Origin of the sequence: Nocardia inohanensis NBRC 100128 (assembly GCF_001612945.1) — a bacterium.
Classification (GTDB): Bacteria; Actinomycetota; Actinomycetes; order Mycobacteriales; family Mycobacteriaceae; genus Nocardia; species Nocardia inohanensis.
In genome coordinates, this window is the sequence record NZ_BDBK01000017.1 from 56,742 (window position 1) to 512,700 (window position 455,959).

A 455,959-nucleotide genomic window follows, 5' to 3' on the forward strand; every position below is an offset into this window, starting at 1 on the left:
TGATCACGATGATGTGCTTCCAGCCGTTGAGTTCCGCGCGCCGCCGGATCTCGCGCGCCTCGCCCTGGGTGGTCCACGGATCGGGCACGAAGCAGTGCACCGTGAAATCGAAATCGCCTGCGCAGTAACGGTTCATGGCCGGATCGTCGGCGCCGGTGGAGCGGGAGATGAGCAGTTCGGGGGCGAGTCCGCGGCGCGCCAGGTCCAGGCCCAGGTCGAAGCGTTCGTAGGCGGTGCCGCCCAGCACCACGATGGCGTCGGCCGGGCGCAGCGGGTCCAGTTGCGGGTGCACGTAGACCGGTATCCCGGCATAGACGATCCCGGTGAGGAGAGCGACCAGGGTGACGATGGTGGCCGCGACGCGTCGGTACCCAGGCACAGGATCGACGATACGGCCGGTCGCGCGGGTAACTGTGACCGGTCGTTGCGATCCAGGTCACGTTCGTGGCATAGTCCTCACATTATGTGAGACGAAGTGGTCTCACATACCGCGTGGAGGGCAATACGTTGTTGATCGAGACGAGGATGGCGCGCCGCAATGGCATGTCGCGGGTGCTGATCGCCGCAGCGGCGCTGGCGCTGACCGCGACGGGGACCGCGAACGCCGAACCGGCCGACCAGGTTCCGGTGGCGCCGGCCGTGACCGTTCCCGCACCGCCGGAACTGGATCCGGGCTTCTACCGCCCGGCCGCGGCGCTCTACGCGGACAAGGCCCCGGGCGAGATCATCGCCGCCAAGCAGATCAATGCCGCGAATCTCGGCCTGATCCCGCTCAATGTGGATGCCTGGCAGGTCTCCTACCGCTCCACCAATACCCGCGACGAGCCGATCGCCGCGGTCGCCACCGTGCTGAAGCCGCGTGGATCCGCACCCGACAAGCTGGTGTCGATGCAGATCGCGCAGGACTCGCTGGGCGGATACTGCGCCCCGTCCTACGCGGTGCAGCAGTGGTCGGCCAGCGCCCTCGTCGGGCAGATCGTCGCGCCCGCCGAATTCGCCATCTCGCAGGGCGCGTTGCAGCAGGGCTGGGCGGTGGTGATCCCGGACCATCAGGGACCCGACAATGCCTATGCCGCCGGACCTTTGGCCGGGCGCATCACCCTGGACGGCATTCGCGCCACCCGCGACTTCGCGCCCATGCGGCTCACCGAGAATGCCCGCATCGGCATGTACGGCTACTCCGGCGGGGCCATCGCCACCGGGCACGCCGCCGAGCTGAAGCAGTCCTACGCGCCGGAGTTGAATATCGTCGGCGCGGCCGAGGGCGGCGTGCCGTCCGATCTCGGGGTAACGCTGGACGTGGCCCACGGCCAGGCGACCTCGGGTCTGGTGTTCCACGCGGTGCTGGGCCTGAGCCGCGAATACCCGGATTTCAAGCGGTTCCTGGACGACAATCTGGATCTGCTCGGCAAGGGTCTGGCCTTCGTGCACCAGGGGCTGTGCGTGCAGTACGCCTCCGAACTGCTGCCGTTCCTGAACCTGAAGGGGATGATGCGCACTGCGGGCGACCCGATGCAGGACCCGGCGGTGATCGACGTGGTGAACAAGACCCGCATGGGCAAGGCGGTGCCGGATATGCCGATGTACATGTGGCAGGCCAACCCGGACGAGGTGATCCCGGTCGGTCAGGTCAACACCCTGGTGGACAGCTACTGCCGAAACCCTTCCGCCGATGTGAAATACACGCGCGAGCACTTCGGTGAGCACGTGGCCACCGAGATCTCCGGCGTCGGGCCCGCGCTGCTGTGGATGAAGGACCGTCTCGATGGCATTCCGGCGCAATCGGGTTGCTCCACCACCGATGTCGGCTGGCTGGCGCTCGATCCGGCCGGCACCCAGCTGCTGGCCTCGGCCTTCGGCGAGGTCTTCGCCTCGTTCTTCGGGAAGCCGATCGGCGTCAAGTAGGTGCGGTCGGCGGGCGCCGGCCGGTATCATCGCGCGCGCTTGCTCACCACCTGGAGGACCCGTGCCCGCGAAACCCACTGCCGCCGAACTGCTGGCGACCGTCGAAGCCTCGCCGAAGGCCGTCGGCGCCCACGACAAGGCCGCCTGGGTGGGCTTGTTCGCCGGCGACGGCAGAGTGGAGGATCCGGTCGGTTCGCGGCCGCACGTCGGCCGCGCGGCCATCGACCGGTTCTACGAAACCTTCATCGCGCCCAACGGCATCGCCTTCGACGTGACCAATGACGTGGTGTGCGGGATGACGGTCTTCCGTGACCTGACCATCGCCACCACCATGTCCACCGGCGTCACCCTGCACGTGCCCATGCACCTGCGCTACGACCTCGCCGAGGTGGACGGCGCGCTGAGAATCGCTGTGCTGCGGGCGCATTGGGAGCTGCCCGGCATGATCGGGCAACTCATGGGCTCGGGCACGCAGGGGCTGCTGGCCGGAGCCAAGCTGGGGCCGCAGCTGCTCGGCAACCAAGGCATCGGCGGCGCACTGGGTTTCATGCGCGGTATGCGGAGCGTGGGCGCGAACGGCAAACGGGCCGCCGGACAGCTCCTCGACGCGTTCGCGCGCGGTGAGGTCCCGGCCGCGCGCCCGGTGCTGGCCCCGGTGCCGAAACTGGTCTGGTCCGATGGCGACGCGATGTCCCTGGAGGACTTCACCACTCGCGCCAAGGGGCTGCGCTGGAGCAAGCCGATCGCCGCCGGCCGCCACGTCACCACCACGGTGGAGACCCGCGCCGGCCGCGGCATCGCCCAGCTGGACTTCACCGATCGCGGCAATCGCGTCGAGGCCGTCCGAATCTTCGTGTAGCGCTGCTCAGTCCCGGGTTCCGACGATCGCGGTCAGCGGATCGGTTTTGCTGAAGGTGGTGCCGCCGGCCGCGCCGACCACCTTCCCGTGCACGCTGATCAGCCACTGGCCGCACACGCACCGCAGGTATTGCACCGAGCGGTGGGAGGACACAGCCGTGGGGGAGGGCCAAGCGCAGGAAGGGCATTCGGCTATCACCTCTCCCATCCTGCGCGGCCGAGCGCTCGCTGAGCATGATCGACACGCGGCGCGCCGCAAACTCGTTGCGAATAGCTCAGTTCGGAGCCGGTCCGCCGCGCCGGACCGCGGTCGGCGTTGCGCCCCACCAGCGTTGGCAGCAGCGAGTGAAAGTCGATTGTTCCGAAAGTCCCAGCAGCGAGGCGATCTGGCTCATCGGGATATCGGTGGTGGTCAGGTACCGGCGAGCCTCGCTGCGCCGCACCTCGTCGAGCAGCGCGGCGAACGATGTCCCCTCGGCGGTCAGGCGGCGTTGCAGCGTGCGCGGATGCACGGTCAGAAGCCGTGCCACAGCGCCGATTTCGGGTGCGGCGGTGCCCAGCAACTTCTGTAGCGCGATGCGAACCTTCGGCGCGAGCGCGGTCGCCGCGCCTCCGGCCTGCTGCGCCAGGAAGGCCATCGCCAGTCGATGCAGGTTCTCGTCCCCGCCGGAGAGCGGACGATTGGCCAGGGCGCTGGGCACCCGCAGCAGCGCCGCCGGACGTTCGGTTCGCACTGGCGCACCGAAGAATTCCTCGTACACCCGCACCGGCGCGATCGGACGATAGGGCAGCTCCACCGACCGGAGCCCGTACCGTTCCCCGGTGAGGCGCGCGATCGCGTGGTGTACGAAGGCCAGTCCCACATCGGTGCCCTGCACCGGGGTCGGCGCACCGGGTGTGGTCACGCCGTAGCGCAGCGCGATGACTCCGCGATCACCGTACGGATCGGGCTCCATGGTCAAGCTCAGCGAGCGCGCGTGCACGAACAGATACCGCGAGGTGCATTCGAGCACATCGGCGAGGGTGGGCGAATTGCGGATGGCGAGCGCCAGCGGCCCGAGCATCTCCAGGTCCTGCCGCCGCGACATGCGCAGCCCCAGATCCGGGCAATCCAGGCGATGTGCCGCCAGCTCCATGGCCGCCGCCACCGCCTGATCCGGCACCAGCAGCTCGTCGGTATCGAGGGCCTCCAGGGGCAGTCCGCACAGCGTCGCGAACTCCTCGGCATCCCCGCCCAGCTCGGCCACGGTGGCGCGGAAGCCGCGCAGCCCCGCGGACCTGATCACCGACATGTCGTCCAGGATCAAATACTTGTCGCGCAGAGTCAAGAAAGTGGGTGCGGCCGCCAACACACTGGTAGGCATGAGCGCTGTGGACACCCTCGCCGAACACCTCGATGTCGTGATCGTCGGAGCCGGCCTGTCCGGTATCGGCGCGGCCTACCGCCTGCAATCGGAGCATCCGGGCCGCAGCTATGCCGTGCTGGAGGCGCGCGACAGCCTCGGCGGGACCTGGGACCTGTTCCGCTACCCCGGCATCCGCTCGGACTCGGATATGTTCACCCTCGGCTATCCGTTCAAGCCGTGGCGCGATGCCAAGTCGATCGCCGACGGGCCGTCCATCCTGCGCTACATCACCGAGACCGCCACCGAGAACGGTATCGACAAGCACATTCGCTTCGGCGCGAAAGTCGTTGCCGCGGAATGGGACAGCGCCACCTCCCGCTGGACGCTGACCATCGCGCAGCGCACCGCCGCCGGTACCGAGAACCGCACGCTCACCTGTAACTTCCTGTACTCCTGCGCGGGTTACTACGACTACGACCGCGGTCACGAACCGGTGTTCCCGGGCATCGAGGAGTTCGCCGGGACCGTCGTGCATCCCCAATTCTGGCCGGAGGACCTGGATTACGCGGACAAGAAGGTGGTGGTCATCGGCAGCGGCGCGACCGCCGTCACCCTCGTTCCGGCCATGGCCGAGCAGGCCGAACTGGTCACCATGTTGCAGCGCAGCCCCACGTGGATCTCCGCGGTGCCCGGCCGGGACAAGCAGGCCGACAAGATTCGTGAACTGCTGCCGCCGGAGCTGGCGCACCGGGTCATCCGCACCAAGAACATCCTGTTCAATATCGGCTTCTACCAGTACTGCCGCCGGCGGCCGGAAGCGGCGCGCAAGCTGCTCACCGGGCTCACCACCCGCATCCTGAAGGACCGGGATCTGGTGGCCGAGCATTTCACCCCCGAGTACAACCCGTGGGATCAGCGCCTGTGCGCGGTGCCGGACGCGGACTTCTTCAAGGCCATGCGCAAGGGTAAGGCCGAGGTGATCACCGATCACATCGAAACCTTTGTGCCCGAAGGCATCCGGTTGCAGTCGGGGCGCGTGGTCGAAGCCGATGTGGTGGTCACCGCGACCGGCCTGCAACTGCTCGCCTTCGGCGGGGTGCAGCTACGCGTGGACGGTGCGCCGGTGCAGCTCTCCGACGAATTCGTCTGGCAGGGCACCATGATCAGCGGCGTGCCGAATTTCGCGGTCTGCATCGGCTACACCAATGCCTCGTGGACCCTGCGCGCCGACATCACCTCGCGGTTGGTCTGCAAGATCCTGGGCTACATGGACCGCAACGGCTATCCGGCCGTCGCTCCGCAGCCGCAGGGCACGCTGAACCAGCGCCCGCTGCTGGACTTGGCCTCCGGTTACATCCAGCGCTCGATCGGTGCGTTCCCGCGTCAGGGCGACAAGCATCCGTGGACGGTGCGCCAGAACTACCTGCTCGATTCGGTGACCACCTTCCGCACCGATCTGCGCAAGACCCTGAAACCGGTCTCGATGGACAAGACCCTGCAACGCGCGTGAAGCGGCGGTGGGCGAGAATCCGCGTATGAGGCTTACCCGCAAGGTGTTCGTGGCGGCCGCGGCCGTCGCCGTCCTCGCCCCGCTGCCGGTCGCCGTCGCCGCGCCCGGCTCGGGCGGCGGACAGGCCGGAAGTGGTTCCGGCGCATCGGTTTCCGCCGCCACCGGCTCCGGCGAGGTGCCCACCGCCGCCGCGAGCAGCGCGACGCTGATCCTGGCCTACTCCTTCGGGAACCGCATGCCCGCCGGCGCGGATCCGGATCGCACCATCGGCGAACCGGGTCCGGTGAACGAGGAATTGGCGGCGGCCGTCATGGCCACGCGCGGGGACCGCGGCACCCCGGTCTACGCGCAGACCGAGATCGCCCAGGTGCTGCGCACCCGCTACGGGCTGACCGATGTGGTCGCCATCGACCCGAGCCGCGACGCCGACGGCAAGCTGATCTATCTCTCCACCGACGGGGTCGCCGCCGCGGTCGCCGGATTGCGCGGCGGCGCGGTCGCCACCGACCGGGTCGCCGTGGTGGCTTTCCAGGATCACCTGTGGCGCGCCACCGCCACCACCGCCCAGCGCGGCTTCACCGCTTTCGCCCCCGCAGGCGTGACCATGCCGAGCACCTACGACCCGCAGTCCGGTCAGCTCTGGACCACCAGCCCGCTGCTCTACATCCCGACGGACCTGCTGGGCCGCCTGGCTCTGCTGAAGTAGCCATCCGCCCGGGAAATCCGTTGCCGCCGCGACTCGCCCGTCGCGGGTCGCGCGAGACCGGGCGATGCGTGCGCGCGAATATTCCCGCCTGCCATGCTGGCGCGGTGACCATCGAGGATCGCCCGTTGTACGTCGCTCCGGTATCGGAATCGCGGCCGGGACTGTGCGAGGCGCTGCCCTCCCGAGCCCGGCGGCGCACGCAATCGTCGTGCCGGAATCCGGTGCTGCGAAAGGGTTTCTCGCAGCGCTCTCCGAGTGCGCTGGGGCGGCGGCATTTACGGCCTTCGCAGGGTGGCGAAAGTCCGTCGGCCGGTGAAGAGGTTTCGGGGGCAAGACAATTCGCGGTGGCGGTGCTACGGGTGGCTTTGGAGGTACTCGACGGGCGGCGTCCGGTGCCGCAGTTGACCGTGCTTGCCGACCGCACGGTCTTGGCGGCGATTCACACCCTGCACACGGCCGCCGAGGTGCCCGGCCGGGAGCTCGGGTCCGCCTGCCTCAGCAGCGTGAATGTGATCATGTCGGACCCCCGGGCGGCGGAAGTTTTCGCCGGATACGATCGCGGAACTCGGCATTTCGCACTGGCCGCCCGCATTGTCCGCGGTCGTTCCGGGTGGCGGTTGACCGCATTCCGAGTGTGCTGAAGACCGTGCGGTCTCTCCGGTAATAGCAGAATTGCCTGATCTCGGGGAATTCCAATCGCGCCTGGTTTGAAACCTCACTCCCGCGGCATTAGCATTTCGGCGAATAGCGGCACCTCTACGTGGAAGGGCAGTCCATGGCGAAGAAAGTCACCGTAACTCTGGTTGACGACTACGACGGCGAATCGAAGGCCGACGAAACCGTCTTTTTCTCGATCGACGGGAACGAGTACGAGATCGATCTGTCGATCAAGAACGCCGGCAAGCTGCGGGAGTCTCTCGAACCCTGGACCGAGAAGGCCCGCAAGGTAGGCCGTTCCACCAAGCGCAAGGCGGGGCTGGCCGCCGGCCGCACCCGTCCCGCCGTGGACCGCGAGGAGAGCACCGCGATCCGCGAATGGGCGCGCGCCCAGGGCCACCAGGTTTCCTCGCGCGGCCGTATCCCGGCCGAGATCGTCGACGCCTACCAGCGCACCAAGAAATAACCCGCCGCATTCCCCGGAGGGGCAGCGGAAATTTCGGGCGTGGGCGACCATCGGTCGCCCGCGCCCGGTTTTTTCGCCCGAAATTGTCCGGTCGCACCCCATCGGACCAGCACATTCACATCGAGCGACGGTAGCCTCGGCCGGCCGATTTGTACGGATCGGGCCTGAACTATTCGCGAATACCGCGGCACGGCTTTCCCGGCGGCGGGTCAGGCCACCCTGGGCAGCGGCGCGCCCCGCGGCGGCAGTTCGGCCCGGATGTGCTCGAGCAACCGGCGCGCCCGGGTGCGGTGCGTATCGGCGGCTGTGCCGTCGCCCAACGCGTCGGCGAGTTCGGCGAGCACGGCGTCCATGGGACCGAAGACCGCCATCCCGGTCTCGATGCCGACGATGGTGCCGGTATGCGGTGAAAGGTAGTGGTACAGCTCGCGGATCGTGGCGGCGTCACCGAGGGTCAGCGCCGCTCGCGCCCGCAGCGCCGAGGCCAGTATCGGATAGAGCCCCGTCCCGATCGGATCGGAGGCGTCGAACACCGCGCGTGCCCGCTCCGGTTCACCCGCGTGCAACAGCGCCAGCGCGTACGCCTGGGTCACCGCATTGGGCAGCACCGGATAGGTCTCCGCGATGGCTCCCGCCAGCCCTGCCAGATCGCCGCGCGCCCATCCGACCGCGATGGCGCAGAACAGCTGGGACTCCCGATCGTTCATGGTCTGCGCCTTGCTGATCCGCTCCCCGTACTGCGCGTACAGCCGCTCGGCCGCATCGATATCCCCGCGCAGCAGCTCGGTGGTGGCCGCGAAGCAGCTCACCCGATCCAGCAACGGCTGCAACTGTCCTTCGTCGGCGAACTCCACCGCCAGCGCCGCCTGCCGCCCCGCCGCCCGCAGATCGGCCCGGGCCGCCGCGGCCCGATACCCCAGATCGTGTGCCACCGCCCGGTACTCGGCCAGCCCCGCCGCGGTGGCCAATCGCTCCAGTTCGTCCGCCAGCGCCGAAAACTCCGGCCCGCAATCGAATTCCAGATAGGTCACCGCATTGATGGCCGCGCAGATCTGTTCCGCTTCGCCCAGCTTCCGCGCCACCGCCAAGGCCGCGCGCGCCAGCCGCTGCCGTAATTCGTACTCGTAGACCCCCGTCTCGAAGGTCGCCGCGATCAACAGCCGGATCAAGGTCCGGGTGGACCCCGGCGTCGCATCCCGCGCGATGATCGCCTCGAGCGTGTCGCCCGCTCGCCGCTCGGCCCGTCCGGGCGGCGCAACCGGCGGTGGTTCGGGCAGGCGGTCGACCGGGTCGGGGCCGGTGGGCAGGGCGCTGCGGGGCAGGCCGTAGCGGGCGAGGGCGCTGGAGAGGGCGCGGCGAATGCGGTTGTCGGGGCGCTTCCATTCTCGGATCGGCCAGATCACCGGGGCTCGCCAGCTGGTGAGGGCCTGGGCGGACAGGCTCGGGTCGCCCAGGCGTTCGGCGAGGTCGAGGGCGCGACCGCGTTCGGCGCGGGCCTCGCGGTGACGATTGTCGTAGGCCAGGGCGGAGACCAGGGTGCAACGCGCGTCGAGCAGGGCGTGCCGGTCGGCGCGGTCGGCGTGCTCGCTATCGTGACCGGCGAGCTGATGGAGTTCGACGGCCGCCCGGGCCAGGGGCACCGTCTCGTGCCGCATCCGGCGGCGCATCCGGCGCCGGGCGGCGGCGGTGACGTATTCGATTGCGTGCCTCGCGGTTTCGGAGCTGGCCCCGAGCATCGCATGGCGGGCCAGGACGTCGGGATCGCGGGCCAGGGCGGGGTAGGCGTGGGCATTGGCCTCGAGCAGTTCCAGTGCGGCCCAATGCATCCGGCCGCGACGCAGGGCGGGAATGCCGAGGTAAACGGTATCGCGCAGCAGGCTGTGTTCGAAGGTGATGCTGCCGTTGCGGCGGGTTCCGACCAACCCCGCATCCTCGGCGGCCGCGACCAGGTCGATCAACTCCGCTTCGCGCAGCCCCGTGTCCAGGCTCAGTATCCCGAGCTCGACGCCCGGCCCCCAGATCGAAATATGTTGCAGCACCTCGGCCACCCCGGCGGGCAGCCGCGCGATCCGGGTATTCACGATCTCCCGGATGGAATCCGGAACTTGATCCATATTCCCCTGCGCCGCAACGAGTTTGGCCAGCTCACGGACAAACAGCGGATTCCCGCCCGCCCGGTGATGCAATTGCGCCAGCAACTCCTCGCCGACCGGCCCCAGCCCGGCCGCCGCCACCGCGCTCCGGGTCGCCGCCAGATCCAGCCCGCTCAGCTCCGCCCAGGTGGCGGTATGCGGCGCGAGCGCCGCCGCCGTGGTGTGTACCCCCGGACCGGCCTCCGACCGCCGCAGCGTCAGCAGCACGAAGACCGGTTCGTCCCGCAGCCAGCTCACCACCTGCCGCAGTACCTGCAAGGTCGCGGTATCGGCGCGCTGCACATCCTCCAGCAGCAGGGTCACCGGCCCGGAAGCCGCAGCGCGCCTGCATCGTTCGGCGATGGTGCGGGAAAGGGTGAACGGGTCATCGGTACCGATCGCCTCGGCCTCGGCGGTCCAGGCGTCCAGGCCGGCCAGGATCTCCGACCAGGCCCAGGCCGGGGGCGCGCCCTCTATCTCCGGGCAACCGCCGGCCGCCACCGTCCATCCCGCGCCGGTGAGCCCGCCGGCCACGTTCTCGGCCAGCGTCGTCTTCCCGATCCCGGTCTCGCCGGTGATCCACGCCAGCCGCAAGCGCCCGCCGCCCGCGGGCCGGACCCCGCCGCCCACCCCCTCGGCGATCCCGAGGATCTCGGCGAGTTCGGCCGCGTAACCGGGCACTGCGCCGGGCTCGGCCATCGCATTCGGAACGCCGCCGTTCGAAGACGCATCCGGCGGCGGTCCGGGGGTGGTGATAGTCGCGCCCGAATGCCCCTGCGCCACTGCGATTCCGGCGCCGCGCATCCACGGCTCCGGATCCACGGCCTGATTGAGTATCGCGATCTCCAACTGCCGCAACGCGATTCCGGGATCGATTCCGTACTCCTCGTTGAGGAATTCGCGCGCCCGGCGAATCGTGGTGAGCGCCTCCAGCTGCTGCCCGAGCCGATACTGCGCCGCCGCCAGCAGCCGGGTGACCTCCTCCCGCCCCGGATGCGCCTCGAACAGCGGTCGCAGCGTCAGCGCCACCTCCCCGGCGCGGCCCAGTTCGAGTTTCGCCTGTGCTTCGAGTTCGACGGCGGTGAGATGCAGTTCGGTGAGCCGATCGGCCTCGGGCGCAGCCCATTCCGAATCGGCGAAGGCTTCCAACGCGGGCCCGTGCCATTGGGCGAGCACGTTCTCCAGCAGCCCGCTGCGCACCGCCGGATCCGGAATTCCCCGATGATTGCCGATGATTTCCTGATAGTTGCGCAGCTGTTCTTCGAAAGCCCAGGCATCGACGGCCCGTTCGGCCATTTTCAAGGCGTACCCGGATGATTCGGACACGATGTAGCGGGCGGGCGCCCGCCGCGGGCGATCCGGTTCGAAGAGTCGCCGCAGATTGTGAATATGCACCTGGAGCACCGACGCGGCCTTGGCCGGCGGCTGTCCGTCCCAGAGATCGTCGATCAGGCGCTCGGTCGATACGACCTGACCTCGGGCGACGATGAGCCGTCCGAGCACGGCGCGCTGCATGGGCGTACCGAGGGGAACGGCCCGCCCGCCGACCGACAGCAGCAGGGGCCCGAGTACCCGCAGTTCCGCTCCGGTCATTCGCGCCCTCCTACGCCCCGAAAGCAAACTGGACGTTCGCCGCAAGAAGAGCACTATCCCGCAAAAACCTGAAGATGCCAAAAGGTTGCTAAACAGTTGTCGAATAGTTACTGGAGGGCCTGTCGACCTGCGTAAACCCGTGCTAAGAAATCCATTCGCGTTGCTAAGTAATGGAGATGGTTTCACAACTCGGCTGGAAGTCAACCGGAAGAGCCGTGCCCGATACTTCCGGGTGGAAGCAAGCAGAGCGAAGGGCGGTTGGCATGTCCCAGCAATCGGATTTCCCCCGCGGATTCGGTGAAACCGGAATCGAGCCGGATCACGTCGGCTTCTATGTGGACCGCGACGGCGACATCTGGGAAAAACAGCCGCACGGCTGGCGCTTGGTGCTGCAACGCGGCGTCGCCGTCGATCCGCTGTCGCTGTGGGATTGGACCGACGGCCACGTCCGCGATTACGCGCCCTTCGCCCCGGTGGGGGCGGGCATCTGACCTTCCTTGCCGCGCAGCCTATTTCGGGCTGAGTGCACCGTCGAGGTGGTCGAACGCCACCTGGCTGTGCAGCCGCACCCCGGTGATCAGGGTGTCGTCATCGGCGTAGAAGTGCGGATTGTGGTTCATGAACAACCCGCGCCCGCCCGGAATCGGCACCGGCAGGCCGTCGTCGTTCAACTCCGCGTCCTGCACCCCGAGCGTCACGTACAACCCGCCGTACTTGTTCACGAACTCGGACACGTCGTCGTAGCCGAGCGTCGCTCCCGTCCGGACCACCCGGTCCTCGCCCGCCACCCGCCGGAACGTGGGCAGTCCGGCCTCCACCCACGCCGCCTCGTTGTGCACCGCGGGCACATCCTGGAGGAACTCCACGGTGGCCGAGGAGTTGTATGCCTGCGCGGAGTTGGCGGCGAGGGTTCGCACCCGCCGCTGCACCTCGCCCATATCGGCCTCCACCGAGCATCGAACGGTGCCCCACAGCGTGACCGTTTGCCCGATGATGTTGAACCGCCCCACATCCTCGACGTGCCCGATGCTGACGGTGACCGGGTCGAAAGCGCTGACCTGCCGGTAGATCTGCCCGATGCCGGTGAGGATCGCGCCCGCCGCGGGCATCGGATCGATGCCCATCCACGGGGTGGAGCCGTGCACCTGCTGCCCGGTGATGACGATCTTGATCAGGCAGGACGCGCCGAACTGATTGCCGACCCGATAACCGATGTACCCCTTGGGATACGGCGTCACATGGAACCCGAACGCCATCGTCGGCGCCGGATGATCCAGCGCCCCTTCCGCGAGCATCTCACGCGCCCCGCCCTTTTCGCCGACCGGCGGCCCCTCCTCGGCCGGCTGGAACACGAAAAGCACTGTGCCCGGCAGCTTCTCGCGCACCCCGGCGAGCACCGTGGCCGCGCCCATCAGCATGGCGGTATGGCAGTCGTGCCCGCAGGCGTGCGAAACCGGGAACGGCCCGCCCGGATAGTTCTCGTCCACCACGTGCGAGGCGAACGGCACGCCGCACAGGTCGGGCACCGGCAGCGCGTCGATATCGCCGCGCAGGGCGATGACCCGATCCCCGGGCAGCCCGCCCTTCAGTACGCCCACCACTCCGTGCCCGGCGATGCCGGTGCGCACTTCGTCCAGCGAGAGCGAGTTCAGATGGTCGGCGATCAACGCGGCGGTATCGACTTCCCGATTGGACAGCTCCGGATGCTGGTGCAGGTGACGCCGCCACCGGACGACCTGATCGGCCACCGCTTTCGCCCCGGAATCCAACTCGTCGTGGATGGCGCTCATCTGGCTCCGATCGGTCGGTCCGGTATCCGAACACAAACTCGTCACAGCGTCTTGCCGTCACCGGCGAGGCTACTACTGTGGGAGCCGAGTTCGCCATCCGTTAGCTGACGCGTCGGCACGCTCCGGCTGGATCCGAGTGCGCCACCGCGCCACCCGATGCCACGAGGTGATCATGACTCAGGGTTGGCCAGGTTCGATGGGATCGTTCGACTCGTTCGACTCGTTCGACGACATCTTCAACCGCTTCTTCAGCTCCGGGATGTCCCGGCAGCCGCCGGTGCAGCGAATCGACCTGAGTCGTTTGCTGAGCGAAAGCTCTAAGCAGGTGGTGGCGGGTGCGCGGCAGGCCGCACACGATTGGGGGAGCGCCGAGATCACCCCCGAGCACCTGCTCTACGCGGCCGCCGAGATCGAACCGGCAGCGAGCATCATCGCCGAGATCGGCCGGGACCCGAAGCAGTTGCGCGCCACCATGCGGGAGGCCGCGGGCAGCGGTGTCGGCGCGCACGGCGGCGATCACGCCCTGGCCCTGAGCCCCGCCGCCAAACTGGCCCTGCGCAATTCACAGCGCAGCGCGGCCGAGGCGGGCAGCAGCTACATCGGTCCCGAGCACATTCTGCTGGGTATCGCCGCCACCGACAGCCCCGCCGCACAGGCGCTCGCCGGGGCCAAGATGCCCGCGAGCACCGCGCCGAACGCACCGAAACCGCCGAGCGAGACCCCGACCCTGGACGAATACGGCCGCGATCTGACCGCCGAGGCGCGCGCGGGCCGGGTGGATCCGGTGGTGGGCCGGGCCGAGGAGATCGAGCAGACCATCGAGATCCTGTCGCGGCGGCGCAAGAACAATCCGGTGCTGATCGGCGACCCGGGCGTGGGCAAGACCGCGATCGTGGAGGGGCTGGCGCAGCGCATCGTGAACGGCGATGTCCCCGCCACCCTCACCGATCGCCGGGTGATAGCCCTGGATGTCAGCTCGATGGTCGCGGGCAGCAAGTATCGCGGTGAGTTCGAGGAGCGACTCACCAAGGTGCTCGACGAAGTGCGCGCGCACTCCGACGAATTGGTGGTCTTCATCGACGAACTGCACACCATCGTCGGCGCGGGCGGCGGCGGTGAGGGCTCGATGGATGCCGGAAATATGCTCAAGCCCGCTCTGGCTCGCGGCGAACTGCATGCCATCGGCGCCACCACCATCGACGAGTACCGCAAGTACATCGAGAAGGACGCCGCGCTGGAGCGCCGCTTCCAGCCGGTCATGGTGAGCGAGCCGTCGGTGGCCGACACCATCGAGATCCTGCGCGGGCTGGTGGATGTGTACGAGGAACACCATCAGGTGCGCTACCTCGACGAGGCGCTGATCGCCGCGGCCGAACTCTCCGACCGCTACCTCACCGACCGGTTCATGCCGGACAAGGCCATCGACCTGGTGGATCAGGCGGGTGCGCGGGTCCGATTGCGCACGCGCACACCGGATCCCAAGGTGCGCGAGCTGGACGAGGAGCTGCGCCGGCTCAATCGCGAGAAGGACGCCGCGGTCGCGGGCGAGGACTACGGGAAGGCCAACAAGCTCAAAACGCAGATCGCCGAACTCGAGCAGCAGACCGAAGACGAAGTCGATCGCACCTCCATTCCGACCGTGGAGATCACCGATATCGCCGAGGTGGTGTCGCGGCAGACCGGCATCCCGGTCGCCGACCTCACCACCGAGGAACGCCAGAAGTTACTGAAACTCGAAGAGGCGCTGCACAAACGGGTGATCGGCCAGGACGAGGCGATCGTCGCGGTCTCCGAAGCGGTGCGCCGGGCCCGCGCCGGCATGAAGGATCCGAACCGTCCCATCGGCTCGTTCCTGTTCCTCGGTCCCACCGGCGTCGGCAAAACCGAACTCGCGAAAGCCTTGGCGGAGCAGGTATTCGGTGACGAAGACCGGTTGATCCGCTTCGACATGAGCGAATTCCAGGAGAAGCACACGGTGTCCCGCCTGGTCGGCGCGCCACCCGGATACGTCGGCTACGACGATGCCGCCCAGCTCACCGACAAGGTGCGCCGCCAGCCCTACTCGGTGATCCTCTTCGACGAGGTCGAGAAGGCCCACCCCGACGTCTTCAACGTCCTGCTGCAACTCCTGGACGACGGCCGCGTCACCGACTCCAAAGGCCGCACAGTCGATTTCAAGAACACCATCGTGATCCTGACCAGCAATATCGGTTCGGACCTCATTCTGTCCGCCAAGGACGGCGACCTGGATTCCATCACCCCGCAACTGGAAGAGCGCCTGCGCCGGCACTTCCGCCCGGAATTCCTGAACCGCCTCGACGAACAGATCATCTTCCACCGCCTGGATCAGGCGCAGCTGCGCAATATCGTCGGCCTGGTGCTGGACGGCACCCGGCGTCGGCTGCACGCCCAGGATATCGACCTGGACGTCTCCGACAAGGCGATGGACTGGCTCGCAGAGAACGGCTACCAGCCGGAATTCGGCGCCCGCCCCCTGAAGCGCACGGTACAGAAGCAACTGGACAACGCCCTGTCCAAGCAGCTGCTGGACGGCGCCCTCGCCCCCGGTGACACGGTCCGCATCGACGCCGACGACAACGGCCTCGAGATCGAGGCGATCCACCACACCGGCGGCAAGAAGGCCGACGCCAAGCTCGAAGAAGAGTCGATCCTGAGCGTCGGGAAGTCCGGAAAAGGCTCTAAGTCCGAGCACGCCAACGGAAATGGCAAAAGCGCCTCGAAGAACCCCAGCAAGGGCAAGGCGGCCTCTAGTAAGAACTGACCCGAAACCCCCGCGAGCGCCGCATCGGAGCAATCCGATGCGGCGCTCGCCATTCCTCACGACCGCTGCGCCGTCGCGATCAACTGCCCGTACCCGATGATGTGACTGTTCATGGTGAAGGTGGCCACGGCGGGCGGCGTATTCGCAGGCAGTCCCAAGCTCGGCGTATCCAGCGCGACCACGGTGATCACGTAATCGTGCGCCTTGTCCCCGGCCGGCGGGCACGGCCCCAGATAGCCGGTGCCCCCGGCATCGTTGGTGCCCGCGACTCCTGCTGCGCCAGTGCCGAATTCGCTCGCCTGCGCCGGAATATCCCAGTTCAGCCAATGCCAGAAGCCGCTGCCGGTAGGGGCATCCGGATCGAACATGGTGATCGCGAAGCTCCGCGCGCCGGCAGGCGCTCCCGACCACGTCACCTGCGGCGCCTTACCGGCCTCCGTGCAACCGAAAGAATTCGCCCACTGCGGACGCGGAATCGACTGCCCGGCAGCGATATCCGGACTGGTGACATCGAAACGAGCGGCACTGGACGGTATTGCGGACCGAACGCTGACGCCGGGCTTCATGGATTCGGTACCGCTGTCGTCGGTGCCACACGCACTGGCTCCGGCGGCAGCGGCCGCGGCGATAGTGACGGCGGCGATGGTGCCCAAGGTGCGCTTCATGACGACCTCCAGATGATCTCGTGCGTACTGCGTTGCGCTCATTGAAGCAGTCAGGTTCCAAACTATGAAACTCAATTCCCAATATTTGAGATAGCGCCCAGATGTGCCTGCTCCTACGACCTCTTGTCGTCAGAACTGAATCTGGGTTAACTTTCTCGTATGGAACAAGAACGCGCCCCCAAGCCGCTCCCCCTGGGTGACCGCCTCGCCGAGGGCCCGTTCCCACCCCATCACTCCGGCTGCTTCGGTTGCGGCCCCGCCAACCCCGCCTCTCCCCGCATCACCTTCGAACGCCGAGGCGACCTGGTAGTAGGCACCTTCACCATGGACGACCGCCACCAGGGCGCCCCCGGCGTAGCCCACGGCGGCATAGTCGCAGCCGCCCTCGACGAAGCCTCCGGCTCCCTCCTGATGCCCCTCCAAATCCCCGCCGTAACCGTCAAACTAGACGTAACCTTCACCGCCCCCGCCCGCCTCCACCGAGAACTGACCCTCACTTCCCGCCTAACCGCCCGAGAAGGCCGCAAGCTCTACATAGACACCGCCCTAACCGACGCCGACACCCCGATAGCCACCTCCCGGGCCATCTTCGTAGAGGTGGGCCCCGAACACTTCCACCAGTTCGGCGCCACCCCCGGCGAACTATCCAGCGTCGGCGCCTAACCCCGCCCAAGGTTGCGTGGGCGGTTGAGTGGCACACCAGTGTGGGTGAATCGGGCAAATCCCCGCACTGGTGTGCCACTCGATCGGTTAGAGGAAGAGTTGGGCGGCTAGGCCGGCTAGGGCGCCGCCCAGGAGGGGGCCCAGGACTGGGACCCAGGCATAGCCCCAGTCGGCGGTTTTGCGCGCCGGAGTCGCGTGCGCGGGGAGTTGTTCGGGGATGCGCTGGGCGGAGCCGCCGGCGCTGATGTCGGCGGGGACGCGGTCGGGGAGGACGTTCGCGGCGCGGCCGGTCGGGAGGAGGGCGTAGGCGATGCGGGGGGCCAGGTCTCGGGCCGGGTTGATGGCGTAGCCGGTGGGGCCGCCCAGGGAGGCGCCGATGCCTACGACCAGGAGGGCGGCGGCCAGGGGGCCGAGGCCGCTGGGGGTGTGACCGAAGGCGAGGATTACGTAGACGAGGGCGAAGGTGGCGATTACTTCGGTGAGGAAGTTCCAGCGGTAGGAGCGGATGGCGGGCCCGGTGGAGAAGACGGCCAGCTTCTTGGATTCGTCGGGTTCGGCGTCGAAGTGCTGCTTGTAGGCGAGGAAGGCCAGGCAGGCGCCGATGAAGGCGCCGGCCAGCTGGCCCGAGATGTAGGCGACCGTATTGGTGAAGTTGACGGCGACGCCGGGCGCGTATTCGTCGGCGCCGGCGAAGAGGTTGCCGATCGTCACGGCGGGGTTCAGGTGGCCGCCGGTTTTGTAGGCGACATAGACGCCGCCGAAGACGCCCAGGCCCCAACCGAAGGTGATCAGCAGCCAGCCGCCGTCCAGCCCTTTGGATTTGGTGAGCAATGCATTGGCTACCACGCCTGCGCCGAGCAGGATGAGCACTCCCGTGCCCAGTGCCTCGCTGAGGAAAATCGAGCTGAAGTCCATAATTGCGCCTCCCGATCGGCGGTCGCTGCGATGCCGAATCAGACTCTACGGTCTTTCGTCTGGCAAATCTCTAGGAACACGCTAGGGCCTCGGGGGCCTGGAGACAAACTCCGATATAGCGCCGGAAAGCGCCGCAACGACCACTAGCGCTGTGCCGGAAATCCTTCCGGCACAGCGCTTTCGGTCTATCCGTGGAGAGGTGCTGAGATCAGCTCACCGCGACCAGGCGTGCCGCGTTGGCCGCCTCGTCGTCGTTCGCCTCGTTGGCCGCGAGCTCGGCGTGCACACGGTCGTAGTAGCGGTTGATCTCGGCATTCGTGCGGTCGTCGTCCCAGCCCAGATGGGGCGCGATCAGGCGGGCGATCTCGGGGGCCGCCTTCAGGCCGCGGTCCGGAACCTCGATGGAGATGCGGGTGCGGCGGGTCAGCAGGTCGTCCAGGTGCAGCGCGCCCTCATGGGTGACGGCGTAGACGGCCTCGGCGGCGATGTACTCCTCGGCGCCCGGAATCGGCTGTGCCAGTTCGGGAACCGCGGCGATGAGATCGAAGATCTCGTTGGCCAGCGAACCGTAACGACCCAGCAGGTGCTCGACCACCGCGACCGGAACCTCGGCCCGCTCGGCGACACCGGCGATATCGTCCAGCATGTCCTGGTAGCCGACCGCGCCCAGGATCGGCAGGTTCGCGGTGACCGACGGGGCGACATCGCTGCCGAGACGTTCGGCGGCGGCATCGATCACGTCCGAGGCCATCACCCGGTAGGTGGTGTACTTGCCGCCCGCGATGACGAACAGCCCGGGAGCCGGTTCGGCGACCGCGTGCTCACGCGACAGCTTCGAGGTCTCCTTGGACGCGCCGGTCATCAGCGGACGCAGACCCGCGTAGGTGCCGACGATATCGGCGCGCGTAAGCGGTTCGCGCAGTAGCGAATTGACGTGATCGAGGATGTACTGCACATCGGCCGCGCTGGCGGTCGGGTGGTTCTTGTCCAGCGTCCAGTCGGTGTCGGTGGTGCCGATGATCCAGTGCTCGGCCCACGGGATCACGAACAGCACCGACTTCTCGGTCTTCATGGCCAGGCCGGTGTCCATGTTCAGCCGATCGCGCGGCACCATGATGTGCACGCCCTTGGACATGCGCACGTGGAACGGGAAGTCCACGCCGGTCATCCGGATCATGTCGTCGGTCCAGACGCCGGTCGCCGAGATCACGGTCTTGGCCCGGATGCTGTGCTCCAGACCGGTTTCCAGATCCTTCACCTTCGCGCCGACGACCCGCTCACCCTCGCGCAGCAGGCCGGTGACCTTGGTGCGGGTCAGCACGGTCGCGCCGTGCTGGGCGGCGGTGCGGGCGACCATCATGGTGTGGCGGGCGTCGTCGACCTGCGCGTCGTAGTAGCGGATCGCGCCGGTCATGGCGTCTTCCTTCAGCGCGGGCGCCAAATCCAGTGCGCTGGAACGGCTCAGGTGCCGGTGCATCGGCACCGAACGCGCGCCGCCCATGGTGTCGTAGAGGGCGATGCCCGCGCCGATGTAGAAGCGCTCGTAATGCTTTTGCAGCGGGAACAGGAACGACACCGGGTGCACCAGGTGCGGGGCCAGCTTGTTGAGCAGCAGGCCGCGTTCCTTCAAAGCCTCACGCACCAGCGCGAAGTCGTACTGCTCCAGGTAGCGCAGGCCACCGTGAATCAGCTTCGAGGACCGGCTCGAGGTGCCGGCGGCGAAGTCGCGGGCCTCGACGAGGGTGACGGACAGGCCACGCGAGGCGGCGTCCAGCGCGGCGCCGGCGCCCGTCACACCTCCGCCGATGACGAGGACGTCGATCTCGGTGTCACCCAGCGAATCGATCGCGCGGGCGCGGTAGGCGGGATCCAGATGTGCGGACACGACATGCTCCTTAGTTGTCGTCGGTGCGGTAAGTCATTGCGGGTCAGTCCATCTCGTCGTCGTCGAGATCGACCCAGTCGAGCGTGCGCGACACGGCCTTGAGCCAGCGCGCGTAACCGCGCTGCCGCTGCTCCTCGCTCCAGGTGGGCTGCCAGTTCTTGTCCTCGTGCCAGTTGGCGACGAGTTCGTCGGTGTTCTTCCAGAACCCGACCGCCAGCCCGGCCGCGTAGGCCGCGCCGAGGGCGGTGGTCTCGGAGACGACCGGCCGCGAGACCGGGACACCGAGGAAGTCGGCCTGGATCTGCATGGCCAGTTCGTTGGTGGTGACGCCGCCGTCCACCCGCAGGGTATCGAGCTTCACCCCGGAATCCTGCTGCATGGCCTCGACCACGTCGCGAGTCTGGTAGCAGATGGATTCCAATGTGGCCCGGGCCAGATGGGCATTGTTCGAGAAGCGCGACAGGCCGACGATCACGCCGCGCGCGTCCGCCCGCCAGTACGGGGCGAACAGGCCGGAGAAGGCGGGTACGAAGTACACGCCGCCGGTGTTCGGCACCTGGCGCGCCAGGTTCTCGATATACGCTGCGCCGGAGATGATTCCGAGCTGATCACGCAGCCACTGCACGGCCGAACCGGTGACGGCGATGGACCCTTCCAGTGCGTAAACCGGCTTCTCGTCGCCGAATTGGTAGGCGACGGTGGTGAGCAAGCCGTGCTTGGAGTGCACAATCTCTGTACCGGTATTGAGCATCAGGAAATTCCCTGTGCCGTAAGTGTTCTTGGCCTCACCGGGGCGGAAGCACACCTGCCCGACCGTCGCGGCCTGCTGATCGCCCAGTACACCGGCGATTTTCACCGCACCCTTGAACGGGCCGTCCGGATTGGTGGTGCCGAAGGTCTCGGGGTTCGCGGACGGCGCGATCCGCGGCAGCATCGCTCGCGGCACCCCGAACACGGCGAGCAATTCGTCGTCCCAGTCCAGGGTTTCGAGATCCATCAGCATGGTGCGCGAGGCATTGGTGGGATCGGTGACGTGCACGCCGCCGTGCATGCCGCCGGTGAGATTCCAGATGATCCAGGTATCGGGGGTGCCGAAGAGGGCATCACCCTGTTCGGCGGCTTCCCGCACGCCCGGGACATTGTCGAGGATCCACTTGAGCTTGCCGCCGGAGAAGTACGGGGCGGGCGGCAGACCGGCGCGCTCGCGGATCAGCTCGGTGTGCCCGGCCTTGTCGATCTCGGAGATGATGCGATCGGTCCGGGTGTCCTGCCAGACGATGGCGTTGTAAAAGGGTCGGCCGGTCTTGCGGTTCCACACGATGGTGGTCTCCCGCTGATTGGTGACGCCGACCGCGGCCAGGTCCCGGTAGGTGAGGTTCGCCCCCGCGAGCGCGCTCTTGATGACGGTGCGGGTGCGCTCCCAGATCTCGTCGGGATTGTGCTCCACCCAGCCGGCCTGCGGCAGGATCTGCTCATGCTCGAGCTGGTGGCGGGCAACCACATTGCCACCGTGATCGAAAACCATGAAACGGGTGCTGGTGGTGCCCTGATCAATGGCTCCGACGTACTGCGTCATCGTGGTCCTTCCCGGAAACTCGTCATTGAGTCACTACGCCCGACGTCCACGTTAGGAAGTGATCGTGATGTCGCACAGGGTTGCCGTTCGACAATGCCGAACGGTTTGCTGATAGGTTTCCGATATGCCCGGACCGATCCAATCGATCGAACGCGCGGCCGCCGTCCTGCGGCTGCTCGCGCGCGGATCCGGGCGCATGCCGGTGGGTGAGATCGCGGCGGCGCTCGGCCTGGCGAAACCGACCGCGCACGGGATCTTGCGGACACTGCAAGGCGTCGGGTTCGTGGATCAGGATCCGATCAGCGGCAAGTATCAGCTGGGGGCGGCGCTTCAGGAATTGGGTGCGGGCGTACTGGATGCCAATGAGTTGCGGTCGCGTGCCATCAACCGGGCGGACGCGCTCGCGGCGCGCAGCGGGGAGTCGGTTCGGATCGCCGCGCTGATGAACGGCTCGGTCTCGGTCGTGCACCACGTGTTCCGGCCGGACAACAGCGAGCAGGCCCTGGAAGTCGGTGAGGTACTGCCGCCGCACGCCACCGCGCTCGGGAAAGTGCTGCTGGCCTACGACTCTCAGCTGGCCGCCGCGGTACGGGAAGCCGAGCTGCCCGCGCTCACCCATCGGACGATTACCGATCGGGCCGTGCTCGGGCGGGCGCTGACCGAGGTCCGGCGCACCGGGTGGGCCGGGGAGATCGGTGAGTACCGGTCCCGGGAAGCGGGTATCGCCGCGCCGATTCGCGGACGGGGCGGGCTGGTGGTGGGGGCCATCGGTATCACCGGGCCGATCGATCATCTCTGTGACGGGCAATTGCGCTTCCGGTCGCCACTGGTTGTTCAGGTACGCGATGCCGCATCGGCCGTCTCCCGTGATCTCGGTGGCGCACAATGACTTTCGCCGAAGACAGGAGTGCGCGCCGATGACGCAACGGTATGTGCTGGCCATCGACCAGGGCACCACCTCCACCCGGTGCATCCTGTTCGATCAGCGCGCGCGGCTGGCCGGGGTGGCGCAGCGCGAACAGCGGCAGTACTACCCGCGCCCCGGGTGGGTGGAGCAGGACGCGCTGGAGATCTGGCGGAACGTGGAGCGCATCGTGCCTGCGGCGCTGCGGGATTCGGGGATCACGGTCGATCAGGTGGCGGCGGTGGGGATCGCCAATCAGCGCGAGACGACCGTGGTGTGGGATCGCAATACCGGGACGCCGATCGGGCGGGCCATCATCTGGCAGGACGTGCGCACCGAGGAGCTGGTCAACGAATTCCGGGAAAGGCCGGGGGCGGAACGGATTCGGGAACTGTGCGGGTTGCCGTTGGCGACCTACTTCGCCGCGCCCCGGCTGCGCTGGCTGCTGGATTCCGTGCCCGGGCTGAGCGGGCGGGCCGAACGGGGCGAAGTGCTGTTCGGGACCATGGAGACCTGGCTGATCTGGAACCTCACCGGCGGGGCCGACCACGGGGTGCACGTCACCGATGTCACCAATGCCGGGCGCACGCTGCTGATGAATCTCGAAACCCTGGACTGGGACGATGAATTGCTGCGGTTCTTCGATATTCCGAAGGCGATGCTGCCGCGTATCGAACCCTCCACCGGTGATTTCGGGATCGCGCGCAAGGTGGTGCCCGGGGTGCGGATCGCGGCGGCGCTCGGCGATCAGCACGCGGCGCTGTTCGGGCAGACCTGTTTCGCGCCCGGCGAGACCGAATGCACCTACGGCACAGGCGGATTCCTGCTCATGAATACCGGGCGGGAGCTGGTGCGGTCCAAACACGGGCTGCTCACCACCATCGGATATCAGGTGGGGTCGGAGCCGGTGTACGCGCTGGAGGGGCCGATCGCGGTCACCGGGTCGCTGGTGCAGTGGCTGCGGGACAACATCGGGCTGATCGCGAGCGCCCCCGAGATCGAAACCCTTGCGGGCACAGTCGAAGACAACGGCGGCTGCTATCTGGTGCCCGCCTTCTCCGGTCTCTACGCCCCGCATTGGCGCAGTGACGCACGCGGCCTGCTGATCGGGCTCACCTCGTATATCACCAAGGGGCACATCGCCCGAGCGGTATTGGAGGCCACCGCCTGGCAGACCCGCGACGTGGTCGAGGCCATGAACGCCGACTCCGGACTGCACGCCGCGGCCCTGCGGGTAGCGGGCGGCATGACCTCCGACAACCTGCTCATGCAGATCGTCGCCGACGTTCTCGACATCCCGGTCATGCGGCCGATCGTCGCCGAAACCGTTTCCCTCGGTGCGGCTTACGCGGCCGGGCTGGCCGTCGGGTACTGGCCGGATCTGGAAGGGCTGCGCCATAACTGGCGCGTCGCCGCGCAATGGACCCCGCGCATGGATCCGACGCTGCGTGCCGAGGAGTACGACAATTGGCGCCGAGCCGTGGAGCTTACCTTCGGTTGGCTGCGGCCCAAGAAGCCCTTGACCTAACGTGGCAGGTATGCGGTTGCACGTGGGATGCGCGATGTGGACACACCCGGCATGGCAGCAGCAGCCGCTTCCCCCGGCCGAACGGCTCCGCACCTACTCCTCCTGGTGCAATGCCGTCGAGGGCAACACCACCTTCTACGCCATCCCGCAGCGCCGCACCGTCGAATCCTGGTCCCGCCAAACCGATCCCGACTTCCGCTTCGTGATGAAGCTGCCGCGCACCGTCACCCACGACCGCCGCCTCACCGGCATCGACAACGACATGAACAGCTTTCTCGATGCGATAGCCCCGCTCGGCCGCCGCCTGCACGCGCTCTGGATCCAGCTCCCCGCCTCCTTCACCGACCTGCGCGCCCTGTCGAACCTGCTGGAGGGTTTGCCCTCCCACTACCGCGCCGCCGTGGAAGTCCGCCACCCCGCCTTCTTCGAAAACCCTCGCGCCATAACCCAACTGGAATCCCTCCTGGAACGCACCGGCGCCGAATGGATCCCCTTCGACACCACCACCCTCTTCGCCACCCCACCGGTCAGCCCCGCCGAACAAGAAGCATGCGCGAAGAAACCCCGAGTGCCCCGCCGCATGAAAGCCCTCACCGAATACCCGATAGTCCGCTACCACGGCCGGGACGACCCCGCCGTCACCATCGCCGGCTGGCAGCCCTGGGTCCACACCGTCGCCGCCTGGCTACACGAGGGCCGCTCTCCCACGGTCTTCATCCACACCCCCGACAACGCCCGCTCCCGCGCCCTCTCCCGCCGCTTCCACGACGAAGTCCGGGCACTGGTCCCCGCCCTGGACCCCCTCCCCACCCCCATCCCCACCGACCCCATGACGCTGTTCTGACCAGCGGCGACGGGTATTCGCCGCAGCCGCCATATCAAACATATTTGTGACGCATTTCACATAACTATTTGGAAACACCGGCGAACGGGTAACCCGTCATGGTCCGAGTTCATTCGAATAGAGGAAATCGGAGATGAGCACTGATATGGCCACTGTTTCCGAAGTACCCGAAAATGCCCGTGCGGGACGTGATCCCTACGACGACATCGAGCCCGCGCTCGCCGAGCTGGCCGCGCTGGACGCGGACGATCCCGAACGGCACGTGATGCGGGAGGAGATCATCCAGCGGTGCCTGCCGCTGGCCGAGCACATCGCGCGGCGGTTCTCGGGGCGGGGCGAGGCGTTCGAGGATCTGTTGCAGATCGCCCGGGTGGGCCTGGTGCTCGCCGTGGACCGGTTCGACGTCGGCCGTGGCACCACGTTCCTGTCCTATGCCGTGCCCACCATCATGGGTGAGGTGCGCCGCCACTTCCGCGACACCAGTTGGTCGGTGCGGGTCCCGCGCCGGCTCAAGGAGCTGCACCTGCGGATCACCGCGGTCACCCCGGCGCTCGCGCAACGGCTGAACCGCATGCCGAACGCGGGCGATCTGGCCGCCGAACTGGATACCGATCGCGAGGAGATCGCGCAGGCCATGGTCGCCGCCAACGGCTACAGTCATGATTCCCTGGATGCGGAGCTCGAAACCGACAGCACCGCAAAGGTTTCCCGCCTGCACTCGCTGGGCGTCGAGGAACCGGCCTATGAACTGGTCGAGGAGACCCTCACCGTCGAGCCGCTGCTGAACACCCTCTCCGACCGGGAGCGGACGGTGCTGGAACTCAGCTTCTTCCAGTCGCGCACCCAGTCTCAGATCGGCGCCGAGCTGGGCGTTTCGCAGATGCAGGTCTCCCGAATCCTGTCCCGCACCCTGCGTACCCTGCGTGAACGCGCACTCGCCGCGTAAGGGCCGGGCGCGCTGCCGCCCTCCCGTCTCCGATCTTCCCGGTGCCGCCACCATCGGGGACCGCCCGGTGAGCCGATCGCTCGGCTCGTTCCGTAGTCGGTCCCCGGTGGCGGCGGTGTGCGGGTCAGCTGATGAGCATTGATTCCTTTTCTCCGCGTTGGGCTTCGCGGGCCAGGGCGCGGTCGCGTTGTTCCTCGAAGCGGATCACGTCGCGGCCGAGCTTTTCGAGGTAGTCGCCCAGGTTGTTGCGGATTTCGTCGCCGCGCGGGCCGAAGTCGCTGCGCTCGAAGACATTCCACTTCTTCAGGACCGGCGTGATGACCTCTTCGAGGTGCTGGCGCAGATCGTAGATGCCGTGTTTGGCCATGAGGACGCCGTTGCGGCGGAAATTGGGCATGCCGGCGCCGGGCATCTGGAAAGTCATGATGATGTTGGAGATGGCTTCGATGGCCTGGTCGGGGGACAGGTCCAGGGCCGCGCCGCAGAGATTGCGGTAGAAGATCATGTGCAGGTTTTCGTCGGCGGCGATGCGCTGCAACATTTTGTCCGCTAGGGGGTCATTGCACACTTTGCCGGTATTGCGATGGGAAACGCGAGTGGCCAATTCCTGGAAAGTGACATAAGCGACGGAATACATGAATCCGGTAGCGTTTTGGGCCGCCGCGGTGCCGGCGTAGTTCTTGATCAGGCTGGCCGAGTGGTAGCCATTGGTCATATGGATCATGCGCGCGTTCTCCAGCGCCACCGGATCCACGCCGCGCGTCACCACCAGATAGTCGCGAATGACGATGCCGTGCCGGTTCTCCTCGGCGGTCCAACGCCCCACCCAGGTGCCCCACGCGCCGTCCTGGGAGAAGTTCTCGGCGATCTCCCGGTGGTAGCTGGGCAGGTTGTCCTCGGTCAGCAGGTTGGTGATCATCGCGGCCTTGGCGACCTCGCTGAGGTGGGATTGCTCGGGGTCCCAATCGATCCCGCCCATTGCTGCGAAGTTGCGACCCTCCGCCCACGGCACATAGTCGTGCGGATGCCAATCCTTGGCCATGGCTAGATGCCTGTTCACATTCTGCTCCGCGATCGGCTCCAGCTCGATGAGCAACTCGAGCTGCGTGAGATTCCTGGCCACGGTCGTGCGCCTCCCTTGAAATGGCTCGTCGCTGCGGAATGATGGTGTAGATCAACGCCTGCCGATCCGGAACGGACGGCAGTGGAACGCGAGGATTTCAGGCGATCGCCGCGTCGGTCGCGGGGGAGTATCCGAGGGAATCCGGGATGCCCGCGTGTCCATGAGGAGACTGGTCGGCTTCGCCTCGGATAATCTAGCCCAGTTCGCCGGAGATTGGCTTCATCCCCCGCCGAAGTTGCCCGTGGCGGGTTCGTTCGCTAGTTGCAAAACAGTCCTTGACAGCCCACGCGGATCGAGTCCTGGTTCGCCGGAGCATTGCTACGGAGAGTGAACAATGCAGACGCCCAACCGAAGGAAATTCCCCGATGTCGTGGTGACCTCGCTCGCGGCGACCACCTCGATCGCTGGTGACGTCGACTCGACCTGGAAGGGACTACTCAACGGCGAGAGCGGAATCGACGTTCTGGAGGACACCTTCCTCGACGATTTCGATCTGCCGGTCCGCATCGGTGGCCACCTCAAAGTCGAACCGGGAACGGCGCTCACCCGCGCGGAGACCCGGCGCTGGTCCTACGTGGAGCAGATGGCCGCGGTGCTGGGCCGCGAGGTCTGGCGCAATGCCGGCAGCCCGGAGGTGGACGGCGACCGGCTGGGCGTGGCGATCGGCACCGGACTGGGCGGCGCGGAAGTGCTCATGTCGGCGCGCGACAAGTTGCAGGCCGGCGGCTATCGCAAGGTGTCGCCGATGACCGTGCAGGCCATCATGCCCAATGGCCCGGCGGCGGTGGTGAGTTGCGAGCTGGGCGCGAGAGCCGGTGTGACAACGCCGGTTTCGGCCTGTTCGTCCGGTTCGGAGGCGATCGCGAATGCCTGGCGGATGATCGTCATGGGCGATGCCGACATGGTGGTCACCGGCGGCGTCGAGGGCTCCATCCAGGCCCTGCCGATCGCCGGCTTCTCCATGATGCGGGCGATGAGCACGCGCAATCACGATCCCAAGGGCGCCAGCCGGCCCTTCGACGCCGACCGCGACGGCTTCGTCTTCGGTGAGGCGGGCGCGCTCATGATCATCGAGACCGAGGCGCACGCCAAGGCGCGCGGCGCGAAGATCCACGCCCGCATCATGGGCGCGGGGATCACTTCCGACGGTTTCCATCTCGTCGCCCCCGACCCGGACGGCAGCGGCGCCGCCCGCGCCATGTCCCGCGCCATGGAACACGCCGGGATCACCAAAGCCGATGTGTCCCATATCAATGCGCACGCCACCGCCACCCCGATCGGTGATTACGCGGAGGCCAACGCGATCAAGCAAGCGGTCGGCAATCACGCCGCGGTGTACGCGCCGAAGTCCGCGCTGGGGCACTCCATCGGCGCTGTCGGAGCCCTCGAATCGGTGATCACGGTGCTCAGCGTGCGGGACGGAATCGTCCCGGCCACGCTGAATTTGGAGAATCAGGACCCGCAGATCGACCTCGACGTGGTCAAGGGCACTGCGCGTACCGGTCAGTACGACTACGCGCTCAACAACTCCTTCGGTTTCGGCGGCCACAATGTCGCCATCGCCTTCGGCCGGTACTGAGTGACGGCGGAATCGACACCCTGTTAGAGTTCTCCAGCCCCAGCTACTTCCGGGCCTTCGTGTCGATCTTTGTTCGGTGTCACTGCACAGCCTCTCGGCTGTGAGTTGAAAAAGGATAGGGAATGATCGGCGAGACTTTCGATGACTATCTGGACGAGCACGGCAATATCCGGATCCCGGCCAACCAGACCATGATCGAATTGGTCGACAAGCACACGGTGGCCGCCGGGGACGAGCTCGCCTACCGCTTCGTTGACTATTCGCGCGAACGGGACGGCGAGCGTTCCGAACTCACCTGGAACCAGTTCGGCGTCCGGCTGCGGGCGGTGGCCGCGCGATTACAGCAGGTCACCCAGCCCGGGGATCGAGTGGCCATTCTGGCCCCGCAGGGCCTGGAGTACGTCGTGGCCATGTATGCCGCGGTGTACGCGGGCAATATCGCGGTGCCACTCTTCGATCCGGACGAACAGGGCCATTCCGACCGGTTGCACGCGGTGCTCGCGGACTGCACGCCGGCGGCCATCCTGACCGTCGGCTCCGCGGCGGCCGGGGTGCGCGAACTGTTCAAGAACCTGCCCGCGCCCCGGCGCCCGCGAATCATTGCGGTGGAGGCGATTCCGGACAGCGTCGGCGTGGCCTGGGTGCGGCCGGACATCAATGTGGACTCGGTGGCCTACTTGCAGTACACCTCCGGGTCCACCCGCACGCCCGCCGGCGTGGAGATCACGCACCGCGCGGTCGGCACCAACCTGCTGCAAATGGTGAACGCCATCGGTATCACCGAGAAGGCGCGAGGCGTCACCTGGCTGCCGCTCTTCCACGACATGGGGCTGCTCACGGTGATCCTGCCGACCATCGGCGGCAAGTTCATCACCATCATGTCGCCGAGCGCCTTCGTGCGCCGGCCCTACCGCTGGATCAAGGAGCTCGCGGCGCAGGAGGACGGGGCCGAGATCTTCGCGGCCGCACCGAATTTCGCCTTCGAGCACGCGGCGGCGCGCGGTAAGCCCAAACCGGGCGAGGAGCTCGACCTGTCCCGGGTGATCGGCCTGATCAACGGCAGCGAGCCGGTCTCGGTGAGCTCCATGCAGAAGTTCAACGATGCCTTCGCGCCGTACGGCCTGCCCAAGACCGCCATCAAGCCCTGCTACGGCATGGCCGAGGCGACGCTGTTCGTCTCGGCGACCCGGCGCGAGGACGCGGCGCGGGTGGTCTACGTCGACCGCGCCGAGCTCAATGCCGGGCGCATGACCGAGGTGACCCCGGATGCGCCGAACGCGGTGTCCCAGGTCTCCTGCGGCTATGTGGCGCTGTCGCAGTGGGCGGTGATCGTGGATCCCGAGACCGGCGCGGAGAAGCCGGACGGCGAGGTCGGCGAGATCTGGTTGCACGGCAAGAATATGGGCATCGGCTACTGGGGCAGGCCCGAGGAGACCCAGGCCACCTTCAAGAACCGTCTCGTCACCCGGCAGCCGACGGGCTCACACGCCGAAGGCGCCGAGCCGGACGCCATCTGGATGCGCACCGGCGATTTCGGTTCGTATCTCGACGGCGAGCTCTACATCACCGGCCGGGTCAAGGATCTGGTGATCGTGGACGGGCGCAATCACTATCCGCAGGATCTGGAGTACTCCGCGCAGGAGTCCAGCACCGCGCTGCGGCCGGGATTCGTTGCGGCCTTCTCGGTTTCGGCGAACGAGCTACCCGTCGAGGTGATCACCACCAAGGGCGCGGCGGCACAGCCGGATCCGGGCAATGCCGCCGAGGCGCTGGTGATCGTGGCCGAACGCGGTACGGGCGCAGCCAAATTGGATCCCGAGCCGATCCAGGAGACGGTGCGGGCGGCCATCGCCAAGCGGCACGGCGTGACGGTGCGTGACCTGCTGCTGGTGCCCGCGGGCTCGATTCCGCGCACCTCCAGCGGCAAGATCGCCCGGCGGGCCTGCCGGACGGCGTATCTGGAGGGCACGCTGCGCGGCGGCTATCAGCAGCGGGACTTCCCGGACGCGGCCGACTGAAACAGGCGGGGCAGTGTTCAGGGTGCGGGTTGATCAACGAGATCAGCCCGCACCCGTTCGATATCTCCCATCGGATCCGGCTCGCCTGGCCGCGGTTGGCGAGACCGGTCGGTACACTTCACGCCCGTGTGGAAATCCGCCCGCATCGGGCTCCTCGTCGCGCTGACCGCCGCTGCGGCCCTGGTCTCGGTTCCGGCGGCCGGGGCGCAGCCGGTCGCCGCCACCGTTCCCGACACCTTCTGTGGCACCCCGCTCGCGACCGGCGAGCTGGAGACCATTGCGCGACTGTCGGATACCACCGATCTGTCCGGAGATGCGCTGGCGCGGTTGGAGACCGCGGTGGCCCGCAATCACGAGATCACCGAAATCCTGATCGCGCACCGGGATCGGCGCGGATTGTTCGGCATCGGCCTGGACGGCGTCGAGCAGGCCGCGGTGATGCCTTTGCAGCGCGACCCGGCGGCCTTCCAGGATCGCGAGTACGCGCATGCCATCAGCCTGGAACTGCTGAGCCGCTACCTGGACAATGTGCACGCCGCCTTCACCGGCGGCGCGGTGCAGCCGCACTGGGCGCGCTATCTCGAATTGGCCGGGGACTGCACGGTTTCCGGGGCGCAGGCGGCGATGGCGGGGTACAACGCCCACCTCGTCGTCGATCTCGCCTACTCGGTCGCCGCGGTGCACACCAAGCCGGAGAACGCGCCCGACTACTTCAAGATCGTGGCGGCCATCGCGGGCGCGGGCGATGTGATCGTGGACCGCACCAACCTCGTCTATCAGGCCGATCTCGGCCCGCTCTGGCGCTTCTACTTCCTCGGCGAGGGCTTGGACCTGCTGGTCGGCCGCGGTGTCGCCACCAAGCCGCTATTGGTCGCGGCCGATCTCGGCGCGAACGTGGTGATCTTCGGAAACGGTCTGGCCCTTCAGGATCCGGCGCTGCACGATGTCACCGCCGGTGAAATCCAGGCCCTGTACGGCGCGCTCGACGTGGCCTTCCAGGTGCTCGCTGCGGTGCACGCGCTCTGAGTCAGGGCGCGGCCCGCGACGGCCCGCGCCCGATCGCCTTGGCCAGATACATCTCGTAGTCGGCGGCTTGCAGCAGATCGTCGGCGGTGGTGTCGCCTGCCCGATCCGCCGCGATGCCCACGCTCGCGGTCACCGTCAGCCGCCGCCGCGTCACCTCGAACGGCCGGGCGAACTCCCGCCGCACCGCGCGCGCGATATCCTCCACCGCCCCAGCGGATTCCGGCTCGGTCACCCCGGATTCCGGTATCAGAATCACGAATTCGTCGCCGCCCATGCGCGCCACCAGCTGGCCGGGCCCGGTGGCGCAGGCGGTGAGCCGCTGCGCGGCCTGCGCCAGCACCTCGTCGCCGGCCGCGTGCCCGAAGGTGTCGTTGATCGCCTTGAAGCGGTCGAGATCCACGTAGCAGAGCCCGATCCGGGCCTCCGGATCGGTGAAGGCGGCATTGAGCGCGTCGAAGAAGCGTGAGCGATTGGCCAGCCCGGTGAGCTGGTCGTGGTGGGCGCGATAGCGCAGTCGTTCGGCCAGCACCCGCTGTTCGGAGATGTCCTCCACCAGGATCAGCGTGTACTGCGGCAGCCCCTGATCATCCCGGATCAGCGAGACATTGATCTTCGTCCAGACCGTGTGCCCGTCCTTGTGCGGGTACGCCTTCTCCATGTGCACGTTGTCCACGTCGCCGCGCAGCACCGAGGCGTACAGCCCCCACATGCCGGGATCGTCCTCGGGGTGGCCGAGATCGGTCACCGACAGCGCGCACATCTCGGCCGAGGTGTAGCCGAGCATGTCCCCGAACGCGGTATTGACCTCGATGATGCGCCCGGTCATATCCGAGAGCCCGGTGCCGATCCCGGCCTGTGCGAACACCGCCCGGAACCGAGCTTCGCTGGCGCGCAACTGTTCCTGCACCCGCTGCCGGGCCGCGAGTTCGGCCATCCGGACGCTCTCCTGTTCGGCCAGCAGCCATTCCCGGAAGGCCCGCAGGTAGCCGGTGGTGAACGCGCCGATCAGCTCCGCGGCTCGCGCGGCCGGAATCGCCTGCTGCCCAGCCAGATACGAGGTCAATACGCGAATGCTGCGGCCCAGCACCTCATCCCCGACGAAGTGCGCCCGCGCCAGTTCCGCGCCGAGTTCGCCGACCTTGGCCGCGGATTCGGCGCTGCGTGCCAGGGTGTCGAAATCGCGGGCGATGCGGCGCAGCAACGCGCGGGCTTCGGAACGGCTCATGGGCACCACGTGATCGCGGGCTCCGCGTTCCAACGCGGCTACCCACTCCTCGACCACTGCGGCGTGCGGGCCACCCTGCTCCGGCCCCACCCCGGGATCCGACGCCATGGGGATCGATGGTAGCCCGACCGGTCGGTGCCCGCTGCTCCTGCCCTCCCGGCGAATATTGGGATACCATTGCGGCGCTTCAGAATTGGCAGAGACCACTTGCTGTTCCAGCGGGAAGACGGGGAACCGATGACCAGACCGAGTTGGGCGCCCGAAGGCATCGATCTGGACCGCCCCAGCGCGTCACGGGTCTACGACTACTTCGTGGGCGGCATGCACAATTTCGAGATCGATCGCCAGCTGGCGCGCATGATCGAGCAGTTCACCCCGAACGTCGCCGAGACCATGCGCGCCAATCGGGACCTGCTGCGCCGCTGCGTCCGGTTCCTCACCGACGCCGGAATCGATCAGTTCCTGGATCTGGGGTCCGGCATCCCGACCGTCGGCAATGTGCACGAGGTCGCCCAGGCCCGCAATCCCGAGGCCAAGGTCGTGTACGTGGATATCGACCCGGTCGCGGTGGCGCACAGCCAGGCCATCCTGGCCGACAATCCGCTGGCCGAGGTGGTGCACGCCGACGTGGCCGATCCGGCGGCCATTCTCGCCGATCCCGCCGTCGCGAAGCTCATCGACTTCGATCGCCCGGTGGCGGTGCTGCTGCTCGGCGTCCTGCACTTCGTGCCCGACGAGGCCGATCCGGTCGCCGCGGTGGCCCGCCTGCTCGAGGTCTGCGCCCCCGGCAGCTACGTGGCCATCACCCATGCCACCGCCGACGGCCAGCCGCAGGAGGTCCTGGACGCCCAGAAGCTGTCCGGGCGCACCTCCACCGAGATCGTGCTGCGCAGCCGTGCGGAGATCGCCGCGTACTTCCTGGACTGGAAGCTGGTCGAGCCCGGCCTGGTGCACCTGCCGCTGTGGCGTCCGGACAATGCCGCCGATGTGGGCGAGACCCCCGAGCGCTCGGGCGCTTACGGGGGTCTGGCCTACAAGGGCTGAGACAACTCATCGGGTGCGGCGGCGGAAGGTCACCGTCGCCAGCACCGCGGCCACCGCGGCGATGATCGCGGCCGTGCGGAAGGCGGCGGCGAAACCACCGGTCAGTTCGCTGACATCACCGAGGTGCTGGGCGCCGGCCGCCGCGGCGATGGCGGTGACGACGGCCAGGCCCAGCGCCGAGCCGATCTGGTAGCCGGTATTGACGATGCCCGAGGCCAGGCCGCCCTCTTCCGGCGGCGCGGCCGAGATGGCCGTTTGCAGCGAGGGCACGAAGGCCAGGGACATGCCCAGCGCGGCGACCAGCGAACCGGGCAGCACGTCGATCCAGAAATTGCCGTCGGCGCGAATGAACGACAGCCAGACCAGACCGGCGGCCAGGATCAGCAGTCCGGCGATGACCATGGTGCGAGCGCCGAAGCGGGCGAACAGTTTCGGGGACAGTGCGATCATTCCGGCCATGATGAGCGCCGTCATGGGCAGCAGCGCCGCGCCCGACGGGAAGGCCGAGTAGCCGAGCACCTGCTGTAGGTAGAGGTTCAGGAAGAACCACATCGGCACCCACGCCGCACCCAGCAGCACCTGCGCGAGATTCGCCGCGCCGAGATCGGGAGCGCGGAAGATGGCCAATGGCATCAACGGTTCCCGCCGGCGCTGCTGAATGATCACGAAGGCGGCCAGCAGTACGACCGCGAGTGCGAACACGCTCAGGGTGGAGACCGACAGCCAGCCACTCTCGGGTGCCCGGACCACCGCGAACACGGTCGCGCCGAGACCCAGCGTGGCGGTCAGGCCGCCGAGGATGTCCACCGAACCGTGCGGTGCGAGCGCGCCGTCCGGCAGCAGCGCGGGCGCGGCCAGCAGGGCGAGCAGCGCGATCGGGATATTGATATAGAAAACCCAAGGCCACGAGGCGTATTCGGTGATCAGCCCGCCCAGGAAGACGCCCGCGGTACCACCGGCGGGAGCGGCCGCGCCGTAGACGGCGAAGGCTTTGGTCAACTCACCCGGGTTGGACCCGAACAACATCATGAGCAGGGTCAGCGCGGAGGGTGCGATGAGCGCCGCGCCCGCACCCTGGACGCCGCGCCCGGCGAGTTCCAGGGCGGCGGAACCGGCGAGACCGGCGACCAGGGACCCGGCTCCGAGGACGGCCCAGCCGAGCTGGAACACCTTGCGTGCGCCCAGGATGTCGGAGAGCTTGCCGCCGAGCAGCAGCAGGCCGCCGAAGACCACCACGTAGGCATTGAAGACCCAGGACAGGTTCTCCTGCGAAAAGCCCAGGGACGACTGCATTTCCGGCAGGGCCACGCCGATGATCGAGGTGTCCATGATGACCATGAACTGGGCCAGGGCGATGAGGGACAGGGCGATCCACCGTCGGGTTGACGGTGGCGCCGAAGTGCTGGTGGACATGGGATCACTCCTCGGAGGCGGCGGCACAGGCGCTGTGCCGCTGGGCAACTCGGACCCCCCATGTATACCCATGGGGGGTACCAGAGCTGAAGACCTCCGGTACGTGATTGATTTCATACCCCTAGGGGGTATCTAAACCGCCCGGAGATGTGCGATGAGTGCGTCCAGGGCGGCCGAAAGCCGTTCGCGAGCAGCGGGATCGGCGACCGATCCGTCCGCGTCGAGGATGTCGCTCAATACCGTGATGCGACCGCTGGCGGCTTCGACCAGCTCCGCACCGACGTAGCCGAGCACCGTGCGCAGCGTCGTCACCGCCTCGTTGCCCCGGCCCTCGAACGCGACATTCACATAGGCGACCGGCTTTTCGTGCAGATCGGCTGCGCCGACCGTCCATTCCAGGAGGTTCTTGAGGCTGCCGGGGATCATGCCCGCGTACTCGGGGCTGCAAATAAGCACCGCGTCGGCCGCGGCCAGCTCCTTGTGCAATGCCTCGACGACGGGCGGTTCCGGCTCCGCGCCCGGCACGAACTGCGGCAGGTCGCGCAGTCCCGCGTACAGCGGGGCTTCGACCCCCTCCGGGGCCAGCTGCGAGATGGTCCGCAGCGCGGCCGTATTGGTGGATCGATCGCGGGTGCTGCCGGAGATCAGCAGAATACGCAGGGGAGTGGTCACCATCCGCGCAACGTATGCACCTCACCCGCTATTTCGGCGCCCCGGTCCCAATGTGTGGGAGTGGCTGCGGCATAACCTGTCACACTCTCTCATTTTCGGTATCGTGGCTACATGTCCCGCTGTCCGAGACAGTGATTACGTCTCGGATTCGATTGCGCGACAAGTACATAGCGAATGTTTGTGCTGGAAGGGCAGGCAACGATGACTGCGACCAACGATCCGGGCCGACTGCTGTCGGCGAAGCCGATGTCGGCGAAACTGCTCCCCGGATTGCGCCTTCCGGCCCGCGCCTGGCGCATCGAGTACAACTCCACCGACGCGCACGGCGAACCGAACCGGGTGACCGGGACCGTGCTGGTGCCGCGCGATCCGTGGCGGGGTGAGGGCCCGCGGCCGCTGATCGGCTATGCCGTCGGCACCCAGGGCATCGCGCACAAGTTCGCCGCCGCGTCCTGGCAGTTCCGCTGGGGTGTGGAGTACGAGTCGTTGTTCATTCGCGCCGCACTGCGCCGGGGGTGGGCGCTGGTCGTCACCGACTATCCGGGACTCGGGAACCCGGGGACCCATCCGTACGCCATGGGCCGGGCGCTCGGACCGGCCGTGCTGGACAGCATTCGCGCGGCGCGGCAGCTGAACGCGGCCCGGCTGGACCCGAACGGCCCGCTCGGCATCTACGGCTACTCCGAGGGCGGTTGCGCCGCCGGGTGGGCGCTACAGCTCCAGCCCGGCTACGCGCCCGAACTCTCCATCGCCGGTGGCGCGGTCGGCTCCGCCCCGGCGGATATGGCGGACATGATCGCGTTCCTCGACGACAGCCCGTATGCCTTCCTGCTCTTCTACGGCGTGCTCGGACTCGACGCCGCCTACCCGGAACTCGATGTCCTGCAATACCTCAAGCCGTCCGGCCGGGCCCTGGCCGCGCTCTTCCGCCGCACCCATATCGCTCCCGCCGCACTCCTGGGCGTGGGCGTCGGCGCGGTGCTGCCCAAGAAGGTCGCCACCTACTGCCATCGCCTGCCGTTCGAGGTGCCCGCGGTGAAACGCAAGCTGCGCGAGAACACCCTGGGTGCGATGGCCCCCGCCGCGCCGGTCCTGGTCGCGGGCGGCACCGCCGAGCAGGTCATTCCCTATCCGCAGGCGGTCAAGCTCGCCGAGGACTGGAAGGCGCTCGGCGTGGATGTCACCATGCTGACCATGAAGGGCCGCGAACACATCACGGGCGCACTGTCTTTCGCCGGTCCCGCCATGCGCTTCCTGGCCGAGTCCTTCGAGCAGTCGAAGGCGGTCGCGCTGCCCAGGGGCGCGTAGGCGATCAGCTCCGGCGGTGTGCGCGACGGTATGCCGCCGGGGTCGTCGCCGTCCAGCGCTTGAAGGCGTGGATGAACGGGGTGGCTTCGGCGTAGCCGAGGCGAATCGCGATGTCGTCCACCGAGAGCGGGGTGGCGGTGAGCATCTCCTCGGCCAGGGCTTGGCGGACTTCGTCGAGCAGGGCGCGATAGGAGGTGCCCGCCGCTTCCAGATGCCGGCGCAGCGTGCGCTGGCTGAGGTTGAGTTCGCGCGCCACCGCCTCGAAGGTCGGCGGTGCGACGAAACCCGTTGCGCCGGAACCGGGTAGCAGCCGGTCGCGGACCTCTGCGGCGATGCCGGTGCGGGCGCTGCGCCGGTGCAGCAGATCCCGGCACTGCGCCACGCACACCGCCCAGGTGGGCTGATTGGCCTGGGGGAGCGGCTGGGTGAGCAGATCCGGATCGATGCCGAACATGGTGTGGGCGCGCTCGAAGCGCGGGCGCACCCCGAACAGTGATTCCAGCCGCTCGGCCTGATCTGTTGCCGCGTAACCGAATTCGGCGCGGGTGAGATCGACGCGCGCGCCCAGCAGATCGCTCATCACCCGGTGCATGGCCACGATGTCGCGCTCCACCAGGAACTGCTGCACGTCGGCGGGCACGGTGTCGTGGTGGATCCAGGTCACCACCTCGCGCGGCCGGGACTCCACTATCGGTGTGCAGAAGGCGAAGCCGAGCCGGTAGTAGCGCAGTGCCAGCGAAATCGCCTCTCGCAGCGTCGGACTGGTGACGCAGGCGTAACCGAAAATGCCGAAGGTGCTGATCCGGTAGCGCCGCCCCACCTCCACCCCCAGTGCGGGCACCCCGGCCAGCTCGCGCACCAGATTGCGCACCACCGTCAATTCGGTCTCGGCCGCGATCTGGGCGTCGGGATCCGCGAGTATCGCCGCGTTCAACCCGGTCCCCGCGAGCACCCGCTCGGCGGCCACCCCGTGCTCGGCCGCGAACTCGGCCATCACCGCCGCGCTGGCGGTGCCGCGCGGGAAATGCCAGGTCCGGACATCCGGTTCCTCGACCGTGCTCATGGGTCGATTATGGCCGAAACTGTGGATTTAATGGCCGTCTCGCTTTCACGGCCGGGTTCGCGCAGGTCGTAGCGTCGTTCGCAACCACAGCGCAGTGAGGAGACGACCATGAGCGGCACCGGTTCCGGCCCGTCGATCATCATCATCGGCACCGGGTTCGGCGGCATCGGCATGGCCATGGAGCTGACCCGGGCCGGCTTCCACGACTTCGTGCTGCTCGAACGCGGGGACGATGTCGGCGGGGTGTGGCGGGAGAACACCTATCCGGGCGCGGAGTGCGATGTGCCGTCGCCGCTGTACTCGTTCTCCTACGAGCCGAATCCGGACTGGTCCAAGCGCTGTGCGCCGCAGGCCGAGATCCAGCGCTATCTGCGCGGGCTCACCGAGAAGTACGGGCTGCTGGACCGGATCCGGTTCGGGGCCGAGGTCACCGCTGCCGAATACGACGACGCCGCGGGCACGTGGACGGTACGTCTCGCCGGGGGAGACGTACTGACCGCGGCGGTGCTGGTGTCGGCGGTGGGACAGCTGTCGCGCCCGGCGGTGCCGAGTATCCCGGGCAGCGAGAGCTTCACCGGCACGGCCTTCCACTCCGCCGCATGGGATCACTCGGTGGAGCTGACCGGTAAGCGCGTGGCCGTCATCGGAACCGGCGCCAGCGCAATCCAATTCGTCCCCGCGATCCAGCCCCGGGTGGCGAGCCTGACCCTGTTCCAGCGCTCGGCGACCTGGATCCTGCCCAAGCCCGACACCGACTACGACGCCACCCGCCGGGCGCTGTTCCGCCGCGTCCCGCCGGTGCTGCTCGCCGAACGCCTGGCCTGGTGGGCGCTGTGCGAGACCGTGTCGTTGAGCATCGTCGATATTCCGGCGATCCGCCCGCTGGTGAGCGGCATCAGCGCCCGGCACTTGAAGCGGCAGGTGGCCGATCCGGCTCTGCGCGCCAAGCTGACTCCGGACGCGCCGCCCGGATGCAAGCGCGGGCTCTTCTCCAACGACTACTTCCCGGCCCTGACCCAGCCCAACGCGCAGGTGGTGACCGGCGGGATCGGCGAGATCACGCCGACCGGCATCCGCACCGACGACGGGACGCTGCACGAGGTGGACGTGATCATCTACGGCACCGGGTTCAAGGGCACCGAATTCCTCTGGCCGATGGCGGTCACCGGCGCGCAGGGGCGCAAGCTGCACGACGAATGGTCGGGCGGCGCAAAGGCTTTCAAGGGCATCACGGTCTCCGGGTTCCCCAACATGTTCCTGCTCTACGGCCCGAACACCAATCTGGGCGCGGGCTCGATCGTGCACATCATCGAATCCCAGACCCGCTACATCCGCCAGGCCGTCGAACTGCTGGCCCGGCGGCCCGGCCATGTGCTCGAGGTGCGCCCCGAAGCGGAAGCGGCCTACGACAGCAGGATTCAGGAACGCCTGGGCCGCTCGGTGTGGAACTTCTGCACCAGCTGGTATCGCAATGCGGCCGGGCGCATCACCAACAACTGGCCGGGCACCGTCACCGGCTACCGGCTTCAGACGCGGCGGCTGGATCCGGCCGACTATCGCGTGGCGCGGGTCGGCTGAGCGGCAACGGGTTTCGAGGAGAGCACATGCGTTTCGATTACGACGTCATCGTCATCGGGTCCGGGTTCGGCGGCAGCGTGAGCGCGCTGCGGCTGACCGAAAAAGGTTACCGGGTGGGCGTATTGGAGGCCGGACGCCGATTCGCCGACCACGAATTCGCCCGGACCTCGTGGCGCGCCCGGCAGTTCCTGTGGGCGCCGGCCCTGGGCTGCTTCGGCATTCAGCGGCTGACGCTGTTGAAGGACACCTTCGTCATGAGCGGCGCGGGCGTGGGCGGCGGTTCGCTGGTGTACGCCAACACCCTTTACGAGCCGCCGGAGAAGTTCTACGCCGACAAACAGTGGGGGCACATCACCGACTGGCGGGACGAGCTGGCCCCGCACTACGACCAGGCCAAGCGCATGCTGGGCGTGACCGTGAATCCGGCGACCACGCCGTCGGATCGGGTGCTGCGCGAGGTCGCCGAGGAGCTGGGCGTGGGCGACACCTATCGGCGCACCCCGGTCGGAGTGTTCTTCGGCGGGCCCGGCCGGCGGCCCGGCGAGGATGTGCCCGATCCGTACTTCGGTGGCGTCGGCCCGGATCGGCGCGCTTGCACGCACTGCGGTGAGTGCATGACCGGATGCCGGCACAATGCCAAGAACACCTTGGCCAAGAACTATCTCTACCTGGCCGAGAAAGCCGGGGCCACAGTGCATCCGCTCACCACCGTGGTGAATGTGCGGCCGCTGAACGGCGGCGGCTACGCGGTCGAGACGGTCCGCACCGGGCGCTGGATTCGTAAGCAGCGCAGGGAATTCACGGCGCAGCAGGTGGTCTTCGCGGCCGCTTCGCTGGGCACCCAGCGACTTCTGCACAGCCTGCGCGATCGGGGGTCGTTGCCGCACATCTCCGACCGCCTCGGCTACCTCTCTCGCACCAATAGCGAAGAGCTGCTGGCGGTGCGCAGCCGCGCCGGCGGGCACGACTTCACCAAGGGCGTGGCCATCACCTCCTCGATCCACCCGGATCCGGACACCCATATCGAACCGGTGCGCTACGGCAAGGGCAGCAACGCGCTCGCCGCCATGACCACGGTGATGGTCGGCGGTGCGCCGCCGCGCGGCCGCCGCTGGCTGCGGGAACTGGTGCGCAACCGGCGGGATGTGGTGCGCATGCACAATCCGCGGCACTGGTCGGAGCAGATGATCGGGCTGCTGGTCATGCAGTCGGTGGACAACTCCATCACCACCTACACCAAGCGTGGCGTGTTCGGCCGCAAGCTGACCACCCGGCAGGGCGAGGGCGAGCCGAACCCGACCTGGATTCCCGCCGGGCACGAGGTGGCGCGCAAGGTCGCCGACAAGATCGACGGGATGCCCACCGGGAGCGCCACCAGCAGCATCTTCGACATTCCCATGACCGGTCACTTCCTGGGCGGCTGCGCCATCGGCGATTCACCCGAGACCGGTGTGGTCGATCCGTACCACCGGCTCTACGGCTATCCCGGCCTGCACGTGATCGACGGCTCGACCATCTCCGCCAATCTCGGGGTGAACCCGTCGCTGACCATTACCGCCCAGGCCGAACGGGCGATCTCGCTGTGGCCCAACCGGGGTGAGGTCGATGCCCGGCCCGCCCCGGGCCTCGCCTACCGCCGGATCGCCCCGATCGCGCCGCGGCATCCCGTGGTGCCGCCGACCGCTCCGGCGGCGCTGCGCCTGCCGATCGTGGATATCACCTGACGGCTCACTCCGTTTCGGGCGCGCGATGCCGCCCCCGGTTCGGCAACTCCGCCGGACCGGGGAGCTCCAGGGTGGGCGGGTCGGCGGGGTCGGCACGGAGCCGGGCACAGAACGCCTCGAGGCTGCCGTACCGATGCAGTATCTCGGCGAGCAGACGCTGAGTGGTCGTCACCATCGTCGGTTCGTCGCGGGCGGATGCACGGATGTGACCGGGAGTGCACGGATTGCGACCGGGCGTGCCAAATGCCAAGGCGGGCAGTTGGTTTGCTGGATCGACTCTACTGATCGAAGACAATATGGACATCCTCGGATTCGGGCAAAGTCTGACAGGCCAGGGTGAGCCCCATGGCGATCTCCTCGTCGATCAGCGCTTCGTTCAGGAGCATGCGTGTCCGCCCCTGCCGCACGCTGCACACGCAGGTCCCGCAGGCGGATTCCCGGCACACGTACGGTGCGTCGATACCGTTGTCCAGCAACACATCCAGCAGTTTCCGGGTGCGCGGCCAGGGCAGGGTGTGGGTCGCGCCGTCGATCTCCACGCGCACGGTCGCCGTCCCATTCGGCATCCCGGCACGCTCGGCCCCCGTCATCCCGGCATGTTCCAGGCCGGGATCTCCCTGTGGTGGTGAGATTCCGGCCGAAAGCATGCCGGAATGACCGGGAGGAGGCTCGAACGGATTGTCGGCCAGTGACCGGTACTCCTCGCGATGGATCGTGCGTGCGGACACCCGCAGTTGAGCCAGCGCCCGCGTCGTCACCGCCGCGAATCCCTCGGGCCCACACAGGAATATCTCGAACCGACGATACGGCCGCAGCAGACCCGCCAAGGCTTGCGTACCGGGCAATCCACGCTCGGATTCCAGCCAGTGCAGCACCACCAGCCGCCGTGGATAGCGCCGGTTCAGCTCGCGCAGCTGCCGCTCGAAGATGATCGAGGCCCGATCCCGGTTCGCGTACAGCACGACCACCTGCCCGCGCCCGGCGGCCAAGGCCGATTTGGCGATCGACATGATCGGCGTGATGCCGCTGCCCGCCGCGCACAGCAGGAAATCACGATCCAGTGAGCGCGGGGAGAAGTTCCCCGCCGGTTCCAGCACGGTGAGAACGGACCCGGCGGAAACGTTGTCGCAGAGCCAGTTCGAGGCATATCCGCCCGCCGTGCGCTTCACCGTGACCGCCGGCCGGTCTTCGCAGTGCGGGCTGCTGGAGAGCGAATAGCAGCGCGCCACCGATCCGGTGCGCTCACTGGGCACCCGCACGGTCAGGAATTGCCCTGGCGCGTAGGCGAATCTGCCGGCCGAGTCGGCGGGCACATCGAAGATCAGCGAGACCGCGTCGGCGGTCTCGCTGACTACTTCGCGCACCTTGATCCGGTGGGCGCGTGCGCTCATCCGGCCCCTCCCCGGCCGAGCAGCAGTTCACCCACGGCCTGGAGGCGATCCATCGAAAGCGGTTGTGTCATCCGGCGATTGATCCCCGGCGCGAGGCGCAGCATGAAGTACCCCAGCCAGGCCTCGGTGCGCACCGGCACCACCGCGAGATCGAAGCGGATGGCCCGCTCCACCGCCCGCGCCACCAGGTCGGGGCTCATGGGTGCGAAGGGCAGCCGGTCGGCCAGCTCCTGTACCTGGGCGGCGATCCACTTGCCGCGTTCGAGCAGCGCCGGATCCACGCCCACCGCGATCGCGTGCTGGGCGATATCGGTGTTGATCACGCCTGGGCAGATCGCGCTCACCCCAACGCCTTTCGGCGCGAGCTCCAGCCGCAGGCATTCGGTGAGCATCTTCACCCCCGCCTTGGACACCGAGTACGCCGACATCACCGGGGTGGGCGTGAAAGCCGCCGCCGAGGCGATATTCACGATGTGCCCGCGCTGGTTCGCCTCGATCATCTGCCGCCCGAAGGTCCGGCAGCCGTAGACCACGCCGAGCAGGTTGACGCTCAGCTGCCGGTCCCAATCCTCCGGTTCCAGATCGAGAAAGGCTCCGCTGACCAGCATTCCGGCATTGTTGACCAGCACATCGGCCACCCCGTAGTCGGCGCAGACGTCCCGGGCGAAGATCTCCCAGGCCGCCGGATCGGTGACATCGAGCTGCATGGCCACCGCCCGCTGCCCGGCGCCGGTGATCCGGGCGGCGGTGGCCACGGCCGCCGCCTTGTCGATATCGGAGACGATGACCTGCGCGCCGCCCCGGGCGAACCGCTCGGCCACGGCCCGCCCGATGCCGCTGCCGGCGCCGGTGACCACGACCAGTTCCGGGTCGATATTGTTGAGCTTCAACGGATTCCCTCTCAGCCGATCCGGTCCAGCAGTTCGCCGTCCGCGCCGAACAGCTCCTGCCGCCACTGCTCGAGCAGCTCGTCGGTGTCGATGTCGTCGGGGTGGAAGCCGGGCCGCATATACGGCCGCATCTCCTTCAACAGCCCCCGCACGATCGGGCCGCGCACCAGCGCGACGGACTGCCGCGCCACCTTGAAGGGGCGCCAGCTGCGTGGATCGCTCAGAATGGAGGCGACAATTCCCAGGGAGACAGCGGGAATGGTGAGGTAGTACATGCCCGCCATCACGCCGATCCGGACGGCCTCCGGCCCGCCGCGGTCCCGGAACACGTCGAAGGCCACCGACTTGTGCTCGAGCTCCTCGAAAGCGTGCCAGTTCAACAGATTCCACACTTCGGGATCACCGGGGATGTCCTGGATCTCCTGGGTCCCCAGTACCCGCTTGGCCAGCGTCGCGGTGTAGTGCTCGGCGGCGGCGGTGAAGGCCAGGTGCACCTGGCGTGGCACCAGGTTCTCCACCATGATCACGCCCTTCTCCCGCAGCGCGCCCGGCCCGAAGGTGAACAGCCGGACAATGGGAAAACCGTTGTGGATCAACTGATCGTTGAGCGCCCGGTGCTGCTGTCCGTGCACGGCTTCCTGTCCGATGAACCCGGCCACCCGCTTCTTGAGCACCGGGTCGGTGATCTCGCCGGAGAACTTGCGCACCGAGCGGATGAACGATTCCTCGCCCGGCGGGAAAACGCCCGAGAGCACTGCGATCAGGTGGGTGAGCGGAATATCGTCCTGGACGAAATGGTGCGCCATCGGTTCGGGCTGCCCGAACCGGAATCGCATGCGCCGCACCTTCGGATACGGGTCCAGGGTGGTGCCGGCATTGTTGCGACCGATCGCCATTGGCCGGTCCTTTCTCTTTGGAGTTGTAGCTATTTCAGGTGATCGTTGAGGACGCCGTCCGCGCCGAAAAGCTCACGCTGCCAATGGGAGAGCAGCGCGGAGGTGTCGATATCGTCGGGGTGGAAACCGGGCCGCAGATACTTGGCCAGCTCCGGCATGAGCCCCCGGAACAGCGGGCCGGTGAAGAGCCGGTACCCCTCGCGCGCCACCCGCACCGGCTGCCGCCGGGCATTCGGATCGCGGGCCAGCGCCACCGCCAGGCTCACATAGGTCAGCGGCAGGGTGAGCGCGTACATGGCGGCCATGACGCCGATCCGGGTGCGTTCGTCGCCGCCCGCCGCGCGGAAGACGTCGAAGGCCACCGATTTGTGCTCGAGTTCCTCCAGCGCATGCCAATTCAGCAGATTCCAGACCTCCGGATCGCCCGGAATGGACTGGAGTTCGTCGCTGGCGAGCACCCGCTGCGCCAGCACCGCGGTGTAGTGCTCGGCGGCGGCCGTCATGGCCAGGTGCACGTGCGCGGGCAGCCGGTCCTCGAGCCGCGCCGCGCGCTCTTTGGCGCGCTCGGAATCCAGCCATGCGATGGGATAACCCAATTCGACGAGTTTGTCGTTGAGCCGCCGGTGTTCCTGGCCGTGCATGGCTTCCTGGCCGACGAAGCCGGTGACGCGTTTCTTCAGCACCGGATCGGTGATCAGCGCGGCGACCCGGCGGACCGAGCGGATGAAGGATTCCTCGCCGGCCGGGAAAGCGCCGGACATGCCGGCGACGAAGTGACTGAACACCATGTCGCCGTCGACGAAGTACTTGTCGTGTGAATGCTGTTCGCCGAAGCGGAAAGTGATGCGCCGGGCCTTGGGATATCCGGTCGCGGGCAGAGTATTGACCATCTGGACCATCCTTGGTGCAACACCGAGTACCTAGTACTGGGTGTTCGATGTGAGCCCAGTGTAGGATTGTCCCAGACAGTTCACAAGGGGGTTGGCCATAACGGATCGAATTACAATCTGGCGCATGGCCTCTCATTCACCCGACGGGCGTCCGGGCGAGCTCAAAGGTGATGCCAGGCATGACCGCTGGCACTCGCACCGGGCCACGGTGCGAGCCGAACTCATCGAGGCCACCATTCGCGCCATCGACGCGCACGGGCCCGAGCTCTCCATCGACGATGTGGTGAAAACCGCTGGTATACCGCGTCCCAAGCTGTATCGGTTCTTCGGTGACAAGGTGGAATTGCTGGCCGCGGTGAGCGGCCGGGTGCAGCAGCTGATCGTCGAACGCGTCACTCCGCACCTGGATCCGGCCGGTCCGGTGCGCGAAGGCATCCGGACCGCGCTCGTCGCCTATATCGAACTTGTCGCCGAGCGCCCCAACCTGTTTCGGTTCATCGTCAGCTCACAGGTGGTCACCGCGTTCGGCGCGACGCGCCTGATCGAGGAGGGCCGTCCACTTTCCGATACCGTCGCGGCGTTCTTCTCCGGGCTGCTCCGGCTCCGGGGCGCGAACGGCGATCACACCCAATACGCCGTCGATGCCATGCTCGGCGCGGTCGGGCTGGGCGTACTGCGCTGGCTCGAGGAACCCGTCATCACGGCCAAGGAACTCGCCGAGGAGCTGACCGCCTTCGCCTGGGGCGCGCTCAGCGCCACCGCCGAATCCCGCGGTCTCACCCTGCATCCCGACGAACCGCTGACCGGACGGCCCGCGCTCAGCGAATCGACCGATCGCTAGCCGATCATCTCGCGCTGCACGGTGCCGGTGATCTCGCCGGCGGTCAGGATCATGGCGCACATGAAATCGATCAGCTGGGCGCGTTCGATCTCGAGATCGCCGCGCAGCCACTCGGTCAGTATCTCCAGCCCGCCGAAAGACACTGTGCGCGCGGCGAGTTCGGCGTACAGGCCGGAAGCCGCCGTCTCGCCCAGCAGTTCCCGGCCCTGATCCAGCATGACCGCGGCGGCGGTGTTCACCAGTTCGCTGCGGCGGCAACGCAATTCGGCGGTGGTCTGCAATTCGAGGAACAGTCGCCGGCGCAGCGGATTGTCGGCGACGATGGCGACCACGGTCTCCATCACCGCGCGCACGCGCAGGCGGGTGTCGGACGGGGTGGCGGCCAGCGGTTCGAGCATCTCGGCGGTGATGGCGGCCAGCTGCTCGTCGAGCAGTTCGCGCAGCAATTGATCGGTATCGCCGAAGCTCTCGTAGAAGTAGCGGTCGTTCAAGCCTGCCCGGGCGCACAGAACCCGCACCTTGAGCCCGGCCGGCCCCTGCTCGGCGATGAGTTCCCCGGCGGCCTCCAGGAGTCTGCGCCGGCGTTCCCGTCGCCGCTCGTCGGCGCTGAGCCCGGCGTATCGACCAGTGGCTGCCGTCACATCTCCGCCTCGTCCGTTGCCCGCCCCGACACTCTGGTGAAGACTATCACCAAATTTTCGTTCACCACCGCAGCAAGGACCGATCCATGACACTGCCGTCCATCCTGTCCGAGCGCCTGCGGCTGCCCGCCGTCGCCTCGCCCATGTTCATCGTCTCCGGGCCGGAACTGGTGATCGCGCAATGTCAGGCGGGGATCGTCGGATCCTTCCCGTCGCTGAACGCGCGGCCGCAGTCGCAGTTCCGGGAGTGGCTGCTGCGGATCAACGAGGAGCTGGCCAAATGGGATGCCGACAACCCGGATCGGCCCTCGGCCCCGTACGCGGTGAACCTCATCGTGCACAAGAGCAACGACCGGCTCGAGGAAGACCTCGCCACCGTCGTCGAATTCCAGGTGCCGATCGTCATCACCTCGCTGGGCGCGCGGCCCGATGTGAACGAGGCGGTGCACTCCTACGGCGGCATCGTGCTGCACGACGTGATCAACGACTTCTTCGCGCGCAAGGCCGTCGAGCGCGGGGCCGACGGGCTCATCGCGGTGGCGGCGGGCGCGGGCGGGCATGCCGGAGCGCAGTCGCCCTTCGCGCTCGTGCAGGAGATCCGGGCCTGGTTCGACGGGCCGCTGCTGCTGTCGGGATCCATCGCGCACGGCCGGTCGATTCTGGCCGCGCAGGCCGCCGGGGCCGACTTGGCTTACATCGGTTCGGCTTTCATCGCCACCGACGAGGCCAATGCGGTGCCGGGCTACAAGCAGATGATCGTGGACTCGGCGGCGGGGGACATCGTGTACTCCAACCTGTTCACCGGGGTGCACGGGAACTATCTGCGCGGCAGCATCACCGCCGCCGGTATGGATCCGGACAACCTCGGCGAGTCCGACCCTTCCGCAATGGATTTCGGAACCGGCGAATCCACCACGCCGGGCGCCAAGCCCTGGAAAGATATCTGGGGTTCGGGTCAGGGCATCGGCGCGGTGGACGCGGTCGTGCCCACCGCCGAGATCGTCGCCCGCTTGAGCCGCGAATACGCCGCGGCCAAGCAGCGGCTGGCGAACCTGTAGCCATAGCGCGGCGGGAAGATTCGTTTCGGACCCCCGTTCCGGCAAGATCGGTGTAATACTATCGGTCGGCATCGAAAGCGATTGCACGGCAATTCTTTCCGATGCCGACCGTTTGTGTACGCCGGTAGGGGGTGTGCGAGAACAGAAGATAAGCACTTCATCGAAGACGTCGTAGCGCAGGGGCAATTCGTCGATACGGTGTGGGTGTTTGCGGCCCGGATGCGCTGCGGGTCATTCACGCGCGGATGACGCCGCCGGAGTCGTCGTGCGCGATGTGGTGGCCACTGTTGATTCCGCAGATTTGAATGCTGCTCGCACATAAGGAATCTCGCGTGTACGACCCGTTTCCCGATCACCCCGCCGAGCTTTCCGCCACCCCGACCGACCTCTCGCTGCTGCTCCGCCCGGCCCCGCCCGGCACGCCCACCGACCGGATCCGGCTACACGGCGGCAAGGGCTACATGCTCTGGGCCGATGTCCCCCCGGCCCTGGTGCTGGGCTCCTCCGGCGGCTCCGGAGCAACCACCACCGCACTCGGAATCGCCGCCGCCGCATACGAATCCGGCGGCCATTCGCCGATCGTGGTGGACGCCACCGCCACCGGCGGCGACCTGGCCCGCCGCGGCTGCGACACCGTCGATCCGGCCGGCACCGTCCAATCCTGGCTCAATATGTCCCACCGCAACCTGGTCTCCACCGTCCTGGACAGCTGCGGCGAGAACACCGCCAACGTCGGCGTCCTCCCCCGCGGACCCGAAGCCCTCCCGCGCCGCGAAAGCTACGCCTCCGTGCACCGCGACCTCAGCGGCGCCGGCTGCCTCCCCGTATACGACGGCGGCGCCCCCATCACCAACCGCGCCGTAGCCCCCCTGCTCTGCGACCCCCGCATCGCCCTGGTGATCACCATCGCCGCCCGCCCCGACGCGGTGAACCGCCTCAAACCGGCCCTCATCTGGCTCGACGACAACTACAGCCAATACCACCTGGCCGACGCGGTGATCGTCGTAACCAGACAACACCCCAAAGACGGCCCCCTCATCGCCGAACACACCCGCACCTACCTGGGCGAAGTGGTCCGCGGCGTAACCGAAATCCCCTACGACCCCCACCTCGCCTCCGGCGGCCCGATCAGCTGGAAAAAACTCGCACCCCCCACCCGAGCCGCCTACCGCCAGGTGGTGAGCCTGCTGAGATAGTCCGCGCGACGCGCCCCCACGTGCCATGCGCAGGTGTAGATCGCGAGAGCGACCGCACCCCAGCGAATCGCACCCACGAGCGCGGCGCGCACGAGATCGTAGCCACTGGGCTGGACGTACGCGGTGAGGGCATGCGTCACCCCGAAGGCCACGAAAACCGTTGTCCCGGTGAGCACCCACGCGCGCGGCGTCCGCGCGAGCCCGGGTCGCGCCGCACCCGGCGGCGTCCGGCGGTACCAGCCCGCCGTGGCGAGCGCGAGCGCCAGCATGCCGCCGACCGAGGACACATACCCGAGCACGTTGTACACCCGGTGCGGTTCGATCACGGTCCCGCGCAGCCACGCCCAATGCGTGACCATCGCGCCATCGCGTTGAACGAAGCTGTCCCACAGCACATGTGTGCCCGCACCGGCGACCACGGAGAGCACCGCTCGCGGCAACTGCCGGAACCGCCACTCGAGTTCTCCGGTTCTCCGCCGCCAGCCCTCGGGAGCCAGGGCCGTCAACGGCTCCGCGACGAACCGCAGCAGCGCCAGCAGCAGCAAGCCGATCACCGGATCGGAGGTCATCGTGCCCGCGAGCGAATGTGTCGGCACCGGTATCGAAACCGGCACATAGTAGAGGACGTCGGGGGCCAGGGCTCCCGCGACCAGTGCCGGCAGCCACAGGTATCGGCGCAGGGGCAGTACAGCTGCGGGGTGGGCGAGGGTGAACGGCACCGTGCGATTCTCGCGGTGTTCCAGCCGAATTCACACCGGGAAATTTCGGACCGTTCGAAAAGGCTCTGACATGGGATGATTCGCGGGAGAGGGGGGATTGCGGGCCGGGTTCGGGGGTTGCGGATCGTTCGCATGAGTAACGCCGCGGGGGTGAGTTGCGACGTGCTCCGTGACAAACGACAGGCGTCGGGGCCCTGTCCGTCCACTTCCGGTTTCTTTTTCGAATGGGGTTCTGGGCATGGCTTTCGGCGAGTTCGTAGCTAGACAACGCGCCTTGCTGGCAAAAAACAAGAAGATCACCGCGTCGGCTTCGGCGTTGGGGGTGCTGGGTATCGCTACCGTGGTGGCGGCTTCGTGGTCGCTGACCGCTTCGCATACCGAGACCGCGTCCCCGCAATTGCGTGCCTCGGTGACGGAATGCCATGACATGGTGACCATTTCGGTCGCCGGTCGTGGTGACACTCCGGTCGCGGGCACTACGAAACTGCTGGTCGACGCGAACGGGAACGAGTTGCCCGCCGCGGTTTCGGGTGATCACAACAGCCAGTGGCTCGATCCGGTGGTGAACGCTCCGAAGGATGGGACCGACGGGGATTCCTACCAGGCCGTTTATATCGCGTACCCGGCGAACATGGCCTCCTACGAGGACGCGGTCAACACCGGTGTCGCCAATACCCAGCAGGTCATGCGGGATATCGCGGTGGCCTGCCCGGACACCAAGTTCTCCATCGTGGGCTACTCCGAGGGCGCGGACGTGGTGCGCCGGGTGGCCATGAAGATCGGCAACGGCGAGCCGGACGCGAACGGGCGCTACGAGACGGTCAATCCCGACGACGTGGTGGGTGTGGTCATCCTCGCCGACTCGGGCCGTACGGCGGGGGAGGGCACCTTCATCGGCGCCAAGGACCCGAACGGCAGCCCGGACAACTTCGATCAGAAGTACGGCGGCGGGTCGGCCGGTGGCGAAGGCGCGCTGAAGGGCAATCAGGGCGGCTTCGGCAAACTGGGCGGCAAGATCGCGTCCTTCTGCTCCGACGGCGACCTCACCTGCGCCGCGCCCAAGAACATCTCGCTGCTGAACCTGGTGGTCAATGTGGGCCGCCAGATCAACGCCGACCAGCTGGAGCGGGAAGGGCTGAACGCCACCACCGGTCAGGACGTGGCCGTCACCCTCGCCAATATCGCCATGAAGGCGTTCGCCGACATCCAGTCCCAGAAGAACTGGATGGCCTCCGACGAGACCTTCCTCTCGGTGCTGCTGCGCGTCTCGGACCCGAACTACAAGCCGGGCGAGTCCAAGCCGGCCACCACGCAGGCGGATTCCATTGCGGCCGAGAACATGTCGCCGCTGGCCTACCTGCCGCAGAAGGTCTTCAACGAGATCATCGGGCTGATCACCACCAACCAGAACACCATCCCGGTCATCCTGAGCGATCCCTACAACCTCACCCTGGGCCCCAACGGCACCGGCCACCACTTCGACTACTGGCGCGATGCGAAGCCCGAGGAAGGCAAGCAGCTGACCTCCGCCGAATACGCCGCCGCCTGGCTGACCGAACTGGCCAAGAAGGCGCAGGCCGGTGAATTGAAGACCACCACCACGACCAAGCCGGCCGAGAAGGCCGCACTGGCCGCCGCGCCCACCTCGTCGGGCCAGCCGGGCACCACCACCCCGAAGCCGAGCACGACCACCACGACGCCGGGCAGCACGACCTCGGGCACCACCCCGGGCACCACGACCACGGCGCCGACCACCACCACGGCCCCGACCACCACGGCCCCGGCCATCGCGCCGACGACCACGGTCGAAGCCGCGGCCCCGGCCACCACCTCGCCGGAGGCGGCCAAGCCGACCACCACCGCACCGACGACCACGGTGCCGGCGACCACCACGCCCGCCACCACGACGGCCGCGAAGTAGTAACCGCCACAACGGCCTTCCGTCCCCCGCACCGGGGTGACGGAAGGCCGTTTCGCGTGCTCAGGCCAGCATCTGCTTGGGCCGCCGATCGGTGGGTTTGCGCGGTTTGCGCCCGGCGGTCGCGGCCCGGAACGCCTCGGCGGTCTGCGGCACCAGCAGCGCCGCGACAATGCTCAGCACCGGGCCGACCGTCATGCTCTCGAAAGCGGCCGTATAGGAAGCATGATCGGTGACCACACCGAACAGCAGCGGGCTCAGCACCCCCGCGAGCTGACCGCCGAAAATGATCACCCCGGTCGCCGCGCCGATATAACTGCTGGGCAGGGCGCGCAGCGGCACCGCGAACGCGGGCATGAACGCCAGCCCCGCCAGGAACGTCATCACCGATCCGGTCAGCACGAACAGCGGGAAGAACTCGATGCGCGGCAACACGAACAGCAGCACCGAGGTCGCGACCATGGCCGGCACCACCAGCATTCGCGGCTGCCCGCCCAGCCGATCCGACAGCCGCGCGCCCAGCACCACCCCGACCGCCGCCGCCAAGGTGGAGGGCACCGCGGCGATCGCGACGACCGTGATGGACAGGCCGCGATCCTCGTGCAGGAAGGTCGGCAGCCACGCGGTCACCCCCCACACCAGCACGTCGTAGCCGAAGAAGATAACCGCGAACCCCAGCAGCGCCGGCGACAGCAGCACCCGGCGCGGCGCGGTCGAGCCCGCCGGCTGCTGAATCCCGTCCTGCGCCAAGGGCTCCGGCATCCAGCGCCGCCAGGCCAGGATCACCGCCACCCCCAGCACCGAGATGATCGCGAACATCGCCCGCCACCCGACGGTCGGCAGCAGGATGCTCGCCACGACCGCCGCCAGCAGAATCCCCACCGCGTTCGAGGCATTGGTCCAGCCGGTGGCGGTGGTGCGCTGTTCGGGGGTGCTGCGCTCGGCCAGCGCCTTGATGGCCGCCGCCGGGAACACGCCCTGCACCAGCCCGAACAGGAATCGCATGACCAGCAGCGCCAGGAACGACCAGGCCACCGCGGTCAATCCGGTGAAGACCGACCACGCCACCAGCCCCACCACCCCGATCCGCAGCGCGCCGTAGCGATCGGCGAGCAAGCCGCCGGGCACCTGCGCGGCGGCGTAGGCGATGAAGAACACCGAGACCAGCAGCCCCTGCTGGGTGTGATCGAGGTGCAGGTCCTGGCCGATGTAGGGCAGCGCGAAGTTGATGACCGTCCGGTCGATGTAGTCGACGACCCAGGCCGCGAACAGCAGCACGATGGTCACCCGGGTGGTGCGTGGCATCGGAGCCCCTTCATCGAACGCGAGGCAACGTGTCCTCTGTGCGGCCCCGCCGTGCGGGTCCTTCAGAATCCGCAGATTACCTACCGGCGGATCACGAAGCCTGCCCTCAAACGTATGGGCCGGAGATCACCGGCGCACCGATCGCACCGCTCAGGCGGGCGGCACCTGTTCGCCGCCGTGGGCCGCCAGCGCCTGCGCCACGATCTCGTCGAGCCGCGCGTGATGGGCTCCCTTCCAATAGGTTTGGCCGCAATCGGCACAGCGGGCGAAGCTGTCGTAGGTGCGGCCGGTGCTGTCGGGCAGCAGTGCGCGCACCGACTCCTTGTCCGCCGGGCGCAGCACGCCGTTGCAGGAGGTGCAGCGGGTCCACGGCAGCAGCGGCGGGGCGAAACGCGACAGCACATCCTCCAGCTGTTCGGCCGGGCGGTGACTGTAAACGTATGCGCCGCAGAAGATTTCGCGGCGACGCAGCAGACCCCGGTCGCGGGAGAGCAGTACCCGCTGCTCGGCGGCCGAGCGTGCGGCCAGGGCGGCGTCGCCGATATCCGGATTCTCGTAGGCGGCGTCGACCCCGAGCAGGCGCAGCCGCCGGGCCAGCGTGCCCAGGTGGATGTCCAGCAGGAAACGCGGCGGCTGCGGCAATTCCTGCGGCCGCGCCACCGCGAGCACCCCGGCCGACTCCCCGTCACCGGGCACGTGGGCCGGTCCGACGGTGCGGCCGTCGATGCGCAGCTCACCCACCTCGGTGAGCGGCACCCCCAAGGATTCGACCACGTGCCCCAGGGTGGAGACGCCGTCCACGCGCACCGCTCCGGCCGCGCGCTGACCGACGAAGACTTGCAACTCCGGCGCGACGGTAACTCGGATCTCCCCTGCGTTCACCCCGTCAGCATGCCAAAAGTCCAGGCCCGGCGGGCAACTCGTTTTCCCGGCGATTAGTCCGCGCCGGTCCGGGTAGAGCCAGGAAAGGGTCGACTTCGCGGCCCACGGCAACAATCAGCTACTGCGAAAGGATTGACGGCTATGCCCAATCCCAAGAACCCCGGACAGTTCGGCAACCGTTCCGACACCGCGGAGCAGGCCAGCAAGGGCGGCAAGGCCAGCAGCGGAAGTTTCGGCAGCGCGCGCGGCGCCGATCCGCGTGAGGCGGGCAGGAAGGGCGCCGCCGCCCAGCCGACCGCGGCCAAGCAGAAGGGCGGGCAGCACAGCCACTCTCGCTCGGACTCGTAATCCGCGCCCGGACGTGGGAGGGATCGCCGCTCGGCGATCCCTCCCACGGGCATTTTCCGGACATTTGTGAATTACCGTCAAATTTCATGTGTGCAGTGGCGTGGCGCACATTGAAGACGCGCCGAACATTTCGTTAACCATTTGTTTGCGAGCCTGTGAGTTGCGGGGATCTGACTTTGGTGTTTTTCTAGTTGCGCAGGTCGAATCGACCCACCGACGGAGTTGGAGTTGCAAAACCCGTCGAGTGCCTTTTTCCGGCAGCGTCGCCAGCCGCACTCTTCCTCGGCCTGCCCGCCAGAACAGCAAGTCGCCGTCCTCCGGCGCACTTCCCTGATGCAGGTTCGAAAGGACTCAGGTCGTGAACGCACCCTTCTTCACCCGTGCCGCAACGGTTCTCACCGGAATCGCGATCGGTCTCGCGGCCCCCGGCCTGGCTACCGCCGCACCGGTGGGCGACGCCGCCGCGTCGCCCGCCGATGCGGGTGGTTCGCAGCTGTTGCCGCAGCTCGGCAGCGGTAGCGCCGCACTCGGCACCGGCAGCTCCACCGCGGGCGGCGTCGCCGGGGCGCTGGGTACCGGCAGTGCCGCCGCCGGATCGGTGGGCTCGCTGATTCCCGGGCCGGGCTCGGTGCTGGGCCTGCTCGGCACCGGCAGCGGCGCGGCCAGCGGATCCGCGCAGGCCGGCGGCACCCTCGCCGCGGCCCTCGGAACCGGCAGTGCCGCCGCGGGATCGGGCTCCGCGGGCGCGAAGTAACGCCCGAAAGCCGGATGGGTTTCCGGCGCGTCATGCGTCGATCGGCAATTAACTTCCAATTCGCCAGAACGGTTTCCGGGCGCTAGCGCCAGTCTTTTGCGCACGCTGATTTCTTTACGAAATTCTAACGCCCACCCGTAGGCATGAAATTCGATGAGGACCGTCGAGATGGAATACACCCACCTGTCCGAATTCGCCGTCCGCCCGGGAGTATTGACCCTGTGGCGCCCGGAACTCGTCCCCGGCCACGATTGGACCCCGGACGATCGCCCGCTCACCAGCGTCCACGTGCGGCATTGCCAGGCCGTCGACGCCGCCGATCCGCGACCCGGGCGCGGGCGCTGGATCGGCACCATCTTCGAAATGGACGCGCCCTTCCATCCCGAACAGTGGCGAGAGACCGTGCGGCTGTGGCACGTTCGCCACGAAGGGCTGCGCACCACCCTCGCGCACCGGATCGACGGGGAACCCGGACGCCTGGTATGCGACGGGGCCGCCGTGACCGTCGGCGACGAGCCGGTGCCCGGCGTCACCGCGCCGGAGGCCATCACCGAATACCTCACCGACGCACTGGAACTGCGCCTGTCCGCCCTGCGCTGGCCGCACTGCCTGCTCGCCACCGTCGAGCACCCCGGCACCGCCGATTTCACCGTGCTGGTCGCCGCCGACCACTCGGTCATGGACGCGTACTCGCAGGCCATCGTGATTCTGGAACTGCGCTCGCTCTACCGGTCGGTGGCCGCCGGCGAACCGGCGCGGGAGTCCGTGACTTTCGGCAGCGCCGCGGATTTCGCCGCCTACGAGCGGGCGGCCGCGGCCGCGCTCACCCCGTCCTGCGCGGGCGTGCAGGTGTGGCGCCGCTTCCTCGACGGTTCGGGCGGCATGCTGCCCCGCTTCGAACCCGCCATCACCCGCGGCAGTGACGCACTGTCGGCGGCCCCGCAGACCAGCACCTCCCGGCGACTGCTGTCGCTCGCCGAACTCGAGCGGGTCGAGGACGCGGTCACGGCGCGCGGGCATCGGCTCTCCGTGGCGGTCTTCACCGCCCTGGCGATCGCCTACCGGCGCAGCTTCGGCTATCTGTCCATGCGCGCCATCATGCCGATCGCCACCCGCCCGGACCTGAAATGGCTGGAATCCATGGGCTGGTTCGTCAATGTGGTGCCGTTGGACATCACCCTGGCCCCCGACCTGGATCCGGACGCCTCCCTCGAAACCACCCGTACCGCGCTGCGTCGCTCCCGCGCCGCCAACGACACCACCTGGACCCGCGCCCTGGAACTGCTGGGCTGCACCGACAGCCCCCGGTTCGGCATCTCCTTCCTGGACATCCGCGTGCTGCCCGACTACGAGCTGGTGGAATCCCTGCGCGGCCACACCCTGCGCGCCGAGTGCTACTCCGGCGACGAGGTCTTCCTCTGGATAGTCCGCGCCGCCGACGGCCTGCGCCTGTCCACCCGGTTCCCGGCCGCTTTCCCGGCCCCGGAAATGGATCGCTTCCTCGCCGAATTCGCCCGCGCCATGCGGGAATTCACCCACGACCTGGCGCCGGCCGAAACCGCCGCGCAGACGGCGGACCCAACCCCCGCATCCCCGGTGGATACCCCCGCCGGCCAGATTCCGGCCGCGCTGTGCCCGCCCGCCGCGACCCTGCTCGGTCTCGAGGAGGCGCCGCCGGCCGAGACGAATCCCCCGGTGCCACCGCCGGTATCGAACGGCGCTCCGGTCTTCGCCGGTGACCCGCGACCCGCCGTGCCCCCTGCCGCGGCGCGGCTGGTCCCGTCGCCGAGCCGAGGCTGAGCCATGCGGGTCCTGCTGGCTTTCGCGGGCAGCCGCGGCGACGCCCAACCGGGAATCCTGCTGGCGCAGGAGCTGACCCGCCGCGGCCACCGGGTAACCCTCGCGGTCTCCCCGAACCTGGTCGCGCTGGCGACCAGCCACGGCGTCCAGGCCGAACCCTTCGGCCTGGACAGCGCCGAACTGCTCCGGGCGCAACGCGATGACGCGCGCTTCACCGCCCGCAACCCGCTCCAGCGCCTCCGGGCGATCCTGGATCTGCAACGACGCGGATTCGCCGAGGCGGCCCTGGATCTGCTCGGCATCGCCGGCCCCGCCGATGTGCTCGTCACCGGCATGGCCTGCGAGGAAGCCGCTGCCGAGGTCGCACGACATCGCGGCATACCGTTGGCGGCCTTGCACTTCTTCCCGATCCGCCCCAATGGCGTCGTGCCGGTGGTACCCGCGGGGTGGGGAGCGCGGCTTCCCAAGACGGCCAACCGGCTCGGCTGGCACCTGCTCACCAAGGCGCGAGCCGCCGCCCTCGCGCCCGAGATCGCCGCGCTGCGTGCAGCGATCACTCCGGGCTTTTCCGGCGGGTGGCAGTTGGGGCGTACTCCGGGCGCGGGATCGAATGCGGCCTATCCGCGTACGGTGCTGCACGGGTATGACGTCGAGTTGTTTCCGGGACTGATCGATGAGATCGGCGACGGAAGGGTAACCGGGTTTCCGGTTCCCGTGCCGAGCGCCGACGGCATCGATCCGGCGTTGACGGAGTGGTTGGCGGCGGGGAGTGCGCCGGTGTACGCCGGGTTCGGGTCCATGCCGGTCGCGGATCCGGCGGCTACCGCGCGGATGGTGCGGGAGGTCTGTGCGCGGCGCGGAATGCGATTGCTGTTGGCGGGCGGGGTGTTTCGCGGCGGGATCGACGGCGATGTCGCGGTGGTGGAGCAGGTCGATCATCGGGCGGTGTTGCCGAGGTGCGCGGTCGCGGTCCATCACGGCGGGGCGGGAACCACGGCGGCGGCTCTGCGGGCCGGGGTGCCTTCGGTGATCTGCGCGGTGCAGGCCGATCAGCCGTATTGGGGGCGGCAGGTCGAAAAGCTCGGGCTCGGTGTGGCTTTGCCGTTCGCTCGATTGACCGGGCCGCGGCTGGAAGCGGCTTTGCGGCGGGCGAGCGAGCCGGAGACGGTGCTGCGGGCCGCGGCTTACGGAATGCGGTTCCGGGACGACGGGGTGGCCCGGGCCGCCGATGTCGTCGAATCGCTGGTATCGGCGGGTAATTCGCCACGACTGATGGAGGTTCGTGATGACGGGTGAGATCGCCATCGAAACGTGGGGGATCGGAAAGACCTACGGGAGCACCACCGCGGTGGACGGGGTCGATCTGAAGATCGAGGCCGGGACCGTGTTCGGGCTCTTGGGGCCGAACGGAGCGGGGAAGACGACGACCGTGCGCATGCTGGCCACGCTGGTGCGGCCGGATACGGGGCGGGCCGGTGTGTTCGGGTACGACGTGGTGCGTGACGCCACCGCGGTGCGGTCGATGATCGGGCTGACGGGGCAGTACGCCGCGGTGGACGAGAACCTCACCGCGGTGGAGAACCTGCGGCTGTTCGGGCAGCTGCTGGGGCTCACCCGGCGGGCCGCGAATCGGCGGGCGGGGGAGCTGCTGGAGGAGTTCGAGCTCACCGGGGCGGCGCGGCGGCGGGTGGCCACCTTCTCCGGTGGGATGCGACGGCGGCTGGATCTGGCGGCGACGCTGATCACCCTGCCGCCGTTGATCTTCCTGGACGAGCCGACCACGGGACTGGATCCGCATACCCGCGAGCGCATGTGGTCGGTGATCCGCCGGCTGGTGGATCGCGGGGCGACGATCCTGCTGACGACGCAGTACCTGGAGGAGGCCGACGCGCTGGCCGACCGGATCGCCGTCATCGATCACGGGCGGGTGGTGGCCGAGGGTACGGCGAGCGAGCTGAAATCCTCGGTGGGGGAGGAGATGCTGCGCATCGACCTCGCCGATCCGGGACAGCGAGCGCTCGCCGATGCCGCCGTGGAGCGGATCACCGGAACCACGCCACTGCACGGGGATACCCCGGCGACCCTCGCGGTTCCCTTGCGCGACACCGATATCGCCGCCGAAGTGGTGGCTGCCTGCCGCACCAGCGGGATCCGGCTGCGCGGCTTCGCCGTCGACCGGCCGGACCTCAACTCGGTATTCCTCACCCTCACCCAGCACGCCGGCCGGAGGCTGTCATGACCACGCTCGTCGAGGGGCCCGCGACGGTCCCTCCGGAACCGCGAATCGAGCGCCGCCCCACCGTGATTCACGTGGGCCCGCGCGCCGCCCTGCGCCAATCGCTGATCATGGCCAAGCGCGGCATGCTCACCTTCCGGCACAGCCCGCAATTGCTCTACGACGCCGTGCTGCTGCCCGTTATCGGCCCGCTGCTGTTCGGCAATGTCTTCGGCACCGCCATCGCCGGCAGCCTGCACGCCTACCTGCCGACCCTGGTCCCCGGCGTCCTGGTGCAGATCGTGCTCACCTCCTCGGTCGCCACCGGCGTGCAGCTCTCCGAGGACATCCGCTCGGGCGTCTTCGACCGTTTCACCTCCATGCCGATCGCCCGATCCGCCTCGGTGACAGGCGCTTTGGCGGCCGGCGCGACCAGATACGTGATAGCCGCCGTCATGGTCCTACTGGTCGGCTTCGGCATGGGTTACCGCCCCGACCATCCCTTCGGCCTGTTCGCCGGCGCCCTGCTGGTGGTGCTCGCCACCACCGCCATGAGCTGGATCTTCGCCTTCATCGGCGTCACGATCGCGAAACCCGCCGCCGTACAGGGCATGTCGATGCTGGTCCTGACCTTCCTGTCCTTCGCCTCCAATGCCCTGGTCCCGGTCGCGGCGATGCCCACCTGGCTGCGCCACGTCTCCGACTACAACCCGGTATCCCACCTGGTGGCGGCCGTGCGCACGCTGGCCGACCACGGCACCCTCGGCTCCGACTTCGGCTGGTCGGTGCTGGCGGCGCTGCTCATCGCGATCGTCTTCGCCCCCTTGACCGTCCGCACCCTGCGCGCCCGCTGATCGGAGCACCCGCATGGCCATCAATCGCCTCACCGCCGACGACGACCTGTTCCTCAAACTGCACGCGCTCTACGGCAATGCCGTGGTCAACCAGCTCGCCTGGCGCTTCGCCGAACCCGTGGACGAGGAGACCCTGCAACGCTTCCACGCCCACCTGGCGCACGGCTTCCTGTCCCGTCGCGTCGAACACACCGCGATCCCGATCGCGCGCCCCTGGTGGGTCTGGTCGGAGAAGTCGAATCCACTGTTCTACCAAGACATTCCGGTAGCGGAGGACGGTGTGCTGGACTGGTTCCTGACCCAGACCGAGGGCGACTTCGACCCCGCCACCGGCCGGGTCTGGCGACTCGCCGCCGCCCCGACCACCACCGGCGGCACCCTGCTGTCCCTGGTCACCTCGCATGTCGGCGCGGACGGCGGCGCGGTCCTGTTCGCGGTGGGAGACGCACTGCGCCAACTGGATTCCGGCGCGGAGCCCAGCGTGGCGGGCAGCTCGGGCAGCCTGATCGGGACGGGTCCGCTGGGCCGTTATCGTGAACACCTGCGGGACGCGTACGGCCAACTGCTGGCCGCCGGCAAGGGCATTCGCGCCGCCGTCGCCGCCCGCGATGTCGCGGAACCCGCCCGCAACCCGCGCCCCGCCGACCCGGTCCTGCCCTTGGGCCCCGAACACACCCCCGCCGATCTGGTGGTGGAAGTTCCCTTGTCCGAATGGAATTCGGTGGCCGCAGCCCACGACGGCACCGCCAACGGCCTCATGGTCGGCGTCGCGGTCGGCTTGCTCGGCCGCAGCGAACGCGTCCCCGACGGCGCGCACGTGCGCGTCGACATCCCGCACTCGATGCGTGTCGAGCACGATCCGCGCGGCAATGCCACCACCGGCCTGCCCATCGCCGTCGAGTACCGCAAGGGCGACCGCACCGACCTGCGCCAGGTCCGCGCTGCCGTCAAAGCCGCCGCCACCGCCTACCGCGACCCGGCCACCACCCCGGCCCTGCAACACCTCCAGCCGGTGCAGATGATGCTGCCCCGCCCGGTGCTGGCCTGGTTCTCCCGTACTGCCAAGGCCCCTGAATGCCTGTGCACCAATCTCGGCGAGACCGGTCAGGGCGTGGCCACCATCGGCGGGGTGAAGGCGAGCTCGGTCCTGATGCGCCCGGTCGTGCGGACCGGCCCTACCGAGACCTTCCGCCGGGTCGAGATCGGCCTGAACCTCTCCTGGTCCAGCGATGGCGAGACCGTCACCCTGGCCGTCACCGCCGCCGACCCGGACCGCTTCCCGACCCGGAAGGCGCTGCGCGAGTTGGTCACCGCCGAATTCGATGCCTGGGGTTTGCGCCCGGCCTTCTGGACCTAGGGCTGTTGACGCCGCGCCAATTTAGGTGTAACCATGAGGTACAGTAACCTTCGCCACACCTGAGGAGGGTCTGACAATGGTGTCAGCATCCGTGACAACAGATCCCGTGGTCGCGCTCGCGCGGCAGTATGCCGACAAGCTCATGCTGCTGTCCCAGGGCTCGGTCGACAAGCACTTCGACCCGTTCACCGATATCGATTGGGATCACCCCGATTTCGCGGTGCGCGCCGACGACCCGCGCTGGATTCTCCCCGAATCCGGCGATATGTTCGCCCGTCATCCCTGGTATCAGGCGCAGTCGCAGGCCCGCAAGATCGCCATCGGGCTCTGGCGGCAGGCCAATATCGCCAAGGTGGGGCTGCAATTCGAGACCCTGCTGATCGGCGGCATGGTGCAGCACACCTTCAAGCTGCCCAATGGCGACGCCGAATTCCGGTACTGCACCCACGAGGTCATCGAGGAGTGCAATCACACCCTGATGTTCCAGGAGATGGTGAACCGCATCGGCATCGACGTGCCGGGCATGGGGCCGATCCTCAAGCAGCTCACCTATATCGTGCCGCCGCTGGCCGCGCTGTTCCCGAATCTGTTCTTCACCGCCGTGCTCTCCGGCGAGGAGCCGATCGATCACGTGCAGAAGGCGATTCTGCGGGCGCAGGAGGATATTCACCCGATCATGCGCGGCGTCATGGCGATTCATATCGCCGAGGAGGCGCGGCACATCTCGTTCGCCCACGAATTCCTGGAACACCATGTGCCGCAGTCGGATCCGCTGAGCAAGTTCGTGCTGTCGCTGGCCTTCCCGATCGTCATGTGGATCGGCGGCCGGGCCATCGTGATTCCGCCGCGCTCCTTCTTCCGGGAGTTCGGCATCCCGCGCGAGGTGCGCAAGGAGGTCTTCTTCGGGGCTCCCGAGTCCAAGGAGGCGTTCGCGGGCTTCTACGGCGATGTGCGCGCGCTGGCCAAGCGGATCGGCCTGATGAACCCGGTCTCCAAGCGGGTGTGGAAGGTGCTCGGCATCGACGGCCCGACCACTCGTTACCGCTCGGAACCGGACCGTCCGGGCCAGGTGCGTGCCGCCTGACCTGGCCATCGGCCGGGTGATGTAGACGTAACTGCAAATCACATGTAATCTTGGCGCGTCCGGACGCCGGTGTCCGGGCGCGCGACCAGTGAAGCGAGTAACCCCAATGACGCGGCATGTCGACGTACTGATCATCGGCGCGGGCCTGTCCGGAATCGGCATGGCCTGCCATCTGACCCGGGAACAGACCGGACGCAGCTACCTCATCCTGGAGCGTCGCACCGCCATCGGCGGGACCTGGGATCTCTTCAAATACCCCGGCATTCGCTCCGACTCCGACATGTACACCTTCGGCTACGGCTTCCGGCCGTGGATCGGCACCAAGGTGCTCGCCGACGGGCCGCACATCCGGCAGTACATCGAGGACACCGCCGCGGAGTACGGCGTCACCGACCACATTCGCTTCGGCCGCAAGGTCGTGAAGGCCGCCTGGTCCAGTGAACAGAACCTGTGGACGGTCGAGGCGTTCGACGAGCGCACCGGCAAGGCCGAGACCTACACCGCGAACTTCCTGGTCGGCTGCACCGGCTACTACGACTACGACAAGGGCTACCGGCCGCAATTCCCCGGCGAGGAGCGGTTCCAGGGCCGGATCGTGCATCCGCAGCACTGGCCCGAGGATCTCGACTACACCGGTAAGCGGGTGGTGGTCATCGGCTCCGGCGCCACCGCCATCACGCTGATTCCGTCCATGAGCAAGGACGCCGCGCATGTGACCATGTTGCAGCGCTCGCCCACCTACATCGCCGCGCTGCCCGCCGACGATCCGGTCGCGGTCGGCTTCAAGTTCGCCAAGGTGCCGGCCTCCATCGCCTACAAGGCCGGGCGGGCGCGCAATATCGCCCTCCAGCGCGCGAGTTACCAACTCTCGCGGACCAATCCGAAGCTCTCGGCCAAGCTGATGCTGGCGGCGGTGCGGGCGCAGGTCGGCCCCAAGATCGATATGCGGCACTTCACGCCCAAGTACAACCCGTGGGATCAGCGACTGTGCGTGGTGCCCAACGGTGACCTGTTCAAGGTGCTGCGCAGCGGTAAGGCGTCCATCGCCACCGACACCATCGAGACCTTCACCGAGCACGGGATCCGGCTCTCCTCGGGCGAGGAGTTGCAGGCCGATATCGTGATCAGCGCGACCGGTCTCACCGTGCAGATGCTCGGCGGGGCCGAGCTCGAGGTGGACGGCGAAACCGTCGCCACCCGGGATCTGGTGGCGTACAAGGGTTCACTGCTCGGCAACGTCCCCAATGCGATGATCATCCTCGGCTACACCAACGCCTCCTGGACGTTGAAGGCCGACCTGTCCGCCGAGTACTTCTGCCGCATCCTCAATCTCATGCGGGACAAGGGATACACGAAGGTGGTCGCGGTGCCCGAAGAGGGTGACCGGTCCGAAGCCTCGCTGATGGGCGGCGCGCTGACCTCGGGTTACATCCAGCGCGGTGACAGCGTGATGCCGCGCCAGGGCACCCGCGGGCCGTGGCTCGTGATCAACAACTACTTCCGCGATCGCGCCATGCTCCGCAAGGAAGCGATCGAGGACGGCATCCTCCGGTTCGGCCGCGTCGCGCGGAGCGCGGCCCCGGTGGAAGCCGAATCACGCTCCGCCTGAGCGGCTTTCGGCACCCCTCAGCCCCCGGCGACTCCGGTCGCCGGGGGCTGAGCGGTAAACAGGCCACCGGTCCCGCCGCTGGCTCTTTCCCGGGCGCGGTGCGGCGCGCAGCATGGGGTGATGACTGTCGAATCGCTACCGACTCCGCTCCCGGCTCATGTGCGCGCGGCGTTCGGCCCCACGGTGACGTATCTGAATGCCGCGAGCTGTGGATTGCTGCCCATCGAGGCGGCGCAGGTATTGGAGCGGGCCGACCGGCAGCGCGTGACCGGTGAATTCGTGATCCCCGACGTCGATCCGATCATCGCGGATTGCCGGGCCGCGATCGGCCGGTTGACCGGGTTCGAGGCGCGGCAGATCGCCATCGGATCGCAGGTGTCGCAGCTGGTCGGGGTGGTGGCGGACAGCCTGCCGCCCGGTGCGAGAGTGCTGCTGCCCGAAGGGGAATTCGCCTCCGTGGTCTGGCCTTTCCTGGCGCGCCCGGACCTGGAGGTGCGGACCGTGCCACTGGCCGGACTGGCCGCCGCGGTCCGATCCGATGATGCCCTGGTGGCCGCCGCCGTGGTGCAATCCGCCGACGGTGCGATCGTCGATATGCCCGCCGTGGTCGCGGCCGCCCGCGCCGCCGGTGCGCGGGTGCTGTTCGATCTCAGCCAGGCGACCGGCTGGTACCCGGTGCACGCGACGGGGGCCGACTGGGTGGTCGGCGTCGGCTACAAATGGCTGCTCGCGCCGAAAGGCAGTGCGTTCCTGGCCGGTACCGATGCCGCGCTCGATACGCTGCGTCCGGTCGCGGCGGGCTGGTACGCCGGTTACAACCCGTGGGAGACCTGCTACGACGCGCCGCTGCGGCTGGCCGCGGATGCCCGGCGCTTCGATGTGTCACCGGCCTGGTCGGCGTGGATCGGTTTGCGGGTCGGACTGCGCACCATCGAATCGGTCGGCATCGGCAATATCCAGCGTCACGATGTGGCCTTGGCGAACCGCCTGCGCGAGGGACTCGGCCTGCCCGAAGGGAATTCGGCGATCGTGTCCGTCGAAGTCGCGCCCGAAACACTCGAGCGGCTGCGGACCGCACGGGTGATCGGCTCCATGCGGGCGGGCCGGTTGCGGCTGGCCTGCCACCTCTACAACACCGAGGACGAGATCGACCACGTCTTGGATGTGCTCGCCGGATAAGGCTTTCCGGTTCAGATCGGCTGGAACCCCGACCCGATGCCCTGGCTCGCGTCGACGGCCCCGCGCACCGCGTCGAAGGCGATGCCGATGACGGGGGAGTGGAACGGGTTGTACGGATCGGTGCAGCTGAAGCGGAAAGCCCTGGTGTCGTTGATGAGTGGCGCGGAGACCATCCCGATCAGGCGATCGCCGACGGTCAGCGGACCACCGGAATCGCCGTAGCTGGAGCACGCCTGCTCGATGACGCCGACCGGGCTGGAACCCAATACGGTGCCGCAGGCGTGCCCGCTGGTGCGACCGTTCTGGCACACCACATCCCAGGTATCGGGGGTCGGAGCGGTGCCGGCGATGGTGGTGCCGCCCACCGTGCGGAGCGGGTCGACCCGGTTCGGATCGAATTCGATGACGGCGTAGTCGAGTTGCTCGTCGGCGGTGCGGACGACGCCGACCACCCCGGCGTCCCGGAACTGCTCACCCGCGACCGGCGTACCGGCCTCGGCGCAGTGCCCGGCGGTGAAGCCGACCAGTCGCCCCGCGCCGTCGTGGCCGATGGTGGTCAGGCTGCACTTGGTGTTGCCGCCGAGCACGATGCCCGAGCCGCCGCCGAGCGGGACCTTCGCAGCCGGGTCGGCCTGCGCCGACGGTGCGGAGAACCCCAGTGCGGCGACCACCGCCGCCGGCACGATCCAGCGGTGCGATTCGAGCATGCCCAACCACCCATCCGTCTAGACAACGTTTAACTACACGGTAGCTTTCCGGCTCAGCGCAGCCAGATCGGCCGCTGCGCGGCAAACGGATCGGACTGGACGCTCGGTACCTCGGCCCAGATCATGGCCTCGCGCCGGTCGAGAGTGTAGCGAGGCCAGGCGGCTCCCGGGTCCCCGTCGGCGATGAACGACACCCAGGATTTGTGGATGGCGTCGGCCAGCGACTGCGGTGGATGGTCGCCGGCCACCGCGGTCACGCCCTTTGCCTTCAGCAGATCGAAGGCGAACGGGACATCGAGGCAGTGGAAGGACATGCCGCGATACTCCGGGGCCTGCGACCGCCAGGCGAATTCGTAGAGCCAGGTCGGTTGATTGTGCGCGGCGCGGGCCTCGGCGACCCGATACGCCGGTGCGCGCAGCACGGCATCGCTCTGCGCCTGGCCGGACAGCTGCTCCGCGCTCTGGCCCGGATAGGCGGTTTTGAAGCCGTCGGTGGTGGCGGGGTCGAAGCCGAGCGCGGCCAGGGCCGTCGGCAGGGTGGCGTCGGTGACCGGCGGGGTATCCCCGCCGAACTTGGCTCCGTTGAACTCCTGCGTGGTGAAGCCGAGCAGCAGCGGAATATCCATGGCCGCACCGTTTTTCGTCATATCGGCGCTGGTTCGCGATCAGCGTGCCGTCCGCCCACGGTGCGAGCCCGAGCAGCAGGGCCGGTAAACTGTCCGGGCCCGTCGCGCGCAGCTTGTCCTCCAGGGCTTGAATCTGGTCTCGCCCCAGGTCTTTCATGGCGGCGGCGGTGGCCGGGAGCCCGGTGCGCTTGGTGGACAGCGCCGACATGGCCAGGGCCGTGGTGCGGTCGTTGGGCTGCGTCAGCGCGCCCGACTCCGAAATGCCCGCGCGGAACAAACCTTTCGCGGCGGGCGCCCCCATCAGCGCCCATACCGCGCCGCCGCCCGCGGACTGCTCGGCCACGGTGACCCGCTCCGGATCCCCGCCGAACGAGGAGATATTGTCCCGCACCCACTTCAGCGCGGCGATCCAGTCCAGGACGCCACGATTGTCCGGCGCGTCCTCCAGGTGCAGGAACCCTTCGATCCCCAGCCGGTACCCGATGGACACCACGACCACGCCGTCCCGATTGAACGCGGCCCCGTCGTACCAGGGGCTGGCCGAGCAGCCCGCCACGAACCCGCCGCCGTGAATCCACACCAGCACGGGCAGTTTCGAGTCCCGTCCGGTCTCGGGCGTGAACACATTGAGATTCAGGATCCCGTCGCCCTGAATCGTCGGCTCGGGAATGGCGGTCACCTCCGCCATCTGCTTCCGCTGCGCCGTTGGTCCGTATTGCAGACAATCCAGGGTTTCCCGCCACGGAGTCGGCGGAACCGGAGCCGCGAACCGCAACTCGCCGATCGGCGGCGCGGCATACGGAATCCCGAGGAAGGCGAACCCGCTCTCCCGCCGCTCGCCTCGAACCGGCCCATAGGTGGTGGGGACCACATCCGCCGCCGTCTTGGCTTCCGATCGATTGGAGCAGGCCGAGGCGGCCAAGACCAGGGCCCCCGCTCCAAGCAGCAACGAACGACGTCCGAACTTGTCAGCAGGCATCTCGACCTCGGTGTCCATATATGTCAACAGTTGAAAAAATTCTTCGCCAGCCTAATGTCTACCCCGTGCCCCAACAACCCGCCGTCCCACCCGGCGATCCCGCCGCGTCCGGCCCGGCCGTGCCTGCCGGGCCGGCCGCGGCCGCTGGCCCGGTCGTACCCGCTGGCCCGGTCGTACCCGCTGGCCCGGTCGTACCCGCTGGCTCGGCCGTACCCGCTGGCTCGGCCGTACCCGCCGAGCCGGTCATACCTGCCGAGCTGGCCTCGCCTGCCGAGCTGGCCTCGCCTGCCGAGCTGGCCTCGCCCGCCGCGCCGGTCTCGCCTGCCGAGCCGGGCGTGGCGTCGATCCCGGCCGATACCGGCACCTCGCACCGTGCGTCCGCTAGTTCCGGCGTCGCCGCGTTCGGCGTCGCCGCGTTCGGCGTCGCCGCGTTCGGCGGCGCGGCGTTCGACGGTGCCGCGCCCGCCGTGACCGCGCCCAGCGATGCCGCCGCTGTCCGCCGTCGCAATCTCGGCCTGGTCCTGCGTCACATCGCCGATCACGGTCCGTGTGCCCGCACCGAAATAGCCGCCGCCACCGGCCTCGCCCACGGCTCCGTCACCGCCCTGGTCTCGGATCTCCTCGAACGCGGCCTGATCACCGAGGACGCCGTCCAGCGCAGTGGCACCCGTGGCCGTCCTGGCCGCCCGGTTCGGCTGGCCCCCACCCGAGCGCTCATCCTCACCGTCCAGATCGGCGCCGACCGGATCCGGGTCCGTACCGCGGACTTGTCCGGTGCGACGGTCCGGGAGACCACCGCACCCGTCCGCACACCGATCGCGCCCGATCGGATGGCCGACACGGTTGCCGCCCTGCTTCAGCGAGCGGTGGCCGCCACCGTCGGAGCGTCGGAGTGGCCGCGCTCGGCATCCGGTGCTCCTTCGACCGGATTGCCTTTCCCGGCCGCCGTGGATGAGCCTTCGCCGCCGCACCCGGTGGTTGCCGGGGCCGGCGAGTTCGGCGGTGCCGCAACGGGTGTCACGGCGATGCCGGGGCGGGCTCGGTCGGACTCGGACGGCGCCGGCGCGGCGCACCCGGGATCGGTCGCACCAGCCGGCGATCGGTGGGATGCCGCGGTGGTACGGGTCGTAGTGGCCATGGCGGGGCCGGTGCGGGATGACGCGGCGCGGACCGTGGTGGTGGCGCCGGATTTCGGGTGGCTGGGCCCGGTTCGGCTGGGAGAGTTGATCGCAGCGCGAATGCCGGGGCTGGGGTGTGCGGTGGAGGTGGTCAACGACGGGAACGCGGCGGCGTTGGCGGAGTTTCATGCGCGGGGGCGGCGGGATCGGGTGGTGCTGATCGAGGCCGGGACAGGGATCGGCGGTGGCGTCGTCGTCGATGGGCGCATCGAGACCGGTAGTCACGGTGTCGCGGGGGAGCCGGGACATATGCCGGTCGGCTGGGACGGGCCCGAATGTGCTTGCGGGGCACGGGGTTGTCTCGTTGTATACGCCGGGCCGGAGGCGGTGCTGGGTGCGGCCGGATTGCGGGACATGTTGCGGGACCAGGGGGTGTGCGCCGCCTCCGCCGAATTGGTGACCCGCCTCCGGGCGGGCGACGGCCCGGCGCTCACGGCGGTCGAGGTGGCCGGGCGGGCCATCGGGGCGGCGGTGCAATCGATCACGGCCTTGCTGGATGTGGATGCGGTGGTGCTGGGCGGGACGCTGGCGCAATGGTTTCCGTGGCTCGCGCCCGGCGTGGAGTCCGCTCTGGCGGGACGGCGCGCGTTGCTGCCGGGGCTGGCCCTCGAAGTGGTTCCGGCGGTGCTCGGGCAGGACGCCATCCTGCTGGGCGCCGTCGAATTCGCGCGGCGCGCAGTGCTTTCCGATCCGGCGGTGGTGCCGCCGCTGCGGGCCGGATGAGCGGTCCGCGGGCGGCGTGGATCAGTTCATCGGGGTGGCGAGCAGGAGGGCGACCAGCACCAGGCAGGTGGCGGCGGTCAGCCAGGCCATGGCCCAGCGGCTGATGTGGCGGTTGCCGGTGCGGATATTGGTGAGGGTGAGGGCGCGGAATTCCCGGTCGGCGGTCTGCCGCCCCTCGGCGAAGGCCGGGTCGCCGGGGTGCAGATCCTCGGTGAGCCAGGGCAGGAAGTGCAGGGTCCAGAGCGTTCCGGCGTCATCGGTGATATGCAGGCGCAGACCGGTTCTGGAGCGGATGGGGGCCAAGCGTATGGCGAGCGCGGTGAGCGGATGTGGTCCCAGGCGGGCGGCGAGATGGACGAGCATGGCGGTGACGGCCACCCCTCCCGCCGTCACCGCCATAATCGCCCGCGACAGCGGCGGGATGCCCTCGAGCACCAGTGCCGCCGCCGCGAAGAGGAACCAGAAGGGTTGCAGGACAGGCATTTCCAGCTGCGCCCGGGCGTCGGTTACGGTGCCGGTGAGACTGGAACGGCGCGGGTCCATGAGATCGACCTCCCGGATCTCGGAACATGCTGCCGGGTAACGGAGCACCGGGCTTCAGGAGCAGGGCACCGTCACGGTGCAGCGTTCGCAGTGCTGGGTGCGGCGACGCGACCGCCGCCGGGCCGCTCCCGCCCGCCGCCGGTCGCGCTGCTCGACCCGGACAGCCAGGCGCACAACGACTTCCCGCAGCTCCATGCCGAGCTCGGCGGCACGGATCTCGGCCAGTTCCAGGGCGGGCCCGGGGTCGGTGAGGGTTGGGTCGCTGAGGATTTCGTCCAGGACCATGCCGCTGACGGCCTGCTCGTAGCTGAGCACCCGTGCGGGTAGCCAGCTCAGGATCCACCCGTCGCCGGAAGTGGGTGTGCAGACGGCGAATTCGGGTGAGACGTCGCTCGTGATGGACCAGGGAGTGGTGTGCAGGGCCATTGGGCGTACACCTCCTCGAGGGAAGCCAGGGACCACGCGACGGTGGTCTGTGACATCAATGCTAGGTCATGGCTCACATGTAGAGAAGCGATAGTTTGTGTCCTGTAAGGCATTTGAATAATCGAGAAATGCCACAAATATGTCAGTAAGCACATCATGTGTCGAAGAAGTGCCCGGATTGAGGCGAGATTGCTTGGAGTGCAGGCTGAAACCACTCTGGAAGTGGCAGCAATGCTCGCCTCGAGGTATCAAGATTTTCGCTGGTAGGTTCGCGAAACCCGCCCCGGCCCAGCGCAAAACTGAAAATCAGAAAACCCACTCCAGGTGCCTGGCATACATGACACATCGTGCTTAGGATGGGGCACGCACGACACGTTCTGGGCGCAGCAATGCAGAACATGATGGGAGACACGGCATGTCTCGCTCGACCTCGGAGGGCGAGCCGGTCGGCACACTGGTGCGCCGACTCCGCAAGGAACGCGACCTCACACAGGCGCAATTGGCCACGCGGGTCGGCTGCTCACGCAGCCTGGTCCAGCAGATCGAAAACAACACGCGCATACCGCCTCTCGCGCTGCGCGAACGGTTGAGCTCGGTGCTGGGCGAACGCCTGCCCACCGGCGTCGAGGAATCCGACGGCGACATCGCCACCAGCGAACTCCGCATGCGCTTCAATATCCTGCTCGGCAAGGACCCCGACGTGGTGTCCCGGGTGCTGGCGGTGGCGCAGAGCCTGGTGGACGCGGCCGGCGCGCGCGGCGAGGTGGAGCCGCTGCGCTCGATCGCCGAACGGCAGCTGGAGCGCGCGGAAGAGGTCTTGACGCAAATCCCTTCCGGCAGCGCCACGGTCTGGGAATGGAACACCATCAACGACTGGCTTACCGTGCTGGGCCGCGCCGAGACCGCCATCTGCGCCATTCACACCGCCGACCTGGGCACCATCGGCGGCGACGTGGGCGATGAATACCACCAGGAGATCCTGCGCCTGGCCGGCGCCGGCGTCTCGGTGCGCCGGCTGTACGTGGTGGACGCCATCGATGACGTGGTCCCGTACGAGGACAAACTCTGGCAGCAGGTCCGGGCCGGGGTGGAGACGGTGCTGATCAATCGCGCTTTCGCCAGCAACGCGCAGAGCATGCTGATCGTCGACGAGAGTTATGTGGCGACCGGGGAATACGATATGGGCCGCCGGGAACGGGTGGCCACCCGCTTCTCGGCGCTGAAGCACGACGTGCAATTCTCCCAGCGCAGATTCAACAAACTCTACGAACTCAGGAGTGCCGGAATGGCTCTCGTGGTCAACGATGTCGCGGCGCGACCGGAACTGGCCCGTTATCAGCGTCTCGCGCAGGACGACTGCCGCGCCCTGTTCCGTGCCGGGTTGCGGCGCGCCTGGGGCGAGACCAATGGGGAGTCGCCGGTCGAAGGCCCCGCCCGGTGAGCGAACCGACCGCACTGTGGTCCCGCGCCAAGCGGGTCAGCCTGGCGAATCGTTCCGACGAGCGCAAGAAGACCGCACGCGCCTTCCTGGGCGAGCATCCGGTCTTTCGCGGGACGCACGGCCGGGTGTACCAGGGCGTCATCGACGCCTATCACGGGGAGACCGAGCTGCCGATGGATCCGGCCGCCGCGGCCGCCCTGGACGTGGCTTGGCGCGAGCTGATGACGGGCGCGCAGCCGGCGGAGTATTGGAACGGCTGGCTGTACGACAAGCGCCAGCCCTCGATGCTCCGGAAGCTGGCCGCCGAGCGGCTGTTTCAGCGCCTGCACCGGCCGGTCGCGACGGTGCCGGGCGTCCGGGTCGCGCCGGAGGAGGTCCTGGTCTGCCCCTACTCGAGCACCATCCTGCTGGAGGAGGCGGTGGCCACCATCGCCCGTCCGGGCGGCGTGCTGGTCAGCCCGGAGGGCTACTACAAGAGCGCCGAGGAGCACATCGTCAAGTTCGGGCTGACGCTGGTCACCAGTCCCGCCACCCCCGACCGCTCCTTCAAGATCGACCCCCGCGCCCTGGCCCGCACTCTGGAACAGCATGCGCGCCAAGGTGATCTGTGCGGCGTCATGCTCACCCTGCCCGGCAATCCGGTGGTCGGCGACTACACCGTCGCCGAACTCACCGAGATCGCCCGCGTCCTGATCGCCGCCGACACCCCGATCATCTGCGATATGTCCTTCGACCTCCTGGTCGACGACCACCTGCCCCTGGCCGCCCTGACCGTCGACACTCCCGCGGGCCCGGTCCGCCTCTACGACCGCATGGTCAGCATCACCGGAAACTCGAAGGCGTTCAACGCTTTCGGCCCCTGCAAGGTGGGCGCGGTCTGCTCCGGCGACCCGAATTGGCTCGCCGCCATCCGCGAACGCCTGCGCGTCTCGTTCCAACGCGAGACCACCCACCTGGTCCGCGCCACCATCGAGCACACCACCGAGCCCTACCTGGCCGCCAACCGCCGCTACCTACGCGACCAGGTCGAGACCGCCTACCGCCTGCTGGAGGACATCAACACCCGTTGCGGCGCAGTGCTACTCCGCCCCCTCGGCAGCCGCCAGGGCATGTTCATGACCGTCGAATTCGACGCCGACCTCATGGCGAGCGCGGGAGTCCGCGAGCCCTACGAACTCGAAGACCTTCTGCTCACCGTCGCCGGCATCGATTCGGTCGCCCTGGACCGCACCGGTTCCCGCCGCCTCGGCGTCCGCCTCAACGTCGCCGCCCCCCGCCGCCACCAGGACGCCGAACCGGGTGACCTGCTCGGCGAGCTCTTCGACCGTCTGGAGCTCCTGCTGCAACGCCTGCGTTCGGGCGTGTCCTACCCGGATGCGTTGGGCGAGTTGCGAATTCCCGCCATCGCGGTCGCCTCGTGATCGTCGGCGTGCCGCGCGAGACCGCCGACGGTGAGCGGCGGGTGGCCCTGACCCCCGCCGATGTGAGACAGCTCGCGGAGCGGGGCATCCAGGTGCTCGTCGAGCAGGGTGCAGGCTGGCGAGCCGACTTCACCGATGCCGGGTACCGCATGGCCGGAGCGGTGCTGATGTCGGACCCGGAGTCGGTATTCGTGGCGGCGGACGTGGTCGCCTGGGTGAAACCGCCTGCCCGCGGACTGGATTCGCTACCGCTGCGGCCGGGGCAGGTGCTGATGGGGTTCCAGGATCCGATCCACCGGCGCGCCCGCCTCGCCGAGCTGACCGCGCGCGGGGTGAAATCGATTGCCTTCGAGCTACTTTCACACCGCAGCACCGACGGCCCCCCGGATCCGCTTTCGGCCATGAGCCGCATCGCCGGCGCCGTGGCCTATCGGGAAGCCCGCGCCCTGCTCTCCGGCGAACCGGGGCCGCACCCGGTATCGGCGTCGCCTGTCGCAGTCGGGCAAGTCGTTCCGGCCGGTCGCGTCCCCGCTCCCGGAGTGCCCGCGCTGCCGCCTGCGCCGACCCGGCAGCGTGGGGTGCGCGCCTTGGTCATAGGCGCGGGCCAGGCGGGGCTCGCGGCCGTCGCGGCGGCCGTGGCGGCGGGTGATGAGCCGCCCACCGTGGTCGGCAACCGCCCGGCGCAGCGCACCGCCGCCCTCGAGGCCGGTGCCGGCGACTTCCGCGTCGCGGGGACCGCCGACGCGGTGGCGGATGTAGTCCGGAGATGTACCCCCGATCTGGTCCTGTGCGCCGCTGGGCAGCGTGGAAACGTCGCCCCGGTTCTGCTGGATCACGCCGGGCTGGAGGCACTTCCGGCCGGCGCGATAGTCGTCGACCTGACCGCCAAAGCCGGCGGCAACTGCATCGCGACCGTCGCCAATACGACCGTTCGCCTCCCCTCCGGCGTCCTCGTCATGCACCGCTCCAACTACCCCGCCGCCCGCCCGAACCTGGCCAGCCGGGCCTACGGCGCTGCCACCGCCACCGAGATCCTCGGTCTCGCCGCCGCCCGCAAAGCCGTTCCGTAGACATGGCCGGAGATTCGCTGAATCCGGGCTATCGGGTGGTTCGATGTGGCAATGGATCTGCGGACGGACCTTCCCGGCACCATTGATGCGCTGCTGCCCGACCTGACGGGCCTGCTCGAGCAGCTGGTTTCGATACCATCCATCGCGTTTCCGGATTATCCCAAGGAGGATGTCCAGCGCGCGCACGACTTGGTTGCCGATGAATTGCGCAAGTCGGGGGTCGACGACATTCGGGTGCTGAACCTGCCCGACACCTCACCGGTGATCTACGGGCGGATTCCCGCGCCGGAGGGCGCGCCGACCGTGTTGCTCTACGGCCACTACGACGTCCAGCCATCCGGCGACGAATCACGATGGAACACACCGCCGTTCCAGGCCGTCGAGAAGGACGGTGCGATCTATGGGCGGGGGTCGGCCGATTGCAAGGCGAATGTGGTGGCGCATATCGGTGCGCTGCGGGCCTGGGGTGGTAAGCCGCCGGTGGGCGTCACCATTGTGATCGAGGGGCAGGAGGAGTACGGGTCGGGGTTCGACGACTATCCGGCCGAGCATCCGGAGTTGTTCCAGGCCGACGCATTGCTCATCTGCGATGCGGGCAATATTCGCGCCGGGACGCCGACGCTGGTCACCGCCTTGCGCGGGGTCGCGGATGTGTTCGTGGAGGTCCGCACCTTGGCCGCGCCCGTGCACTCGGGGCAGTTCGGTGGCGCGGCGCCGGACGCGTTGCTGGCGCTCATGGCGGGGCTGGCCACCCTGCACGATGCCGACGGGAATGTGGCGGTCGAGGGGCTGCGCCGGGACGAGTGGACCGGAATGAATTACACCGACCGGGAATTCGCGGAAGTCACCGGCATGGAGCCGGGGATGCCGTTGCTCGGAACAGGTCCGATCGGTGAGCGGATCTGGTACGGCCCGGCCATCACGGTGATCGGCCTGGACGCCCCGCCGACGAAAACCGCTGCCTCGGCGGTGGTTCCGTACGCCAAGGCGTATTTGAACGTGCGCGTGCACCCGGAGCAGGATCCGGCCGAGGGGCAGCGCGCGGTGATCGAGCACCTGAAGAAGGTCAAGCCGTTCGGCATCGAACTCCAGGTCACCGCCGGGGATGTCGGGGCCGGATTCGCCGCCGGCACAAGCGGTCCCGCCTATCAGGCCATGAGCCGGGCCATGAAGCAGGCGTGGGGTACCGACGCGGTCGACTCCGCCATGGGCGGCTCCATTCCGCTCACCAATTCGATGGCCGCCGCCAATCCCGGCTCCGAGGTGCTCATGCTCGGCGTCGAGGATTCCAAATGCAATATGCACGGCTTCAACGAGCGAGTCCTGTTGAGCGAGTTCAGGAATACCGCGCTCGCCGAGGCCGAATTCTTCCAACTCTTCGCGGACAGGATGCGCAAGTGACCGAAGCGGCGGTAGACACCGCTCCACAGCCCGGGCAACACCGCAAGAAGCGCGGATTCCCCTCCACCTACACGATTCTGGCGGGCGTCACGGTCGCGGTGTGGCTGCTGGCCTTCGTGATCCCGCCCGGCGTCTACGAGATGGACGACAAGGGCCATCCGATCGCCGGCTCCTATCACCGCATCGACTCGGCCAAGAGTTTCGTGGAACGGCTGCGGGACCTGTTCCTGGCTCCGATCAACGGGCTCTACGGCATTCAGGACAAGACCGGGCAGGTCGGCCCGGATCTCTCCGGTGACCTCTACGGCGCGGCCGCGGTCTTCATGTTCGTGCTGGCGGTGGGCGCGTTCATCACCGTCGCCTTCGCCACCGGTGCGCTGGACAGCGGTATCGGCCGCCTCGCCTACAAACTGCGCGACCGTTCCTTCCTGCTGATCGTCGGCATCATGGTGGTGTTCGCGGTGGCGGGCACGGTCGAAGGCTTCGCGGAGGAGACGCTGGGCTTCTACGCGCTGCTGGTGCCTTTGATGCTGGCGCTGGGCTACGACCGCATGACGGCGGTCGGCGCGATCATCTCCGGCGCGGGCATCGGCGTGTTGTGCTCCACCGTCAACCCTTTCGCCACCGGCACCGCCTCCTCGGCGGCGGGCATCGCCATCGGTGACGGCATCGTGCTGCGCGTGGCCATGCTCGTCGTGCTCACCGCGGTGACCGTCGCCTACGTGCTCTGGTACGCCCGCCGGGTGAAATCCGATCCGGACAAGTCGTGGTCGGGCTGGCTGCCCGGCGACCGCGATGTGAAAGCCGAGGAGCACGAACCGGATCCGATGACCAAGCGCCAGGTCGCGGTGGTGTGGCTGGTCGGCCTGACCTTCGCCTTCATGATCTTCTCGATCATCCCGTGGGGCACCGTCGTCAAAGGCCCGGACGCCCAGAAGTATCCGTGGGAGCTGGACTGGTTCTTCCCGGAGCTGACCGCCCTGTTCCTGGTCGGCGCGGTGGTGGTGGGCCTGGTCGGCGGGCTCGGCGAGGCCAGGATGTCCGAGCAGATCGGTAAGGGCTTCGGCGATTTCGTGGGTGCGGGCATCGTGATCGTGCTGGCCCGCGGCGTCACCGTGATCATGAACAACACCCAGATCACCTCGACGGTGCTGCACGCCCTCGAAGGCGTGGTGACCGGCACTTCCTCGGCGGTCTTCGCGGTGGCGGTCTTCCTGGTGAACGTGCCCCTGGCGTTCCTCATCCCCTCCACCTCCGGCCACGCCACCCTGGCCATGCCGATCATGGCCCCGCTCGCCGATTTCGCGAATGTGCCGCGCTCCCTGGTGGTTACGGCCTGGCAGTCCGCCTCGGGCTGGGCGAATCTGGTCACCCCGACCACGGCCGTGGTGACCGGTGGCATCGCTCTGGCCAAGGTGCGCTACGACCGCTACGTCAAGTTCATCGCCCCGCTGATGGGCATCCTGTTCGTGCTGATCTGCGCGTTCCTGGCGGTCGCGGCTCTGATCGGCTAACTCTCGGTGAAACGCTCCCAGGCCAGGCGCAGATGCGCGGTCATATCGATGCTCTCGTCGATCAGCCAGCGCGACTGCAAACCGTCGGTGAGCGCCAGGAAAACCGTTGCCATGGCCTCGATATCGACGTGCTCGGGTAGCCGGCCGGACTCCCGCATACCGCGCAGCACCGCGATCATCCCCGCGGTGCTGCGCCGGTAGTGCTCGCGCATGTACTCGTGCGCGGGATGACGCGGGTCGGCCGCGGCCGCCTGCATATGGGTGAAAAGCTCGACCAGGCCCGGCACCTCGATATTGCGTCGGATGATCTTTATGAGGTCTTCGGGATTCTCGTAGTGGGCGGCCATGGCGGCCCCGTCGATCTCGTCGCGCTTGCGCAGCACCGCGACGAACAGCTCCTCCTTGGACCCGAAGTAGTGCAGCAATCCGCTCTGGCTCAGCCCGACCGCCTCGGCCAGCTCCGCCACCGAGGTCGCGAGGAACCCGCGCTCGGCGATGGTCGCCAGCGCGGCCTCGAGAATCTGCTCTCGTCGTTCGATGCCCTTGCCGTAGGGCCCGCGTTTCGCCACCGCCCGAGTGTATGCGCTGCTGGTGGGCTGCCTTGCGAGCCAAAACCGAGCACTGTACGGTTTTCGATATGCGATTCCGCCGCCGCAATCTCGCCCTCGTCGTCCTCGCCGCCTCGGCCGCGCTCACCCAGACCGCGGCCCCGGCCTTCGCGCGCCCCGAACCGCCCGCGCGGGTCGAGCCGTTGGGCGCGGACTTCATGTGGGGCGTGGCGGCCTCCGGCTTTCAGTCGGAAGGGCATGCGCCGGACAGCAATTGGTCGCGCTATGTGGCCGGCGGCAAGGTCTCCGATCGGTACCGCGATTCGATCGACTTCTTCACCCGCTACAAGTCCGACATCCAGCTGGCGAAGGACTTGGGTGTGAAGGTCTATCGCATCGGCATCGAATGGGCGCGCGTGCAGCCGCAGCCCGGGGTGTGGGACGAGAACGCCCTGCGCTTCTACGACGATGTCATCGCCACCATCCGCGCCGCCGGGATGCGCCCGATGCTCACCATCGACCACTGGGTGTACCCGGGCTGGGAGGTGGATCGCGGCGGCTGGAGCAATCCCGGCATCGTCGAGGACTGGCTGGCCAATGCCCGCGTGGTGGTCGATCGGTTCGCGAGCGCCGACCCGCTGTGGGTGACGTTCAACGAACCCATCGCCAATGTGGCGCTGGAGATCGGCTACGGCGGCATGCCCGCGACCTCGTTCACCGCCATGCAGGACAAGCTGGCCCGGGCGCACAACGGCATCTACGACTACATCCACGCCGAGCAGCCCGGGGCGCTGGTCACCAGCAACGTCGCCTATATGCCGGGTTTCGAGGAGGGGGCCAACGGCCGTTTCGTCGACAGTATCGCCGCCAAGCTCGATTACGTGGGCATCGACTACTACTACGGCCTCTCGCCGGACACTATCGCCTCGCAGGCGGCGGTCAAGGACATGTGGACCAAGCCGCTCCAGCCGGAGGGCATCTACTATGCGCTGCAACACTATTCGCGCAAGTTCCCCGGCAAGCCGCTCTACATCGTGGAGAACGGCATGCCCACCGAGGACGGCAAGCCGCGCGCCGACGGTTACACCCGCGCCGACAACCTCCGCGACAATATCTACTGGATCCAGCGCGCCAAGGCCGACGGCATGAACGTGATCGGCTACAACTACTGGAGCCTCACCGACAACTACGAATGGGGCTCCTACACACCGCGTTTCGGTCTGTACACGGTCGACGTGCTGACCGACCCGAGCCTCACCCGCAAGCCCACCGACGCGGTCCCGGCCTACACCGAGATCACCCGCGCCGGCGGCGTTCCCGCGGACTACCGGCCCACCCGGAACCCGCAGCCGTGCTCGCTGGTCGATCCGCTGGACAGCTGCACCGATCCGGTGACCGTCCCGCGCTAGCCGGTGGCGGCAGCGCGCACCAGCGCGGTGGAGCGGGCCGGCGCCTCGGCGGCCGGGGAGTCGTCTATCGCGTTCAGCCCCATGTCATTTCACCCTTCGCGACCTTGGTGCCGAGGTTCGCGGCGATCTTCAGCCCCGCATCGGGGTATGCCTCGAGCAGTGTGGATTCGGCGGTGGCGGCATCGGGGGAGTCGGCGATGACCTTCTCGAAGAACCACAGGTAGTCGCCGGTCTGGCGGATGGCGGTCTGATCGGTGGGCGTGCCCGCCGCACGGTGGCCGGCGACCACGAAGGTGGGGTCCAGGGCGAGTAGATCGTCCAGAGCGCCGCGCCAGGCGGCCCGCTGCTCCGGCGTGGCGGTGTCGGCGGTCCAGACGTGCAGGCCCTCGAACAGCAGCACGCCGCCGAGCAGGGCCCGGGCCACGGGCTCGTAGACATACCAGGCGCGATCGCCCAGGGCGTCGGTGGCGCGGCGGATCTCCAGCGCGGTGCCGTCCACGGTGACGGTGTCCGTGGTGAGCGGGTCGATATTCACCAGGCGGGTGGGCAGATTCGCGCCCAGGTGCGCCCACGCCTGGAGTTTGCCCGCGTAGCTCTCCCGAATGTGCTCGATGACGTCGGCGGGAGCGAGGAACTTCGCCTCGGGGAAGGCGTCGGCGATCACCTCCGCGCCGAAGTAGAAGTCGGGATCACCGGCGGTGATCAGCACCGTGCCGAGCCGCTTGCCCGAGTCCAGCACCTCGGCCACGATGCGGTGGCCGTCGGCGCGGGTGAACCCGGCATCCACCACGAGGGCCTCGGTCGCACCCGTCACCAGCACGCTGGTCTTGTTCAACGAGGCGTCCGCGGAGTCGAAGATCCGGTATTCGAGGCTGGTCATAGCTGCTTGCCTTCCTGGTCATCTCGATTGGCTATGACCGGAAGCCTATGGGGATGAACTGGCCTTCCACGGGATTCGAGCGGGCCAGGTGCACCAGTGGGGCGCGATCGCCGCGATCGACGGCCCGGTCGCCCTGTTCACGCCCGCGGTGATCGACGCCGATACGCGCGAGCGGATCCGCGCCGCCCTCTGCGCCACCGCTCCCGCGCAGCCGCGGATCGACGCGCCGGACCTCCCGGCGGGCAACGGTATTCGGGATGCCGCGCGGGTGCGGCTGCTGGCGGGGGCGCTGCTGCTGCTCGCGCTGGCCGCGGCCACGGGCGCGAATCGAGATCCGCTCAGCGCAATGCCGGAATGACCTCGCTTTCGAACAGCTCCACGCCGGAGCGGTCGTAGGCGGTCTCCGGGAAGTAGTGGATGGCGTAGGCGAGGCCGAGATCGCGCACCTGCGCGAGCTTTTCGATGATCTGCTCCGGCGTGCCGACGGCGGGGGAGGTGCGGAACAGGTCCTTGACGTGCTGCTGCGCCCCTTCCGCACCGGTGTACGGGGTCAGCCGCGCCACCAGCGCCGCCAGACGCTCCTCCACCTCGGCCTCGGTCGCGCCGACCAGGGTGTTGAAATTGGAGCTGCGGGTGATGGCGTCGAAATCGGTTCCGACATCGGCGCAGTGGGCGCGCAGCAGTTCGGACTTCTGGGTGAAGGTCTCCGGATCGCCCGCGAAGTTGGTGTAGGAGGCGTACTTCGCGGCGATGCGCAGCGTCTTCTTCTCCCCGCCGCCCGCGACCCAGATCGGAATCCCGCCTTCCTGCAAAGGAAGCGGCCGCACGATGGCCTCGTTCACCTGGTAGTGCTTGCCGTCCAGGGTGGCCTTGCCGGTGGTCCAGGCCTGCTTGAAGATCTGCACGCCTTCGTCCAGGCGCGCCAGTCGCTCACCGGCGGACGGGAATCCGTAACCGTAGGCCCGCCATTCGTGCTCGTACCAGCCCGCGCCGATACCCATCTCCAGCCGCCCGCCCGAGATCAGATCCACGGTGGCCGCGACCTTGGCCAGGTAGGCCGGATTGCGGTAGCTGATGGCGGTACACATCTGCCCCAGCCGCACCCGCGAGGTGCTCGCCGCGAAGGCGGACATCAGCGTCCACGCCTCGTGGGTGGCCTCTTCGGTCGGGACCGGGACGGTGTGGAAGTGGTCGTAGACCCAGATGGATTCCCAGGCGTCGGTGGCATCGGCGCGTTGCGCCAGGTCTCGCATCACCCCCCACTGTGCCGCCGGGTCGATACCGACCAGGTCGAGTCGCCAGCCCTGTGGGACGAAGAGGCCGAAGCGCACGTGAATCTCCCTTCGAGTGTTCCGAGCAACCACTGTCTCGGCTGAGCCGGGACATCCGCAATGATTCCGCGCCCCGTGCGCCGAAAAGCAAATTGTCCCAGACGGGTTAGCATGGAGCGGCAGCGGCCACTGGGGGACCGCCACACAGGGAAGGCGCTCGACGATGAGCACTATCGAACTGACCACACCCGACGGCACCATCGATGCCCTGCTGGAGCGGCCCGCGGGCCCCGGCCCCCGGCCCGGCGTGGTGGTCCTGCACGACGGGCTCGGCATGACCGTCGACACCCAGCGTACGGTGCGCCGGCTCAGCAACAACGGCTATCTCACCATCGCGCCGAACCTGTTCGCGCGCGGTCGCGTTCGCTGCGTGCCCACCCTGCTGCGTGAGGTCATGACCGGCGTGGCCGGCGTCGGCACCCGCGACATCCTCGCCGCCCGCGCACTCCTGGCCGCCGACCCGGACTGCACCGGCAAGATCGCCGTAGTCGGCTTCTGTCTCGGCGGCGGCTTCGCACTCCTGGTGTCCCCCAAAGGTTTCGACGCCGCCGCGCCGTTCTACCCCTCCGGCAGCGGCAAATACGCCGACTTCCTGCGCGGCGCGTGCCCGGTGGTGGCCAGCTACGCCCGCAACGACCCGATGAACCCCGGCCGCGGTCCCAAGCTCGAGAAGGTGCTGACCGATTACGGCGTCGAGCACGACGTCAAAACCTATCCGGGCGTAACCCACTCCTTCGCCAACGAGACCCCGGCCGAACCACTGTTGAAGGTCACCGGACTCGGCTACAACCACGAGGCCACCGAGGACGCGTGGCGCCGCATCTTCGCCTTCTTCGACAAGCACCTGGCCTGAGTCAGTCCCGCCCGCGGGTGAGCAGCGTCAGCGCCCCCGCGGCGAGTACGGCCAACGCGCCCAGCATGATCGGGTAACCGAGACCGAAGCTGTCGTGCAGCAGCGCCATCACCACGGGAACGCCGAAACCGAGGTAACTGACCGCGTAGAACACCGCGGTCAGTCCGGCCAGATCGTCGGGCCGGGCAATGCGTTCGATCTCCAGCAAGCCGGCGACCAGCCCGATGCCGAAGCCCATGCCGAGCAGGATCGCGGTCAGCACCGCCAGCCACAGTTGCATCAGGCCGGAACCGACTGCGGCCGCGACCATTCCGCCGATGATCAGCGTCAGCGCCAGCGCGGGCAGCCGCAGCGTGCCGGGCTGGTCGATCCGGCGCGCCACCGATTGAATGCCGAATCCGCAGCCCAGGGTGATGACAGTGATGAGCGCGGAGAACGCGATCGGCGCACCGTGCACCTCGGGCATCATGAGCGTCGGCATGATGGCGTAAGCCGTTGCCGACGAAGTGAACAGGAACAGCGAGACCGGCAGCGCGATCCACACGAATCGGCGATGACCGGCGGCGGGCACCTTCAGATCGTCGATCAAACGGGCCTTGTCCGGCTGCGGCACAGCGGTTTCCGGCGTTCGCCAGATCAGTGCGGCGGCGCACACGCACAGCAGCACGTTGATCAGATACGCGAGGGTGTCCGGCCAGGGGGCCCACTGCGCGAGCACACCGGCCACGCCCGCACCGACACCGAATCCGCCGGTGAGGCTCATGGCCGAACGTCGTGCCCCGGTGCCCGGTGCGGTCTGCGGCGCGTACGGCGGCTGCGAGAGTTCCTTGAGCCAGCTGCTGCCGACGGCCATGGCCAGGCCCAATGCCACCCCGCACAGCACCCGCCCGGCGGAGAGCATCGGCACCGCATCGGCGCCGAACGCCAGCAGCAGCGATCCGGTGGCGGCGATCAGCGGCGCGGGGCGCATGAGCGGGCGCCGCCCGTAGCGATCCGAGAGCGGTCCGCCGATGAGCAGCGCCGGCACGATTCCCAGTACGTATTCGAACAGCAGCAGATCCACCGTGGTGACCGGCAGCCCGTCACGCTTGTACATGACCAGCAGCGGCGTGAATTCGTTTCCGCCCCAGGCGATCGCGAAGATGGCGAGGGCCACGCCCAGCCAAGCCTTGGTCGAGACGCGGGTTGGCGGGGCGCCGACGGGGGTCAGCGTGGCCATTACTGTCCTCTCAATTCCACTCGATGCACATCCGTCAGGTGCTTCGCCAGCGCCGCGGCGAATCCCGTCGGGTCCCCGGCTTCGATGAGATCGGCCAGGCGAGTGTGTTGTTCGATGATCAGGTCGGTGTCGGTCTCGCCGTGTCGCAGCGCGACGCTGTTCATGCGGCGCTGGCGTTCGCGCAGCGAGTCGTAGAAGGCGGTCAGCAGCGGGTTGTCCGCGGCGACCACGTATTCGCGATGGAAATCGGCGTCCACGACGGCGAATTCGTCGAGATCGCCCGCGGCGGCGAGCGCGCGCTGGTGTTCGAGCGAGGCGCGCAGACGGGGCATGAGGGTGGTGCGGCCGGTGGCCGTGAGCGCGCGTACCGCGCCGGTTTCGACCACGTAGCGAGCGTGGATCACATGCTCGGCTTCGTGGGAGGGAACGGGTACGACCAGGGCGCCGCGTTTGGGGTAGAGCCGCATCCAGCCCTCGGTCTCGAGGCGCAGGAAGGCTTCGCGTACGGGTGTCCGCGAGGTGCCGAGCAGGGTGGCGATCTCGCCTTCGCTGATCAGCTCGCCGCCGGGCAGTTCACCGGTGAGGATGCGTTCCTTGACCTCACGGTAGGCGCGCTCGGCGGATGAATACGTCTTAGACACAAGTCGCAGCCTAGGCGACCAACCGGTTGGATTTGCTGGCCTGTGGCTGGCATCACCCGGGCGACCTGCCCCGGTTGAAGAGCATGCGGGTGCCCTCACTTGCGCGGGAGGCATCCGGGCGGGGATGATTCGCGTGTTGGCATGTTGCCAGTAGGAGACAGGGAGGTCTGCAATGGCGAACGACGCCACCACGCCGCTGAAGGACGTCGTCAACGGCGCACTGGAATTCACCATTCCGATCGCGCACAAGATGGGCGTCGAGGCACTCGAGGTGCGGCCCGGATACGCGGCCAACCGGGTGCCGATCGAAGGCAACGGCAATCACTTCGGCGTCATGTACGCGGGCGTGCTGTTCACCGTGGCGGAGATCCTCGGCGGCGGCATCGCCATCGCCACCTTCGACACCGCCAAGTACTTCCCGCTGGTGAAGGACCTCCAGATCTTCTTCCGCAAGCCCGCCAAGACCGATGTGACCGCGGTGGCCGAACTGTCGGACGAGGAGATCGCGCGCATCGCCGCCGAGGCCGACGAGAAGGGCAAGGCCGACTTCGAGCTGAAGGCCACCGTCACCGACGCCGACGGCGTGGTCGTCGCCGAGACCGTGGGCCTGTACCAGCTGCGCACGCACGGCAAGTAGCACAGCCGAAAAGGCGGGCGGCCCGGAAACTTTCGGGCCGCCCGCCTTTCGGGTGCATCAGGCGATGATGATGTAGCCCTCACAGCCGGTGCCCGCGCTGCCCGGCCACTCCGAACCGCTCACCTTGAACGGAATCGCACCCGGTCCCGGCGTGCCCAGATCGACCTGGGTGGTGACCGGCTTGTAGGTGTCGGGCAGGTTGACGCGATTGCCCTGCATCTCGATGCGCGCGTCATCGGTGAAATTGTCGGAGGTGTTGATCTCCAGCGTGGTCGGCACCCCCGGCCGCGCCATGATGGTGGTCTGCCCGCACTTGCCCTTCGAATAGTCGAGGGTGATCTTCTGCGGCTGCGGTGCGTCGGCGAACGACGACACCGGTGCGAGGAACAGACCCGCGGCGCCGAGCACGGCGAGCAGGGTGACGCGGCGGAGGTAACGCTGGGACACGGTATTCACGAGCAAACCTCTCTCCAGTAGTCACGAACGATGGGTCCCCCGGAACGAACGCCGCAGATCATGCCAGATCAGCGCGCGTGCGGCGGTGAGATTCGCGCAGGCGGCCCAGGTTCGCTCAGGAGCAGGCGTTGTCCCGCAGGCAGGCGAGCAGCAACAGCGTCACATCCGCCTTGGGCGGAGCGGTCGAGCGCGGTTGCGCCGCCAGCGGAATGCGCTCGAAATCGGCCGCGTTGGTCGCCCCGAGCTGGGTGGCGGACCGGAAACCATACTTCTTCCAGGCGATTTGCTGGATCTTCGAATCCTGGAGCGCGGTAATGAGTTTGCGCGCGTCGGCGGTGAGTGTGAGCACCGGGTTGCTGTTGAAGATGGTCGGATCCGGGTACAGCATGCGGGTGCCCGCCAGCAGCGCGTCGGCGGCCGCGGCATTGTCGCGATAGGCGACCAGCTGTTGCAGCACCTGGTTCTCGTAGCCGGCGTACAGCGAGGCCGCGCCCTGGATCAGCCATTCCCGGAAGCCGCCGTCCGAACTGTCGGATTGCAGGCCCTGCGCGTCGTAGAGTCCCCGCACGGTGGGCAGTCCGGCCTTGGCCTCGGTGAGTGTCGGTGGCTGGTACACCTCACCGGAGGCGACCACGGTGAGTTCCAGTTGCATGAGCGTGAATCCGGAGTTTGAGGTCTTCGGGTCGGTGCTGGTGATACGGATCGGACCGGCCAGGTTCCGGGCGCCGATGCTCTCCCATTTCTGTTTGGGCAGCACATATTCCAGCAGTAGCCGTTTGAGATCCATGATGTAGTAGGAGTTCTCGCGCACGGCCACGATGCCCGCACGCACCAGCGCGTCGGTGGCGGCCGGTCCGGCGTAGATCACCTCGGGCGATTCCAGCACCGATTCCGCTCGATACTCCGGGAAGTCGCTCATGGTGTGCTTCTGCTCGAAGACGCTGCGCGCGCTCGCCGAGGACGGCCACAGGCAGCCGATGCCCTGCGCACGCAGCTGATCGGTGGGCACCTGGGCCAGCTCGTAGGAGCCGCGCTTGTCGAAGCGCACCTCGAGGCCGTAGTCGTCGCGCAGGATGCGCACCACCTCCGGGTCGGCCATGAGCGCCGACTTCTCGGACCCGCCGAGACAATTCAGCTTGGTGACCGCGGCCGGGGTCTGCTGGGAGCCGCGGATCAGCACGACGCCGGCCACGATCACCACCACGGCGAACACGACGGCGATCAGCACCGGTAGACGAGACTTGTTCATCGCTCCTCGCTCGGGGGCAACTGGGTGGGGAAGATCAGTTCGAGGTGCGCGAGATCGGTGAAGAAGCCGGTCAGATCCGCCGCGCCGACCTGTTCGGCGGCGTGCGTGGTGAAGCCCTCGAAGCCGCGCAGCGCCTCGCGGCCGCGCCGTAGCAGGGTCGCGGCATCGGGGTAGGTGTCCGGATGCGCCTGGATCTCGAGATAGCGTTCCAGCGCCGATTCCACCCCGGTGAGCCCGCCCAGCAGCTGCTCGGAGATGGTGGAAAGGCTGTCGGGGTCCAGCTTTTCGGTGCGCTCCAGGACCCGTGGCACGGCGTCGCAACCGCGCAGCACAGCACCCCGCGTATCGGTGTCGGTGACCCGCCCGGCCAGCGCCGCCACCCGCACGGTGGCGCGCCGTACCCGCTGTGCCAGCTGTTTCCGCTCGCGCGCGGCCGCGATCTGTTGTCCCGCGAGCACTGTCAGCACCGCGATCCCGACCGCGACCAGCGCGGCCCCGCCGACCGAACCCAGCATCGCGTAGATCCCGAGGAAAGCCGCGACCAGCACCGCCAGTGCCGTGATCAGAACCGTATTGCCCGGCAATCGAACTCCTTACCGGTAGCCGGTGGCCTGGCGCAGCGCCGCCACCATATCGTCGGAGGCCAGGAAGGATCCGCCGGTGCGCTGCGCGATTTCCCGGAGCGCCTTGGTATTGGTGCCCGTGCCGAATCCGATGGCCACCACCGGGATTCCGGCCTTGGCGATCTCGGCCAGGCCGTTGCCGCCCTGGGTGTCGTCACCGTCGGTCATCAGGATGACCAGCCGCTTGCGCTTCGGATCGGCGGCGGCGTCGAACTGCCGGGCGGCGCTGGACAGGCAGCCGTAGATGCCGGTGCCGCCATCGGGTTTACGCTTGCGCACGGCGTCGTGCAGCGCGTTCAGGCCCGGAAGACCGTTGCCGTCAACCCATTTCATGCCGTCGGTCGCGGAGCTGAAGACCAGCACCGCGGTGCGATCCTTGGGCCCGGTCTGCAACAGATACTTCTTGGATTCGACCGGGTCGAACAGCAGGTTCGCGGCCTGCTGCACGCCGTCCCAGCCGCCGTTGTCGGCCATACTGCCGGAGGCGTCGATGCAGTACACCAGGTCGGTGGGGGTGCGGTACACGGTCTGGTAGTTCTCCAGCGCCGCTTCGATGACCGCGCTCGCCGGATAGGTGATGGGCTGCTGCGTCAGCGTCGCCTGGATGCCCCAGGCGGGGTCGAAGACGTCCTTCGGCGCGTCCGGCAGGGAGAGCCCGATACTGGTGATCGGCCGCCGGCCGAGGCTTGTCAGGCGTTTCTGCGTAGCCGCCGTCAGCAGGAAGTCCTGTAGGCGGTGGAAGTTCTGCTGCTTCGCGGTATTGCCCCCGTGCGGCAGGAAGCCCAGCGGCGCGTCCGAAATCGCCAGCACGCCTTTGGGATACACCACATGCAGCGGTTCCTGTCCCTGCTTCACCAGCTCCCTGTTGCGCTCGATCACCAGGTCCTCGTAGGTGAACAGCGTCTTGCACTGCTGCGGGGCGGCCAGGCATTCGTCCATGAGCAGTCCGGTCGAGGGCGGCGTCTTGGCGAAAGCCCTTGCGAAGCGCGTGATTCCGGTGCGCACCGGTTCGGAGTCGAGCTGCTCCTTGGTGAGCGCCACCCCGGGTCCGTTGCCCGCGAAGTAGTTCAAAAAGCCCAGCAGCACCGTCGCACCCGAATTCGATTGCGTCGGATTGGTCATCCACGCGGTCGTCTTCTCGGCCTCGACCGCCGACAGGATCTCCTCGATCCCCACCTCGCGATCGGTGAATCCGAGCGCGTCCAGTTCGGCCTTGCGTCCCGCGTACACCAGCGGTGTGCTGAACATCGGCTGCACCTGCGTCAGCCGATGGGTCGCGTCGCCCAGCTGCTGAAACACGCTGGAGGCGAACCAGAACGCGTCATAGGGCGGGGTGTCCCCGGATTGCAGCAGCCGCGCCTGATCCACCGAACCCAGCTTGGTCATGGTGCAGGTGAGCTGCTGATCGCGGCACCACGGCTGCACGATCTGCTGGAACACCGCCTCGTGCTCGGAGCCGGCGACGATATTGAGCACCTCGGCATCGTCGTCATAGGTGGTGACGGAACCGTTCCCCGGCTTGTCGGCTCCGCATCCGGCCAGCAGCCCACACACGGTGAGCAGCGCCGTGACAAGCACTTTCGTGCGCCGGTCTCGCAATTGGCGCATCCTTCCCCTCGGTTACGAGAGCTTAAGCAGCCGCTACCGAGGGGAAGGTGAACTGCCGATGTCGCGTCAGCGAAACCCTGGGGCGAAATGCGCCAGGGGGCAAGAGCTCTCGGGTGCCGGCTCAGACGGGGAGGCCGTCGACCGGCAACGGGAACGGGCGCTTGGCGACCCGATGGTCTCCGGAGGAGCGGCCCTGCACCCGGTTCATCGCCCACGGCACGAGTGCGACGCCCGCCCATTGGACCTCGGCGGCGATGGCCTGCAAGACGTTCCGCTCCGGCAGCGCGGGCATGATCGGCCGGGTCCAGGTGTCATCGCTGCCGGGCAGCCCGAGCGCCTCGGCGAGTGCGTCCGCGATGCGCTGATGCCCGAGCGGGCTGGCGTGCAGCCGATCGGGACTCCACAGCCGGGGATCGGCGACCACCGCGTGCTGCGCCGCCTCGGCCACGATCACGCCGTACCGCGCGGCCGCAGCCCGCACTCGTTCGTTCACGGCGGCGACTCGCCCGCGCACCGCCCGGGCCATCGGAATCAGCCGTCCCACATCGGGAAACGTCAACGTGGCCACCACGGCCCCGGTCCCTGCGAAGGCGGCGAACATGGCCTCCACATGCCCGACCACCTCGTCGGGATCGAACCGAGGACGCAGCAGATCGTTCATGCCCGCGAGCACGGTCACCAGGTCCGGTTCCAGCGCCAGCGCAGCGTCCAACTGCTGCGCCCGGATCTGCCACGCCAGCTTGCCGCGCACCGCGAGATTCGCATACTGCAATCCGGGATTCACCAGCGCGATCTGCGCGGCCAGCCGATCGGCCCAGCCGCGCAGCCCGGTTACATCATCGCCGTCTCCGACGCCCTCGGTCTGACTGTCGCCCAAGGCTACGTATCGCGTGAAGCTGCCAACAGTCATGACGGACTGTTCCGCCTCTCCGAGTATTCAGCGGCGGCTGAGCGCCGTGCGGAGTTATCGACCCGAGCCTACTTCGAGCGCCCATCCGATTTTGGGCGTCCCCCAGGAGTTATCCCGAATTTCACGAAATCAGTTATCACCTTTACCTAAGCGAGGAGTTCCGCGGCGATTGGTGAGCCACGGTGCGCGCCGGGCGGGATGGCGAAGAACGCGCTACCGGTGTGCTGGATGACGGCATCGAGGCGATCGGTGGCGGCCAGAGCCGTCTGCGCCTTGATGAACTGCTCGGGGGGATTGTTCATGTAGGCGCTGAACAACAGTCCGGCGTCGAGCTTGTCGTGACCGCTGTGCGTGTGCTCGGGGGTGCCCGGCGCGTGCGTGTGCTCGGCTTCGCCGGTGGCGGCCCCGGGCGCGGTGGAGAGCAGGGTGCCGTAGTCGTAGCTGTATCCGCGCCGCAGCATGGTGATGCCGTTGACGAGGCGGATGTGGGCGTCGGCCGGGATGGCGAGTTCGCCGTTGGCCAGGCGCTTGGTGAGATCCACCGGATCTGCTTCCCGCTCACCGCTCAATGGCGCGCCGTCACTGCGGCGGCGGCCGATGATGTTGTTCTGCTCGGCGAGCGCGAGCATGTCCCAGTCCGCGGTCTTCATCCGGATCTTGCGGAAGACCAGGTAGCTGCCCCGGTGGAACCACTCCGGTTCATCGGCGGCCTCGACCCAGACGGCCTGGTCGAACTCGGCGGTGCCGCGCTTAGGATTGGCGGTGCCGTCCTTGTGCCCGAACATGTTTCGCGAAGTGCCGCCGTCGGCGGGCCGGCTCAGGAAGCCGTGCTGGGTCCAGCGGATGTTCCCGAGCCCGGGCATTCTGGCGCGCAGGGCGCGGAAGGCATGGCTGACGACCTGGTTGTCGTCGGCGCAGATCTGCACCAGCACATCACCGCCGGACCAGGCGGATTGCAAAGCGTCCCCGGCGAATTCGGGCAGCGCCTTCAGATGCTTGGGCCGCCGCGCGGCGAGCCCGAAGCGTTCGTCGAACACCGCCGGACCCAGCCCGAAGGTGAGAGTCAGCCGCGCCGGATCCAGTCCGGTGGCGAAGTCGGTGCGCACACTGAACCCCGGTGCGTCGGCGGGATTCTCGGGCGCCTCCACGCCGGCGGTGAGGGCCGCGGCGGTTTCGGTCCAGACGGTGAGCAGTTCACGCAGCACCCCGCGGTCGGCCTTGGCGATATCCACGGACAGGAACATGGCGTGGGCCTGCTGCGGGGTGGCGATGCCCGCCTGGTGATCGCCGTAGAAGTCCTCGGCCCGTGCTGCTTTCGCGGTCTCGGACGCGGTGCCGCGCCCGATCGCCACACCCGCCGCCGCGACTCCGGCGGCGGCCAGGCCCGACCCGAACAGGGCGCGCCGCGATACCCGCCCGCCTGTACTACCCGTTGTAGTATTTTCGCTCACTCGCGCCAGGGTAGCCACGTTCCGGCTACCCCGGTGAGTGCTCTACGTCACGTAATCAGCTGTGCGACAGCCGAACCAGCATCTTGCCGGTGTTCGCACCGTTCATCATGGCGGTGAAGGCGTCGAACGCGGAGTCGATGCCGTCGTACACGGTCTCCTCGGCGCGCAGCGTGCCGTCGGCCAGCCAGCCCGCGGCCTTGCCGATCCACTCCGGAAGCTGGTGGTAGTGGTCGCTGACGTTCATCCCGCGCAGGTTGATGCGCTTGCCGATGGCCAGCGGCAGATGCGCGGGACCGGCCGGCAATTCCACGTCGTTGTACATGGAAATGGCGCCGCACAGCGCGATCCGGCCGCGCAGGTTCATATTCATGATGGCCGCGTCGAGATGATCCCCGCCGACATTGTCGAAGTACACGTCGATACCGTCCGGCGCGGCCTCGGCCAGCTGGATCGGCAGATTGCCCTCGCGATAATCGATGGCGGCGTCGAAACCGAAGTCGGACAACAGCCGCGCGGCCTTCTCCGGCCCGCCGGCCGAACCGATGACCTTGCTCGCGCCCAGTTGCTTGGCGATCTGCCCCGCGATCGAACCGACCGCGCCCGCCGCACCGGAGATGAACACGACATCGCCCGGCTGGATCGGCGCGACCTCGGTCAGCCCGGCGTAGGCGGTCAGCCCGGTGGTGCCGAGCACGCCCAGATACGCCTGCGGGGGAGCGAGTTTCGGATCCACGACCTGCACGGCGGCGGCGTCGACCAGCGCGTACTCGCGCCAGCCGGCGAAGTGGCTGACGGTCGCCCCGACCGGAACCGCGTCGGCGCCGGAAGCCACCACGGTGCCGACCGCGCTGCCGGTCATGGCCGCACCGAGCACGAAGGGCGGAATATAGGACTCGACATCGTTCATCCGCCCGCGCATGTACGGGTCCACCGACAGCCAGTCGTTGCGGACCAGCACCTGGCCCGGACCGGGATCGGCGAGGGTGGTGGTGGCGAATTCGAAGTCGCTGAACTTCGGTTCGCCGACGGGGCGGGCGCTCAAACGCCATTCACGGCTGGTCACGGTCATCGGATTGTCTCCTGGGGGTTGAGGTTTCGTTGGGGGAGCGTGCCGTCGAAGACGGCGTCCACCGCACGGCGCAAGAGCTCCGGGCGGCCGGTGGCGATCAGGCCGACGGTCAGCGCGAGGAAGATGTGCGCGGCATCGGCGGGATCGGGGGTGTCCGCGCCGGCGAGCACGCGGGTGAGCAGGGTGTGCAGTTCGGCGGTGAAGCCGCGGCAGATATCGCCGCTGAGCCGGGCTTGCTCATCGAAAATCTCGGTGGCATGCGGTGATTCGGCGAACGGCCCGGCCGCCAGTTCGATCTTCGCGGCCAGGATGCCGTACACCCGGTCGGTGAGCGCGGCCTCCGATTCGGCGGCCGCGCGCGCGTGACGCAGGGCTTCGTCGTGCAGCCGTTCGGCCACGCGCCGCACGGCATCGTCCTTGTTGCGCACGTATTGATAGACGGCCGACCGGGAAACGCCGGTCTCCGCGGCGATATCGTCCATGGTGGTGCGCCGCGCCCCGTAGCGCAGCAGGCAGCGCAGGGTGGCGTCGAGCACGTCCGCGGTCCGGTCGGCCATCGGAATCAGAGCGCCTTCAACAGCTCCGCGGCCAGCGGGGCGGAGGAGGCGGGATTCTGTCCGGTGTAGAGATTGCGATCCACCTCGACGTGCGGGGCCCACGGCTCGCCCTCGCGGTAGTCGACGCCCAGTGCGACCAGGCGATCCTGTAGCAGCCACTCCGCCTTGTCCGCCAGCCCGGCCTGGGTCTCCTCGGCATTGCTGAAGCCCGTGAGCCGGTATCCGGCGAACGGCGACTTGCCCTGCGCGTCGGCGGTGGCCAGCAGTGCGGCGGGCGCGTGGCACACCACACCCAGCGGCTTGCCCGATGCCAGCGCGGCCGTGAGCAGCTTGCCGGAATCGGCATCGACCGCGAGGTCTTCCATCGGCCCGTGCCCGCCGGGGTAGTACACCGCGTCGAAATCGGCGAGGTCTACCTCCTCCAGCTTGACCGGCGCGTTCAATTCCTTTGCCCCGGCGAGGATTTCGGCGACCTTGTCCGCGCCCTCCGCTCCGCCGTTGACCTCGGCCACGAGGCTGCCGCGATCGACGGCCGGAATCACCCCGCCCGGCGTGGCCACCACGATCTCGTGCCCGGCGGCGATGAACGCCTCGTACGGCGCGGCGAACTCCTCGGCCCAGTACCCGGTCGGGTGCCGGGTGCCGTCGGCGAGCGTCCAGTAATCGACCCCGGTCATGACGAACAGGATTTTCGCCATTGCGTGCTCCTTTGTGTGGAACGGTCTGTTTACCGACGATCTGACACTCTGTACTCGATCTGTCAGCTCGTCACTGTCCTCAAGGTAGGCGCGCAAATATCATCTGACCAATAGACTCGCCAATATGAGGCATAGACAGACCGATGGTTCCCTGGACCTCACCCAGCTGCGCACCTTCCTGGCCGTCTACCGGGCCGGATCCATCACCGCAGGTGCCGGTCGCGTCGGCCTGTCCCAGCCCACCGTCACCACCCAACTCCAAGCCCTGGAGCGTCAGCTCGGCGGGCCGTTGTTCGAACGCCTCCCGCGCGGTGTGACGCCCACCCCGGCCGCCCACGACCTGGCCGCCCGGGTGGCCGCCCCACTCGACTCCCTGGAGTCGGTCACCGGCGGCGCCGCGGCCGACGTCCCCACTCCCGAACCCCCTGTCCTGCTCGGCGGCCCGGCCGAACTCCTGGCCACCCTGGTCCTGCCCCGAGTGGCCCCGCTCATCCAGGACGGCGTCCGCTTGATCGTCTCCACCGGCCTGGCCGACGACCTGCTCGCCGACCTCCGCGTCGGCAAACTGGACATCGTCCTCTCCACCATCCGCCCCCGCGGCCGCACCGTCCTCTCCGAGCCCCTCGCCGACGAGGAATTCGTCCTGGTGGCCGCCCCCGGCCTGGCCGCCCGCATCGACCCGGACCGCCTGCGCGCCAACGACCTGACCGGCGCCCCCTTGATCAGCTACGCCCCGGATCTCCCCATCCTGCGCCGCTACTGGCGCCACGTCTTCGAGACCCGCCTGGAAGCCGAACCCGCCCCGCCGATTCCCCGATCAACACCGTCTACCTCGCCCGCCGCGTCGGCGGCCCGGCCCGCCCCCACGCCGACCTCGTCCACACCCGCCTGCTGGAAGCGGCCGAGGTCTGGCGGGACTGCGTCGATTAATTGCCTTGTAGGGCAGGGTATTCGCCGCTCAGTATGCCGCCCGCTTTACGACAACTGAAACTTGTTCTAATTTTGTGCGATGAAGGGGATTTCGGGCGACAAGTTCGTACTGCGGGATGTTCGGGTTTTCGACGGGGACGGGATCGGAGAGCCGGCGTCGATCGTGATCGATGGCGGGGTGATCAGCGAAGATCCCGTGGGCGCGGAGGTCATCGACGGCGACGGCGCGGTGCTGATGCCGGGGTTCATCGACGCGCATGTGCATCTCGAGCGGGTGGAAATGCTGGATCTCTATGCGGCGCACGGCGTTACGACCGTACTTGATATGGGCATAATGCAGGCAGGGGTGTTGGCGGAGCTGCGAGCGTCGGGCCGCTCGGCCGATCTGCGCAGTGCCGGGTGGCCGATCATGGCCTCGCACGGTGTGCATGCACCGATCGCAGGTATCACCGATATCGAGATCATCAGCGGCCCGGAGGATGCCGAGGCGATGGTGGCCGAGCGGATCGCCGGAGGATCGGACTACATCAAAGTCATCATGGAAGCCCCGGGGCAGGGCGGGCTCGACGCGGCGACCGCGAAAGCTGTTGTCGCGGCCGCGCATGCGCGCCAAGTGAAGGTTGTCGCACACGCCACTTCGCAGGGTGCGTACGCGATGTCGGCAGCGGCGGGTGTCGACTTCCTCACGCATGTTCCATTGCCCGACCGCTTCAGTGCCGTCGAGGTGGAGCGGATCGCAGCTGCGGGATGCGCGGTCGTGCCGACGCTGACCGCTATGGAGGAGGCATCCGAGAAGTTCGATGTCACAGCGCTGTTCGAGAATTCCCTGGCGAATGTGCTGGCCATGCACGAGGCGGGCGTCCTGGTGCTGGCCGGCACCGATGCCAACGAGATACCCGGTGTACCGGTGCATCCACGACACGGTGCCGGCCTGCACCGGGAACTCGAACTACTGGTCCGGGCCGGGCTTTCGACGCTGGAAGCATTGAACGCTGCCACGATTCACCCGGCGCGGGCCTTCGGTCTTTCGGATCGTGGCACCATCGCACCCGGTATGCGTGCCGACCTCGTCCTGATAGACGGCGATCCGCTCGCCGACATCAGCGCGACCCGAAGAATCCGCCGCGTCTGGTGTGGCGGAGTCGAACACACGCCTGCTGGAAGCAGCCGGAGCCTGGGGGCCGAGTAGGCTAATTGCCTTGCCGGGCACGGAATTCGGTGACCGGTAGACCACCGACGCCCCAATCCTCGAGCTCGACTTCGTCGATGACCACGAAGGTGGTGCGCGGGTCTTTGTGCAGGACGTCGACGAGTACGTCGGTCATGCGAGCGATGATCTCGGCCTTCTGGCCGGGGGTGACGCCCTCGCGGGTGACTTTTACGTTCACGTAAGGCATTTCGAGGGTCCTTCGGGTCAGGCGCGGGCGGTGACGAAGCCGCCGTCGGCCTCGATGACGGCGCCGGTGACGAAGCCGGCGTCGGCGAGATACAGGACGGCGTCCGCGATTTCGGCCGGTTCGGCCACCCGGTTCAGGACGGCGAGCGGGCCGAGCGCATCGACGTCGCCGGCCGCATGCAGGGGCGTGCGCACGATGCCGGGCGCCACCTCGTTCACGCGGATGCCGTGCGCGGCGAGTTCGGCGGAGAGGGAGACGGTGAGCGCGTGCACGCCGCCCTTGGAGACGATCGGCGCACTGCACGGGAATCCGCCGATGGCGTGCGAGATCAGCACCGTGGTGATGTTCACGATCGAGCCGCCATCGCCCTGCTCGATCATGCGCCGCACCACCGCCTGCGTGATCAGGTACGTGCCTCGGAGATTGCCGTTCAGGAAGTGATCGAGCTCGGCGGCTTCGACGTCGACGAACGGGACCGCGGAGAAGGTTCCGGCATTGTTGACGAGAATGTCCACCCCGCCGAAGGATTCGACGGCCGTGCGGACCAGGGTGGGTCCGGCGGCCGGGTCGGTGAGGTCGGCGACGTTGTAGCGCAGGCGATCTCCCGCGTCGAGGGTCTTGGCGGCGGCGGCCAGCTTGGCTTCGTCCCGCCCGCTGATCACCACATTGTCCCCGCGCTCGAGCAGTGCGGCCGCCACGGCGAAGCCGATGCCGCTGGATCCGCCGGTGACGATCGCGGTACGTGAGTTCTTTGTCATGCATCGAGCTTCGATCGTCCAGCTATATAAGTCCACGACACATTCGTATGGGTATTACTAGACTCAGCTTATGGATCTGGATGTGCGCGATCTCGAACTGCTGGACGCACTGGCCACCGGTGGCACCCTGCAACAGGCCGCCGATCGGCTGTTCGTGAGCCAACCGGCACTGAGTCAGCGTTTGCTGCGGATGGAGGAGCGGCTCGGGACGCCCATTTTCGATCGAGTCGGGCGGCGGCTCGTGCCGAATCCGGCGGGCGCACGTCTGCTGCCCCGCGCCTCACGCATTCTGGCCGACCTGGCGGCGGCCGAACGCGAGGTGCGGGAGGTGGCGCGCAGCGGCGACCGCCAGGTCCGGCTCTCCACCCAGTGCTCCACCACCGTCTCCTGGTTGACACCGGTCATGCGCGAGATGCGAAAAGCCAGTCCGGACACCGCGATCCAAGTGGTCGGCGCCGTGGACGACGATCTGGCCGATGCGCTGCTGGCCCAGCGCATCGACGTCGCCATCCTGACCAAACTGACCCCGGCCGCCGAACAGGTCCGGCTCACCCACCTCATGGACGACGAGATGTTCGCGGTCGTCGCCACCGAACACCCTTGGGCGACGCGAAAACACGTGACCGCCCGCGATTTCGGCACCGAGAACCTGATCTTGTACGAAGGCTACGACCAGAGTCGCCCCAACGCCCTACCGCTGCCGATCCCGCCCGGTGCGCGCCCCGACCGCGTCACCATCGTCCCGATGCTCACCGAACTCGTGGTCGAACTGGTCGCGGCGGGCGAGGGCGTCGGCGTCCTGCCCTCCTGGGTGATCGCCCCGTACCTGTCCCGCGGCGAGGTCGCCACCGTGCGGATCGGCCAGCGCGGCGAAACCCGAGCCTGGTACGCGGCAACGAGAACCGACGACGAGCGGCTCCAGGTCCGTGACTTCGTCACCCGGCTCACGGCACACTTCACGGCCCAGCCGGTGGGTTAGAACCCGTACGAGGTGCAGACGGCTACGGATCAGCGCGGAAGGCCGGTCGGGCGCGCGCTGCGCGAACCGACCGGCCTGGCCGAACGTTTGGTGGAAGCCCTTATGGATGAGCGTTTTTCGTGCTCCGGGCGGCCCTAGTTCGGTCTGGTGGCGACCCCGAGTTGCGTGGCGAGCGCGACGGCGGTCGCCGGGAACCTGCCGAGCAACTCGGCGACCGTGGTGTCTGCGGCCGGGGCCGCCGCTTGCCAACTGCCCTCGATGCCGAGCAGTCCGGCGAGCGCGTCGCAGGTGGCCGGGTGCGCCGCCAGCAATTCGGCGACCGGTCCGCTCGCCGCCGCTGCGACGGCTGTTGTGGCCGTGACTGTTTCGGCCGACCACGGCGGGACGAACGCGTCCACGGCGGGGAGTGCGCCGGGGAAGGTGCGGCCCGCTTCGCGAACGAGGGCTGGGATCAGATCGCCCGCCTGGTCCTTCAGCGTGGTGATGAGCTTCGGGAGCCACGGCAGCAGGACGGTGTCGGGCAGCCTGCCGAACGCCTTCGACAACAGCTCCACGACAAAGGGTTTCAAGCCGGGAGCCGGATCGATGGCCTGCACGAAACCGCTGACGTACTGCGGAACCGTCGGCAGCACCAGGGGATTGGCCAGCATCCCGTCACACCGCTCGCGCAGTTCGGCCATGGTGAGCAGGCCGAGCTGGAAGCGGGCCGCCCAGAGCAGCGCCACCTTCGACGGCGCTTCCGGATGTGATTGCAGCACCGCCAGTTCCAGCTGGGTGTGGTCGCAGCCCAGGGACAGCGCCAGGTTCTCCATGCCGAACAGGAAGCCGAGCATGGCCGCTACCTGTGCGGAACCGGTTTCGTCGTCGGCGAAGGCGGTCGGGAGCAGGGTGCAGTAGTGCGCGTACCCGGCTGTCACGAACCTGCCGCACCAGGACGGCAGGCCGCCTTCGGTGGAGCGGTAGTAGTTGAGCAGCACGCGGATTCGGCGCAGCACGGCGGGCGCGCCGTCCACGGTGCGCTCGGCGGCGAGGAGTTCGATCGCGCGATTGCCGAGTTCGTCGGCGAGCCGTGCCGAACCCAGATACACGAGCGCGTCCTCGACGGCTTCCAGGGCGATGGCGGCCGTCGCGGTCGGTGCGGCTACCGAGCGGCGCAGACGCTGCTCGAGCACCTGTTCCACCGATACGCCCTCATAGCCCAACTCGACCAGCGAGCGCTGATACTTGCCGAGACCGATGTCCCAGCTCTCCTGGATCGAACTCTCACCCAGGCCCCGCGAACCCATGATCGGGCGAAGGGCGTCCTGCGGCAGCAGCTTTCGCAGCAGCCACAGCAGATCCGAACAGGGTCGCAGGTCCGGATTCGATTTCAGGTCCAGCAGGGCGCGTTGCAGGTTTCGCTTGGACAGGTCCAGGCCGAGCGGCTGCAATCGGTCGAGTACATCGCGGGCCAGGGGCGGAAGCGCCTCGTAACCGACCTGGCCGATGCGGTCGCCGCCGAGCAGGATTTCGCAGAGTCGCCGCACGTCGCGGCGGCCGGGTACCTTGTCCTTCTCGATGCAGGTGACCGCGGCGTCCTGGAAGTCGTACGGGGTGGGCCGGGCGCGATTGCGCATACCCGCCAGCAGGATCGAGGTCTCGAAGACGGAGATGGCGTCGGCGGTGCTGGCCAGGTAGCCGTTGCGCCGGGCCAGCCGGACGATATCGACCGACCATTCCAGGAGTTCGGCCTCGTCCAGGGCGTCGAGAGCCGGTGGACGGGAGAGAAATCCCGAGAGCTGGTCCGTGACAACCGATTCCGGCTTGGCAGTGCCCAGCGTCTGCTTGGCCCGCGTCTTGCCGCCCTGCTGCCCGGCCAGCCGGAACGGCTGCAACTTGCCGCGCCGCACGCCTTTCGACCAGGTGGCGGCCGCGATCGAGACCGCACCGCCGGCCAGCCCGAACTGCGCTTCGATGGCCGAATGGCTGGATGGGATGAGCCCGTAATGCCATTTGGTCGCCGACCGCGGGGTGATCTCGAACGGCACATCGTTGGCCAGGCCGAACTGTTCGACCCGGCTGGCGGCGTGCGCGGCGCCGCAGATGTACAGCGCCCGTTCGGGATCGGTGCCGGTGGCGGCCAGGTGTTCGCGCATGCGCGTCCACATGTACCGCTCGCGGTCCTCGTCCTCGGTGGTGCTGCCGCGCCGCAAGCGCCGGAACAGGCTGCCGATCATCACCATGACCTGGCGGTAGGTGTCGTAGTCGGCATCCGCGAGGGGCTGTTCGACGTACTGATCCCACCATTCCGACCAGTGCCGGACCTTGCCGTGGTGCAGCAGGTACTCTTCGAGCTCGGCGAAACGCGGTCGCAGATCGCCGATTTCGATGCCGACCGCCTCACCGTGCAGCCCGTCGCCGGGCTCGGTCTCGCTCTCGGTCTTGTCTTCCCGCGGCGCCCACTGGAATACGTGATCCGTGGAGCGATCCACCAGCACCAGCTCCACACCCGGCGTATCGAGCGCGTAGGCGATGGCCTGGTATTCGGCCGAGGATTCGGTGATCGGCGCGACGATGGACAGCGGAGCCCATTCGATCGGGAAATCCGCGGTCTCGGTCGCGAACGCCTGCAACGCCACCGGCAACCGGCAGTTGCGCAGTTCGTCCAGCAGCGGTCGCAGATCCTCGCAGAGCTCCAAATAGATGACGCTGGGCTGTTTTTCACGCAATCGGCGCACCATCGCCAGCCCGGAGGCGGGCGAATGATGGCAGACCGGAAAGATCTCCAGCTGTTCGGAGAGCGCGCGATCGACATCGTCGACGATGCCCGCCAGGATGTCGCCGGCCGCGCCGGGCGCGCCCGCGAAGGTCGCGGCCGCATCCACCAGCTGATCCCGCAGCGCCGCGAAGGTATCGGGCGCGGATCGAATATCGGAGACGGTCACGCCAGTCTCGCGATCGCCGCCCGGCCACCCTCGAGGAACTCGGCCCATTCGCCGCCCTTGTTGTCCTTGGTGCGCGGCTCCACCACACCGTGCAGGTACTTGTTCAGAATGGCGAGGTCTTCGGGCTGCCGCCGCACCAGCGAACCGACCAGCGACCCGGCCAGGGTTTCGGCCTTCAACGCGCGTTCGCCGAAGAACTGGCTGTGCAGGATGGCATCCTCGAGCACGCCGATCTGCTCGGCCGTGGACAGTGCCGACTCCAGCTTGTCGTCGTCATTGGTGGAGGCCGCCGCGGCGGCCCGCAGATCGGCGAAGGAATCGAGCAGGATGTCGAGCAGCGTCGGCGGCAGCTCCAGTTCGATCTGATGGCGGCGCAACAGTTCCGCGGTCCGGAAGCGCACGATCTCGGCTTCGCTCTTCTTGTTGGACACCACCGGAATCCGCACGAAGTTGAAGCGCCGTTTGAGCGCGGAGGACAGATCGTTCACGCCACGGTCGCGGCTGTTCGCGGTCGCGATGATCGAGAATCCCGGCTGCGCGAACACCACATTGTCATCGTCGAGTTCGGGAATCGACACGTACTTCTCGGACAGGATGGAGATCAGCGCATCCTGCACATCGCTGGTCGAACGGGTCAGTTCCTCGAACCGCCCGATCACGCCCTGCTCCATGGCGGTCATGATGGGGGAGGGGATCATCGATTCCCGCGACTGCCCCTTGGCGATCACCATCGAGATATTCCACGAGTACTTGATGTGATCCTCGGTGGTGCCGGCCGTACCCTGCACCACCAGCGTCGAATTGCGGCTGATGGCCGCCGACAGCAGCTCGGCCAGCCAGCTCTTACCGGTGCCCGGATCGCCGATCAGCAGCAGCCCGCGATCCGATGCGAGGGTCACGATGCTGCGCTCGACGAAACTGCGGTCACCGAACCACTTCTGCTCGACCACCCGGTCCAGCCCGTCGGCGCGTTCGGAGCCGAGAATGAACAGCCGCACCATCTTCGGGCTCAACCGCCACGCGAAGGGCTTCACCCCGTCGTCGATGGACTCCAGCCAGTCGAGCTCCTCGGCGTACTTGGTCTCGGCGGGTGCGCGCAATACGTCGTTCATGGTGTTCTCCTAGTCGATGAAGTTCTTGAGCTCGTGCACGAGCTTCTGGATGCGGCCCGAAAGGACCGGGGTGCCGAGCTGTTTGAAGCGCTCGCGGAACCACGGGTTCACGCTCTGATGGCCGGAGCTGTTGACCGAGCCGACCGGGATGAACTTCACCCCGGAGCGATGGACGGCCTCCATCGACTCGTACAGCTCCTGGCACTCCCATTCGTAGAAGTCGGAGATCCACACCATGACGGTGTTGGCCGGGTCTTCGATCTTGGGCTGGGCCAGGGTCATGGCGACGCGGCCGTCGGTGCCGCCGCCGAGCTGGGTGCGCAGCAGCACCTCGAACGGATCGTGCACCCAGGGACTGAGATCCAGGGCGTTGGTGTCGTAGGCGACCAGGTGCACATCCACCTTGGGCAGGCCCGCGAAGATCGAGGCCAGGATGGTGCAGTTCACCATGGCATCCACCATCGACCCGGACTGATCGACGACCACGATCATCTTGGCCGGGATGGTGCGTTTGGCGGTGTGCTTGTAGAACAGGCGATCGACGTAGAGGCGCTCGTCGTTCGGGTTCCAGTTGGGCAGGTTCTTCCAGATGGTCTTGTCGATATCCAGATTCCGCAGGATGCGCTTGGGCGGCACCGAGCGGTCGACGGTGCCGACAGTGGTCTGCGCGACCTGGGTGCGCAGCACCTCGGCGACCTCGTCGACGAAGCGTTTGATGAGGGCTTTGGCATTGGCCAGGGCGACGCCGGACAGATTGTGCTTGTCGCGCAACAGTTGTTCGACCAGGGACATGCTCGGGGTGAGCTGACTGGCCAACTGCGGGTCGGCCAGCACCTCGCGCAGGCGCATGCGGTTGACCAGGTCGGCTTCCAGGTCGGCCAGCACCCCGCGCACGGATCCGGCCTGTTCGTCGCCGAGGCAGTGCTTCAACCATTTGGCATCGGATTGCCAGCCGGCCAGCTGGCCCGCGCTGACCGCGCCCGCGCCGGTGGCGAAGACGTTCAGCAGCAGCTTGGAAACCAGTGCGGCGGTGCGCACATCGTTCGCGCCGATGCTCGTCTCGTCTTCGGTCGCTTCGGTTTCCGGCTTGTCCTCGGTGAAGTCGAGCTTTTCGAACTCGCCTCGCATCTCCGGGAAACGCTGCACCACGGTGTCGATGGACACGCCGGGATCGAGCACTGCCAGCGGCAGTCCCAGATCTTCGACGATGCCCGCGCTCGCGGACTCCAGGTTGGGCTGTTGATCGCCGCTGAAGACACCGGCCAGTAGCCGCCAGTACAGGATCTGGCGGCGCGTTTCATGATTCGTCATTTGCGCAGCAACCGTCCCGCGCGCTCGCGCAGCACCGCCACGGCATCGCCCGACTTGGCCTGTGCCTTGGCTATTTTCGGATCGGTGGGTCCGAGCGCCCAGTCGCCACCGTGGATACCGGTGATCGCGCCCTTGACCTTGCGCTGCACGGCGAGCGGCCGCACCGACCAGCCGGCGGCGTCCCAGCGCAGCAGGGCGATCATGGCGCTGGAGTTGGTGACGGCGACCCGGGTGAGCGGGCCGCTGGACGGCAGTGCGTCGAGTTCGACGGGCAGCAGGTGACCGTCCAATTCCATTGCGCCGTCACGGAACCGGTACCCCTCGAGCAGAACCGGTTCGGCGATGTGCACGGGATCACGGTCCAGCGGCGCGGTCGCCGGGGCCTGCGCCTGGTGCAACAGCACGGTCGCGGTGACGAACGGGTCGGCGGCCTCCCCGGCCTTCGCCCGTGCGTCGTGCCAGACCAGATCGCCGGTCGCGGCGAGCGGCATATCGGTGAGCTCCAGGGCCCGGTGCTCCGCCAGTGCGGAGAGCAACTGCGGATGGGCGCTCAGCAGCTGCCAGATCGCCGGTCCGACAATGGTGTCCACCTTGGCGGCGCTCACCGATGCCCGTACCCGGCGCGCGGGTGCGTTCGCGCTCTCAAGCACGCCGTACACCTGTGCCTGTACGGCGGTGCCGTGCTCGTGCACGTCCACGCCGAGCGGCAGCAGTCGGCCGGAAACGGTCTCTGGCGCAGTGGATTCCGGGCCCCGCCAGGACAGCAGCAGGGCACGGGTCCACAGGTCCGCCCAGCGGCGGGCCGGAATCCGGTCCATGGTGGCGATGGGCGAGGAAGCGCCGAGCTCGGCGGTGAAACCGTCCATCAGGACCGCGAGGCGGCGCAGCGCGGGTTCGTTGAGCAGGGCCTCCACGGTTTGATCCGCGGCGGCCACCAGGTCGTGGTCCACGCCGCGCCAGCCGGCGATGGCGAGCTCGCCCAGCCAGGCGCGGGAGCCTACGGCGAGCGGGCTCGGTGCGAGGTCGGCCGAACTGCTCGCCCACTCGGATCGATTGCGGCCCAACGCCGTATCCACCTGGGCTACCAGAGCGTCGTGCACCGCGCCGAGCAGGGCGGCGCGGGCGGCAGCCAGCGCGGAGAGCTGGTCCGCACCGATCGCACCGGTACCCAGCTTCGCCGCCGCTTCGGCGACGGGCGCCGCCAGCGGCGAACCCGCCACGGATCCCGCCAGCGCGGTCAGCGCCGCGGTCTGCCGTTCGGAGACCCGGGCGAAACCGTCCACCAGCGCATTGTCGAAGCCGTTCACCACATCGAGCGTCTCCGTGACGCCCTCCGGTGAATTATCAAGCAGCGCGGTCAATTGCACGCCTCGCATCAGCGTCCCACCCCCGCCGGAAACCATTGCAATTCCGGAATCGCGGTCTCGCTGCCCGGCAGCTCCAAATACGCCAGATGCCGCAGGAACCGGCTGAACACAGCCGCGGCCGGAGCCGGATCGCGAGATCCCTTCAGGCACTGCGCAAGCCGCGCGCCCTCGGGCACTTCGACGCGCAGGAAACGCGCCACCCGATCCTGGCCGTACTGCAACACCGCTTCTTCGATCAGCGAATCCAGATGCTTGCAGGCCCAGCCCTGGTTCAACCCGCCGCACGGCCGATTGTTGTTGGTGCTGCAACTGAGCCCGTGCGTCCCCGCCGTCACCGACGCCACGTAGACCCGTGAGATATCGGAACCGCTCGACACCACGCCCTGGAGCCGTCCGTCGGCCAATTCGACGAAGGGCACCTTGTTCAGCTTACGCGGGGCTACCGTCGGCGATACCCGCACTACAGAAGTACTTTCCCACTCCGGTGCATCCGGTGTGGCGCTCGGATTCGAGACCATCGTTCTCCCTCCCGGTCGATCACGATGGCCATAAGGTATGCGACGGCACCGACAAGTGCCGCCGCGACCCCGAATCCGCTGGTAGTAGCCTTGGAATCCGCTGTGGCGGAAGGCTATTGCAGCGCCTTGTCCGCCCCGCGATGCAGCTCCACGGGCGCGGTATTGCGCGCGCCGGCCCGGTCGATCCCCTTGGCCGCCGGGTTGGCCAGCTCCAGCTGCGCCTTGCGATCGAAGAGCACCTTCGTCAGCACGCAGGCCAGGTTCGCGTCCAGGTTTTCGTGCACCAGCAACAGATTGGGCACCACTATGGTTCGCACGTCGGCGGCGAGCCCGTAGGTGGCCGCCGGGATGATGCCCTGCTCGTACACCGGGTTCACGGTGCGCATCTTGTCCAGCACATCCACGATATCCAGGAACTTCACCTTGTCCTTGGCGGTGGTGAACAGGTCGGTGATGCCCGGCGTGGGCAGGCCGCCCGACCAGAACAGGGCATCGATGGAGCCGTCCTTGATGCCGTCCACCGTCTTGGCCAGGTCCAGGCGCTGGGCCGAGATATCGGTCTCCGGGTCCAGACCGGCGGCCTTCAGCAATCGCTGTGCGATCACCTCGGTGCCGGATTTGGGTGAACCGGTGGAGACGCGTTTGCCGCGCAGATCGGCCAGGGAATTGATACCCGCGCCGTCGCGGACCACCACCTGCGTGTAATTGGTGTAGATCCGCGAAATCGCTCGTACCGGTTGCTTTTCGGTGAAGCTGCCGGTGCCCATGGCCGCGTCGGCGGCGGAATCGGCGAGCGAGAACGCGAGTTGATAGGTGCCGGAGACGAGTTGCTGAATGTTCTGTACCGATGCGCCCGTTTCGGAGGCGGTGGCCTTCACCTTCCCGCCGGTGGCATCGGAAATCTGTTCGGCATAGGCGTTTCCGAGCGCGAAGTACACGCCGGTCGCATTGCCGGTGGCGATGCCGATCCGCGTCTCCTGACTCACTTCGCAGGTGACCGCGCCGCCTTTGTCGGCCGCCGGCGCGTCCCGCCGGCCGCCGCAGCCCGTGAGCAAACCGGCTGAAACCAGCACGGCCACACCGATAGTCGCGTACTTCCGCATATCATTTCTCCTGTTCCACCGGCACCCCCGCCGGACGAGTTTCCGGTCGCTCCGCCGCTGCGTCCGGACCCGGTCGGCCGAACCGGGTGAGCGCGGCCGCGCCGGCGAGCAATGCGATGCCGATGCCGAGTGTGATCGGTGAGGGGTACAGCAGTGCGATACCCGCCGCGCCGGCCAATACCCGCGCCGTCGTATGCGCTTGCCCCACACCGAGAATCCAGCCGCCGGTGGCCATGGCGAGGGCGGCGACGCCGAGTGAGACCAGCGCGGTGACGGCCACGATGTCGAATGCCGATCCGCGTCCCAGCAATCGGTCGCCGGATTCGGTGAGGACGAATACCAGCGGTACGAGGAATGCGGGCAGGGCATAGCGCAGCGTCTGCCACATGGTGGCCATCGGTCGGGCTCCGGTCACCGCCGCCGCACCCACCGCCGCGAGCGCTGTCGGCGGGGTGACTTCGGAGAGCACCGAGAAGTAGAAGACGAACATCGCCGTGGCAGGGGCGGATACGCCGAGGGTGAGCAGTGCGGGACCGATGATCGCCCACCCGATCACGAACGACGCGGTCACCGGAATGGCCAGCCCCAGCAAAGCCAACGCGACAGCGGCGAATACGACCGTGAACGCCAGCACCACGGTGGCATTGTCGGAAATCGCCGACGCGGCGCGCACCAGCAATGCGGCCAGCTGTGCGCCCAGCCCCGTCTTGGTGGTCATCGCCGTGATGATCCCGGCGGCCGCGCACACCGCCACCACGGGCAGTGCCGCGCGAATACCCATCGACAGCGCCGTGAACGTACCCGTCGCGAACTCCCGAAGGGTTCCGCGCTCCGGCGAATTACGCTGCCTCGCAAGTCGATCGACAATAGCGAGCAGGAACGTGAGCACGGTCGCGTACACCACCGCCCGAGTGGCGCTGACCCCCATGACCAACAGCACCACGATGGCGATCAGTGACAGGAAGTGATATCCGAACCGTCCCAGCAATTTCCAGGCGGAGACTCGCTGGCCGATCTCGTCCCCGGGTTCGACCGCACGATGCGGGAACCGCCGCGCGTCGATCTCCACCGCCAGCAGAATCCCGAGGTAATACAGCAGCGTCGGAATGGTCGCCCACACCAGCACGCGCAGATACGAAACATCAAGGTACTCGGCAACAATGAACGCCGCCGCACCCAAAGTGGGCGGCGACAGAATCGCACCCACCCCGGCTGCGGCGAGCATCCCGCCGGCCTGCTCCGGCCGATATCCCGCCCGTCGCAGAATCGGCCAGGTCACCACCCCCGTACTCACCGCCGTAGCGGTCCCCGACCCCGAAACCGTCCCCAGCAGAAACCCGGACGTGACCGCGGTCCGCCCCGCCGCACTCCGGGACTTCCGGAACAAAGCCACCGACAGGTCTACGAAAAACTTTGCCGCACCCGAGAAGTCGAGCACCGCCCCATAAATAGTGAACAGCACGATATAGCTGGCAGCAACATCCAGTGGGGTTCCATAAAAGCCGCTACCCGAGTTGTACAACGCATCCACGATCTGATCGAAATCAAGCCCCGCATGCGCGATAGACCAATGCTGCGGCAACAACCCGCCGTAATACCCATAAGCCAAGAAAGCCAAGCACACCACCGGCAACACCCACCCGGTGGTTCTGCGACACGCTTCCAGGACAAGCAGCAACATGACCGCACCCATCGCCACGTCAACCGGATCGAGCAACCCCTGCCGATCCAGGAACGCGTTGTACCCACCCCCACCGGTGCCGATCGTGAAGGGCCACACCGGATATAGACACACCCCCACCGCCACAACGGCCAACACCCAATCGATGGCAGCCGGACCATCCATCCGATCCAGCCACCGCACCCCCACCCCCGAGCTGTAACTCAAGAACACCAGCGGCAGCGCACACCCCAGAAAGATGACCAGAAAGTACTGGCTCCCCTGTGCCAACGGCCGAAACACCTGCCACAGCACCAGCACCGCGACAGCGAACGCGCAAACCGCTATCAGCCGCCCGGCCCACCCGGCCAACTGCCTGGCAGGCCGTTCCTCATCGTCGACCACCAGCTCGGCGGGCACCGCCGAATCCGGTCTCTCACCCTGCATCCCGGACATGCGCGAAACATACCGCCGTCCCGGATTCCACACTCCGGTATTCGATCAACGCCGAATAAACGCCTACCCCCGCGCCCCGGTCTCGGGCACCTCATCAACCCAACCCCACCCCGCCGCCACCGCGATCCCCATCAACTGCGCCCGCGCCCCACAAGCCGAGCTCGTAGTCCCTTGCCCCGCAATACAGTTACGATGCGGGAACATCAACGCCTGCACAGACCGCGAGAACGCCAGCGCCTGCGAATCCTCCGGCAATCGCTCGTGCCGAACCCGAGAAACCGTATAGGTCATCGTGATTCACCCGGCTCGATGCTGGGCATGATGCCGTCGTCCGGATCCGCTGCCGTCTGCCCGGATATAGATATATCCGCCTCCAGTGAGGGCGAGTCGGAGAAATCGGGCATCACCGTCCGACCGGTTGTTTAAATAGTCCCCGGCAAATCCCCAAATTGCAATGATGGCGCAAGCTGCCGCCAGTGCAACGAGTGTGATTGTCTCCCAAGACATTACAGCCTCCTGTCGATGTCGATTCGAGCGCTCGTCAGCTCAGTAGACACCTGCGGCAGCAGTTTTGGGACTTTCAGCTGGCAATTGATGTGGAATATCATGGACTTCCAGCCTGGACTACTCCAGATAGGCGATTCCCAGATAGTGAGGCTAATGAAATGCCTGCTACATCGCTTCCCAGAAGAACGCTCGGACCGCTGCTTCGTGAATATCGAATACGGGCAAAGAAGGGTCAGTTATCGGCGAGTCTGCACATCGAGATCTCGCCCCAGGGGATCAGCCGTCTGGAGGACGGCCACAAGATCAAGATCGCGACCTCCCAACTGAAGGACCTTCTGGACCTCTACCAGGTGACGGAGGGAGAGCGTGAGCTGGTTCTCGGTTTGTGGGATGAAATCAAGCGTCAGGAGCAGATCGCGAAACGGTCTGGCACCGCGAAGGGTTGGTGGCGCGCTTACGAAGACCAGTTGTTGCCCAACTTCGACTACTACCTCTCCTTGGAGTCGGCGACAGACCACATGACGACGCATCAGCTCGTGCTTGTGCCCGGATTGCTCCAAACTCCCGACTATCGTCGTGCTCTCATCAAGGGCTACGAGCCCGACCTGTCAGCGGTCGATGTGGAGCGCCGACTTGAACTCGCGACCCGCCGCCAGGCGAAACTCCAGGACGAATCGTTCCGGCTGGATGTCCTGATTTCCGAAGCGGTACTTCGTCACGAAGCAGGTGGGCCCGCGGTGATGGCCGCGCAACTCCGTCGCCTCGTCGAGCCTGCCGATCGCGCGACCGTCTCTGTGCGCGTGGTGCCCTTCCAGACCGGCGCGCACCCCGGTCTCGTTGTCCTCTCCTTCAGCCTGCTCGAATTCCCGCCGCTCACAAGCCGATTGGTGCAACCACCGGTCATCTACACCGAGGGCGCAGAAGGCGGTCTCTATTTGGAGCGGGAGGATGTGATCGGGCGATATCGCCGGGCGATCGGTGGGATCGAAGCGGTAGCGTTGAACGAGGAAGACACCAGAGACCTGGTGCTGGCCATCGCAAAGGAGTATGCGGCGTGACCGTGAATCCGCCCACCGCAGAGTGGTTCAAGTCCAGCAAGTCACCCCAGGGCAGCGAGTGCTTCGAAGCCCGCTTCGATGCCGACCGAGTCGGCATCCGCGACTCGAAGGACCACGGCCGAGGCCCCGAACTGTGGTTCACGCCCGCCCAGTGGGACACCTTCCTGCGCAGCAATATCTGGAATCGCTGACCGGCCGGTCAGCAGGTAGCCTTTTGCTCCACTATCCGGTCCTGATGTGCGTTTTCTGCCGAAATCGCGTGAAAGTGGAGCAAGAGACTACCGATGGCAGACTTCTATCCACCTGCCTCGCAGCGTATTCGGCCCTCACTATGGTGGATCGGGCTCGGGGTGCTGGCGATACTGGCGGGCGTTATCGGGGCGATCGTGGTGGGGGCCGGCGAGATCACCGGCTGGCGGGACCAGGTGCAGGGCTTCGAGCGGGTTGCGGTGCCCGGGTCGGGGGAGCTGCATTTGGCGGCGGATCACGATTACACGGGGTATTTCGAGTTCGGTGGGGCGAGTGAGTTCGAATTGTCGGACGAGGTTTCGGTGACCATCACCGATCCGGGCGGGCGGCAGGTCGCGTTGCGCGATTACGGGACGAGCGAGTCCTATCAGATCAATGAGCTGGAAGGGCGGGCCGAGTTCACCTTTCACGCGGAGCAGGCCGGAAGCTACCGGCTCACAGCGACCGGGAGCCGTGGCGTGACCGTGGCAGTCGGATCGAAGATGGCGACTTCGCTCGGGTGGAGCATTCTGCTGCCGTTCCTGATCGGCGGCGGTGGGTTAGTTGTCGGCGCGGCGGTTGTGGTGGGCGTGATCGTGCTTCGCGAACGGTCGCGGCGGCGGAGCGGGCACGGTGGCGGACCGTTCTTTCCGCCCGGTCACTGGATGTGACGGGCACGGTACGGTCGGGGGACGGAGCTTGCACGGACGGGAGCCGCCGGGTGCCCGCCCCCGGGCGAAACCGCTTCGGCTACCACGCAACCGGACCCAGGCGGTCGATGAAGATCCCGCTCGGGCCGTCGGCGTCGAGGGTGGCGAGGCGGAGGATCGAGTCGGTGCCCTCGGTGACGGTCAGTGTGCCGGTGTTGTTGTTCATGTCGGTGGCGGCGAACTTCTTGTTCACGATCTCGCCGGGGGTGGCCACGTTGAACTTGATGTTCGGCAGGGCCTGGGCGTAGCGGACGGTCACCATGTTCAGGGCCGCCTTGGACGAGCTGTAGCCCAGCTCGTGCATTTTCGAGACCGCCTGCCCGGGGTCGGTGACGACGCTGAAGGCGCCGCCCCCGCTGGAGACCATCACCACGCGCGGGTTCTGCGCGGCCTGGAGGAGCGGCAGGAAGGCGTTGGTGACGCGGATCGGGCCGTACACATTGGTGTTGAAGACGGAGTGGATTTCGTCGATCGTCACCAGGGCCGGGTTGGTGCCTTTGCCGGGCGCGCCGGCATTGTTGATCAGGACGTCCAGGCGGTCGGTGTGGGTGCGGACCAGTTCCGCTGCCGCCGTGACGGATTCGTCGGAGGCGACATCCAGGGGCACCAGCACCACGTCCATGCCCGCGGCGGTCAGTTCGTCGACGGCGGCCCGGCCGCGCTGCTCGTCCCGCGAGCCGAGGAAGATCGTCCAGCCCATGGCTCCGAGCCGCCGCGCGGCTTCCAGGCCGAGGCCCTTGTTGGCGCCGGTGACGAGTGCGTAGGTCTTGTTCGTGTTAGTCATGCCCACAAGACGTACGACCCCGGCCACGCGTGACAACCTGTGACCGGCGTCACTATCGGGGTCAGTGCACCGTCAGCGCAACCTCGGATTCGAGGCGGGTGAGCTTCTGCGGATTGCGCACGAAATACATGCCGCTGATGCGGCCGTTCGCGACGTCGACGCCCAGCACGCCGTCGAGTTCGCCGTCCAGGCGGAAGCGCAGCGCCGGATTGCCGTTGACCACAATGGGTTCGATGGTGATCTCGGCCCCGGTCTTGGCGATGCCGCCCCGCAGGAAGCGAACCACGTTCTCCGCGCCCACGATCGGCCGCAGGGCCGCCTGCTTGATGCCCCCGCCGTCGCTCATCGAGACCACGTCCGGGGCGAGCACATCGAGCATGCTCTGCAAATCCCCGGTTTCGATCGCGCGCTGGAACGATTCCAGCACCGCCCGTGTCTGACTCGCCGAAACCACCGCCCGCGACCGCCGGGCATCGACATGCTGCCGTGCCCGGTGCGCGATCTGGCGCACGGTCGCCGTCGTCTTGTCCACCGCCGCCGCGATCTCCTCGTACTCCACGTCGAAGACTTCCCGCAGCACGAACACCGCCCGCTCGGTAGGCGTCAGCGTCTCCAGCATCAAAAGCATTGCCGTGGACAGGCTCTCCGCCAACTCGACGTTCTCGGCCACATCCGGACCGGTGAGCAGCGGCTCCGGCAGCCAGGGCCCGACATACGTCTCCTTGCGCCGCCCGAGCGCGCGCAGCCGATCCAGCGCCTGCCGCGTGGTGATGCGCACCAGATAGGCGCGATGATCCCGCACCCCGTCGAGATCGACCGCAGCCCAGCGCATCCAGGTCTCCTGCACGACATCCTCCGCATCGGCCGCCGACCCGAGCATCTCGTAAGCGACCGTGAACAGCAGATTCCGATGAGCCGAGAACGCCGTCACCGCGATATCCCCGGCACGCTCCGCCACCATCGACACTCCTTCACCTCACTCGGGAACCGCTCGCAGGATAACGTCGCCGGGAATGCGAGTACGTCGCCGCCATGTTCGACAAGTTCCCGCGGCCGGATCGCTAGAACGCCGGGTTCGCTGACGTCCGAGTGGTGGTGGAGCCGCCGGCCGATGGGCGGGGCGTGGCGGTGGCGGAGCCGCTCGTGGACGGCCGGACGCTGGTGGTGGTGGCCGCGGTGCAGGTGTAGTTGATGCCGTACTGGCCGGACGTGGTCTTCTTCAAGCAGCCGAACGCCTCCGCCCCTTCCGAGCTGAGCCGCAGCGCCGAGCCCGCGCCGCGGTTACCGCACCACAGGCCGGTCTGGTCCATCCGGCAGTCGTAGTCGCCGAACGAGAGCCGGGTGTCGTAGTCGAAAGTGGGCCCGTTGCCGAGCAGGAATTGCCCCGGATCACCCGCCAGCCGCCCGATACCCGCGGTCGCGCCCGGGAAGTCGACCCAACCGCCCTTCCAATTGCCGCTCGGACTCGAGGACGGCCGCGCCGGCGGATCGTCGAAAGCGACCAGGCATGCCAGGCCCCCGCTCTCGGCGGTCGCCGAGGCCGTCATGCATTGGATCTTCTGCGACGGACTCCGGAAGGCGACCGCGGTACCCAGGTCGTTGACCTTCCCCTCCGAGGTGGTGGCGGTATGGAACTTCGCCACCTCGGCGGTCTTGGCCTCTTGGATCCAGGCGAACACCTCGGCCAGGCTCGCTCCGCTCGGCGGCGCGTTCTGGGCGGGCGGCTTGGAGGTGGTGGGCGCGACGGTCGTCGGCGCCACCGTCACCGACGATGGAAGTGCCGTCGTGCTACCGGATTTCGTGAAGGCGCGCGCCCCGAAGAACCCGCCGACGGCCAGCAACGCCACCACGACGACCGCACCCGCGGTGAGCGCATTGCGCCCGGTGCGGGTCTGCCACCAACGGCTTCGCGCCGGGGGCCGCGCGGGCTGATACCCGTCCACGATGGGCTCGAACACATCCGTGTCCTGCGACCACAGCTCATCATCTTGACGGGGGAATCCCGGCGGCATCGACGTACCTCATTCTGCTCACGGACGCGCCGGTCCGCCCGACCCATCCGTGCGGCAGCATACGATCCGCGTCGGCGCACCGCGACCCCGGCCGATTCCGCTGGGGCGCAGGGGTATCGGGTGTGCGCCTCAAGCCCGCGCGGCGGCTCGGGCTTGGGCGTATTCGATGACGTCCGCGGCGTATTCGGGGGTGTCGGCGCAGCTGCGCAGGAGCTGGTCCACGGCCTGGTCGAGCTCCGGCCCCGGGCCCTGGTCGGCGAGCAGCACGACGATGGCTTCCCAGGTGCCGGTCTGCGGGTCGGGGAGGGCCTGGAGTTCTGCGAGGTACTGGCCGGGCTCGAGCAGGCGGAGAGCGCGGCGGGCGTAGGCGTGCACGCGGCGGGGTAGTTCGGCGCGAATGGCTTCGATATCGCTGGGGCGGACGTGGCCCTGCTGGACGGCGTCGAGGCGGATCGACCACCATTCGGTGGTCTCGGGCGGGAGCGCGTCGGGGAGCAGGCCGGGGCCGGTGGCGGATTCGATGGGGGTCGGCGATAGCGAGAGCTGGTCGTTGCGCCAATTGCAGTACTCCCACCAGGCGGTGGGGGTGGCGTTCAACTCCAGGCCGAAGCGGAGCAGCTGCTGCCCGCCGGTCCAGGTGCGCAGCGTGCGGGTGCGGCCGACCGTCGCGACGCCCTCGGGCTCGACCCGGACCCAGGTCGGGCCGTCGCCGTCAAACCCGTACGGCTCCAGCAGCTTTCCGGTGTCTCGCAGCAGACGGCGCAGGGCGGATTCGGGTCGGACCATGTCGGCAGATTAGCCGGGCGGGGCGACAGAATCGGGTAACACAAGATCGCCAGGCGTGCCGGGGCGAGCGGTGGGCGAGGCTCGGCGGACCGAGCCTCGCACCGGGCTACTTCTTGTCGCCGATCACGCCGTATTCGGTGAGCAGTTCACCGATCTCGGTGGCGTCGAGCCGGTTCAGCATCTTGCGGCGCAGGAACTCCGGGCCGGGGATGTGGACCGGGTCGCCGTCGCGCAGCCGGGTGGCGGCCGCCAGCAGGCTGCGGACGTCGTAGGTGGAGGCGAACACCTCCGGGACGCCGCGCTCGATATCGAGCAGCTGGTAGGCCGCCTCCATACCGGTGCGCACCGAGTACTCGGTGGTGAAGATGCAGTCGCGGGTGGTCTCGGCGAACTGGCCGATGAAGGCGAAGTTCACCGCGCCCTCCGGCACCACCTGCGGCCGGTCACCGGCCTTGCGCGGCATGAAGAAGGACGTGACGTACGGCATCATGACCGGCACGCACTTGGCGGCGTTTGCGGCCAGCTCCGGAATGTCATCGACCGGAACGCCCAGGTGGTACAGCCATTCCTGGGTGATCTCCTCGCCGGTGCACTCCTGCATGGTCTTCTTCACGTAGTCGCCCGGCTTGTCGACGAACAGCGAGTACACCCACACCACCAGCTGATCCTTGGGCTGCTGCTTGAAGTGCGGCTGCCGGTTGACCGTCCAGCTCATCAGCCAGCTGGAATCGGTGACGGTGACGATGCCGCCGGTAACCACCTTGCCGCTGAACGGATCTCGCTTACAGATCTTCCGAATGTATTCGGGGATACGCTGATCCAGCGTGGTGACGGTGGCCGACTCCCACTTGGTCTTGGCGATGTCCCCGGCGAACACCTCGGGGCGGCCGAATGCCGGATCCTTGGCGGCGATGGTGCGCCACAGATCCCATGCGGGCGCGGGACCTTCGTTCAGCTTGGCGGGCGTGTGCTGGTCGCCTTCGTCGGAATTCTCGGTCAGCGAGCCGATGGTCATGAGCAGCAGATCGTTCGGCCCGAGATCCGCCCCGCCCGCGACGCCTTCGGAGACCCAGTGAATCCTGGTGGCCTGCTTGCGATCTCCGCTGAGATCGAAGTCCACGTCGGTCACCGTGGTGTCGAACTTGAAGGTCACGCCCTGATCCAGCAACCACTTGTACAGCGTCCTTGTTGAGCCAGTAGAACTCGTCCAGCACGCTCGCCCCGTCGATCTCCATCGACGGGATGCTGCGGTACAGGTCCCACAGACACTCGAAATGGTTCTCCATCTCGCGCCCGCCGCGAATCACGAAGCCCTTCTTGGGTTCCTTGATGCCGTCGAGCGCACCGCCGGGAAGCTTCAACTCCTCCAGGATGGTGATCTTGCTGCCCGGCAGCTGCCCGTCCCGGATGAGGAAGGCTGCCCCGGAGAGCGAGGCCAGACCGGATCCCACGAACCACGCCGTCTTGTCGTCCACTCCGGCCGGCTTGCGGGGCCGGGCGAACGCTTCGTAATTGCCGTTGCTGTAGTACATGAGACTCCTATCCGTCGATTGGTTCGAAGTGCCTGTGACGCAACCGGTTTCAGTACTTGTAGAAGCCTTCGCCGCTGGCGATGCCGAGCTTGCCCTTATCGATGTAGTTGGACTTCAACCACGCCGCGAGCTGCTCGGCGCCCGCCTCGGTGCTGTTGGACAGGATGTTGTACGGGGTGTTGAGCCCGACGATGTCGAGGATCTGGAACGGCCCCACCGGTGCGCCGGTGCCGATCCGCCAGGTCTTGTCGACGTCCTCGGGATCCGCGTAACCGCCTGCGGCCAAAGCCATTCCGGCATTCAGCAAGGGCACCAGCAGCGAGTTGAGGACGTAACCCGCCTTCTCCTTGTGCAATTCGATCGGCACCATGCCGATGGCCTTCGCGAACTCCACCACCGCCTGGTACACGGCCGGATCGGTGTCCTCGGTGCCCATCACCTCGGCGGTATTGAACTTCCACACCAGGTTCGCGAAGTGCAGCGCCAGGAACTTGTCCGGCCGCCCGGTGGCATCCTTCATGGCGCTGGGCAGCAGCGTGGAGGAGTTGGTGGCGAAAATCGTGCGCTCCGGGGCGAGTTCGCCGAGCTTGCGATAGGTGTCCTGCTTGAGGCTCAGCACCTCCGGCACCGCCTCGATCACCAGATCGGCGTCCGCGACCGCCTGCCCGAGATCGGTGGTGAGGGCGATCCCCGCCGCCGTCGCATCGGCCTTGTCGTCCGCGCCCGGCATCTTGTCGTTCTTGTAGGCCGCGGCCAAGCCCTCGAAGCGCTTGCGCGCCGCGCTCAACGCCTCGTCATTGATGTCGTATGAAGTGACCTCGAACCCGTGAAACGCTGTCTGATAAGCGATCTGGGAACCCAGCACGCCGGTGCCGAGTACGGTCACCTTCCGGATGTCGATGCTCATGCCTGACCTTCCTTTCCTGAAGCAGCGTGGTAACCGAGTTCCGCACAGAACCCGGTGACGATCTGAAGTACCTGTGCGCAAAGGTCTTTCACGGCGTCCTGTCCCGGATGCGCCCCGGTGGCCGGCCGCGCCAGCGTCAGATGCAGGACCGCGAAGGCGCTGCGCCCCGCCAGCTGCGCGCGATACCCGAGATCCGGCGGATCCGCGCCGTGCGCCCGGGCATCCTCGATCAGCCGGTTCGCGATCATCGCCTCCAGCTGCGCGACCAGCGCGAGCCCTTCGGCGCGATAGGTGTCGGCCGGCGAGCCGAAAAGCAGCTCCCGCTGATACGCGACGGCGTTCTCGACATTGTCCTGAGCGGCCTCCAGGATCGGCCGCAGCATGGTGAGCACCGCCTGCGCCGGATCGCTCTCCGAGCGGGACTCCCGATCGCCCCGTTCCAGGGCGGTGCGGAACTGCTCGTTGTAGACCATCAGCAGCAGTTCGCCTTTGGTGGCCGCGTACCGGAACAGCGTCCCCGCCGCGATATCGGCGCGATCGGAGATCTGCTGGGTGGTTGCTCGCTCGTAGCCTATCTCGGCGAACAGGGCGGATGCGGCGGTAAAGATCCGAGCACGTTTGTCCTCCACCTTCTGTGCACGCCGTCCGACCTGGCCGGGATGCCTGGAAATCGCCATACCCACCTCCGAACCTGAGCTCGTTTCTGAGTGGACTCATTTCTGAGCATACTCGCGGCTACCGCATGCGCAACCCCTGGCGGCTCAGGCCGCCGCCAGCACCTCGTCGCGGGAGAGCAGATCGGCGTAGAAGCCGTTGCGGGCCAGCAGTTCTTGATGGGTGCCGCGTTCCACGACGCGGCCCTTGTCGAGCACCACGATCTGATCGGCGTCGCGGATGGTGGAGAGCCGGTGCGCGATGGTGATGGTGGTGCGTCCCGCGGCGAGCGCGTCGATGGCCGCCTGCACCTCACGTTCGGTGCGGGTGTCCAGGGCGCTGGTGGCCTCGTCGAGGATCATGATCGGCGGATTGCGCAGGATGGCACGGGCTACGGCCAGACGCTGCTTCTCGCCGCCGGAGAACCGGTAACCGCGTTCGCCGACCATGGTGTCGTACCCTTCGGGCAGCGACACGATGTGGTCGTGGATCTGTGCGGCGCGCGCCGCGTCGTGCAATTCCGCTTCCGTCGCATCGGGTTTGGCGAAACGCAGGTTGTCCGCGACCGAGGCGTGGAAGAGGTACGTCTCCTGGGAGACGACGCCGACCGCCGCCGCGAGATCCGCGAAGGACAGCTCGCGGATATCGATGCCGTCGAGCGTGACCCGCCCGGCGGTGGGGTCGTACAGCCGCGCCGCGAGATATCCGAGAGTGGTTTTGCCGGAACCGGTTTCGCCGACGATGGCGAGGCTGGTGCCCGCCGGAACGATCAGGTCGACATCGTCGAGGGTCTGCCGATCCGCCGGATCGTAGGCGAACCCGATGTGCTCGAACCGCACCTCGCCGCCGACGGTGGCGGGCAAGGCCACCGGCCGCGCCGGTTCCTCGATATCGGGCCGCAGATCCAGGTATTCGAAGATGCGCCCGAAAAGTGCCATGGAGCTTTGGATTTCGACCCCGGTGGAGAGCAGCATGACGGCGGGGCGCAGCAATCCGGCCTGCAAGGTCGTGAACGCGACCAGCGTGCCGATGGAGACCAGCGGATGTCCCGAGGCCGAGGTCAGCCCGGCCGCCCAGTAGATGATCGCGGGCATGGCCGCCATCACGATGCCGATGGTGGACTGCCGCCAGCGTCCGGCCATCGAGGAGCGGATCTCCAGGTCGACCAAGCCCCGCGATTCCCGGGTGAAGTCGTCGATCAGGGCGGGGGAGCGGCCCATGGTGCGGGCCAGCAGAATGCCGCTCACCGACAGCGACTCCTCCACGATGGCGGACATGGACGCCAGCTGCTTCTGCCGCTGCGAGGTGATGCGCCGCCGTTCGGACCCGACGCGGCGGCTGATCCACACGAACACCGGCAGCATGACCAGCGAGACCAGCGTGAGCCGCCATTCCAGTGCGAACATGGCGATGACGGCCGCGATCACCGAGGTGGCATTGGAGACCAGCGAGGTGGCGGTGGAGGTGACGGTCGACTGCATGCCGCCGATGTCGTTGGCGATGCGCGACTGCACCTCTCCGGTGCGCGTCGCGGTGAAGAACGAGAGCGGCATGGATTGCAGCCGGGCGTAGACCGCCGAACGCAGATCGTGCATGACGTCCTGCCCGACCGCGGTCGAGATATAGGTCTGGAGCACGCCGAACACACTGGTCAGGGCGGCGACCACGATCATGCCGGCGGCGAGGGCGGTGAGCAGGCCGGTGCGCCCGTGCGGCAGGGCATCGTCGATGATGCCGCGCAACAGGAACGGCGAGGCCAGCCCGGCCAGCGAGGACAGGCCCACGAGAGCGGCCACCAGGGCGAGGCGGCCGCGATACGGATGGAAGAGCCGGACGATCCGGCGAAGCTGTGGTTGCGAGGCCATAGGCGCCTCCTTTCGAAGGAACTACGCGCTATAACTGAGCTTGACTCATAATTCTTCCCGAAACAATGATCTATGCTCAGAATCATGGCGAACGCCCCGGAACCCGACCTCCCCGATCTCTTCCTGCGCACCTCCAAGCGCATCCGGCGCAATCAGATGGCCCGGCTCGCGCCGCTCGGCCTGACCCCCTCGCAGGGGCGGGCGCTGCGCATTCTCGGCCACGCCGACGGCCCGCTCACCATGTCCGCGCTGGCGGGCCATCTCGGCATCGTGCCGCGCTCGGCCACCACGGTCGTCGACGGCCTGGCCGCCGCCGGACTGGTCGACCGCGCACCGGATCCGGCCAACCGCCGCTCGACCCTGGTCACCCCGACTACCGCGGGCCGGAAAACCGTGGAACAGATGTCCGCGGCTCGCCGGGCCGCCGCGGCGGAGATCTTCGCGCCGCTCTCCCGGGAGCAGCGAGAAACCCTGCGCGACTTGCTCGCTGCCTTGAACGTGGATTGATCGAGCGGGCGCGAACGCCGCGGCTCATCTGCGACAGCGCATCGCGCGTAGGTGGCGCAGGCCACGTCTTGCTTCCCGATGTGGCGCAAGTTACTGTCCAGTCAGTTTGGGGAACGTAGGGGTTCCCCACAATTCGACTCGGGGCATCGAATGCGATTGATGAAGGTCGGCCGCCGCGCGGCCGGAGCGCTGGCGGCCTGCGCGGCCGCCGCCGTCGTGGGCGGACTGCTCAGCCCGGTCACCGCGGCCACGGAACCGGATGCGGGCGGGCCGGGCGCGGCCTGGACCGCCACCCAGGACGCCGCGCCGCAGTATCCGGGCGTGCACATCGACTGGGACGTGCCGATCACCATGAGTGACGGAACCGTATTGAAGGCCAACGTCTATCGGCCGATGGACGGCGCGGGCAATATCGTCGACGCCCCGTTGCCGACCATCGTCAACCTCACGCCGTACACGAAACTCATGTCCATGATCGCGGATTCGGCGCTGTCGATCCCCGGTCTGGAGAGCGTGCTCAATGGCTTCCTCTCCGGATTCGACCTGTCCGCCTACGGTTTGGGCGGGCTCACCGAACTCACCAAGGCGCTGCCCGGCGGCGCCGCGCGGCTCTTCACCGCCGACCGCAAACTGGTGCAGAGCGGTTACACCCAGGTCGTGGTGGATGTGCGCGGAACCGGCTTCTCCGAAGGGGTTTGGCAGGTCTTCCAGGAGCGCGAACAGCTCGACAGCGTCGAGGTGATCGACTGGGCGAGCAAGCAGTCGTGGTCGGACGGCAAGATCGGCATGAGCGGCATCTCGTACTCCGCCATCAACCAGGTGCACGCCGCCGAACACCAGCCCGCGGCCTTGAAGGCCATCTTCCCGGTCGAGCCGGGCAGCGATCTGGTGCGCGATGTGCTGGCCACCGGCGGCGCGCTCGGATTCGGCTTCATTCCGCCGTGGCTGCTCGGCGTGAACAGCCTGAAATGGATCCCGGATCTGACCGCGATCTTCTCCGGTCAGTTCGACTGGCAGTGGCTGGCCGACCGGCTCCAGAGCCCGATGACCTTCTTCGACTACGTGATTCAGGCGCTGACCATCAATTCGGTGCCGGAGATCCCGGACAATCTGAAGCAGCTGCTGGAGACCGACAGCTCGCTGCGCACCGCCTGGCTCGGGCATCCGGACCGGGTGCGGGTGCCCACCTTCGTGGTCGGCGGCTGGCACGACATCTTCACCTACTCCGAACCGCGCATCTACAACGCGATCGATCTGCCGCCCGGGCAGAAGCAGCTGATCATGGGCGACACCTACCACGTCAATCCGGGTAGCGGCTTCGGCTCGCCCGGTCTGCCGCCGCGCCTGGATGTATTGCAGCGCGCGTGGTTCGACAAGTGGCTCAAGGGCATCGACAACGGTATCGACGGGTACGGCCCCGTCACGCTGTACCAGCAGGGCGGCGGCTGGACCAGCGGCGGCGAATTCCCGCGCGCCGACGTGGATTACCGGCGCATGTACCTCTCGGCCGCACCCAGCGGCACCACCTCGACCAGCCTGCACGACGGCAGCCTGAGCGCGGAACCCGGTGCGGCGGAGCGGCTTACGGTGAGCCCGGGCATCGTGAGCCTGTGCTCGCGGGACAGCGCGCAGATCACCGCGGGCGTGACGGCGCTGCTGGATGCCTGCGCCAAGGACGCGCGGCCGATGGAGCTGAACGGGCTCACCTTCACCAGTGCGCCGGTGAGCGAGGCGACCCTGATCTCCGGCGCGGTGAACCTGCACCTGAACACGGTGCTGGACGCCACCGACGGCTACTGGACCGCCACCCTCAATGATGTTGCGCCGGACGGCAAGTCGACCGTGCTCACCTCGGGCCAGCTGACCGCGTCGCTACGCAAGGTGGACGAGTCCCGGGCAACTCGCTCGGCGAACGGCGACTACACCGACCCCTACCCGTACCTGACCCTCGACGATCGCGAGCCGCTGGTCCCAGGTCAGCCGACCCAGCTCGATCTCGGCCTGACCGCGACCGACGCCGTCCTGCAACCGGGCCACCGGCTGCGGGTGGACGTGTTCGCCTTCAACTTCCCGCGCGGCTTGCCGCTGCGCCCGCTGTTGAACGAGAGCGGACTGCGGCCACAGCACATCGAACTCGATCCGAACGCGCCGAGCTGGGTCAACGTTCCGATCAGTCGCGAGTTGTAAGCGGTAAGGCGGTGGGGGAGAGCACTTTTCGCAGTGCCGCACCCACCGCATCCAGTTCGGCGTCGTCGAGACCGCCGGCGAACCGGTTTTGGATTCCGGCCAGATAGTGCGGGGCGGCTGCGCGAAAGCGTTGCCGCCCTTCGGCTGTGATGGCGACGAACGCCGAACGGCCGTCCTCCGGGTTGGATTCGCGCCGCACCAGCCCGTGCGATTCCATCTCGGTCACCAAGCGGCTCACCCGCGTCCGGCTGAGCACTACGCGCTCGCCGAGATCGCTCATCCGCAATCGCGTCGGGCCGTCGAGTTCCAGAAGTACGTCGTACCAGCTCAGTGGTAGTCCGGTGGCGCGGCGCAACTCGGCGTCGAGTTCGGGCACCAACTTGGCATGCACCTGGAGGAGCGCGGCCCAGGCGCCGAGGGCCGGGTGGCGGCGGTCGGGGGAGTTCGGCACCGGATCAGCCTAACCCATTGCGTGCGCGCGCACATAAGTAGTAGCGTGCACACGCACATAAAATTCACCGGAAGGGAAAACCCATGACCGCGTTGATCACTCGTGAGGAACTCGCCAAGGAGATCGAGGCCGGGACCGTGATCGTGCTCGATGCCCTGGGCGGCGAGTACTACGCCAAGGCGCACCTGCCGGGCGCGCTGCCGCTGGTCGAAGCCGACGTGGACGCGCAGGCGCCGACCCTGCTGCCCGACCTCGACGCCGCCATCGTCACCTACTGCTCCGATGTCTCCTGCCCGAACAGCCAGCAGGTGGCCGGCCGGCTGGAACGGCTGGGCTACACCAACGTTCGCAAGTACCGGGAGGGCATCCGGGACTGGTCCGAGGCGGGGCTGCCGATCGAGCCCTGATCAGGCGAGTGCGGGGAACGGGCGGGCGCGCTCCAGTTGGGCGGCGACCGGGAGGATGGTGGTTTCGCCGTTCGCCGGGGCGATCAGTTGTACCGACAGGGGGAGGCCGTCCGTGCCCAGGCCGGCGGGGATCGAGGCGGCGGGCTGGCCGGTGACGTTCCAGAAGCTGGTGTAGGCGATCATCGGCATGGAGGCCCGCAGGGCGCGGACGGTGCCGGCGCCGTCGAGCACGCCCAGGCGGGGCGGGCGGATGGCGATGGTCGGGGTGAGCAGTAGGTCGAAGTCGCGGAAGATGTCATCGGCGGTGCGCGCCAAGGCTTCCCCGCGCTCGATGGCCCATTCGATCACCGGTTGCCGCGCCCACGCGCCGAGGCGGACGGTTTCGCGGGTGCGGCGTTCCAGCAACGCCGGATCGTCGACCGCGGCCGCCTCGGCGCGCACGCCGCCGAAGAACTGCGGGAGGAAGGCCGGGGTGGATTCGGGGAACTTCGGGTCCACCTCGAAGACCGTATGGCCGAGGCCGGCAAGCAATTGCGCGGTCTCGCGCACCGCGCGGGCGTGTTCGGGATGCGGTTTGATCAGTGGCGCTTGCGGTTTCACGGTGTAGCCGATGCGCAGCGGGCCCGGCTCGCGGGCGGCCGCCGCGGTGAAGGACATGACCGGGTCCGGGGCCCGGAACCGATCCGCCGGATCGTCGCCGCGGATCGCGTCGTAGACGAGGGCGGAATCGCGCACATTGCGGGTCAGCGGGCCGGCGACGCCCAGCGCCCACCACAGATGGGTATTGGGGGCCACCGGCACCCGCCCGCGCTGCGGCTTCAACCCGAACAATCCACAGCAGGCCGCCGGAATCCGGATGGACCCGCCGCCGTCCCCGCCCAGCGCGGCCGGCACCAGCCCGGCCGCCACCGCCGCGGCCGAACCGCCACTGGATCCACCGGTGCTGAACTCCCGATTCCACGGATTCCGTGTCACCCCGAAGGTGCTCGACTCCGTGTACGGCCACTGCCCGAACTCCGGCATGGCCGTCTTCCCCACGATCACCGCCCCCGCCGCGCGCAGTCGCCGCACCACTTCCGCATCCGCCGCCACCGGCCTCCGATTGGCCCGCGTCCCGAAGCTGGTGACCTCCCCGCCCACATCGATCTCGTCCTTGACCGCGATCGGAATCCCGTGCAGCGGGCCGAGTTCCGCCCCCGCCGCCCGCTCCTTGTCCCGCTCGGCGGCCTCGGCCCGGGCCCGCTCGTGCAGCACCCGCGTGAAGGCCCCGAGGTCCGCCCGCTCCTCGATCCGCGTCAGCGTCGCCTCGATCAGCTCCGAAACCGAGACGGCCCCGCTGTCGAGCGCTTCCAGCTGCTGCGTGATGTCGGCGGACGTGACTTCGTTAGTGCCCATACTTCCGAATTCTGGCAGCAACCGGCTCCCATGTCGCCACACCCTTCGGTGCTGAAAACGCCCCCTCGTTGCCTACTGTGGGTGGATGAGTTCCGCAGCGGCCGATCGGCCGAGTTTCGCCAGCGCACGAGCCATTCCCGGATTGCTGCGGTTGATGCGGGTCAATCGGAAATATCTGCACGCGGAGCCGGCGCGGGAACATCTGCGGGAGCGGAGTCTGCGGCCGCTGGCGTACGGTCCGCCCCGGCGACTGCGGTCGGATGTCGAGATCGAGGTGCGGAGGCGCGCGGGGTGGCCGATCTATACGCTCACGCCGAAGCGCGGGCGGGTGCGCGGTGCGGTGGTGTACACGCACGGCGGCGGCTGGGTGAACGAGATCTCCAAGCAGCACTGGGGAGTGTGCGCGGATATCGCGGCGGAGGCGGGGCTGGCGGTGACGGTGCCGATCTATCCGCTGGTGCCGTTCGCCACCGCATCGCAGGTGGTGCCGGTGGTCGCCGAGATCGCGCTCGAGCAGCGGACGGAGTACGGAAACGTCTGTCTGGCAGGTGATTCCGCCGGTGGTCAGATCGCGCTGTCGGCGGCGGTGCTGCTGCGCGACCAGTACGGGGTGACGCTGCCGCGCACGGTGTTGATCGCGCCCGCGCTGGATCTGTCGATGAACAATCCGGAGATCGATATCGTGCTGCCCACCGATCCGTGGTTGGGGCGCAAGGGGATTCAGGTTTTCATCGAGTACTGGCGCGGTGAGCTGCCGCTCGACGATCCGCGGGTGAGCCCGTTGTGCGCGGAGTTGGGCGGGCTCGGCCCGTTGACGATCTTCTGCGGGTCGCGGGACATCGTCTATCCCGACACCAAGCTGCTGGTGGAGAAGGCGCGCGGGGCGGGGGTCGAGGTGGAATTCCATGACGGCGTGGGTTTGGTGCACGTGTACCCACTGACGCCGACTCCGGAGGGGAAAGCCGCACGGAAGGTTATTTTCGCGCGCCTGGCCAGCGCGTTCAATCAATGATTGAAATACTGTTTGAAACCTGTTTCACTACTCGGCATGGTCGAGAAGGTCGCCGCGGGCACCCGCGAACGGTTGCTGGCCGCCGCTGAGCGCTTACTGCTCACCGAGCCGTACGACGAGGTGTCGGTGCGCGGCATCTGCACCGCGGCCGGGGCGAATCCGGCTGCCGTGCACTACCACTTCGGGTCCAAGGAGGCCCTGGTCGGCGCGCTCATCGAGGACCGGCTGGGCCCGCTGTGGGCCGACCGGCTCACCGCTGTGACCGCCGCGCACGCCGACTCGCCGGCCGCCGTGCCCGCCGTGGTGGACGCGGTACTCGCGCCGTTCGTGGAGCTGGCCGCGGATCCGGTCGGCCGCCTGCATCTGCGGCTGCTGGCCCGCTTCGTCATGCGGCGGCAGCTCACCGCATGGAAGCTGCCCTGGTTCCGGATGGATTCCTGGGTCGGCCTACTGCCCGAGCTGGCCGAGCTGGAGGCACGCCGCCGCTGGATGCTGGCCTTCGACCTGATCATCACGCAGTTCGGCAGCACCGGGGACCGGGAGCTGTCCGAACGAGCGGTGGCCACCCTGCGGAATTTCGTGGTGGCCGGATTGACCGCGCCGACAGGAGAACCACAGTGACCGACGTCTTCGCCCCCGCCCAGCTGGGGCCGATCACCTTGCGCAACCGGGTGATCAAGGCCGCCACCTTCGAAGGCCGCACGCCCGACGCGCTCGTCACCGACGAGCTCGTCGAATTCCATCGCGAGGTCGCGGCGGGCGGGGTCGGCATGACCACGGTCGCCTACTGCGCCGTGGCCCCCGGCGGCCGCACCGACCGACATCAGATCTGGATGCGGCCGGAAGCCGTTGCGGGACTGCGTCGATTGACCGATGCGGTGCATGCCGAAGGCGCCGCGGTGAGTGCGCAGATCGGCCACGCCGGACCGGTCGCCAACGCCGCCTCCAACCGGGTGCCCGCGCTGGCGCCGAGCCCCATGTTCAGCCCGCTCGGCATGCGTTTCATGAAGGTGCCCGCCGAGTCCGAGATTCCGGAGCTGATCGCCGCGCATGTGAACGCGGCGCGGCTGGCCGAGCAATCCGGCTTCGATGCCGTCGAAATCCATTTCGGCCACAACTACCTGGTGAGCTCGTTCCTGAGCCCGCTGCTCAATCGTCGCAAGGATCGCTACGGCGGCTCCACCGAGAACCGTGCCCGGCTGGCCCGCGAAATCGCCCGCGCCGTGCAGGAAGCCGTCGGCGACCGGCTCGCGGTAACCGCCAAACTGAACATGGAGGACGGCCGCCCCGGTGGGCTGACCCTCCCGGAGTCCCTTCAGATCGCCGCCTGGCTGGAGGCCGACGGCGCGCTCGATGCCCTCGAATTGACCGCGGGCAGCTCGCTGCTCAATCCCATGCTGCTCTTCCACGGCGACGCCCCGCGCCGCTCCTTCGCCAAAACCCTTCCGGGACCGGCTCGTTGGGGGTTCCGGCTGCTGGGCCGCGCCTTCTTGAAGGAGTACCCCTACCAGGAGGCGTACCTCCTGGAACGCGCCCGCCAATTCCGCCGCGAGCTGTCCATGCCGCTGATCCTGCTGGGCGGCATCACCAACCACGACACCATGTCGACCGCCATGGCGGAGGGTTTCGACTTCGTCGCGATGGGCCGCGCGCTGCTGCGGGAGCCGAATCTGTTGCAGCGCATCCAATCCGACCTCGCGACTCGCTCGGCCTGCGTGCACTGCAACGAATGCATGCCCACCATCTACACCGGCACCCGCTGCGTACTGCGCCCCGTGCGCTGACCGATCGTCAGCGATCGCCCTGCGCCAGATGGGTTCTGGCCTCGTCGTACCCGGCCGCGGCGGGAGCCTCGGCCGGGCCGTAGATCGCGTGGACGACCCCGGACGGGAAAGGCGTGGCCGACAGCAGCCGCAGCGGGATCGACTGCCCGTCCTCGAACAGGCGCGCACCCTTGCCCACCGTGAGCGGATGCACCAGCAGGTGCAGTTCGTCGATCAGACCCGCCGCCAGCAGCTGCCGCACCACCGACGGTGAACCGCTGATGGCGATACCGGTCTCGCCCGGCTCCCGCTTGAGCGCGTCCACGGCTTCGACCAGATCGCCCCGCAACTTCTCGGAATTGCGCCAGGTGAAATCCGGATCCTGGTGCGTCACGACGATTTTGCGGGCATCGCCGAGTGCCTTCGCCATCCCGGCATCGTCGCCGCCGGCGTTCTCACGCTCCGGCCAAGCGCCCGCGAAGCTGTCATAGGTGACCCGGCCGAGGAGCAGGGTGTCGGCTCCGCCGAGCTGGGCGGTCACGGCTTCGCCCATGGCGTCGTCGAAGTAGGGGAAATGCCAGTCCTGCGGGTCGGCGACGACGCCGTCGAGGGAGATGAAGAAGCCGGCGGTGAGTTTGCGCATGACGATGTTCCTGACCTGGGTTGGGTGGATGAATTTCGGTGCGACCACTCGCGTGGTGCGTTCGTAGGTGCAGACGGGAAAGGGTGTGGGAACTCATCGGCGGCCCCGGAATCAATTCCGGGTCAGAGCGTTGGGGGTGAGTATGACCTCGCCACTACAGGCTGTGCGCTTCTCCATCCTGGACCGTTCGCGGACCCGGGCCGGGCAGAGCCATCCGGAGGCATTGCGCGAGACCGTGGAGTTCGCGCGGCTGGCCGAGGAATGGGGATATCACCGGTTCTGGGTGTCGGAGCATCACAGTGTGCCGGGAGTGGCGGGGTCCGCGCCGACCGTGCTGGCCGCGGCGGTGGCGGGGGCTACCGCGCGGATTCGGGTCGGGACCGGTGGGGTGATGCTGCCCAATCATCAGCCGTTGGTGGTGGCCGAGCAGTTCGGGGTGCTGGAGTCGGTGTATCCGGGGCGGATCGATATGGGGTTGGGGCGGTCGGTGGGGTTCACCGACGGCGTGCGGCGGGCGCTCGGGCACGGCAAGCAGGATGCCGACGATTTCGACGAGCGGCTGACCGAGCTGCTCGAGTACTTCGAGAGCGGGCGGTACGGGGTGCATGCTTGGCCGGGGGAGGGGTTGCGGGTTCCGGCGTTCCTGCTGGCGACCGCCTCCGGGGCGGATCGGGCGGCGCGGTTCGGGCTGCCGTTGGTGATCGCCGGTATTTCGGGCGAGGATGCCATGGTCGCGGCAATTGCGCGCTACCGCAACGACTTCCGGCCGAGTGCGTGGGGTGTGGAGCCCTACGTGATGGTGTCCGCGTCGGCGGTCATCGCCGACAGCCCGGAGGCCGCACACCGGCTACTGCTGCCCGAGGCGTGGGCGGCCGCGTATTCGCGCACCCGCGGCGAGTTCCCGCCATTGATCGCGCCCGAACAGGTGGAACGCGAGCCCATGACCGAACGGCAGCGCAAGATCTTCGAGGAGTCGCTGCGCGGGCATATTCACGGCACCGAAGAGACGGTGCTGCCCGCGTTGGAGGACCTGGTGGCGCGCACCGGTGCGGACGAAATCCTCGTCCACACCAGCACTTACGATCGCGCCGCCAAGCTGGAGTCACACCGCCGGCTGCTCACCGCAGTGCGGCGCGCGCCCCGGCGGCTTCCAGTTTGACCCGGGCCGTTTCGGCGACATCCTTGTCGACCTTCTCGAGCACCGCCTTGGGTGCGGCCTCGACCAGGTCCTTGGCCTCCTTCAAGCCCAGCCCGGGAATGATCTCGCGCATGGCCTTGATGACCTGAATCTTCTTGTCCCCGAACGATTCCAGCACCAGATCGAATTCGCTCTGCTCGTCCGCGGCCTCCGCCGCCGGAGCATCCTGGGCGCTGGGCGCCGCGACGGGGGCGGCGGCGCTCACCCCGAACTCCTGCTCGAAAGCCTTCAGAAATTCCGAAAGCTCCAGCAGCGTCATACCTTTGAACACGTCGAGCAACGCTTCGGTGGTCATCTTGGCCATGAGAATTTTCCTTCGAACGCCGACCAGGCGGTGCCTCCCATGATAGGTCAACGCAGGTCATCGCCGCCGAAGATATTTGCTGACGGTTCACATCGTCATCAGGCCGGTGAGCGTCGCCAGCTCGGTGGTGCGGGAGCCACCCGCGAAATCGAGTGTGGAGTAGGCGCGTTCGGCGGCCGCGGGGTGGCCGGCTCCGCAGGCGTCGGTCACCATGATCGGGAAGTAGCCGAGGTCGGTGGCATGGCGGACGGTCGGTTCGATACCTACCTCGAGTGCGATACCGGCGATCGCGAAACTGTCGATGCCCAAGTCGCGCAGGGCGATATCGAGGGGGGTGCCCGCGAACGCCGACATGGTGATCTTGTCGAACACCACCTCGTCCGGGCCGGGGGTCAGTTCCGGGATCAGTTGATACTGCGGTGAGCCCTGCGGAAAAGCCGTCCCGAGGTCCGCCGGATCGTCCACGCGCTGCCACTCCATGGCCGTGCGCAATTGCGCGACTCCCGCCGCGGCCGGCGGAATCGACATGTGGCGGGTGTAGAAGACACGAAAACCGTTGGCGCGGGCGGTATCCCGCAGCTCCAAGCAGGCCTTGGCGATCCGCTCGCCGTCCGGAATCTGGCTCACGATGCCGACCTGCATGTCGTAGACGATCACCGCCATCCGCCCCGGATCGCAGGCATCCTCGACGGTCTGCGGAATGGTCAGGCCGAATGCGCTCCGCACGGGGGCCTCACGCGGTCCGGTCGTAGGGTTCGGCCACATCCACCTCGGGAGACATCAACGCCTCCAACGGCAATGGGGCGGTTACGGGTACATAGGTCCACTCCAGGAAGCCCTTCTTGGTGAGCGGGAAATCCTCGATGTAGCGTTTGGCTTCTTCCACGCTGTCGACCTCGAACACGATCACCACGCCGGGTTCGTCGGCGCGGGCGTAGTTCTCCCGCACGATCCCGGCCTTCCACAACCGCCAGACGTTGGCGACCTCCTCGGGCAGGAACGGGGTGATGGTCTCCAGCGTGACGCCGGGCTTGAATCGATCGAATGTAATCACCTTCATGAGAACCCATGGAAGCGTGATGATTACAGTGTTACAAGAACGCACTTTTCGGTAAGTACCGGAGGCGAGGATGCCACCCAAGCGCTACTACTGCCCCGTCGAGGTGACCGTCGACCTGATCGGGGGCAAATGGAAACCGGTGATTCTCGCGCATCTCAAGGAAGGCGTGCGGCGGTACGGCGAACTGCGGCGGCTGATGCCGGGCACCAGTGAGAAGATGCTGGTCCAGCAATTGCGGGAACTGGAGGCGGACGGCTTGGTGCGCCGCACCGTGTATCCCACTGTGCCGCCGCAGGTGGAGTACGACCTGACCGAGGAAGGCTGGAGCCTGGTCCCGGTGCTGACCGCCCTCTACGAATGGGGCGAGAAGCGGTGTGCGCGAACGGGAGTCGAGATCGAAGAACCGTGACTCCCGCTCGGGTGGGCGATTACGCGGCCTTGTCGCCGCGATCGAGATGCTCGTCCCGCAACCGGCGGTGCATGGCGCACCGGTGCACCGGTCCGGGCTTCACGAATGCGGGATCCAGGCGTTGAGCGAAGGTGAGGTTGTCGCGACGCCAGCAATCCATGCAGACCGGCTCATCCATGTCGTCCTCCTCGGGGTTCTCCGCGTTGAAAGCCTCGCAGCGGTGGAGTTCCCCTTTTTCATGGAATCAGCCGGTCGTGTCCATCACCTCACCGGATTGTTACGAGCGGCGTCAGGAGGCGGCGGTGAGGGTATCGGCGGACAGGCCCGTCAGATACTCGCGCTCGGCGGGAGTGAGCGGACGGGACGCGCCGTCGCCGATGGCCACCAGGGTCGAGGTGGCGGTGAGGTAGACGTTCGCCTCGTCCCGGATCTCGTGCGCCAGGGTGAAGGAGGAGGTGCCGATGCGGGCGACGGTGGTCGCCACCGTGACCGGGGTGCGGCGGAACACCAGCGGGGTGCGGTAGGTGAGGCGCTGGTTGGCGACCACGACATGCCAAGCGGCGTCCGGGGATTCGTGCGCGGCCAGCAGATCGGCGCGGGCCTCGTCCAGGTATTGGGCGAACACCACGTTGTTGAGGTGCTGGAGCGCGTCCATATCGGTGCGGCGCAATTGGATCTGGTAGGTGTGCATCAGGCTTTCAGCTCCTCGAGCATCGCGCGCTCGGTATCCGGGATCGGCCGGGACTTCTGGGTGGCCTGGTCGAACGCGACCATGACGCACACGGCCTTCGAATACACCACGTCGTCGTCGCGGATCTCCTGCTCGAGGGTGAACGAGGAACCGCCGACCCGGGTCACCCAGGACTCCACGCGCACCGGGCGATCGCGATAGCGCAGCGGGACCAAATAGTCGATATCCATCTGGGCTACCACGCTGGAACCGGAGAACTCACGCGACCGGAACAGGTCGATCCGGGTTTCCTCCAGGTAGCGCAGGTGTTCGGCATTGTGCACGTGCCCGTCGGCGTCCATATCGGACCACCGCAGGGGGCAGAGGAAGAGGTGTCGAGCCACCCGGCATTCATACCAAGCGGGAGGTACGGGCTTACGCACCGCTACCCCGTGCGGGGCTCCGCGAGCAATCGCAGAAAGTGTTCGACCTCGGCCTGAACGGCATCCCGACCGGGGCCGAGATACCGGCGTGGATCACTGAGCGCGGGATCGCCGGCCAGTGTCGCCCGCACCGCCTCGGCCAGCGCCACATTCAACCGGGTCGCGATATTCACCTTCGCCATCCCCGCCCGCACGGCCGATCGCAATCCGGCGTCCGGCACCCCCGACGAGCCGTGCAACACCAGCGGCACCGTCAGCTTGGTGGCCAGCCGTGCGATCAAATCGTCGTCGAGCCGCGCGTCCCGGCTGTGCATGGCATGGGAGGACCCCACCGCCACGGCGAGTGCGTCGACCCCCGTGGCCGCCACGAACGCCACCGCCTCATCCGGATCGGTCCGCACGCCCGGCGCATGCGCCCCGTCCTTGCCCCCGACCTCCCCGAGTTCCGCCTCCACGTGCACCCCGCGTTCATGGCACCATTGGGCGATCCGCGCGGTTCGCGCCAGATTCTCCGCGTAGTCCAGCGTCGAGCCGTCGAACATCACCGAGGTGATCCCCAATCGGACTGCCTCCCGGATCAATTCCTCCGAAGTGGCGTGGTCCAGATGTACCGCCAGCGCCGCCCGGCTGGCACCGGCAATCTCCAGGCAAGCGCGGGCCAGCGGCCGCAACCCGCCGTGATAGCGCACCGTATTCTCCGAAATCTGCAATACCGCGGCTTGTTTCGTAGCCTCCGCCGCGGCCGCGATGGCCTCGGCATGCTCGAGCGCGATCACATTGAAGGCTCCCAGCCCGCCCGGGCGAGCCGCCACGATCAGATCGAATACGGGTAGCAACGGCATACGAACCTCCGGAACGGAATGAGCGGGTTCACGAGCGCGCCTGTGTGGCGGTCGTACCCGGGTCGGTGACCAGCACGGTCGGCAACAGTCGCTCGCGCATCTCCGCATCGATCGCCCCCGCGATCGGAACCACCACGGCCGCAGCCGATGTCGCCACCGCATCGCGCAGTATCGCGGGCCAGTCGGGGGTGCCCGGTGCAGCAAGACCCGCGATCACGGCCGCCGCCGCGGCATCACCCGCCCCCGTCGGATTGCCCGACAACGCTTCGGGCAGCGCGGCGGACCAGCTACCGCTAGCCGTCGCCGCGACCATCCCGGCCGCACCGCGCGTCGCGATCACCGCGCGCACGCCGCTGTCCACCAGCGGACGCAACCTGGTTGCCAGCGCGCTGAACTCGACCGCATCCGCGGAGGCGGTGGACTCGTCGGCCGCGCAGGCATTTCGCGCTGCCGGTACCACCGGCCCGGCTCCGTCGGCGCCCACGGACCCGGCGTCCGAATATCCGATCAGGCGCGCGAGCTCCTCGCTGTTGGGCATCAGCACCACGCCGGGCACGGTGGCGGCGAGCAGCAGCGCGTGTCCGTCGACATCGCAGATGGCCGGGACCCCGGCGGCGAGCGCCGCTCGCGCCAAGTCGGCCGGAACCGAATCGGCAACGCCCGCAGGCAAAGAACCGGACACCACGAGCCCGTGCAGCTCCGGCAGGAGTGCACCCACCCGATCCAGCAGCCGGTCCACCGATTCCCGTGGATCGTTCACCCGTGCCCCCGGCTCCCAGAACCCGGTCGCCGTTCCATCCGCCGATTCACTGACCACCAAGGTCCGCCGCACCCACGGCAGCGCGGGAACGAAGTCCGCCCGCAGCTCACGCCCCACGGCGGCCGCGAACTCCAGATCCGCGAATCCCGTGGCGCGCACCGGCTTCCCGAGTTGCGCCAGCACTCGCGCCACATTGATGCCCTTCCCGCCCAGCCGCTGCTCGACCGACATCACCCGCTGCGCCCGCCCTCGATCCAGACACTTGACCCGATAGGTGATGTCGTACGCGGGATTCATCGTGACGGTGAGGATCATGCGCACCATCCGGTCCCGTGGCCGCCGCGGCGATCCAGCCGCACCGACCGTCGGGACGTACGATTCGTAATCGGCCGGGATCGCTTGTGCCGCAGCGAGGTTCCGGTCTCGAGCAGCCCGGACCGGTGAACAGTGGAGTGCGAACCGGGTGGGCTGCATACGAGCTGGGGGATACGGCGGGATCGGGTATCGACGGGCTGTGATGCGTTGGCGGTCAAACTATCCACCGCCCCCGGCGCAGTACTCGGAGCGGTCGCAGGTTGTCGTCGACGATCAGGGCGTCGGCGTACATGCCGGGGCGGAGGTCGCCGACATCGGGGAGGACGGTGGCCGCGGCGGGGGTGGCGGTGGCGGCGGCTACCGCGTCGATGAGGGGGACGGCGCAGTGGGTGGCGGCCCAGCGGAGGCATTGCAGGAGGGTGGCGGTGCCGCCTGCGATGGAGCCGGAAGGGACTCGGGCGGTGCCGTTTTCGACGTGCACGGTTTGGGAGCCGAGTCGGTAGGTGCCGTCGGGCATGCCTGCCGCCTGCATGGCGTCGGTGATCAGGGCGACGCGGCGTGGGGCGGTGGCGAAGGCCAGGGCGGCGAAGCCGGGGTCGAGGTGGACGCCGTCGCCGATCAATTCGATGGTGGCCTGGTGGGCGGCGGCGGCGACCAGGGCGGCGGCGATGGGGCCGGGGTCGCGATGGTGCAGGGGGCGCATGCCGTTGGCCAGATGGGTGATGAGGGTGGCGGGGCCCGCGGGCGGGAGGGCGGTGCGGAAAGCCGGGTAGGCGGCGTCGCTGTGGCCGAGGGCTACCACTACGTCGTTGTCGGTGAGGAGTTTCGCGGCGGCGGCGAAGCCGGGCAGTTCGGGGGCGAGGGTCATTACCCGGAGAGCGCCGTCGGCCGCTTTCAGGAGGCGGTCGATGAGGTGGGGGTCGGGGTGCAGGAGCAGGCCGGGGTCGTGTGCGCCGCAGCGTTTCTCGGACAGGAAGGGGCCTTCGATGTGGATACCGGCGAGGGTGCCATCGGTCACCAGGTCGCGGAGGGCGGTCACCTGGGCGACCAGGTCGTCGGGTGCGGCGGTGACGATGCTGGCCAGCAGGGTGGTGGTGCCGGCGCGATGGTGGAAGGCGGCGGCCGCGGCGGCTTCGGCGGGGTCCGTGGTGTCGAAGCGGTGGCCGTGACCGCCGTGATTGTGGATGTCGACCAGGCCCGGGAGGATGGTGCCGAGCGATCGGGGCGGCATTCGACCCTGTGCCGCGACCCATTCCGATACCGGCGTCACCGCGGCGATCCGTGCGCCGCGCACGGCTACGACAGCGTCGGAAAGCAGGCCCGCGGCGGTCAGCACCCGGCCGCGCAACTCCACTTCGCCGCCGGCCGCGACAGCGCCGCTCGGCTCGCATTCCGCGCCGGGCGTCATGGCATCGCCTTGCCGGTGCACGCCCCGGAAGCGGCCGGGATTCGCCCGGACAGCCGCACCCGGATCGTCATGTCAGCGATCCGGCGCGGGCCAGTCGGGCCGCGCCGACCAGCCCGGCGCGGATACCGAACGCGCCCAGGGCGACCCGAGGCACGGGGGTCACGCGCAGCAGGGCGGAGAGGCGGGCGTGCAGGGAATCGGTGAGGATGGGCCCCGCGCCCGCCAAGCCGCCGCCCAGCACGATCAGTTCGGGGCAGGTGGCGTGGATGACGCCGAGCAGGGCCTCGGCGATCGCGTCGATGGCGTCGTCGACTACGGCGCGGGCGTCCTGGTCGCTGCCGAGGGCGGCGAAAACCGCTTCGGCTCCGGAGATTCCGCGACCGGTGCGGCGGGAGTAGGCGCGGGCGATATTGGGGCCGGAGGCGACGGTTTCGACGCAGCCGGTATTGCCGCAGGGGCAGGGGAGGCCGTCGCGGTGGCGGACGGGGATGTGGCCGAATTCGCCGGCTTGCCCGGCCGCGCCGCGCACCAGGCGGCCGCCGACCGAGAGCATGCCGCTGATGCCGGTGCCGACTATCAGCACGCAGACGTCGTCGGTGCCGCGGCCCGCGCCGTACCGCCATTCGGCCCAGCCGGCGACGATGACATCGTGGTCGATGAGCACCGGCATCCGCCAGCGATCGCCGAATCGGTCGCCCACCTTCACATCTCGCCAGCCGACATTGCTGCTGAACACCGCGACGGCGCGCTCGGGATCCACGATGCCGGGCAGGATGACGGCGGCGCGGGTGACGTGGGCACGGCGGGCGGCGGGAAGCTCGCCCAGCAGGCGGGTGCCGAGATCCTCCATGGCATCGAAGGCCGCGACGCCGCGCGGGGTGTCGACGGTCGCGGTGCTGATGACAGTGCCCGCGGCATCGGTGATCTCGCCTTTGATGGTGGTGCCACCCACATCGATGCCGAGCACCAGATCCTCGGCAGCGACTTCGTTCACAGCCCTCACCTCAACCCACCGAGATCATCGCAGCACCACCGAACGGCTCAGACCGCGCGGATGATCGGGATCCAATCCCAGTTCCGCCGAGCGGAGCAGGCACAGCCGGTGCACGCGAACCAGCTCGGCCATCGGATCGATATCGCGATGCTCGAAATTCGCTCCGGTGCGGGCGATCTCGTCGGCGAGCCCGGCCGGGAGCGGGCCCAAGCCCCACACCGCCCGGCCCGGGGCGGCAATGCTGATCGGGCCGTGCCGGTATTCGGCGGCCTGATACGACTCGACCCAGGACTGGCAGGACTCCCGCAGTTTGAGCGCGGCCTCCTCGGCGAGCGCGGCGGCGAAACCCACTCCCACGAAGCTGATCTGGGCGGTCCCGGCGACCCCGCCGAGTGCGGTTGCCGTATCTTCGCTGAGCACCGCGCGCGCCTGTGCGATCGCCGGATTCAGATCCTCGCCCAGATGCCGGCGCAGCAGTGCGAGGGTGGTGGTCGCGAACCGCGTCTGCACCACCGAGCGCTCGTCCACCCAGTCGATGAGCACCGGGTCGGCCGAATCCAGCACGGGGGTACCGGGACTCGAGCAGATCACCGTGCGCGGCACGCCGGCGGGCAGCGCACGCAAAGCCTCGATCACCTCGGTGGTCGTCCCGGACCGGCAGATCACCAGGTACCTGTCGTATTCGCGACCGCGCACCTCGCTGGCGGGCCAGGCATCGGTGAGCCCCTGGCCGGCGGTCTCCCGCAGCGCGGCGAACGCCCGCGCCATGAACAGTGAAGTCCCGCAGCCGATCACCGCCACCCGCTCGCCGGCGGCGGGCAGCAACCCCCGATACTCGGCCGCGACGGCCGCGGCCCGCAGCCAATCGTCGGGCTGCGTGGCCACCTCTGCGGCCAAATGGGTTTCGGGAATCCGGTCGGTGGAGCTCGGCACCCACCCAGGATCAACCCGGTGATCGTTCATGTCAATTTTACGTTCCAAACGAGCACATTCGAGCATGAACAGCGCTAGATTCAGGCCACTCGACTGGTTCGCTCCTCATCCGTGGTTCGTAGCGTCGGGTGTGAACTTGAAAGGTCCCGATCGTGAAACGTCCACTGCGCGGCGCGCTTTCCTCCATGGCGTTGCTCACCGGCCTGGTCCTGACGGTATCGTCCTGCGGGTTCGGAGGGAACAAAACGGACGACTCGGACCCGAACCATCTGACCTTCCTGGCGCCCGTCTACAGCGACGGCACCAAGGGGGCGTGGGACTCGATCATCGCCGACTTCCAGCAGGCGAATCCGGATGTCCACGTGGAATTGCAGATGGAGTCCTGGGATTCGATCAATGAGGTGGTGCGGACGAAACTCCAGTCCAAATCCACCACGCCGGACATCCTGAACATCGACGCCTACTCCACTTTCGCCACCGACGGACAGCTGTACCCGGCCACCGAGATCGTGGACGCCGCGGTCATCTCCGATATCCAGCCGGGGTTCGCGCGCAATGCCTCCATCAACGGAACCCAGTGGGCGCTACCGCTTTTCGCCTCCACCCGCACGCTGTATTACAACACCGAGCTCTTCGCCAAGGCCGGTATCGCGAGCGCGCCCAAGACCTGGGCCGAGCTGACCGACGACGCCAAGAAGATCCAGGCGCTCGGCGGCGGGGTCTCCGGGTACGGGCTGCCGCTCGGCAGCGAGGAGGCCCAGGGCGAGACCTCCATCTGGACCTTCGGCGCGGGCGGCAACTGGTCCGAGGGCGATAAGGTCACCGTGGACACGCCGTCGAACCTGGAGGGCGTGAAGGCCATGAAGACGCTCGCCGAATCCGGTGCGACGCAGGCCAATCCGGGCGCCACCAACCGCGCCGATGTGATCAATGCCTTCATCCAGGGCAAGATCGGCATGATCGAGGGCCTGCCGCCGACCATCAGCCAGATCGCGACCAAGAACCCGAGCCTGAAGTACGCGACCGCGCCGACGCCGACCAAGACCGGTGAGGCGGTGACGCTGGGCGTGGCCGATCACCTGATGTCGTTCAAGAAGGACGGGGCCAAGGCCGCCGCCGTCAAGAAGTTCCTCACCTACTTCTACTCGGCCCCCGTGTACTCGAAATTCGTCTCCGGCGAACACTTCATCGCGGTCACCGACAGCGGGGCCAAGGCGCTCGCCGACGATCCGGTGACCAAGGCCTTCGCGGCGACCCTGCCGGTGGCCAAGTTCTACCCCAGCAACAACCCGAAATGGGGTGCGGTGCAGGGCGCGATCAAACAGCAGATGGGCACCATCGCGCAGGGCAGTGATCCGGCCTCGGTGCTCTCGAAGATCCAGCAGGCGGCGAATTGAGCAGTGGCCGGGGCCGATTCGCGGCAACGCTGCGCGCGCTGCCGTGGATCGGCCCGGTGCTGGTGCTCATCGCGGGGGTGGTGGCCTTCCCCGCCGGATACATGGCGTGGACCTCCACCCGTGACCTGAACGCGTACGGGCAGGATCGCGGATCGGCCGGATTCGACAACTTCCGAAGGCTTTTCGACATCGAGGAGCTGGGCAGCGTGCTGGCGCACACCCTCGTCTGGGTGGTCGCGGTGGTGGTCATCACGCTGGTGCTGTCGGCCGGGCTGGCGCAGTTCCTGAACAAAGATTTTCCGGGCCGCACGGCGGTGCGGCTGGCCATTCTGGTGCCGTGGGCGGCCTCGGTGGTGATGACCACCGGCATCTTCGCCTACATGCTGGATCCGGATGTGGGCATCGCGAACCGCTTCCTGGTGGATACCGGATTGCTGGACAAGGGTTTCGGGTTCACCAAACAACCCGGCCCGGCGTTCGTGGTGGCTATCGGCGTGGCGATGTTCGTCTCCATCCCGTTCACCACCTACACGATTCTGGCCGGGCTGCAATCGATTCCGGGCGATATCGACGAGGCGGGCCGGGTGGACGGGGCGGGGGCCTGGCAGCGGTATCGCTATCTCACCCTGCCGCAGCTGCGCCCGGCCATGGCGGTGGCCACGGTCATCAACATCATCAACGCCTTCAACTCGCTGCCCATCCTGCAAGTGCTGACCGGCAGCATCGCCGGCTTCTCCGCGGACACCACAACCACCTTGACCTTCAAGCTGATTCGGCAGAACCAGCAGGTCGACACCGCGGCGGCGATGAGCGTACTGAACTTCGTGCTGATCATGACGATCATCGCGATCTATGTGCGGGTGATCCGCCCGGCGGGGGAGGAGACGCGATGATCCGGCGGCGCTGGGGATTGACGGCGATCGGCGCGCTGCTGGCGGCGCTGTTCCTGCTGCCGTACCTGGTGATGGTGTTCGGCTCGCTGAAACCGCGCTCGGAGATCCTGCGCATTCCGCCGACGTATCTGCCCCAGGAATGGCGCCCGGACAATTACGTGAAGGTGTGGAGCGCCAACGAGACTCCGCTGCCGTTCAACCTGATCAGCACGCTGGTCATCTCGATCGCGGCGACGCTGCTGGTGCTGGCGGTGGCCGTCCCGGCCGCGTATTACACCGCGCGGCGGCGGTTTCCGGGCAAGGCGATCTTCCTCGGCCTGGTGCTGATCACCCAGATGCTGCAACCGGTGGTGCTGGTCACCGGTTTGATCCGGGAGTTCTTCGCGCTCGGCATCAATGACACCTGGGTGGCCATGATCCTGGTCAATGCCGCGTTCAACCTCTCCTTCGCGGTGTGGATTCTGCACAGCTTCTTCGCCGGGGTGCCGGTGGAGGTCGAGGAGGCCGCGCAACTCGACGGGTTGAACCGCTGGCAGATCCTCACCCGGGTGAGCCTGCCGCTGGTGTGGCCGGGCATCGTCACCGCCACCGTGTTCGCGTTCGTGTCCTGCTGGAACGAATTCGCCGCCAGCCTGGTCATCCTCACCACACCGGAGAATCAGCCGCTGTCGGTGGCGCTGACCAAGTTCTTCGGGCAGTACGACACGGCTTGGCAATATGTCTTCACCATCTCTACCGTCGGCATCGTGCCCGTTGTCATCCTCTTCGCGCTCATCGAGAAGCGCCTGGTCGCCGGCCTCACCGCCGGCAGTGTCAAATGACCGCACCCGCCGATCGGTCCCAGCGCTGGAATCGGCTGCTGGAACTGCTCGCCGAAGGGGGACGGCTGTCGGTGGAGGAGGCCGCCGAACGCCTCGCCGTCTCTCCGGCCACCATCCGCCGTGACTTCACCGCGCTGGCCGATCAGCAATTGGCGACGCGCACGCACGGCGGGATCGTGGCCACCGCCGTCGCCTACGATCTGCCCGCGCGGTATCGGGGCGCGGGCGGGGAAGCCAAGCAGCGGGTCGCCGAATTCGCGGCCGGGCTGGTGCGCCGGGCCGAAGTGGTGGGGCTCAACGGCGGCACCACCACCACGGCCGTGGCCCGCGCGCTGGCCGGACGCCCCGATCTGACCGGCCCCGACGAACTCACCATCGTCACCAACGCGCTGAACATCGCGGGCGAAATGGTGCTGCGCCCGCATCTGCGCACCATCTGCCTGGGCGGGATGGCGCGCCGCGAATCCTATGAACTGCACGGCCCGCTCGCCGAGCTGGCGCTGGCCGAATTGCGTTTGGACACCGTGATTCTCGGCGTCGGAGCCATCTCCGCGACGGCCGGAGCCCAATGCCGCCACCTCGACGAAGCCGGGGTCAACGCCGAGATGGTGCGCCGCGCCGACCGGGTGATCGCGGTGGCCACCGCCGACAAACTCGACCGCACGCTGCTGGCCCGCATCTGCCCAATCGAGGCCATTGACACTCTGGTCATGGACGCCGCCGCCGATCCGGTCGCCGCCGCCGCCATCCGGGAAGCCGGGGTCGAGGTCCACCTCGTCTGATTCGCCGGCCCGGGCGGCTACCGTGGATGCGGACCGTCGAGAAAGGGGCTGCACGTGCGGGAACTTCAAGTTGCGGTGGTTGGTTTCGGGCTGGCCGGGTCGGTGTTCCACGCGCCGCTGATCGCCGCCGAACCGCGGATGCGGGTGGCGGGCGTGGTCACCGGGTCGGCCGAGCGCGCCGCTCAGGCCCGGCGGGAACATCCGGGCGTGCGGGTGCTGGGCGCCGCCGACGAACTGTTCGCGGCCGCAGCCGATTTCGATCTGGCGGTGATCGCCACCCCGAACCGCACCCACGCGCCGCTGGCCGTCCGGGCCTTGGAGAGCGGCCTGCCCGTGGTGGTGGACAAGCCGTTCGCGGTGACGGTCGCCGAGGCCGAGCAGGTGCTCGCGACCGCCGAACGCACCGGCCTGGCGCTCTCGGTTTTCCAGAACCGGCGCTGGGACAACGACTTCCGCACCATCCAGGCGCTGCTGGCCGCTGGGCGGCTGGGCGAGGTGCGCCGCTTCGAATCCCGTTTCGAACGCTGGCGTCCGGTCACCAAGGGCGGCTGGCGTGAAACCGGCTCCGCCGAGGACGGCGCGGGCATCCTCTACGACCTCGGCAGCCATCTCGTGGACCAGGCGCTCACGCTCTTCGGTCCGGTCACCGAGGTCTACCGCGAACGCGATCGCCGCCGCCCCGGCATCCGGACCGACGACGACGCCTTTCTCGCCCTCACCCACGCCTCCGGCGTTCGCTCCCACCTGTGGATGAGTGCCGTTGCGCCGCAACTGGGCCCGCGTTTCCGGGTGCTCGGTTCGGAGAACGCCTATGTCAGCTACGGCCTCGACCCGCAGGAAGCGGACCTGCGCGCCGGACGCCGACCCGACGACGGAAAGCCCTGGGGCGTCGTGGAATCCGATCGCTGGGGCCGATTCGGCACCCCGGACGACACCCACCCGATCCCCACCGAGCCGGGCGACTATCCGGCCTTCTACCGGGCCATGGCCGAAACCCTCGACCACGGCGCCCCGGTCCCGGTCGATCCCCGCGATGCCCTCGAAACGCTGAAGATCCTGGAAAGCGCGCTGCGCGACTGAGAATCAGTTGATCCGGAAGCGATTGCGGTACTCGGTGGGGGTGGTGTCCAGGGTCCGGCGGAAGGCGCGGGTCAGCGTGTCGGTGGTATTGAAACCGCAGGCGGTGGCGATGCGTTCGAGAGTGTGGTCGGTCGTCTCCAGCTGATTGCGCGCCACCTCCACCCGGGCCGATTCGAGGTAGGCGGCGGGGGTCGTGCCCAGCTCGGTCTTGAAGATGCGGGTGAGCTGACGGTCGCTGACGTGTGCGTGCGCCGCCAGATCGGCGACGGTGATCGGCTCGGCCAGATGCCCGGTGATGTACTGGCGCAAGGCTTCTACGCGGCGGGTGGTGGAGACCGGCTCCAGATTGACGCTGAACTGGTTCTGGCCGCTGGGGCGTTTGAGGTACATGACGAGCTGGCGCGCCACCCGCAAGGCGGCCTCCTCGCCGAAGTCGTCGGCCACCAGCGCGAGCGAAAGATCCAGGCAGGCGGTCAATCCCGCGCCCGTCCAGACGCCCTGATCACGGATGAAGATGGGGTCGGCATCGACCTGGATCGCCGGATGATCGGCGGCCAGCTGCTGTGCGGTGGACCAGTGCGTGGTGGCGCGCTTGCCGTCCAGCAGCCCGGCATCGGCGAGAATATGCGCCCCCACGCACACCGACGCCACCCGGCGGGTATGGGCGGCAAGGCGTTTCACCCGATCCACCACGACCGGATCACTGATCGCCCGGACTCGCCGGTCGCTGTCCACCTCGACCGCGCCCGGCACCAGCAGGGTGTCGATGGCGCGCCCGGAGATCTCCTCGAAGGTCACATCGGGCAGCACCCGCACTCCGGCGGCCGTGGTCACCGGGTCCAGGGTTTCGGCGGCCAGCACCACCCGGTACCCGGTCGGCTCGTCCATCTCGCGCTGCAAGAGCGCGAACACCTCGGGCGGTCCGGTCACATCCAGCAGGTCGACGCGGTCGAACAGCACCACGACGATCAGCCGTTCCAGTGCGCCCACACTGCTCTCCGTTCGATCACGCGATGTCGGTATCTGCATGTTGCATGACATTGCCGACATATGCGAATCGCCCATAGCGTCGTAGCCGAGCCACCACACGGTGGCCGAGCACATTCGAGAAGGGCTTCACATGGCAACCACCCTGCGCGATCTCAACGGCTTCGACCGGAGTCCGGCCACGCTCGCCGATTCGACGCTGATCCTGGTCGACTATCAGAACACCTACACGCGCGGCGTCATGGAGCTCACCGGCTGGGAGCCCGCCCTCGCAGCCGCCGCGCAGTTGCTGGAGCGGGCGCGCAAGGCGGGCGCGCGGATCGTTCACGTGGTCAATGACGGCGGCGTCGGCACGCCCTACGACATCACCGCCGAGATCGGGCAGATCCATCCCGCCGTCGCGCCGATCGCGGGTGAACCCGTGGTGGTGAAGACCGTGCCCAACGGCTTCGTCGACACCGAACTCGGCGAACTCGTCGATGCCGCGGGCAACAAGCAGGTCGTCATCGCGGGCTTCATGACCCACATGTGCGTGACCTTCACGACCGAAGGCGCGTTCCTGCGCGGCAATCTGCCCACCGTCGTCGCCGACGCCTGCGCCACCCGCCCGCTGGTTACCGCGGTCGCCGAGGTCTCCGCCGAGCAGCTGCACAACTCCGCACTCGCCACCATCGGCGACCTCTACGGCGTGGTCGTCCCCTCGGCCGCCGCGCTCGGCTAACCGAGCAGACCGCCCAGCATGCCGCCGCTCTGCCCGGCCTCCTGACCGCCGCCGGTGCCGCCGATCAACCCGCCCGGCGGCAGCTCGGACGGCTGCACGATGACGAACCCGCGCCCGGAGAACGACAGCGTCAGGCCCTCCCCGGTGGAGCGGCCGATGAGCCGGCTGAAGCCGAAGGAGTCGTTGCGCTTGATGCCGGTCTGCAAACTGGACGACCAGGCCACGGCCGCTTGCGGATCCGCGTAGGTGGGCTGGTCCACATTGAGCACCACGGGCGAACCGTGCGTGGTGATGGCGATCCGCCCGCGCCCGGTGAACACGCAGTTGAACAGGCCGGCATTGCTGGCGTAACCGGCTGCGCCCTGCACCCTTTGGATGTTGTAGGACAGGCTGGTGTCGAAGGCGAGGACGTTCGCGCCGTTGATGGTCAGGCCGTCGGATCCGTCGAGATCCACCGTGTGGACATCGGCGGCCGCATTGGCGAGGAACAGATCGCCGTGACCGGAGACGCGCATGAGGGGTACGCCCTCGCCGGTCAGCCGCTGCTGGATGGCCCGGCCGATACCGCCGGAGCCGAGCGCCTTGAACTCCAGATTGCCCTGATAGGCGACCATCGATCCGGCCCGGGCCAGGGTTTCGCCGTTGACGGCGACGCGAATCATCTTGCCGCCCTGCTTCTGAATGCCGGGACCGTTGACCTCGGCGTGGCTGGGGTTGAACAGGTCGCTCTGCATCGGCGGCATTCCTTGCTGGGCTGGGGGCGACGGGACCGGGGGCGGCGGTGAGTACTGCTGCGGCTGGAATTGCGGCGGCGGCGCGTACTGCTGCCGCGGTGGCTGATTCGACGGGGGAAGCGGTGCCGCCGGGCGGGGCGGCGGTGCGGGCTGCGGGGCCGGCTCGGGTTCGTCGTCGATATTGACGCCGAAGGCCGCGGCGATCCCCGCCAAGCCGTCGTCGTAGCCCTGCCCGACCGCGCGCACCTTCCAGCCGTCACCGCGCCGGTAGATCTCCACGCACACCACGCCCGATTCGGTGGTGAGCCCGGTCATCTCGAAATTCAGTGTGCCCGAATCGGATCCGATGGTGGCCAGCAACGATCCGGCGGCCGCGAAGGTGCGCGGTCCACTGCCGTCGAGGCTGGCGGTGATGGCGACCTTGTCCACATCCGCGGGGAGCGCGGAGGTCTGCACATCCACCATGTCCCCGGCACCGCGCCCGTGCCGGTACACCACACCGGGGCCGACCGGCTGGTTGAAGAACACGAAGTCGGCGTCCGATCGCACCCGCCCGTTCGCCCCGAGTAGCAGCGCCGACACATCCACCCCGGCGGTCGAGCGCACCGTCACCGTCATCCGGTCCCCGGGCGCGGGCCGATTCTCACCGCGGGCCAGCCCCGTCACCGCGCACCGCCCCGTCTCGACTGCTGTTGCACGCCCTCCAGTCTGTCCTGTGCGCGCCGCCGGTGCCAGCAGCCCGGCGTGGCGCGGTCAGTCCAATGGCACTGTCGGCCCGAAGAACCCGACAATCCTGCCGATTCGCCCGTCGTCGGTGAGCTCGACCAGATCCAGCCCCTCCGGCAGCGCCGTCCCGTCCGGCTGCACCACCCGCCACGCGAACCGCCCGAGGTCGTGGTGGAAGTCGACCCGGCTGGTGCGCACCACCCGGGCCCCGGGCCGCCGCGCGATCATGGTCTCGATATGCGCCAGCAGCTCTTCCGGGCCGACGGTCTGGATCCGCGGATCGGTGTAGGTGGCATCGACATCCCACACCTCGCCGAGGAGTTTGCGCCGCCGCGCCGGATCGGGATCACTCCACGCCCGGCAGTAGGTGTCGATCAGCCGCTCGAGGGTGGTATCGAATTCGCCCATGCCGCATCCTTTTCGCCGTCCTCAGCGCACCACTTCGATGATGTCGCCCGGCCACAGGTAGTTGTAGAAGGTCTCCGCGCCCTCGGGCGTCATCCGGATGCAGCCGTGCGACTGCTCCTCGGTCGGCCCGATGTGGGTGGCGATATCGCCGTCGAAGAACACCGCCCACTTCATCGGCACGTTGTGCAGCGTGCTCCAGTGGTCCTCGCGTTTGAAGTCGACGTCGAAGACCCCGACATTGGTCTCGTACCCGGGCCGCCCGTGCGAGATGACGGTCGGCCCGTAGACCACCTTGCCGTTGTCCATCAGCCAGGCTTCGTTGGTGGACAGGCGCATACAGCCGCGCGCCCCGTTGGCCGTGCAGGGCGCGACGACCGGTGCCGGCGGGCTGGGAATCAATGGCGCCACACCGGGAATGTCGGGTCCGCCGGGCCAGAGCGGGTCGGCGTGCGCGGGTGTCGCGAGCGCCAATCCGGCGGCGGTGATGGCGGCGAATGCCAGGGAATGGGTTGCCGAGCGGAGAAAACGGTTGTCACTCATGGAGATCCGACCTCTCTGTACCTGCCTGGCTCCTCATTGTGAACCCGCACGGTGGGTCGTCGTGGTAGAACGCGCCCGACCGGTTTGTAGACCGGTAGCAGCGAACTATCAGTAACCGTTTCGCCGACAGGGTTTGTGGTATTCCGTAAACTGGGCGCTCTCGAGCGGTATGGAGCAGGAGTTTGAACGGGGTGGAGAGCACGGCGCAGGTCGACCGCATCGAACTGCGGAGCGGGGGCGAGCCCGGCTCCGAGCCGGAATGTCTCGAACAATGGGAGGCGCTGCTCAGCGAAACCTACGTCCCGCTGGCCTTCGATCCGCTGCCCGCCCCGGCCTTTCACGGCCGCGTCGTCTCCGGACGCTACGGCGATATGCATCTCTCCACCATCGGCTCGTCCGCGCAGATCGTGAGCCGCACCCGCGGGCTGCTGGCCGCCGCCGGCGACGAGTACCTGCTCACCACCATCCAGACCCGCGGCCGGGCCCGCCTACAGCAGGACGGCCGGGTCGCGGAGGTGGTGCCCGGTTCGGTGGTCTGCTACGACAGCACCCGCGAATACCGTTGGGAGGGCCCGGCGGACTGGGAGATGCTCGTCGTGCAGATCCCGCTGCGCGCGCTGCGGGCGCGACCGGACTTCAGCGACGACGAGATCCGCACCGCGGTTCCGCTGCCGCACACCGGACCCACCGCGGTGGTGTCCCGCTTCTTCCGGGACCTGGCCGAACTCCAGGCCGAGGACCCGGTCGGCGCGGCCGTGCTGGCCGAACCGGCCATCGATCTGCTGGCCGCGGTGCTGCCCCTGACCGCCGACGGCCGCCCGTCCGAGCCGGCCCGTGAAGCCCTGGAACGGCAGCGGGTACTCGACTACATGCGCCGGCACTGCGCCGATCCGGGGCTGACCGTCGACCGGATCGCCGACGGCTGCCGGATGTCGCGCCGCTCGCTGTATCGCGTCTTCGACGAATTCGAGGACGGTCCCGCCACGGTGCTGCGGCGCATGCGCGTGGATCACGCCTGCGATCTGCTCGCCGAGCAACCGACCCTGCCGATCTCGGTGATCGCCTACTCCTCCGGATTCCTCGGCGAGCGGCAGTTCTACCGCGCCTTCCGCGAGGAGCGCGGCATCACGCCGTCGCTTTTCCGTGCGGGAGGCGTGGTGCGGCAGCAGAACTGACCGTCGCGTGGGCTCCGGCCCGCCGGCCGCTGAACACGCAATCGGCCAGCGACAGCCCGCTCACATACGAATTCGAGCAGACGCCGACCGCCGCGCGCCCCGCCGCGAACAGGCCGGGCACGATGCCGCCGTCGGTGGTGCGCACCGCGCCGGTCTCCTCGTCCACCAGCAGCCCGCCGAGGGTGAGCATGGGCGTCGGATAGGTGAGCCGCTCCTTGAACGAAATGTCCAGCAGCGCGAAGGGTCCGGTGCGGATCGGCCGCCGGATCTCGTCGGGCTTGCCCATCGGATCGGGGAGCCCCGCCTCGATGGCCCGGTTGTGCGCCTCCACCGTCTCGCGCAGCGCCGCCGGTTCGATGCCCGCCCGCGCCGCCACATCCTCGATGGTGTTCCCGGTGATCCGCGCGACCCGCAGCAGCCGCTCGGTCTGCATGCGCTGGAACCACACCGACTGCCCGGCGATCTGCGCGCGCGATTCGGCGGCGAGGTCGGCATCGAGCAACAGCCAGGCCCGGTTGCCGGGACTGGTCGCGATGGCCGCGCCCAGCGCCGCCCCGTACCGGGATTCGTCGACCATGCGCCGGCCGTTCGCGTCCACCGCGATCGACCCGAAGAACGCGCTCGGCGGCGCGATGAACCGCCATGTCGAAATGGCGTCCATCTTGCCGGTGGCCGCACCGATGGCCTCGGCCATGCGAATTCCGCTGCCGTCGTCACCGGCGGTGCCCAGCGGCAGGCCCTCGGCCCAGGGGTAGCCCGGCGCGTGCCTGGCGACCATCGCGCCGTTCGCGATGAATCCGCCGGTGGTCAGCACCACCCCCGTCCGCGCCTGAATCCGCACCGGGACGCTGTACTTCCGCTCGATGCGATCCAGCAGTGCCTGCACGGCCCGGCGCAGACCTTGGTGGTACACACCGGGTTTCGCCGAGATCCGGGACAGCGCCGCGAATCGCCGCCGCACCCCGGCGGGCGCACCGCTCAGCGTCGTCGCCTCCACGCCCACGACCCGGCCCGCTTCGATCACGAGTCGCGTTGCCCGCGTGCCGGTTTGCACCCGCACCCCGTGTTGCGCGGCCGAAATGGCAAGGGGGCCGAACAACTTCTTGCCCGAGACCCCGGGCCCGTGCGCGCGATGCCCGCGTTGCGCCGGTTTCGCCAATTCCCGGAAACCGCCGGAGTTTTCGCTACCCGAGTAGTACAGGTAGTGATCGTCGGTCGGGTACGAGGTCTTGTACGGGCACAGCGACGGCTGGAACGGCACCCCGTGCCCGCTCAGCCAATCGATCATGCCCGCGGAGTCCTCGCAGAACCGCCGCAGCGTCGCTTCGCCGACCGCGTCGCCGACCTCGGCGCGCAGGTACGCGAGCATGTTCTCGACATCGTCGGTGACCCCCGCGGCGCGTTGTACCCAGGTCCCGCCGCCGGCGTACACGATGCCGCCCGAGAGCGCGGTCGCCCCGCCGCCGAGGAAGCGGTCCAGCGCCAGCACATCGGCCCCGGATTCGCGGGCCGCCAAGGCCGTCGCGACGCCCGCGCCGCCGTATCCGACGACCACCACATCGGCCGAACTGTCCCAGGTCCGCGCCATTGCGACCACCTTCCCCAACGGATTTGCCAGGCGCCCATGCCAAGCGGAGTGAACTATAACGGGTTCTAGTTCACCGTGTCGCGCACGGACCCGCCGGCAACCCCGCACCACACCCGCCGGGGTGCGGCAAACGCGCTGTGGCCGTGACGAATCGGAATGCAAGCACGGATCGATGCCCGGAATGTCGCTTATTCTGCAACAGAAACTCTAGAACGGATCCGATCGCTGATGAACGAACACGATTTGCGGCAACTGGAGATCCCCCTGCCGTTCCAGCCGGAACGCAACTCGCAGACCCACCAGGCCCAGCGCAGCGCCCGGGTCTGGGCGAGCCGCTTCGAACTGATCCGCGACGAGTCGGCGGCGGGCAAGTTCGACGCGCTCGGCTACGGCCGCTTCGCCTCCTACTGGTGCCCGACCGCGAGCTTCCCCGACCTGGTGCTCATGGTCGAATGGATCACGCTCTACTTCGTTTTCGACGATCTCCAGGACCGGGCCGCCCAGACCGGCCGCTTCGACGAATACGACCGGCTGCGGCACGCCGCCCTGGACGTGGTGCACAGCCGCGGCCTGTCCGAACCCGGCGAACCGGTACTGGCCGCGCTCTCCGATCTGTGCCGGCGCTCCTTCGCCCGCAACTCCCCGGCCTGGGCGCGCAGGTTCGAACTCAACCTGGATGTCTGGCTGATCGGGCACGCCCGCGAGAACAGCTTCCGGCAGGCGGGCACCACCCCCAGCCTGGAGGAGTTCGTGCGGTTGCGCCGCGATGCCAGCACCGTGCTGCCCACCTTCGACCTCGCGGAGATCGTGGAGCACATCGAGATTCCCGACCGGCTGTACTTCGGCCCGAGCTATCAGCAGATCATCGCCAGCACCACCGATCTCATGTGCTGGATCAACGACCTGCATTCGCTGGCCGTCGAGGTCGAGACCGACGACCCCATCAACCTGGTCACCGTGCTGCGCCGGCACGCGGGCATGGACCTGGCGCGCGCCGTCGCCGAGGTGCGCCGGTTGATCGAGGGCCGGATCGCCGACCATCAGGCCGCCGTCGCCGGAATCGCCGCGGAGATGGACGATCTCGCGCTGCCGCCGAACCTGCGCAACGGCATCCGGCGCTGCCTGCGCGACGCCCGCTCCGCGATCGCGGGGATGGAGCTCTGGGATCGCACCGACACGGTGCGGTTCGCCGCCTCCGATCATGCGCGACAGCAGCGGGATATCGACTACGGCAACGATTACCTGCCCACTTCCTGAAGCGGGCGTGCGGGTTTCACCGTCCGGCGGCGCGCACCTGGTCGCGGAACTGGCCCGGGGTCAACCCGGTCTCCTCGCGGAAGGCCCGGAAGAAGTGCCGGTCGGTGGCGAAACCCGAAGCGGCGGCGATGGCCGCCATGGAACGCGTCGGATCGGCCCGGATCAGGCGGCGCGCGTGCTCGATGCGCATGCGCCGCATGATCGTTCCCGGTTCCCCGAAGCCCTCGCACACCCGGTACAGAGTGCGACGGGAGATGAGGCAGGCGCGCGCGATCTCGTCCACGGTCAGGTTCGGCTCGGTGAAATGGCCGCGAATGTAGCTCAGCACCTGGCGGCGGGTGTACAGCGAATCCGACGGTGCGGGAGAGGGATTCCCGGTGGCCAGCATGACCGCCGAGGAGAGCATCATGGCCGCGTCGCCGCGGAAGGCGGTGACCGCGCGGTTCACCTCCTCGGGCGGCAGCTCGCCCAGGCCGCGGAAGAAACCGGCGACCAGGCCGAGCGCGCCGTTCGCGGGCATGGCGGTGGCGAGCGGCAAGGAGTCGCGGGTCAGGCCGGCGTGGTCGAGCACCAATTGCAGTGGCGCGCGGACCAATGTGGAGACCGCCTGGTCGGTACAGCGGCTCTCGAACGGCAGACCGCTGTCGAAGAAGGCGATGGTCCCGGGCTTGGAGACGGCCGTGCGGCCGCTCTGCTCGGTCCAGTTCGTGCCCTCCAGCACGATATTCACCAGCAGGAACTCGCCGCTGGACTGCGCGATCATGCGCTTGTTGCGCAGCGCGCGCTGGGCGCCGGCGCGCATCTGCGAGACGGCGAAACCGTCGAACTGGGTGGTGACCACCCGCCCCTGCCAATGTCCGTGCGACAGCGGCTCGATCGTCGAGGGCGCCACCGCGTCCGCCATCAGCGCTTCCCACTGCTCGAAGGCTTGACGTGGCGAAACGGTCGAGGACGACGAGACCTCGACAGCGCCGACCACGGCTTGCTCCACGTTGGCTATCTTCCCACGTTCCGCCTGCTGTGGGATTGCGTTTTGGCGGCCGCGTCCAAGAGTGCGCCGAGCGCGCCGGCGCTTTCGCCGGGATGATGAGCAGCGGCGGGTCTTCCAGGAATCGAAACGGAGTGTCGATGCAGATCGAACAGGTATCCGATGCGGTGCACGTGGTCACCGGAACGAACGTCAACTGGGCGCTGGTCAGTGACGATTCCGGGGTCACGCTCATCGATGCCGGGTATCCCGCCGACGCTGCCGATGTGCGGGCTTCGATCCGGGAGATCGGGCACGAGCTCGCCGATCTCGCCGCGGTACTCGTCACCCACGCGCACCTGGATCACATCGGCGGCATCCCGCCCCTGGTCGAGCAGCTCGGGGTGCCCGTGTACACCGGCTCCGACGAAGTGCCGCATCTGAAGCGCGAATACCTTCAGCAGATCACGCCGCTGGAGGTGGCGGCCCAGCTCTTCGTCCCCGGCGGACTCACCTGGGTATTGCAGACCGCGCGTGCCATCGATCCGCTCAAAGGCGGTCTGGGAACCAAGGTTCCGTCGGCCACCGCCGCCGAGCCCGAGGTCCTCGCCGAGCTGCCCGGCGGCCTGGTCGCCATCGCGACGCCGGGGCACACCACCGGGCACACCGCCTATCTCATGCCCGCGGAAGGCGTGATCTTCACCGGGGACGCGCTCGTCACCGGTCACCGGATCGCACGGCGGGAAGGCCCGCAGCTCATCCCGTCGGTGTTCCAGCACGATGAGGCGCAGGCCCTGGTCTCGGCTCGCGCCCTGGCCGGCTATGACGCGGGCGTGCTGGTGCCCGGTCACGGCAAGCCGATGCGGGAACGGATTTCGGTACTGGTCGCCGAGCTCTGACGCCCGCGGGAAATCACGTCGCGACCGGGCACGAAATGCCGGACATAATGCGGCATGGGAGTTTTCAGTCCGCGGTGCCCGGTGGGGGAGCTGGAGCGGCTGTGGATCGAGGAGATGCTGAGCTGGTGCGCGGGGCAATTCGGCGAGCGGACGCTGCGCACACCGGTCATCCTGCCCACCTCCGATTTCTTTCCCGGTGACTATTCGGGCACCGAACCGCAGGTGCGTTCGCTGGTCGAGCGGGTGGGCGGATACATGGGCGTGGAGCGGGATCGCATTGTGGTCGAGGTGCATCCGTACAGCCCGACGCTGCCGGAGGTGCTCGGATTCGCCGAAGGGTCCACGCACGGGGAGGCCGGGCACTATCGGCTCGAGCACGGCCGGGCGGTGGTATCGCTGGAGATGTCGCAGCTGCGATCGCCGGTGACGCTGGTGGCGACCGTGGCGCACGAGCTGGCGCACGAACGGCTGCTGGGCGAGCGGCGCATCGATCCGGATCGGCACGACGGTGAGCAGCTCACCGATCTGCTGACGGTCTTCCTGGGATTGGGCGTCTTCAACGCCAATGCCGCGTTCCAGTTCTCGCAGAGCAATCGAGGCTGGCAATCCCAGCGCCTCGGGTACCTGCCGCAGCCCATGTACGGATACGCGCTGGCCTGCTGGGCTTTCATGCGCGGCGATCCGAAACCGGTGTGGGCCAAGCACCTCGACACCAACCCGCGCGTCTATATGAAACAGGGCCTCAAGTACCTGCGGGCGAATGCCGACGCGCTGCCCGAATGGCGCGACCGGAGCAACTGACCCGGTGTCGCGCCGCGCGTGCGGACCGAATGGCCGTTATGGTCGGACGGGTGGCCAGTAAGTCGGTGCCACCGGCAGTCGAATTGACCGTCGGTGAGCACACGGTGCGGGTATCGAATCCGGATCGGGTGTACTTCCCCGAGACCGGAGCGACCAAACTCGACCTGGCGCAGTACTACCTGAGCGTCGGCGACGGCATCGTCAATGCGCTGCGCGAGCGGCCGTGCATGCTGCATCGGTTCCCGAAGGGCCTGTCCGGCGGCAAGGTGCACCAGAAACGGCTGCCCGCAGGCGCGCCGGACTGGATTCCGACCGTGCAGCTCTACTTTCCGCGCTACGGGCGCACCGCCGACGAACTCTGCGTCGAGAAGCTCGCCGATGTGATCTGGGCGGTGCAGATGTCGACGGTCGAGTTCCATCCCTGGAATTCCCGGCGGCTCGATCCGGAGCTGCCCGACGAGTGGCGCATCGATCTGGACCCCATGCCGGATTGCCCGTGGACGCGGGTGCAGCGGGTGGCCGGGGTGGTGCACGAGGTGCTGGACGAGCTGGGCGCGGTGGGGTGGCCGAAGACCTCCGGCGGCAAGGGTTTACACATCTACGTGCGCATCGCGCCCGAGTTCGGCTTCCAGGACGTGCGCCGGGCGGCGCTGGCCTTCGCCCGCGAAGTCGAGCGGCGCGCGCCCGGCGACGTCACCACCACCTGGTGGCGCAAGGATCGCGATCCGCGGCTGGTGTTCGTCGACTACAACCAGAACGCGCGCGACCACACCATCGCGGCCGCGTACTCGGTGCGCGGAGTGCCCGAGGCCACCGTCTCCACGCCGGTGCGCTGGAACGAGATCCCCGAGGTGGATCCGCGCGAGTTCACCATGACCACGGTCCCCGCCCGCTACGCCGAACTCGGTGATCTGCACGCCGGCATCGACGAAGCGGTATTCGATATCTCGCCACTGCTGGAATGGTCCGACCGCGATCCGGTCGATCTCGACAGCGGTGACGACTGAACCGCCCGGCGTTCGGGAGCCGCGGCGAATACCCGCCGCGTGAGCGCCCGCTGCGCGACAGGAGATCGAAACCTCCTGTTCGCTGCCGGGTGGCACGCTCGCCGCGGCCGGATTCGGCCGTCGGTTGGCGTCGCGGTGAGATCGCGGCGCGGGAGAAGCGGGTTTCGAAGGTGCGGGTTCGGTCGGTCAGGCGTGGTGCGGCGATACTGGTGGCCGCGGGCGTGTTCGCGGCGGCCATCTCGGCGCCGCCGTGGCTGCCCGGGGCCGCTGCCGAACCCGAACCGAACGTGAATGGCGCGCAACGGAGTTCGCTCGTCGCGCCGGACGGATCGCGAATCGTGGACAGCCACGCCGACGGCCGCCATCTCTCGCTCACCGTCTACTCCGCCGCGATGAACAGCGAGTTCACCGTGCACGTGCAGCGCGCGGCCGACACCTCCGCGCCGCGGCCGGTGCTATATCTGCTCAGCGGCGGCAGCGGCGGGAAGGGGCCCGGCTCGTGGGATCAGCAGACCCGCGCCGGTGAATTCCTGGCGCAGAAGAACGTGCACGTGGTGCAGCCGATCGGCGGGGCGGCCTCCTATTACACCGACTGGCGATCACCGGATCCGCGGCTGGGCACCGTGAAATGGAAGACCTACCTGACCGAGGAACTCCCGCCGCTCATCGACGCCGCGCTCGGCACCGACGGCGTCAATGCCATTGCGGGGGTGTCGATGTCGGGCACCTCGGTGCTGCAACTGGCGATCGCGAAACCCGGGCTGTACCGGGCGGTGGCGGCGTACAGCGGTTGCGCGCGGATCTCCGACCCGATCGGCCAGGCGTATGTGCGGCTGACCACGGCCTACAGCGGCGGGGACGCCGGCAATATGTACGGCCCGCCCGGCGACCCGATGTGGGCCGCGAACGATCCCTACCTGAACGCCGAAGGGCTGCGCGGGCTCGAGCTCTATCTCTCCAGCGGCAACGGGATTCCCGGCCCCTACGATCGCACCGGCGACCATCGCCTGGCGGGCGGTGGCGCGGTGGCCCTGGCCAATCAGGTGCTGGTCGGCGGGATCATCGAAGCCGCGACCGAACAGTGCACCCGGGGCATGGCGGATCGCTTGGCGGAGTTGAAGATTCCCGCCACCGTCGTGCTGCGCGACTACGGCACGCACTCCTGGGGCTACTGGGAGGACGAGCTGGCCGAATCCTGGCCGGTGCTCGCGCGCGGCCTCGGACTGTGACCGGCGCAAGGTTTCTGTCAGAATCTTGAAAGTCCAGGCCCGTAAACATATGGGCGTACGGCCTGGAAGGCATACCCGCCCAGCAGCATCCGCATCACCGCGCCGGTGATGCAGAGGGGGAACATCATGAAGTCGTCAGTCGCTGCCCGCGTCGGCCTGGTCTGCGCCGCCGTCGCCGCACCCGTCCTGCTCGCCGCGCCCGCGCACGCCGAGCCGCACCCGAACGCCTGCCTGGTGATCGAGAACAACACCCCGAACGTCGCCACCATCACCCTGCACAACCGCTCGTTCCAGGGCTCGCGCTGGGATGTGAAGCCTTGGGACAACACCATTCTGACCAGCGACGGCCGCGCCATCGCGACCTCCGACGGCGACTGGAACCTGAACGGTCCCGCCGGTGACTGGCGCTACGAGCCGGACCTCAACAACGCCCGCTGGGGTTGCAGCGGTTCCTGGGTCTTCACCACTCGCTGACGGGCGCGGCGCTCAACGCTTCTTCCCGGTCGTGTTGAGCGCCACCGCTTCCCGGATCAAATCCCGCAGCGCCGGCTCGTCGATGACATCCTGCTCGCCGATGTCGATCGCCCGCCGGGTATTGCCCTCCAGGCTCGAATTGAACAGCCCCGCCGGATCTTTCAGCGAAGCGCCCTTCATGAAGGTCAGCTTGACCACGCTCTTGTAGACCTCGCCGGTGCAGATGATGCCGCCGTGCGACCACACGGGCGTGCCGGGATTACTGGCCTTCACCCACTTCCACTCCTCGACCACATCCGGATCGGCCCGGTGGATGATCTCGCGCACCTGCGCCAGGGTCTGCCCGCGCCAATCGTCGAGCTCCCGGATCCGCTGATCCAGCTTCTTCGAAGCGTCGTCGTCCGTCATCCGTATCTCCTTCGGCGAGTGAGATAGAGCGCGCGTCCGGAATCGACAATACGGGCGTACCGCTCGGGCCCGCGCACCGCCACGCCCGCTCCCGGTAGGGTCGGCGCGGTGAACGAGGCGATCCGGGGACTGCGCTCGGTACGGCATTTCCGGCCGGACCCGGTGCCGCAGGCCACCATCGAGCAGATCATCGAGGTGGCGCGGTGGACCGGGTCGGCGCGCAACCGCCAGCCGTGGCGGTTCGTCGCGGTCGGCAGTGCCGAGATCCGGCGGGAGCTGGCCGGGCTCGGCGGGTACGCGGTGCATCTCGCGCACGCACCCCTGGTCCTGGTGCTCGCGGCGCACGACAACGGCTTCAGCGACACCGAATTCGATATGGGACGGGTCGCGCAGTCGGTGTGCCTGGCCGCCGCCGAATACGGGCTGGGCAGCTGCTTGACGACCTTCCATCCCGCCGGGAACGTCACCCGGGCGGCCGAGGTGGTCGGTCTCGCATCCGAATGGCTACCGCGCCATGCCATCGCGATGGGCTATCCGGACCCGGCGAAACCCACTGCGCCGAACGCGATTCCACGGGGTCGCCGGGCGGTCGCCGAGCTGCTGACCTGGCTGCCGTAGCCGCGGCTACTTCGGGATCGGCGGGCCCGGATCCAGGCCCATGGCCTCCCGGGCCTTGCGGATGAAATACAGCCCGCCGCGCGCGGTTTCGCGGGCGACCCGGACCTGGCCCAGGGTGGTCGCGGCGGCCAATTGGGTGCGGGCGATGTTCATTCGGTCGGCGGCCTCGCCGAGGGCGTCCAGGGCCGCGGTGCTGTCCGGATCGAGCAGGACCAGTTCGCTGCCCATGCGGTCGAGGTAGCCGCGGACCTCGGTCTTGGCGTCGGCGACCCGCTCCACATCGCCGGTCCACTCCCGCGAGATCCACCAGGCGGCCAGGGCCAGCGCGGCCAGGACGAGGACGAGGAACAGTAGGCGACCCACGCCTCCAGCTTACGGCGAGCGGGCCCGGTATCCGGGCGGCGGCGGATCGCGATTTGGGCAGTGTGCTGCGGTGGCCGCGGTGTTTTTCATGCGATGTCACCTGTTCGTGATGGGGGTTCGCTGGCAGCGTGCAATGCATGAACAGGGTGGTTCGGGCGGGGCGGGCTTCCGGCCGCACGGGTGGGACGAAAAAGGTTGCGCGGATGCGTAATTCGGCGGCTCGGCTGGTGATCGCCGTGGCGGCCGCGACGATCGCGCAGAGCGGGGTGGCGGCCGCCGAGCCCGAACCGGTGAGCGCGGCGAGCGATCGACGGGAGGAGGCGCTGTCGGTGCGGGACGGGATCGCGGTCTCCTATGTGAGTCTCGCGCTGCCGCTACCGGCCGACGCGCCCGCGCATCCGGCGAGCTGCGATCGGGTCGGGTTCCTGCGCTATCGGGCCGCGGACGGCCCGGCCGAAGCCGCGGACGCCGATCGGGTCGTCGTCCAGCAGCAGGGATTGCACGGCGGTTCGGTCAACTCCGACAGCGTCGCCTTCAATACCGTGCATTCGGCGCTGGCGATGGGACAGCATGTCGAGTACTGGGCGCTGGCGCGGCGCAGCACCTGCCTGGACGAGACCCTGGGCTTCGATCAGGCGCTGCGCACCGGCAACTACCTCGACGCCGTCGACTACTACTTCAACGGCCTGCCCATCGACGGGGTGCGGTTCCCCGGCTTCAAGTCCTCGGCGGAGCTGCCGGTGCTGGACTACATGGGTTTGGAGCGCGTGGTGCGCGACCAGTACGAGGTCATGCTGCACGAGATTCCCGAGCAGGCCGTCCGTCAGCGCAAGTTCGTCTGCACCGGAATTTCGCTGGGCGGCTTGGTGACCGGGTTCTTCTCCGATTGGGACTTCGACGGGCGACCCGGCGCGGACCAGTGCGCCGCCTTCGCCGCCCAGGACTCGATGGTCTCCTCGGACCCGGTCGCCCTCCAGAACACCCCGTTCCTCAGCGCGGTCACCAATGCCATTGTCGGACCGCTGGATTCGCTGCTCCAGACCGGCTTCCGGGCGAACGTGCTGCCCCGCACCTTCGGCCCCGCGCCCGCGCTCGGCACCCGCGCCTTCGTGCTGCTGCGCCTGGCCGGGCTCGCCGCCCACCTGGACCCCGACGGGGAAAGCCGACTGCTGGCGCATCTTCCGCGCGACGCCGATATCGAGGGCACCCTCAACACCCTGTTCGCCCCGACCTGGGCGGCCTGGGCCACCAACGGCGCGGACGGCTCCGGCACCATCCGCGATTTCCGCTTCACCAATACCGCGCTGCTCGGCGTCCTCATCGATAACAATTCATCGAATTTCTCGCTGTTCCAGCAGGGCCTGGGTGCGCTCGCGGGCGGTCCGGTGCAGGACAAGTCCTTCCCCAATCCGGGTGAGCTGACCCAGCTTCCGCTGCTGGGCAATTTCCTACGCATCACCGCGGGCCCGCAGCGCCGGGTCGCCCCCACCGACCGCACCGCCCTCTACACCTGGCGCAACTACGACGACGTGGCCGGCGTCCCCTACACCTCGCCCAACCACGAGGTCGCCGATATCCACGATGTCGCAAGGCAATTGGGAACCGGCTACCCCAGCGCCTACTGGGAGACCTACTTCCCGCTCCGCCTGGTGATCGATATCGGCGCCGGCTACGGCGGCACCCGCAGCGGCGACCTGGCCGCGCTGCGCTATCACGGCATGAGCCGCGTGAAGCCGAACTTCGTGGCCTGGGCGGGCGACAGCCCCGTACCCGCCGCCACCGCCACCTTCTTCCCCGCCCCCGCCCTGGCCCGGGTGGTCAGCCTGCCCGGCTACAACCACATCGACACCATCGGCGCGGCCGCCACCCAGAACGACGGCCAGCCCGATGCCAGCGGGTGGCAGCTCGCGTTGTTCCTGCGCAGCCTGGGCTGAAAGCGCCTATCCGACAGTCGCCAAGGGCTTCGCCTCGGCTTCGATCGGCTCCTCGTTCGGGGGAGGAGCCGGTTCGGCGGCGCGCGGCCGGCGGTAGGCCCACTGGAGCAACCCGAGTCCGAGCAGGCCCAGCAGCGCGGCCGGCAGGCTGATCCACCAGCCGGGTGGCCGCCAGCTCAGCACCAGCTCGGCATTGCCGGTGCCGCCCGGAATATCCAGGGCGACAAAGGTGCCCGCGACCGTGTGGACCGGGATATCGCGGCCGTCGAGGGTGGCGCGGTAGCCCGGCCAGGCCAGCCGTGCCAGCACCACACGGCCGCCCGTAGCCGAGCTCACCCGGATCCGGCTGGTCACGCTGTCGCGCGCCAGCGAGGTGGCGGTGGCGTGCTCGGCGGCGGCGATCAAGCCGTTGCGCTGGGAGATCGGGCCGCCGTCGCGCTCCAGCACCCAGATGTAGCGCTCGTGCCCGGGACAGTCGGTCCAGTGCCAGCCGGCGGGCGCCGGATGGTTCGGCGCGTCCGGATATTGTGTGCGCTGCAACACGATCCGGTCGACCTTCATCAGATCGACCGGCGCCAGACCGGTGGTGGTCTCGGGCGTGAAGACGCGCCGGAAGGCATCCGGGCAGGTGCTGCCGTCCCAGCCCATGCACAGCATGGCGCTGAACGCCGCATGGCCGATGGGCGTGTAGGCATTGACGTAATCCAGGCCCAGGTTCTTGGCGTAATTGCCGAAAGACAATGAGCCCCAGGCATTGCGGAGGTTCATCTCCTCCGGCCGGACCAGCGCGCGATCGGCCAATTGCAGGGTGACGCCGGGGAAGTCGGGGAAGGCGGCCGTCATCTCCGAGCGGCGTTCGGGGAAGTTGTAGGAGAGCGGGGTCGGTGGCGCGCCCAGCACCTGGAGGTAGGCGATCGGGAACATGGTGCCGATGACGAACGCGCACGCCGCGGCAATTCCCTTGCGGCGCACCAGCCATACGGCCGCGGCGCCGAGCAGCGTCACCGCCGATACCGCCAGCAGGTGCCATCCGGTCGAATCGGGTGCGGCCGAGCAGGATCGGATGAACAGCAGGCCGAGCAGCGCGGCGGCGGCCAGGACCCGCCGGCGCGAGGAGGCGAAAACGCCGTGGCGGCTGAGCAATACGCAGACCAGTACCAGCAGCGCCAGTGCGAGCATCGGCAGCACCCGCGCGGGCCAGCGCAGCGGGCCGATGCGCCCGGGGCCGGCGGTCCACATCAGCATGGCCGTCGCGAACAGCGCCACCCCGCTCAGCTCGCGCGCCGAACTCCGCGCCGCGCGCCAATCGATGAAAGCCAGCGCGGGGATGAGGAACCAGGCGATATAGACCATCGGCAGCGGTTGGATGTACCCCCACCAGCCGGTGAACGCCGGAACAGTACTGGGCAGGCTGGCATTCAGCGACTCCGACCAGGGCACGGTCAGGAACTGGTCATTCAGAATGCGTTCGTTGCCGCGCCAGGTGACGGGGGAGGAGAGCATGCTCGGCAGGTAGGTCGCCAGGCCCGCGAGCACCGCGCATCCCGCGGTGAGGGCGAGTCGCCACACGGGCGTCCAGCGGCGCTGGTAGACGAACTCGCCCACCATGACCGCGGCGATCATCAAACCGGATTCCACTGCGGGAAAGACGTATTGGACCGAGATGGCCAGGTACAGGAACACGAACACCGGGATCGGCCCGCCCCGGCCGCGCGCGTATCGCACCGCCGCCGCCCAGGCATGCAGCATCCAGGCCGTGCCGGTGAGGGAGGTGGCCCAGCTGGCCTCGTCGAAGAACAGGAACCAGCCCGAGAGCGGGAACGCGACCCCGGCGACCGCCGCCCAGGACGGCCGCGATCCGTAGGCCAGGCAGATCCGGAATACGCCCAGCCCGGCGATGATCGAGAAGATCAGCTTCACCACGGTGACGTAGGCGGCGAGGTTGTCGATCGAGGGCGCGATGAAATCCACCAGCAGCTGCGGTGGGTTGTAGATCCCGGCCTCCTCCATGGAGTAGTTGCCCGACATCCACTCCCAGGGCACCAGTGCCGGAAACCGCCCCTCCCGCAGCCGGCGGCCCAGCATCACCCACATCGGCCCGTACTGGGCTTCGGTGTCATCGGTGTAGAAGTGCCTGGGGTTGGCGAGCAGCACCGCCGCATACCCCGCGACCACCCCGGCAGCGCTGATCCCACCCCAGGTGAACCGTTCCCGACGCGATTCGTAGCTTGCGCTGATCACCACGAGATCGGAACCTACCCGATTGAAGCACTATGCAACAGTTGCTATCTGCATTCCTTTCGGAAGGGGAAGCGGCCGGGGCGTGTTGGGGTGCGGATGTCCGAAACGGCAGGATGGTGGGGATGAAGGGGGCGGACCGCACACGATGACGGAGGATTGATCATGGCGCGTCGAAACTCGGCTGCGGCCGGCGAATCCGTCGATTCCATTACCGACGCGCTGCTGACCGCCTCACGGCTGCTGGTCGCGCTCTCCGCCCGCTCCCTCGCCCACGCGGACGAATCCCTCACCATCCCGCAGTTCCGGACGCTGATGATCCTGTCCACCCGGGGGCCCGCCAAGATCGCCACGCTGGCCGGGCTCTTGAACGTGCAGCCCTCGACCGCGACCCGCATGGTCGATCGGCTGGTCACCGCGGGACTCATCGACCGGCAGCCCAATCCGCAGTCGCGGCGCGAACTCATCGTCGGGCTGACCGAACGTGGACGCGACACCGTCGAAGCGGTGACCTCCCGCCGCCGCCAGGAGATCGCGGCCGTGGTGGAGCGGATGCCGCCGGCCGATCGGTCCGGGCTGGTGAGCGCCCTGAACGCCTTCAGTGCGGCGGGTGGGGAGCTCACCGCGGAGACGCATATCGAGGGCTATCAGCTGTGAGACCGGATCAGGCGGCGTGGCCGATGTAGTTCACCGAACCGCCGATGGCCCCTTGGTTTTTCGGGCCGATCAAGGTGTCGATGAACTCGTGCTGGGCGCGCAGGCCCGACCGCGCCTGCCGGGCCCGCCAGCCGGGGAGCAGTATGCCCGCGCTCGAACGGGCCAGGTTGACCGGGAATTTGGCCACCGGGTACCAGGGCGGCATGTAGTCGGGCAGGCCCAGCTGACGCATGCGGCCGCGGCCGAGAAACGCGGTGCTGATCGAAAGATGCTGTGCCCAGGCGATTCTGCGGCGCAGACCGGTCAGGTGCTCGTAGTGCCAGGTGAGCGGGTCGTCGGCCATCGGGCGGGCCAGTTGGGCGCTGGTCTCGTCGGGGGCGGTGAGGGCGGCCAGGTAGTGGTAGAGCTGCCGGGTGGCGTCGATGAAGCCGTTCGGCAGGTAGCGCTCCTCGACGCCCATCACCCAGCCGACGTAGCGGGTCAGGTGGGCGATGGCGTCGAGCTCCTTGGGGGTGAACAGGTTTCCCATCATCATGCCGGTGAGCGCGGGGGCGAAGAGCGCGCCCAGCATGGTGACGGCCATATCGGTCTGGTTGACCGGGACGCCCCATTCCTCGGCGCGCCATTCGGGGCTCTTCGCGACGTGGCGGCGGACGAAGGTGTGGATCAGGCGGACGTGCAGGGTGGACCGGAAACCCTTGCCGCCCGGCCGCATTCCGCCGCCGTCGATGACATCCAGGGCCCAGCGCAGGGTTTCGGCGAAGCGCTGGCCGCCGCCGGTGGCGCCGCTCTTGCCGGTATTGGTGAGCAGCAGGGTCCGATTGATGCCGGAGGCCACGAAGCCGCCCAGGAACGGCACGTCGCGCGCCAGGTAGACCCCGTCCAGGCCGGCCGATTGGAAAGTCCGCTCACCCAGCGCGATTCGATCCCAGTCGACCCAGTCCGGCGGGGTCTCCATCCGGATGAAGAACTCGCGCAACGGTTGCGGGGCGTCCGGGACGCTGTCGATGCCGTGTGCCAGCGCCTGATCGAACAGCGGCCGCACCTTCCCCATGCCGGCCGTGTACATCCAGTCGACCAGGGCATCCATCGGCTCGTCGCCGACCGTCAGGGCGGTCCCGATGGACTCCCACTCGGCGTCGGTCGGCGCTTTGATGCCGAGCAGTTTGACCGCCGGTCCGAGAACCGGGACCTGCGCCCGTTCCCGGGGATGGCGGGTCGGAATGGAGTGGGTGCGCGTCATCGAGCAGCTCCTTTGCCACTCTGGTGAATCTCATCACCAGATATCTGGCAATAGTCTCTACCAGAATCCGGGGCGTGACAAGACCCGACTGAAAATCTCTCACTCACTCACGGGAGCGGATGGCCAACTGCGGATCGGTGGTCCGGGTGACGTCGTAACCCAGCAGCCGTTCGGCCTCCTCGATACCGCCTTGCAGATCGCCGACCGCGTTCATCTTCGACAGATCCAGGCCGATGGTGACCAGGGTGAGCGCGATCTCCGAAGACAGGCCGGTGATGATGACGCTCGCGCCCATCAGCCCGGACGCGTCGACGGTCTGCACCAGATGGTTGGCCACCGTCGAATCGATGGCGGGCACACCGGTGATATCGATGACCACCACCTTGGCGCGATTGGCGCGGATCGCCGAGAGCAGCTGCTCGGTGAGCTGCCGGGCGCGCTGACCGTCGAGCACGCCGATGATCGGCAGGATGAGCAGCTGCTCGCGCACCTGCAAGACCGGTGTGGAGAGTTCGCGAATGGCGTCCTGCTGCTGTCTGATGATGCGTTCGCGCTCCTCCACGAACGACACGCCCACCGTGTTCGCGATCCGGTTGGCCGCCGGTTCGTACACGTCCAGCACCTGGTTCAGCAGCTCGAAGTCGGTCTGATACTTCTCGAACAGGCTGCGCGCCAGTACATCTCGCAGCAACAGCACGATGCCGAGCACTTCGTCGGTCTCGACGCCCCGGGGAATGATGCGCTCGGACAGGTTGCGCGCGTAGTTCTGCAACGCCTCCACCGAACCGGTCTCCAGCACCTCGACGTAGTTGTCGTACACCGAGGTCGCCTCGGAGAAGATCTCGTCGTCGGTCATGGCCGTCAGCAACTTCGCATCGGTGATGCGCAGCGCCCACTTCTCCCGCAGCCCCGTCCGGTTCTGGCGTAGGTGATCGACGAGTTCGGCGAGCAATCCGGCTCGCACGGTTATCCCCCCGGCCTCGCGGAGTACATCGATGGAAGGCGGCATTTCCGACACGTCCGACATGGGGGTTCGTCTCTCTTCGGCGTCGCTCGCGATTTCACGACTGCGGTGGCATCGCCGAGCCACAGGGCTGCGCTCGGCGGAGAAGCACAGCACTGTGCTCGCAAAGTTGATTGTCGGCCACCGGCGCTCTGTGCTGAACGCAGGCCGCTCTCGGATCCCGGAGCAAATTCCTGGTCAGCGGCGGACAGTTGTGGATCGTAGTCCGGACCGCCCGCATCCGCCCAGGTTTCGATCGTGTCGCATTCCTCGCGTGTCGTGGACGCGGATCAGTGGAAGGAGTCCGGGTCGGCGGCGGTCCAGTCGGCGCGCCAGGTGGGTGGCGGATCTTCGAGCAGACGGCCCGGGGTCAGCCATTCGTAGAGTTCGGCATAGGACTTCATGACGGTGGGGGAGAGCTTCTTGCGCAGCAGGTGCGGGCCGAGGCCGGCGGGGTCGCGGACGCCCAGGGACGCCATCAGCTGGACCGCCTGCGCGACCGTCGCCTCTTGAAAACGCTGTGCGCGTAGGGCTTTGTCGGCGACGTCGAGGGCGCGGGTGCGGCGGGGGTCCTGGGTGGCCACGCCCACCGGGCATTTGTTGGTGTGGCAGCGCTGGGCTTGGATGCAGCCGATCGCCATCATCATGGCGCGGGCGGAATTGGTGTAGTCGGCGCCCTGGATCAGGCGTTTGACTATGTCGGTGCCGGTGGCGATCTTGCCGCTGGCGCCGATCCGGATCCGATCGCGCAGGCCGGTGGCGACCAGGGCGTTGTGCAGGGTCATCAGGCCGTCGGTGAGGGGAAGGCCGACATTGTCCTCGTATTCCAGTGGGGCGGCGGCGGTTCCGCCCTCGGCGCCGTCGACGATGATGAAATCCGGAGCGGTGCCTTCGGCGAGCATGGCCTTGCAGATGGCGAGCAATTCGACCCGGGAGCCGACGCAGAGTTTGAACCCGACCGGCTTGCCGTCGGACAACTCACGCAGCCGGCTCACGAATCCGATCAGCTCACGCGGGGTGCGGAAGGCCGAATGCGCCGATGGGCTGACGCATTTCGCGTCCATCGGCACGCCGCGATAGTCGGCGATCTCCCGGCTCACCTTCGCGGCCGGGAGTACCCCGCCCAGACCGGGTTTCGCGCCCTGGCTGAGTTTGATCGAGATGGCCTTGACCTGATCGTGAGCCGCCTTGTCCGCGAACTGATCCGGATCGAACGCGCCGTCCCCGGTCCGGGTGCCGAAATAGCCGGACCCGATCTCCCACACCACATCCGCCCCGCCCTCGAGGTGATAGGGCGTGAGCCCGCCCTCCCCGGTGTCGTGCGCGAACCCGCCCGCGGCCGCCCCGCGATTCAACGCCCGCAGCGCATTGCCCGACAGCGCCCCGAAACTCATCGACGAAATATTCAGCAGCGACATCGAATACGGCCGCGTGCAATCCGGGCCGCCGATGAGCACCCGCGGCGGCTGCTCGGGTTCGGCGACCGGCGCGACCGAATGCACCAGGTACTCGTACCCCACCCCGTCCAGGTCACGTTCGGTCCCGAACGACAGCTCCCCGTGAATCCCCTTGGCGCGCTCATAGATCATGGTCCGCACATCCCGGTCGAACGGCCGCCCGTCATAGTTTCGCTCGATGAAGTACTGCTGCAATTCCGGCCGCAGACTCTCCAGCAGATACCGCATATGCCCCAGCACCGGATAGTTCCGCAACACCGCGTGCTTGCGCTGCACCAGGTCGTACACCCCCACGCCCAGCAATGCGGCGATCAGCGCGATGGGTATCCACCACGCCCACGACCCGATCGCGGCGACCACCCCGAGCAACACCAATGCCACCGCGAGAAACCCGACGATGAAGAACCTGGACATTGCCGCGACCTCCCTCGGACCGAGCCTGACGGCTCCATGGTCCTACTCGATCGCGACTCACGGTGGGATGCTCCGAACCCCTTTTCATTTCGAGAGCACTGCTCTTGACTCAGTCCGCCGCTCATGAAACGCTGAGCGCAAATAGAGAGCACTGATCTCGGAGTAGTCATGATCATCGAAATCTGGCACGGCGCGAACCTCGCGCTGGCGTTCCTGCTGGAACTGGCCGCCTTCACCGCGCTGGGACTGTGGGGCGCGACCCAGGGTCGCCGCCCGGCAGCGAAAGTCCTGCTCGGCCTCACCGCGGCGCTGGCCGCCATGCTGCTCTGGGGTCTTTTCGCCGCCCCCGAAGCGACTTTCGCCGTCCCCGCCCTGGCGGTCCTCACCAAGCTCGCAGTCTTCGGGGGCGCGGCCCGGGCGCTGCATCGGTTCGGTCATGAGCGAGCCGCCGTGGCCTATCCGCTGCTGGTCCTGGCCAACCTCGCCATCATCCACTTCGCCTGGTAATGCCCGGCTTTCCCGTGCAAAACGGTGTTGAAGCGAAGATGTTTCACTAGTGTTCGCCTCGGTGGGGCGTCCGGCCCCCGAGAGGAAGTGAAGATCTCCATGGCAAAGCGTTCGATCGGCGCCGCTGCCGCAGTCGGTTTCGTGGCCCTGGCCGCACCGATGCTGCTGGCCGCCCCCGCCTCCGCGAGTGTCAGCGGTATCAAGGTCGAAGGGGCCACCGCGGGCTCCGACTGCCCGGTGGCGGGCACCTGCCGGATCAGCGTGCAGCTGTCCGGGTCCGATGCCGCCTCGCCGATCACCGTCAAGGTCGACGGCGTCACCATCGTGGACGCGCTGACCCCGGCGGGCAGCACGGCCACCATCGAATGGCAGCCGCCGGCCAAGGCCAAATACACGATCACCGTCACGCAGGGCGGCAAGACCGCTTCGCTCGAGGTCGGCGTGCCCGGGCGGGCGGAGTCCAATACCGGAGTTCCTTCCGGCATCACGGATTTGATCAAGCTGCTCACCGGTTCGGCGGGCTGACCGGCAAGGCGGGGGTACTCCGGTTCCGGATGTGCCCCCGCCGTGCTCGCCGGGGCGCACCCGCCCTGGGATCATGGCGGGATGGGCAACTGGCCGGAAACGCTCGGCGACGATGACAGCGCACGACCGCCGTTCCAGCCGGTGGCGGGGATGCGCGAGGTGCGGTTCGGCATCGCCGAGCTGAGCGCCGACGAGGAACGGCCGGGCGGCTGGTCGCTGCGGGTGAACGGCATCGCGCAGTCCTACGTCGACCTGGACGATCCCACCTTTCTGGAGCTGGAATACCTGCGCTACCTGGGCTACGTCGTCGATTCGATGGAACCGGCCACCGCGCCCCTGGACGTGGTGCACATCGGCGGTGGCGGCGGCACCTTCCCGCGCTATCTCTCCGCGGTGCGGCCCGGCTCCCGGCATCTGGTCATCGAGGCCGATGAGCGTTTGGCCGAATTCGTCGACGAGCGTCTGGGTTTGCGCTCGGTGCCGGGCGTCGAACTGCGCATCGGCGACGGCCTGATCGAGATCGTCACCCTGCCCGCCGCCTGCGCGGACCTGGTAGTTGCGGATGCGTTCGAAGGGCTTCAGATGGCGGCCGGCATCACCGGAGCCGATTTCACCGCCGAGGTGGCGCGGGTACTCCGCACCGAGGGCATCTATCTGCTGAACCTGGTCGGCACCCGGCACCATCTGGACGAGATCCACGCGGTCTTCCCGCACACCGCGCTGCTCGACGGCGACGTGTTCGCCGGCTACCGCGGCAACCAGGTCCTGGCCGCGAGCCGTTCACCCCTCCCACTCGAAGCGCTCGATCGGCAAGCGGCGCAAGCCGTCCCGCCATTTCGGGTTGCGGCCGGCCCGCAGATTCCGCGCGGCGACGAATTTCGGCGGGTTCGGGGGTCTTAATCAATCGAAGGCGCATTGCGCTCATCGGCAGTGACCCCCGCGAGGAGCAAGCTCATGAATCCGACCGCCACGCTCGCCGGTTCGTCGCTGGAACAGGCACTGACCGAGCTGCGCCGACCGCTGCTGGCCTACTGCTATCGAATGCTCGGGTCGCCGCTCGAAGCCGAGGACGCCGTGCAGGAGACGATGATGCGGGCCTGGCGTTCGGCGGGCGGGCTGGCCGACCCGGCGGGCTTGCGGCCGTGGATATATCGCATCGCCACCAATGTCTGCATCGACGCGACCACCGATCGGCGGCGGCGCGCCCTGCCCATGGACCTGGTCGCCGCCGCCGATCCGCGCGGCGAGCTGGGCGCGCCGCTGCCGGAATCGACCTGGGTGCAACCGTTTCCGAGCGCCATCGCGGCAACCGATCCCTCCGAGCAGGCGGTGGCGCGGGAATCGGTGCGGCTCGCCTTCGTCGCCGCCCTCCAGCATCTGCCGCCCCGCCAGCGCGCGGTGCTCATCCTGCGTGATGTGTTGTGCTGGCGCGCGGCCGAAGTCGCCGAACTGCTCGACACCAGCGCCGATGCCGTGAACAGCAGGCTGCGCCGGGCGCGCGCGGTGCTGGTGCAGGCGCGGCGGCGGAGCGGCGGCGCGGTCGATCCGATCGATACCGAGCTGCTCGGCCGCTATGTCTCCGCCTTCGAGCGCTTCGATATCGACGGCATCGTGGCACTGCTGCGGGCGGACGCGATCGTCGATATGCCGCCGGTGACGTTCTGGCTGCGGGGCCGGGAGGCGTTCCGGCACTGGCTCACGGTGTCCGACGCCGGACACCGGCGCAAACGTCTGATCCCGATCGAGGCGAACGGCTGCCCGGCCGCGGCGATCTACCGGGAGGCGGACGACGGCGAACTGCGCGCCTTCGCGATTCAGGTGCTGGTGTGCTCGGGCGGGCAGATCGAGCACCTGCACACCTTCCTGAATCCCGGATTGTTTCCCGTGTTCGGGCTGCCCGGGACGGTCGGCCCCCGGTAGTCCGGGAGCTCGAGCACCGCGGCGGCCGACCCGAAAGCCGGTGCGCAGCAGCGCGAATCGCGCGTGCCGACGAGTTTCCGCGGCGCGGCCGGTTGTGAATAGGCATGGTCAATCGAACACTCTCCCCGGCCGGCTCCTCCGGAGCGGCGGTGCGGAAACCCGGGGCGATTCTCGCGCTCATGTGCGGCGTCCAATTCATCATCACGCTCGACATCGCGATCGTGAACGTCGCGCTGCCATCCATCCAGGCCGATCTCGGGCTCGCCTCCGGCGACCTGCAATGGGTGGTCATCACCTATGTCCTGCTGCTCGGCGGCCTGCTGCTGCTCGGCGGGCGCGCCGGTGACCTGCTCGGCCGCCGCCGCATGCTGCTGACCGGGCTGGCGCTGTTCGCGACCGCCTCGCTCACCGCCGGACTCGCCGCTTCCTTCGCCCCGCTCGTCGCCTCCCGCGCGGTGCAGGGCATCGGCGCCGCGCTCGCCGCCCCGGCCGCCCTGGCCGTACTGGTCGCGACCTTCCCCGAGGGGGCGGCTCGCAACAAGGCGCTCGGCGTGTTCGGTGCGGCCGGCGGTAGCGCGGCATCGGTCGGCGTGGTGGTCAGTGGCGCGCTGACGGCGGGACCCGGCTGGCGGTGGATCTTCTTCATCAACGTCCCGATCGTGGTCGCCATGCTCGCCCTGATCGCGAAATACGTTCCCGCCGACCGCAAGACCCGGCGCGCGCCCTTCGATCTCACCGGCGCGCTCACCGTCACCGCGGGGCTCACCGCCCTCGTCTATGCCATCAGCAAGAGCGTCGACCGTGGCTGGACCGCACCCACCACGCTCGGCTTCCTGACCGCCGCGGCCGCCCTGCTGGCCATCTTCGTTCTGGTCGAGAACCGTTCGCCCGCACCGTTGGTCCCGTTGTCGATGTTCCGCCGCCCCACCCTCAATGCCGCGAATCTCGTTGCCGCACTGGTCTATGCGGCGTTCTTCGCCACCATCTTCCAAGCCTCGCTGCTCATGCAGCAGGTACTCGGCTACTCCGCCCTGCGCACCGGCGTCGCCTACCTCGCCATCGCCGCCACCGCCGTGGTCACCGCCGCCGGGGTCGCTCCGGTGCTGCTCGCCCGCTTGGGCGCGGGCTGGTGCCTGGTGCTGGCCCAGACCACCGCCGCGGCCGGACTCTGCTGGCTCGCGCGCATCCCGGCCCACGCCGCCTACTGGCCGGACCTGTTCCCGGGCTTCCTCGCGGTGGGGATAGGCGTCGGCCTGTCGCTGGTGTCGATCCAGGTCGCCGCCTTCATCGGAATCCCCGAAGACGTCAGCGGGCTCGCGGGTGGCATGGTCGAAACCGCCCGGGAGATCGGCGGCGCGCTGGGCACCGCCATTGTCGCGGCGGTCGCCATCGCGGTGGCCCGGGATTCCACCGGCGCCGCGGACATCGCGCGTACCGACGGCTTCCGGGCCGGATCCCTGGTCGCCGCGAGCTTCAGCGTGGTGGCCGCGCTCACCGCGCTGATCGTGGTCCGCCGGGCCGAAAGGTCTTCCCGGACAGCGGAGGTAGCTCGGTGATAACCGCGCTGCTCGGGGAGTAGCTCGCACGCCTGGAAAACAGAAATCCCGGCTCCGCCTGTCTGGGGGGATTGCCGGGATTTTCGTTGTGCGCGAGGCGGGACTTGAACCCGCACGTCCGAGGACACCAGAACCTAAATCTGGCGCGTATGCCAATTTCGCCACTCGCGCTGGTGGTACGACCGTCCAAACTTTACCGGGTCTAACGGGGATCGCGAAGCATCGGGCAGGCGTGGCGTACTGGTCGGTAACCCTACCAGCGATTATAACGATTTGATAAACCGCAATATGAGGGACCCTCACATTTCCTACAGCGGTGTAACCGCGCTCACCAGCGGGATCGAACATGAGGGAGGGTCATGTTTCGGAGGGTTCTGGTACTACCGTCCAGGAATACCCAGGGGTAGGTCACGAGGGGCGGACCAAACATGAGGAGATCCTCATGATTTTGTGGAATCCTCGCCATCTACCAGGGCCAGATGGCCGGAGGAACACCTGCGCACCGTGAGCGCGGCCCAGTCCTGAGGGGGCGGGCCGCCAGGAGAAGGAAGTCGAACGTCTTGACGATCAACGAGAGCACTGGAACCGGACCGAAGGCCAAGGTGGCGCGGAAGAGCCGGGAGAGTGGGGCCAGGTCGTCGCTGCTGGACCGGTTGCTGGGGGGTGCGCCGTACGCCCTCGCCTTCGGTGGACAGGGGGCGCAGTGGCTGACCGAGCTGGAGGAGATCGGGCGGGATTCCGCGCTGGAGCCGGAGCTGACCGCACTGGTCAACGAAGCCGCCCAGAAGCTGGAACCCGTTGCGTCGCAACTACTCGTGGTGCGTCCCGTCGGGTTCGACCCGATCGCCTGGATGCTCGAGGAAGAGATCGCCGACCCGGAGCAGGGGGAGGTGTCGGGAGCGCCGTCAGCGCAGGTGTTGCGCTCCGCGGCCGTCTCCATGCCCGGCGTGTTCCTGACCCAGGCCGCCGCGCTGCGCGCACTGCGCCTGCAAGGGCTGGACACCGCGGCGCACGCGCCCACCGCCGTCATCGGACATTCGCAGGGCCGGATCGCCGCCACCGCCGCCGAGGTGCACGGACAGCGTGATGCGGAGCTGCTGGCCATCGCCCAGCTCATCGGCGCCTCCGCCGGGCTCGTCGCCCGGCGTCGCGGGCTCATGCCGGTGGGGGAGAAGTCGCCCATGGTGGCGGTCTCCAATGTCGATCCCGAGCAGTTGCGCGAGGTCGTCGAGGCGGTCATGACCGGCGTCGCGCCGGAGAAGGCCGCCGTCGTCTCCATCCGCAACGGCCGCCGGCGCGCGGTGCTGAGCGGCCCGGTGGCCCAGCTCGATCGGGTCCGCCAGCGCTGCGCCGAGATCAATGCCGAGCAGGCCGCGGAACGCGACGCCAAGCAGCGCGGCGGTGCGGTCTTCGCGCCGGTATTCGAGGACATCCCGGTCGAGGTCGCCTTCCACCACCCGGCGCTGGCCGAGACCGTCGAACTGGTCAAGGGCTGGGCGCAGCAGTGCGGCCTGGACGCCGAACTGGCCGCGAGCCTCACCCAGGAAGTGCTCGTCGATCCGATCGACTGGGTCGCCATCGTGGATCGGACGGTTTCCGAAGGCGCGCAGTGGATTCTGGACCTCGGCCCCGGTGATCTGCTCTCCCGCCTCACCTCCGGTTCGCTCAAGGGCACCGGCGTCGGCGTGCTCGCCGCCTCCACCCGCAGCGGCCAGCGCAGCCTGTTCACCCCGGGCGCGGCCCCCGAAGTCGCCCCCGCCTGGTCCGAATTCGCGCCCAAGCCGGTGCGCCTGCCCAACGGCCGCGTCGTCGTCGAGACCACCTTCACCAAGCTCACCGGCCGGTCCCCGATCCTGCTCGCCGGCATGACCCCCACCACCGTCGACGCGAAAATCGTTGCGGCCGCGGCCAATGCGGGCCACTGGGCCGAACTCGCCGGCGGCGGCCAGGTCACCGAGCAGATCTTCGCCGATCGCGTGGAAGAGCTGAAGAAGCTGCTGCACCCGGGTCGCGCCGTGCAGTTCAACTCGCTCTTCCTGGACCCGTACCTGTGGAAGCTTCAGCTCGGCGGCAAGCGCCTGGTGCAGAAGTCCCGTTCCGCCGGTGCGCCTTTCGACGGCGTCATCGTCACCGCCGGCATCCCGGAGCTCGAGGAAGCCGTCGCGCTCATCGAGGAGCTGACCGAGGTCGGCATCACCCACGTCGCCTTCAAGCCCGGCACCGTCGCCCAGATCCGGGCCGTGCTGCGCATCGCCGACGCGGTCCCCGGCTACCCGGTGATCATGCACATCGAGGGCGGTCGCGCCGGCGGGCACCACTCCTGGGAAGACCTGGACGACCTGCTGCTGGACACCTACGCCGAACTGCGCGGCCGCGACAATGTGATCGTCTGCGTCGGCGGCGGCATCGGCACGCCCGAGCGCGCCACCGAATACCTCACCGGCACTTGGTCGCAGCGGCACGGCTACCCGGTCATGCCCCTGGACGGCGTCCTGGTCGGCACCGCCGCCATGGCCACCCTGGAGGCCACCACCGCGCCCGAGGTCAAGCAGCTGCTGGTGGACACCCCCGGCACCCCGGACTGGGTCGGTGCGGGCACCGCGTCCGGCGGAATGGCCTCCGGCCGTTCGCAGCTGGGCGCCGACATCCACGAGATCGACAATGCCGCTTCCCGCACCGGCCGACTGCTGGACGAGGTCGCCGGTGACGCCGATGCCGTGGCCGAGCGCCGCGACGAGATCATCGAAGCCCTCAACGGCACCGCCAAGCCGTACTTCGGCGATGTCGCCACCATGACCTACCTGGAGTGGCTGGAGCGCTACGTCGAGCTGGCCGTGGGCCTGGACCGCCGCAAGGACTTCGACTGCGGCGGCGACTTCTCCGATGCCATCGCCGACGCCACCAAGTCGGTGTGGCTGGACATCACCTGGCGCGACCGGTTCGCGGAGATGGTGCGGCGCACCGAATCCCGCCTCAACCCGGCCGACCGCGGCGAGATCCCGACGCTGTTCGCCGAGGATGCCGCGTTCGAGACCCCGGTCAAGGCCATCTGCACGCTGAAGGAGCAGTACCCGGCCATCGCGTCCGCCGTGCTGCACCCGGCCGATGTGCCGTTCTTCGTGTCGCTGTGCAAGATTCCGGGCAAGCCGGTCAATTTCGTGCCCGTGGTGGATCAGGACGTGCGCCGCTGGTGGCGTTCGGATTCGCTGTGGCAGGCCCACGATCCGCGCTACACCGCCGATCAGGTGTGCATCATTCCGGGCACCGTGGCCGTCGCCGGCATCACCCGGGTGGACGAACCGGTCGGTGAACTCCTCGACCGCTTCGAACAGGACACCGCCTACTCCCTGGTCCGCGCGGGCGTCGTCCCGGCCGCCGTCGACGGTCGCCGCCGCGCCGCCGTCGCGAACGGCCTGCTGGACATCGTGCTCGCCGCACCGGATGTGAACTGGGCCGGGCGCACCACCGTCAACCCGATCCATCGCCTGGGCGACCTCGGCGAATGGATCATGAACGGCAAGGGCGCGATTCACCCGCCCACTGGCGCCACGCTCGCCGCCACCGAAGGCCCCGAGACCGACCACGCCTACGTGGAATTGACCGTCCCGCTGCTGGGCAAGGACGCGGTCCGCATCCGCATCACCGTGCCCGTCTCGGTGTACAACGGCGGCGCGCCGGTCATCACCGAAGGCGATGCCGAAGCCGCCATGACCGCGCTGCTGGCCGTCGCGGCCGGACAGTCGCTGCCCGAGGTCAAGACCATCGACGGCACCCAGGTCGCGCACGTGAACCTGGCGTGGAACCCGGACCTGGTCGCCGACCACGCCGGCGTCACCGGCTCCGGCCTGCCCGACAACCTCAGCACCAACGGCCGCACCGTGCCGGACGTGCTCGTGGGCGCTTGCTGGCCCGCCGTTTTCGCGGTGCTGGGCGCTACCCGCACCGCCGACTCGGGCAGCGTCATCGAGGGCATGCTCGACCTGGTGCACCTCGATCACCAGATCCAGCTGCTGGGTGAGCTGCCGAGCGCGCACGCCGTGCTCGCGGTGCGCGCCGAAGCCGCCGGGGTCACCGACACCGATCTGGGCCGCGTCGTCGAGGTCAAGGTCACCGTCGGCGTCATGCGCGACCACGGGCTGAACACCCCGGCCGTGGCAACCCTGGTGGAGCGCTTCGCGATTCGCGGCCGCACCGGCACCGGTGAGCTCACCGATCCGCCGCGCGCCGCCGGATCGCTGTCGGCGCAGGCCACCGACACCCCGCGTCGCCGGCGCCGGGACGTCACCATCCAAGCCCCGCGCGCCATGGCCGCGTTCGCGCAGGTGTCGGGTGACTTCAACCCGATCCACACCTCCGACAACGCCGCCAAGCTGGCCGGGCTGGGCAGCCCGATCGTGCACGGCATGTGGCTCTCCGCCGCTGCGCAGCACGCGGTTTCGGCCATCGATCTGAGCGACAAGGTGCCGCCGCGCACCGTCACCGCCTGGACCACCCGCTTCCTCGGCATGGTGCGCCTGGGCGCGCAGATCGATGTGCGGGTGGAGCGGGTCGCGGTCGACGCGGGCACCGAGATCATCGAGGTCTCCTGCCGCATCGACGGCGATCTGGTGATGACCGGCACCGGGCGCATCGCCGCGCCGAAGACCGTCTACGCCTTCCCGGGGCAGGGCATTCAGGCCAAGGGGATGGGCCTGGACGCACGCACCCGCTCCAAGGCCGCCAAGCAGGTCTGGGACGAGGCCGACAAGCACACCCGCGAGGCCCTCGGCTTCTCGATTCTCGCTGTGGTGCGCGACAATCCGACCTACCTCAAGGCGCGCGGCGTCGAATACCGGCACCCGCAGGGCGTGCTGCACCTGACCCAGTTCACCCAGGTCGCGATGGCCACCCTCGGGGTGGCGCAGGTCGCCGAACTGCGGGAGGCCGGTGCGTTCATCGAAGGCGCGATGCTGGCGGGCCACTCGGTCGGTGAGTACAACGCGCTGTCGGCCGTCGCGGGCGTGCTGCCGCTGCACGCGGTGCTCGAGGTCGTGTTCCAGCGCGGCTCCGCCATGCACGAGCTGGTGCCCCGGGATGCCCAGGGCCGCAGCGACTATCGCATGGCCGCCATCCGGCCCTCGCAGATCGGCATCGCCGACGACGAGGTGATCGGCTGGGTCAAGGGCATCGGCGACGCGGCCGGGGAGTTCCTGGAGGTCGTCAACCTCAACCTGCGCGGCGCGCAGTACGCCATCGCGGGCACCGTGAAGGGTCTCGAGGCGCTCGAGGTCGAGATCGAGCGGCTGCGGGCGCAGACCGGCGGCAAGCGGGCCTTCGTGGTCATCCCGGGCATCGACGTGCCGTTCCACTCCACCGTGCTGCGGGCGGGCGTGCCGGACTTCCGGGACAAGCTCAAGGGTCTGCTGCCCGACGATCTGCACCCGGAAGTGCTTGTCGGACGCTACATTCCGAACCTGGTGCCGCGCCTGTTCAACCTGGAGCGCGACTTCATCCAGGAGATCGCCGACCTGGTGCCGTCCGAGCCCCTCGCAGAGGTGCTCGCGAACTTCGACGAGTGGGCCGCCAAGCCGGTCGAGCTGTGCCGCGTGGTGCTCGTCGAGCTGCTGGCCTGGCAGTTCGCCAGCCCGGTGCGCTGGATCGAGACCCAGGATCTGCTGTTCACCGATGTCGAGCACGGCGGGCTGGGGGTGGAGCGGTTCGTCGAAATCGGTTTGGCCGCAACGCCTACCGTCGCTAACCTGGCGTCGAACACGCTGAAGCTGCCGCAGTTCTCGAACACGGTGGTCGAGGTGCTGAACATCGAGCGTGAGTCCGGCATCGTGTACGCCACCGATACCGATCCCGCGCCGGTGGAGGAGCCGGAGGAGACTCCTGCCGAAACCCCCGGTGCCGCAGCGGCTCCCGCTGCTGCCGCCGCCCCGGTTGCCGTGGCGACCGGTGGGCCGGCCCCCGACGACATCGCCTTCGCCGCCGCCGACGCCACCCGCGTGCTCATCGCGCTCTGGACCAAGCTGCGGATGGATCAGATCGGCCCGGTGGACACCATCGAGGGCCTCTGCGACGGCGTCTCCTCGCGGCGGAACCAGCTGCTCGTCGACCTCGGTGCGGAGCTCTCGCTCGGCGCCATCGACGGTGCGGCCGACGCCGATATGGGTGCGCTGTCCAATACGGTCGATCGCCTGGCCCGCACCTACAAGCCGTTCGGGTCGGTGCTCTCCGATGCCATCGGCGATCACCTGCGCAAGGTGTTTGGCCCGTCCGGTAAGCGGCCCGGCGCCATCGCCGATCGGGTCAAGAAGGTCTGGGGTCTGGGCGACGGCTGGGCCAGCCACGTCACCGCCGAGGTCTCGCTCGGCACCCGCGAAGGCGCTTCCGTCCGCGGCGGCGACCTGGGTGGCCTGGTCTCCGGTGGCCTGAACGACGGTGCGGCCGTCGACAATGCGATCGACGCGGCCGTGCAGGCCGTCGCCGCTCGCCGGGGCATCGCGGTCTCCATGCCGTCCGCCGGTGGCGGTGGCGGCGCGACCGTCGACGCCGCGGCGCTGGGCGAGTTCACCGAGCAGATCACCGGCCGCGACGGCGTGCTGGCGCAGGCCGCCCGGGTGATCCTGGAATCGCTGGGCCACGCCGAGCAACTCTCCGCGCCGGAGGCCACCGACAACTCGCTCATCGATCTGGTCTCGGCCGAATTGGGTTCGGACTGGCCGCGTCTCGTCGCGCCCGCCTTCGACGCCCGCAAGGCCGTGCTCATCGACGACCGGTGGGCCTCGGCCCGCGAGGATCTGGCCCGGCTGTGGCTGGGCGAGGACACCGCGCTCGCCGACTTCGCGGTCGACGGCTTCACCGGAGCCGGGGAAGCCGTTGCCACGCAGGCGAACTGGTGGCGCGAGCGCGCCAAGAGCGAAGCCCGCTCGGTACTGGCCGGGGTCTACGGCAGCATCGCCGAGGCCGCCCTGTCGGCCGCGGAGCCGGGTGCCTGGTCCTCCGATATCGCCGTGATCACCGGCGCCAGTAAGGGTTCCATCGCGGCGGCGGCCACCGGGCGACTGCTCGGCGGCGGCGCGACCGTCATCGTCACCACCTCCAAGCTCGACGATGCCCGCCTGAGCTTCTACAAGAAGCTGTACCGCGAGAACGCCCGCAACGGCGCCGCGCTGTGGGTGGTGCCCGCGAACATGGCCTCCTACAGCGATATCGACGCCCTCATCGAATGGGTCGGCAACGAACAGGTCGACAATGCCGGTGGCGCGAAGGTGCTCGTCAAGGAGGCGATGACCCCCACGCTGCTGATGCCGTTCGCCGCGCCCCGCGTGGCCGGTGACCTCGCCGACGCCGGCGCCCGCGCCGAAATGGAGATGCGGGTCCTGCTGTGGTCGGTGGAACGGCTCATCGGCGGGCTCTCCGTCCTGGGCGCGGACCACGACGTGGACGCCAAACTGCATGTGGTGCTGCCGGGTTCGCCCAACCGCGGACTCTTCGGCGGTGACGGCGCGTACGGCGAGTCCAAGGCCGCGCTCGACGCCGTGGTCGCCAAGTGGCGCGCCGAGAAGTCCTGGGCGCAGCGGGTCACCCTGGTGCACGCGCTGATCGGCTGGGTGCGCGGCACCGGGCTGATGGGCCACAACGATCCGCTGGTCGAGGCCGTCGAGGCGGCCGGGGTGCAGACCTGGTCCACCCAGCAGATGGCCGACGAGCTGCTCAAGTGGTGCACCTCGCGGGCTCGCGTGGTGACCGCTTCGGGTCCGCAGCAGATCGACCTGACCGGTGGATTGGCCAATGCCAAGCTGGATCTCGCCGCGCTCGCCAAGGGTGCGCACGCCGAGGCCGAGGAAGCGGAGGCCGCGAAGGTCGAGAGCGACGTCGCCACCATCGCGGCGCTGCCGGCCCCGCCGACCCTCTCCTCCAAGCTGCCCACCCCCGAATGGGGTTCGGTCACCGCCGATCTCGACGATATGGTCGTCATCGTCGGCGCGGGCGAGCTCGGCCCCTACGGTTCGGCGCGCACCCGCTTCGAGGTCGAGGTCTCCGATGAGCTCTCCGCCGCGGGCGTGCTGGAACTCGCGTGGAGCACCGGCCTGGTCACCTGGGAGAACGAGCCCAAGCCGGGCTGGTACGACACCGAATCCGGTGAGTACGTGGACGAATCGGAGCTGGCCGAGCGCTACCACGACACCGTGGTCGAACGCTGCGGCGTGCGGCGCTACGGCGACGACGGCGCGATGATCGACAATGCGATTCCGCTGCTGACTTCGGTGTTCCTCGACAAGGACCTGTCCTTCGTGGTGAACAGCGAGGCCGAGGCCCGCGCGTTCTACGCCTCCAACCCGGAGCAGACCGTCATCACGCCGGTCGAGGGTGCGGGCGACTGGCAGGTGACGCGTAAGGCGGGCACCGAGATTCGGGTGCCGCGCAAGACCAAGCTGTCGCGCTTCGTGGGCGGCCAGATCCCCACCGGCTGGGATCCCACCAAGTGGGGCATCTCCGCCGATATGGCCTCCTCGGTGGATCGGGTGGCGCTGTGGAACATCGTCTGCACCGTGGACGCGTTCCTGTCCTCCGGTTTCAGCCCCGCCGAGCTGATGAGCTGGGTGCACCCGGCCATGGTCGCCAACACCCAGGGCACCGGTATGGGCGGCATGTCCTCGATGCGCTCGCTCTACATCGACAACCTGCTCGGTGAACCGCGCGCCAACGACATCCTCCAGGAGGCGCTGCCCAACGTCGCTCTGGCGCATGTGGTTCAGAGCTACGTCGGCTCCTACGGCGGCATGATCCACCCGGTCGCCGCCTGCGCGACCGCGGCGGTCTCCGTCGAAGAGGGCGTGGACAAGATCAAGCTGGGCAAGGCCGATCTGGTGGTGGCCGGTGGCTACGACGATCTCGGCATCGAAGGCATCGTCGGCTTCGGCGATATGTCCGCGACCGCCGACTCCGCCGTCATGGCGGGCAAGGGCATCAGCGACCGCTACTTCTCCCGCGCCAACGATCGCCGCCGCGGCGGCTTCGTCGAATCGCAGGGCGGCGGAACGGTTCTCCTGGCCCGCGGCTCGGTGGCCCTCGAAATGGGCCTGCCGGTCCTGGGTGTCGTCGCCTACGCCCAGTCCTTCGCCGACGGCGTGCACACCTCGATTCCGGCTCCGGGCCTCGGCGCCCTGGGCGCGGGTCGCGGCGGCCCGGAGTCGCGTCTGGCCAAGGAACTCGCCAAGCTCGGCGTCACCCCGGACGAGATCGCCGTGGTCTCCAAGCACGACACCTCCACGGCGGCAAACGATCCCAACGAATCCGAGCTGCACGAACGCCTGGCCACCGCCATCGGCCGCTCGGAAGGCGCACCCCTGTTCGTCATCTCGCAGAAGACCCTCACCGGTCACGCGAAGGGCGGCGCGGCAGCCTTCCAGATGATCGGCCTCTGCCAGGTCCTCGAACAGGGCGTCATCCCGCCGAACCGCAGCCTCGACTGCGTCGACGAGAAGATGCGGGCCTACCCCCACCTGGTCTGGCTCCGCGAATCCCTGAAGGTAGGAGACCGCTTCCCCCTCAAAGCCGGCCTCGTCACCTCCCTCGGCTTCGGCCACGTCTCCGGCCTGGTAGCCATCGTGCACCCCCAGGCCTTCGTGGAAGCCATCACCGACGCCGAACAGCGCGAGACCTACCAGCGCCGTGCCGAAGAGCGCCAGCTCGCCGGCCGCCAGCGCCTCACCGAAGCCATGTGCGGCGGCGCCCCGATGTACGAACGCCCCGCCGACCGCCGCCTCGGCGGCGACGGCACCCCGGCCGAGAAGTCCCGCCAGCTCGAGGCCGATGTCCTGCTCAGCCAGGCCGCCCGCCTGGGTACCGGCGCGACCTACGTGTCGGTTCCCAAGGGCCCGGCCTGCCAGTAGGTCGAAGTAGCTGGGCGGGCCCGCGTGTCAACGCGGGCCCGCCCCTTCTTTTCCCGGGGCGAAGTCCCGGTATAGCCCTGCGGCGCAACGCAACTTACGCCGGCGGAGCCTACGGAACCGTAGGCTCCGCTGGTATGTTGCGGCCTAACGACAGCACACAAGAAGAATCGAGGAGTCCCTCACCGTGACGATCCTTGGTATCGGCTTGGACTTGGTCACCATCTCCGAGTTCGCCGAACAACTGGAACGCACCGGAACCACCATGATCCGGGAGAGTTTCACCGCGGGAGAACGCCGCTACTGCCAGAGCAAGGGCACCGATCCCGCGCGTAGTTACGCCACCCGGTGGGCTGCCAAGGAGGCGGTCATCAAGGCTTGGGCTTCCTCTCGCTTCGCGCGCAGCCCCCAAATCGGCGACAACCCTTACCCGTTGATCGAGGTTGTCAATGACGCCTGGGGACGGCCGAGCATCAAGCTGCACGGGCTCGCGGCGGAATTCCTGCCCCGGGCGCGGGTGCACCTGTCGCTGACCCATGACGGGGATACGGCGGCGGCCATGGTGGTGCTGGAGGATCCGGGCGAACTAGCGGACTTGATCAACGGTTAGTTCATGTCGGGCTCGACCGGCGTGCGCTGGCCGCCGGTTCGGGACTCCTTCTCGGCAATCAGCAAGTAGGCGACCATGAGTCGCTTCAGTTCGGCTACGGCGTCTTCGTGGCTGAGGCCGTCCTGGACCGAGAAGTTGAGCATCGAATAGACGACGTGCACCAGCACCTGGGCCATCATCGAGCGGCGGCCGCGGGGAGTGCGCGGCATCAGTGGGCGGAGCATCTGGGCTACCGCTTCGGCGAATTCCTTCTCGTGGATCGCGCCGGTCGCCCGGGTCGAGGGCGTGGATTGCATTGCCAGCCAGACTTCGCGGCGGGACGGGTCGGTCATCCACAGGTCGGCCAGGTGATCCACCAGGGCGTTCATATGGCGGAGCCAGTCCATCGACGGGATCTCGCCGTGGAATTCGGAGAGCTCCTGGGAAACCGCCACCAGGTCTTGGCGATTCAGCTCGCAGACGATGACGTATTTGTTGGCGAAGAACTGGTAGAGGGTGCCGATCGGGACCTCGGCGCGGGCCGCGACTTCCTCACAGGTGAAGGATTCGAAGCCGACTTCGACCAGGAGTTCTCTCGAAGACTGGAGCAGGGCGTCGAACTTGCGCTTGGACCGTTCCTGCGTCGGGCGGCGACGCGGCATCAGCTCCTGCGGGTCGTCCTGCAACTCCAACGCGGGGTCCGGTCGCCGCGTCGACCTGGTTCCCGTGCGTGCTTCCACGTTCAACAGCCTAGAGGTAGCGACACGCGGATGACACGCTGCGGTACTTCGTGTGTCCCTATCTCGTCGTGGCTTCACACCAATCCACACCCGGGAACGGTTCCGAACAACCATCGCAGCTGCTTCCCAGCTGCCCCTCAGCAAACGAAAGGGGGCCGCGGCCCCGCCAACCCCGAAAGCATCGGGGGTCCGGGGGCTTGCCCTCGGAAACCACCAGAGTTTCGTTGCATCGTCACAACGTTGGAAGGCTGATCTGTGGTTGCTTCTGCTGTTGTTCGTTCCGCGGTGACCATCGGGGTTGCTACCGAGCGCGGCATTGTGCGCGCGGTGGCGCTCGCCGACGGTGACAAACTGACCGAGCGCGTGGTGGACGAGCGCGTGGAAAAGATTGCCGGCGACACCAAAGCCGATCTCGCCGCCGCGGTGGAGACGGTGCTGGAGGAGCTGGCGGACAAGCTGGGACCGGATCGCGAAGTGGTGGGCGCGGCGGTCGCGTACCGGGACGCCGCCGAACGCCGGGCCATCGTCACGCGGCTCGCGTCCGGGCCCTGGCACGAGGCGTCGCTGGTGTCGGCCAAGGCCGCGCATCTGGCCGTGGCGCGCGCCATGAGCTGGGTGGACGAGTTCGAGGACCTGGCCATCTGCGAGGTGGTGCCGGGGTTCCAGGCCTTCTCGCTGATCGATCCGGACCGCAGCCGGGTGCTGGCGGCGGTCACGCTGAACGGCGGAGCCACCACCGAGGAGCCCATGCGCGCGGCCGTCACCGCCGCTTGGGACCAGTTCGATGCGGCCGGCGTGAAACCGGATGCGGTGGTGCTGATCGGTTCGGCCGCAAGCGAACCCACCGTGGTCGCGGCGCTGGAGTCCGGTTTCGGCGCGCCCGTCATTCCGTGCTCGGTGGCCGCCAACGCACCCGCCATCGGTGCCGCGCTGGCCGCGCTGCCCGAGACCGAGTTCGCCGGGGAGGCCGCGGAACGCATCAAGCGGGCGCGGGGTACCGCCGCGTTGTTCGCGGCCGCCAGCGTGCTGGCCGGTGGACTGGTGGTCGGCGGGGTCTACACCGCGAGCAACAACTCCAAGATCGTGCCCGAACCCAAGCTCATCGACGCCCGCGTCTCGGCCGATGCCCCGCACACCCACGGCGTCCAGCAGCCGATCGGGGAACCGGGACTCGACAGCGGTTCCGCCGGCGACGTCGTCGACGGCCTGCCCGGTCAGCCGACCGAGGCGGGCGCGCCGCTCACCGAGCAGACGAGCCCGCAACTCCAGCCCGAACCCGAGATCGTCACCGTCGATCCGGCCACCCTCAACTGGGGTCCGGATTCACGCACCGAGCGCCCGTCGAAACCGCTGATCAAAGCCCAGCCCGAAGGCGAGAAGTCCAGCGCGACCGACTCGATCATCCCCGCCCCCACCCACACCGTCGGCTCACCCGCCGATGGCGGCCTGTTCCCGGGCGAACTCGCCCCGCCTCCGGTCGGTACCCCCGAATTTTCCAAATGGTGGGACAACCACTGGCACATGATGGTTCAGTGGGCGGCACAGCTGCTGCCACGCGTCTGAGACGAAGACCGGTTCGAACTGCGGTAGCGGTGAGACGGGCAGTGCCCGCGCATGCACGAAGCGGGCACTGATCTCGACGTGAGCAGGGGCGATGTCGAGGCCCGAGTCCCGGCCCGGACCGCGGACGCGAGCGCGTGGCGTCCTGCGGTGCGGGCCGGGGCTTTTCGTTTCTCTCAGACCGACAGTTCGCGGCGCAGCTTGGCCACGTGTCCGGTGGCGCGCACGTTGTATTGGGCGACTTCGATCTTGCCCTGCTCGTCCACCAGGAAGGTGGAGCGGATGACGCCGGTGACGGTCTTGCCGTACATGGTCTTCTCGCCGAAGGCGCCGTACGCCTGGAGGACTTCCTTCTCCGGGTCGGACAGCAGCGGGAAGGTGAGTCCTTCGTTGTCGCGGAACTTGGCGAGCTTGGCGGGCTTGTCGGGGGAGATGCCGATGACATCCAGCCCGGCCTCGTTCAATTCGCCCAGGCTGTCGCGGAAATCGCAGGCCTGCTTGGTGCAGCCCGGGGTGCTCGCGGCCGGATAGAAGTACACGATCACCTTGCGTCCGCGATAGTCCGACAGCGAAACCTCTTTGCCGTCGGCATCGGGCAGGGTGAAGGCGGGCGCGGCATCGCCGGGACTGAGTCGGTGGTTCTCGGTCATGCCTGCACGGTAGTAGACGGGCCGGACCGCTTGTGAGCGATACACTCCAGGGCAGGTCAACAGCGCCGTCCGGGGTGGCGGCTTTCAGACAGGAGTGTGACGTGGCGAGAGACACCGAGGCGATCGAGCGGGAGATCGAGGCCGCGCGTAACCGGCTCGCGAGCACCCTCGACGAACTCGCGGTGCGGGCCGATCCGCAGCGGCTGGCCGACAATGCCAAGCAGTCGTTCGTGGCCAAGGTGAACGAGCCGAAGATCAAGTACAGCCTGATCGGCGCCGGGGCCCTGGTCGCCACGCTGGTGCTGGTGCGGATCTTCCGCCGCTGAGCGGCGAATAGCCTTGCGGTGAACCGGGCCCCGGATCCCTGACGGATCCGGGGCCCGCCGCATCGGGAGGAAACAGTCACATCGCCCCGCGACCCGGGCTCGGGCGTGCGGCCCAGCCGCGCCGACGTCGAAGCATCCCGACGTGGCCGCCGCCAGCGGGGTCGAACGCACAGGACGCCGTGCCCGCGCCGCGGTCACGGCGGCCTCCCGAGCCTGAGCGGTCCGGTCGCTCGACCGTCCAATACTTCGAAGCACCCGGTGCCCACACGGCGCCGGGTGCTTTTACTTCGTATGCCACGGCCCCGATCCGCTCCGGATCGGGGCCGTGAAGTTTGTCGCGGGATCAACCCGCGGGTGCCCGAACTAGACGGTCGGGCAGGCGAATCCGTCGCCGTCGGGGTCGAGGTGGGGGCCGTAGCCCGGTTCACCGCGGAAGAGGGGGGCGTGGCCCGCGGCGCGGGCTTCGTCGCAGTTCTTGTAGGAACCGCCGGCGGAGCCGGTTTGGGTGAGATTCGCCGAACCGGTCGCGCCGGAGCCGGTATCGATGGTGGAGGAGCCGGTGCCGGACGACCCGGTGGGGACGTCGGCGGTGGCGGCGGCGAGCGGGGCGAGAGACGTCAGGCTCGCAACGCTGGCGGTGACGAGTAGCCGGCGAACGTTCATGTATTCCTCAATGTCGGCGCAATAGGTTTGGTAGCGGCCCGGTTCGGCGCGGTTACGCCACCGCTGCGGGGTTGTGGCACGGTGGCCGGTCCGGTCCGGCGTCTACTGTTCTGGCGCAACGTTGCATTGTCAACCGGATGGGCTATCTATCGAGGTAAAACCCCTTCGCAGCCTTCGCGGCCGGGACCTGTTCCGGCAGAACATGTCCCAATAGTCCTGTTGCGCCGATTATGTATCGCCTTCGCGGGCATTATGTTTCGCAAAGCTCAAAAATTATGTCCGATTCACGAAGTTCGAGAATTGCCGGGGCGGCTCGCGTCGGGCCGCCGTTGGTGTCCGTGTCAACTACGCGTCGCTAGGATGGACCCCATGACCCGCTGGCTGAGCGACGAGGAACAGGCGACCTGGCAGTCCTATATCCGGCTGCGGCAGCGACTGGACGCGGCCATCGCCGCCGGGCTCGCCCGCGACGGCCTCTCCACCTCGGACTACGAGGTGCTGGTCGCCCTCGCCGCGGCGGGCGGCACCCTGCGCGCCAAGGAACTGGGCGCGGAGATCTGCTGGGACAAGAGCCGCCTCTCCAAACACCTCTCGCGGATGGCCGCCCGCGGACTGGTCGGCCGCTGCCAAGCCGTCGACGATGCCCGCGGCCGCGAGGTCATGCTCACGGAGGCGGGCCGCACGGCCTTGGAGGCCGCCGCGCCCAATCACGTGGACCTGGTGCGGCGACTGTTCATCGACGAGCTGACCGCCGGCGAGGCGGCGGCCATGCGCTCGCTCTCGGCCAAGGTGGTCGCCGAAGCCGAGCGTACGGACCTGCCCGAGTCCGCTAGCTAACTTCCGGCCGCGTCGTCGGCGGGCTGCTCGGGCTTGCCGAACTGCCCGCGCCAATCCCCGAACGGCTCGTCGCGTTCCCGCACCGCCTCCCGGAAACCGGCTGTGGCGGCGCGCAATTGGAAGGCGTAACCCTCCCTGGTGTGCCGCGAGATGCCATCGAAAACCGTGCTGATCATGCCCGAATTCAGCACGCCCTGATTCAGCAGCGCACTGTTGAGTGCCAGCTTCGCCATCACCAGCTGATTGATCGGCACCCGCGAAATCCGTTGCAGCAGCTCCTCGGTGCGCTCGTCCAGCTCATCGGCGGGCGGCGCTTCGATCGCCAGCCCCCACTCGAGCGCCTGTTTGCCGGTGAGGCTGTCCCCGGTGAACAGCAACCGCTTGGCGCGCTGGTCGCCGACCCGGTGCGCCCACATCCCCGCCGCCGGGATCCCCCAGGTCCGGGTGGGCGGATACCCGAACCGGGCGTCCTCGGCGCAGATGATCTGATCGGCGTAGAGCGCGATATCGGTCCCGCCCGCGACGGCGAACCCGTGCACCTTGGCCACCGTCGGCTTGTTGGCGTGCAGCAGGCTGGCGAAGCCCCGGTTGAACCGCGACATCATGGCGTAATCGACCATGGGATCCCAAGTGCCCCAAGGGTTGTGGTTGCGCGCCTGCACCGCCGGATCCAGCACGGTGCCCTCGGTCGGCTGCGCCCCCTGCGCCGGCGCGAAGCTGTTCTCGGCGAAGATCGACAGGTCGTACCCGCCGCAGAACCCCTTCCCGCGCCCGCTCACCACGATCACGTGCACGCGCGGATCCAGATCGGCGCGCTCGACCGCGGCCGCCAGCTCGATCGGCGTATCGGAGGTGATGGCGTTCCCGTGCTCCGGGCGATCGAAGGTGATCCGGGCGATCCGCCCCGTCACCTCGTAGGTCAATGTGCGCCCGGTGAATCCGCTCTCGGGTTCCGGACGCCCCTCGAACAGCGAATCGTCGCCGCCGGTCAGCTCGTCGCGCCAGGCGGCCGGCCGCGTCCCGGCATGGTTCTCGTAATCGGGTGACACGCAAGCAGTGAACCCCGGTTCATTTCTTGCTGTCAAGGGGCGGGGCCCTCACTCCCAGGGCTTGACCGGTGGTTTCACCCAGAGAATCTTCTCGTCCGCGAACTCCCGCCGCGCCGAGGGATGCCCGGGATTGCGCTCGGCCCAGGCGTCCTTCTCGTCGAGCATGCGCGCCACCACCTGCCAGGTCTCATCGGTGCTCGGCGGGTTGGCGTCCGCGGCGCGCGCGAGTTTGCGCCGCTGCGGCATCGGCAGCTCCAATAATTCGCCGCCGGTGATCCCGCGCGACCAGATATAGGCGGCCAGCCGCCGGGCCTTCTCCTCCCGGCTGCGGCTGGCGTGATCGGAGTGCGCGTAGTCGGCCATCTCTCGCAACCCCGCAGGTAGGGAACACTGTCGAGGCGACCCTACCGCAGCCCGGTGACAGGTACCGTGGACGCATGCCGGAGGCCGCAGCCGGGCCAGATGCCCTGATCGTCACCCCCGCAACCCGTGAGCAATGGTCGGTCGTCACCGACTGGGCGGCCGCCGAAGGCTGGAATCCAGGGGAGCGGGACACCGCGGCGTTCTTCGCCCAGGACCCCGAGGGGTTCCTGCTCGGACACCTGGACGGGGAACCGGTCTCCGCTGTCTCGGTGGTCAACTACAGCTCCGACTACGCCTTCCTCGGTTTCTATCTGGTCCGCCCCGACCTGCGCGGTCGCGGGCTCGGAATGGCGACCTGGAAGGCCGGTCTGGCGCATGCGGGCGATCGCGTCATCGGCCTGGACGGGGTTCCGGGCCAGCAGCGCAACTATCGCCGCAGCGGCTTCGAATTCGCCTACGGCAGTGCGCGATTCACCGGGGTGCCCCAGCCGGCGCCGTCCGATGGTTCGGTGCGCGCCCTGGAGCCCGCGGACCTGCCCGCCGTGCACGCCTACGACTCCGCCTGTCTCCCGGCCGATCGCGAGCCGTTCCTCACCACCTGGCTGGCCGACCCCGGAAACCGGACCCTGGTGCGCTTCGCCGGCGGCGAGCTCACCGGCTACGCCGCCGTCCGCCCGGCCCGCGATTGCCTGCGCGTCGGCCCGCTCTTCGCCGACGATGCCCGCAGCGCCCGCGAACTGCTCGCCGCCCTCGCCGAACTCGCCGGCGGCGCCGCCATCGCACTGGATGTCCCCCTGTGCAACGACTCCGCCGTCCGCCTGGCCGAAGAATCCGGTCTCACACCGAGTTTCGAGACCGCCCGCATGTACACCGGCCCGGTCCGCGACCACCACCGCGAACGCGTCTTCGGCGCGACCACCCTCGAACTGGGCTGACGGCCGTCCTGTCGAACCCCTATGGAAACTGTCCCAGACGATTTAGGCTGAGGGTTCGATACCGACGTCGTGAGGACTCGTGATGAGCGAACTCTTGTCCACAGCCGAATCATCCGTGGTGGTTCCGGACACCCGCTTCGATATCGGCCCGGTGCGGTATCCGAAGTTGTTCGCGCGCAATACGGTTCCGATCCGGATGTCGGACGGGGTGATGCTCTCGGCCGATATCCTGCGGCCGGGCGACGCGGACGGAGCGACAGATGAGCCGCTGCCCGCCATCGTGAACTTCACGCCCTACAACAAGATGTTCAATCGCCATGGGATGCGGGCGAATTCGACGCTGCGACGGCTGGCGGGACGGGTGCGGGCCTCGGATCGCAGCCGGATGACCGCGCGGGATGTACTGCGGACCCCCGCGGGCGGCGTGCTGGAGCCGTTCGCCATCAACCGGACGGCCGTCGCACGCGGCTACGTCGGGCTGATGGTGGATGTGCGAGGCACCGGAAGCTCCACCGGCGCTTGGGATTTCTTCAGCCCGCGCGAGCAGCAGGACTATGTGGAGGTACTGCGCTGGGTGCGCGAACAGCCCTGGTGCAATGGGGATCTGGCGGTGACCGGCCTGTCCTACGGGGCGATCGCGGCCCTGCACAGCGCGGCGCAGCGGCCCGCGGGCCTGCGGGCGGTCTTCGCCGTCGAGGCGGGTGAGGACCCGCCGCGCGAGCTGGGGCTGACCGGTGGCGTGCCGACGCCGGGCCTGCTGCTGTGGATTCTGGGAGTCGATGGCGGCAAATGGTTTCCGGCCTGGCCGGGCCTGCTGCGCGAGGGCTTGGCCGGTGAGTTCCTGCGCGAGCGCCTGACCAAGCGGTCGGGGTGGGCGCGGCGGGCGGTGCGGCTGGCGTTCAACGACCACCCGGACGCCTACCTCAATCAAATGTGGGCCGAGAAGCTGCCCCGGCTGGAAGACATCGAGACGCCCACCTGGATCCACGGCGGCTGGCACGACGTCTACAACCGCTCCAATTTCCGTATGTACGACCGTATTCCGGTGCCCGGCGGCCCGAAGCAGGTGCTGGTCGACGACTCCTATCACCTCACCCCGGGCGCCGGCTTCGGTGATCCGGGCAATCCGCAGGCCATCGACGAACTCCAGTGCGCGTTCTTCGACCGCTGGGTCAAGGGCATCGACAACGGCATCGACCGCTACGGCCCGATCACGGTGCGCCGTCAGGGCGACGGCCGCTGGATTCAGCGCGACCGTTACCCCGATGCCGCCGGTGCGGTCCGCAGGCTGTACCTGACCGGCGACCGCACGGGCACCGCCCCGCACGCCGCCGTCGACGCGGGCCTGTCCCCGCGGGCCGACGAGGTGGAGACCCGCCTACCGGTGCCCGGCGGCCGCGTCAGTGCCGCCTCGAACAACAGCGCAGTGATGAGCATGGGCGTGACGCTATTGCTCGGCCGCGCGCACGGCAATGACGAACGCCGCAGCGAGGCAACGGCTGTCACGTTCACCTCCGAACCCTTCGAAGGCGGCCTGACCCTCACCGGCCCGATGAACCTGCACCTGCACGCCGTGGCCGACGGCACCGACGCCTTCTGGTCGGTGACGGTCTGCGATGTCCACCCCGATGGCACCTCGGTCGCCCTGACCCGCGGTGCGCTGCTCTCCTCGCACCGTTACACCGAGGAGGAGACCAGCTACCGCGTGGGCGGCGAACTCCTGTTCCCGATCCATCCGCTCACCGCGGACACCATCGAGCCGGTGATCCCCGGCGAACCCTTCGATCTGGATATCGAGATCAACCCCACCGAGGCCCGGCTCCGCACCGGTCATCGTCTGCGAATCGCGGTGAGCCGCACCAGCTTCCCGCGCCATATGATCCCGCGCTGGAAGAAGCGCGAGATCACCGGTCAGGCCATCCTCATCGACCCGGAGCACCCGGCCTACCTCAGTTTCCAAGCCGTCGTATCGGCCGATTGAGGCCCTCTCACCTTCGAGATACGGCAACCGCTTCCGCGTACCGGGTGCTGACCTCTATCGTCGGTGGGAACGAATCCGTCTATCGCCGTTGGACACCGGAAGGTATGGGTGACAGGTGAATATCGACGCCATGCGCGCTCGGCAATCGCGGCCGAGCGTTGCTCGTACGTACAGCTACATCCTCGGCGGCCGCGACAATTACGGCCCCGACAAGGATCTCGGCGATTCCTTCAAAGCGGATCTGCCCGGTTCCGAACAGCTGGCGATCACGAACCGGGCGGCCGTACTGCGGGCCGTGCGGACCGCCACGGCGGCGGGAGTGCGGCAGGTGATCGATATGGGCTGTGGATTGCCCGCCGAGCCGAATGTGCACGAGATCGCGCGGCGGCAGCAACCCGACGCGCGGATCGTCTACGTCGACAACGATCCGTTCGTGGCCCCGCACGGCCGCGCCCTGCTGGCGGTCGACGACGGGATCGCCATGCTGGAAGCCGATGTGCGGGAGCCGCGGCGGATCTTCGATCATCCGGATGTGCAGCGCCTCATCGACTTCGACCAACCGGTCGCCTTGCTCTTCAGCGCGGTGCTGAGCTTCGTGGAGGACGAGCACGATCCGGTGGGCGTGGTGCGCTTCTGGACGGATCGGATCGCCTCCGGCAGCTTCGTCTACCTCTCGCACTTCCGGCCCGGGCAAACCCGGGAGGCCGCCGCGACCGAGCGAAAGATCTTGGACGCCTTCGGCGGTCGCTTCCGCTCCGACGCGGCCATCCTCGCCCTCTTCGACGGCCTGGAGTTGCTCGACGACGGCCTGCTGCCCTGCCGGCAATGGCACCCCGACGCCGATATGCCCACCCTCGAACAGAAGGAACTGACCAGCTGGGAGGAGCTGATCGTCGCGGCGATGGCCCGCAAAGCCTGACGCTACTTGTAGCAGGCCCAATTCTCGTCGACCTTGCGCGGTTGCACGTCACGCAACTGGTACTGCCAGATGCACGCGATCCGCATATCGATCGGGGCTTGGCAGACCCAGGTCTTCTTGTCCCCGAGGTTGACCACCGCCGGCCGCACCTCGTTACTCGTCGGAAAGCTCTCCCGGCAGTAACCCGGCATATCTTTGATCCCGCCGACGGGCTCGTTCTCCGATTTGTAGCAAACGCCGCTGTAGGGATCGTCCCGTGAGAACCGCAGCTGCATCCCGGTCTGCTTGTACTGCCAGTTGCACGCCTGATCGAGGTTGATCTCGGATATGCACAACAACCCGTTCACCCCGGTGAACCCGTACGAAATACAGTGCTGCGCAAGATCGAGCCCGCCGACATAGGTCGAGGCGACCGGCTTCTCCGCCCGCTCGTCATACCGCTGCCCACCCACGAACCCGATGATCAACAGCACCACGGTCGCCGCAACGGATCCGATGATTATCCAAGCCCGCTTCGGAATCTTCTTCAGCAACGGAACGACATGGGTGGATATCGGGTCGATGAATGGCGACAAGAAGCTGAGATCTGGCATCGCGCCCCCGGCTCGAAAACCCCAGAATATCAACGAAACTCGCCGCCGACCTGGGTTTCCGGCACTGCCGCGGCGGTCGCGGGATGACCGGCTCACCGCGACCGGCGGTAGCCTGGATGGGGAATACCGTGCCGCGCCTCGATCTCGACAGCGATGAATCCATCGGTCGGAAGGAGTATGCGATGACGGCGGCGGATTATGTCCCGGAGGGGGCGGACCTGGCCGAATTACGGCAGGCCGCGTGCGGATGCCATGGGTGCGAGTTGTATCGGCATGCCACGCAGACCGTTTTCGGGGAGGGGCCCGAGGACGCACGGCTGGTGCTGGTCGGGGAGCAGCCGGGGGATCGGGAGGATGTGGCGGGGCATCCGTTCGTGGGGCCGTCGGGGCGGTTGCTGGATCGGGCGCTCGCGGATGCCGGTATCGAGCGGGACAGCGTGTACATCACCAATGCGGTGAAGCACTTCAAGTTCAGCGAGCGGGGGAAACGGCGCATTCACCAGAAGCCGGGGCGGACCGAAATCGTCGCCTGCACACCGTGGTTGACGGCCGAACTGGACGATATCCATCCGGAGGTGGTGGTCTGCCTGGGTGCGGTGGCCGCACAATCCCTGCTGGGCAAGGACTTCCGCATCACCCGTCAGCGCGGGACGGTGCTGGAGCTGCCCGATTTCCGGGCCGTCGCGACCGTGCATCCCTCGGCGGTCCTGCGCGACCCCGATCGCGACGCGGCATACCGCGGGTTCGTGGCCGATCTGCGCGTCGTGTCGGGGCTGCTGCGGGACTGACCGAGCCGCATCGAAAAGCCTGAGCGGGAACCGCTAGGGAGCGGCGGGACCCTGCGGCCCGACGACGAAGGTCGCGTTGCCCGTCGCGTCCAGGCCGGTGTCGAGGATCTTGTCCTCGAAGAAGGCGGCCGATTCCGGGTCGAGGAAGATCCGCGCCCCCTCGGCGGTGAACACATCGTCCTGCTCGGCCGGCCCGGTGGTGACCGCGAGCTGGAAGGTCTGGGCCTTGTCCTCGGTCGAGATTCGCAAGCCGCAATCGTCCGGCACGCCTTCGCCGGAGGTGATGTCGCGGACCGCCTCGGCGGCGGTGGGAGTGAGCATCATCATGAGTCTGGACCTCTTCCGCTGTCGGTGACACCGGCGCGACGCACCGGCCGTCACCCGAGTAGCCAGCGAAAGTGGCCTGAAACAAGGCAGGCGAATCCGGCACGTCAGCGCGCCGCGCCGCGGCGGCACGCGAAAGGCCCCGGCAGTCGAACCGCCGGGGCCTTCATACTGTGCGCCATCAGGGACTCGAACCCCGAACCCGCTGATTAAGAGTCAGCTGCTCTGCCAATTGAGCTAATGGCGCTGGGTGGTGCTTCGCGGGCGGCGGTGGGGCTGCCCGCGATGGACAAACGCCCCGGCGATGCTCTGCCGAGGCGTTCGTTTTGTGCGCCATCAGGGACTCGAACCCCGAACCCGCTGATTAAGAGTCAGCTGCTCTGCCAATTGAGCTAATGGCGCGTGATGCTTCGCCGGCCGCCGTATCGTCGGTCTGCGGTGCGGAAGAAAGATTAACAGGCGGGGACGAGGAAAGTGAAATCGGCTGGTTGGGGGGTGTTTTGCCGGGATGGACGGAATTCGTTGACGGTGTTAACGCGGGCGGGGGCGCGAGGGATGTAGGGGTGAGCCCTGCGGGGGCGGACGCTTGGTCGTTGGTCGGGGCTTGGTCCTGGCAGAATGTTCCGAGCGTGGTCTCGACCGATTCCGCAGGCGTGGCTGGTCGAGCAGGCGTGGTCGGGGCCGGGTCCCGGAGGCCGACTGCGCACCGAGACGTGAAGTGGGGTTGCAAATGATCGAAGGTCAGGGCCGGCGCCGGTCGAGGAAGTTGCTCGCGGCCGTGGCGGTGTTGTCCGTATCAATGCTGGCGGTGGCCGGTTGCTCGGGGGGATCGTCGAAGGATTCCTCCGCTGTCGCAATCGATTCCAATCCGCTCAGCGAATTGGTGAAGCCGAAGCTGGTGGCTCCGGTCAAGGATGGCCAGAAGGGCGTCTCGCCCGGCGATCCGCTGGTGTTGAAGGTGGAGGACGGCAAGCTCACCAATGTGACGCTGACCAATCCCGAGGGCAAGCCGGTGGCGGGGGAGCTCGCGCCGGACGGCCTGTCGTGGAAGTTGACCGAGCAGTTGGGGTTTGCGCGCACCTACAAGCTGGCGGTGGACGCCATCGGGCTGGGCGGCGCGGCGAACACCACTATGAGCTTCAGCACTATTTCGCCGAACAATCGCACCCACCCGTACCTGCTGCCGGGTGAGAACGAGACGGTCGGCATCGGTCAGCCGGTGGCCGTCCAGTTCGACGAGGCGATTCCGGATCGCAAGGCGGCCCAGGCGGCCATCAAGATCACCACCACACCCGCGGTCGAGGGCGCGTTCTACTGGGTGAACAATCGCGAAGTCCGTTGGCGGCCCGAGCATTTCTGGGCCCCGGGCACCAAGGTCGATGTGGCCGTGGGCGTCTACGGCAAGGATCTGGGCAACGGCCTGGTCGGCGACAGCGACATCCACTCCACCTTCACCATCGGCGACGCCACCGTCTTCACCGCCGACGACAACACCAAAATGGTGACCGTGGAGAAGAACGGCCAGGTCATCCGCACCATGCCGACCTCGATGGGCAAGAACAACACCCCCACCGACAATGGCATCTACATCGTCAGCGACCGCTTCGACAAGATCGTCATGGACTCCTCGACCTACGGCGTCCCGGTGAACTCGCCCGACGGTTACAAGACCCCGATCGACTGGGCGACCCGAATCTCCTACTCCGGCATCTTCTTCCACTCCGCACCGTGGTCGGTCGGCGCACAGGGTTCGACCAATACCAGCCACGGCTGCCTGAACCTGAGCCCCGAGAACGCGCGCTGGGTGTACGAGAACGCCAAGCGCGGCGACATCACCATCGTCAAGAACACGGTGGGCGGCACGCTCTCCGGCGTGGACGGGCTGGGTGACTGGAATATTCCGTGGGATCAGTGGAAGGCCGGCAACGCCGACGACAACCGCTGATCGGTCTCGACCCGCAGAAAGGGCACCGGCGCAATGCCGGTGCCCTTTCTCATGCTCGAACGAGTCGGTCCCGCGAACTGCCGGGGAAGCTATTTGGTGCCCGGGACGGCGTCGCCCGGTTTGACGTTCATGGTGTTGCAGCCGAAGGACGCCTCACCGGAGATCGGGTGCGCGCTGCCCAGCGCCACGCACAGGTTCTTGAAGTCGCCGAAGATCATCTTGTCCAGATTGGGCAGGCCGAAGGAGCCGGTGCCGGTCGAACCGGTGGAGGCCAGCCCGCCCGAGCTGCCGGCGCTCTGCACCGAGCCGCCGCCCGCACTGCCGGTCACCGCGGTCATCACGTCCTCGTCCTTCTTGTCCTTGGTATCGGTGGAGGCGGCGGCATCGGTGAGCACGATCTCGGCGGATGCGGTGGCCGCCGTGGCGCTGAGGATGGCTGCGGTGGCCAGCAAAGTGGTTAGGGCGGAACGGTTCACAGTGAGCGACTTTCTATTTCGAGCGCGTGTTCGGGGGCCCCGACACCCCCATGTCCCGAGCAGTCTACGAAGATCGAGTGGGCAGCGCCACAGAATCAGATACAGTGACGTTTCAGTCACATGTCGATGCGCGCCACGGCCCGCACCGGTGCTCCGTCCGCGCCCGGCAGATTGAGCGGGAACAGCGAAACCGTGATCGCATGTCCGGCGTCCTGGGCGGTCAGCAGTTCGTCCAGGCCGGTGAGGTTCTCGGCGATGACCGCGTGCGCGCCGCACAGGATGCGGTGCACCGGAATCTCGTGCGCGGGGGTGGGATCCACGCTCAACGCATCGATGCCGATGGTGCGCACCCCGGATTCGACCAGGTAGGCGGCGGCCTCGGGGGTGAGGTACGGGTGGGCGAGATAGGTGACCGAACCCCAATGCGCCGACCATCCCGTCGCGATGAGCACGATCAGCCCCGCGGCGACCCGCCCTTCGAAATACTCACGCCCGATCGCGGCCCGCTGCTCCAGCCCGCGCGCGTCGATCACCACGGCCGGCCCGGTGAACCGTTCCAGCGGCAGCGCTTCCAGACTGGGCAGCGCATCATCGATATGCATCGGCGCGTCCACGTGCGTCCCCGTCTGCGAACCCATATCCAGGTGCAGCACATTGACTCCGTCGGCGGCGACGGTCAGCGCGGGGGAGATACGCACCTCCGGATCGCCGGGGTAGACCGGCATCCCGGTGCGCAGCGGAACCGACAGGTCGATCAGGCGCATGCGCTCATCCTCGCACTAACGGACGGCGTCCACCGCGATCGTCGCGGCGGCGGCGACCAAGGGATTGTCGGCCTGTGCGCCCGGCTCGGTCTTGGTGGTGAGCACCGCGATCACCAGCGGCGCGGAGACGCCGGCCGGCCAGGTGACGGCGACGTCGTTGGCCACCCCGTAATCGCCGCTGCCGGTCTTGTCGCCGGTCTTCCAATCCGCCGGAATCCCGGCCCGGATGCGCGGGCCGCCGGTCTTGTTGTCGAGCAGCCACGCGGTGAGCTGCTGCCGCTCCGGCTCGGCCAGCCCGTCGCCGACCACCAGCAGCCGGTAATCGGCGGCCAGGGCGGCGGGTGTGGTGGTGTCGCGTTCGTCACCCGGAATATTGCTGTTCAGCAAGGGTTCCCAGCGATCCAGCCGGGTGACCTGATCGCCGATGCTGCGCAGGAACGCGGTGAGCGCCTCGGGACCGCCGAGCAGTTTCAGCAATTGATTGCCCGCGGTGTTGTCGCTGCGGGTGATGGCGGCATCGCAGAGTTCCCGCACGGTCATGCCGGTGGCGACCCGGGTTTCGGCGATCGGTGAATTCGTCACCACCTCGTCCTGGGTGAAGCGCACGAGCTGATCGAAGTACCCGGTGCCGAGCGGGTGGGCGCGCAGCAGCGCCGCGCAGGCCAGCGGTTTGAAGGTCGAGCCCATGCCGAACCGCTCGTCGCCGCGATAGGCGTAGCTGCGCCCGGTGCCGGTATCGATGCCGGCCAGGCCCACCCGCGCGGTGTGTTCCTGCTCCAGGGTGCGGAGCCGATCGCCCTGCTCGTCGGCCGATACCGACTGTGCCGCAGCATCTTTCGGGGAGCTCTCACAACCGGCCGTCGCCGGGAGCAGCAGGGCCAGCGCCAGCAGGGCTCGGGCACGAAGGGTCGACATGGACTGCCTCGCAATCATTTCGGGAGCGGAAGAATCGGCGGTCGCCCTCGCGCTCCGCCGTGTCTCCACGACATCACGGGTGGAGCGCTGCTGTCCAAGACCAAGATCGTCCGAAACCGATATCGAAAGCCTTATCGTCGCAGCGTATCGACGCGTGCGGCCGCGAATTCGGAATCCCGCGCCGGACCGGGAATGCTGGCCGGGTGGACGAGATCTTCGGGAAGGCCGGGGCGCGCGGCTGGGTGCACGCCCGCTGCTTCGACTGCGACGCCGAGTTCGGCGCGGGCGCCGACGAGCCCGTGGTGCTGGCTTCGGTGGTCAAAGTGCCGCTGGTGCTGGAGTTCGCCCGCCAGGTGATGGCGGGGCAGCTGGACTCGGCCGACCGGGTGCGGGTGCGGGCCTCCGACCGGCTCGGCGGGATCGGCACCGCGGGCTGCCTGGACGATGTCGAGCTCAGCCTGCGGGACGCGGCGTTCTTCACGCTGTCGCTGAGCGACAACACCGCCGCCGACCTGCTGTTCGACCGGGTCGGCGTGGACAATGTGCGGTCCCTGCTGCGCGAACTCGGACTCACCGCCACCCGGGTCGCCGGAGCGCAGCGCTATATCTGGCAGACCATGGCCGAGGACATCGGGGCGCGCGACGCCGACGAATTCGCGCGGCGTTTCCCGGCTTTGAGCGCGGACGAGATATTCGGCACCCGGGCGCTGGACCCGCTGCGCACCACCGCGAGTACCGCGCGCGAGATGACCCGGCTGCTGACCCTGATCGGGACCGATGCCGCCGCCCCGCCGGAAGCCTGCCGCTGGGTGCGGGATCTGATGCGCCAGCAGGTCGCCGGGCAGCGCCTGCCGTCGGCGTTCGGGTCCGAGATCCGGCTCTGGTCCAAGACCGGGACACTGCCCGGCATCCGCAACGAGATCGGCGTGGTCGAGTATCCGGACGGAAATCGTTACGCCGTAGCGGTTTTCACTCGGAGCGGGGATCTGTCGCCCCGGCAGCCGGAGCTGGATCGGCTGATCGGGGTGGCGGCGCGGCAAGCGGTCGAATGCCTCGATCATCATCCCCATACACGACATCCCACGGCCGTCGCGGCGCCTCCCGCACCGGCGCCGGGCGGGATGCCCCATCGCCCTGAATGATTCCCGCGATCACCGCTGCGAGTTCGCGGACCAGTGGATGCGGTGCGGCGGCGGGCCAGGTGAGGGCGAGCCGGCGGGTGAGCGTGCCCGGCGGCAGCGGACGCCACACCACCCGCGGTTCCTTCTGCGCCACCATGCCCTGGTCGAAGGCCACGCCGCGGCCGGAGAGCACCATGCCGAGCACGAATTCGGGATTGCGGGCGTGATGGACGGCGGTGGGCCGGAAGCCCTGCTCCCAGCAGCTGCGCAGGGTGGTGTCGTAGAGGCCGGGGGCGGCGGCGCGCGGGAAGATGATCAGTCCGTGGCCGCTCAGATCGGCCAGGGTGAGGGTGGCGCGGGCAGCCAGTGGGGAATCGCGGGGCAGCACCACGCCGAGCGGAGTCTCCACGGCCGGCCCTGATTCCAACCCGATCACATCGACCGGGAATTGCAGCAGTCCCGCGTCGAGTTCGCGGTCGGCGAGCAATCGCAACTGTTCGGCGGTGGTCAGTTCGTGCAGTTCGACCCGCACGTCCCGGGATTCGACGGCGACCAGGATATCGGCGAGCACCCGGCCGGCCAGCTCCGGCGGCACCCCGATGCGCAGCGCGTCCATCTCGCCCCGATGTGCCTTGCCGACAAGGGATTTCGTGCGCTCCCAGCGGGCCAGTAGATCGCGGGATTCGGCGAGCAGCAGCTGTCCGGCCTCGGTCAGCTCGACCCGCCTGCTGTCCCGGTCGAGCAGGCGCGCGCCGAGGTCCTGTTCGAGTTTGCGGATGCGCTGGCTCAGCGCGGGTTGCGCGATGTGGAGCCGGTCGGCGGCGCGGCCGAAATGCAGTTCCTCGGCGACGGCGATGAAGTAGCGCAGCTGACGTAACGGATCCACCCTGCGACGATAGCGTTTTCGCTATGGCCGCAGGGTGGATGGTGGGGCGCGGTCGGCAGATCACCGAGCCAGCTGCAAGGCCAGCGCGGCCGCGGCGGGGATCAGGTACAGCATCGGGAAGATCGAGGTGCCGTACGACTTGGCCTTGATGGTGGTGAGCACCGCGCCGGCGAAGTACAGGATCAGCCCGATCGCGGCCGCCACCCCGATGGCCGGGATGAAGAACCCGACCACCAGGCCCAGCGCGCCCGCCGCCTTGGCCGCCGCCAGCGGAGTCCACCAGGTCTGCGGCACCCCGTACTGCACCAGCGGTTCCACCACGAAGTCCTTGCGGGTGGCGAGCGAGAAGCCCGAGAAGCCGATCCAGAGCGCGGCGACGACGGCGACGATGTGGTAAGCGGTGTTCATTGAAATCACGGTCCTTCCAAGCGGTTCCACCGTGGTTGGTGGTTCGCCTGGATGACGACGTCAGGTCCGCGAGTGTGACATGAGAGCCGGCTCACTCGGTGCGCTCGACTTACCGAGCACCGAATGCCGGCGGCTGTAGGCGAAGTAGATGACGGTGCCCAGGGCCATCCAGATCACGAAGCGCAGCCAGGTCTCGATGGAGAGGTTGATCATCAGCCACAGGCAGGAGAGCGCGGCCAGGATCGGGACCAGCGGGACCAGCGGCACCCGGAAGCCGCGCTTCAGGTCCGGGCGGGTGCGGCGCAGGATGATCACGCCGATCGAGACCAGCACGAACGCGACCAGGGTGCCGATATTGACCATTTCCTCGAGGGTGCCGAAGTCGACGAACCCGGCCAGCAGGGCGCAGACCACGCCCACGATGACGGTCAGCCGGACCGGGGTGCCCTTCTTGCCGGTGTGCGCCAGGCCGCGCGGCAGCAGGCCGTCGCGGGACATGGCGAACAGCACCCGGGTCTGGCCCAGGAACATGACCATGACCACGGTGGACAGGCCGGCGAGCGCGCCGATCGAGATGATGTTCTTCACCCACATATCGCCGTGGATGGCGAAAGCCGTTGCCAGGGTGGCGTTTCCGCCCGCCAGCTCGGTGTAGGGCACCATGCCGGTGAGGATCAGCGACACCGCCACGTAGAGCACCGTGACGATGGCCAGCGAGCCGAGAATGCCGCGCGGCACGTCCCGCTGCGGGTTGCGGGTCTCCTCCGCGGTGGTGGCCACCACGTCGAAGCCGATGAAGGCGAAGAACACCAGGCTGGCCGCGGCGAGCAGGCCGTACCAGCCGTAATGGGTGCCGCCGGAACCGGTGAGGAAGGCGAACAGCGACTGGTGCACGCCCTCGGCCTTCTCCGACGGCTGAGCCGGCGGAATGTAGGGCGTCAGGTTGGAAGCCTTGAAATACGTTGCGCCGACCACCAATACGAGCGCGATCACCGCCAGCTTGATGGCGACCGCGATGGCCGAGACGCGAGAGGAGAGCTTGGTGCCGGTCGCCAGCAGCACGCCGACCACGGCGATGATCAGCACCGCGCACCAGTCGAAGGAGATAGACCCGATCTCCAGAATCGGTGGGCGGGAACCGAGTACCTCACCGAGATACTGCGACCACCCCTTCGCCACCACCGAGACGGCCAGGGCGAACTCCAGGATCAGATCCCAGCCGATGATCCAGGCGATCACCTCGCCGAAGGTGGCGTAGGCGAAGGTGTAGGCGCTGCCTGCCACCGGCACCGTGGACGCGAACTCGGCGTAGCAGAGCGCCGTCAGCCCGCAGGCGATGGCCGCGAAGACGAACGCCAGCGAAACCGCCGGTCCCGCCACCGAACCCGCGGTGCGCGCGGTGAGCGTGAAGATGCCCGCGCCGATGACCACCGCGACACCGAAGATGGTGAGATCCCGGGCCGTCAGGTCCTTGCGTAGCTTGGAATCCGGTTCGTCGGTGTCCCGGATGGACTGTTCAACCGATTTGGTGCGGAACATACCGCTGGCGAACGACACTGTTCATTTCCTCTCTGGAACTACCGCGCTCAGATCGACCGCGGAATGGCGTCGAGCCGGCGCTCGGCGAAACGATTGGCGGCCGCGCCGGTGCCGATGCCCTCGGCGCGCGCGGACGCGATGATCTCCCGGCAGCGGTCGAAGATGCCCCTCACGTCATCTTCGACCGCCTCCGGAGTGGCTTGGCGCAGTTCGCCTTCCACCTGGATGAGGCCACCGGCATTGGCCACGAAATCGGGGACCCAGGTGATGCCGCGCTCGTTCAGCGCGAACTCGATCTCCGGGGTGGCGAGCTGGTTGTTGGCAGCGCCGCAGACCAGCTTGGCCTCGATGGCCTCGGCGCTGGACGCGGTGAGGGTGCCGCCCAGGGCGCAGGGGGCGTAGACGTCGACCGGAGCGGTGGCGACCGTGCTCAACAGCCGCACCGACGGGTGATCGGCCGAAACACGCTGGAGCGCAGCCTCGTCGACATCGGTGACGCACACCTCCGCGCCATCGGCGAGCAGCAGTTCGATGAGTTCGCGCCCGACCTTGCCGACACCCTCGACGCCGACCGTCCGATTCGCCAGCGACGCTGTACCCCAAACGGATTCGGCACCGGCACGCATCGAATGGAAGACGCCCAGCGCGGTCAGCCGGGCACTGTCACCCGAACCGCCCGCCGCCCGGCTGCGCCCGGTCACATACCGGGTGTGCTGCCCGATCAGATCCAGGTCATCGGTATTGGTGCCCACATCGCCCGCCGTGATGTACCGGCCGCCAAGGGTTTCCACGAACCGCGCGTAAGCCGCGAGCAGGTCCGGAGTCTTGTGTACGGCCGGATCCCCGATGATGACGGCCTTACCGCCGCCCAGGTTCACCCCCGCCGCCGCGGCCTTGTACGTCATGCCCCACGACAACCGCAGCACATCCTGCAACGCCGCGAACTCGTCCGCGTACGGGTAGAAGCGGGTGCCGCCGAGCGCCGGGCCCAGCGTGGTGGAGTGAATGGCGATGATCGCCTTCAGCCCGGTCTTGTCGTCCTCGCAGAACATCACCTGCTCGTGGCGGCGTGCGCTCAACTCCTCCGAGCGACCGAAAACCCCTGCATCGGTGTGCATTACGGACACTGTGAATCCTTTCTGGATGCCCTTGCCTTGTGGGCGGGCGTTCGTTGTCCCCTCCGTCATTCCGGCGCGCTTTTGGCCGGAATCTCACTTCGGGCGGTGAGATCCCGGCCAAAAGCATGCCGGGATGACGAGGGGGTGTTCGGTCCACGCGCACGGGGTTGTGGTGCGTGGGGTGTGGATCCCGGCCAGAAGCACGCCGGGATGACGGAGTGCAGTGGCTCGGGCTGTCGGGCTGTAGTTCGGTTGGCGTGCTGTGGTTCTGGGATGCCGCTGCGGCAGTCCGGCCTCGATTATTCGAGGCCGAGCTCGCGCAGGCGGGCGTGGTACAGCTCCACATTGCCGAGCTTGATGTCCTCGTAGCCGCGGACCAGGTCCGGCAGGCCGGCGGCTTCGACGGCGGTGCGGTAGTTCGCGGGGGTGAGGGTGGTCGCCAGCCGGTTCACCAGGTCGGTGTACTGGGACAGCAACTCGCGCTCCACCTTTCGCACGTGGGCGTAGCCGAAGGGGTCCAGCTTGGTGCCGCGCAGGCGCTTGCCCTTGGCGAGGACCTTCAGTGCCACATGCGATTTGGGGGTGAGGCCGATCTTCTTCTTGCGGCCGAGGGCCCGCAGGGCCGGGGGATGCAGCTTGTAGGTGAGGTTCTCACCACCGGGCACCTGGGCCTGTACCTCGGCCAGGAAGGCGGGATCGACCAGCAGGCGGGCGACCTCGTACTCGTCCTTGTAGGCGGTGAACTTGTGCAGGCCACGCGCCACCGCCTGACTGAAGTCGGTGCGCTCGGTGACCGCACGCTCCGCCGACCAGGCGAACTGCACCGTGTCGATGTAGCGGCGAGCGACCTTCGCGTTCTGATAGTCGATCAGCTCGGCGGCCCGCAGTTCGACCAGGCGCTTGACCTCGCCGTCGAAGGTGGTGCCCGCCAGCAGTTCAGCGGGGAGCTCGGGGCGGCCGCGCTGCGGCAGTGCGGTTTCGGTGGCCTTCGCGAAGACGGCGGGATCGGCGATCGCGACCCGGCCCCAGCGGAAGGCGGCGATATTCGCCGCCACCGCGACGCCGTTGATGCCGATCGCCTCTTCGATCGCCTCGGCCGGTAGGCGCAGTCCGCCGGTCTGGAAGGCCGCGCCGACCATCAGGAAGTTGGCTGCCGCGGTATTGCCGAAAAGGCTTTCGGCGGCGGCCAGCGCATCGAAGGCGCGCTGTGAATTCGTCACCGCGGCAAGCCGATCGAGCAGCGAACCGGTGGCCGGGTAAGCCACGGACTTGTCGTACACCATGTCGCCGGTGGGGGTGTGGCTGGTCGAGGCGACCGCGATGGTGCTCGCCGGATCACCGTAGGCCAGGTTCTTGGGGTCGGCGGCGGTCAGCAGATCGATCGCGAGAATGCAGGTCGCGCTGCCGGGGGTGAGCCGGTTCGACGGCTCCAATTCCGTGGTGGAGAACCGCAAGTGGGAAAGGACCGGTCCGGCCTTCTGGCTCAGGCCGATCTGGTCCAGGCTCTCCACCGCGTACCCGGCGCGCAGGGCGGCCGTGGCCAGCACCTGGTTCACCGTCACGATGCCGGTGCCGCCGATGCCCGCGATGAGCACGTTCTGCGTGCCCTGCGGAGCGCCGAGACCCGGATCGGCCACCGCGGGCGGTTCGGAGTTCTTGCGAGCGCCCTTGCGCCCGTTCTTGTCCGGCGATACCTCCACCGTCACGAACGACGGGCAGTCGCCGTCCAGGCAGCTGTAATCGGTGTTGCAGGAGGTCTGATCGATGCGCGTCTTGCGCCCGAACTCGGTCTCGACCGGTTGCACCGACAGGCAATTGGACTTGGTCCCGCAGTCGCCGCAGCCCTCGCACACCGCCTGGTTGATCACCACCCGGGTATTGCGCACCGGCAGCGTGCCGCGCTTGCGCTGGCGTCGCGCATCGGCAGCGCAGTGCTGGTCGTAGATCAGCACCGTCACGCCCTCGATCTCACGCAACAGCCGCTGCGCCTCGTCCAGCCGATCCCGATGCCACAGCAGCGTGCCCTTCGCGAGGGCTTTGCGGTTGTGCCGCTTGGGTTCGTCGGCGCAGATGATGATCTGCTTGACGCCCTCCACGGTCAGCTTGTGCGTCAGCTGCGCGACCCCGAGCCCGCCCTCCACATCCTGCGCGCCGGTCATGGCGACGACTTCGTTCCACAACAGCTTGTAGGTGATGTTCACCCCGGCGGCGATACACGCCTGAATGGCCAGCTGCCCGGAGTGGAAGAAGGTGCCGTCGCCGATGTTCTGGAACAGGTGCGGCACATCGGTGAACGGGGCCTGCCCGATCCACTGGCTGCCCTCGCCGCCCATCTGGGTGAGCCCGGTGACGGCGCTGTCGCTGCGGCCGGACATGGTGACCAGGGTGTGGCAGCCGATACCGCCGCCGCCGATCGAACCCTCGGGGATGGCGGTGGAGCGGTTGTGCGGGCAGCCGCTACAGAAGTAGGGGGTGCGCTTGGCGGAGAGCACTTCCAGTGAAAGCGGCGGCGGCGCGGCCTTTTTCAGTTCGACATGCTCACGGAGCACGCGGCGCAGCGGACCCAGCAGGCGGCCCGCGGTCAACTCGCCGTCGAACGGCATGAGCGGCGCGCCCCGTCCATCGAGTTTGCCGAGGATCCTAGGCGCATCCGCTGTGCCGTAGAGGATTTCGCGAATCTGGGTTTCGATGAAGGCGGTCTTGTCCTCGACCACTATCAGCTGTTCCAGCCCGGCGGCGAATTCGGTGACCTGTTGCGCGCCAACGGGATACGGCATCCCGATGCGCAGCAAGCGAATCCCCGCGCGGTGCAGGGCGGCGTCATCGACACCCAGATCCACCAGCGCCTGCCGGACCGCGTCGAAGGTGGTGCCGGTGGCCGCGATGCCGATCTTGGCCGCGCTCGGATTCACCTCGATCACATCGAGCCCGTTCACCGCGCCGTACGCGCGCACCGTCTCCCAGCGCGGCCCGTACAGATCCGCCTCGGCCAGCACGCTGTCCGTCGGCGCCGCCATCGGCCGCTGCCGGTAGGCGAAAGGCTTTCCCTCCCACCGCACTTCGGGAACCGTGATGGGCAGGTCGGCGACCGATCCGTCCACCGTCCACGCCCCGTCGGCGACATCGGCCACGATCTTCATGGCGACCACGCACCCGGAGGCCCGCGACAGCGCCACCCCGTGCAGACCCATCGTGACGATCTCTTCGGCATTGCGCGGGAACAACACCGGCACGCCCATCGCCGCCAGGGATCGTTCACTCACGGCGGGCACGGTCGAGGATTTCGACGCCGGGTCATCGCCGACCAGCAGCAAGACGCCGCCGCGCGCATTGACCCCGTACATATTCGCGTGCCGGATGGCATCGGTGGCCCGGTCCACGCCCGGACCCTTGCCGTACCAAACCCCCACGACCCCATCGTGTGTCGCGTTCCCCGCCGGCAGATCGGCCTGACTGCCCCACACCGCGGTGGCCGCGAGCTCCTCATTGAAGCCCGGCACGAACTTGATGTCGTGCTCGGCGAGCACATTCGGCATCCCCAGCAGCATCTTGTCCACGCCGCCCAGCGGGCTCCCCTGATACCCCGAGACGAAGGTGGCGACCCGCCGCCCCGCTCTGATGTCCCGCACATGCTGTTCGACCAGCAATCTCGCGATCGCCTGCACCCCGGTCAGCAGAACCGGACCCGCACCCGAGCGGTAGCGGTCGGCGAGATCGTAGGGCGCGGCCGTCGCGGTCTGCGCGAGGGAAGGCTCCCAGGCAACGTCGGTCATGAACAGTCACCACACTTTCCGCAGCCCAGGTCGTGAGCCGCGAACGAAGGACGAAGCAATCGGTGCAGCGAAATCTGCCGTCCCGTGTGATCGGTGTCAACAACCGCAGAAAAAGTTGATCAATCTGCTCAAAAGTGATCTAGCGCACTACGTCGTATACATCATTCTGCTCGGTCTCCGCGAGACCCACGTCACACCGCGCCGCCCTCCGGATTCTTGGTCAACTGCTCAACCAGCGGCAGCGACCGGTACTCGATCGGCGTAGCCAACGCCAGCATCGTCTCGGTGTGCTTCACCCCCGGCACCGAATGCACCCGCTGGATGATCCCGAGCAGATCCTGCTGCGAGCGCGCCGCGATCCGCACCAGCAAATCCGCGCGCCCGGTCGTCGCATGCACCTCGAGCACATTCGGAAACTCGCGCAACGCCTCCACGATGTCGTTCATCTTGTTCTGATCCAGCTCCACGCCCAGGAACGCGTGCACCCCGAACCCCACCGCCGCCAGATCCACATCCGGCGCGTAGCCCCGCACCGCCCCCGACCCCTCCAGGCGTTTCATCCGCGCCTGCACCGTATTCCGCGCCACCCCCAGCCGCTGCGCCAACTCCAGAATCGGCGTCCGCGGATCCCGCCCCAACTCCGCCAGCAACGCCGAATCCAGTGCGTCGATCTTGATGCTCATACCCTCCATGGTCGCCCAAATAATGCGATGAATCACGGACGGGGCGCACCTAGGGTGGCTGCATGGAGACCCTGGAACAGTTGCTGCGGGGGCGGTTGGCGCGGGCATTCGCGGAGGTCGGCGGGGGGATCGCCGATCCGGTGGTGCAGCGTTCACAGCGCGCGGACTTCCAGGCGAACGGGGCGTTGCCTTTGGCGAAACGGCTGGGCGTGGCACCGCGGGAGGTTGCCGAGCGGGTGCTCGCGGTCGCGGAGCTGGAGGGTCTGATCGCGACTGCCGAGGTGTCGGGGCCCGGGTTCATCAATCTGACCGTCGATGACGCGGTGCTGGGGCGGATGATCGGCGCGGTGAACGCGGATGCGCGGCTGGGGGTGCCGGTGGCGGCGGAGCCGGAGACCGTCGTGGTGGATTACAGCGCGCCGAACGTGGCCAAGGAGATGCATGTCGGGCATCTGCGCTCGACCGTGATCGGGGATGCGGTGGTCCGGACCCTGGAATGGGTCGGGCATCGGGTGATTCGGCGGAATCACCTGGGGGACTGGGGGACTCCGTTCGGCATGCTGATCGAGCATCTGGCCGATATCGGGGAAGCCGAAGCGGTTCGGGAGCTGTCGGTGGGGGATCTGTCGGGGTTCTATACGGCCGCGCGGAAGAAGTTCGATGCCGACGACGAATTCAAGGAGCGGGCCCGGCGGCGGGTGGTGGCCTTGCAGGGCGGGGACGAGACGACGATTCGGTGGTGGCGGTTGCTGGTTGGGGAATCGAAGCGGTATTTCGGGACCGTATACGAGCGGCTCGGGGTGCGGTTGACCGACGCGGACTTCGTGGGGGAGTCGGCCTACAACGAGGAGCTCGGGTCCGTGGTCGAGGACCTCGACCGGCTGGGGTTGATTCAGGTCAGCGATGGCGCGCAGTGTGTTTTCCCGGCCGGGTTCACCGGGCGGGACGGCACGCCGCTGCCGCTGATCGTGCGGAAGTCCGACGGCGGATTCGGTTATGCGGCAACCGATCTGGCGGCCATCCGTGATCGGGTCGGCGAACTCGCGGCCACTCGGCTGCTGTACGTGGTTGGCTCCCCGCAGCAGCAGCATTTCGCGATGGTGTTCGCCACCGCGCGGGCGGCGGGGTGGCTGGCGGATCCGGCGCGGGCCGAGCACATCGGATTCGGATCGGTGCTGGGAGCCGACGGCAAGGTGCTGCGGAGCCGGGCCGGGGGCACCATCAAACTGGTCGAATTGCTGGAGGAGGCTCGGCAACGGGCCGCGGTCGTGGTGGCGGAGAAGAATCCGGCGCTGTCGGCGGAAGAACAGGCACGGGTCGCTACCCAGGTCGGCATCGGCGCGGTGAAGTACGCGGACCTGTCGACCGATCGGACCCGCGACTACGTCTTCGATTTCGATCGGATGCTGGCCCTCGAAGGCAATACCGGGCCGTATCTGCAATACGCGAATGCCCGGATCCAGTCGATCTTCCGCAAGAGCGGCGGCGAACCGGTGCGGGACGGTGCGCCGGTAGTGGTCGCGGCGGCGGCCGAACGGGCGCTTGCCATCGAATTGCTCGCCTTCCCGGAGGTGGTCGCCGAGGTCGCCGATAGCCTGGCCTTCCATCGGCTGGCGGCCTATCTCTTCGGCGTCGCTTCGGCTTTCGCCTCCTTCTACGAGCAGTGCCCGATCCTCAAAGCCCCCGATCCGGCGGTACGGGCATCCCGGCTGGTACTGACCGACCTCACCGGCCGTACGCTGTGCGCGGGACTGGGCATGCTCGGGATCGGAGCGCCGGACCGGATGTAGCCGCCGATAACGCTGGAACGGGACGCCCCGATGTTCAGCTCGACGATCGAATTTCGGAGGGGATCGATGAATATCAAGTCGGCGGCCATGGTTTCACTGGCCGCGGGGCTGCTCGCGACCGTCAGCGGCTGTAGCGCCTCCTCCGGTTCGCAGCAGCCCGCGACCTCGGAGCAGAGCGTGCCTGCCGCCGCGCAACAGCAGGGCGCCCCCGCCGGCAGCGGCCACGGCCTCTGCTTCGACTCGAATTCCAGCCTGGCGCAGCAGGCAATCACCAAACTGGCGGCCGCGCCGATCGGCACCTGGTCGATCGGCCAGGCCAGCGACGACACGATCTCCGCCGGCTGCGACGGCGTCCTCTCCTGGATGACGGTCAACACCAACACCAATCACCCCTACACCCACGTCCTGTTCTTCACCGCCGGCCAGTACCTCGGCACCGCCACCGCCGAGCCATACATGTACACGATGATGGCGGGCAAAACCCGCAACACCGTCTCCGTGACCTACCGCTGGACCCAGAACAACGACCCCATGTGCTGCCCCCAAGGCGGCCCGAGCACCGTCGTCTACACCCTGAACGGAACCACCATCCAAGCGAACGGCCAGTTCCCGCCCCACAATTGACCCGCTACCCCGCTCACGGCTGCCCGGGCGTACCGATCCGCTCGGGTCGCCCGCGGGAGCCACCAGAACTCGTGAGCTCGGGATGGATGCGGCCTTCGTGGTGGAGTATCGCCGGGCGGGTGGAGGGCTTCAGGCTGCGCCGATCCAGTCGGTGAGGGCGTCTGTCAGGCCGGTGGTATCGGAATCGTCGGTGGCCCAGGCGATGTAGCCGTCGGGGCGGATGAGAACTGCTGCGGGAGGGGTGATTTCGCCGAGTTCGGGGACCGTCCAGCGCGATGTGCCGGCGGTGACGATGTCGATTCGGTTTGTCCATGCGGTGACGTTCGGTACGTCGGTTCCGTTGAGTGCCAGCAGGATCGGGCGGGCGGTGCGCTGGAGGGCGGCTGTGCGGGTGGGGCCGGTGGCGGTGGTCAGGTCGGCGTCGGGGATGCGGCGGCCGGCGAGGGGGTGATCGCACTTGGTGTCGTAGCGGATGTCGAGGGCGGTGATCATCAGGCCGAGGCGTTTGCGGACCTGGTCCATGGCGATGAGGTCGCTCATGGTTTCGCGCAGGGCGTCGGTGTGGGCGCCGGGGCGCATGAGGGCGGTTTGGGCGCGGGTGTTCTTCAGGACGCGGGCCGCGATGGGGTGGCGTTCGGATTCGTAGGTGTCGAGAAGAGTGTCGGCGGCGTTGCCGTTCAGGACGGCGGCGAGCTTCCAGCCGAGGTTGACGGCGTCCTGGATGCCGAGGTTCTGGCCTTGGCCGCCGGCGGGGTAGTGGATGTGGGCGGCGTCGCCGGCGAGGAAGACGCGGCCGGAACGGTACCGGTCGGCTTGGCGAGCGGCGTCGCCGTAGTGGGTGACCCAGCGCGGGCTGTGCATGCCGAAGTCGGTGCCCGCGAGTTCGGTGAAGTGGGTACGGAATTCGTCGAAGGTGAGTTCGGTGCCGCGGGGGAGGACCAGGTCGTGGCGTTGTACGACCAGGCGGTACCAGCCGGGCTGGAATTGCACGACCGAGAAGTCGCCGGCGCCGCTGCGGTGCGCGAAGAAGGGCTGGGCGGGCGGGTCGGTGAGTTCGACATCGGCGATCATGCCCGTGGCGGTGGCGTCGGTGCCGTCGAAGGCGATACCGGCGAGTTTGCGGACCGAGCTGCGGCCGCCGTCGCAGCCGACCAGGTAGGCGGCGCGAATCCGGCGGGGTGCGGGGCCGCCGATCTCGACCTCGATGCCGAGGGCGTCCTGCTGGAAGCCGATGACCGGTGAGGACCACCGCACCTCGGTCCCCAATTCGCCCGCGCGCCCGTCGAGTTCGCGTTCGATGATCGATTGCAGGACGGCGAGCATATGCGGCTGCCGGGTCTCGAAGTCGCTGAAATCCAAGGCCAGACCGCCGAAGTGACCGGCCTGCATGATGCGGCCCTGCGGCACCAGCCGGTCGAGCAGTCCGCGCGCCTCGAGGATCTCCATGCTGCGGGCGTGAATGCCGCCGGCCCGCGATTCGCCGGTGCGCGCCGGGAGCCCGTCGACCAGTTCCACCCGCACCCCGGCGAGCCGCAGTTCGCAGGCGAGCATCAGCCCGGTCGGTCCGGCGCCGGCGATGACCACGTCCGTTGTCTCCATGACCCGTTCTCCTTAACAACGTTAAATCGCTTAACGATGTTAAGGAGACCAGAACGTTGTTAAGGTGTCAAGGGTGAGAAGGGAGGCGGCCGTGAAACTGGACGCCAAGGTGATAGCGCAGACCGCGCTGGACCTGCTCGACGAGGCCGGACTGGACGGCCTCACCATGCGCAAGGTGGCGGGCGCGCTGAATGTGCAAGCGCCCGCCCTGTATTGGCATGTCAAGAACAAGCGTGAACTACTCGACGCGATGGCCGAGCACGTCTTCATCGCCGCGGTGGACGGTGTCGAAGCCCCGCGGCAGGGCGAACCGTGGCAGGACTGGCTGATCGCGATGGCGCAGCGCCTGCGCCGATCCATGCTGCGCTATCGCGACGGCGCGAAGGTCCTCGCGGGCACCTTCATCAGCGACGAAACCATGTGGCGCACCGTCGAATTGACCCTGCGCACGCTCGAGGACGCCGGCTTCGAACCCCCCGCGGCCGGTCGCGTGTTCCCGATCATCCTGCACTACACGACCGGCTTCGCCATCGAAGAGCAAGCCCGTACCGGCGTCGAATACAGCGAAACCCCCTATGACCCGGACAGTCTCGGCCGGCTCGTAGATGCCGGCCGCTACCCCCGCACCGCCGGTCTGGTCGCCGATATGGCGACCGCGGACACCGACGTGGAATTCGAGTACGGACTACGTGCCATCCTCGCCGGCATCGAGGCCATAGAGCGGCCGGGAACTCAGCGGGTGGCGACCCAGACGTAATTCGGGATCAACGGCCCGCCCGGCCGGGGTACCCGCGACTGCTGGATATCACGGAATCCGGCTTCGGTGAACAGCCGGCGCATCTGGCGCGGACTGGGCCAATTGGCCTGCCCGAACGCCTGCCAATCCAGAATGCGCTGCGCCGGAGCCAGTCTCGGATTGATCATCGAGATCACGACGTGCCCGCCCGGCGTCAGCACCCGATGGAATTCGGCCAGCGCGGCCGGCTTGTCGTAGAAGTGGAACGACTCGGTGCAGGTGACGGCATCGACCGAGGCGTCGGGCAGCGGCAAGGCTTCGGAGCGCCCGTGCAGCCAGTTCACGGCACTCGAGCGGGCTTTCGCCTTGGCGAGCATGCCTTCGGACAGGTCGCAGCCGTGGATCTCGGTGGGGGACAGCTCTTCCAGCATGCGAATGGTGAGCAGGCCGGTGCCGCAGCCCACATCGAGGATGCGCTCGGGCCGCAGCTCTCGCAGCCGGGTCATGACGTGGTTCTGCTCGATCCGATACGTGAAGCGCTGGACGATGTCCAGGTCGTACAGCGCGGCGACGCGGTCGAAGAGCGGGGCGACGATATTCGTGGAGCTGACCATGGCTCACCATAACTGTCTGGGACGGGATTCCGGAACTGTCATTTCAATGAATTCCGCGTCGGCGAATCTTCACGTGGACTCTGACCGAAGTACCCGATCAAAGCGTATTCAGGCATCACGCATACCGGAGCATACTGGAAGACGCCATGCGGCCCGATCAGTCGCCGCGCGCAGCAGCTCGTAGCGGGAGGCGCCATGTCGGCGAGTGTCCGGTTGCCGATCGCCACCGTTCCCAAGCGGTTACCCGTTGTGGGGCATATGGTTTCGCTGCTGCGGGATCCGCTCCGGTTTCTGGGGTCGCTGCCCGAGCACGGTGATCTGGTGCGGGTCGGGCTGGGGCCGGTGACCGCGGTGGCGGTCTGTGATCCGGAGTTGACGCTGGAGTTGCTGCGGCGGGATCGGATCTTCGACAAGGGTGGGCCGCTGCTCGATCGGGTGCGGGAGATGCTGGGGGATGGGTTGGTCACCTGCCCGTATTCGGTGCATCGGCGGCATCGGCGGTTGCTCCAGCCGGCGTTCCACCCGGCTCGGAACGGGGAGTACGCGGCGGTGATGAGCCGGCGGATCGACGAGTTCACCGGGGCCTGGCGGGACGGGGAGGTGATCGACGTCAAGGCGGGGATGCATGCGCTCACTTCCGGGGTGACCGCCGCTGCCTTGTTCAGTCACACTGTGCCGCAAGATGTTTCGCAACGGATGTTGCTCGATGTCGACCGTGTCGTGCGGGCGATGATGATGCGTACGGTACTGCCGTCCGCGCTGCTGCGGGCGCCGACGCCCGGTAACCGTGCCTACCGGCGTGCGATCACGAATCTCCGGGCCGCGCTGGCCGAGATCATCGCGGCCCGGCGTGCCGCGGGCGTCGATCACGGCGATCTGCTCTCGGCGCTGATCGCCGCGCACGAGGGCGGGGCGGGGTTCAGTGATCTCGAGATCAGCGATCAGGTCATCACGTTCTTCGTCGCGGGCACCGAGACCACGGGCACCGCGCTGACCTGGGCGCTGGAGCTGCTCGACCGGAATCCCGCTGTCGCGGAACGGCTTTACGACGAAGTCGAGATATTGGGCGGGCGGGCGGCACGGTACGAGGACCTGCCCCGGCTGTCGCTGACCAGCCGGATCATCACCGAGACCCTGCGTTTGCGGCCGCCGGTCTGGTTCGTCACCCGCACCGTCGGTGAGGACACCGAACTCGGCGGCCATGCGCTGGCGGCGGGAACCACGGTGCTGTACAGCGCTTTCACCATCCATCACCGGGCGGACCTGTATCCGGAGCCCGAACGCTTCGACCCGGATCGATGGCAGCCGGGTGCCAAACCATCGGCGCGGGGGAGTTTCCTGGCCTTCGCCGACGGCGCGCGCAAATGCATCGGCGAGAACTTCGCCATGACCGAGATGACCCTCGCATTGGCCACCATCGTGGCGCGCTGGCAACTGCATCCCTTGTCCGGCAACGACACTCGCCCCGCCCGGTCCGCGACGCTGCAACCCCGGCGATTGCGGATGCGGGTCACCGCACGGGCAGCGGCGAATATCGACCGGACTTCATGATCCAGGCGATGTGACCGCTCACCCAATCGCACACTCCGCGACTGAATTCGGCGGCCGGGGTGCCGGGCGGTTCCGCGTATCGCGCCGACAGCTCCACCAGCGCGTGCATTCGCGCGTTCCGGAACGCCAGCACGCGGTCGATGGCGGCGGCCGTATCGCGGGCCCCGTGCAGGACCGCCGCTGTCACGCCATTGATGGGAAATTCCTCGTCCGGCCCGCTTTCCCGGGCGTAGGAGAGCAGGTCGTTGTCGAGGTCGGCGAGATCGGCTGCGGCTTTGACCAGTTCGGTCATGGGCCGCTCGCACATGACCGTGCCCGGAACCTCGCATCCCAGGCTGATATCGGTGAGCATCAGGCAGGCGACATTGGCCCCGCCGAGCCTGCGCATATGCACGTAGGATTCGAGCGGTGGCAGTGCCGCGGCCTGCCGTCTGCCGGCCTCCCACAACTTGGTGAGCAGATACTTCTCGGTGTCATCGATCCATCGCCTGCGCTGCACGGCCGAACCCGCGGCCGCGACCCGCCGATCCAGATCCCGCAGCGCCCGCGCCACGGGCAGCACCGGCGAACTCGCCGGCGCTTCCAGCACTTCGATCAAATCGCCTATGACAGCACTGAATTCGACCGGATCACTCCCGATCCGATTCCCGTCGCAGTACAGATCGTCGAACGCGAACAGCCAGGTGATGAAATCGGTCGCCAGCTGTGCGCCCGCCCGCGTACCGCGCGGATAGGTGTAGGACCCCAGCTCGTGCGGTGCGCCCGCCCAGAACCCCGCCCGTCGATCCGCCGGCATCACTTCGTGCCCGTCCAGCCAATCCCTGCTGCCGGCCGCGATGGCCGCCAGCCTCGGATGCACCGAAGTCGCTAGTGGACACCACAATTCCCGAGGGTCGGCAGCAGCCATGACCGTCTCCGTACGCCATATCACTCACCCGGCGTGAAACCGCCGACCTCGTCAGTATGCGGCCGGATCCCGCCCGGAATCCCCGAAAGGCCCGGTGAAACCGTGCGACGGACCATGATTGGCGGAAAATGTCCCGCTGTAATACCTTACGGGGGTACCGTTCATGAGCCCGTGCCGGCTCTGAGCGGCTGTTGCAACCAGAGGAGATTCTCATGCGTGTACTACTCATCGGCGCGGGCGGCTACGTGGGTTCCGCTGTCGCCGAACATCTCTCGTCCCTCGGCCACGAGATCGTCTCGCTCGAGCGGCCCGGCGCCATCGCTGCGAGCAAGTACGAAACCCGCACCGGAGACCTGACCGACCCCGCATCCCTGACCGCCGCCGTCACCCCCGACATCGACGCCCTCGTCAACCTGGCCACCCCCAGCGGCGATCCGGCCGTCGACGCGGCCGCCGTCACCGCGCTCACCGCCCCGCTGCGCGGCACCGGCAAACCCTTCGTCTACACCAGCGGCGTCTGGGTGCTCGGCGCGACCACCGGCGCCGACGAAACCGCCCCCACCAACCCGATTCCCATCGTCGGATACCGCCCCGATATCGAACGCCAGGTCCTAGCCCTCGCCGACGCCGACATCCGCGCCGCCGTCATCCGCCCCGGCATCGTCCACGGCCGCGGCGGCGGCATCCCCGCCCTACTGGTCGACCTGGCCCGCAAACACGAAGCCCCCGTCGTCGTCGCCGACCCCGCGGTCGTCTGGCCCATGGTCCACATCGACGACCTCGCAGACCTCTACGCCAAGGTCATCGAAGCGGCCCAGCCCGGCTCGATCTGGCACGCCATCACCCAGCCCGCCGTCCCGGTCGCCGACCTCGCCGCCGCCGCAGCCCAAGCCGCCGGCGTCTCCGGCAAAACCAAGATCTGGCCCCTCGACCAGGCCCGAACCGAACTCGGCCCCCACTTCGCCGACGCCCTGGCCCTCAGCCAAACCGTCACCGGCCAGGCCGGAATCGACCACCTGAACTGGCAGCCCAAGGCCCCCGACGTCCTCGCCGACCTGACCACCGGCTCCTACCGCTGACAGCACGCAATACAAAAGGGCCCGGGCTGGAGAATCATCTCCGGCCCGGGCCTTCGGGGTGGCTGACGTGAAAACCGCCCCCGAACCTGAATCCTTTGCGCAGCAGCAGGTCGCAGAGTTTTCATGATGCGGTGACCACACCGAGTGTCGGACCCGCTCGGCGTGCCGGCACATGGGGTTGCGTCGGCAGGATTCCTTCGCGCAGTTTCGCTGCCAGCGTTACCAGTTGGCTTCGGTTCTCCACGCCCAGCTTGGCGTAGAGGGCGGTCAGGTTGTTGCGGACCGTCTTTTCGGCGAGGTCGATGGCCTGGGAAATCTGGTGGTTGGAGAGGCCGTCGCTGACCAGGTGGAAGAGCTTCAGTTCGCGGGGGGTCAGTTCGCCCAGGGCGTGCTCGAATTCTTTCTCACGGCGGACATGCCTGATCAGGACTTCGGTGACGCGGTGGTCGAATGCCAGTCGGCCGGCGGAGACCGTGTGGATCGCGCGGGTGATGATCTCGCCGGGAAGATTGCTGGTGAGGTAGCCGGCGGCCCCGGATAGTGCTGCCTGAGTCATGATTTCGGCCTCCGCGGTGGAGGCGAATATGACGCACTTGATGTCGCGGGAGTCCGCGTGCAGTCGGCGGCAGAACTCTATGCCGGTGCTGTCGGGCAGATCCATATCGACGAGGACGACGTCGACCGGCTTCGAGTCCATCGCCGCCAAGGCGCTTGCCGCGTCGCGTGCCTCACCGACGATCTCCAGTGCGGAGTCGTTGTGCAGCACCGATTTCAGGCCGAATCTGACCAGGTCGTTGTTGTCGACGAGAAAAACCCGGACCATCGTTAGTCACCTCGGCTCTGTAGTGCGTTTTTCGGTAAGCCGAGTTCTTGCTCGGCGGTCGCCAGGACGAAATCGGCGACGAGCAGGAACTCTTCGTCGTCCTGAAGTACGGCCTGGATGGTTACGGCATGTGCGGTCGCGAGAATCCGGGAGGCCGACCCGTGCGGGTCGGGGGTCGAGAACTGCCCGGCCTCGACGCCTTCGTTGATGATTCCGGCAATGATGGTGTGGGCGTACGCCATCTGCCGGACCACCTCTTCGCGCATGTGCGGCTCGCTGTACGAGGCTTGCCAGCCGTCGACCCACAGCAGCGGGGCCGGGAAGTCCCTGCGATGGCGGCGGTAGTCGAGCAGGCGGCGGAGTTGGTCGAGTGGGGCCGCCGCGATGCGGGCGTAAGCGGCCCATCCGTCGAGCGAACCGGTCGCGGCGTGCGCGAAACCCGCGACCGCCAGGTCGTCGATCGAGGCGAAGTAATGGCTGATGAGACCGGTGGCGACGCCGAGTTCTTCGGCCACGCTGCGCAGGGTGAGGTTGTGGATGCCGTGGGCGGCGATCAACCGGCCGGCGGTCTCCACGATCTCGGTTCGCCGCTGCTCGGGCGGCAAGCGCCGACGGCGTCCGGCCGATCCCGGGGTCGAGGCTGCTTTAGGCATCCGGCTCCTTATTGGCTAGGCAACCAATAGCGAGCACATTATCAGCTATTGGTTGTCGAACCAATAGGCGGTAGGAATCCGCTGGATATGACGTGCGTCAAGGCTGGAGCTACGATGCAGCATTCATCGAAAAGTTGCTGTCCCGTGCTAGGAACGTGATCGAGTCGCGGACTCTATTGATCTTGACCGCTGTTGTGCTGGCAGCTGTGGCGTTGATGGGTATCGACCGGACGGGCGCTGTCGGCGAGCGGCGGAACGACTTCTACCTCAGCAATTCCGGCGATGACAATGCGGACGGACGCACCCCCGCCACCGCGTGGCGGACGCTGGACCGGCTCGCTCGGCAGCGTCTCGAACCCGGTGTCCGGGTGCTACTCGACGGCGGCGACGTATTCGAGGGCACACTCCGGCTCGGGGCCGACGATGCGGGTGATGTGAACCGGCCGGTGTGGATCGGCTCGTACGGCACCGGACGGGCGACAGTGGCCGCGGGCGGCGGTCCCGGCGTGCTGGTGCAGGACACCGGCGGGGTCAGGGTGGGTGATCTCGCGATTGCCGGCACCGGCGGCGCCGCCGACGGGGTCACGGTCTTCACCGATCGGCCCGGTACCCGCCCGTCGGGAATCGTGGTCGAGGATTTGGAGGTCAGTGGCTTCCGCAATGGGGTGTCGATCGGTGCCACCCGCTCGGACGCCGGCTTCCACGGCGTGCAGGTGCGCCGCGTGGTCGCCAGCGACAATCGCGGATCCGGGGTGGCGACCTATGGACCGGCGTTCGATGCGGTCAGCCCGGTGTACGTGAACACCGACATCACAGTGTCGGAGGTGGTCGCGTACCGCAATACCGGAGACCCCGCGGCACAGGTGAACACCGGCAACGGCATCGTGCTCGGCAGCGTATCCGGTGGCCGCGTGGTCGGGTCGGTGGCGTACGAGAACGGCGCGGGTTCGCTGGCCCCGGAGGGCCCGTACGGCATCTGGGCCTACGATTCGACCGGCGTCGTCATCGAGCGCAATATCTCCCATCACAATCGGACCGGCAGCGCCGACGGCGGGGGATTCGACCTCGACCAGAACACCTCGAATTGCGTTCTCCAGCACAACCTCTCCTACTCCAATGACGGGCCCGGCTACCTGTTGTTCAGCAATGCGGCCAATCGGGCCCACACCGGCAATGTGATTCGCTTCAACAGCTCGGTCGATGATGGGCGGCGCGGCGACTTCTACGGCGGCATCACGATCATGGGCGGCCTGTCGGGTCCCGCGTCCGCCACCGGGATCTTCGATGCCCAGGTGTACGGCAATGCGGTGACGGTGAGCAGGTCTGCGGCGAAAACGCCTCCGGTGGTGCGAATCGCGGGCACGCTGAGCGGAATCGTGGTGTCCGGCAATGTGTTCACCGCCTACGACGATGCCGCGCTGGTCCAGGCCGAGAACTTCACCGTCGGGGGAATCATGTTGCGAGACAACACCTATCACTCGCCGTTCCCGATCGTGGGCTGGGCTGGAAGCCGGTACGCCACGATGGCGGAATGGCGATCGGCTACCGGACAACATTGACCGGTAGCCGAGTCCGGCCGCGACCTCAGTAACGCCCGAGGCCACGGTAGGTCCAGCCGGCCGCGGTCCAGCGCTGGGCGTCCAGGCAGTTTCGCCCGTCCAGCACGCGGGTGCCGCGGACCAACCCGGCGAGGGTGACCGGATCCAGCTCCCGGAACTGCTGCCATTCGGTGAGTACCAGCACCGCGTCGGCGCCCGCGCAGGCCTCGGTCGAGCTGGTGGCGTAGTCGAGGGTCGGGAACAGCGTGCGGGCGTTATCCATGGCCTGGGGGTCGTACACGGTGACATCGGCTCCCTGTAACTGGAGTTGGCCCGCGACATTGAGTGCCGGAGAGTCGCGCACATCGTCGGAATCGGGTTTGAACGCCGCGCCGAGTACCGCCAGCCTGGCCCCGATCAGCGAACCGTCGAAAGCGTCACGGGTCAGCTCGACCATGCGGGTGCGCCTCCGCATATTGACGTTGTCGACCTCGCGCAGGAAGGTCAGCGCCTGATGCGCCTGCAATTCGCCCGCACGGGCCATGAAGGCGCGAATGTCCTTGGGCAGGCAGCCGCCGCCGAATCCCAAGCCGGCGTTCAGGAATCGGCGGCCGATGCGCGCGTCGTGCCCGATGGCGTCGGCCAGTACGGTGACGTCGGCGTCGGCGGCCTCACACAGTTCGGCCATGGCATTGATGAACGAGATCTTCGTGGCGAGAAAGGCATTGGCCGCCACCTTCACCAATTCGGCGGTGGCCAGATCGGTGACGAGGAAAGGAGTCTCGGCGGCCAAGGCCGTCGCGTAGATCTCCCGGCTCAATTGCTCGGCGCGGCCGGGCCGCTGCGGATCGATACCGACCACGAGCCGGTCCGGACGCAAGGTGTCGCCGACCGCGAAGCCCTCGCGCAGGAACTCGGGATTCCAGGCCACCTCGAGCTGTGCACCGGCCGGGGACAGCGCCCTGGCCCGCGCCCCGAGCCGAGCCGCGGTGCCCACCGGAACCGTCGACTTGCCGTAGATGACAGCGGGTTCGGTGATATGCGGGGCCAATTCGTCGATGACCGATTCGACATAGCGCAGGTCGGCGGCGTACTCGCCGCGCTTCTGCGGGGTGCCCACGCACAGGAAGTGCGCGGGGCCCCATTCGGCGGCCTCGCGGTACGAGGTGGAGAAACGTAGTCGTCCCGCCTCGATATTGCGTTGCAGCACTTCCTCGAGTTCGGGTTCGAAGAACGGCACCCGTCCTTCCTTCAGCTTGGCGATCTTGTCTGCGTCGATGTCGACGCCGAGCACATCGTGGCCGAGTTCGGCCATACACGCCGCATGCGTCGCGCCCAGGTATCCGGTACCCAGAACTGTCAGCTTGGTCATTTGTTGTTCCTCGGATAGCGGTCAGAGCACGTAGCCGTGCGGATTCGAGTGGGTGAAATGCCATGCGTCACGGCACATGTCGGCCAGGTCGTGGCGTGCGCGCCAGCCCCATTCCCGATGCGCCTTGCCCGCGTCGGCGATCAGCGCGGCCACATCGCCCGGGCGGCGGTCGCGCGCGCTGTAGGAGATCGGGTGTCCGGTGGCCCGGGCGACCGCTGCGCGCAGCTCGAGTACCGAAGTGCCCTGTCCGGTACCGAGATTCACCACTCGATGCCCTGGCGCGTCGTCGATATGGTCGAGTGCCGCGAGATGCCCGTCGGCGACGTCGGACACGTGGATGTAGTCGCGGATCGCCGTGCCGTCGGGCGTGGGGTAATCCTGCCCGTACACGATGAGCTCGGGGCGTCGACCGGTCACCACCTGCATCAGATGTGGCATCACATTGCGTGGTTCGCCGACGGGGTTCTCCCCGAGCAGGCCGCTGGGGTGTGCGCCGACGGGGTTGAAGTAGCGCAGGCTGATCGCCCGCAGATCCGGATGGTAGGTACAGGCTTGGTCGATCATCTGCTCGCACGCCCATTTGCTCCACGCGTAGGGGTTGGTCGGGCGTGCCGGCGCGGTCTCGGTCAGGGGAGTGCCCTCCGAGGCGCCATCGCCGTAGATCGAACACGACGAGGAGAACACCAGCCGGTCCACGCCGTGCACGTCCATCGTTCGTAGCAGGCTGGTGGTCCCACCGAGGTTGACGTCGAAGTACTCCAGCGGGATCTCGGTTGATTCGGCGACTGCCTTACGCGCCGCGAAATGGATCACCGCCTCGACAGGGTGGGCCTCGAACACCCGATCCAATGCCGCTCGATCATTCAGGTCGAGTGAATACAGCAGTGGCGCAACGCCACTGATCGCCGCGATTCGGTCCAGTGCGATAGGTGAACTGGTGGAATGATCGTCGGCCACGATCACCCGATGTCCGCGTTCCTGCAATGCGACGACGGTATGGCTGCCGATGAATCCGCCACCGCCGGTGACGAGAACGACACGGGATTTCATGGGGTGAACTCCTGCAAGGCGAAGACGGGAAAAGCGCCGAGAGTGAACGAAACGAGTGGCACCGTGAGCGTGACCGCGACCAGGGGCCGCCACACCAGTGCCGATCCGGTGCGGTGGGCGCCGGCGAGCCGGGCCGCCTCACGAGCGTGCAGGCTCATCACCGCCGCACCGACGATGAGGTAGGTGGTCGCGCCGAGCACGCACAGCCCGATGTAGCCGACCGGTCCACCGGTCCGCATGCCGACGATCGCGGATGCTGCCAGCAGGATCGCGAACAGCAGGTACGGAGCTGTCAGGCGAAGCGGAAGTGACTGCACCGCAACGCCTTTCGGGGTGACCTTGAAATCGACGGGGCGCGGGCTGAAACGCTGCGCAACAGCGGCGAGCACGCCCCAGGCATTGAACGGCCATTTGACGAAGATGTAGAGCGCCTGCTCCCAGCTCAGTAGTGGGGAGTGCGCCGGCCGCAGCAACCCGGCACGGCGGACCACCGCGACGATGCTCAACAGGCATACCCCCTGTGCCGCAACAAATCCGATGAATACGCCGTAGTTGATGCTGACCCACGGCATCCCGGTCACGGCGGCGATGGCGGGCATCAGCACACCGGTGGCTGCGGTGAGGACCAGCAGTGGGTAGTACGCCAGGGCGAAGCCGAAGCGCAGCCGCAGTCGCCACGGCAACAGGCGCAGGGTGCGGGGCATGAGTTCGAGCAGTTCGGTGCTCAGGCTGCGTGACCATTGGAACTCCTGGGTCAGCATCGCGGCGAAGGTGGCCGGACCCTCGCCGTGGGCCTCGGCATCGATGGCGAAGGCTCCGGACCAGCCGGCGACCGTCAGCAGATAGCTGGTCGAGAAGTCCTCCGCCAGTTCGGGTCCGAGCCCGCCGATGCTGCGCAGGGCCGCGGTGCGCACGGCGTAATGCGAGCCGATGCCGATCGGGGAGAGGCCGCCGTTGTGCCCGAGCTGATGTGGTCCGTGAAAGGTGGCTTCATGAAACAGCCGGCCGCGCACGGCCCAGGACGTGCGAGCGTTCGAATCGCAGATGCTGGGAGCCGCGACGTAGCCGATGGCGGGATCGGCGAAGGGGCGCACCATCGCGGCGAGATATCCGGAGTCCGGAACATGGTCGGCGTCGAGCTGGCTGACGACGTCGTAGTCCCGGTAGCCCCAATTGTCGTAGAACCAGGCCAGATTGCCCTCTTTGCAGCGCCTGCGCCGTGGCCAGGTCGCGCGCTGGTACCCGTCGACATTGCGACGCGTCGACATCCGAATCCCATGCGAGCGTGTCCATTCCAGTACTTCGGGCCGTGGGTCCTCGTCGGCCAGCCAGATATCGAATGGGTGTGGATAGCGCTGAGAGAGCATGGCCTGGAGGGTTTTTCGCACCATCGGCCATGGTTCGGACGGTGCTTTGGTGACCACCATGGCGACCCGAAGCGGTGGCACCGGGCGTCCCGGCCGCACGCGGCGCAGTCGATTGACCGTGAGCAGGAAGTAGGTCGGCAGCAGGGTCACATAGGCCACGAGCAGCGTGGTCACCACGAACCCTAAGATCCCCACGCTGTGTCGGGGCCGCATCCACCACACCCAGAACAGCGTGGTGACGATCGCCCAGGCCAGCGTGCCCGCGGCCACGGCCAGCCGGGAACGAAGCTCGAGGGCCGGCTCGAAGGTGCGGGGCCGGGTGTGCCGGCGTTCCGGAATCGGTTGGGCGAAAACAGGTCCCGACGGCGTGATCGCTCGAACTACACCGCCGGAGATCCGTCGCACATAGATTTCGACGGACTCCGCGGTGGGGTCCACGGTGAGTGAGTTCGGCATGACGCTCCGATCAGCTCGCCATCGGCACGGCCGAAGAGCGGATCAGGTGCTCCGGACGACTCTCACGCTGCCAGGCGATGGTTCGCTCGATGCCGGCCGTCACCGGGGTGGTCGGCTGCCACCCGAGCCGTTGTGCGGCACGGGTGATGTCGGGCCGGCGTCGCACCGGGTCATCGACAGGCAGCGGCCGCCACTCGATACTCGAGTCCGACCCGGTCAGTCCCAGTACCAGGTCCGCGATCGCCCGCACCGACATCTCGACCGGATTGCCGAGGTTGATCGGTCCGCGCTCGCCGCGCGCATCGATCATGGCGATCAGGCCGCGCACCAGGTCGTCGACATAGCAGAGGCTGCGTGTCTGGGTGCCATCGCCGTAGATGGTGAGCGGCCGGCCGGCGAGCGCTTGGGCGATGAAGGTCGAAACCACCCGCCCGTCCTCGGGGCGCAGCCTGGGACCGTAGGTGTTGAAGATCCGGACGATGCCGGTGTCCACCCCTCGGCTGTCACCGAAGGCCGTGGTGAGCGCTTCGGCATAGCGTTTCGCCTCGTCGTAGACCGCTCGCGGGCCGACGGAATTCACATTGCCCCAATAGTTTTCGGTCTGCGGGTGGACCTCCGGGTCGCCGTACACCTCGCTGGTGGAGGCCAGCACGACCCGGGCATTCTCGGCGGCGGCGAACTCCAGCACCTGCTGGGTGCCCAGCGCGCCGGTGGTCAGGGTGAACACCGGACGGCGCAGGTAATCGGGTGGGGAAGCCGGACTGGCCAGGTGCGCGATCGCATCGAAGGGACCGTCCAGTCGCAGCGGAACCCGCACATCGGCATCGACGACCGTGAGCCCGGGGTGCGGGATCAGGTTGGCGGGACTGCCGGTCGACATGTCGTCCAGGACGACCACTTCGTCGCCCCGGGCGAGCAATGCATCGGTGAGATGCGACCCGAGAAAGCCGGCTCCGCCGGTCACGAGAATTCGCATGAGATCCTCCGGATTCGGAAATTGATGTTGATTCGATCCAGAGCTTCAGGCGGTCCTGAGAACTGCTGGTATTCACTCAGCGAACACCAGGGTAAATCCGGTGGCAACGGAACTCGGTCGCCGTCACAGGGAAATGAGAGTGTGGCCTGAATAACTTCCGGGGTCGGCCCGCCTTGAAATAACCGGGTGGATTCCGAAGCGATCGGAGTCGAATTGAGAACGGGTGTGACTCCGCGTAATGCGAATGTTAAGAATGGAGCCCTGATATGTCCCGAGCTCAGGGACATGTCATTGTCTGCCGCTGAATTTCCTGCTTGTAATGGAAACGTTCCACCGATATCGGAAGACTCGAAGAAAGGTCGTTTTCAATGTCGAACATCCGAGGAGTGGCAACCCGCCGCTGGGCAGTGGCGGCAGCGGTCGTGGTCACCGGTGGGGTGGTCGCTACCGCGGCCGCGGGATCGTCGTCGGCGGACGCGGTGGCCGACAGGTCCCGCACCATCGTCACCGAGGACGGTTGGTCACTAACGGTTTCCAAGCTCGGAGAGACCGTGGACCGTTACCCCAACCTGGCCGCCACTCCGTTCACCCGGGAGGGCTTCGTCTCGCTGCGTGCGGTCGCCGACATCGCCGGTAACGGCAAATCCGCAATCGAATGGGGAGTGTTGGATACCGGCTACCAGATCGGCTGCCAGGTCGATGTATCCAACGGACTCCATCTGGGCCTCGGCTTCTCCCTCGGCCCCTCTGTCGGCCTCAGCATAATCGGTCCCGATATCGGTGCACACGCCTCGGTCAGCCCCAACGTGTCGACCACGCTCAAGCCCGGCTCGATCAATACCGTTTCGTTCGCGAAAAAGTCGATAGTCGACAATCATGCTTCAGTATCCGACGATCAAGCGCAGGTCAAAGTCGACGGGTGCATGGGACCGGTAACTTTACGCTCATTCGCGACCATCACCATTTCTACCGACACCGCCGACAATGCGACCACGGTATATGGAGACCCTATTTGGCTGTAAATCGCTTATTGCGCGTGTCGAGTATAGGTCCGCGCCTTCCCGGTCGGCAAAAGATTGCCATCATTTGTCCCGTCATGGGGGAAATTTGGTCCCGGAATCAGGGACAGCACCTGTGGACACCCAGGCTGGAGATAAATCGCCGGCCTGGCCTCTAGGGGTGGCTGGAGGGACTCGAACCCGCGATACCCAGGCACAAGATCGCAGGACCGGTTGGCTAGTGGTCGATTCGGCATCTCGACACGGACGTGCCTGGGAGTGCGGTCATCGGTGTGGTCATGATGATGGTCGCCGGGGAACTCCGTCACCGTCACCGTCACCAAGCTCGGCAGAAACCGCGTACTTGCCGTATCACGCAACGCCGGACGTGTACGGTAGTGAATATCGGTGACATGCCGTGTGCTGCCAACCAAGGTCGCATCGTCGCCGTGTTAGTCGGCCGCTTTCGCGGTCAGACGGGAGCGTCAATCATGACTTGCTCCGTTTTCTGAATCTGCTCTGGGCCTGTCGCATGCGGCCTCTTCTGCGCCGCGCCCGTGTCGACACGATGCGGGCCTATCACATCGGGAATGTCGACGGTGCGTGGTGGACCTCGGGCCACGGATCGGCCGCGAACTCTGCGAACTCGTCGCCGCGGTCGGGCGTGCCCCGGCCAAGGCGTCGGATCCGCCTGGGCGGCGGTAACTCCCGAACGTGCGGCAACACAACGTAATTGGGGCTCGAACCTACGGACCGACCGAGCTCTTGCCGTGGCTATACCGTGCAGGTCCGACCTGCCCGAGCCATCGAATTCGACTCCCAGCCCGCGATAGCTCAGCAGACAGGACACACGAGATGAGCATCCATCCCGACCGGATCGACCCGAAACCGCCTGGGACCGACGGGGCCGCGCCGGCGCAGCCGCGCCCTGTCGACCATCGCGGTGACCGCGAATTCCTCACTCCGGGTGATGGCCTCGTCCCGCACCTTGTAAGTTTTATCGGCTCGAACCCGGAGTCGGTCGGAAGCTTCCGGTTCTGGTTCGCCGACCAGCGGTGGGAGTGGTCGGACCAGGTCGCGATCCTGCACGGCTACAGTCCCGGGGCGGTGCAGCCGACCACCGAACTGCTGCTCTCACACAAGCATCCCGAGGATCGCGCATACGTCGCCGACACTCTCGCGGCCGCGGTCCAGGAGGGCGAACCGTTCTGTAGCCGCCACCGCATCATCGACACCCGCGGCGAAGCCCATCACGTGCTGGTACTCGCCGATCGCTTGCACGACAACACCGGTGCCACCGTGGGCACCCTCGGCTACTACATCGACCTCACCGACGACATGACCCAGGAACGCCGGGCCGTTCTCGATCGGGAAATGCCCGAGCTGGTGGCTGCCCGCGCGAGCATCGAACAGGCCAAGGGCGTGCTGATGTTCATGTACTCCATCACCGCCGACCAGGCGTTCGACGTACTCCGCTGGCGTTCGCAGGAAACCAACACCAAACTGCGCGTTCTCGCCGAGAAACTCCTCGCCGGCATACGCAACCTGGAAGGCGGCTCACCACGCCAACGCAGCCGCTTCGATCACCTCCTGCTCACCGTCCACGAACACCCCGACCCCCCGGCCACCAACGGCCACCGCACCCGGTAACCACCTTCTGCGGTCGCGAGTAACTGCCGAGCACCAAGTCGTCGAACAAGCAGAAGGCCCAGGCGGGAGAAATTTCTCCGGCCTGGGCCTTGTGGGGTGGCTGACGGGACTCGAACCCGCGACACCCAGGCACAAGATCGCAGGATTTCTGGGGGTACCGGAGCGTCCTCGAGCGACCCTGTCAACCCCGAAAGCGGCAGCTCAGGGGCGGATTTCTGTGGCGAGCCGCGTCCCTGTCGGTCCTTTGCCGTCCCTCGGTGTCTGCGCTCAGAAGTTGGAAATGAGTTGGAAAGGTTCGAGTCCTCGTCCCTTCGTCGTCCCGGTTCGTGCTCCCGGGGCGGTCGGCGTGTCGTGGATGCAACACGCCGGAGATCTCTGAAGGTTAGCAACCTGTTAGCAACTGTGCACGGCTGTGGGGAGCTCGAGTTTTCTTGCTGCTCGATCCGCAGCTGTACCAGCGGTTTGTACAGCGGCCGTGTGCTTGGGCTCGGTGGGTTGTCAGGAGGCGCGCCGGCCGTGGATGACCATGAGCGGGATGCGCTCGTCCGGACGCACTTCGAGGAGTACGGCCGCGTCATTGGGGCAGGGAGCGGGCGAAGGCTGCGCGTCTCCAACCATTGCTGAAGTTACGAGATGCGGACCCGGCGTATTACACGCAAATTCGTCTGGCCGAGCTCTCCGGCATGTCGCAGCAGAATGTCTCCTACCTGCTGTCGAAGCCCGCTGCGTCATAGTGGTGCCTCGCCGCCGGTCTTTCCCGGTGTTAGACCGATGGCGAGGGACCCTTGAGGTTTAGTATTGGATTTGTAACCTTTTCGCGGACGAATCCAATACTAAAGTGAGGCCGGTACGAGGATGGCGACGGACAACGCTCGCGGTGCGGGGCTGCTCGCGGAACTGGCTCGGCAGCCGTTGCGCACTGTCGGGTCCGTGGAGGCTGCTGCGGTCTCTCGCCATCCGCGACAGCAGTTGGCTCGGCTCGTTGAGCGGGGGGTGCTGCATCGGGTGGCGCAGGGCTTTTACGTCGTGGTCCCTCAGGAGTATGTCGGTACCTCATGGCTGCCGGGGCTGGAAGCGGTAGCGGCGGGGATCGGCACCGTGGTGTTCGGCGTCGACGACGCGATCGTGATGGGTGTCAGTGCCGCGCGGATGCATGGCGTGATCCCGCGTTCGTTAGGGGTTGCGTTGGTTGCGGTGCCGCGGCAGCGAGCTGCGTTGCAGTTGGTCGATCGGGATGCCTCGGTGCGGTTCGTCGCCCGTGATACGGCGCGGTTGGATGCGGAATTGATTCGAACGGAATTGGGTGGGGCGCTTGTGACTACGCCGGAGCAGACGGTGCTGGATCTGGCTCGCCGTCCGAATCTGGGAGACGCGGCCGTGGACGTGCCGGCCGCGATCCGGGCGTTGTATCGGCGGAGCGATCAGGAGAGGTTGGTCGAACTGGCGGCCGAGCAGCGCATGCGAGCGACGTTGGACCGAGTGACCGCGATGGTCGGTGAGTGATGAGTTCAGCATTCGACGAACGCGTCGATATCGCGTCCAAGTTCGGTGTGTCGGCCGCTCAGGTGCAGCGTGATTTCCTGATCTCGCTTGTGCTCGCGCATTTGGCCGAACGGCATGCCGATAGTGTGCTGTTCATCGGTGGCACCGCGTTGGCTCGCACGCATCTGCCCGATGGTCGCCTGAGTGAGGACATCGATCTGATCGCGCTGGGCAGGAGAACCGAGATCGCTGATCGGCTGACCCGCGAGCTGCCGCGCGCGGTGTTGCGTCGCTTCGGCAGGTTGAAATGGCGACCCGCCCTGATTGAAGTGTCGGGATCCGATGCCGCGTATCTCATGACTGATGACGAGAGCATCGTCCTGAAGATTCAACTGCTGTCACGGATTGGGATGCCGTCGTGGCCAACCGAGTCCAAGGGGCTTGTTCAGCGCTATCGGGACGCACCCGAGGCCGCGCTTCAGGTGCCGACGCTGCCCGCCTTCGTAGCCGGAAAGACAATGGCGTGGTGTGATCGCGCTGCTGCCCGAGACCTGTGGGATTTGTGGGCTCTCGCGAACATGGACGCGATCGACGGTGAAGCCGCCGAGTTGTTTCGCCGTCATGGGCCGACCAACAAGGCGCCGCAGCCATGGCAATTCGCCACCGCGCCGAGCGAGCGGCAATGGCATTCCCAGCTCGCGGGCCAAACCCGCCTAACTGTCTCGGCGCGGGACGCGCTCGAAATCGTAAGCGCGGCATGGGAACAGGTGGCTGGCTGAGGCTCGTGGCCTATCGAAGGTCAGAGCATCGGCGCGTCACTGTTGTGGTCGAAGTAGTAGCTGTCGGAGTTTCCGCAGTTGGCTGCGACGAATACCGTATTGCGCTGTCGCCGCGGGATGTCCAGGAATACGTATTGTCGCGCCAGGTGCCATCGACGTTGCTCGCCTGCTCGATGATGGCGACGTCGTGGAAGCCCTCTTCTTTCATTCGGCGGCCATGCCCGGACCCGCGAACCTGGCGCCGACGATCCCGATGGAAGGTCGCCGCAGGGCCGGCGGCGAATCCAATTGGTCCTTGATCGGCGTGTTGCTGGGAATTTTTGGGTAGCTCTCCGAATCCTTGTAGTCGTCGATCAGTCCTGGTATACAGTGTGACATTGATGACCATTTGTAACAACGATCACTGTTGCTTCGCATCGTGAGCCCATTCACTAGAAGAGCGTGAACCGTTGGTGGACAACGTGATTCGAGGATGTCGTGGTCGAATTCGAGATCGAAACGTTCCGATGGGATGGCATGGGGACGTGGAAGGGGGCTCGTCGATGAGCGCTCAAGCGGTGGATGGGGGGCGAATTCGTGGCGAAGCCATGCGTGCGCTGCGGGGGAATGCCTCCGAGACCGTGTTGTCGAGCCTCGGCACGCTCGGACGGGCGTTGCGGTCGGGGGCCGAAGCGGTCCGGGTGGGCAGTGAAGATGTGGTGCGGGGGCGTTTCCAGTGGCGGGAAAGCTTGCGGCAGGCCTGGTTCCTGATCACCGTCACGGCGATTCCGGGCGTGCTGGTCGCCATTCCGTTCGGGGTGATCGTGTCGGCGCAGGTCGGCAATATCGTGCATCAGCTCGGCGCGAATTCGCTGCTGGGTGCGGCCGGTGGCCTGGGGGTGATCAAGCAAGGGGCACCACTTGCCACGGGCTTGCTGCTGGGTGGCGCGGGCGCGGCAGCCATTGCGGCCGATCTGGGGGCGCGCACCATTCGCGAGGAGGTCGATGCCATGCGGGTGATGGGGATCGATCCGGTGCAGCGCCTCGTGGTGCCGCGCATCGCCGCCATGCTGGTGGTCGCGCCGTTGATCAACATCCTCATCATGGCCACCGGCATCACCGCCGGATATCTGATGTCGGTGGCCCAACTCGACGTGACGCCGGGCAGTTACTGGGAATCGTTCGGCGCGTTCGCGACACCGGTGGACGTGTGGGTGTCGCTGGTGAAGGCCGCGATCTTCGGGCTGCTGGTGGTGGTGATCGGCTGTCAGCGCGGACTCGAGGCGCGCGGCGGGCCACGCGGGGTGGCCGACGGGGTGAACGCCGCGGTGATCCTGTCGGTGGTGTCGATCGCTGTCGTCAATACCGGGATCACCCAGGTCGTGACCATGTTCTTCCCCACCAGGATCTCGTGATGGCGGCCTCGCCGTACGTGCCCTTGCCGCTGCGTCCCCTTGTGCAGGTGCGCCGGCATATTCATCCATGGAAACCGTTGGACGCCATCGGTTTCGCACTCGGCTTCGCTTGGCAGGTGCTCGCGGCGGTGCCACTTACCTTGCGGCACTACCGATCTCAAGTGATGGTGACGATCACCGATATGACCTGGGGTCGTGGTTCGGTCATCGTAGGCGGCGGCACGGCGGCGGTGATGGTGGTGATGGGCGCGGCGGTCGGCGCGTCGATCGGCATCGAGGCATACAGCGCGCTGAACATGGTGTCGCTGGGCCAGGCCAGCGGGCTGGTGTCGGCGTTCGCCAATACCCGGGAGCTCGCGCCGATCGCGGCGGGGGTCGGGTTCGCCGCGCAGGCCGGATGCCGCATGACCGCCGAGATCGGGTCGATGCGGATCTCGGAGGAGATCGACGCCATCGAGTCGCTCGGTATCCGGTCGGTGCCGTTCGTGGTGACCACCCGCGTGATCGCCGCGGTGGTGTCGATCGTGCCGACCTTCCTGATCGCGCTGATCCTCAGCTATGCGGCCTCGGCGCTGATCGTGACCACCCTGCACGGCGAGCCCAGCGGGGTCTACCAGCACTACTTCACCGACTATCTGTTCGGCTGGGACGTCCTGGCGGCGGTGCTGAAAGTGGTGGTGTTCGCGGTGGCGGTCATCCTGATCCATTGCTACCAAGGCTTTTTCGCTTACGGCGGTCCGGAGGGCGTGGGTATCGCCTCGGGCCGCGCCATCCGGGCGAGTTTCGTCGCCATCATCACGCTCGACATGGTGCTGACCCTGCTGTTGTGGGGCTACACCTCGCCGATCACGTTCTCCGGGTAGGGGGATCGCCATGCCTGCTTACGGATTACCGGGGGTCACGACGACTCCCAGGGCCGCGCGCGTCGCGGGACTTGCGGTCGCCGTGGCGACCGCCGCGGGAGTGCTTGCCACCCAGCTGATTCCGAACCGGCCCGATCCGGCCACCATGGCGGTGACCGTGCGGACCGAGCGCATCGGCACCGGCGTCGAAACCGGCAGCGATGTGCGTTTCGCGGGGGTGCGCATCGGATCGGTCACCGGCGTCGACCGGGAAGCCGATGGCAGCCAGCGGCTCGAAATGCGGATAGACAGAACCGATTCCGTCGGCCTGACCGATGCGCTGTCGCTGGATTACGCGCCCGGCAACCTGTTCGGCATCAGCGAGGTGGTGCTGAAACCTGGCAGCGGGGGCACCGCGCTGATCGACGCCTCGGTGATCGACCTGACCGGTCCCAATGCCGGTCGTGCCGCGGATGCCACGATCTCCGCACTGCTGAATTCGCTGGGGCAGTTCACCAATGACGTGCTCACCCCGCAGCTGACCGCGGTGCTGAGCAAGATTGCCACCGAGACCCGGGCCTTCGCGCCGCTCATGCAGGCCATCGTCACCACGATGCAGGCGGTCGCCGATACGCAGCGGCTGCCCTCGTCGTTCCTGCTCGAGCAGTACGGGTCCACGCTGGCGGGACTGCCGCCGACGGTGCGCGGGCTGCTGGATCTGCTCAACGCCCCCTTCTCGAACGCGTACCTGGCCCAGCCGGGGAAGATCGACAAGTTCAACGCCAACCTGGACATGATCAAAGACGACCTGCTCACCGCGGCGAACGACCTGCTGATCACCGGCCGCACCCACTACGCCGAATACGTCGACATCCTCACTCCGCTGCTGACCGCGCTGGCACACACCGTGCCCCGCCCGCAGCAGTCGAGCGCCGAACTCGCCGAACTGCTGCGCCGCCTGCACGAGGCCATGCCGGATAACGGCAACGGCCCGGTGCTGAACCTGTCCGTCGCGCTGCGCGGGGTGCCCGCCGTGGCGGTTCCGCTGGCCGGACTGCTCGGCGCGACGCCCACACCCGCCGGGGGTGAACGATGAAATCTGTTCCCGCGCTGGCGATCAAGCTCGGCAGTTTCGCGGTCGCCATGCTGCTGTTGCTGTTCGGTGTGTTCCAGGCCTTGCAGCGGCCGGTGGACGACACCCGTAGCTTTACCGCGCTGTTCACCGACGCGAATGGCTTGCGTGCCGGAAACGACGTGCGGCTGTTCGGGGTTCGCGTGGGCAAGGTGTCGGGGATCGCCCTGGACGGGGCGCGGGCCAAGGTCACCTTCACCATGCGCACCGATCACCCCATGTACGCCAACAACACCCTGGCCATCCGCTATCAAAGTCTCACCGGGCAGCGGTATCTCGATGTCCAGCAGGCCGAGAGTCCGGCGGGGCGGACGAATCCGGGCGACACCATCGGCGTCGACCGCACGGTCCCGGCCTTCGACATCACCACCCTGTTCAACGGCCTGCAACCGGTGCTGGCGGAGTTGACACCGCAGGATCTGAATCGCTTCGCCGACAGCATGATCAGTGTGCTGAACGGTGACGGCACCGGCCTGGGTCCGGCCCTGGACGCCATCGAGAAGCTGAGCGATTACACCACCGACCGGCAGGCGGTGATCTCCACGCTGGTGCGCAATCTGGCGTTGGTGGCCGATCAGATCGGCGGCAGCTCGGGCAATGCCATGGTGATGATGTCGCAGCTCACCGCGATCTTCGTCGAGCTCCAGGAGAAGATCGGCGGGCTCATCGATTTCGGCGTCACCATCCCGCCGGTGCTGCGGCCGGCCATGAGCCTGCTCTACACGCTCGGCCTCACCGGCGATCCGAATCCGGACCTGGACAACCTGATTCGCGTCGCCATGCCGGATCCGGCCCAGGCGGTGCGGACGCTCGGGCAGGTGCCCGCCCTGCTGCAATCGCTCACCGCGCTGGTGCCGGACCCCGGGACCGTGCCGACCTGTTCTCAGGGCACCGCGCAAGCGCCGCAACCGCTGCGCGTGCTCATCGCCGGACAAAGGATCGCATTGTGCAACGGCTGACGAAACCCACTGCGCGGCCGCGCATTCGGCGGGCATCCGGTCCGCCTCCGGACGATGCCACCCGTCGTCGGCTCGATATTCGCTGGGGAGTGATCGGACTGGTCGTGGTCGTGGCGGCCGCCATCGGCATCACCGTGCTGTCGACCGTGCAGACCGGCGTGCGCGATTACTCGGCGTTCCTGACCGATGCCGCCTCGCTGCGCACCGGTGACGAAGTGCGGGTCGCGGGCCTGACCGTGGGCAAGGTGACCGCGCTGGAGCTGAAGGCCGACCGGGTGCTCATGCGTTTCACCGTGGACGACGCCGTATTCGTCGGTGACCGCACCACCCTTGACGTGCGCATGCTCACCATCGTGGGCGGCCACTATCTTGCGGTGCAGCCCGCGGGCGAAGAACCCTTGGGCGACACCACCATTCCGTCCGATCGCGTGGTGCTGCCGTACAGCCTGCCCCGCGTATTCCAGGACGCGGTCACCCCGCTACGACAGATCGACGGTGACGTGCTGCGGCGCAGCTTCGGTGAACTCGCCCAAGCCGTCGAGACCACGCCGGACGGCTTCCGGCGCATGACCACTGCGGTCGGCACCATCGTCGGCATCATGGATCAGCAGAATGCGCAGGTCTCCAAGATGCTGTCGGTCTCCGACGAGTACCTGACCGCGCTGGCGCGCAACAAATCGGTGGTCGGCACGCTCATCGCCCGCTTCCGGATCCTCGAGACGCTGGTGGCGGACAACCAGGCGCAGGTCGGGGAATCGTTGGCGAACCTGGCCACCGTGCTGAGCCAGGTCGCGCCGCTGGCGCGCCTGTGGACCTCGGACGGCGCACCCGCCGCGCAGGTGGTGACCGATTCGATCGACGCGCTCCAGCAGCTGGCCGACAAACTGGGCGCGCTGCGGGACGCGCTGACCGGCGTGGGCGCGAAGCTCACCGCACTCGCCGGTCCGGAGGACCGGTCCGGGCAAGCTCCGCCCGCCGTGTGCGTACCGGTCCCGGGAAGGAACTGCTGATGCTGACCCGATTGTTCGCCGCGCGCGGCTTCCTCTCCGCCGTGGTCGTCGCCGGGCTGGTGCTCGGCGCGGTCGTCGGCTATCAGATACTGCGGCCCACACCGGAGCTTCGCGCCTACTGCGCCGACATGCCGGACGCCATCGGGCTGTACGAGGGCAGCGACGTCACCGTCATGGGCGTGCGCGTCGGTTCGGTGACCGGCGTCCGGCCGCACGGCGCCACCGCCCGGGTGGAGTTCGAGATACTCGCCGGACGCCGCCTGCCCACCGACGTCGGCGCGACCACCCTCGCCGATTCCCTTGTCGCCGACCGCAAACTCGCGCTCATCGGGGCCGAACCCGCTGGGCCGGGCTGGGATTCGGGCCGCTGCATCACCAATACCGTGACGCCGAAGAGCCTCAGCGCCACCTTCAGCGCGCTGGCCGGGCTCGCCGATCAGCTCAGCGGCACCGGCGACCCGGACCGGCCGAATCTGCTGGCGCGCGGGATCACCGCCGCCGACACCGTGACCGCCGGCACCGGCGAGCAGATCAACGCCATCATCCAGCGGCTGGGCACGGCCCTGAACTCGCCCGACGCGGCCATCGGCCATATCGGCGCACTGCTGGACGCGCTCGGCTCCCTGGCGCACAGCGCCGCCACCTACTGGCCGGAAGTCAAGGACATGCTCACCCGCCTCGCCCCAGCCCTCGACGCCGTCAACAATGTCGTCGTGCCGCCGGTGCTGACTATCATCACCGAATTGCACGACGTGCTGCCCGCACTCAACAACCTCACCGTCACCCTCGGCGGCCCCCTGCTGCGCAAGCTGGACGCGGTGGAGAACCTGCCGCAGCTGTTGCAGGCCGGTGTCGGCTCGCTGAGCGGTCTGCTGCAACTGGTTCCGTCGATCGGCACGGCCTTCACCCGCCTGGTCGATCCGGCGACCGGAGCCGTCTCGGTGGCCTATGCCGCACCGAATATCGCTGTGCCGCAGGCGGATGCGGGCCAGGTGTGCGCGGCGGCCGACGCACTCGCCCCGGGCAGCTGCACCGACGCCGGGAACGGCCTGGTGACCGTGCCGCTGGCCCGGGTACTCCTGGGATCGGTGGGTGCGCGATGAACATGCCACTGCGCCAACGTATTCCGCTGGTCTGCGCCACTACGCTGGTGCTGACCCTGGGGGGCTGTGGATTCGACCCCGCCGCCATCCGGCTGCCGGGCACGTCGGTCTCCGGCCCCGCCTACCCACTGCGCATCCAGTTCGGCGATGTGCTCAACCTGCCACCCGGCGCGAAGGTGCTCGCCGACGGTGTGGAGGTCGGCTCGCTCACCGCGGTCCACGTCACCGATACCAGCGTCGCCGAGGGAAAACCGGCTCGGGGGTACGTCACCGCCGATATCGAAGTGCGGCAGAGTGTCCGGCTGCCCGCGGATGTGCGTGCCGAACTCCGGCAGGCGACCCCGCTGGGCGATGTCCACATCGCCCTCACCTCGCCCGCGCGCAGCACTGCCTCCGCGCTCCGGCCCGGGGATGTCATCCCGCTGGCACAGACCACCCGTGCCCCGCAGGTGGAGGACACCATGGCCGGCCTCGCCACCGCGCTGGGCAGTGGTGCGGTCAGCGATATCCAGGACACCGTGCGCCAGATCAACGCGGTGCTCCCGGCCGATCCGGCCGAAACCGCCCGCGTGTTCGGCGTGATCGGTCAGGACCTCACCGATGTCGCGGCCGATCAAGCCAGCCTGGATCGGCTGCTGGACGGCTTGACCGCGGTCGATGCCGCGGCCATCGACTACCTGCCGGCCCTGCGCGCGATGCTCACCGACGAGGGCACCGAGCACCTCACCGCCTCCGTCCAAGCCGTGATCAACGTCTTCTACATGTTCACCAACCTCGGTCCCGTCGCGCACAGCGCGCTGTGGCTGGCCCCGCTCGTCGCCGGTCTCGACGATGCCGCGAAAGCGTACGTGCCCATGCTGTTCGGTAATCGGCCGCTGGATCTGAACGCCGGTTCCAACCTGTCCCGGCTGATCGACCTGATTCGCGACAAGCTGATCCCCTTCGCCGAGCACGGCGCGACGGTGAACCTGGTGCGGACCACCGTGGCCGGTCCCGATCCCGAGGTGAGCGCCACCGATCGGACCGATCGGATCATCGACACCCTGCGCATGATCGGAGCGGTGAAATGAGTTCCGGCGACAAGACACTCACCCGCCGCGTGCGGCCCGCCTCGATCGCCTCGCTGACCGCGATGCTGGCCGTGCTGCTCCTCGGCGCCTCCTATCTGACCTTCGGGCTGCTGCGCTTCGACCCGTTCGCCGAGCACATCACCGCCCGTCTGCTGCTCGCCAACTCGGGCACGGTCCGTGACGGAACGCCGGTGCTGCTCACCGGAATCGAGGTCGGGCGGGTGACCGAGGTGCACAAGGTCGCGGACGGCGTCGAGGTGCGATTCCGGATCGACGAGGACTTTCGGGTCCCGGCCACCAGTGCGGTGCGGATCGAGAACCTCTCGGCGCTCGGCGAGCCGTACATCGAGTTCCGGCCGGCCTCCGACGCGGGACCGTACCTGTCGGACAATCAGCTGCTCGACGCTCGAACCGTGGCCGCGCCCATGCTGATTCCGGATCTGTCGGCCAAAGTGGTGCAGGTCGTGGGCCAATTCGATCCGAAGGCCATCGCGAATCTGGTCGCGACTCTGGACCGGGCCTTCGCGGGGACCGAGGGGCAGCTGCCGCGCGTGGAGCGTGCGAGCACACTGCTCGCCGCCACCGTGCTCAGCCGTACCTCGCTGATCCGCCAACTGCTCACCGATCTGCAGACCGCCGGTGCCGATATGGCCTGGACCGGACCGGCGCTGGCCGATTCCGGGCCCTACTGGTCGCTGTTCGCGACCCGCGTCGACAGCCTGGTCACCACCGCCTCCCGGCTCTTCGAAGTCGGTGACTCCCCGGACGACTACCTGCGCGGTGACGGCCTCGTCCCCTTCCTGAAGCAGCTCGACGAGTTCCTGGCGAAGAACGGTCCGGGCTTCGCGCAGCTGGCCCCGATGCTGCGGCCCATGATCACGCAGACCACCGATGCCATTGCGCCGCTGGATATCTCCGCGCTGATCAGCACCGCCCTCGCCACCGTCGGCGACGACGGCACCGTCCACCTTCAGGTGGGCGTCAAGTGAATACGGCCCATAACCACCGCGGAAGGTGAAACCGATGACGACCACCACGACCGAACCGGCAGCAGCCGAAACAGCGACCCCCGCAGACGAATCCGGGCGAGGGTCGGGCGGGCCGCGGCAGCTCACGCTGTCGGTCCCCACACTGCTGACCGCCGTCGCCTTGATCGCGTTTAGCGCGGTGGCGATCACGTTCGCCGCCCTGTACTTCTCCTCGCGCTCGGATCTCGCGGCCGAGCGCGCGCAGGCGGCCGACAACCGGCACGCCGAACAGCTGGCCATGGACTACGCGGTCGGCGCCTCCACCATCGACTATCGCGATACCAAGGGCTGGCTGGGCAAGCTCAAGTCCAACACCACCAAGGGGTTGTCGGACAAATTCGATGCCACCGCAACGCAATTGGAGCAGATCCTGCTGCCCTTGCAGTGGACCTCGAAGGCAACGCCCGTGCAGGCCGCGGTGGTCTCGGAGAACAACGGCATCTACAAGGTGAACGCCTTCCTCGATGTCGACTCCACCAGCGTGCAGACCCCGCAGGGCGGTCGCGTCACCGTCACCTACACGGTCACCCTCGACGGGAACAACGGCTGGAAGATCACCGACGTGGGCGGCGGGCTGGACGCCCTGCCCGCGAAGTAACCGTTCGGCGCTACAACTACAGAAGGGGTGGGAAAACATGGACTGGGCGAGCATCGCCGCGGACCTGCGCCACCATTGGTACCTCTACGCCGCCATGCCGTTCGTGGCCGCGGCGATCGGGTACTTCACCAAACTGGTCGCGGTCGAAATGCTGTTCCGGCCACTGGAATTCGTCGGCATCCCACCGTTCCTGGGTTGGCAGGGCCTGGTGCCGCGCTACTCCGCGCGAATGGCCACCGTCGCGGTGGATCTCATGCTGTCGCGACTGGTCGACCCGCAGGAGATCATCGACCGCATCGACCCGGCCGAACTGGCCGTGCATGTGCAGGCCCCGATGCTCTCCACGGTCGAGGACATGGTGGACGAGATCATGACGCGCTACCGGCCCGGCCTGTGGGAGCTGATCCCGCCGACGGTGCGCCACCTGATCGTGCGCCGCATTCAGGGGGATGCGCCGCAACTCATCGCGCAGATGATGAACGATCTCAAGGAGAACGTGAACCTGGTCTTCGATCTGCGCACCATGGCCATCGACGCGCTCATGCGGGACAAAGAGCTGACCGTCCGGATGATTCGCGATATCGCCGCGCCCGAAATGCGATTCATCATCCGCTCCGGGCTGGTGTTCGGTTTCGCGCTGGGCATCGTGCAGGCCGCGGTCTGGGCGCTCACGCATTCGGCGCTGATCATGCCGCTGTTCGGCGCGTTCGTCGGCTACTCCACCGACTGGCTGGCGCTGCAAATGATCTTCCGCCCCGTCGAACCCAAGCGTTATCTCGGAGTCTTCCGCTGGCAGGGGCTGTTCCATCAGCGCCGCGACGAGGTGGCGGTGGATTACGGCAAGCTCATCGCCGATGAGATCCTCACCCCGGCCAACATCATCCAGGCCATGCTCACCGGTGCGCAGTCCGACCGGTTGTTCTCCCTGATCGACCACGAGATAGAGCGCGTGATGGATCAGCAGATGGGGCGCGCCAAACCGATCGTCGAGCTGGCGGTGGGCAATCTGTCGGATATCAAGCACGACATCCTGACCGCGGTGCGGCAGCGACTACCCGAGAGCACCCAGCAGATCGAGCAGTACACCATCGAGGCCATCGACGTCACCGCCCTCATCGCCGAGAAGATGAAGCTGATGACCAGCGAGGAGTACGAGGGGCTGCTGCGGCCGGCGTTCAAACAGGACGAATGGAAGATCGTCACCGTCGGCGCGGTGCTCGGATTCCTGATCGGTGAACTTCAGGTCCTGTTGTTGTTGCATTGAGCGGCAAGCGATTCCGGCGCGGATTCAGCCCGCGTCGGGCAGGGGCTGCGGCAGTAGATGGTTTCGGGCGAACTCGCGCATGGCGGCCTCGTCGTCGACCGGGATCAAGCCGTCGGGGATGAGGACCAGTGAGATGAGCAGGCGGGCCAGTAGTTCGGCGTGGATGGTGACATCGCCGGCGGGTGCGTTGCTCTCCAGGAGATGTTCGGAGATGATCCCGCGGGTGAGCGCGAGGATGAGTGGGCCGTGGGTCGAGGTGAAGTAGTACAGCGCTTCGGGTTCGGTTTCCCGTAGCCGATTGAGCAGGATGTGCTCTCGAATCCCGCGTGTCACCGTCACGATGGCTTCGGCCACGATGTCGGTGGGGTCGTCGAAACCGGCCGTGGCATCGCGGACCTTGCCCGCCGCCATCTGGACCTCTGCCATACCGACCGCGGCGACCAGGCTGTCCTTGTCCTGGAAGCGCCGGTACAGGGTCTGCCGGGAAACCTTGGCGCGGCGGGCGATCTCGCCGACGTTGGCCCGGCGGACGCCGACCAGTTCGAATTCGGTGCGGGCCGCGTCGAGGATGGCGGCCCGCAGTGGATCATTGTCGCCGCGCTCGGGATCCGTTGCCGACAGCATGGCTAGCCATTGGTCCGGATCGCTCATGTCATCACCCTTTTCCTCCGCCCGCCACTACGGAAACTGATGATACAAGCGTGTCGCTCTGTAACTGCCATCGGCAGCCGGTGCGTCCTACAGGCCCTTCTCGATGAACTCGCCCGCCTGATCGAGCAGGCCGACGGCGACGGAGTGCAGGAAGTCGCCGGTGGCTTTCGGGGCCTTGCCCGCGACCGCGCGGGCGTGCGTGCCCTCGAGCACGATGGCGAGTTTGAACGAGGCGAGCACGGTGTACCAGAGCACGTCGTCGATCGGACGGTCCGCGACGGCGGCGTAGTGCTCGACCAAGTCGGTGCGCCGGACCAGCCCGCCGGCCCGGCCGAGCGGATGGTGGTGTTCGGTGACCGAGCCGGGTTCGGGCCAGGTGGTCAGCAGCCAGCCCAGGTCCAGCAGGGGGTCGCCGATGGTGCACATCTCCCAGTCCACGATGGCGGCCACCCGGGCGCTGTCGAAATCGAACATGAGGTTGGCGACGTGGAAGTCGCCGTGCATGATGCCGGGCCGGAAGGCGGCGGGCCGTCTGCCGGTCAGCCAGGTCGCGATGTGCTCGATACCCGGCAGCTGTCCGCCGGCGTATCCGTCGAGTTCGCCGTATCCGTCGAGTTCGGCCAGCCAGCGCGGCACCTGGCGGTCCAGGAAGCCGTCGGGTCGGCCGAAATCGCTCAGCCCCACCGCATTCGGGTCGATGGTGCCGAGCGCGGAGAGCGCGTCGATCACCTCCAGCCCCATCTGCCGTCGCAGGCGCGCGGAGGTCGTATGGGATGCGGGCAGCTCCACCGTGGCGTTGAATCCGAGCACCGGTTCCATCAGATAGAACACCGAACCCAGCACGGACTCATCGGGTTCGGCGGCGATCAGGCGTGGCACCGGCACCAGGGTGTCGCCGAGCGCGGCCAGCAGCCGGGCTTCGCGGCGCAGTACTTCGTTGGTGCGCCCGCGCGGATGCGCCGGCCCGCGGCGCAGCACATAGGGAGTGTCGCCGACGCGGAAGCGGTACATCAGGTTCTGGGTGCCCCCGCCGATCGGCTCGATGTCGGTGATGGGACTGCCGCCCAGCCCCTGTCCGGACAGCCACCGCTGCACGACGTTCCAGTCGACGGCGCGCGGGGCGGAGGTTCGTGCACCCGTATCGGAGGGGCGCGGCGTGGTCTCAGAGGGACTTGTCACGATGAATTCCCAAGGCTCGATGGAGATCACGGGCCACCACGGCACGCATCAGTTTGCGGACCAGCCAGGACCGCTGAGAGGTGTAGGGGTACCAGATCGGCATGGCCGGGGTCGGTACGCGGGGCAGCGTGATCGACTGGACGCGGCAGTATTTCCGGATCCCGGACGCCCCGCCCATGCGGGAGCCGATTCCGGACTGCTTCCAACCCGATTGGGTGAGTGGGTACATGGGCAGATCAGCGAGCACGTCGTTGACATTGACCGCGCCCACCTCGAGTTCGCGGGCCAGGGCCGCGCCGCGCCTCGTGTCACCGCACCAGACGCTGGCCGACAAGCCGTAGGGGGAATCGTTGGCCATGCGCACCGCCTCGGCGGCATCGGCGACCTTCATCACCGGCAGGGTCGGGCCGAAGGTCTCCTCGCGCATACAGGCCATGGTGTGGTCGACATCGACCAGCACCGTCGGCTCGAAGAAGGTGCCGGTCCCGGTGCGCTTGCCGCCGGTCAGGATTCGAGCTCCGGCGGCGACGGCCTGTTCGACCTGCGCGCGCACGATTTCGGCTTGGGCCTCGGTGGCGAGCGGGCCGATGTCCTGTGGGTCGCTTGGGGAGTCGAGCCCCTGGCGCAGGGAGCCGACTTTCGCGGCCAGCTTGGTCACGAACTCGTCGTAGACAGGCGCTTCCACGTAGACGCGTTCGACGGAGATGCAGACCTGACCGGAGTTGACCATGCCGCCCCAGGCGATGGCCTCCGCGGCGCGGTCGATATCGGCGTCGGCCAGCACGATGGCCGGATCCTTTCCGCCCAGTTCCAGGCTGCACGGGATCATCCGCTCGGCGGCGACGCGGGCGATCTTGCGGCCGGTCGCGGTGGAGCCGGTGAACTGGACGTAGTCGACCGCATCTACCACCGCTGCGCCCGTATCGCCGAGTCCGGCAATGATTTCCAGCACGGGCGGCGCTCCGATCTCGCGCCAGCCACGGGCCAGCAGCAGTGCCGACAGGGGCGTCACCTCGGAGGGTTTGACCAGCACCGCGCACCCGGCAAGCAGTGCGGGCACGGTGTCCATGGTGGGCATCAGCAGCGGGAAATTCCACGGCGCGATCACACCTACGAGCGGATACGGCCGGAATACGTGCACCAGGCGTTTGATCTGCTGCACCGGTCCGCTGGGCCGTACCTGTTCGTCGGCGAGGAATCCGGCGGCGTGCGCGGACCAGTAGTTGATCAGATCGGCGACCATCAGCACTTCGAGTTGCGCTTCGAAGCGGGGACGGCCGGACTCGGAGTGGATGGTCTCGGCCAGCTCGGCTTCGTGGTCGAGAATCCAATCCCGCAGCGCGCCCAGCCATTTCGCGCGATGCTCGGGGCCGATGCGCTCCCATTCCCGCTGTTCGGCGCGCACCCGCTCGGCCAGCTCCGGAATATCGGCGGCTGGAACCGCGGGCGCCGATCCCACGACACGGCCGTCGGCGGGGTTGCGGACCTCGATCGTCATCACGGCACCTTCGTCTCTCGCACCGGCAGTTCGCGTTTGAGCACCTTTCCCGCCGGATTGCGGGGCAGGGTGTCGAGCAGGATCACGTCGCGGGGCGTCTTGTAGCGGGCCAGATGGGCGCGCACGTACTGCTTGACGGAGTCTTCGGTCAATTCCGCTCCGGGTGCGGGCACCACGAAAGCGGCCAGCCGCTGGCCGAATTCGGGGTCCGGGACGCCGAGCACGGCGGCCTCCACGATCGCCTCGTGCGCGCTCAGCAGTTCCTCGATCTCGCCGGGGAAGACGTTCTCGCCGCCGGAGACGATCATGTCGTCGTCGCGGCCGTCGACGAACAGCCGCCCCGCGGCATCGAAATGGCCGACGTCGCCGGAGGCCATCAGGCTGTCGATGATCTCCTTGCCGCCGCCCCCGGTGTAGCCCTCGAACGGGATGGTGTTGCGGACGAAGATGCGTCCGGTAACCCCTTGCGGCACTTCGTTTCCGGCGTCGTCGAGGAGTTTGACGGTGACGCCCAGCGGCGGTCTGCCGACGCATCCGGGTGCGGCGCGCAGGTCCTGTGGGTTCGCGACGGTGATGTAGGCGACCTCGGTCGAGCCGTACCCGTTGTAGAGCACCGGGCCGAACACCGCCATGGCGCGCCGGCACAGCTCCGCGCCGAGATGCGACCCGGCCACCAGCATGATGCGCAGCCGCGACAGGTCGCGAGCGGCGATCGCCTCGTCACCCAGATCGAGGATGCGCCGCACCATGATCGGCACCATGATGGCCGTGGTAACCCGGTGGCGTTCCAGGCTTTCCAGCGTGGTCGCCGGATCGAATCGCCGCCGCAGCACCAGGGTGGAGCCGAAGGCCAGCGTCCCCAGCGAGTATCCGAAGCCGAGCGCGTGGAACATCGGCACCGCGCACTCGATCACCTCACCGGCGCGCAGCGGCACCCGGGACAGGATGGCCGCCACCGGGGCCAGCGAGCGCGGCTCGGGACGCGGTGCGCCCTTCGGGGTGCCGGAGGTGCCGCTGGTCAGAATGACAACCTTGGGTGCGCGTCCCGGCGCGGGCGGGGCGGTGGTCGGAAAATCCCGTGCGAGCGCATCCAGGGTGCCGTCGGCGGGAGCGTCGGTCCAGGCCCGCCAGCATCCGCGCAGCGGGTCCGGGCCGGTGAGCAGGGCGGCGAACTCCTCGTCGTGCACCAGCAGGTCGACGCCTTCGCGCGCCATCACCTCGTGCAGCTGCGGACCGGCGAAGTCGGTGTTCAGCAGGATGATTCGCGCACCGCACTTGGCGGCGGCGATGGTGGCCTCCAGGAACCCGCGGTGGTTGCGCGCCAGGATGGCCACACCCTCGCCGGCGCGCAGGCCGTGTGTCCGCCAGCCGTTGGCGATGGCATTTGTCCGCCGGTCCAGTTCGGCGTAGGTGGTTTCGCCGCGCTCGTCGATGATCGCGACGCGATCGCCGTGCCGGATGGCCGCGATACCGGCCAGACCGCCCAGCACCCCGAACCGGCGCACGACCAGGCCCATGGCCAGCAGACGGGCCGGCGATTCCGGTTCCAGCACCCCGCTGCGCGCGCACAGGCGCAGATAGGTGATCTCGGCGGCGGCGCGCGCACCGACCGCGACGAGGCTTTCGAATACGTTGAGCACCCTCGGTTCTCGCTCTCCAGGGGCGCGTGGCGGGAGCAGTGGCCGGGCCGCGCTCATGCGGAGATCCGGTCGAGGTAGCGTCGCCGGGCGTCGGCGTCGACCTTGGTGGTGAACATCGAGTCGAGGCCGGTCGCCCGGAGGATCGGCCCGAACACGCTGCGCGGCAGGTACTTCTGCGCGAGGCTGGCCGCGGCCACCACCTTCGGTACCCGCACCATCGGCCGCGGCCGCCGCAGCAGCGCGACGATCGCCGCGGCCACCTTCTCGGGCTCGGTACTGCCGATCACGGGGGCACGGGTGCCCGCGATCAGTTCGGTATTGATGAATCCCGGTAGGACGTATGAGAACTGGACGCCGCTGCCGTGGTACTCCAGCCGGGCGGACTCGGTGAACGAGATGACCGCGGCTTTGCTCGCGCAATAGGTCGCCGCGCCCGGCATATACCCTTCGCCGGCGAGCGAGGAAATATTGATCACGTGGCCGCGCCCGCGCGGCAGCATGTGCCGCAGGGCGAGTTTGGTCCCGTAGATCACACCCAGCAGGTTGATCTCGACCATCCTGCGTGAGAGCGCGTCGGTCTCCTCGTGCAGCGGCCCCACGGGCATGATGCCCGCATTGTTCACCAGCACATCGACTGCACCGCAGCTGGTTTCGGCGTATTTCAGCAGTTCGGCGAAGGACTCGGGATCGGTGACGTCGACGCGCCGGTACGTGCTGATCCCCAGCTGTTCGGCCGTCGTCCGCAGGCGCTCGGTGTCGATGTCGCCGATCACCACCTGTGCGCCCTGGGCGATCAGGGTCCGGGCGATGGCCGCGCCGATGCCCCGCGCGCCTCCGGTCACCACCGCTACCTTGCCGGTGAGCCGGGCGTCGCGGGCGCTCATGCCGTCGCCTGGAAGACGGGCCGGTCGAGGCTGGTCAGTCGCACGGGCAAACCGTCCGCGGGCGTCGGCAGCCGGGAGAAGTCGTACTTCGCCCGGTACCCGGGCCGCACGCTCCACTCGTAGTTGATCAGCATGGCGTGCAGGATCGACTTGATCTCCATGCCCGCGAAATAGAGGCCGATGCATTTGTGCGCACCGCCGCCGAAGGGCGCCCACGCGAACTTGTGCACCCGGTCCTCGCGCCGCTCCTCGGAGAATCTGTCCGGATCGAAACGTGAAGGGTCGGGCCAGTATTCGGCCATATTGTGGTTGAACTGTGGGATCAGGAAGACGATCGTGTCCTTCGGGACGAAGTGCCCGAGGATCTGGGTGTCGGCCACGGTCTGCCGGAAGGTCACCGAGATGGGCACCACCATCCGGATCGATTCCTTCATCACCAGATCCAGCGTCGCGAGCCGATCGAGATCGGCGAAGTCGAGCTCGGTCTTGCCCAGCGCCATCGACTCCGCGCGTGCCCGCTCCTGCCATTCCGGATGCTGCGCCAGGTTGGCGATCATCGTGTTCATGGTGCTGGTGGAGGTGTCGTGCGCGGCGAAGAGCACGAAGATCATGTGGTTGACGATGTCCTCGTCGGTGAAGCTCTCGCCCTCGGCGGAGACAGCCCGGCACAATGCGCTGAACAGGTCGTTGCCGTCACCGGCGCGCTTGGCGGGCAGCCGCGATCGCACGAACTCCTCGAGCGTGCGCCGGCCCGCCACTCCCTTGGCCCAGTTGAGGCCCGGAACCGGGTACCGCACCAGCGCGGCCGCGCCGCCGAGCATGTCGTGGAAGGCGTGCGTGATGACCTCGAGCTCGGCGGCGGTGAGGTCGTCGCCGAAGAAGATGCGCCCCGCCAGCTCCAGCGAAAGGTTCTTGATGGTCGGCAGCATGCGGCGCTCGCCGCTGGACCACTCCGAGATCCGCTGCTGGATAACCGGATTCATGATCTGCTGATAGCCCTCGAGCCGGGGCCGGGTGAACGCCTGCTGCATGATCCGGCGGTGCTGCATGTGCTCCTCGAACTCGAGCAGGAGCAGCCCGCGCCGTACGAAGGGGCCGGTAGCCAACTGCCACGCGTCGGTATTGCCGAAAGCCTTGTCGCGGTTCATGAATACCGTCTCGGCGGCATCCGGCCCGAGCGCGACCACACCGCGGCGGCCGAGCATGTTCATCCACGAGACAGCGCCGTAGCGGTCGTAGCGATTCCGCGCCCAGGCCGCTTGATCACGGAAGAAGAGGGGGACGTTGCCCACGATCGGCAGGCCGCCGTGGCCGTGCACCTGGGCCAGATCGCTGTCCGGGGGCGGCGCGGGGAACTCGCCGGGACCCCGCACGATGTGCTTGATCCGGCTCGCCGAAGCGAGGATGTCGGCCGCTTTGGCGTGCGACCACTGCCGTCGCCCGGGCCCGCTGTCCAGCGGGCCCCTGTGTGGCACCGGAGGTTTGGAGATATCGGTCATGATCGCTGCCCCTTTGCAGAGATGCCGGACCCGGGAACCGGCTCGTGATGGGTTCGAATTGCCTGGTGTGTCAGTGAGTTCGCGCGGTGCGGGCCTTGGCCACGGTGTAGAACTCCGGCGGTCCGGCCGCCGCGTCGAGGGCGCGCACGATCGCGCGGCAGGAGGCCAGCTGTGTGGTGGTCGGCCGCGGCTGCATGAGCATGTTCTGGCAGATCGGCGGCATGCAGACGACAGTGCCGGGCCATATGGCAATCAGCAGCCGCCGGGCAGGTGCGGGCAAGCCGAAGGGTTCACGGAAATAGCTGATGCCACGTGCCGCGCGCTCGTCGAGCGAGAGCAGCGGGCGGTAGGAATCCATGGCTTCGCGTAGCTCGTTCCAGGTGGCCGGGGCATTCTTCAAGCCGAACTTGCGGCCGATGACAGCCGTATCCCCGATGAAGCGATCGAGATCGGCGGCGCTGAGCGGCTGGGGTCCGAAACGCTGGTAGGCCGCGGCGACCGCCCCGAACGTCGTCATATGTACCCACAGCGCCAGCTCGGGTTCGCGGGCGTCGTAGGTTCCGCCGTCGGGCGTGCTCCCCTGCACCGGCTTGTGGGCGTGGTTGGTGTGCCGGATGCCGTCGCGCGCCTGCTCGGAATCCCCGTAGACGATGCGCTGCAACGTATTCAGCGTGCGCATCAGGCGGCCGTTGGGATCGGAGGTGAAATCGGTGTGTTCGGCGAAACCGTGGAAGGCGCGCGGATGCAGTCCCTGCATGGTGACGGCCGCGGAGCCGCCGATCAGGACCGAGCGGTCGGCGAACACCCGCCAGATCACGCTGTCGGGGCCGAACCACCCGGGATCTCCGGGAATGCCCGCGTCCGCGGCGGTGAGCGGCGGCTCGAAGGTGGCCAATCCGCGCTGCATGACGGAACCGGCCAGGAGCCGGGCCGTTCGGCCCGCGACCGCGGCCGCAATGCCGGCGGCCAGCTCCGGGGCGGCCGGTCCGGTCGGCTCCCATACCGGCCAGGCCCGCCGTTCCTGGCCGGCCGAGCTCTTGGTCGATGTCATATCGACACCCCTTCGTATCGCTGTGACAAGGCGAGGTCGGTGACATCGTCCCGGCGCATGCGTCGCCGAGATCGATTCCACCGCCTCCAGACGGGACACCGCTGAGAGGCAAAGTGTCAAATCTGTTTATTTGTAACTCGACGATAGCATCGGCCGGTCCAGGGGGCCAGCCCTCGCCGCGCCCGAGTGTGTCGGCGCGGACCGGTATCCGGTAGCGGTGAGGCCTCAGCCCGATTCGGGGAGCGTCCCGCGAAGCCGCCTGGGGGTCAGGTGTATTCGCGTGAACTCACGCATCGCCGCGTCGTCGTGCACCGGGATCGCGCCGTCCGGGATGAGTACCAACGACAACAGCAGCCGGGCCAGCAGTTCCGCGTCGATGGCCGCGACTCGCGGCGCTGCGCTGCCGTCGATGAGGTGATCGGCGATGATGCCCCGAGTCAGCGCCAGTGCCAATGCGCCATGGGTGGCGGCGAACCGGAACAGCTCCTCGGGCTCGGTCTCGCGTAATCGGTTGAGCAGCTTGTGTTCGTGAATCGCGCGCGTGATCGCGACGAAGGCCTCGATCGGCGCTTCGCCGCGGTGCTCGGCGCCCTCGGCCGCGGCGTCCGCGATCTGCGCCGCGACCCGGAACTCCGCCATGCCCACCGCCGCGACCAGGTCTTCCTTGTCCTGGAATCGCCGGTAGAGGGTCTGACGGGAGACCTTCGCGCGCCGCGCGATCTCGCCGATATTCGCGCGGCGAATGCCGACCAGCTCGAATTCGGCGCGTGCCGCATCCAGGATCACGGTCCGCACCGGATCGTCGGCACCGTTGGAGCCGGTTGCCGGCGGCCAGTGGCCTGGATTGCTCATGCTCGCCACGCCGAACCCCTTGTCGTCTCGGGTGTTTCGGTCCATGTGGGTACGTCGGCGGGTCGGTTCGCGCCCCTCATGACGCCCGGCCTGCGTCTCGTCCGCACCGATCGGGTGCTTGCCTCATCACAGAGGCGATGATACAAGTTAGTCACTATGTAACTCTGTTGTTCGCGGGGCACCCGACGTGGTTCGTGATCGCACCCGGCGATGCGAGAACGCGTTGCGACCCGCCTGTCAGGCTGGAGCGCAGATCGATGAAGATCGCCGTGGACACTGCCAAATGCGCCGGGCTCGGCGTTTGTGAATCCCTCGCGCCCGACTATTTCGAAGTCGGGCCGCAGGGCTCGGCCGTCGCGCTACGGCCCGACGTGCCCGAGGCCGATGAACACACGGTGCAGGACGCGATCGCCGCCTGCCCGACCCAGGCATTGCGGTCGACCCGGTGACCGGCCACCGCCTGGTCATCGTCGGCGCCTCGCTGGCCGGGGTGCGCGCGGCCGAAGCCGCTCGCGCCGAGGGGTTCACCGGAGCCATCACGCTCATCGGCGCGGAATCCGCTGCACCCTATGATCGCCCGCCGCTGTCGAAAGCTTTTCTCGAATCCCCGACCGCGTCCGCGCCACCCGCGCTGCGGTCCGAGGCGACCCTGCGCGACGACCTCGGCGTCGATCTACGGCTCGGCCGCGCGGCCACCGGACTCGACACCTGGGACAAGCGAATCAGGCTGGGCGAGGAGGAGGTTCGCTATGACACACTGATCATCGCAACCGGTGCCCGTCCGCGCGCCCTGCCCGGCGTCGGCGGGCTCGACGGTGCGCACGTGCTGCGTACCCTCGATGATGCTCGCGCGGTGCGGGCCGCACTGGATCGCGGTGCTCGCACCGTCGTCATCGGGGCGGGATTCATCGGCTCCGAAGTGGCGTCCGGCGCGCGGGCGCGCGGCCTGACCGTGACGGTGGTGGAGGCACAGCCCACTCCTTTGGTGCGTGCGATCGGGCATGAGCTCGGGCAACGCTTGGCCGAGCTGCATCGCGCCAATGGCACCGACCTGCGCTGCGGTACCGGGGTGCGCTCGATCATCGGCTACAACTCGGTGGATGAGGTGCATCTGGAGGACGGCAGCATCCTGCCCGCCGATCTGGTCGTGGTCGGCATCGGCGCGGATCCCGCCGTCGACTGGCTGGCCGGTTCGGGGCTCACCCTCGACGACGGGATCGTCTGCGATGCCACCTTGTGGACCGGAGTCGACGGCGTGTACGCGGCCGGCGACGTGGTGAACTGGCACAACCCGCGCTTCGATCGGCGCATGCGCCTCGAGCACTGGACCTCGGCCACCGAACAGGCGGCCCGTGCCGTCCGCAACGCACTCGATCCGGCTGCCGCGCAACCGTATTCGACGGTCCCGTACTTCTGGTCGGACTGGTACGGCACCCGCATCCAGTTCGTCGGCCACCCCGACTGTGACGAGGTGCTGATCGTCGATGACGACGGCGACCGGCTGACGGCGCTGTACAGGTCCGGCGACGAGCTGACCGGTGTGCTCACGCTGAACCGGCCCGGCGACATCATGAAGTATCGCGCCCTGATCACCCGCCACGCGTCCTGGCCGGATGCCCTCGACTTCGCCGAAATTCGCAGGCGCGCAACCGCTGCCGCCTCCTGACCGCTGCCGTCAAGGCCGAAAAGGACTCGTTGATGAACCCCGGACCCGCCTATCTCTACGATGCGCTGCGCACCCCGCGCGGCAAGGGCCGCAAGACCGGCGCACTGCACAGCGTCAAACCCCTGGACCTGGTCACCGGCCTGATTCATGAACTGCGCCAACGTCATCCGGGACTGGATGCCGACCGGATCGACGATATCGTGCTCGGCATCGTCACCCCGGTCGGCGATCAGGGCATGGATCTGGCCAAGGCCGTGGCCATGTCCGCGGGCCTGCCCGATACGGTGGCCGGCCTTCAGCTCAACCGCTTCTGCGGTTCCGGTCTGGAGGCGGTCAACACCGCCGCCCAGAAGGTCGCCACCGGCTGGGATTCGCTGGTGCTGGCCGGTGGGGTGGAGTCGATGTCGCGGGTGCCGATGAGCTCCGACGGTGGGCCGCACGTGCTGGACCCGGTAACCAACTATGACCACTATTTCGTGCCGCAAGGTATCGGCGCGGACCTGATGGCCACGCTCAACGGGTTCGGGCGGCGGGATGTCGACGAGTACGCGGCCCGCTCCCAGGAGCGCGCGGCGGCGGCGTGGAGCGGCGGCTACTTCGCGAAATCCGTTGTGCCGGTCCGCGATATGAACGGGCTGATGATCCTCGACCACGACGAGCACATGCGCCCGGACGCCACCGCCGATACGCTCGCGGCGCTGCCGTCCGCGTTCGCGAGTATCGGCGAGGTGGCCGGGTTCGATGCGGTGGCGCTCCAGAAATATCACTGGGTGGAGCGCATCGAGCATGTGCACACCGCCGCCAACTCCTCCGGCATCGTCGACGGGGCCGCCCTCACTTTGATCGGATCTGCCAGTGCCGGTGCGGAATTGGGCCTGACGCCGCGCGCACGCATTGTCGCCGGCGCGGTCACCGGAGCCGACCCGACGATCATGCTGACCGGGCCGATGCCCGCCACCCGCAAGGTGCTGCGTACCGCCGGACTCGAACTCGGCGATATCGACCTGTTCGAGGTGAACGAGGCATTCGCGGCGGTAGTACTCACCTACATCGAGGAATTCGGTCTCGACCCCGACCGGGTCAATGTCAACGGCGGCGCGATCGCGATGGGTCATCCGCTGGGTGCGACCGGAGCCATGCTGGTCGGCACCATGATCGACGAGCTGGAGCGCCGGGACCTGCGCCGCGGCCTGATCACCCTCTGCGTCGCCGGGGGCATGGGCATCGCCACCATAATCGAACGGGTATAGCACCGAAACTGTTGTGCGGCCTCCGGATTCATCGCATCCGGAGGCCGCGCTTCGTTCAGCGCCGGTTACCGCCGCGGCCCAGCACCGCCCCGATCGCACGCGGCGCCCAGGTACGGCTGGTCAGCGTGAGGACCGTTGCGAGCGCCCGGCCCGGCTTGGACTCGAGTGCCTCGAGCACCCGATCGATCAGCTGCGCCTGCTCCGGCGTATGCGGGAAATGGTGCGGATCCCGGCTCGCGGCGATATCGGCGATGCCGATCAGCTGCGCCTTGCAGTACTTCCGAATGCCTTCGGCCCCACCGCGATACCCCATGCCCGACTCCTTCCAGCCACCGAAGGGCGCGCCGAGAGCGAAGGCGTTGAGCAGATGGTCGTTGACGAAGACACCGCCCGCTTGAATCCGCCGCGCGATCTCCAGGCCGCGACGGCCGTCGCGGGTGAATACGCAGGCGCTCAGCCCCAGCTCCGAATCGTTGGCCAGGGCGATGGCGACCTCGGCGTTCTCGGCGGCGGCGACGGCGACGAGCGGGCCGAAGGACTCCTCGCGCATGACATCCATGGTGTGGTCGCAGTCGGCGAGCACGGTCGGCGGGAACACCGGTCCCTGCGCCGCGCCGCCGACGGTGACCCGCGCACCCTTGGCGACCGCGTCGTCTACATGTCGCTGCAGGATCTTCATCTGCTCCGGGTCGGTGAGCCCGGCGACGTCGACAGTGCCGGCCGGCCCGGGCAAGCCGTGGTGCAGGGCGCTCACCTTGACCGTGAGCCGCTGCACGAAATCCTCGTACACGCCCTGCTCGACATAAACACGTTCGATGCCTTGGCACACCTGACCGCTGTTGATCATGCCGTAGGTGGTCGCCACATTGGCCGCGCGCTCCAGATCCGCGTCGGCGAGCACGATCATCGGGTCGTTGCCGCCCAGTTCGAGCGAGACCGGCGTGAGCTGCCGCGCCGCCTGCTCGGCGATCACCCGCCCGGTTTCGGTGGACCCGGTGAACATGATCATGTCGGCGGCGTCGACGAGTGCCGGTCCGGTGCCGGGTCCGGTGGCCACGGTGAGGATGCCGTCCGGTCCGCCGACCTCCAGGAACGCCTGCGCCAGCAGCACACTCGACAGCGGGGTGAGGGTGGCCGGTTTAAGGATGACGGCGTTGCCGGCCATCAGCGCCGGGATACCGTCGCCCAGACAGGTGCCGAGCGGGAAGTTCCACGGCCCGATCACACCGATGACACCGCGCGGGGCGTACCGGGTCACCAATCGACGCCCGAAGGCCAGCGCCGAGGTGATGTGCGCGGGTTCGTCACGCAGCAGGGCTTCGGCGGCCTGCCCCCAATACTTGATCAGCTCGCTGATGAGCTGCACGTCGGTGAAGAGCGCATCGTCGGGTGTTTTCCCGGATTCGGCGACGAGCGTCGCGACGACCTCTTCGCGATGGGCCATCATCCACTGCCGGAAGCGCTCCAGCACCGCGGCGCGCCCGGCGAATCCCAGTGCCTCCCAAGCCGGTTGCGCCCGGCGGGCGCGATCCGCCAGTTCGGCCACCTCGTTCGAGGTGAGTGCCGGCACCGTGCCGGCGATCTCGCCGGTGGCGGGATTACGCACCTCGATAATGGAATCGGACATGGAAACCTCGAATCACCTTGTTGTCCAGTTGGATACGCACAAGTCCAGGGCCGCGCGGCTCACAGCGCTTCGTCGGCGAGCTCCATGACCGCGCCGTCGACGGTCTCGACGATCCTGCGGTCGGCGGCGAGTCGCGGCAGCACCGTGGCCGCGAAGAACCCGGCCGCGGCGATTTTGCCCTGGTAGAACGGGATGTCGCGGGCGTCGGCGGCGGCTTCCAAGACCTGGCGTGCGCGCTCGGCCTGCACCAGCAGCCGCCAGGCGATGAGCAGGTCACCGAACGCGTACAGGAAGCGCACCGAGACCAAGCCGACCTTGTAGATCTGCGCCGGATCCTGTTGTGCGGCCAGTGCGTAGCCGGTCATGGCGGTCGCCATGGCCCGGACATCGGCGAGCGCTTCGCGCAACCGGATTCGGTCCGGGTCGTGGCCGGTGGCGAATTCGTCGATGCGAGCGATCAGGTGGTTGAAGGCGATGCCCTTGTCGCGCAGTATTTTCCGGAAGAAGAAGTCCAACGCCTGGATGGCGCTGGTGCCCTCGTAGACCGAGTCGCCTTTGGAATCGCGGATGTACTGCTCGATCGGATAGTCCTGCAGGTAGCCCGAACCGCCGAAGGTCTGCAGGGATTCGGTCAGCATCTCGTAGGTTCGTTCGGCCGTCACCGCCTTCACCACGGGCAGCAGCAGATCGTTGACGCGACCGGCCAGCTCCGCGTCCACCCCGGGGACGAGCTCGGCGACGTCGTCGTATTTGTGGACGGCGGCGTAGAAGTACAAGGCGCGCAACCCCTCCGCGTACGCCTTCTGCGACAGCAGCCCGCGGCGCACATCCGGGTGCCGGATGATCGGCACCCGCGGCGCGGTGTTGTCGGCCGCGCGGGTCAGATCCGGGCCCTGCTCACGGGTTTTGGCGTAGGCGAGGGCGTGCAGGTAGGCCGTCGACAGCGTGCCCGTGGCCTTCACCCCGACCGACATGCGGGCGTATTCGATGACCTGGAACATCTGGGCGATGCCGTCGTGCACCCCGCCCACGAGGTAGCCGACGGCGGGCACGTCGGTGCCGCCGAAGGTCAGCTCACAGGTGGGGGACCCGCGCAGGCCCATCTTGTGTTCCATCCCGGTGACGAAAACGCCGTTGCGGGAACGGGGTTCGAAGGTTTCGGGATCGAAGAGGAACTTCGGCACATAGAACAGGCTCAGTCCCTTGGTGCCCGGTCCGGCGCCGGCGGGCCGGGCCAGCACCAGGTGGAAGATGTTCTCGGTCAGGTCGCCCACGTCTCCCACGGAGATGAAGCGCTTGACGCCCTCGAGGTGCCAGGTGCCGTCGGGTTGGGGCAGTGCGCGGGTGCGCCCGGCGCCCACGTCCGAACCCACGTCGGGCTCGGTCAGCACCATGGTGGTGCCCCAGCCGCGCTCCAGACCCGCTGCGGCCCAGCGTTTCTGCTCATCGGTGCCGAGCCGGTGCACGATGCCGGCCAGGATCGGCCCGTGGGTGAAGAAGCTCGCCGACGGATTGGCGGTGACGAGCATTTCGCGCAGCGCCCAGAGCAGCGGGGCGGGGGCGGGCTGGCCGCCCAGTTCCGGTGTGAGTCCCAGCCGCCACCATTGCGCGTCCCGTACCGCCCGCACCGTGGCCCGCATCGGCTCGGGCACCTCGACGGAGTGGGATCCGGCATCGAAGCGCGGCGGGTTCCGGTCGGAGTCGGTGAAGGAATCGGCCACCGGCCCCTCGGCGAGCTTGGCTACCTCGCCGAGGATCTCCCGGGCGGTGGCGGCGTCGAGGTCACCGTAGACGCCGGAGTCGAGGATCGTGTCCACGCCGAGCACCTCGAACAGGTTGAACTCGAGATCGCGGACATTGGCGAGGTAGTGCCCCATCGGGTGAATCTCCTTGCTGCTGAAAGGCTTTAGCTGGTATCGAAGGCGTTCAGAGCAGGTTGACGGGAATCTTCTCGGCGAGGATGCCGGGGACGCGCGCGGCGAGGTCGTCGATCGCCCACGGCCCGTCGGTGGTGATGGTCGCGCCGAGGTGCCAGTTGATCAGCTCGCTGATGGTCCCGCCCTGCACCAGGAACACCCGCCCGGTCACCTCGGTTTTGTCCGCCGCCAGATACGCCACCAAGGGGGCGATATTGTCCGGCGAGTAGGTGTCGAATTCGCCCTTGGCGGCGGCTTCCTCGGCTTTGGCGGCCAGCAGCGCGCCGACGCCGGGGGTGGCCAGCGTCATGCGGGTGCGGGCGGCGGGGGCGATGGCGTTGACGCGCACCCCGTAGCGGCCGAGCTCGTCGGCGGCGACCAGGGTCAGGCCCGCGATGGCGGCCTTGGCGGCACCGTAGTTGGCCTGGCCCGGGTTGGGTGCGAGAGTGCCCGACACCGAAGCGGTATTGATCACCGAGGCATTGGGCTGCCGACCGGCCTTGGCCTCGTTCTTCCAGTACGCGCCCGCGTGCCGCAGCACCGAGAAGTGGCCTTTGAGGTGGACGTCGATCACGTCGTCCCACTGCTGTTCCTCGAGGCCGACGATGAACCCGTCGCGCAGGATGCCCGCGTTGTTGACGACCACGTCGAGCCCGCCGAACTCCGAGACGGCCTGGTCCACCAGCTCTTTCGCGCCCGCCCAGTCGGCGATGTTCGAGGTGTTGGCCACGGCCTTGCCGCCCGCGGCGAGGATCTCGTTCACCACCTCCTGGGCGGGGCCGGTGTCGTTGCCGCTGCCGTCGGGCGCGCCGCCGAGGTCGTTGACCACGACACTCGCGCCCTCGGCGGCGAAGCGCAGTGCGTGCGCGCGGCCGATGCCGCGTCCGGCTCCGGTGATGACGGCGATCCGTCCATCGAGCATGCCCATGTTGTGTGACTCCTTGTCGTCGAAGAGGTTTCGGGTCGGATCGGCGGTCAGTCGCTGACCGTGGCCAATCCGTGGGACAGGACCGCGACGCCGTCCTGAGTGGTCTCGAAGGCGTAGGCGGTGACGCCGTCGGTGGTGCTCAGCCGCCAGATGGTGGTCTCGATGTCCTTGCCGGGCAGCGCGGGTCCGGCGAACCGCACCGCGAACCGGTGCAGGCGTGCGGCGTCGCCGCCGGCGACCTCGCGCAACACCGCCGAGGAGACGATCGCCATGGTGCACATACCGTGGGTGATCACGCCCGGTAGCCCGGTCTTGCGCGCGAACTCGGCATCGAGGTGGATCGGATTGCGATCGCCCGAGGCCTCGGCGTATCGCACGGTCTGGTCGTCGTCGATGTGCTGCACGACCTTGGCGACCGGCGCCTGCTCGCGCAGGGCGGGATCGAAGGAGTGACCGGAGGCGACCTCGCCGACCGTCTCCTCGGCGTCCGCGCCGCGCACGAACAGCGTCCCGATCTGCTCGTTGACCAGTGCGCCGGTGGCATCCCGGGTTTCGAGCACCACGGTGCACGGGGTCCCCTTGGGGGTGCCGCGATAGCCGCTCACCCGGCTCCGCACGGTGAGCGTCTCGTCGCGCCGGATCGGCCGATGGAAGCGGAAATCGTGGCTGCCGTGCACGATCCGGCCCAGCAGCGACGCGGGGACCACGCGCACCACGGGTTCCAGCAGGTTCTGGAACACCGGGACCACGGCGAACACCGGTGAGGCGGTGTAGCCCACGCGGTGCGCGTCGATGGGATCGTTGGTCGCTTCGGCATAGGCCGCGATGCGGTCGCCGGTCGCGCTGTAGGTGCCGGGGGTGGTCCACTCACCGACCCCGGTGGAATCGAAACGCAGTTGCTCGTCGCTCATCGGCGGTAGCTCCATTCTGGTGTGAGTCGTTGCGGGACAACCGAACCGGTGTTCACCGGTCGGCTCGCTGATAGGCGGTGACCACCACCGCGCCGCCGAGGCCGATATTGTGCTGCAGGGCGGCGGTGACGCCGTCGACCTGGCGGGCGTCGGCCTGCCCGCGCAGCTGCCAGGTCAGCTCGGTGCACTGCGCCAGACCGGTCGCGCCCAGCGGGTGCCCCTTGGAGATGAGCCCGCCGGACGGGTTGACCACCCACCGGCCGCCGTAGGTGTTGTCTCCGGCGTCGATGAGCTTGGCCGCATCGCCCTCGGCACACAGTCCCAGGGCCTCGTACACCAGCAGTTCGTTGGCGGAGAAGCAGTCGTGCAATTCGATCACCTGGAAATCGTCTGCACCCAAGCCGGATTGGTCGTAGACCTTGCGCGCGGCGGCAGCGTTCATCGCATGGCCGATGATGTTGCGCGCCGAGCCGTCGAACGATGCCGCGCTGTCGGTGAGCAGCGCCTGGCCGACGATCTCCACGGCCTGGCCGGCGAGCCCGTGCCGGTCGACGAAGTCCTCTCCGGCCAGCACCACCGCGGCCGAGCCGTCGGAGGTGGGGGAGCACTGCAATTTGGTCAGTGGGTCGTAAACGCTTGGTGCGGTGAGGATCTCGTCGAGTGTGTAGACCTGCTGGAATTGGGCGTAGGGATTGTTCGCCGAATGCCGGTGGTTCTTCTCGCCGATCTTGGCGAAGTGTTCGGCCGTGGTGCCGAAGCGTTCCATGTGCTCGCGCCCGGCCGCGCCGAACACATACGGTGCGGGCGGCATGGCGGGCGGGTACAGCTTCGACATGGCCTGCATGTAGCGCATGACCGGCTGGGTGCGGTCGGTGAAGCTCGAGGCGAGCGAGCCGGGCTGCATCTTCTCGAACCCCAGAGCCAGCACACACTCGGCCTGACCGGCACGAATCGCGTTGGCCCCCAGATAGAGCGCTGTCGATCCCGTCGAACAGTTGTTGTTGACATTGACGACCGGGATGCCGGTGAGGCCGAGCTCGTAGGCGGCGGCCTGACCGCTGCAGGAGTCGCCGTAGACGTACCCGGCGTACACCTCCTCGATCCGGTCGTAGCCGATGCCGGCGTCGGCCAGCGCCTTGGTCCCGGACTCGCGGGCCATATCGGTGTAGTCCCAATCGCGTTCGGCACCATCGGGTGTGGTGACCTTGCGGCGGCCCGGCTTCTCGAACTTCGTCATACCGACGCCGATGACGAAAACCTTGTTCGCCATGTGATTGATCTCCTTCGATCAGAGGTTGCGAGCCGAATGCGCGCGAGTTCGCTACCAGCCCTGGTAGAGCGCGTCGATCTCGGCGGCGTACTTGGCGGCGATCGGTTCGCGTTTGAGCTTGAGCGTGGGGGTCAGTTCATCGCCGCCAGGCAGCCAGAACACCGGCAGCACAGTGAATTTCCGCACCTGCTCGACGCGCGCGAGTTTGGCGTTACCGGCCTCGACCGCGGCGGCGATGGCGTGATGGACCCGTTCGTCGGCGGCGAGCACGGCCGGATCGGCCGCCAGGCCCAGGTCCGCCGCGAACCGCGGCGCGATCTCGGGGTCGAGGGTGATGAGCGCGACGTTGTATGGCCGCCGGTCGCCGATCGCGATGACGGAGCCGATCAGCGGTGACCCGACCACGATGGCGTTCTCGATATTGCCCGGGGACATGTTCTTGCCCGCGGCGTTGATGATCAGTTCCTTCTTGCGGCCGATGATGCGGACGTAGCCGTCGTCGTCGATGTGCGCGAGATCGCCGGTGTGCAACCAGCCTTCGGCGTCGATGGCCTCGGCGGTCTTCGCCGGATCATTGCGGTAGCCGCGCATCAGATTCTTCGCGCGCATCAGCAGTTCGCCGTCCGCGCCGGTCCGCAGCTCGACGCCCGGAAGCGCCTTGCCGACGGTGCCCAGGCGTGATTGCGCGGGCGAAACCGCCGTTCCCAGACCACATTCCGACATGCCCCAGACTTCGCTGATCGGAATGTCGAGCCGTCGCAGGAAGTCGAAGACCTCCGTCGCGATCGGGGCCGCCCCGGTGAGGCTCCAGCGCAGCCGGTCCAGGCCCAGCCGGGCGCGTACCGCGGCCGCCACCTCCGGTACGCCCGCGGCGAGCGCGGCCGCGAGTTGCGGATCGGCCCCCAGTTGCGCGTCCACGGCCATCTTGAACTTCTCCCAGGTGCGCGGCACCGCGCCCAGGGTGGTCGGGTGCAGTTCGAGGATGGCCGCGGGCAGCTGGGCGGGGTCGGCCACATCGGTCACCTGGTACCCGAACCACATCGCGAAATAGTGGCTCCACCCGCGATCGGCCGCATGCGCCGCCGGCAGATAGGAGATCGTGGTGTCGTCCTCACGCATGGGCAGCACGCTCGCGATGCGTGTGCCCAGCGTGAACATCCCCTCGTGGGTGTGCTCGACGCCCTTGGGTTTTCCGGTGGTGCCGGAGGTGTAGATCATGCACAGCACGTCCGCCGGTTCGACGGCGCGCCAGGCGGCCTCGAAGTCGAAAGCGGGGTCGGGCTGCGGCAGCCGGTCCAGATCTCCGTCGTCCACCACGACGATGTGCTCCACCACGGTGCCGGACGACTTGATCGCGTCGAGGAACTGTCGTTCGGTGACGACCAGTTTCGCGCCGGAATGGTCGAGCAGATAGCGGATCTGCTCCGCCGGGTTGGTGTTGTAGATGGAGAAGGTGGTCGCGCCCAGATGCGAGGCCGCGGTCTCGGTGAGGTGGAACTCGGGCCGGTTGGTCAGCATGGCCGCGACGGTGTCGCCGTGCCCGACGCCGAGGGCGGCGAATCCGCCGGCGATGCGGTGTACCGCGTCGCCGTATTCGCGCCAGGTGTAGGTGATTTCGTCACCGGGGGTGCGCAGGGCGAGCTTGCCCGGGTACGCCGCGACGGTCCGCTGGAACGCTTCGGGGAAAGTGCGGGGGTCGCTCATCGTCTACACGCTCACCGAGTATCCGCCGTTGACCGGGTAGGTCTGCGCGGTGATCCAGGAGGCCGCGTCCGAGGCCAGGAAGGTGATCAGTGCGGCCGCGTCGGCGGTTTCGCCGAGCCTGCCCATCGGGTAGGGCGCGATCACTTTGCGGCGCAGCTTCTCGTTGGCCAGCGCGGGTTCGATGGCCGGGGTGCGTGTCGCGCCCAACGCGACGCAGTTCGCGGTAATGCCGTGTGGGCCAACCGCTTTGGCGACGGCTCGCATGAATCCGGCCGCTCCCGCCTTGGCTCCGGAGTAGACGATGAGCTCGGGCTCGCCGATGCGCGCGGCATCGGAGATGACGGTGATCACCCGCCCGCGCCCGCGCTCGACCATGCCGCCGAGCACCGCATGGGTGGTGTGCATGACGCCGAGATAGTTGACCGCGATCCACGGCCCCCACTGCGCGGGGTCCTGCTCCCAGAACTTCGGCTGCGGGGCCATGCCATCTACTGTGGCTCCGGCGTTCCCGGCATTGTTGACCAGGATATCGATCGGCCCGAGCTCTCGCTCGACCTCGGCGACCATGGCCGATACCGAGGCGGGGTCGGTGACATCGGCCTGCACGCCGTAGGCGCGCCCACCCATCCGGTCGATGGCCGCGGCGCTCTCCTTGGCGCGGTCGGCGAAGTAGTCGTTGACGGCGACGGCCGCGCCCTGGCCGGCGAGCATACGTGCGGTGGCCGCGCCGATGCCCTGGCCCGCGCCGGTCACGAGCGCGACTTTGCCGGTGAGGTCGAGCATTTCGGGGTATGTCGGATTCTCGGTCATGGAGTCGATCACCTTCCGATCGCTTCGCGCCCGAAGACCTCACGGGCGACGATCAACTTCTGGATTTGGGCCGTGCCGTCGCCGATGAGCACCGCGGAGGCGTCACGCAGCATGGCTTGCAGGGGCATTTCGTCGGAGAAGCCGACGTGACCGTGCAGGACGATGCAGTCCTGGATGGCGCGCACCGCCAGCTGCGGCACCCACCACTTGATCATCGCGGCCTCTTTGGTGTGCGGCCGGTCGGCCATGCGCAGGCTCAGCGAGCGGTAGCAGAGCCAGCGGGCCGCCTCGAGCTGGGTGAGGTGTTCGGCGATGGGGAAGGTCACGCCCTGGTTGGCCGAGAGCGGCTTGCCGAAGGTGTGGCGCTCCTTGGTGTAGCCGACGGTCATCTCGATCGCGCGTTCGGCCACGCCGATGCACATCAGGCCCAGAAGCGCACGGGTGAAGTCGAATTCGTTCATCACCATGTGGAAACCGCGGCCGTTCTCGCCGAGCAGCCGCCGTTCGGGCACGAAGGTGTTGTCCAGGCTGATGGAGCCGCGGCCCAGCGGGCGCACGCCCGGGTCCTGGAAGCGCTGCCGTGAGACGGTCGGGTCATCGAGCTCCACCAGGAACGCGGTCGGGCCCTTGGTGGTCTTGGCGAACACCACCGCCATATCGGCCTCGGCGACGCAGGTCACCGAGGTCTTTTCGCCGCGCAGCCGCCAGCCGCCGTCGACCTCCTCGGCGAAGGTGCGCATGGCGCTCGCGTCCGAGCCGCTGCCCGGCTCGGTCAGGCCGAGGCAGGTCTTGAGTTCGCCGCGCAGGAAGCGCGGCACCAGCTCGTCGGCTTCGCGGCTGAACCGCTCCAGGAAGGCGCCGCCGGAGGTGCCCGCGAAGACCAGGTATGCCGCCGAGAAGTCGTGCCGGGCAAGTTCTTCCACCGCGAGACCCTGGGCCAGGTGGTCGGCTCCCTGGCCGCCGTGCGCCTCGCTGACGCCCAGCCCGATCAGCCCTTGGGCGGCGAGCCGGGCGTAGATGTCGTGCGGGAATTCGTCGCTGAGTGCCCGCCGGTGGTACCCGTCGGCGATGGTCTTGCCGAAGGCCCGGATGCTGTCGCGGAACAGCTCGTAGTCTTCGTCGAGGATGCAGGTCAACGGCTTTGTCGCGCTGGTCATCGAGTCTCCCGGTTGAAGTTCGGTCGCCGGCCCTCGGCGAAGGCGGTCAGTCCCTCGGCCACATCGGCCGATTTCAGGTGTGCCACAGCGGTTTCCAGCTCCAGCGCGATGCCCTGCTCGATGGGGAGCGTCAGACCCGCGCCGATGACCCGCTTCATGGCGGCGATGCCGTCGGCCCCGGCGCGGCCGATGCGGTCGGCGAGAGTGGTCGTGGCAGAAGCCAATTCGTCCCCCGGTACGACCCGGTTGACCACGCCGAGCTCGCGCATCTCGGCCGCGCTGAGCGTGCGTGCGGTGTACATGAGTTCGCGGGCGCGGTTCGCACCGATCAAGCGGGGCAGGCGGATCGACGCGCCCGCGCCCGGGAACAGGCCGAAGTTGGCGTGCCCGTCGGAGAAGGTCGCGCTCTCGGCGGCCACCACCAGATCGCAGGCCAGCACCAGTTCCAGGCCACCTGCGACGGCGGGACCGTTGACGGCGGCGATCACGGGCATGCGCAGGCGCTCCATACGCAGCGTCAGTTCCCCTGCCTTACGCAGTGTTTCGGCGATGGCGTGCAGATCGGCGGTGGATTCGCGCAGCGCGTCGCTCAGGTCGGCGCCGGCGCAGAAGGCTTTGCCCGCCCCGGTGAGGACCACGACGCGCGCGCCGTCCGCTTCGGCGCGGGTGAGATCCTCGTCGATCGCGGCGAGCATCGCATCGGTGACGGCATTCAACTTCGCCGGCCGCGACAGCGTGATCCAGGCGGTGGCGCCCCGCAGCTCGTAGGCGGTCGGCCGCGGCGATGCGGTCATGTGATCCATGCCATCGACCGTCGCATCGTGGTGGCGGGCCAACAATCAGGCGAATGGCGTATTTGGCCCTACGAATGGCTATCCGGATGACCGAATGGGGGACAGGGTGCCACCCAATGACCGATTGGCGGGGGTGTGGCGCGCCTCGAGACTGTCTCTATGAACGACATCTATGTGGCCGGCGTCGGCATGACGGCCTTCGGAAAGCAAGCCGATCGCACCGTGCGGAACATGACCGAGGAAGCGGTCGCCGCCGCGCTCGCCGATGCCGGCGCACAGCCCGACGCGATCGATTACGCCTACTTCTCCACCGCCGTGGCATCCAAGATCACCGGGCAGGCGTCGGTTCCCGGTCAGGCCGCGCTGCGGCACACCGGCCTGCTCGGCGCACCCATCGTCAATGTCGAGAACGCCTGCGCCTCCGGCTCGACCGCGTTCGGGCTGGCCCGCATGACCCTGGCCTCCGGCGCCGCGGATGTCGTCATAGTGGTCGGTGCGGAGAAGCTCTCACACCCGGACCGGGCCGTCACCTTCTCCGCGTTCTCCAGCGGCTACGACCTGGAGGAGCCGCCCACCGCGGCCTTGCAGGGCGCGGGCAAGGGCACGGTGTTCATGGACATCTACGCCGGCATCGCCCGCGATTACATGGCGCGCAGCGGAGCCACCGAACGCGACTTCGCGGAGATCTCGGTGAAGGCGCACCGGCACGGGGCGCTCAATCCCAAAGCGCAGTACGGTGATCCGCTCACCGTGGAGGAGGTGCTCGCCAGCCGCGAGATCGCCCCGCCGCTGCGGCTGATGATGTGCTCGCCGATCGGTGACGGTGCGGCGGCGCTGGTGCTGGCCACCGAGCGCGGGCTGGAGCGGCTCGACGCGGACCCGGTGCGGATTCTCTCCGCCACCTTGGTCTCCGGCCGCGACCGCGCGCCCGGTGAGCCGTCGGCTCCGGAGCGTGCCGCCCGCATCGCCTACAAGCAGGCGGGAATCACGCCCGATCAGATCGACGTGGTCGAGTTGCACGACGCCGCCGCCCCGGCCGAGCTGATCGTCTCCGAGGAACTCGGTCTGTGCGAACCGGGTCAGGGCCCGGCGCTGCTGCGTTCGGGTGCAACGGCATTGGGCGGTCGGGTGCCGATCAACCCCAGCGGCGGGCTGTTGTCGAAGGGGCATCCGATCGGTGCGACCGGTTGCGCACAGCTGGTCGAACTCACCGATCAGCTGCGGGGCCGCTGCGGCGAGCGGCAGGTCGACGGCGCGCGAATCGCGGTGGCGGAGAACGGCGGCGGCGCGCTGGACAACGATGTCGCGGCGGCCACCGTGACGATCCTGGCGCGGTGAGCGAGCCGATGGGTCCGCTGTCCGGCATCCGGATAGTGGAGATCGGCGGCATCGGGCCCGGCCCCTTCGCCGCGATGATGCTCGCCGATATGGGGGCCGACCTGATCCGGCTGGACCGGGCCGGGGCGGGCGTCGGCGTCGGTACGTGGAATCTCACCAATCGCGGACGCCCTTCCGTCGGTGTGGATCTCAAGCATCCGGGCGGCCGGGACCTGGCGCTGCGTTTGTGCGCCGGCGCGGACGGTTTGATCGAGGGGTACCGTCCCGGCGTGATGGAACGGCTCGGGCTGGGACCCGACGAGGTCCTCGCGTGCAACCCGAAACTGGTGTACGGCCGGATGACCGGCTACGGCCAGCAGGGCCCGCTGGCCGAGGTGGCCGGTCACGACGTCAACTACATCTCGGTCTCCGGTGTGCTGAGCGCCTTCGCCAGGGAAGGGGAGCGACCGCAGTATCCGCTCAATCTCGTCGGCGACTACGGCGGCGGTGCCATGATGCTGGCCTTCGGCATGGTGTGCGGATTGCTCGAGGCCCGCACCTCCGGCCGGGGCCAGGTGGTCGACGCCGCCATGGTCGACGGATCGGCCTTGCTGTCCACGCTGTTCCACGGCATGCGCCAAGCCGGGCTGTGGCAGGAACGCCCCGGCACCAACGATCTCGACACCGGCTCGCACTTCTACAACGTGTACGAGACCGCCGACGGCGGGCATATCGCGGTGGGCGCCCTGGAGCCGCAGTTCTACGCCGAGCTGCTGCGGGCCCTCGAGCTCGATCCCGCCGAGTATCCGCAGTACGACCGCGCCCGCTGGCCGGAGCTGAAAGAGCGCTTCGCGCAACTGTTCCGGACCCGCACCCGAGTCGAATGGAGCACGCTGCTGGAGCATCTGGACGCCTGCGCCACCCCCGTCTACACCATGACCGAGGCGATCACGCACCCGCACAACAAGTCTCGCGAAATATTCGTCGAGGTCGACGGTGTGGTGCAACCCGCGCCCGCACCGCGATTCAGCCGCACCCCACCCCGCATCGGCCGTCCGCCCGCGGAACCCGGCGCGGACACCGACACCGCCTTGGCCGCATGGGGATTCGACCGTGCGGAGATCTCCGCGATGCGCGCGACGGGGGCGGTGTACTGAGGGCTCGCGACCGGAATCGCAGTCACCCGGCGGCGTGCGATTCCGGTCGTGCGGTCATTCGCATGAAGCGCGACACAGCCTCGGCCCGGTTGGCGGCCCGCAGCTTCTTGAGGATCCGGCTGACATGGGTCTTGACCGTCGCCTCCGACACCACCATGTGCTCGGCGATGCGGCGATTGGTCTCGCCGTGCGCCATGAACTCCATGATCTCCAGCTCGCGCGGGGTCAGCAGCTCGTGGATCCGCGAGTCCGGGGCGGAGAAGGCCGCGGCGCGAACAGGTTGCGCGCCAGGCGTCCCCGCCTCCGGGTCGCCGGTCGAGATCTGCAACCCGGCCTCCCGGATATCGGTGAGCGCGACCTCGGTGGCGTGCACCAGCCCCCGCACCCGCTCACCCTGCTCGTGCAGGCGCTCCAGCAGGATGGTGCGCTCCAGCGCATAGCCGTACCCTTCGGCGAACGCCCACAGCACATCTCGATCGACGACGTCCACTTCGCGCGCCGTCATGGCGTGCAGGAATCCGATGACCCGGCCCTCCGGCACGATCGGCGCGGCCACATAGGAATCGACGCTCGATACGCGGGTGAGATCGTGGCGGGTGCGCGGATCGTTCATGGCGTCGTGCACCATCACCGGCGTCCGGCGGCGCAGCATATCGATCTCCAGCGTCAGCCCGTCCAATTCCACCGGCCCGATCTCGGCGAAATGCCGGCGCACCTTGGCCGCCATCCCCGCATCAGTCGTCGAATGCGCGGCGGCCGGTTGCACCACCCCGTCCTGGACCCGGAACAGGATCGCGGCAGTGAACCCGCAGAATTCGCAGAGCGCCCGGGGTGCTTGTTCGAGCATTTTGGCGGTCGAGCCGATGCCTCGCAGGCGTGCGAGTGCACGCTGCACATCCAGCACCGCATGGGAACGACGAACCCGGTCCTGCTCGCCTAGTTCGATCCGGACGCGCGCGAGATCTACTGCGAGAGCGGCGAATTCCGCCGCGTCATGGGTGGAGGCGCTGCCGAGACGCCCCCGCAGCCCGGTGAGGGCGTCGTCGATCAGTTCGGCCAGTGCTTCCGGACGGGGATGCGTGTCGGTGTCGTGCTGTGCGAACCCGGTCGCCCGGCGCAGCAGCGCCCGCGCTCGTTTCCGGGGATCGGTGAGCAGATCCGGTTCCGGATACCCCGCGATCGGGATTCCTTCGCGCCGCGCCGAATCGATGGTGGCCGATCTCGGAACTGTCATCTGCGTTCCCTCGCTGGATGCCGGACCCGGAGGGAGCCGGGAACCACGTCCGAGTACCCGCGCCGACCCAACCGAGGAGTCTGAGCAACAGACTACAAAATCTGTATTCTGTTGCACAAGGTCTGGGGAACGCAGGCCGGGATGCCTACGATGAGCCCATGACAGTAGGCAGCCGAGCCCGCGGTAAGACCGGCCCGCAAGGTTCCGCGGTGACCGCGGACGTCGGCGAACGTGTCCTCGACGCCGCCCTGGATCTCTTCACCCACTACGGCATTCGCAAGACGACCGTGGAGGACATCGCCCGCAAGAGCGGCGTCAATCGCGTCACCATCTACCGTCACTTCACCGACCGCAACGGCCTGGTCCGAGCCGTCCTGACGCGCGAAGTGCTGCGCGGAGCCGCCCGGATCAACGAGGTCATCGAACGACTGCGCGGCGATGACCGCCTGGTGGAAGGCTTCGTCACCGGCGCCCGCTACACCGCCGAACACCCACTCCTGACCCGTCTGCTCGAATCTGAGCCCGAGGACTTCGCCGTCGCCTGCACGGTTCGCGGCAGCGCCATCCTGGAAATCCTCACCTCGGTCCTCGCTCAGCAGATACCCGCCGCCTCCGCCGACGCAGCCTCCCACCGCCGGCAGCGCGCCGCAGCGGAGATCATCGCCCGCCTCTGCATCTCCTTCATGCTCAATCGCGAAAGCGACAGCATGGATTTCGACACTGACGACCACATCCGCGAAACCGTCCGCACCCAAATCCTCCCCATGGTCCGCGCCCTCACCCCGGACCGCACCGACTAGTCCCTAGGCTCGAATCAGCTTCGGCCCCGGGATTTTCATGTGCAGACAGTACGGGACATTGCGCTATCTCCGCGCTGAGTTCTGGGCCGCCTCGGTCGTCTCCCCGCGCCCGTTCACGGCTTCGGCAACCGTGAAGCGCACCTGCTGCCGCAATTCTGTTGGGCGCGGCCTTAACTCATCGCCTTGGTTAACAGGGCGTAACCCGGCGAGCGAACGTCGTAGTGGACCTTTGAGACCGCAGTTTGAACGTGCGGCCTAGAGTTCCACGCCGTATTCCTGTGCGGTCCCCGGTGCCGGCGCAAGGATCGGGACAGGATCGGAGGCCGTTGTGGCTGCCGTATTCGCGGTTCGCAGACGCTGTTCGGCCTGCGCGTGGGCGGGGGCCAGATTCTTGCGGCGGGCGCGTTCGGCGACCGCCCGATCCAGTCGTTCGCCAGCACCCGCACGCCGTTCGCGAGCTTGTTGAACACGTGCGTCCTCGGCATGGGCGGCGGCGAGTTCACGGGCATGTACCGGCTCGCTGTCGCGAGCCAGCAGGTATTGCCACTGCGCACGGGGAGCCTTTGCGGATTCGGCGGCCGCCACTGCGATGTCGGCACGTTCGCGGGCATTGCGGGCCTCTACCGCGAGCTCGTCATGCCGCGCCTGTGCGTGGGCGAGGGCGGTGGATGCGGCTCGGCGGGCCGCGCGCCGATAGCCGGGTGTGGAGTCGAATGCCGCCTGGGCCGCCGTGACCGTTCGGCGGGCATCGGCGAACTGCTGGCCGGCGGTTCTCGCGTCGGCCAGCGCGGTTTCGGCGCGACGGATCGCGGCGGTCTGCGCGCGCAGGGCGGTGTGATCGGCGATGAGAAGCGCTTCCCGGGTGGCGTCGGTAGGGGCTGCGAGCACGAGTGGGTCGGGCACGGTGAGCTCGCGGCGCAGGCTCCGGATGCGTGCGTTGAGTGCCCTCGTGCCGAGCATGCGCAACGGGTCGGCCTGCATTTGTTGCAGCAACCGCAGGTCCTCGAGTGCACCGATTCGGTGGGCCAGGTCCGCGGCGTGATCGGCCACCGCCCGGTCGACGCCGGGATGCTCGGGCGGCAACGGGGCGGGATTGCTGGCGGTGACCGGGTCGCCGGTGTCGAGGCGGTGCTGGTCGATCGCGGCGGTGGCGCGGGCGGCGAGCACGGTGGCCACGTCGCGGGCGCGGGTGATGCGGGGTTCGCTCGCGCGGGCGATTTCGGTGACGAGTGCGCGGGCGTCGAGGCCAGCGGATTCGGTGTGGGCGATCGTGTCGAGCAGGTGTAGGTAGTCGCGGCCGTCCTCGGCATGGCGGTGCAGCTCGGCTGGCAGCATCTCGCGCAGCAGGTGCCGCGCCCAGTCGCGGCCCAGCACCTTGACCCGGTGGTCGTAGTCGCGGCGCAACCGGGCGATGCGCGCGTCCAGATCGCGGTCTGGGCCTTCGACCGCGAGCGCGTCGGCGAGCTCGCCGATCGCGGCGACCCGGTCGGGGTTGGCGGCCAGTTCCTCGACTTCGCCGCGGCCGGTCAGGCGGGTGCGGAGTTCGGCGGCGTAGTCGGCCAGCTCGGCGTCCACCCCGGGATGGCGGGCCGGAACCGCGGGCAAGTCGACCGGGTCCAAGTCGCGCAACGTCAGGAACCGGCCCTCACCTTTGCGGGCGGGATAGTGCAGTTCGCGAGCGATATGACGGTCCGCGCGGGCGCGCAGGACCGCGGCCGGATCATCGATGTCGGACAGGGTTTCGGCTGTAGCCCGCCATCGATCGGTCGCGATCAACCCGACCATGGTGACCGCGTCCGCGCCGTGTTGCTCCCCGCGATCGAGGGTGTCGAGCAGGACCTCGAAATGCTGGGAGGTTCGCACCTGGGCGGCCAGTGCCGGCGGCAGGGCGCGGTCGAGGATCGCCTCCAGGCGGGCGCGGACCAGGACCTGGCGGGTGTGGTCGTAGACCTCGCGAACCCGCGCCGGGTCGCTGGCGGCGTCGGTCTCGCGGCGCAGGACTTCGGTGGCGGTGATGTTGTCGTCCTCGCGCGCGAGCTCGCGCCGCCACACCTCGTGGTCGGTGAGTTCGGTGCCGGGCGGGTGATGCAGATCCACGTCCGGAACGGAGTCGGTCGCGAGGTAGATGCCGTTCCACGCCGACCCGCGCGTGAGCCCGACATACGCCAGGGCGCGGCCCAGGGCGGCCCCCATGAGCAGGTGTGCGCGGTCCACGGTCATGCCTTGGGCGCGGTGCACGGTGGAGGCGTAGCCGAGTTCGGTGTACTCGCGCACATAGCGCGGGGAGAGCCGGACGTGCCCGTGATGGGTCAGGCCGGCCACGGTCAGCGACCCGTCGGCATGGACTTTGTGGACGCGCCATTGTTCGCCGTTGTCCACCGGATCCCCGGCCCGGTAGCCGCCGGTGATGCGCAGCTTCGGGGTGTTGCGGCGGGTGACGATCAGGTCCCCGAGGTAGGCGGTGTGGGCGTCGGCCAGGACCGCACCGGGCCCGCTGGTAGCGACGCGACCGCGCGCGGCCAGGGCGGCTTGGGCTGCCCCGTTGAGCAGGTGCACATCGTCGAGCGTGGCGGCCATCATCAGTGACGTGGCTCCGGCGTCGAGGTCGGCGAGATAGCCGGTGAGGATCTGCTCGCGCAACTCGTCGGCCATCCCCGACACCACGCGCCCCGCATTCTTGTAGTACTGCCACGCCTTCTCGGTGTCCCCGTCGCGCACGTGCAAGGACGCAGTGGCCTCGTGCGGATCGGCGAAGCGCACCACGTCGGTGAGTTGCGGTGCGCCGGTGTCGTGGGCGATCAATCGCAGGGCGCCACCGGACTCGATCGCCGAAAGCTGAGCCGGGTCACCGATCCACCGCACGACAGCCCCGTACCGGTCGGCGAGGGTCTGCAGGGCGGCGAGATTGTAGGTGGAAGCCATCCCGGCTTCGTCCACGAGCAGCATCGCCCCGCGCCGGATCCCGGGGTCGCGGCCTCGGCGCGCGGTGGCCAGCACCGAATCGATGGTGCGGGCCGGGCAGCCGAGTTCTTCGCCCAGAATTCGCGCGGCGGACTTCTGCGGTGCCAGTGCCATCACCTCCCGGCCGTCGGCGGTCCACGCGGCGGCGACGGCTTTCATGGCGGTGGTTTTGCCGGTGCCGGCGGGCCCGATCGCGACCGCGAGCTTCGCGCCCGAGGTGCACAGATGCTTCACGATCGCGCGCTGCCCGGCATTCAAATCCCGCACCCCGCGCGTGATCTGGGCGATCGCGGCATTGACCGCGGCCACGGTCAGGAACTCGGTGGTCGGGGTGAGCGCGGCCTCCAAGAGCGCGGTTTCGCGGGCCAGGACCGATTCGCTGCTGTAGCGGAATGTCGTTGCCGCACAGGTGCTGAAGACGTGTTCGCCGGTGCGGCGCGCCAACTGCGGTGGGACCGGATCCGGATCGATGGACAGTGCGATCGAGAGCCGATCGCGTACCTCGGCGACGGTGGCTTCCAGGGCGGCCCGGTGGGCGTCGGTGCTGTCGAAATCGCATTCCACGACGCGGTCTTCGGCGGCGGCGCGGATGTGGGTTTCGGTCCAGGTCGCCCGCCGCTGCGACACAGTTTCCAGCACGTCGGCGGCCACCCGGAGCGGATCCCACACGTTGCGCCCGACCAGCGCGATGGCCCGGTCGACGTGATCGAGCAGGTGCTCGTCCTGGCGGGAATCCAGCAGCGCCGCAACCTCGTTCACCACCTCCTCGCGGCTCGTCCCGGACGGGAGAATCGTGCGCTGCAGGACGGTGCCGATCGCGTCATGGACCTGTGCAGGCGTGGCATCGAGGACGGCCGCGCTGCCGCCCAAGGCGACTCCGGCGGCCACCGCGACCCGGTGCGCGTCATAGCGGCGCGGGGCTTCGGGGTGCTGGGACAGGTAGCGGATCTCCTGGGCGACATCGCGGGCTCGGCGTCCGTCGTGCAGGAATTCCTCGGTCTGGCACGCCCAGTCGGTGAGCATTTCTTCCAGGGCTCTGGGGACCGGTTTGCCCTCTCGGGTGGCCAAGGTGGCGGCCTGGATCAGCTTGATCTGCATATTCTTGGGCGGGTTGTGCCCGTGGGTGGCGCGGTAATCGGCGATGAGCTTTTCGGCCTCGGCCAGGATGGTCGGGCGGCGGGAGAAGAAGGTGATCAGTTCCTCGGGCATATCGGCGATTTCCAGCACCGGAGCCTTGTGCAAGCCGTTGCGATACCGCGGCTCGAACCGGTAGCCCATGGTGCGTTTCAGCTCACCGATCCGGCGCGCGTTGTACTCACACGACAGCGACACCGTCGCCTGATACAGGGCACGAGCATCCAGCGCGCACCACTTGCCGTCGGCGCCGAGCACCCGCGAGGAGACGACGACATGGCTGTGCGGGTTGGGATCTCCCGCCCGCGAATCCCAGTGGTGGTAGATCGCGAAGGTCAGCCCTTCGGCGTCGATGACCCGCTTGCCGCCCGCGCCGCGCCGGGCCAGCGCGTAGCGCTCCTGCACCGTCTCGAGGGTGGCGTAGAGGGCGCGCAGATGGCATTCCCAATGCTGTTGGCGGCCCGCGTCATCGAGCAAAGCCCATTGGATCGCTTCGGATTTCGTGCCGGTCGCGACCATGTCGAACCCCACCACCGGCGCGCGGTTGGCGCGCTTCTCATTGGCCAAAGCGGCGTTGATTTCCTCCGGTGTCGGGGCGCGCCCGAGTTCGGTGAGCAAGTGTTTGCGAGCGGCTCCGATCCGCAGTCCCACCCACTCTTCCCGATCCGGCGGCCGTTTGTTCGCGGTCAGGAAAGCGACCTTGTCGGCGTGATAAATCTGCGCGATTGGGGAGTTCTCGGTACCGATCGCATGATGTCCGCTGCCCAGCCGAGCCTCGGCCAGTGCCTGCTCGATGGTCTTGCCCTCTTCGATCGCGGTGATGATGATCTGGTCGGCATTCGGGTGGATCCCCTCACCGTAGAGGGCGCGCATTTGTGCTTCGGTGACCTCACCGGAGACTCCGAGGATCGCCGCGCCACGGCCGAACCACTGGCCAGCCGGAGTGCCGTGCGCGGCGTAGTAATCGGTGAGTCCCTGCCCTTTCGCGCGTTGACGATCCGCGGTGGCTACCGAGCGGAGCAGGTACTCGAAGCCATCGCCGGCGTGTAGCGCCTTGATGGTCAACACAAGATCAAGTGTGCGCGCAAACATGCGGCTACGAAAGAGCTTTGACCCGGGAATTCACGATAGTGCAAGAGGTGTGCAGTGGGGGAGGGATGTATAGGGACATGAAGGGACACAATGGAATACGGGAGATCTGATAATGGGGTAGGGAGGAAAAGGCAAGGAAACCGCAGGGGCACAAAGAGTGAGAGTGGCAGGGGGTGACTTGGGCAATGACAAGGTAGGGCTGTCCGGGTATGGCATCGATTGCGGCACTTGTTGTATGACACCAACAAGACGCAACTGGTCACGAAGTCGGTGCTGATCCCGTGATCAAACACCAGATGCAGCGGCAACCGATTTCGTGTACTGGAATCTCGTCCGCGGTGACGACGATCAGCTCCTTTCCGTTGCTGGTCACCTCAACCGAACCATCCAGCCTCACATGAACTTTGGCTTCGATTGCTGGGACACCGATCATCACGTTGCCGAGGAATTCGAGAACGTACGAGGTCGTGGTGCTGTCGGCGTCGAGACGGACCATCTGGATGTTCTCGGCGGCGGCGATCCGCTCGGCACCCTCCTGTAGTCCACACGGCGTAACCACGATGCCGCTGTCCGCGCCGGTATCGCGGATGCTGTACGCAAGGGCCGCAAGGTGTCCCTGCTTGAGTCTCGATATCGTGTATCGCCGACATTCGATGACTACGAAACCGGTTCCGCCTTCTCGCACTCCCTTCGCGTCGACCTCCCAATCCGTGACGGCACCCCGCAAGGCTTGTTTCCCTTCGACACGCTCCAGACCCAACGTCGATGCGATTTGGTTCAGGAGGTATGTCGCTACCTCCTCGTAGCTGCGCCACGCAACTGATTCGTCTGCCATCGTCGTGCCTCTGTACGTGATTTGCCGAATTGCGGAATGCCCACGCGAATGATCGGGCACTAGCGTGGGCTTGTCCGGACGTTCGGGTGAACCGGCACATACGGTCACTAGTCAGGGGTTGAGGCGGTGATCGGCTGGCTGTCCCAGAGGTCGGTTACTTGGACCTTGCTCCCGCTTGCGGTGTGTCGCTTCGCGGACTCGATGACGATCACTTCGCCGATGGCGAGAAGGTCACTGATCTCGTTCGCGTGCAGGTAGCGATCGTTGGGCACGATGACGGCGGCGGCGTCGGCGCTCCAGGCCGCGCTCATGATCCGGCCGAAAGAGAGATACCGCCCGGGGATGTCGTAGACGATCGCCGCGACAATGTAGCCGAGCTGTCTCGCTACGGCGTGTATATCGGCTGCGTCCCGTTCTCTGTCGGATCCTGCGGTACCCGGCCGGATGAAGCCGACGACGGACGGCAGCACCAGGGGTGTGGCCATTGTTCACATCTGACTTTCTGTGGGGCGGCGGAACTGGCGGTAGACGGGTCGTCGGATCGCCAACGCGCCGCGACTGGTCGATCGGTATCGACTCGGTGCCTGCCTGGTGTGCATGGCCAGGCCGTCTCGCGAGAGGCGCAGCAGCGCATGGCGGACGGCGGTTTCGGTGAGTGCGGTGTGCTTGCACAGTTCGTTGACCGTGAGCGAGCCTGTGGATTCCAGGACCGCCAGCGTGGCAAGCACTTTCGCCTCGTGCTCGGTGAATGCCATCCTGCTACCGCCTTCCGAGTGGATGGGTGGTGCCGGCGTGTGCTCGTTCGAGTTCGAGGCGGGCTTGTATGTCGGCCACTGTGAGCACGTCGGGGTTGCGGCCGGATTGGGCTGCGGTATCGCTGATCAAGAGGGTCGCGGTGAGCAGTAGCGCGATAAGGGCTATTGCAAGCATGATTTCCATGTCGGGTGTTCTCCATGTCCCTGGAACGGCTTTGGAGTGCACCCGACGCCATTTGATGGACCGTGGCGTCGTGTGCTCTTCCAACGGTGCTGCTAGCGGCTGTTGGAATGAAGGGACCGGGTAGGTACCGCGCGGGTACTCTCAGGGCACCGACTGGCAACAGGGGATCCGCTGTGAGCGTTTGCGCGCGATGGACGGGCGTCGAAACACGGGCATTTCGGGAAGCGTTACGACTGCACAAGGAGTCGTTCGCCGAGTTCGTCGGTGTCTCCTACGACACGGTCAAGAAGTGGGAGCGGCGCGGCGACGGCATCGAATTGAGCCCCCATTACGCCGAACGAATGGACAGCAAGCTAGCCGGCGCGGATCCGGCTGTCTTTCATCGCTTCCGGGCGATCTTGCAGGCACCGGCTGAGCCGGGACCGACGCAAGTCGGGATCCCCGACGATCGTGGCGGTTCGCGGCTCGACGACGACGAGTGCATCGTGGTCGCGGCACGTACCCTCGCCGGCGAGGACGTCCTGGTCGCTGTGCCGCGCCGGAACTTCGTTCTGGGTATCGGTGTCGGCGCTGTCGGTGCAGCCGCCTCCGGTGCGCTGGAAGCGCTACGCGGTGTGTCGAGCAGCAAGGCGGTCGCGGCGACATACGCCAGTACATCCATCGATCACATCCGGCACTTCGACAACCTGCGAATGTCGCTGATCGAATCTGACAATGTCTACGGAGCCGCTCGTACGCTGCCGCATGTCCTTGATGCCTTGCGTCTCCTCGACGAATTGAAGCGTGGCAAGGTCGGAGACCCGCGCGGGATTCTGCGTATGCAAGCGATGTTCGCCGAGACAGCTGCCTGGCAACTCCAGGATCAGCGCGACTTCGCCCGTGCCGGTCACTGGGCGGCGAAAGCGCTGCAGTGGTCGCATCAACTCGCCGATGACTACTACATCGGCCTGTCGTTGGTGCGCATGAGCCAACTCGCGTGCGACCAGGGCGATGCGACAGAGGCCGAAGAACTCGCCAATGCCGCACACCGCAGTGCACCTGGTGATTCCTTGTTCGCCGCCGCGGCGTTGACCTTCCAAGCACACGCACTGGCTCTCGCCGGCGGCGTCAGCGACAGCGCCCGAACCTACGACATGGCGCGTGGCATCGTGGCGGTCGCTGACACCGACCCGAAATGGGGAATGTTTCTCGACCACTCCTATATCGACGCCTATGAGGCGCACACTCGTGCCGAGACCGGCGAATATGCGCGTGCGACAACACAGTTCGCGGATGCTATGGCGAGGATGCAACCGGAGTATCCGCGCGACAAGGGTGTCTATCTCGCGCGTACCGCTGTGGCCCATATGGCTGCTGGGGAGATCGAGCCTGCGGTGGCGGCTGGTCAGCGGGCGCTGGAGATTGGTATCGGGACACGGTCGGCGCGCATCCTGTACAAGGTGCGTGAGCTTTCAGGCATGATCGATCCTGCCAGCACGCAACCTGGCGTTGCCGAGTTCCGGGACGCCTATTCAGCTTGGGAGACAGCGAGTTGCCCCGACCGTTCGTAGCGCTCTCCGTGGCTGTCAGCCTCGACGGCTATATCGATGACACAATTCCGGAGCGCCTCTACCTGTCCAACGATCGGGACTTCGATAGCGTGGATGCGCTGCGTGCGGACTGTGATGCCATCCTCATCGGGGCGGAAACCGTCCGCCGCGACAATCCGCGGCTGTGGTTGCGCAGCGACGAACGCCGCGCTGCCAGAGTCGCTGCGGGCAAGCCTGCGAATCTGGTCAAGGTGACCGTCACCCGCTCCGGCGACATCGATCCGGACGCGCGGATGTTCCACCACCACATCGAGGCGGGAAAACCGTTGGTGTACACCACCTTCGAGGGCGCCGAGAAGATGAATGGTCGGCTGAACGAGGTGGCCGAGGTTGTCGCAATCGCCGAAGAGGATTTTTGGGGAGCGCTGCTCGACGACCTGGGCAGGCGCGGAATCGGGCGACTCATCGTCGAGGGCGGCACGCACATTCACACCGCCTTCCTGTCACACGGATTGGCTGACGAACTCCGCTATGCGGTGGCACCGCTCTTGATCGGTCAGGTCGACGCGCCGAGGTTCGTCTCCCCGGCGGAGTTCCCTGGTGGATCGCGCCGACGCATGAAGCTCATCGACGCCACAGTGCTCGATGACGTCGTAGTACTGCGGTATTGCCCAAAGGAATCGAGTCCGACTTCCGCAGGTTCTTAGAATCGTCGGAACACACTGAGCCTCATGAGTACTGCGCTCGCTATTGCCGCCGGCGGCGGCGGGGACGCGATCACCGCCGCCATGCTCGCTGCCGCGATTCCCGACCTGGGGGTCGCTGCGATAATGAGCTATTCGTGGGACCGGTTCATGATCGATCCCACGCCGGGACCCCGGACCCGGGACGCTTTCTCTGGCCTGATCGATCGCGGCGGCGTGGCTGAGATCCCGCCTACGGCTGCGCTCAGGAGGGGGTCTTCGACGCTGCCGCCCCTGGCGGGGTGTCTCGAGATGCCCTTGCTGTTGCTGGGGACCGAAGCTGGTGCTGGCGGCATGTCCGAATTGATGCGTTGTGCTGCAACGGAATTCGGTGCTGACGAACTGGTCGTCGTTGATGTCGGAGGCGACATTATCGCTCGGGGCGATGAGGCGACGCTGCGCAGTCCGCTGGCGGACTCGCTTGCCCTCGCCGCTGCGATGCGGTCGGGAATGCCTACCCGTGTCCTGATCGCCGGTCCGGGGCTCGACGGTGAGTTGTCACCGGCTGAGGTGTATGCGCGTATCGATCAGCTCGACGGTCATCGGATCTGCGAGCTGAGGTCGTCCGATGCCGCGCCGTTCGATGGGGTCTGGTCCTGGCATCCTTCGGAAGCGACCGCCCTGCTGGCGGCGGCCGCGCACGGTTGGCGAGGTGTGGTCGAGACCCAGCGAGACGCGCTGATCGAGATCGGCGACGGCGCGACATGGGTGTACGAGGTCGATGCCGAGGCGTTGACGCGGTCGTCCCTTGCCGAGCCACTGATGTCGACGACGAGCCTCGATCAGGCCGAACAGTTACTGCGTGACCGCCGGGGCGGCCGCAGCGAGCTCGATATCGAGCGTAGGCGTGCGGCCGGTGAACGTGCGGAGGTCCGTTTTCCGGGTGGTGAGTCGCTGCGCATTATCGACCGCCATGTGGACGCGGCTCGTAGTCGTGGGGTCGATGCGATCACGGTGCGCCGGATAGCCGAGCTGGTCCAGGCTGTCGATCCTTACGCTACTCAGGTCCTGCGAGCCCTGTTGTCCGAACATCGACCGGATTGTTTTCGTCCGCCGTTGTATCAGGTGCTCAGCGAGCGGTTCCACGGCTGATTCGAACATCCGCCGGTGAATAGCGTTATTCGATAACAACATTCGTCGTGGGCCAGCACGGCTTATTGCCTGGACTCGAACGGCGGAATATTCTGGGCACTACTCGATGCGATCCGTTCGACCGGAGAGTCATCGATACGATCTCCAGGGACTGTGTTGGCAGCCCTGATGACGCGCCTTCGTTGCGCATTCCAGAATTTCTGTGCCTCCGCGAGCAGCGAGTCGATTTCAGTTACCGACTGGCGAACTGTCAGGCTCTTGCCCCCGCTCGCCCTCACAAGGAGATTTGCCATGTCCACCGAGATCGCGTACCTGACCCGGCTGCAAGTTGCGCAGCGACTTCAGTTGTCGGAGAAGACCCTTCGGAACTGGGCGGCGCAGAAGCCGCAGAAGGGGCCGCGGTGCATCCATATCGGTGGATGCGCTCGCTACCCGGTTGCCGAATTCGATGAGTGAGAGCGGGCGTTACTACAACAGTGAAGGGATGAGCCCGGTGCCTAGTGTTGAGCTCAAGATCGGCCAGTGGGGCGCGATCAGCAGTAAGAAGTATCCGGACAAGGCGGGCCCTAAGAAGTGCCGGGCCTGGACCAAGTATCGGGATACCGATGGGGTGAGTCGTCCTGTGGACTGCTGGGACACAACCGAACCCAAGGCCAGGGCGAAGCTCAAGGGCATCCTGGAAGTCCGGCAGGCGCCCGCCAAGGCCGCGAAAGAGGGCCTACTGACGCCGAACACGCGCTTCAGCACCGCGCTGGACATGTGGCTGGATGAGTTGAAGCTCGATGAGACCATCGCGCAGCAGACCATCGACGGGTACGTGCGGCAGATCAACAGGTCCGACGACATACGCGCGGATCCCGACGCGATCAAGATCCGGCCCATGCTGGGGAACTACCGGATTCGCGAGATCGACACGGCCGTCGTCGACAACTACCTGAAGTCGATCAGCAAGCTGGGGCACAAGCGGAAGGCGCGGTGGCAGGCCACGATCCTGCGCGAGACGCTGGATCTGTGTATCCGCCACGGCGCGCTCACGGGTGCGAATCCCATGAGCGGAGTCTCCAAGCGCACGATGCGCAGCAAGAAGAAGTCCGTGAAGGCCGAGGCGTGGACCACGTTGCAGGCCATGCGCGAGACGGTGGAGAAGTGGGGTCGCGGTGAGGAGATCCCGGGCACTCCCGCCTACAAGCACGGTCCGCACCGGGACTCCCAGGAGATCCTGGACGTGTGTGACTGCACGGCCGGGGCCGGCGGTGTCCGCCCGCACGAGGTGTTCGCGTTCCGGTGGGAAGAGGTCGAAGGCATCGACTTCGCCGCGCAGAAATGGCCGACTATCGGGCCGGAGAGCTGCCCGGAGGTGTGGCTGACGATCTCAGGGACGGTGGTCACGGTGAAGGGGCAGGGCTGTTTCCGGCAGGAGTGGCTGAAGGTGGGCAAGAAGTCCTATCGGGTGCGGGTGCCGTGGTACATGGTGCTGATCCTGCGCCGCCGCTGGGCGGAGGCCGGGCGACCGGCCGAGGGCCTGATCTTCGTGAACCGGAACGGCAAGGTCAAGAACCCGAACAACTTCAACCGGACGTTCCGGGCGGCGCGCGGGACCGAGTACGCGCACATCACTCTGCGGTCCTACCGAAAGCGGGTAGCGACAGCGACGGCCGAGGAGAAGGGCATCGACGCCGCGGGGCTCCAGCTGAACCACGTTCTGGGCTCGCGAGTGACCGCCGAGCATTACGTCGAGAAGCCGCGCGACGTACCGGACAACCGTGACGTGCTCAACGCCTACGTCGCGTGAGGAGTTGGAAGAAATGCGCTCAGAAGTTGGTGAGAAGTTGGTAAAACGTCAAATAAGCAGAAGGCCCAGGCGGGAGAAAATTCTCCGGCCTGGGCCTTGTGGGGTGGCTGACGGGACTCGAACCCGCGACACCCAGGATCACAACCTGGTGCTCTACCAGCTGAACTACAGCCACCATTGCCGGTAACTTCCGGCGCGGAGAAGCTTATCTTGTACCGGCCGTCAGTTCCTAATCGGCTGTTCAGATGGGGTTTGGGGCGGTTATTCGGTGGGTGCGGGGCGGGTGCTGGAGAGGTCGGCGGCGACGGCGGCGATCTCGGCGGTGGAGGGGCCGGGTGGGGCTACGAAGGCGGTGCGGCGGTAGTACTCGAGTTCGCGGATGGATTCTTTGATGTCGGCCAGGGCGCGGTGGGCGAGGCCCTTCTCGGGCTGGCCGAAGTAGATGCGGGGGTACCAGCGGCGGGCCAGTTCCTTGATGGAGCTGACGTCGATCATGCGGTAGTGCAGGTGGGCGTCGAGGGCGGGCATATCGCGGGCGATGAACCCGCGATCGGTGGAGATGGAGTTGCCGGCCAGCGGGACGGTGCGCGGGGTGGGCACGTACTGCTTGATGTAGTCGAGGATCTGCTGTTCGGCCTCGGCCATGGTGACGGTGGAGCGGCGGACCTCTTCGGTGAGGCCGGAGCGGGCGTGCATTTCGGTGACCACCGGCGGCATCGAGGCCAGGGCCGCGTCGTCGGCGTGGATGACGATGTCCACGCCCTCGCCGAGGATATTGAGGTCACTGTCGGTCACGAGCGCGGCCACCTCGATCAGCTTGTCGCTGTCCAGACGTAGGCCGGTCATCTCGCAATCCATCCACACCACGTATTTGTCGCTCACCGGGGCAAGGTTAGTCCTTCGGTGCGGGGTCACCTCGGTGCCCGGCCGCGTCGAGGCCGGTTTGCGTGCCGACCGGGCAGTATCGTTGCCGAACGCAGGTTCCGAAGCAGTTGGTTCAGCAGTCGCAGTTGGCACAGCAGACGCAGTCGCAGTTGGCACAGCAGACGGAGGAAGCGCGATGACCAGCCCGCAGGAGAAGGCAGCGGCGGCCCGCAAGGCGGCGGAGGACGCGGCACGGATCGCGGCCGAAGCGGCGGCGGCTGCCGAAGCGGCGGAGAAGGAAGCGGCCGAGCAGGAGGCCGCGGAGAAGGCGGCCGCAGCGGACAAGGCTGCCGCGGATTCGAGCGGTTCGGCGAAGAGCGGTGGTAGGAAGGCGGATTCGGCGGGCGGCAAGGGGGAGGCCGCGGCGCAGGAGATCGCGGCCGGTTACGCCATGGAGGGCCTCGCGCTCGAGTTGGGCACGGTGATCGTCGACGGTCAGGTGTATTCCGATGCGCGGGTTCGGATTCCGATGAAAACGATGAACCGGCACGGCCTCGTCGCGGGCGCCACCGGTACCGGTAAGACCAAAACCGTGCAGGGCATCTGCGAGCAGCTGTCGGCGGCGGGCGTGCCGGTGGTGGTGGCCGATATCAAGGGCGACCTGTCGGGGCTCTCGCAGCCGGGGCAGTCCAATGACAAGATCCTCACGCGCGCTCAGGAAACCGGGGACGCCGACTGGAAACCGCAGGGGTACCCGTGCGAGTTCGTCTCGCTGGGCACCGAAGGCATCGGCGTGCCGATCCGGGCGACCATCACCTCGTTCGGCCCGATCCTGCTGTCGAAGGTGCTGGGGCTCAACGAAACCCAGGAATCCACCCTCGGCCTGATCTTCCACTGGTCCGATCAGAACGGCTTCCCGCTCCTGGACCTCAAGGACCTGCGCGCGGTCATCCAGTTCCTCACCAGCCCCGAGGGCAAGGAGGAGTTGAAGGGGATCGGCGGCGTGTCGGCGACGACGGCCGGGGTCATCCTGCGCTCGCTGATCAATCTGGAGGCCGAGGGCGGCGACACCTTCTTCGGTGAGCCCGAACTGGATCCGGCCGACCTCATGCGCACCATGGGCGGCCAGGGCGTGATCACCCTGTTCGAACTCGGCGCGCAGGCGTCCCGCCCGCAGATGTTCTCCACCTTCCTGATGTGGGTGCTCGCGGACCTGTTCCAAACTCTCCCCGAGATCGGCGATATGGAGAAGCCCAAGCTGGTCTTCATCTTCGACGAAGCCCACCTGCTCTTCACCGGCGCGTCGAAGGCGTTCCTCCAGCAGGTCGAGCAGACGGTCAAGCTGATCCGCTCCAAGGGCGTCGGCGTCTTCTTCTGCACCCAGCTTCCCACCGACATTCCGAACGCCGTCCTGTCCCAACTGGGCGCCCGCATCCAGCACGCCTTGCGCGCCTTCACCCCCGAAGACCAGGCGGCCCTGTCCAAGACGGTCCGCACCTACCCCAAAACGGCCACCTACGACCTCGAAAAGGCTTTGACCTCTTTGGGTATCGGTGAGGCCGTCGTGACGGTGCTCTCCGAAAAGGGCGCCCCCACCCCGGTGGCGTGGGCCCGCATGCAACCCCCGCGCTCGCTCATGGACACCATCGGCGACGACGGAATCCGCTCGCGCGCACAACAATCCACCCTGCACTCGAAGTACGGCCAAACCGTAGACCGCGATTCGGCCTACGAGATCATGGCCGAGAAGATCGAGAAGGCGGCGCAGGAAGCCGAGCAGGCCCCCGCACCGACCCGTTCCCGCTCCAAATCGGCACCGGTGGACGAGTCCCTCGCCGAAAAGGTCGTCAACAACGCCGCTTTCAAGAACTTCCTGCGCTCCGCCGCCACCGTCGCCGGCCGCGAAATCGGCCGCAGTATCTTCGGCACCCGCAAGCGCTGAATCAGCGGCCGATATCGCGCCGCAGCAGATCGTCGATGGTTTCGCGGCGGACCAGTTCCCGGGTGTGCCCGCCGCGCACCGCGACGATGGGTGGGCGGCCGATGCCGTTGTAGGTGGAGGCCAGGCTGTGGTGGTAAGCCCCGGTGCAGGGCATGGCGAGGACTTCGCCGGGGCGCAGATCGACCGGGAGTTTGACGTCGGTGGCGAGGATATCGCCTGCCTCGCAGTGTCTTCCGGCGATGGTGGCCGTCAGGTGGGGGCCTTCGGGGTGGCGGTTGGCGACCACTGCTTCGTAGCGGGCGCCGTAGAGGGCTACGCGGGGGTTGTCGCTCATGCCGCCGTCCACGGTCACATAGGTGTGCCCGCCGGGGACGTGTTTGACCGACAGCACGCGGTACAGGGTGATTCCGGCGCGGGCCACGATCGCGCGGCCCGGTTCCAAAGAGATTGCGGGCCTGGGGAATCGGTAGCGCGCACAGGCGGCGTCCAGCGCATCCTCGATGATGTCGGCCAGCTCGTACAGGTTCATTTCCGCATCGCCGGGCCGGTAGGCGACCGCGTGGCCGCCGCCCAGATCCAGATGGGTGAGCGTGATGCCGAATTGTTCACGGATGCGGGTCATTTCGCCGATCATCCGCCGCACGGCCTCGCCGTAGGGGAAGGTGTCGTAGATCTGTGAGCCGATGTGGCAGTGCAGGCCGGTGAACTCCAGATTCGACTGGCGCACGATACGTTCGATGGCCTCGTCGGCGGCGGTGCTCTCCAAAGGGAAGCCGAACTTCTGATCCGCCACCCCGGTCCGCACCGCCGGATGCCCGTGCACGTCGATATCGGGCGTCATTCGCAACAGCACCTGCTGCGGCTTCATGGCCAGCGCTGACAGCAGCGTGATCTCGGTCAGTGAATCGACCACGATCCGTCCCACCCCGCAGTCGATGGCCGTCTCCAGCTCCGCGAAGGGTTTTCCGTTGCCGTGCAAAACGATTCGCTTCGGGTCGGCCCATGCCGACAGCGCTACCGCCAGTTCCCCGGCCGAGCATACGTCCAGGGAGAGCCCTTCCTCGGTGACCCATTCCGCCACCGCCCGGGTGAGTAGGGCCTTGCCCGCGTAGATGATCTCCGCTTCCGGGAACCGCTTGCGGTACGCCCGGCACCGCGACCGCACTTCGTCCTCGTCCAGGACATAGGTGGGCGTGCCGTACTGATCGGCGATATCGGCCAGCGCGACGCCGCCGACGGTGATGCGGCCGTCGCCGTCGTAGTGGGTTTCGCTCGGCCAGATCGCGGGATCGAGGCGGGGGACCATGCCCCCGGAACGCAACGACGGGAATATGTCGAGCAGCGTCACCGTGTCTCCTGTTGGCGTCCCCGCTATTCCGTATGCGGGGCCGCCCTCAGGACTACGCCGGTTTCATTACCGCAGGTGCACCCGCTACACGCTCTTGACGCGCGGCGGGGCGATCTTGACGGGTTCTTGATCTAGCTCTCGCCGAGCTTCTTGTACATGGCGCCGGCGACGGGGGAGGTGAGCGAGCGCGGGCCGAATTGGCCGACCAGGCTCATGCCCTTGGAGATCAGGCCCGGAACCACGCGCATCTTGTTGCGGGCCAGCGCATCGATGGTGATCTTGGCGGTGTGCGCGGCGGTGACCCAGATGAACTCCGGGATCTTGTTGCCGACCTCTTCCTGATCCGGATTGTCGGTGCGCACCGGGCCGGGCGCCAGCAGCGTCACATTGATGCCGCTGTTCTTGACCTCGCCGCGCAGCGATTCGGAGAAGGAATTGGTGAACGCCTTGGATGCCGCGTAGGTGGCGTTGTTCGGAATCGGCATATTGCCCGCCGCCGAGCCGGTGATGAGAATGCCGCCCGCGCGCCGCTTCAGCATGCCGGGCAGCACCGCCAGGGTGAGGTCGTGGACGGCGACGGCATTGAGCTCCATGATGTCGCGTTCGTAGTCCAGATCCAGCTTGGCCAGCGGCCCGAAGGTGGCGACACCGGCGTTGTTGCAGAGAATGGCGATATCGCGGTCGGCGAGTTCCTTCGCCAGCGGCGCGCGCTGTTCGCGATTCGACAGATCGACCGCGCGGACTTCGGCGGTGATGCCGTATTTCGCGCTCAGCTTCTCGGCGAGCTGGTTCAGCAGATCCTCGCGGCGGGCCACCAGAATCAGCGAATAACCGCGCGAGGCGAGTTCTTCGGCGAGGGCGGTTCCGATACCGGAGGAGGATCCGGTGACGACGGCACGGTTGTCGGCGGTGGGTGCAGGCAAGCTCACGAGTGCCGAGCCTAGTGGAACCGCCGGAACTCGCCGGGTTTCCCCCGAGAGTTCCGGCGGAACCACTCAGCTCGCGTTGCCGGTGCACTCCGAGGACACCAGTTTGGCCTCGCTCTTACGCACCACGCCGATGCCCGCCAGGATCGGATGCGGATCCGTTCCGGTCGCCTCCAGGGCCTTGCGTTCGGCTTCGGCGCGGGTGGCGCCCACCGCCGAGGCGTAGTTGCTGCCGCGGGTGGCGATGGCCCCGCAGCCGTTCACGAACTGCACCTGGACCAGGCAGCTGAAGTGGCCGCACCGCTGGATGGCGATGCGGTCGGCGCTCGCCTGATCGCTTGCGTCCGTGGCGATTCCGATGACGGGATCACCTCGGTAGAAGGACACGGCCATCGCGCCGTGGACATTCCCGTCCGCCTGCGCCGTGGCGGGCAGCAGCAACGCCGCGGCGGCGGTCAGGATGCCGAGCGCGGTCTTCCCGCGCATGGACATGACCGGCCTCAGCTCGCGTTGGCGGTGCACTCGGAGTTGACGATGCGAGCCGAGCTGGCCTGGGCGCTGCCGAAGCTGACCAACAGCGGGTTCGGGTCGGTGCCGGTGGAGGCCAGGGTCTTGCGGGAGGCTTCGGCGCGGGTGGGGCCGGAGGCGGCCCAGAAGCCCGCGTTGCGGCCGCCGGTGGTTCGGGAAGCGACCGCGACGCAGCCGTTCGCCCAGGTCTTGTGCACGATGCAGTCGCCGGTCTCACAACCGCTGAGGGCGGCGGCTTCGGCCTCTTCGACGCTCGCGTAGTTGACCGCGATGATGGTGTGGAGTTGGTTGCCCACGTATTCGTAGGCCAGCGAGCCCCACAGGTCGCCGTCTTCGGCGTGTGCGGTGCCGGACGCGCCGAGTACGAGCGCGGTAGCGGTAGCGGCGACGATGCCCAGGGCGCGTGACCGATTCAGTGACAGATGCAAAGGGGTTCCTCCCCCGAGGATGATGAAGAAGTAAGTGCTTCAAGATCTTTACAGGGAGGACCGACAATTGCGCAAACCGAACGCCGCAGAACAGGATTCGCACACAAAATCTTCACATGATGCGACTGTTTTCGTCTAGCGGCGCTTCGGCTCCATAAACGCAATCCCCCAATTCACGTGGCCCCGCCAGACACTGGCGATGCGACCGCCCTGCACCGCCGGTTTCGGATCCCCGACAGGTCCGCCGGCGGCGCGCACGGCGGCCACGGTCGCGTCCAGATCCGGGGTGAGGAATGCCGCGCCGACCAGGGCTGATGCCCGGCCGGAACTCACCACCTCGATAAACGGTTCGCCGACGCGATAAAACGCCATTTCCGGACCCTCGGGTCCGCGCGGGAAGAAACGGCGGCGCGGCGGAATTCCGAGCACGGCGTTCAGTTCGGCGACCGCGGAATCCAATTCGGGCACCCAGTAGACGACGTGGTCGACAATGGTGACGCCATTGGGATGCGCCGTCGCCGCACCGGTTTCTTCGCCGTCCAGATACGGCACGCCGAGTTCATCGGCGCCGGCCCGGATTTCGTCGAAGCCCCAGCCGGTCGCGCCCACCGTGCAATCCACCTGCCCGATGCGAACGCGACCGCCGGTGACGGTGAAACCCAGCGCCGCCCAGGACCGCTCGTCTCCGGGCAGCCCCAGGCGGGTGAGGTTCGGCATTACAGGCCCGCCGCCAGCCGCGTGCCCTGGTCGATGGCGCGCTTGGCGTCGAGTTCGGCGGCCAGGTCCGCGCCGCCGATGAGGTGGAACTTGACGCCCGCCGCGGTCAGCGGCGCTTCCAGATCGCGCACGGATTCCTGTCCGGCGCACAGGATCACGTTGTCGCATTCGATGACGGTCGGCCGCTGCCGCTTCTCCCCGAAGCTGATGTGCAGCCCGCGATCGTCGATGCGCTCGTAGTTCACGCCGCCGATCTGCTCGACCCCCTTGGCCTTCACCGCGGCCCGGTGCACCCAGCCGGAGGTCTTGCCCAGATCCTTGCCGAAAGCGGAGGACTTGCGTTGCAGCAGTACGACTTCGCGGGCGGCGGGGGAGGGCTTGGGCTTGGTCAGGAAGCCGCGGGCGTTCGGGTCGTCGGAGACGCCCCATTCTTCCTTCCACTCGTCGAGCTTCAGGCTGGGATGCCCTTCGACGGTGAGGAATTCGCTGACATCGAAGCCGATGCCGCCCGCGCCGATCACCGCGACCTTCTTGCCGACCGGCTTACCGTCGCGTACCAGCTCGGCGTAGGTGAGCACCTTCGGGTGATCCACGCCCGGGATGTTCGGGATGCGCGGCTTCACACCGGTGGCCAGGATGACCTCGTCGTAGCCGCCCGCGATGAGCTGTTCGGCGGTGGCCCGGGTATTGAGATGCACTCGCACGCCGGTGACTTCGAGCTGCCGGGTGAAGTAGCGGACGGTCTCGCTGAACTCCTCCTTGCCCGGGATACGGCGCGCGATGTCGAACTGCCCGCCGATCTTGTCATCGGCCTCGAACAGGTCCACGTGATGCCCGCGCTCGGCCAGCGACACCGCCGCCGCGAGCCCGGCCGGTCCCGCGCCGACCACCGCGAACTTGCGGGTGCGCCGCGTCGGCAGCAGCTTCAGCTCGGTCTCGTGCCCCGCACGCGGATTCAGCAGGCAGGAAACGGTTTTCGCCTGGAAGGCGTGATCGAGGCAAGCCTGGTTGCAGGCGATGCAGGTGTTGATCTCGTCGTCGCGGGCGTCCTGGGCCTTACGTGCCCAGTACGGGTCGGCCAGCAGCGGGCGGGCCAGCGACACCAGTTCGGCATCGCCGCGGGTGAGGATCTCCTCGGCGGTCTCCGGCATATTGATGCGGTTGGAGGCGCACACCGGAATGCTCACCACGTCTTTGACTTTCGCGGTCCACTCCACGAACGCCGCCCGCGGCACCGAGGTCACGATGGTCGGGACGCGCGCCTCGTGCCAGCCGATATCGGTATTGATGATGGTGGCCCCGGCGGCCTCCACATCCTTGGCGACGGCTTCGATCTCGTCCCAGGTCTGCCCGTTCTCCACGAAATCGGCCATGGACAAACGGAATACAATGATGAAGTCGGGTCCGACCGCCTTGCGCACCCGGCGCACGATCTCCCCGGCGATCCGCCGGCGGTTCTCGGGCGAGCCGCCCCACTTGTCCTTGCGCTTGTTGGTGCGCGGCGCCAGGAACTGGTTGATGAAATACCCTTCACCACCCATGATCTCGACGCCGTCGTACCCGGCGAACTTGGCCAGGTAGGCGCAGCGCGCGTAATCGTCGATGGTCGACTCGACACCCTTGCTCGACAGCGCCCGCGGTTTGAACGGGTTGATCGGCGCCTTGATGGCCGAGGCCGAAACGCTGGTCGGCATATAGGAATAGCGTCCCGCGTGCAGGATCTGGAGCGCGATCTTGCCGCCCTCGGCGTGCACCGCCTTGGTGATGGCGCGATGCCGGTACGCCTCGGTCTTGTTGGTCAGCTTGGCCCCGAACGGCAGCAGCCACCCGGTGCGGTTGGGGGCGTAGCCACCGGTGATGATCAGCCCCACACCGCCTTTCGCGCGTTCGGCGAAGTACGCGGCCAGCCGGTTGATATGCCAGGCCCGGTCCTCGAGGCCGGTGTGCATGGACCCCATGACCACGCGATTGCGCAGCGAGGTGAATCCCAGATCGAGGGGTTCGAACAGATGCGGGTACGCGCTCATCGCTGAGTGCCTTTCGGGTCGGACGCCGGCGACTGGGCTGTGTCGCGCGCGAGGGCGTCTAGTACTTCCTCGCACCAGTCCACGACGCCCTCCTGGATGCGGATTCCTCCGCGCAGCACGAGGTACTGGTGCAGTTTCTTGCCGGTGAGTTGATCCGGCGCGGGATAGTCCTTCTTCTCGAAGGTCCGGTACAGGTCGAGCCGCTGGGCGTGCTGGTCGCGATGGCGGGTCACCTCGGCCACGATGACGGCCGGGTCGCCGAGCGAGGCCGCGCGCAGTTTCACGCCGAGCTCGTTGCGCATGGGTTCGATGTCGACGGGTTCGGCGATCCAGCGGATGAGTTCCTCGCGCCCGGCATCGGAGACGGTGTAGACCTTCTTGTCGGGCCGTCCCTCCTGCGCGATGGCCTCCGCGACCACCCAGCCCTGCTCGTCCATCCGCTTGAGCACGCGGTAAATCTGCTGGTGGGTAGCGTTCCAGTAGAACCCGATCGACTTGTCGAAGCGCCGCGCCAGGTCATAGCCCGAACTCGCACGTTCGGTCAGCGATACCAGTAGCGCGTGTTCGAGGGCCATGCCCCGAGGGTAAATGAGACGGGCCGTACTATGCAACTTAGTGCATAGAGTTTCGGGCGTGAAAAAAGGAGGCTCGACGCTGAGCCTCCGGTTTCCGTCGATCGGGGTTATCGCGCCGCACGGGCGGCCAGTCCCGCCGCGACCAGCACGGTCACCCCCTCGGTGATCGCGGTGACGCCCACCGCGTGCGCGGCGGAGAGGCCGGTCGCCCCCGCGAGGCTCAGGAACACCGAACCGAAGGTGGCGATGCCGACCACGACGCCCAATTGCACGCTGGTCACCAGGATGCCGCTGGCATCGGCGGCCAGATTCAGCGGGATACGAGCGGTGGTGCGGGCCATCAGCGGGCTGAAGGACAGGCCGAACCCGATCCCCATGATGCCGAAGACGGTCAGCTCCAGGACGCCCATGCCGCTCCCGTCCCGCAGCAGCAGCCCCATGATGATCATGGTCGAGGCGGCCAGCACCAGGCCGAGCGGGATCATGGCGGCGTGGAAGCGGGCGGGGACGCGCGACCAGTTCAGGCTGGCGACGGCGAAGGTCGCGCCATTGGGGATGAAGAGCAGGCCGGCGTGCAGGGCGCTGTAGCCGAGCGTGCCTTGCAGGTGGATGGCCATGACGAAGAGCCAGCCGCCGAAGGTGCACATGACCAGCAGCAGGGTGACGGCGGTGAGGACCAGGCCGGGGGCCTTCAGGACGCGGTCGGCGAAGAGCGGCTCGCCGCCGCGCCGGTGCACCTGGCGTTCCACCAGCGCGAAGCCCGCGAAACCCACTGCGGCGCAAGCCAAGGCGATCCAGCTCCAGGCGGGCCAATCCTGTTCGTGGCCGAGGACCAGCGGCACCACCAGCAGCAGTACGGCCGGGGTGAGGACGGCCAGCCCGGCCAGATCCAGCTTGCGGTCCACCCGGGCCGCCATCGCGGGCAGGATGCCGGGCGCCAGCGCCAGCAGGGCGAGGCCGATCGGTACGTTCACCAGAAACACACCGCGCCAACCGCTTCCGGCCACATCGGCATTGATGATCAGCCCGCCCGCGATCTGCCCGGCCACCATGCCGCCGGAGATGACCGCCGCGTAGGCCGAAAGTGCCCGTGCCCGCGTGGTTCCGGTGAAGGTGCGCTGGATCAGGGTCATCACCTGCGGCACCATCGCCGCCGACCCCACACCCTGCAAGAACCGGAATACGATGAGCGAGTCGGTATTCCACGCCAGCCCGCAGGCCAGTGAGGCCGCCGTGAACACGGTGAGGCCGGTGACGAACATATTCCGCTGCCCGAACCGATCGCCCAGCCGGGCGCCGGTGACCAGCAATACGGCGTAGGCGATGACGTATCCGGACACGATGAGTTGCAGGGCGGAACCGCTGGCGTGCAACCCGGTGCGGATCGAGGGAATGGCGACATTGACGATGGAGGCGTCCAGGACGGCCATGAACTGGCCGAGCAGGATCACCGCGAGGACGGCCAGCGGCCGGCGGATGGCGACCGGGGTCGCCGGTACGGCCGGTGCCGGAGGTGTTCGGGTAATGCTCGAAGTCATGGGTACGAGCCTGCGGTCCCGTTCATCCTGGTAACAGGAGTCCCGTTATACGGGTATCAGCAGCACCTGGATACTGTCGGTGGTTGCGGCGACGATGGGAACGTGGACGCAGCGAACGCAGTATCGACCGGCTCCGACAACAGCACCGCGGGCAAGGTCCGGCGCGCGGAACTGTCGGCCTTCCTCAAGTCGCGGCGGGCCCGCATCACCCCGCAGGACGTGGGGCTGCCGGTCGGTTCGCGGCGTCGCACCCCGGGACTGCGCCGCGAGGAGGTCGCCCAACTCGCCGGGGTCGGGGTGACCTGGTACACCTGGCTGGAGCAGGGCCGCGATATCAACGCGAGTATCCAGGTGCTGGACGCGATTTCGCGCACGCTGTGCCTGGACGGCGTCGAGAAGGCGCACCTGTACCGCCTGGCCGATGTGCCGACCGTGCCGATACCGCTGCACGAGGATCCGGTGCCGGAGGAGGTACAGGTGATCCTCGATCATCTGCATCCGCTGCCGGCCGCGCTGCTCAGTGCCCGCTATGACGTGCTCGCCCACAACGCCGCCTACGAGGCGCTCTGCCCGGCCTTCACGCGCGGCGAGAAGAACGTGCTGCGCAAGGTGTTCCTGAGCCCCGAGTGCTGCAATCCGTATCCGTCCAACGGCCCGGAGCATCTGGGCCGCATGGTCGGCTACCTGCGCGCCGCCTATGTCCGTCACCTCCAGGACCCGGACTGGACCGCGTTCATCGACGATTTGTGCTCGCAGAGCGCGCTTTTCGCGACCATGTGGGCCCGCAATGATGTGGCGCTGCCGGTCGGGCGCACCCGCACGGTGCGCAATCTCGCCATCGGCGACCTGGAAATGATCATGACCAGTATGTCGCTGCCCTCCATCGCCGGGGCTTGGGCGCAGATCTGGCAGCCCACCGACGCGGCGGGCTGGGCTTGCCTGCACAGGTTGATCGCCATGACCGACGAGGAGCGCGAACAGCCCTGGCGGGAGCATCTGGAACGCGATCACGGCTACGTCGCCAGTTGACGAGCTTCCGTAATCTGGACGGGTGACAGCTGTGGATTTCGGCCGGGAACTCGATGCGGGCTGGGATTTCGCCGGTCCGGCCGCGGGGGTGCCGCCTGGCGTCGCGATGATCGGTTACCGCGCGACCGGGGCCGCCGGGGTGGATCTGCGGGTGGCCGGGACCTCGGCGGTCACGGTGCTGATCGAGTTCGGCAACCGGGGCCTGACCATCGACGACGCGGCCGGACAGCGGGCAATGGGTGGTTTCGTGGCCGGACTTCCCCTCGAGCCCATGCGGATTCGTGGTGAGCGGGCCGCGTGTATCGAGGTGCGGTTGTCGCCGATGCTGGCGTATCCGCTGCTGGGGGTTTCTCCCACCGAATTGGGTCGCGGGGTGGTCGGCGTCGAGGACCTGTGGGGTGCGCAAGCCCGTCGACTGCGGGAGCAACTGGCCGCCGCCCCGACCTGGGACGAGCGGTTCGCTTTGACGAAATCGTTTCTGGCTCAGCGTGATCGGCAAGCGCGGCGGGCCGACCCGGAGGTGCTCGCGGGCTGGGATCGCATCCTCTCCTCCGGCGGCCGGGTGCGGATCGGTGAGCTCGCCGAATCGGTCGGCTGGAGCCATAAGCGATTGCTCGGCCGGTTCGAGTCCCAGATCGGCCTGACGCCCAAGCGAGCGGCCATGCTGGTCCGATTCCGTTGCGCGGTGGACGGTCTGCTGGCCGGGCGGCCCGCCGCCGAGGTCGCGGCCGCCTGCGGATATGCCGACCAGGCGCACCTGTGCCGGGAGGTGTCGATGTTCGCGGCGGACACACCGGGTGCGCTGACGGAGAACTACCTGCCGGCCATCGCGCGGCAGCGGTATCGGGCGTGGGGGAAATTTGTTCAATACCGGGCGGGGGCGGCCGCTCGATAGTGGTGGCATGAACGACACCCTCGATCCCGCGAAACTGCAAACCGCCCTCGAGAACGCGCAGCACGCCGGCCTGCCCGGCGTCTTCGCGGAGGTGCGCGACGGCGACGAAACCTGGTCCGGCGCAGCCGGAGTCGCCGATCTCACCACCGCCCGTCCGGTCACCGCCGAGATGCGGCACCGGGTCGGCAGCATCACCAAATCCTTCACCGCCGCCGCGGTACTGCGGCAGGTCGACAGCGGTGAAATCGCCCTCGACACCCCGATCGGCCACTACCTGCCGCACCTGGTTCCCGACGAACGCGGCCAGGCGATCACCGTCCGGATGCTGATCAACCACACCAGCGGTCTCGCCGAATACCTGCCGCACGCCTATCCGTCCCTCGCGGCCTTCCCCGTCATGGCGAAGACGACGCCGAAGAGCTTGGCCGACAACAGATTCACCAAGTTCGACCCGGTAGAGTTGATCGCGATGGGCGTCTCCGCGCCCGCGGTCGGCGCTCCGGGCGGTGCGCCCGGGATCTACTCGAACACCAATTACCTGCTCCTGTGCCAGCTTCTGGAGTCGGTGACCGGCACCACCGCCGAGAAGTACATCACCCGGGACGTCATCGAGCGTGCCGGACTACGCGACACCGAATTGCCGACCACCCCCGAGCTCACCGGACCGCACTCCCTGCACTACGAGTCCTGGTTCGGAATGATCGACCCGCCAGCGGATTTCAGCGTCTACGACATGTCGTTCGTGGGCCCGTCGGCCTCCCTCGTCTCGACCGTCTCGGACCTGAACCGCTTCTTCCGCCTGCTGCTGGAAGGCGAGATCATCAGCCGATCGGCGCTGGCGCAGATGCAGCGCACCTTCCCGGTCATCTCCTTCGAGGGCAAGCGCATCGAGTACGGCCTCGGCCTGCACAAGACCGAAGTCCCGGGTCTCGGCACCTGCTGGGGCCATGACGGGTCGGTCTGGGGCGGCGGCGCGATCTCCATGAGCAGCGCCGACGGCCGGCGGCAGGTATCGCTCGCGGTGAACCTGCAACGCTGGCACCGCCTCGACGCCGCGGGCCGTCCCCAGCCCCACCCCATCGACGGCGCGCTCCAGGCTTTCATCCAACTGGCGCTGGGCGTTTGACGAGGTAGCGCGTTTCAGCGTGTCGGGGGAGTGTTGATCGCCTACCCTGCGCAGCATGACCGAGGTACCGGGGCGGGCGACGATCGGACAGGCGGCGGGCCGCGGCCCGGTGTTCGCGTGGGGGTTGTGGGATTGGGCGGCGGCCTCCTTCAACGCCGTCATTCTGACCTTCGTCTTCTCGGTGTACCTCACCGACAAGGTGGGCGAGGACCTGCCGGGCGGGATTTCGTCCAGCGCCTGGCTGGGGTGGGCGCTGGGCCTGGCGGGGCTGGTGGTGGCGTTGACCGCGCCGGTGAGCGGGCAGTGGTTCGATGCCACTGCCCGCCGGAAGCTGTCGCTGGGGGTCTTGACCACGGTGACGGTGCTGCTGATGGCCGCGATGTTCTTCGTGCGCAAGGACTATCACTATCTGTGGCTGGGGCTGGTGCTGCTGGGGATCGGGTCGGCCACCTTCGAACTCGCGCATGTGCCCTACAACTCGATGCTGCGGCAGGTTTCCACGCCTTCGACCGTGGGCCGGGTGTCCGGGTTCGGGTGGTCGATGGGGTATTTCGGCGGGATCATCCTGCTGCTGATCTGCTATTTCGGGTTCATCGTGGGGAAGGGGGATACCCGGGGGCTGCTCGGGGTGCCCATCGATGACGGGTTGAACATCCGGCTGGTCGCGGTGCTGGCGGCGGTCTGGTTCGCGGGGTTCGCGGTGCCGCTGTTCCTCTATGTCCCCGAATTGCCGCGTACCGACGCCGATCCGGGCGCGAGCAAGGGCGGACCGAACGCCTACAAGGTGTTGTGGCGGGACGTGCGGGAGTTGTGGCGGGTGGACCGGCGGACCGTGGGATTCCTGTTCGCCAGTGCGGTTTTCCGCGATGGGCTGGCCGGAGTGTTCACCTTCGGTGCGATTCTGGCGGTGCGGGTCTACGGCATCGCCGATTCGGACGTACTGCTCTTCGGTATCGCGGCGAATGTGGTTGCGGCGCTGGGAGCCATCGTGGCGGGGCGCTTCGACGACGGGGTCGGGCCGAAGGCGGTGATCGTCGCCTCGCTGGTGGGAATGATCATCTGCGGGAGTTTCCTGCTGGTGGTGTCCGGGCCGCTCATGTTCTGGATCTTCGGGCTGTGCCTGACCGTATTCGTCGGCCCCGCACAGGCTTCCGCGCGATCGTTCCTGACCCGGTTGGCGCCGCCCGGTCGCGAGGGGCAGCTGTTCGGGCTCTACGCCACCACGGGCCGGGCCGTATCGTTCCTGGCGCCAATGCTTTTCGGGTTCTTCGTCTGGGCTTTCGACGCCGATCGCGCGGGCATCGTCGGCATTCTGCTGGTGCTCATCGCCGGGCTGATCGCACTGCTGCCGGTGCGCTCGCCAGCGAAAACCGCCTGAGCCGCACTGGTTTCCGTCGGATAACGGAGGTCAGGGCCGCCAAGTGCCCATGCCGAGGGCGATCAGGCGCACCTGATACACCGCGCGGTCCACGATGCGGGCGCGCTCGCGCGGGTCGGCGATCACATAGTCGGCGATCCGGTCGGCCACGGTGGAGACGATGAGGTCGGCGGCCAGCTCCAGATCGTCGGGCGACCAGGCGTCCAGGGCTCGCACGCGTGAGAGATCCACCACCAATTCGCGCACTATGAGCTGCATTTCGACGGCGATCGCAGTGCGGAGCGCCCCCGAACCGCCGTGGCGTTCGCGCAGCAGGAACCCGTAGAGATCCCGTTTGCCGGCCACCTGCTCGAACACGAACCGCACCGTATCGCTGAGCTTCGCGTTCGGACTGCGCCGCATTTCCCGCAGCGCCAGGCGCAATTGCCGCACGCCCTCTTCCACGAGACTGGTGCCGAGTTCGTCGAGCGAGGCGAAGTGCCGGTAGAAGGCGGTCGGCACGATGCCCGCCGAGCGCGCGATCTCACGCAGCGACAGCGCCGCGAAACCCCGGTCGGCGGCGAGCGTGAGGGTGCCTTCCAGCAGCGCCGCACGGGTGCGTTCCTTGCGCTCGACTCGGGTAGCTGCCTGCTCGCTCACGTCGATGAGCATACATGCGTTCACATTCGTTCCATTCGCGATATGTCGTGTGGGTCACACGAACTGCCTGTTGAACTGGAGGGCCTTCACCCGGCACACTATCTCAGTGTACAGATGTGCACCGAAATGATTGGGAATCGGTTTCGGGGGCATATCGAACAGCGAAGAGGCGTCGCTCAGCCCGGCGACGCGACAGGAGGCTCGCATGGTCGGACTCATCGACCTGGTGCAGAAGACACTGACCACCCCGCATCCGCTGGATCGCTACCTGGAACTGGTGCGCCCCACCCTGACCCTGCGCGATATGCGGGCGGAGATCACCCACGTGCGCCGCAGCGCGGTCGGGTCGCTCACCCTCACCCTCAAGCCCACCCGTCAATGGTCCGGCCACGAGGCCGGGCAATACGTGCAGCTCGGCGTGATCATCAACGGTGTCCGCCACGTCCGCTGCTACTCCCCGGTCAATGCCCAGGGGCGCCGCGACCGGCATATCGAGCTCACGATCAAGGCGCATCCGCACGGCCTGGTCTCGAACTACCTGCACGAGAACGCCATCCCGGGCATGGTGGTGGACCTCGACCCCGCGGCCGGCGTATTCCACCTGCCGCAGCCCCGGCCCGAGCAGATCGTGCTGATCAGCGGCGGCAGCGGCATCACCCCGGTGCTGTCCATGCTGCGCACGCTCGCAAACGAGAACTACCGCGGCCGCGTGCTGTTCCTGCATTACAACCGTTCTCCCGAATGGGTCCCGCACCGCGCGGAGCTCGAGGCGATCGCCATGCAGCACAGCAATATCCGGGTGGAGTTCCGTTACCCGGAGACCGGGCAGCACGCCCCGTTCGGCTACGACGAACTGGAGTCCCTCGCGCCCTGGTTCTCCAGCGCGCAGACCTACCTGTGCGGCCCGCCCGGCCTGATGGCGGCCGTGCGCACCGTCTACGAGGCCGAACAGCTGGGCGATCGCCTGCACAGCGAGGAGTTCACCCTCACCACGGTCAGCGCCGACCCGGCCGATGCCGAGGGCAAGGTGACCTTCTCCGGTAGCGGCGTGATCGCCGAGAACACCGGGGCGTCCCTGCTGGAGCAGGCCGAAAAGGCCGGTCTGGCACCGGAATACGGCTGCCGCATGGGCATCTGCTTCACCTGCACCGCCGTCAAGCACAGCGGCTGCACGCGCAACCTGAAGACCGGTGAGCTGGACAGCGACCCGGAGAAGTCCATTCAAATCTGTGTCAACGCCCCCGTCGGGGACGTCGACATCGCGATCTGAGAAGGAGGGATCGTCATGGCGATTCTCACCGAAACCAAAGACGGACCCCTGGTATTGAGCGTCGAGCAGGTCGAGGAGATCGGCAAGGAGCTCGATGCCCTGCGCGCCCGCATCACCGCCGATCTGGGCGATCGCGACCGGGACTACATCTACAAGATCATCAAGACCCAGCGCGGGCTGGAGATCGCCGGGCGCGGTCTGCTCTACCTGGGCTTCCTGCCGCCGTTCTGGCTGGCCGGCGTGGCCGCACTGAGCGTGTCGAAGATCCTCGACAATATGGAGATCGGCCACAACGTCATGCACGGCCAGTGGGACTGGATGCGTGAGCCGACGCTGAATTCCCGTGCCTTCGAATGGGATACGGTCTGCCCGGGCGACCAGTGGCGGCACTCGCACAACTACATGCACCACACCTACACCAATATCCTCGATATGGACCGCGACATCGGTTACGGCATCCTGCGGGTGGACGAGGCGCAGCAGTGGAACATCCTGCGGCTGGGCAATCCGCTCTACGCCTTCGCGCTCATGATGGCCTTCGAGTGGGGCGTGATGGGGCACGACCTCGAGGTCGAGAACATCGTGCGCGGCAAGCGCAGCTGGTCGGATATCAAGGCGCTGGTCACCGGCCAGTGGAAGAAGGCGTCGCGCCAGGTGCTCAAGGACTACGTGGTGTTCCCGGCGCTGACCGGGCCGCTGTTCCTGTCCACGCTGGCCGCCAACTTCACCGCCAATATCGTCCGCAATATCTGGACGTTCTCCATCATCTTCTGCGGGCACTTCCCGACGGGCGTACAGACGTTCACCCAGGAGGAGTGCGCCGAGGAGACCCAGGGCGAGTGGTATGTGCGCCAGATGCTCGGCTCGGCCAATATCACCGGTAGCCAGCTGTTCCACATCATGTCCGGGAACCTCTCGCACCAGATCGAGCACCACCTGTTCCCCGACCTGCCCGCGAACCGCTACCCGGAGATCGCGCCCGAGGTCGAGGCGCTCTGCAAGAAGCACGGCCTGCCCTACAACACCGGCCGCTTCTCGAAGCAGATCGGCTCGGTTTGGGGCAAGCTGTTCAAGCTCGCGCTGCCGCCCATGCTCGTGAGGAAATCGGCTGAACCAGCTGTTATCGTGATGCGTCGGGGGATGGCTACCGAAGTGGGCGTGTAAATGATCGGGAAATTCGAAAGCAACAAGGATCTGATCCAGGAGCTGACGTCGTCGGGCGCGAAGCACGTCGGCAATATCGCGAACATCATCACCGGCACCGTGGCCGAGGTGACGCGCGAGATCGGCGACTGGATCACCGACGCCATCGAGATGCGTGAGGCCGCGGCCGCCGCCGAACAGGACGCCAAGGCGCAGCGCGCCGCGGACCTGGACGACGATGATGAGCCGGAAGCGCCTGTGGCACAGGACATCTCGACCCCGCGGGCGCGCCCCGCGGAGCCGGGCGAGGTCATCGACGCCGAGGTCGTGGATCCTCGCAGATTCTGACTACCAAACGGGAAGTCGCCGGCGGTGCTGGGCGACTTCGGTGATCAGATCCTTGTAGCCGTCGGCGAGTTCGGCGAGCCGGTACCACTGGAGGTGGGCTTCACTGTCCACGCTCCGGTGCGGCTTGTCCTCGCTGACACGATGTGGACGGGTGGGTCGTCGTGACCGCCCGTCCCCGTTGTTTTTGGCGGGCCGCGAGCCGGCTCCGGACGTCGCGCCCAAAGCCTGTTGTGCCGCAACCCATTTCGCGGCCATCCGATCGATGACCGCCCCGAGCGTCTCGGTGTGCAATGAGGCTCCCGTGCGGTGCGGGATGTTCACCGCCACCCAATCGTCGATGCGCGCCACCAGTTCGGCCCGGCGTTCGTCGATGTCATCTACGAGTTGGCTGCACGTGACCACGCGGGCGGGCGTGGCTCCGGCGGCGTGCGCGGCCCGCAGGGCATTGGCCCTGCGTTCGTGGCATTGCACCAGTTCGTGGGCGGCTTCGAGCACGTCACGGTCGCGACGGTCGGTGGTTACGGGTTCCCGGAAGGCGCGCAGCAGCGTTGATGGCGAGGGAAGTTCGGCCCCGAAACCAGCTTCGGTGTAGTCGGTTGCCATGTGTCCCACCCTTTGGCTGTTGCTGAAGTGGATGCGCCAGGGCCGAGGGGGTTTCGGGGAGGGGCTCCCCTCGGCTCCGGCGCAGTACCGCACTGACGGAACGCACAGCCCACCAAACAAACGACACGGTGAAGAAACCGGGAAATCCGCGACGATGCGAAGGGGGAGACTGTCCGATAATGCGGGACATATTCAGGAAAGCGCGATAGTCGAACGGGCGCAACCATCCGGCGCGTGATCGGCGAACCTGCCTGAAAATCGTTATACAGCATTACGACTGGGTCACATGGGTGCTGCGTTTGGTGGCGGATCGACACCTCGCGGCGGGACGGATGGGACGGATGGGACTTCGAGCCCGAAGAGAGACCACCGGGTCTACGCGCCGGTAAGTTACCGAGGCTTATGAATAGCTATCGGTGCGGCGTGCCGGGCGCGCGCCGCGCCGTACTCCGTTAGCCTCGATATTCGTGCCCGCCTATGCGTCATCACCCGAGCTGCGATTCGGTTTCATGTTCGCACTGGAAGACCCGGAGCGAATCGCCGAAGTCGTGCGCAATCTGATCGTTCGCCGGACGGTGTCGGTGTTCCGCCTGGCGCACCTCTCCGACGACAACGGACCGCCCGAGCGCTACGTCGTGAACTGGGCGGCGCTGCCGCAGATCGCCGTCACCACCGCCGCGCCGGATCCCGACGAATTGCGTTCCAGCGGAACGATGCTGGTCAACGCCTTCCTGGGGGAAGACGGTGAGGTGAGTCTGTACTCGGCGGACGGGCCTGCGTCGCATTAGTTTCCGCCGTGTGGCACAGCGCACACCAGCTCTTAGTTACCTCTCAGCTACTGGCAAGGGATGTGTAAGCCTCCCTCGGCAGGGTGGGTCCAGTCGCCGATCGGAGATCCCGGCCGGCGGCGGAACCAACAGAGAGGTTGAAAAATGATTCCGGTCATCATCAATACTGGTAGCGCTGCCCTCGACGGACTGTTCAGCACCGGTTCGGCGGCGTTGAGCGGCATTCTCAACACCTTGTGGACCGGTTCCTTCGGTCGTTAATCGCATTTTTGCGAAGGGTTTTCGGGCGAACCGCCCCGAGTGGATGCACTCGGGGCGGTTTTTCGTAGCCGGTGCCGCCGGGCCCGGATCCGCTGCGAAGGTCCGGGCTCAGCCCGCCAGCGCGGGGGCGCGCCGGGCCGTCAGGATCTGCTCCAGCAGCGCCACCAGCACCAGCTTCACCGATTCCCGGTCGCGGGCATCGCAATTCATCAGATGGACGGTCGGGTCCAGGTCGAGGGCCTCGCGCACCTCGTCCAGTTCGAAGGCGCGGCCGCCCGCGAATCGGTTGACCGCCACCACGAACGGGGTGCGGCGGCGTTCGAAGAAGTCGAGCACCGGGTAGCAGTCCTCGACGCGATCGGTATCGACCATGATCACGCCGCCGAGCGCGCCGTCGAGCAGGTCGTCCCAGAGGAATTCGAAGCGTTCCTGGCCCGGGGTGCCGAAGAGGTAGAGCACCAGGCTCTGATCCAGGGTGATGCGGCCGAAGTCCAGGGCCACCGTGGTGGTGGTCTTCCCGGTCGCCGGGCCCACATCGTCCACGCCCATCGAGACGGTGGTCATGGCGGCCTCGGTGGCCAAGGGTTCGATTTCGGAGATGGCGCCGATCAAAGTGGTTTTCCCGACGCCGAACCCGCCACTGATCACGATCTTGACCGAGGAGGCGAGCGGGGCGGGGGCGGAGTTCTCAGAGGGCCCGAACAAGATCCCGGATCCTTTCCAGTGCGGACACGGACAATTCATCGGGCGCGTTCACGGCCGCGTGCCCGGCCGAGACCAGATCGCTGACCAATACCCGTGCCACCCCGACCGGGACGTGCAGGGCGGCGCCGATTTCGGCGATGGAGTGGGGGCGCTGACAAAGCCGCACCACTCGCTCCAGTTCGAAGCGCAGTGGTGCGGACAGGGCGGCGGGGGTGGCGCGGACCAGGGTTTCCAGGCGCAGGCCGTCCACCAGGGGGGTGGTGCGGCCCGAGGTCATCATGAACGGGCGCACCACTTGTTCTTCGGCTTCGCTTGCGGCGGAAGGCTTTTCGCTCCGCACCACGGGGTAGCTGCCGGTCCAGTCGGTTGGCCGGTTCAGCGCGATCATGCGCGGATCCGGCAATCTATGCGAATCGCTCATCGGCTCAACGACTCTCGTAATTCGGTGATCAGCGCCGGGGTGAGCAATGCGCCGGCCCGGTCGGCCAGTACCGCCATCTGATATCCGACCAGCCCCACATCCGCGTCGCTGTCGGCGATGACGCCGATACAGCTGCCGTTGGCCATCGCCGAGACCAGTAGGAACCCACGCCCCATCTCGATCATGATGAGCCGTAGCCCGTCGAAATCGTAACTGCGCGAAGCGCTTCGGCCCAGACTGGTGAGCCCGGAGACGATGGCCGCGAGCCGGTCGGCCGCCGTCCGGTCCAGCCCCTCGGACATGGCCATCAGCAGCCCGTCGGAGGAGACCGCGACCGCGTCGCGCACGCCGGAGGTGGTGCGCACGAAGTCGGCCAGCAGCCAGTTGAAGGTGTGCGGGTCGGTGTCGGTGTAGTGGGTGGTCACCTGCGGTCCTCCTGTGCAATCGTGCCCCCGGGTACCGGCGGCGTATCCCGCTCGCCGCGCTGATGCCCGGCCCGGAACCCGGCCAGCATGCCGCGCACCGCCTCCGGAGATCGTTCGGCGATCGGCGCGACGGGCCGGGTGCCCGTCTCGGGCTGGGCGCCACCCGGAGCGGCGCCCGATTTCTCGCGAGTCTTCCGCTCCCGCTTGACGAGACCGTTTCGCGTACGTTGCACGCCCGGAACGGATTCCGCAACAGCCGCGGCCGCCCCGTTTGCGCCCCCCGAAACCACCCCGTCACCAACCGGCGCCGCGACGGCAGCCCGCGGCACGGCGTATCCGCCCGGTACCGGCCCGGCGCCCACCCCCGGCTGACCGTCGGCTGCGTTGCCGCCCAACGAAATCCCGGGAACGCCCGGCCGGACGACGCGCCCATTAGATCCGGGTCGGCCGTTGGCCGGAGCCGGATGGTCGAACCCGTGCGGGGAAGCGCCGTTGGCCGGAGCCGGATCGTCGAACCTACGGGGGGAAACGCCGTTGGCCGAAGCCGGGCGGTCGAACCCCTGCGGGGAAGCGCCGTTGGCCGGAGCCGGATCGAGTCCGCGTGGGAAAGCGCCGTTGGCGGCACCCCGGGCATCGGGGAATCGATTGTCGCCCATCGGGTTTGCCGGTCCGGCGGCCGATAGCGGGCTGTCGTTCCGATCGGAGTTCGGTGACTGCCAGGGTTTGCCGTCCACGTCGGTGAGCGGGACGAGTTTGATCGGGTTGCCAGGGACCGGAATCGGGTAGGAGCCGGTGATCGGGCCGTCGGCGTCGGCGGGGGCGAACTTCTCACCACCGCTGATGTCGGCGTGGAACGTGTCGGATGCCGGTGCGCCGGTTCCGTCGGCGGCCGGGTGGGTTCCGGTCGGGGCGGAGTGGCGGCCGGCGGTGGGCGCGGGGGCCGTCAGTGCGTCCTGGATCGGCGGGTTGGGCTGGGGCGCGGCGTGTTTGGCGTCCTCGGGGAAGACGGGGGCCGGGGCGTTGGGGTCGGCGAGCAGGTCGGCCGGGAGGGTGAGGCGGGCGACGACGCCGCTGGTGGGGGAGACGGTGAGCTCGACCTGGATGCCCAGGCGCCGGGCCAAGCGGCCGACGACGAAGTGGCCGAGGAAGCGGGTGGGGGCCACCAGGAAGTCGGCTTCGCCCTTCAGCCGGGCATTGGCGATGGCGAGCTGGTCGGGGGGCATGCCGACGCCGTGGTCGACGACGGCGAGCATGTAGCGGGGGCCGATGCGCCGGCCGTAGATCTCGACCTCGAGATCGGGTGGGGAGAAGGACAATCCGTTCTCGATGAGTTCGGCGAGCATATGGGCGAGTTCGCTGACCGACGCGCCGGTGATGGCGATCTCGTCGACCCGGCGCAGCACCACGCGGCGGTAGTCGTCCACCTCGGAGAGGCCGGCGCGGATGACATCGCTGAGCGGGATGGGCTTGGCCCAGCGGCGCGGGGACGATTCCCCGACCAGCACCAGCAGGCTCTCGGCATTGCGGCGCATCCGCGTTGCCAGGTGATCGAGTTCGAAGAGGTTGGACAGTGCGTTGGGGTCCAGTTCCTCGCGTTCGAAATCGCTGATCAGGCCGAGCTGGCGGCGCACCAGGTTCTGATTGCGGCGCGCCAGGTTCGCCATCGATTCGGTGGTGTTGCGGCGCAGCCGGGCCTGGGCGGAGGCGAGCTCGTAGGCGGTGGTCTGCACCCGATCCAGCGCGTGCGCGACCGAGACGATCTCCTCGCCCGCGCTCGCGTCGGCGCGCACGGGTTCCGGTGGCGCCGGGTCGGTTCCGGATTCCTCCTGCCAGGCGGCGATGAGTTGCGGCAGCCGCTGCTCGGCCACCACATCGGCCGCTTCGGCGAGCCCGGCCAGCGGTCGCACGATGGCGCGCACCGTCGCGACCACCAGGCTCACCTGCGCGGCGACCGCGAACAGCGCGGCCAGCACGTACAGCGCGAGCACCATGGCCGCGTCACCACGCAATTCCTCGGCGCGGGCGTGGATCTGCTCGCCCACCGACCGCTGCACCCCGCGTTCGGCATCGATGACCGAGCTCATCTGCCGCCACCAGGCGGCCGTGTCGACCGGTTCCAGCAGCGGCCCGCGCACCGATCCGATGGCCACCGCCTCGGCTTCGGCGGCCCGCACCGAATCATCGCTGCGCATGGCCGAATACAGCTGGGAGCGCTGGCCGGGGGTGGCATCGCGTTCGAAGGCGGTGACGACGGCCTGCTTGCCGGCGCGGATATCGAGGAACTGCACGTATTCGCCGGCGCCGAATCCGCCCGCGGCGAAGACGCCGTTGAGGAAGCCGCGCTCCTGCGCCGTGAACTCCTTGACCTCGCCGAGCGCGTACAGGCTCTGCAATCCGCGCCACAGCGCGTCGTCGTTCGCCCGCTGCGAGCCCGGCCGCGCCTGATTCAGCGCCAGAATCGCATTGGTGTAGAAGGTGAACGAGTTGGCGCGGTCGACGCGCCGCGCGTCCACGTCGGCCCGGTTCCCGGTCACGCCGGAGAGTTGTGACAGCGCCGCGCGCACCTGATCGGCTCCGGGTGCTTCGTCGGCGAGGGTGCGGTTCAGCGCTTGCAGCGCCGAGTCGACGGCGGAGCGCTGCTGCGTCACGGCATCGCGCAGACCGCCGTCGCCGCCGAGCAGGCCGTTGGTGAGGCCGCGTTCGCGCTGCACCTCGTGCACCAGATCCTGTGTCGCCAAAGCCAGGTCGACCGCGCTCGCGGTGGCGCCGGTATCGCGGTATTTGCTCACTTCACCGGCGATGATCAGCCCCAGCAGCGCCAATACCAACGCCACCGAGACGACGAGAATGCGGCGCAGGCGCGCGCGAATGGTGCGCGGACGCACGAATTCCGTTGCGGCGGTGAGCTTCGCGTCACCCGGCGGCGACAATTCAGCCGAACGCAAATCCACACACTCCTGATATCGGCCGCCGTGCGCGCATCGAATCGCGTGGGCGTTCTGACAAATCTGGTCACAATGTGTGATAGCCAGATGTGTTCTCCGCATCCTGTGGGAAACAACGGAGTGAACAACGGCTCACCGCGGCGCGGGTCGCGCGGATATGCCGGCCGTGTCGCTCAGGGCAGTGCGGGCGCGGCCTCGTAGATCCGGCGCACCACGTCTTCGATATCGGGTTCCTCGATGGACAGGTCGCGCACCTCCGCGCGCGCCGAGACCGCCGCGAGCAATTGTGCGGCGGTGGTGATCTCGGTATCGAAGGCCAGCCGCTGCCGCATGCCGGAGCCCTCGCTGCCCAGTAGTTTCGAGCCGGGCAGATCGGTCAGATCGGGTGTCGGCTCGGCCAGATCCACGGTGAGCACCCGGTGCGCGCCGACGGTGGCGGCCAGCCCGGCCAGCGAACCGTCGTAGGCGAGGCGGCCGTGGTCGACCACCAGCACCCGTTCGCAGAGCCGCTCGATATCGCCCATATCGTGGGTGGTCAGCAGCAGCGTGGTGCCACGTTCGGCCCGCTCGTAGCGCAGGAATTCGCGTAATCGCTGTTTGGACAGGACATCCAGGCCGATGGTGGGTTCGTCCAGGATCACCAGCTCCGGCGAGTGCAGCAGCGCCGCCGCCACTTCCGCGCGCATGCGCTGCCCCAGCGACAGCTGCCGCACGGGCGTGTCCAGGGTCCCGGCCATCTCCAGCTGCTCCACCAGCTCGCCGGTCCGGGTGCGCGCCGCGCCCGGTTCGAGGCGGTGGATCGCGGCGAGGATCGAGAACGATTCGCGCAGTGGCAGATCCCACCACAGCTGGGACCGCTGTCCGAAGACCACCCCGATCCGCCCGGCCAGCTCCCGCCGCCGGCGCACCGGATCCAGCCCGCAGGTGCGCAGCCGTCCCGAGGTCGGGACCAGGATGCCGGTGATCATCTTGATGGTGGTGGACTTCCCGGCCCCGTTCGCGCCGATGTAGCCGACCGCGGCCCCGCGCTCCACCCGGAAGCTCATGGCGTCCACCGCGGTGATCTCCTCGCGTCGCCGCCGCCAGCGCCCGGTCTTGCGGTGCAGTACGAAAGTCCTGGTCAGTTCCTCGATCTCGATGACCGGAGCGCTCATCCGCCGCCTCCTTGATAGTGCCTGGTGCCCGCTCGCCACATGAACAGGGCCGCCGCCCACACCCACAGCGCGGCGATCGGCGCGGCCCAGGCCAGCCAGGCGGGCAGTAGGGCCGGTCCGGGCAGTCCGAGCAGGGCGATGGCGGGCAGGTAGGAGGTGAAGGCGACCGGAATGAGAAATCCGAAGACCAGCTTCATCGGCCCGGGGAAGACCGAGGTCGGCTGCATGGAGGCGTAGGAGCCGCCGTAGGTGAAGGCATTGGTCAGTTCCGCGCCGTCGATGAGGAAGAACTGCACCCCGGCGGCGGTCACGAAGAGCCCGGCGAAGATCGCGATCCCGGCGAGCAGGGTGAGCGTGAACAGGATCAGATGCGCTGCGGTCCAGTCGATGTCGTTGCGGGTGAGGCCGAAGCCGAGCACGGTGGCCGCCACCGCGATGCGGGCCAGCCGGCGCAGCGCCAGATCGCTGGTCATGAGTTGCAGCAGCAGTGGTTGCGGGCGTAGGTAGAAAGCGTCGAGGCGGCCTTCGCGAATGTAGGTGGGCAGCGTGTCGGCGTGCCCGACGAGCATGTCGGCGATGGCGAAGGAGGTATTGCTGAGCCCGAAAAGCAATAGCATGCCGTTCAATTCGAGCCCGCCGAGTTGCGGCACATTGTGGAAGATCACCCACATTTCGCCGAATTCCACCAGCCCGATGAGAAAGGCGCTGAAGACATCGGTGGCGAAGGAGATCGGATAGGCCCGCTGGGCGCGCAGCCGGGAGGCGATCACGGCGCGATAGGGCGCGAATGCGGAGGGGCGGGTCTCAGCCACCTTGCACCTCCAGTTTGCGGCGGCCGGCGCGCAGCAGCAATTGTCCGGCGGCGAGCAGCACGACCATCCAGAAGCATTGCACGGCAATGATTTCGATGGCGTCCACACCGGTGCTGCGACCCGAGAGCACGTCGATCGGCCATTGCAGCATGGAGGGGAACGGGGTGGCGCCGGCGAGCGTGCGCAGCCAGTCCGGGAACAGGTGCACCGGCGCGAACAGGCCCGCCAGGAAGGTGCCCAGGATCATGTGCAGGGCGCGCAGTCCCCGGGTTTCGACCAGCCAGAAGCCGGCCAGGCAGACCGCGAACATGGACAGGTAGGAGAGCGCCATCGCCAATCCCATGCTGATCGCGCCCAGCACATAGGGTCCGGGCGTGGCGGGGAAGGCGAGGCCGAAGGTGAGCGCGCCGAGCACGACGCTGGGCAGCGCGCGCGGGATGAGCGTGGCGCCCGCCCGGCCGAGATACTCCGAGAGCCCGGCGATCTGGATGTCGATGGGCCGCAGGAAGTCGATGGCCACATCGCCGGTGCGGATGCGCTCGACGATATCGGGCACCACCCAGAAGGCGATGGCTCCGAGCAGTCCCTGCGACAACCAGATGTAGGCGCCGATGGTCCCGCTGTCGTAGCCGCCGAATCCGTTGCCGGCGTGCACCGCCGCGGTCAGCACGGAGGCGCGCACGCAGCCGAAGACCAGGTTGGTGATCAGGCCGGCGAGCATGGCCAGCCGGTACGTCGATTGCCGGCGGAAGCCCGCCTTGACCAATTGCCAGTAGACCCCCACCGTACTGCGCACAAGAGTTTGACATTACGGGTGCTGCGCTCCGGCGGCAATCGGTAGGCTCGGATTCGCCGAAAACGTTCCGCACCGGGGTCCGTCAGTGATAGAAACATCCACGTTTCACTTGCTGACCGCTAGGACCACCCGATGACCATCGCAGAGACGACCGTTTTCGAGACGCTCGAATCCAATGTGCGTGGCTACTGCCGTTCCTGGCCCACCGTCTTCGACACCGCCCGCGGCGCGTGGCTCACCGACGAGCACGGCAAGGACTACCTCGACTTCTTCGCGGGCGCGGGTGCGCTCAACTACGGCCACAACAACCCGGTGCTCAAGCGCGCGCTCATCGACTACATCGCCGGCGACGGCATCACGCACGGGCTGGACATGTCCACCGTCGCCAAAGCCCGGCTGCTGGAGACCATCCGCGATGTGGTGCTGACCCCGCGCGGACTCGACTACAAGGTGCAGTTCCCCGGACCCACCGGCGCCAACGGCGTGGAGGCGGCACTCAAGCTGGCGCGCAAGGTGACCGGGCGCAGCACCGTGCTGAACTTCACCAACGCCTTCCACGGGATGACCCTGGGCGCGCTGTCGGTCACCGGCAATGCCGCCAAGCGGGCGGGCGCGGGGGTGCCGCTGGTGCACGCCACCCCGATGCCGTTCGACGGTTACCACCCGGCGGGCGATGATCTTTCGTGGATGCGGGCGGCGCTGGACGACTCGTCCTCCGGGCTGGACAAGCCGGCCGCGGTCATCGTCGAAACCGTGCAGGGCGAGGGCGGGGTCAATGTGGCGCGCGCGGCCTGGCTGCGGGAGCTCGCCGAAATGTGCTCGGCGCGTGGGATTCTGCTCATCGTCGACGATGTGCAGATGGGTTGCGGGCGCACCGGGCCGTTCTTCTCCTTCGAGATCGCGGGCATCACCCCCGATATCGTGGTGCTGTCGAAATCCATCGGCGGCTACGGGCTTCCGATGGCGCTGGTGCTCATGCGCCCCGAACTCGACCAGTGGGCTCCGGGTGAGCACAACGGCACCTTCCGCGGCAACAACGCCGCCTTCGTCACCGCCGAAGTGGCACTGCGTCATTACTGGTCGGACGGGGAACTGGAAGCCTCCACGATCGCCAAGGGCGAGTACATCCGCGCTCACCTCACCGCGCTCACCGCCACTTTCGACGGTATCGGCGCGCGGGGTCGCGGGCTGGTCAACGGCCTGGTCTTCGACGACGCCTCGCAGGCCGCCAAGGTCTGCCGCGTCGCCTTCGACAACGGCCTGCTCGTCGAAACCGCGGGCACCCGAGACGAAGTCGTGAAGCTCATGCCGCCCTTGACCATCCGCGAGGACGAAATCACGCACGGCTTGGGCATTCTCACCCAGGCCGTGGAGACCGTGCGCGAAAATCACTGAGTCGTTTCGAGACTCGGCGTTCGCGCCCACGAACGTCGGCCGCCGCCCACACCGGTGGCCGACCAGGAGCCGGGTTCCCAGCTGCGGAGGGAACCCGGCTCCACTTCATCCGAAGGTCTTGGTGAACCAGGCCACCAGTTCCGCATCCGTCTTCGGGCCGTCGGCCGGATCCTCGGCGAAGGTCCCGATGAGCAGATATTCGATATGCGCGTCGGAGCGCACCGCGAGCAGGCAGGGCACGGGCACATCCTTGCCGGCGCTGTCCTTGCTGGTGTGGGTGAAGCAGAAGTAGCGGCCGGCCGAGGTGCCGGACCTGCGCCACTCGGCATCCGATCCGGCTCCGCCGCAGGCATGTCCGGAGTTCAGGGTCAGGTCGGACTGATAGGCCCAGTTCGCGGACTCCGCATCGGCGAAGCCGACGAAGCTGGCCAGCGGAGCGCCACGGCGGCCGCCGCACACCACCTTCGGGTTCGTCGAACCGATCGCCGGTTCGATATGCAGGCAGCCGGCCGGGTTGTAGTTCGCGCCGGCGCGCGTGATGAGTTCCCGGTCGGCCGGGGTGAACGCGTCCGGATCCTGTTTGTACTCCCCGGCCAGCTGCGGCAGGACCTCGTACTTCGCGGCGGCGTCCCGGTAGACGCTCTCACTCGGACGGTCCCAGTAGTAGAGGGCCAGCGCCAGATTCGCCTCGTTGGTGACGGCCAGCGCGGGCAGCGGGGCGTCCGGGCTGGCCGACTTGTCCGAATAGCAGCTCTGCCGGCCGATCTCCTTGCCGTCGTCCAGCGACGGGCCGTCCTTCCCGGCGGCCTGGCCGGGGCAGCTGGCACCGTGGTAGGTGTCGACGATATCGGCGTAGAACCTGTGCATCAGGTCCGCGCTCTTGAAGCGGTAGAAGGCCGCCCAGGGTGCGTCCACCGCCGGATTCGCCGCGCAGCGCACCACCGCCGTCGTGGTGGAATCGGTACTGACGTGCACACAGTTGGCGCGTTTGTAACCGGGGTGGGCGACGATCGACAGCAGTTCGAGGTCCGCCGCGTTCGGGGCGGTGCTGTCGGCGATCGCGTTGCCCGCGCGGGTGTCGTGCAGGTACGCCCAGCCAGCGAAACCGGTTGCGGCGGCGACCAGCAGCAGCACTCCGGACAATGCGGCCGCGAACCGCCAACGGCGTTTCCGGGTGCGCGGCGGCACCTTGCCCGAACCGGTGCCATCGCCCGCCTCGGCTGCGCCGGCGAGCAGCTGCGGCGGTACGGCCAGGCCCGGGCTCGACTGGCTGTGCCCACCCGGATCGGAGAGTCCGCCGGTCTGCGGATGCCGAGGCGCGACACCCGGATTCGAGGGCGGTATCGGGACCGGCTGCGACCGGCCGCCGAGCGCGCCGCGGGCCGCCGCGGCCAATTCGCCCGCGCTGCCGTATCTCTCGTGCGGATTCTTGGCCAGGCCGCGAGCGACGACCGCGTCGAACGTGACCGGTACTCCCGGGCGCAATCCGCTCGGGCGCGGGATCGGATCGAAGAGGTGGGCTCGCATGAGCTGCACATTGGTGTCGCCGTGGAAGGGTGGTGCGCCCGTGAGGCATTGGAACAGCACGCAGGTCAGGGCGTAGACGTCGGCGGCGGGCGTGAAGTCGCGGGCGCTGAAGCGCTCCGGGGCCATGTAGCGGAAGGAGCCGACCGCGGAGCCGTCGCTGGTCAGCGCGTCGTCGGTGACCGATTGCGCGAGACCGAAATCGACCAGGTAGGCGAAGCCGTCCCGGGCCACCAGGATGTTGTCCGGCTTCACGTCTCGATGCAGCAGCCCCTCCGAATGCGCGGCGTCCAGGGCCGACGCCAGCTGCTCGACCAAGCCGACGGCGCGCTCCGGGGCGGCGGGCCCGGCGCGTTCGAGCAACTGCCGCAGATCCTCGCCCTCGACCAAGCGCATATCGATGTAGAGGCGGCCCTCGATCTCCCCGTAATCGTGGATCGGGATCACGTGGGCTTCCCGAAGCCGGGCCGCCGCATGCGATTCCCGCTGGAACCGCTGCCGGTAGATCTCGTCGTGGGCCAGCCGCTCCGGCAGCAGTTTGAGCGCGACCACCCGGTCCTTGCCGGTGTCGTAGGCGCGATACACCTCGCCCATGCCGCCGCGGCCGATCAAGCGCTCCAGTCGATACGGACCGAATTGCGTGCCGACCGTTATGGATCGGGGCTGACTCGTCATATGTCCCTGCTTTCCACCCATCGCCCGGTTATCGAGTTGCGGAGCGGGGGTGTAAACGGGAAACGGTTGTTACTGGAAGTTGGTTCGGAACCAGGCGAGCAGCTCGGCGTCGGTCTTGGGCGCCGCCCGCGGATAGTCGTGTTGCTGGGCGCAGATGACGTAGATCAGATGTCGATCGGTGTGCACCGCTTGCAGACAGGGGCGCGCACCGTTCTCGAAGGAGTTGTTGACCGAACAGAAGAAGCGGCCCATGACGGTGCCCGCCTTACGCCACTCGGCGTCCTTCGCGGCGCTGCCGTCACACGCGTGACCGGGGAGCTGGCTGAGATTGCCGTCGTAGAAGATGGTGGCGGCCCGCGGTGATTCGGTGCCGAAGATGCCGACCAGCGCGGGACCGCCGGCGGGAGCGCCGCAGGCGACGAGCGCCTTGACCAAGGGATTCAGCGGGGCTTCGGTGTGCGCACAGTTCGAGCGGGTGAATTTGCCGGTGCGCGTGAGCAGATCCACGTCGGCCGGTTCCAAGCGGTCGGGGTCGTGCCGTTCGTCGGCGGCGATGAACTGTTCGTAGCTGTATTTCGCTACGTAATCGCGCACGGCCGTATCGGCGGGTACGGGCCAGGTGTAGAGGGCGAGCGCGAGCAGTGAGTCATCGGTGACCGCCAAAGCCGGTTGCGGAGCGTCCGGATGCGCACTGCGGTCCACGAAACAGGCTTGCCGGCCTACCGTCTTGCCCTGCACCGTGAGCGGGCCGTCCCTGCCCGCCGGCTGGTCGGGGCAGGCCGTGGCCTGGAGGGTGGTGAGCACGGAGGTCTCATAGAACGCATGCAGCCCCTCGACCGTGCGGAAGTGCCAGAACTGGCCGAACGGGGCGTCGGTCGGGGCGTAAGCGGGGCACCAGAACATCGACGTGATGGTCGAAGTCGGTTCGGTGTGAAAGCATCTCGATCGCCGGTACGAATAGGCCGAAACCATCGGCAGCAGCTCGAGGTCGGCGGCGCTCAAGGCGGTATCGTCCGCCATCGGCGTGCCGGGCACCTGCTGCTGCCATTTCGCCCAGCCCGCGAAACCGGCGGAGGCGATCACCAGGAGCAGCACGGCCAGCACCGTCGCGACGCGGCGCACCCTGCGGCCATGACCCGATTTCGTAGCTGTAACAGGCTGTGGCGCCACAGGTTTCGAGGAGCCGTCGAGCGCCGCCCGCGCCGCTGCCGCCAGCTCTCCCGCCGTCGTGAACCGGTCGCGCGGATCCTTGGCCAGACCGCGTTCCAGTACCGCGTCGAAGGCCGCGGGCAAACCGGGCCGGACGCCGCTGACCTGCGGGATCGGATCGAACAGGTGCGCGCGCATCAGATGCACATTGGTGTCGCCCGGATACGGCCTGCTGCCGGTGAGACATTCGAACAGCACGCAGGCCAGGGCATAGACGTCGGCGGCCGGGGTGTAATCGTGCGAGCTGAAGCGTTCGGGGGCCAGGTAGCGGAACGAGCCGACCGCGGCCCCGTCGGTGGTGAGCGAAGTGTCGGTGGCGGATCGGGCGATGCCGAAATCCACCAGATAGCTGAAGCCGTCGCGGGTGAGCAGAATATTGTCCGGCTTCACATCTCGATGCATGAGGCCGTCGGCGTGCGCGGCGTCCAGAGCGGCGGCGAGCTGCTCGATCAAAGCCACGGCCCGGTCCGGACGCAGCGGCCCGACGCGTTCCAATAGGTCGCGCAGGTTGTCCCCTTCGACCAGCCGCATATCGATATAGAGCCGCCCGTCGATCTCCCCGTAATCGTGGATGGGGATGACGTGCACCTGCCGCAGCCGGGCCGCCGCATGCGACTCGCGCTGAAACCGCTGCCGGTACAACGGATCCCGCGCCATATGCGCCGGCAGCACCTTGACGGCGACGGTGCGGTCCTTGACGGTGTCGTAGGCCTGATAGACCTCGCCCATCCCACCGCGCCCGATCAGCCGCTCGAGCCGGTACGGGCCGAATTGCGAACCGACGGTGAGGGTTCGGTGCGGATCGTTCATAGCGCTAGCCGAACGCCTTCTTGAAATAGGTGAGCAGGTCGGCTTCGGTGGCGGGGCCGTGTTCGGGGTGATCGGCCGGCATGGTGCACAGGTGGACCACCAGGCTCAGGTCGTCGTGCACCGCCAGCAGGCAGGTGCCCTGCGGGGTGGAGGTGGTGTCGGCGTAGCAGAAGTATCGGCCCACCGGACCGGATTGCTTGCGCCACACCTCATCCGGGCCCCCCACGCCGCCGCAGGCGTGCCCCGGGAACTGGGTCAGGTCGGCCTGATACAGCGTGTCGGCGGCGGTGCGGTCGGAGAAACCGAACCAGGTCTGCGCCGGGTGACCCAGCTCGGCGCCGCAGTTCAGCACGGCATTGGCCGGGCCGGCCGGGACGTCGGCGTGCCGGCAGTTGCGCGCGGTGTAGGAGTCGCCCGCGTAGTCGAGGATGTACTTGTCCTCGGCGGTGAAGACATCCGGATCCTGGGCGGCCTCGGCCGAACGGAACTGTCCCTGATCGTTTTTCGCGCGATAGTCGCGCAGCGCCTTCTGATTGTTGTCCCAGAAGTAGACGGCCATGGCGGCCAGCGGTTCGTTGGTGAACACCAGGCTGGGTTCGGGGCTGCTCGGCGTGACGGCGGTGTTGTCGAAGCAGGTGCGGCGGCCGATCTCCTTGCCGTCCAGCATGGATGGCGCGTCCGCACCCGCCGGATCGCCCGGGCAGGCGGTGGCGTGCAGGCCGCCCAGCACCGTGGACTTGTACGCCTCCTGCATGGCGGCCACCGAGCTGTACCTCAGGAACCGGGCCCGGGGCGCGGAGGCCGCGGCATTCGCCGTACAGCTGAAGATGGCCAGGGTGTCGGCGTCGGTGCGCTCGTGCCAGCAGTTCCAGCGCTTGTAGCCGGTACCGCTGGTGAGCGAGAGCAGGGCGATGTCATCACCCCGCAACGCGGTGTCGTCACCGGTCGCGTTGCCCGCCTTCGTCTGCTGTGCCCATCCCCAGCCCGCGAAACCCACTGCCGCGCACACCAATACGAATACCCCGAGTAACCCGGCCAGTCGGCGGGGCCGACTCCGCCACACCTGCCGGTCGCCGCTCCCGGTCGGAGACGGCGAATCCGGTTGCCGCCCCGACGTCGCAGCCGGTCCGGTCACCGGTCCGTTCGGATCTCCCGGCCCCGTCTGCGCGCCGGCGGCGAGCGGTCGGCCGGTCGCGCCCCGGTTCGCGGTCGCGGCGGTTGCCGCCATGGCCGCTGCCGCCATGGCGCCCGTCGGTGCCATCGGCGCGGTGAGGGCCGTGGCCGCGCTCGCCGATGCGGGCACTTCGGGCCCGGGCGTCTTCGCCAGGGGTTCCGGTTGGACGGAAGTGGTTGCGGCGGGGGCGGGTTCGGCGACGAGCGGGCGGGCGCCGGAGCCATCGGCGGGGTGCCCGGTCCAGGTGCCGGGACCGGGGTCGGTGCCGGTGAGGGCGGCGCGGGCGGCGGCGGCCAGGTCGCCGGCGGCCGGATAGCGCTCCTCGGGCAGCTTGGCCATGCCGCGCGCGATGACGGTGTCGAAGGCGGCCGGCACGGTGGAGCGCACCAGGCTGGGCCGGGGGACGGGATCGAACAGGTGCGCCTTCATGATCTGCGCGTCGGTATCGCCGGAGAACGGGCGGGTGCCGGTGAGGCATTCGAAGAGCACGCAGGCTAGCGAGTAGACATCGGCGGCGGGGGTGAGGTCGCGGACGGTGAAGCGTTCGGGGGCCATGTAGCGGAAGGAGCCGACGGCATTGCCGGTACTGGTCAGGCTGACATCGGAACTGGATTGCGCGATCCCGAAATCCACCAGATACGCGAAGCCGCCCCTGGTCAGCAGGATATTGTCCGGCTTCACATCGCGATGCAGCAGCCCGTCCGCGTGCGCGGCGTCCAGCGCCGCCGCCACCTGTTCGATGAGCGTCACGGTCCGTTCCGGCGACCCCGGCCCGGAGTGATGCAGTAGTTCGCGCAGGCTCTCCCCGTCGACCAGGCGCATATCGATATACAGCCGCCCGTCGATCTCCCCGTAATCGTGAATCGGGATGACGTGGGCTTCCCGCAACCGTGCGGCAGTGCGGGATTCCCGCTGGAACCGGGTGCGGTACACCGGATCCTGCGCCAGCCGCTCCGGCAGCACCTTGATGGCCACGACCCGGTCCTTCACCGTGTCGTAAGCCTCGTACACCTCGCCCATGCCCCCGCGCCCGATCAAACGATCCAGCCGGTAGGGGCCGAACCGCGATCCGACGCTGAGCGGGTGTTGCGGACTGGTCATGTCGTCCTCGGCTCCTCGTCGCGGATCCATTGTGGCAGTCCAGGGATCCGGCGCAGCAAGAATCACACGGATTACAACCGGTGACCACCCGGGCAACACCCGGCAATCTCGACCGAATGAGCTTGTCGTTCCATTGGTTCCTGCCCACCTCCGGTGATTCGCGCGGCCTCGTGGTCGGCGGGCACGGGACGCCCATGTCCGGGGATCGTCCCGCGTCGCTGCACTATCTGAATCAGATCGCCGCCGCCGCGGAGACCAACGGGTTCGAGGCGGTGCTCACGCCGACCGGATCGTGGTGCGAGGACGCGTGGCTGACCACGGCCATGCTGGTGGAGACGACCGAGACGCTGAAGTTCCTGGTGGCGCTGCGGCCGGGGTTGATGAGCCCCACGCTGGCGGCGCAGATGGCGGGCACCTTCCAGCGGCACTCCAAGGGCCGCTTGCTGATCAATGTGGTGACCGGTGGCGAACCCGCCGATCAGGCCGCGTACGGCGATTTCGCGGACAAGGAGACCCGGTACGCGCGCACTGGCGAATTCCTGCACGTGGTCAAGTCGCTGTGGAACTCGCGGCAGCCGATCTCGTTCGCGGGGGAGCACATTCGGGTCGAGAACGCGTTGCTGAGCAATCACCCGGATCCGGTCCCGCCGGTGTTCTTCGGCGGCTCCTCCGGCCCGGCCGGTCCGGTCGCGGCGCGCTACGCCGACGCCTATCTGACCTGGGGCGAGCCGGTACTCGCGGTGAGCCGGAAGCTGGAGTGGATTCGCGGGCTGGCCGTCGATCACGGCCGGAAGTTGCAGTACGGCTTGCGGATTCATGTCATCTCCCGCGATACCTCGGAGGAGGCATGGGCGGTCGCGGACAAGTTGCTGCAAGGCATCGATCCCGCCGATATCGAACGGGTGCAGGCCAGCCTCGCGCAGAGCGAATCCGAGGGGCAGCGGCGGATGCGGGAACTGCACAACGGCGACACCTCGCGGCTGGAGATCGCCCCCAACCTGTGGGCGGGCGTCGGGCTGGTGCGCGGCGGGGCGGGCACCGCGCTGGTCGGTTCGCACGAAGAGGTCGCCGAGCGGATCGTCGAGTACTCGCGGGTGGGGATCAGCCAGTTCGTGCTCTCCGGGTACCCGCATCTGGAGGAGGCGTACTGGTTCGGCGAGGGCGTGCTGCCGATTCTCGAGCGAAAGGGCTTGTGGAAGCACCCGTCCCGGCGGCCGGGCGTCGCGGCGAGCATCCCCTTCGCCGGAGCCTCCAGCAGCTAGTTCACCGCCTGCCCAACCCACCACGCCGATCCGCGGCGCGGTGGGTTCTCTCGTGCCCCGGGCATAAGCCAAAAGTGTTAGCCAGGTCTGTGCTGGAGGCGGATGGCTGCGCGGCGGGGGAGCGGCAGAGTCGTATGCGTCGATAGGCGGCGCATCCGGCGCGGCCGCGAAGGTGAGGTGAATTCCGTGATCCAGGCACGTGGGCTCGGCAAGCGGTACGGCGAAACGGTGGCGGTGGACGATCTGTCCTTCGATGTCGCACCGGGGGTGGTGACCGGCTTCCTCGGACCGAACGGGGCCGGTAAATCCACCACCATGCGGCTCATGCTCGGGCTGGACCACGGCAGCGGGCGGACGCTGTTCGACGGCCGGACCTATGCCGAACTCGCCGATCCGGCGCGGGCGGTCGGGGTGATGCTCGATGCGCGAGCCGTGCATCCCAAGCGGACGGCGCGAGGCCATCTGCGCATGGTCGCGGCCGGTGCGGGCATCGAACGCCGCCGGGTGGACGAGGTGCTCGACATGGTCGGGCTGAGCAGCGCGGGGGACAAGCGCGCCGGTGGCTTCAGCCTCGGCATGCAGCAGCGGCTCGGGCTCGCGACGGCGCTGCTCGGCGATCCCGCCGTGCTGATCCTGGACGAACCCGCCAACGGATTGGATCCCGAGGGCGTGCGCTGGTTGCGCGATCTGCTGAAACAGCTCGCCCGGCAAGGCCGCACCATCTTCGTCTCCTCGCATCTGCTCAATGAGATGGCGCACCTGGCGGATTCGCTCATCGTGGTCGGCGCGGGCCGGTTGATCGCCGCGGAATCGGTGGCGCAGTTCGTGAACCGCAACTCCGCGCCGCAGATCACCGCCCGCACCGCCCGCCCCGGCGAACTGGTGGATCTGCTGTCCCGCAACGGCTTCCAAGCCCAGATCGCCGCCGACGGCGCGGTCGTCGTCGCCGGAAACGATCGGCAAGCCGTCGCCGAACTCGCCATGCGGGCCGGTCTGCTGGTCACCGAGCTGACCCAGGCGCAGACCAGCCTCGAGGAAGCGTTCTTCCACGCCACCGCCGACGCGGCCCAGTACCGCGGCCACGTCGCCGCCTGACCCGGACGGGAAATCCCCTCATGTACAACGCGATTCGATACGAACTGACCCGCCTCGCCACCGTGCGCTCCACCTGGGTGCTGCTGGGCGTGGGCCTGGCGCTGCAAGGGCTCATCGCCTACCTGTCCGCCAACCGTGACTACGCGACGCCGAGTGAACAGTTCACCGCCTCGGTCACCGGCCTGCCGCTGATCACGGCGACCCTGTTCGCCACGGCCGTGGCCGTGAACGCCTTCGGGCACGAATATCGCTACGGCACCATCACCACCACCATGCTGACGCTGCGCCGCCCGGGCCGGGTGCTGGCCGCCAAGGCATCGACGGTCGGTGGACTCGCGGCCCTGTACGGCATCGCACTGGTTGCGCTGACCGTGCTGGTGCAGAGTCTTCGTTCGACGCTGCCCGCCGAAACCGCCCACATCGCACAGGCTTTCGCCTACGTGCCGGTGTACGCGATGCTGGCCGCGCTGGCCGGGCTCGGCGTCGCCGCCATCACCCGCAACGCCACCTTCGCCATGGTGGCCGCCATCGCTGTGCCGACCGTCGTGGAGACCGCCGGCGTGCTGGCCGGACTGAGCCCGAAGCTCATGCCCTTCCTGGCGGCAGGGCAGCTGGCGCACCCCGGCGCGGGCAATCCCGTGCTGCTGGCCCTGCCGCTGCTGACCTTGGCCGCGGGCCTGCTGGGTCTGGGCGGCGCGCTGCTGGCCCGTCGCGACGTGTAAACCGCGTTCCGCGTATTTGCCAGAGCATTGATTCGGGGCGACTTGCGTGCCATGAAGTGTGATGACGTGGCAATGGCTAGGGTTGCTGGAATGAGCAGGCGGCAACGGATCTGGGCGGTGATCCGTGACGTGCTGCTCGCTCTGGTCTTCGGCTACTTCGGTCTGCACGATGTCAAGACCTCCGCGGTCGGCCTGCTGCCCGCCGCGGCCGGAGCGACGGTGGCCGTGCTGGTCGGGCTGGCGCTGCTGTTCCGGCGCTACCATCCGCTCCCGGTGCTGGCCGTCACCGTGCTCGGGGAGATGCTGGCCGGCACCTCCATGCCGTTGCTGCCGGCCATCTACACGGTCGCCCACCGGTACGGCAACCGCCGCCAGACCTGGTGGTCGGCACTGTGTGTGCTGATCGCCGGGGTGGTGCCCTGGGGGCTACGCGACCTCTGGCCCGAGTTCTTCGGTCGCGGCATCGTCACGGCGCTCACCATCGCCGTCCCCCTGCTGCTGGGCTTGTGGACCAACCAGCGCGCCGAAACCCTGGCCGCCCTGCGCGATCGTGCCGAACAGGCCGAACGCGAACGGGACCTGCGCACCGCGGCCGCGGTCGAATCCGAACGCCGCCGCATCGCCCGCGAACTCCACGACATAGTCGCCCACCGGATCTCGCAAATAACCGTGCTGGCAGGGGCTCTCGAAGTCTCCGCCGAAGGCCGGCCCGCCGAAATCGCCGGCACCATCCGTACCACCGGCGTCACCGCCCTCACCGAAATGCGCGAACTCCTCGGCGTACTCCGCGACGTGGGCGCTGAATCACCCAGCGGCACCGGGATTTCCGACGACACCGCCTCGGATACCGAAGGGTCCGTGGGCGACCCGTCTCGTGCCCATGCGGCAACTCCGCCGCTGTCGGCCGGTGTGGTTTCTCCGCCGCTATCGGCCGGTGCAGTTACTCCGCCGCTGTCAGCCCGCGGGGTTGCTTCGCCGCTCTCAGCACGTGCGGTTACTCCGCCGCTGTCAGCCCCCGGGGTTGCTTCGCCACTCTCAGCCCGTGCAGCAACTCCGCCACCATCGGCTGACGCGGCGATTCCGCCACCATTCTCGCGGGGCTCAGGCCGGACCCTCGACGCGGCATCGGGTGCGAGGCAGGCTTCGGCGGGACGGCCGCTGGGGTCGCGTGTGGACGAGCGGGTTCCGCTTCGGCCCGCGCCGACGCTGGAAGCGGTCGGCGAACTCGTCGCCGACGCGGTCGCGGCCGGGCAGCGGGTCGAGATCGCCGCTCCGGCACCGATGCCCGAGGTGCGGGGCGCGGTCGGCCGCGCCGTCTACCGGCTGATCCAGGAATCGCTGACCAATGCGGCCAAGCATGCGGCGGGGTCGGTGGTGCGCGTAGCACTCGCGCTCGGCGCCGACGGTTCGCTCTCGGTGGATGTGCGTAACGGCCCCGGCGATCGCACCGCCATGGCCGCGCACGGCTCCGGTTACGGCCTGGTCGGTATGCGCGAACGCGTCGAACTCGCCGGCGGGACCATGCACTCCGGCGTGCTGCCGAACGGCGGGTTCATGGTGCGTGCGGTTTTCCCGGTCGGTGGGCAGCCGAATGACCGTGGTGGCAGGGAGGTTTCGTGATCCGAGTGGTATTGCTCGACGACGAGGAGCTGGTGCGGACCGGGATCGCCATGATCCTGGAGGCCGGGGGCGGGATCGAGGTGGTCGCACAGGATTCCGACGGGCGCGACATTGTCCAGCTGGTGCAGCGGTACCGGCCCGACGTGGTGGTGACCGATATCCGGATGCCGCAGGTGGATGGGCTGGAGGTGACCCGGCGGGTGCGGGCGCTGGCGGATCCGCCGGCCGTGGTGGTGCTGACCACCTTCGGGCTGGACGAATACGTCTATGCCGCATTGGAAGCGGGCGCGGCGGGGTTCCTGCTCAAGGACACACCGCCGCGGGAATTGGCGCGCGGCGTGGAGATCGTGGCGAGCGGAGAGGCGATTCTCGCGCCATCGGTCACCAAACGCATGCTCACCGCCTTCGCGACCGGTACCGGTTCGCAACGGCCGCAAGCGCGCACGCAGTTGGAGACGCTCACCGAGCGGGAACACGAGGTCGCGCTGGCGGTAGCGACCGGTGCGGGTAATGCCGAGATCGCCCGCACCCTGCACATGAGCGAATCGACGGTGAAGGTCCACATCAGCCGGATCATCGCCAAGCTCGGGCTGGAGAACCGCACCCAGATCGCGATCCTCGTGTACCGCGCCGGACTGGCCTGAGCCCAGTTCGCTGATTGTTCACGCGACGGACTCGATGGCGTCGCCGATCGCTCCTAAGGTGCGGCGATGAGCACCGAACCGCCGCCGCGCGTCGAAACCGTAGCCGAGCTGATGGATTTGCTGGCCGCCTGCGCAGACGCCTGGGATATGCCCGACCGCAGCGGTGACCCGGTGGACATCCTCGACCACGACCGCCAATGCGCCGAACTGCTGCGCCGCGACTTCCCCGACGACGAACAACTCCAGGTGGCCGGGCTGGTGCACGATATCGGCCACGTGCTGGTGCCCGGCGACGACGCCGGGCACGGCCGTCACGGCGCGACAGCGGTCCGCGACCTGCTCGGCGCCCGCGTCGCGCGATTGGTCGAACTGCACGTGACCGCGAAACGCTATCTGGCCGCGACGGATTCGGCGCACAACGCCGCCCTGTCCCCATCCAGCCGGCGCACGCTCATCGCGCAAGGCGGCCCCATGACCTCCGACGAGGTTCACGCCTTCGAGGCCGACCCGGACTTCGAGGCCGCCATCGAACTCCGGCGCGCCGACGACGCGGGCAAGGTGATCGGTTTGACGGTGCGCCCGCTGAGCTGGTGGCAGCCCGTACTCGAGCGGGTCGCCGCACGCTGACCTGCGCCTGCCAGCCGGTGCTGGCCCGTGCTGGGGTGGTGGTGCGCTGATCTGTGCCGAAAACGGACAATCGGGGCGGCGGGCATAGACTCAGGCTATGGCCTTGTCTCCGCGCGTACCCGATCTGGCGGCCTTGGACCTGCTGCTGTCGGTGATCGAGCTCGGCAGTCTGGGGCGCGCGGCCAAGGCGCACGGCATCAGCCAGCCTTCGGCCAGTTCGCGAATCCGGTATCTGGAGCAGCTGGTCGGGGTGCCGGTGCTGGAGCGCACCACGCTCGGTTCCCGGGCGACCGCGGCGGGTGCGCTGATCGCGGAGTGGGCGCGGGACGTGGTGGACGCGGCGGCCCGGCTGGATGCCGGCATCGACACGCTGCGGGCGCAACGAGATTCGCAATTGCGGGTGGCGGCCAGTCAGACCGTCGCCGAATACCTGTTCCCGAAGTGGCTGGTGGCGTTGCGGGTCCGGGTGCCCGACACCGCGATCGCGCTGGAGTCCGGGAACTCCGCGGAGGTGGCGCGGGCCGTGCTGGAGGGGCGCGCGGAGATCGGGTTCGTGGAGAGCCCGCAGATCCCGCGCGAGCTGGAAAGCCATGTGGTGGAGCGCGATCGCCTCGTCGTCGTGGTCGCGCCGGGGCACCCCTGGGCGCGGCCCGGAAAGATCACCGTCGCGGAGCTGGCCGGGACCCCCCTCATCTATCGCGAGCGCGGCTCCGGCACCCGCAACTCCTTCGAGCGCGCCATGACCCGCGCGCTGCCCGGCTGGGAGCCGGCGGTGGTCCTGGAACTCTCCTCCACCACCGCCATCAAGACCGCCGTCGCCGACGGTCTGGCCCCGGCGGTGCTCAGCTCGCTGGCCGTCGCGAGCGAGCTGGCCGCGGGCACCCTCGTCTCACCCGAGGTCGCCGGCCTCGATCTCGACCGCGAGCTGCGCGCCGTCTGGCCGCGTGGTCAGCGCCCGGCCGGGCCTGCCCGCGACCTCTACGCCATCGCCCGCCGCCCGGCCTGAATCCACCGGGCCGTCGCCATTCGAGTACGCTGACCGCCGGAGCCTGTGCCGCCCTGCCGCCCGCTGATACGGGTGGGGCTGCTGTTTCTGTTTTGAACTCGAAGGCTCAAGTGCGCCAACGCCTCCCGCGTACGCGTCCCAGGGGTTATGGTTTCGTTATGGTGAGAACCGCCGTTGCCGCCGCGGAGGCGGACGAGCCCGAGGGCGGGCCGTCTGTTCGGCGGCCTCAGCTAGAGGTTGTTCCCGGGGGGCCCGAAATCGAAGAGCCGCAGCCCCATTCGTTCGGGGCCAACCCGCTCAGCGGGGCCGATATCGACCGATTGCCGGCCGGCGCCCGACATCGGATCGCAGCGTTCATCCACCTCCAGCTGGCAACACTGGAGGAAATGCCCGAGCCGGAGCTGCCCGGCTTCCCCGACCATCTGGACTAGCCCGCCGGGCTTGTGCACATAGTCGGCGACACTGCCCGTTTCCTGGCATTTTGCCGGATGGACGGGTTGCCGCGCCGCCTGGCAGGGTGCTTGCATGTCAGCCGCCCGCGCCTCGGCAGTACTTCTCGTTCTCCTCGCCTGCGCCGCCCCACCCGCCGGAATCGCCCTGGCGGAACCGGATCCGGCGACCTGGTATGTCAGCGCCGCCGCCCCCGCGGGCGGGACCGGAAGCGCTGAATCTCCCTTCGATTCCCTCGCTCGCGCCGAATCGGCTTCACGGGACGGGGACACCATCGTGGTGGCCGCGGCCGGGGCGAATGTGCCCGCGCTGGACGGAGGCATCACGCTCAAGCCGCGGCAACGGCTGATCGGGGACGGTCCCGCGGTCGTCGGGGCGGCCGAAAGCGCCGCCCGGCCACGGATTACCAACACCACGAGTGCCCGGGATGGGGATGCCGTGCGGCTCGCCCCCGGAGCAGAAGTACGCAATATGGTCATTTCGGGCGCGCGCCGGGGCGGAATCTACGGTTCGGATGCGGCGAATGTGGTGATTGCCGGAAATGAGGTGAGCGCGACCAACTCCCAGTGTTCCGACGGGTTCATGATCGGACCCTTCACACTGCCGGCCAGCCTGCCGGCGGGCGTCGCGATTCCCGCGTTGCCCGAGTTCATCACCTTGAACAATGGCTGGGCCGCGATCATGACCGACTTCTCGGCGGCCGCCGGACGCGTCCGGATCGAAGGGAATGCCGTGCACGACACCGCATGCGGTGACGGCATCGACGTGCGCGCCCACGGCACCAGCCGCATTACCGCCGAGCTGAGCGGCAATTCCGTCCGCAGCGTCAACCTCGGGCTGATCAAACTGTCGGTGCTCGCCGTGGGTCTGCAAGCAGCCGACTCCGCCCAGCTCATTGCCGCCCTGAGCGGAAACTCGCAAACCGAGATCGCCGCGCCCGCTACCTCCCTGGTGAACAAGGTCGCCGACAGCGAGGGCGTCTTCATCAACGCCCTGGGCCGAGCCGACCTGGACGTCACCGTGACCGGCAACGAATTCCACGGCGGCTACGGGAATTTCTCCGCCAACGGGCTGGAATTCGTCACCACCTCCGGCAGCCCCACCAGCCGGGTGCGCGTCTCCGACAGCACTTTCGACACCGTCGCCGGCGATGTCATCGAGAACTACAACCTCACCACCGGCGGCGCGCACCAGTCGCTCACCTTGCAACGGGTCCACGCCCACTACTCCGAATTCCCCGGCGCCCTGCTCAATTCCGTGGTTCCCGCCAATCTCGGCACCTGCCTGGTGACCACCAATTTCGGCCGGACCGCCGCCACCGATCTCACCGTGGCGGATTCCGATTTCGGCGATTGCAGTGCGGACGCCATCGGGCTCATCGCCTACACGCCGTCCGGCGCGGAGCCGGCCACGGCGGAATTGACCTTCGATATTCGCGACACCGCGATCTCCGGCGCCGCGGCGCACGGCATCAACATCATCAATGTCGGTGATACCGCCCGGCTGCACGGCACGGTGGCCCGCACCGCGATCTCGGCGACGGCCGGATCCCTCATCCGCACCGTCAGCTCCGGTGGCCGAATCGCCTCCGCCGCTCTCGATTTCGAGGACATCACCCTGGACGGCGTCGCCCAGCCCTGCCTCCCGGCCACGCACCCGAAACTCGAAGTCGCCGGAATCGCTGCGCGGTGCGGCTGACCACCGCTGTCGGGAGCGTCGGCGTCAGGTCTGGCGCAGCGGTTCGTACTCCGCGGCGTCCAGGCCGAAGGTCCACGCGACGCCCTCCTTGGCGGTACCGGTGTCCGGCGGCACGCGTAGCCAGTAGGTGTTGAAGCTGCCGTCCGGTTCGGGGGTGGAGTTGACCACTTCGACCATCACCACGTCCTCGTCGCCGGGAAGCGGGATCCGCCAGAGGATTCCGGTCTCGTCGCGATGCACCGGCTCGGCATTGGATTCCGCCAGGTAGCGGTCGTAGCCGAAGTGCTCGAGCATGACGCGGCGGAGCTCGGCATTGTCCTCGGCGCGAATGCGCTCGGGGGTGAGCGCCGCGAGCTCGGTCAGGAAGTCCGCCGGTACCGTCATGCCGTGCCAGGCGTGCAGGGCGAAACCGTCCGTGTAGCGCAGCGCCGGACCGTCGGCGCCGTGCAACCGTCCCGCCTCGTCGCGCGAGAGCTGTTCGGGGCGTTCACAGCACACCACCGCGTGCTCGAAAGGCCACCACCAGTGCGCGTTGCGCGCCACCCCCGCCAGGCCCGCGAGCCGCGGGCTGTCATCGAAGACCGACAGCCAGGCGGCGTCGTGCTGACCGAGCACGGCGTCCAGCAGCACCCCGCGCACCTCGCTCGCGGTCGCGACGTAATCCTTGCGTGCGTCGTGGTCGATCTCCAGCTCGATATCGGCCTCGGCCAGCACATCCGGATCCGGCCCGACCAATTGATCGACCACCGCCGCGCGAATCCGATCGGCCAGCGCCCGGGTGTTGTCCCACAACTGCGCCCCGGTCGAATTCCACCGCTCCGCCCACCCGGCGACGCCCAATTCCCCGTACACCCGTTGTCTTTCGGCTGCCCACGGCCGGGTCCGCACCGCATCCCGAACCGACCGCCCCGGCCGATCCAGTTCCCGCACCGCTTGCACCGCCGCCAGCGGCGACTGCACCCACACGAACCGCGCCGGCGCGGGCAGCCCCGCGCTCGCATACGCCTCCCGCGCCGCGGCCTCGGCCGCCGCCCGATCCGCCGGTCCGGTGGCCGCCGCGACGGCGCGCCACTCCTCGGTAGTACTCATGGAAATCCCGTCCGTGACAGCTGAATTCGAGAGGAAGGTACCGCTTCGGCCGCAGCGCGGCTCAGTCGGCGACGATGCGGACCGCGCCGGGGAGGTACTCGCGTTGCCGGACCACGCGGTACCAGCCCTTGGGCAGCACGATGGCGGCGTGCTCTTCGTGGACGAGCCGGCCGCCCTCGGGTAGCTCGAGCAGCGCGGCGCCGGAGTTGCCGGAGCGAATGAGCCGGCCGGGTGCGGCGAGCGCGTGGGCATGGCCGGTGACCTCGCCGAGGGCGAGCACCATGCGGCCGCGTGCGTCACGCGCCTCGCCGCGGGCCTCCACAGCCGCGGCGGGCACCGAGTCGGCCGGGATGGGCACGATCAACACATCGCCCTGTCGGTACATCGGTCATTCCTCCCACGCCGCCGCCCCGTGCGCCGGCTCGATTTCGAAAGTACCGGTGGGGTACGACAATTCGGTTCGATCGCCCCCGCGCCGCTCGGTTGTCGGACGGGCTTGGTAGAAACTAGCCCGGCACAATAGATCGCCCACTTGGTGTACGGAGCCCGCGATATGACAATTTCCGACCACTTGCAGGATTTCCACGGCTTGCCCGTGTTCGAATTCCCCGACACCACACCGGAAGCCGGCCTACCGCGGGCCGCGGAGGTGGCGTGGCGGGTGAGCATCGAACCGTGGGATGCCGAGGAGACCTGGCCGGAGGCGTTCGCGCGGTTCGCCGAGGCGGTCGACACCGCGGCGGTGCGGGCGCTGGTGATCGGGTCGTACGGGGAGTCCGACACCAACTCGGCGGAGGTGATCGCCACCCTGGCCGAGGCGAAGGCGGCGCTGCCCGCGTTGCGCGCGATCTTTCTCGGCGACATCACGTATGAGGAGAACGAGATCTCCTGGATCCATCAGTCGGATGTGAAGCCGCTGCTGGACGCCTTTCCGAAGCTGACCGAGTTCGGTGTGCGCGGCGGTTCCGAGCTGGAGTTCTCCCGGCTCACCCATCCCGGGTTGCGCAAGCTGACCGTCGAAACCGGTGGCCTGGGTGCGGAGGTGGTGCGCGGGATCGGGGCCAGCGAACTACCCGCGCTCGAACACCTGGACCTGTGGCTCGGCGTCTCCTGGTACGGCGGCGACACCACCGTCGCGGATCTGGAGCCCTTCCTGAGCGGTGCGCACCTACCGCACCTGACCCATCTCGCCCTGCGCAACAGCGAGATCCAGGACGAGATCGCGGCCGCCATCGCGAGCGCACCGGTGGTGGCGGGGCTGACCTCGGTGGATCTGTCCATGGGCACCCTGGGCAATGTGGGCGCGGAGGCGCTGCTGAGCGGCCAGCCGCTGACCCACCTGCGGGTGCTGGATCTGCATCACCACTTCATCGGCGCCGGCATGCAGCAGCGACTGCGGGACGCGCTGGAACCCAGCGGCGTGATCGTCGACCTCTCGGAGGCCGAAACCGAAGAGGACGAGGACGATCCGTCCGATCGCCGCTACACCGCAGTCTCGGAGTGACCGCGATCGCGGTGGTCGGTATTCCGGAGAACCGGCGCGTCGCCCTGTTCCAGGAGGCGTTGCGGCGCAACGGATTACCGCCGGCACGGCCGGTGTCCTGGCGCGAGGTGCTGGCGGGGACGGCCGAATTCCGGCCGGGTGAACTGGTGCGGCTCGAATCGCCGGGTGAGGATCCGGAGGTCGAGCGGATCCTGCGCGGGGTCGAGGATTCGACGCGGGTGGAGGGCACCGCGCGGTGGTACGAGCGCTTCACCGCCGCCGCGCGAACCGTCGCCGAACGCGTGAAAGACGTGGGTGCGACACTGCTCGACGACCCGGCCGAGCTGGCGGTGCTCTTCGACAAGCGCCGCTGCCACGCGGTCCTCGATGCGGCCGGTGTCGCGGTGCCGTGCTCGCCGACCTCGGGGACCGCCCGTCCGGTGCGGGACTGGCTCGATGTCCGCACTCGCATGGCGGACAACGGATTGCGCAGGGTCTTCGTCAAACTCGCGCACGGCTCCTCGGCCTCGGGGGTGCTGGCCGTGGAGACCGCGGGCGGCGGCCGCGTGCAGGCCACCACCTCTGTCCATCGCGATGGGCAAGGACGGCTGTTCAATTCCCTGCGCGTGCGCCGCTACCGCACCGAAGCCGAGGTCGCCGCCGTCATCGACGCGCTGGCCCCCGACGGCCTGCACATCGAACGCTGGATTCCCAAGGCCGCGCAGCACGGCCGCAGCGCCGACCTGCGCGTGGTGGTGGTCGCGGGCCGCGCCACCCACGCCGTCGTGCGCACCAGCCGCTCGCCCATGACCAACCTCCACTTGGGCGGGGCCAGAGGCGATCTCGCTGCCGCGCGCACGGCCATCGAATCGGCAGGCGGTTCCTGGCCGGGGGCCCTGGAGCTGTGTGAGCGCGCCGCCGCCTGCTTCCCCGGCTTCTCTCGCGTCGGCGTCGATCTGCTGCCCGGCACCGGCTGGCGGCGTTTCGCCGTCGGCGAGGTCAATGCCTTCGGCGATCTGCTGCCCGGCCTGCCGGGGCTGGCGGGCAGTGGCGCGGAATCCGGTGACACCTATGACGCGCAGGTCGCCGCCATCCACTCCGCAACCAGAAGTGAGCAGCATGTCAGCGCCTAGCCGCACCATCGCCGATCCGGATATGAACGAGGTGATCGGCCGCGACGATCTGCTGTTCGTCACCCTCGACACCCTGCGCTACGACGTGGCCGTGGAGCTGCTGGCGGCGGGCCGGCTGCCGAACCTGGCTCGTCACCTGCCCCCGGGCGGGTGGGAGAAACGCCATGCCCCGGGCAGTTTCACCTACGCCTCGCATCAGGCCATGTTCGCCGGATTCCTGCCCACGCCGGCCACCCCCGGACCGCATCCTCGCCTGTTCGCCTCGCGATTCGCGGGCAGCGAGACCACCGCCGGCCGCACCTTCGTCTACGACACACCCGATTTCGTCTCCGCGCTCGCCGCCGCGGGCTATCGCACCGTGTGCATCGGGGGAGTGGGCTTCTTCAACAAACAGGCCGCGCTCGGCTCGGTACTGCCCGGGCTGTTCCAGGAAAGCCATTGGGAGCAGGAGTTTTCCGTCGCCTCGCCCACTTCGTTCGAGGCGCAGGTCGCCCGAGCCGAAGCGGTCATCGCGCGACTTCCCCAGCAGCAAAGGCTGTTTCTGTTCGTGAACGTCTCGGCCCTGCACCAGCCCAATTGGTTCCATTCGCCCGGCGCGACCAGGGACGCCGGGGACACTCGCGAAACCCATGCCGCCGCAATGGAGTACGTCGACAGCCGGATCGGGCGTCTTTTCGCCGCCGCGAGCAGCCGCCGCCGCTGCTTCGCCATCGTCTGCTCCGATCACGGGACCACCTACGGTGACGACGGATTCACCGGCCATCGCCTCGGGCACGAAGCCGTCTGGACCGTGCCCTACACCCAGTTCTTCCTCGAGGGCCCCGCATGACCACGCTCACCCGTCCGCGCCCGTACCAGAATTACGTCTACGGCTATCCGCACAAGACGGCCTACCGTCCGCTGACGCCGCGCCCGCTGTTGCGCGAGTTGTGGGCGGACGAACCCAAGGACGCCCTGTCGCTGTACGCGCACATCCCGTTCTGCGAATACCGTTGCGGCTTCTGCAATCTCTTCACTCGCGTGGGCGCGCCCGATGAACTCACCACCCGCTATCTCGATGCGCTGGAACGCCAGGCGCTGGCCGTGCGCGCAGCGCTGGGCGCGCAACCGGTCCGCTTCGCCGCCGCGGCCTTCGGCGGCGGCACACCCACCTACCTGACCGCCGCCGAGCTGGCACGGCTCTGCGATATCGCCGAATTGCGGATGGGCGCGGACCTGCGCGGCATCCCGCTCTCGGTGGAGACCTCGCCCGGCACCGCGACCGCCGATCGGCTCGCCGTGCTGGCCGAGCGCGGCGCCACCCGGGTGAGCATCGGTGTACAGAGTTTCGTCGACGCCGAGGCTCGCTCGGCGGTCCGCCCGCAGCGCCGCGCGGAGGTCGAGGCCGCGCTCGAACGCATTCGCGCCGTGGCGATTCCGATCCTCAATATCGATCTGATCTACGGCATCGACGGCCAGAGCGAACAGACCTGGCGCACCTCCCTGGATGCGGCGCTGGCTTGGCGGCCCGAGGAGCTGTATCTGTATCCGCTCTACGTCCGCCCGCTCACCGGACTCGGGCGGATGGGCGCGGACGCCGACGCCGACTGGGACGAGCAGCGTCTCCGGCTGTACTCCTTCGGGCGAGATCACCTGCTGGCCAACGGCTATGAGCAGCGCTCCATGCGCATGTTCCGCCGTATCGACGCTCGCGCGGCGGGACCCGACGACTACGCGTGCCAAACCGACGGCATGATCGGTCTCGGTTGTGGCGCACGGTCCTACACTGCCGGCCTGCACTACTCGTTCGACTACGCCGTGGAAACCCGCGAGGTGCGCGGGATCATCGACAGCTACACCGACACCACCGATTTCACCCGGGCCGAAGTCGGCTACCGCATCGACCCCGGCGACGCGCGCCGCCGGCACCTGCTGCAATCGCTGCTGCAAGCCGAAGGCATGGACGTCGCCGCCTACCGGACCCGCTTCGGAGCCGATCCGCACACGCACTTCCCCACGGAGCTACGGGAATTCGCGGACCTGGGCTGGCTGGACGACGCCGCCGGCCCGGACCGCCTCCGCCTCACCCCGGCGGGCCTGGCCTACTCCGATGCCCTCGGCCCGCGCCTGTTCTCCCCGGCCGTCCACGCCGCCATGACCGCCTACGAACCGAAGTGACCGCCATGGACCTCACCATTCTCTACCGCGGCCCGCTCGCCTCCTGCGACTACGACTGTCCCTACTGCCCTTTCGCCAAACGCCGCGACAGCCGTGCACAGCTGCTCGCCGACCGGGCCGCCCTGGAGCGTTTCGCCGCCTGGGTGGCCGGACAGCGCGGCGACCGCCTGTCCATCCTGTTCACGCCGTGGGGTGAGGGCCTGGTCCGCTCCTGGTACCGCCGCACCCTGATCGAACTGTCACATCTGCCGAACGTGCGGCGGGTCGCGATCCAGACCAATCTGAGCTGCCGTACCGACTGGCTCTCCTCCGCCAACCCGCGCACCCTGGCGCTGTGGTGCACCTATCATCCGGGGCAGACCTCCTACGACCGGTTCACCGCCAAATGCGCGGACCTGAGCCGCCGCGGCATCCGCTACAGCGTGGGCATGGTGGGCTTCCCCGACCACCTGGAAGCCGCGCACCGATTACGCGCCGACCTCCCCGATCACATCTACCTGTGGGTGAACGCGCCCGAAGGCCATCAACTCTCGGCTGCCGAGGCCGGCGCCTGGAAGGCCATCGACCCCCTCTTCGACTACAGCCTGCACCCTCACAACTCTGCCGGAATGCCTTGCCGCACGGGCGAATCGGTCATCTCCGTCGATGGTGAAGGCACCGTGCGCCGCTGCCATTTCGTCCGCACTGAACTGGGCAACCTCTACGACGGCACCTACCGCACCGCCCTGACCCCGCGCCCCTGCCCGAACTCGGTATGCGACTGCCACATCGGCTACGTTCACCTGGAAACCCTGCCGCTCTACGACGTTTTCGCGGGCGGCGTCCTGGAACGGATACCCGCCGCCCCTGATTTCTCTGTCGTACCCGTATGACATGCTCAGCACCGGATCGATCGATACCCCCTCCCGTGGAAGGAATCCTCCCCATGTGCCAGCGCATCACCTGTCCGACCTGCGGCAAGCCCGGCTACGAAGGCTGTGGCAGCCACGTCGAGGACGTGCTCGGCGACGTGCCCGCCGCCCAGCGCTGCTCCTGCCCGCGCTGAGCCCTCGGTTCGAGCCGGCCGGTCACTCCGTCTGCGCCCAGGCGGCGACCGGGAGTGACAGGTAGACCCCGAAGTCGTCCAGCCCGGTCTCGGCTTCGATCCATTCACAGAGCAGATCCACCCGCTGCTGCCGGTCGAGCGCGCGGCTCTCGAAGTATTTCGAGCGCACCTCGATCACCACTTCCAGTCCGCTCCGATCGAACGGTCCGAGCGGGCGGAAGCGTATCTCCACGTCACCCGGTTGCAGATCGCCGTCATAGGGTTCCTCGGGGCACTCCACCGCCAGCGAGACCAGATGCGGCAGCTTCTCGCCCAGCTCCCGCAGGACCGCTTCCGGAACCCGCGGCGCGTAGGTCACCTCTACAAGTGGCACGGTTCCCACCCTAGCCGCGGGCCGAACCCGCACCGCGTCGTGAATCGAGGGGGAGCGTTCGCCCACCTAGACTCGGGGCGTGCCGCCGGAAGAGTTCCCAGATGATGATCAACGGTCGGAATTGCCCGCGGCCGCGGCACGATTGGGTTCGGAGTTCGCCGGCGTCTTCGATAGCGCCACCATCGAGCGGGTTCTCGACTCCTCCTACGATCAATTGGCCGCGGTGGCCACTATCGCCGGGGAGCGTCCGGTACTGGCGGAACGCTTCGCTCGCGAACGGCTGATCGCCGCCGCGAAGGCGGGCGGCAGGCCGATTCGGACCGGGCCCGCGGTGCTGTTCGTCTGCACGCACAATGCGGGGCGGTCGCAGATGGCGCAGGGGTTCTTCAATCATCTGGTCGGGGCGGCAGCCTCCGGGTGGTCGGGCGGATCAGCGCCGAATGTGCTGGTCAACCCGTTGGTGGTGACGGCCATGGCCGAACGCGGTATCGATATCTCCGCCGAATTCCCCAAACCGTGGACCGACGAATTCGTGCGCGCCGCCGATGTAGTGGTCGATATGGGGTGCGGGGACTCCGATCCGCTGGTCACCGGGCACCGCTTCGAACAGTGGCCGCTGCCCGATCCGGCCAGTCAGACCATCGAGGAGATTCGCGCCATTCGCGACGAGATCGAGGTCCGGGTGCATCGGCTGGCCATCAACCTCGGGCTCATCACGACGCCTACGCTCGACTCCTGACTTCCACCGGCGGGTGGACGCGCCCCCGGTACTCCCGCCGCCAGCGGGTGAAGCCGACCAGCACCAGCACGAAGAAGAGGCCGTACACCGCGCCCGAGGCGTACAGGCCGGATTTGAACGCCAACGGCACCCCGACCAGATCCACCAGCATCCAGATGATCCAGAAATCCACCAGCGCCCTGCTCTGCGCGAAGGTCGCGATGGCGGAGCCGACGAAAATATAGGCGTTAGCCCACGGCGACCAGGCGATATGCAGCCAGGGCAGATGCTTGAACGCCTCGGCCACCACGATCGTGCCGCCCGCCATCGACCCCAGCAGGGTCCAGCGCTCCAGCGCGGTGGCCGGGCGCACCGCCAACTCCCCGTGCCCGCGGGTACCGCGCGCCCATGCCATCCAGCCGTATCCGGCGAGCGCCAGGAACAGTAGTTGTTTGAGCGCGTTACCGGGCGCGTGCGCATCCAGCGACGCCGCGAGCAGTAGTGCGGCCCCGGCCATTTGCACCGGCCACGTCCACATGGTCTTGCGCATGGCCAGCCACACCACCGCCAGCGACAGCAGATTGCCGACCGCGTCGGTCCACAACACGTGCTCGCCGAACACCTCGAACCCGGCGTTCATCCTCGGGCACCTCCTCCACCACTCCGCACACACAACGCACGGGACGGCCGATTCCGTCCCGACGCATCATCGCGGATCGGTGGTGGGGCGCATTCGCCGTGCCGCCCTTATCTTCCGGACCTGCCAGGAACTGAGCCGCCCGCCCCGCCATTCCCCGTCGACCAGCGGGTTGTGCCCGTGCCGGCCCTTGCGCAACTCGGCGCTGAATTCGCGGAAATACTCGAGCCTGATCAGCAAGAGCCCGCCGATCAGCAAGGCCGCGGACAGGATCGCGCCCAGTAGCGCCCAACCCCGGTACCCGTATGCGGCAGCCGTGATCGTCAATCCGACGCCGACCACGCTGAGCAGGCACAACACCAGCGCGGGAAATTCACCCTCATCCTCGATGGCGTCGCCGGGATGGGGATGCCAATGCTCTCCATTCGGCTTCACCGCGGTCACTCTGACCATGGCCCTACCTCCTTCGAACAGCTGGAAATCTGCTGATTCCAGCATGCACCCGGCAATGCGGCTACGCGCCGGTAATTCTCGTGTTCGAAGAAATAGCCACGGTCTCGCCGCGGGCCGCGGTCAATAGGTTCGGCTGTATCCGGAGACGGTTTCCGTATTGTCGTCATCGGTCACGGACCCGCCGACGCTCTGTCCGATGCTCGCCAGAATCCCCAGCACGAGAATCACCCACAGCAGGATTCGCCCACCCTGCGACACCAGCAGTGGCCGGGTGGGGGAGGCGGCGGCATATTGCTGAGGCGCGGCGGCCGTCGGTGCGGGCCCATCACCGAAGATCTGCTTCAAATAGGTCGGCGTGAGCATGTACCAATAGGATTCGGTGCGCAGCTGAATGCGCAGCACCGCCGCGGTGGCCTCGAACAAGGCGCCCGGCATACGCCCGGTGATCAGCACGATCAGCCACACCACGAAGCCGATCACCATCCAGCCGGAGGCGAAGAAGCTGGAGAGCACGAGAATCGGCAGCGCCAGGAAGAAGCGGAACAGCACCGCCATCCGATTCAGCGGCGTCGGAGCCGGAAACCACACGCGCACCGGATAATCCACGCCCGCATCCAGTTTGAACGGCGGGTAGGCATCCACCAGCAGCATGAGATATCCGGTGACCCGGGCGTTGTAGGCCACGTACTGGCGCAGGAAATCCCCCGCCCATTGCGGCAGTGCGCCCGTGAACAATGCCCCGAACCATCCGATGATCGCCACCACCGCGGCCGCGATTCCCAACGCCCACAGCACGATCAACTGCGGAATGGCCAGAATCAAGCGCAGCAGTACGGTCCAGCGCCGTTGCTGCTGTGGCGGAAAAACATCGAGTTCGACGGTGGGTTCCTGAATGGGCTGCCAGCTCGTGGAACTGTCCATGACGACACACTCGCCTTCTGGTCCGGAATGACAGGTGACGCTTCAGGCGCCAGCGTCGCATACCGGCGCGCTATACCATGTCCGTTTCGGGCGTGTCTTGGAAGAAAGACAACGATTGGAACACGCCCCCGTTTGCGATTCGATTGCCGTGGCATCTCTTTCGAGTACAGCAGCCGGGCCGATTCCGCCGGCTGGTGTCGGAAGGACCGCGATGTGGCAGGCACAGCAATACCTCAGCGCACTACCCGATACGGCAACGCGCATCGCTGGATCACGCTGGGCCGCACTCGTCGTCACCGGCATGGTCGCGGCGGCGGTGGTCGCCGGATCCGTCACCGGCTTCCCGCCGTGGTGGCAACTCACCGTCTACGGCTCGGCCGCCCTGATCAGCGTGCTGATGCTGTTCCTGCTCCAGCACACCGCCAATCGCAGCAATAATGCCGTGCTGGCCAAACTCGATGAACTGCTGCGCGCCACCACCGGTGCCCGCGAAGAGTTCATCCAATTGGAGGACCGGCAGCTGCACGAGCAGGAGAGGCTGCACGACCACCTGATGAATCCGCCCACCGAGCTTCGATGACGGGTGGCGTCCTCACCGTGCCCCATATCCAGGAGCCGATCAGGATTTGCGGGCTACCCCGCAATAGCACGAGACCTTGGCGTCGAAGGCGGGGGTGAACTCGGCGGTGTCCCCGGTGCGCCAACGGTGTGGCGGGACGATGCCGGGCTCGACCAGGTCCAGGCCGTCGAACCAGCCGACCACTTCGTCGCGGGTGCGGACCTGGGCGGGCAGGTTGCGGACGCGATAGACCTCTTGGGCGCGCAGCACGCACTCCGGCGCGAAATCGGCTGTGATGGTGCAGATTGCGAGGTAGGAGCCGGGGGCGAGCGCATCCAGAAAGGTCGACAGGATGTCGGGGACGCTGGCCTCGACGAAGTGCAGCAGCGCGATCATGCTCAAGCCGACGGGCTGGCTCAGGTCGAGGAACTCGGAGAGTTCCGGCGGCTTCAGAATCGAATTCGGTTCTGTGACATCGCCGTAGATGTAGGTGGTCGCGCCGAGGGCGGTGCCCGCCATCAGCGCGCGGGCATGCGCCAGCACCACCGGATCGTTGTCGACGTAGACCACGCGCGCGTCCGGAGCGACCTGCTGGGCGACCTGGTGCAGGTTGGGCTCGGCCGGAATGCCGGTGCCGATGTCGAGGAACTGCCGGACCCCGGCCTCGGCCAGGAACCGGGTGCTGCGCTGCATGAACTGCCGATTGACCCGCGCGGCGACCCGAATATCGGGCCATACCTTCAGGATTTCCTCCGCGGCCTGTAGATCGGCCTCGTAATTGTCCTTGCCGCCGAGGAAGTAGTCGTACACGCGAGAGGTGTGGGGCTGACTCGCCGTGAGATCCGTGTCCATCCCATCACCGCTTCGATCGCCTGAAGAGCACATGAGTATTGGCACAGGGTAGTCCTGCGCCCTCGGGTACCGGGAGGTTTCGTAGAGAGTGGTACATGCCGAAGGCTCGGCGCCGGTGGTTCGTGGTCGATTCGGCCGTTGTGTCGATTTTCCTCCGGGAGAAACCGGGAAAGCGTCCTGTTCCGCGCGGCGCGGGGGATCATTGGCAGGGTGCCGCCGATCAACAGTCGCGTCGCCCCCGTCACCGCCGATCTCGCGGAGCTGTACCGAGACCTGCATGCCCATCCGGAACTCTCCTTCGCCGAGCATCGCACCGCGGCGCTGGTGGCCCGGCACGCGAAGGCGCTGGGCTACGAGGTCACCGAGGGGGTCGGCAGGACCGGTGTGGTGGCCCGGCTGGCGAACGGGCCCGGTCCGTTGATCCTGCTGCGCGCGGATATGGACGCGCTGCCGGTCCGCGAACAGACCGGCCTGCCGTACGCCTCGGTCGCCACCGATCCGGAGAGCGGGCAGCCGCTCATGCACGCCTGCGGACACGATATGCACACGGCCTGCCTGCTCGGCACGCTCGAGCGGCTCGCGGCGGTCCGGGATCGATGGTCCGGAACGGTACTGGGTGTGTTCCAGCCCGCCGAGGAGATCGGCGCCGGCGCGCAGGCCATGGTCGACGACGGCTTGTTCGAGCGGTTCGGAAAGCCGGAAGTCGTACTGGCACAGCATGTCCTGCCGATCGCCGTGGGCACCGTGGCGACCCGCGCGGGCGCGATCCTCGCGGCGAACGACAGTCTGCTGATCACCCTGCACGGCCGCGGCGGGCACGGTTCGCGCCCCGAGACCACGGTCGATCCGATCGTGCTGGCCGCGGCCACCGTGCTGCGTTTGCAGACCATCGTGTCTCGTGAGATCGCCAGCACGGAGCAGGCGGTCGTCACGGTGGGCACCCTGCACGCGGGCACGAAGGAGAACATCATCGCCGATGAGGCGCAGCTCGGTGTCAGCGTCCGCACGTACTCGACCGACGTGCGAGTCCGGGTGCTCGCGGCGGTGCGGCGGATCGTGCGCGCGGAGGCGGAGGCCGCGGGTGCGGACCGGGCGCCGACGATCGAAGAGCTGACCCGGCTACCCATCACCGTGAACGATGCTGTCGCACTGGGCAAGACCCGCGCCGCGCTGTGCGCCGCGCTCGGCTCCGAGCGGGTGCTGGAGATGGGCGCGTTCCCCGCCAGCGAGGATGTCGGGGTGCTGGCCGAGGCCGCGGGCGCACCGCTGTCGTTCTGGTTCTTCGGCGGTGCGGATCCCGCGAAAGTCGCGGCGGCACAACGGCGGGGCACCGTCGAGGCCGATATCCCGATGAACCACTCGCCGCACTTCGCGCCGCTCGCCGAACCGGCTCTCAGCTGCGGTGTCACGGCTTTCACCGCGGCCGCCATGGCCTGGCTCGACGCCGATGCGTCGAGGTGACCGAACCAGCCGTATTCGGCCAATTCAATCGAATTTGGGATAGCTAATCCTCCGCAATCAGACTCGGCGGTGGGCGCTCCGGGCGAATCTGGGACGTAATTGCCGGTCTTCGGCCTGGTTTCGGCGGATTCACGCCACGCCGCAGGGTTTCCGCAATCGACCCGCGACTCCTCAGTTGGCTAATATCTAGCAATCGACCTCGTGGTCACTCACACTCAGTGAACGAACCTCCGGAAAGGATCCTTGCCTTGTCGGCAACTGGCGGATCTCGCATGTCTATCGCACGACGTGATATCCGTAACCTCGAACATGATGTGCGCTGGCATGTTTCAGCGTTCCGGATACCGCCGCGCGGTACCGGTTACTCGGACGAGGTGAGCCGGTTACGGGAACTGCGCGCCCGGATCCTCTACGACCGCGGCCGGCGACCGGAGTTCCGCGACGCGCGCGGCGCACACGTCGACGACCAGGAATTGGATTACGGTGCTTGGCATTTCATTGCCCGCCGGCATCCCGCAGGCCCCGTGCTGGGCTACATCCGGCTGTCGACTCCGGAGACGGGTGAACTGTTCCAGTCACGCGCGCACCTGGGCGAGGAGCGATACCGGCAGTTGCTCGCCGCCGAGGGGGCCGGGATCGCCGACACCTACGAACACAGCCGGCTGGTGGTCGAGCATCGGGCGCGCAAACTCGGACTGGGCGTGTATCTGAACGCGCTCGCGGTCGGCGCGGCGCACCACCTCGGAGCCAAGCTCATGATCGGAACCTCCGGCACCAAGGACGGCCAAGACCGGTTCCACGGGCGCTTCGGATTCCATCCGGTCCCCGGAACTCGTTGCTACGTCGAGCGATACACCGAGGACGTGGTGATCCTGCTGCACCGCACCGCCGAAGGGGCGGGCGAATACACCGAACTCGTGGCCACCCTGCGCGACCGCTTCCCCGCGCTGGCGCAGGGCGATCCCGCCTCCCTGCTGTCCGCGGTACCCGAGAATCCGCCCGCGCCCGCGGCTCTCACCACGGCCGGTATTCCCGATCGCGAAGCGTGGCAGCCGGTGCTGCTCGAGCCCGTACACGCCGCCGACTACGCGGCACTGACCGCGCTGCTCGAATCGGATCAGGTCACCGAGGTGCACGACACCATCGACACCCAGCTGGCCGAGCTGATCGGTTGCCGTGAACCGCAACTGCGCCACACCGGTGCGGAACTCGAGCGAAAGATAGAAGAGCAGCTGGCCGGTGTAGAGCCGTGGGCCTACGGCAGCTGGTTCTGGTATCCCTGGTCCGGCCGCCTGGTTCATGTGCTGCCGCGCGAGGAGTTCCGGCTCGTCCGCGCCGACCGCAATCGCGGGAAAATCCAACGCCCGCAACAACGCTCGCTGCGTGAGCACCGCATCGGCATCATCGGCCTCTCGGTCGGCAACAGCGCCGCCGTCACCCTGGCGCTGGAGGGCGTGGGCGGTGCGTTCCGCCTCGCCGACTTCGACGAATTGAGCCTGTCGAACATGAACCGGCTGCGAGCGGGCGTGCACGAGGTGGGCCTGGGCAAGGCGGTGTTGTGCGCGCGCCAGATGTACGAGATCGACCCCTACCTGGACATCGAGATCATCCCGGCCGGGCTCACCGACGAGACCATGACCGAGTTCTTCCAGGGCGACGACACCCCGATCGATCTGCTGGTCGAAGAGTGCGACACCCCTTACGTCAAGGTCGCCGCCCGCGAATACGCACGCGCGCTGGGCATTCCGGTCATCATGGACTGCAACGATCGCGGCATGCTCGACATCGAGCGCTTCGACCTCGAACCCGATCGGCCCCTGTTGCACGGCCGCATCGGTGACCTGCGCGCCGATGACTTGCGCGAGCTCACCGCCCAAGCGAAAGCCGACCTCATCCTCGCGATGGTCGACGCCGACCGCATCAGCCCCGAACTCGCCGCCTCCTTCGGTGAAATCGGCCGAACCTTGAGCAGCTGGCCGCAACTCGCCTCCGACGTAGCGCTCGGCGGGGCGCTCGTCACCGCCGCCGCCCGCCGCATCCTGCTCGGCGCCCCCTGCGACTCCGGCCGCTTCTACGTCGACCTCGACCTCCTGATCAGCCCCGAACACAACACCGCCACCACCTCCGACGAGGTCCGCGCATGAGCCCCACCTGCGCGGCGATCGAGCAGCCGCATCCCGCATCTCTCCGGTCGACGCTCGCCCGCCCGCTGCCGGTAACGGTCTCGGGCTCGAGCATCCACCTGCCCGCCACCATCGTCACCAATGCCGAACTCACCGAAACACTGGACACCTCGGCCGAGTGGATCGTCAGCCGCACCGGCATCCGCGAACGCCGCCGCCTCGCACCGGATTTGGCGGTCTCGGACATGTGCGCCGCGGTAGCCCCCTCGGCACTCGCCGACGCCGGAATCGCCCCCGCCGAACTCGACGCCGTCATCGTCGCGACCTACACCTACGACCAACCCCTCCCCTCCACCGCGCTGATGGTCAAGGAACGCATCGGCGCCGACCGCGCCCTTCCGATCGACATCACCCAGGCCGCCTGCGCGAACGCCCTGCAAGCGATCCTGCTCGCCGCCCACCTGCTGAAGGTCTCAGCCCGCGCCGTGCTGGTCATCGCGGCCGACTGCGCCTCCCGCATCACCGACCCCCGCAATCGGACCACCGGCGTCTTCTTCGGCGACGCCGCAGCCGCCATCGTCCTGACCCGCACCGAAACCCCTGGCGCCGGAATGCTGTCCTGGGACTTCGGATCCCAACTGTCACACAGCGTGGAGGTCAGAGCAGGCGGCTCCCGGATGCCGACCACCGATCTGACCGTCGCCGCCCGCGAGCACTACCTCCGTATGGACGGCCGAGCGGTCTGGGAAACAGCCACAACCCAACTGCCGCACAGCATCCGCACCGCCGCCGCCCACGCCGGCCTGACCGTCACCGACATCGACCACTTCTTCCTCCACCAGGCCAACCTGAACATCCTCACGGCCGCCATGACCGAACTCGACGTCCCGATGCACCGTGCACCCATCACCCTCGACAAACTCGGCAACACCGGTTCCGCCGGCGTCCTCACCGCCCTTCACCAAGCCCGCACCGAACACCGCCTCCACCCCGGCGACACCTTCCTCCTCTCCGCCATCGGAGCCGGATTCCAATGGGGGACACTCTGTTTCCGTCACTGATTGGATCAGCGCCTGGTCGCGTGCCTATGCGGGACCAGGCGTCCAGGAAGGAAACGAGGGGTTATGTGGTGCGGCGGACCCACACCCAGGTGCCTGCGATGGCGGCGACCAGCATGGGTTTGTTGAGGACGAGTGCGAGGGTTCCGAGTAGGACCACGTTGTTGGCGAGGTAGACCGGGCCCATGATCAGGATGTGGGCCAGGCAGAAGATCATCCAGGCTGCGGTTACTCGGCGGTGCAGGCGAATTCGGGACGCCGGGGCCGGGTGGGTGGCGGGTTCGGCGCGGGTTCGGCGGCAGATGGGGAGGGTGAGGGGTGTGGGCGTGAACAAGCTGGCGCCGAAGACGAGTGTCAGGACCGTGTACAGGATCAGTGGCGGTAGGAAGAAGTCGCGGCCTTCTCCGGTGGTCGCGGCCATGGCGGAGAACACCAGCACCAGGACGGTCGAGGCGGCGACCACTTTCGGGCGGTCGCCGTGGCGCAGGCGCAGGCCCGCGACGGTCAGCGCGGCCAGGATCGCGACGAGGATGCCGGTGAGAACGCCGTGCAGTTGGTAGCCGGCGATATAGCCGAGAACGGGTGCGGCGCCGTCGATCAGGTGGCGGGCGCCGCCCATATCGCGTAACTGGGCGCGCAGTTCGGCCGCGCCGGAAGATGTCCGGCGGGGTGGATCGTTCTCGGATGTGAGCGGATTGTTCACGGGGTCAGCGCCTTCGGTGAGCCGGATGGGGTGGAGTCAGTCGACGGCCGGCGGCGGCGTTTCGCCGGGGGTGCCGACCGTGGCGGCCGTGGCCGGGCCTCCGAAGCGTTCGACCAGTGCGGACTGGTCGGCTTTGGCTCGCTTGTCGACCGACTCGGCGGTATCGGGAGTCAGCACGGCGGCCAATTCGGCGGTGAGGTCGGCGACCACCGCCGTGTAGCCGGGGTCGGCCGCCAAATCCGTCCGCTGATCGGGATCTGTTGCCAGGTCGTACAACTCGGGCTCGAACCCGACGTAGTGATGCAGGACGAAACGGCCTTTGCGGACCAGATATGCCGCGCTCGGCGCACCCATGGCGTGGTATTCGCTGAAAACCACGCGCTCGGTGTCGGCATCCGCGGCCGCCAGTTCCAGCAGCGATCGTCCCGGCCGCTGTGGGCTCGCGGTCGATTCGACCCCGGCCGCATCGAGGATGGTCGGGTACAGGTCCACCAGGCTCGCGGGAGTCTCGCATACTGAGCCCGCCGCGATTCCCGGACCGGCCACGATGAGCGGCACACCGGCCGATTCGGTGTACATCAACGATTTACCCCACAGCCCGCGGCTGCCCACCATGTCGCCGTGGTCGCTGGTGTACACCACCAGCGTGTTCTCGGCCTGTCCGCTGGCCTCGAGGGCGTCCAGAATGCGACCGAGATTGTGGTCCAGGTAGCTGACCAGCCCGTAATACGCCGCCGCCGCGCGCCGCCGCTCCTGTTCGGTGTTGGAGTCGTCGAGTCCGGGCAGCACATCGGCGAAGGTTTGCACCCAGGGATGGCGAGCGTGACCGTGCTCGGGGCGCATCGTCGGTACCGGCATCCGGTCGGGGTCGTACATCTCGAAGAATCGCGGCGGCGCGAGGTAGGGGAAGTGCGGGGCCAGCAATCCGGCATAGAGCACCCAGGGCTCACTCCGGTTGGCCGGATCGGTCAGCCAGGCACAGGTGCGGTCGGTGACCGCGGCGTCGTAGCGGGTGTAGTCGGAGTCGGCGCCGCCGGAGATACTGACCATCAGCGGCGCGTTGTCCCGCCGCGGCAGCGGATCACGCACCGAACCCCACACCTGGCCGATGCCATCCTTGAGATGCATCGGCAACTGCTGCCGGTCGAAGCCGGTCGGATCGGAAGCGTTGCGGTAGTGCAGCTTTCCGATCGATTCCACCCGGCGCCCCGCCCGCTGCAATTCGTGACCCCAGCTCGGCACCGCGCCGTCGTACCCCATGGCGTTGTCCCAGTACCCCGTCTGATGGGGATACAGGCCGGTGGCGACCGAGGCGCGGGAAGGCACGCAGATGGGGCTGGCGCAGTAGGCGGCGTCGAAGCGGGTCCCGCGCGCGGCGAGAGCATCCATGTTCGGGGTGTGCACGAGCGAATTCCCGGCGGCACCAAGGATTTTGGGATTGTGCTGATCGGACATGACGATCAGCACGTTCATCGGCTGTTCGGACACGGGGTGAGGTCCCTTCGGAGTGTTTCGGGTGGTATCGGTCAGCGGGCGACGCGGAATCCGGTGTTGCCGCTGGTGGATTCGGGAGAGTTGTGGATGCGGGCGGCGACGCGATAGCGATTGCAGTAGCTGTCGTGGCACAGGTACGACCCGCCGCGCAGCACTCGGGTCCGGTCGTCCGCTCGCCCGCGAGAGTCGATCACCGGATCGCCGGAATGGTCGGTGCGCCACGCGTCGGCGCACCATTCCCAGACGTTGCCGACCATGTTGTAGAGGCCGAACCCGTTCGGCGCGAATGCATTCACGGGTGCGGTGCTGCGGTAGCCGTCCTCGGCGGTGTTATGGGTCGGGAAGCGCCCGCGAAAGATGTTGCAGCGGTGCACACCATCGGGTGCGAGCTCATCGCCCCATGGATAGCGAGCCTGATCCAGGCCGCCGCGCGCGGCGAACTCCCATTCGGCTTCGGTCGGCAGCCGGGCGCCCGCCCACCGACAGTAGGCCCGGGCGTCATGCCAGGACACATGCACGACGGGGTGATCGCCGCGCCCGGTCACGTCACTGCCGGGTCCCTCCGGCGTCGACCAGCCCGCCCCCGGGACCGCGCACCACCACGGGGTGTGTTCGGGCCGGCGAGCACCGCGCCGCAGCGCGGCAGGCAGCAGCCCGGCGAACACATAGGACCAGCCGAAGTGCTCGGCATCACTGACATATCCGGTGGCGGAGACGAATTCGGCGAACTGCTCATTGGTGACCGCATATGGCGCGATCTCGAACGCGCCGACCACCATCGGCCGTACCGGTCCCTCGCCGTCGTCGCGGTAGCTCTCCGGCGCTTCGCTGCCCATACGGAACCGCCCGCCGGGCAAGGTCACCAGCCGCGTGCTCAGGCCCGTCTCGTCCTTTGGTGTCCTCGCGAGGGTGAGCGGCGCAGATCGGCCCGGCCGCTCGGACGGATTCCATCCATCGGTCGAAGCATGTTGTGGCGCACAGCAATTCATAGAACTATTCCGATCATCACGGTGGCCGCGGAGCAGGTGACGGCGGCCGCGACCACCGCGACGACAGCCCCGATGGGTCGCGGTCGGCGCGCCCGCAACGCCCGATCTCGCAATCGGCAGGCAGCCGCGACAACGACGAGCACCCCGGCCGCCGCCGTGGTGATCGGCGCGGTAGGTCCGGCCGCCCTCGCGTGCGCGAGAACCGCGACGGCGACCGCCGCCGAGAGCGCGGTACGCCGCCATGCCAACGCGGTGCGCTCCACGGCCAGCCCGGTGTCGGGTCCCCACGTATCGACCCGGGTCATGACACCAGTACCGCGGCGCCCGTAGCGAGCACGACGCCGGTGACGCCCACGGCCAGCGTGGGAACCAGAGCCGAAGCCGGGAGCTGATCGCCGCGCCGCATCGCTGCTTCCACGCGCCGCCATTGCCCGTGAGCCGCGGTCGCGATCACGAGAGCCAGACCCACACAGCCCATGGCCAGCACCCGGCGCACACCCGGCCCCGAGAACTGTTCGGCGAGGGCCTGCACAGCGACCCCACCGGCCAGCAGGCCGAGCGCGGTGCGGATCCAAGCCAGAAACGTGCGCTCGTTGGCCAGGCTGAACCGGTAGTCCAGCGGCTCGTCGTCGTGCTCGGTTGACATGTTCAGGTGCCTTCGTAATCGGGTCCATTCGGCTAGTTACTAGTCATCATGCACATAATTAGACACTCTGTCTAGAAACGCTCAGAGAAGTCTTAGGCTCTGCTGACGAGCACTTGCGCGCGGTTGAGCAGCGGCCAGCGCTGAGCGCCTCCGATACGGCTGTGTGACAGGGACTTTCACTGCCGGGCTGTCCGGCCGACCAATAGCCGCCGTGTCATTGCACGCCGCGCCTGGAACGGCGGCGGCGACTCACGGCAGCAAACCGAGAAGAATATGAGCGATCACCCGCAGCGCGGAGCGCTCAGGACGATCCTCGTCCTGCTGCTCGCGCCGGCGGTCCGAGGGGGCTCACCGCGTGCGAAATCGGCCCCCGCGACCGCCCACCGCTCAGGCCGGCGGTTCGCCCTCGAACCCCGCCGCCCAATACCGCCCACGCAGCGAAAGCGTGCGCAACGTATCCGCCACCTGTTCCAAAGGCAGTGGCGGCGGATCGGTTTCGAGCCACCATTGCAGCACCGAAATCTGCTCGCCCACCCACGCGCGGGCGACGAGCGCGGGATCGAGCTTGGGCGTCACGCCCAAATTCGCGGCGCGGGCCGCGAAAGCAGCTGCCGCGGCAGCGGTCCGCTCCTCGGTGAACCGCCGCAGCGCCCGGCCGTCCCCTTCACCCCGCAGTATCACGCGATAGGTATCCCGCTCCTCGAGCGCATGCCGGAAGACCTCCAGCACCGGCTTACCCGTGAAGCCCACCCCATCCAGATCCGCCAGCGGCTCCAAACGAGCGTTCAGCTCGGCGATCACATCCCCCACGACACTGTCGAGCAGCGCGTCCTTATCCGCGAAGTGTGTATAAAACGTCGCCCGGCCCAAATCCGCACGCTCGGTGATGTCTTCGACGGTGACATTCGCGTACCCCCGCTCCACGGACAGCGAAACGAGCGCGTCACGCAGTGCGCGCCGGGTGCGGCGGACACGACGATCTTCCGGGGGCACGGCGCACCTTTCTTGGTGTAGCACGGGTCGGCCCGAGCATAACCAGCTTCAGACAGCATCGCTGGTAGTAGACATGGTATCCACGAATGAACGTTCCGCCGATTCCCGGCCATCCAAGGACACTGCCTCGCCTGCCGAAACCCGGCCGCAGCCGCAGCCGTCACAAGCGTTATGGCCAATGAGCAGCATCGATTCCGGCGCGCAGGAAATCGACTCCTTTCCGACCCACTATCGTTTCAGATCTCTGGGCGGGTTGTCTGCCGAATGCGTCGGATCGATACGCACCCGGCGCAAAACTTCTGTGAGCCCGCGCGACACAGGGCGGTGCGCGAGCACGGCGGGCACGACGATCAGCCGGTCGACCTCCTTATGTCCGCATCTCCTATTTCTCGGGCGCGGAACCGAACCAGGCAGGGTGGAAGCGTCCACACGGGGCGGTCTCGCGGACAAATCATCGGCGCAAGCGCGCCGCGCGTCCGATTGTCGGGTGTCGTGTAACCAGCGGGGTGATCGCGCAAGTTCAAAAGGAGACTTCAATGAGGTGGAAAATCCGTCGCCGGAGCGTATTGGTCGCGGGTGCGCTTGCCGTGACCGTATTCGTCTCGAGTTGTGCCAACGACGGTCACGACCACTTCGGAGCGAACCGGACCCCGGCCGAGGCGCCGGCGCAGGGAACAGCCGCGGAGATTCAGCGCGATATCGCCGCCGTCTGGCCGCAGATCAAGACGCTCTGGCCCGGAGCGGATTACAGCGATTACGCATTGATCCTCTTTACCGGAGAGGGTGGAAAGGTCATCACCATCGACCGGACGGTTGACGTCACGGCGGATGACCTCGCGCGAGAGAACGTGCGGAAACCCTCGCAGGGCTACGGCAAAGCGTCGTGGCAGGGGCACAATGCCATTGTCATGATCGAATCTGATTGGGCCGATATGGCGAAGGCGACGGGCGTTCAGGCTTCCCGCCTGATATCGCTGGTCGCGACGCACGAGGCCTTCCATTTCTTCGCACAACAGCTCGGTGACAAGGATCGGGCTTGGCCTTCGCTCCGTTCGTCCGCCGGGACGGAAGCGCGGGGCACGCTCCTTCCCGTTGTGGATGAACCGCGAGTGCTGCGGGCGTCCCTCGTTCGTGAATTACGACAGGCCTGGCTCGAACCCGCCGAACGTGACCAGCGACTGGCCGCGGCCGCGTATTGGAACGAGCAATGGAAAGCGCGCTATCCCGATGAGGTGGCCGCGGCCAGGGAAACAGATATCACCGAGGGCACAGCACGCTATATCGAGGCCGCCGCGGAACTGCTGATGCCCACCGCCGACGATCCGGCCGAATATCGCGCGCAAGTCGCCGACGGGGCTTTCCCCATGCCTCCGAAGTATTTCGCTCTCGACTCGGAGAGCTATTCCATCGGCAGTGCCGCCGGGCTCATCCTGCAGCAGCAAAACCGCCGAGACTGGCAGCAGATGATTGCCCAATCCGGCATCGCACCGGTCGACGTGCTGCTCGACGGCGTGACACCGGTTCCGCAACAAGCAGATCCGGAGCTGGTCGCCGCGGTCACCCGGTCCGGTGACGAAAAGCGGAAGATCGTCGATCAGACCGTTGCCCCGCTGCTGACCGCGTACGAGGACAACACCGCGCCTTTCCTGCTGCTACCGGCCGAAGCCCGGGGCACCTACAGTCCAGGCAGATTCTTTATCGATATCGCCGAGAAACCGCGGCAGGTCTACAGCGGAATGAACGCCGAATACAAGACCGCGTCAGGAACAGTCGCGGTGAAGAACGCGCCCGCATTCACCACCGAATTCGATGGCCATAACTACGATCTCTACCTGCTCGCCCCCGAATTCGGCTCGCAACAGAACGGTACCCTGACCCTCGACGGAGAGCATTTGTCGGGCACCGTCACCGTCGAGGAACGATCCAGTGCGGGAAGACGATTCCTGATCGCCAAGTGATACCGGGCCGGCGCGCCGCGCCGGGCTTCGGCGAGGACTACCGGGCGTCAGCGGAGTCGGCCTTCAGTAGCAATTCGGTGAGGGCGATGCGCGCGCGACTACGACCAGTTGGCCAACCTGAGCGATTCAACGATCGTCTAATAATCGGGGGCGCAGAGGCAGTGCTCCGAGAGGCCGAACAAGATGCGGCCGACACTGCGGGTGAAATTAGCTTTCCGCGCTTTGGCTTGCTACTCAGCTGATCGCCGAGTCTGGCTTTCCGATGAGCGTCCTTGCGCGGCTCTCCGCTGTCGCGCGGGCCGATGTCGGCCATCAGACGAATAATCGCGGTGTCGCGCCGCGCCTCGAAATCCGTGCCCTCACACTCTTTCAGCAGCTTGCGGAGGTCCTCGATAGGGGGAACCGGGATGGGTTTCTCCGGCACATGCGGGGGTGTCATCTTGTCGAAGGGGTTGTCGACGAGGATGCCCTCCGTCTCCAGGTAACGGCGGAACTGTTGCAGGCTGCGGTACTGCCGGTGCGCGTACTCGGGCGTGACCGGACGTCCGGTCCGTTGGTTGATGCGGTTGAGCGTGTAGACGATGTAGGCAGCTCGGTTACGAAGTCTTCCAACAACTCTGGGATGGCGTCGAGATCCTGCCCCATCCCCGGATTCTACTGCCGAAGTTCCTGGGTGTTTGAGTGTCGTGCGGGACGGGTAAGAGTGAACCTGGCACCAAGTACGCAGGTCACTCCCCGACAGCGCCCCCGGCGGGGCACCATATAGATGGGAACAGGACTGACCAGCATCTTCTTGTGGGTCAACTGGTCATCGAAGTCGATTTTGCCCTGAACAGCAGCAGAAACTGAAGGTGATCGGCATCGGCCTCCGGGCGGCATCTCGGCTTGGCGTCGCGCGAGGGGCTTCACCTCCAGCGCCTTCGGCGGTCGCGATCTCGAACTCCGCCTGCGGCGACTCCCACTGTGGAGTGTCCTTGGTTCGTCGTGGGGCAGCTGCAGACCGCGTTGCGGGCTGGCGCGGCCCGGGGCCGGATCCCTGCCCTTGGACCCCCTGCTTCGATCGTTTCGCGGGCGGCAACCGGGCTCAGTGGAGCTGGTCGGCGGGTTGGTTGCGCTCGACCCAGGTGAACGCGGGGTCGGTGGACAATCCCCAGCCGGGGCCGACGAACACGGCGTCAGCGTCGGGGTGGCCCCCGATGAGATGTTCGATCCAGGCGGTGGCGAGTGCGGCGTCTTCGTTGTTGTTCAGGTTCTCGGTGATGTTGAAGTGTTCGCCGTTGATGGTCGCGGCGATGTAGGCGGGGCCGAAGAGGATGGTTTTGTAGCCGACCCAGCGGTCGAAGATGTCCCAGACGATGGCGTCGCGGGTGCCGGTCATGATCAGCGCGGGAATCGTGATCGCGGGCCCGGTCGGCGCCGGAGTGGGAGCGACTCCGAGCACGCCGAGGATGTGCAGACGGGGATCGATCTGCTTCTCGAGCGGCGGAAGATAGGCGGCGGCCCAGAACGCGCCTTCGCCACCGGCGGAATGGCCGCCGATGATCGTGCGGCCGAAGTCGACGTGACCGTGCAGTGGGGAGTCGGTTTTGGCTTCCTCGCCGATCAGTGCCTGCAATCCCCACAATGGGTCGGTGGGGAAGATGTCGATGAAGTTGTAGGGCATCGCGACGACGAATCCACGGCTGGCCCACAACCGCGCGGCCTGGTCGTAGTTGCCGGGATCGCCGGTGAACCCGGGTTGAAACTGAACAACAGGCGCTTGTTCGCCGGGGGCGAGGTCGGTCGGATAGTAGTACTGCATTCCCCACGGCGAGTTCGCGCCGTGCGGGAATGAGCTGGTGCACAGCGCGTCGTCGAGGTTCTTGAAACCGCCGAGATACTCGTACGCGGTTCCGAGGATGACGGATCCGATGTCGTCACATGGATGTATCTGCTGGGTGGCTGCCACCGTGTGCGGGCCGGGTTGGGCGAAGGTGGCGTGGATCGGGCCCTGCACTGTTGCCGGGTACACCATGCCCAGGATGCCGGGGCTCGGCTCGGGTGGGGCGTTCGGGTCCAGCGGTGCCGCCGCCGCGGTGAAGGACGACATGACGACCGCCGCCGACATGGCGAACAGCGCTGTTGCCAGAGCTTGCTTCATTCCACTGCTCCTAAAGTTGGACGTCTGTGTCCAAGTGTTGGCGCAATGATAGACGCACGTGTCTTACACCACAACATGCGGCCGATGGTGACGCCATCGACTCGGAGGCGATGTCACAGCGAAGCGGGATCAATCCGTATGTCGGTGCCGCGCATCGTATTCCGATCACCGGGCGCATGCAGTCGATCCTTGGAGAACCATGACTGGCGAACCACCCTCGCGCCGCGACGTGCGACGCCCGCCCTCCGCGAGCACTCCCGCCGGTACCGCAGGCGGGTCTCGCCGAGCATAAACAGCCCGTCAGGGCACATCCGAGCGGCGCGCCATCCATTGCTCGTCCGCGCGGAATGCGCCGGAGATGAAGCGTTCGTCCGAGACGAGCACTGGACAACCGGATAGAACGGGCTAGCGCTGAGTGCCGAGTTGTAGGTCGGCGGCATCGAACGAACAGTTCGCCCAGATTCGTTCCGAGTTCTGTTCGGGGTATGGGGCGACCCTCGAGGCCGCGTCGAATATCTGGGTGGGTTGTACGTCGGGCGAGTAAGCGGGCCAACCGGCTTCACCTCGTGCGGCGAACGAGGTCCACGCGGCGCGCATGGCGTCGCCGAGCGTCACGGTCGCGGCCGTCGGCGTGGATCCGTAAAGTTTCGTTCCGTTCGGGCTGTCGAGAGTGCCGAAGACCAAGGGGATCTCCGTGGTATGCGCCGCACCATCCACGGACGCACCGAATGCGAACTCGTACAGATACGTTCGACCGCCGCCGACTGTATGTGCTTGGGCGATATGCAGACTCGGCATTCGATAGATGGAATCCGAGCACGCCAGTTGGTAGAGCGTTTCGTCGTCCGCGCCCGGATATGCCTCGCGGTAGGCGAGGGCCCCATCGGGTACCGGAGGAAGCCATCGAAGGGCGTCGCTGATCTGCGTGGCGGTGACCGCAGACGGGCCGCCAGCCGCGGCGATCGCCAAGTTGTACTCGTCGCGCGTATGTCCGACGATCAGGTCGATGTCACGCCCCATCCCGGCGGCCAGGGCTTTCCAAGGGCTGGTGGGAACTGTGGAGCCGTCGACCACCGGTCCGGACAGCGATCCACCGACCACCATGCGATAGCCCCAGCGGTCCTGATATTGCGGAAGATCGTGGACCACTGCCCCGTACGCGTCGGCTAGTCGTTGCGGGTCGACGTCGCGGAGATCTTCGAGCGTCGCCCGGCTCTGTATTCGGCCCGCGATCGCCCCCGCGATATCGGCAGCGAGTCGTGGGGTCTGCAATCGTGCGGCGACGCTTTCGGCTATCCCTCGATGAAACAAGCCCGCCGCCGCGGGCAGTGTCATCAAGGTCGTGACCGAGGAGGCACCGGCCGACTGGCCGAAGATCGTGACATTGCCCGGATCGCCACCGAACGCCGCGATGTTCGCGCGCACCCACTGCAACCCGGCGACTTGGTCGAGCAGGCCGCGGTTGGCGGGCGAACCCTCGATCATGGTGAAGCCTTCCACGGCCACCCGATAGTTGACGGTCACCACGACCACGCCGGTCCTTGCCAGCATGCGACCGTCGAAGGTCGGGTCGGCGGACGAGCCCGATTGGAATGCGCCGCCGTAGAACCAGACCATGACCGGCAGCCTGTTGTTCCCGATCGAGAGGGACCAGACATTCAGGGTCAGCCACGCATCCGGCCTGCCCTTCCATCCCGTGGACGAGGTCGGTAGAGGGGTTTGTGGCGGTGGCGGGCCGAATTGGTCGGCGTCGGTGACGCCGCTCCATTCTGCGTGGGGAACCGGTGCCGCGAAACGTAACTCGCCGACCGGCGGTTGTGCGTAGGGAATGCCGCGGAACACGCTGACACCGTTGTCCGTGACTCCGCGAACCTGCCCCTTGGTGGTACGCACGACAGGTCCGCCGCCACTACTTGAACCGGTGTGGCAGGCGGTCAGCGCCGCGACACCGAGCGCGCCGAGACCGAGCCCAAGACACCCCCGGCGCGTCCATTGCTGGCTGTCACCCATACGCCCTCGACCACCTCTCAGGATCCTCGTGCGGATGACACTCACTGCGATCGAAACGCCGGTTTCGGATGGACCCCGATGCCCACAGCAAATCTTGGACGCAGACGTTCATCAATGCAAGAGCTGCGTATCGCGTCTCACCGGCGGTGGCGGAAGTCGGCGCTGGTGGACCGGCTGTGCACCAGGCATCTCATCGATACCGGCGCTGTCCTCAGTGGGGGGCGAGGCTGAGCAGGAAGCGGGTGAGTACGTCGATGATGTCGGACAGCCCGGAGTCGGAGCTGGCGGAGCTCCACTGGTGCACCAACGCCATCAGTGCTCCGATGAATCCTGTTGTCGCCGCGGTGAATCCTCCGGTCGGGACGAAGTCCGGGCCGAAGGCTTTGCGCATCTCCGATTCCATGAACCGACTCCACACCAGTCGCTGCCCGATCCGGTGCTGTTCCACGCGTTCGCTGATGCCGATGCATTCGACGAAGGCGATCCTGGCGCGGCGTGGGTCTCGGCCGACCGACTCCGCGTATGCCCCGACCGCTGCCCGTACACGTTCTGTGGCGGACTCTCCTGCCGATTGGGCCGATGCTGCCTCTGCGGCTTGGCGGGCTTGGTCCTGGATCAGGTCGTACACCGCAATGAACAGGTCCTCGCGGTTGTGGAAATGCTCGTAGAACTGGGCGCGCGCCAGACCCGCAGCCTGACACAGCGATTTGATGGAGCTGGCTGGATAGCCTGCCTCGCCGAAGACTTCCAACCCGGCGGCGAGGAATTGCTGGCGGCGTTCGGAGCGCCGCTGCTGCACCAACTGTCCGCCGTATACCCGTCCGCTGGTTCCCGCCGTCACGGCATCGACAGTATCCGACGGCGTGAGCACGCAGACGATCCTGCCAGCAGACGTCCGCGGCATACCGCGCGCCGTGCTAGGCCCCGTCGTCGATGACCTTCGCGATTTCCTCCGCGATGGCGGTTTCCCCGGCGGCGTTGGGATGCAGCGGCATGAACTGGTTGGCGAATATCAGCGGCTCGGCATAGCGGCGGTCGGCCGGTTGGCAGGCATCATGGCCCTCGGAAGCCGCTGACATGTCGACGTAGGTGGTCCCGGATGCCTGCGCCGCGCGTCGCACCGTGTCGTTGAGGGTCGCTTGAATACCCCGGAAGTAGCTGTAATCGCCTGCGGCTATGGGCATTTCCGGGAAGCAGGTGCCCTGCTGCGGCACCAGCCAGGGGTATCCGGCAATGATCACCTGCGCCTGCGGTGCCTTCGCGTGAATGCCCTCGAGCGCTTGTATCAGTGCCGGGTAGGTGCGCGCGGTGATGGCCGCCTCGAAGTAGTCCCCGTAGCTGTCTCGGCAGGGACTGTCTCGTGTGGGCTCTAAGGCGAAGGCGAGTCCACATTTGGCCACGCTGTCGGCGAACACAGCGTTGTTGTTTCCGCCCAGGGTGAGGGTGATCAGCCTCGTGGTCGCCGTCACCGCATCCAATTGCGGTGCTACGCCGGGCAATTGCGGGCGATACAGGTCCTCGGTGGTGGCACTGCCACAGCTCACGTCGATCAGCCGGTAGCCACGCCGCTCGGCGATCACATGAGCGAAGTTCCGCGTCGAGCGCCGACAGTACAGCGGCGATCCCGCTTGGATCGGCAACAGGCCGACACCGGCGCTGAAACTGTCCCCGAGATTCACATACTCGATCGGGTCCATAGCCGGTGCTGCCGTGCCGGTCACCGGGAATCCGAAACCGAGCGCGGCCAGCATCGCGACCACGGCCCCGTAACGCGGTAGCGGTGAACCTGTCATGGTGAACTCTCCTCTCGGCATAGTGAGTCACTGGACCTGATCGGCAAGCGCGTTGCGCTGCACCGAGGTGTAGGCCGGGTCCCGAGCCAGGCTCCAGTCCGGGCCGACGAACACGCCATCGGCGGCGGGGTTGCCGCCCGCTAGATGCTCGAGCCAGGCCACCGAGAGCCCGGCGACCGGGTTATCGGGCAGGCCGTCTTTCATCGCCGGGTGCGCGCCGTTGACGATGGTGGCGGTGTAGGCGGGTGCTTGAAATATCGTGGCGTACATCATTAGTCCGGTGATCACGGTGGGGTCGAGGGTCCCGAGGATGTCCAGGCTCGGCACCGTGACACCCGCGCCGATCGGGCCATTGCCACCGGTGGCGACATTGAGGGCCCCGATGATTCGCAAGCGCGGGTCGATTTCTGGTGCGAGCCCCGGCATGATGCTCGCCGCCCACGTGGTGGCCCCGGCGCCACCTGAGTGGCCGCCGACGATGGTGCGCCCGAAGTCGATTCGGTCGTGCAGCGGCGAATCTACCCGGGCAGCTTCACCGATCGCTGCCTGTGTGACCCAAATATGGTCGGTGGGAAGGGAATTGATGAAGTTGTAGCCGATCGCGACGGCGAATCCCCTGCTGGCCCACAGTTTCGCGATGAGCTCGTAACCGCCGGGATTGTCGGTGACACCGGGCAGGAACACCGCCAGCGGCGCGGGTTCGGACCGGTCCAGATCGGCCGGATACACATAGAGCACGTCCACCGGCGCGTCTGGACCATATGGGAATGACGAGGTGCAATCGACCGAGTGCTCGTCACGTCCACCGGCCAACCCGACCGCGGTTGCCAGGATGTCGGCGTACAGGCCTGAGCACGGGGTCAATGTTTGCGACATCGCCACTGGGTGCGGGCCGAATGAGGCGAACTCTCGATGGATCGGCCCCTGCACGGTAGGTGGAAACATGAACCCGAGCGGACCATGGCCCCACTGAGGTGCGTTGTTCGGATCCGCCGATGGTTCGGCGGCGGCGACGCCTGCCCCTGCCACGACTGCCGCGGTGAGGGCGGCGAACGTCCGCCCGAGCGCTCTTCGCACGATGTGTACTCCTCCAGTTATCTTGTCGCCGAACGGGATTCGAGACCCTCGGCATCCCGTGTCACCGACGGACACCGCTCGATCCGGGTGTCACTACAATTCTTAGACATTGATGTCTATCAAATGGACACTACAGCGAATCCTGAAGGCGATGACCCGAATCGGCGAAGGAAATCCACATCCGTCCCGGCCTCGGATCGGGAGCCCGACATGCGCGCAGCGGGATCGCCTCACCGCCGAGGCTGAAGCGGCATGTACGACGGCTATGGCATCCGCCGGGCCCCGTCGGTGTCAGTTCTCGATCGGTCGTTCGTTGCCGTTGTCGACCATGCCGGGCGGCGGATGAAACGGAGCCTCTTTATGTAGGCCTCGACCCGTACGTCCCGGTATCGGGCGGAGCCACCCGAATTGTATTGCGGCCGTTAGCTTTTGCTGCGTACAGTGCGGCATCGGCCGCCGCAACCAGATCTTCAGCCGCGACCTCCGGTGTAGCGGCAACGCCGATGCTCACGGTCAATGCGGTTGTCCAACTCCCTGCTGCGGCTTCGATGTCGGATCGCAGCCGTTCCGCCCGTACCGCGACCTCGGCGGAGCTCACGCCAGAGATAACTACGGCGAATTCCTCGCCGCCGGTACGAGCAACGAGATCCTCCGGCCGTGAATGGGCGCGAAGTACCTCGGCGAGATCTTTGAGGGCGGATCGCCGACGCTGTGACCATAGGTGTCGTTGATGCGCTTGAAATTGTCGATATCGAGAAAGCACAGGGCCAGTGGCTCTCCCACTCGCGAATGAGCGGCGAGTTGTTCCTCGAGATGCTCGGTGAATTGGCGGCGATTGGCCACTCCTGTCAGATCGTCACTGCGCGCCTGTTCGTGCAGCGCAGTCACCAGCTGACCGATCCGGCGACGCATGCCTACAACGACGGCACAGATCAGAACAAGTGACGAACTGACCTGGCACCACAGCGGCCAAGCGCGCTCGCCCCCGTGCAACGCCGCTCCAGTTCCGAAAATTGCGACGGCAGCCCCGGTGACCGACACCGTGACCGATTTGGGCAACAGGCAACCGGCGTACAGCACCGCCCAGACCAATAGGCTTTCCCCACTGTCGGGGATCGTCCCAAGCACGATGACCAGCAGCGGCGCGACGTACAGCAGCCATCTGGGCGTTCGCGATCCGAGTAGGACCATGGCTACACCCAGCACAGTGATCGCCGTGCAGAAGGCGACTATCGCAGTCATGTACCGACCGACCACCAACTCGCGAGCGAAGGCCGCTGTCAGCGCGCAGGCGGCGATGAGCATCCAGCCCGCGATCGAGCCCGCCCGCTCGATGCCCATCGGTTCATCGATCCCACGTCGCCCCAACCCAGCACCACCACCGGCCCGGTCCATCGGTGCAGCGTCACACACCACCCTCGGCGAATTGACGCAACACGAGCTGCACATGATTCCCTTCGCAGCCGGAATTCGGTCCGAGGGTCCGCGCGCCAGGGCATCTCTGGGGATCGCATGTTTGTCTGGCTAGCGTTCTCTAGGTGCTCTGAGTCTGGACCGGGGGAGTGCGGTGCTTGTCTGCCTTGCCGGCCCGTGGTTCGGTTGGATGGTGTGGCTTTGGCTCAGGGTTGGGTCGACAGCTGGCTATCCTTCTCTATAGCTGGGGGGTGCTAGCTGCCGGCAACCCCCGAGGGCGCGGACCTGCGACCGGCGACCTGGGGGTTTCTCTGATTCGGTCGATGGGTACCAGAAATGGGGAACACGCCTGACCTGGGTGAATGGTCAGGCGGTGAAGCGCCCCCGGCAGGAATCGAACCTGCGACCTAGGGATTAGAAGGCCCTTGCTCTATCCAACTGAGCTACGGAGGCATTGCGGGCATCGCGGGCGATGCGGCCACCAAACACATTGACCGATATCGATCTCCGTGTCCAGCGGGTTAAGTATAGCGAGCGTCCAGATCGGGTAAGGGTGTGTGGTTAGCAACCGTTCGGCGCGTCGGGGCGGTTGTGCGGACTCGGGGACGGGAAACCCCAGGGGAGTCCGGACGGCTGTGGAGAACTACCCTGGGTCGTATGTCGTCACCGCAGGACTCGCCCGCAGGCACTGATGTACCGGTGAATCGGACGGGGTCGGGTGGCACGTTCGCGGTGGTGGCCGCGGTGAGTACGGCGGTCACGGCGATGGTGGCGGCGCTGGTGGTGGGGTTGTCGGCTTCGCAGGCGTTGAGTCTGCTGGGGATTCCGGATCCTGGGCCTTTGACTACCTATGGGCTGCCGGCGGTGCGGGCCATCGCTGATCTGGCGGCGGCTTTGACGGTGGGGTCGTTGTTGTTCGCGGCGTTCTTCGTGCCGCCGCAGAGCGACGGGCTGCTGGATGTGGGCGGGTTCCGGGCGTTGCGGCGAGCCGGGAACATGGCGCTGGTGTGGGCGGGGGCTGCGGCGCTGCTGGTGCCGCTGACCTTGTCGGATACCACCGGGCAATCTTTCCTGGATTCGGTGCGGCCGGAATCGGTGTGGCGGGCCGCGGATCAGGTGGATGTGGCGGGGTCGTGGCGGACGACCGTGTTCTTCGTGCTGGTGCTGGCGGTCGGGTGCCGGTTGGCGCTGCGCTGGGGGTGGACGCCGGTGCTGCTGTGGCTGTCGGTGCTGTCGCTGATGCCGGTGGCGTTGACGGGGCATTCTTCGTCGGGCGGGGCGCACGACATCGCCACCAATAGCCTCATCCTGCATCTGCTTTCGGCCTGCGCCTGGGTGGGCGGGTTGTTCGCGGTGCTGGCCTACGCCTTGCGGGACGGGAAGTACACGGCGCTGGCGGCGCGGCGATTCTCCAAGGTGGCCACGGTCTCGTTCGTGGTGATCGCGGTCAGCGGCGTCATCAACGCCTGGATCCGGGTGCCGCTCGATGATCTGTTCAGTACTACTTATGGCCGGTTGGTGGTGGCCAAGACCGCGGCGCTGGTCGTGCTCGGCGTGATCGGGTTCGTGCAGCGGCAACGTGCGTTGCCCGACCTGGCGAAGGACCCGAACGATCGCGGTGCGCTGATCCGATTCGCCGGTGTCGAGGCGCTGGTCTTCGCGGCGACCGTCGGGCTCGCGGTCGGTCTCGGCCGGACCCCGCCGCCGGAATTGCGGAAGGTGCCCAGCCCGGCCGAGGTCGAGATCGGCTACAACCTGGCAGGGCCGCCGACCATCGGCCGGATCCTGTTCGACTGGCGCTTCGATCTGATCTTCGGCACGCTCGCCATCGTGGCGGCCGTTCTCTATCTGCGCGGCGTGGCGCGGCTGCGGGCGCGCGGTGACGGCTGGCCGGTCGGGCGAACCATCGCCTGGCTGTCGGGGTGCGTGGTGCTGCTGCTCGCCACCAGTTCGGGTATCGGCCGCTATGCCCCGGCCATGTTCAGCGTGCACATGGCTCAGCACATGATGCTGTCCATGCTCGCGCCGATCCTGTTCGCACTGGGCGGTCCGGTCCTGCTGTCGCTGCGCGCCATCCAACCCGCCGGCAAAGGCCAGCCGCCGGGCCCGCGCGAGTGGATTCTGGCCGCCGTGCACAATCCGGTGTCGCGCTTCATGACTCAGCCCGTGGTCGCCTCGGTGTTCTTCGTGGCCGGCTTCTACGCGCTCTACCTGGGCGGCATCTTCGACAAGTTCGTCGGCTCGCACGGCGCGCACCTGCTGATGAACGTGCACTTCCTGGCCAGCGGATACCTCTTCTATTGGGTGGTCATCGGCATCGATCCCAAGCCCCGGCAGGTGGAGCCGCTGACCAAGCTGGGCATGGTGTTCGGTTCGCTGCCGTTCCACGCCTTCTTCGGCATCGCGCTGATGAGCATGAATACCGTGCTGGGTGGTTGGTTCTATCGCGCATTGGGTCTGGGCTGGAACGGCGATCTGCTCGATGATCAGCACACCGGCGGTAGTCTCGCCTGGGCCAGTGGTGAAATCCCGCTGGTGGTGGTGATGCTGGCGTTGCTCATCCAGTGGTCGCGCAGTGACAATCGGCTGGCCACCAGGTTGGATCGCGCCGCGGACCGGGACGACGACGCGGAATTGACCGCGTACAACGCCATGTTCGCCGAGCTCGCACGGCGCGATCGAGGAGTACGTAAGTGAGTGATGTCGCCGTGGCGACCCGAAAACCCAAGCGGCTGTATCGTTCCGACGTGCGCCAGGCCAGGCGGCTGCTGCGCGGGCAGATTCGCAAGACCCCGGTCTTCCACACCGACATCCAGGGTCCGCGCGGGCCGGTACCGGTCACGCTGAAACTGGAGCATTTGCAGCACGGCGGGACGTTCAAGGTGCGCGGGGCGCTGAACGCGCTACTGCAAGCGGGCAATTCGGTCAATGGCGTGGTGATCGCCTCCAGCGGGAACGCGGGCATCGCCGCCGCCATGGCGAGCGCGCTGCGCGGTCTGTCCTGCACCGTGGTGGTGCCGGAGTCCGCGCCGCACACCAAGGTCGCGGCCATGTGGTCGCACGGCGCCGAAGTGCTGTGGCACGGAACGACTTACGCCGAGGCGCATCGATTCGCCTGCCAGCTGGCCGCCGAGCGCGGGGCCATGCAGCTGCACGCCTTCGATCAGCCGGCGATCGTGGCCGGTGCGGGCGTGGTCGGGCTGGAGATCGAGGAGCAGGTGCGCGGGCGGCCGCCGGTGCTGGTCGCGGTCGGTGGCGGCGGGCTCTTCGCCGGGATCGCGGTGGCGATGGGCCTGCGCGGGCGGGTGATCGGGGTCGAGCCGCAGGGCGCGCAGACCCTGCACGCCGCGCTGGCGGCCGGTCATCCGGTGGATGTGGATGTTTCGAGCGTGGCCTCGGATGCACTGGGCGCCAACCGGATCGGTGATATCGCGATGGAGGTGGCGCAGCGCTATTCGGTGCGCTCGGTGCTGGTCTCCGACGATGCCATCGTGATGGCGCGGGAGTATCTGTGGCGCGAGTTCCGGATCGTGGTGGAGCCGGCGGGCGCGACGGCGGTCGCCGCGATCCAGAGCGGGGCCTATGTGCCCGGACCGGGGGAGCGGCCGGTGGTCGTGCTGTGCGGCGCGAACACCGATCTGGCGACGCTGTAATCATCCACAGGCCGCGAGTTGTCCACACTCGCCGCAAGCGGGCTGCCGGCGGCCACGCCGGCGCGCGACTCTCGTCTCATGTACGAAATCCAAGCAGCCATAGTGGGAAACGTTGTCACGGAACCGGTTCGCCGCCAGCTTCCTTCGGGGGAGGAGATCTTGTCGTTCCGCTTGGCGAATACCAGTCGACGTTTCGACCAGCCATCCGGACAATGGGTCGATGCGGGCACCATGTACCTCACGGTCAGTTGCCGGCGCCGGCTCATAGACGGGGTGGAGGCCTCGGTGCACCGTGGTGACCCGGTCATCGCCTACGGATCATTGAGATCCAACGAATACACCACGAGGGACGGTGTCGAGCGCAACGATCTCGAGATGCGCGCCACAGCGGTCGGTCCCGACCTGGCTCGTTGCACAGCCCCGGTGCAGCGCAAACACTTCGGACGCGTCGAGCGCCCGGACCCTGTCCAACCATCCGCGGCGGATGCGGACACTGCCGCAGAACCCGCAACGACACACAGTTAGGCTTGCCGATATGGCTGAGTTCATCTACCAGATGGTGAAGGTTCGAAAGGCGCATGGCGACAAGGTCGTGCTCGATAATGTGACCTTGAATTTCCTTCCCGGCGCGAAGATCGGCGTCGTCGGTCCGAACGGTGCCGGTAAGTCGAGCGTCCTGAAGATCATGGCGGGACTGGACCAGCCGAACAACGGCGACGCCTGGCTGGCGCCGGGCGCGACGGTCGGCATCCTCATGCAGGAACCGGAGCTCAACGAAGCGAAGACCGTCCGCGGCAATGTCGAGGAGGGCCTCGGCGAGGTCAAGGTCAAACTCGACCGCTACAACGAGGTCGCCGAACTCATGGGCGTCGAGTACACCGACGAGCTCATGGAGGAGATGGGTCAGCTCCAGGAGTACCTCGACCACGCCGATGCCTGGGATGTCGACTCCCAGCTCGAGCAGGCCATGGACGCGCTGCGCTGCCCGCCGCCGGACGAGCCGGTCACCAACCTCTCCGGTGGTGAGCGCCGCCGCGTCGCGCTCTGCAAGCTGCTGCTGAGCAAGCCCGACCTGCTGCTGCTCGACGAGCCCACCAACCACCTCGACGCCGAATCGGTGCTGTGGCTGGAGCAGTTCCTCGCCTCCTACCCGGGCGCGGTCCTGGCCGTCACCCACGACCGGTACTTCCTCGACAATGTCGCGCAGTGGATCCTCGAGCTCGACCGCGGCCGCACCTTCCCCTACGAGGGCAACTACTCCACCTACCTGGAGAAGAAGGCCGAGCGCCTCGAGGTGCAGGGCAAGAAGGACCAGAAGCTCCAGAAGCGCCTCAAGGAGGAGCTGGCGTGGGTCCGCTCCGGCGCCAAGGCGCGGCAGGCCAAGAACAAGGCGCGTCTGGGCCGCTACGAGGAAATGGCCGCCGAGGCCGAGCAGATGCGCAAGTTGGACTTCGAGGAGATCCAGATCCCGGCCGGCCCGCGCCTGGGCAGCATCGTGGTCGAGGTCGAGAACCTGGACAAGGGCTTCGGCGACCGCCAGCTCATCAAGGATCTGTCGTTCACCTTGCCGCGCAACGGCATCGTCGGCGTCATCGGCCCGAACGGTGTCGGTAAGTCGACGCTGTTCAAGACCATTGTCGGGTTGGAGAACCCGGACAGCGGCAACGTCCGGGTCGGCGACACGGTCAAGCTGAGCTACGTCGACCAGAACCGCTCCGGCATCGACCCGAACAAGAACGTCTGGCAGGTGGTCTCCGACGGGCTGGACTTCATCCAGGTCGGCAATGTGGAGATGCCTTCCCGCGCTTATGTTTCGGCGTTCGGTTTCAAGGGCCCGGATCAGCAGAAGCCGGCCGGGGTGCTCTCCGGTGGTGAGCGCAACCGCCTGAACCTGGCGCTGACCCTCAAGCAGGGCGGCAACCTGATCCTGCTCGACGAGCCCACCAACGACCTCGACGTGGAGACCCTGGGCTCGCTCGAGAACGCGCTGGAGAACTTCGCGGGCTGCTCGGTGGTCATCTCCCACGACCGCTGGTTCCTGGACCGCACCTGCACGCACATCCTGGCGTGGGAGGGCACCGACGACAATCCGGCCGCGTGGTTCTGGTTCGAGGGCAACTTCGAGGCGTACGAGGCCAACAAGATCGAGCGCATGGGTCCGGAAGCGGCTCGCCCGCACCGGGTTACCCACCGCAAGCTGACCCGCGGTTAGGCGGAAATCCGCCGTTACCCACGCGTAGAAATGACGCGGCGGTTCCGGTGGTAGATCATCTACCCGCCGGGGTTGCCGACCATTCGGTCGGACCCCGGCGGGTGTTCATCCTCCGCTCGGAGACTGTTCGGTCATCGAGCGAAGACTGGGGCCCTCACGGGGACGGTGGAAGCCGTCACCGACTTGCCCTGAAAGACCGTTTGCTGGCGGCTCGCCGTTTGCCGGATTCCGCTCCGGCTGGCAGTGGATAGGCGGCTATCCAATAGCGAACTCAACGGTTTCGCGAACGCACTACTGCGCGAAAACCGTTTTGGTGCAAGGTTTGTCGTACGTCACCTGGCGATTCCGTACGGGTGCGGCGTCCGCCGTACCGTCCGGTTTGTCCGGTGTGTGCGACGCGGCGCGGCATTGAGAGGAATTCAGCCCGGGGCCTCCGGCGCCCAGCTACTCTCGGACCGGCGTCACTTTGTTACGGAACCGAATCCGAGGGAGCTGGCGAAATGACGGTCTCGTCCGAATTGTCCAACGCGGCCTGGGCTGCGAGTTTGCCCGCGTCCCTGCGTGGCAATCTCGTGTCCCTCGAGGAGGCCTATTTCCGACACGTCGACGCCGGCGACGCGGACTGCGCTATTCCGGCGACCTCCACCCAGATCTTCCGCTGCCATGTGGATCTCGCGCTGCGCCGGCCGCCCGGCACCGCGAACGTGCAGGTGTACCACGCCGATGACGACGCCGGTCTGGGCGTCGCCGTGCAGATGGTCACCGACGACATGCCGCTGCTGGTCGAATCGGTCACCTCCTCGCTGGCCCGCATCGGGGTCAGCGTGAGCGAGATCGTGCACCCCATCTTCGAAGTGACGCGCGATTCCGACGGCCTGCTGGATACCGCGGTCCCGCACGAGGTGGACGGCAACGGCGCCACCGGCCTGCGCGAATCCTGGATGCACGTGCAGCTGCACCCGGCCACCAGCGCCGAGCAACTGCGCCGGATCGAGACCGCGCTGCCCGATGTGCTCACCGACGTGCGCCGCGTCATCGAGGACACCGAGGCCATGCGCGCCGCTCAGGCCCGGGTCGCCGAAGAACTCGGCAAAGCGGCCAAGGCGGGCGTATCCCCGTTTCCCGCAACCGATCTCAGGGATGTCGCCCAGCTGCTGGGCTGGCTGGCCGACGGCAACTTCACCGTGCTCGGCTACGCCTGCTACGAACGCACCGACGTCGGCGGCCAGGCCAAGTCCACCATCGTGCCGTCGAGCAGCCTGGGCGTGCTGCGCCCCAATGTCGGCACCGACTTCCGCGTCCCCGACAACAGCGGCGACCAGCCGCTGCTCATGTTGACCCAGGGTCTGGTGCCGGCCACCGTGCACCGGGCGGTGTACCCGTACTTCGTGGGCGTCGCCGAAATCGACGACAGCGGCACGGTTCTGGGCGAGCACCTGTTCATCGGCGTCTTCACCGTCAACGCCCTGCACGAGAACGTGCTCGACATCCCGGTCATCGACCGCCGGGTCCGCTCCATCATCGAGGCCAGCGGTTTCGACCTGGACTCCTTCTCCGGCCAGGAGATGCTCGAGGTCATCCAGTCCTTCCCGCGCACCGAACTGTTCTCCTCCGACGAGGAGACCCTGCGCCGCACCGCCAGCGCCGTGCTGAATGTCGGTATGCGCCGCCAGGTTCGGCTGTTCATGCGGATGGACGGCTACGGCCGCTTCGTGGCCTGCATGGTGTACCTGCCGCGCGACCGCTACACCACCCGGGTGCGTCTGGAGATGCAGGACATCCTGATGCGGGAGGTGGGCGGCGACTCCATCGACTATTCGGCCCGCGTCTCCGAAAGCGACCTGGCCAGCGTGTATTTCACCGTCCGCCTGCCCGACCAGGGCGGGGTGGCCGACACCTCCGAACCCAACCGGGTGCGCATCCAGCACCTGCTGGCCGAGGCCAGCCGCACCTGGGACGACCATCTGCGTGACGAGGTCGCCACCTCCACCGTGCTGGATCCCGCCGTGGTCGAGCGGTACGCCGAGGCCCTGCCCGAAAGCTACAAGGAGGACTTCGGATCCGGCCGCGCGGTCGCCGATATCCTGCGCTTGCAAGGGCTGCCGGAAGGCGGTATCGACCAATACCTCTATCGCCGGGCGGATTCCGAGCCCGGGTCCTGGCGCTTCACCCTCTACATCGGCGGCACCGGCATCTCGCTGAGCCAGGTGCTGCCGGTATTGCAGAGCCTGGGCGTCGAGGTCATCGACGAGCGCCCGCACCAGCTGGAGCTGGATCACGGTCCCGAGCAGTGGATCTACGATTTCGGCCTGCTGGCCCGGCCGGAGCTGCTGCGCAGTTCGCTGGACCGGAACATGGACGCCGAACTGGTGGAATCCTCGCAGCGCCTGGACGCCCTCGACATTCACGTGCGCGGTATGCGGCAGCGTTTCACCGAGGCCTTCGAGGCGCTGTGGTTCGGCCGCGCCGAGGCCGACGGGCTCAACGAACTGGTGCTGCGCGCCGGGCTGAACTGGCGTTCGGTCTCCATCCTGCGCGCTTACGCGAAGTACTTGCAGCAGGCCGGATTCCCTTACAGCCAGGCCAATATCACCCGTGTGCTGCTCGCCTATCCGGAGGCGGCCAGCATGTTCGTGGATCTGTTCACGGCGCTCTTCGATCCGGACTCGGCCAATGCCGAACACGCTCGTGATCTGGAAGGCGCGGTGCGGCACCGTATCGACGAGGTGGTGAGCCTGGACGCGGACCGCATCCTGCGCGCCATTCTGGGCTTGATCAAGGCGACGCTGCGCACCAACTACTACGTCACCGACGCCGAGGGGCAGTCGCGGGATTACCTGTCGTTCAAGGTGGAACCGCGGGAGATCGCCGAATTGCCCAAGCCCCGGCCGCAATTCGAGATCTTCGTGTATTCGCCGCGGGTGGAGGGTGTGCATCTGCGGTTCGGTCCGGTCGCGCGTGGCGGGTTGCGCTGGTCGGATCGCTTGGAGGATTTCCGCACCGAGATCCTGGGATTGGTGAAGGCGCAGGCGGTGAAGAACGCGGTGATCGTGCCGGTGGGCGCGAAGGGCGGGTTCGTGGTCAAGCAGCCGCCCGCGGCCACCGCCGATCCGGTGGCCGATCGGCAGGCGTTGCAGGCCGAGGGCATCGCCTGCTACCGCACGTTCATTTCCGGTCTGCTGGATGTGACCGACAATGTGGATCGTGCGACCGGTGCGGTGGTGCCGCCGGAGCGGGTGCTGCGCCGCGACTCCGATGACACCTATCTGGTGGTGGCCGCGGACAAGGGCACCGCGACCTTCTCCGATATCGCCAACGATGTTGCCCAGTCCTATGGTTTCTGGCTCGGTGACGCGTTCGCCTCGGGTGGTTCGGCGGGCTATGACCACAAGGCGATGGGGATCACCGCGCGCGGTGCGTGGGAGTCGGTGAAGCGGCACTTCGCCGAGATGGATATCGATACCCAGACCCAGGACTTCACCGTGGTCGGTGTCGGTGACATGTCCGGTGACGTGTTCGGCAACGGCATGCTGCTCTCGCGGCATATCCGCTTGGTGGCCGCGTTCGACCATCGCCATATCTTCCTGGATCCGAACCCGGACGCGGCGACCTCGTTCGCCGAGCGTGAGCGCATGTTCGCGCTGCCGCGCTCGTCGTGGGCCGATTACGACCGGTCGCTGATCAGCGAGGGCGGTGGAGTGTTCGATCGCACCGTGAAGTCGGTGCCGATCAGCGAACAGGCCCGCCAGGCACTGGGATTGGCCGCCGAGGTGACCTCGCTGTCGCCGCCGGAGTTGATCAAGGCGATCCTGAAGTCTCCGGTGCAGTTGCTGTGGAACGGTGGTATCGGCACCTACATCAAGGCCTCGACCGAGACCAATGCCGAGGTGGGCGACAAGTCCAATGACGCGGTGCGGGTGAACGCGAACGAGTTGCGGGTCAAGGTGATCGGTGAGGGCGGCAACCTGGGCGCCACCGCGCACGGGCGCATCGAGTTCTGTGCCCGCGGCGGGAAGATGAACACCGACGCCCTCGACAACTCGGCGGGCGTGGACTGCTCCGACCACGAGGTCAATATCAAGGTCCTGCTGGACGGTGTGGTCTCCAGCGGTGAGCTGACCGAGGCCGACCGCAATCCGCTGCTGGCGTCCATGACCGACGAGGTCGCCGAACTCGTATTGCGCGACAACGTCTCCCAGAACTATCTGATGGGCATGTCCCGCGCCGAGGCTCCGCGCATGCTCAATGTGCACGGCCGCGTCATCGAGGACCTGGAGGAGCGCCGCGGCCTGGACCGCGAACTGGAGGCGCTGCCCAGCGAGATCGAGATGAAGGCGCGCCAGGAACAGGGCGCCGGCCTCACCTCGCCCGAGCTGTCGAATCTGATGGCGCACGTGAAGCTTTCGCTCAAGGCCGACCTGCTCGCCGGGGATCTGCCCGACACCACCTACTTCTCGGCGCGGCTGCCGCAGTACTTCCCGACCCCGTTGCGCTCGCGCTTCGGCGCGGCTATCAAGAAGCACCGGCTGCGCCGCGAGATCACCACCACCATGCTGGTGAACGAGGTGGTGGATCTTGGCGGCATCACCTACGCGCACCGGCTCAACGAGGAGATCGGGGCCACCGCCTCGGACGCGGTGCGGGCCTTCACCGCCGCCACCCAGATCTTCGACCTGCATTCGGTGTGGGATCGCATTCGCGCCGCCGAGATCTCGACCGGTATGAAGGACGCGCTCGAACTCGAGACCAAGCGGACTCTGGACCGGGCCTCGCGGTGGCTGCTCAACAATCGGCCGCAGCCCATCGCGGTCGGCGCGGAGATCCACCGCTACTCGCAGGGTGTGCGCACGCTCGCGCCCAAGGTGCCGGGCTGGCTGCGCGGGCATCACGTGGACCTGCTCAACGAGCAGTCGCGCGCGCTGGTCGGTCAGGGGGCGCCGAGCGAGCTGGCCGTGGAGGTGCACGGGCTGCTCAACCTCTTCCCGCTGCTCGATGTGATCGATATCGCGGATATCACCGATCGCAAGGGCGAGGAGGTGGGTGCGCTCTACTACGCGCTCAACGACCATCTCAAGATCGATTGGCTGTTGCAGGCGGTCAGCCACCTGGAACGCGGCGATCGCTGGCATGCGCTGGCCCGGCTCGCGCTGCGCGACGACATGTACGGTTCGCTGCGCTCGCTGACCCTCGATGTGCTCTCCGCCGGAGACCCGGAGGAGACGGCCGAGGAGAAAATTGCATACTGGGAGTCGAAAAATCAGTCCCGGCTGGGTCGTGCTCGCAGCGCCCTCTCGGAACTGTTCGAATCCGGAACCCACGACCTGGCCACGCTGTCGGTTGCGGCGCGGCAGGTGCGCAGCATGGTGAGCGGGGTGGGTGCCCAATCGGAGGTACCGCGTTGACGAGTGTCGGTTCGCTGAACGGCCATGGCAAAGCACATGTGGTTGACCTGGGGGAGACCCCGGTGCAGCCCAAGCGCTTCCACACCAAGGTCGAGGTGCGCTGGTCCGATATGGATGCTTTCCAGCACATCAACCATGCCCGCATGGTGACCCTGCTGGAGGAGGCCCGTATTCCGTGGCTCTTCACCGACGACCGGCCCACGGTCCGGTTGCGTTCCGGCTGTGTGCTGGCCGACCTGCGCGTGCAGTACAAGGGTCAGCTGCGGCACGAGGATTCGCCACTGGACGTCTCGATGTGGATCGAGCGGCTGCGCGCCGTGGACTTCACCGTCGCCTACGAGGTCCGCGCCGCCGGCGCGGACCCGGCCTCCCCGGCCGCGGTGATCGCCTCCACCCAGCTGGCCGCCTTCGATATCGACACCCAGCGTCTGCGCCGCCTCACCACCGAGGAACGCGACTACCTGTCGCTGTGGCTGGCCGACTGAGCCGAGCTCGCCACCCGTGAACGACCTGACCCTGCACGTTCCCGACCCCGCGGAACGTGAGAACCTGGCGACCTTCGTCTCGCACGCGATCCGCCTGGACCCCGCCGCGGTGATCCGCCTGCGCCGCCGCGGCGTGAATTACGTATCCGCCTGGGCCACCACCGGTTTCGAGGCCCTCGCGGTGCGCACCGTGGTGGCCGCGCTCGGCACCGACGATGTGACCGTCGCGGCCGACACGGTCCTCGCGGGCCTGCACGGCCCCGACTCCGGTAAAACCTTCAGCCTCGGCTACGCCATGGATTCCGCATGGCGCACCGCCCTGCCCCCGGCATCCGGCTTCGTCCACATCGACGATGTCCCCGCCCGCATGCTCGTCGAATTGGCCGAGCGCGGAGCGGAATTGGCGCAGGAACACGGCTCCGGCCACGGCCCGCCCGCTTCCCTGCTCGATCAGACCGTCCTCACCGTCTCCAGCGGCGACGACCAGGTCGAAGTCCCGATGCGCGTCGTCTTCGCTTTGGCCGCAATGGATTTCATCCCGCACGGCGGCGAGAAAACCGACTCCCGCCGCATCGCCGCCGACGAGATCGTCCGCGTCCGCGCAGCCCGCACCTGGTTACGCCTGGACGCCCGCTACGGTTCGGTGGCCCGCCGCCGCGGCTCCGCCCTGCCGCTACTGACCGGCTGACCCCCGGACCATGCCGGGCATCGGAATACCGATGCCCGGCATCACCTTTCCGATTGGCCGGACCTCCACGCCCCCACTAGGTTCGGCCCCATGACCAGTCTCGCCATCACCACCGAATGGATCGAACTGGACGTCGACGGCGCCGCCGTGCGCGCCTACGTCGCCCGCCCCGAACAGCCCGGCCTCTACCCCGGAGTCGTTGCCTCCCACGAGATCTACGGCCAGCACCCCTCCATCCTCGCCACCGCCGACCGCCTCGCCGCTCTCGGCGCGATCGTCATCCTCCCCGACTTCTTCCACCGCGCCGAACCCCGAGCCACCCTCGAATTCACCCCCGAAGACCGTGAACGCGGCCTGGCCCTGATGCGCACCCAAACCCGCCCCGGCGTCCTCGCCGACTTCGCCTCCGCCACCGCCGAACTCACCCGTCGCGGCGCCGCCACCATCCACTTCATCGGCTTCAGCGCCGGCGGCCACGCCGCCTACTACGCCGCCACCCAACTCCCCGCGGCCTCCATCACCGCCTTCTACCCCGGCTGGCTCACCGATACCGACATCCAACTCTCCACACCCCAGCCCACCGTCGAACTCTCCGCCGGCATCAAGGGCCGAGTCCTGCTCTTCTTCGGCGGCGCGGACGCCCTCATCGACGCCCCGGCCCGCGACACCATCGCGAAATCCCTGACCGCCAACGCCATCGACCACGAAATCGTCGTCTACGAAGACGCCCCCCACGCCTTCCTCAACCCCGGCCGCCCCACCTATCGCGAGGAATACGCCGAAGACGCCTGGCAGCGTCTGGCCGAACAGCTGCGTCGCTGAGCGGTACGGCCACCGGTCTCGTGCGCTACCGCCGTCAGGACAGGCCGAGGTAGCGAAGCGCGGCGGTGGTCCCGGCCGCTGCCGCCAGGACCAGCAGGATGTGGGTTTTGCGCCAGGCGAGCACGGCGGCGACCAGAACCCCTGCGGGCAGCGCCAATCCGACCGGGCTGTGGCCGGTGGGGACCAGGGTGGTGACGACCAATGCGGTGAGCAGCACGACGGAGGCGATCTCCATCAGCCGGATGGCGCGCGGCGACACCTTGACCCGATTGCGGAGCATCGGGCCCGCGAAGCGGAGTGCGAAGGTGCCCAGCGCCAATGCGAACGCGCCCAGGAGCAGTGCCTTGGTCATGGGCGTGCGCCGTTCGATTCGCCGAACGACGAGCGACGAGCCGCCGCGCGGGAGCGGCTGTGGCTCAGCACGACTCGCTCATTTCCGGTTCCGGGGCGCGGCCGGCGCGGCCCGCGACCAGCAGCACCGGGATCAGGGCCAGCAGTACCGGCAGGCCGGCACCCAGGAACGGGGTCGACACCGCCGCGACCGCGGCTCCGCCCAGAGCCGCTGTGCGGGTGAGGGAGTCGCGCAGGGCAGGCAGGACGAGGGTGATCAGGACGGCGGGGAAGACGGCGTCGAGGCCGAAGATGTCGGGGTCGGGGACGATCGATCCGAGGGCCGCGCCGATGGCGGCGCCGAGGGGCCAGGCGGCTACGACGGCCAGGCCGCAGAGCCAGTAGGCGGCGCGGCGGCGGTCGCGGTCGGGTTGGGACATGGCCATGGCGACGGATTCGTCGTTCATGACGTGGGTGCCGAGGAGGCGGCGCCAGCCGGTGCCTACTACGTCGGGGACGGCCAGGCCGTAGGGGAGGTGGCGGGCGTTGACCAGGAGGCCGGCGAGGACGGCGGCGACCAGGCTGCCGCCGCCGGTGATGATGCCGATGAAGACGAATTCCGAGCCGCCCGCGACGACGGCCGTGCTGAGCAGGATCGGGAGCCAGGCGGGCAGGCCGGCGGTGACGGCGGTGGCGCCGTAGGAGATGCCGATCATGGCGACCGCTAGGCAGATCGCCGCGATTCCCGTGAGTACACTCCGATCGAGTGTTCGCCATATCGAACGCATGACTCATATAATGAACACATTGGGGTGGGTTCGTCAAAGGGCTTCGTGAAACGGCCGGTACGCTGTGAAGCCGTTATGACCGAGCACGAAAGCCCTGCGCCCGCGCCGCCGCAACAGGCGATCGCCGCTGCCCTGCGCCGGGAGCGCGCCAATGCGGGGCTGTCGCTGACCGAGGTCGCGCGGCGGGCGGGTATCGCGAAATCGACTCTGTCCCAATTGGAATCGGGTTCGGGGAACCCGAGTATCGAGACGCTGTGGGCGTTGTGCGTGGCGCTGGACGTGCCGTTCTCGCGATTGCTCGATCCGCCGAGTCCGCAGGTTCAGGTGATCCGGGCCGGTGAGGGCGCGGCCTTGGCCTCCGCGCAGGCAGAGTATCGGATCACGCTGCTGGCGGCCGCACCGGCCACCGGGCGGCGCGATATCTACCGCTTGACCGCCGAGCCGGGGCATCCGCGTGATTCGGAGCCGCATGCCCGGGGTGTGGTCGAGCACGTGGTGCTGTGTGCCGGGCGGGCGAAGGTCGGCCCCACCGACGCGCCCGTCGAGCTGAGCCCCGGCGACTACATCTGCTATCCGGGCGATATGCCGCACATTTTCGACGCCCTGGAGCCCGGCACCTGGGCCGTGCTGGTCAGCGAATACAGCTGACCCCATCGGAGCCGATCAGGCCGCGCCCTCGCCGAGGTACTGCAACCAGGTCGGGTCCAGTTCGGAGCTGGCCGAGAGCAAACGCCAGTGCGGACCCTTGGGCGCCACCATCGGATGATGGATGGCCCAGCCCAATTCGCTGAGCAGCTTGTCGGCCTTGCGGTGATTGCACGGGGCGCACGAGGCCACGCAGTTCTCCCACGAATGCGCGCCGCCGCGGCTGCGCGGGATCACATGGTCGATGGTCTCGGCCTTGCCGCCGCAGTAGGCGCAGCGATATCGGTCGCGATGCATGAGCGCCGCACGGGTCATCGGCACGCGGGCGCGGTAGGGGACACGCACGTAGGTACGTAGTCGGATGACCGAGGGCAATGCCACCGCGGTACCCGCGGAATGCACCACCGGGCCTTCGGGATTGTCGTGCACCGTATCGGCCTTGTCGCAGATCAACAGCACGATGGCGCGGCGCGCGGACAGGGCGGTGAGCGGCTCGTAGGTGGCGTTCAGCAGCAGGACGCGACGCTTGGACCACGAGGGCGCGCTGGGAGCTTCGGGCGGATGGGACGGGCCCGGACGGGAATGCTCGGGATGGGTACCCGAGTGATGATCGAGACGAGAATGCTCGGACAAGATGTGCAGCGGAGTAGCCCCCGAGCCACGATTGTGGACGTCGGCGGGCTGGAGTTGTCGGTGTGTCCGCGCTTCGCGAGCGCCGTGCCGCTGCTTCATGGGCTATACCCCGAATTCGTATTCGTCCGATGGTGTGGTATCTCGTCGGCAGACTGCCACCCAGTTGACCATGGATACCACCAGATTGCACGGTGATTTCACACATTGCCGGGCACAAGAGGATGAACACCCAATGACAGTTCCGCCACCATCGGTATCCCGCTGTTCCGGGGGACCGTCCGCTGCATACGCGGAGAGGCGGAACAGGCAGAATGGGGGCGTGACTTCGGGCGAGCAGCAGGCGACATCGTTCTATTCGGAAGTGGGCGGCGCCGATACCTTCGATCGGATCGTGGCGGCCTTCTACCGTGAGGTGAAGAACGACGAGGTGCTGCGCCCGCTGTATCCGGAGGAAGACCTCGGGCCCGCCGAGCGCAGGCTGCGGATGTTCCTCGAGCAGTACTGGGGCGGACCCCGGACCTACGGTGAGGAGCGTGGGCACCCGCGGCTGCGGATGCGGCATCACCCGTTCAAGGTCGGGCCGATCGAGCGCGACGCCTGGCTGCGCGCCATGCACATCGCGGTCGCCGAGATCGAGCCGGAGGTGCTCGACGACGCGCATCGCAAGCAGCTGCTCGACTACTTCGAGATGGCCGCGAATTCGCTCATGAACTCGCCCTTCTGAATTCGTCCCGCAGAACCCGTAGCAGCCCAGAGGCTTTCCGTTTTCCCAGCTCGGCTACTGATGATTTGCTGAAACTGGACAACTGTCGCGGGTAGGCACGCACAGGTCGGTCTGCTTTGGCACCATTACGGCTGTGACTGAGATTTCCGCCGGGTCGGGGGCCGCGTCGGCACAGCCGGCGCCGTGGTGGCGAAATGCCGTGTTCTACCAGGTGTATCCGCGTTCTTTCGCCGATTCGAACGGCGACGGCGTGGGCGATCTGGGCGGTTTGCGCGAAAAGCTGGGCTATCTGGAGCTGCTTGGCGTGGACGCGCTCTGGATCTGCCCCGTCATGCGCTCACCCATGGCCGATGGCGGCTACGACGTCTCCGATCCGCGCGATATCGACCCGCTCTTCGGCGGATTGGACGCCCTCGACGCGGTCATCGAGGAGGCGCACGACCGGCAGATCCGGGTCACCATGGACCTGGTGCCCAATCACAGCAGCGATCAGCACGTGTGGTTCCGGCAGGCCCTGGCCGCCCCGCCCGGCAGCCGGCAGCGCGCCCGCTACATCTTCCGCGACGGCCGCGGACCCGAGGGTGCGAAGCCACCGAACAACTGGCCCAGCGTCTTCGGCGGTCCGGCCTGGACCCGTGTCACCGAACCCGACGGCAGACCGGGGCAGTGGTATCTGCACATCTTCGCTCCCGAGCAGCCGGACCTGAACTGGGAGAACCCCGAGGTCGCACTCGATTTCGAGCAGACCATGCGGTTCTGGCTGGATCGCGGCATCGACGGTTTCCGTATCGATGTCGCGCACGGCATGGCCAAACCCGATGGCCTGCCCGATATGTCCGTAGTCGACACTCGCATGCTCGTACACGACGACAGCGATCCGCGCTTCAACAACCCGGGCGTGCACGAGATCCACCGCCGCCTGCGCAAGGTGATGGACGAGTACCCGAACGCGGTGGCCATCGGCGAGGTGTGGGTGGACGACAATGTCCGTTTCGGTGAGTACCTGCGCGCCGACGAACTGCATATGGCGTTCAACTTCCGCCTCGCCGAGACCGCCTTCGACGCCGCGAAAATCCGTGCGGCCGTAGACAATTCGCTGCACGCGGTGGCCGAGGTCGGGGCCAGCCCGACCTGGACGCTCTCCAATCACGATATCGAGCGCGAGGTCACCCGCTACGGCGACGGCGTGATCGGGCAGGCGCGCGCCCGGGCCATGATGATGCTGGAGCTGGCGCTGCCCGGGGCCGTATTCGTCTACAACGGAGCCGAATTGGGCCTGCCGAATGTGGACGACCTACCCGAGGAGTTCCTCCAGGATCCGGCCTGGGAGCGCTCCGGGCACACCGAACGCGGCCGGGACGGCTGCCGGGTGCCGTTGCCGTGGGAGGGCGCGCGCTCGCCGTTCGGCTTCACCACCGGAGACTCCTGGCTGCCCATCCCGCCGCAGTGGGCGCAGCTGACGGTGGAGCAGCAGCTCGAGCGCCTGGACTCGATGCTTTCGCTCTATCGCATGGCCATCGAATTGCGCGCCACCAGGCCGGAATTCGCCGGTCCCGGGCTGGAGTGGTACGGCTCCCCGCCGGGCTGCCTGGCCTTCCGCCGCGACGGCGGGCTGCTGTGCGTGCTGAACGCGACAGATGCCCCGATTCTGCTGCCCGCGGGCGAGGTGTTGCTCACCAGCGCTCCGACCGGCGCGAGAAAACTTCCAGCGAACTCGGCGGCCTGGCTGATCTGAAACGTTTGGTAACGACACGTGATCACAGTCCGCTACCGGTCGTCGTAGACGCTCGCCCATCCATTACCGTTGAGCCGTGAGCATTCTCCAGACAGTGCTGATCTATGTCGGCATCCCGCTTGCGATCTATCTGGTGATCGCCGGATTGTCGTTCCTCGGCAAGCCCCTGCCCGGCAAGAAGCCGGCCCACTTCGCCCTCGGCCAGCAGTGGACCGAGCCGCCGGTGCTGTGGAGCGCCACCGACGAGGTGACCGGTTCCGGTCACCACGGAGCTGACTCGTCGCATGGCAACCATGCAGCTATCGAATCCGCGCAGGCGGACCTGATCGGAGGCCGGGCAAGTGGCAAGTTCTAATTGGCCCGCGGTGAATGCCGCCGACCTACCGCACGGTTACGCCATCACCACCAGCGGCCGCGTGTCCGGTGTGCACGAGGCCGGCGATGTCTTCGCCGAGGTCCCGTTCACCGATCGCGAGCGGCTGATCATGGACAACGCGCTGACCGAGGCGACTCGCGCCACCAAGGTGCGGTTCAACATCTTCATCGGTGATCTGGGCGCGGACTCCGGTACCGGCGCGGACGCGCTGTTCCCGGCCACCCCCGAGGCCGAGCGTTCGGTCCTCGTGGCCGTCGACCCCAATGCCAAGGCCGTCGAGGTGCGTTCGGGCCGCGAGGTCGCCGAGCGCGCCAACGATCGCGTCTGCCAGCTCGGCGCCACCGCCGCGCTCAGCTCCTTCCGCCAGGGCGAGCTGATCGACGGACTCGTCTCCGCCGTGCGCGTGATGGCCGCCGCCATCGGCCGGGTCTAGTTCCCGGAACTCTCGGGGACTCTCGGGGGCCGACGCCCCCGAACCCCGACGAGAGTCGGGCCACCAGGCCGGAATTCGCGATGTGCCCGCGCATGTCGCCGAACCCGGCGCAGCTGAACGTCCTCCGCGCCCCTCCCGTCTGCTCGTCTCCACCGTCACGGTGGATGTGGGCAGAGGGGAGGGGCGCGTCACGTCTCGCCCCCGGTGTCCGTTTGTTCGCGATCGGCATGTACGCCCAGAGCGTAAGCGCGCGCGGCGTGCGGGCTTTCCCCTTTAGGCTCGGAAGATGTCCGAGCAACCGCGACTCCAGGCAATTCCCGGCGGACTCGACGACGAGCCGCGCCCGCCCCGGCTGACGGCGGTGCCCCGAGCCCCGCGCCGTACGGAAGACGGTGCGAGCCCACGCGGAAACCCCGCCGGTGCGCCCGGATCCGGTGAGCCGCTCCGGAACAGTCGTAGCGGACCACGCCTGGGTAGCGTCGACGGACCGCGCCGGAGCGCCACGCCGAAAACGGTGCGTGAGCCGCTGTGGCGCGAGGCGCTCGGCGAACGCTTGCGCGCATTGCGCCTGGAGCAGGGGGAGAAGCTCTCGGAAACGGCTGGGCGCGCCGGGATTTCCCCGCAGTACCTCTCCGAGGTGGAGCGTGGTCGCAAGGAGCCCTCGAGCGAGATGATCGCCGCGCTGGCCGGGGCGCTCGGCACCTCTCTCGGCGGACTGATCGAGCAGGTGAGTGACGAACTGCGCCGGCAGCGTGCGACGGCTCACCTGAGTCCGGCTGTCCCGCACCTGAGCTCGACTCCCGTGCTGATGGCGCTCGCCGCCTGAGCAGACGGCGAGCAACCTCACTCCCGCGGGCCGAGAACCTTGTCGACCAGGCCGTAGGACAGGGCCGTGTCGGCGGTGAAGACACGGTCGCGGTCGGTGTCGCGGCGCAGGGTTTCGGCGGATTGGCCGGTGTGGCGGGTCAGGATGGTTTCGATTTCGCCGCGCATCCGGACGATTTCGTCGGCTACCAGGATGAGGTCGGGGATGGTGCCCTGACCTCGGGTCGCGGGCTGGTGCAGGACGATTCGGGCGTGCGGGAGCATGGCGCGGCGGCCTTTCGCGCCGCCGGCCAGCAGTACCGCGCCCACCGCGATAGCTTGGCCGACGCAGGTGGTCACCACGGGGGACGAAATGTGCTGGATGGTGTCGTAGATGGCCAGCATGGCCGAGAGGTCGCCGCCCTCGCAGTTGATGTAGAGGTCGATGTCCTGGCCGGGGCCGTCCGCTTCCAGGTGCAGCAGCTGGGCGATCAGGGCGTTCGCCACCCCGGAATCGATGGGGGTGCCCAGGTAGACGATGCGCTCGGTGAGCAGGTGCGAGTAGACGTCCATGATGCGCTCGCCGCGCGGCGACGAGGCGATGACATTGGGAATCGTGTAGCTGGTCATGAGATCCCCACCTTGTGGCGCTGCGGCACGACCTGTTCGAAGTTCTCGACGATGCCGTCGATGAAGCCGTATTCGCGGGCCTGCGCCGCGGTGAACCAGCGATCGTGCAGCGAATCCTCGTAGATCTGGTCGAAGGGCTGGCCGGTGTCGGCGGCGATGAGGCCGAGCACGGTCTGCACCGTATAGCGCAGATCGTCGGCCTGCACCTCGACCTCGACCGCACTGCCGCCGATGCCCGCCGAACCCTGATGCATGAGGATGCGGGCGTGCGGCAGCGCGAAGCGACGGCCGGGGGTGCCGGAGGAGAGCAGGAATTGTCCTGCGCTGCAAGCCAATCCGAGCGCCAGGGTCGATACCTCGCACGGAATCAACCGCATCACGTCGCGAATCGCGAGCATGGCCGGGACCGAGCCGCCGGGGGAGTGGATCCACAGCGAGATCGGGGTCTTGGAGTCCTCCGCGGCGAGGGTGAGCAGCTGCGTCATGAGCAGCGTGCCGTTGTCGTCGTCCAGGCCGCCGTCCAATACCAGGACGCGGCGACCGAAGAGCTGTTCTCTGGTGCGCCAGTTGAACATCGGCGTCTGCTTCTCTGTCATGAACCCACCGTGCCGCAGCCGTACCCGAAATCTCGCGCCGCGCTGCTCACAGCAGATCCGCTCTCAGCAGCGTGGCTGAAACGAGCAGCTCGCAGCCGTGAAACAGCCCCTTCCGTGCGGAACGGAAGGGGCTGCGGGGCAGTGCTTTACGACCGGTCGAAGGCGCGGGCGCGCAGGGAGCGCTCGATGCCCGCCTTGCCTTCCACCACCAGGCGGCGCAGGGCCGGCGGGTGATCGTCGGCGAGGAACTTGTCGGCCACGGCGACCGCTTCCTCGGTGACGGCCCAGTGCGGGTACAGGCCGACGACGACGGTCTGGGCGACCTCGCTGGAGCGGCGCTCCCACACGTCGGCGACTTCGGCGAAGTAGCGTTCGACGTAGGGGGTCAACAGCTCGGCTTGGCCGACCGGCGCGAATCCGGTGACGATCGCACGGGTGGTGATATTGGCGACCGAGTCGTCCTCCATCACGGTGGCCCAGGCGCTCGCCTTGACGTCGGCCAGCGGGCGCGCGGTCGCGGCGGCGGCGGCCTGGCGGCGACCGGCGGCGGTATTGTCCCGCTCCAATTCGGCGTCGATCGAAGGGGATTCGAGTCCGTCGGAGTCGATCGCGCCCGCCGCTGCGAGCGCCTGCGTGATCCGCCAGCGCAGATCGGTGTCCACCGCCAGCCCGGCCAGCCCGACGCCCTGCGGGTCACCGGCGAGCAGTTGCTTCAGCACCTGCACGTGCTGCTCCGAGAGCAGCGCCCCGGTGAGCGCGTTCACGAACGCCAGCTGGTGATCCGATCCGGGCCCGGCGGCGCGCGCCAGTTCCAGCAGCCGGTCCGCGAACTGCGGCCAGCCGGTGGCGGCCGCCCAAGCCGGATCGGCATAGGACGAGAGCGCGGTGTGCGCCTGCATCAGCAGCCGTTGCACCACACCGATTTCGGTCTCCGAGCCGACGCCGCTCTGCACCAGCGCCACGAAATCGCGGGCCTTCATCTCGGCCTGCCGGGTCATCTCCCACGCCGCCGACCAGCACAGCGTGCGCGGCAGCGGTTCGGCGATATCGGCGATGCGCGCCACCACGGTGTCGAGCGATTCGGCGTCCAGGCGCAGCGAGCAGTAGGTGAGGTCGTCGTCGTTGACCAGCACCAGTTTGCCGCGCGAAACCCCGGCCAGCTCCGGCACCTCGGTGCGCTCGGCGGCATTCACATCGAGCTCGATGCGCTTGGTGCGCACCAGCTTTCCGTCCTGATCGTCATACACGCCGATGGCGATCCGGTGCACGCGCCGTTCGCCCGCGCCCGGCTCGGCCCCGTCCTGCACCACCGCGAACGAGGTGAACTTGCCGTCGGCGTCCACGGTGAACTCCGGCCGCAGGATATTGAGCCCGGTGGTCTTGAGCCACTGCGCGCCCCAATCCGACAGGTCGCGCCCGGACGCTTTCTCCAGCGCGCCCACCAGATCATCGAAAGTGGCGTTGCCGTAGGCGTGTTCGGTGAAGTAGTCGCGCAGACCGGTGAGGAACGGTTCCAGCCCCACGTACGCCACCAGCTGCTTGAGCACGGAAGCGCCCTTGGCATAGGTGATGCCGTCGAAGTTGACCTCGACGGCCGCCAGATCCGGGATGTCGGCGGCGATCGGATGGGTCGAGGGCAGCTGGTCCTGCCGGTACGCCCAGGACTTCTCCACGTTCGCGAAAGTGGTCCAGGCGTTCTCGTATTCGGTCGCCCCGACCTGGCACAGCACCGAGGCGAAGGTGGCGAACGACTCGTTCAGCCACAGGTCGTCCCACCACTTCATGGTGACCAGGTCGCCGAACCACATGTGCGCCATCTCGTGCAGCACGGTCTCGCAGCGGCGCTCGTAGGAGGCGCGAGTCACCTTGGAGCGGAACACATAATCTTCGAGGAAGGTGACCGCGCCCGCGTTCTCCATTGCGCCCGCGTTGAATTCGGGCACGAAGAGCTGGTCGTACTTGCCGAAGGCATACGGCACACCGAAATTGGTGTGATAGAAGCCGAAGCCCTGCTTGGTCTCGGTGAAAAGCCGTTCGGCGTCCATGTATTCGGCGAGCGAGGCGCGGCAGTAGATGCCGAGCGGGATCTCGCCGTGCGAATCCGAGTAGGTGTCGGTCCATTTCGCGTACGGGCCCGCGATCATGGCGACCAGGTAGGTGCTCATCCGCGGGGTGGTGGCGAAGGTGTGGCGGACCACCGCACCGGTCTGATGCGTCTCGACGACCGCGCCGTTGGAGATGACCTCCCAGTCCTCCGGCGCGGTGGCGATGATGTCGTAGGTGGCCTTCAGGTCCGGCTGATCGAAGCAGGCGAACATGCGCTTGCAGTCCGCGGTCTCGAACTGCGAGTACAGGTAGACCTTGTTGTCGGTCGGATCGATGAACCGGTGCAGGCCCTCACCGGTGTTCGAGTACTCGCAATCCGCCTCGACCACCAGCTCGTTGGTGGCGGCCAGATCCGGCAGCGTGATGCCTTCGGACTCGTCGTAATCGCTGACATCCAAGGCGACGCCGTTGAGCACCGCGGACCGCACGCCCGCACCCACGATGTCGATGAAGGTCGATGCCCCCGGAGTGGCGGTGAAGGTGACCGTCGAACGCGAGTGGAAGGTACCGGTCGTCACCGCGTCGGCGCTGGTGGGCTGCCCGGTCAGATCCAATTCGACCCGGTAGTTCTCCACCTGGATCGTGGCGGCGCGTTGGATCGCCTGCTCGCGGGTGAGATTCGGTGCTGACAAGGGGGCTCCTTAACTCTCGGAGAACTGCTGCCGTGCGACTTGCCCAGCTTGCCATGTCGGCCGGGCCTGCGGGTGCGGGCCGGTTGGAGCTCCTCGGTAGGGTGTGGGCAGCCAGCCGACCAGTTCGAGGAGGACCCCGTTGAAGCACATCCACGCCGGTAAGGTGCGCGATCTCTACGAGGACGGCGATTCGCTGATCCTGGTCGCCTCCGATCGGGTGTCGGTGTACGACGTGGTGCTGCCCACGCCCATCCCGGACAAGGGCGCGATGCTGACCCAGCTGTCGAACTGGTGGTTCGAGTACTTCTCCGATATCCCCAACCACATTCTCTCCACCACCGACGTGCCGGCCGAGTTCGCCGGGCGCGGGGTGCGGGTAAAGCCGTTGAAGATGGTGAAGGTCGAGTGCATCGCGCGCGGGTACCTGACCGGTGGCGGGCTGAAGGAGTACGAGCGGACCGGGTCGGTCTCCGGTATCGCGCTGCCGCCCGGGCTGGTGGAGGGGTCCAAGCTGCCCGAGCCGATCTTCACGCCCACCACCAAGGCCGATGAGGGGCACGACGAGCCCATCACCTTCGATGACGTGGTGAACCAGGAGGGCAAGGAGATCGCCGACAAGCTCCGCGAGGTGACCCTCGAGGTCTACACCCGCGGCGCCGAGCATGCCGCCGCGCGCGGGGTGATCATCGCCGATACTAAGGTCGAATTTGGTTGGGACGGTGACGTTCTCACCCTCGGTGACGAGGTGCTGACCTCGGACTCCTCGCGCTTCTGGCCCGCCGATCAGTACCAGCCCGGCCGCGTGCAGCCCTCCTTCGACAAGCAGTTCGTGCGCGACTGGTCCACCTCGACGGGCTGGAACAAGGAGTACCCGGGCCCCGAGATCCCCGCCGACGTGGTGGCCGCGACCCGGGCCAAGTACGCCCAGGCCTACGAACTCATCACCGGTAAGGCTTGGTAGCACCAACTCTCGGGGTTTTCAGGGGTCTCACCCCTGAAAACCCTTGTCAGGCAGGCACAGTGGTGGTGGCCAGGAACTCGGCGACGAACCCGTGCGCCTTCGCCTCCAGCGCCGCGTACTGGGCTTCGCGTTCGGCTCCGAAAGTGACGGGGTCGAACAGCAGCCGGCCGTCGGCGTCGACGCGCTGACGGCGCTCTTCGGCGTCCGGCAGCAGGCCGACAGCCGAGTGTGAGAAGCCGCAGTAGTAGGCGATTCCCATGTTCAGCGACCCTTCCAGCGACTGCTGCATGAGTTCGACAACGGCGTCATCGCCTGCCGCGCCGGCCAATCCCAGCCACAGCATGCGCTTGCCCGCCAGGCGTGGCCGGCTGCGGCCGTAGGCGAAACCGTAGTTCCACACCCGGTCGATCCAGCCCTTGAGCAGGGCGGGTAGATGCAGCCAGTAGACCGGGAACACGGCGATGACGATGTCGGCGGCCAGGATTCGGCGCATGTGCGCTTCGGTCTCGCCGGAGTAGAGCTTCTCGCGATTGCCCCAGTCGGGCTGATCCTCGGTGTTCATGCGCGGGTCGAAGCCCTCGGCCCGCAGGTCCAGCACGTCCACGCGATAACCGGAGCTCTCCAGCTGGGTGACGGTGCGGCGGGCGATGTGCGCGGTCAGGGAATCGGTGCGGTGGTGGGCGATCACGACCAGGGCGGTGCGGGCGTCGATACCATTGTGCGACAAGGGATTTCCTTCGGCTCGGGAAGCGGTGAGTGCCTTCGCCTCCCATTGAAGCCAAGATCGTGTGGACGATCCATGGACGAAACGCTCTGATCGATAGGAATTCGTCTACGCTCGATCGGGTGGATCCCCTGAGCAATCTGTTGAGTGGCATCCGGGCCGAAGGCTCGGTGGTCGCCCACGCCGAACTCGCCGCACCGTGGACCATCCGATTCGGTGACGGCGCGCCATTGACCATGATCACGGTGCTGCGCGGCGGCGGCACCCTGCTGCTCTCCGACGGCAGCGAAACCCGGCTCGGCACCGGCGATACCGCCATCGTGCGCGGTCCGGAGCTGTTTCATCTTGCGGACCGATCGGATTCGCGCGGCGGCCCGCACACCGAATACGAGATCGCCTGCTTCACGCCGGAGGCCGCGGCTTTGTGCGGAGAAGACTTGAGCGGCATCAGCTGGGGCGCGGACACCGAAGCCGCCACCGCGCTGATCGTCGGCGCGTATCAGACCTGCACGCGCCGTCACGAGCGGCTGTTACGCGCTCTCCCAACGGTTCTCGTGATCTCCGAAGACGCCGAGGACTGCGCGTGGATGGAGGCGGCGGTGGTGGACGCCGTCGCCCACAGCGCCGGTTCCCAGGCCATGATGGACCGGCTGCTGGATTGGAGCCTGGTCTGCACGCTGCGCTCCTGGTTCGCCCAGGCCGATGCCGCCGCCCCCGCCTGGTATCGCGGCCTGTCCGATCCGGTGGTCGCGCCCGCGTTGGAGGCCATCCACGGCCGGCCGGGCGTCTCGTGGACGGTGGCCTCGCTGGCGGCCCGATCCGGGGTCTCCCGAGCGCTTTTCGCCAAGCGCTTCACCACCGTCATGGGCGAACCCCCGCTCGCCTACCTGACCGGCTGCCGCATGGACGAGGCCGAAGACTTGCTCACCGACGCCCAGCTGACCGTCGCCCAGGTCGCCAAGTCGGTCGGCTACGCGGACGCTTTCGGCTTCAGCGCCGCGTTCAAACGCCATAAAGGCATGAGCCCCACGGCATTCCGTGCAGCAGTCGCCTAGCGGCGGGCGGGAGGCGGACCGGACCGCCTCCCGCTCCGGCATCGGCTAGTTGCCGAACTTCTTCTTCACCTTGTCGACGGCGTCGCCGACGGCTTCCTTCACATCGTTGGCGGCATCCTTCAGGCCGGCGGCGAGCTGATCGCCCTTGCCCTCGGCCTTCAGGTCGTCATCGCCGGTGACATTCCCGGCGGCCTCCTTGGCCTTGCCGCCCAGATCCTCGGCCTTGTTGTTGATCTTGTCGCTCAGAGACATCGGAACCTCCGTGTCGATGGGGGTGTGCCCAGGAGAAACGGGCACATTTCCTGAGACGTTCGAAACCCACCATATGTCACTCAGCAAACTATGAGACAACGGTCACAGATAATGGTGAGTGAGGATTCGCATCCCTTCGGGTCTAACCCACGAAAGGATTGGAGGGCGGGGTGACTGGTACCGATGCCGGACTCGAGGCAGAGCTCGACGATGCCACGCTGGTCAGCCGGGCCCGCGACGGCGATATTCCTAGCTATGAGCAGCTAGTTCTGCGCTATCAGGGACCGATGTTCCGGTTGGCGGCGAAGATGCTGGCCGATCGGGCGGAGGCCGAGGACGTGGTGCAGGACGTATTCCTGACCGCGTGGCGGCGGCTGGGGCAGTTACAGGACGAGTCCGCCTTCGCCGGCTGGCTGTACCGGGCCACTACCAACCGCTGCCTGAATGTGCTCCGTAAGCGGCAACCGGCGGCGGAGGTCGACCCCGACACCACCGCCTCCCCGCGCCGGGACCTGCACCCGGAGCACGCCGTCCAGGTGCACAGCCAGATGGAGGCGCTGACCGCGGCGCTCCAGCAGCTGACCCCCGAACAGCGGGCGTGCTGGCTGCTGCGCGAGGTGCACGGCCGCTCCTACGAAGAGATCGGCGAGATCGTCGGCGCGAACACCACCGCGGTACGCGGGCGGATAGCGCGGGCCCGCGCCCAGTTGGCAGAGGTGATGAAGCCATGGCGATGACGAATGCGACAGATGTGGACGAGGACTACCGGCTGCCCTGCGGGCGCGGCATGGAACAGGTGTGGCGGCGGCTCGACGCCGTGCAGAACGGTCATGCCGACGCGCACGAGACCCGCTGCGCGCACTGCCGCGCGGCCCGCGAGAGCCTGCTGGCACTACGCACGGCCACCGAGGAACTGATCGCCGAACCCGATCCCGAACCGCCGGACTTGTTCGGCCGCATCATGTCCGCCGTGCGGGCCGAGCGGCGGCGCGGGCAGGGGCTGACCCTGCCCACCGAGCATCCGGGCAGCGTGGAGGTGAGCGAACAGGCGGTCGCGGCGGTGCTGCGCTTCGCGGCCGACACCGTGCCCGGCGTACGAGCCCGCCAGTGCCGCGTCCGCAGCGTCGGCACCGGGCCCGACGGCGAGAACATCGTGCAGGTGAGCATGGCCCTGGCGGTGCGCATGCGCGGCGGCAGCCTGGACGGCATCGTGCCGCTGGTGCGGCAGCGGGTGGCGACCGCCCTGGCGGCCCGCACCGGACTGCTGCTGGGCCGCCTGGATGTGACCGTCGCGGACGTGTACCAGGAGCGGGACCGGTGACGGCACTGAGCTCGGGCAGCGAAATCGTCGTCGCGGACGCCGTGATCGCCGGGGTGGCGGCCCGCGCCGCCGCGGCCGTACCGGGCGTGGCCCGGCTGGAACCCGGCCTGCGCGGCCTGGTCACCGGCTGGGCGCGGGCCGGCAAACAACTGCTGGGCGGGTCGGAATCGGTCGCGAGCGAGGGGGTGCGGGTGGCCCGGACCGCCGCGGGCGGGCTCGCCGTGCAGGTGGACGTGTCGCTCACCGCCGACTGCCGGGCCGCGGTGGTGGGCGCGGGCATCCAGCAGGCGGTGCGGCGGGCCGTGCCGCAACAGACCGGAGTCACCGTCGACGAGGTGTCGGTGACCATTCTCGATATCGAACCGGGGGCGCTGTGACCGCGAAAGCGGAACTGATCGAGGCGATTGTCGATGCGATCGAGGAGGTGGAGGGCTTGCGTGCGGTAGCGCCGTTCGGGCTCGAGGCCGTCACCCGGCTGCCTCGGGGCGGCCGGGCCTACGCGGTGGAATTGGGCCCGGAGCTCGTCGAGATTCGTTTGGCGGCAAGCAGTTTGCCGTTGCAGCCGCTGCTGGATCGGCTCACCGCAGCCGTCCGGGCGCTGTTGCGGAGCACCGAGTGGGCGGATGCGACCGTGCGCTTGATCGTCGCCGAACTCGATGCATCCGCCTTCGGCGAATATTCAGTTACCTAGATCACACGGGCTCGGCGTGAGGATCTTCCGATCGCCGTGTCGAAGAAGAGTAGGCATTGATTCGCTGTAGCACAACGAAATCAGGAGGATGACATGACCGGAACCAGCACCGAGAAGTCGACCGGCAAGACCGTCGCCACCGCCCCGGACACCGCATCCCGCAATGGTTCGGCGAACACCGGTGACCTGGTGACCGACCAGGGCACCACCAGCATCGCCGACATCGTGGTGCAGAAGATCGCCGGACTGGCCGCCCGCGAGGTGCGCGGCGTGCACGCCCTCGGCGGTGGCGCCGCCCGGGCCTTCGGCGCGATCCGCGACCGCATCCCGGGCGCCTCCGCCAGTGTGGGACAGGGCGTTTCGGTCGAGGTAGGCGAGAAGCAGGCCGCCGTCGATCTGGAGCTCGTCGTCGAATACGGGGTGGCGATCGCGGAAATGGCGAAGGCGGTGCGCCGCAATGTCATCACCGCCATCGAGCAGATGACCGGGCTGGAGGTCGTCGAGGTCAATATCAACGTCAACGACGTGTACATCCCGGAGGACGACGACGAGACCGAACCCGCCGCCAATCGCGTTCAGTAACAGTCCATTCCAGCTGAGGAGTCGCAGATGAACGCCACAACGATCTGCCTGGGCGCCGGACTCGCGCTCGGATTCGCTATGGCCTTCGGCGGTTTCGGGGCCTTCGCCGTGGTGCTGGTGTTCGCCGGGCTGGGCCTGCTGGTCGGCCGCTGGCTCGACGGCGCCGTGGATATCGCCGGAGTGCTGCGGTCGGTGCAGGACCGGAGCCGGCGATGACCGCCCCGGCACTGGACCTGGCCGCCGGCGACGAAGGCACCCGAACCCGGCTGCGCGGCAGCACCACCGTCAGCGCGCGTGCGGTGCGCAAGATAGCGGCGCGGGCCGCCACCGAGATCGACGGGGTGCGGCCGCAGGTGACCGCGGAGGCCGAGGTCACCGCGGACACCGCCGCGCTGCGGCTGCGGCTCCCGGTGCGATATCCGCTGCCGGTGGCGCGGGTCGCCGAATCCTGCCGCACGCATCTGATCGAACGGGTGGGTGCGTTGACCGGCCTGACGGTCACCGGCGTGGAGATCGCCATCGCCGCCATGGTGGTCGAATCCGCAACGCCCGCAGCGGAATCGGCGCGCCGGAGGGTGTTGTGATCCGGCGGCCGCGGCGGACGGGTACCGCCGCGGTGGTGGCGGTGGCGCTACTGGCGCTCTGCGTGGCGGTGATCGTCTCACTCGTGCAACGGCTCTCGCGGCACCGGGAATTCGTGTCCTACGACAGTGTCGCGACCCGGCTGCACGACACCGACTGGGGTGACCCGGTCGTCTTCGCCGTGGGCGCGGGGACCGCATTGCTCGGCTTGGCGCTGCTGGTCGCGGCGGTGACACCCGGCCGGGCGACGGTGCTGCCGTTGCGGCCGCTGGCGGAGGGCGGCGAGGCCGGGATCGAACGCCGCAGCCTGCGGGCCGCGCTGCGCCGCTCCGCCACCACGGTGCCGGGGGTGAGCTCGGCGCGAATCAAATTGCGCGGCAAAGCGGTTCGGGTATCGGCCGCCTCCGATCGGGTCGATGTGCGGGAGCTGCCCGGCACCGTGCACCAGGCGGTGACCGAGGCGTTCGAGCGCATCGGCACCGACACCGCACCCCGGGTCCGCACCCGCTTGCGGCCCGCGAAGACCGGAGGCTCGAAATGATCAACGTCAATCGCCCGGCGCGACTCAACCGGAGCCTGCTCGCGCTGCTCGGCTTGCTACTGGTCGCCGCGGGCGGCTACGCCATAGCCGCCCAGCGCGGCTGGCTGAGCTGGGTGGATCGCTCGGCCGCACTGACACCGGGCGATGCCGCCCCGCCGCACTGGGTGTTCTACGCGGTCATCGCCGGTGCCATCGTGGTCGGGCTGCTGTGCCTGCGCTGGCTGAGCGTCCAGCTGTTCCGCATGCCGAGCGCGGTGGAATGGCAACTGGCGGACGCGAATTCGGCGGGCGGCACCGTGCTGTCCTCGGCGACGGCGGCCGCGGCGGTGGCCGCCGATATCGAATCCTTCGACCACGTGGACTCCGCCTCGGCCTGGTTGTCGGGCCCCGGGCGCGCACCGGAACTGCACGTGATCGTGACCGCCGACCCCCGGGCCGACCTCACCGAGCTGCGCCGCCGCATCCTCGGCGAGGCATTGCCCCGCTTGCGACAAGCACTGGAGGTCGGCGTGATCCCGGTGACCATGGAACTGCGCCTGACGGACGACCACGCCCGCGTGCGCTGAGCGCGCCCTGTTGCCGCCGGAGTGTGAAAGAAAGCGGAGGTCCCCGTCATTCCGGCATGCTTTCGGCCGGAATCTCACTGTGGCGCGGTGGAATCGCGGCCGGAAGTATGCGAGGCCGGGGATCAGCCGGGATGACGCGGGACGCTGGTCGCGCGGCGCTAGGAACCGGTGCGCAGGCGGGCGGCGCGCAGGGTGAGGTAGTCGCGTTCGGGGACCGAGGTGGTGCGGCGGGCCGCGGCGGTGTAGGCGGCAATGGCTTCTTCGGTGTCGCCGGACATCTCATGCAGATGCCCGCGCACCGCGTCCAGGCGGTGATTGCCCGCCAGGGCTTCCGTCAGCGTGTCGGTGAGGTCGAGGCCCGCCTGCGGGCCGTGCACCATGGCCGTCGCCACCGCCCGGTTCAAAGTGACCATGGGGTTCGCGGATTGCCGTTCGAGCGCGTTGTACAGCAACAGGATTCGCGGCCAATCGGTGTCCTCGGGGCGGAGCGCCTGCGCGTGCAGGGCGGCGATGGCGGCCTGGATCTGATACGCCCCGATGAGCCCGTGCGAGACCGAGGCGGTGGCCAGCCGCACCCCCTCGATGATCATGTTCCGGTCCCACAGCCCGCGATCCTGTTCTTCGAGGGGGATCAGCTCCCCATGCGGTCCCGTGCGGGCCGCACGCCGGGCATCGGTGAGTAGCAGCAGCGCCAGCAATCCGGTGACCTCCGCGTCATCGGGCAAGGCGGCGTAGAGGATTCGAGCCAGCCGGATGGCCTCGGCCGAGAGGTCGGCGCGATGCAATTGCTCACCGGCGCTCGTCGTATGCCCTTCGGTGAACATCAGGTACAGCACGTGCAGCACCGAACTCAGCCGCGAATTCCATTCCCCGCCATCGCCATTGGACGATGGTGTGCCGAACGGCCGGTCCAGCCCCGCGATCCGCTTCTTGGCGCGCGTAATGCGCTGCGCCATGGTCGTTTCCGGTAACAGGAACGCGTGCGCGATCTCGCCGGTGGTGAGGCCGCCGACCGCCCGCAAGGTCAAGGCGATGGCGCTGGCGGGCGAGAGTGCGGGATGACAGCACAGGAAGAACAGATTGAGCGTGTCGTCCTGCGCCTCGTCCACCCCGGGCACGCCGGCCTCGGGTGCGGCGCGCACGTCACGAACCGCATCGGCGGTCTCGCGATTCCGCCGCGCGACCTCGGCCCGCACGGTATCGACCAGCCGCCGCACCGCCACCTGGATCAGCCAGCCACGCGGATTCTCCGGCACCCCGTCCACCGGCCACCGGGTGGCCGCCGCGAGCAGCGCCTCCTGCACCGCGTCCTCGGCCGTGTCGAAATCCCCGTAGCGGCGCACCAGGACGCCGAGGACCTGCGGCGCGAGTTCCCGTAGCAGATCCTCGGTTTCGTAGGAGAGCCTCATTACGCGTCGGCGGCCGGCGCGCTCATGATCTGCCGCACTTCGATGTACTCACCGATCGGCTTGCCGCCGGGACCGGGCGCGGCCGAGGCCCGCGCGGCGATCTCGTAGGCGCGTTCGGGGCTTTCCACATCCACGATCCAGTATCCGGCCAGGAATTCCTTGGTCTCGGGGAACGGCCCGTCGGTGATCACCGGCGCGGAACGCCCGTCGGACATGACGATTCGGGCTTCGTCCGGTCCGGCGAGGCCCTGGGCATCGACCAGTTCGCCGGCGCGCGCGAGCTCCGCACCCAGGACGCGCTGGAAATCGATGTGGGCGGCGATGTCCTCCGGCGCCCATTCGTGGATCGGGGTGTCGCAGTATTCGGTGGGGGAGTGGGTCTTGATCAGCATGAATTTCATGGCGGCTTCCTCGGTTCGGCGCGCCCCGGCGGGCGCTCTCGTACTTAGGTCGGAGCCTGGTCGACGGATTCGACGTAGTCTCGCACGCTATTACGTGACGCTGGTCACAGCGGTGTACTCGGGTCGCCCAATCGTTTTGGATCCACCGGCTGCCCGCTCGAGATCAGCTCCTTGATCCGGTCGCCCACATCCCACACGTTCACGTTCATCCCGGCCAGCACCCGATTCCCGGCGTCGAGATAGAAGGCCACGAACTCCCGCCCGGCCACATCACCGCGCGTCACCACCGTCGTGGGCTGCTTGGGCGCGACATACCCGGTGTACTCCATGCCCAGGTCGTATTGATCGGTGAAGAAGTAGGGCAGCCGGTCGTACACGGCCGGTTTGCCGAGCATGGTCAGCGCCGCCACCGCCGGCTGATTGAGCGCATTCGCCCAGTGCTCCACCCGGATTCGCTGCCCCAGCACCGGATGCTGCTGATCGGCGATATCCCCGACCGCGACGATATCCGGATCGCTGGTGGCCAGGCTCTCGTCGACCAGCACGCCGCTCCCGGTCGCCAGCCCGGCATCCACCGCGAGCTCGATATTCGGCCGCGCGCCGACGGCGACCAGCACGGCATCGGCCTCGATGCGGGTGTCGTCGGCCAGCCGCACCCCGGTGGCCCTGCCGTCCGTGACGGTGATCTCCGCGACCCGCGACCCGCCCCGGAAGTCGACCCCGTGCGCGCGATGCAGGTCGGCGAAGACCCGCCCCATCTCCGGCCCGAGAACGTGCTGCAAGGGCAGCTCCTCGACCTCCAGCACGGTGACCTCGACCCCGGCATTGCGGGCGGCCGCGGTCACCTCCAGCCCGATCCAGCCCGCGCCGATCACCACCAGCCGCCGCGCCGTCCCGAACAGGGCGAGCAGCGCATCGGAATCCTCGATATCGTGCAGCGTGTAGACCCCTTGCGCATCGGTGCCGGGCACCGGCAGTTTCCGCGGCCGCGATCCGGTGGCGAGTGCGAGCTTGTCGTAGGCCAGCGTCGTACCGTCCGGCAGCGCAATGGTTTTGGTGCTGCGATCCAGCCCGGTCACCATGGTGCCCGGCAGCACCTCGATATGGTGATCGCGGTACCACTGCGCGGTGTCGACGGTGAACTCCGGCAGCGACTTCTTGCCCAGCAGATGCGCTTTCGACAGCGGCGGCCGCTCGTAGGGCAGATGGTCCTCCGCGCCGACGAGGGTGACCGTCCCGTCGAAGTCGTTGGCGCGCAGCGCCTCCGCGAGCTTGGCCGCCGCCAGCCCACCGCCTGCGATGACGAACCTGGATGCCGTGGTCATAGCCGAGCCTCCCTGCGCCGCGCGCAGCGGCAGCCGACGTCGAGGGTGATGATTCCGACCCTAGCGCGCGGTGCGTTCGTGCAGGCGGAAATATCGAGTAGAAGGTGCGTTGTTGCGCCTACCGGATGGCTGTGTCCGGCCGCCCGCCGACTTTCGAAAGGAATTATCCGTGAGCGACACCCAGAAGGACCGGGTCGATTTCTGGTTCGACCCGCTGTGCCCGTGGTGCTGGATCACTTCCCGCTGGATCCTCGAGGTCGAGCAGGTCCGCGATATCGACGTGAACTTCCATGTGATGAGCCTGGCCGTGCTCAACGAGGGCCGCGAGGGCCTGCCCGAGCAGTACGTGGAATTGATGAAGACGGCGTGGGGTCCGGTGCGGGTCGCCATCGCCGCCGCGCAGCAGCACGGCGACAAGGTGCTGCCGGCGCTGTACACCGCGATGGGCACCCGGCTGCACAATCGCCGCGGTGAGTACGAGGCGAAGGCCGGCGCGCCCGCGGACCTGCTGTCGCTGGTGATCTCCGAGTCACTGGCCGAGGTCGGGCTGCCCGCCGAGCTGGCGGCCGCGGCGGACAGCACCGAATACGACGAGGCGCTGCGGGTTTCGCATCACGCCGGGATGGACAAGGTCGGCCAGGACGTCGGCACCCCGACCATCCACGTCAACGGGGTGGCGTTCTTCGGGCCGGTGCTCTCGCGCATTCCGCGCGGGCAGGAGGCCGGCAAGGTGTGGGACGGCGTGGTCGCCCTCGCTTCCTTCCCGCACTTCTTCGAGCTCAAGCGCACCCGCACCGAAGATCCGGAATTCGACTGATCAGGCGGTAGGGCCGCCGCCCGGGTGGTAGTTGCCGCCGCCGTATCCGGCCTGCGGGTACGGCGGCGGGTAGCTACCGGTCGGATACGGCGGGTAGCCGCCGGGCTGTGGACCGCCCGGCGGCAGCGGCGGCATACCGGCGGCGATCGGCCGGGTGGGCGGATCCGGTCGCCAGAACATGCGCCCGTGCCGGCTGCGGTCGCGTAGCGCCCACATGCGCCAGGTCAGCACCGGATGGTTGGCCATGGCATTGGTGATCCAGATGAAGAAGCCCTTCTCCTGGGCGGCGCGGTCGGCCATCTCGTCGAAGCCCACCAGCACGTTGAGGTACTTGCCGGCGGCCAGGGTCTGCATGGCTTCCGCCGCGCCCTGCGGCCGGTTGCAGAATCCGTGATTGTCGGCCGTGTACTCCTGGGCGCGGATCAGCGAAGTGCCGATGATAGGCACGAACGGCGCCAGGAACATGCCGAGCTGCCGCCAGTACGACACGTGCCCGGCCGCGATATGCCCGACCTCGTGGCCGATGATGAACGCGAGCGCGTCGGGTTGGCGTGCGGCGCCGCCGATTTCGAACAAATCGCTGTACACCGCCACGTAGCGCCGGAAGCCGTGACCGGAGGCGAAGGCGTTGAGCTGCCCGTTGCCGAGCAGCACGTAGGCGTCGGGGGCCTGCTTCATCCCGAACCGCGCCGCCGCCTCCTGCACCATGCGATAACCCTCGGGGAACTGGGTGGGCGACATCTTCACCGCGTTCACCCGTTGCGCGGCGTAGTTCAGACCACGGCCGAGGTAGACCACGAACGGCGCGAAGATGATCAGCAGTACGTAGGTGTCGCGAGATCCGACCACCAGCAACAGGATCGAGATCAGCCAGGCCACCACGGTCAGCATGATCACCACGACCAGCAGCGGGATCTCCCAGCTGTGCCGGGCCGGCAGACCGAACGGCGACAGGCCGCGGGTGTGCTGGAACGGGGGCACCACGGGCGGGGTGTAGGCCGGTTGCGGGCTCCAGCCCGGCGGGCCCACCCGGGGATCCCATCCGGCCATACCGGTGACCGGATTCCAGGCCGGATGGCTTTCGGATGCCTGTGGCGGTGGTCCCCCCGCGGCGTTCGGCGGTTGCGGCTGATCGTCGGACGTCATAGGCAGAACTCTAGGCAGTTGTCTTCGAAGGTGGTGAAGGCCGCCAGAAGACATTGCCGTGGCGGGTGCGATCGCGCAGCGCCCACATGCGCCAGGTGTGCACCGGATGGCTGGACTGGGCGTTGGTGAGCCAGACGAAAAGGCCTTTCTCTTGTGCCGCGCGGTCGGCCATTTCGTCGAATCCGACCAGGGCGTTGAGGTACTTGCCGGCGGCGAGGGTGGTCATGGCGCCGCTCGCGCCGGTGTAGCAGAAGCAGTAGCCGTGATTGTCGGCCGTGTACTCCTGGGCGCGGCTCAAGCCCGGGCCGATCAAGGGGATGAACGACATCAGGATGGTGCCGAACTGCCGCCAGTACGAGGCGTGCCCGGCAGCGATGTGCCCGACCTCGTGGCCGATGACGAAGGCCAGCGCCTCGGGTTGCCTTGCGCGCCCGCCGATCTCGAACATGTCGCTGTAGACGACCACGTAGCGCCGGAAGCCGTGACCGGAGGCGAAGGCGTTGAGCTGGCCGTTGCCGAGCACCACGTACGCGTCGGGAGCCTGCTTCATCCCGAACCGCGCCGCCGCCTCCTGCACCATGCGATAGCCCTCCGGGAACTGTGTGGGCGACATGCGCACACCGAACAATCGCAGGCTCGCGAAGGTGGAACCGCGCTTGTACCAAATGATCAGCGGCGCGAACGCCAGCAGCGTCAGATACAGGTTCCCGGTGCCGCGCACCAGCTCGAAAACCGCGTACGGATAGGCGAATACGGTGAGCAGGACAACGACGACCAGCAACGGAATCTCCCACGCGTGCCGGGCGGGTAGCCCGAATGCCGCCAGCCCCCGAGTTTTCGGGGTCGGCGGCAGTGGGGGTGGAATCGGGGTGGGCCGGGTCTCTTCGATGGCGATCCCGCCCCAGCCCGGTGGGCCGCTGGCCGGATTCCAGCCGGTGAAGTTCGCTGTGTGGTCGAACGGCATGACGCACCTTCGATTCGGATGCCGGGATGTGGTGTGGGGCCGCGGCGTCTGTGCGGTGACATACGCGAGCACTCTGTTATTCGTGAGCGGAATCGGTCCGCGTTAATGCCCGCGCGTGCGAGGTTCGCGACGGACCGGTGCCGGTGTCGCCGCCGGCGGTCCGGGGTGCGGCCCCTGACGGTTTCCGGCAGTCGGGTCCCTGCAAGAATCGCTCCCATGCGCGTATACCTGGGTGCCGACCATGCCGGCTTCGAACTGAAGAACCTCGTCAAGGCTCACCTCGAGGGCCAGGGCCACGATGTCACCGACTGCGGCGCTCTCGAGTACGACGCCCTCGACGACTACCCGGCCTTCTGCATCGAGGCCGCCCGCCGCACCGTCGCCGACCCCGGCTCGCTGGGCCTGGTCTTCGGCGGCTCCGGCAACGGCGAGCAGATCGCCGCCAACAAGGTCCCCGGCGCCCGCTGCGCCCTGGCCTGGAGCGTGGAGACCGCCAAGCTGGCCCGCGAGCACAACAACGCGCAGCTCATCGGCATCGGCGGCCGCATGCACTCCACCGAGGAAGCCCTCGCCATCGTCGACGCCTTCATCTCCACCGCCTGGTCCGAGGAGCCCCGCCACCAGCGCCGCATCGACATCCTCGCCGACTACGAGAAGTCCGGCGAAGCCCCCGCCGTTCCCGCGTACTGACCTGTGCCCGAAGGGCATACGCTGCACCGCCTGGCGAAGCTGCACCACCAGCACTTCGCCGGCGGTCAGGTCCGCGTCTCCAGCCCGCAGGGCCGCTTCGCCGAAGGCGCGGCCCTGATCGACGGCAAAATCCTGACCCGCGCCGAAGCCTGGGGCAAACACCTGCTCCACCACTACGATTCGGGCCTGGTCGTGCACATCCACCTGGGCCTCTACGGCAAGTTCTACGAATCCGCAGTCCCCATGCCCGCCCCCGTCGGCGAAGTCCGCATGCGCATGATCGGCGCCGGCCGCAAGGGCGAGCCCTACGGCACGGACCTGCGCGGCCCCAACGCCTGCGAAATCCTCCTCGAACCCGAAGTGGACGCTCTCACAGCCCGTCTGGGCCCCGACCCGCTGCGCCCCGACGCCGACCCCGACCGCGCCTGGGACCGCATCCGCCGCTCCAAGCGCTCGATCGGCGCCCTCCTGATGGACCAAAAAGTCCTCGCGGGCGTAGGCAACGTCTACCGCGCCGAAATCCTTTTCCGCCACGGCATCTCACCCGACCGCCCCGGCACCGCCCTCTCCCACGAGGAATGGAACGCCATGTGGTCCGACCTCGTCGCCCTCATGAAGGTGGGCGTCCGCCGCGGCAAAATGCACGTCGTCCGCCCCGAACACGACCACGGCGCACCGTCTTACGCGCCGGATCGCCCCCGCACCTACGTATATCGCCGAGTCGGTGAACCCTGCCGCCTCTGTGGCACCACGGTCCTGCACTCGGTCCTGGAGGGCCGAAACCTCTTCTGGTGCCCCGCTTGTCAGCCCAGCTGACCCTGCTCGTCAGCTGACCGGTACTCGGCAGCCGGGCGGCACGGCCGAGGGGCCCGTCACCATTCCCCGCTGAGCAGTTCCTTCGCGCGGTCGATGCGATCCTCGTTGCGCTGGTAGAAGACCTGGGTGCGGAGCCAGTCCAGGATTTGGAGTCGCTTGTCGGTGGCGAGGGCTTTGACCAGGTCATCCCTATGCGGCTGCCGAGATCCGGGGCACCGTCGAGTCGATCGGCGATCCGGAGAAGGAACTGCCGCAGCGGCTGAGCCGGATCACTCCGGAAGGGCTACGGCGGCGCGGCGGCGGGCGAGTACCTGGCGCAGGCCCAGGACCAGCACGGCGATGGCGGCGATGATGTAGATATCGCCGGGGACATGTTGCCACCAGGACCAATGCAGTTCGCGGCCTTGGCCGTTGGGGACAATGCCGGGTCCGATCAGGAACAGGACGGCGAATACGGCGATCAGGGCGTAGTGGGAGTTGCGGGGGTTGAGCGTCGCCCAGGCGATGGCGGCGACCAGGGCGGGGCCGGCCCAGACCCAGTGGTGGGTCCAGGAGACCGGCGAAATCAGCAGCAGCACCGCGGCGTTCACGAACAGGGCGGCGACCGACAGGACGGAGAACCTGGAGGTCGCCGTCGGTGCGGTCGAGTTCCGCTCCGTGGTGAAGAGGTGGTGCATGAGCGCCGCGCCCGCGCCGACGGCGACCAGGGCCAGTACCAGCCAGGCCGCGGTGGCGGCCGAGTCCGGCAGGCCGAGTCGGAAGATCATGCCCTTGAGGGACTGGTTGCCGACATAGTCGGGGGAGCCGATGCGGCGGGTGTCGGTGACGGTGTGGAACCAGTAGTCGCGGGATTCGGTGGGGAACAGGACGAATCCGCCGCCGATGACGGCCGCCGCGGTGCCGGCCGAGGTGGCGGCGGCCTTCCAGTCGCGGCGGATCAGGAAGTACAGGATGAACGCGGCCGGGGTGAGTTTGGTGACGGCGGCGATGCCGACCAGTACGCCGCGCGGCCAGCGCGGCTTCTCGGTCAGGCAGTCGAGTGCGACGGCGGCCATCAGGACCATATTGACCTGACCGAACCAGAGGGTGATGCGCACGGGTTCGATGGCCAGCAGCGCGACGACCGCGCCCGCGGTCACGGTGACTTTGAGGCGCTGATCGAGGTCCGGGCGAACCCGGGACAGCACCAGCCAGATGGTCACCGCGAGACAGGCCAGCGAACTCGCGGTCAACAGCTGTTCGGCCAGCCACAGCGGCATGACCGCCAGCGGTGTCATCAAGATCGCCGCGGACGGGGGATAGGTGAACGGCAGATCCGTATGCCCCGCGACCGGCAGCGTCGGACCGTACAGCGCGGTGTCGTTGTACAGCCAGGACCGGGTGTCCACTCGATAAACTTGCAGGTCGAGGAAGCCGTGCAGCCTCGAAATGATGAGCGTGACGGTCACCGAGAGCAGGATTCCGAGCGCGATCGGCGTCCGCGGAAGGCTGGTTCGTTCGTCTGTCTTCAGTTTGTGCAGCAAGCTGCGCTGCCCCGCCCGCGTCGTGATCATCAAGCAGACCCTAACCTTTTGACGTGCGCGCGGGATATGCGGATTCCGTTGCGAGAGTGGCTAATCAACGGCTAATCCGATGGTTTCCGGCATGGTGCGCCCACCCCAGCGCGCCAGCCGGCCGTGCGGCGCGGCGAACCAGGTCGCGTAGAACACCACCCAGACCGCCGCCAGCGCGCCCAGCACCGCGATTCCGGCCGGAATCGGATAGTCGGCCATGGTGACGGCCAGGAAACGGTAGGACAGCAGCAGCCCGGCGAAGACCGCGGCACCCAGCGCCACCGGGCGCACCCGGATCCAGCTCCAGCCGCGCTCGGGTTCCCGCAGCGCCGACTCGACCGTCATGCACAGCACCGCGCCCGCCACCAGATCGGCGCCGTAGTGGTAGCCGAAGCCGAGCGTCGCCAGCAGCGTGCCGATCAGCCAGAAAGTACCCGCCCAGCGCAGCCAGCGCGGGCCGATGCGGGAGTGGATGAACAGCGCTGTCGCCCAGGCGGTATGCATGGACGGCATGCAATTGCGGGCGGTCACCGTATCGAAGGGCATCGGCCGCGGAGCGGTCAGCGCGGGCAGCACATCGGGCCAGTCGCCGACCTGGAGGCCGTGGCCCAGCGGCCCGTACGCGAAGACCGGACCCACGACCGGGAACAGCACGTAGCCGAGCGGCCCGATGACGCCCAGCACCAGGAAGGTGCGCAGCAGATTGTGCCGCGGCCACGGACCGGTCGTCACATGGCGCAGCTGCCAGGCCGCGATCACCACCGCGGCCACCGGCAATTGGATGTACACCACGTGCAGCACGTTCGAGGGGATCGGGCCCAGCGCCTCGAGTACCCGGCCCACCACCCACGCGGGCTCGCCCAGCGCTCGATCGGCGAGCTGGACGTATTGGTCCAGCACCTGCGGGCCGTTGACGATGCTGACCATCAGCCAGGTGTCGGCGAGCTTCGAGGCCATGATGAGCAGCACGCCGAAAGCGATGGCGTGCAAGGCCGTACGACGCTGCGAGCCTTGCCAGCGTGCGGCGGTGACGGTCAGGGCCGTCAGCGCGAGCGTCGGCCCGGTGCCGATCGATACGTGCCAGCCGCAGGCCGCCTGTAGGGCGAGCACCAGCAGGTCCAGCACCGCCGCCGCGGTCAGGCTGACGACGCGCGCCCGCGCGGGCACGCCGATGCAGGCCAGTCCCAGACCGGCCCAGGACACGAAGGCCGATTGCGGGTTGGCGAGGTAGTCGTCGAGCAGGCTGTGCAGCGGCCCGAGGGTGTCGTGTGCCGACGCCCATAGCTGCGCGAGCACCAGCAGCGCCGTCGCCACCATCAGCCCGGCGGCCGGAACGAGCCGGTTACCGGCCCTGCTGGACAACGACGAGCCGGAAACGTTCACCTCGTGGTCGACCAGCACTGTAAATCGATAACACATGGGAAACGGAGGCACAACTTCCGGTTACCGAAAAGTGTGGGTCAGACGCCCAGTATCGGCGGGTCGTCAAATGTCGCGGGGCGTGTCCCGTTCGGGCCGCTCGAGGCGGGCGTGCGCCGCGGGTGAAAAGGTTCCCTCAGAAGCCGCCGCTGTCGAATCCGTCGAAGCCGCCGAAGTCTCCGTAATCGCCGAAATCACCGCCGCCGACATCCGCGCCGGGATCGGCGCAGCCGCTGTCGCCGGAACCCGCATCGGCCGCCCCGCCGTCGTAACCCGCCCCGCCGTCGTAACCCGCCCCGCCGTCGTAACCCGCATCGCCGGTCTGATCCCCGTAGCCGCCGTTGTCCCCGGCATCCAGTCCGGCCTGATACCCGTCCCCGTACCCGCTCTCGAAAGCGGCCGAGTCATAACCGATTCCGGGCATACCGCTGAAGAGGGCATCGAACAGCAGCACCGACCCCACACCCCACGCGCCCGCCACGAGCGCGGTCTTCCACCACGGTTCGGAGTACCAGCCCGCCGGCACCGGCCGCCCCGCGACCCGCCCGCCCGGGTAGTAGTTGGGCGTGGCCGGCGACGGCGTGGGGGAGGCTTCGATGCGCCGCCCGTCGTAATCGACCACGCGCTCCTCGGTCACCTTGCCGGCGCTGCGCTGCCCGTCGAGCTCGGGCACGGCGGGCCCGGGATCCATCCCCATGGCGGCGCGGGCGGCCCGCACGTAGTAGAGCCCTTCCAGCGCGGTCTCTTTCGCGAGCCGGGCCTGCGCGACGCTCTGCGCCTGGTCGATCTGCGAGCCGGCGGCGGTGAAGCGCTCGGCGGCGTCGGCGAGCGCCTGCTTGGACGGATCATCGGATCCGGTGAGGTTGTAGACCTGGCCGCCGAGGCGTTCGATGACCCGGCGGGCGTCGGCCTTGGCATCGGCGAGCTGGGAATTGGCGCGGGCCCGCTGGGCCGCGCCGACCGCGACGACGCCGAGCAGCACGACCACCAGGACGATGAGCAGTACGACAACCGTTGCCATGCTTCCCACCCTACGCAGCGGTATTTGCGCAAGGCTTGCCATGCGCTGTGAGTTGTGCGGTGGAACTTCAGCTTTCCCGCAGGTCCGAAACTATCCGGCGACCGCGGCGAACCGGGACCTCGGTCCGCCTGAGTCGACCTCCTCGTCGAGTTCCGATACCGCGAACTGCCGTTTGCCCGCCGTCTTCGCCGAATACATGGCCCGGTCCGCGCTGCGCAGCAGGTCCGCGAAGTCGAAATCGCGGCCGGGCGGGGAGAACGCGGTGCCCACGCTGGCCGAGGCCGGCACCGGTCCGGCGGCCGTCGGCACCGGTTCGCACAGCGCCGACAGCACCCGCATGGCCAGCTCACCCAGGCTGTTGCGGCGGGCGGGCAGCGCCACCACGAATTCGTCGCCGCCGTAGCGCGCGATCACCGTCTCGGGCGGGCAGGTGGCGCGCAGCCGCTGGGCGATGGTGACCAGCACCTCGTCCCCGACCGCATGCCCGAACCCGTCATTGATCTGCTTGAAGTCGTCCAGGTCGATCAGCAGCAATCCGACCCCGCGCGCCGGATCGGTCGACATCATCCGGACCCGCTCCTGCAACAGCGAGCGATTGGCCAGATCGGTGAGCGCGTCGTGGGTGGCCTCGTGCCGCAGCCGGGTCTGCAAGGCCGCGATCTCCTGCACGCGCACCGAGACCGCCTCCGACAGGCTGCGTTCCTGCTGCGCGAGGGCCCGCTGTTGCAGCGCCTCGGCATAACTGTCGATGGCCTGGCTGGCGATCAACGGCCACCGGGTGGCGATCAACGACCCCGGATCCCCGGGTGTCAACCCGAGCAGGGCGCGGCTGGCGGGCGCCAGCATGCGGGTCCGATCGAACGGTGATTCCGCCAGCCGCCGCCCGACGGCACGCGCCGCGGGCACCGGAAACGGTTCGGACCCGGCCAGATTCAGTAGTTCATCGATGACGCGGCCGAAAATCCGCTCCATATCGGTCGGGGGAAGTTCGGGTGCGGCGCCCACCGCGGCGCCCGTCCCGCCCGGATGCACCGAGCGCACCCATTCCCTGATGGTCGCCGCGACCAGCGCGGCCGTTCGGGTGTCGAGTCGGATGGGCATACGCGCTCACCCGGCGAACGGGATGTCGGTGCCGGCGCCGGTGCCGGTCGCACACTTCGGATCGATCTCACTGCCACGCGGTCGGCCACACCATGTCTGGCGCACGCTCACCGCCCCCTTTCCGATACCCCCGTCGGACAAAAAGGATCCTAGCAAGCCACCCGACATCGAAAACCCCTGTTTCAGAACAGGTTCCCGGCGTCTCGCGAATGGCGATCGGATGTCACATCGCTCCCGGCGCCCCCGCGTTACACACCCCCGCCGCGAGTCTCGCGCGACTCGCCGCATCCCCACCCCTCGACATGCCCGACGTGCACGAACCCGCCCGGATTGGCTTTCCGGGAGTGAGGTTCGGTACAGTGCTCAACGCATACCGCATCGGCCTCCGATGCGCGTCGCATGCGGGCGTAGTTCAATGGTAGAACCTCAGCCTTCCAAGCTGATGGTGCGGGTTCGATTCCCGTCGCCCGCTCTTTCCCGTTTTTCGGGGAGCGTCGGCACTGCCGAACGTGAACGGGGTGTAGCGCAGCTTGGTAGCGCATCCGCTTTGGGAGCGGAGGGTCGCAGGTTCAAATCCTGTCACCCCGACCATCTTTCGATTCTTCCTGCTCCAACCTGGCCACGGCATCGTCCAGTTCCCGGCCGATCTCGTCGAGTCCGGTGATGAGCTGATCCAGGTGCTGGTTCACCCCGGCGAACTCGTCCGCGAAATCCATGAATCCGAGGGCTTCTTCGCGGAGCAGGGCGGACTGCCGGGCGAGTTCTTCCAGTTGCGGATCGGATTCGGTCATCGGCCGAGGGTACGCCGGGCGGGTTCGGTGCTCCAGGGGGTTCCGATCCGGGAGGTGGCGCGGCCGCTGGGCCGGGATGGCGGCTCGGGAGCGGGGGGCGACGCCCGGTTCGCCCAGTAGTTGCGATACGTAGTTGCGGATCGTTCTCTCGGACAGGGCAGGCGGGCGGCAATCTGCTTGTCGCCCGCGCCTTCTCCGGAGAGACCCGGCAGCCGGCGCGGCCTGCGCGATATCGCAGACCGCGCTTCGGGGGCTGAACCTACTTCGGCTGCTCGGCCGTAGTGGTCGGAACCACCTGTGCCGGTTCGGTTTTCGGCTTGTCGGCCCACTTGGTGGTGCCGTCGGCGGCCTGCATGGTGGTGAGCAGGTCGATGCCGGCGGCGATCAAGGTGGGGCCGCCGACCGCGATGCTGCCGATGATGCCGCCGACGCTGGCGCCGGTGGCGAGACCGGCGATGCAGCCCGCCGCGATGGTGGCGATGCAGCCGATGGTGGCGCCCAGGGCGGTGCCGACGAAGGTGCCGATCGAGGTGCCGAGGCTGAATTGCAGGGTGAAGTCGTTGAGGGCGCGCTGGTTCTCCGCCTGCGAGGCAACGGGTTTCACCATCAGGGGCTGGGAGATGGCGAGGCCGGCGGGCTTCTGCGGGGTGAGTGCGAGGACCGTGGCGTCCTGGTCCAGGCGCGGGGCGACCGGGATGTCGACCGGGCCGACGTGGAAGACCAGCGGCAGGGTCAGGACCGTATTGCCGGTGGCGTCCTTGACGTCCGCGACTTCGACCACGGTGGCGGGGTCGACGGCGGCGCCGTCGGCGGCCACGGGGACGCCGTCCTTTTCGGCCAGGCGCTGGTCGTTGCCGGCGGCGATATCGCTCGCGCGGGCCTTGGTGAGGGTGAAGGTGCCGCCCTTGAGAGTGGTGACGACCGTTTTGTCGACGAGCTTCGTCGAGTAGGCGATGTGCTCGGGTGTGGTCTCCTGCGGAGCTGCGGGCTCGGCGTTCGCCAGGCCGGTAGCCACGGTCAGTGCGCCGATCACCAGGGTGGTTGCCGCGGTGGCGCAGCGGAACTCCATGCGGTATCCAATCCGTCATCAGGTGTGGGCAGATCCAACCGCTGGAGCTTAAACGAACGCGCGGGGGCCGATTCCCTTTCGGTCCCCCAGGATCCGCCGGAAATTAGCGCGAGATTATCGAAAAATGATCCCGCCCTATGGTTTGCCGAAGCGTCGCCAACTGTAGCGCCCGGAGTGCGCACGCGTGACCCGAACGCGGCAGACTGCCAGGAATGAGCCTCAGGTACAGCGCCGGCGTCCTGCTTTTCCGCCGATCTCCCGACCTGGAAGTACTCCTCGGCCACATGGGCGGACCGCTCTGGGCGAAGAAGGACGCGGCGGCGTGGTCGATCCCGAAGGGCGAAATCGACCCCGCCGACGGCCACCTGCAAGCCGCCGCCCGCCGGGAATTCACCGAGGAGCTCGGCCTTCCCGTCCCCGAAGGCGACTGGATTCCACTCGGCAATGTGCAGTACGGCAGTGGCCGCGGCCGTAAAGAGGTGACCGTCTGGGCGGTGGAGGGCGACCTCGACCCGGCCGACGTCGTCCCCGGCACCTTCGATATGGAATGGCCGCCCCGCTCCGGCCGCATCGCCCAATTCCCCGAAATAGACCGAGCCGAATGGTTCACCCCCGCCATCGCCCACGAAAAGCTGGGAAAGGGCCAGCGCCCCTTCCTCGATCGCTTGGTCGAGTACCTGAACGATTGATCAGTGGGAACTGGTTGCGGGGCCTTCTCGGCCGATGCCGCAACCAGTTCCCACTGACCGCGCGGTCCTTTTTTGGGGGTGCGCGTCGTCTAGAGGCGGGGGTCTACCGGTTCGGTTTCGAGGGCCAGGACTGCGAAGACGGCCTCGTGGACCCGCCAGAGCGGTTCCGCCGCGACGAAGCGGTCCAGGGACTCCAGGCCGAGGGCGTATTCGCGCAGCGCGAGGGAGCGCTTGCCGCCCAGGCCGCGCTGGCGGAGCCGGGTGAGGTTCGCCGGGCGCAGGTACTCCGGGCCGTAGATGATCCGGAGGTATTCCGGGCCACGGCATTTCACACCGGGTTGGACCGGGCGGCCGCTTCTCGTTCCCGTTCCGGTCACCAGGGAGCCGAGGGGCTTGACGACCATGCCCTCGCCGCCCGCCGCGGTCATCTCCACCCACCATGCGGTTGCTGCGGCTTCGCTGTCGGGGGAGGCGAGGTCCACGACCAGCCGGCGGGTGGGGGTGAACAGGTCGGGGTCGATGGCTACCAGCCGGTCGATCTGCTCCAGGTGCCAGTTGTGTTCGCGCACGGCGTAATTCGCGCCTTGCCCGGCCAGCAGTTGGAAGGGGGCGAGGCGCACACCGTCCAGTCCGTCGGTCGGCCAGCAGTAGCCGCCGTAGGCCTTGGTGAAGGCGTCGGCGTCGACTCGGCGGGCGTCGGTGCGCTCGGCGAGATCGGCTACGTCCAGGCCCCTTTCGGCAGCGTCGGCGAGGGCGCGCGCGGCGGCACCGAGGGAGGCGCGGGCCGCGGCGCCGACCGCCGCGTACTGGGTGCGCAGCAGGCCGAGCGCCTTCGCCGACCACGGCATCAGCTCGGTGTCGAGCACCAGCCAGTCGGTGCCGAGACCATCGAACAGACCGGCCTTTTCGATGGCCGCCCGGACCCGCGCCAGCAGCGATTCGGTCTGCCGCGGGCTGTCGAAGAACGGGCGGCCGGTGCGGGTGTAGATCGCGCCGGTGCTGCCGTCGTCGATGCCGAAGCGATCCCGCGCGACCTCCGGCGATCGCGAAACCACAAGCACCGCACGCGAACCCATGTGCTTCTCCTCGCACACCACGGTGTCCACACCCTCGGAGCGGTAGTACTCGAACGCCTGCTCGGGATACTCGAGATACCCGTCGCGCTGCGAGGTCGCGCACGGTGACATGGTCGGCGGGAGATACACCAGCCAGCGCGGATCCACCGCGAAGCGGCTCATCACCTCCAGTGCCGCGCTCGCCGCGTCCTCCTGCACGCTCACCCGGCCGAGGTGGCGCGTCTCCACCACCCGGCGGCCGGTCACGTCGTCGAGGTCCAGTACGCCCGGATCCCGGTGCACCACACCGGTTCCCGGCACCAGCGTGGCGGGCTGCAACGGGCGCGCCGGCTCGTACCAGACCTGTTCCGCCGGCACCGAGACCGGTTCACGCTCCGGATAGCGCAGCGCCGACAGCTGCCCGCCGAACACCACGCCGGTGTCCAGGCACAGCGTGTTGTTCACCCACACGAGGTTGGTCATGGGCGTGTGGCCGTACAGCACCAGTGCCTTGCCCCGGTAGTCGTTGGCCCACGGATAACGCACCGGCAGGCCGTATTCGTCGGTCTCGCCGGTGGATTCGCCGTACATGGCGAATTCGCGCACCCGGCCCGAGGCGCGGCCGTGGAACTGCTCCTTCAGCCCCGCGTGCGCGACCACCAGCTGCCCGCCGTCGAGGACGTAGTGGCTGACCAGGGAGCGCATGAACTCGTGCGCGGTCTTGCGGAAGTCCGCGTCCTCGCGCTCGAACTGTTCGAGGGATTCGGCCAGCCCGTGCGCCACCTTGACCTTGCGGCCGTCGAGCGCACGCACCAGCTTGAATTCGTGATTACCGGTGACGCACAAGGCGTTTCCGGCCCGCACCATGCCCATGACGAGCCGCAGCACGCCCGGGGTGTCCGGGCCGCGATCCACCAGATCGCCGACGAACACCGCCGTGCGGTCTTCCGGATGACGCGCGTTCACCGCACGCCCCTGGGCATCGCGTTCCACCGCGTACCCGAGTTCGCCCAGCAGCGTCTCCAGTTCGGACCGGCAGCCGTGCACATCCCCGATCACATCGAACGGCCCCGTCAGGTCGCTCTTGTCGTTCCACAACCGCTCGTCGACGATGGTCGCGGCCTCGATCTCCTCGAGCCCGCGCAGCACGTGCACCTTCCGGAAGCCTTCGCGTTCCAGGAATTTCAGGCTCCGGCGCAGTTCCCGCTGCTGCCGCGTCACCACGTGCGCACCCAGGTGGGCGCGCTCGGGCCGCGCGGCATTGCGCTCGATGCAGACCTGGTCCGGCACCTCCAGCACGATGGCCACCGGCAGCACGTCGTGCGCGCGTGCCAGCTCGATCAGCGCCTGCCGCGCCTTCGGCTGCACGTTGGTGGCGTCGATGACGGTCCGCAGCCCACGCCGCAACCGCACGCCCGCCACGTGGTGCAGCAGGTCGAACGCGTCCTGCGTGGCGCCCTGATCGTTCTCGTCATCGCTGACGATCCCGCGATAGCCGTCCGAGGACAGCACACCGGTGGACCGGAAGTGCTTGTGCGCGAACGTCGATTTCCCCGACCCGGTACTGCCGATCAGAACGACCAGCGACAGCACCGGAATGGACAGCTCAGCCATTACGCGGCTCCTTTCGTATCGCTGTCGTTCCCACTACCTTTGCTGAACACCGCCAACTGTGTCGGCGCGCCCAGCACTTCATCGATAACCCCGACCGGCTCGAATCGCACGGTGTATCCGTACGTTTCGCCGACCCGCTGCGCCCATTCCGCGAATTCCGCACGGCTCCACTCGAACCGGTGATCCGAATGCCGGAACGCCCCCGGCGTCATGCCCTCGTACAACACGTTGTATTCGCCGTTCGGCGTCGTGACAATCACCGAACCCGGTGCGGCCGAACCGAATACCGCATGCTCGAGCGCATTCAACCGGGACTGATCCACATGCTCGACGACCTCCATCAGCACCGCCGCGTCATAACCGCGCAACGAAGCATCCGTATACGTCAGCGCCCCCTGCCGCAGCGTGACCCGCCGCGCCTGCCACTCCGGCAGCCGCCGCATCCGCCGCTGCGCGATATGCAGCGCCCGCATCGACACATCGACTCCCACGATCTCGCCGAACGTCCGGTCCGCCACCAGCTCTCGCAGCAGCGCACCCTCGCCACACCCGAGATCCAGCACCCGCGTCGCACCGGTCGCCCGCAGCGCGGCGATGACGGCCGCCTTCCGCAGCGTTGCCAGCGAGGGCTGCCGCTCGGTCGCGGCACCCGAACCCACGTCACCCTCGGTGGCGGCCACGCCGCCCGCCCGCCCCGTGGATTCAGCAGCCGCCGTGGACCCCGCCGCCCCCGATTCCGAGGTGGCCCCGCCGCGGTCGGCGAGCCGCGCGTCAGCGCCGGATCCATGCGAGCCGGGAACCGGGCCCGCTCCGGCGGATACCGGTTCGGTGTCGGACGGGCCGGTGGGGCCCGAACCGTCGTCGTACTGCGATCGAGTTGAATTACCAACGGGCGAAATCGATTCCGCGCCGGAGTTGCGGGCGTCGGTCGTCGCCGGGCGGTGTTCGCTCGGTCCCGTCGCGGCCGGAGTGGCGGATGGTGACGGGTCCGGGTCATCGTCGTAATCGATCTCGACCGCGCCCAGTTCCTCGGGGTCGGTGTCGTCGAGTTCGGCCAGGCGGGCCAGGGCGGTGCGCACCAGGGAATGCCGCCGGGTCAGGTAGCGGCGGGTGATCCATTCGCGTTCCGGATGCGCGGAAAGCCAGGTTTCGCCGGCGCGGAGCAGCTTGTCGATCTCGGTCTCGTCCAGGAAGTAGTGCTTGCCGCCGTCGAGGACGGGCAGCAGGACATACAGGTGGGAAAGGGCGTCGGCCAGCCGGAGGGTTCCGGTGAGTTCCAGTCGGACGTAATGGGAATCGCCCCATTCCGGGAAGGCCGGATCCAGCGGCAGGGGAGTGGCGGTGACCTGCCAGCCCAAGGGCGCGAAGACGCGTCCCGCCGACTCCGGGCCACCCTTGCAGGGTACCGCCGGGAGTTCGATGTGAAGCGGCAGAGCGGTTTCCGCCAATTCGGGGCGCTGTTTGCAGCGGCCGTGCAGGGCGGAGCCGAAGACCGTGGAGATCGCCACCGCCAGCAGGGAGGATGCCGCGTACGGGCGATCGTTCACGTACTGACCGAGGCTGAATTCCTGGTTGCCCCTGGACTTTCCGCGCACCAGGCGGACCGGATCGATCTCCAGCAGCAGGGCGGCGGTGCAGCGGCCGGCCTCGGCCTCGGGGTAAAAGACTTGGGCCACACCGTAAGACTGTTCGAACTGTTGCAGGCGCGCGGGATTCTTGTGCAGCAGAAAGCCCAGGGCGCTCGCCTCCCAGGCGGCGTCCTCCGGTCGCGTACAGGTAATCGTCAACAGCACCCTGAGATGCTCGCGTACGCCGGTGGGCATCGCAACCAATTTCCGTCTCACGCAACCTCGTGATTACCCTTCTGAACAGGCCATACGCCACCTCGGCGGGGCACGATCGCGCCGGGCGTGTAGGTTCGGCGCGGCGTCGCAAACTCTTGCGCGCGCCGCAGACTCGGCGAACAGGAGCTCGAATGCGCTTGGCGGGGACGATCGGAGTGATCGCGGCGGCCGGGCTGGTGCTGGCCGGATGCGGCAGCTCCAGTGACAACGACACCAAGACACCGAGCACCACCGCGAGCAGCGCGAGCGCGGCCGCCACCGGCACGGCGGCGAGCAAGGGGCGGGAGTGCACCGCCGACGATGTGAAGGTCGAGGGCGGCTTCGGTGAGGCGCCGAAGATCACCATCCCGCAGGACTGCGATGCGCCGAAGCAGCTGCTCGTCAAGGATCTGGTGCCCGGCAAGGGAGCGGGCGCGGCCACGGGTCAGCCGCTCGAGATGAACTACTCGCTCGTCACCTGGTCCGACGGCAAGACCCTGGACAGCTCGTTCAAGCGCGGTGAACCCTTCACCTTGACGCTGGGCGCGGGCAAGGTCATCAAGGGCTGGGATCAGGGCCTGATCGACGTGCAGCAGGGCACGCGCCGGCTGCTCATCGTCCCGCCGGACCTGGGCTACGGCAGCCGTCCGCCGGGCGGCATGAAGCCCAACGAGACCCTGGTGTTCGTAACCGACGCCGTCAAGGTCGGTTAGCGAGAACGCAACTTCCGTCATTCCGGAGCGCCTTCGGCCGGAACCCACGCGGCACCGTGTGGATCCCGGCCGAAAGCATGCCGGGATGACGAGGTCGCGCCGATCCCGAGCGCGACCGGTTACACGTCCCGGATACCCGTCAACTAACCTGGTCGGGATGCGTTCGGGGGGAACCAGACGTCAACCATGAACTACGAACAAGGAGCATGTCCGTGAAGAGCACCGTCGAGCAGCTGAGCCCGACCCGGGTCCGGATCAATGTCGAGGTGCCCTTCGAGGAGCTCAAGCCGGACTTCGACCGCGCGTACAAGGCGCTCGCTCAGCAGATCCGTATCCCCGGCTTCCGTCCGGGCAAGGCGCCGGCCAAGCTCCTCGAGGCGCGCGTCGGCCGTGGCGCCGTGCTGGAGCAGGTCGTCAACGACGTGCTGCCCAAGCGCTACAGCGAGGCCGTCATCTCCACCGAGCTGAAGGTCATCGGCCAGCCGGAGATCGAGATCACCAAGATCGAAGACGGCGACGAGCTGGCGTTCACCGCCGAGGTCGACGTCCGCCCCGAGATCACCCTGCCGGACTTCTCGTCCATCGCCGTCACCGTCGACCCGATCGAGGTCAAGGACGAGGACATCGAGGAGCAGCTCACCTCGTTGCAGCAGCGCTTCGGCACCCTGAAGCCGGTCGAGCGCGCCATCGCCAGCGGTGACTTCGTCTCCATCGACCTGTCCGCCACCGTCGACGGCGAAGAGGTCACCGAGGCCTCCACCACCGGCCTGTCCCACGAGGTCGGCTCCGGCCAGCTCATCGAGGGCCTGGACGAGACCCTGATCGGCCTCAAGGAGGGCGAGTCCAAGGACTTCACCTCCAAGCTGGTCGCCGGCGAGCACGCCGACAAGGACGCCGTCATCACCGTCACCGTGCAGTCGGTCAAGGAGCGCGAGCTGCCCGAGGCCGATGACGAATTCGCCCAGCTGGCAAGCGAATTCGACACCATCGACGAGCTGAAGGCCGACCTCAAGACCCGCGTCGAGCGCGCCAAGAAGGTGCAGCAGGCCGGCGAGATCCGCGACAAGGTGCTGGAGGCCCTCATCGAGGCCACCGACATCCCGCTGCCGGAGAAGGTCGTCCAGGCCGAGATCGACGCCGTGCTGCACGACGCCGTCCACGGCTTCGATCACGACGAGGCCAAGCTGGCCGAGGCGCTCGAGGCCCAGGGCTCCTCCCGCGAGGAGTTCGACAAGGACACCAAGGAAGCCGCCGAGAAGTCGGTCAAGACCCAGCTGCTCCTGGACACCGTCGCCGAGGCGGAGAACACCCAGGTCGGCCAGGACGAGCTGATGGAACGCATCATCTTCCAGGCGCAGCGCTACGGCATGTCGCCGGATCAGTTCATCCAGCAGATCCAGCAGGCCGGCCAGCTCGGCGCCGTCTTCGCCGACGTGCGTCGCGGTAAGGCCCTCGCGGGCGTCGTCGTGGCGGCCAACGTCACCGACACCGCCGGCAATGCCGTGGACACCACCGAGATGTTCGGCAACCCGGCCGAAGAGGCCGAAGAGGTCTCCGCCGAAGAGCTCGCGACCGTGGCCGATGCCACCGAAGCCGCCGAGGCCGAGGCGAAGTAAGCGGGCCACGACCCAACTTTCGACAGCGGGACCGCCGCGCCCGCGTTCACGCGGGCGCGGCGGAATCGCACTCGGGGGTTCGGGGGCGTAGCCCCTGAGAGCCTTTCCGAGAGGTGGGTAGTAGGTTTGCGCTGTGAGCGAAGCAGGGCGGTACCGGGAGTTCGGTGCCGTCCTGTTTCGTTAGGGTTTGTGTCAGCGAATCAGTAGGGGCTTGTTAACCGAGCCGTTGAGAGAGGGCAGGTATCTGTGACAATCAATCAGGCAGGGGTGCAGATAGCATCCGCGACTGCTGGTCTGAACCTCAGTGATTCGGTGTACGAGCGCCTGCTGAGCTCGCGCATCATCTTCCTGGGCACTCAGGTCGACGACGACATCGCGAACAAGCTGTGCGCCCAGATCCTCCTGCTCTCGGCCGAGGATCCGACCAAGGACATCTCGCTCTACATCAACTCGCCCGGCGGCTCGGTGACCGCCGGTATGGCGATCTACGACACCATGCAGCTCTCGGAGTGCGACGTCGCCACCTACGGCATGGGCCTGTGCGCCTCCATGGGCCAGTTCCTGCTCGCCGCCGGCACCAAGGGCAAGCGCTACGCCCTGCCGCACGCGCGCATCATGATGCACCAGCCCTCGGCCGGCCTCGGTGGTTCCGCCGCCGACATCGCGATCCAGGCCGAGCAGTTCGCTTACACCAAGCGCGAATTGAACGAGCTCCAGGCGCAGCACACCGGCAAGTCCATCGAGCAGGTGACCGCCGACGCCGATCGCGACCGCTGGTTCACCGCCAAAGAGGCGCTGGAGTACGGCTTCATCGACAAGGTGATCACCCACGCCCGTCAGGCCAACGGCAACGCCTAGTCCCGCAGCCCATCTCACAGAATCTTTGGAGACGCATATGTCGAACATGATCGATCCGCGGGCCGCGGGCATCACTTTCGCCGCCGCCGGTGGCAGCGTGCCGCCGCAGGCCCGCTACATCCTGCCGACCTTCACCGAGCAGACCACCCTCGGCATCAAGACCACCGACCCGTACAACAAGCTGTTCGAGGAACGCATCATCTTCCTCGGCGCGACCGTCGACGACACCTCGGCGAACGACATCATGGCGCAGCTGCTGGTGCTGGAGTCCCAGGACCCGGACCGCGACATCACCATGTACATCAACTCGCCCGGTGGCTCTTTCACCGCGCTGATGGCCATCTACGACACCATGCAGTACGTGCGGGCCGACGTGTCCACCGTCTGCCTGGGTCAGGCCGCCTCCGCCGCCGCGGTGCTCCTGGCCGCCGGCACCCCCGGCAAGCGGGCCTGCCTCCCGAACGCCCGCGTGCTCATCCACCAGCCCTCCACCTCCGGTGGTATCCAGGGTCAGGTCTCGGATCTGGAGATCCAGGCCGCGGAGATCGAGCGCATGCGTCGTCTCATGGAGACCACCCTCGCGCGCCACACCGGCAAGGACGCGGACACGATTCGCAAGGACACCGACCGGGACAAGATCCTGACCGCCGAAGAGGCGAAGGAATACGGGATCGTGGACCAGGTGTTCGGATACCGCAAGCTCAGCGCTCAGAAGTGAGATCGGCGGGTGGTGGAGTCGCGTGCGGCTCCATCACCCGGCAACGGTGAGTCCAGGCACATGTCCCGCGAGAAACATGCTCGAGTTATCGACCTCGGTCGTGAATAACGGGTACGGTCACTCTAGGGACCTTTGCTCGTGGTTGTCGGCTCTGCCTTTCGGTTCTAGACGGCCGAATCACCGCAACACCTTTCGCGAGGTGGCGGTATTACGCTTTACAGATGGCAGTTCGCCCTCAGCCGGGACAGACGGTTGCACGCGGACAAGGAAGTAGGGACCCAGGAGATGGCGCGCATCGGTGATGGCGGCGATCTGCTCAAGTGCTCGTTCTGCGGAAAGAGCCAGAAGCAGGTCAAGAAGCTCATTGCGGGACCGGGGGTGTACATCTGTGACGAGTGCATCGACCTGTGCAACGAGATCATCGAGGAAGAGCTCGCCGAATCCAGCGAGGTCAAGCTCGACGAACTGCCGAAGCCCGCGGAAATCCGCGACTTCCTCGAGCAGTACGTGATCGGCCAGGATTCTGCCAAGCGCACTCTCGCGGTCGCGGTTTACAACCACTACAAGCGAATTCAGGCCGGCGACAAGGGCCGTGACTCCCGGGGCGAACCGGTCGAGTTGATGAAGTCGAACATTCTCATGCTCGGCCCGACGGGTTGCGGCAAGACGTATCTGGCGCAGACGCTGGCCAAGATGCTGAACGTGCCGTTCGCCATCGCGGACGCCACGGCGCTGACCGAGGCCGGGTATGTGGGTGAGGATGTGGAGAACATCCTGCTGAAGCTGATCCAGGCCGCCGACTACGACGTCAAGCGGGCCGAGACCGGCATCATCTACATCGACGAGGTCGACAAGATCGCCCGCAAGTCGGAGAACCCGTCCATCACCCGCGATGTCTCGGGTGAGGGCGTGCAGCAGGCGCTGCTGAAGATCCTGGAGGGCACGCAGGCTTCGGTGCCGCCCCAGGGTGGACGCAAGCACCCGCATCAGGAATTCATCCAGATCGACACCACGAACGTGCTTTTCATCGTGGCGGGCGCGTTCGCGGGCCTGGAGAAGATCGTGCAGGACCGGGTCGGCAAGCGCGGCATCGGTTTCGGCGCGGAAGTCCGCTCCAAGGCCGAGATCGACACCGCCGATCACTTCGCGGATGTCATGCCGGAGGACTTGATCAAGTTCGGTTTGATTCCGGAGTTCATCGGCCGGTTGCCGATAGTGGCTTCGGTGACCAACCTGGACAAGGAATCTCTGGTCCGGATTCTGGGCGAGCCGAAGAACGCTCTCGTGAAGCAGTATGTGCGCCTGTTCGAAATGGACGGCGTGGATCTGGAATTCACCGAGGACGCGCTGGAAGCCGTTGCGGATCAGGCGATCCTGCGCGGGACCGGTGCGCGTGGTCTGCGGGCCATCATGGAGGAAGTCCTCCTGCCGGTCATGTACGACATCCCCAGCCGCGATGACGTGGCGAAGGTGGTCGTCACCGCCGACACCGTCAACGACAACGTGCTGCCGACCATCGTGCCGCGCAAGCGTCAGTCCGGTCCGGAACGCCGCGAGAAGTCGGCGTAACCAACTCTCGGGGCTCTCAGGGGTTTCACCCCTGAAACCCCTCGGTCGCCGGAGAGACTCGGGGTTTCACCCTTGGAACCCGGCAAACCGAAAAGTCGGCCTACGAAAGCGGCCCCGCGAATATCGCGGGGCCGCTTTCGTTTTCGGATCAGTCGCCGTAATCGCCGTAGGTCGGTGCGCCGGCGGCGCGGTAGGTGGAGAGCACGACGCCCTTGGGGGTGGTGCGGGAGGCGGTGAGTTCGAGGCCGGTCGGCTGGGCGCCATCGGTGAAGAAGCGTTTGCCGGATCCGAGGATCACCGGGAAGGTCAGCACGTGCAGGGTGTCGACCAGGCCGTGGGCGAGCAGGCTCTGGGCGAGGTTGCCGCTGCCGTGGACCTGGAGTTCGCGGCCCGGGCGCGCTTTGAGTTCGGTGACCTCTTTGACCAGGTCGCCGCGGAGCACCTCCGCGCCCGACCAGTCGGCACTCTCCAGGGTGCTGGACGCCACGTACTTCGGCAGGTCGTTCAGCTTCGAGGCGATCGGGTCGGCCGGGTCGTTGTGACGCGGCCAGTAGCTGTTGAAGATCTCGTAGGTCTTGCGGCCGAGCAGGAACGCATCCACGTTCTCGAACACGCCGACCATGAACTCACCGAATGCCTCGTCGCCGTAGGGCGCTGACCATCCCCCGTGGGTGAAACCCCCGCTCGGATCTTCCTCCGGCCCGCCGGGCGCCTGATAGACACCGTCCAGCGTGACGAATTGCGTAACCGAAAGCTCCATTGTGTTTCTCTCCTGCTCCGTTGCCGTCGTGATGCGCCGGGGCAGATTCGGAGTGCTCGGTGATCGCCTTTGATCCCCACGGTTCGCCATTGAACCGGTACTCCGCTACTCCGAAAATCGGCGCTTGCGCTACACCTGTTACGACGGTGCGGCATCGGAGAACTCATCGGTCCGATGGGCGGTTCGAAGGGAGATCTCAGCGCTGTTGCCGGTTGAACCTGAAGGTGACCGGCCGCGGTTCGGGAACCTGGCGGCGCTCCTTCGGTGCGACCAGCACGCAGGCCAGCCCGAGTGCCGGAAGGGCAAGGGCCGCAATGAGACTGAGGGTGAAGTCGAAGGTGCCGAGTTCGGCGGGTCGGTGCAGGGCGTGGTACAGCAGGTGCGGTACCCCGAACACGATCCAGCCCAGTCCGGCGATACGGCCGAGCAGGCTGTCGCGCAGGTACAGCGCGGCGCCCGTCATCACGCCCATCGCCAGGAAGAACGCGCCGACGTCGCCCGCCAGATGATGGTTGTAGGGCCCGTCCACCCGCACCCAGTGCATCCCGAAGCCGGGGAAGGAGTTGTAGAACGATTCCGGCGCGACCACCGCCCACAACCCGATGATCAGCGCCTGCGCCGCGAGAACGCCGAGCATGATCAGCAGCGCCAGCCAGCGCCGCCGGTTCACCTCCAGCCGCATCCGCACCCGAACCCCGTCACCGGTGCCGTGCAATGAGATCCGCATCGGCCCTCCCGCCGTCGAATCAATGGTGATGACACCGTAATTCGCCCGGCGGGAGGCGGACAAGGGGCAATCAGCCCTCGATGGGCTCCATCTTCAGGTCCTCGGGACCCCAGTAGGCCCGCATGCTGATGATCTTGCCCGCGTCGTCGAACTCCATGACGTCGATGGGGGCGAGGGTCATGCGCTGCCCGTTGACGGTGCCGACCATGGTGAACGACACCGCCGCGTGATTGTCCTTGACCTTCACGGTGTGCAGTTCGGTCTCGCGCTGCATGTACTCCAGCGCCGCGTACAGCTCACGGATCTTGTCGTGCCCGACCCGGGTCTCGCCGCCGATCGGGTCCTGCACGGTGGCGTTCTCGGCGTAGAGCTCGACAATGGCGTCGGTCGGGCCGGTGGCTACCAGCTTCACATACTGTTCGACCACATCACGGGGCTGCGCTGCCATGGAATCTCCCAAGAAATTGGAACGGGTTCTAGGGGGCAGACTAGCAGTCGCGGAATCCGCGCGGACCGCTGAGCTTCACTCTCCGGGACCAGCTCAGAGGACGATGCGGTGCTCGCCGGTGTAGATGTTCATGGTTTCGCCGCGCAGGAAACCGATGAGGGTGACGCCGGTTTCGGCCGCCAGGTCGACGGCGAGGGAACTGGGGGCAGACACCGCGCCCATCAGCGGAATGCCCGCCATGGCGGCCTTCTGCACCAGTTCGAAGGAGGCGCGGCCGCTGACCATGAGCAGCAGATCGCCGGCGGGCAGCCGGTTCTCGCGCAGCGCCCAGCCGATCAGCTTGTCCACGGCATTGTGGCGGCCGATGTCCTCGCGCACGGCCAGGGCGGTGCCGTCGATGGTGAACAGGGCCGCGGCGTGCAGGCCACCGGTGGCATCGAAAACCTGCTGGCGGGAACGGAGTTCGGCGGGGAGCTTGGTGAGAACTTCGAGCTCCACCCGTGGGCCGTCGGCGGGCAGCGGATGGCGGATGCGGGTGCGGACCTCATCCAGCGCGGTCTTCCCGCAAAGTCCGCAAGCGCTGTTGGTGAGGAAATTCCGGGGCGCGATCGGGACCGGCCGGCGCAGCTGCACATCGAGGACGTTGTAGGTGTTCCGGCCGTCCTCGTCGGTGCCCGCGCAGTAGCGGGCGGTGACGATGTCCTCGGCGGAGTCGATGATGCCCTCGGCGTAGAGGAAACCGTGGATCAGGTCGATATCCGCGCCGGGGGTGCGCATGGTGACCGTCAGCGACTGCCCGGCGGTACGGATCTCCAGGGGTTCCTCGACCGCGACGGAATCGGGGCGGGTGATGACGCCGTTCGGGGTGATGCGCAGGGTGCGGCGGCGGGCGGTGACTCGGCTCATGCGGTGTGCACGTGCCGTTCGAGGCGGATGGTGACGGCTTTGGAGGCGGGGGTGTTGGAGCGGCGTGCGACATGGTCGAGCGGGACCAACGGGTTGGTCTCCGGGTAGTAGGCGGCGGCGTTGCCCCGGGGCGTGGCGTAGCCGACCAGCCGGAATCCGGTGACCTTGCGTTCGGTGCCGTCGGTCCATTCGGAGATCACATCGACCAGATCGTCCTCGGTGAAACCGAGTTCGGCGATGTCGTCCGGGTGGACGAGCACCACGCGGCGGCCGTTGTGAATGCCGCGGTAACGGTCGTCCAGGCCGTAGATGGTGGTGTTGTACTGGTCGTGGCTGCGCAGGGTTTGCAGGATCAGGCGACCCTCCGGGACCGGCAGCCAATGCAATTCGTTGACCGCGAAATTGGCTTTGCCGGTGGCGGTGCGAAATTCACGGGCGTCCCGCGGCGGGTGCGGGAGCTGGAAGCCGTTGCGGCCCCGTACCTTCGCGTTGTAGTCGGTGCAGCCGGGGACCACATTGGCGATGGCGTCGCGGATCTTGTCGTAGTCGCGGCGAAACTCGTCCCACGGGATGGTGTCGCCGGGGCCGAACAGCTGCCGGGCCAGCTCGCAGACGATGGCGACCTCGCTGCGCAGCTGGTCGCTCACCGGAGTGAGGCGGCCGGTGGACAGATGCACCATCGACATCGAGTCCTCCACCGAAACCTGCTGGCGCACACCGTCTTGCAGATCCTCGTCGGTGCGCCCCAGGGTGGGCAGGATGAGCGCGGTGCGGCCGTGCACCACATGGCTGCGATTGAGTTTCGTCGAAACCTGCACGGTCAGTTCGCAATTGCGCAGCGCCGCCTCGGTCACCTCGGTATCGGGGGTGGCGGAGACGAAATTGCCGCCCATGCCGAAGAACACCTTGCCGCGCCCGTCGCGCATGGCGCGAATGGAATCCACTGTGTCCCAGCCGTGCTCGCGTGGAGAGGTGATGCCGAACTCGCGGTCCAGGGCCGCCAGGAACGCCTCGGGCATCTGCTCCCAGATGCCCATGGTGCGATCGCCCTGCACATTGGAGTGCCCGCGTACCGGGCACACGCCCGCGCCCGGCTTGCCGATCATGCCGCGCAGCAGCAGCAGGTTGGTGGCCTCCTCGATGGTGGCCACGCCGTGCACCTGCTGGGTCAAACCCATTGCCCAGCAGATGATCACGGCCTTGGATTCGGCCAGCAGCCGGGCGGTGCGGTCGAGGTCCGCGCGGGTCAGGCCGGTGGCCTGCTCGACCACGCCGAGGTCGACGGCGCGCATCTGCTGCTCGTAGGCGGCGAATCCGGCGGTGTGCCGGTCCACGAACGCCCGATCCACCACGGTGCCCGGCGCGCGATCCTCCGCCTCGAACAGCAGCTTGCCCAAGCCTTGGAACAGCGCCATATCGCCGCCCAGCCGGATCTGGAGGAAATCGTCGGCGATGCTGATGCCGCCGGTGAAACCCTTCACCGTCTGCGGGTCCTTGAACCCGAGCAGGCCGGTCTCCGGCAGCGGGTTGACCGCGATCACCTTGGCGCCGTGGGCCTTCGCCTCGCCCAGCGCGGAGAGCATGCGCGGATGATTGGTGCCCGGATTCTGCCCGGCCACGATGATCAGGTCGGCGTGCTTGAAGTCGTCGATCGTCACCGAGCCCTTGCCGATGCCGATGGAGCTGGTCAAGGCCGCGCCCGAGGATTCGTGGCACATATTGGAGCAGTCCGGCAGATTGTTGGTTCCGAAGCGGCGGACCAGCAGCTGATAGAGGAAGGCGGTCTCGTTGGCGGTGCGGCCGGAGGTGTAGAAGACCGCTTCGCCGGGGGAGGCCAGCCCGTTCAACGACTCGGCGATGAGCCGGTAGGCGTCGTCCCATCCGATGGGGGAGTAGTGGGTATCGCCGGGGCGCAGCACCATCGGATGGGTGAGGCGGCCCTGCTGGCCCAGCCAGTAACCGGACTTGCCGGCCAATTCCTCGACCGAATGCCGGGCGAAGAACTCCGGGGTGACGGTGCGCAGCGTGGCTTCCTCGGCGACCGCCTTCGCGCCGTTCTCACAGAACTCCGCCGGACGGCGCATACCGGTCGGTTCGGGCCAGGCGCAGCCGGGGCAATCGAAGCCGTGCCGCTGATTGACCCGGGCCAGGGTGCGGGCGGTGCGCACCACACCCATCTCCTCGACCGCGCGCTCCAAGGCCACGGTGACCGCCTTGACGCCCGCGGCCTCGGTCTTCGGCGCGGTCACGGTCAGCGCGGATTCGTCGATATCGGCTTTGGGCGCGGCACGATGCATGGTCGCCATTGTGCTCCCCGCCGCGGCGTGTCGCCGGTGTGCCCCGCGGATCGGGTCGTCCGGACCTCGAAACGGTATGAACGCCGGCGCCTCGAATCGCGATATACCGGCGATGAACTCCAGCACCGGGCTACTCACGACCGGCCGGTCGGACCCACTTAGCGTTCAGGTAACGCCTGGGTGAGAAGCCTGCACGAGCGGGAGTGCGGGACTTACCATCTAACGAGCGAGGTCCGCCGGATGTCGACACGTGCGCATGAAGGCCGGGGTGCCGGGATGACCATCCGGCGTGTGAAATTCCTACGCGGCGTGGGGAGTTCGAATCTCCTCACCCGGATACTGGCGATCGCGGTCGCCCTCGGGTTCATCGCCCTGGTCTCCGGAATCGGGGCGGCCGACACTCAGGAATCCGTCCAGCCCGCCATACCCGCCACCACCGCGCCGTTCGTCATGGCACAGGGCACCGCCGCTCAAAGCACGCCCGGCGCAAAGTATTCCACCGCCGCACCCTCGGCCGCACCGACCGGTTACAACGCCGGCGGCGATTGCAGTGGCTCGGACTGCACCGGAACCCGTGACGGCACCGGCAATTCCGGCGGCGGCACCCGGGACGGGAACGGCGGCTCCGGAACTCACGACGGGACCGGCAATTCCGGCGAGCCCGACGGCACCCTGTGCTCGAACGGGACGGTCGTGTACGCGCCGGCGACGTGCCCGAAGGCCATCTACTGTGACGACGGGTCGACCGTGTATTCACCGGCGACATGCCCGGTGAAGACGCCGATCTACTGTGACGACGGGACGGTGGTGTATTCGCCCGCGACGTGTCCGGTGAAGAAGCCGATCTATTGTGACGACGGGTCGACGGTGTATTCGCCCGCGACCTGTCCGGTCAAAACGCCGATCTACTGTTCGAACGGGACGACCGTGTACGCGCCCGCCACCTGCCCGTCTCCGGTGGTGACGAAGTGCACGGACGGCAAGGTCGTGACCGCCCCCGCCACCTGCCCTGCCCCGGTCGTCACCACGTGTACGGACGGCAAAGTGGTGACCGCGCCCGCCACGTGTCCTTCTCCGGTGGTGACGAAGTGCACCGACGGGTCGGTGGTGACCGCGCCCGCGACGTGTCCGCCCCAAGCGACCTGTCCGGACGGGAGTGCCAAGCCGGCCAATGGTGAATGCCCCACGACCACAGCGAAATGCGCTGATGGCAGCGTGAAGCCCGCGGACGGCAAGTGCCCTGATTCCAACCCCGGCAATGGTGGGAACGGTGGGGGCAATGGCGGCGGTTCCGGTGGCGGCAACGGTGGTGGTGGTAACGGCGGCGGCTCGGGCGGCGGCAATGGTGGCGGCGGCTCGGCTGGTGGTGATGGCGGTGGTGGCAACGGCTCCGGCGGCGGCACCGGGTCCGGGGGCGGGAATCAAGAACAGCCGCAGCCGAATCCGGCGACACCGCAGCCGTCCGGCGGTGCGAACGGTGGCACCAAGCCCGCCGCCGCTGCCAGCGCGCTGGAATTGAATCCCGTCGCCGTCACCCCCGGCACCGATGTCGCCGCCACCGGTCGCGGCTGCGATTCCGGTGCGGCGGTGAAGCTTTCGATCGGCAATGCCGCCGTCGCCGAGACCAAGGCCGGCGCGGACGGCTCCTTCGGTGCGACGCTGAAGACCGGCGGCACCGAGATCGGCCAGTACCAGGTGACCGCCGAATGCGGTAAGAAGCTCGCCGCCAACCTGGACATCGTCCTGGTCAGCCAGGTCGGTGGCGGCGCCGCGACCGCCACGATCCTGTTGTTCTTCCTGCTCATCGGCGGCTGGTACTACGGCCACCGCCTGGTTTCCCATCTGCCCGCACGGAGCCCCCGATGAACACCAGCAAGGTCATGCGGCTGCTCGGATCGGCCGCCGCCCTCGTCGTATTCCTTTCCACCGCAGCCGTTTCCGCGACCGGTCCGGCAACCGCCGCCGGTGCGGTGAGCGCGACCGCGACCATCGACGGCCGGGCGCTCGCGGGTGCGACCGCGAGCCATCCGGTGCGATTGGATCCCGGCAAGGTCACCCCGATCGTGATGGAGGTGAAGAACGAGACGGCCAAGCCGGTCTCGTTGCGCCGCGTCGATTTCACCGGTCACGTGCTGGGATTGAACTTCTTCTCCTACTCCACCTCCGTCGAATTGACCATTGCCGCGGGCAAAACCGAGAAACTCACCTACCGCCTGGATCCCGCCGGACTGGACGGGCAAGCGACCGGTCTGATCGGTTCGGATCTCACCCTCATCGGATCCGACGGCAACCCGGTGACCAGCGTGCACACCGTCATCGATGTCCGCGGTTCGCTCTTCTCGGTCTACGGCCTGTTCGGGGTCATCATCGCCGTCCTCACCGGCCTGGCCATCACCGATGCGGCGTTGACCGTTGCGCGCCATCGACTTTCGGTCAATCGCTGGCAGCGCGGCCTGCGGCTGCTCGCTCCCGGGATCGGCCTCGGCCTGATGGTCGGCTTCACCGCCTCGGTGGCCCGCTGGTGGGTCCCGGGCACCGGCTTGTGGCTGGCGCTCGCCGGTGTCGCCGCCGCTGCCTTCTTTCTCATCGGGTATCTCTCGCCGACCCCGCGCCGCACCGACGATCTCGGCCTGGATGCCGAGGACCTCGCCGCCGCCCGCGAACTCGACACCGGTACCTACCGGGCCGCCGGGGCGCAGCCGCTGCGTCCCGGCGGCACCCTCACCTTCCCGGATCCGGCGCATCCGCCCACCTATCAGGATCTGGAGCCGGCCACCACCGCCTTCACCGCCCAGCCACCCGGCTCACCGGATGCCGCGACCGTCCATCACCCTGCGGCCCCCACCGTCGGCTTCCGTCAGCGCGGCCCCGTATTTCCCGAGGACTCAGCCGGATTGGACGAACCGACCATTCGCCACGAGCCGCTCGGCGGGTCCGGCCCGGGCAGCGGGGAGCACACCACGGTCAAGCGTGGACCGGTCCGGGGTGTGCCCGGGGGAACCGGCCTGGGGGATACCACCATCGGGCGCAATACCGGGCCGATCGGAGCGGGCGGGATGGCGCGGGAGGCGGGGACCGGTGCGGGCGGGATGGCGCGGGAGCCGGGGACGGGTGCAGCGGAGCCGGGCGGTGGGCGCGGTGCGACGTCGAAACCCTCGCTACCCACGGTGCGGTGGATGCCGGGTCCGCCCGGGAGCGAGACGGATCCGGACGAGCCGACTATTCGTGACGATCAGGATGCGCGGCGGGGAGGAGTCGGGGGATGAGCGTGGGGGATACGACGGAAAGCGATATCGCTCGGGTGCGCGCGGCGCTGCCCGGGTACGACGTCGGCGGACAGGTCGGGCGCGGTGGCTGCGGCGTGGTGCTGGCGGGCGTGCATCGCGGGCTGAACCGGCGGGTCGCCATCAAGCGGATCCCGGCGCAGTTCGCCGGCGACACGCTGGTGCGGCGGCGGTTCGTGGACGAGGCGCGGGTGATGGCGGGGCTGGATCATCCGCACGTGGTGCCGGTGTACGACTATATCGAGCACGAGGAGCTGTGCCTGCTGGTGCTGGAGTATCTGCCCGGCGGGACGGTCGAGAACCGTTTCATCACAGCGGGATTCGAGGCGACGGCGGCGGTCGCGGTGGCTTTGTCGTGCGCGGCCGGGCTGAACGCGGCGCACCGCAACGGCATCCTGCACCGCGATGTGAAGCCCTCCAACCTCATGTTCTCCGCCAACGGCACCCTCAAGCTCACCGATTTCGGCATCGCCAAGATCGTCGGCGGCGAGGACACCCTGGTGACGCGCGCCGGCGAGATCATCGGCACCCCCTCCTACATCGCCCCCGAACAGGTTCGCGGCCAGCAGCTTTCCCCCGCCACCGACGTCTACGCCCTGGCCACCATGCTCTACCAGCTGCTCTCCGGCGCCCTTCCCTTCCCGCCCGGCGAAGACGCCCTCGCCATGCTCTTCGCCCACGCCTACGGCGACCCCGTCCCCCTCGCCGAAGTAGCCCCCTTCGTCCCCGACCCCATAGCCGAAGTAGTGATGCGGGGCCTGGCCCCCGACCCCGCCGCCCGCTTCGAATCCGCCGAATCCTTCGGCATCGCCCTCGCCGAACCAGCTGCCTTCTGCTGGGGCACCGGCTGGCTCACCCCCGTCGGCATCCCCTTGGTCGGCGCCGACACCATCGCCGCCGCCGCCACCGGCGGCTCCCGCCCCTTCACTCCCGGCCCCGCGGGCGGCTGGACCCCGCACACACCCCCGCCGGGCGGCGCTCCGGGACCTCTCCACGACCCCTACGCCCCCACCGGCAATCCGACCCGGGATTCCCCCACACCTCAACCCGGAGATCTCCACCGACAGCAACCCCGACGGACCGCGAACCCCGCGGCGAACGCTTCCGGAGCTCGCGGGCCGAGTACGCCCGCCGGCATGGCGTCCGGACCCGACACCGGTGGGGGCCGGGATGCCGAATTCCGATCCGGCACTCAGCGGCCTTACGGCCCGGCATCCGGCGGATCCGCACGAGTCGGTGGCGAAGCCGAGGCGGATGTGCCGACCGTGCGGTCTTTCGGCGCGGGCGGGCAGCCTACTATCCGTTCCGGCGATCAGCCGCCGTTTCGTCCGGACGGACCCGGAAACCGGCAATTCCGTGCGGGTCCGCCTGCGACGTCCGGAGCGGGCCGGTCGACGTCGCAGTCAGGTCAGGGCGTGGATGCGCGGCAGCGCGCAAGGGCCGATTCGGGTGGTGAACGGCGCGGGCCCGCCCGGGATGTCGAGCGCGGGGTGGGACGTGTGCCCGCCGCGGCGGCCGGCGGCGGCTGGTCGGCGGGACCGTTGGTGCTGGTGCGCCCGCGGCAGCCGATTCAGCACGAGGGGGCTCGGTTGATCGATGTCGATCGCGGGGATCTGGTGCCGGTGCAGCAGGTGGTGCGGTTGAAGTCGGCGCGGCTGCCGTTGCTGGCGGGGGTGGTCGGTGCGGTGCTGGTGGGTGCGGTGGCGGTGCTCGGGATCGGTGGGGGTGCGCGGGATGTGCCGCCTGCCGGGATGATTCGGGTGAGTGGAGTCGATCCCGGGTCGGTGACCCGGGTGGATGTCGATCTGTCGCAGCCGGTGCCGGTCACGATATCCGGGGGTGATGCGGATGCGGTGAAGTTGTCCTGGGATGTGTTGGGGGTTCCCGTCGGTGGTGAGACCGTGACGCTGCCGGGAGGGGGCGGGGAGGTCGGGGTGTCCGCGCCGGTGAATCAGTATGTGGTGGCGGGCGATTTGACCGGGCAGTTGACGTTGTCGCGCAACGGGTCTGATACCGCCACCTATCGGTTCGGGGTGCATACCGCCCAGCGGTCGTTAACCACCGCGGCCGCGTTCGCGATCCTATTGCTGATGCTGTTCGCAACCGCCTATGCCGAATCCAATTCGCGCGCACTGCGGCATGGGCACGCTCGCTTCGCTTCGACGGTGGGTCTGGCGGTCAGTGCCGGGCTGTTGGGTGTCGCCGCGGTCGGTGCGGCGTGGGTGCTGCTGGGAACGGAGCCGACGGTGGCCGCTGTGATCGCCTGCGCCGCAGGGGGTGTCGCCGCGGGGCTGGCTTTCGCGGCGGGGCTGCGGCGGGTCGGGAAGCGGTATCGGTACGTGCGGGTGTTGCGCCTGCGCGAAGGATTGTCGGCCTTGGCCGGGGGCGGTCGTTCGGGCCGGTAGCCGGGCGGGGCGTGGAGAGGCAGGCGGGGCATGGCGGGGCAACCGCGGATCGAGATCCGGGAATGGGGCCGGCCGGTGCGGCACATGGTGCTGGACGGGCCGGTGCTGTTCGGGCGGGACCGGGGCGGGGAAGTGCTTGCCGACGACGGGGTTTCGCGGCAGCATCTGCGGCTGGTGCCGTCGCCGACCGCATTGTCGGCGGTGGATCTGGGGAGCCGGAACGGCACCACCGTCAATGGGGTGGCGCTGAACGGGCGGCGGGTGCTGGCGACCGGGGATGTGCTGCGGCTGGGGCGTAGCGAGATCATCGTTTTGCATACGCCCACCGAGGATTCGAACGATTATGCCGGTGCGGCAACGAATCTCATGGCGGAGCCCGGCGCGGTGCCGCCGCCTCCGCCGGCCGAGACGGCTCGGCCGGCGGCCCTGGCCTGGACGGAACGGCTGCTCGGAATCGATTCGTCCGGTCGGCGAAATCTGTTCCCGGTCTTCACCGAACTCCCGTCCCGCGTCCCGCTGAAGTTCTGGCAGGTGGTGCGCGCGTTCAGCATGGCCGTGTATCTGGCGCTGATCATCGCCCTGCTGGTGGCCCCGGCGGGTGGTCTGTTCGTCATGTTCCAGGTGATCGTGCCGCTGCTGCCGGGCCTGTTCCTGATCGCACCGGGCCTGTGGCGCAATGTCTGCCCGCTCGCTGCCACCAATCAGCTGCCCCGCCTGCTGGGCTTCACCCGCGCCGCCACCGCGCCCCGCTGGATCCGGGAACGCGGATACCTGCTGGCCGTCGCGCTGTTCTTCGGCATCGCCGGATCCCGGCTCGCGGGCCTGGACCGCAGCGGTGCCGCGACCGCCGCGGTGCTGGCGCTGGTCGCGTCGGCCGCTTTCGCCGGTGGCGTCGCATTCAAAGGCAAAAGCGGCTGGTGCAGCACCATCTGCCCGCTGTTTCCCCTGCAACGCGCATACGGCCGAACACCTTTCGTCACCGTCGCCAACAATCACTGCCAGCCCTGCGTCGGCTGCTCCCAGCACTGCTACGACTTCAAACCGCGCGCCGCCTACCTCGCCGACCTGACGGATTCCGATCGCGGCTGGAGCGCCCCGCGCAAGCTGTTCGCCGCCGCGCTGCCGGGGTTCGTGCTCGGATTCTTGACCGTCACAGGGCATTCGGAGTTATCGATCGTGCAGCGGTACGCGATCTTGGGTGTGGGGGTGCTGGCGGCCGTCGGGGTGTACTTCGCACTGGAATCCCTGACCGCGGTGAGCCCGGCCCTGCTCACCGCCGTGTATTCGGCTGCGGCACTGGACATCTTCTACTGGTTCGCCGGATCGATCCTGGCCGGAGCCTTCGCCACCATCACCGGCGTGCAGGCTCCCTGGCTGCATTGGCTGATCAGCGCGGCCGTGTTCGTGGCAACCCTGATATGGCTGGCCCGCACCCAGGTCGCCGCACTGCAATACGCCCAGCACACCGGCACCCGCACGGCACCGGTACTGCTGCCCTTCCCGCGGCAACGGAGCACGCTCCGAACCCGCACGAACGCACCGGCTTCCGTGCTCTTCGAACCGGGCCCCACCCGCATCGACGTCGATCTTGGCATGAGCCTGCTCGATATCGCCGAGCGCGGCTCCCTGCCGTTGGAAGCGGGATGCCGCATGGGCGTGTGCGGCGCGGACCCGGTCGCGGTGCTCGGTGGTGCGGACAATCTGTGCGAGCCGACCGCCGACGAACGAAACACCCTGCGCCGATTGGGTTTCGCCGACAACACCCGCATGGCCTGCTGCGCCCGCGTCACCGGCGGCGATGTCGAGGTCGCTCTCACCCCGCAGCCCGGCAGCGGAAATACCATCACCCCTTCGCATTTCGATCGATCCCTGGTGAGCGTGGTCGTCGTCGGCAATGGCATCGCCGGTGTCACCGCGGCCGATTTCATCCGGCGCGGCCACCCCGACTGCGAAATCCATCTCGTCGGCCGGGAATCGCACGACTTCTACAACCGGATGGGCATCTCCCGGCTGGTCTACGGCCGCTCCGCCATGCAGGGCCTGCACCTGCTGCCCGAACACTGGTACGAGGAGCACCGCGTCACCCCGTGGCTCAATACCCTCGCCACCGCCGTCGATATCCGGGCGCGCCGGGTGCGCCTCGGCACCGGCGACGTGCTGCCCTACGACCGGCTGATTCTCGCCATGGGCGCGGGCGCCGCGCTGCCCGCCATCGACGGGCTGCGCCGCCCGGGCAGTTTCGTGCTCCGCGAAGCCGGAGACGCCCTGCGCATCCGCGCCTACGCGCAACAGCGCGGCTGCACCCGCGCGGTGGTGGCGGGCGGCGGCCTGCTCGGTCTCGAGGCCGCATTCGCCCTGCACCAGTTGGGACTTCGGGTGACCGTGCTGGAGCGGGGCGAGCGGCTGCTGAGCAAACAACTCGATCCGCGCTGCTCGGCGATTGTGCTGGGGCATTTCGTGCGGCGCGGTATCGAGATCCGGCATCGCGCCGAAACCACCCGGCTCACCGGTGATCCCGCGGTGCGCGCCGCGGTTTTGCGGGACGGCACGACCGTGCCGTGCGAACTGTTCCTGACCGCCACCGGTATCAAGCCCGATATCGACCTGGCGCGGCGCGCGGGCTTGGCGGTCGGGCGCGGCATCCTGGTCGACGACCGGATGCGGACCAGCGCACCGGATGTGTACGCGGCCGGTGACGTGGCCGAACATCGGGACCGGGTGCTGGGTTTGTGGCCGATCGCCGCCGAACAGGCGCAGGCAGCGGCGGTCAACGCGCTCGGCGGCGACCGATCGCTCACGGCGGAGACGCCCGCCACCATCCTCAAGGGCGTCGGACTCGAGTTGTTCACCATCGGCCGGCCCGAACCCGGTCCCCGGGACCGCGTGATCGTCATCGACCGCGCGGCCGAAGCGTCCTACCGCCGGCTCATCCTCTCCGGTGAATACGTGGTCGGCGCAACGGTACTCGGCCACCACCCCGCCGACGTGGCCGCCGCTCAGCAGGCCGTACGCACCCGCCGGCGCATCTCCCCGTGGTCCCTCGCCGCCCTGCACGCCGGCGACTGGTCGGTCCTCACCGGCGAAAACCTCACCGCCGCACTGGTTCCGCCCGATAGGTGAACACCCGCTCGCCGATCCGCAGACTCCAGCCCGGCTTCAATTCCATGCTCTTCTGACCGACCCGGATCCAGTCCTGTGCGCCCGGCGCCGCCACGAACGTCCCGCCGGGCGTGGCGGCGTCACGCACCAGCACCTTTCCGCCCTCCATCGAGAGATAGGCGTGCACCCGCGAGACATGCCGATCGCGCGGAATCACGATCGGCGAGGCCACCGCCCGCCGCACCGATTCGTCGATCATCGGGTCCCGGCCCAGCACATAAGCCCGGTCCAGCGGATAAACCGCCCCCTCCGACGAACCCAGAATGCCCACGGCGGCCGCCATCGCACTCGTCGCGGGCGGCACCTCCTCGGCCGCCGCCGCACCCGAGTCGAAGGCTGCGGTGGGCGGCTGATCCGCCGGATCCGGCCGCTCGCCCCGCTTCACACGCTGCCCGGAACCCCCGGCCCCCTTCCCGGCCGGTGGCGAACCATCAGCCCACTTCCCAAGCGGTGGTGAGTCTTCGGCCGCTTCGCCGGGGTGTGGCGGGTTGCCGGTCTGCTTGGCCGCGGGTGGGGCGTCTTCAGGCCGCCTACCGAACGGCGGTGAGTCTGCTGGCCGCTTGGCGAGTGGTGGTGAGTCTGCCGGCCGCTGGTTCAACGGTGTTGAGCCGTCGGGTCGTTTGCCGAAGGGTGGTGAGTCCTCGGGTCGTTTGCCCTGCGCCGGTGAGACTTCGGGACGAGCGCCGAGCGGCGGTGAATCCTCTTGGCGTTGCGGTGTTTTCGCGGCGCCGCGAACACCCGGGGCAGCGTCCGCGACCGGCACCTCGGGGATGACCTGCGTCTCCGGAGCCGCTCCGGCCGCGGGCTGGGTGGCGCGGGTCCGCTTGGCCAGCACTTCCGCGCCTTCGTTCTTGTCCGTCAGCGCATCCTCCGGCCGCCAGCCTGCGGGGCGCGGCGGCGGCTTGATCGACTGATGCGGGGTGGGTTCGCCTGGCCCGCGCCGCTCGGCCCGGACCGGCGGTGAGCCCGCGTCCTCGATCGGTGCGTCCTCGGCTGGACCCTTGTCGGTTCGAGCGGCGGGTACGGCGACGCCGCGGGACGGGGTCCTCGGGCCGCCCGGGTGCGGGGCGGGTTCGGGCGTCTCCAGGCGGACGGGTGCGTCGGACTTTCGCGGCACGGATTCCGATCCGGCGTTCGGGGACCCGAATCGGGTGTGCGAGGGGGTGGACTGGGCCACGTGCACGGTCGCGTCCGGGAGCGCGACCTCGGGGTGATCGGGCTGCTTCATCGCCCCGGTGGTGGAGCTGGGGGCGGTGGTGACGCCGCGGGGTGGGGCGAGCACGATGAAACCGCCGGCGGGCACCACGCCCGAGCGCAGATCGGTGTGCGGGATCTCGGTGGTGGCGACACCCTCCGGAGCCACGGTGAGACGGCGTATCGGATCCCTGATGATCTCGTCCGCCCAGGTCATGGCGCGTTCACCGGACCATTGGCGGGTGCCTTCGGGGCCGTTGACCAGGGCGCGGATCGGGCCGCGCAGCAGCACCAGCAGGCCGCCGGCGGTAGGCGCGATCACCCCGAAGGCGGGCGGTTGCGCCGAACCCCCGCTGAACACCGTCGCCGCCAGCCGTTGCGCGATCGCCACCCCGGGATCCCCGGACTTGGCAGCCGTCTCCGCCGCACCGAGAATCCGCTCGGTGGAAGGACTTTCGCCGGAAACCAGAATGATCACATTCCCGAATCTGGCGACCAGGCCCTCCCCACGGACCAGGGTGACAGTGGTCGGAATCCGCCCCATCGGCGCCTCCTTTGCCGGCGCTCACTATGTCGCAGCCCAGCATAGGACGCTTCGCCCGCCCGGCGCAGCGCTCGGCTCCGATGCCCCGATCGAATCCGACACGGGTGCCGGAAAATGCGGTATTGCGCAGCGGGATCGGGCGGCGAGCGCGAGGATCGGAAGATCGTGCCGGTGCACCCGGCTCCGGCAGCACGGATTAGGACCGAATCATGATGGGCACGATCATCGGTACCGCAGGCCGCCCGACCGGGGCTCGTTCACTCGCCGTCGCCGTGGGGCTGGCCGCGGCGGCGCTCACCGTCACGGCGGGGCCCGCGGGCGCGACGGGGACGCGGGTCGGGGTGGAACCCGGGATTTCCTTCGGCTCGGCCACCAATTACGGCACGGGCTGCTCTTACAGCATCAACGGGTACGTGGACGATCCGGTCGCGCCGGTGATCTTCTACGACAACGCGGTGCCGTTCGCGTGGGCGTACCCGTCCGGCGGCCTGGCGCAGACGAAGTGGACTCCGTCGACCACCGGTGCGCACCGCTTGCACATCTTCCAGCAGAGCGGCTCGGGCGCGGAACTGTTCCCGTACGTCGACGTCACCGTCGGCACCGGCCTGAGCACCGGCTCCGGCTGCAACGTCTTCGGATGACCGCTGTCGGTATTGCGCGCTAAGTTCGGAACCGAAGCGATACCGGAATCCGGTCGCTGCGGGCGAAAGCCCGTCCGAACGAAGAGGAGCGAGCATGGCGCACGAGCGGGCACTGGTGCTGGGCGGCGGGGGAGTGGCCGGGATCGCCTGGGAGGCCGGCATCATCGCGGGCCTGGCCGACGCCGGTGTCGACGTCAGCGGTGCGGATCTGCTGGTCGGCACCTCGGCGGGTTCGAATGTGGCCGTACAGCTCAGCAGTGGACTGAGCGGCGCCGAACTGTTCGCGCTCCAGGTGGATCCGGCATTGCAGAGCCACGAGATAAACCCGCCCGGCAACCCGATCCCGCTGCTCGTCGAGACCTGGAGCGCCATCGCCGCTGACGCGCAAGGCGATCCGCTGGAGATCTCCCGCCGCCTGGCCGCGGCCGCTCTGGAAGCGGACACCATCCCGGCAGCCGAGCGCCGCGCCGTCATCGAATCCCGCCTCCCCATTCACGATTGGCCGGACCGCGAGCTGCTCGTCATCGCCGTGGATGCGGCCAATGGCGCGGCCCGGGTTTTCGATCGCTCCTCCGGCGTCCCGCTCGTCGATGCGGTAACCGCCAGCTCGGCGGTGCCGATGGTCTGGCCTCCGGTCACCCTGGAAGGCACCCGCTACGTCGACGGCGGGGTGCGTACCTCCACGAACTCGGATTACGCGACCGGCGCGGCCCGGATCTTGATCATCGCCGCCAACCCGGATGTCTACCTGGATGGTGAAGTGGCGGCGCTCGTCGAGGCCGGTTCCCGGGTAGAGGTGATCCGGCCCGACGAGCCGTCGCTGGCGTCCTTCGGCGACAACCCGCTCGACACCGCTACTCGGGTGCCCGCCGCCGAATGTGGCCGTGCACAAGGTAAATCCGAGGCAGTTCGCGTCGCTGGGCTCTGGAACTGATCTCCATCACTACTCCAAGGCTGCCAGCGCGGCAGGTTCAGCCGCAGCACGATCGGCAGCGACCAGCCCGACACGGGTGCGCCGGTCGAGCAGATCATCGGCGTCGAGCGCGCCTTCATGACTGATCGCAAAGGCGAATTCGGCCCCGGTGACGTCCATTCCAGGCGCCACCGGTTCAGCATCCTTCGGATTGTCCTGGCCCAGAGCTAGAACGGAGACGGCCTCACTGCCGTAACGCTCGATCAAACGAGTGGGCGCGTGGATCCGGTCACGGGCTGCCCCCGAGACCGCGCCGACGAGCGGGAGGTTGCGAGTGCGGCAGTCGGCGGCGGCGAGATTCGCGTGCGCGACCGCCGCGTCGACGGTGTCTTCCGCCATCTGGCGGTAGGTGGTGAGCTTGCCGCCCACGACCGTGATCAGTCCGGTGGGCGAGGTGAGAACGGCGTGTTCGCGGGAGATATCGGCGGTACTGTCACCACCGGTGCGGAGCAGCGGCCGCAGACCGGCGAAGGTGCCCCGAATGTCGTTGCGGGTCAGCGGTTCCCGCAGGACGGTATTGACCGTATCGAGCAGGAAGTCGATTTCGGATTCGGTGGCGTGCGGGACATCGGGAACCGGACCGGGGGCTTCCTCATCGGTGAGCCCCAGGTAGACGCGGTTGTGGGCGGCGGGGAAGGCGAAGACGAAACGGCTGGTGCTGCCCGGGATCGGCACCGTGAGCGAGGCGGAGAGACCGCCGAAGGCGGCGGCGTCGAAGACCAGATGGGTGCCGCGGGACGGGCGTAGTTCGATGCTCGGATCGACCTGATCCGCCCAGACGCCGGTGGCATTGATGACGGAACGCGCTGTGACGGTGAGGGATTCCCCGGTCAGCCGGTCGGTCAGGGTCGCGCCGGTGCCGGAAACTCCGGTGGCCTCCACCCGGGTGAGGACGGCCGCGCCGTGCGAGGCGGCGGTGCGGGCGATGGCGACCACGAGGCGGGCGTCGTCGACCAGCTGCCCGTCCCAGGCGATCAGCCCGCCGCGCAAACCGTCTCGGCGCACGGTCGGGGCGAAGCGCAGGGCTTCCGCCGCTGCCACGCGACGAGAGCGGGGCAGCACCGCGGCCGAGGTGCCCGCGGTGCGACGCAGGACATCACCGGCCACGAAGCCGGTCCGCACCAGCAGCTTCTGTGCCGCACCGATATTCGGGAGCAGCGGCACCACCTGCGGCAGCGGCCGGGTCAGGTGCGGGGCGGTGCGGGTGAGCAGGATATGTCGTTCCACCGCGCTCTCGTGCGCGATGCCGACGCCGCCGCTGGCCAGATAACGCAGGCCGCCGTGCACCAGTTTGGAGCTCCAGCGGCTGGTACCGAACGCCAGATCATGCTTCTCCACCAGCACCGTGCGCAGTCCGCGCGCGGCCGCGTCCAGCGCCACACCCGCACCGGTGATGCCGCCGCCGATCACCAGCACGTCGATGACACCGCCGTCACCGAGTTCATACAGCTCCCGCTGCCGCCGGTCACGATTCAAGGCCGAACCGTGCTGAGTCGAATTGCCGGTCATGGCAGGACCTTTCGATGAGCTGGCGGAAAACGGTGCGAAGTCGGCGCCAGATAGGCGTCGATGGCGTGGGCGAGTTCGATATCGAGGTGTTCGGCGTCCAGCCAGTCCTCCACCGTGCCCGCCGATTGCACCGCCGACTGGGTGATGAGCAGCAGCATGGTCGCCATCTGCCGGGAGTCGCCATCGCGAATCGACCCGTCGCGCTGGCCTTCCTGGATCACCGTGGCGAAAAGGGTGATGAGTTTGCGCTGATTGCGGCCCAGGCGCTCGAAGACATAGGTGAGCATGATGTCGGTATCGGCGCGGAAGATCTTGCCGAACACCGGGTTCGAGCGCATCTGCGCCGAGCCCGCCACGATCGCGGTGACCAGGCGCTTGCGCCCCGGTCCGGTCGCCGGCACGTTCGCCACGGCGATCTCCCGCAATTCCAGCACCAGCAGGTCCGCCACCAGTGCGCCGGTGTGCGGCCAGCGGCGGTAGACGGTCGGGCGGCTGACGCCGGCCCGCTTGGCCACTTCGGTGAGGGTGGTGCGCCGTACGCCGAACTCGATCACGGCGTCGCGGGCGGCGCGCAGGATCGCCTGATCGACAGCGGACAATGGTTCGGTCACGGGCTCACCACCTAGCATCTCGTTACTACTTGACATTCTATGTCAGACTGTAACGCATGGTCGATCAACGAGCAGCAGCCACATCGGCGGAAAACCCGGGCGAGCCGCAGGTCCGCGCGAGTATGGTGTGGGACGCCTGGGGCTCCCCGTCCGGACACAAACCGTTGCCGGAACAGATTCGGGGACTGCTCGCGCAGGTCTTCGGGGTGTCCGGGGAACCGGTGGCCCGTCGCGATGAGGGCGACGTGCCGCTGCGTGACTCGGCGCTCACGCCGGACCAGCATGCCGGGCTCGTCGCGGTGGTCGGTGCGGAGCACGTCTCGACCGGCCACCGCGATCGGCTGCTCCGTGCGGGCGGCAAATCCACCCCGGATCTGTTGCGCCGCCGCGCCGATGGGACACAGGACGCACCCGACGCGGTCGTCTTCCCGGCCGATCACGCCGAAGTGCTTGCGCTGCTGGAGTATTGCGCGGCCAACGCCATCGCGGTGGTGCCCTTCGGTGGCGGCACCAGTGTCGTCGGCGGTCTCGATCCGGTGCGCGGGGCCTTCGACGCGGTCATCGCCATCGATCTGGGACGGTTGGACGCCCTCACCGAGATGGATCCGATCAGCGGCACCGCCACCCTGGGCGCGGGCCTGTCCGGCCCGCAGGCCGAGGAACTCCTGGGCAAGGAAGGCTTTTCGCTCGGGCACTTTCCGCAGAGCTTCGAATTCGCGACCATCGGCGGCTTCGCGGCCACCCGCTCCTCGGGACAGGCGTCGGCGGGTTACGGCCGCTTCGACGACATGATCGAGCGCCTGCGGATCGCCACGCCCAGCGGCACTCTCGACCTCGGCCGGGCCCCCGCCTCCGCCGCCGGACCCGATCTGCGCGAGCTGTTCTCCGGTTCGGAGGGCACCCTCGGCATCATCACCGAGGTCACGCTGCGCGTGCACCCCGTCTCGGAAACCACCGCGTACCAAGCCTGGTCGTTCCCTGACTTCGCCACCGGCGCGAACGCCCTGCGCACCGTCATCCAGACCGGCGCGGCCCCGACCGTCATGCGCCTGTCCGACGAAGCCGAAACCGGCCTCAACCTGGCGCGTGCCGGCGACGTCGGCGGCGCGGCCGTGGGCGGCTGCCTGGCCGTCACCACTTTCGAGGGCACCGCCGCGCATGTGGCCGCCCGCAGCGCCGAAGCGCACGCGCTGCTGCTGGCCGCCGGTGGCACCGCCCTGGGTGAGCAGCCGGCCCAGGAGTGGGAGCACGGCCGCTTCTCCGCGCCGTACCTGCGGGATGCCCTGCTGGACGTCGGCATCCTCTGCGAGACCCTCGAAACCGCCACCAGCTGGTCCAATCTGGCCGATCTCAAGGCGAAAGTGACTGCCGCCCTGGTCGATTCGCTGACCGTCGGCGGCGCGCCCGCGCTGGTCATGTGCCACATCTCGCACACCTACCCGACCGGCGCCTCGCTGTACTTCACCATCGTCGCCAAGCAGGCCGAGGATCCGATCGCGCAGTGGGCGGTGGCCAAGCGGGCCGCGGGTGACGCCATTGTCGCCGCGTCCGGCACCATCACCCACCATCACGCCATCGGCGCGGACCATCGCCCGTGGATGACCGACGAGGTCGGCGAGCTCGGCGTGCAGGTGCTGCGCGCGGTGAAGAACGCGGTCGACCCCGCGGGCATCCTCAACCCTGGGAAGCTCATCCCGTGAGAAAGATTCGCTCCGTCGCACTGGTGACCAACCCGCTCTCCGGCCAGGGCAAGGGCGCGCAGGTCGCGGTCGCGGCGGCCAACGCCTTCACCGATCGGGACGTCGAGGTCACCGAATTGCGCGGTGATTCGGCCCTGGACACCGCTCGCCTGGTGCGTGAGGCCCTGGCCGACCCCTACACCCGCCCCGATGCCGTGGTGGCCGCGGGCGGCGACGGCCTGGTCTGCGTGGTGCTGCAAGGGCTGGTCGGCAAGGACGTCCCGCTGGGCCTGATCCCCGGCGGCACCGGCAATGACCTGGCCCGTCAGCTCGGCATCCCGGACGACACCGCCGCCGCGGTCGACACCGTGCTGCGGGGCCGGACCCGCACCATCGACCTGGGCACCGTGCAGGCGCAGGACGCGGACGAACCCATGTGGTTCGCCACCGTCACCGGCACCGGTCTCGACGCCCGAGTCACCTTGCGCGCCAACCACATGCGCTGGCCCAAGGGCCCGCTGCGCTACACCCTGGCCGCGGTCATCGAACTAGCGGGCAAGCTGGCCGTGCCGTACAAGATCGAACTGCACGGTTCGCCCGACCATCCGGACGGCACCGTGCTCGAGCTCGACGCGGTCATGGTCGCGGTCGGCAATACCAAGACCTACGGCGGCGGCATGCTCATCACTCCGGATGCCGAACTCGATGACGGCCTCCTCGACCTGACCGTGGTCGGAGCCATGCCGCGCCTGGACATGCTCAAGCTGCTCCCGGCTCTCTCCGCGGGCAAACGGATCGAGCACCCCGCCACCGTCCAATACCGCGCCCGAACAATCACCCTCACCGCCCCCAACGCCCCCGCCACCGCCGACGGCGACCCCGCAGGCCACCTCCCCGCCACCTTCCACGCCCACCCCAACGCCCTCGAAGTCCTCACCTAGCCCCCCAAAAGCAGACCCAACGGTCAGTGGGAACTGGTTGCGGCGACACGCCGTAAAACCCCGCAACCAGTTCCCACTGACCGCACGGTCTCCTTTTGTTCTTGCTCGGTGGCGCCAGCGACCACGACGAGTGCCCCACGCCGGAAAGGTGTGGGGCACTCGGTGGTTCGGGGCGGCCGCAGTGGAACGGCCAGCGGCGCTACCAATCCTGGAGCAGGACAACGCCTTCCGAGTCGACTATGAGGTCGACCGTGCCGCCGGGATGGTTGGCCGCTTCGGCCACGATGTCGCGCAGGCCCGCATAGACGCTGTAATCGTCCTGGGGGAGTGCGGAATCGGGCTGAACGACCACGGTGACCAGGCCATTGGGTGCGTAACGGTCGGCGAGGGCGGGAATCGGGCTGTTGGCGAGGGCGCCGGTTTCGGCGGGGGAGAGCTCGAGTCCGGCGGCTCCGGCTTGCGGGATGACGAACGGTGTTGCGGCGGAAGCGGTTCCGGCGGCGACGGCTCCGGCGATCGTGACCCCGGCGAGCGCGGAAGTGACGATGAAGGTTCGAACGCGCATGAGTGACTCTCTTTCCGGGGGAGGGACAGTGGAGTCCCTGGAGGAGTTGTCGGTACTGCGTCGGAACTGAGGACGACTGGCGCCAGCCGGATAGCTAGAACACATCACCGCAGGTAGAACGCGCAAGAGGATTGCGGCTCAGCTCACCCCACCGAGTGGGAGTGGGTTTGCACACGCCCGCTGACGGGGCGAATCGGACTCAGGCGGCCGAGGATCCGGCGGCCGCGAACGACACCGCCCGGAGCTCGCGGACCGCGGCGCGATCCAGGATCACCACCGATTCGGGTGCGGGGCGCGGTTTCACGCCCGCCCCGGCCAGCTCGATCAGCCGCTGCCAGCGCAGATAGTGCAGCCGGAAACTCAGCCGCCCGACCTCGCGCCCGCGCGCCACCTGCCCGGCGAGGGCGTGCTCGGCGGGGGCATCGATCATGACCAGATGCACCGGCCGCCCGCCGGTCCGCGCCCAGGACGCCACCAGCCGCCGCACCCACTGCCGGGTCCCGCAGTCGTGGATGACCACCGGCCCGTCCGTCCGCCGCAGCGCGCGGCGAATCCGCAGATAGTGCGTGACGTGCACGATCGGCAAGAGCAATGGATACGGCACGCGCGTGAGCCGGCGCTGCCACCAGTTCCGGGAATGCTGCGAATCCAGCAGCACCGCACCGTGCGAGCTCACCGCCGGCGCCACGCCCTCGGGGGTGAGGCCGAAGAGTTTGCGCAGCGCCGTGCTCTTGCCCGCGCCCGGCACCCCGGAGAAGATCACGGCCGCGGTGGCCGGATAACGCAATTCGCGGACCGCGTCGCCGCGCAGATCGTGCACCCGATGCGGGGCCACGGTGCGCGGGCCGCGCCGGCTGGACAGCAATTCGGGGCGGTGCGGCAGAATCGCGCCGGATCGTACGGGGGAGGGGTGGAGGGGGCCGGAGTCGAGCGGGTGCGTCACCTTCTCCAGCATTGGCTGCCAAATCGCTTCCGGCAACCGGGATTTCCCTGAGTTTTCACTGATTCTCCGCCCGCATCCGGTAGCGGCGCCCGCACCGATGTCCAACTGGTCGACCGACCGGCACGAAAACTGTGCAATAGCACCGTGAATCGACGAAAAACACTGGTCGAACGCAACGCAGATGCAACGAAAGTTGGCCTACCCTGGCCCATTTGGGTCAGAACCTGAGAATTGCTTATGGATTCGCCGCCTCCGCCCGAAACCCCGGTAGGCTGATTCACGAGGGCGGGGCTTTCGATGTCCCTCATCCGTCGAAAGCCCCGCTCTTCGGCTATCCAAAACCCGGTAGAGGTGGCAGAATCCCGCCCCTTAGAATCGCCAGGTGACCAGCGCAGCCTCTAAGAACCCACGCAATCGTGCCGATGCCCTCCCCAAGTCCTGGAATCCCGGTGACGTCGAGGCCGACCTGTACGAGCAGTGGGTAGCCGCCGGTTACTTCACCGCCGACGCATCCAGCGACAAGCCGCCGTACTCGATCGTGCTGCCGCCGCCGAACGTCACCGGCACCCTGCACATGGGCCACGCCCTCGATCACACGCTGATGGACCTGCTCACCCGCCGCAAGCGCATGCAGGGCTACGAGGTGCTGTGGCTGCCCGGAATGGATCACGCCGGCATCGCCACCCAGACCGTGGTGGAGAAGCAGCTCGCCGTCGACGGCAAGACCAAGGAAGACTTCGGGCGCGAACTCTTCGTCGACAAGGTCTGGGACTGGAAGCGCGAGAGCGGCGGCCAGATCCAGGGGCAGATGCGCCGGCTCGGCGACGGCGTCGACTGGAGCCGCGACCGGTTCACCATGGACGACGGACTCTCGCGCGCGGTGCAGACCATCTTCAAGCGGCTCTACGACGCGGGGCTCATCTACCGCGCCGAGCGGCTGGTGAACTGGTCGCCCGTGCTCCAGACCGGCATCTCCGATCTCGAGGTGGATCACAAGGAGGTCGACGGCGAGCTGGTTTCCATGCGCTTCGGGTCGATGAACGACGACGAACCGCACGTGATCGTCGCCACCACCCGGGTCGAGACCATGCTCGGTGACACGGCCGTCGCGGTGCATCCCGACGATGAGCGGTACCAGGCGCTCATCGGCACCACCGTCTACCACCCCATCACCGGCCGCCAGATCCCGATCGTGGCCGACGACTACGTCGATCCCGAATTCGGTTCCGGCGCAGTGAAGATCACCCCCGCGCACGACCCCAACGACTTCGAGCTCGGCCTGCGCCACGGCCTGCCCATGCCGACCATCATGGACAAGACCGGCAAGATCGCCGACAGCGGAACCGAATTCGACGGCATGGACCGCTTCGAGGCGCGCGTGAAGATCCGCGAACGCCTCGAGGCCGAAGGCCGCATCGTCGATCGCAAGTTCCCGTACAAGCATCAGGTCGGCCACTCCGAGCGCTCCGGCGAACCCATCGAACCGCGGCTGTCCATGCAGTGGTGGGTGAAGGTCGAGGGCATCGCCAAGGCCGCCGGCGACGCGGTCCGCAACGGCCAGGTCACCATTCACCCGCCGAGCCAGGAACCGCGCTGGTTCGAATGGGTCGACAACATGCACGACTGGAACATCTCGCGCCAGCTGTGGTGGGGTCACCGCATCCCGATCTGGTACGGCCCCGAGGGTGAGATCGTCTGCGTCGGCCCGGACGAGCAGGCCCCCGAGGGCTACGTGCAGGACCCGGACGTGCTCGACACCTGGTTCTCCTCCGGCCTGTGGCCCTTCTCCACCATGGGCTGGCCGGACGCGACCCCCGAACTGGCCAAGTTCTATCCGACCAGCGTGCTCGTCACCGGCTACGACATCCTGTTCTTCTGGGTGGCGCGGATGATGATGTTCGGCATGTTCGTCTCCGACGACCCGGTGCTCACCGCCGGCAAGGATCCGCAGCAGAAGCAGGTGCCGTTCCAGGATGTGTTCCTGCACGGCCTGATTCGCGACGAACACGGCAAGAAGATGTCCAAGTCGCGCGGCAACGGCATCGACCCCCTCGATTGGATCAACGAATACGGCGCGGACGCAACGCGATTCACCCTCGCGCGCGGTGCGCAGCCCGGCGGCGACCTGTCCGTGGGCACCTCGCACGTGACCGCGTCGCGCAGCTTCGTCACCAAACTGTTCAACGCCACCAAGTTCGCGCTCATGAACGGCGCCAAGCCGGGCGAGCTGCCCGCGCGCGACACCCTCACCGACACCGACCGCTGGATCCTCGACCGCCTCGACGAGGTGGTGGCCGAAGTGGATTCGGCGCTCGACCGCTACGAATTCAGCAAAGCCCTGGAAGGTCTCTACCACTTCGCGTGGGACGAATTCTGTAGCTGGTACCTGGAATTGGCCAAGGTGCAGTTCGCCGAATCCGAGGAGCGCGCGGCCGCCACCGGCATCGTGCTCGGCAATGTGCTCGACGCCGTGCTGCGCCTGCTGCACCCGGCCATCCCGTTCGTCACCGAAACCCTGTGGCAGGCGCTGACCGAAGGCGAAGCGGGCGAATCCATCGTCATCGCCTCCTGGCCGCAGGCTTCCGGCGCGGCAGCCGATGCCGATGCGGCGCGGCGCATCTCGGACACCCAGAAGCTGATCACCGAGATCCGCCGCTTCCGCTCCGACCAGGGCCTGGCCGACTCACAGAAGGTCGCCGCCAAGCTCATCGGCATCGAGGCCGCCGAGCTGCTCACCCAGCAGACCTCGATCGCGAACCTGGCCAAGCTGACCGCCGCCGGCGACGACTTCGCCGCCACCGCCTCGCTCGAGGTGCGGCTCACCAATGCCACGGTGACCATCGAGATCGACACCTCCGGGACCGTCGACCTCGATGCCGAACGCCGCCGCCTGGAGAAGGATCTGGCCGCCGCCCAGAAGGAACTCGCAGGCACCACCGGCAAGCTCGGCAACCAGGGCTTCCTGGCCAAGGCGCCGGACGAGGTGGTCGAGAAGATCAAGGCCCGCAAGGAGATCGCCGAAACCGACGTCGAGCGGATCACCGCGCGGCTCGCGGAAATCGCCAAGCTGGCGGCGGACAAATGAGCGACGAGCGCCGATACGCCGAAGAGGGACAGCCGCTGACCAGCGGCACCTCCCCGGTCGACCTCGCCGAAATGGCGCTGGTCGAGGCCGAACTCGATCAGCGCTGGCCGGAAACCAAGATCGAGCCTTCGCTCACCCGCATCGAGACGCTGATGGATCTGCTCGGCTCGCCGCAGCACGGCTATCCGGCCATCCACATCGCGGGCACCAATGGCAAGACCTCGGTCACCCGCATGATCGACTCGCTGCTCACCGCGCTGCACCGGCGCACCGGGCGCATCACCAGCCCGCACCTCCAGCTGGCCACCGAGCGGATCGCCATCGACAATGCGCCCATCACGCCGGGCCGGTACGTCGAAACCTGGCGGGAGATCCAGCCTTTCGTCGAGATGATCGACAAGCAGTCCGCGGCCGCGGGCGGTCCGGCCATGAGCAAGTTCGAGGTGCTCACCGCGATGGCGTACGCCGCCTTCGCCGAAGCGCCGGTGGATGTCGCCGTGGTCGAGACCGGGATGGGCGGGCGCTGGGACGCCACCAATGTGATCGACGGGCAGGTCGCCGTCATCACCCCGATCGGGTTGGACCACACCGACTTCCTCGGCCCCGACCTCACCTCCATCGCGGGGGAGAAGGCCGGGATCATCAAGAAGGCCGTCGACGACGGCCTGGTGCCGCGCGACACCGTCGCCGTCATCGCCCAGCAGGAACCCGAAGTCATGGACGTCCTGTTGCGCCGGGCCGTGGAGGTGGATGCGGCTGTCGCGCGCGAGGGTTCGGAGTTCCAGGTGCTGTCGCGGCGCACCGCCGTCGGCGGGCAGGTGCTCGAACTCCAGGGCCTCGGCGGGGTGTACGACGACATCTTCCTGCCCATGCACGGTGAACATCAGGCCCGCAATGCGGTGCTGGCGCTCGCCGCGGTGGAGGCGTTCTTCGGGGCGGGCTCGTCCCGGCAGCTCGATATCGATGCCGTGCGCGCCGGATTCGCGAGCGCCATCAGCCCCGGGCGGATGGAGCGCATGCGCAGCGCGCCGACCATCTTCCTGGACGCGGCCCACAATCCGCAGGGCGCACAGGCTTTGGCCGCCACCCTGACCAGCGAATTCGACTTCCGCAAACTGGTCGGCGTGATCGCGGTGCTCGCGGACAAGGACGCCGGTGGCATCCTGGACGCATTGGAACCGGTCTTCGACGAGATCGTGGTCACCGAGAACGGTTCCCCCCGAGCGCTACCCGTGGACGATCTGGCCAACCTCGCGGTGCAGCGGTTCGGTGACGAACGCGTGGCCGTGGCCAACGACCTCGCCGACGCCATCGAGACCGCCATCCATCTCGCCGAAGACGGTGACGACGGTGAACTGGTCGCCGGCGCGGGCATCGTGATCACGGGATCGGTCGTCACCGCCGGGACGGCCCGCAGCCTGTTCGGAAAGGACCCCGCATGACCTCCGACTCCAAGCCCGAGGTGCCCGCACCCGCCACCGACCCGTGGAAGGGTCTGCGCGGCGTGATGGCCGGGTCCCTCGTGCTGGAAGCGATCACCGTGCTGCTCGCGCTGCCGGTGGTCGCGCAGGTCGGCGGCGGGCTGCGCTGGTACTCGGTGCTGTACCTGGTCGGGCTGGCCGTGATCATGTTCCTGGGCGCGGGCGTGCAGAAGAAGCCGTGGGCGCTGTGGTTCAACCTCGGCCTCCAGTTCGCGCTGCTGGCAGGCGGATTCATCCACATCTCGATCCTGGTGATCGCCGTGGTGTTCCTCGCCGTATGGCTGTTCATCCTGGTGCTGCGCGCCGATGTGAAGAAGAAGATGGAGGCGGGGGCGCTCCCCAGCCAGCGGATGACCGAAGCCTGAATCGTTGATCGGGCAACCTGCCCATTAGGCTGACCGCGTGACTGAGCAGACTTTGGTACTCATCAAGCCGGACGGCGTTGCCCGCGGCCTGATCGGCGAGATCATCACCCGCATCGAGCGCAAGGGTCTGAAGATCGCCGCCCTGAAGCAGGTGAACGTCTCCGAGGAAGTGGCGGTCGAGCACTACTCCGAGCACCGGGAGAAGCCGTTCTTCGGCTCGCTGATCGAATTCATCACCTCCGGTCCGGTCGTCGCGGCCGTCCTGGAAGGCCCCCGCGCCATCGCCGCCTTCCGGCAGATCGCCGGCGGCACCGACCCGGTCGAGAAGGCCGTCCCCGGTTCCATCCGCGGCGACTACGCCCTCGAGACCCAGTACAACCTGGTCCACGGCTCCGACTCGCCCGAGTCCGCCAAGCGTGAGATCGCGATCTGGTTCCCGGGTTTCACCCTCTGAAGTAGCGGATCCCAAGTTTGCGGACCTCGTACCAACCGGTACGAGGTCGCACTCCGCTACCTCCGCCCACCGACGCGCGAGTGGCCCTGAAAGCCCGCGCGGGCGCGACGCCCCGAGGTCGTGTGGGATACTGACTACGGAAGTGACCGACGCCCACCGTTTGCGGCAGGTACCGGACACCTTCGATTGACACCGCGGAGCGACGGACGATCATCGCTGCCGCCGACGGCTTCCAAGACTCGGCTGTCGGACAGGCACGCTGGATGAACGCTCGCAACGCGGAGTCGAGCCAAACAGCCAGGCACCCCGTGGCCAGCTAGCCCGAACGACGACAACACAGGTGATACCCGGGCCACGTGGAGCGGAGACCATTACGTCTCGTGCCCTCCCGGGTTCGAGACGCCACAGACAGCGCCCCCGCGTCGGCCGCGTCACTCCTCGGAGGGACGCGCCCGGGGGTCTCCGAGGAGAATTCGTGGCCGATCAAGAGCCGCAAGAAGCATCGCAGGTGAACGCAGGGGAGGCCGCTGGTGTCGGTCGAGACTCGACTGACACCAATCCGGCTGCCGAACAGTTGCCGGAACGGATCCGAGTGCACGCACTGGCGAAGCTGCTGGGCACCACCAGCAAGCGCATCCTGGCCCATCTCACCGAAATGGGCGCCCAAGCACGCAGTCCGCAATCGAGTCTGGATCGCACGGTCGCCGAAACCGTCCGTGACGCCTTCGGGCCGCGCACGGTCGATACGGCCGTGACCGCCGATCTGGAACCCATCACCGAAACCACGGTCGACCAGGCCATTGCCGATGGCAACGACCGGGCCGCCGACGAACTGGCCGCCGAGGAAGTCGAGGCGGCCGAGGCCGCCGTCGAACCCGCTCCGGCAGCCAAGCAGCAGAGTCTGTTCACCAATCCCTTCCAGGCCGCACCGCAGGTCGAGGAGCCGGTGACCTATCAGCCGGCGGCCGCCGTGGCCGCCCCGCTGTTCATTTCGCCGGACGCCGCCGCCGTCGAGGAGACGCGCCGCAAGCGCCGCGTCGAGCGCAAGGCCAAGGCCGAAGAGGTCAAGGCCGAAGCGCCGGTCGTGGAGGAGAAGCCGCCGGTCGTCGAGGAGCCCGCGGTCGAAGAGACCGAGGACGACGGCGACTGGGACGGCGAGGACCGGGAGCAGCGCGGCGAGGGCACCTCGCGGCGGCGTCGCCGGGGCCGTCGCGGCCGGGGCCGGGGCCGGGGCGAACAGCACCCGGACGGCGACTCCGACGAGTCGGAGGATGGCGAGGGCGACGAGACCGTCACCGCCGACACCACCGACGCCGACGACTCCGATTCCGACAACGATGACGACGATGACTCGGCCGCCATGCCCGAGGGCTCGAGCAGCCGTCGCCGCCGGCGCCGTCGCCGCCGCAAGGGCGGGGAGGACAACGAGCCCGAGATCGCCGAGGACGATCCGCCGAACACGGTCGTGCACGAGCGGGAGCCGCGCAGCAAGCGCCGCGCCGCCGCCGCTGCCGCCCAGTCCGATGAGGTCCAGGGCATCAGCGGTTCGACCCGCCTGGAGGCCAAGCGGCAGCGCCGCCGGGACGGGCGGGACGCGGGTCGCCGCCGCCCGCCGATCCTGACCGAGTCGGAGTTCCTGGCTCGCCGCGAGGCCGTGGATCGCGTGATGGTGGTGCGCGAGAAGCACTTCGCCGAACACCCGACCTCCACCACCCAGGTGGCGGTGCTCGAGGACAACATTCTGGTCGAGCACTTCGTGACCTCGACCGGTTCCGCGTCCATGGTCGGCAATGTGTACCTGGGCAAGGTGCAGAACGTGCTGCCGTCCATGGAAGCCGCGTTCGTCGATATCGGCCGTGGCCGCAATGGCGTGCTGTACGCGGGCGAGGTGAACTGGGACGCTGCCGGACTCGGCGGTCGCGAGCGCAAGATCGAGCAGGCGCTCCGGCCCGGTGACACCGTGCTCGTGCAGGTCTCGAAGGATCCGGTGGGCCACAAGGGTGCTCGCCTGACCACGCAGATCAGCCTGGCCGGTCGCTTCCTGGTGTATGTGCCGGGCGGGACCTCGACCGGTATCTCCCGCAAGCTGCCCGACACCGAGCGCAAGCGGCTCAAGGAGATCCTGCGCGACATCGTGCCGCAGGACGCCGGCGTGATCATCCGCACCGCGTCCGAAGGCGTGAGCGAGCCCGAGCTGGCGCGCGATGTCGAACGGCTGCAAGCCACCTGGCGCACCATCGAGGAGCAGGCCAAGCAGGGGTCGGGTACGCCCAAGACCCTGTACGAAGAGCCGGACCTGCTGGTCAAGGTGGTTCGCGACCTGTTCAACGAGGACTTCTCCAAGCTGATCATCGAGGGCGAGCGCGCCTGGACGACCGTGGAGAACTACGTGCGCACGGTCGCACCGGACATGCTCAACCGCGTCGAGCGCTACGAGGGCACCGGCGTCGACGTGTTCGGCAGCCTGCGCATCGACGAGCAGCTGGCCAAGGCTCTCGATCGCAAGGTGTGGCTGCCCTCGGGCGGCACCCTGGTGATCGATCGCACCGAGGCCATGACGGTCGTCGACGTCAACACCGGCAAGTTCACCGGGTCGGGTGGGTCCAATCTCGAGGAGACGGTCACCCGCAACAACCTGGAGGCGGCCGAGGAGATCGTCCGTCAGATGCGGCTGCGCGATATCGGCGGCATGATCGTCGTCGACTTCATCGACATGGTGCTGGAATCCAACCGGGACCTGGTGCTACGCCGCCTCACCGAGGCGCTGGGCCGCGACCGCACCCGCCATCAGGTCTCCGAGGTCACCTCGCTGGGCCTGGTGCAGATGACCCGTAAGAAGCTGGGCACCGGCCTGGTCGAGGCGTTCTCCACCACCTGTGAGCATTGCCACGGCCGCGGCATCCTGGTGCACAACTACCCCGTCGAGGCGTCTCCGGCCGCCGAGGGCGAGGGTGTGGGTCGTCGCGAGGGTTCGCGTCGCCGCCGCAAGGATCGCAATGCCGCGCCCGAAACCGCGCCTGTCGCAGAGGCTCCCGTCGAGGAGAAGCTCGACAAGGGCGACGAGCACGAGCACGAGGCCGAGAAGGCCGCCGCCCGGCGGGCCCACCCGGTCGCGATGGCGATGGCCGCGCATCAGGCCGAGGATGCCGCGCACGCGGCGACCGACGACGCCCTGCACGCCGCCGACCTGGCGAATGTGCAACTGGCGCAAGCCGGTACCGCGACCGAGGCCGACACCGTCGCCGCTGCCGCGCAGATCGTGACCGCCGCCGAGAACGCGGCGGCGGAAGCGCAGATCGCGGCGGCCGCCGCGGCGAAGGTGGCCGAGGCCGCGCAGGCCGAGGCCGATGCCGCCCCGGCCGCGTCGTCGAACGGCACCCACACGGGCGGGGTCACCGCCGCAGCATCGGCGGCCGCCGATGCCGTGGTCGCGGCCGATGCCGTGGCCGCCGGGGCCGAAGCCGCCGTGCTGGTGGACGAGGAGCAGGCCGCCTCCGGCGTGCAGACCGGGAACGAAACGCCTTCGGGCCGTGGTCGTAGCCGTCGCCGGGTGGCCCGTACCGCCGCCGCGCCGACCTCGGAGAGCAAGGGTGCGGTGTTCGTGCTGTCCAGCACGGATCAGCCGCAGACGCCCGCGCTGAACCTCGAGGACCTGGCTCCGGTCGCGGTCCCGCCGCGGGCTCGCCCGCGCCGTCGTGCCGCCGGTCGCCCGGCCGGTGCGCCGGAGGACGCGAACTAGCGGTTCGTGGAAACCACAGTGGCCCCGCCGTTTCCCGGCGGGGCCACTGCTTTTCTGCCGATATGGGTGCGGCTCAGCCCAATTCGTACTCGAACCACATGTGATGGGTGCCGTCGTCATCGATGACGAGGTCACCGGTGCCCCTGATGCCCGCCAGTCCGCCGGTCCCGCTGACGGGAACGATGGTGAAGAACGGCGCGGTCCGGTCATCGCCCGTGGTGGTCGCCGAGTGCACGAAATTGAAGCTCCCCGCCACCCCGTTCAGCGATCCCTCGAAGGACTCCATCGCCACATACGTGCCCGCTCCCGCCGCTGGGTCGAACGCGGACGTGAACAGAGTTGTGGAACGCCCCACCACCTCGCCCTCGAACTGCTTCTCGATAACCGCCAGCCCGACCGGCACGGCGGTGGGGATGACGGGTTCGGCGGTGATCTCGGCGGGGACGAAGGACTTGACGGTGAAGGTGCCGGTAGCTCGCATGAATCGAGCGTATCGACCCAGCGTGCGACGCTCTTGTAAGAAAGCGTCAGCACCCCGGGGAGTGGGTGTGGGGGCTTGCTCGCTCGAATCTCGAGGGGGTTCGGGGGCGCGGGCCCCGAGAGCTACGAGAGTTGGTCTTACCCCGGTTTGGAGGGGTCGGGCATGTCCTGTAGTCTTGACCAGTCGCTGCCCCCTTGCGACGGCACTCTGTTCTGACTAGTGCTGTGAGAGCGCGGGCCCCGGTTCGGATTACGGACCAATGGCTCGAGGCGGCGGTGAATACCACAGACCAGCTACGGCGGTTTCCGATGCGAATCGGATGCCAGCCGTGTGAGCAGAGTGCCGAGCTAGCGCTGAGGCACTTGAAAAGAAAGAAGGGCAGCCGACCGATGGCAACGTACGCGATCGTCAAGACCGGCGGAAAGCAGTACAAGGTCGCGGTGGGTGACCTGGTGAAGGTCGAGAAGATCGAGGGTGAGCCGGGCACTGCGGTGTCGCTGGCGCCGGTGCTCGTCGTTGACGGCTCCGAGCTGACCACCGATGCTGACAAGCTGGCGAAGGTTTCCGTGTCCGCCGAGGTCGTCGAACAGACCAAGGGCCCGAAGATCCGCATCCACAAGTTCAAGAACAAGACCGGCTACCACAAGCGTCAGGGCCACCGTCAGAAGCTGACGGTCCTGAAGGTCACCGGCATCAAGTAATCCGACTTGGGGTTCGTCACCCCGGCACGAGGAGTTAGTCATGGCACATAAAAAGGGTGCATCCAGCTCGCGCAACGGTCGCGATTCGAATGCCCAGCGGCTCGGCGTGAAGCGCTTCGGCGGTCAGGCCGTCAAGGCCGGCGAGATCTTGGTTCGCCAGCGCGGCACGCACTTCCACCCCGGCGTCAACGTCGGCCGTGGCGGCGACGACACGCTGTTCGCTCTCGAGGCGGGCGCCGTGCAGTTCGGCACCAAGCGTGGTCGCAAGACCGTCAACATCGTGGTGCCGGAGCCGGTGAACGCCTGACCGGCGCACCGGAGTTCGCTCCACTAGCTTTCCGAAGCGGGTCAGGGTTGAAGCAACCCTGACCCGCTTTCGTTTGTTTCGACGCCGTGCCCTCGACACGAAGGCCCACGGTGAACACGACTAGTCCTGAAGGAGGATGATCACCGATATGTCCAAATTCATCGACCGCGTCGTGCTGCACGTGAGCGCGGGCAAGGGTGGGCACGGGTGCGCTTCGGTGCGCCGGGAGAAGTTCATGCCGTTGGGTGGACCCGATGGCGGTAACGGCGGCAACGGCGGGGACGTGATCCTCGAGGTCGATCCCAATGTGCACACGCTGCTGGACTTCCACTTCCATCCGCATGCCAAGGGCGGCAACGGCAAGCCCGGCGAGGGCAGCAACCGCAATGGCAAGCAGGGTGAAGAGCTGCTGCTGAAGGTGCCGGACGGCACCGTGGTGATGGACACCGACGGCGAGGTGCTGGCCGACCTGATCGGCGCCGGCGCGCGTTTCGTCGCGGCCCGGGGTGGTCGCGGCGGTCTGGGCAATGCCGGTCTGGTGTCGAAGGCGCGCAAGGCGCCCGGTTTCGCGCTGCTCGGTGAGGCCGGGCAGGAGCGCGAGCTGGTGCTCGAACTCAAGTCGGTGGCGGATGTGGGCCTGGTGGGTTTCCCGTCGGCCGGTAAGTCGTCGCTGGTTTCGGTGCTGTCCGCGGCCAAGCCGAAGATCGCCGACTACCCGTTCACCACGCTGGTGCCGAATCTCGGTGTGGTGCAGTCGGGTGACACCACCTTCACCGTGGCCGACGTTCCCGGGCTGATCCCCGGCGCGAGCGATGGCCGCGGTCTGGGTCTGGACTTCCTGCGGCATCTGGAGCGTTGCGCGGTGCTCGCGCACGTTGTGGACTGCGCCACCCTGGAACCGGGTCGCGATCCGATCTCCGATGTGGATGCCCTGGAGGCCGAATTGGCCGCCTACCAGCCCGCTTTGAAGGGTGACGCGAGCCTCGGCGATCTGGCCGACCGGCCGCGCGTGGTCATTCTCAACAAGGCCGATATCCCCGATGCCGACGAGCTCGCCGATTTCGTGCTGCCGGAGTTCGCCAAGCGCGGCTGGCCGGTGTTCAAGATTTCGGCGGTGAGCCGGGAAGGCTTGCGCCCGTTGACCTTCGCGCTGGCGGAAATGGTCGACGAGTACCGCAAGGCGCACCCGAAGGCGGAGGCCAAGCGGCCGATCATCCGCCCGATCGCCAAGGGCGAGAGCGCTTTCAAGGTCATTCCGGATCCGGAGGTCGAGGGCGGCTTCATCGTCATCGGCGAGCGCCCGGAGCGCTGGGTGCGTCAGACCCAGTTCGAGAACGACGAGGCCGTGGGCTATCTGGCCGACCGCCTGGCCCGCCTCGGCGTCGAGGACGAGCTGGTCAAGCTGGGTGCCGAGCCGGGCGCGTCGGTGACGATCGCCGACTACTGCTTCGACTGGGAGCCGTCGATCTCCGCCGGTGTGGAGACCCTGCTGACCCGTCGCGGCGTCGACCCGCGCCTGGATCAGACCGAACGCATCGGCGCCGCCGAGCGCAAGCACGCCTCGCGTGTGCGCCGCGGCTTGGTCGCCGAAGACGAGGAATAGCAACAAGATCCGCGGCGACGCGGGTGGACGAGAATTCGGGTGCGGCGTCGCGCGGGGCGCGCGGCGCGGGCGAATCGAGGTGTGGTGCAAGTGGGTTCGACCGGTACGCGGGTGACGGAACTCAGTGAGGCGCGGCAGGCGATCGCGACGGCGCGCAGCGTGGTCGTGAAGATCGGGTCCTCGGCGCTGACCAGCCTGGAGGGTGGTCTGGACACCGACCGCCTGGACAAGCTGGCCGATGCGGTGGAGTCGCGCATGCGCGCGGGCTCGGATCTGGTCGTGGTCTCCTCCGGCGCGATCGGTGCCGGCATGGCCCCGCTCGGGCTGTCCAAGCGACCGAAGGATCTCGCCACCAAACAGGCCGCGGCGAGCGTGGGTCAGCTGGCCCTGGCGCACGCCTGGGGCACCTCCTTCGCCCGCTACGGCCGCGTGGTCGGCCAAGTCCTTTTGAGCGCAGGCGATTTCGGCCGCCGCGAACACCATCGCAACGCCCAGCGCACCCTGGACCGTCTCCGCTCCCTGCACGCCGTCGCGGTGGTGAACGAAAACGACACTGTCGCAACGGAAGAGATCCGCTTCGGCGACAACGACCGCCTGGCCGCCCTGGTAGCCCACCTGGTAGGCGCGGACGCCTTGATCCTGCTCTCCGACGTGGACGGGCTCTACGACGGCGACCCCCGCAAGGGTGCCGCCAACTTCATTCCGGAAGTCCGCTCCAGCGCCGATCTCGACGGTGTAATCGCCGGTAGCGGAGGCGCTTTGGGCACCGGCGGTATGGCCTCGAAGCTTTCGGCCGCTCGTCTTGCCGCGGATGCCGGCGTCCCCGTGCTGCTGGCCGCCGCCTCGGAAGCCGAAGCCGCCCTCTCCGGCGCCACGGTCGGCACCGCCTTCGCTGCCCGGCCGGTCCGGTTGTCGGCTCGCAAATTCTGGGTCCGGCACGCCGCCGACAGCGTGGGCGCGGTGCACCTGGACTCCGGAGCTGTTGCGGCAGTAGCCGACCGGCGTCACTCGCTCCTGGCCGCCGGTATCACCGCGGTCGACGGCCACTTCTACGGCGGCGACGTAATCAACCTCATCGCCCCTGATGGTCGGGTAATCGCACGGGGGGTTGTCGCCTATGACAGCGACGAACTCGAAACGATGAAGCGGCGCTCCACCTCGGATCTGCCCGACAGCATGAAGCGCCCGGTCGTCCACGCTGACGATCTGGTCAAGGTCTGATCTGTAATCCAGCGAGCCATCCGGGCGCGCCGTATGCCAGAAGGTCGCTGGCGGGCCACTTTTGGCGTGTCGCGGCCCGGGCGTGGCATGCGCGAAATGTCCGATTGTCGATGTCAACACCAGTCGGCGGACGTTTGCGTTACGTGTGAGTTTCGTTGCGGCAGACAGAGAATCACAGCGAATACTGGGCGGTTGGTCTTATACCGCGTGTCGGGCGGCGCGGCGGAAGAGAGGCAGTGGAGGGGCGAGGGAAGGGCAGTGGGCGGGCGGCGCGGCCGGGTCATTCTGTAGTTGCACCCGGTGCCGTATCGAGATGTGCCCTTCGCCGATAGCGGTTGCCCGGATCCGGCGCGGTCCGCCCTTGCCGCGCCGGGCTCGCGGTCCGGCAGCCGTTTTCGGCACCGGGTGCGCCCGCAGCGTGGAGGTAGGTATGTACGTACCGCAACCGGACAGCACACAGTGGGCGAGCGGCCGTGAGAATGTCGTCGATGGCGCCCTCTTCGGGAGCCGTCCCCTCCTGCCCGACTGGCATGAACTGCTGGCCGCCTTCTGCGGCCATATCGGGGATCAGTCCGATGACCATCCGGTGACCCGCTGGGCGCGGTCGCTCGCCGAACTTCATCTGGCGCGCCGGCATTCGCCCGGTGACGCCGGCGGCATCGACGAGCTACGCGCGCGGGTCGTGACCAGTATCGACGAATGGGTGGCGGGCAGGGCGCGGCGGAGGGGACCGACGCAGGCCGAATCCCTCGGAGCGGTGGTCGATGCCATGGCCGCCGCGCACGTGCGCGCCGTGCACCTGCTCAAGACCGCGGCCAGAGTCTCCGACGAAGAGGTGCACGCGGCCTGGTTCCTGTTGGCGCAGATGGCCGATGGATGGACCGATCGGGTGGAGGGCGTGGTCGAGTACCGGGTACGGCGTAGCGCCTGAGCAGGCGGCGGCGGGATGCGCTGCGGCTCGGTGGATTCGGTCGCGATCGGGTAGCGGCCGAGGCGTCCGGCACGGTGATCAGCGCAGGGGGCTGATCACCGTGCGGGCGTGCCGGCCGCGTTCGAGGCCGGGCGGGCCTCCAGGACGCTGTCGGGCGATACCGTCGCCACCACGCGATGCAGGGTGAATCCGCTGCGCTCCAGCAGTTTTCGGAAGTCCTCCGCGGTGCGTTCGCGGCCGGTCGCATTGACCAGCATCTCCAGGTCGATGAACTTGCCCGCGTGCGGGCGCTGGTGTTCCGGCAGCACGATTTCGACGATGAGCAGGCTGGCATCGGGTTCCATGGCGGCGCGGACGGTGCGCAGGATCTGTTCGGCCTCTTCGTCGGACCAGTCGTGAATGATGTGCTTGAGCAGGTAGGCGTCACCGCCTTTCGGCACCGATTCGAAGAAGGACCCGGTTTCGACGCTGAGCCGGCCGTCCAGTCCGGCGGCCGCGATCTCCTCCGGCAGTCCGCTCACCACATCCGGCAGATCGAAGATGATCCCGCGTGCGGCCTCGGTGCGCCGCAGGATCTCCATCAGCAGACTTCCCTGTCCCGCACCGAGATCCACCAGCGTCCCGAACCGCCCGAAATCGTAGGCGGCGAGCAGCGGCTCCACGGAGAGGGTGCTGACGCTGGTCATGGCCCGATCGAACAGGTCGCCGATCTCGCGATGCTCGGCGGTGTATTCGAAGAACGGTTTGCCGTCCAGCGCGGCCCCGACCGGTTGCCCGGTCCGCACCGCGTCCACCAGATGCGTCCAATGCGTGCGGTGATAGTCGCTGCCGAAGAACAGGAACAGGTCGCGTAGCGAGACGGGTGCGTCTTTGCGCAGCGCCTGCGCCAGCCCATTGAGCCGATAGGCCCCGTCCCGCCGCTGCTCGAAGATGTCGAAGCTGATCAGCAAGCGCATCAGCCGGCGGAGCGCGTCCTCGTCGGCACCGACCGCGCGTGCGAGATCACCGGCCTGTCGCGGGCCCGCGGCGAGTTCATCGGCGATCGCGAGCTCCGCGGCGGCTCCGATCGCGACGGAAAGGTACCCGGTCATATGCAGTTCGAGCAGCGCGATATGCGCCGGCGCGGTCCGCCGGTGCAGCGCGGCGAGCGCGTCCCGGAACCGGCCGACCATGCGCACCACGAACATCGGCGGAACCTTCGACGCTGCGCTCATGATCAACCCCCACGGTTGTGACTGCCGGAACCTCTTCGAACCGCAGCTGGCTGTTGTCGAACTCGGCGAATCTGCTGGTGAGCCTACGCCCCCGCACTGCCTCGTACCTGCCGTTTCCCGGGCCGGATACGACAAAACGCGGGTCATCGTGATGGCCCGCGTGTCGGTCGGAGTGTCAGTGCGCTGCGGCCGCGGCGGTGCGGGGCAGCAGGAGAGCCAGCGCGCAGCAGGCGGCGGTGAGGACGGCGACGGTGGCGAGTGCGGCGGTCGCGCCGCCGGTGGTGTGGAAGTAGACGGTGGTGACGGCGGCGGCGCCGATGCTGTTGGCGAGCTGCTGCACGGCCGACAGCGAGCCGCTCGCGCTACCGGATTCGACCGGGTCGATATCGCCGAGGGTGACGCGGTAGATGCTGCCGAAGCAGGCGCCGAGACCGAGCCCGGTCAGGAAGATCGGTGCGATCAGGGTGGTGGGTGTGGGATCGGTGGCCGCCACCAGGGTGAGCAGCGTGAGGGTGCCGGTCAGGGTCGATGCCAGACCGATGAGAACCAGTGTGCGGCCCAGCTTTTCGAGTAGCTGATGGCCCGCGATGGAAGCCACGATGATGCCGACCGCCAGCGGGGCCGAGCTGAGTGCGGTCCGAGTCGGATTGCGGTGCAGCACATTCTGCATGTACAGCGAGAGCACGAACATGAGCCCGGCGGTGGCCGCGAAGTAGAGCAGCCCGAGCAGCAGGCCGGAGGTGAAGCCGCGATTGCGCAGCAGCGAAGGCTCCAGCAGCGGAGCGGCGGCGTGCCGCTGGCGCAGGCAGAACACGGCGAAGCAGGCGAGACCCGCGGTGAGGGACATGATCGAGCGCGGCGCCCAACCGGTTCCGGGTCCGTCGATGAGCCCGTAGAGCAGCCCGAGCATGGCGGCGGCGAGCAGTATCGAACCGATGGTGTCGACGCGGACGGCCCGGTCGCCGTCATCGCGGGGCAGCAGCCGGACGGCGAGTGCGGTGGCGAGCCCGCCGAGCACGATATTGATCAGGAACATCGGACGCCAGCCGAGGCCGAAAAGGTTTGCGTCGATGAGGAATCCGGCGAGAATGGGCCCGCACACGGCGGAGAGTCCGAGGGCGGGAGCGAAGACGCCGAACGCCTTGCCCAGTTCCGCGCGGGGGAAGATCGCGCCGAGAATCCCGAAGCCCTGCGGGATGAGTAGCGCGCCGAACGCGCCCTGCAAGACACGGAACGTGATCACCGAAGCCGGGTCGAAGGCGAGGCCGCAGGCGACGGAGGCGATGGTGAAGCCGGCGATGCCGATCAGGAACAACCGGCGGCGGCCGAATTTGTCGCCCAGGCGGCCGCCCACGACCAGCAGCACGCCCATGGCGAGAGCGTAAGCGGCGCCGAGCCATTGGACGAGGGCCGCACCGCCGCCGAGATCGGCGGCGATGGTCGGGGCGGCGAGGGTGGTGATGGTGGAGTCCAGGAGATCGAGGATCTCGGCGAAGAGAATGACGGCGAGGATGGCCCAGCGGGCGCGGACGCCGCTCTGCGATGTGGGGGCCATGATCGTGGACATGGAATCCCTTGGGGGATAGGGGACCTCGCGAGTGGCGCGGCCGGGATCAGGAGCGCGAGAAGGCGGATGCGTTCTCACGGGCCCACTGCGCGAAGCTGCGGGCGGGCGTGCCGAGCACCGATTCGGTGGTGTCGGCGACGTTTTCGGGCGTCGCGGTGGCGGAGGCCCAGTAGTCGAGCAGGGACGTGGCGAGGGTGGTCGGCATCTGGCGGCCCATCTGCTCGAGCGCGGCCTCGCGGCTGATCTCGACGATCGGGATCTCCCGGCCGATGGCCTCGCCGAGGATGGCGAGCTGTTCGCGGAAGCTGAGCTGCTCGGCGCCGGTGAGGTAGAAGGCGCCGCCGGGGGCGATATCGCCGATCAGCGCGGCGACGGCGACATCTGCGATATCGGCCGGGTGGACCGGTGCGATGCGGGCGTCGGGGTAGGGGTGCTCGATGGGCAGGTCGTTGCCGATGAAGTAGGCCCAGCCCAGGGAGTTGCTGGCGAAAGCGCCGGGGCGCAGCACCGTGACGGTGAGACCCGAAGCGGCCAGGGCCTTTTCGACCGCCAGGTGGTGGGCGGCGAGCGGGCTGGATTCGGCGTCGTCGGCGAGAACCGAGGACGAGGACATGAGCACGATGTGCTCGACGCCGGCGGCGCGGGCGGCGGTGACGAAGGCGTCGATGCCCGCGGGTTCGGCGTAGAGGAAGACCTGGCGCACGTCTTTCAGTGCGGCGGTGAAGGTTTCGGGGGCGTCGAGGCGCAGTTCGGCGACTTCGACCCCGGAGGGGACGGTGACTTCGGTCGGGGCGGCGCTGGCGGCGCGGACCGGGAGGCCGGCGGCGTGCAGGCGGTCGATGACCGTCTGGCCGATCTTGCCGCGGGCGCCGATGACGAGGGTGGTCATGGGTTCTCCATTCGCTAGTAAATCCGTGCTTGATGACATATGTATGTAAGCATGCACACGATTGCGAGTCAACACATGTCTTCAAACCCTCATGGATATACGATGTGCACATGGCTGCTAGGGACCCGCGAACCGACGATGAGCTGCTCGATGCCGTCGGACCGGCATTCGGGAAGTTGCGGCGCGGAGTGCTGCGCGAGGTGGAGAACCCGGTCTCGGCCAAGGACATGTCGCGCACGCTGGTGTTGAACGTCGTCCTGGAACGCGGGCAGGAGCCGGGTGCGGAGGTCAGTGTCGGCGGGGTCGCCGAACATCTGGGCGTCGATCCCTCGGTGGCGAGCCGCATGGTCACCGACAACATCAAGGCCGGTTATCTCATCCGGGTGCCCTCACAGCAGGACGGGCGACGAGCGGTATTGCAGTTGAGCCCCGAGGGTGAGGCATTGATGGCGCGGTATCGCAAGCATCAGCGCGAGGCTTACGACTACATCACCGCCGATTGGAGTGATCGGGATCGGGTCGAATTCGCCCGGCTCATGCTGCAATACGTCGATTCCGTCGAGAACTTGAAGAATCGCGGGCTGATGGGCGACGCCGCGGGCTGAGCTCGCAGCCCGGACACCGCGGGGCTGAGCCCGAGTCCGGCGCGCGCGGCTCGCGGCGAGCCGAGCCGGTCTCAGGACGGGGTCGCCAGGGCGAAGGGCAGGACCGCTTCGGCTCCGGCGGCGCGCAGGGTGCGGGCGGCCATGGTCAACGTCCAGCCGGAATCGGTGAGGGTGTCGACCAGCAGGATCGGGCCGTCGACGCCGGTGAGATCCGGTGCCTCCCAGGCATTGTGGAGGGCGGCGACGCGGTGGGCGGAGTTGGCGGCCGAGACCGGGGGCAGGTCGGGGCGCAGGTGCAGGACGCCGAGGTCTTGCAGGCGGCCGACTTTCGCGAGGGCGGCGGCCAGGGAACGGGTCAGCGCGGGGTAGCGGGGGGAGTCCATCGCGATGACGGCGGTCGGGCGTTGCGCCCAATCCCATTCGCGCAGCACGGTTGTGCAGGCGCGGAACACCTCGTCCGGGATGGGGGCGTCGGGGGCATCCAGCAGGGCGCGCAGGCGCTGACCCCAGCCCAGATCGCTGAGGCGGCCCAGAACCCGCCCGGTCTCGGCGCCGTCGGTGATCTTGCCGGACAAGGAGATGCCCAGCTTCGCCATACCGGTCGGCCACTGCTTGCGCGGGGCCAGGTCGATGCCGGGGCGGTCCAGGCGGGTACGGATGGCGGCCAGGTCGGCGGCGTCCACGCTGGTGTCCTGGCGGGTCCCGGTGCAGTTGTCGCAGCGGCCGCAGCCGGGGGCGTCCGCGGTCAGATCCGGGTCGTCGAGTTGACGGCGCAGGAAGTTCATCCGGCAGTCCGTCGTGGACTGGTAGTCGATCATGGCCTGTTGCTCGGCTGCGCGCGCGAGGCTCAGCCGTTCGTAGCGTTCGGTGTCGTAAACCCACGGCTCGCCGGTGCCCAGCCAGCCGCCGCGTACCCGCTGCACCGCGCCGTCCACATCCAGGACCTTCAGGACCATTTCCAGGCGGGAGCGGTTGAGCTCCACCAGGGGTTCGAGGGCGGCGGTGGAGAGCGGGCGGTCGGTGCCGAGAGCGGAGAGCACCGAGCGGACGACATGTTCGCGCGGGAAGGCCACCGAGGCGAAGTAGCTCCAGATCTGGCGGTCCTCCGGGCCGGGGAGCAGCACTACCTCGGCGCGTTCGGTGCCGCGGCCGGCGCGGCCGACCTGCTGGTAGTAGGAGATGGGGGAGGAGGGCGCGCCCACGTGCACCACGAAACCGAGGTCGGGTTTGTCGAAGCCCATGCCCAGCGCGGAGGTGGCGATGAGCGCCTTCACCTCATTGTTCAGCAGGGCGGCTTCGAGGGCTTCGCGTTCGGCCGGGTCGGTCTGGCCGGTGTAGGCGGCGACGTGATGGCCGTGCGAGTTCAGTACGTCCGCGAGGTCGTGGGCGGCGGCCACGGTGAGGCTGTAAACGATTCCGGAGCCGGGCAATTCGTGCAGATGGCGGCTGAGCCAGGCGGTGCGTTCGACGGCGTCGGGGATGCGGACCACGGACAGGTGCAGGGATTCGCGGTCCAGGCCGCCGCGCAATACCAGTGTGTCCGTGCCGATCTGGGTCGCTACATCGGTGACGACCCGGTCGTTGGCGGTGGCCGTGGTGGCCAGCACCGGCACGTCCGATCCCAGATCGGCGATGAGCGTGCGAATGCGGCGATAGTCCGGCCGGAAGTCGTGTCCCCAGTCGGATACGCAGTGGGCTTCGTCGATCACGACCAGGCCCGCGTCGGCGGCCAGCTTGGGCAGCACCGAATCGCGGAAGTCGGGGTTGTTCAACCGCTCCGGACTCACCAGCAGCACATCGATCTCACCGGAGGCGACGCGTGCGTGGATCTCGTCCCATTCGGTGACATTGCCCGAATTGATGGTCGCCGCAACCACTCCCGCGCGCTCGGCCGCCGCCACCTGGTTCCGCATGAGCGCCAGCAGCGGTGACACGATCACCGTCGGCCCGCGCCCCTGCGCCCGCAGCAGCTTGGCGGAGATGAAGTACACCGCCGACTTGCCCCAGCCGGTGCGCTGCACCACCAGCGCCCGCCGCCGGTCCACCACCAGGGCCTCGATGGCGACCCACTGATCCTCCCGCAGCCGCGCCGCCGGCCCTGCCAGCTCCCGCAGCAGCGCCTCGGCATCGGCCCGTAGCCCGGAGTCGGTGCCGGTCAGCGCGGTTTCGTGCGAGGACGAGGGGAAGGAGTCGGTCGGGGTCACGCGCTCCATGGTGCCCCACCCCACCGACAGCCCCGCATTCCCCGCCGACTTCGCGCACCCCGACCGCCGGCATGTCGGGACCCGCCGGCCGAATCGCCGATGTCCTGCGGGAATCGCCTTGATTGCGGTTGCGTGCAAGATCGCGCGGGAACCGCTGCGGCAGCGGACAATAGGAACGTCCGGGCTGGTTAGGGGCGTCCGGGGGAGCGCGAGGAGCCGAGTCATGCCGGACAAATTCCCATCACCCACGGGTTGGACTCCGCCCGGAGCGCAATTCCGCACGACGGGCACCGTGTCGAAAACGCTGACCGGCACCCTCGCGGGCCTGATCCTCACCCCGGTAGGCGTCGGCTTCGCCGCCAACGGCGCCGCCGACAGCCGCCAATGGACCATCCTCGGCGATCTCTCGGACCGCCTCGGCTCGGCCTTTCAAATCCTGCTCGGCGCAGCCCTGTTCCTGATCGTGGCCGCCCTCGCCGCCCACTCCCCGGCGGGCACCATCGTCGCCGGCCTGGTCTGGGGCGTCCTCCCCGGCCTGGTCTACCTGATCTTCCCCACCGACTGCTTCCGCCTGATCGGCAATATCCCCGCCATCTCCGACGAACTACACGTGGCCCTCTACGACTGGCTACGCACCGGCTTCCCCCTGATAGTCGGCATCCTGCTCATCGGCGCGGGCGTGGCCGCCACCTTCCGCCGCCGCTGAAACGACGGAAGGCGCGCGCCCTCATCCCTTCACACACAACACCTGCCGCAGCGTGGCCACGACATCCACCAAATCCGACTGCGCCGCAATAACTTGATCGATGTCCTTGTAAGCCGCCGGAATCTCATCGATAACCCCGGCATCCTTCCTCGACTCGACCCCCTCGGTCTGCGCAATCAAATCCGCCACCGTGAACTGCTTCTTGGCCGCATTCCGGCTCATCCGCCGCCCCGCCCCATGCGAAGCCGACTGGAACGAAGCCGGATTCCCCTTCCCCCGAACCACATACGACCGAGTCCCCATAGACCCCGGAATCAAAGCCAGATCCCCGGCCCCCGCCCGCACGGCCCCCTTCCGGGTGACCAGCATAGGCATCCCATCGATGATCTCCTCAGCCACGTAGTTGTGATGGCAAGAAATAGGCTCATCGAACTCCACCGGATGCTCCCCGAACTCCTCCCGCACAGCCTTGCAGATCAAAGCCAGCATGACCGCCCGATTCCGAGCCGCATACTCCTGCGCCCAATCCAGATCCCGTCGATAAGCA

The 455,959-nt window shown here is 67.9% G+C and carries 412 protein-coding genes, 7 tRNA genes and 4 pseudogenes (2 of these 423 only partly in view); 208 read left to right on the forward strand and 215 right to left on the reverse strand.

Annotated features, from left to right (window positions below; translation table 11 throughout):
* Positions 1 to 379, reverse strand: the 5' portion of a protein-coding gene (locus tag NI1_RS30980; protein WP_157535429.1) for a YdcF family protein. 167 nt of this gene lie to the left of the window's left edge; the window shows 379 of its 546 coding nt (coding positions 1-379); the start codon lies at positions 377 to 379; its stop codon lies off the left edge, out of view.
* 146 nt (positions 380 to 525) lie between these two features.
* Between NI1_RS30980 and NI1_RS30985 the strand changes: the two genes are divergently transcribed.
* Together NI1_RS30985 and NI1_RS30990 are read left to right on the forward strand one after the other, a co-directional pair.
* On the forward strand, positions 526 to 1,905 hold the full coding sequence (locus tag NI1_RS30985) for a lipase family protein (protein WP_245663489.1): 1,380 nt from the start codon (positions 526 to 528) through the stop codon (positions 1,903 to 1,905).
* A 61-nt stretch (positions 1,906 to 1,966) separates the two neighbouring features.
* Positions 1,967 to 2,764 (forward strand): nuclear transport factor 2 family protein, encoded by a 798-nt coding sequence (locus tag NI1_RS30990; protein WP_067828034.1) that lies wholly within the window; start codon positions 1,967 to 1,969, stop codon positions 2,762 to 2,764.
* Between the two features lie 274 nt (positions 2,765 to 3,038).
* On the opposite strand, the gene NI1_RS31000 is transcribed toward NI1_RS30990, so the two are convergent.
* Positions 3,039 to 4,127, reverse strand: a complete 1,089-nt coding sequence (locus NI1_RS31000) for an AraC family transcriptional regulator (RefSeq protein WP_245663490.1) — start codon at positions 4,125 to 4,127, stop codon at positions 3,039 to 3,041.
* Here NI1_RS31000 and NI1_RS31005 point away from each other — a divergent pair.
* From NI1_RS31005 to NI1_RS31020, 4 genes are all read left to right on the forward strand, one after another.
* Positions 4,126 to 5,619: a flavin-containing monooxygenase gene (locus NI1_RS31005; RefSeq protein ID WP_067829102.1), complete on the forward strand. Its 1,494-nt coding sequence runs from the start codon at positions 4,126 to 4,128 to the stop codon at positions 5,617 to 5,619. The two genes, NI1_RS31000 and NI1_RS31005, sit on opposite strands and share 2 nt — an antisense overlap.
* A 25-nt stretch (positions 5,620 to 5,644) precedes the next feature.
* Complete coding sequence (locus tag NI1_RS31010) at positions 5,645 to 6,325, forward strand: hypothetical protein (RefSeq protein ID WP_157535431.1); 681 nt, start codon at positions 5,645 to 5,647, stop codon at positions 6,323 to 6,325.
* 104 nt (positions 6,326 to 6,429) lie between these two features.
* Positions 6,430 to 6,966, forward strand: a complete 537-nt coding sequence (locus NI1_RS38250; protein WP_157535432.1) for an Rv3235 family protein — start codon at positions 6,430 to 6,432, stop codon at positions 6,964 to 6,966.
* Positions 6,967 to 7,100: 134 nt separating this feature from the next.
* Entirely contained in the window at positions 7,101 to 7,448 is a 348-nt protein-coding gene (locus tag NI1_RS31020) for a histone-like nucleoid-structuring protein Lsr2 (protein ID WP_067829108.1), read from the forward strand.
* Positions 7,449 to 7,657: 209 nt separating this feature from the next.
* Here the strand turns inward: NI1_RS31020 and NI1_RS31025 are convergent, their stop codons facing one another.
* Positions 7,658 to 11,173 (reverse strand): ATP-binding protein, encoded by a 3,516-nt coding sequence (locus tag NI1_RS31025; RefSeq protein WP_067828045.1) that lies wholly within the window; start codon positions 11,171 to 11,173, stop codon positions 7,658 to 7,660.
* Between the two features lie 263 nt (positions 11,174 to 11,436).
* On the opposite strand from NI1_RS31025, the gene NI1_RS31030 reads away from it, so the two are divergent.
* The gene (locus NI1_RS31030; protein WP_067828047.1) at positions 11,437 to 11,664 is read left to right on the forward strand and encodes a hypothetical protein; all 228 of its coding nucleotides are present in this window, start codon (positions 11,437 to 11,439) and stop codon (positions 11,662 to 11,664) included.
* Between the two features lie 18 nt (positions 11,665 to 11,682).
* On the opposite strand, the gene NI1_RS31035 is transcribed toward NI1_RS31030, so the two are convergent.
* Positions 11,683 to 12,963, reverse strand: coding sequence for a M20 metallopeptidase family protein (locus NI1_RS31035; RefSeq protein ID WP_067828049.1), 1,281 nt, complete (start codon positions 12,961 to 12,963; stop codon positions 11,683 to 11,685).
* Between the two features lie 172 nt (positions 12,964 to 13,135).
* Between NI1_RS31035 and NI1_RS31040 the strand changes: the two genes are divergently transcribed.
* Positions 13,136 to 15,745, forward strand: a complete 2,610-nt coding sequence (locus tag NI1_RS31040; RefSeq protein ID WP_067829111.1) for an ATP-dependent Clp protease ATP-binding subunit — start codon at positions 13,136 to 13,138, stop codon at positions 15,743 to 15,745.
* A gap of 56 nt (positions 15,746 to 15,801) precedes the next feature.
* Here NI1_RS31040 and NI1_RS31045 read toward each other — a convergent pair whose 3' ends face one another.
* The gene (locus NI1_RS31045; protein WP_245663491.1) at positions 15,802 to 16,452 is read right to left on the reverse strand and encodes a YbhB/YbcL family Raf kinase inhibitor-like protein; all 651 of its coding nucleotides are present in this window, start codon (positions 16,450 to 16,452) and stop codon (positions 15,802 to 15,804) included.
* Between the two features lie 117 nt (positions 16,453 to 16,569).
* Here NI1_RS31045 and NI1_RS31050 point away from each other — a divergent pair, with 117 nt between their 5' ends.
* The gene (locus NI1_RS31050; RefSeq protein ID WP_067828051.1) at positions 16,570 to 17,073 is read left to right on the forward strand and encodes a PaaI family thioesterase; all 504 of its coding nucleotides are present in this window, start codon (positions 16,570 to 16,572) and stop codon (positions 17,071 to 17,073) included.
* A gap of 87 nt (positions 17,074 to 17,160) precedes the next feature.
* On the opposite strand, the gene NI1_RS31055 is transcribed toward NI1_RS31050, so the two are convergent.
* The 3 genes from NI1_RS31055 to glpK (NI1_RS31065) form a co-directional block, all read right to left on the reverse strand.
* Positions 17,161 to 17,988: an MIP/aquaporin family protein gene (locus NI1_RS31055; RefSeq protein WP_067828054.1), complete on the reverse strand. Its 828-nt coding sequence runs from the start codon at positions 17,986 to 17,988 to the stop codon at positions 17,161 to 17,163.
* Between the two features lie 208 nt (positions 17,989 to 18,196).
* Positions 18,197 to 19,873, reverse strand: coding sequence for a glycerol-3-phosphate dehydrogenase (glpD, locus tag NI1_RS31060; protein ID WP_067828056.1), 1,677 nt, complete (start codon positions 19,871 to 19,873; stop codon positions 18,197 to 18,199).
* Between the two features lie 43 nt (positions 19,874 to 19,916).
* On the reverse strand, positions 19,917 to 21,449 hold the full coding sequence (glpK, locus tag NI1_RS31065; RefSeq protein WP_067828059.1) for a glycerol kinase GlpK: 1,533 nt from the start codon (positions 21,447 to 21,449) through the stop codon (positions 19,917 to 19,919).
* Between the two features lie 124 nt (positions 21,450 to 21,573).
* Between glpK (NI1_RS31065) and NI1_RS31070 the strand changes: the two genes are divergently transcribed.
* The 4 genes from NI1_RS31070 (at position 21,574) to NI1_RS31085 (ending at position 25,671) form a co-directional block, all read left to right on the forward strand.
* Positions 21,574 to 22,338: an IclR family transcriptional regulator gene (locus tag NI1_RS31070; protein WP_067828062.1), complete on the forward strand. Its 765-nt coding sequence runs from the start codon at positions 21,574 to 21,576 to the stop codon at positions 22,336 to 22,338.
* Positions 22,339 to 22,366: 28 nt separating this feature from the next.
* Entirely contained in the window at positions 22,367 to 23,881 is a 1,515-nt protein-coding gene (gene glpK, locus NI1_RS31075; RefSeq protein ID WP_067828064.1) for a glycerol kinase GlpK, read from the forward strand.
* Positions 23,882 to 23,891: 10 nt separating this feature from the next.
* Complete coding sequence (locus NI1_RS31080; protein ID WP_084524128.1) at positions 23,892 to 24,725, forward strand: DUF72 domain-containing protein; 834 nt, start codon at positions 23,892 to 23,894, stop codon at positions 24,723 to 24,725.
* Between the two features lie 133 nt (positions 24,726 to 24,858).
* Positions 24,859 to 25,671 carry a SigB/SigF/SigG family RNA polymerase sigma factor gene (locus NI1_RS31085; protein WP_157535433.1) on the forward strand — a complete coding sequence of 271 codons (813 nt, stop codon included), beginning with the start codon at positions 24,859 to 24,861 and terminating at the stop codon, positions 25,669 to 25,671.
* A 124-nt stretch (positions 25,672 to 25,795) separates the two neighbouring features.
* Here NI1_RS31085 and NI1_RS31090 read toward each other — a convergent pair whose 3' ends face one another.
* Positions 25,796 to 26,794 (reverse strand): acyl-ACP desaturase, encoded by a 999-nt coding sequence (locus NI1_RS31090; RefSeq protein ID WP_067828071.1) that lies wholly within the window; start codon positions 26,792 to 26,794, stop codon positions 25,796 to 25,798.
* Between the two features lie 334 nt (positions 26,795 to 27,128).
* On the opposite strand from NI1_RS31090, the gene NI1_RS31095 reads away from it, so the two are divergent.
* The 3 genes from NI1_RS31095 (at position 27,129) to NI1_RS31105 (ending at position 31,417) form a co-directional block, all read left to right on the forward strand.
* On the forward strand, positions 27,129 to 28,373 hold the full coding sequence (locus NI1_RS31095; RefSeq protein WP_067828074.1) for a KasA/KasB family beta-ketoacyl-ACP synthase: 1,245 nt from the start codon (positions 27,129 to 27,131) through the stop codon (positions 28,371 to 28,373).
* 122 nt (positions 28,374 to 28,495) lie between these two features.
* A complete protein-coding gene (gene fadD32, locus NI1_RS31100; RefSeq protein WP_067828076.1) occupies positions 28,496 to 30,391 on the forward strand; it encodes a long-chain-fatty-acid--AMP ligase FadD32 in 1,896 nt (631 codons plus the stop codon).
* Positions 30,392 to 30,517: 126 nt separating this feature from the next.
* Positions 30,518 to 31,417 (forward strand): DUF5995 family protein, encoded by a 900-nt coding sequence (locus NI1_RS31105; protein WP_067828079.1) that lies wholly within the window; start codon positions 30,518 to 30,520, stop codon positions 31,415 to 31,417.
* A gap of 1 nt (position 31,418) precedes the next feature.
* Here NI1_RS31105 and NI1_RS31110 read toward each other — a convergent pair whose 3' ends face one another.
* Positions 31,419 to 32,750 carry a GGDEF domain-containing protein gene (locus NI1_RS31110; RefSeq protein ID WP_067828082.1) on the reverse strand — a complete coding sequence of 444 codons (1,332 nt, stop codon included), beginning with the start codon at positions 32,748 to 32,750 and terminating at the stop codon, positions 31,419 to 31,421.
* Between the two features lie 129 nt (positions 32,751 to 32,879).
* Between NI1_RS31110 and NI1_RS31115 the strand changes: the two genes are divergently transcribed.
* Positions 32,880 to 33,686 carry an SAM-dependent methyltransferase gene (locus tag NI1_RS31115; protein ID WP_067829117.1) on the forward strand — a complete coding sequence of 269 codons (807 nt, stop codon included), beginning with the start codon at positions 32,880 to 32,882 and terminating at the stop codon, positions 33,684 to 33,686.
* 6 nt (positions 33,687 to 33,692) lie between these two features.
* Here the strand turns inward: NI1_RS31115 and NI1_RS31120 are convergent, their stop codons facing one another.
* Positions 33,693 to 35,099 carry an MFS transporter gene (locus NI1_RS31120; RefSeq protein ID WP_067828084.1) on the reverse strand — a complete coding sequence of 469 codons (1,407 nt, stop codon included), beginning with the start codon at positions 35,097 to 35,099 and terminating at the stop codon, positions 33,693 to 33,695.
* A 132-nt stretch (positions 35,100 to 35,231) separates the two neighbouring features.
* Positions 35,232 to 35,774 (reverse strand): NADPH-dependent FMN reductase, encoded by a 543-nt coding sequence (locus NI1_RS31125; protein ID WP_067828087.1) that lies wholly within the window; start codon positions 35,772 to 35,774, stop codon positions 35,232 to 35,234.
* Between the two features lie 198 nt (positions 35,775 to 35,972).
* Between NI1_RS31125 and NI1_RS31130 the strand changes: the two genes are divergently transcribed.
* On the forward strand, positions 35,973 to 37,079 hold the full coding sequence (locus tag NI1_RS31130; protein ID WP_067829120.1) for a lipase family protein: 1,107 nt from the start codon (positions 35,973 to 35,975) through the stop codon (positions 37,077 to 37,079).
* A 4-nt stretch (positions 37,080 to 37,083) separates the two neighbouring features.
* Here the strand turns inward: NI1_RS31130 and NI1_RS31135 are convergent, their stop codons facing one another.
* Entirely contained in the window at positions 37,084 to 38,142 is a 1,059-nt protein-coding gene (locus tag NI1_RS31135) for an AraC family transcriptional regulator (protein ID WP_067828090.1), read from the reverse strand.
* Between the two features lie 108 nt (positions 38,143 to 38,250).
* Between NI1_RS31135 and NI1_RS31140 the strand changes: the two genes are divergently transcribed.
* On the forward strand, positions 38,251 to 39,720 hold the full coding sequence (locus NI1_RS31140) for a flavin-containing monooxygenase (protein WP_067828092.1): 1,470 nt from the start codon (positions 38,251 to 38,253) through the stop codon (positions 39,718 to 39,720).
* A 26-nt stretch (positions 39,721 to 39,746) separates the two neighbouring features.
* Positions 39,747 to 41,444 carry an FAD-dependent oxidoreductase gene (locus tag NI1_RS31145; protein ID WP_067828095.1) on the forward strand — a complete coding sequence of 566 codons (1,698 nt, stop codon included), beginning with the start codon at positions 39,747 to 39,749 and terminating at the stop codon, positions 41,442 to 41,444.
* Positions 41,445 to 41,448: 4 nt separating this feature from the next.
* On the opposite strand, the gene NI1_RS38255 is transcribed toward NI1_RS31145, so the two are convergent.
* From NI1_RS38255 to NI1_RS31165, 5 genes are all read right to left on the reverse strand, one after another.
* Positions 41,449 to 41,619 carry a hypothetical protein gene (locus NI1_RS38255; protein ID WP_157535434.1) on the reverse strand — a complete coding sequence of 57 codons (171 nt, stop codon included), beginning with the start codon at positions 41,617 to 41,619 and terminating at the stop codon, positions 41,449 to 41,451.
* Between the two features lie 103 nt (positions 41,620 to 41,722).
* Entirely contained in the window at positions 41,723 to 42,835 is a 1,113-nt protein-coding gene (locus tag NI1_RS31150) for a ferredoxin--NADP reductase (protein WP_067828097.1), read from the reverse strand.
* The gene (locus NI1_RS31155) at positions 42,832 to 43,725 is read right to left on the reverse strand and encodes an SDR family NAD(P)-dependent oxidoreductase (protein WP_067828100.1); all 894 of its coding nucleotides are present in this window, start codon (positions 43,723 to 43,725) and stop codon (positions 42,832 to 42,834) included. Before NI1_RS31155 ends, NI1_RS31150 begins: the two co-directional genes overlap by 4 nt.
* Positions 43,726 to 43,736: 11 nt before the next feature.
* Positions 43,737 to 44,621, reverse strand: a complete 885-nt coding sequence (locus NI1_RS31160; protein ID WP_067828102.1) for a metal-dependent hydrolase — start codon at positions 44,619 to 44,621, stop codon at positions 43,737 to 43,739.
* 29 nt (positions 44,622 to 44,650) lie between these two features.
* Positions 44,651 to 45,511 (reverse strand): metal-dependent hydrolase, encoded by an 861-nt coding sequence (locus tag NI1_RS31165; RefSeq protein WP_067829122.1) that lies wholly within the window; start codon positions 45,509 to 45,511, stop codon positions 44,651 to 44,653.
* Positions 45,512 to 45,635: 124 nt separating this feature from the next.
* Here NI1_RS31165 and NI1_RS31170 point away from each other — a divergent pair, with 124 nt between their 5' ends.
* Positions 45,636 to 46,352, forward strand: a complete 717-nt coding sequence (locus NI1_RS31170) for a TetR/AcrR family transcriptional regulator (protein ID WP_067828105.1) — start codon at positions 45,636 to 45,638, stop codon at positions 46,350 to 46,352.
* On the opposite strand, the gene NI1_RS31175 is transcribed toward NI1_RS31170, so the two are convergent.
* Positions 46,349 to 46,993, reverse strand: a complete 645-nt coding sequence (locus tag NI1_RS31175; protein WP_067828107.1) for a TetR/AcrR family transcriptional regulator — start codon at positions 46,991 to 46,993, stop codon at positions 46,349 to 46,351. The genes NI1_RS31170 and NI1_RS31175 overlap by 4 nt on opposite strands.
* 86 nt (positions 46,994 to 47,079) lie before the next feature.
* Between NI1_RS31175 and NI1_RS31180 the strand changes: the two genes are divergently transcribed.
* Together NI1_RS31180 and NI1_RS31185 are read left to right on the forward strand one after the other, a co-directional pair.
* On the forward strand, positions 47,080 to 48,051 hold the full coding sequence (locus tag NI1_RS31180; RefSeq protein WP_067828110.1) for an NAD(P)H-dependent flavin oxidoreductase: 972 nt from the start codon (positions 47,080 to 47,082) through the stop codon (positions 48,049 to 48,051).
* Positions 48,052 to 48,383: 332 nt separating this feature from the next.
* Positions 48,384 to 49,247, forward strand: coding sequence for a MinD/ParA family ATP-binding protein (locus tag NI1_RS31185; protein ID WP_157535435.1), 864 nt, complete (start codon positions 48,384 to 48,386; stop codon positions 49,245 to 49,247).
* On the opposite strand, the gene NI1_RS31190 is transcribed toward NI1_RS31185, so the two are convergent.
* Positions 49,217 to 49,966 carry a DUF4184 family protein gene (locus NI1_RS31190; RefSeq protein WP_067828115.1) on the reverse strand — a complete coding sequence of 250 codons (750 nt, stop codon included), beginning with the start codon at positions 49,964 to 49,966 and terminating at the stop codon, positions 49,217 to 49,219. The genes NI1_RS31185 and NI1_RS31190 overlap by 31 nt on opposite strands.
* Positions 49,967 to 50,204: 238 nt before the next feature.
* Here NI1_RS31190 and NI1_RS31195 point away from each other — a divergent pair, with 238 nt between their 5' ends.
* Positions 50,205 to 51,887, forward strand: a complete 1,683-nt coding sequence (locus NI1_RS31195) for a cutinase family protein (RefSeq protein WP_067828118.1) — start codon at positions 50,205 to 50,207, stop codon at positions 51,885 to 51,887.
* Between the two features lie 60 nt (positions 51,888 to 51,947).
* Here NI1_RS31195 and NI1_RS31200 read toward each other — a convergent pair whose 3' ends face one another.
* Together NI1_RS31200 and NI1_RS31205 are read right to left on the reverse strand one after the other, a co-directional pair.
* Positions 51,948 to 53,189: an MFS transporter gene (locus NI1_RS31200; protein WP_067828120.1), complete on the reverse strand. Its 1,242-nt coding sequence runs from the start codon at positions 53,187 to 53,189 to the stop codon at positions 51,948 to 51,950.
* Positions 53,190 to 53,339: 150 nt separating this feature from the next.
* Complete coding sequence (locus tag NI1_RS31205; RefSeq protein ID WP_067828124.1) at positions 53,340 to 54,071, reverse strand: Mut7-C RNAse domain-containing protein; 732 nt, start codon at positions 54,069 to 54,071, stop codon at positions 53,340 to 53,342.
* A 141-nt stretch (positions 54,072 to 54,212) separates the two neighbouring features.
* Between NI1_RS31205 and NI1_RS31210 the strand changes: the two genes are divergently transcribed.
* The 10 genes from NI1_RS31210 (at position 54,213) to NI1_RS31255 (ending at position 65,271) form a co-directional block, all read left to right on the forward strand.
* Positions 54,213 to 54,419 carry a hypothetical protein gene (locus NI1_RS31210; RefSeq protein ID WP_067828127.1) on the forward strand — a complete coding sequence of 69 codons (207 nt, stop codon included), beginning with the start codon at positions 54,213 to 54,215 and terminating at the stop codon, positions 54,417 to 54,419.
* Between the two features lie 358 nt (positions 54,420 to 54,777).
* The gene (locus NI1_RS31215; RefSeq protein WP_067828130.1) at positions 54,778 to 55,173 is read left to right on the forward strand and encodes a hypothetical protein; all 396 of its coding nucleotides are present in this window, start codon (positions 54,778 to 54,780) and stop codon (positions 55,171 to 55,173) included.
* Between the two features lie 153 nt (positions 55,174 to 55,326).
* Complete coding sequence (locus tag NI1_RS31220) at positions 55,327 to 56,973, forward strand: condensation domain-containing protein (RefSeq protein WP_245663492.1); 1,647 nt, start codon at positions 55,327 to 55,329, stop codon at positions 56,971 to 56,973.
* A gap of 3 nt (positions 56,974 to 56,976) precedes the next feature.
* The gene (locus NI1_RS31225) at positions 56,977 to 58,269 is read left to right on the forward strand and encodes a glycosyltransferase (RefSeq protein WP_067828135.1); all 1,293 of its coding nucleotides are present in this window, start codon (positions 56,977 to 56,979) and stop codon (positions 58,267 to 58,269) included.
* Complete coding sequence (locus NI1_RS31230) at positions 58,259 to 59,212, forward strand: ATP-binding cassette domain-containing protein (protein ID WP_067828138.1); 954 nt, start codon at positions 58,259 to 58,261, stop codon at positions 59,210 to 59,212. Before NI1_RS31225 ends, NI1_RS31230 begins: the two co-directional genes overlap by 11 nt.
* Positions 59,209 to 60,042 carry an ABC transporter permease gene (locus NI1_RS31235; protein ID WP_067828141.1) on the forward strand — a complete coding sequence of 278 codons (834 nt, stop codon included), beginning with the start codon at positions 59,209 to 59,211 and terminating at the stop codon, positions 60,040 to 60,042. Before NI1_RS31230 ends, NI1_RS31235 begins: the two co-directional genes overlap by 4 nt.
* 13 nt (positions 60,043 to 60,055) lie before the next feature.
* The gene (locus NI1_RS31240; protein WP_067828145.1) at positions 60,056 to 61,399 is read left to right on the forward strand and encodes a hypothetical protein; all 1,344 of its coding nucleotides are present in this window, start codon (positions 60,056 to 60,058) and stop codon (positions 61,397 to 61,399) included.
* Between the two features lie 76 nt (positions 61,400 to 61,475).
* A complete protein-coding gene (locus tag NI1_RS31245; RefSeq protein WP_067828149.1) occupies positions 61,476 to 62,483 on the forward strand; it encodes an AurF N-oxygenase family protein in 1,008 nt (335 codons plus the stop codon).
* A 106-nt stretch (positions 62,484 to 62,589) separates the two neighbouring features.
* Entirely contained in the window at positions 62,590 to 64,092 is a 1,503-nt protein-coding gene (locus NI1_RS31250) for a flavin-containing monooxygenase (RefSeq protein ID WP_067828152.1), read from the forward strand.
* 120 nt (positions 64,093 to 64,212) lie between these two features.
* Positions 64,213 to 65,271, forward strand: coding sequence for an aminotransferase class V-fold PLP-dependent enzyme (locus tag NI1_RS31255; RefSeq protein ID WP_067828154.1), 1,059 nt, complete (start codon positions 64,213 to 64,215; stop codon positions 65,269 to 65,271).
* A gap of 11 nt (positions 65,272 to 65,282) precedes the next feature.
* Here NI1_RS31255 and NI1_RS31260 read toward each other — a convergent pair whose 3' ends face one another.
* The 3 genes and pseudogenes from NI1_RS31260 to NI1_RS39630 all read right to left on the reverse strand — a co-directional run.
* On the reverse strand, positions 65,283 to 65,978 hold the full coding sequence (locus tag NI1_RS31260; RefSeq protein ID WP_067828157.1) for a chymotrypsin family serine protease: 696 nt from the start codon (positions 65,976 to 65,978) through the stop codon (positions 65,283 to 65,285).
* A gap of 53 nt (positions 65,979 to 66,031) precedes the next feature.
* Positions 66,032 to 66,625, reverse strand: coding sequence for a carboxylesterase family protein (locus NI1_RS39625; RefSeq protein WP_245663493.1), 594 nt, complete (start codon positions 66,623 to 66,625; stop codon positions 66,032 to 66,034).
* A gap of 238 nt (positions 66,626 to 66,863) precedes the next feature.
* A pseudogene (locus tag NI1_RS39630) lies at positions 66,864 to 67,601 on the reverse strand (carboxylesterase family protein); the annotation flags it as partial.
* Positions 67,602 to 67,648: 47 nt separating this feature from the next.
* On the opposite strand from NI1_RS39630, the gene NI1_RS31270 reads away from it, so the two are divergent.
* Positions 67,649 to 69,484, forward strand: coding sequence for an ROK family protein (locus NI1_RS31270; RefSeq protein WP_157535436.1), 1,836 nt, complete (start codon positions 67,649 to 67,651; stop codon positions 69,482 to 69,484).
* A gap of 21 nt (positions 69,485 to 69,505) precedes the next feature.
* Here NI1_RS31270 and NI1_RS31275 read toward each other — a convergent pair whose 3' ends face one another.
* Complete coding sequence (locus NI1_RS31275) at positions 69,506 to 70,027, reverse strand: hypothetical protein (RefSeq protein WP_067828162.1); 522 nt, start codon at positions 70,025 to 70,027, stop codon at positions 69,506 to 69,508.
* Between the two features lie 54 nt (positions 70,028 to 70,081).
* Positions 70,082 to 70,453, reverse strand: coding sequence for a hypothetical protein (locus NI1_RS31280; RefSeq protein WP_067828165.1), 372 nt, complete (start codon positions 70,451 to 70,453; stop codon positions 70,082 to 70,084).
* 415 nt (positions 70,454 to 70,868) lie between these two features.
* On the opposite strand from NI1_RS31280, the gene NI1_RS31285 reads away from it, so the two are divergent.
* Genes NI1_RS31285 through NI1_RS31305 form a run of 5 tightly spaced genes read left to right on the forward strand, consistent with a single transcriptional unit; the run spans position 70,869 to position 77,300 of the window.
* The gene (locus NI1_RS31285) at positions 70,869 to 71,894 is read left to right on the forward strand and encodes a helix-turn-helix transcriptional regulator (RefSeq protein ID WP_067828168.1); all 1,026 of its coding nucleotides are present in this window, start codon (positions 70,869 to 70,871) and stop codon (positions 71,892 to 71,894) included.
* A complete protein-coding gene (locus tag NI1_RS31290; RefSeq protein WP_067828170.1) occupies positions 71,891 to 73,315 on the forward strand; it encodes a pyridoxal phosphate-dependent aminotransferase in 1,425 nt (474 codons plus the stop codon). Before NI1_RS31285 ends, NI1_RS31290 begins: the two co-directional genes overlap by 4 nt.
* The gene (locus NI1_RS31295; protein WP_067828172.1) at positions 73,312 to 74,385 is read left to right on the forward strand and encodes a Rossmann-fold NAD(P)-binding domain-containing protein; all 1,074 of its coding nucleotides are present in this window, start codon (positions 73,312 to 73,314) and stop codon (positions 74,383 to 74,385) included. Before NI1_RS31290 ends, NI1_RS31295 begins: the two co-directional genes overlap by 4 nt.
* 51 nt (positions 74,386 to 74,436) lie before the next feature.
* On the forward strand, positions 74,437 to 75,786 hold the full coding sequence (locus NI1_RS31300) for a M20/M25/M40 family metallo-hydrolase (protein ID WP_067828175.1): 1,350 nt from the start codon (positions 74,437 to 74,439) through the stop codon (positions 75,784 to 75,786).
* On the forward strand, positions 75,783 to 77,300 hold the full coding sequence (locus tag NI1_RS31305; RefSeq protein WP_067828178.1) for a YfcC family protein: 1,518 nt from the start codon (positions 75,783 to 75,785) through the stop codon (positions 77,298 to 77,300). The genes NI1_RS31300 and NI1_RS31305 overlap by 4 nt, the downstream gene beginning before the upstream one ends.
* Here NI1_RS31305 and NI1_RS31310 read toward each other — a convergent pair.
* Positions 77,297 to 77,869: a TetR/AcrR family transcriptional regulator gene (locus tag NI1_RS31310; RefSeq protein WP_169815657.1), complete on the reverse strand. Its 573-nt coding sequence runs from the start codon at positions 77,867 to 77,869 to the stop codon at positions 77,297 to 77,299. The two genes, NI1_RS31305 and NI1_RS31310, sit on opposite strands and share 4 nt — an antisense overlap.
* A 68-nt stretch (positions 77,870 to 77,937) precedes the next feature.
* Here NI1_RS31310 and NI1_RS31315 point away from each other — a divergent pair, with 68 nt between their 5' ends.
* Positions 77,938 to 79,257, forward strand: coding sequence for a glycoside hydrolase family 1 protein (locus NI1_RS31315; RefSeq protein ID WP_067828181.1), 1,320 nt, complete (start codon positions 77,938 to 77,940; stop codon positions 79,255 to 79,257).
* A 73-nt stretch (positions 79,258 to 79,330) separates the two neighbouring features.
* Here NI1_RS31315 and NI1_RS31320 read toward each other — a convergent pair whose 3' ends face one another.
* Entirely contained in the window at positions 79,331 to 80,137 is an 807-nt protein-coding gene (locus NI1_RS31320; RefSeq protein ID WP_067828184.1) for an MBL fold metallo-hydrolase, read from the reverse strand.
* A gap of 88 nt (positions 80,138 to 80,225) precedes the next feature.
* On the opposite strand from NI1_RS31320, the gene NI1_RS31325 reads away from it, so the two are divergent.
* Entirely contained in the window at positions 80,226 to 80,495 is a 270-nt protein-coding gene (locus NI1_RS31325) for a hypothetical protein (RefSeq protein ID WP_067828186.1), read from the forward strand.
* Here the strand turns inward: NI1_RS31325 and NI1_RS31330 are convergent.
* Positions 80,476 to 81,468, reverse strand: a complete 993-nt coding sequence (locus tag NI1_RS31330; RefSeq protein WP_067828189.1) for an LLM class F420-dependent oxidoreductase — start codon at positions 81,466 to 81,468, stop codon at positions 80,476 to 80,478. The genes NI1_RS31325 and NI1_RS31330 overlap by 20 nt on opposite strands.
* Before the next feature lie 163 nt (positions 81,469 to 81,631).
* Here NI1_RS31330 and NI1_RS31335 point away from each other — a divergent pair, with 163 nt between their 5' ends.
* Positions 81,632 to 82,321 carry a dienelactone hydrolase family protein gene (locus tag NI1_RS31335; RefSeq protein WP_067828192.1) on the forward strand — a complete coding sequence of 230 codons (690 nt, stop codon included), beginning with the start codon at positions 81,632 to 81,634 and terminating at the stop codon, positions 82,319 to 82,321.
* A 1-nt stretch (position 82,322) separates the two neighbouring features.
* Here NI1_RS31335 and NI1_RS31340 read toward each other — a convergent pair whose 3' ends face one another.
* Both NI1_RS31340 and NI1_RS31345 read right to left on the reverse strand, forming a co-directional pair.
* Positions 82,323 to 83,540, reverse strand: a complete 1,218-nt coding sequence (locus NI1_RS31340; RefSeq protein WP_084524064.1) for an MFS transporter — start codon at positions 83,538 to 83,540, stop codon at positions 82,323 to 82,325.
* Positions 83,540 to 84,181, reverse strand: a complete 642-nt coding sequence (locus NI1_RS31345; RefSeq protein WP_067828195.1) for a GntR family transcriptional regulator — start codon at positions 84,179 to 84,181, stop codon at positions 83,540 to 83,542. Before NI1_RS31345 ends, NI1_RS31340 begins: the two co-directional genes overlap by 1 nt.
* A gap of 172 nt (positions 84,182 to 84,353) precedes the next feature.
* Here NI1_RS31345 and NI1_RS31350 point away from each other — a divergent pair, with 172 nt between their 5' ends.
* Positions 84,354 to 84,818 (forward strand): PaaI family thioesterase, encoded by a 465-nt coding sequence (locus tag NI1_RS31350; RefSeq protein ID WP_067828198.1) that lies wholly within the window; start codon positions 84,354 to 84,356, stop codon positions 84,816 to 84,818.
* A gap of 57 nt (positions 84,819 to 84,875) precedes the next feature.
* On the opposite strand, the gene NI1_RS31355 is transcribed toward NI1_RS31350, so the two are convergent.
* The 9 genes from NI1_RS31355 to NI1_RS31395 form a co-directional block, all read right to left on the reverse strand.
* On the reverse strand, positions 84,876 to 85,274 hold the full coding sequence (locus NI1_RS31355; protein WP_157535437.1) for a hypothetical protein: 399 nt from the start codon (positions 85,272 to 85,274) through the stop codon (positions 84,876 to 84,878).
* Between the two features lie 115 nt (positions 85,275 to 85,389).
* On the reverse strand, positions 85,390 to 86,523 hold the full coding sequence (locus NI1_RS31360; protein WP_067828204.1) for a hypothetical protein: 1,134 nt from the start codon (positions 86,521 to 86,523) through the stop codon (positions 85,390 to 85,392).
* Complete coding sequence (locus tag NI1_RS31365; protein WP_067828207.1) at positions 86,520 to 87,107, reverse strand: hypothetical protein; 588 nt, start codon at positions 87,105 to 87,107, stop codon at positions 86,520 to 86,522. Before NI1_RS31365 ends, NI1_RS31360 begins: the two co-directional genes overlap by 4 nt.
* 9 nt (positions 87,108 to 87,116) lie before the next feature.
* A complete protein-coding gene (locus NI1_RS31370) occupies positions 87,117 to 88,745 on the reverse strand; it encodes a vWA domain-containing protein (protein WP_218026849.1) in 1,629 nt (542 codons plus the stop codon).
* Positions 88,746 to 88,875: 130 nt separating this feature from the next.
* A complete protein-coding gene (locus NI1_RS31375) occupies positions 88,876 to 89,664 on the reverse strand; it encodes an SGNH/GDSL hydrolase family protein (RefSeq protein ID WP_067828213.1) in 789 nt (262 codons plus the stop codon).
* A 146-nt stretch (positions 89,665 to 89,810) separates the two neighbouring features.
* The gene (locus tag NI1_RS31380; RefSeq protein ID WP_067828216.1) at positions 89,811 to 91,115 is read right to left on the reverse strand and encodes a Dyp-type peroxidase; all 1,305 of its coding nucleotides are present in this window, start codon (positions 91,113 to 91,115) and stop codon (positions 89,811 to 89,813) included.
* Positions 91,116 to 91,170: 55 nt separating this feature from the next.
* Positions 91,171 to 92,184, reverse strand: coding sequence for an NADP-dependent oxidoreductase (locus NI1_RS31385; RefSeq protein WP_067828219.1), 1,014 nt, complete (start codon positions 92,182 to 92,184; stop codon positions 91,171 to 91,173).
* The gene (locus NI1_RS31390; RefSeq protein WP_067828222.1) at positions 92,181 to 92,741 is read right to left on the reverse strand and encodes a TetR/AcrR family transcriptional regulator; all 561 of its coding nucleotides are present in this window, start codon (positions 92,739 to 92,741) and stop codon (positions 92,181 to 92,183) included. Before NI1_RS31390 ends, NI1_RS31385 begins: the two co-directional genes overlap by 4 nt.
* Before the next feature lie 5 nt (positions 92,742 to 92,746).
* Positions 92,747 to 93,439 carry a type 1 glutamine amidotransferase domain-containing protein gene (locus NI1_RS31395; RefSeq protein ID WP_067828225.1) on the reverse strand — a complete coding sequence of 231 codons (693 nt, stop codon included), beginning with the start codon at positions 93,437 to 93,439 and terminating at the stop codon, positions 92,747 to 92,749.
* 124 nt (positions 93,440 to 93,563) lie between these two features.
* Here NI1_RS31395 and NI1_RS31400 point away from each other — a divergent pair, with 124 nt between their 5' ends.
* Both NI1_RS31400 and NI1_RS31405 read left to right on the forward strand, forming a co-directional pair.
* Positions 93,564 to 94,427: a LysR family transcriptional regulator gene (locus tag NI1_RS31400; protein ID WP_084524066.1), complete on the forward strand. Its 864-nt coding sequence runs from the start codon at positions 93,564 to 93,566 to the stop codon at positions 94,425 to 94,427.
* 21 nt (positions 94,428 to 94,448) lie between these two features.
* Entirely contained in the window at positions 94,449 to 95,558 is a 1,110-nt protein-coding gene (locus NI1_RS31405) for an amidohydrolase family protein (protein WP_067828228.1), read from the forward strand.
* A gap of 1 nt (position 95,559) precedes the next feature.
* On the opposite strand, the gene NI1_RS31410 is transcribed toward NI1_RS31405, so the two are convergent.
* Positions 95,560 to 95,766, reverse strand: a complete 207-nt coding sequence (locus tag NI1_RS31410) for a tautomerase family protein (protein WP_067828231.1) — start codon at positions 95,764 to 95,766, stop codon at positions 95,560 to 95,562.
* 17 nt (positions 95,767 to 95,783) lie between these two features.
* Complete coding sequence (locus tag NI1_RS31415; protein ID WP_067828234.1) at positions 95,784 to 96,524, reverse strand: SDR family NAD(P)-dependent oxidoreductase; 741 nt, start codon at positions 96,522 to 96,524, stop codon at positions 95,784 to 95,786.
* 70 nt (positions 96,525 to 96,594) lie between these two features.
* Between NI1_RS31415 and NI1_RS31420 the strand changes: the two genes are divergently transcribed.
* Positions 96,595 to 97,503, forward strand: coding sequence for a LysR family transcriptional regulator (locus NI1_RS31420; protein ID WP_067828237.1), 909 nt, complete (start codon positions 96,595 to 96,597; stop codon positions 97,501 to 97,503).
* Positions 97,504 to 97,637: 134 nt separating this feature from the next.
* On the opposite strand, the gene NI1_RS31425 is transcribed toward NI1_RS31420, so the two are convergent.
* The 7 genes from NI1_RS31425 to NI1_RS31455 all read right to left on the reverse strand — a co-directional run bounded on the left by NI1_RS31425 (position 97,638) and on the right by NI1_RS31455 (position 107,954).
* Positions 97,638 to 100,427 (reverse strand): DUF5682 family protein, encoded by a 2,790-nt coding sequence (locus NI1_RS31425; protein ID WP_084524067.1) that lies wholly within the window; start codon positions 100,425 to 100,427, stop codon positions 97,638 to 97,640.
* Entirely contained in the window at positions 100,424 to 101,539 is a 1,116-nt protein-coding gene (locus NI1_RS31430) for an ATP-binding protein (protein ID WP_067828239.1), read from the reverse strand. Before NI1_RS31430 ends, NI1_RS31425 begins: the two co-directional genes overlap by 4 nt.
* Before the next feature lie 9 nt (positions 101,540 to 101,548).
* Positions 101,549 to 102,850, reverse strand: coding sequence for a vWA domain-containing protein (locus NI1_RS31435; protein ID WP_067828242.1), 1,302 nt, complete (start codon positions 102,848 to 102,850; stop codon positions 101,549 to 101,551).
* The gene (locus NI1_RS31440; RefSeq protein WP_067828245.1) at positions 102,847 to 104,226 is read right to left on the reverse strand and encodes a hypothetical protein; all 1,380 of its coding nucleotides are present in this window, start codon (positions 104,224 to 104,226) and stop codon (positions 102,847 to 102,849) included. Before NI1_RS31440 ends, NI1_RS31435 begins: the two co-directional genes overlap by 4 nt.
* Complete coding sequence (locus NI1_RS31445; protein ID WP_245663494.1) at positions 104,226 to 104,636, reverse strand: hypothetical protein; 411 nt, start codon at positions 104,634 to 104,636, stop codon at positions 104,226 to 104,228. The genes NI1_RS31440 and NI1_RS31445 overlap by 1 nt, the downstream gene beginning before the upstream one ends.
* 212 nt (positions 104,637 to 104,848) lie before the next feature.
* Positions 104,849 to 105,838: a TAXI family TRAP transporter solute-binding subunit gene (locus NI1_RS31450; RefSeq protein WP_067828251.1), complete on the reverse strand. Its 990-nt coding sequence runs from the start codon at positions 105,836 to 105,838 to the stop codon at positions 104,849 to 104,851.
* A gap of 1 nt (position 105,839) precedes the next feature.
* A complete protein-coding gene (locus NI1_RS31455; RefSeq protein ID WP_245663495.1) occupies positions 105,840 to 107,954 on the reverse strand; it encodes a TRAP transporter permease in 2,115 nt (704 codons plus the stop codon).
* Between the two features lie 665 nt (positions 107,955 to 108,619).
* Between NI1_RS31455 and NI1_RS31465 the strand changes: the two genes are divergently transcribed.
* The 3 genes from NI1_RS31465 to NI1_RS31475 all read left to right on the forward strand — a co-directional run bounded on the left by NI1_RS31465 (position 108,620) and on the right by NI1_RS31475 (position 110,418).
* Positions 108,620 to 109,519 carry a helix-turn-helix domain-containing protein gene (locus NI1_RS31465; RefSeq protein ID WP_067828257.1) on the forward strand — a complete coding sequence of 300 codons (900 nt, stop codon included), beginning with the start codon at positions 108,620 to 108,622 and terminating at the stop codon, positions 109,517 to 109,519.
* Positions 109,516 to 109,710 (forward strand): DUF397 domain-containing protein, encoded by a 195-nt coding sequence (locus NI1_RS31470; protein ID WP_067828259.1) that lies wholly within the window; start codon positions 109,516 to 109,518, stop codon positions 109,708 to 109,710. Before NI1_RS31465 ends, NI1_RS31470 begins: the two co-directional genes overlap by 4 nt.
* A 93-nt stretch (positions 109,711 to 109,803) precedes the next feature.
* Positions 109,804 to 110,418 carry a hypothetical protein gene (locus tag NI1_RS31475; protein ID WP_157535438.1) on the forward strand — a complete coding sequence of 205 codons (615 nt, stop codon included), beginning with the start codon at positions 109,804 to 109,806 and terminating at the stop codon, positions 110,416 to 110,418.
* Between the two features lie 79 nt (positions 110,419 to 110,497).
* Here NI1_RS31475 and NI1_RS31480 read toward each other — a convergent pair whose 3' ends face one another.
* The 8 genes and pseudogenes from NI1_RS31480 to NI1_RS31515 form a co-directional block, all read right to left on the reverse strand.
* Positions 110,498 to 111,241 (reverse strand): SDR family NAD(P)-dependent oxidoreductase, encoded by a 744-nt coding sequence (locus NI1_RS31480; protein WP_067828265.1) that lies wholly within the window; start codon positions 111,239 to 111,241, stop codon positions 110,498 to 110,500.
* Positions 111,242 to 111,302: 61 nt separating this feature from the next.
* Positions 111,303 to 112,202: an RNA polymerase sigma-70 factor gene (locus NI1_RS31485; RefSeq protein ID WP_067829137.1), complete on the reverse strand. Its 900-nt coding sequence runs from the start codon at positions 112,200 to 112,202 to the stop codon at positions 111,303 to 111,305.
* Positions 112,203 to 112,302: 100 nt separating this feature from the next.
* Entirely contained in the window at positions 112,303 to 113,199 is an 897-nt protein-coding gene (locus tag NI1_RS31490; protein WP_157535439.1) for a hypothetical protein, read from the reverse strand.
* Between the two features lie 183 nt (positions 113,200 to 113,382).
* The gene (locus tag NI1_RS31495; protein WP_067828270.1) at positions 113,383 to 114,039 is read right to left on the reverse strand and encodes a hypothetical protein; all 657 of its coding nucleotides are present in this window, start codon (positions 114,037 to 114,039) and stop codon (positions 113,383 to 113,385) included.
* 106 nt (positions 114,040 to 114,145) lie between these two features.
* A pseudogene (locus NI1_RS31500) lies at positions 114,146 to 115,571 on the reverse strand (oleate hydratase).
* Between the two features lie 49 nt (positions 115,572 to 115,620).
* Positions 115,621 to 116,478: a 3-hydroxyacyl-CoA dehydrogenase gene (locus tag NI1_RS31505; RefSeq protein WP_067828273.1), complete on the reverse strand. Its 858-nt coding sequence runs from the start codon at positions 116,476 to 116,478 to the stop codon at positions 115,621 to 115,623.
* Positions 116,475 to 117,155 carry a TetR/AcrR family transcriptional regulator gene (locus tag NI1_RS31510; RefSeq protein ID WP_067828276.1) on the reverse strand — a complete coding sequence of 227 codons (681 nt, stop codon included), beginning with the start codon at positions 117,153 to 117,155 and terminating at the stop codon, positions 116,475 to 116,477. The genes NI1_RS31505 and NI1_RS31510 overlap by 4 nt, the downstream gene beginning before the upstream one ends.
* An 84-nt stretch (positions 117,156 to 117,239) precedes the next feature.
* Entirely contained in the window at positions 117,240 to 118,997 is a 1,758-nt protein-coding gene (locus tag NI1_RS31515) for an ABC transporter ATP-binding protein (protein ID WP_067828279.1), read from the reverse strand.
* An 84-nt stretch (positions 118,998 to 119,081) separates the two neighbouring features.
* On the opposite strand from NI1_RS31515, the gene NI1_RS31520 reads away from it, so the two are divergent.
* Both NI1_RS31520 and NI1_RS31525 read left to right on the forward strand, forming a co-directional pair.
* Positions 119,082 to 119,504 carry a MarR family winged helix-turn-helix transcriptional regulator gene (locus tag NI1_RS31520; protein WP_067828282.1) on the forward strand — a complete coding sequence of 141 codons (423 nt, stop codon included), beginning with the start codon at positions 119,082 to 119,084 and terminating at the stop codon, positions 119,502 to 119,504.
* A 159-nt stretch (positions 119,505 to 119,663) separates the two neighbouring features.
* Positions 119,664 to 121,691 (forward strand): CocE/NonD family hydrolase, encoded by a 2,028-nt coding sequence (locus NI1_RS31525; RefSeq protein ID WP_067829140.1) that lies wholly within the window; start codon positions 119,664 to 119,666, stop codon positions 121,689 to 121,691.
* On the opposite strand, the gene NI1_RS31530 is transcribed toward NI1_RS31525, so the two are convergent.
* On the reverse strand, positions 121,675 to 122,142 hold the full coding sequence (locus tag NI1_RS31530; RefSeq protein ID WP_067828286.1) for a MarR family winged helix-turn-helix transcriptional regulator: 468 nt from the start codon (positions 122,140 to 122,142) through the stop codon (positions 121,675 to 121,677). The two genes, NI1_RS31525 and NI1_RS31530, sit on opposite strands and share 17 nt — an antisense overlap.
* A gap of 83 nt (positions 122,143 to 122,225) precedes the next feature.
* Between NI1_RS31530 and NI1_RS31535 the strand changes: the two genes are divergently transcribed.
* On the forward strand, positions 122,226 to 122,549 hold the full coding sequence (locus NI1_RS31535) for a rhodanese-like domain-containing protein (RefSeq protein ID WP_067828289.1): 324 nt from the start codon (positions 122,226 to 122,228) through the stop codon (positions 122,547 to 122,549).
* Here NI1_RS31535 and NI1_RS31540 read toward each other — a convergent pair whose 3' ends face one another.
* A complete protein-coding gene (locus NI1_RS31540) occupies positions 122,550 to 123,944 on the reverse strand; it encodes an amidase (protein WP_067828292.1) in 1,395 nt (464 codons plus the stop codon).
* Between the two features lie 85 nt (positions 123,945 to 124,029).
* Between NI1_RS31540 and NI1_RS31545 the strand changes: the two genes are divergently transcribed.
* The 3 genes from NI1_RS31545 to NI1_RS31555 are packed head-to-tail and all read left to right on the forward strand — an operon-like array spanning position 124,030 to position 126,740.
* Positions 124,030 to 124,956: an alpha/beta hydrolase fold domain-containing protein gene (locus tag NI1_RS31545; RefSeq protein ID WP_067828295.1), complete on the forward strand. Its 927-nt coding sequence runs from the start codon at positions 124,030 to 124,032 to the stop codon at positions 124,954 to 124,956.
* A gap of 36 nt (positions 124,957 to 124,992) precedes the next feature.
* On the forward strand, positions 124,993 to 125,577 hold the full coding sequence (locus tag NI1_RS31550) for a TetR/AcrR family transcriptional regulator (RefSeq protein ID WP_067828298.1): 585 nt from the start codon (positions 124,993 to 124,995) through the stop codon (positions 125,575 to 125,577).
* Positions 125,574 to 126,740 (forward strand): NADH:flavin oxidoreductase, encoded by a 1,167-nt coding sequence (locus NI1_RS31555; protein WP_067828301.1) that lies wholly within the window; start codon positions 125,574 to 125,576, stop codon positions 126,738 to 126,740. The genes NI1_RS31550 and NI1_RS31555 overlap by 4 nt, the downstream gene beginning before the upstream one ends.
* 7 nt (positions 126,741 to 126,747) lie before the next feature.
* Here the strand turns inward: NI1_RS31555 and NI1_RS31560 are convergent, their stop codons facing one another.
* Complete coding sequence (locus NI1_RS31560; protein WP_067828304.1) at positions 126,748 to 127,362, reverse strand: dihydrofolate reductase family protein; 615 nt, start codon at positions 127,360 to 127,362, stop codon at positions 126,748 to 126,750.
* Between the two features lie 142 nt (positions 127,363 to 127,504).
* On the opposite strand from NI1_RS31560, the gene NI1_RS31565 reads away from it, so the two are divergent.
* The gene (locus tag NI1_RS31565; protein ID WP_067828306.1) at positions 127,505 to 128,521 is read left to right on the forward strand and encodes an LLM class flavin-dependent oxidoreductase; all 1,017 of its coding nucleotides are present in this window, start codon (positions 127,505 to 127,507) and stop codon (positions 128,519 to 128,521) included.
* On the opposite strand, the gene rplL is transcribed toward NI1_RS31565, so the two are convergent.
* From rplL to NI1_RS31580, 3 genes are all read right to left on the reverse strand, one after another.
* A complete protein-coding gene (gene rplL, locus NI1_RS31570; protein ID WP_067828309.1) occupies positions 128,481 to 128,864 on the reverse strand; it encodes a 50S ribosomal protein L7/L12 in 384 nt (127 codons plus the stop codon). The genes NI1_RS31565 and rplL overlap by 41 nt on opposite strands.
* An 87-nt stretch (positions 128,865 to 128,951) precedes the next feature.
* Complete coding sequence (locus NI1_RS31575) at positions 128,952 to 129,590, reverse strand: cysteine hydrolase family protein (RefSeq protein ID WP_084524069.1); 639 nt, start codon at positions 129,588 to 129,590, stop codon at positions 128,952 to 128,954.
* 7 nt (positions 129,591 to 129,597) lie between these two features.
* Complete coding sequence (locus tag NI1_RS31580; protein ID WP_067828312.1) at positions 129,598 to 129,924, reverse strand: YciI family protein; 327 nt, start codon at positions 129,922 to 129,924, stop codon at positions 129,598 to 129,600.
* A 70-nt stretch (positions 129,925 to 129,994) separates the two neighbouring features.
* On the opposite strand from NI1_RS31580, the gene NI1_RS31585 reads away from it, so the two are divergent.
* Positions 129,995 to 130,333, forward strand: a complete 339-nt coding sequence (locus NI1_RS31585; RefSeq protein WP_067828315.1) for a winged helix-turn-helix transcriptional regulator — start codon at positions 129,995 to 129,997, stop codon at positions 130,331 to 130,333.
* 19 nt (positions 130,334 to 130,352) lie between these two features.
* On the opposite strand, the gene NI1_RS38260 is transcribed toward NI1_RS31585, so the two are convergent.
* The 8 genes from NI1_RS38260 to NI1_RS31620 all read right to left on the reverse strand — a co-directional run bounded on the left by NI1_RS38260 (position 130,353) and on the right by NI1_RS31620 (position 136,698).
* Positions 130,353 to 130,511 (reverse strand): hypothetical protein, encoded by a 159-nt coding sequence (locus NI1_RS38260; protein ID WP_157535440.1) that lies wholly within the window; start codon positions 130,509 to 130,511, stop codon positions 130,353 to 130,355.
* Between the two features lie 111 nt (positions 130,512 to 130,622).
* The gene (locus tag NI1_RS31590; protein ID WP_067828317.1) at positions 130,623 to 131,024 is read right to left on the reverse strand and encodes an acyl-CoA thioesterase; all 402 of its coding nucleotides are present in this window, start codon (positions 131,022 to 131,024) and stop codon (positions 130,623 to 130,625) included.
* Positions 131,024 to 131,407: an acyl-CoA thioesterase gene (locus tag NI1_RS31595; RefSeq protein WP_218026850.1), complete on the reverse strand. Its 384-nt coding sequence runs from the start codon at positions 131,405 to 131,407 to the stop codon at positions 131,024 to 131,026. Before NI1_RS31595 ends, NI1_RS31590 begins: the two co-directional genes overlap by 1 nt.
* Before the next feature lie 41 nt (positions 131,408 to 131,448).
* Positions 131,449 to 132,288, reverse strand: coding sequence for a class II fructose-bisphosphate aldolase (locus tag NI1_RS31600; RefSeq protein ID WP_067828323.1), 840 nt, complete (start codon positions 132,286 to 132,288; stop codon positions 131,449 to 131,451).
* A 28-nt stretch (positions 132,289 to 132,316) separates the two neighbouring features.
* On the reverse strand, positions 132,317 to 133,363 hold the full coding sequence (locus NI1_RS31605) for a PfkB family carbohydrate kinase (protein WP_067829146.1): 1,047 nt from the start codon (positions 133,361 to 133,363) through the stop codon (positions 132,317 to 132,319).
* Between the two features lie 214 nt (positions 133,364 to 133,577).
* The gene (locus tag NI1_RS31610) at positions 133,578 to 134,771 is read right to left on the reverse strand and encodes an N-acetylglucosamine-6-phosphate deacetylase (RefSeq protein ID WP_067829149.1); all 1,194 of its coding nucleotides are present in this window, start codon (positions 134,769 to 134,771) and stop codon (positions 133,578 to 133,580) included.
* Positions 134,772 to 134,838: 67 nt separating this feature from the next.
* A complete protein-coding gene (locus NI1_RS31615) occupies positions 134,839 to 135,765 on the reverse strand; it encodes an ROK family protein (protein WP_084524070.1) in 927 nt (308 codons plus the stop codon).
* Positions 135,766 to 135,789: 24 nt separating this feature from the next.
* Positions 135,790 to 136,698 (reverse strand): SIS domain-containing protein, encoded by a 909-nt coding sequence (locus tag NI1_RS31620; protein ID WP_245663497.1) that lies wholly within the window; start codon positions 136,696 to 136,698, stop codon positions 135,790 to 135,792.
* A 152-nt stretch (positions 136,699 to 136,850) separates the two neighbouring features.
* Here NI1_RS31620 and NI1_RS31625 point away from each other — a divergent pair, with 152 nt between their 5' ends.
* From NI1_RS31625 to NI1_RS31645, 5 genes are read left to right on the forward strand one after another with little or no spacing between them, the layout of a single operon-like run.
* The gene (locus NI1_RS31625; RefSeq protein WP_067828329.1) at positions 136,851 to 138,095 is read left to right on the forward strand and encodes an extracellular solute-binding protein; all 1,245 of its coding nucleotides are present in this window, start codon (positions 136,851 to 136,853) and stop codon (positions 138,093 to 138,095) included.
* The gene (locus NI1_RS31630) at positions 138,092 to 138,988 is read left to right on the forward strand and encodes a carbohydrate ABC transporter permease (protein ID WP_067828332.1); all 897 of its coding nucleotides are present in this window, start codon (positions 138,092 to 138,094) and stop codon (positions 138,986 to 138,988) included. Before NI1_RS31625 ends, NI1_RS31630 begins: the two co-directional genes overlap by 4 nt.
* The gene (locus tag NI1_RS31635) at positions 138,985 to 139,809 is read left to right on the forward strand and encodes a carbohydrate ABC transporter permease (RefSeq protein ID WP_067828334.1); all 825 of its coding nucleotides are present in this window, start codon (positions 138,985 to 138,987) and stop codon (positions 139,807 to 139,809) included. Before NI1_RS31630 ends, NI1_RS31635 begins: the two co-directional genes overlap by 4 nt.
* Positions 139,806 to 140,591, forward strand: a complete 786-nt coding sequence (locus NI1_RS31640; RefSeq protein ID WP_067828337.1) for a DeoR/GlpR family DNA-binding transcription regulator — start codon at positions 139,806 to 139,808, stop codon at positions 140,589 to 140,591. Before NI1_RS31635 ends, NI1_RS31640 begins: the two co-directional genes overlap by 4 nt.
* 54 nt (positions 140,592 to 140,645) lie before the next feature.
* Positions 140,646 to 141,671 carry a Gfo/Idh/MocA family protein gene (locus NI1_RS31645; RefSeq protein ID WP_067828340.1) on the forward strand — a complete coding sequence of 342 codons (1,026 nt, stop codon included), beginning with the start codon at positions 140,646 to 140,648 and terminating at the stop codon, positions 141,669 to 141,671.
* Between the two features lie 3 nt (positions 141,672 to 141,674).
* On the opposite strand, the gene NI1_RS31650 is transcribed toward NI1_RS31645, so the two are convergent.
* Positions 141,675 to 142,661, reverse strand: coding sequence for a GlxA family transcriptional regulator (locus tag NI1_RS31650; RefSeq protein ID WP_067828343.1), 987 nt, complete (start codon positions 142,659 to 142,661; stop codon positions 141,675 to 141,677).
* 130 nt (positions 142,662 to 142,791) lie between these two features.
* Between NI1_RS31650 and NI1_RS31655 the strand changes: the two genes are divergently transcribed.
* Positions 142,792 to 143,379 carry a cysteine hydrolase family protein gene (locus NI1_RS31655; protein ID WP_067828346.1) on the forward strand — a complete coding sequence of 196 codons (588 nt, stop codon included), beginning with the start codon at positions 142,792 to 142,794 and terminating at the stop codon, positions 143,377 to 143,379.
* On the opposite strand, the gene NI1_RS31660 is transcribed toward NI1_RS31655, so the two are convergent.
* From NI1_RS31660 to NI1_RS31670, 3 genes are all read right to left on the reverse strand, one after another.
* Positions 143,376 to 144,779, reverse strand: coding sequence for an AIM24 family protein (locus NI1_RS31660; RefSeq protein ID WP_245663498.1), 1,404 nt, complete (start codon positions 144,777 to 144,779; stop codon positions 143,376 to 143,378). The two genes, NI1_RS31655 and NI1_RS31660, sit on opposite strands and share 4 nt — an antisense overlap.
* Before the next feature lie 87 nt (positions 144,780 to 144,866).
* A complete protein-coding gene (locus NI1_RS31665) occupies positions 144,867 to 145,247 on the reverse strand; it encodes a nuclear transport factor 2 family protein (protein WP_067828352.1) in 381 nt (126 codons plus the stop codon).
* A 21-nt stretch (positions 145,248 to 145,268) separates the two neighbouring features.
* Positions 145,269 to 145,787 (reverse strand): L,D-transpeptidase, encoded by a 519-nt coding sequence (locus NI1_RS31670; protein WP_084524071.1) that lies wholly within the window; start codon positions 145,785 to 145,787, stop codon positions 145,269 to 145,271.
* Positions 145,788 to 145,978: 191 nt separating this feature from the next.
* Between NI1_RS31670 and NI1_RS31675 the strand changes: the two genes are divergently transcribed.
* Positions 145,979 to 146,962: an AraC-like ligand-binding domain-containing protein gene (locus NI1_RS31675; protein WP_067828355.1), complete on the forward strand. Its 984-nt coding sequence runs from the start codon at positions 145,979 to 145,981 to the stop codon at positions 146,960 to 146,962.
* On the opposite strand, the gene NI1_RS31680 is transcribed toward NI1_RS31675, so the two are convergent.
* Positions 146,913 to 148,550: an FAD-binding protein gene (locus NI1_RS31680; protein ID WP_067828358.1), complete on the reverse strand. Its 1,638-nt coding sequence runs from the start codon at positions 148,548 to 148,550 to the stop codon at positions 146,913 to 146,915. The genes NI1_RS31675 and NI1_RS31680 overlap by 50 nt on opposite strands.
* 228 nt (positions 148,551 to 148,778) lie before the next feature.
* Between NI1_RS31680 and NI1_RS31685 the strand changes: the two genes are divergently transcribed.
* Entirely contained in the window at positions 148,779 to 149,807 is a 1,029-nt protein-coding gene (locus tag NI1_RS31685) for a terpene synthase family protein (RefSeq protein WP_067828361.1), read from the forward strand.
* Between the two features lie 16 nt (positions 149,808 to 149,823).
* Here NI1_RS31685 and NI1_RS31690 read toward each other — a convergent pair whose 3' ends face one another.
* The gene (locus tag NI1_RS31690; protein ID WP_157535441.1) at positions 149,824 to 150,798 is read right to left on the reverse strand and encodes a helix-turn-helix domain-containing protein; all 975 of its coding nucleotides are present in this window, start codon (positions 150,796 to 150,798) and stop codon (positions 149,824 to 149,826) included.
* A 137-nt stretch (positions 150,799 to 150,935) separates the two neighbouring features.
* On the opposite strand from NI1_RS31690, the gene NI1_RS31695 reads away from it, so the two are divergent.
* From NI1_RS31695 to NI1_RS31715, 5 genes are all read left to right on the forward strand, one after another.
* On the forward strand, positions 150,936 to 151,673 hold the full coding sequence (locus NI1_RS31695) for an MBL fold metallo-hydrolase (protein ID WP_067829159.1): 738 nt from the start codon (positions 150,936 to 150,938) through the stop codon (positions 151,671 to 151,673).
* A 54-nt stretch (positions 151,674 to 151,727) separates the two neighbouring features.
* Positions 151,728 to 152,474 carry a hypothetical protein gene (locus tag NI1_RS31700; RefSeq protein WP_157535442.1) on the forward strand — a complete coding sequence of 249 codons (747 nt, stop codon included), beginning with the start codon at positions 151,728 to 151,730 and terminating at the stop codon, positions 152,472 to 152,474.
* Between the two features lie 50 nt (positions 152,475 to 152,524).
* Positions 152,525 to 153,481 carry a non-homologous end-joining DNA ligase gene (gene ligD, locus NI1_RS31705; RefSeq protein WP_245663499.1) on the forward strand — a complete coding sequence of 319 codons (957 nt, stop codon included), beginning with the start codon at positions 152,525 to 152,527 and terminating at the stop codon, positions 153,479 to 153,481.
* A 209-nt stretch (positions 153,482 to 153,690) separates the two neighbouring features.
* The gene (locus NI1_RS31710; protein ID WP_067829161.1) at positions 153,691 to 154,710 is read left to right on the forward strand and encodes an alpha/beta hydrolase; all 1,020 of its coding nucleotides are present in this window, start codon (positions 153,691 to 153,693) and stop codon (positions 154,708 to 154,710) included.
* A 126-nt stretch (positions 154,711 to 154,836) separates the two neighbouring features.
* Positions 154,837 to 155,184 (forward strand): hypothetical protein, encoded by a 348-nt coding sequence (locus NI1_RS31715; RefSeq protein ID WP_067828374.1) that lies wholly within the window; start codon positions 154,837 to 154,839, stop codon positions 155,182 to 155,184.
* A 12-nt stretch (positions 155,185 to 155,196) separates the two neighbouring features.
* Here NI1_RS31715 and NI1_RS31720 read toward each other — a convergent pair whose 3' ends face one another.
* Positions 155,197 to 155,592, reverse strand: a complete 396-nt coding sequence (locus NI1_RS31720) for a DUF1801 domain-containing protein (RefSeq protein WP_067828377.1) — start codon at positions 155,590 to 155,592, stop codon at positions 155,197 to 155,199.
* A 108-nt stretch (positions 155,593 to 155,700) separates the two neighbouring features.
* Here NI1_RS31720 and NI1_RS31725 point away from each other — a divergent pair, with 108 nt between their 5' ends.
* Entirely contained in the window at positions 155,701 to 156,210 is a 510-nt protein-coding gene (locus NI1_RS31725) for a nitroreductase family protein (RefSeq protein ID WP_067828380.1), read from the forward strand.
* Between the two features lie 6 nt (positions 156,211 to 156,216).
* On the opposite strand, the gene NI1_RS31730 is transcribed toward NI1_RS31725, so the two are convergent.
* Complete coding sequence (locus NI1_RS31730) at positions 156,217 to 156,573, reverse strand: hypothetical protein (RefSeq protein WP_067828383.1); 357 nt, start codon at positions 156,571 to 156,573, stop codon at positions 156,217 to 156,219.
* A gap of 203 nt (positions 156,574 to 156,776) precedes the next feature.
* On the opposite strand from NI1_RS31730, the gene NI1_RS31735 reads away from it, so the two are divergent.
* Complete coding sequence (locus NI1_RS31735) at positions 156,777 to 158,507, forward strand: hypothetical protein (protein ID WP_067828385.1); 1,731 nt, start codon at positions 156,777 to 156,779, stop codon at positions 158,505 to 158,507.
* 6 nt (positions 158,508 to 158,513) lie between these two features.
* Here the strand turns inward: NI1_RS31735 and NI1_RS31740 are convergent, their stop codons facing one another.
* Positions 158,514 to 160,751: a hypothetical protein gene (locus NI1_RS31740; protein ID WP_084524073.1), complete on the reverse strand. Its 2,238-nt coding sequence runs from the start codon at positions 160,749 to 160,751 to the stop codon at positions 158,514 to 158,516.
* A gap of 159 nt (positions 160,752 to 160,910) precedes the next feature.
* Here NI1_RS31740 and NI1_RS31745 point away from each other — a divergent pair, with 159 nt between their 5' ends.
* Positions 160,911 to 161,402: a MarR family winged helix-turn-helix transcriptional regulator gene (locus NI1_RS31745; protein WP_067829167.1), complete on the forward strand. Its 492-nt coding sequence runs from the start codon at positions 160,911 to 160,913 to the stop codon at positions 161,400 to 161,402.
* A gap of 7 nt (positions 161,403 to 161,409) precedes the next feature.
* On the opposite strand, the gene NI1_RS31750 is transcribed toward NI1_RS31745, so the two are convergent.
* From NI1_RS31750 to NI1_RS31760, 3 genes are all read right to left on the reverse strand, one after another.
* On the reverse strand, positions 161,410 to 162,645 hold the full coding sequence (locus NI1_RS31750; RefSeq protein WP_067828388.1) for an oxygenase MpaB family protein: 1,236 nt from the start codon (positions 162,643 to 162,645) through the stop codon (positions 161,410 to 161,412).
* A gap of 103 nt (positions 162,646 to 162,748) precedes the next feature.
* Entirely contained in the window at positions 162,749 to 163,654 is a 906-nt protein-coding gene (locus NI1_RS31755; RefSeq protein WP_245663523.1) for an STAS domain-containing protein, read from the reverse strand.
* Positions 163,655 to 163,938: 284 nt separating this feature from the next.
* Positions 163,939 to 165,519 carry an FMN-binding glutamate synthase family protein gene (locus NI1_RS31760; protein ID WP_067828393.1) on the reverse strand — a complete coding sequence of 527 codons (1,581 nt, stop codon included), beginning with the start codon at positions 165,517 to 165,519 and terminating at the stop codon, positions 163,939 to 163,941.
* A gap of 168 nt (positions 165,520 to 165,687) precedes the next feature.
* On the opposite strand from NI1_RS31760, the gene NI1_RS31765 reads away from it, so the two are divergent.
* From NI1_RS31765 to NI1_RS31785, 5 genes are all read left to right on the forward strand, one after another.
* The gene (locus NI1_RS31765; RefSeq protein WP_067828396.1) at positions 165,688 to 166,026 is read left to right on the forward strand and encodes a DUF2568 domain-containing protein; all 339 of its coding nucleotides are present in this window, start codon (positions 165,688 to 165,690) and stop codon (positions 166,024 to 166,026) included.
* A 99-nt stretch (positions 166,027 to 166,125) separates the two neighbouring features.
* Positions 166,126 to 166,551, forward strand: a complete 426-nt coding sequence (locus NI1_RS31770) for a hypothetical protein (protein ID WP_157535443.1) — start codon at positions 166,126 to 166,128, stop codon at positions 166,549 to 166,551.
* 81 nt (positions 166,552 to 166,632) lie between these two features.
* On the forward strand, positions 166,633 to 167,451 hold the full coding sequence (locus NI1_RS31775; RefSeq protein ID WP_084524074.1) for a spermidine synthase: 819 nt from the start codon (positions 166,633 to 166,635) through the stop codon (positions 167,449 to 167,451).
* 30 nt (positions 167,452 to 167,481) lie between these two features.
* Positions 167,482 to 168,471 (forward strand): RNA polymerase subunit sigma-70, encoded by a 990-nt coding sequence (locus NI1_RS31780; protein WP_281179520.1) that lies wholly within the window; start codon positions 167,482 to 167,484, stop codon positions 168,469 to 168,471.
* A 104-nt stretch (positions 168,472 to 168,575) separates the two neighbouring features.
* Positions 168,576 to 170,027 (forward strand): MFS transporter, encoded by a 1,452-nt coding sequence (locus tag NI1_RS31785; protein ID WP_067828404.1) that lies wholly within the window; start codon positions 168,576 to 168,578, stop codon positions 170,025 to 170,027.
* An 89-nt stretch (positions 170,028 to 170,116) separates the two neighbouring features.
* On the opposite strand, the gene NI1_RS31790 is transcribed toward NI1_RS31785, so the two are convergent.
* Positions 170,117 to 170,198: transfer RNA gene (locus NI1_RS31790), tRNA-Leu, on the reverse strand.
* A gap of 389 nt (positions 170,199 to 170,587) precedes the next feature.
* Here NI1_RS31790 and NI1_RS31795 point away from each other — a divergent pair.
* On the forward strand, positions 170,588 to 179,908 hold the full coding sequence (locus NI1_RS31795; protein WP_067828407.1) for a type I polyketide synthase: 9,321 nt from the start codon (positions 170,588 to 170,590) through the stop codon (positions 179,906 to 179,908).
* A 184-nt stretch (positions 179,909 to 180,092) separates the two neighbouring features.
* Positions 180,093 to 180,515 (forward strand): holo-ACP synthase AcpS, encoded by a 423-nt coding sequence (acpS, locus tag NI1_RS31800; protein WP_067828410.1) that lies wholly within the window; start codon positions 180,093 to 180,095, stop codon positions 180,513 to 180,515.
* Here the strand turns inward: acpS and NI1_RS31805 are convergent.
* Entirely contained in the window at positions 180,512 to 181,156 is a 645-nt protein-coding gene (locus NI1_RS31805; RefSeq protein ID WP_245663525.1) for a TetR/AcrR family transcriptional regulator, read from the reverse strand. The two genes, acpS and NI1_RS31805, sit on opposite strands and share 4 nt — an antisense overlap.
* Positions 181,157 to 181,519: 363 nt before the next feature.
* On the opposite strand from NI1_RS31805, the gene NI1_RS31810 reads away from it, so the two are divergent.
* Positions 181,520 to 182,797 (forward strand): DUF7159 family protein, encoded by a 1,278-nt coding sequence (locus NI1_RS31810; protein WP_067828413.1) that lies wholly within the window; start codon positions 181,520 to 181,522, stop codon positions 182,795 to 182,797.
* Between the two features lie 173 nt (positions 182,798 to 182,970).
* On the opposite strand, the gene bcp is transcribed toward NI1_RS31810, so the two are convergent.
* A complete protein-coding gene (gene bcp, locus NI1_RS31815) occupies positions 182,971 to 183,444 on the reverse strand; it encodes a thioredoxin-dependent thiol peroxidase (RefSeq protein ID WP_067828416.1) in 474 nt (157 codons plus the stop codon).
* Positions 183,445 to 183,545: 101 nt separating this feature from the next.
* Between bcp and NI1_RS31820 the strand changes: the two genes are divergently transcribed.
* Positions 183,546 to 183,770 carry a DUF3618 domain-containing protein gene (locus NI1_RS31820; RefSeq protein WP_067714900.1) on the forward strand — a complete coding sequence of 75 codons (225 nt, stop codon included), beginning with the start codon at positions 183,546 to 183,548 and terminating at the stop codon, positions 183,768 to 183,770.
* Positions 183,771 to 184,133: 363 nt separating this feature from the next.
* Here the strand turns inward: NI1_RS31820 and NI1_RS31825 are convergent, their stop codons facing one another.
* Positions 184,134 to 184,433, reverse strand: coding sequence for an excalibur calcium-binding domain-containing protein (locus NI1_RS31825; protein WP_067828420.1), 300 nt, complete (start codon positions 184,431 to 184,433; stop codon positions 184,134 to 184,136).
* A 369-nt stretch (positions 184,434 to 184,802) separates the two neighbouring features.
* On the opposite strand from NI1_RS31825, the gene NI1_RS31830 reads away from it, so the two are divergent.
* Entirely contained in the window at positions 184,803 to 185,270 is a 468-nt protein-coding gene (locus NI1_RS31830) for a MarR family winged helix-turn-helix transcriptional regulator (protein ID WP_084524075.1), read from the forward strand.
* On the opposite strand, the gene NI1_RS31835 is transcribed toward NI1_RS31830, so the two are convergent.
* Together NI1_RS31835 and NI1_RS31840 are read right to left on the reverse strand one after the other, a co-directional pair.
* The gene (locus NI1_RS31835) at positions 185,267 to 186,319 is read right to left on the reverse strand and encodes a crotonase/enoyl-CoA hydratase family protein (RefSeq protein WP_067828426.1); all 1,053 of its coding nucleotides are present in this window, start codon (positions 186,317 to 186,319) and stop codon (positions 185,267 to 185,269) included. The genes NI1_RS31830 and NI1_RS31835 overlap by 4 nt on opposite strands.
* 48 nt (positions 186,320 to 186,367) lie before the next feature.
* Positions 186,368 to 186,682, reverse strand: coding sequence for a hypothetical protein (locus NI1_RS31840; protein ID WP_067828429.1), 315 nt, complete (start codon positions 186,680 to 186,682; stop codon positions 186,368 to 186,370).
* A 74-nt stretch (positions 186,683 to 186,756) separates the two neighbouring features.
* On the opposite strand from NI1_RS31840, the gene NI1_RS31845 reads away from it, so the two are divergent.
* The 3 genes from NI1_RS31845 to NI1_RS31855 all read left to right on the forward strand — a co-directional run bounded on the left by NI1_RS31845 (position 186,757) and on the right by NI1_RS31855 (position 190,517).
* Complete coding sequence (locus NI1_RS31845) at positions 186,757 to 187,617, forward strand: GNAT family N-acetyltransferase (RefSeq protein ID WP_067828432.1); 861 nt, start codon at positions 186,757 to 186,759, stop codon at positions 187,615 to 187,617.
* 82 nt (positions 187,618 to 187,699) lie between these two features.
* Complete coding sequence (locus NI1_RS31850) at positions 187,700 to 189,598, forward strand: CocE/NonD family hydrolase (RefSeq protein WP_067828435.1); 1,899 nt, start codon at positions 187,700 to 187,702, stop codon at positions 189,596 to 189,598.
* Positions 189,599 to 189,713: 115 nt separating this feature from the next.
* On the forward strand, positions 189,714 to 190,517 hold the full coding sequence (locus NI1_RS31855; RefSeq protein WP_245663500.1) for an SAM-dependent methyltransferase: 804 nt from the start codon (positions 189,714 to 189,716) through the stop codon (positions 190,515 to 190,517).
* A gap of 2 nt (positions 190,518 to 190,519) precedes the next feature.
* On the opposite strand, the gene NI1_RS31860 is transcribed toward NI1_RS31855, so the two are convergent.
* Positions 190,520 to 191,110 carry a hypothetical protein gene (locus tag NI1_RS31860; protein ID WP_067828438.1) on the reverse strand — a complete coding sequence of 197 codons (591 nt, stop codon included), beginning with the start codon at positions 191,108 to 191,110 and terminating at the stop codon, positions 190,520 to 190,522.
* 182 nt (positions 191,111 to 191,292) lie between these two features.
* Between NI1_RS31860 and NI1_RS31865 the strand changes: the two genes are divergently transcribed.
* Positions 191,293 to 191,898 (forward strand): UdgX family uracil-DNA binding protein, encoded by a 606-nt coding sequence (locus NI1_RS31865; RefSeq protein WP_067829178.1) that lies wholly within the window; start codon positions 191,293 to 191,295, stop codon positions 191,896 to 191,898.
* Between the two features lie 33 nt (positions 191,899 to 191,931).
* On the opposite strand, the gene NI1_RS31870 is transcribed toward NI1_RS31865, so the two are convergent.
* The 3 genes from NI1_RS31870 to NI1_RS31880 form a co-directional block, all read right to left on the reverse strand.
* Complete coding sequence (locus tag NI1_RS31870) at positions 191,932 to 192,219, reverse strand: hypothetical protein (protein WP_245663501.1); 288 nt, start codon at positions 192,217 to 192,219, stop codon at positions 191,932 to 191,934.
* A 177-nt stretch (positions 192,220 to 192,396) separates the two neighbouring features.
* Positions 192,397 to 192,469, reverse strand: a tRNA-Lys gene (locus NI1_RS31875).
* 82 nt (positions 192,470 to 192,551) lie between these two features.
* Positions 192,552 to 192,624, reverse strand: a tRNA-Lys gene (locus NI1_RS31880).
* A 328-nt stretch (positions 192,625 to 192,952) separates the two neighbouring features.
* On the opposite strand from NI1_RS31880, the gene NI1_RS31885 reads away from it, so the two are divergent.
* On the forward strand, positions 192,953 to 194,167 hold the full coding sequence (locus NI1_RS31885; protein ID WP_084524076.1) for a L,D-transpeptidase: 1,215 nt from the start codon (positions 192,953 to 192,955) through the stop codon (positions 194,165 to 194,167).
* Between the two features lie 89 nt (positions 194,168 to 194,256).
* Here NI1_RS31885 and NI1_RS31890 read toward each other — a convergent pair whose 3' ends face one another.
* From NI1_RS31890 to bla, 3 genes are all read right to left on the reverse strand, one after another.
* Positions 194,257 to 194,643, reverse strand: a complete 387-nt coding sequence (locus NI1_RS31890) for a hypothetical protein (protein WP_157535444.1) — start codon at positions 194,641 to 194,643, stop codon at positions 194,257 to 194,259.
* A gap of 116 nt (positions 194,644 to 194,759) precedes the next feature.
* The gene (locus NI1_RS31895) at positions 194,760 to 195,407 is read right to left on the reverse strand and encodes a cyclase family protein (protein WP_067828447.1); all 648 of its coding nucleotides are present in this window, start codon (positions 195,405 to 195,407) and stop codon (positions 194,760 to 194,762) included.
* 15 nt (positions 195,408 to 195,422) lie between these two features.
* Positions 195,423 to 196,340, reverse strand: coding sequence for a class A beta-lactamase (gene bla, locus NI1_RS31900; protein WP_157535445.1), 918 nt, complete (start codon positions 196,338 to 196,340; stop codon positions 195,423 to 195,425).
* Positions 196,341 to 196,564: 224 nt separating this feature from the next.
* On the opposite strand from bla, the pseudogene NI1_RS31905 reads away from it, so the two are divergent.
* Positions 196,565 to 197,311, forward strand: a pseudogene (locus NI1_RS31905) (serine hydrolase); the annotation flags it as partial.
* On the opposite strand, the gene NI1_RS37550 reads toward NI1_RS31905, so the two are convergent.
* From NI1_RS37550 to NI1_RS31940, 6 genes are all read right to left on the reverse strand, one after another.
* The gene (locus NI1_RS37550; RefSeq protein ID WP_084524077.1) at positions 197,292 to 198,329 is read right to left on the reverse strand and encodes a LysR family transcriptional regulator; all 1,038 of its coding nucleotides are present in this window, start codon (positions 198,327 to 198,329) and stop codon (positions 197,292 to 197,294) included. The pseudogene NI1_RS31905 and the gene NI1_RS37550 overlap by 20 nt on opposite strands.
* Before the next feature lie 60 nt (positions 198,330 to 198,389).
* Positions 198,390 to 198,737 carry a DoxX family protein gene (locus NI1_RS31920; RefSeq protein ID WP_067828461.1) on the reverse strand — a complete coding sequence of 116 codons (348 nt, stop codon included), beginning with the start codon at positions 198,735 to 198,737 and terminating at the stop codon, positions 198,390 to 198,392.
* 60 nt (positions 198,738 to 198,797) lie between these two features.
* The gene (locus NI1_RS31925; protein WP_067829184.1) at positions 198,798 to 200,276 is read right to left on the reverse strand and encodes an amino acid permease; all 1,479 of its coding nucleotides are present in this window, start codon (positions 200,274 to 200,276) and stop codon (positions 198,798 to 198,800) included.
* A 47-nt stretch (positions 200,277 to 200,323) separates the two neighbouring features.
* Positions 200,324 to 201,394 carry a Glu/Leu/Phe/Val dehydrogenase dimerization domain-containing protein gene (locus NI1_RS31930; RefSeq protein ID WP_067828464.1) on the reverse strand — a complete coding sequence of 357 codons (1,071 nt, stop codon included), beginning with the start codon at positions 201,392 to 201,394 and terminating at the stop codon, positions 200,324 to 200,326.
* A gap of 299 nt (positions 201,395 to 201,693) precedes the next feature.
* A complete protein-coding gene (locus tag NI1_RS31935) occupies positions 201,694 to 205,167 on the reverse strand; it encodes an indolepyruvate ferredoxin oxidoreductase family protein (RefSeq protein WP_067828467.1) in 3,474 nt (1,157 codons plus the stop codon).
* 191 nt (positions 205,168 to 205,358) lie between these two features.
* On the reverse strand, positions 205,359 to 205,850 hold the full coding sequence (locus NI1_RS31940; protein ID WP_067829186.1) for an Lrp/AsnC family transcriptional regulator: 492 nt from the start codon (positions 205,848 to 205,850) through the stop codon (positions 205,359 to 205,361).
* Positions 205,851 to 205,912: 62 nt separating this feature from the next.
* Here NI1_RS31940 and argS point away from each other — a divergent pair, with 62 nt between their 5' ends.
* Together argS and NI1_RS31950 are read left to right on the forward strand one after the other, a co-directional pair.
* Positions 205,913 to 207,640 carry an arginine--tRNA ligase gene (argS, locus tag NI1_RS31945; RefSeq protein ID WP_067828470.1) on the forward strand — a complete coding sequence of 576 codons (1,728 nt, stop codon included), beginning with the start codon at positions 205,913 to 205,915 and terminating at the stop codon, positions 207,638 to 207,640.
* 66 nt (positions 207,641 to 207,706) lie between these two features.
* Positions 207,707 to 208,264, forward strand: a complete 558-nt coding sequence (locus tag NI1_RS31950) for an LppP/LprE family lipoprotein (protein ID WP_067828473.1) — start codon at positions 207,707 to 207,709, stop codon at positions 208,262 to 208,264.
* A gap of 129 nt (positions 208,265 to 208,393) precedes the next feature.
* Here the strand turns inward: NI1_RS31950 and NI1_RS31955 are convergent, their stop codons facing one another.
* Positions 208,394 to 209,863, reverse strand: coding sequence for an FAD-dependent monooxygenase (locus NI1_RS31955; protein WP_067828475.1), 1,470 nt, complete (start codon positions 209,861 to 209,863; stop codon positions 208,394 to 208,396).
* Between the two features lie 73 nt (positions 209,864 to 209,936).
* Between NI1_RS31955 and NI1_RS31960 the strand changes: the two genes are divergently transcribed.
* Complete coding sequence (locus tag NI1_RS31960) at positions 209,937 to 210,620, forward strand: TetR/AcrR family transcriptional regulator C-terminal domain-containing protein (RefSeq protein ID WP_245663502.1); 684 nt, start codon at positions 209,937 to 209,939, stop codon at positions 210,618 to 210,620.
* Here the strand turns inward: NI1_RS31960 and NI1_RS31965 are convergent.
* The gene (locus NI1_RS31965; protein WP_067828481.1) at positions 210,596 to 211,213 is read right to left on the reverse strand and encodes a class I SAM-dependent methyltransferase; all 618 of its coding nucleotides are present in this window, start codon (positions 211,211 to 211,213) and stop codon (positions 210,596 to 210,598) included. The two genes, NI1_RS31960 and NI1_RS31965, sit on opposite strands and share 25 nt — an antisense overlap.
* A 195-nt stretch (positions 211,214 to 211,408) precedes the next feature.
* Between NI1_RS31965 and NI1_RS31970 the strand changes: the two genes are divergently transcribed.
* Positions 211,409 to 212,764 carry a cytochrome P450 gene (locus NI1_RS31970; protein WP_067828484.1) on the forward strand — a complete coding sequence of 452 codons (1,356 nt, stop codon included), beginning with the start codon at positions 211,409 to 211,411 and terminating at the stop codon, positions 212,762 to 212,764.
* On the opposite strand, the gene NI1_RS31975 is transcribed toward NI1_RS31970, so the two are convergent.
* Positions 212,724 to 213,671, reverse strand: coding sequence for a terpene synthase family protein (locus tag NI1_RS31975; RefSeq protein WP_157535446.1), 948 nt, complete (start codon positions 213,669 to 213,671; stop codon positions 212,724 to 212,726). The two genes, NI1_RS31970 and NI1_RS31975, sit on opposite strands and share 41 nt — an antisense overlap.
* Before the next feature lie 212 nt (positions 213,672 to 213,883).
* Between NI1_RS31975 and NI1_RS31980 the strand changes: the two genes are divergently transcribed.
* Positions 213,884 to 214,750 (forward strand): NAD-dependent epimerase/dehydratase family protein, encoded by an 867-nt coding sequence (locus tag NI1_RS31980; RefSeq protein WP_067828491.1) that lies wholly within the window; start codon positions 213,884 to 213,886, stop codon positions 214,748 to 214,750.
* A gap of 121 nt (positions 214,751 to 214,871) precedes the next feature.
* On the opposite strand, the gene NI1_RS31985 is transcribed toward NI1_RS31980, so the two are convergent.
* Together NI1_RS31985 and NI1_RS31990 are read right to left on the reverse strand one after the other, a co-directional pair.
* A complete protein-coding gene (locus tag NI1_RS31985) occupies positions 214,872 to 215,573 on the reverse strand; it encodes a response regulator transcription factor (protein ID WP_067828495.1) in 702 nt (233 codons plus the stop codon).
* A gap of 2 nt (positions 215,574 to 215,575) precedes the next feature.
* The gene (locus NI1_RS31990) at positions 215,576 to 216,226 is read right to left on the reverse strand and encodes a TetR/AcrR family transcriptional regulator (RefSeq protein ID WP_084524079.1); all 651 of its coding nucleotides are present in this window, start codon (positions 216,224 to 216,226) and stop codon (positions 215,576 to 215,578) included.
* 182 nt (positions 216,227 to 216,408) lie between these two features.
* Here NI1_RS31990 and NI1_RS31995 point away from each other — a divergent pair, with 182 nt between their 5' ends.
* Positions 216,409 to 217,785 (forward strand): right-handed parallel beta-helix repeat-containing protein, encoded by a 1,377-nt coding sequence (locus NI1_RS31995; protein ID WP_157535447.1) that lies wholly within the window; start codon positions 216,409 to 216,411, stop codon positions 217,783 to 217,785.
* Positions 217,786 to 217,810: 25 nt separating this feature from the next.
* Here NI1_RS31995 and NI1_RS32000 read toward each other — a convergent pair whose 3' ends face one another.
* Genes NI1_RS32000 through NI1_RS32015 form a run of 4 tightly spaced genes read right to left on the reverse strand, consistent with a single transcriptional unit; the run spans position 217,811 to position 222,985 of the window.
* Positions 217,811 to 219,136: a UDP-glucose dehydrogenase family protein gene (locus tag NI1_RS32000; RefSeq protein ID WP_067828503.1), complete on the reverse strand. Its 1,326-nt coding sequence runs from the start codon at positions 219,134 to 219,136 to the stop codon at positions 217,811 to 217,813.
* Positions 219,137 to 219,157: 21 nt separating this feature from the next.
* Positions 219,158 to 220,186, reverse strand: a complete 1,029-nt coding sequence (gene galE / locus NI1_RS32005; RefSeq protein ID WP_067828506.1) for a UDP-glucose 4-epimerase GalE — start codon at positions 220,184 to 220,186, stop codon at positions 219,158 to 219,160.
* Positions 220,183 to 222,009: a glycosyltransferase family 2 protein gene (locus NI1_RS32010; protein ID WP_067828510.1), complete on the reverse strand. Its 1,827-nt coding sequence runs from the start codon at positions 222,007 to 222,009 to the stop codon at positions 220,183 to 220,185. Before NI1_RS32010 ends, galE begins: the two co-directional genes overlap by 4 nt.
* 10 nt (positions 222,010 to 222,019) lie before the next feature.
* On the reverse strand, positions 222,020 to 222,985 hold the full coding sequence (locus tag NI1_RS32015; RefSeq protein ID WP_067828513.1) for an NAD-dependent epimerase/dehydratase family protein: 966 nt from the start codon (positions 222,983 to 222,985) through the stop codon (positions 222,020 to 222,022).
* Positions 222,986 to 223,353: 368 nt separating this feature from the next.
* Here NI1_RS32015 and NI1_RS32020 point away from each other — a divergent pair, with 368 nt between their 5' ends.
* The 14 genes from NI1_RS32020 (at position 223,354) to NI1_RS32085 (ending at position 238,294) form a co-directional block, all read left to right on the forward strand.
* On the forward strand, positions 223,354 to 224,007 hold the full coding sequence (locus NI1_RS32020; protein ID WP_067828516.1) for an MspA family porin: 654 nt from the start codon (positions 223,354 to 223,356) through the stop codon (positions 224,005 to 224,007).
* 831 nt (positions 224,008 to 224,838) lie between these two features.
* Entirely contained in the window at positions 224,839 to 225,633 is a 795-nt protein-coding gene (locus NI1_RS32025) for a PAS and ANTAR domain-containing protein (protein WP_084524080.1), read from the forward strand.
* Positions 225,634 to 226,488: 855 nt separating this feature from the next.
* Entirely contained in the window at positions 226,489 to 227,136 is a 648-nt protein-coding gene (locus NI1_RS32030) for a type IV toxin-antitoxin system AbiEi family antitoxin domain-containing protein (protein WP_067828519.1), read from the forward strand.
* On the forward strand, positions 227,136 to 227,894 hold the full coding sequence (locus NI1_RS32035; protein ID WP_067828522.1) for a nucleotidyl transferase AbiEii/AbiGii toxin family protein: 759 nt from the start codon (positions 227,136 to 227,138) through the stop codon (positions 227,892 to 227,894). Before NI1_RS32030 ends, NI1_RS32035 begins: the two co-directional genes overlap by 1 nt.
* Positions 227,895 to 228,436: 542 nt before the next feature.
* Positions 228,437 to 229,288: an MlaE family ABC transporter permease gene (locus NI1_RS32040; protein WP_067829192.1), complete on the forward strand. Its 852-nt coding sequence runs from the start codon at positions 228,437 to 228,439 to the stop codon at positions 229,286 to 229,288.
* Entirely contained in the window at positions 229,288 to 230,151 is an 864-nt protein-coding gene (locus NI1_RS32045) for an ABC transporter permease (protein WP_067828525.1), read from the forward strand. Before NI1_RS32040 ends, NI1_RS32045 begins: the two co-directional genes overlap by 1 nt.
* 10 nt (positions 230,152 to 230,161) lie before the next feature.
* Positions 230,162 to 231,226 carry an MlaD family protein gene (locus NI1_RS32050; protein WP_067828528.1) on the forward strand — a complete coding sequence of 355 codons (1,065 nt, stop codon included), beginning with the start codon at positions 230,162 to 230,164 and terminating at the stop codon, positions 231,224 to 231,226.
* The gene (locus tag NI1_RS32055) at positions 231,223 to 232,221 is read left to right on the forward strand and encodes an MlaD family protein (protein ID WP_067828531.1); all 999 of its coding nucleotides are present in this window, start codon (positions 231,223 to 231,225) and stop codon (positions 232,219 to 232,221) included. Before NI1_RS32050 ends, NI1_RS32055 begins: the two co-directional genes overlap by 4 nt.
* A complete protein-coding gene (locus tag NI1_RS32060; RefSeq protein WP_169815661.1) occupies positions 232,209 to 233,231 on the forward strand; it encodes an MlaD family protein in 1,023 nt (340 codons plus the stop codon). The genes NI1_RS32055 and NI1_RS32060 overlap by 13 nt, the downstream gene beginning before the upstream one ends.
* Positions 233,231 to 234,334 (forward strand): MlaD family protein, encoded by a 1,104-nt coding sequence (locus NI1_RS32065; protein ID WP_067829200.1) that lies wholly within the window; start codon positions 233,231 to 233,233, stop codon positions 234,332 to 234,334. The genes NI1_RS32060 and NI1_RS32065 overlap by 1 nt, the downstream gene beginning before the upstream one ends.
* Complete coding sequence (locus tag NI1_RS32070; RefSeq protein WP_084524083.1) at positions 234,331 to 235,404, forward strand: MlaD family protein; 1,074 nt, start codon at positions 234,331 to 234,333, stop codon at positions 235,402 to 235,404. Before NI1_RS32065 ends, NI1_RS32070 begins: the two co-directional genes overlap by 4 nt.
* Positions 235,401 to 236,393 carry an MlaD family protein gene (locus NI1_RS32075; RefSeq protein WP_084524084.1) on the forward strand — a complete coding sequence of 331 codons (993 nt, stop codon included), beginning with the start codon at positions 235,401 to 235,403 and terminating at the stop codon, positions 236,391 to 236,393. Before NI1_RS32070 ends, NI1_RS32075 begins: the two co-directional genes overlap by 4 nt.
* 34 nt (positions 236,394 to 236,427) lie before the next feature.
* On the forward strand, positions 236,428 to 237,030 hold the full coding sequence (locus NI1_RS32080; RefSeq protein WP_067828534.1) for a hypothetical protein: 603 nt from the start codon (positions 236,428 to 236,430) through the stop codon (positions 237,028 to 237,030).
* 37 nt (positions 237,031 to 237,067) lie between these two features.
* Complete coding sequence (locus NI1_RS32085) at positions 237,068 to 238,294, forward strand: DUF445 domain-containing protein (RefSeq protein ID WP_067828537.1); 1,227 nt, start codon at positions 237,068 to 237,070, stop codon at positions 238,292 to 238,294.
* A gap of 24 nt (positions 238,295 to 238,318) precedes the next feature.
* Here NI1_RS32085 and NI1_RS32090 read toward each other — a convergent pair whose 3' ends face one another.
* The 8 genes from NI1_RS32090 to NI1_RS32125 all read right to left on the reverse strand — a co-directional run bounded on the left by NI1_RS32090 (position 238,319) and on the right by NI1_RS32125 (position 247,593).
* Positions 238,319 to 238,945, reverse strand: coding sequence for a TetR/AcrR family transcriptional regulator (locus tag NI1_RS32090; RefSeq protein WP_084524085.1), 627 nt, complete (start codon positions 238,943 to 238,945; stop codon positions 238,319 to 238,321).
* An 87-nt stretch (positions 238,946 to 239,032) separates the two neighbouring features.
* Positions 239,033 to 240,124 (reverse strand): phosphotransferase family protein, encoded by a 1,092-nt coding sequence (locus tag NI1_RS32095; RefSeq protein ID WP_084524086.1) that lies wholly within the window; start codon positions 240,122 to 240,124, stop codon positions 239,033 to 239,035.
* Complete coding sequence (locus NI1_RS32100; RefSeq protein ID WP_067828543.1) at positions 240,108 to 241,622, reverse strand: aldehyde dehydrogenase family protein; 1,515 nt, start codon at positions 241,620 to 241,622, stop codon at positions 240,108 to 240,110. Before NI1_RS32100 ends, NI1_RS32095 begins: the two co-directional genes overlap by 17 nt.
* Complete coding sequence (locus NI1_RS39635; RefSeq protein ID WP_067828546.1) at positions 241,622 to 243,262, reverse strand: acyl-CoA synthetase; 1,641 nt, start codon at positions 243,260 to 243,262, stop codon at positions 241,622 to 241,624. The genes NI1_RS32100 and NI1_RS39635 overlap by 1 nt, the downstream gene beginning before the upstream one ends.
* Positions 243,263 to 243,315: 53 nt before the next feature.
* Complete coding sequence (locus tag NI1_RS32110; protein ID WP_067828549.1) at positions 243,316 to 244,146, reverse strand: SDR family oxidoreductase; 831 nt, start codon at positions 244,144 to 244,146, stop codon at positions 243,316 to 243,318.
* Positions 244,143 to 245,645 (reverse strand): cytochrome P450, encoded by a 1,503-nt coding sequence (locus NI1_RS32115; protein WP_084524088.1) that lies wholly within the window; start codon positions 245,643 to 245,645, stop codon positions 244,143 to 244,145. Before NI1_RS32115 ends, NI1_RS32110 begins: the two co-directional genes overlap by 4 nt.
* 70 nt (positions 245,646 to 245,715) lie before the next feature.
* A complete protein-coding gene (locus tag NI1_RS32120) occupies positions 245,716 to 246,696 on the reverse strand; it encodes an oxygenase MpaB family protein (RefSeq protein WP_067828552.1) in 981 nt (326 codons plus the stop codon).
* Positions 246,697 to 246,921: 225 nt separating this feature from the next.
* Positions 246,922 to 247,593, reverse strand: a complete 672-nt coding sequence (locus tag NI1_RS32125) for a TetR/AcrR family transcriptional regulator (protein ID WP_084524089.1) — start codon at positions 247,591 to 247,593, stop codon at positions 246,922 to 246,924.
* Positions 247,594 to 247,805: 212 nt separating this feature from the next.
* Here NI1_RS32125 and NI1_RS32130 point away from each other — a divergent pair, with 212 nt between their 5' ends.
* From NI1_RS32130 to NI1_RS32140, 3 genes are read left to right on the forward strand one after another with little or no spacing between them, the layout of a single operon-like run.
* Positions 247,806 to 247,997, forward strand: a complete 192-nt coding sequence (locus NI1_RS32130) for a ferredoxin (protein ID WP_067828555.1) — start codon at positions 247,806 to 247,808, stop codon at positions 247,995 to 247,997.
* Positions 247,994 to 249,214, forward strand: a complete 1,221-nt coding sequence (locus tag NI1_RS32135; RefSeq protein WP_067828559.1) for an NAD(P)/FAD-dependent oxidoreductase — start codon at positions 247,994 to 247,996, stop codon at positions 249,212 to 249,214. The genes NI1_RS32130 and NI1_RS32135 overlap by 4 nt, the downstream gene beginning before the upstream one ends.
* Positions 249,215 to 249,246: 32 nt before the next feature.
* Positions 249,247 to 250,464 (forward strand): acetyl-CoA C-acetyltransferase, encoded by a 1,218-nt coding sequence (locus tag NI1_RS32140; protein WP_067828561.1) that lies wholly within the window; start codon positions 249,247 to 249,249, stop codon positions 250,462 to 250,464.
* Between the two features lie 55 nt (positions 250,465 to 250,519).
* On the opposite strand, the gene NI1_RS32145 is transcribed toward NI1_RS32140, so the two are convergent.
* From NI1_RS32145 to NI1_RS32185, 9 genes are read right to left on the reverse strand one after another with little or no spacing between them, the layout of a single operon-like run.
* Entirely contained in the window at positions 250,520 to 252,091 is a 1,572-nt protein-coding gene (locus tag NI1_RS32145) for an aldehyde dehydrogenase family protein (RefSeq protein ID WP_067828564.1), read from the reverse strand.
* A 59-nt stretch (positions 252,092 to 252,150) separates the two neighbouring features.
* Positions 252,151 to 253,968: an acyl-CoA dehydrogenase gene (locus tag NI1_RS32150; RefSeq protein ID WP_067828567.1), complete on the reverse strand. Its 1,818-nt coding sequence runs from the start codon at positions 253,966 to 253,968 to the stop codon at positions 252,151 to 252,153.
* A gap of 49 nt (positions 253,969 to 254,017) precedes the next feature.
* Positions 254,018 to 254,935, reverse strand: coding sequence for an SDR family oxidoreductase (locus tag NI1_RS32155; RefSeq protein ID WP_067828569.1), 918 nt, complete (start codon positions 254,933 to 254,935; stop codon positions 254,018 to 254,020).
* 47 nt (positions 254,936 to 254,982) lie between these two features.
* On the reverse strand, positions 254,983 to 255,846 hold the full coding sequence (locus NI1_RS32160; RefSeq protein WP_067829213.1) for a MaoC/PaaZ C-terminal domain-containing protein: 864 nt from the start codon (positions 255,844 to 255,846) through the stop codon (positions 254,983 to 254,985).
* Between the two features lie 52 nt (positions 255,847 to 255,898).
* Positions 255,899 to 257,116 (reverse strand): lipid-transfer protein, encoded by a 1,218-nt coding sequence (locus NI1_RS32165; protein WP_067828572.1) that lies wholly within the window; start codon positions 257,114 to 257,116, stop codon positions 255,899 to 255,901.
* 51 nt (positions 257,117 to 257,167) lie between these two features.
* A complete protein-coding gene (locus tag NI1_RS32170) occupies positions 257,168 to 258,820 on the reverse strand; it encodes an AMP-dependent synthetase/ligase (protein WP_067828575.1) in 1,653 nt (550 codons plus the stop codon).
* A gap of 3 nt (positions 258,821 to 258,823) precedes the next feature.
* The gene (locus tag NI1_RS32175) at positions 258,824 to 259,630 is read right to left on the reverse strand and encodes an SDR family NAD(P)-dependent oxidoreductase (RefSeq protein WP_067829215.1); all 807 of its coding nucleotides are present in this window, start codon (positions 259,628 to 259,630) and stop codon (positions 258,824 to 258,826) included.
* An 8-nt stretch (positions 259,631 to 259,638) separates the two neighbouring features.
* Positions 259,639 to 260,787 (reverse strand): acyl-CoA dehydrogenase family protein, encoded by a 1,149-nt coding sequence (locus NI1_RS32180; RefSeq protein WP_067828577.1) that lies wholly within the window; start codon positions 260,785 to 260,787, stop codon positions 259,639 to 259,641.
* Positions 260,784 to 261,581, reverse strand: a complete 798-nt coding sequence (locus NI1_RS32185; RefSeq protein WP_067829218.1) for an enoyl-CoA hydratase/isomerase family protein — start codon at positions 261,579 to 261,581, stop codon at positions 260,784 to 260,786. The genes NI1_RS32180 and NI1_RS32185 overlap by 4 nt, the downstream gene beginning before the upstream one ends.
* 159 nt (positions 261,582 to 261,740) lie before the next feature.
* Between NI1_RS32185 and NI1_RS32190 the strand changes: the two genes are divergently transcribed.
* On the forward strand, positions 261,741 to 262,919 hold the full coding sequence (locus NI1_RS32190) for a thiolase family protein (protein ID WP_067828580.1): 1,179 nt from the start codon (positions 261,741 to 261,743) through the stop codon (positions 262,917 to 262,919).
* A gap of 8 nt (positions 262,920 to 262,927) precedes the next feature.
* Positions 262,928 to 264,055, forward strand: coding sequence for a CaiB/BaiF CoA transferase family protein (locus NI1_RS32195; protein ID WP_067829221.1), 1,128 nt, complete (start codon positions 262,928 to 262,930; stop codon positions 264,053 to 264,055).
* A gap of 22 nt (positions 264,056 to 264,077) precedes the next feature.
* Here NI1_RS32195 and NI1_RS32200 read toward each other — a convergent pair whose 3' ends face one another.
* Complete coding sequence (locus NI1_RS32200) at positions 264,078 to 265,289, reverse strand: LuxR C-terminal-related transcriptional regulator (RefSeq protein ID WP_067828582.1); 1,212 nt, start codon at positions 265,287 to 265,289, stop codon at positions 264,078 to 264,080.
* Between the two features lie 158 nt (positions 265,290 to 265,447).
* Between NI1_RS32200 and NI1_RS32205 the strand changes: the two genes are divergently transcribed.
* Complete coding sequence (locus NI1_RS32205; RefSeq protein WP_169815662.1) at positions 265,448 to 266,089, forward strand: TetR/AcrR family transcriptional regulator; 642 nt, start codon at positions 265,448 to 265,450, stop codon at positions 266,087 to 266,089.
* Positions 266,090 to 266,344: 255 nt separating this feature from the next.
* Here NI1_RS32205 and mobF read toward each other — a convergent pair whose 3' ends face one another.
* The 5 genes from mobF to NI1_RS38265 form a co-directional block, all read right to left on the reverse strand.
* Positions 266,345 to 271,252, reverse strand: a complete 4,908-nt coding sequence (mobF, locus tag NI1_RS39975) for a MobF family relaxase (RefSeq protein WP_067828588.1) — start codon at positions 271,250 to 271,252, stop codon at positions 266,345 to 266,347.
* Positions 271,253 to 271,535: 283 nt separating this feature from the next.
* On the reverse strand, positions 271,536 to 272,111 hold the full coding sequence (locus tag NI1_RS32215) for a restriction endonuclease (protein WP_067828591.1): 576 nt from the start codon (positions 272,109 to 272,111) through the stop codon (positions 271,536 to 271,538).
* A gap of 107 nt (positions 272,112 to 272,218) precedes the next feature.
* Positions 272,219 to 272,596, reverse strand: coding sequence for a hypothetical protein (locus NI1_RS32220; protein WP_067828593.1), 378 nt, complete (start codon positions 272,594 to 272,596; stop codon positions 272,219 to 272,221).
* A 3-nt stretch (positions 272,597 to 272,599) separates the two neighbouring features.
* The gene (locus NI1_RS32225) at positions 272,600 to 272,866 is read right to left on the reverse strand and encodes a helix-turn-helix domain-containing protein (RefSeq protein ID WP_067828596.1); all 267 of its coding nucleotides are present in this window, start codon (positions 272,864 to 272,866) and stop codon (positions 272,600 to 272,602) included.
* A gap of 4 nt (positions 272,867 to 272,870) precedes the next feature.
* Positions 272,871 to 273,050, reverse strand: coding sequence for a hypothetical protein (locus NI1_RS38265; protein WP_157535449.1), 180 nt, complete (start codon positions 273,048 to 273,050; stop codon positions 272,871 to 272,873).
* Positions 273,051 to 273,223: 173 nt separating this feature from the next.
* Here NI1_RS38265 and NI1_RS32230 point away from each other — a divergent pair, with 173 nt between their 5' ends.
* The 5 genes from NI1_RS32230 to NI1_RS32250 all read left to right on the forward strand — a co-directional run bounded on the left by NI1_RS32230 (position 273,224) and on the right by NI1_RS32250 (position 278,206).
* Positions 273,224 to 274,600, forward strand: a complete 1,377-nt coding sequence (locus NI1_RS32230) for a helix-turn-helix domain-containing protein (protein WP_067828598.1) — start codon at positions 273,224 to 273,226, stop codon at positions 274,598 to 274,600.
* 8 nt (positions 274,601 to 274,608) lie between these two features.
* Positions 274,609 to 275,286: a RibD family protein gene (locus tag NI1_RS32235; RefSeq protein WP_245663504.1), complete on the forward strand. Its 678-nt coding sequence runs from the start codon at positions 274,609 to 274,611 to the stop codon at positions 275,284 to 275,286.
* 24 nt (positions 275,287 to 275,310) lie between these two features.
* Complete coding sequence (locus NI1_RS32240; protein ID WP_067828604.1) at positions 275,311 to 276,414, forward strand: DUF1152 domain-containing protein; 1,104 nt, start codon at positions 275,311 to 275,313, stop codon at positions 276,412 to 276,414.
* Positions 276,415 to 276,705: 291 nt separating this feature from the next.
* Positions 276,706 to 276,870, forward strand: a complete 165-nt coding sequence (locus NI1_RS38270) for a helix-turn-helix domain-containing protein (RefSeq protein WP_157535450.1) — start codon at positions 276,706 to 276,708, stop codon at positions 276,868 to 276,870.
* Positions 276,871 to 276,907: 37 nt separating this feature from the next.
* On the forward strand, positions 276,908 to 278,206 hold the full coding sequence (locus NI1_RS32250; RefSeq protein ID WP_157535451.1) for a hypothetical protein: 1,299 nt from the start codon (positions 276,908 to 276,910) through the stop codon (positions 278,204 to 278,206).
* Positions 278,207 to 278,305: 99 nt separating this feature from the next.
* Here the strand turns inward: NI1_RS32250 and NI1_RS32255 are convergent.
* A tRNA-His gene (locus tag NI1_RS32255) sits at positions 278,306 to 278,381 on the reverse strand.
* 86 nt (positions 278,382 to 278,467) lie between these two features.
* Positions 278,468 to 279,088 carry an oligoribonuclease gene (orn, locus tag NI1_RS32260; protein WP_067828613.1) on the reverse strand — a complete coding sequence of 207 codons (621 nt, stop codon included), beginning with the start codon at positions 279,086 to 279,088 and terminating at the stop codon, positions 278,468 to 278,470.
* 178 nt (positions 279,089 to 279,266) lie between these two features.
* On the opposite strand from orn, the gene NI1_RS32265 reads away from it, so the two are divergent.
* Positions 279,267 to 281,012: a helicase HerA-like domain-containing protein gene (locus NI1_RS32265; RefSeq protein ID WP_067828616.1), complete on the forward strand. Its 1,746-nt coding sequence runs from the start codon at positions 279,267 to 279,269 to the stop codon at positions 281,010 to 281,012.
* A 1-nt stretch (position 281,013) separates the two neighbouring features.
* Here the strand turns inward: NI1_RS32265 and lysA are convergent, their stop codons facing one another.
* The 8 genes from lysA to NI1_RS32305 form a co-directional block, all read right to left on the reverse strand.
* A complete protein-coding gene (lysA, locus tag NI1_RS32270) occupies positions 281,014 to 282,360 on the reverse strand; it encodes a diaminopimelate decarboxylase (RefSeq protein WP_067828619.1) in 1,347 nt (448 codons plus the stop codon).
* 131 nt (positions 282,361 to 282,491) lie between these two features.
* A complete protein-coding gene (cmrA, locus tag NI1_RS32275) occupies positions 282,492 to 283,289 on the reverse strand; it encodes a mycolate reductase (protein ID WP_067828621.1) in 798 nt (265 codons plus the stop codon).
* A gap of 66 nt (positions 283,290 to 283,355) precedes the next feature.
* Complete coding sequence (locus NI1_RS32280) at positions 283,356 to 283,778, reverse strand: DUF4189 domain-containing protein (protein ID WP_067828623.1); 423 nt, start codon at positions 283,776 to 283,778, stop codon at positions 283,356 to 283,358.
* Between the two features lie 8 nt (positions 283,779 to 283,786).
* Positions 283,787 to 284,242 (reverse strand): DUF4189 domain-containing protein, encoded by a 456-nt coding sequence (locus NI1_RS32285; RefSeq protein ID WP_067828625.1) that lies wholly within the window; start codon positions 284,240 to 284,242, stop codon positions 283,787 to 283,789.
* Between the two features lie 135 nt (positions 284,243 to 284,377).
* Positions 284,378 to 284,959, reverse strand: coding sequence for a VOC family protein (locus NI1_RS32290; RefSeq protein ID WP_067828627.1), 582 nt, complete (start codon positions 284,957 to 284,959; stop codon positions 284,378 to 284,380).
* Positions 284,959 to 286,986, reverse strand: a complete 2,028-nt coding sequence (locus NI1_RS32295; RefSeq protein WP_067828630.1) for an NADPH-dependent 2,4-dienoyl-CoA reductase — start codon at positions 286,984 to 286,986, stop codon at positions 284,959 to 284,961. The genes NI1_RS32290 and NI1_RS32295 overlap by 1 nt, the downstream gene beginning before the upstream one ends.
* The gene (locus NI1_RS32300; RefSeq protein ID WP_067828633.1) at positions 286,983 to 287,561 is read right to left on the reverse strand and encodes a PadR family transcriptional regulator; all 579 of its coding nucleotides are present in this window, start codon (positions 287,559 to 287,561) and stop codon (positions 286,983 to 286,985) included. The genes NI1_RS32295 and NI1_RS32300 overlap by 4 nt, the downstream gene beginning before the upstream one ends.
* A gap of 107 nt (positions 287,562 to 287,668) precedes the next feature.
* A complete protein-coding gene (locus NI1_RS32305; protein ID WP_084524093.1) occupies positions 287,669 to 289,099 on the reverse strand; it encodes an MFS transporter in 1,431 nt (476 codons plus the stop codon).
* A 102-nt stretch (positions 289,100 to 289,201) separates the two neighbouring features.
* On the opposite strand from NI1_RS32305, the gene NI1_RS32310 reads away from it, so the two are divergent.
* Genes NI1_RS32310 through NI1_RS32325 form a run of 4 tightly spaced genes read left to right on the forward strand, consistent with a single transcriptional unit; the run spans position 289,202 to position 293,527 of the window.
* A complete protein-coding gene (locus tag NI1_RS32310; RefSeq protein WP_067828635.1) occupies positions 289,202 to 290,128 on the forward strand; it encodes a helix-turn-helix transcriptional regulator in 927 nt (308 codons plus the stop codon).
* Between the two features lie 22 nt (positions 290,129 to 290,150).
* The gene (locus NI1_RS32315) at positions 290,151 to 291,023 is read left to right on the forward strand and encodes a helix-turn-helix domain-containing protein (protein WP_245663505.1); all 873 of its coding nucleotides are present in this window, start codon (positions 290,151 to 290,153) and stop codon (positions 291,021 to 291,023) included.
* Between the two features lie 7 nt (positions 291,024 to 291,030).
* Positions 291,031 to 292,149, forward strand: a complete 1,119-nt coding sequence (locus NI1_RS32320) for a serine hydrolase domain-containing protein (protein ID WP_067828639.1) — start codon at positions 291,031 to 291,033, stop codon at positions 292,147 to 292,149.
* Positions 292,150 to 292,204: 55 nt separating this feature from the next.
* Complete coding sequence (locus NI1_RS32325; protein WP_067828641.1) at positions 292,205 to 293,527, forward strand: MFS transporter; 1,323 nt, start codon at positions 292,205 to 292,207, stop codon at positions 293,525 to 293,527.
* A gap of 30 nt (positions 293,528 to 293,557) precedes the next feature.
* Here the strand turns inward: NI1_RS32325 and NI1_RS32330 are convergent, their stop codons facing one another.
* On the reverse strand, positions 293,558 to 294,178 hold the full coding sequence (locus tag NI1_RS32330) for a TetR family transcriptional regulator (protein ID WP_067828643.1): 621 nt from the start codon (positions 294,176 to 294,178) through the stop codon (positions 293,558 to 293,560).
* Positions 294,179 to 294,371: 193 nt separating this feature from the next.
* On the opposite strand from NI1_RS32330, the gene NI1_RS32335 reads away from it, so the two are divergent.
* The 3 genes from NI1_RS32335 to NI1_RS32345 are packed head-to-tail and all read left to right on the forward strand — an operon-like array spanning position 294,372 to position 296,927.
* Complete coding sequence (locus NI1_RS32335) at positions 294,372 to 295,436, forward strand: ferredoxin reductase (protein WP_067828646.1); 1,065 nt, start codon at positions 294,372 to 294,374, stop codon at positions 295,434 to 295,436.
* 15 nt (positions 295,437 to 295,451) lie between these two features.
* The gene (locus tag NI1_RS32340) at positions 295,452 to 296,600 is read left to right on the forward strand and encodes a fatty acid desaturase family protein (RefSeq protein WP_067828649.1); all 1,149 of its coding nucleotides are present in this window, start codon (positions 295,452 to 295,454) and stop codon (positions 296,598 to 296,600) included.
* Positions 296,601 to 296,927, forward strand: coding sequence for a hypothetical protein (locus tag NI1_RS32345; protein WP_067828652.1), 327 nt, complete (start codon positions 296,601 to 296,603; stop codon positions 296,925 to 296,927).
* Here NI1_RS32345 and NI1_RS32350 read toward each other — a convergent pair whose 3' ends face one another.
* The gene (locus NI1_RS32350) at positions 296,928 to 297,530 is read right to left on the reverse strand and encodes a DUF4254 domain-containing protein (protein ID WP_067828655.1); all 603 of its coding nucleotides are present in this window, start codon (positions 297,528 to 297,530) and stop codon (positions 296,928 to 296,930) included.
* Positions 297,531 to 297,997: 467 nt separating this feature from the next.
* Here NI1_RS32350 and NI1_RS32355 point away from each other — a divergent pair, with 467 nt between their 5' ends.
* Positions 297,998 to 298,318, forward strand: a complete 321-nt coding sequence (locus NI1_RS32355; protein ID WP_067828658.1) for a hypothetical protein — start codon at positions 297,998 to 298,000, stop codon at positions 298,316 to 298,318.
* A 369-nt stretch (positions 298,319 to 298,687) separates the two neighbouring features.
* On the opposite strand, the gene NI1_RS32360 is transcribed toward NI1_RS32355, so the two are convergent.
* The 7 genes from NI1_RS32360 to NI1_RS32390 form a co-directional block, all read right to left on the reverse strand.
* Positions 298,688 to 299,287, reverse strand: coding sequence for a GTP-binding protein (locus NI1_RS32360; protein ID WP_305781590.1), 600 nt, complete (start codon positions 299,285 to 299,287; stop codon positions 298,688 to 298,690).
* Positions 299,268 to 299,705 carry a DUF742 domain-containing protein gene (locus NI1_RS32365; RefSeq protein WP_067828670.1) on the reverse strand — a complete coding sequence of 146 codons (438 nt, stop codon included), beginning with the start codon at positions 299,703 to 299,705 and terminating at the stop codon, positions 299,268 to 299,270. The genes NI1_RS32360 and NI1_RS32365 overlap by 20 nt, the downstream gene beginning before the upstream one ends.
* Positions 299,702 to 300,130, reverse strand: coding sequence for a roadblock/LC7 domain-containing protein (locus NI1_RS32370; protein ID WP_067828679.1), 429 nt, complete (start codon positions 300,128 to 300,130; stop codon positions 299,702 to 299,704). Before NI1_RS32370 ends, NI1_RS32365 begins: the two co-directional genes overlap by 4 nt.
* The gene (locus NI1_RS32375; RefSeq protein ID WP_067828682.1) at positions 300,127 to 303,081 is read right to left on the reverse strand and encodes a sensor histidine kinase; all 2,955 of its coding nucleotides are present in this window, start codon (positions 303,079 to 303,081) and stop codon (positions 300,127 to 300,129) included. The genes NI1_RS32370 and NI1_RS32375 overlap by 4 nt, the downstream gene beginning before the upstream one ends.
* A 167-nt stretch (positions 303,082 to 303,248) precedes the next feature.
* Positions 303,249 to 304,229 (reverse strand): ABC transporter ATP-binding protein, encoded by a 981-nt coding sequence (locus tag NI1_RS32380; protein WP_067828684.1) that lies wholly within the window; start codon positions 304,227 to 304,229, stop codon positions 303,249 to 303,251.
* Positions 304,226 to 305,041, reverse strand: a complete 816-nt coding sequence (locus NI1_RS32385) for an ABC transporter permease (protein WP_067828687.1) — start codon at positions 305,039 to 305,041, stop codon at positions 304,226 to 304,228. The genes NI1_RS32380 and NI1_RS32385 overlap by 4 nt, the downstream gene beginning before the upstream one ends.
* A complete protein-coding gene (locus tag NI1_RS32390; protein ID WP_067828690.1) occupies positions 305,034 to 305,837 on the reverse strand; it encodes an ABC transporter permease in 804 nt (267 codons plus the stop codon). The genes NI1_RS32385 and NI1_RS32390 overlap by 8 nt, the downstream gene beginning before the upstream one ends.
* A 132-nt stretch (positions 305,838 to 305,969) precedes the next feature.
* Here NI1_RS32390 and ectB point away from each other — a divergent pair, with 132 nt between their 5' ends.
* Positions 305,970 to 307,232 carry a diaminobutyrate--2-oxoglutarate transaminase gene (ectB, locus tag NI1_RS32395; RefSeq protein ID WP_067828693.1) on the forward strand — a complete coding sequence of 421 codons (1,263 nt, stop codon included), beginning with the start codon at positions 305,970 to 305,972 and terminating at the stop codon, positions 307,230 to 307,232.
* A 105-nt stretch (positions 307,233 to 307,337) separates the two neighbouring features.
* Here ectB and NI1_RS39980 read toward each other — a convergent pair whose 3' ends face one another.
* The 3 genes from NI1_RS39980 to NI1_RS39990 form a co-directional block, all read right to left on the reverse strand.
* Positions 307,338 to 309,431: a serine/threonine-protein kinase gene (locus NI1_RS39980; RefSeq protein ID WP_084524096.1), complete on the reverse strand. Its 2,094-nt coding sequence runs from the start codon at positions 309,429 to 309,431 to the stop codon at positions 307,338 to 307,340.
* A gap of 69 nt (positions 309,432 to 309,500) precedes the next feature.
* Positions 309,501 to 311,450, reverse strand: a complete 1,950-nt coding sequence (locus tag NI1_RS39985; RefSeq protein WP_067828697.1) for a serine/threonine-protein kinase — start codon at positions 311,448 to 311,450, stop codon at positions 309,501 to 309,503.
* 4 nt (positions 311,451 to 311,454) lie between these two features.
* Positions 311,455 to 313,725 (reverse strand): serine/threonine-protein kinase, encoded by a 2,271-nt coding sequence (locus NI1_RS39990; protein ID WP_157535452.1) that lies wholly within the window; start codon positions 313,723 to 313,725, stop codon positions 311,455 to 311,457.
* Positions 313,726 to 313,841: 116 nt separating this feature from the next.
* Here NI1_RS39990 and NI1_RS32415 point away from each other — a divergent pair, with 116 nt between their 5' ends.
* From NI1_RS32415 to NI1_RS32455, 9 genes are all read left to right on the forward strand, one after another.
* A complete protein-coding gene (locus NI1_RS32415; RefSeq protein WP_067829226.1) occupies positions 313,842 to 314,987 on the forward strand; it encodes an LLM class flavin-dependent oxidoreductase in 1,146 nt (381 codons plus the stop codon).
* A gap of 186 nt (positions 314,988 to 315,173) precedes the next feature.
* On the forward strand, positions 315,174 to 316,082 hold the full coding sequence (locus NI1_RS32420) for an ATP-binding cassette domain-containing protein (protein WP_067829230.1): 909 nt from the start codon (positions 315,174 to 315,176) through the stop codon (positions 316,080 to 316,082).
* Between the two features lie 20 nt (positions 316,083 to 316,102).
* Positions 316,103 to 316,804: an ABC transporter permease gene (locus NI1_RS32425; RefSeq protein WP_067828707.1), complete on the forward strand. Its 702-nt coding sequence runs from the start codon at positions 316,103 to 316,105 to the stop codon at positions 316,802 to 316,804.
* Positions 316,805 to 316,894: 90 nt separating this feature from the next.
* Positions 316,895 to 318,424 carry a sensor histidine kinase gene (locus tag NI1_RS32430; RefSeq protein WP_169815663.1) on the forward strand — a complete coding sequence of 510 codons (1,530 nt, stop codon included), beginning with the start codon at positions 316,895 to 316,897 and terminating at the stop codon, positions 318,422 to 318,424.
* The gene (locus tag NI1_RS32435) at positions 318,421 to 319,068 is read left to right on the forward strand and encodes a response regulator transcription factor (protein WP_084524098.1); all 648 of its coding nucleotides are present in this window, start codon (positions 318,421 to 318,423) and stop codon (positions 319,066 to 319,068) included. The genes NI1_RS32430 and NI1_RS32435 overlap by 4 nt, the downstream gene beginning before the upstream one ends.
* Positions 319,069 to 319,134: 66 nt before the next feature.
* Positions 319,135 to 319,695, forward strand: a complete 561-nt coding sequence (locus tag NI1_RS32440; RefSeq protein WP_067828711.1) for an HD domain-containing protein — start codon at positions 319,135 to 319,137, stop codon at positions 319,693 to 319,695.
* Between the two features lie 97 nt (positions 319,696 to 319,792).
* Positions 319,793 to 320,701 (forward strand): LysR family transcriptional regulator, encoded by a 909-nt coding sequence (locus NI1_RS32445; RefSeq protein WP_067828714.1) that lies wholly within the window; start codon positions 319,793 to 319,795, stop codon positions 320,699 to 320,701.
* Between the two features lie 158 nt (positions 320,702 to 320,859).
* Positions 320,860 to 321,132 carry a hypothetical protein gene (locus tag NI1_RS32450; protein WP_067828718.1) on the forward strand — a complete coding sequence of 91 codons (273 nt, stop codon included), beginning with the start codon at positions 320,860 to 320,862 and terminating at the stop codon, positions 321,130 to 321,132.
* Between the two features lie 94 nt (positions 321,133 to 321,226).
* Positions 321,227 to 322,849, forward strand: coding sequence for a right-handed parallel beta-helix repeat-containing protein (locus tag NI1_RS32455; protein WP_067828721.1), 1,623 nt, complete (start codon positions 321,227 to 321,229; stop codon positions 322,847 to 322,849).
* Between the two features lie 24 nt (positions 322,850 to 322,873).
* On the opposite strand, the gene NI1_RS32460 is transcribed toward NI1_RS32455, so the two are convergent.
* Together NI1_RS32460 and NI1_RS32465 are read right to left on the reverse strand one after the other, a co-directional pair.
* Positions 322,874 to 323,938, reverse strand: coding sequence for a DUF6745 domain-containing protein (locus NI1_RS32460; RefSeq protein WP_067828724.1), 1,065 nt, complete (start codon positions 323,936 to 323,938; stop codon positions 322,874 to 322,876).
* A gap of 61 nt (positions 323,939 to 323,999) precedes the next feature.
* Positions 324,000 to 324,323 (reverse strand): DUF8820 family protein, encoded by a 324-nt coding sequence (locus tag NI1_RS32465; RefSeq protein WP_067828732.1) that lies wholly within the window; start codon positions 324,321 to 324,323, stop codon positions 324,000 to 324,002.
* 168 nt (positions 324,324 to 324,491) lie between these two features.
* Between NI1_RS32465 and NI1_RS32470 the strand changes: the two genes are divergently transcribed.
* The 6 genes from NI1_RS32470 to NI1_RS38280 are packed head-to-tail and all read left to right on the forward strand — an operon-like array spanning position 324,492 to position 329,756.
* A complete protein-coding gene (locus tag NI1_RS32470; protein ID WP_067828733.1) occupies positions 324,492 to 325,442 on the forward strand; it encodes an STM4015 family protein in 951 nt (316 codons plus the stop codon).
* Entirely contained in the window at positions 325,439 to 326,554 is a 1,116-nt protein-coding gene (locus tag NI1_RS32475) for an STM4014 family protein (protein WP_067828734.1), read from the forward strand. The genes NI1_RS32470 and NI1_RS32475 overlap by 4 nt, the downstream gene beginning before the upstream one ends.
* Positions 326,541 to 327,383, forward strand: coding sequence for an STM4013/SEN3800 family hydrolase (locus NI1_RS32480; RefSeq protein WP_245663507.1), 843 nt, complete (start codon positions 326,541 to 326,543; stop codon positions 327,381 to 327,383). The genes NI1_RS32475 and NI1_RS32480 overlap by 14 nt, the downstream gene beginning before the upstream one ends.
* Positions 327,380 to 328,711 (forward strand): STM4012 family radical SAM protein, encoded by a 1,332-nt coding sequence (locus NI1_RS32485; protein WP_067828736.1) that lies wholly within the window; start codon positions 327,380 to 327,382, stop codon positions 328,709 to 328,711. The genes NI1_RS32480 and NI1_RS32485 overlap by 4 nt, the downstream gene beginning before the upstream one ends.
* Before the next feature lie 5 nt (positions 328,712 to 328,716).
* Positions 328,717 to 329,583, forward strand: a complete 867-nt coding sequence (locus NI1_RS32490; protein WP_067829237.1) for an STM4011 family radical SAM protein — start codon at positions 328,717 to 328,719, stop codon at positions 329,581 to 329,583.
* Between the two features lie 35 nt (positions 329,584 to 329,618).
* A complete protein-coding gene (locus NI1_RS38280) occupies positions 329,619 to 329,756 on the forward strand; it encodes a DUF8730 family Cys-rich protein (protein WP_157535453.1) in 138 nt (45 codons plus the stop codon).
* Positions 329,757 to 329,778: 22 nt separating this feature from the next.
* Here NI1_RS38280 and NI1_RS32495 read toward each other — a convergent pair whose 3' ends face one another.
* Entirely contained in the window at positions 329,779 to 330,129 is a 351-nt protein-coding gene (locus tag NI1_RS32495; RefSeq protein ID WP_067829240.1) for a hypothetical protein, read from the reverse strand.
* Between the two features lie 79 nt (positions 330,130 to 330,208).
* Between NI1_RS32495 and NI1_RS32500 the strand changes: the two genes are divergently transcribed.
* On the forward strand, positions 330,209 to 330,868 hold the full coding sequence (locus NI1_RS32500) for an arsenate reductase ArsC (RefSeq protein WP_067828737.1): 660 nt from the start codon (positions 330,209 to 330,211) through the stop codon (positions 330,866 to 330,868).
* Here the strand turns inward: NI1_RS32500 and NI1_RS32505 are convergent.
* The 3 genes from NI1_RS32505 to NI1_RS32515 all read right to left on the reverse strand — a co-directional run bounded on the left by NI1_RS32505 (position 330,852) and on the right by NI1_RS32515 (position 332,858).
* Positions 330,852 to 331,487: a nicotinamide mononucleotide transporter family protein gene (locus NI1_RS32505; protein ID WP_067828738.1), complete on the reverse strand. Its 636-nt coding sequence runs from the start codon at positions 331,485 to 331,487 to the stop codon at positions 330,852 to 330,854. The two genes, NI1_RS32500 and NI1_RS32505, sit on opposite strands and share 17 nt — an antisense overlap.
* A gap of 66 nt (positions 331,488 to 331,553) precedes the next feature.
* Positions 331,554 to 331,937, reverse strand: a complete 384-nt coding sequence (locus NI1_RS32510) for a hypothetical protein (protein ID WP_157535454.1) — start codon at positions 331,935 to 331,937, stop codon at positions 331,554 to 331,556.
* A 120-nt stretch (positions 331,938 to 332,057) separates the two neighbouring features.
* The gene (locus NI1_RS32515; RefSeq protein ID WP_067828750.1) at positions 332,058 to 332,858 is read right to left on the reverse strand and encodes a DUF4389 domain-containing protein; all 801 of its coding nucleotides are present in this window, start codon (positions 332,856 to 332,858) and stop codon (positions 332,058 to 332,060) included.
* A gap of 211 nt (positions 332,859 to 333,069) precedes the next feature.
* Between NI1_RS32515 and NI1_RS32520 the strand changes: the two genes are divergently transcribed.
* Entirely contained in the window at positions 333,070 to 333,438 is a 369-nt protein-coding gene (locus NI1_RS32520) for a low affinity iron permease family protein (protein WP_084524099.1), read from the forward strand.
* A gap of 39 nt (positions 333,439 to 333,477) precedes the next feature.
* Here NI1_RS32520 and NI1_RS32525 read toward each other — a convergent pair whose 3' ends face one another.
* Entirely contained in the window at positions 333,478 to 334,269 is a 792-nt protein-coding gene (locus tag NI1_RS32525) for an SAM-dependent methyltransferase (RefSeq protein WP_157535455.1), read from the reverse strand.
* A gap of 210 nt (positions 334,270 to 334,479) precedes the next feature.
* On the opposite strand from NI1_RS32525, the gene NI1_RS32530 reads away from it, so the two are divergent.
* From NI1_RS32530 to NI1_RS32540, 3 genes are all read left to right on the forward strand, one after another.
* Positions 334,480 to 335,730, forward strand: coding sequence for an amidohydrolase (locus tag NI1_RS32530; protein WP_174564542.1), 1,251 nt, complete (start codon positions 334,480 to 334,482; stop codon positions 335,728 to 335,730).
* A 272-nt stretch (positions 335,731 to 336,002) separates the two neighbouring features.
* The gene (locus NI1_RS32535; RefSeq protein WP_084524100.1) at positions 336,003 to 337,874 is read left to right on the forward strand and encodes a ThiF family adenylyltransferase; all 1,872 of its coding nucleotides are present in this window, start codon (positions 336,003 to 336,005) and stop codon (positions 337,872 to 337,874) included.
* On the forward strand, positions 337,871 to 338,914 hold the full coding sequence (locus NI1_RS32540; protein WP_084524101.1) for a 3-oxoacyl-ACP synthase III family protein: 1,044 nt from the start codon (positions 337,871 to 337,873) through the stop codon (positions 338,912 to 338,914). The genes NI1_RS32535 and NI1_RS32540 overlap by 4 nt, the downstream gene beginning before the upstream one ends.
* Before the next feature lie 61 nt (positions 338,915 to 338,975).
* Here the strand turns inward: NI1_RS32540 and NI1_RS32545 are convergent, their stop codons facing one another.
* The 6 genes from NI1_RS32545 to NI1_RS32570 form a co-directional block, all read right to left on the reverse strand.
* Positions 338,976 to 339,614 carry a DUF3159 domain-containing protein gene (locus NI1_RS32545; protein ID WP_067828757.1) on the reverse strand — a complete coding sequence of 213 codons (639 nt, stop codon included), beginning with the start codon at positions 339,612 to 339,614 and terminating at the stop codon, positions 338,976 to 338,978.
* A gap of 36 nt (positions 339,615 to 339,650) precedes the next feature.
* Entirely contained in the window at positions 339,651 to 341,102 is a 1,452-nt protein-coding gene (locus tag NI1_RS32550; RefSeq protein ID WP_067828759.1) for a sulfatase-like hydrolase/transferase, read from the reverse strand.
* Positions 341,103 to 341,140: 38 nt separating this feature from the next.
* Positions 341,141 to 342,097 (reverse strand): formylglycine-generating enzyme family protein, encoded by a 957-nt coding sequence (locus tag NI1_RS32555; protein WP_084524102.1) that lies wholly within the window; start codon positions 342,095 to 342,097, stop codon positions 341,141 to 341,143.
* Positions 342,094 to 342,402 (reverse strand): DUF202 domain-containing protein, encoded by a 309-nt coding sequence (locus tag NI1_RS32560; RefSeq protein WP_067828762.1) that lies wholly within the window; start codon positions 342,400 to 342,402, stop codon positions 342,094 to 342,096. Before NI1_RS32560 ends, NI1_RS32555 begins: the two co-directional genes overlap by 4 nt.
* The gene (locus tag NI1_RS32565) at positions 342,399 to 342,743 is read right to left on the reverse strand and encodes a YidH family protein (RefSeq protein WP_067828765.1); all 345 of its coding nucleotides are present in this window, start codon (positions 342,741 to 342,743) and stop codon (positions 342,399 to 342,401) included. The genes NI1_RS32560 and NI1_RS32565 overlap by 4 nt, the downstream gene beginning before the upstream one ends.
* Before the next feature lie 387 nt (positions 342,744 to 343,130).
* A complete protein-coding gene (locus tag NI1_RS32570) occupies positions 343,131 to 343,736 on the reverse strand; it encodes a TetR/AcrR family transcriptional regulator (protein ID WP_067828768.1) in 606 nt (201 codons plus the stop codon).
* Between the two features lie 536 nt (positions 343,737 to 344,272).
* Here NI1_RS32570 and NI1_RS32575 point away from each other — a divergent pair.
* Entirely contained in the window at positions 344,273 to 345,694 is a 1,422-nt protein-coding gene (locus tag NI1_RS32575; RefSeq protein ID WP_157535456.1) for a hypothetical protein, read from the forward strand.
* Positions 345,695 to 346,778: 1,084 nt separating this feature from the next.
* Here the strand turns inward: NI1_RS32575 and NI1_RS32580 are convergent.
* From NI1_RS32580 to NI1_RS32610, 8 genes and pseudogenes are all read right to left on the reverse strand, one after another.
* Positions 346,779 to 347,834 (reverse strand): poly(ethylene terephthalate) hydrolase family protein, encoded by a 1,056-nt coding sequence (locus NI1_RS32580; RefSeq protein WP_245663508.1) that lies wholly within the window; start codon positions 347,832 to 347,834, stop codon positions 346,779 to 346,781.
* A gap of 405 nt (positions 347,835 to 348,239) precedes the next feature.
* A complete protein-coding gene (locus tag NI1_RS32585) occupies positions 348,240 to 349,889 on the reverse strand; it encodes a carboxylesterase/lipase family protein (protein WP_218026852.1) in 1,650 nt (549 codons plus the stop codon).
* Between the two features lie 166 nt (positions 349,890 to 350,055).
* The gene (locus NI1_RS32590) at positions 350,056 to 350,685 is read right to left on the reverse strand and encodes a TetR/AcrR family transcriptional regulator (RefSeq protein ID WP_067829254.1); all 630 of its coding nucleotides are present in this window, start codon (positions 350,683 to 350,685) and stop codon (positions 350,056 to 350,058) included.
* Between the two features lie 76 nt (positions 350,686 to 350,761).
* The gene (locus NI1_RS32595) at positions 350,762 to 351,595 is read right to left on the reverse strand and encodes an SGNH/GDSL hydrolase family protein (protein ID WP_245663526.1); all 834 of its coding nucleotides are present in this window, start codon (positions 351,593 to 351,595) and stop codon (positions 350,762 to 350,764) included.
* Between the two features lie 69 nt (positions 351,596 to 351,664).
* The gene (locus NI1_RS32600) at positions 351,665 to 352,567 is read right to left on the reverse strand and encodes an alpha/beta hydrolase (RefSeq protein ID WP_245663509.1); all 903 of its coding nucleotides are present in this window, start codon (positions 352,565 to 352,567) and stop codon (positions 351,665 to 351,667) included.
* A 505-nt stretch (positions 352,568 to 353,072) separates the two neighbouring features.
* Positions 353,073 to 353,477 (reverse strand): diguanylate cyclase, encoded by a 405-nt coding sequence (locus NI1_RS40185; RefSeq protein WP_084524105.1) that lies wholly within the window; start codon positions 353,475 to 353,477, stop codon positions 353,073 to 353,075.
* Positions 353,426 to 354,163, reverse strand: a pseudogene (locus NI1_RS32605) (GGDEF domain-containing protein); the annotation flags it as partial. The gene NI1_RS40185 and the pseudogene NI1_RS32605, both read right to left, overlap by 52 nt.
* Positions 354,164 to 354,506: 343 nt before the next feature.
* Positions 354,507 to 354,580 (reverse strand) — tRNA-Arg (locus NI1_RS32610).
* Between the two features lie 204 nt (positions 354,581 to 354,784).
* Here NI1_RS32610 and NI1_RS32615 point away from each other — a divergent pair.
* The 8 genes from NI1_RS32615 to NI1_RS32645 all read left to right on the forward strand — a co-directional run bounded on the left by NI1_RS32615 (position 354,785) and on the right by NI1_RS32645 (position 367,389).
* Complete coding sequence (locus NI1_RS32615; RefSeq protein ID WP_067828786.1) at positions 354,785 to 356,824, forward strand: bifunctional copper resistance protein CopD/cytochrome c oxidase assembly protein; 2,040 nt, start codon at positions 354,785 to 354,787, stop codon at positions 356,822 to 356,824.
* Entirely contained in the window at positions 356,821 to 357,780 is a 960-nt protein-coding gene (locus NI1_RS32620; protein WP_084524107.1) for a threonine/serine dehydratase, read from the forward strand. Before NI1_RS32615 ends, NI1_RS32620 begins: the two co-directional genes overlap by 4 nt.
* A gap of 78 nt (positions 357,781 to 357,858) precedes the next feature.
* Positions 357,859 to 358,305, forward strand: a complete 447-nt coding sequence (locus NI1_RS37560; RefSeq protein ID WP_084524138.1) for a single-stranded DNA-binding protein — start codon at positions 357,859 to 357,861, stop codon at positions 358,303 to 358,305.
* A 10-nt stretch (positions 358,306 to 358,315) separates the two neighbouring features.
* Complete coding sequence (ettA, locus tag NI1_RS32625; protein ID WP_067828790.1) at positions 358,316 to 359,992, forward strand: energy-dependent translational throttle protein EttA; 1,677 nt, start codon at positions 358,316 to 358,318, stop codon at positions 359,990 to 359,992.
* Positions 359,993 to 360,492: 500 nt separating this feature from the next.
* Positions 360,493 to 365,394, forward strand: a complete 4,902-nt coding sequence (locus tag NI1_RS32630) for an NAD-glutamate dehydrogenase (RefSeq protein ID WP_067828793.1) — start codon at positions 360,493 to 360,495, stop codon at positions 365,392 to 365,394.
* A gap of 47 nt (positions 365,395 to 365,441) precedes the next feature.
* Positions 365,442 to 365,879 (forward strand): acyl-CoA thioesterase, encoded by a 438-nt coding sequence (locus NI1_RS32635; RefSeq protein ID WP_281179522.1) that lies wholly within the window; start codon positions 365,442 to 365,444, stop codon positions 365,877 to 365,879.
* Positions 365,880 to 365,895: 16 nt separating this feature from the next.
* Positions 365,896 to 366,567, forward strand: coding sequence for a DUF8185 domain-containing protein (locus tag NI1_RS32640; protein ID WP_067828796.1), 672 nt, complete (start codon positions 365,896 to 365,898; stop codon positions 366,565 to 366,567).
* Between the two features lie 90 nt (positions 366,568 to 366,657).
* A complete protein-coding gene (locus NI1_RS32645) occupies positions 366,658 to 367,389 on the forward strand; it encodes a dienelactone hydrolase family protein (RefSeq protein ID WP_067828799.1) in 732 nt (243 codons plus the stop codon).
* 34 nt (positions 367,390 to 367,423) lie between these two features.
* Here the strand turns inward: NI1_RS32645 and NI1_RS32650 are convergent, their stop codons facing one another.
* Positions 367,424 to 367,741 (reverse strand): AzlD domain-containing protein, encoded by a 318-nt coding sequence (locus NI1_RS32650; protein ID WP_067828807.1) that lies wholly within the window; start codon positions 367,739 to 367,741, stop codon positions 367,424 to 367,426.
* Positions 367,742 to 367,805: 64 nt separating this feature from the next.
* Positions 367,806 to 368,507, reverse strand: coding sequence for an AzlC family ABC transporter permease (locus tag NI1_RS32655; protein WP_067828809.1), 702 nt, complete (start codon positions 368,505 to 368,507; stop codon positions 367,806 to 367,808).
* 75 nt (positions 368,508 to 368,582) lie between these two features.
* On the opposite strand from NI1_RS32655, the gene NI1_RS32660 reads away from it, so the two are divergent.
* Positions 368,583 to 369,155, forward strand: a complete 573-nt coding sequence (locus NI1_RS32660; protein ID WP_067828812.1) for a helix-turn-helix domain-containing protein — start codon at positions 368,583 to 368,585, stop codon at positions 369,153 to 369,155.
* A 15-nt stretch (positions 369,156 to 369,170) separates the two neighbouring features.
* Here NI1_RS32660 and NI1_RS32665 read toward each other — a convergent pair whose 3' ends face one another.
* Positions 369,171 to 369,884, reverse strand: coding sequence for an HNH endonuclease (locus NI1_RS32665; protein ID WP_174564543.1), 714 nt, complete (start codon positions 369,882 to 369,884; stop codon positions 369,171 to 369,173).
* A gap of 220 nt (positions 369,885 to 370,104) precedes the next feature.
* Between NI1_RS32665 and NI1_RS32670 the strand changes: the two genes are divergently transcribed.
* The 5 genes from NI1_RS32670 (at position 370,105) to NI1_RS32690 (ending at position 373,879) form a co-directional block, all read left to right on the forward strand.
* Positions 370,105 to 370,509, forward strand: a complete 405-nt coding sequence (locus NI1_RS32670; protein WP_067828815.1) for a globin — start codon at positions 370,105 to 370,107, stop codon at positions 370,507 to 370,509.
* Positions 370,510 to 370,651: 142 nt separating this feature from the next.
* Positions 370,652 to 372,244 carry a glycoside hydrolase family 13 protein gene (locus NI1_RS32675; protein WP_067829265.1) on the forward strand — a complete coding sequence of 531 codons (1,593 nt, stop codon included), beginning with the start codon at positions 370,652 to 370,654 and terminating at the stop codon, positions 372,242 to 372,244.
* Between the two features lie 76 nt (positions 372,245 to 372,320).
* A complete protein-coding gene (gene ctaJ / locus NI1_RS32680; protein WP_067828818.1) occupies positions 372,321 to 372,599 on the forward strand; it encodes an aa3-type cytochrome oxidase subunit CtaJ in 279 nt (92 codons plus the stop codon).
* Positions 372,586 to 373,053 (forward strand): DUF5130 domain-containing protein, encoded by a 468-nt coding sequence (locus tag NI1_RS32685; protein ID WP_067828821.1) that lies wholly within the window; start codon positions 372,586 to 372,588, stop codon positions 373,051 to 373,053. The genes ctaJ and NI1_RS32685 overlap by 14 nt, the downstream gene beginning before the upstream one ends.
* Positions 373,054 to 373,339: 286 nt before the next feature.
* Entirely contained in the window at positions 373,340 to 373,879 is a 540-nt protein-coding gene (locus tag NI1_RS32690) for a helix-turn-helix domain-containing protein (protein WP_084524110.1), read from the forward strand.
* A gap of 17 nt (positions 373,880 to 373,896) precedes the next feature.
* Here the strand turns inward: NI1_RS32690 and NI1_RS32695 are convergent, their stop codons facing one another.
* The 3 genes from NI1_RS32695 to pepN all read right to left on the reverse strand — a co-directional run bounded on the left by NI1_RS32695 (position 373,897) and on the right by pepN (position 377,821).
* Positions 373,897 to 374,487: a ClpP family protease gene (locus NI1_RS32695; protein WP_067828822.1), complete on the reverse strand. Its 591-nt coding sequence runs from the start codon at positions 374,485 to 374,487 to the stop codon at positions 373,897 to 373,899.
* The gene (locus NI1_RS32700) at positions 374,484 to 375,083 is read right to left on the reverse strand and encodes a ClpP family protease (protein WP_067828823.1); all 600 of its coding nucleotides are present in this window, start codon (positions 375,081 to 375,083) and stop codon (positions 374,484 to 374,486) included. The genes NI1_RS32695 and NI1_RS32700 overlap by 4 nt, the downstream gene beginning before the upstream one ends.
* A gap of 146 nt (positions 375,084 to 375,229) precedes the next feature.
* Positions 375,230 to 377,821 (reverse strand): aminopeptidase N, encoded by a 2,592-nt coding sequence (gene pepN, locus NI1_RS32705; protein ID WP_067828824.1) that lies wholly within the window; start codon positions 377,819 to 377,821, stop codon positions 375,230 to 375,232.
* Between the two features lie 103 nt (positions 377,822 to 377,924).
* Between pepN and NI1_RS32710 the strand changes: the two genes are divergently transcribed.
* Positions 377,925 to 378,782, forward strand: a complete 858-nt coding sequence (locus tag NI1_RS32710) for a phosphoribosylaminoimidazolesuccinocarboxamide synthase (protein WP_084524111.1) — start codon at positions 377,925 to 377,927, stop codon at positions 378,780 to 378,782.
* A gap of 46 nt (positions 378,783 to 378,828) precedes the next feature.
* On the opposite strand, the gene NI1_RS32715 is transcribed toward NI1_RS32710, so the two are convergent.
* A complete protein-coding gene (locus NI1_RS32715; protein WP_067828829.1) occupies positions 378,829 to 379,509 on the reverse strand; it encodes an NAD(P)H oxidoreductase in 681 nt (226 codons plus the stop codon).
* Between the two features lie 119 nt (positions 379,510 to 379,628).
* Here NI1_RS32715 and NI1_RS32720 point away from each other — a divergent pair, with 119 nt between their 5' ends.
* A complete protein-coding gene (locus NI1_RS32720) occupies positions 379,629 to 380,561 on the forward strand; it encodes an AraC family transcriptional regulator (RefSeq protein ID WP_067828842.1) in 933 nt (310 codons plus the stop codon).
* Between the two features lie 45 nt (positions 380,562 to 380,606).
* Here NI1_RS32720 and NI1_RS32725 read toward each other — a convergent pair whose 3' ends face one another.
* Positions 380,607 to 380,813, reverse strand: coding sequence for a CsbD family protein (locus tag NI1_RS32725; protein ID WP_067828846.1), 207 nt, complete (start codon positions 380,811 to 380,813; stop codon positions 380,607 to 380,609).
* A gap of 170 nt (positions 380,814 to 380,983) precedes the next feature.
* Here NI1_RS32725 and NI1_RS32730 point away from each other — a divergent pair, with 170 nt between their 5' ends.
* The 9 genes from NI1_RS32730 (at position 380,984) to NI1_RS32770 (ending at position 385,096) form a co-directional block, all read left to right on the forward strand.
* On the forward strand, positions 380,984 to 381,550 hold the full coding sequence (locus NI1_RS32730) for an RNA polymerase sigma factor (protein ID WP_067829271.1): 567 nt from the start codon (positions 380,984 to 380,986) through the stop codon (positions 381,548 to 381,550).
* A complete protein-coding gene (locus NI1_RS32735; RefSeq protein WP_245663510.1) occupies positions 381,547 to 382,134 on the forward strand; it encodes an Asp23/Gls24 family envelope stress response protein in 588 nt (195 codons plus the stop codon). The genes NI1_RS32730 and NI1_RS32735 overlap by 4 nt, the downstream gene beginning before the upstream one ends.
* Positions 382,131 to 382,511, forward strand: coding sequence for an Asp23/Gls24 family envelope stress response protein (locus NI1_RS32740; protein ID WP_084524112.1), 381 nt, complete (start codon positions 382,131 to 382,133; stop codon positions 382,509 to 382,511). Before NI1_RS32735 ends, NI1_RS32740 begins: the two co-directional genes overlap by 4 nt.
* The gene (locus tag NI1_RS32745) at positions 382,508 to 382,825 is read left to right on the forward strand and encodes a hypothetical protein (protein ID WP_067828852.1); all 318 of its coding nucleotides are present in this window, start codon (positions 382,508 to 382,510) and stop codon (positions 382,823 to 382,825) included. The genes NI1_RS32740 and NI1_RS32745 overlap by 4 nt, the downstream gene beginning before the upstream one ends.
* A gap of 93 nt (positions 382,826 to 382,918) precedes the next feature.
* Positions 382,919 to 383,407: an Asp23/Gls24 family envelope stress response protein gene (locus NI1_RS32750; RefSeq protein WP_067828856.1), complete on the forward strand. Its 489-nt coding sequence runs from the start codon at positions 382,919 to 382,921 to the stop codon at positions 383,405 to 383,407.
* A gap of 27 nt (positions 383,408 to 383,434) precedes the next feature.
* A complete protein-coding gene (locus NI1_RS32755) occupies positions 383,435 to 383,623 on the forward strand; it encodes a hypothetical protein (RefSeq protein WP_067828859.1) in 189 nt (62 codons plus the stop codon).
* Entirely contained in the window at positions 383,620 to 383,991 is a 372-nt protein-coding gene (locus NI1_RS32760; protein WP_067828861.1) for an Asp23/Gls24 family envelope stress response protein, read from the forward strand. Before NI1_RS32755 ends, NI1_RS32760 begins: the two co-directional genes overlap by 4 nt.
* Positions 383,988 to 384,530: a DUF6286 domain-containing protein gene (locus NI1_RS32765; RefSeq protein ID WP_067828863.1), complete on the forward strand. Its 543-nt coding sequence runs from the start codon at positions 383,988 to 383,990 to the stop codon at positions 384,528 to 384,530. The genes NI1_RS32760 and NI1_RS32765 overlap by 4 nt, the downstream gene beginning before the upstream one ends.
* On the forward strand, positions 384,527 to 385,096 hold the full coding sequence (locus NI1_RS32770; RefSeq protein WP_067828865.1) for an Asp23/Gls24 family envelope stress response protein: 570 nt from the start codon (positions 384,527 to 384,529) through the stop codon (positions 385,094 to 385,096). Before NI1_RS32765 ends, NI1_RS32770 begins: the two co-directional genes overlap by 4 nt.
* Before the next feature lie 158 nt (positions 385,097 to 385,254).
* Here NI1_RS32770 and NI1_RS32775 read toward each other — a convergent pair whose 3' ends face one another.
* The 3 genes from NI1_RS32775 to NI1_RS32785 all read right to left on the reverse strand — a co-directional run bounded on the left by NI1_RS32775 (position 385,255) and on the right by NI1_RS32785 (position 388,231).
* Positions 385,255 to 386,505 carry an RNA polymerase sigma factor gene (locus tag NI1_RS32775; protein ID WP_067828867.1) on the reverse strand — a complete coding sequence of 417 codons (1,251 nt, stop codon included), beginning with the start codon at positions 386,503 to 386,505 and terminating at the stop codon, positions 385,255 to 385,257.
* Positions 386,505 to 386,906 carry a YciI family protein gene (locus NI1_RS32780; protein WP_067828869.1) on the reverse strand — a complete coding sequence of 134 codons (402 nt, stop codon included), beginning with the start codon at positions 386,904 to 386,906 and terminating at the stop codon, positions 386,505 to 386,507. The genes NI1_RS32775 and NI1_RS32780 overlap by 1 nt, the downstream gene beginning before the upstream one ends.
* A gap of 104 nt (positions 386,907 to 387,010) precedes the next feature.
* Positions 387,011 to 388,231 (reverse strand): NAD(P)/FAD-dependent oxidoreductase, encoded by a 1,221-nt coding sequence (locus NI1_RS32785; RefSeq protein ID WP_067828871.1) that lies wholly within the window; start codon positions 388,229 to 388,231, stop codon positions 387,011 to 387,013.
* 169 nt (positions 388,232 to 388,400) lie between these two features.
* Between NI1_RS32785 and NI1_RS32790 the strand changes: the two genes are divergently transcribed.
* Positions 388,401 to 389,048, forward strand: coding sequence for a mycothiol-dependent nitroreductase Rv2466c family protein (locus NI1_RS32790; protein ID WP_067828873.1), 648 nt, complete (start codon positions 388,401 to 388,403; stop codon positions 389,046 to 389,048).
* Here NI1_RS32790 and NI1_RS32795 read toward each other — a convergent pair whose 3' ends face one another.
* The gene (locus tag NI1_RS32795) at positions 389,049 to 390,098 is read right to left on the reverse strand and encodes a M48 family metallopeptidase (RefSeq protein ID WP_084524140.1); all 1,050 of its coding nucleotides are present in this window, start codon (positions 390,096 to 390,098) and stop codon (positions 389,049 to 389,051) included. It abuts the gene before it with no gap.
* Positions 390,099 to 390,204: 106 nt separating this feature from the next.
* The gene (locus tag NI1_RS32800) at positions 390,205 to 391,158 is read right to left on the reverse strand and encodes a M48 family metallopeptidase (protein WP_084524113.1); all 954 of its coding nucleotides are present in this window, start codon (positions 391,156 to 391,158) and stop codon (positions 390,205 to 390,207) included.
* A gap of 216 nt (positions 391,159 to 391,374) precedes the next feature.
* Here NI1_RS32800 and NI1_RS32805 point away from each other — a divergent pair, with 216 nt between their 5' ends.
* Together NI1_RS32805 and NI1_RS32810 are read left to right on the forward strand one after the other, a co-directional pair.
* A complete protein-coding gene (locus NI1_RS32805; protein WP_067721602.1) occupies positions 391,375 to 391,848 on the forward strand; it encodes a ribose-5-phosphate isomerase in 474 nt (157 codons plus the stop codon).
* Between the two features lie 3 nt (positions 391,849 to 391,851).
* On the forward strand, positions 391,852 to 392,664 hold the full coding sequence (locus NI1_RS32810; protein WP_067828883.1) for an Fpg/Nei family DNA glycosylase: 813 nt from the start codon (positions 391,852 to 391,854) through the stop codon (positions 392,662 to 392,664).
* 269 nt (positions 392,665 to 392,933) lie between these two features.
* On the opposite strand, the gene NI1_RS32815 is transcribed toward NI1_RS32810, so the two are convergent.
* The 4 genes from NI1_RS32815 to NI1_RS32830 all read right to left on the reverse strand — a co-directional run bounded on the left by NI1_RS32815 (position 392,934) and on the right by NI1_RS32830 (position 397,758).
* Positions 392,934 to 394,217: a glycosyltransferase family 87 protein gene (locus NI1_RS32815; RefSeq protein WP_084524114.1), complete on the reverse strand. Its 1,284-nt coding sequence runs from the start codon at positions 394,215 to 394,217 to the stop codon at positions 392,934 to 392,936.
* Positions 394,218 to 394,277: 60 nt separating this feature from the next.
* Positions 394,278 to 395,534 (reverse strand): phosphatase PAP2 family protein, encoded by a 1,257-nt coding sequence (locus NI1_RS32820; RefSeq protein ID WP_067829279.1) that lies wholly within the window; start codon positions 395,532 to 395,534, stop codon positions 394,278 to 394,280.
* A gap of 238 nt (positions 395,535 to 395,772) precedes the next feature.
* A complete protein-coding gene (locus NI1_RS32825; protein ID WP_067828886.1) occupies positions 395,773 to 396,657 on the reverse strand; it encodes a hypothetical protein in 885 nt (294 codons plus the stop codon).
* Positions 396,658 to 396,747: 90 nt separating this feature from the next.
* Positions 396,748 to 397,758 (reverse strand): GGDEF domain-containing protein, encoded by a 1,011-nt coding sequence (locus NI1_RS32830; protein ID WP_067828890.1) that lies wholly within the window; start codon positions 397,756 to 397,758, stop codon positions 396,748 to 396,750.
* A gap of 401 nt (positions 397,759 to 398,159) precedes the next feature.
* On the opposite strand from NI1_RS32830, the gene NI1_RS32835 reads away from it, so the two are divergent.
* Together NI1_RS32835 and NI1_RS32840 are read left to right on the forward strand one after the other, a co-directional pair.
* Positions 398,160 to 398,230: transfer RNA gene (locus NI1_RS32835), tRNA-Gly, on the forward strand.
* Between the two features lie 42 nt (positions 398,231 to 398,272).
* Positions 398,273 to 398,349, forward strand: a tRNA-Pro gene (locus NI1_RS32840).
* On the opposite strand, the gene NI1_RS37565 is transcribed toward NI1_RS32840, so the two are convergent.
* Positions 398,328 to 398,549 carry a hypothetical protein gene (locus NI1_RS37565; RefSeq protein ID WP_084524115.1) on the reverse strand — a complete coding sequence of 74 codons (222 nt, stop codon included), beginning with the start codon at positions 398,547 to 398,549 and terminating at the stop codon, positions 398,328 to 398,330. The two genes, NI1_RS32840 and NI1_RS37565, sit on opposite strands and share 22 nt — an antisense overlap.
* A gap of 259 nt (positions 398,550 to 398,808) precedes the next feature.
* The gene (locus tag NI1_RS32850) at positions 398,809 to 399,618 is read right to left on the reverse strand and encodes a DUF8020 domain-containing protein (protein ID WP_067828895.1); all 810 of its coding nucleotides are present in this window, start codon (positions 399,616 to 399,618) and stop codon (positions 398,809 to 398,811) included.
* A 212-nt stretch (positions 399,619 to 399,830) separates the two neighbouring features.
* On the opposite strand from NI1_RS32850, the gene NI1_RS32855 reads away from it, so the two are divergent.
* Complete coding sequence (locus NI1_RS32855; RefSeq protein WP_067828897.1) at positions 399,831 to 400,307, forward strand: NUDIX hydrolase; 477 nt, start codon at positions 399,831 to 399,833, stop codon at positions 400,305 to 400,307.
* Positions 400,308 to 400,396: 89 nt separating this feature from the next.
* On the opposite strand, the gene NI1_RS32860 is transcribed toward NI1_RS32855, so the two are convergent.
* Together NI1_RS32860 and NI1_RS32865 are read right to left on the reverse strand one after the other, a co-directional pair.
* Entirely contained in the window at positions 400,397 to 402,976 is a 2,580-nt protein-coding gene (locus NI1_RS32860) for a polynucleotide kinase-phosphatase (protein ID WP_067828899.1), read from the reverse strand.
* Complete coding sequence (locus NI1_RS32865; RefSeq protein ID WP_084524116.1) at positions 402,976 to 404,799, reverse strand: 3' terminal RNA ribose 2'-O-methyltransferase Hen1; 1,824 nt, start codon at positions 404,797 to 404,799, stop codon at positions 402,976 to 402,978. The genes NI1_RS32860 and NI1_RS32865 overlap by 1 nt, the downstream gene beginning before the upstream one ends.
* Positions 404,800 to 404,951: 152 nt before the next feature.
* Here NI1_RS32865 and NI1_RS32870 point away from each other — a divergent pair, with 152 nt between their 5' ends.
* The 5 genes from NI1_RS32870 (at position 404,952) to clpX (ending at position 410,273) form a co-directional block, all read left to right on the forward strand.
* Positions 404,952 to 405,512 (forward strand): FKBP-type peptidyl-prolyl cis-trans isomerase, encoded by a 561-nt coding sequence (locus NI1_RS32870; protein WP_067828905.1) that lies wholly within the window; start codon positions 404,952 to 404,954, stop codon positions 405,510 to 405,512.
* A 212-nt stretch (positions 405,513 to 405,724) separates the two neighbouring features.
* Positions 405,725 to 407,128 carry a trigger factor gene (tig, locus tag NI1_RS32875; RefSeq protein WP_067829285.1) on the forward strand — a complete coding sequence of 468 codons (1,404 nt, stop codon included), beginning with the start codon at positions 405,725 to 405,727 and terminating at the stop codon, positions 407,126 to 407,128.
* A gap of 273 nt (positions 407,129 to 407,401) precedes the next feature.
* Positions 407,402 to 407,986, forward strand: coding sequence for an ATP-dependent Clp protease proteolytic subunit (locus tag NI1_RS32880; RefSeq protein WP_067829288.1), 585 nt, complete (start codon positions 407,402 to 407,404; stop codon positions 407,984 to 407,986).
* Positions 407,987 to 408,023: 37 nt separating this feature from the next.
* Entirely contained in the window at positions 408,024 to 408,704 is a 681-nt protein-coding gene (locus NI1_RS32885; RefSeq protein ID WP_067721593.1) for an ATP-dependent Clp protease proteolytic subunit, read from the forward strand.
* A gap of 285 nt (positions 408,705 to 408,989) precedes the next feature.
* Positions 408,990 to 410,273 (forward strand): ATP-dependent Clp protease ATP-binding subunit ClpX, encoded by a 1,284-nt coding sequence (gene clpX, locus NI1_RS32890; RefSeq protein WP_067829291.1) that lies wholly within the window; start codon positions 408,990 to 408,992, stop codon positions 410,271 to 410,273.
* Between the two features lie 148 nt (positions 410,274 to 410,421).
* Here clpX and NI1_RS32895 read toward each other — a convergent pair whose 3' ends face one another.
* The 5 genes from NI1_RS32895 to NI1_RS32915 form a co-directional block, all read right to left on the reverse strand.
* Complete coding sequence (locus tag NI1_RS32895; RefSeq protein WP_067828907.1) at positions 410,422 to 411,033, reverse strand: dihydrofolate reductase family protein; 612 nt, start codon at positions 411,031 to 411,033, stop codon at positions 410,422 to 410,424.
* Between the two features lie 196 nt (positions 411,034 to 411,229).
* Positions 411,230 to 411,760: a hypothetical protein gene (locus tag NI1_RS32900; protein ID WP_067828909.1), complete on the reverse strand. Its 531-nt coding sequence runs from the start codon at positions 411,758 to 411,760 to the stop codon at positions 411,230 to 411,232.
* A gap of 70 nt (positions 411,761 to 411,830) precedes the next feature.
* Positions 411,831 to 412,208 carry a nuclear transport factor 2 family protein gene (locus tag NI1_RS32905; protein ID WP_067828911.1) on the reverse strand — a complete coding sequence of 126 codons (378 nt, stop codon included), beginning with the start codon at positions 412,206 to 412,208 and terminating at the stop codon, positions 411,831 to 411,833.
* 93 nt (positions 412,209 to 412,301) lie between these two features.
* Positions 412,302 to 413,114 (reverse strand): formate dehydrogenase accessory sulfurtransferase FdhD, encoded by an 813-nt coding sequence (gene fdhD, locus NI1_RS32910; RefSeq protein ID WP_067828913.1) that lies wholly within the window; start codon positions 413,112 to 413,114, stop codon positions 412,302 to 412,304.
* Positions 413,111 to 415,411 carry an FdhF/YdeP family oxidoreductase gene (locus NI1_RS32915; protein WP_067829294.1) on the reverse strand — a complete coding sequence of 767 codons (2,301 nt, stop codon included), beginning with the start codon at positions 415,409 to 415,411 and terminating at the stop codon, positions 413,111 to 413,113. Before NI1_RS32915 ends, fdhD begins: the two co-directional genes overlap by 4 nt.
* A gap of 276 nt (positions 415,412 to 415,687) precedes the next feature.
* Here NI1_RS32915 and NI1_RS38720 point away from each other — a divergent pair, with 276 nt between their 5' ends.
* From NI1_RS38720 to NI1_RS40000, 4 genes are read left to right on the forward strand one after another with little or no spacing between them, the layout of a single operon-like run.
* A complete protein-coding gene (locus NI1_RS38720) occupies positions 415,688 to 417,277 on the forward strand; it encodes a hypothetical protein (protein ID WP_067828915.1) in 1,590 nt (529 codons plus the stop codon).
* The gene (locus NI1_RS32925; protein ID WP_067828917.1) at positions 417,274 to 418,677 is read left to right on the forward strand and encodes a hypothetical protein; all 1,404 of its coding nucleotides are present in this window, start codon (positions 417,274 to 417,276) and stop codon (positions 418,675 to 418,677) included. Before NI1_RS38720 ends, NI1_RS32925 begins: the two co-directional genes overlap by 4 nt.
* Positions 418,674 to 421,100 (forward strand): serine/threonine-protein kinase, encoded by a 2,427-nt coding sequence (locus tag NI1_RS39995; RefSeq protein WP_176581961.1) that lies wholly within the window; start codon positions 418,674 to 418,676, stop codon positions 421,098 to 421,100. The genes NI1_RS32925 and NI1_RS39995 overlap by 4 nt, the downstream gene beginning before the upstream one ends.
* A 30-nt stretch (positions 421,101 to 421,130) precedes the next feature.
* Positions 421,131 to 424,220: an FAD-dependent oxidoreductase gene (locus tag NI1_RS40000; RefSeq protein WP_067828920.1), complete on the forward strand. Its 3,090-nt coding sequence runs from the start codon at positions 421,131 to 421,133 to the stop codon at positions 424,218 to 424,220.
* Here the strand turns inward: NI1_RS40000 and NI1_RS32940 are convergent.
* Positions 424,189 to 425,997: an FHA domain-containing protein gene (locus tag NI1_RS32940; RefSeq protein ID WP_157535459.1), complete on the reverse strand. Its 1,809-nt coding sequence runs from the start codon at positions 425,995 to 425,997 to the stop codon at positions 424,189 to 424,191. The two genes, NI1_RS40000 and NI1_RS32940, sit on opposite strands and share 32 nt — an antisense overlap.
* 209 nt (positions 425,998 to 426,206) lie before the next feature.
* Between NI1_RS32940 and NI1_RS32945 the strand changes: the two genes are divergently transcribed.
* Both NI1_RS32945 and NI1_RS32950 read left to right on the forward strand, forming a co-directional pair.
* Positions 426,207 to 426,638: a hypothetical protein gene (locus tag NI1_RS32945; RefSeq protein ID WP_157535460.1), complete on the forward strand. Its 432-nt coding sequence runs from the start codon at positions 426,207 to 426,209 to the stop codon at positions 426,636 to 426,638.
* 94 nt (positions 426,639 to 426,732) lie between these two features.
* The gene (locus tag NI1_RS32950; protein WP_067828930.1) at positions 426,733 to 427,572 is read left to right on the forward strand and encodes a patatin-like phospholipase family protein; all 840 of its coding nucleotides are present in this window, start codon (positions 426,733 to 426,735) and stop codon (positions 427,570 to 427,572) included.
* A 9-nt stretch (positions 427,573 to 427,581) separates the two neighbouring features.
* On the opposite strand, the gene NI1_RS32955 is transcribed toward NI1_RS32950, so the two are convergent.
* Positions 427,582 to 429,120, reverse strand: a complete 1,539-nt coding sequence (locus tag NI1_RS32955; RefSeq protein WP_067828934.1) for a glycerol-3-phosphate dehydrogenase/oxidase — start codon at positions 429,118 to 429,120, stop codon at positions 427,582 to 427,584.
* Positions 429,117 to 429,749 carry a TetR/AcrR family transcriptional regulator gene (locus tag NI1_RS32960; RefSeq protein ID WP_157535461.1) on the reverse strand — a complete coding sequence of 211 codons (633 nt, stop codon included), beginning with the start codon at positions 429,747 to 429,749 and terminating at the stop codon, positions 429,117 to 429,119. Before NI1_RS32960 ends, NI1_RS32955 begins: the two co-directional genes overlap by 4 nt.
* Before the next feature lie 104 nt (positions 429,750 to 429,853).
* Between NI1_RS32960 and NI1_RS32965 the strand changes: the two genes are divergently transcribed.
* Positions 429,854 to 431,431 (forward strand): FAD-binding oxidoreductase, encoded by a 1,578-nt coding sequence (locus NI1_RS32965; RefSeq protein WP_067828940.1) that lies wholly within the window; start codon positions 429,854 to 429,856, stop codon positions 431,429 to 431,431.
* Positions 431,428 to 432,351 carry a diacylglycerol/lipid kinase family protein gene (locus NI1_RS32970; RefSeq protein WP_084524117.1) on the forward strand — a complete coding sequence of 308 codons (924 nt, stop codon included), beginning with the start codon at positions 431,428 to 431,430 and terminating at the stop codon, positions 432,349 to 432,351. The genes NI1_RS32965 and NI1_RS32970 overlap by 4 nt, the downstream gene beginning before the upstream one ends.
* Positions 432,352 to 432,550: 199 nt before the next feature.
* On the opposite strand, the gene NI1_RS32975 is transcribed toward NI1_RS32970, so the two are convergent.
* Positions 432,551 to 432,916: a hypothetical protein gene (locus tag NI1_RS32975; RefSeq protein ID WP_067828943.1), complete on the reverse strand. Its 366-nt coding sequence runs from the start codon at positions 432,914 to 432,916 to the stop codon at positions 432,551 to 432,553.
* Positions 432,917 to 433,115: 199 nt separating this feature from the next.
* Positions 433,116 to 433,895, reverse strand: a complete 780-nt coding sequence (locus tag NI1_RS32980; RefSeq protein ID WP_245663513.1) for an AAA family ATPase — start codon at positions 433,893 to 433,895, stop codon at positions 433,116 to 433,118.
* A 346-nt stretch (positions 433,896 to 434,241) separates the two neighbouring features.
* On the opposite strand from NI1_RS32980, the gene NI1_RS32985 reads away from it, so the two are divergent.
* The 5 genes from NI1_RS32985 (at position 434,242) to NI1_RS33005 (ending at position 442,983) form a co-directional block, all read left to right on the forward strand.
* The gene (locus NI1_RS32985; RefSeq protein WP_067828946.1) at positions 434,242 to 436,944 is read left to right on the forward strand and encodes a valine--tRNA ligase; all 2,703 of its coding nucleotides are present in this window, start codon (positions 434,242 to 434,244) and stop codon (positions 436,942 to 436,944) included.
* Positions 436,941 to 438,386 (forward strand): bifunctional tetrahydrofolate synthase/dihydrofolate synthase, encoded by a 1,446-nt coding sequence (gene folC / locus NI1_RS32990; protein ID WP_067828949.1) that lies wholly within the window; start codon positions 436,941 to 436,943, stop codon positions 438,384 to 438,386. The genes NI1_RS32985 and folC overlap by 4 nt, the downstream gene beginning before the upstream one ends.
* Positions 438,383 to 438,790: a DUF4233 domain-containing protein gene (locus tag NI1_RS32995; RefSeq protein WP_067828951.1), complete on the forward strand. Its 408-nt coding sequence runs from the start codon at positions 438,383 to 438,385 to the stop codon at positions 438,788 to 438,790. The genes folC and NI1_RS32995 overlap by 4 nt, the downstream gene beginning before the upstream one ends.
* 37 nt (positions 438,791 to 438,827) lie before the next feature.
* Positions 438,828 to 439,244, forward strand: a complete 417-nt coding sequence (gene ndk / locus NI1_RS33000) for a nucleoside-diphosphate kinase (RefSeq protein ID WP_067828954.1) — start codon at positions 438,828 to 438,830, stop codon at positions 439,242 to 439,244.
* A 475-nt stretch (positions 439,245 to 439,719) separates the two neighbouring features.
* Positions 439,720 to 442,983 (forward strand): translation initiation factor IF-2 N-terminal domain-containing protein, encoded by a 3,264-nt coding sequence (locus NI1_RS33005; RefSeq protein WP_439957326.1) that lies wholly within the window; start codon positions 439,720 to 439,722, stop codon positions 442,981 to 442,983.
* Positions 442,984 to 443,056: 73 nt separating this feature from the next.
* Here NI1_RS33005 and NI1_RS33010 read toward each other — a convergent pair whose 3' ends face one another.
* Positions 443,057 to 443,464, reverse strand: coding sequence for a DUF3224 domain-containing protein (locus NI1_RS33010; RefSeq protein WP_067828957.1), 408 nt, complete (start codon positions 443,462 to 443,464; stop codon positions 443,057 to 443,059).
* Positions 443,465 to 443,853: 389 nt separating this feature from the next.
* Here NI1_RS33010 and rplU point away from each other — a divergent pair, with 389 nt between their 5' ends.
* The 5 genes from rplU to NI1_RS33035 all read left to right on the forward strand — a co-directional run bounded on the left by rplU (position 443,854) and on the right by NI1_RS33035 (position 448,227).
* Positions 443,854 to 444,165, forward strand: a complete 312-nt coding sequence (rplU, locus tag NI1_RS33015) for a 50S ribosomal protein L21 (protein ID WP_067828959.1) — start codon at positions 443,854 to 443,856, stop codon at positions 444,163 to 444,165.
* Positions 444,166 to 444,205: 40 nt separating this feature from the next.
* Positions 444,206 to 444,472, forward strand: a complete 267-nt coding sequence (gene rpmA / locus NI1_RS33020) for a 50S ribosomal protein L27 (RefSeq protein WP_067828966.1) — start codon at positions 444,206 to 444,208, stop codon at positions 444,470 to 444,472.
* Positions 444,473 to 444,620: 148 nt separating this feature from the next.
* Positions 444,621 to 446,075, forward strand: coding sequence for a GTPase ObgE (gene obgE, locus NI1_RS33025; RefSeq protein WP_067829303.1), 1,455 nt, complete (start codon positions 444,621 to 444,623; stop codon positions 446,073 to 446,075).
* Between the two features lie 90 nt (positions 446,076 to 446,165).
* Positions 446,166 to 447,296: a glutamate 5-kinase gene (proB, locus tag NI1_RS33030; protein ID WP_174564544.1), complete on the forward strand. Its 1,131-nt coding sequence runs from the start codon at positions 446,166 to 446,168 to the stop codon at positions 447,294 to 447,296.
* 430 nt (positions 447,297 to 447,726) lie between these two features.
* Positions 447,727 to 448,227 (forward strand): hypothetical protein, encoded by a 501-nt coding sequence (locus NI1_RS33035; RefSeq protein WP_067828969.1) that lies wholly within the window; start codon positions 447,727 to 447,729, stop codon positions 448,225 to 448,227.
* 95 nt (positions 448,228 to 448,322) lie between these two features.
* Here the strand turns inward: NI1_RS33035 and NI1_RS33040 are convergent, their stop codons facing one another.
* The 3 genes from NI1_RS33040 to NI1_RS33050 all read right to left on the reverse strand — a co-directional run bounded on the left by NI1_RS33040 (position 448,323) and on the right by NI1_RS33050 (position 451,897).
* The gene (locus tag NI1_RS33040; protein ID WP_067829309.1) at positions 448,323 to 449,441 is read right to left on the reverse strand and encodes a methyltransferase; all 1,119 of its coding nucleotides are present in this window, start codon (positions 449,439 to 449,441) and stop codon (positions 448,323 to 448,325) included.
* A 175-nt stretch (positions 449,442 to 449,616) separates the two neighbouring features.
* The gene (locus NI1_RS33045; RefSeq protein ID WP_067828972.1) at positions 449,617 to 451,008 is read right to left on the reverse strand and encodes a DHA2 family efflux MFS transporter permease subunit; all 1,392 of its coding nucleotides are present in this window, start codon (positions 451,006 to 451,008) and stop codon (positions 449,617 to 449,619) included.
* A 46-nt stretch (positions 451,009 to 451,054) separates the two neighbouring features.
* Positions 451,055 to 451,897, reverse strand: coding sequence for an NAD(P)H-binding protein (locus NI1_RS33050; RefSeq protein ID WP_067828975.1), 843 nt, complete (start codon positions 451,895 to 451,897; stop codon positions 451,055 to 451,057).
* Between the two features lie 110 nt (positions 451,898 to 452,007).
* On the opposite strand from NI1_RS33050, the gene NI1_RS33055 reads away from it, so the two are divergent.
* Positions 452,008 to 452,502 carry a MarR family winged helix-turn-helix transcriptional regulator gene (locus NI1_RS33055; protein ID WP_067828978.1) on the forward strand — a complete coding sequence of 165 codons (495 nt, stop codon included), beginning with the start codon at positions 452,008 to 452,010 and terminating at the stop codon, positions 452,500 to 452,502.
* A 71-nt stretch (positions 452,503 to 452,573) separates the two neighbouring features.
* On the opposite strand, the gene NI1_RS33060 is transcribed toward NI1_RS33055, so the two are convergent.
* Positions 452,574 to 454,715: a RecQ family ATP-dependent DNA helicase gene (locus tag NI1_RS33060; protein ID WP_067829312.1), complete on the reverse strand. Its 2,142-nt coding sequence runs from the start codon at positions 454,713 to 454,715 to the stop codon at positions 452,574 to 452,576.
* Between the two features lie 214 nt (positions 454,716 to 454,929).
* Between NI1_RS33060 and NI1_RS33065 the strand changes: the two genes are divergently transcribed.
* A complete protein-coding gene (locus tag NI1_RS33065) occupies positions 454,930 to 455,412 on the forward strand; it encodes a hypothetical protein (protein WP_067828982.1) in 483 nt (160 codons plus the stop codon).
* Positions 455,413 to 455,433: 21 nt separating this feature from the next.
* On the opposite strand, the gene NI1_RS33070 is transcribed toward NI1_RS33065, so the two are convergent.
* Positions 455,434 to 455,959 carry the 3' end of an RtcB family protein gene (locus NI1_RS33070; RefSeq protein ID WP_067828985.1) on the reverse strand. 698 nt of this gene lie beyond the right edge of the window, so only the last 526 of its 1,224 coding nucleotides appear in the window; the start codon falls outside the window, past its right edge — the gene reads right to left on this strand; its stop codon occupies positions 455,434 to 455,436.

What these genes read in the sequence shown, in the direction of transcription:
- NI1_RS31130 (WP_067829120.1), top strand. Translation starts at nt 35,973, where the DNA reads ATGACTGCGACCAACGATCCGGGCCGACTGCTGTCGGCGAAGCCGATG.
- NI1_RS32805 (WP_067721602.1), top strand. Translation starts at nt 391,375, where the DNA reads ATGCGCGTATACCTGGGTGCCGACCATGCCGGCTTCGAACTGAAGAAC.
- NI1_RS31250 (WP_067828152.1), top strand. Translation starts at nt 62,590, where the DNA reads ATGACGCGGCATGTCGACGTACTGATCATCGGCGCGGGCCTGTCCGGA.
- fadD32 (WP_067828076.1), top strand. Translation starts at nt 28,496, where the DNA reads ATGATCGGCGAGACTTTCGATGACTATCTGGACGAGCACGGCAATATC.
- NI1_RS32945 (WP_157535460.1), top strand. Translation starts at nt 426,207, where the DNA reads ATGATGGGCACGATCATCGGTACCGCAGGCCGCCCGACCGGGGCTCGT.
- NI1_RS31605 (WP_067829146.1), bottom strand. Translation starts at nt 133,363, where the DNA reads ATGATCCTCACCGTCACGATGAATCCCGCGTACGACATCACCTATCGG.
- NI1_RS33050 (WP_067828975.1), bottom strand. Translation starts at nt 451,897, where the DNA reads ATGACCACCCTCGTCATCGGCGCCCGCGGCAAGATCGGCCAGACGGTC.
- NI1_RS31610 (WP_067829149.1), bottom strand. Translation starts at nt 134,771, where the DNA reads ATGACGCCCGGCGCGGAATGCGAGCCGAGCGGCGCTGTCGCGGCCGGC.
- NI1_RS31030 (WP_067828047.1), top strand. Translation starts at nt 11,437, where the DNA reads ATGTCCCAGCAATCGGATTTCCCCCGCGGATTCGGTGAAACCGGAATC.
- NI1_RS31050 (WP_067828051.1), top strand. Translation starts at nt 16,570, where the DNA reads ATGGAACAAGAACGCGCCCCCAAGCCGCTCCCCCTGGGTGACCGCCTC.
- NI1_RS32080 (WP_067828534.1), top strand. Translation starts at nt 236,428, where the DNA reads ATGACGACCACCACGACCGAACCGGCAGCAGCCGAAACAGCGACCCCC.
- NI1_RS31540 (WP_067828292.1), bottom strand. Translation starts at nt 123,944, where the DNA reads ATGGGCACTAACGAAGTCACGTCCGCCGACATCACGCAGCAGCTGGAA.
- NI1_RS32290 (WP_067828627.1), bottom strand. Translation starts at nt 284,959, where the DNA reads ATGCCGAACCTCACCCGCCTGGGGCTGCCCGGAGACGAGCGGTCCTGG.
- NI1_RS32415 (WP_067829226.1), top strand. Translation starts at nt 313,842, where the DNA reads ATGAGCTTGTCGTTCCATTGGTTCCTGCCCACCTCCGGTGATTCGCGC.
- NI1_RS31375 (WP_067828213.1), bottom strand. Translation starts at nt 89,664, where the DNA reads ATGACTGTTGGCAGCTTCACGCGATACGTAGCCTTGGGCGACAGTCAG.
- NI1_RS31435 (WP_067828242.1), bottom strand. Translation starts at nt 102,850, where the DNA reads ATGACGAATCATGAAACGCGCCGCCAGATCCTGTACTGGCGGCTACTG.
- NI1_RS38260 (WP_157535440.1), bottom strand. Translation starts at nt 130,511, where the DNA reads ATGGATGAGCCGGTCTGCATGGATTGCTGGCGTCGCGACAACCTCACC.
- glpK (WP_067828059.1), bottom strand. Translation starts at nt 21,449, where the DNA reads ATGACGCAGTACGTCGGAGCCATTGATCAGGGCACCACCAGCACCCGT.
- NI1_RS32650 (WP_067828807.1), bottom strand. Translation starts at nt 367,741, where the DNA reads ATGACCAAGGCACTGCTCCTGGGCGCGTTCGCATTGGCGCTGGGCACC.
- NI1_RS32855 (WP_067828897.1), top strand. Translation starts at nt 399,831, where the DNA reads ATGAGCCTCAGGTACAGCGCCGGCGTCCTGCTTTTCCGCCGATCTCCC.
- NI1_RS31750 (WP_067828388.1), bottom strand. Translation starts at nt 162,645, where the DNA reads ATGACGCGCACCCACTCCATTCCGACCCGCCATCCCCGGGAACGGGCG.
- NI1_RS32955 (WP_067828934.1), bottom strand. Translation starts at nt 429,120, where the DNA reads ATGACCGGCAATTCGACTCAGCACGGTTCGGCCTTGAATCGTGACCGG.
- bcp (WP_067828416.1), bottom strand. Translation starts at nt 183,444, where the DNA reads ATGACCGAGAACCACCGACTCAGTCCCGGCGATGCCGCGCCCGCCTTC.
- NI1_RS32325 (WP_067828641.1), top strand. Translation starts at nt 292,205, where the DNA reads ATGACCGAGGTACCGGGGCGGGCGACGATCGGACAGGCGGCGGGCCGC.
- NI1_RS32220 (WP_067828593.1), bottom strand. Translation starts at nt 272,596, where the DNA reads ATGGCCACACCCCTGGTGCTGCCGTCCGTCGTCGGCTTCATCCGGCCG.
- NI1_RS31695 (WP_067829159.1), top strand. Translation starts at nt 150,936, where the DNA reads ATGCAGATCGAACAGGTATCCGATGCGGTGCACGTGGTCACCGGAACG.
- NI1_RS31085 (WP_157535433.1), top strand. Translation starts at nt 24,859, where the DNA reads ATGAGCACTGATATGGCCACTGTTTCCGAAGTACCCGAAAATGCCCGT.
- NI1_RS32125 (WP_084524089.1), bottom strand. Translation starts at nt 247,593, where the DNA reads ATGGACCGAAACACCCGAGACGACAAGGGGTTCGGCGTGGCGAGCATG.
- folC (WP_067828949.1), top strand. Translation starts at nt 436,941, where the DNA reads ATGAGCGACGAGCGCCGATACGCCGAAGAGGGACAGCCGCTGACCAGC.
- NI1_RS31040 (WP_067829111.1), top strand. Translation starts at nt 13,136, where the DNA reads ATGACTCAGGGTTGGCCAGGTTCGATGGGATCGTTCGACTCGTTCGAC.
- NI1_RS31965 (WP_067828481.1), bottom strand. Translation starts at nt 211,213, where the DNA reads ATGGTCAGCTCCACGAATATCGTCGCCCCGCTCTTCGACCGCGTCGCC.
- NI1_RS32895 (WP_067828907.1), bottom strand. Translation starts at nt 411,033, where the DNA reads ATGGAGCTTTCGGTTACGCAATTCGTCACGCTGGACGGTGTCTATCAG.
- NI1_RS32200 (WP_067828582.1), bottom strand. Translation starts at nt 265,289, where the DNA reads ATGACAGTTCCGAGATCGGCCACCATCGATTCGGCGCGGCGCGAAGGA.
- NI1_RS32750 (WP_067828856.1), top strand. Translation starts at nt 382,919, where the DNA reads ATGACCGGAACCAGCACCGAGAAGTCGACCGGCAAGACCGTCGCCACC.
- NI1_RS31405 (WP_067828228.1), top strand. Translation starts at nt 94,449, where the DNA reads ATGAAGGGGATTTCGGGCGACAAGTTCGTACTGCGGGATGTTCGGGTT.
- NI1_RS31080 (WP_084524128.1), top strand. Translation starts at nt 23,892, where the DNA reads ATGCGGTTGCACGTGGGATGCGCGATGTGGACACACCCGGCATGGCAG.
- NI1_RS32925 (WP_067828917.1), top strand. Translation starts at nt 417,274, where the DNA reads ATGAACACCAGCAAGGTCATGCGGCTGCTCGGATCGGCCGCCGCCCTC.
- rplL (WP_067828309.1), bottom strand. Translation starts at nt 128,864, where the DNA reads ATGGCCAAGATGACCACCGAAGCGTTGCTCGACGTGTTCAAAGGTATG.
- NI1_RS31025 (WP_067828045.1), bottom strand. Translation starts at nt 11,173, where the DNA reads ATGACCGGAGCGGAACTGCGGGTACTCGGGCCCCTGCTGCTGTCGGTC.
- NI1_RS31395 (WP_067828225.1), bottom strand. Translation starts at nt 93,439, where the DNA reads ATGGCGAAAATCCTGTTCGTCATGACCGGGGTCGATTACTGGACGCTC.
- ettA (WP_067828790.1), top strand. Translation starts at nt 358,316, where the DNA reads ATGGCTGAGTTCATCTACCAGATGGTGAAGGTTCGAAAGGCGCATGGC.
- NI1_RS32735 (WP_245663510.1), top strand. Translation starts at nt 381,547, where the DNA reads ATGACGAATGCGACAGATGTGGACGAGGACTACCGGCTGCCCTGCGGG.
- NI1_RS31670 (WP_084524071.1), bottom strand. Translation starts at nt 145,787, where the DNA reads ATGAGTGACAACCGTTTTCTCCGCTCGGCAACCCATTCCCTGGCATTC.
- NI1_RS32010 (WP_067828510.1), bottom strand. Translation starts at nt 222,009, where the DNA reads ATGCCGAACTCACTCACCGTGGACCCCACCGCGGAGTCCGTCGAAATC.
- NI1_RS31700 (WP_157535442.1), top strand. Translation starts at nt 151,728, where the DNA reads ATGGGAGTTTTCAGTCCGCGGTGCCCGGTGGGGGAGCTGGAGCGGCTG.
- NI1_RS33065 (WP_067828982.1), top strand. Translation starts at nt 454,930, where the DNA reads ATGCCGGACAAATTCCCATCACCCACGGGTTGGACTCCGCCCGGAGCG.
- NI1_RS32870 (WP_067828905.1), top strand. Translation starts at nt 404,952, where the DNA reads ATGCGCTTGGCGGGGACGATCGGAGTGATCGCGGCGGCCGGGCTGGTG.
- NI1_RS32860 (WP_067828899.1), bottom strand. Translation starts at nt 402,976, where the DNA reads ATGGCTGAGCTGTCCATTCCGGTGCTGTCGCTGGTCGTTCTGATCGGC.
- NI1_RS31640 (WP_067828337.1), top strand. Translation starts at nt 139,806, where the DNA reads ATGACCGCACCCGCCGATCGGTCCCAGCGCTGGAATCGGCTGCTGGAA.
- NI1_RS31415 (WP_067828234.1), bottom strand. Translation starts at nt 96,524, where the DNA reads ATGACAAAGAACTCACGTACCGCGATCGTCACCGGCGGATCCAGCGGC.
- NI1_RS32630 (WP_067828793.1), top strand. Translation starts at nt 360,493, where the DNA reads ATGACGGTCTCGTCCGAATTGTCCAACGCGGCCTGGGCTGCGAGTTTG.
- NI1_RS32540 (WP_084524101.1), top strand. Translation starts at nt 337,871, where the DNA reads ATGAGCCCCACCTGCGCGGCGATCGAGCAGCCGCATCCCGCATCTCTC.
- NI1_RS32340 (WP_067828649.1), top strand. Translation starts at nt 295,452, where the DNA reads ATGGCGATTCTCACCGAAACCAAAGACGGACCCCTGGTATTGAGCGTC.
- NI1_RS31005 (WP_067829102.1), top strand. Translation starts at nt 4,126, where the DNA reads ATGAGCGCTGTGGACACCCTCGCCGAACACCTCGATGTCGTGATCGTC.
- NI1_RS31525 (WP_067829140.1), top strand. Translation starts at nt 119,664, where the DNA reads ATGAAGGTCGGCCGCCGCGCGGCCGGAGCGCTGGCGGCCTGCGCGGCC.
- NI1_RS31870 (WP_245663501.1), bottom strand. Translation starts at nt 192,219, where the DNA reads ATGCTCACTCCCACCGCCGCCGAGGCGGTCCGCGACATCACCTCCGGC.
- NI1_RS31455 (WP_245663495.1), bottom strand. Translation starts at nt 107,954, where the DNA reads ATGTCCGGGATGCAGGGTGAGAGACCGGATTCGGCGGTGCCCGCCGAG.
- NI1_RS31465 (WP_067828257.1), top strand. Translation starts at nt 108,620, where the DNA reads ATGCCTGCTACATCGCTTCCCAGAAGAACGCTCGGACCGCTGCTTCGT.
- NI1_RS31140 (WP_067828092.1), top strand. Translation starts at nt 38,251, where the DNA reads ATGAGCGGCACCGGTTCCGGCCCGTCGATCATCATCATCGGCACCGGG.
- NI1_RS31865 (WP_067829178.1), top strand. Translation starts at nt 191,293, where the DNA reads ATGACGGCGGCGGATTATGTCCCGGAGGGGGCGGACCTGGCCGAATTA.
- NI1_RS32020 (WP_067828516.1), top strand. Translation starts at nt 223,354, where the DNA reads ATGTCGAACATCCGAGGAGTGGCAACCCGCCGCTGGGCAGTGGCGGCA.
- NI1_RS31230 (WP_067828138.1), top strand. Translation starts at nt 58,259, where the DNA reads ATGACGGGTGAGATCGCCATCGAAACGTGGGGGATCGGAAAGACCTAC.
- NI1_RS31180 (WP_067828110.1), top strand. Translation starts at nt 47,080, where the DNA reads ATGACACTGCCGTCCATCCTGTCCGAGCGCCTGCGGCTGCCCGCCGTC.
- bla (WP_157535445.1), bottom strand. Translation starts at nt 196,340, where the DNA reads ATGATTGCGAGGCAGTCCATGTCGACCCTTCGTGCCCGAGCCCTGCTG.
- NI1_RS32785 (WP_067828871.1), bottom strand. Translation starts at nt 388,231, where the DNA reads ATGACCACGGCATCCAGGTTCGTCATCGCAGGCGGTGGGCTGGCGGCG.
- NI1_RS38720 (WP_067828915.1), top strand. Translation starts at nt 415,688, where the DNA reads ATGACCATCCGGCGTGTGAAATTCCTACGCGGCGTGGGGAGTTCGAAT.
- NI1_RS31755 (WP_245663523.1), bottom strand. Translation starts at nt 163,654, where the DNA reads ATGCCGCCTTCCATCGATGTACTCCGCGAGGCCGGGGGGATAACCGTG.
- NI1_RS31895 (WP_067828447.1), bottom strand. Translation starts at nt 195,407, where the DNA reads ATGCGCCTGATCGACCTGTCGGTTCCGCTGCGCACCGGGATGCCGGTC.
- NI1_RS32960 (WP_157535461.1), bottom strand. Translation starts at nt 429,749, where the DNA reads ATGCTAGGTGGTGAGCCCGTGACCGAACCATTGTCCGCTGTCGATCAG.
- NI1_RS32115 (WP_084524088.1), bottom strand. Translation starts at nt 245,645, where the DNA reads ATGACCGATATCTCCAAACCTCCGGTGCCACACAGGGGCCCGCTGGAC.
- NI1_RS32760 (WP_067828861.1), top strand. Translation starts at nt 383,620, where the DNA reads ATGACCGCCCCGGCACTGGACCTGGCCGCCGGCGACGAAGGCACCCGA.
- NI1_RS32090 (WP_084524085.1), bottom strand. Translation starts at nt 238,945, where the DNA reads ATGAGCGATCCGGACCAATGGCTAGCCATGCTGTCGGCAACGGATCCC.
- NI1_RS31840 (WP_067828429.1), bottom strand. Translation starts at nt 186,682, where the DNA reads ATGGCCGACTACGCGCACTCCGATCACGCCAGCCGCAGCCGGGAGGAG.
- NI1_RS32820 (WP_067829279.1), bottom strand. Translation starts at nt 395,534, where the DNA reads ATGGTGGCGACGGCGCTGCTGGTGCTCGCGCAGCTATGGGCGTCGGCA.
- NI1_RS31520 (WP_067828282.1), top strand. Translation starts at nt 119,082, where the DNA reads ATGGCGAACGCCCCGGAACCCGACCTCCCCGATCTCTTCCTGCGCACC.
- NI1_RS31070 (WP_067828062.1), top strand. Translation starts at nt 21,574, where the DNA reads ATGCCCGGACCGATCCAATCGATCGAACGCGCGGCCGCCGTCCTGCGG.
- NI1_RS31450 (WP_067828251.1), bottom strand. Translation starts at nt 105,838, where the DNA reads ATGCGGAAGTACGCGACTATCGGTGTGGCCGTGCTGGTTTCAGCCGGT.
- NI1_RS38265 (WP_157535449.1), bottom strand. Translation starts at nt 273,050, where the DNA reads ATGGAAATCATGCTTGCAATAGCCCTTATCGCGCTACTGCTCACCGCG.
- NI1_RS32185 (WP_067829218.1), bottom strand. Translation starts at nt 261,581, where the DNA reads ATGACCGCATCGCCGCGGCCGACCGCCTACGAGCTGCGGGGCGCCACC.
- NI1_RS39995 (WP_176581961.1), top strand. Translation starts at nt 418,674, where the DNA reads ATGAGCGTGGGGGATACGACGGAAAGCGATATCGCTCGGGTGCGCGCG.
- NI1_RS32430 (WP_169815663.1), top strand. Translation starts at nt 316,895, where the DNA reads ATGAGCAGGCGGCAACGGATCTGGGCGGTGATCCGTGACGTGCTGCTC.
- argS (WP_067828470.1), top strand. Translation starts at nt 205,913, where the DNA reads ATGGAGACCCTGGAACAGTTGCTGCGGGGGCGGTTGGCGCGGGCATTC.
- NI1_RS32380 (WP_067828684.1), bottom strand. Translation starts at nt 304,229, where the DNA reads ATGAGCGCTCCGGTCATCGAGATCGAGGAACTGACCAGGACTTTCGTA.
- NI1_RS32450 (WP_067828718.1), top strand. Translation starts at nt 320,860, where the DNA reads ATGGTGAGAACCGCCGTTGCCGCCGCGGAGGCGGACGAGCCCGAGGGC.
- NI1_RS31275 (WP_067828162.1), bottom strand. Translation starts at nt 70,027, where the DNA reads ATGGACCCGCGCCGTTCCAGTCTCACCGGCACCGTAACCGACGCCCGG.
- NI1_RS39625 (WP_245663493.1), bottom strand. Translation starts at nt 66,625, where the DNA reads ATGACGAAAAACGGTGCGGCCATGGATATTCCGCTGCTGCTCGGCTTC.
- NI1_RS32150 (WP_067828567.1), bottom strand. Translation starts at nt 253,968, where the DNA reads ATGGGGCACTACCTCGCCAATGTCCGCGATCTCGAGTTCAACCTGTTC.
- NI1_RS32015 (WP_067828513.1), bottom strand. Translation starts at nt 222,985, where the DNA reads ATGCGAATTCTCGTGACCGGCGGAGCCGGCTTTCTCGGGTCGCATCTC.
- NI1_RS32040 (WP_067829192.1), top strand. Translation starts at nt 228,437, where the DNA reads ATGAGCGCTCAAGCGGTGGATGGGGGGCGAATTCGTGGCGAAGCCATG.
- galE (WP_067828506.1), bottom strand. Translation starts at nt 220,186, where the DNA reads ATGAAATCCCGTGTCGTTCTCGTCACCGGCGGTGGCGGATTCATCGGC.
- NI1_RS32700 (WP_067828823.1), bottom strand. Translation starts at nt 375,083, where the DNA reads ATGACAGAGAAGCAGACGCCGATGTTCAACTGGCGCACCAGAGAACAG.
- NI1_RS31805 (WP_245663525.1), bottom strand. Translation starts at nt 181,156, where the DNA reads ATGCCGCGTCGCCGCCCGACGCAGGAACGGTCCAAGCGCAAGTTCGAC.
- ectB (WP_067828693.1), top strand. Translation starts at nt 305,970, where the DNA reads ATGACCATCGCAGAGACGACCGTTTTCGAGACGCTCGAATCCAATGTG.
- NI1_RS31350 (WP_067828198.1), top strand. Translation starts at nt 84,354, where the DNA reads ATGGCGAACGACGCCACCACGCCGCTGAAGGACGTCGTCAACGGCGCA.
- NI1_RS31930 (WP_067828464.1), bottom strand. Translation starts at nt 201,394, where the DNA reads ATGCACACCGATGCAGGGGTTTTCGGTCGCTCGGAGGAGTTGAGCGCA.
- NI1_RS31985 (WP_067828495.1), bottom strand. Translation starts at nt 215,573, where the DNA reads ATGGTCCGGGTTTTTCTCGTCGACAACAACGACCTGGTCAGATTCGGC.
- NI1_RS32755 (WP_067828859.1), top strand. Translation starts at nt 383,435, where the DNA reads ATGAACGCCACAACGATCTGCCTGGGCGCCGGACTCGCGCTCGGATTC.
- NI1_RS32595 (WP_245663526.1), bottom strand. Translation starts at nt 351,595, where the DNA reads ATGCTGGCCGCGCTCGGTTTCGGATTCCCGGTGACCGGCACGGCAGCA.
- NI1_RS32850 (WP_067828895.1), bottom strand. Translation starts at nt 399,618, where the DNA reads ATGGAGTTCCGCTGCGCCACCGCGGCAACCACCCTGGTGATCGGCGCA.
- NI1_RS32120 (WP_067828552.1), bottom strand. Translation starts at nt 246,696, where the DNA reads ATGACATCGACCAAGAGCTCGGCCGGCCAGGAACGGCGGGCCTGGCCG.
- NI1_RS32535 (WP_084524100.1), top strand. Translation starts at nt 336,003, where the DNA reads ATGTCTATCGCACGACGTGATATCCGTAACCTCGAACATGATGTGCGC.
- NI1_RS32505 (WP_067828738.1), bottom strand. Translation starts at nt 331,487, where the DNA reads ATGAACGCCGGGTTCGAGGTGTTCGGCGAGCACGTGTTGTGGACCGAC.
- NI1_RS31480 (WP_067828265.1), bottom strand. Translation starts at nt 111,241, where the DNA reads ATGACTAACACGAACAAGACCTACGCACTCGTCACCGGCGCCAACAAG.
- NI1_RS32295 (WP_067828630.1), bottom strand. Translation starts at nt 286,986, where the DNA reads ATGAGCGCGTACCCGCATCTGTTCGAACCCCTCGATCTGGGATTCACC.
- NI1_RS32465 (WP_067828732.1), bottom strand. Translation starts at nt 324,323, where the DNA reads ATGTACCGACAGGGCGATGTGTTGATCGTGCCCATCCCGGCCGACTCG.
- NI1_RS32950 (WP_067828930.1), top strand. Translation starts at nt 426,733, where the DNA reads ATGGCGCACGAGCGGGCACTGGTGCTGGGCGGCGGGGGAGTGGCCGGG.
- NI1_RS31885 (WP_084524076.1), top strand. Translation starts at nt 192,953, where the DNA reads ATGATCGAAGGTCAGGGCCGGCGCCGGTCGAGGAAGTTGCTCGCGGCC.
- NI1_RS32365 (WP_067828670.1), bottom strand. Translation starts at nt 299,705, where the DNA reads ATGAGCGATTCGCATAGATTGCCGGATCCGCGCATGATCGCGCTGAAC.
- NI1_RS31385 (WP_067828219.1), bottom strand. Translation starts at nt 92,184, where the DNA reads ATGACCGTGACCAGCCGTGAATGGCGTTTGAGCGCCCGCCCCGTCGGC.
- NI1_RS32490 (WP_067829237.1), top strand. Translation starts at nt 328,717, where the DNA reads ATGGACCTCACCATTCTCTACCGCGGCCCGCTCGCCTCCTGCGACTAC.
- NI1_RS32035 (WP_067828522.1), top strand. Translation starts at nt 227,136, where the DNA reads ATGAGTTCAGCATTCGACGAACGCGTCGATATCGCGTCCAAGTTCGGT.
- NI1_RS32000 (WP_067828503.1), bottom strand. Translation starts at nt 219,136, where the DNA reads ATGACCAAGCTGACAGTTCTGGGTACCGGATACCTGGGCGCGACGCAT.
- NI1_RS32560 (WP_067828762.1), bottom strand. Translation starts at nt 342,402, where the DNA reads ATGACCCGGGTCGATACGTGGGGACCCGACACCGGGCTGGCCGTGGAG.
- NI1_RS32660 (WP_067828812.1), top strand. Translation starts at nt 368,583, where the DNA reads ATGACCGAGCACGAAAGCCCTGCGCCCGCGCCGCCGCAACAGGCGATC.
- NI1_RS32780 (WP_067828869.1), bottom strand. Translation starts at nt 386,906, where the DNA reads ATGAAATTCATGCTGATCAAGACCCACTCCCCCACCGAATACTGCGAC.
- NI1_RS31590 (WP_067828317.1), bottom strand. Translation starts at nt 131,024, where the DNA reads ATGCACACCTACCAGATCCAATTGCGCCGCACCGATATGGACGCGCTC.
- fdhD (WP_067828913.1), bottom strand. Translation starts at nt 413,114, where the DNA reads ATGAGCCGAGTCACCGCCCGCCGCCGCACCCTGCGCATCACCCCGAAC.
- NI1_RS31975 (WP_157535446.1), bottom strand. Translation starts at nt 213,671, where the DNA reads ATGGCTGCTGCCGACCCTCGGGAATTGTGGTGTCCACTAGCGACTTCG.
- NI1_RS31195 (WP_067828118.1), top strand. Translation starts at nt 50,205, where the DNA reads ATGGCTTTCGGCGAGTTCGTAGCTAGACAACGCGCCTTGCTGGCAAAA.
- NI1_RS31235 (WP_067828141.1), top strand. Translation starts at nt 59,209, where the DNA reads ATGACCACGCTCGTCGAGGGGCCCGCGACGGTCCCTCCGGAACCGCGA.
- NI1_RS31845 (WP_067828432.1), top strand. Translation starts at nt 186,757, where the DNA reads ATGCCGGAGGCCGCAGCCGGGCCAGATGCCCTGATCGTCACCCCCGCA.
- NI1_RS31665 (WP_067828352.1), bottom strand. Translation starts at nt 145,247, where the DNA reads ATGGGCGAATTCGATACCACCCTCGAGCGGCTGATCGACACCTACTGC.
- NI1_RS33060 (WP_067829312.1), bottom strand. Translation starts at nt 454,715, where the DNA reads ATGGAGCGCGTGACCCCGACCGACTCCTTCCCCTCGTCCTCGCACGAA.
- NI1_RS32045 (WP_067828525.1), top strand. Translation starts at nt 229,288, where the DNA reads ATGGCGGCCTCGCCGTACGTGCCCTTGCCGCTGCGTCCCCTTGTGCAG.
- NI1_RS32180 (WP_067828577.1), bottom strand. Translation starts at nt 260,787, where the DNA reads ATGACCAGCGCGACAAAGCCGTTGACCTGCATCCTCGACGAAGACTAC.
- NI1_RS31220 (WP_245663492.1), top strand. Translation starts at nt 55,327, where the DNA reads ATGAGGACCGTCGAGATGGAATACACCCACCTGTCCGAATTCGCCGTC.
- rplU (WP_067828959.1), top strand. Translation starts at nt 443,854, where the DNA reads ATGGCAACGTACGCGATCGTCAAGACCGGCGGAAAGCAGTACAAGGTC.
- NI1_RS31735 (WP_067828385.1), top strand. Translation starts at nt 156,777, where the DNA reads ATGCGTAATTCGGCGGCTCGGCTGGTGATCGCCGTGGCGGCCGCGACG.
- clpX (WP_067829291.1), top strand. Translation starts at nt 408,990, where the DNA reads ATGGCGCGCATCGGTGATGGCGGCGATCTGCTCAAGTGCTCGTTCTGC.
- NI1_RS32995 (WP_067828951.1), top strand. Translation starts at nt 438,383, where the DNA reads ATGACCTCCGACTCCAAGCCCGAGGTGCCCGCACCCGCCACCGACCCG.
- NI1_RS31535 (WP_067828289.1), top strand. Translation starts at nt 122,226, where the DNA reads ATGACCGCGTTGATCACTCGTGAGGAACTCGCCAAGGAGATCGAGGCC.
- NI1_RS32515 (WP_067828750.1), bottom strand. Translation starts at nt 332,858, where the DNA reads ATGGACAGTTCCACGAGCTGGCAGCCCATTCAGGAACCCACCGTCGAA.
- NI1_RS32470 (WP_067828733.1), top strand. Translation starts at nt 324,492, where the DNA reads ATGACAATTTCCGACCACTTGCAGGATTTCCACGGCTTGCCCGTGTTC.
- NI1_RS31760 (WP_067828393.1), bottom strand. Translation starts at nt 165,519, where the DNA reads ATGTCCAGGTTCTTCATCGTCGGGTTTCTCGCGGTGGCATTGGTGTTG.
- NI1_RS31210 (WP_067828127.1), top strand. Translation starts at nt 54,213, where the DNA reads ATGCCCAATCCCAAGAACCCCGGACAGTTCGGCAACCGTTCCGACACC.
- NI1_RS31600 (WP_067828323.1), bottom strand. Translation starts at nt 132,288, where the DNA reads ATGCCGTTGCTACCCGTATTCGATCTGATCGTGGCGGCTCGCCCGGGC.
- NI1_RS32775 (WP_067828867.1), bottom strand. Translation starts at nt 386,505, where the DNA reads ATGAGGCTCTCCTACGAAACCGAGGATCTGCTACGGGAACTCGCGCCG.
- NI1_RS32075 (WP_084524084.1), top strand. Translation starts at nt 235,401, where the DNA reads ATGAGTTCCGGCGACAAGACACTCACCCGCCGCGTGCGGCCCGCCTCG.
- NI1_RS31150 (WP_067828097.1), bottom strand. Translation starts at nt 42,835, where the DNA reads ATGAGCGCACGCGCCCACCGGATCAAGGTGCGCGAAGTAGTCAGCGAG.
- NI1_RS32830 (WP_067828890.1), bottom strand. Translation starts at nt 397,758, where the DNA reads ATGCCCATCCGACTCGACACCCGAACGGCCGCGCTGGTCGCGGCGACC.
- NI1_RS33035 (WP_067828969.1), top strand. Translation starts at nt 447,727, where the DNA reads ATGTACGTACCGCAACCGGACAGCACACAGTGGGCGAGCGGCCGTGAG.
- NI1_RS31920 (WP_067828461.1), bottom strand. Translation starts at nt 198,737, where the DNA reads ATGAACACCGCTTACCACATCGTCGCCGTCGTCGCCGCGCTCTGGATC.
- NI1_RS32300 (WP_067828633.1), bottom strand. Translation starts at nt 287,561, where the DNA reads ATGGCCCTCGAACACGCGCTACTGGTATCGCTGACCGAACGTGCGAGT.
- NI1_RS31420 (WP_067828237.1), top strand. Translation starts at nt 96,595, where the DNA reads ATGGATCTGGATGTGCGCGATCTCGAACTGCTGGACGCACTGGCCACC.
- NI1_RS32480 (WP_245663507.1), top strand. Translation starts at nt 326,541, where the DNA reads ATGTCAGCGCCTAGCCGCACCATCGCCGATCCGGATATGAACGAGGTG.
- NI1_RS32110 (WP_067828549.1), bottom strand. Translation starts at nt 244,146, where the DNA reads ATGAGCGCCCGCGACGCCCGGCTCACCGGCAAGGTAGCGGTGGTGACC.
- NI1_RS31125 (WP_067828087.1), bottom strand. Translation starts at nt 35,774, where the DNA reads ATGGTGACCACTCCCCTGCGTATTCTGCTGATCTCCGGCAGCACCCGC.
- NI1_RS31925 (WP_067829184.1), bottom strand. Translation starts at nt 200,276, where the DNA reads ATGTTCCGCACCAAATCGGTTGAACAGTCCATCCGGGACACCGACGAA.
- NI1_RS32445 (WP_067828714.1), top strand. Translation starts at nt 319,793, where the DNA reads ATGGCCTTGTCTCCGCGCGTACCCGATCTGGCGGCCTTGGACCTGCTG.
- NI1_RS31950 (WP_067828473.1), top strand. Translation starts at nt 207,707, where the DNA reads ATGAATATCAAGTCGGCGGCCATGGTTTCACTGGCCGCGGGGCTGCTC.
- NI1_RS31170 (WP_067828105.1), top strand. Translation starts at nt 45,636, where the DNA reads ATGGCCTCTCATTCACCCGACGGGCGTCCGGGCGAGCTCAAAGGTGAT.
- NI1_RS39990 (WP_157535452.1), bottom strand. Translation starts at nt 313,725, where the DNA reads ATGACCAGTCCGCAACACCCGCTCAGCGTCGGATCGCGGTTCGGCCCC.
- NI1_RS32145 (WP_067828564.1), bottom strand. Translation starts at nt 252,091, where the DNA reads ATGTCCGATTCCATTATCGAGGTGCGTAATCCCGCCACCGGCGAGATC.
- NI1_RS37560 (WP_084524138.1), top strand. Translation starts at nt 357,859, where the DNA reads ATGTACGAAATCCAAGCAGCCATAGTGGGAAACGTTGTCACGGAACCG.
- NI1_RS31340 (WP_084524064.1), bottom strand. Translation starts at nt 83,540, where the DNA reads ATGGCCACGCTGACCCCCGTCGGCGCCCCGCCAACCCGCGTCTCGACC.
- NI1_RS31095 (WP_067828074.1), top strand. Translation starts at nt 27,129, where the DNA reads ATGCAGACGCCCAACCGAAGGAAATTCCCCGATGTCGTGGTGACCTCG.
- NI1_RS32725 (WP_067828846.1), bottom strand. Translation starts at nt 380,813, where the DNA reads ATGTCTCTGAGCGACAAGATCAACAACAAGGCCGAGGATCTGGGCGGC.
- NI1_RS31010 (WP_157535431.1), top strand. Translation starts at nt 5,645, where the DNA reads ATGAGGCTTACCCGCAAGGTGTTCGTGGCGGCCGCGGCCGTCGCCGTC.
- NI1_RS32900 (WP_067828909.1), bottom strand. Translation starts at nt 411,760, where the DNA reads ATGCGGATCTCATTGCACGGCACCGGTGACGGGGTTCGGGTGCGGATG.
- NI1_RS31360 (WP_067828204.1), bottom strand. Translation starts at nt 86,523, where the DNA reads ATGAACAAGTCTCGTCTACCGGTGCTGATCGCCGTCGTGTTCGCCGTG.
- NI1_RS39985 (WP_067828697.1), bottom strand. Translation starts at nt 311,450, where the DNA reads ATGAACGATCCGCACCGAACCCTCACCGTCGGTTCGCAATTCGGCCCG.
- NI1_RS32265 (WP_067828616.1), top strand. Translation starts at nt 279,267, where the DNA reads ATGACCAGCCCGCAGGAGAAGGCAGCGGCGGCCCGCAAGGCGGCGGAG.
- NI1_RS32940 (WP_157535459.1), bottom strand. Translation starts at nt 425,997, where the DNA reads ATGGGGCGGATTCCGACCACTGTCACCCTGGTCCGTGGGGAGGGCCTG.
- NI1_RS32160 (WP_067829213.1), bottom strand. Translation starts at nt 255,846, where the DNA reads ATGAGCGACGAGCAACTGCGTTTCGATTCCACCGGGGTCGGTGAGTGG.
- NI1_RS32190 (WP_067828580.1), top strand. Translation starts at nt 261,741, where the DNA reads ATGAACGACATCTATGTGGCCGGCGTCGGCATGACGGCCTTCGGAAAG.
- NI1_RS32350 (WP_067828655.1), bottom strand. Translation starts at nt 297,530, where the DNA reads ATGGCAACCGACTACACCGAAGCTGGTTTCGGGGCCGAACTTCCCTCG.
- NI1_RS31315 (WP_067828181.1), top strand. Translation starts at nt 77,938, where the DNA reads ATGCGATTCCGCCGCCGCAATCTCGCCCTCGTCGTCCTCGCCGCCTCG.
- NI1_RS31515 (WP_067828279.1), bottom strand. Translation starts at nt 118,997, where the DNA reads ATGGCCTCGCAACCACAGCTTCGCCGGATCGTCCGGCTCTTCCATCCG.
- NI1_RS32170 (WP_067828575.1), bottom strand. Translation starts at nt 258,820, where the DNA reads ATGAGCGACCCCCGCACTTTCCCCGAAGCGTTCCAGCGGACCGTCGCG.
- NI1_RS32915 (WP_067829294.1), bottom strand. Translation starts at nt 415,411, where the DNA reads ATGCATCGTGCCGCGCCCAAAGCCGATATCGACGAATCCGCGCTGACC.
- NI1_RS32690 (WP_084524110.1), top strand. Translation starts at nt 373,340, where the DNA reads ATGTCCGAGCAACCGCGACTCCAGGCAATTCCCGGCGGACTCGACGAC.
- NI1_RS31120 (WP_067828084.1), bottom strand. Translation starts at nt 35,099, where the DNA reads ATGTCCACCAGCACTTCGGCGCCACCGTCAACCCGACGGTGGATCGCC.
- obgE (WP_067829303.1), top strand. Translation starts at nt 444,621, where the DNA reads ATGTCCAAATTCATCGACCGCGTCGTGCTGCACGTGAGCGCGGGCAAG.
- NI1_RS33010 (WP_067828957.1), bottom strand. Translation starts at nt 443,464, where the DNA reads ATGCGAGCTACCGGCACCTTCACCGTCAAGTCCTTCGTCCCCGCCGAG.
- NI1_RS32165 (WP_067828572.1), bottom strand. Translation starts at nt 257,116, where the DNA reads ATGGCGAACAAGGTTTTCGTCATCGGCGTCGGTATGACGAAGTTCGAG.
- NI1_RS32085 (WP_067828537.1), top strand. Translation starts at nt 237,068, where the DNA reads ATGGACTGGGCGAGCATCGCCGCGGACCTGCGCCACCATTGGTACCTC.
- NI1_RS31635 (WP_067828334.1), top strand. Translation starts at nt 138,985, where the DNA reads ATGATCCGGCGGCGCTGGGGATTGACGGCGATCGGCGCGCTGCTGGCG.
- NI1_RS32205 (WP_169815662.1), top strand. Translation starts at nt 265,448, where the DNA reads ATGACAGTAGGCAGCCGAGCCCGCGGTAAGACCGGCCCGCAAGGTTCC.
- NI1_RS32335 (WP_067828646.1), top strand. Translation starts at nt 294,372, where the DNA reads ATGGTCGGACTCATCGACCTGGTGCAGAAGACACTGACCACCCCGCAT.
- NI1_RS31940 (WP_067829186.1), bottom strand. Translation starts at nt 205,850, where the DNA reads ATGAGCATCAAGATCGACGCACTGGATTCGGCGTTGCTGGCGGAGTTG.
- NI1_RS31160 (WP_067828102.1), bottom strand. Translation starts at nt 44,621, where the DNA reads ATGGCGATCGGTCGCAACAATGCCGGCACCACCCTGGACCCGTATCCG.
- NI1_RS32305 (WP_084524093.1), bottom strand. Translation starts at nt 289,099, where the DNA reads ATGACTTCGAGCATTACCCGAACACCTCCGGCACCGGCCGTACCGGCG.
- NI1_RS32025 (WP_084524080.1), top strand. Translation starts at nt 224,839, where the DNA reads ATGAGCATCCATCCCGACCGGATCGACCCGAAACCGCCTGGGACCGAC.
- NI1_RS32770 (WP_067828865.1), top strand. Translation starts at nt 384,527, where the DNA reads ATGATCAACGTCAATCGCCCGGCGCGACTCAACCGGAGCCTGCTCGCG.
- NI1_RS32240 (WP_067828604.1), top strand. Translation starts at nt 275,311, where the DNA reads ATGAGTACTGCGCTCGCTATTGCCGCCGGCGGCGGCGGGGACGCGATC.
- NI1_RS30985 (WP_245663489.1), top strand. Translation starts at nt 526, where the DNA reads ATGGCGCGCCGCAATGGCATGTCGCGGGTGCTGATCGCCGCAGCGGCG.
- NI1_RS31280 (WP_067828165.1), bottom strand. Translation starts at nt 70,453, where the DNA reads ATGGCCCTGCACACCACTCCCTGGTCCATCACGAGCGACGTCTCACCC.
- NI1_RS32280 (WP_067828623.1), bottom strand. Translation starts at nt 283,778, where the DNA reads ATGTCCATGCGCGGGAAGACCGCGCTCGGCATCCTGACCGCCGCCGCG.
- NI1_RS32795 (WP_084524140.1), bottom strand. Translation starts at nt 390,098, where the DNA reads ATGGCCGGATGGGATCCCCGGGTGGGCCCGCCGGGCTGGAGCCCGCAA.
- NI1_RS31585 (WP_067828315.1), top strand. Translation starts at nt 129,995, where the DNA reads ATGCCACCCAAGCGCTACTACTGCCCCGTCGAGGTGACCGTCGACCTG.
- NI1_RS32965 (WP_067828940.1), top strand. Translation starts at nt 429,854, where the DNA reads ATGGTGTGGGACGCCTGGGGCTCCCCGTCCGGACACAAACCGTTGCCG.
- NI1_RS32695 (WP_067828822.1), bottom strand. Translation starts at nt 374,487, where the DNA reads ATGACCAGCTACACGATTCCCAATGTCATCGCCTCGTCGCCGCGCGGC.
- NI1_RS32460 (WP_067828724.1), bottom strand. Translation starts at nt 323,938, where the DNA reads ATGAGTACTACCGAGGAGTGGCGCGCCGTCGCGGCGGCCACCGGACCG.
- NI1_RS32130 (WP_067828555.1), top strand. Translation starts at nt 247,806, where the DNA reads ATGAAGATCGCCGTGGACACTGCCAAATGCGCCGGGCTCGGCGTTTGT.
- NI1_RS31485 (WP_067829137.1), bottom strand. Translation starts at nt 112,202, where the DNA reads ATGGTGGCGGAGCGTGCCGGGGATATCGCGGTGACGGCGTTCTCGGCT.
- NI1_RS31850 (WP_067828435.1), top strand. Translation starts at nt 187,700, where the DNA reads ATGAGCGAACTCTTGTCCACAGCCGAATCATCCGTGGTGGTTCCGGAC.
- NI1_RS33045 (WP_067828972.1), bottom strand. Translation starts at nt 451,008, where the DNA reads ATGTCCACGATCATGGCCCCCACATCGCAGAGCGGCGTCCGCGCCCGC.
- NI1_RS38270 (WP_157535450.1), top strand. Translation starts at nt 276,706, where the DNA reads ATGTCCACCGAGATCGCGTACCTGACCCGGCTGCAAGTTGCGCAGCGA.
- NI1_RS32140 (WP_067828561.1), top strand. Translation starts at nt 249,247, where the DNA reads ATGAACCCCGGACCCGCCTATCTCTACGATGCGCTGCGCACCCCGCGC.
- NI1_RS32645 (WP_067828799.1), top strand. Translation starts at nt 366,658, where the DNA reads ATGACCAGTCTCGCCATCACCACCGAATGGATCGAACTGGACGTCGAC.
- NI1_RS31285 (WP_067828168.1), top strand. Translation starts at nt 70,869, where the DNA reads ATGTCTCGCTCGACCTCGGAGGGCGAGCCGGTCGGCACACTGGTGCGC.
- NI1_RS31020 (WP_067829108.1), top strand. Translation starts at nt 7,101, where the DNA reads ATGGCGAAGAAAGTCACCGTAACTCTGGTTGACGACTACGACGGCGAA.
- NI1_RS31505 (WP_067828273.1), bottom strand. Translation starts at nt 116,478, where the DNA reads ATGAGCATCGACATCCGGAAGGTGACCGTACTCGGCACCGGCGTGCTG.
- NI1_RS31785 (WP_067828404.1), top strand. Translation starts at nt 168,576, where the DNA reads ATGGTCAATCGAACACTCTCCCCGGCCGGCTCCTCCGGAGCGGCGGTG.
- NI1_RS31225 (WP_067828135.1), top strand. Translation starts at nt 56,977, where the DNA reads ATGCGGGTCCTGCTGGCTTTCGCGGGCAGCCGCGGCGACGCCCAACCG.
- NI1_RS32195 (WP_067829221.1), top strand. Translation starts at nt 262,928, where the DNA reads ATGGGTCCGCTGTCCGGCATCCGGATAGTGGAGATCGGCGGCATCGGG.
- NI1_RS32175 (WP_067829215.1), bottom strand. Translation starts at nt 259,630, where the DNA reads ATGACCGAGAATCCGACATACCCCGAAATGCTCGACCTCACCGGCAAA.
- NI1_RS31830 (WP_084524075.1), top strand. Translation starts at nt 184,803, where the DNA reads ATGACCCGCTGGCTGAGCGACGAGGAACAGGCGACCTGGCAGTCCTAT.
- NI1_RS31000 (WP_245663490.1), bottom strand. Translation starts at nt 4,127, where the DNA reads ATGCCTACCAGTGTGTTGGCGGCCGCACCCACTTTCTTGACTCTGCGC.
- NI1_RS31970 (WP_067828484.1), top strand. Translation starts at nt 211,409, where the DNA reads ATGTCGGCGAGTGTCCGGTTGCCGATCGCCACCGTTCCCAAGCGGTTA.
- NI1_RS31565 (WP_067828306.1), top strand. Translation starts at nt 127,505, where the DNA reads ATGACCTCGCCACTACAGGCTGTGCGCTTCTCCATCCTGGACCGTTCG.
- NI1_RS31825 (WP_067828420.1), bottom strand. Translation starts at nt 184,433, where the DNA reads ATGAACGTTCGCCGGCTACTCGTCACCGCCAGCGTTGCGAGCCTGACG.
- NI1_RS31715 (WP_067828374.1), top strand. Translation starts at nt 154,837, where the DNA reads ATGAAGTCGTCAGTCGCTGCCCGCGTCGGCCTGGTCTGCGCCGCCGTC.
- NI1_RS32655 (WP_067828809.1), bottom strand. Translation starts at nt 368,507, where the DNA reads ATGCGTTCGATATGGCGAACACTCGATCGGAGTGTACTCACGGGAATC.
- NI1_RS31655 (WP_067828346.1), top strand. Translation starts at nt 142,792, where the DNA reads ATGGCAACCACCCTGCGCGATCTCAACGGCTTCGACCGGAGTCCGGCC.
- NI1_RS40000 (WP_067828920.1), top strand. Translation starts at nt 421,131, where the DNA reads ATGGCGGGGCAACCGCGGATCGAGATCCGGGAATGGGGCCGGCCGGTG.
- NI1_RS31510 (WP_067828276.1), bottom strand. Translation starts at nt 117,155, where the DNA reads ATGGCGATTTCCAGGCATCCCGGCCAGGTCGGACGGCGTGCACAGAAG.
- NI1_RS32030 (WP_067828519.1), top strand. Translation starts at nt 226,489, where the DNA reads ATGGCGACGGACAACGCTCGCGGTGCGGGGCTGCTCGCGGAACTGGCT.
- NI1_RS31245 (WP_067828149.1), top strand. Translation starts at nt 61,476, where the DNA reads ATGGTGTCAGCATCCGTGACAACAGATCCCGTGGTCGCGCTCGCGCGG.
- NI1_RS33040 (WP_067829309.1), bottom strand. Translation starts at nt 449,441, where the DNA reads ATGAGCGCAGCGTCGAAGGTTCCGCCGATGTTCGTGGTGCGCATGGTC.
- NI1_RS32800 (WP_084524113.1), bottom strand. Translation starts at nt 391,158, where the DNA reads ATGCCGTTCGACCACACAGCGAACTTCACCGGCTGGAATCCGGCCAGC.
- NI1_RS31390 (WP_067828222.1), bottom strand. Translation starts at nt 92,741, where the DNA reads ATGGCCGACCGGACCGCGGACGTGCTCGACGCCACCCTGCGCTGCCTG.
- NI1_RS32520 (WP_084524099.1), top strand. Translation starts at nt 333,070, where the DNA reads ATGTGGCAGGCACAGCAATACCTCAGCGCACTACCCGATACGGCAACG.
- NI1_RS31240 (WP_067828145.1), top strand. Translation starts at nt 60,056, where the DNA reads ATGGCCATCAATCGCCTCACCGCCGACGACGACCTGTTCCTCAAACTG.
- NI1_RS31775 (WP_084524074.1), top strand. Translation starts at nt 166,633, where the DNA reads ATGGGCAACTGGCCGGAAACGCTCGGCGACGATGACAGCGCACGACCG.
- NI1_RS32575 (WP_157535456.1), top strand. Translation starts at nt 344,273, where the DNA reads ATGAGGTGGAAAATCCGTCGCCGGAGCGTATTGGTCGCGGGTGCGCTT.
- NI1_RS32070 (WP_084524083.1), top strand. Translation starts at nt 234,331, where the DNA reads ATGAACATGCCACTGCGCCAACGTATTCCGCTGGTCTGCGCCACTACG.
- NI1_RS32525 (WP_157535455.1), bottom strand. Translation starts at nt 334,269, where the DNA reads ATGGACACGGATCTCACGGCGAGTCAGCCCCACACCTCTCGCGTGTAC.
- NI1_RS32885 (WP_067721593.1), top strand. Translation starts at nt 408,024, where the DNA reads ATGTCGAACATGATCGATCCGCGGGCCGCGGGCATCACTTTCGCCGCC.
- NI1_RS39980 (WP_084524096.1), bottom strand. Translation starts at nt 309,431, where the DNA reads ATGACGAGTCAGCCCCGATCCATAACGGTCGGCACGCAATTCGGTCCG.
- NI1_RS31495 (WP_067828270.1), bottom strand. Translation starts at nt 114,039, where the DNA reads ATGGTCCGACCCGAATCCGCCCTGCGCCGTCTGCTGCGAGACACCGGA.
- NI1_RS31980 (WP_067828491.1), top strand. Translation starts at nt 213,884, where the DNA reads ATGCGTGTACTACTCATCGGCGCGGGCGGCTACGTGGGTTCCGCTGTC.
- NI1_RS32320 (WP_067828639.1), top strand. Translation starts at nt 291,031, where the DNA reads ATGAACGACACCCTCGATCCCGCGAAACTGCAAACCGCCCTCGAGAAC.
- NI1_RS32100 (WP_067828543.1), bottom strand. Translation starts at nt 241,622, where the DNA reads ATGACGATCGAGGTCCGCAACCCCGCCGACGGCCGTGTCGTGGGATCG.
- NI1_RS37565 (WP_084524115.1), bottom strand. Translation starts at nt 398,549, where the DNA reads ATGACCGAATCCGATCCGCAACTGGAAGAACTCGCCCGGCAGTCCGCC.
- NI1_RS31475 (WP_157535438.1), top strand. Translation starts at nt 109,804, where the DNA reads ATGGCAGACTTCTATCCACCTGCCTCGCAGCGTATTCGGCCCTCACTA.
- NI1_RS33055 (WP_067828978.1), top strand. Translation starts at nt 452,008, where the DNA reads ATGGCTGCTAGGGACCCGCGAACCGACGATGAGCTGCTCGATGCCGTC.
- NI1_RS31200 (WP_067828120.1), bottom strand. Translation starts at nt 53,189, where the DNA reads ATGCCACGCACCACCCGGGTGACCATCGTGCTGCTGTTCGCGGCCTGG.
- NI1_RS32565 (WP_067828765.1), bottom strand. Translation starts at nt 342,743, where the DNA reads ATGTCAACCGAGCACGACGACGAGCCGCTGGACTACCGGTTCAGCCTG.
- NI1_RS31955 (WP_067828475.1), bottom strand. Translation starts at nt 209,863, where the DNA reads ATGGAGACAACGGACGTGGTCATCGCCGGCGCCGGACCGACCGGGCTG.
- NI1_RS31440 (WP_067828245.1), bottom strand. Translation starts at nt 104,226, where the DNA reads ATGCGAGGCGTGCAATTGACCGCGCTGCTTGATAATTCACCGGAGGGC.
- NI1_RS31260 (WP_067828157.1), bottom strand. Translation starts at nt 65,978, where the DNA reads ATGCTCGAATCGCACCGCTGGATCGTGCCGGCGGCGGTGGTCGCCGCA.
- NI1_RS32050 (WP_067828528.1), top strand. Translation starts at nt 230,162, where the DNA reads ATGCCTGCTTACGGATTACCGGGGGTCACGACGACTCCCAGGGCCGCG.
- NI1_RS32615 (WP_067828786.1), top strand. Translation starts at nt 354,785, where the DNA reads ATGTCGTCACCGCAGGACTCGCCCGCAGGCACTGATGTACCGGTGAAT.
- NI1_RS31135 (WP_067828090.1), bottom strand. Translation starts at nt 38,142, where the DNA reads ATGAGCACGGTCGAGGAACCGGATGTCCGGACCTGGCATTTCCCGCGC.
- NI1_RS31165 (WP_067829122.1), bottom strand. Translation starts at nt 45,511, where the DNA reads ATGGTCAATACTCTGCCCGCGACCGGATATCCCAAGGCCCGGCGCATC.
- NI1_RS31720 (WP_067828377.1), bottom strand. Translation starts at nt 155,592, where the DNA reads ATGACGGACGACGACGCTTCGAAGAAGCTGGATCAGCGGATCCGGGAG.
- NI1_RS32555 (WP_084524102.1), bottom strand. Translation starts at nt 342,097, where the DNA reads ATGAATTGCTGTGCGCCACAACATGCTTCGACCGATGGATGGAATCCG.
- NI1_RS32215 (WP_067828591.1), bottom strand. Translation starts at nt 272,111, where the DNA reads ATGGCAGACGAATCAGTTGCGTGGCGCAGCTACGAGGAGGTAGCGACA.
- NI1_RS32975 (WP_067828943.1), bottom strand. Translation starts at nt 432,916, where the DNA reads ATGCGCGTTCGAACCTTCATCGTCACTTCCGCGCTCGCCGGGGTCACG.
- NI1_RS31550 (WP_067828298.1), top strand. Translation starts at nt 124,993, where the DNA reads ATGGTCGAGAAGGTCGCCGCGGGCACCCGCGAACGGTTGCTGGCCGCC.
- NI1_RS31115 (WP_067829117.1), top strand. Translation starts at nt 32,880, where the DNA reads ATGACCAGACCGAGTTGGGCGCCCGAAGGCATCGATCTGGACCGCCCC.
- NI1_RS31680 (WP_067828358.1), bottom strand. Translation starts at nt 148,550, where the DNA reads ATGGCGCGGACCTGGGACAGTTCGGCCGATGTGGTGGTCGTCGGATAC.
- NI1_RS31685 (WP_067828361.1), top strand. Translation starts at nt 148,779, where the DNA reads ATGAACGAACACGATTTGCGGCAACTGGAGATCCCCCTGCCGTTCCAG.
- NI1_RS32865 (WP_084524116.1), bottom strand. Translation starts at nt 404,799, where the DNA reads ATGCCCACCGGCGTACGCGAGCATCTCAGGGTGCTGTTGACGATTACC.
- NI1_RS31860 (WP_067828438.1), bottom strand. Translation starts at nt 191,110, where the DNA reads ATGCCAGATCTCAGCTTCTTGTCGCCATTCATCGACCCGATATCCACC.
- NI1_RS31045 (WP_245663491.1), bottom strand. Translation starts at nt 16,452, where the DNA reads ATGAGCGCAACGCAGTACGCACGAGATCATCTGGAGGTCGTCATGAAG.
- NI1_RS31145 (WP_067828095.1), top strand. Translation starts at nt 39,747, where the DNA reads ATGCGTTTCGATTACGACGTCATCGTCATCGGGTCCGGGTTCGGCGGC.
- rpmA (WP_067828966.1), top strand. Translation starts at nt 444,206, where the DNA reads ATGGCACATAAAAAGGGTGCATCCAGCTCGCGCAACGGTCGCGATTCG.
- NI1_RS31545 (WP_067828295.1), top strand. Translation starts at nt 124,030, where the DNA reads ATGAGTTCCGCAGCGGCCGATCGGCCGAGTTTCGCCAGCGCACGAGCC.
- NI1_RS31035 (WP_067828049.1), bottom strand. Translation starts at nt 12,963, where the DNA reads ATGAGCGCCATCCACGACGAGTTGGATTCCGGGGCGAAAGCGGTGGCC.
- NI1_RS31560 (WP_067828304.1), bottom strand. Translation starts at nt 127,362, where the DNA reads ATGCGCAAACTCACCGCCGGCTTCTTCATCTCCCTCGACGGCGTCGTC.
- NI1_RS31580 (WP_067828312.1), bottom strand. Translation starts at nt 129,924, where the DNA reads ATGAAGGTGATTACATTCGATCGATTCAAGCCCGGCGTCACGCTGGAG.
- NI1_RS31410 (WP_067828231.1), bottom strand. Translation starts at nt 95,766, where the DNA reads ATGCCTTACGTGAACGTAAAAGTCACCCGCGAGGGCGTCACCCCCGGC.
- NI1_RS31335 (WP_067828192.1), top strand. Translation starts at nt 81,632, where the DNA reads ATGAGCACTATCGAACTGACCACACCCGACGGCACCATCGATGCCCTG.
- NI1_RS32485 (WP_067828736.1), top strand. Translation starts at nt 327,380, where the DNA reads ATGACCACGCTCACCCGTCCGCGCCCGTACCAGAATTACGTCTACGGC.
- NI1_RS32510 (WP_157535454.1), bottom strand. Translation starts at nt 331,937, where the DNA reads ATGGTCAGAGTGACCGCGGTGAAGCCGAATGGAGAGCATTGGCATCCC.
- NI1_RS31255 (WP_067828154.1), top strand. Translation starts at nt 64,213, where the DNA reads ATGACTGTCGAATCGCTACCGACTCCGCTCCCGGCTCATGTGCGCGCG.
- NI1_RS31990 (WP_084524079.1), bottom strand. Translation starts at nt 216,226, where the DNA reads ATGCCTAAAGCAGCCTCGACCCCGGGATCGGCCGGACGCCGTCGGCGC.
- NI1_RS31770 (WP_157535443.1), top strand. Translation starts at nt 166,126, where the DNA reads ATGGCAAAGCGTTCGATCGGCGCCGCTGCCGCAGTCGGTTTCGTGGCC.
- NI1_RS31300 (WP_067828175.1), top strand. Translation starts at nt 74,437, where the DNA reads ATGGATCTGCGGACGGACCTTCCCGGCACCATTGATGCGCTGCTGCCC.
- NI1_RS32905 (WP_067828911.1), bottom strand. Translation starts at nt 412,208, where the DNA reads ATGGCAGCGCAGCCCCGTGATGTGGTCGAACAGTATGTGAAGCTGGTA.
- NI1_RS31765 (WP_067828396.1), top strand. Translation starts at nt 165,688, where the DNA reads ATGATCATCGAAATCTGGCACGGCGCGAACCTCGCGCTGGCGTTCCTG.
- NI1_RS32055 (WP_067828531.1), top strand. Translation starts at nt 231,223, where the DNA reads ATGAAATCTGTTCCCGCGCTGGCGATCAAGCTCGGCAGTTTCGCGGTC.
- NI1_RS31055 (WP_067828054.1), bottom strand. Translation starts at nt 17,988, where the DNA reads ATGGACTTCAGCTCGATTTTCCTCAGCGAGGCACTGGGCACGGGAGTG.
- NI1_RS32440 (WP_067828711.1), top strand. Translation starts at nt 319,135, where the DNA reads ATGAGCACCGAACCGCCGCCGCGCGTCGAAACCGTAGCCGAGCTGATG.
- NI1_RS32065 (WP_067829200.1), top strand. Translation starts at nt 233,231, where the DNA reads ATGCTGACCCGATTGTTCGCCGCGCGCGGCTTCCTCTCCGCCGTGGTC.
- NI1_RS32330 (WP_067828643.1), bottom strand. Translation starts at nt 294,178, where the DNA reads ATGCTCATCGACGTGAGCGAGCAGGCAGCTACCCGAGTCGAGCGCAAG.
- NI1_RS31400 (WP_084524066.1), top strand. Translation starts at nt 93,564, where the DNA reads ATGAGGCATAGACAGACCGATGGTTCCCTGGACCTCACCCAGCTGCGC.
- NI1_RS32225 (WP_067828596.1), bottom strand. Translation starts at nt 272,866, where the DNA reads ATGGCATTCACCGAGCACGAGGCGAAAGTGCTTGCCACGCTGGCGGTC.
- NI1_RS32345 (WP_067828652.1), top strand. Translation starts at nt 296,601, where the DNA reads ATGATCGGGAAATTCGAAAGCAACAAGGATCTGATCCAGGAGCTGACG.
- NI1_RS32825 (WP_067828886.1), bottom strand. Translation starts at nt 396,657, where the DNA reads ATGGCAACGGTTGTCGTACTGCTCATCGTCCTGGTGGTCGTGCTGCTC.
- NI1_RS31110 (WP_067828082.1), bottom strand. Translation starts at nt 32,750, where the DNA reads ATGGCGTCGGATCCCGGGGTGGGGCCGGAGCAGGGTGGCCCGCACGCC.
- NI1_RS32155 (WP_067828569.1), bottom strand. Translation starts at nt 254,935, where the DNA reads ATGGGCATGCTCGATGGACGGATCGCCGTCATCACCGGAGCCGGACGC.
- glpK (WP_067828064.1), top strand. Translation starts at nt 22,367, where the DNA reads ATGACGCAACGGTATGTGCTGGCCATCGACCAGGGCACCACCTCCACC.
- NI1_RS32815 (WP_084524114.1), bottom strand. Translation starts at nt 394,217, where the DNA reads ATGATCACGACGCGGGCGGGGCAGCGCAGCTTGCTGCACAAACTGAAG.
- NI1_RS38255 (WP_157535434.1), bottom strand. Translation starts at nt 41,619, where the DNA reads ATGGTGACGACCACTCAGCGTCTGCTCGCCGAGATACTGCATCGGTAC.
- NI1_RS32425 (WP_067828707.1), top strand. Translation starts at nt 316,103, where the DNA reads ATGTACAACGCGATTCGATACGAACTGACCCGCCTCGCCACCGTGCGC.
- NI1_RS32580 (WP_245663508.1), bottom strand. Translation starts at nt 347,834, where the DNA reads ATGAAGCAAGCTCTGGCAACAGCGCTGTTCGCCATGTCGGCGGCGGTC.
- NI1_RS32455 (WP_067828721.1), top strand. Translation starts at nt 321,227, where the DNA reads ATGTCAGCCGCCCGCGCCTCGGCAGTACTTCTCGTTCTCCTCGCCTGC.
- NI1_RS31320 (WP_067828184.1), bottom strand. Translation starts at nt 80,137, where the DNA reads ATGACCAGCCTCGAATACCGGATCTTCGACTCCGCGGACGCCTCGTTG.
- NI1_RS31935 (WP_067828467.1), bottom strand. Translation starts at nt 205,167, where the DNA reads ATGACCGACGTTGCCTGGGAGCCTTCCCTCGCGCAGACCGCGACGGCC.
- NI1_RS32665 (WP_174564543.1), bottom strand. Translation starts at nt 369,884, where the DNA reads ATGAAGCAGCGGCACGGCGCTCGCGAAGCGCGGACACACCGACAACTC.
- NI1_RS31745 (WP_067829167.1), top strand. Translation starts at nt 160,911, where the DNA reads ATGGCGCGTCGAAACTCGGCTGCGGCCGGCGAATCCGTCGATTCCATT.
- NI1_RS31430 (WP_067828239.1), bottom strand. Translation starts at nt 101,539, where the DNA reads ATGAACGACGTATTGCGCGCACCCGCCGAGACCAAGTACGCCGAGGAG.